381 protein-coding genes, 6 tRNA genes, 3 pseudogenes and 1 riboswitch (1 of these 391 running past the window's edge) are annotated in these 461,373 nt (G+C 50.2%); of the genes and pseudogenes, 217 read left to right on the forward strand and 173 right to left on the reverse strand.

What is annotated here, in order from left to right; translation table 11 throughout:
• The 4 genes from hutI to ACOTSW_RS11630 form a co-directional block, all read left to right on the forward strand.
• Positions 1-481, forward strand: the end of a protein-coding gene (hutI, locus tag ACOTSW_RS11615; protein ID WP_423679250.1) for an imidazolonepropionase. Its footprint begins 734 nt before the window's first position; 481 of the gene's 1,215 nt are visible here — the last part of the coding sequence; the start codon falls outside the window, past its left edge; its stop codon occupies positions 479-481.
• Between the two features lie 345 nt (positions 482-826).
• The gene (locus ACOTSW_RS11620; RefSeq protein WP_423679251.1) at positions 827-4,549 is read left to right on the forward strand and encodes a DUF748 domain-containing protein; all 3,723 of its coding nucleotides are present in this window, start codon (positions 827-829) and stop codon (positions 4,547-4,549) included.
• Between the two features lie 50 nt (positions 4,550-4,599).
• Positions 4,600-4,992 carry a response regulator gene (locus ACOTSW_RS11625; protein WP_423679252.1) on the forward strand — a complete coding sequence of 131 codons (393 nt, stop codon included), beginning with the start codon at positions 4,600-4,602 and terminating at the stop codon, positions 4,990-4,992.
• Positions 4,993-6,645 carry a diguanylate cyclase gene (locus ACOTSW_RS11630; RefSeq protein WP_423679253.1) on the forward strand — a complete coding sequence of 551 codons (1,653 nt, stop codon included), beginning with the start codon at positions 4,993-4,995 and terminating at the stop codon, positions 6,643-6,645. It abuts the gene before it with no gap.
• A 113-nt stretch (positions 6,646-6,758) separates the two neighbouring features.
• On the opposite strand, the gene parC is transcribed toward ACOTSW_RS11630, so the two are convergent.
• The gene (gene parC, locus ACOTSW_RS11635; protein WP_423679254.1) at positions 6,759-9,074 is read right to left on the reverse strand and encodes a DNA topoisomerase IV subunit A; all 2,316 of its coding nucleotides are present in this window, start codon (positions 9,072-9,074) and stop codon (positions 6,759-6,761) included.
• A gap of 164 nt (positions 9,075-9,238) precedes the next feature.
• Entirely contained in the window at positions 9,239-11,230 is a 1,992-nt protein-coding gene (locus ACOTSW_RS11640) for a DNA topoisomerase IV subunit B (protein WP_423679255.1), read from the reverse strand.
• A 135-nt stretch (positions 11,231-11,365) separates the two neighbouring features.
• On the opposite strand from ACOTSW_RS11640, the gene ACOTSW_RS11645 reads away from it, so the two are divergent.
• Entirely contained in the window at positions 11,366-12,202 is an 837-nt protein-coding gene (locus ACOTSW_RS11645) for a response regulator (RefSeq protein WP_423679256.1), read from the forward strand.
• Positions 12,203-12,211: 9 nt separating this feature from the next.
• Here ACOTSW_RS11645 and ACOTSW_RS11650 read toward each other — a convergent pair whose 3' ends face one another.
• Positions 12,212-13,381: a vWA domain-containing protein gene (locus tag ACOTSW_RS11650; RefSeq protein ID WP_423679257.1), complete on the reverse strand. Its 1,170-nt coding sequence runs from the start codon at positions 13,379-13,381 to the stop codon at positions 12,212-12,214.
• A gap of 11 nt (positions 13,382-13,392) precedes the next feature.
• Complete coding sequence (locus ACOTSW_RS11655; RefSeq protein ID WP_423682303.1) at positions 13,393-13,986, reverse strand: GNAT family N-acetyltransferase; 594 nt, start codon at positions 13,984-13,986, stop codon at positions 13,393-13,395.
• A 241-nt stretch (positions 13,987-14,227) separates the two neighbouring features.
• On the opposite strand from ACOTSW_RS11655, the gene rpsT reads away from it, so the two are divergent.
• Positions 14,228-14,491 (forward strand): 30S ribosomal protein S20, encoded by a 264-nt coding sequence (rpsT, locus tag ACOTSW_RS11660; protein WP_423679258.1) that lies wholly within the window; start codon positions 14,228-14,230, stop codon positions 14,489-14,491.
• A 125-nt stretch (positions 14,492-14,616) separates the two neighbouring features.
• On the opposite strand, the gene ACOTSW_RS11665 is transcribed toward rpsT, so the two are convergent.
• The 3 genes from ACOTSW_RS11665 to ACOTSW_RS11675 form a co-directional block, all read right to left on the reverse strand.
• Positions 14,617-15,066, reverse strand: a complete 450-nt coding sequence (locus ACOTSW_RS11665) for a DUF192 domain-containing protein (protein WP_423679259.1) — start codon at positions 15,064-15,066, stop codon at positions 14,617-14,619.
• Positions 15,067-15,175: 109 nt separating this feature from the next.
• On the reverse strand, positions 15,176-15,376 hold the full coding sequence (locus ACOTSW_RS11670) for a hypothetical protein (RefSeq protein ID WP_423679260.1): 201 nt from the start codon (positions 15,374-15,376) through the stop codon (positions 15,176-15,178).
• Between the two features lie 159 nt (positions 15,377-15,535).
• Positions 15,536-16,081, reverse strand: a complete 546-nt coding sequence (locus ACOTSW_RS11675) for a pseudouridine synthase (RefSeq protein WP_423679261.1) — start codon at positions 16,079-16,081, stop codon at positions 15,536-15,538.
• Positions 16,082-16,263: 182 nt separating this feature from the next.
• On the opposite strand from ACOTSW_RS11675, the gene icd reads away from it, so the two are divergent.
• Entirely contained in the window at positions 16,264-17,517 is a 1,254-nt protein-coding gene (icd, locus tag ACOTSW_RS11680; RefSeq protein ID WP_423679262.1) for an NADP-dependent isocitrate dehydrogenase, read from the forward strand.
• 75 nt (positions 17,518-17,592) lie between these two features.
• On the opposite strand, the gene ACOTSW_RS11685 is transcribed toward icd, so the two are convergent.
• The 3 genes from ACOTSW_RS11685 to ACOTSW_RS11695 all read right to left on the reverse strand — a co-directional run bounded on the left by ACOTSW_RS11685 (position 17,593) and on the right by ACOTSW_RS11695 (position 19,905).
• Positions 17,593-18,213, reverse strand: a complete 621-nt coding sequence (locus ACOTSW_RS11685) for a response regulator (RefSeq protein ID WP_423679263.1) — start codon at positions 18,211-18,213, stop codon at positions 17,593-17,595.
• Positions 18,213-19,577: a cache domain-containing protein gene (locus tag ACOTSW_RS11690; RefSeq protein ID WP_423679264.1), complete on the reverse strand. Its 1,365-nt coding sequence runs from the start codon at positions 19,575-19,577 to the stop codon at positions 18,213-18,215. Before ACOTSW_RS11690 ends, ACOTSW_RS11685 begins: the two co-directional genes overlap by 1 nt.
• A 124-nt stretch (positions 19,578-19,701) precedes the next feature.
• Complete coding sequence (locus tag ACOTSW_RS11695; RefSeq protein ID WP_110257373.1) at positions 19,702-19,905, reverse strand: cold-shock protein; 204 nt, start codon at positions 19,903-19,905, stop codon at positions 19,702-19,704.
• A gap of 386 nt (positions 19,906-20,291) precedes the next feature.
• Between ACOTSW_RS11695 and clpS the strand changes: the two genes are divergently transcribed.
• From clpS to ACOTSW_RS11710, 3 genes are all read left to right on the forward strand, one after another.
• Positions 20,292-20,600 carry an ATP-dependent Clp protease adapter ClpS gene (gene clpS, locus ACOTSW_RS11700; RefSeq protein ID WP_423679265.1) on the forward strand — a complete coding sequence of 103 codons (309 nt, stop codon included), beginning with the start codon at positions 20,292-20,294 and terminating at the stop codon, positions 20,598-20,600.
• Entirely contained in the window at positions 20,597-22,897 is a 2,301-nt protein-coding gene (clpA, locus tag ACOTSW_RS11705; protein WP_423679266.1) for an ATP-dependent Clp protease ATP-binding subunit ClpA, read from the forward strand. The genes clpS and clpA overlap by 4 nt, the downstream gene beginning before the upstream one ends.
• A 73-nt stretch (positions 22,898-22,970) precedes the next feature.
• Complete coding sequence (locus ACOTSW_RS11710) at positions 22,971-23,249, forward strand: hypothetical protein (RefSeq protein WP_423679267.1); 279 nt, start codon at positions 22,971-22,973, stop codon at positions 23,247-23,249.
• A gap of 196 nt (positions 23,250-23,445) precedes the next feature.
• Here ACOTSW_RS11710 and dut read toward each other — a convergent pair whose 3' ends face one another.
• The 10 genes from dut to ACOTSW_RS11760 all read right to left on the reverse strand — a co-directional run bounded on the left by dut (position 23,446) and on the right by ACOTSW_RS11760 (position 33,127).
• On the reverse strand, positions 23,446-23,895 hold the full coding sequence (dut, locus tag ACOTSW_RS11715) for a dUTP diphosphatase (RefSeq protein WP_423679268.1): 450 nt from the start codon (positions 23,893-23,895) through the stop codon (positions 23,446-23,448).
• Positions 23,896-23,943: 48 nt separating this feature from the next.
• Positions 23,944-25,146, reverse strand: a complete 1,203-nt coding sequence (gene coaBC / locus ACOTSW_RS11720; RefSeq protein WP_423682304.1) for a bifunctional phosphopantothenoylcysteine decarboxylase/phosphopantothenate--cysteine ligase CoaBC — start codon at positions 25,144-25,146, stop codon at positions 23,944-23,946.
• A gap of 17 nt (positions 25,147-25,163) precedes the next feature.
• Positions 25,164-25,682, reverse strand: a complete 519-nt coding sequence (lspA, locus tag ACOTSW_RS11725; protein WP_423679269.1) for a signal peptidase II — start codon at positions 25,680-25,682, stop codon at positions 25,164-25,166.
• A 139-nt stretch (positions 25,683-25,821) separates the two neighbouring features.
• Positions 25,822-28,686 carry an isoleucine--tRNA ligase gene (gene ileS / locus ACOTSW_RS11730; RefSeq protein WP_423679270.1) on the reverse strand — a complete coding sequence of 955 codons (2,865 nt, stop codon included), beginning with the start codon at positions 28,684-28,686 and terminating at the stop codon, positions 25,822-25,824.
• Positions 28,687-28,738: 52 nt separating this feature from the next.
• Positions 28,739-29,719 carry a bifunctional riboflavin kinase/FAD synthetase gene (locus ACOTSW_RS11735; protein ID WP_423679271.1) on the reverse strand — a complete coding sequence of 327 codons (981 nt, stop codon included), beginning with the start codon at positions 29,717-29,719 and terminating at the stop codon, positions 28,739-28,741.
• A gap of 166 nt (positions 29,720-29,885) precedes the next feature.
• Complete coding sequence (locus ACOTSW_RS11740; protein WP_423679272.1) at positions 29,886-30,128, reverse strand: hypothetical protein; 243 nt, start codon at positions 30,126-30,128, stop codon at positions 29,886-29,888.
• Positions 30,129-30,173: 45 nt separating this feature from the next.
• On the reverse strand, positions 30,174-30,590 hold the full coding sequence (locus ACOTSW_RS11745) for a hypothetical protein (RefSeq protein WP_423679273.1): 417 nt from the start codon (positions 30,588-30,590) through the stop codon (positions 30,174-30,176).
• A gap of 24 nt (positions 30,591-30,614) precedes the next feature.
• Positions 30,615-30,827, reverse strand: coding sequence for a hypothetical protein (locus tag ACOTSW_RS11750; protein WP_423679274.1), 213 nt, complete (start codon positions 30,825-30,827; stop codon positions 30,615-30,617).
• Positions 30,828-30,916: 89 nt separating this feature from the next.
• Positions 30,917-32,053, reverse strand: coding sequence for a methyltransferase (locus ACOTSW_RS11755; protein WP_423679275.1), 1,137 nt, complete (start codon positions 32,051-32,053; stop codon positions 30,917-30,919).
• Between the two features lie 423 nt (positions 32,054-32,476).
• Positions 32,477-33,127, reverse strand: coding sequence for a DUF5610 domain-containing protein (locus ACOTSW_RS11760; protein ID WP_423679276.1), 651 nt, complete (start codon positions 33,125-33,127; stop codon positions 32,477-32,479).
• Between the two features lie 274 nt (positions 33,128-33,401).
• Here ACOTSW_RS11760 and ACOTSW_RS11765 point away from each other — a divergent pair, with 274 nt between their 5' ends.
• On the forward strand, positions 33,402-33,677 hold the full coding sequence (locus ACOTSW_RS11765; RefSeq protein ID WP_423679277.1) for a DUF3079 domain-containing protein: 276 nt from the start codon (positions 33,402-33,404) through the stop codon (positions 33,675-33,677).
• Between the two features lie 27 nt (positions 33,678-33,704).
• Here the strand turns inward: ACOTSW_RS11765 and ACOTSW_RS11770 are convergent, their stop codons facing one another.
• Positions 33,705-34,430: a 16S rRNA (uracil(1498)-N(3))-methyltransferase gene (locus ACOTSW_RS11770; RefSeq protein WP_423679278.1), complete on the reverse strand. Its 726-nt coding sequence runs from the start codon at positions 34,428-34,430 to the stop codon at positions 33,705-33,707.
• Between the two features lie 299 nt (positions 34,431-34,729).
• Here ACOTSW_RS11770 and tkt point away from each other — a divergent pair, with 299 nt between their 5' ends.
• The 5 genes from tkt (at position 34,730) to ACOTSW_RS11795 (ending at position 39,984) form a co-directional block, all read left to right on the forward strand.
• The gene (gene tkt / locus ACOTSW_RS11775; RefSeq protein WP_423679279.1) at positions 34,730-36,733 is read left to right on the forward strand and encodes a transketolase; all 2,004 of its coding nucleotides are present in this window, start codon (positions 34,730-34,732) and stop codon (positions 36,731-36,733) included.
• A gap of 5 nt (positions 36,734-36,738) precedes the next feature.
• On the forward strand, positions 36,739-37,347 hold the full coding sequence (locus ACOTSW_RS11780; protein ID WP_423679280.1) for a GNAT family N-acetyltransferase: 609 nt from the start codon (positions 36,739-36,741) through the stop codon (positions 37,345-37,347).
• A 67-nt stretch (positions 37,348-37,414) separates the two neighbouring features.
• Positions 37,415-38,431, forward strand: coding sequence for a type I glyceraldehyde-3-phosphate dehydrogenase (gene gap, locus ACOTSW_RS11785; RefSeq protein ID WP_176804895.1), 1,017 nt, complete (start codon positions 37,415-37,417; stop codon positions 38,429-38,431).
• A 180-nt stretch (positions 38,432-38,611) separates the two neighbouring features.
• Positions 38,612-39,292, forward strand: a complete 681-nt coding sequence (gene lepB / locus ACOTSW_RS11790; protein WP_423679281.1) for a signal peptidase I — start codon at positions 38,612-38,614, stop codon at positions 39,290-39,292.
• A 233-nt stretch (positions 39,293-39,525) separates the two neighbouring features.
• Positions 39,526-39,984: a cache domain-containing protein gene (locus ACOTSW_RS11795; RefSeq protein WP_423679282.1), complete on the forward strand. Its 459-nt coding sequence runs from the start codon at positions 39,526-39,528 to the stop codon at positions 39,982-39,984.
• Positions 39,985-40,067: 83 nt separating this feature from the next.
• Here ACOTSW_RS11795 and ACOTSW_RS11800 read toward each other — a convergent pair whose 3' ends face one another.
• Positions 40,068-40,847 carry an IclR family transcriptional regulator gene (locus ACOTSW_RS11800; protein ID WP_423679283.1) on the reverse strand — a complete coding sequence of 260 codons (780 nt, stop codon included), beginning with the start codon at positions 40,845-40,847 and terminating at the stop codon, positions 40,068-40,070.
• Positions 40,848-41,162: 315 nt separating this feature from the next.
• Here ACOTSW_RS11800 and ACOTSW_RS11805 point away from each other — a divergent pair, with 315 nt between their 5' ends.
• From ACOTSW_RS11805 to ACOTSW_RS11890, 18 genes are all read left to right on the forward strand, one after another.
• Positions 41,163-41,561, forward strand: coding sequence for a diacylglycerol kinase (locus ACOTSW_RS11805; protein ID WP_423679284.1), 399 nt, complete (start codon positions 41,163-41,165; stop codon positions 41,559-41,561).
• An 8-nt stretch (positions 41,562-41,569) separates the two neighbouring features.
• Positions 41,570-42,604 carry a nicotinate-nucleotide--dimethylbenzimidazole phosphoribosyltransferase gene (gene cobT, locus ACOTSW_RS11810; RefSeq protein WP_423679285.1) on the forward strand — a complete coding sequence of 345 codons (1,035 nt, stop codon included), beginning with the start codon at positions 41,570-41,572 and terminating at the stop codon, positions 42,602-42,604.
• Positions 42,604-43,404: an adenosylcobinamide-GDP ribazoletransferase gene (locus tag ACOTSW_RS11815; protein WP_423679286.1), complete on the forward strand. Its 801-nt coding sequence runs from the start codon at positions 42,604-42,606 to the stop codon at positions 43,402-43,404. The genes cobT and ACOTSW_RS11815 overlap by 1 nt, the downstream gene beginning before the upstream one ends.
• A 19-nt stretch (positions 43,405-43,423) precedes the next feature.
• Positions 43,424-43,969 (forward strand): histidine phosphatase family protein, encoded by a 546-nt coding sequence (locus ACOTSW_RS11820; protein WP_423679287.1) that lies wholly within the window; start codon positions 43,424-43,426, stop codon positions 43,967-43,969.
• A gap of 69 nt (positions 43,970-44,038) precedes the next feature.
• The gene (locus tag ACOTSW_RS11825) at positions 44,039-44,389 is read left to right on the forward strand and encodes a PilZ domain-containing protein (RefSeq protein ID WP_423679288.1); all 351 of its coding nucleotides are present in this window, start codon (positions 44,039-44,041) and stop codon (positions 44,387-44,389) included.
• 64 nt (positions 44,390-44,453) lie between these two features.
• A riboswitch (cobalamin riboswitch) is annotated at positions 44,454-44,785 on the forward strand.
• A gap of 109 nt (positions 44,786-44,894) precedes the next feature.
• On the forward strand, positions 44,895-46,751 hold the full coding sequence (locus tag ACOTSW_RS11830; protein ID WP_423679289.1) for a TonB-dependent receptor domain-containing protein: 1,857 nt from the start codon (positions 44,895-44,897) through the stop codon (positions 46,749-46,751).
• Between the two features lie 262 nt (positions 46,752-47,013).
• On the forward strand, positions 47,014-48,033 hold the full coding sequence (locus tag ACOTSW_RS11835; RefSeq protein WP_423682305.1) for a FecCD family ABC transporter permease: 1,020 nt from the start codon (positions 47,014-47,016) through the stop codon (positions 48,031-48,033).
• Between the two features lie 19 nt (positions 48,034-48,052).
• Entirely contained in the window at positions 48,053-48,814 is a 762-nt protein-coding gene (locus ACOTSW_RS11840; protein WP_423679290.1) for an ABC transporter ATP-binding protein, read from the forward strand.
• Between the two features lie 6 nt (positions 48,815-48,820).
• Positions 48,821-49,465, forward strand: coding sequence for a cob(I)yrinic acid a,c-diamide adenosyltransferase (gene cobO, locus ACOTSW_RS11845; protein WP_423679291.1), 645 nt, complete (start codon positions 48,821-48,823; stop codon positions 49,463-49,465).
• Positions 49,459-50,760, forward strand: a complete 1,302-nt coding sequence (locus ACOTSW_RS11850) for a cobyrinate a,c-diamide synthase (RefSeq protein WP_423679292.1) — start codon at positions 49,459-49,461, stop codon at positions 50,758-50,760. Before cobO ends, ACOTSW_RS11850 begins: the two co-directional genes overlap by 7 nt.
• Before the next feature lies 1 nt (position 50,761).
• Positions 50,762-51,331: a bifunctional adenosylcobinamide kinase/adenosylcobinamide-phosphate guanylyltransferase gene (gene cobU, locus ACOTSW_RS11855; protein WP_423679293.1), complete on the forward strand. Its 570-nt coding sequence runs from the start codon at positions 50,762-50,764 to the stop codon at positions 51,329-51,331.
• On the forward strand, positions 51,331-52,278 hold the full coding sequence (cbiB, locus tag ACOTSW_RS11860) for an adenosylcobinamide-phosphate synthase CbiB (RefSeq protein ID WP_423682307.1): 948 nt from the start codon (positions 51,331-51,333) through the stop codon (positions 52,276-52,278). The genes cobU and cbiB overlap by 1 nt, the downstream gene beginning before the upstream one ends.
• Entirely contained in the window at positions 52,271-53,281 is a 1,011-nt protein-coding gene (gene cobD / locus ACOTSW_RS11865; RefSeq protein WP_423679294.1) for a threonine-phosphate decarboxylase CobD, read from the forward strand. Before cbiB ends, cobD begins: the two co-directional genes overlap by 8 nt.
• Before the next feature lie 58 nt (positions 53,282-53,339).
• The gene (locus tag ACOTSW_RS11870; RefSeq protein ID WP_423679295.1) at positions 53,340-54,263 is read left to right on the forward strand and encodes a cobalamin-binding protein; all 924 of its coding nucleotides are present in this window, start codon (positions 53,340-53,342) and stop codon (positions 54,261-54,263) included.
• The gene (locus ACOTSW_RS11875; RefSeq protein ID WP_423679296.1) at positions 54,260-55,108 is read left to right on the forward strand and encodes an ABC transporter substrate-binding protein; all 849 of its coding nucleotides are present in this window, start codon (positions 54,260-54,262) and stop codon (positions 55,106-55,108) included. The genes ACOTSW_RS11870 and ACOTSW_RS11875 overlap by 4 nt, the downstream gene beginning before the upstream one ends.
• Positions 55,109-55,191: 83 nt before the next feature.
• Entirely contained in the window at positions 55,192-56,643 is a 1,452-nt protein-coding gene (locus ACOTSW_RS11880) for a cobyric acid synthase (protein ID WP_423679297.1), read from the forward strand.
• Between the two features lie 155 nt (positions 56,644-56,798).
• On the forward strand, positions 56,799-57,578 hold the full coding sequence (gene budA, locus ACOTSW_RS11885) for an acetolactate decarboxylase (RefSeq protein ID WP_423679298.1): 780 nt from the start codon (positions 56,799-56,801) through the stop codon (positions 57,576-57,578).
• Positions 57,579-57,696: 118 nt separating this feature from the next.
• Positions 57,697-58,443, forward strand: a complete 747-nt coding sequence (locus tag ACOTSW_RS11890) for a hypothetical protein (RefSeq protein ID WP_423679299.1) — start codon at positions 57,697-57,699, stop codon at positions 58,441-58,443.
• 143 nt (positions 58,444-58,586) lie between these two features.
• Here the strand turns inward: ACOTSW_RS11890 and ACOTSW_RS11895 are convergent, their stop codons facing one another.
• From ACOTSW_RS11895 to ACOTSW_RS11905, 3 genes are all read right to left on the reverse strand, one after another.
• Positions 58,587-59,297, reverse strand: a complete 711-nt coding sequence (locus tag ACOTSW_RS11895) for a tetratricopeptide repeat protein (RefSeq protein WP_423679300.1) — start codon at positions 59,295-59,297, stop codon at positions 58,587-58,589.
• 120 nt (positions 59,298-59,417) lie between these two features.
• Positions 59,418-60,071, reverse strand: coding sequence for a DUF4272 domain-containing protein (locus tag ACOTSW_RS11900; protein WP_423679301.1), 654 nt, complete (start codon positions 60,069-60,071; stop codon positions 59,418-59,420).
• Positions 60,072-60,250: 179 nt separating this feature from the next.
• A complete protein-coding gene (locus tag ACOTSW_RS11905; RefSeq protein WP_423679302.1) occupies positions 60,251-61,393 on the reverse strand; it encodes a glycosyltransferase family 9 protein in 1,143 nt (380 codons plus the stop codon).
• A 435-nt stretch (positions 61,394-61,828) separates the two neighbouring features.
• On the opposite strand from ACOTSW_RS11905, the gene ACOTSW_RS11910 reads away from it, so the two are divergent.
• On the forward strand, positions 61,829-63,412 hold the full coding sequence (locus tag ACOTSW_RS11910; protein ID WP_423679303.1) for an isocitrate lyase: 1,584 nt from the start codon (positions 61,829-61,831) through the stop codon (positions 63,410-63,412).
• Between the two features lie 161 nt (positions 63,413-63,573).
• On the opposite strand, the gene ACOTSW_RS11915 is transcribed toward ACOTSW_RS11910, so the two are convergent.
• From ACOTSW_RS11915 to ACOTSW_RS11925, 3 genes are all read right to left on the reverse strand, one after another.
• Positions 63,574-65,442: an AI-2E family transporter gene (locus ACOTSW_RS11915; protein ID WP_423679304.1), complete on the reverse strand. Its 1,869-nt coding sequence runs from the start codon at positions 65,440-65,442 to the stop codon at positions 63,574-63,576.
• Positions 65,443-65,665: 223 nt separating this feature from the next.
• A tRNA-Ser gene (locus ACOTSW_RS11920) sits at positions 65,666-65,755 on the reverse strand.
• 88 nt (positions 65,756-65,843) lie between these two features.
• Positions 65,844-66,308: a rhodanese-like domain-containing protein gene (locus ACOTSW_RS11925; RefSeq protein WP_423679305.1), complete on the reverse strand. Its 465-nt coding sequence runs from the start codon at positions 66,306-66,308 to the stop codon at positions 65,844-65,846.
• Between the two features lie 440 nt (positions 66,309-66,748).
• Between ACOTSW_RS11925 and glnA the strand changes: the two genes are divergently transcribed.
• The 4 genes from glnA to ntrC all read left to right on the forward strand — a co-directional run bounded on the left by glnA (position 66,749) and on the right by ntrC (position 71,550).
• On the forward strand, positions 66,749-68,164 hold the full coding sequence (glnA, locus tag ACOTSW_RS11930) for a type I glutamate--ammonia ligase (RefSeq protein ID WP_423679306.1): 1,416 nt from the start codon (positions 66,749-66,751) through the stop codon (positions 68,162-68,164).
• 126 nt (positions 68,165-68,290) lie between these two features.
• Entirely contained in the window at positions 68,291-68,779 is a 489-nt protein-coding gene (locus ACOTSW_RS11935) for a DUF4124 domain-containing protein (protein WP_423679307.1), read from the forward strand.
• Positions 68,780-68,874: 95 nt separating this feature from the next.
• Positions 68,875-69,957 carry a nitrogen regulation protein NR(II) gene (gene glnL, locus ACOTSW_RS11940; RefSeq protein ID WP_423679308.1) on the forward strand — a complete coding sequence of 361 codons (1,083 nt, stop codon included), beginning with the start codon at positions 68,875-68,877 and terminating at the stop codon, positions 69,955-69,957.
• 81 nt (positions 69,958-70,038) lie between these two features.
• Complete coding sequence (gene ntrC, locus ACOTSW_RS11945) at positions 70,039-71,550, forward strand: nitrogen regulation protein NR(I) (protein WP_423679309.1); 1,512 nt, start codon at positions 70,039-70,041, stop codon at positions 71,548-71,550.
• Between the two features lie 99 nt (positions 71,551-71,649).
• Here ntrC and ACOTSW_RS11950 read toward each other — a convergent pair whose 3' ends face one another.
• Together ACOTSW_RS11950 and ACOTSW_RS11955 are read right to left on the reverse strand one after the other, a co-directional pair.
• Positions 71,650-73,257, reverse strand: coding sequence for an NAD(P)/FAD-dependent oxidoreductase (locus ACOTSW_RS11950; protein WP_423679310.1), 1,608 nt, complete (start codon positions 73,255-73,257; stop codon positions 71,650-71,652).
• 1,087 nt (positions 73,258-74,344) lie between these two features.
• The gene (locus tag ACOTSW_RS11955) at positions 74,345-76,657 is read right to left on the reverse strand and encodes an NADP-dependent malic enzyme (RefSeq protein ID WP_423679311.1); all 2,313 of its coding nucleotides are present in this window, start codon (positions 76,655-76,657) and stop codon (positions 74,345-74,347) included.
• Positions 76,658-76,932: 275 nt separating this feature from the next.
• Between ACOTSW_RS11955 and ACOTSW_RS11960 the strand changes: the two genes are divergently transcribed.
• From ACOTSW_RS11960 to ACOTSW_RS11985, 6 genes are all read left to right on the forward strand, one after another.
• Positions 76,933-77,415, forward strand: coding sequence for a rubrerythrin family protein (locus ACOTSW_RS11960; protein ID WP_423679312.1), 483 nt, complete (start codon positions 76,933-76,935; stop codon positions 77,413-77,415).
• 92 nt (positions 77,416-77,507) lie between these two features.
• Positions 77,508-77,672, forward strand: a complete 165-nt coding sequence (locus tag ACOTSW_RS11965) for a rubredoxin (RefSeq protein WP_186898524.1) — start codon at positions 77,508-77,510, stop codon at positions 77,670-77,672.
• A gap of 1 nt (position 77,673) precedes the next feature.
• On the forward strand, positions 77,674-78,876 hold the full coding sequence (locus ACOTSW_RS11970; protein WP_423679313.1) for an FAD-dependent oxidoreductase: 1,203 nt from the start codon (positions 77,674-77,676) through the stop codon (positions 78,874-78,876).
• A gap of 374 nt (positions 78,877-79,250) precedes the next feature.
• The gene (thiL, locus tag ACOTSW_RS11975) at positions 79,251-80,219 is read left to right on the forward strand and encodes a thiamine-phosphate kinase (protein ID WP_423679315.1); all 969 of its coding nucleotides are present in this window, start codon (positions 79,251-79,253) and stop codon (positions 80,217-80,219) included.
• Positions 80,216-80,749: a phosphatidylglycerophosphatase A gene (locus ACOTSW_RS11980; RefSeq protein WP_423679316.1), complete on the forward strand. Its 534-nt coding sequence runs from the start codon at positions 80,216-80,218 to the stop codon at positions 80,747-80,749. Before thiL ends, ACOTSW_RS11980 begins: the two co-directional genes overlap by 4 nt.
• A 155-nt stretch (positions 80,750-80,904) precedes the next feature.
• Positions 80,905-81,390: a CinA family protein gene (locus ACOTSW_RS11985; RefSeq protein WP_423679317.1), complete on the forward strand. Its 486-nt coding sequence runs from the start codon at positions 80,905-80,907 to the stop codon at positions 81,388-81,390.
• 173 nt (positions 81,391-81,563) lie between these two features.
• Here ACOTSW_RS11985 and ACOTSW_RS11990 read toward each other — a convergent pair whose 3' ends face one another.
• The gene (locus tag ACOTSW_RS11990; protein ID WP_423679318.1) at positions 81,564-82,205 is read right to left on the reverse strand and encodes a flagellar basal body-associated FliL family protein; all 642 of its coding nucleotides are present in this window, start codon (positions 82,203-82,205) and stop codon (positions 81,564-81,566) included.
• A 198-nt stretch (positions 82,206-82,403) separates the two neighbouring features.
• Between ACOTSW_RS11990 and ACOTSW_RS11995 the strand changes: the two genes are divergently transcribed.
• Positions 82,404-83,495, forward strand: coding sequence for an acyltransferase family protein (locus ACOTSW_RS11995; RefSeq protein WP_423679319.1), 1,092 nt, complete (start codon positions 82,404-82,406; stop codon positions 83,493-83,495).
• 54 nt (positions 83,496-83,549) lie between these two features.
• Here the strand turns inward: ACOTSW_RS11995 and ACOTSW_RS12000 are convergent, their stop codons facing one another.
• The 11 genes from ACOTSW_RS12000 to ACOTSW_RS12050 all read right to left on the reverse strand — a co-directional run bounded on the left by ACOTSW_RS12000 (position 83,550) and on the right by ACOTSW_RS12050 (position 95,421).
• Positions 83,550-84,149 (reverse strand): lysophospholipid acyltransferase family protein, encoded by a 600-nt coding sequence (locus ACOTSW_RS12000; protein WP_423679320.1) that lies wholly within the window; start codon positions 84,147-84,149, stop codon positions 83,550-83,552.
• A 109-nt stretch (positions 84,150-84,258) separates the two neighbouring features.
• Entirely contained in the window at positions 84,259-84,888 is a 630-nt protein-coding gene (locus ACOTSW_RS12005) for an AAA family ATPase (RefSeq protein ID WP_423679321.1), read from the reverse strand.
• 119 nt (positions 84,889-85,007) lie between these two features.
• Positions 85,008-85,727, reverse strand: a complete 720-nt coding sequence (locus tag ACOTSW_RS12010) for a pseudouridine synthase (RefSeq protein WP_423679322.1) — start codon at positions 85,725-85,727, stop codon at positions 85,008-85,010.
• A gap of 61 nt (positions 85,728-85,788) precedes the next feature.
• Entirely contained in the window at positions 85,789-87,768 is a 1,980-nt protein-coding gene (locus tag ACOTSW_RS12015) for an ATP-binding protein (RefSeq protein WP_423679323.1), read from the reverse strand.
• A gap of 24 nt (positions 87,769-87,792) precedes the next feature.
• A complete protein-coding gene (locus ACOTSW_RS12020; protein WP_423679324.1) occupies positions 87,793-88,614 on the reverse strand; it encodes a substrate-binding periplasmic protein in 822 nt (273 codons plus the stop codon).
• Between the two features lie 171 nt (positions 88,615-88,785).
• Positions 88,786-89,409: a glycine zipper 2TM domain-containing protein gene (locus tag ACOTSW_RS12025; protein ID WP_423679325.1), complete on the reverse strand. Its 624-nt coding sequence runs from the start codon at positions 89,407-89,409 to the stop codon at positions 88,786-88,788.
• A 233-nt stretch (positions 89,410-89,642) separates the two neighbouring features.
• Positions 89,643-91,973 carry a methyl-accepting chemotaxis protein gene (locus ACOTSW_RS12030; RefSeq protein ID WP_423679326.1) on the reverse strand — a complete coding sequence of 777 codons (2,331 nt, stop codon included), beginning with the start codon at positions 91,971-91,973 and terminating at the stop codon, positions 89,643-89,645.
• A 280-nt stretch (positions 91,974-92,253) separates the two neighbouring features.
• Positions 92,254-93,447 carry a PLP-dependent aminotransferase family protein gene (locus tag ACOTSW_RS12035; protein ID WP_423679327.1) on the reverse strand — a complete coding sequence of 398 codons (1,194 nt, stop codon included), beginning with the start codon at positions 93,445-93,447 and terminating at the stop codon, positions 92,254-92,256.
• Positions 93,448-93,608: 161 nt separating this feature from the next.
• The gene (locus ACOTSW_RS12040; protein ID WP_423679328.1) at positions 93,609-94,076 is read right to left on the reverse strand and encodes a RidA family protein; all 468 of its coding nucleotides are present in this window, start codon (positions 94,074-94,076) and stop codon (positions 93,609-93,611) included.
• Positions 94,077-94,283: 207 nt separating this feature from the next.
• Positions 94,284-94,880, reverse strand: coding sequence for a LysE family translocator (locus tag ACOTSW_RS12045; protein ID WP_423679329.1), 597 nt, complete (start codon positions 94,878-94,880; stop codon positions 94,284-94,286).
• A gap of 229 nt (positions 94,881-95,109) precedes the next feature.
• Complete coding sequence (locus ACOTSW_RS12050; RefSeq protein WP_423679330.1) at positions 95,110-95,421, reverse strand: DUF2917 domain-containing protein; 312 nt, start codon at positions 95,419-95,421, stop codon at positions 95,110-95,112.
• Positions 95,422-95,599: 178 nt separating this feature from the next.
• Between ACOTSW_RS12050 and ACOTSW_RS12055 the strand changes: the two genes are divergently transcribed.
• Together ACOTSW_RS12055 and cysS are read left to right on the forward strand one after the other, a co-directional pair.
• Positions 95,600-97,021 carry a PLP-dependent aminotransferase family protein gene (locus tag ACOTSW_RS12055; RefSeq protein WP_423679331.1) on the forward strand — a complete coding sequence of 474 codons (1,422 nt, stop codon included), beginning with the start codon at positions 95,600-95,602 and terminating at the stop codon, positions 97,019-97,021.
• Between the two features lie 349 nt (positions 97,022-97,370).
• Complete coding sequence (gene cysS, locus ACOTSW_RS12060) at positions 97,371-98,744, forward strand: cysteine--tRNA ligase (protein WP_423679332.1); 1,374 nt, start codon at positions 97,371-97,373, stop codon at positions 98,742-98,744.
• Between the two features lie 128 nt (positions 98,745-98,872).
• On the opposite strand, the gene ACOTSW_RS12065 is transcribed toward cysS, so the two are convergent.
• The 3 genes from ACOTSW_RS12065 to ACOTSW_RS12075 form a co-directional block, all read right to left on the reverse strand.
• On the reverse strand, positions 98,873-100,075 hold the full coding sequence (locus tag ACOTSW_RS12065) for an alpha/beta hydrolase family protein (protein ID WP_423679333.1): 1,203 nt from the start codon (positions 100,073-100,075) through the stop codon (positions 98,873-98,875).
• Between the two features lie 257 nt (positions 100,076-100,332).
• The gene (locus ACOTSW_RS12070) at positions 100,333-102,549 is read right to left on the reverse strand and encodes a TonB-dependent receptor plug domain-containing protein (RefSeq protein ID WP_423679334.1); all 2,217 of its coding nucleotides are present in this window, start codon (positions 102,547-102,549) and stop codon (positions 100,333-100,335) included.
• Between the two features lie 364 nt (positions 102,550-102,913).
• Positions 102,914-103,675 (reverse strand): substrate-binding periplasmic protein, encoded by a 762-nt coding sequence (locus ACOTSW_RS12075; RefSeq protein WP_423679335.1) that lies wholly within the window; start codon positions 103,673-103,675, stop codon positions 102,914-102,916.
• A gap of 222 nt (positions 103,676-103,897) precedes the next feature.
• Between ACOTSW_RS12075 and htpG the strand changes: the two genes are divergently transcribed.
• Complete coding sequence (gene htpG, locus ACOTSW_RS12080; protein ID WP_423679336.1) at positions 103,898-105,805, forward strand: molecular chaperone HtpG; 1,908 nt, start codon at positions 103,898-103,900, stop codon at positions 105,803-105,805.
• Positions 105,806-105,955: 150 nt separating this feature from the next.
• Here htpG and ACOTSW_RS12085 read toward each other — a convergent pair whose 3' ends face one another.
• A complete protein-coding gene (locus ACOTSW_RS12085; protein WP_423679337.1) occupies positions 105,956-106,462 on the reverse strand; it encodes a DUF3016 domain-containing protein in 507 nt (168 codons plus the stop codon).
• A 224-nt stretch (positions 106,463-106,686) separates the two neighbouring features.
• Positions 106,687-107,136 carry a glycine zipper 2TM domain-containing protein gene (locus tag ACOTSW_RS12090; protein WP_423679338.1) on the reverse strand — a complete coding sequence of 150 codons (450 nt, stop codon included), beginning with the start codon at positions 107,134-107,136 and terminating at the stop codon, positions 106,687-106,689.
• A gap of 263 nt (positions 107,137-107,399) precedes the next feature.
• Here ACOTSW_RS12090 and ACOTSW_RS12095 point away from each other — a divergent pair, with 263 nt between their 5' ends.
• The 3 genes from ACOTSW_RS12095 to ACOTSW_RS12105 all read left to right on the forward strand — a co-directional run bounded on the left by ACOTSW_RS12095 (position 107,400) and on the right by ACOTSW_RS12105 (position 110,622).
• A complete protein-coding gene (locus tag ACOTSW_RS12095) occupies positions 107,400-107,873 on the forward strand; it encodes a DNA-deoxyinosine glycosylase (protein WP_423682308.1) in 474 nt (157 codons plus the stop codon).
• A 101-nt stretch (positions 107,874-107,974) separates the two neighbouring features.
• Entirely contained in the window at positions 107,975-108,793 is an 819-nt protein-coding gene (locus tag ACOTSW_RS12100) for a spermidine synthase (RefSeq protein WP_423679339.1), read from the forward strand.
• A gap of 47 nt (positions 108,794-108,840) precedes the next feature.
• Positions 108,841-110,622, forward strand: a complete 1,782-nt coding sequence (locus ACOTSW_RS12105) for a GspE/PulE family protein (RefSeq protein ID WP_423679340.1) — start codon at positions 108,841-108,843, stop codon at positions 110,620-110,622.
• Between the two features lie 2 nt (positions 110,623-110,624).
• Here the strand turns inward: ACOTSW_RS12105 and ACOTSW_RS12110 are convergent, their stop codons facing one another.
• On the reverse strand, positions 110,625-111,518 hold the full coding sequence (locus tag ACOTSW_RS12110; RefSeq protein WP_423679341.1) for an SDR family oxidoreductase: 894 nt from the start codon (positions 111,516-111,518) through the stop codon (positions 110,625-110,627).
• A 12-nt stretch (positions 111,519-111,530) separates the two neighbouring features.
• Between ACOTSW_RS12110 and ACOTSW_RS12115 the strand changes: the two genes are divergently transcribed.
• Together ACOTSW_RS12115 and ACOTSW_RS12120 are read left to right on the forward strand one after the other, a co-directional pair.
• Positions 111,531-112,556, forward strand: a complete 1,026-nt coding sequence (locus ACOTSW_RS12115; RefSeq protein WP_423679342.1) for a CDP-6-deoxy-delta-3,4-glucoseen reductase — start codon at positions 111,531-111,533, stop codon at positions 112,554-112,556.
• 386 nt (positions 112,557-112,942) lie between these two features.
• Positions 112,943-114,133 carry an acetylornithine transaminase gene (locus ACOTSW_RS12120; RefSeq protein WP_423679343.1) on the forward strand — a complete coding sequence of 397 codons (1,191 nt, stop codon included), beginning with the start codon at positions 112,943-112,945 and terminating at the stop codon, positions 114,131-114,133.
• 22 nt (positions 114,134-114,155) lie between these two features.
• On the opposite strand, the gene ACOTSW_RS12125 is transcribed toward ACOTSW_RS12120, so the two are convergent.
• Both ACOTSW_RS12125 and ACOTSW_RS12130 read right to left on the reverse strand, forming a co-directional pair.
• Complete coding sequence (locus tag ACOTSW_RS12125; RefSeq protein WP_423679344.1) at positions 114,156-114,293, reverse strand: hypothetical protein; 138 nt, start codon at positions 114,291-114,293, stop codon at positions 114,156-114,158.
• A 102-nt stretch (positions 114,294-114,395) separates the two neighbouring features.
• Positions 114,396-116,174: a glycoside hydrolase family 44 protein gene (locus ACOTSW_RS12130; RefSeq protein WP_423679345.1), complete on the reverse strand. Its 1,779-nt coding sequence runs from the start codon at positions 116,172-116,174 to the stop codon at positions 114,396-114,398.
• A gap of 368 nt (positions 116,175-116,542) precedes the next feature.
• On the opposite strand from ACOTSW_RS12130, the gene ACOTSW_RS12135 reads away from it, so the two are divergent.
• Complete coding sequence (locus tag ACOTSW_RS12135) at positions 116,543-119,941, forward strand: S41 family peptidase (protein WP_423679346.1); 3,399 nt, start codon at positions 116,543-116,545, stop codon at positions 119,939-119,941.
• Positions 119,942-120,044: 103 nt separating this feature from the next.
• Here the strand turns inward: ACOTSW_RS12135 and ACOTSW_RS12140 are convergent, their stop codons facing one another.
• Positions 120,045-120,869, reverse strand: a complete 825-nt coding sequence (locus ACOTSW_RS12140) for a DUF2189 domain-containing protein (protein ID WP_423679347.1) — start codon at positions 120,867-120,869, stop codon at positions 120,045-120,047.
• Between the two features lie 61 nt (positions 120,870-120,930).
• Here ACOTSW_RS12140 and ACOTSW_RS12145 point away from each other — a divergent pair, with 61 nt between their 5' ends.
• Positions 120,931-121,101, forward strand: a complete 171-nt coding sequence (locus ACOTSW_RS12145; RefSeq protein ID WP_423679348.1) for a hypothetical protein — start codon at positions 120,931-120,933, stop codon at positions 121,099-121,101.
• Between the two features lie 48 nt (positions 121,102-121,149).
• Here the strand turns inward: ACOTSW_RS12145 and ACOTSW_RS12150 are convergent, their stop codons facing one another.
• From ACOTSW_RS12150 to tagH, 8 genes are all read right to left on the reverse strand, one after another.
• Positions 121,150-122,124: an alpha/beta hydrolase gene (locus ACOTSW_RS12150; RefSeq protein WP_423679349.1), complete on the reverse strand. Its 975-nt coding sequence runs from the start codon at positions 122,122-122,124 to the stop codon at positions 121,150-121,152.
• A gap of 260 nt (positions 122,125-122,384) precedes the next feature.
• Positions 122,385-124,490: a dihydrolipoyl dehydrogenase gene (lpdA, locus tag ACOTSW_RS12155; RefSeq protein WP_423679350.1), complete on the reverse strand. Its 2,106-nt coding sequence runs from the start codon at positions 124,488-124,490 to the stop codon at positions 122,385-122,387.
• A gap of 14 nt (positions 124,491-124,504) precedes the next feature.
• Positions 124,505-125,860, reverse strand: coding sequence for a dihydrolipoyllysine-residue acetyltransferase (aceF, locus tag ACOTSW_RS12160; protein WP_423682309.1), 1,356 nt, complete (start codon positions 125,858-125,860; stop codon positions 124,505-124,507).
• A gap of 51 nt (positions 125,861-125,911) precedes the next feature.
• On the reverse strand, positions 125,912-128,608 hold the full coding sequence (gene aceE, locus ACOTSW_RS12165) for a pyruvate dehydrogenase (acetyl-transferring), homodimeric type (protein ID WP_423679351.1): 2,697 nt from the start codon (positions 128,606-128,608) through the stop codon (positions 125,912-125,914).
• A 513-nt stretch (positions 128,609-129,121) separates the two neighbouring features.
• A complete protein-coding gene (locus ACOTSW_RS12170; protein WP_423679352.1) occupies positions 129,122-129,613 on the reverse strand; it encodes a TssQ family T6SS-associated lipoprotein in 492 nt (163 codons plus the stop codon).
• Positions 129,614-129,624: 11 nt separating this feature from the next.
• On the reverse strand, positions 129,625-131,325 hold the full coding sequence (locus ACOTSW_RS12175) for a serine/threonine protein kinase (protein WP_423679353.1): 1,701 nt from the start codon (positions 131,323-131,325) through the stop codon (positions 129,625-129,627).
• Between the two features lie 64 nt (positions 131,326-131,389).
• Positions 131,390-132,148 carry a PP2C family protein-serine/threonine phosphatase gene (locus tag ACOTSW_RS12180; RefSeq protein ID WP_423679354.1) on the reverse strand — a complete coding sequence of 253 codons (759 nt, stop codon included), beginning with the start codon at positions 132,146-132,148 and terminating at the stop codon, positions 131,390-131,392.
• A 20-nt stretch (positions 132,149-132,168) separates the two neighbouring features.
• Complete coding sequence (gene tagH, locus ACOTSW_RS12185) at positions 132,169-133,368, reverse strand: type VI secretion system-associated FHA domain protein TagH (protein ID WP_423679355.1); 1,200 nt, start codon at positions 133,366-133,368, stop codon at positions 132,169-132,171.
• Positions 133,369-133,457: 89 nt separating this feature from the next.
• On the opposite strand from tagH, the gene ACOTSW_RS12190 reads away from it, so the two are divergent.
• The 8 genes from ACOTSW_RS12190 to ACOTSW_RS12225 all read left to right on the forward strand — a co-directional run bounded on the left by ACOTSW_RS12190 (position 133,458) and on the right by ACOTSW_RS12225 (position 140,965).
• Positions 133,458-133,616 carry a hypothetical protein gene (locus ACOTSW_RS12190; protein ID WP_423679356.1) on the forward strand — a complete coding sequence of 53 codons (159 nt, stop codon included), beginning with the start codon at positions 133,458-133,460 and terminating at the stop codon, positions 133,614-133,616.
• Between the two features lie 193 nt (positions 133,617-133,809).
• Positions 133,810-134,334, forward strand: a complete 525-nt coding sequence (locus ACOTSW_RS12195) for a helix-turn-helix domain-containing protein (RefSeq protein ID WP_423679357.1) — start codon at positions 133,810-133,812, stop codon at positions 134,332-134,334.
• Positions 134,335-134,730: 396 nt separating this feature from the next.
• On the forward strand, positions 134,731-135,576 hold the full coding sequence (gene folD, locus ACOTSW_RS12200; RefSeq protein WP_423679358.1) for a bifunctional methylenetetrahydrofolate dehydrogenase/methenyltetrahydrofolate cyclohydrolase FolD: 846 nt from the start codon (positions 134,731-134,733) through the stop codon (positions 135,574-135,576).
• A gap of 1 nt (position 135,577) precedes the next feature.
• The gene (locus ACOTSW_RS12205; RefSeq protein ID WP_423679359.1) at positions 135,578-137,641 is read left to right on the forward strand and encodes a M3 family metallopeptidase; all 2,064 of its coding nucleotides are present in this window, start codon (positions 135,578-135,580) and stop codon (positions 137,639-137,641) included.
• 11 nt (positions 137,642-137,652) lie between these two features.
• Positions 137,653-138,276: a glutaredoxin family protein gene (locus tag ACOTSW_RS12210; protein WP_423679360.1), complete on the forward strand. Its 624-nt coding sequence runs from the start codon at positions 137,653-137,655 to the stop codon at positions 138,274-138,276.
• 1 nt (position 138,277) lies between these two features.
• On the forward strand, positions 138,278-138,697 hold the full coding sequence (locus tag ACOTSW_RS12215) for a DNA polymerase III subunit chi (RefSeq protein ID WP_423682310.1): 420 nt from the start codon (positions 138,278-138,280) through the stop codon (positions 138,695-138,697).
• A 1-nt stretch (position 138,698) separates the two neighbouring features.
• Positions 138,699-139,124 (forward strand): hypothetical protein, encoded by a 426-nt coding sequence (locus ACOTSW_RS12220; RefSeq protein WP_423679361.1) that lies wholly within the window; start codon positions 138,699-138,701, stop codon positions 139,122-139,124.
• Positions 139,125-139,819: 695 nt separating this feature from the next.
• On the forward strand, positions 139,820-140,965 hold the full coding sequence (locus ACOTSW_RS12225; protein ID WP_423679362.1) for a branched-chain amino acid ABC transporter substrate-binding protein: 1,146 nt from the start codon (positions 139,820-139,822) through the stop codon (positions 140,963-140,965).
• 101 nt (positions 140,966-141,066) lie between these two features.
• Here the strand turns inward: ACOTSW_RS12225 and ACOTSW_RS12230 are convergent, their stop codons facing one another.
• Positions 141,067-141,375: a c-type cytochrome gene (locus tag ACOTSW_RS12230; RefSeq protein ID WP_423679363.1), complete on the reverse strand. Its 309-nt coding sequence runs from the start codon at positions 141,373-141,375 to the stop codon at positions 141,067-141,069.
• A gap of 125 nt (positions 141,376-141,500) precedes the next feature.
• On the opposite strand from ACOTSW_RS12230, the gene ACOTSW_RS12235 reads away from it, so the two are divergent.
• The 7 genes from ACOTSW_RS12235 (at position 141,501) to ACOTSW_RS12265 (ending at position 150,459) form a co-directional block, all read left to right on the forward strand.
• A complete protein-coding gene (locus ACOTSW_RS12235; RefSeq protein WP_423679364.1) occupies positions 141,501-141,734 on the forward strand; it encodes a TIGR04438 family Trp-rich protein in 234 nt (77 codons plus the stop codon).
• A 78-nt stretch (positions 141,735-141,812) separates the two neighbouring features.
• Entirely contained in the window at positions 141,813-142,724 is a 912-nt protein-coding gene (locus tag ACOTSW_RS12240; protein WP_423679365.1) for a LysR family transcriptional regulator, read from the forward strand.
• Positions 142,718-143,515 carry a prolipoprotein diacylglyceryl transferase gene (lgt, locus tag ACOTSW_RS12245; protein ID WP_423679366.1) on the forward strand — a complete coding sequence of 266 codons (798 nt, stop codon included), beginning with the start codon at positions 142,718-142,720 and terminating at the stop codon, positions 143,513-143,515. Before ACOTSW_RS12240 ends, lgt begins: the two co-directional genes overlap by 7 nt.
• A 324-nt stretch (positions 143,516-143,839) precedes the next feature.
• Complete coding sequence (locus tag ACOTSW_RS12250; RefSeq protein WP_423679367.1) at positions 143,840-145,921, forward strand: M13 family metallopeptidase; 2,082 nt, start codon at positions 143,840-143,842, stop codon at positions 145,919-145,921.
• A 283-nt stretch (positions 145,922-146,204) separates the two neighbouring features.
• Positions 146,205-146,666, forward strand: a complete 462-nt coding sequence (locus tag ACOTSW_RS12255) for an OsmC family protein (RefSeq protein ID WP_423679368.1) — start codon at positions 146,205-146,207, stop codon at positions 146,664-146,666.
• A gap of 9 nt (positions 146,667-146,675) precedes the next feature.
• Positions 146,676-147,329 (forward strand): FMN-binding negative transcriptional regulator, encoded by a 654-nt coding sequence (locus ACOTSW_RS12260; protein WP_423679369.1) that lies wholly within the window; start codon positions 146,676-146,678, stop codon positions 147,327-147,329.
• Between the two features lie 202 nt (positions 147,330-147,531).
• On the forward strand, positions 147,532-150,459 hold the full coding sequence (locus ACOTSW_RS12265; protein ID WP_423679370.1) for an HD domain-containing phosphohydrolase: 2,928 nt from the start codon (positions 147,532-147,534) through the stop codon (positions 150,457-150,459).
• Positions 150,460-150,481: 22 nt separating this feature from the next.
• Here ACOTSW_RS12265 and ACOTSW_RS12270 read toward each other — a convergent pair whose 3' ends face one another.
• Positions 150,482-151,936 carry an NCS1 family nucleobase:cation symporter-1 gene (locus tag ACOTSW_RS12270; RefSeq protein WP_423679371.1) on the reverse strand — a complete coding sequence of 485 codons (1,455 nt, stop codon included), beginning with the start codon at positions 151,934-151,936 and terminating at the stop codon, positions 150,482-150,484.
• A gap of 570 nt (positions 151,937-152,506) precedes the next feature.
• The gene (locus ACOTSW_RS12275) at positions 152,507-153,817 is read right to left on the reverse strand and encodes an aspartate aminotransferase family protein (RefSeq protein WP_423679372.1); all 1,311 of its coding nucleotides are present in this window, start codon (positions 153,815-153,817) and stop codon (positions 152,507-152,509) included.
• Positions 153,818-154,080: 263 nt separating this feature from the next.
• Here ACOTSW_RS12275 and ACOTSW_RS12280 point away from each other — a divergent pair, with 263 nt between their 5' ends.
• The 3 genes from ACOTSW_RS12280 to tsaD all read left to right on the forward strand — a co-directional run bounded on the left by ACOTSW_RS12280 (position 154,081) and on the right by tsaD (position 160,662).
• Positions 154,081-155,565: a PLP-dependent aminotransferase family protein gene (locus ACOTSW_RS12280; RefSeq protein ID WP_423679373.1), complete on the forward strand. Its 1,485-nt coding sequence runs from the start codon at positions 154,081-154,083 to the stop codon at positions 155,563-155,565.
• Between the two features lie 542 nt (positions 155,566-156,107).
• Positions 156,108-159,482, forward strand: coding sequence for a PAS domain S-box protein (locus tag ACOTSW_RS12285; protein WP_423679374.1), 3,375 nt, complete (start codon positions 156,108-156,110; stop codon positions 159,480-159,482).
• A gap of 151 nt (positions 159,483-159,633) precedes the next feature.
• On the forward strand, positions 159,634-160,662 hold the full coding sequence (tsaD, locus tag ACOTSW_RS12290; protein ID WP_423679375.1) for a tRNA (adenosine(37)-N6)-threonylcarbamoyltransferase complex transferase subunit TsaD: 1,029 nt from the start codon (positions 159,634-159,636) through the stop codon (positions 160,660-160,662).
• Between the two features lie 148 nt (positions 160,663-160,810).
• On the opposite strand, the gene plsY is transcribed toward tsaD, so the two are convergent.
• Both plsY and ybaK read right to left on the reverse strand, forming a co-directional pair.
• A complete protein-coding gene (plsY, locus tag ACOTSW_RS12295) occupies positions 160,811-161,416 on the reverse strand; it encodes a glycerol-3-phosphate 1-O-acyltransferase PlsY (protein ID WP_423679376.1) in 606 nt (201 codons plus the stop codon).
• Positions 161,417-161,522: 106 nt separating this feature from the next.
• A complete protein-coding gene (gene ybaK / locus ACOTSW_RS12300; protein WP_423682311.1) occupies positions 161,523-162,017 on the reverse strand; it encodes a Cys-tRNA(Pro) deacylase in 495 nt (164 codons plus the stop codon).
• Between the two features lie 717 nt (positions 162,018-162,734).
• Between ybaK and ACOTSW_RS12305 the strand changes: the two genes are divergently transcribed.
• Together ACOTSW_RS12305 and ACOTSW_RS12310 are read left to right on the forward strand one after the other, a co-directional pair.
• Complete coding sequence (locus ACOTSW_RS12305) at positions 162,735-165,620, forward strand: TonB-dependent receptor plug domain-containing protein (RefSeq protein WP_423679377.1); 2,886 nt, start codon at positions 162,735-162,737, stop codon at positions 165,618-165,620.
• 89 nt (positions 165,621-165,709) lie between these two features.
• On the forward strand, positions 165,710-167,692 hold the full coding sequence (locus ACOTSW_RS12310) for an alpha/beta hydrolase family protein (protein ID WP_423679378.1): 1,983 nt from the start codon (positions 165,710-165,712) through the stop codon (positions 167,690-167,692).
• Positions 167,693-167,795: 103 nt separating this feature from the next.
• Here the strand turns inward: ACOTSW_RS12310 and xerD are convergent, their stop codons facing one another.
• The 5 genes from xerD to ACOTSW_RS12335 all read right to left on the reverse strand — a co-directional run bounded on the left by xerD (position 167,796) and on the right by ACOTSW_RS12335 (position 172,694).
• Positions 167,796-168,674: a site-specific tyrosine recombinase XerD gene (gene xerD / locus ACOTSW_RS12315; protein ID WP_423682312.1), complete on the reverse strand. Its 879-nt coding sequence runs from the start codon at positions 168,672-168,674 to the stop codon at positions 167,796-167,798.
• Positions 168,675-168,750: 76 nt separating this feature from the next.
• Entirely contained in the window at positions 168,751-169,248 is a 498-nt protein-coding gene (locus ACOTSW_RS12320) for a methylated-DNA--[protein]-cysteine S-methyltransferase (protein ID WP_423679379.1), read from the reverse strand.
• Positions 169,249-169,771: 523 nt separating this feature from the next.
• A complete protein-coding gene (locus ACOTSW_RS12325) occupies positions 169,772-171,052 on the reverse strand; it encodes a TRAP transporter large permease (RefSeq protein WP_423679380.1) in 1,281 nt (426 codons plus the stop codon).
• Positions 171,049-171,600: a TRAP transporter small permease gene (locus ACOTSW_RS12330; protein ID WP_423679381.1), complete on the reverse strand. Its 552-nt coding sequence runs from the start codon at positions 171,598-171,600 to the stop codon at positions 171,049-171,051. The genes ACOTSW_RS12325 and ACOTSW_RS12330 overlap by 4 nt, the downstream gene beginning before the upstream one ends.
• Before the next feature lie 89 nt (positions 171,601-171,689).
• A complete protein-coding gene (locus ACOTSW_RS12335; RefSeq protein WP_423679382.1) occupies positions 171,690-172,694 on the reverse strand; it encodes a TRAP transporter substrate-binding protein in 1,005 nt (334 codons plus the stop codon).
• Positions 172,695-172,829: 135 nt separating this feature from the next.
• On the opposite strand from ACOTSW_RS12335, the gene ACOTSW_RS12340 reads away from it, so the two are divergent.
• From ACOTSW_RS12340 to ACOTSW_RS12350, 3 genes are all read left to right on the forward strand, one after another.
• On the forward strand, positions 172,830-174,848 hold the full coding sequence (locus ACOTSW_RS12340) for a PAS domain S-box protein (protein ID WP_423679383.1): 2,019 nt from the start codon (positions 172,830-172,832) through the stop codon (positions 174,846-174,848).
• A 77-nt stretch (positions 174,849-174,925) separates the two neighbouring features.
• The gene (locus ACOTSW_RS12345; RefSeq protein WP_423679384.1) at positions 174,926-175,516 is read left to right on the forward strand and encodes a response regulator transcription factor; all 591 of its coding nucleotides are present in this window, start codon (positions 174,926-174,928) and stop codon (positions 175,514-175,516) included.
• Between the two features lie 118 nt (positions 175,517-175,634).
• The gene (locus ACOTSW_RS12350; RefSeq protein ID WP_423679385.1) at positions 175,635-176,525 is read left to right on the forward strand and encodes an AEC family transporter; all 891 of its coding nucleotides are present in this window, start codon (positions 175,635-175,637) and stop codon (positions 176,523-176,525) included.
• Positions 176,526-176,539: 14 nt separating this feature from the next.
• Here the strand turns inward: ACOTSW_RS12350 and queG are convergent, their stop codons facing one another.
• Positions 176,540-177,622, reverse strand: coding sequence for a tRNA epoxyqueuosine(34) reductase QueG (queG, locus tag ACOTSW_RS12355; protein ID WP_423679386.1), 1,083 nt, complete (start codon positions 177,620-177,622; stop codon positions 176,540-176,542).
• Between the two features lie 79 nt (positions 177,623-177,701).
• On the opposite strand from queG, the gene tsaE reads away from it, so the two are divergent.
• A complete protein-coding gene (gene tsaE, locus ACOTSW_RS12360) occupies positions 177,702-178,187 on the forward strand; it encodes a tRNA (adenosine(37)-N6)-threonylcarbamoyltransferase complex ATPase subunit type 1 TsaE (RefSeq protein WP_423679387.1) in 486 nt (161 codons plus the stop codon).
• Complete coding sequence (locus ACOTSW_RS12365) at positions 178,151-179,581, forward strand: N-acetylmuramoyl-L-alanine amidase (RefSeq protein ID WP_423679388.1); 1,431 nt, start codon at positions 178,151-178,153, stop codon at positions 179,579-179,581. The genes tsaE and ACOTSW_RS12365 overlap by 37 nt, the downstream gene beginning before the upstream one ends.
• 57 nt (positions 179,582-179,638) lie before the next feature.
• On the opposite strand, the gene ACOTSW_RS12370 is transcribed toward ACOTSW_RS12365, so the two are convergent.
• Both ACOTSW_RS12370 and ACOTSW_RS12375 read right to left on the reverse strand, forming a co-directional pair.
• Complete coding sequence (locus tag ACOTSW_RS12370; RefSeq protein WP_423679389.1) at positions 179,639-179,965, reverse strand: hypothetical protein; 327 nt, start codon at positions 179,963-179,965, stop codon at positions 179,639-179,641.
• 5 nt (positions 179,966-179,970) lie between these two features.
• The gene (locus ACOTSW_RS12375) at positions 179,971-180,618 is read right to left on the reverse strand and encodes a VTT domain-containing protein (RefSeq protein ID WP_423679390.1); all 648 of its coding nucleotides are present in this window, start codon (positions 180,616-180,618) and stop codon (positions 179,971-179,973) included.
• A 79-nt stretch (positions 180,619-180,697) separates the two neighbouring features.
• Between ACOTSW_RS12375 and mutL the strand changes: the two genes are divergently transcribed.
• The 5 genes from mutL (at position 180,698) to ACOTSW_RS12400 (ending at position 187,213) form a co-directional block, all read left to right on the forward strand.
• Positions 180,698-182,572 carry a DNA mismatch repair endonuclease MutL gene (mutL, locus tag ACOTSW_RS12380; protein WP_423679391.1) on the forward strand — a complete coding sequence of 625 codons (1,875 nt, stop codon included), beginning with the start codon at positions 180,698-180,700 and terminating at the stop codon, positions 182,570-182,572.
• A 64-nt stretch (positions 182,573-182,636) separates the two neighbouring features.
• Positions 182,637-183,584, forward strand: coding sequence for a tRNA (adenosine(37)-N6)-dimethylallyltransferase MiaA (miaA, locus tag ACOTSW_RS12385; RefSeq protein ID WP_423679392.1), 948 nt, complete (start codon positions 182,637-182,639; stop codon positions 183,582-183,584).
• A gap of 132 nt (positions 183,585-183,716) precedes the next feature.
• Positions 183,717-183,793 (forward strand) — tRNA-Met (locus ACOTSW_RS12390).
• A gap of 335 nt (positions 183,794-184,128) precedes the next feature.
• On the forward strand, positions 184,129-186,411 hold the full coding sequence (locus tag ACOTSW_RS12395) for an Ig-like domain-containing protein (protein WP_423679393.1): 2,283 nt from the start codon (positions 184,129-184,131) through the stop codon (positions 186,409-186,411).
• A 142-nt stretch (positions 186,412-186,553) separates the two neighbouring features.
• Positions 186,554-187,213: an energy-coupling factor ABC transporter permease gene (locus ACOTSW_RS12400; RefSeq protein ID WP_423679394.1), complete on the forward strand. Its 660-nt coding sequence runs from the start codon at positions 186,554-186,556 to the stop codon at positions 187,211-187,213.
• An 85-nt stretch (positions 187,214-187,298) separates the two neighbouring features.
• On the opposite strand, the gene ACOTSW_RS12405 is transcribed toward ACOTSW_RS12400, so the two are convergent.
• Positions 187,299-188,951, reverse strand: coding sequence for an alpha-amylase family glycosyl hydrolase (locus tag ACOTSW_RS12405; protein ID WP_423679395.1), 1,653 nt, complete (start codon positions 188,949-188,951; stop codon positions 187,299-187,301).
• A gap of 30 nt (positions 188,952-188,981) precedes the next feature.
• A complete protein-coding gene (locus ACOTSW_RS12410; protein WP_423679396.1) occupies positions 188,982-190,001 on the reverse strand; it encodes a glucokinase in 1,020 nt (339 codons plus the stop codon).
• Between the two features lie 413 nt (positions 190,002-190,414).
• Between ACOTSW_RS12410 and ACOTSW_RS12415 the strand changes: the two genes are divergently transcribed.
• The 4 genes from ACOTSW_RS12415 (at position 190,415) to ACOTSW_RS12430 (ending at position 194,493) form a co-directional block, all read left to right on the forward strand.
• A complete protein-coding gene (locus ACOTSW_RS12415) occupies positions 190,415-193,093 on the forward strand; it encodes an alpha-1,6-glucosidase domain-containing protein (protein ID WP_423679397.1) in 2,679 nt (892 codons plus the stop codon).
• Between the two features lie 287 nt (positions 193,094-193,380).
• Complete coding sequence (locus ACOTSW_RS12420) at positions 193,381-193,560, forward strand: hypothetical protein (protein ID WP_423679398.1); 180 nt, start codon at positions 193,381-193,383, stop codon at positions 193,558-193,560.
• Between the two features lie 246 nt (positions 193,561-193,806).
• The gene (locus ACOTSW_RS12425) at positions 193,807-194,130 is read left to right on the forward strand and encodes a c-type cytochrome (RefSeq protein WP_186885785.1); all 324 of its coding nucleotides are present in this window, start codon (positions 193,807-193,809) and stop codon (positions 194,128-194,130) included.
• Between the two features lie 15 nt (positions 194,131-194,145).
• A complete protein-coding gene (locus ACOTSW_RS12430) occupies positions 194,146-194,493 on the forward strand; it encodes a c-type cytochrome (protein ID WP_423679399.1) in 348 nt (115 codons plus the stop codon).
• Positions 194,494-194,563: 70 nt separating this feature from the next.
• Here the strand turns inward: ACOTSW_RS12430 and ACOTSW_RS12435 are convergent, their stop codons facing one another.
• Positions 194,564-194,992, reverse strand: coding sequence for a DUF1841 family protein (locus tag ACOTSW_RS12435; protein ID WP_186898151.1), 429 nt, complete (start codon positions 194,990-194,992; stop codon positions 194,564-194,566).
• Between the two features lie 122 nt (positions 194,993-195,114).
• Between ACOTSW_RS12435 and ACOTSW_RS12440 the strand changes: the two genes are divergently transcribed.
• On the forward strand, positions 195,115-195,696 hold the full coding sequence (locus ACOTSW_RS12440; RefSeq protein WP_423679400.1) for a malonic semialdehyde reductase: 582 nt from the start codon (positions 195,115-195,117) through the stop codon (positions 195,694-195,696).
• A gap of 81 nt (positions 195,697-195,777) precedes the next feature.
• On the opposite strand, the gene nth is transcribed toward ACOTSW_RS12440, so the two are convergent.
• The 5 genes from nth to fdxA all read right to left on the reverse strand — a co-directional run bounded on the left by nth (position 195,778) and on the right by fdxA (position 200,244).
• Positions 195,778-196,425: an endonuclease III gene (gene nth / locus ACOTSW_RS12445; RefSeq protein ID WP_423679401.1), complete on the reverse strand. Its 648-nt coding sequence runs from the start codon at positions 196,423-196,425 to the stop codon at positions 195,778-195,780.
• A complete protein-coding gene (gene rsxB / locus ACOTSW_RS12450; protein WP_423679402.1) occupies positions 196,422-197,108 on the reverse strand; it encodes an electron transport complex subunit RsxB in 687 nt (228 codons plus the stop codon). The genes nth and rsxB overlap by 4 nt, the downstream gene beginning before the upstream one ends.
• Before the next feature lie 144 nt (positions 197,109-197,252).
• The gene (locus tag ACOTSW_RS12455; protein WP_423679403.1) at positions 197,253-198,488 is read right to left on the reverse strand and encodes a polyhydroxyalkanoate depolymerase; all 1,236 of its coding nucleotides are present in this window, start codon (positions 198,486-198,488) and stop codon (positions 197,253-197,255) included.
• Between the two features lie 294 nt (positions 198,489-198,782).
• Positions 198,783-199,853: an NAD(P)/FAD-dependent oxidoreductase gene (locus ACOTSW_RS12460; protein ID WP_423679404.1), complete on the reverse strand. Its 1,071-nt coding sequence runs from the start codon at positions 199,851-199,853 to the stop codon at positions 198,783-198,785.
• 67 nt (positions 199,854-199,920) lie between these two features.
• Positions 199,921-200,244 (reverse strand): ferredoxin FdxA, encoded by a 324-nt coding sequence (gene fdxA / locus ACOTSW_RS12465; RefSeq protein ID WP_423679405.1) that lies wholly within the window; start codon positions 200,242-200,244, stop codon positions 199,921-199,923.
• A gap of 377 nt (positions 200,245-200,621) precedes the next feature.
• Between fdxA and ACOTSW_RS12470 the strand changes: the two genes are divergently transcribed.
• Positions 200,622-201,587 carry a 2-hydroxyacid dehydrogenase gene (locus tag ACOTSW_RS12470; RefSeq protein WP_423679406.1) on the forward strand — a complete coding sequence of 322 codons (966 nt, stop codon included), beginning with the start codon at positions 200,622-200,624 and terminating at the stop codon, positions 201,585-201,587.
• 69 nt (positions 201,588-201,656) lie between these two features.
• Here the strand turns inward: ACOTSW_RS12470 and ACOTSW_RS12475 are convergent, their stop codons facing one another.
• From ACOTSW_RS12475 to ACOTSW_RS12485, 3 genes are all read right to left on the reverse strand, one after another.
• A complete protein-coding gene (locus ACOTSW_RS12475; RefSeq protein WP_423679407.1) occupies positions 201,657-201,908 on the reverse strand; it encodes an acyl-CoA-binding protein in 252 nt (83 codons plus the stop codon).
• 141 nt (positions 201,909-202,049) lie between these two features.
• Positions 202,050-202,325 (reverse strand): hypothetical protein, encoded by a 276-nt coding sequence (locus ACOTSW_RS12480; RefSeq protein WP_423679408.1) that lies wholly within the window; start codon positions 202,323-202,325, stop codon positions 202,050-202,052.
• A 146-nt stretch (positions 202,326-202,471) separates the two neighbouring features.
• Complete coding sequence (locus ACOTSW_RS12485; protein ID WP_423679409.1) at positions 202,472-203,173, reverse strand: UPF0149 family protein; 702 nt, start codon at positions 203,171-203,173, stop codon at positions 202,472-202,474.
• Positions 203,174-203,324: 151 nt separating this feature from the next.
• Here ACOTSW_RS12485 and ACOTSW_RS12490 point away from each other — a divergent pair, with 151 nt between their 5' ends.
• Positions 203,325-204,344, forward strand: a complete 1,020-nt coding sequence (locus tag ACOTSW_RS12490) for a serine/threonine protein kinase (RefSeq protein WP_423679410.1) — start codon at positions 203,325-203,327, stop codon at positions 204,342-204,344.
• A gap of 97 nt (positions 204,345-204,441) precedes the next feature.
• On the forward strand, positions 204,442-205,113 hold the full coding sequence (gene rpiA, locus ACOTSW_RS12495) for a ribose-5-phosphate isomerase RpiA (protein ID WP_423679411.1): 672 nt from the start codon (positions 204,442-204,444) through the stop codon (positions 205,111-205,113).
• 187 nt (positions 205,114-205,300) lie between these two features.
• Here the strand turns inward: rpiA and ACOTSW_RS12500 are convergent, their stop codons facing one another.
• The 5 genes from ACOTSW_RS12500 to argA all read right to left on the reverse strand — a co-directional run bounded on the left by ACOTSW_RS12500 (position 205,301) and on the right by argA (position 210,539).
• Positions 205,301-207,073 carry a hypothetical protein gene (locus ACOTSW_RS12500; protein ID WP_423679412.1) on the reverse strand — a complete coding sequence of 591 codons (1,773 nt, stop codon included), beginning with the start codon at positions 207,071-207,073 and terminating at the stop codon, positions 205,301-205,303.
• A 280-nt stretch (positions 207,074-207,353) separates the two neighbouring features.
• Positions 207,354-207,860, reverse strand: coding sequence for an HD-GYP domain-containing protein (locus ACOTSW_RS12505; RefSeq protein ID WP_423679413.1), 507 nt, complete (start codon positions 207,858-207,860; stop codon positions 207,354-207,356).
• Between the two features lie 32 nt (positions 207,861-207,892).
• The gene (locus ACOTSW_RS12510) at positions 207,893-208,618 is read right to left on the reverse strand and encodes a hypothetical protein (protein ID WP_423679414.1); all 726 of its coding nucleotides are present in this window, start codon (positions 208,616-208,618) and stop codon (positions 207,893-207,895) included.
• Between the two features lie 258 nt (positions 208,619-208,876).
• Positions 208,877-209,149, reverse strand: coding sequence for an oxidative damage protection protein (locus ACOTSW_RS12515; RefSeq protein WP_186885801.1), 273 nt, complete (start codon positions 209,147-209,149; stop codon positions 208,877-208,879).
• Between the two features lie 79 nt (positions 209,150-209,228).
• A complete protein-coding gene (gene argA / locus ACOTSW_RS12520; protein ID WP_423679415.1) occupies positions 209,229-210,539 on the reverse strand; it encodes an amino-acid N-acetyltransferase in 1,311 nt (436 codons plus the stop codon).
• Between the two features lie 24 nt (positions 210,540-210,563).
• Here argA and hrpA point away from each other — a divergent pair, with 24 nt between their 5' ends.
• Positions 210,564-214,718 carry an ATP-dependent RNA helicase HrpA gene (gene hrpA, locus ACOTSW_RS12525; RefSeq protein ID WP_423679416.1) on the forward strand — a complete coding sequence of 1,385 codons (4,155 nt, stop codon included), beginning with the start codon at positions 210,564-210,566 and terminating at the stop codon, positions 214,716-214,718.
• Positions 214,719-214,802: 84 nt separating this feature from the next.
• Here hrpA and ACOTSW_RS12530 read toward each other — a convergent pair whose 3' ends face one another.
• Complete coding sequence (locus tag ACOTSW_RS12530) at positions 214,803-215,465, reverse strand: oxidoreductase (RefSeq protein WP_423679417.1); 663 nt, start codon at positions 215,463-215,465, stop codon at positions 214,803-214,805.
• Between the two features lie 207 nt (positions 215,466-215,672).
• Between ACOTSW_RS12530 and ACOTSW_RS12535 the strand changes: the two genes are divergently transcribed.
• On the forward strand, positions 215,673-216,569 hold the full coding sequence (locus tag ACOTSW_RS12535) for a DMT family transporter (RefSeq protein ID WP_423679418.1): 897 nt from the start codon (positions 215,673-215,675) through the stop codon (positions 216,567-216,569).
• 34 nt (positions 216,570-216,603) lie between these two features.
• Here the strand turns inward: ACOTSW_RS12535 and ACOTSW_RS12540 are convergent, their stop codons facing one another.
• Together ACOTSW_RS12540 and pepF are read right to left on the reverse strand one after the other, a co-directional pair.
• Positions 216,604-217,203, reverse strand: coding sequence for a hemerythrin domain-containing protein (locus tag ACOTSW_RS12540; RefSeq protein ID WP_423679419.1), 600 nt, complete (start codon positions 217,201-217,203; stop codon positions 216,604-216,606).
• A gap of 224 nt (positions 217,204-217,427) precedes the next feature.
• Positions 217,428-219,290 carry an oligoendopeptidase F gene (gene pepF / locus ACOTSW_RS12545; RefSeq protein WP_423679420.1) on the reverse strand — a complete coding sequence of 621 codons (1,863 nt, stop codon included), beginning with the start codon at positions 219,288-219,290 and terminating at the stop codon, positions 217,428-217,430.
• Positions 219,291-219,666: 376 nt separating this feature from the next.
• Here pepF and ACOTSW_RS12550 point away from each other — a divergent pair, with 376 nt between their 5' ends.
• Together ACOTSW_RS12550 and otnI are read left to right on the forward strand one after the other, a co-directional pair.
• A complete protein-coding gene (locus tag ACOTSW_RS12550; RefSeq protein ID WP_423679421.1) occupies positions 219,667-220,632 on the forward strand; it encodes a bile acid:sodium symporter family protein in 966 nt (321 codons plus the stop codon).
• A gap of 71 nt (positions 220,633-220,703) precedes the next feature.
• Positions 220,704-221,501: a 2-oxo-tetronate isomerase gene (otnI, locus tag ACOTSW_RS12555; protein WP_423679422.1), complete on the forward strand. Its 798-nt coding sequence runs from the start codon at positions 220,704-220,706 to the stop codon at positions 221,499-221,501.
• A gap of 150 nt (positions 221,502-221,651) precedes the next feature.
• Here the strand turns inward: otnI and ACOTSW_RS12560 are convergent, their stop codons facing one another.
• Complete coding sequence (locus tag ACOTSW_RS12560; protein ID WP_423679423.1) at positions 221,652-222,677, reverse strand: NADP-dependent oxidoreductase; 1,026 nt, start codon at positions 222,675-222,677, stop codon at positions 221,652-221,654.
• Between the two features lie 302 nt (positions 222,678-222,979).
• Here ACOTSW_RS12560 and purU point away from each other — a divergent pair, with 302 nt between their 5' ends.
• Positions 222,980-223,855: a formyltetrahydrofolate deformylase gene (purU, locus tag ACOTSW_RS12565; RefSeq protein WP_423679424.1), complete on the forward strand. Its 876-nt coding sequence runs from the start codon at positions 222,980-222,982 to the stop codon at positions 223,853-223,855.
• Positions 223,855-224,397 (forward strand): YaeQ family protein, encoded by a 543-nt coding sequence (locus ACOTSW_RS12570; protein ID WP_423679425.1) that lies wholly within the window; start codon positions 223,855-223,857, stop codon positions 224,395-224,397. The genes purU and ACOTSW_RS12570 overlap by 1 nt, the downstream gene beginning before the upstream one ends.
• A 109-nt stretch (positions 224,398-224,506) precedes the next feature.
• Here ACOTSW_RS12570 and cysK read toward each other — a convergent pair whose 3' ends face one another.
• From cysK to yjgA, 4 genes are all read right to left on the reverse strand, one after another.
• A complete protein-coding gene (gene cysK, locus ACOTSW_RS12575; RefSeq protein WP_423679426.1) occupies positions 224,507-225,481 on the reverse strand; it encodes a cysteine synthase A in 975 nt (324 codons plus the stop codon).
• Positions 225,482-225,882: 401 nt separating this feature from the next.
• A complete protein-coding gene (locus tag ACOTSW_RS12580) occupies positions 225,883-226,560 on the reverse strand; it encodes an alpha/beta hydrolase (RefSeq protein ID WP_423682314.1) in 678 nt (225 codons plus the stop codon).
• A gap of 256 nt (positions 226,561-226,816) precedes the next feature.
• Positions 226,817-227,434, reverse strand: coding sequence for a molybdopterin adenylyltransferase (mog, locus tag ACOTSW_RS12585; RefSeq protein ID WP_423679427.1), 618 nt, complete (start codon positions 227,432-227,434; stop codon positions 226,817-226,819).
• A complete protein-coding gene (gene yjgA / locus ACOTSW_RS12590; RefSeq protein WP_423679428.1) occupies positions 227,421-228,026 on the reverse strand; it encodes a ribosome biogenesis factor YjgA in 606 nt (201 codons plus the stop codon). The genes mog and yjgA overlap by 14 nt, the downstream gene beginning before the upstream one ends.
• An 81-nt stretch (positions 228,027-228,107) precedes the next feature.
• Here yjgA and pmbA point away from each other — a divergent pair, with 81 nt between their 5' ends.
• Entirely contained in the window at positions 228,108-229,460 is a 1,353-nt protein-coding gene (gene pmbA, locus ACOTSW_RS12595) for a metalloprotease PmbA (protein ID WP_423679429.1), read from the forward strand.
• A gap of 82 nt (positions 229,461-229,542) precedes the next feature.
• On the forward strand, positions 229,543-230,496 hold the full coding sequence (locus ACOTSW_RS12600; protein WP_423679430.1) for a hypothetical protein: 954 nt from the start codon (positions 229,543-229,545) through the stop codon (positions 230,494-230,496).
• A 96-nt stretch (positions 230,497-230,592) separates the two neighbouring features.
• Here ACOTSW_RS12600 and ACOTSW_RS12605 read toward each other — a convergent pair whose 3' ends face one another.
• The 6 genes from ACOTSW_RS12605 to argH all read right to left on the reverse strand — a co-directional run bounded on the left by ACOTSW_RS12605 (position 230,593) and on the right by argH (position 236,922).
• A complete protein-coding gene (locus ACOTSW_RS12605) occupies positions 230,593-231,306 on the reverse strand; it encodes an ABC transporter ATP-binding protein (protein ID WP_423679431.1) in 714 nt (237 codons plus the stop codon).
• Positions 231,303-232,064 (reverse strand): ABC transporter ATP-binding protein, encoded by a 762-nt coding sequence (locus tag ACOTSW_RS12610; protein WP_423679432.1) that lies wholly within the window; start codon positions 232,062-232,064, stop codon positions 231,303-231,305. Before ACOTSW_RS12610 ends, ACOTSW_RS12605 begins: the two co-directional genes overlap by 4 nt.
• Complete coding sequence (locus tag ACOTSW_RS12615) at positions 232,065-232,943, reverse strand: branched-chain amino acid ABC transporter permease (protein WP_423679433.1); 879 nt, start codon at positions 232,941-232,943, stop codon at positions 232,065-232,067.
• Between the two features lie 4 nt (positions 232,944-232,947).
• Entirely contained in the window at positions 232,948-233,829 is an 882-nt protein-coding gene (locus ACOTSW_RS12620) for a branched-chain amino acid ABC transporter permease (RefSeq protein ID WP_423679434.1), read from the reverse strand.
• 238 nt (positions 233,830-234,067) lie between these two features.
• A complete protein-coding gene (locus ACOTSW_RS12625; protein ID WP_423682315.1) occupies positions 234,068-235,198 on the reverse strand; it encodes an ABC transporter substrate-binding protein in 1,131 nt (376 codons plus the stop codon).
• A gap of 329 nt (positions 235,199-235,527) precedes the next feature.
• Entirely contained in the window at positions 235,528-236,922 is a 1,395-nt protein-coding gene (gene argH / locus ACOTSW_RS12630; RefSeq protein WP_423679435.1) for an argininosuccinate lyase, read from the reverse strand.
• 89 nt (positions 236,923-237,011) lie between these two features.
• Between argH and ACOTSW_RS12635 the strand changes: the two genes are divergently transcribed.
• A complete protein-coding gene (locus ACOTSW_RS12635) occupies positions 237,012-238,049 on the forward strand; it encodes a sensor histidine kinase (protein ID WP_423679436.1) in 1,038 nt (345 codons plus the stop codon).
• Positions 238,046-238,846, forward strand: coding sequence for a LytR/AlgR family response regulator transcription factor (locus tag ACOTSW_RS12640; protein ID WP_423679437.1), 801 nt, complete (start codon positions 238,046-238,048; stop codon positions 238,844-238,846). The genes ACOTSW_RS12635 and ACOTSW_RS12640 overlap by 4 nt, the downstream gene beginning before the upstream one ends.
• 6 nt (positions 238,847-238,852) lie before the next feature.
• Here the strand turns inward: ACOTSW_RS12640 and ACOTSW_RS12645 are convergent, their stop codons facing one another.
• The gene (locus ACOTSW_RS12645; protein ID WP_423679438.1) at positions 238,853-239,080 is read right to left on the reverse strand and encodes a hypothetical protein; all 228 of its coding nucleotides are present in this window, start codon (positions 239,078-239,080) and stop codon (positions 238,853-238,855) included.
• A gap of 514 nt (positions 239,081-239,594) precedes the next feature.
• On the opposite strand from ACOTSW_RS12645, the gene ACOTSW_RS12650 reads away from it, so the two are divergent.
• On the forward strand, positions 239,595-240,146 hold the full coding sequence (locus tag ACOTSW_RS12650; protein WP_423679439.1) for an NADPH-dependent FMN reductase: 552 nt from the start codon (positions 239,595-239,597) through the stop codon (positions 240,144-240,146).
• A 118-nt stretch (positions 240,147-240,264) separates the two neighbouring features.
• Here ACOTSW_RS12650 and ACOTSW_RS12655 read toward each other — a convergent pair whose 3' ends face one another.
• A complete protein-coding gene (locus tag ACOTSW_RS12655; protein WP_423679440.1) occupies positions 240,265-241,359 on the reverse strand; it encodes an FUSC family protein in 1,095 nt (364 codons plus the stop codon).
• Positions 241,360-241,612: 253 nt separating this feature from the next.
• Positions 241,613-241,689: transfer RNA gene (locus ACOTSW_RS12660), tRNA-Met, on the reverse strand.
• A gap of 241 nt (positions 241,690-241,930) precedes the next feature.
• Here ACOTSW_RS12660 and ppnN point away from each other — a divergent pair.
• Both ppnN and ACOTSW_RS12670 read left to right on the forward strand, forming a co-directional pair.
• The gene (gene ppnN / locus ACOTSW_RS12665; protein WP_423682316.1) at positions 241,931-243,325 is read left to right on the forward strand and encodes a nucleotide 5'-monophosphate nucleosidase PpnN; all 1,395 of its coding nucleotides are present in this window, start codon (positions 241,931-241,933) and stop codon (positions 243,323-243,325) included.
• A gap of 160 nt (positions 243,326-243,485) precedes the next feature.
• On the forward strand, positions 243,486-244,445 hold the full coding sequence (locus tag ACOTSW_RS12670) for a chemotaxis protein (RefSeq protein ID WP_423679441.1): 960 nt from the start codon (positions 243,486-243,488) through the stop codon (positions 244,443-244,445).
• 107 nt (positions 244,446-244,552) lie between these two features.
• On the opposite strand, the gene ACOTSW_RS12675 is transcribed toward ACOTSW_RS12670, so the two are convergent.
• Positions 244,553-245,053, reverse strand: coding sequence for a hypothetical protein (locus ACOTSW_RS12675; RefSeq protein WP_423679442.1), 501 nt, complete (start codon positions 245,051-245,053; stop codon positions 244,553-244,555).
• A gap of 278 nt (positions 245,054-245,331) precedes the next feature.
• Between ACOTSW_RS12675 and ACOTSW_RS12680 the strand changes: the two genes are divergently transcribed.
• The 4 genes from ACOTSW_RS12680 (at position 245,332) to nadC (ending at position 251,617) form a co-directional block, all read left to right on the forward strand.
• The gene (locus tag ACOTSW_RS12680; protein WP_423679443.1) at positions 245,332-247,281 is read left to right on the forward strand and encodes a CocE/NonD family hydrolase; all 1,950 of its coding nucleotides are present in this window, start codon (positions 245,332-245,334) and stop codon (positions 247,279-247,281) included.
• A gap of 42 nt (positions 247,282-247,323) precedes the next feature.
• Complete coding sequence (locus ACOTSW_RS12685; protein ID WP_423679444.1) at positions 247,324-249,375, forward strand: M13 family metallopeptidase; 2,052 nt, start codon at positions 247,324-247,326, stop codon at positions 249,373-249,375.
• A gap of 214 nt (positions 249,376-249,589) precedes the next feature.
• Positions 249,590-250,723: a quinolinate synthase NadA gene (gene nadA / locus ACOTSW_RS12690; RefSeq protein WP_423679445.1), complete on the forward strand. Its 1,134-nt coding sequence runs from the start codon at positions 249,590-249,592 to the stop codon at positions 250,721-250,723.
• Between the two features lie 27 nt (positions 250,724-250,750).
• Positions 250,751-251,617, forward strand: coding sequence for a carboxylating nicotinate-nucleotide diphosphorylase (nadC, locus tag ACOTSW_RS12695; protein WP_423679446.1), 867 nt, complete (start codon positions 250,751-250,753; stop codon positions 251,615-251,617).
• 125 nt (positions 251,618-251,742) lie between these two features.
• Here the strand turns inward: nadC and nadB are convergent, their stop codons facing one another.
• Both nadB and purT read right to left on the reverse strand, forming a co-directional pair.
• Positions 251,743-253,350 carry an L-aspartate oxidase gene (nadB, locus tag ACOTSW_RS12700; protein ID WP_423679447.1) on the reverse strand — a complete coding sequence of 536 codons (1,608 nt, stop codon included), beginning with the start codon at positions 253,348-253,350 and terminating at the stop codon, positions 251,743-251,745.
• Between the two features lie 94 nt (positions 253,351-253,444).
• On the reverse strand, positions 253,445-254,656 hold the full coding sequence (purT, locus tag ACOTSW_RS12705) for a formate-dependent phosphoribosylglycinamide formyltransferase (RefSeq protein ID WP_423679448.1): 1,212 nt from the start codon (positions 254,654-254,656) through the stop codon (positions 253,445-253,447).
• A gap of 314 nt (positions 254,657-254,970) precedes the next feature.
• Between purT and ACOTSW_RS12710 the strand changes: the two genes are divergently transcribed.
• From ACOTSW_RS12710 to ACOTSW_RS12765, 12 genes are all read left to right on the forward strand, one after another.
• On the forward strand, positions 254,971-255,243 hold the full coding sequence (locus ACOTSW_RS12710; RefSeq protein ID WP_423679449.1) for an HU family DNA-binding protein: 273 nt from the start codon (positions 254,971-254,973) through the stop codon (positions 255,241-255,243).
• Positions 255,244-255,304: 61 nt separating this feature from the next.
• Positions 255,305-255,380 (forward strand) — tRNA-Val (locus tag ACOTSW_RS12715).
• 24 nt (positions 255,381-255,404) lie between these two features.
• Positions 255,405-255,481, forward strand: a tRNA-Asp gene (locus tag ACOTSW_RS12720).
• A gap of 86 nt (positions 255,482-255,567) precedes the next feature.
• Positions 255,568-257,490 carry a SurA N-terminal domain-containing protein gene (locus tag ACOTSW_RS12725; RefSeq protein WP_423679450.1) on the forward strand — a complete coding sequence of 641 codons (1,923 nt, stop codon included), beginning with the start codon at positions 255,568-255,570 and terminating at the stop codon, positions 257,488-257,490.
• Between the two features lie 195 nt (positions 257,491-257,685).
• Entirely contained in the window at positions 257,686-259,125 is a 1,440-nt protein-coding gene (ccoN, locus tag ACOTSW_RS12730) for a cytochrome-c oxidase, cbb3-type subunit I (protein ID WP_423679451.1), read from the forward strand.
• 18 nt (positions 259,126-259,143) lie between these two features.
• The gene (ccoO, locus tag ACOTSW_RS12735) at positions 259,144-259,761 is read left to right on the forward strand and encodes a cytochrome-c oxidase, cbb3-type subunit II (protein WP_423679452.1); all 618 of its coding nucleotides are present in this window, start codon (positions 259,144-259,146) and stop codon (positions 259,759-259,761) included.
• A gap of 41 nt (positions 259,762-259,802) precedes the next feature.
• Positions 259,803-259,949 carry a cbb3-type cytochrome oxidase subunit 3 gene (locus tag ACOTSW_RS12740; RefSeq protein WP_162018315.1) on the forward strand — a complete coding sequence of 49 codons (147 nt, stop codon included), beginning with the start codon at positions 259,803-259,805 and terminating at the stop codon, positions 259,947-259,949.
• Between the two features lie 2 nt (positions 259,950-259,951).
• On the forward strand, positions 259,952-260,959 hold the full coding sequence (ccoP, locus tag ACOTSW_RS12745) for a cytochrome-c oxidase, cbb3-type subunit III (protein ID WP_423679453.1): 1,008 nt from the start codon (positions 259,952-259,954) through the stop codon (positions 260,957-260,959).
• 41 nt (positions 260,960-261,000) lie between these two features.
• Entirely contained in the window at positions 261,001-262,413 is a 1,413-nt protein-coding gene (ccoG, locus tag ACOTSW_RS12750; RefSeq protein ID WP_423679454.1) for a cytochrome c oxidase accessory protein CcoG, read from the forward strand.
• A gap of 9 nt (positions 262,414-262,422) precedes the next feature.
• A complete protein-coding gene (locus ACOTSW_RS12755; protein ID WP_423679455.1) occupies positions 262,423-262,962 on the forward strand; it encodes a FixH family protein in 540 nt (179 codons plus the stop codon).
• A 58-nt stretch (positions 262,963-263,020) separates the two neighbouring features.
• Positions 263,021-263,278, forward strand: coding sequence for a hypothetical protein (locus tag ACOTSW_RS12760; RefSeq protein WP_423679456.1), 258 nt, complete (start codon positions 263,021-263,023; stop codon positions 263,276-263,278).
• A 171-nt stretch (positions 263,279-263,449) separates the two neighbouring features.
• Positions 263,450-264,211, forward strand: a complete 762-nt coding sequence (locus ACOTSW_RS12765; protein ID WP_423679457.1) for a sulfite exporter TauE/SafE family protein — start codon at positions 263,450-263,452, stop codon at positions 264,209-264,211.
• Between the two features lie 25 nt (positions 264,212-264,236).
• Here the strand turns inward: ACOTSW_RS12765 and ACOTSW_RS12770 are convergent, their stop codons facing one another.
• The 8 genes from ACOTSW_RS12770 to trpS all read right to left on the reverse strand — a co-directional run bounded on the left by ACOTSW_RS12770 (position 264,237) and on the right by trpS (position 271,538).
• Positions 264,237-264,557, reverse strand: a complete 321-nt coding sequence (locus tag ACOTSW_RS12770) for a flagellar basal body rod C-terminal domain-containing protein (protein ID WP_423679458.1) — start codon at positions 264,555-264,557, stop codon at positions 264,237-264,239.
• A gap of 78 nt (positions 264,558-264,635) precedes the next feature.
• Positions 264,636-266,576 carry an MASE3 domain-containing protein gene (locus ACOTSW_RS12775; RefSeq protein ID WP_423679459.1) on the reverse strand — a complete coding sequence of 647 codons (1,941 nt, stop codon included), beginning with the start codon at positions 266,574-266,576 and terminating at the stop codon, positions 264,636-264,638.
• Between the two features lie 140 nt (positions 266,577-266,716).
• Complete coding sequence (locus ACOTSW_RS12780; RefSeq protein ID WP_423679460.1) at positions 266,717-267,556, reverse strand: universal stress protein; 840 nt, start codon at positions 267,554-267,556, stop codon at positions 266,717-266,719.
• Positions 267,557-267,680: 124 nt separating this feature from the next.
• A complete protein-coding gene (locus ACOTSW_RS12785; RefSeq protein WP_423682317.1) occupies positions 267,681-268,493 on the reverse strand; it encodes a helix-turn-helix domain-containing protein in 813 nt (270 codons plus the stop codon).
• Positions 268,494-268,589: 96 nt separating this feature from the next.
• Positions 268,590-268,994, reverse strand: coding sequence for a response regulator (locus tag ACOTSW_RS12790; protein ID WP_423679461.1), 405 nt, complete (start codon positions 268,992-268,994; stop codon positions 268,590-268,592).
• 136 nt (positions 268,995-269,130) lie between these two features.
• A complete protein-coding gene (locus tag ACOTSW_RS12795) occupies positions 269,131-269,772 on the reverse strand; it encodes a response regulator (RefSeq protein WP_423679462.1) in 642 nt (213 codons plus the stop codon).
• Positions 269,773-269,875: 103 nt separating this feature from the next.
• The gene (locus tag ACOTSW_RS12800; protein ID WP_423679463.1) at positions 269,876-270,331 is read right to left on the reverse strand and encodes a universal stress protein; all 456 of its coding nucleotides are present in this window, start codon (positions 270,329-270,331) and stop codon (positions 269,876-269,878) included.
• 184 nt (positions 270,332-270,515) lie between these two features.
• Positions 270,516-271,538: a tryptophan--tRNA ligase gene (gene trpS, locus ACOTSW_RS12805; protein ID WP_186885848.1), complete on the reverse strand. Its 1,023-nt coding sequence runs from the start codon at positions 271,536-271,538 to the stop codon at positions 270,516-270,518.
• 251 nt (positions 271,539-271,789) lie between these two features.
• Between trpS and hemC the strand changes: the two genes are divergently transcribed.
• From hemC to ppa, 5 genes are all read left to right on the forward strand, one after another.
• Complete coding sequence (gene hemC, locus ACOTSW_RS12810) at positions 271,790-272,737, forward strand: hydroxymethylbilane synthase (RefSeq protein ID WP_423679464.1); 948 nt, start codon at positions 271,790-271,792, stop codon at positions 272,735-272,737.
• Entirely contained in the window at positions 272,730-273,518 is a 789-nt protein-coding gene (locus ACOTSW_RS12815; protein WP_423679465.1) for a uroporphyrinogen-III synthase, read from the forward strand. Before hemC ends, ACOTSW_RS12815 begins: the two co-directional genes overlap by 8 nt.
• A complete protein-coding gene (locus ACOTSW_RS12820; RefSeq protein WP_423679466.1) occupies positions 273,515-274,669 on the forward strand; it encodes a uroporphyrinogen-III C-methyltransferase in 1,155 nt (384 codons plus the stop codon). Before ACOTSW_RS12815 ends, ACOTSW_RS12820 begins: the two co-directional genes overlap by 4 nt.
• Positions 274,670-274,672: 3 nt before the next feature.
• On the forward strand, positions 274,673-275,869 hold the full coding sequence (locus ACOTSW_RS12825; protein WP_423679467.1) for a heme biosynthesis HemY N-terminal domain-containing protein: 1,197 nt from the start codon (positions 274,673-274,675) through the stop codon (positions 275,867-275,869).
• A gap of 101 nt (positions 275,870-275,970) precedes the next feature.
• A complete protein-coding gene (gene ppa, locus ACOTSW_RS12830) occupies positions 275,971-276,507 on the forward strand; it encodes an inorganic diphosphatase (protein WP_423679468.1) in 537 nt (178 codons plus the stop codon).
• A gap of 94 nt (positions 276,508-276,601) precedes the next feature.
• Here the strand turns inward: ppa and ACOTSW_RS12835 are convergent, their stop codons facing one another.
• Together ACOTSW_RS12835 and ACOTSW_RS12840 are read right to left on the reverse strand one after the other, a co-directional pair.
• Complete coding sequence (locus ACOTSW_RS12835) at positions 276,602-277,606, reverse strand: serine/threonine protein kinase (RefSeq protein WP_423679469.1); 1,005 nt, start codon at positions 277,604-277,606, stop codon at positions 276,602-276,604.
• A gap of 73 nt (positions 277,607-277,679) precedes the next feature.
• Complete coding sequence (locus tag ACOTSW_RS12840; RefSeq protein ID WP_423679470.1) at positions 277,680-278,840, reverse strand: GNAT family N-acetyltransferase; 1,161 nt, start codon at positions 278,838-278,840, stop codon at positions 277,680-277,682.
• 27 nt (positions 278,841-278,867) lie between these two features.
• On the opposite strand from ACOTSW_RS12840, the gene ACOTSW_RS12845 reads away from it, so the two are divergent.
• The 3 genes from ACOTSW_RS12845 to ACOTSW_RS12855 are packed head-to-tail and all read left to right on the forward strand — an operon-like array spanning position 278,868 to position 282,002.
• Positions 278,868-280,481 carry an NAD+ synthase gene (locus ACOTSW_RS12845; RefSeq protein WP_423679471.1) on the forward strand — a complete coding sequence of 538 codons (1,614 nt, stop codon included), beginning with the start codon at positions 278,868-278,870 and terminating at the stop codon, positions 280,479-280,481.
• 15 nt (positions 280,482-280,496) lie between these two features.
• On the forward strand, positions 280,497-280,835 hold the full coding sequence (locus tag ACOTSW_RS12850; protein WP_423679472.1) for a P-II family nitrogen regulator: 339 nt from the start codon (positions 280,497-280,499) through the stop codon (positions 280,833-280,835).
• Positions 280,836-280,865: 30 nt separating this feature from the next.
• Entirely contained in the window at positions 280,866-282,002 is a 1,137-nt protein-coding gene (locus ACOTSW_RS12855; protein ID WP_423682318.1) for an ABC transporter substrate-binding protein, read from the forward strand.
• Between the two features lie 19 nt (positions 282,003-282,021).
• On the opposite strand, the gene ACOTSW_RS12860 is transcribed toward ACOTSW_RS12855, so the two are convergent.
• Entirely contained in the window at positions 282,022-282,657 is a 636-nt protein-coding gene (locus ACOTSW_RS12860; RefSeq protein ID WP_423679473.1) for a Smr/MutS family protein, read from the reverse strand.
• 12 nt (positions 282,658-282,669) lie between these two features.
• Positions 282,670-283,617, reverse strand: coding sequence for a thioredoxin-disulfide reductase (trxB, locus tag ACOTSW_RS12865; protein ID WP_423679474.1), 948 nt, complete (start codon positions 283,615-283,617; stop codon positions 282,670-282,672).
• A 247-nt stretch (positions 283,618-283,864) separates the two neighbouring features.
• Between trxB and ACOTSW_RS12870 the strand changes: the two genes are divergently transcribed.
• From ACOTSW_RS12870 to serS, 4 genes are all read left to right on the forward strand, one after another.
• Positions 283,865-286,210 (forward strand): DNA translocase FtsK, encoded by a 2,346-nt coding sequence (locus ACOTSW_RS12870; RefSeq protein WP_423679475.1) that lies wholly within the window; start codon positions 283,865-283,867, stop codon positions 286,208-286,210.
• Between the two features lie 74 nt (positions 286,211-286,284).
• Positions 286,285-286,947, forward strand: a complete 663-nt coding sequence (gene lolA / locus ACOTSW_RS12875; RefSeq protein WP_423679476.1) for an outer membrane lipoprotein chaperone LolA — start codon at positions 286,285-286,287, stop codon at positions 286,945-286,947.
• Positions 286,948-286,978: 31 nt separating this feature from the next.
• Positions 286,979-288,280, forward strand: a complete 1,302-nt coding sequence (locus ACOTSW_RS12880) for a replication-associated recombination protein A (protein ID WP_423679477.1) — start codon at positions 286,979-286,981, stop codon at positions 288,278-288,280.
• Positions 288,281-288,607: 327 nt separating this feature from the next.
• Positions 288,608-289,903, forward strand: a complete 1,296-nt coding sequence (serS, locus tag ACOTSW_RS12885; RefSeq protein ID WP_423679478.1) for a serine--tRNA ligase — start codon at positions 288,608-288,610, stop codon at positions 289,901-289,903.
• 75 nt (positions 289,904-289,978) lie between these two features.
• Here the strand turns inward: serS and ACOTSW_RS12890 are convergent, their stop codons facing one another.
• On the reverse strand, positions 289,979-291,745 hold the full coding sequence (locus ACOTSW_RS12890) for a GGDEF domain-containing protein (protein WP_423682319.1): 1,767 nt from the start codon (positions 291,743-291,745) through the stop codon (positions 289,979-289,981).
• 440 nt (positions 291,746-292,185) lie between these two features.
• Here ACOTSW_RS12890 and ACOTSW_RS12895 point away from each other — a divergent pair.
• The 12 genes from ACOTSW_RS12895 to ACOTSW_RS12950 all read left to right on the forward strand — a co-directional run bounded on the left by ACOTSW_RS12895 (position 292,186) and on the right by ACOTSW_RS12950 (position 309,667).
• Positions 292,186-292,275 (forward strand) — tRNA-Ser (locus ACOTSW_RS12895).
• Between the two features lie 291 nt (positions 292,276-292,566).
• Entirely contained in the window at positions 292,567-294,126 is a 1,560-nt protein-coding gene (locus ACOTSW_RS12900) for a type I restriction-modification system subunit M (protein ID WP_423679479.1), read from the forward strand.
• Positions 294,123-295,385, forward strand: a complete 1,263-nt coding sequence (locus ACOTSW_RS12905) for a restriction endonuclease subunit S (RefSeq protein ID WP_423679480.1) — start codon at positions 294,123-294,125, stop codon at positions 295,383-295,385. The genes ACOTSW_RS12900 and ACOTSW_RS12905 overlap by 4 nt, the downstream gene beginning before the upstream one ends.
• Positions 295,386-295,528: 143 nt before the next feature.
• A complete protein-coding gene (locus ACOTSW_RS12910) occupies positions 295,529-295,876 on the forward strand; it encodes a DUF1016 N-terminal domain-containing protein (RefSeq protein WP_423682320.1) in 348 nt (115 codons plus the stop codon).
• A complete protein-coding gene (locus ACOTSW_RS12915) occupies positions 295,869-298,967 on the forward strand; it encodes an HsdR family type I site-specific deoxyribonuclease (RefSeq protein WP_423679481.1) in 3,099 nt (1,032 codons plus the stop codon). The genes ACOTSW_RS12910 and ACOTSW_RS12915 overlap by 8 nt, the downstream gene beginning before the upstream one ends.
• Positions 298,968-299,530: 563 nt before the next feature.
• Positions 299,531-301,207, forward strand: coding sequence for a methyl-accepting chemotaxis protein (locus ACOTSW_RS12920; protein ID WP_423679482.1), 1,677 nt, complete (start codon positions 299,531-299,533; stop codon positions 301,205-301,207).
• 50 nt (positions 301,208-301,257) lie between these two features.
• Positions 301,258-301,431 carry a hypothetical protein gene (locus ACOTSW_RS12925; protein ID WP_423679483.1) on the forward strand — a complete coding sequence of 58 codons (174 nt, stop codon included), beginning with the start codon at positions 301,258-301,260 and terminating at the stop codon, positions 301,429-301,431.
• 129 nt (positions 301,432-301,560) lie between these two features.
• The gene (locus ACOTSW_RS12930) at positions 301,561-301,794 is read left to right on the forward strand and encodes a hypothetical protein (RefSeq protein WP_423679484.1); all 234 of its coding nucleotides are present in this window, start codon (positions 301,561-301,563) and stop codon (positions 301,792-301,794) included.
• 59 nt (positions 301,795-301,853) lie between these two features.
• Positions 301,854-303,326, forward strand: a complete 1,473-nt coding sequence (locus ACOTSW_RS12935) for a pyridoxal phosphate-dependent decarboxylase family protein (protein ID WP_423679485.1) — start codon at positions 301,854-301,856, stop codon at positions 303,324-303,326.
• Between the two features lie 14 nt (positions 303,327-303,340).
• A complete protein-coding gene (locus ACOTSW_RS12940; protein WP_423679486.1) occupies positions 303,341-304,597 on the forward strand; it encodes an ATP-grasp domain-containing protein in 1,257 nt (418 codons plus the stop codon).
• Positions 304,594-306,138 carry a hypothetical protein gene (locus ACOTSW_RS12945; RefSeq protein ID WP_423679487.1) on the forward strand — a complete coding sequence of 515 codons (1,545 nt, stop codon included), beginning with the start codon at positions 304,594-304,596 and terminating at the stop codon, positions 306,136-306,138. Before ACOTSW_RS12940 ends, ACOTSW_RS12945 begins: the two co-directional genes overlap by 4 nt.
• A gap of 250 nt (positions 306,139-306,388) precedes the next feature.
• On the forward strand, positions 306,389-309,667 hold the full coding sequence (locus ACOTSW_RS12950; RefSeq protein WP_423679488.1) for a response regulator: 3,279 nt from the start codon (positions 306,389-306,391) through the stop codon (positions 309,665-309,667).
• 117 nt (positions 309,668-309,784) lie between these two features.
• Here ACOTSW_RS12950 and ACOTSW_RS12955 read toward each other — a convergent pair whose 3' ends face one another.
• The 3 genes from ACOTSW_RS12955 to ACOTSW_RS12965 all read right to left on the reverse strand — a co-directional run bounded on the left by ACOTSW_RS12955 (position 309,785) and on the right by ACOTSW_RS12965 (position 313,732).
• Positions 309,785-311,869, reverse strand: coding sequence for a diguanylate cyclase domain-containing protein (locus ACOTSW_RS12955; RefSeq protein WP_423679489.1), 2,085 nt, complete (start codon positions 311,867-311,869; stop codon positions 309,785-309,787).
• 341 nt (positions 311,870-312,210) lie between these two features.
• Positions 312,211-312,675, reverse strand: coding sequence for an acyl-CoA thioesterase (locus ACOTSW_RS12960; protein ID WP_423679490.1), 465 nt, complete (start codon positions 312,673-312,675; stop codon positions 312,211-312,213).
• An 838-nt stretch (positions 312,676-313,513) separates the two neighbouring features.
• Complete coding sequence (locus ACOTSW_RS12965; RefSeq protein ID WP_423679491.1) at positions 313,514-313,732, reverse strand: DUF6500 family protein; 219 nt, start codon at positions 313,730-313,732, stop codon at positions 313,514-313,516.
• Positions 313,733-314,130: 398 nt separating this feature from the next.
• Here ACOTSW_RS12965 and aceA point away from each other — a divergent pair, with 398 nt between their 5' ends.
• Positions 314,131-315,432 carry an isocitrate lyase gene (aceA, locus tag ACOTSW_RS12970; protein ID WP_423679492.1) on the forward strand — a complete coding sequence of 434 codons (1,302 nt, stop codon included), beginning with the start codon at positions 314,131-314,133 and terminating at the stop codon, positions 315,430-315,432.
• 127 nt (positions 315,433-315,559) lie between these two features.
• Here the strand turns inward: aceA and ACOTSW_RS12975 are convergent, their stop codons facing one another.
• Positions 315,560-316,369, reverse strand: a complete 810-nt coding sequence (locus tag ACOTSW_RS12975) for a WecB/TagA/CpsF family glycosyltransferase (RefSeq protein WP_423679493.1) — start codon at positions 316,367-316,369, stop codon at positions 315,560-315,562.
• 120 nt (positions 316,370-316,489) lie between these two features.
• Between ACOTSW_RS12975 and ACOTSW_RS12980 the strand changes: the two genes are divergently transcribed.
• From ACOTSW_RS12980 to ACOTSW_RS13060, 17 genes are all read left to right on the forward strand, one after another.
• The gene (locus ACOTSW_RS12980; RefSeq protein WP_423679494.1) at positions 316,490-317,173 is read left to right on the forward strand and encodes a phosphoribosylanthranilate isomerase; all 684 of its coding nucleotides are present in this window, start codon (positions 316,490-316,492) and stop codon (positions 317,171-317,173) included.
• 150 nt (positions 317,174-317,323) lie between these two features.
• Positions 317,324-318,592: a tryptophan synthase subunit beta gene (trpB, locus tag ACOTSW_RS12985; RefSeq protein WP_423679495.1), complete on the forward strand. Its 1,269-nt coding sequence runs from the start codon at positions 317,324-317,326 to the stop codon at positions 318,590-318,592.
• Positions 318,593-318,843: 251 nt separating this feature from the next.
• Positions 318,844-319,641 (forward strand): tryptophan synthase subunit alpha, encoded by a 798-nt coding sequence (gene trpA, locus ACOTSW_RS12990; RefSeq protein ID WP_186897471.1) that lies wholly within the window; start codon positions 318,844-318,846, stop codon positions 319,639-319,641.
• A gap of 103 nt (positions 319,642-319,744) precedes the next feature.
• The gene (accD, locus tag ACOTSW_RS12995; RefSeq protein ID WP_423679496.1) at positions 319,745-320,617 is read left to right on the forward strand and encodes an acetyl-CoA carboxylase, carboxyltransferase subunit beta; all 873 of its coding nucleotides are present in this window, start codon (positions 319,745-319,747) and stop codon (positions 320,615-320,617) included.
• A gap of 57 nt (positions 320,618-320,674) precedes the next feature.
• On the forward strand, positions 320,675-321,964 hold the full coding sequence (folC, locus tag ACOTSW_RS13000; RefSeq protein WP_423679497.1) for a bifunctional tetrahydrofolate synthase/dihydrofolate synthase: 1,290 nt from the start codon (positions 320,675-320,677) through the stop codon (positions 321,962-321,964).
• A 65-nt stretch (positions 321,965-322,029) separates the two neighbouring features.
• Complete coding sequence (locus ACOTSW_RS13005) at positions 322,030-323,067, forward strand: SPOR domain-containing protein (RefSeq protein ID WP_423679498.1); 1,038 nt, start codon at positions 322,030-322,032, stop codon at positions 323,065-323,067.
• Positions 323,068-323,081: 14 nt separating this feature from the next.
• Positions 323,082-323,570: a CvpA family protein gene (locus tag ACOTSW_RS13010; RefSeq protein ID WP_423679499.1), complete on the forward strand. Its 489-nt coding sequence runs from the start codon at positions 323,082-323,084 to the stop codon at positions 323,568-323,570.
• 22 nt (positions 323,571-323,592) lie between these two features.
• A complete protein-coding gene (purF, locus tag ACOTSW_RS13015; RefSeq protein ID WP_186883453.1) occupies positions 323,593-325,113 on the forward strand; it encodes an amidophosphoribosyltransferase in 1,521 nt (506 codons plus the stop codon).
• A gap of 466 nt (positions 325,114-325,579) precedes the next feature.
• Positions 325,580-327,853: a TonB-dependent receptor plug domain-containing protein gene (locus tag ACOTSW_RS13020; protein ID WP_423679500.1), complete on the forward strand. Its 2,274-nt coding sequence runs from the start codon at positions 325,580-325,582 to the stop codon at positions 327,851-327,853.
• Positions 327,854-327,980: 127 nt separating this feature from the next.
• A complete protein-coding gene (locus tag ACOTSW_RS13025) occupies positions 327,981-328,835 on the forward strand; it encodes a 3',5'-nucleoside bisphosphate phosphatase (RefSeq protein WP_423679501.1) in 855 nt (284 codons plus the stop codon).
• Positions 328,836-328,900: 65 nt separating this feature from the next.
• Positions 328,901-329,776 carry a protease HtpX gene (htpX, locus tag ACOTSW_RS13030; RefSeq protein ID WP_423679502.1) on the forward strand — a complete coding sequence of 292 codons (876 nt, stop codon included), beginning with the start codon at positions 328,901-328,903 and terminating at the stop codon, positions 329,774-329,776.
• 51 nt (positions 329,777-329,827) lie between these two features.
• Positions 329,828-330,451 (forward strand): L-threonylcarbamoyladenylate synthase, encoded by a 624-nt coding sequence (locus tag ACOTSW_RS13035; RefSeq protein WP_423679503.1) that lies wholly within the window; start codon positions 329,828-329,830, stop codon positions 330,449-330,451.
• A gap of 57 nt (positions 330,452-330,508) precedes the next feature.
• Positions 330,509-331,171 (forward strand): site-2 protease family protein, encoded by a 663-nt coding sequence (locus ACOTSW_RS13040; protein ID WP_423679504.1) that lies wholly within the window; start codon positions 330,509-330,511, stop codon positions 331,169-331,171.
• A gap of 19 nt (positions 331,172-331,190) precedes the next feature.
• Entirely contained in the window at positions 331,191-331,784 is a 594-nt protein-coding gene (locus tag ACOTSW_RS13045; protein ID WP_423679505.1) for a class I SAM-dependent methyltransferase, read from the forward strand.
• 71 nt (positions 331,785-331,855) lie between these two features.
• Positions 331,856-332,740 (forward strand): 4-hydroxy-tetrahydrodipicolinate synthase, encoded by an 885-nt coding sequence (dapA, locus tag ACOTSW_RS13050; protein WP_423679506.1) that lies wholly within the window; start codon positions 331,856-331,858, stop codon positions 332,738-332,740.
• A gap of 79 nt (positions 332,741-332,819) precedes the next feature.
• Positions 332,820-333,980, forward strand: a complete 1,161-nt coding sequence (gene bamC, locus ACOTSW_RS13055) for an outer membrane protein assembly factor BamC (protein ID WP_423679507.1) — start codon at positions 332,820-332,822, stop codon at positions 333,978-333,980.
• Positions 333,981-334,160: 180 nt separating this feature from the next.
• A complete protein-coding gene (locus tag ACOTSW_RS13060) occupies positions 334,161-334,340 on the forward strand; it encodes a hypothetical protein (RefSeq protein WP_423679508.1) in 180 nt (59 codons plus the stop codon).
• A 267-nt stretch (positions 334,341-334,607) separates the two neighbouring features.
• Here ACOTSW_RS13060 and ACOTSW_RS13065 read toward each other — a convergent pair whose 3' ends face one another.
• Complete coding sequence (locus ACOTSW_RS13065; protein ID WP_423682321.1) at positions 334,608-335,741, reverse strand: JmjC domain-containing protein; 1,134 nt, start codon at positions 335,739-335,741, stop codon at positions 334,608-334,610.
• 78 nt (positions 335,742-335,819) lie between these two features.
• Between ACOTSW_RS13065 and ACOTSW_RS13070 the strand changes: the two genes are divergently transcribed.
• Positions 335,820-336,356, forward strand: coding sequence for an FKBP-type peptidyl-prolyl cis-trans isomerase (locus tag ACOTSW_RS13070; RefSeq protein WP_423679509.1), 537 nt, complete (start codon positions 335,820-335,822; stop codon positions 336,354-336,356).
• A 61-nt stretch (positions 336,357-336,417) separates the two neighbouring features.
• Here the strand turns inward: ACOTSW_RS13070 and mutS are convergent, their stop codons facing one another.
• The 3 genes from mutS to ACOTSW_RS13085 form a co-directional block, all read right to left on the reverse strand.
• Positions 336,418-339,057 carry a DNA mismatch repair protein MutS gene (gene mutS / locus ACOTSW_RS13075; RefSeq protein ID WP_423679510.1) on the reverse strand — a complete coding sequence of 880 codons (2,640 nt, stop codon included), beginning with the start codon at positions 339,055-339,057 and terminating at the stop codon, positions 336,418-336,420.
• Between the two features lie 392 nt (positions 339,058-339,449).
• Complete coding sequence (locus ACOTSW_RS13080) at positions 339,450-340,835, reverse strand: DEAD/DEAH box helicase (protein ID WP_423679511.1); 1,386 nt, start codon at positions 340,833-340,835, stop codon at positions 339,450-339,452.
• Positions 340,836-340,922: 87 nt separating this feature from the next.
• Positions 340,923-341,729, reverse strand: a complete 807-nt coding sequence (locus tag ACOTSW_RS13085; RefSeq protein WP_423679512.1) for an inositol monophosphatase family protein — start codon at positions 341,727-341,729, stop codon at positions 340,923-340,925.
• Between the two features lie 154 nt (positions 341,730-341,883).
• Between ACOTSW_RS13085 and ACOTSW_RS13090 the strand changes: the two genes are divergently transcribed.
• From ACOTSW_RS13090 to ACOTSW_RS13100, 3 genes are all read left to right on the forward strand, one after another.
• Positions 341,884-342,639 carry an RNA methyltransferase gene (locus tag ACOTSW_RS13090; protein ID WP_423679513.1) on the forward strand — a complete coding sequence of 252 codons (756 nt, stop codon included), beginning with the start codon at positions 341,884-341,886 and terminating at the stop codon, positions 342,637-342,639.
• 241 nt (positions 342,640-342,880) lie between these two features.
• The gene (locus ACOTSW_RS13095; RefSeq protein ID WP_423679514.1) at positions 342,881-344,737 is read left to right on the forward strand and encodes a type IV pilus assembly protein FimV; all 1,857 of its coding nucleotides are present in this window, start codon (positions 342,881-342,883) and stop codon (positions 344,735-344,737) included.
• 82 nt (positions 344,738-344,819) lie between these two features.
• Entirely contained in the window at positions 344,820-345,467 is a 648-nt protein-coding gene (locus ACOTSW_RS13100) for a glutathione S-transferase family protein (protein ID WP_423679515.1), read from the forward strand.
• 71 nt (positions 345,468-345,538) lie between these two features.
• On the opposite strand, the gene ACOTSW_RS13105 is transcribed toward ACOTSW_RS13100, so the two are convergent.
• Positions 345,539-346,339 (reverse strand): PP2C family protein-serine/threonine phosphatase, encoded by an 801-nt coding sequence (locus ACOTSW_RS13105; RefSeq protein ID WP_423679516.1) that lies wholly within the window; start codon positions 346,337-346,339, stop codon positions 345,539-345,541.
• An 82-nt stretch (positions 346,340-346,421) separates the two neighbouring features.
• On the opposite strand from ACOTSW_RS13105, the gene ACOTSW_RS13110 reads away from it, so the two are divergent.
• From ACOTSW_RS13110 to ACOTSW_RS13125, 4 genes are read left to right on the forward strand one after another with little or no spacing between them, the layout of a single operon-like run.
• Positions 346,422-346,622 (forward strand): YdcH family protein, encoded by a 201-nt coding sequence (locus ACOTSW_RS13110; protein ID WP_423679517.1) that lies wholly within the window; start codon positions 346,422-346,424, stop codon positions 346,620-346,622.
• A gap of 44 nt (positions 346,623-346,666) precedes the next feature.
• Positions 346,667-348,691, forward strand: a complete 2,025-nt coding sequence (locus ACOTSW_RS13115) for an ATP-dependent DNA helicase (protein WP_423682322.1) — start codon at positions 346,667-346,669, stop codon at positions 348,689-348,691.
• 44 nt (positions 348,692-348,735) lie between these two features.
• Complete coding sequence (locus ACOTSW_RS13120; RefSeq protein WP_423679518.1) at positions 348,736-349,149, forward strand: hypothetical protein; 414 nt, start codon at positions 348,736-348,738, stop codon at positions 349,147-349,149.
• Positions 349,150-349,207: 58 nt separating this feature from the next.
• Positions 349,208-349,843 carry a hypothetical protein gene (locus ACOTSW_RS13125; protein WP_423679519.1) on the forward strand — a complete coding sequence of 212 codons (636 nt, stop codon included), beginning with the start codon at positions 349,208-349,210 and terminating at the stop codon, positions 349,841-349,843.
• A 331-nt stretch (positions 349,844-350,174) separates the two neighbouring features.
• Here the strand turns inward: ACOTSW_RS13125 and ACOTSW_RS13130 are convergent, their stop codons facing one another.
• Both ACOTSW_RS13130 and ACOTSW_RS13135 read right to left on the reverse strand, forming a co-directional pair.
• Complete coding sequence (locus ACOTSW_RS13130) at positions 350,175-352,247, reverse strand: M13 family metallopeptidase (protein ID WP_423679520.1); 2,073 nt, start codon at positions 352,245-352,247, stop codon at positions 350,175-350,177.
• Positions 352,248-352,379: 132 nt separating this feature from the next.
• The gene (locus ACOTSW_RS13135) at positions 352,380-354,368 is read right to left on the reverse strand and encodes a M61 family metallopeptidase (protein WP_423679521.1); all 1,989 of its coding nucleotides are present in this window, start codon (positions 354,366-354,368) and stop codon (positions 352,380-352,382) included.
• A 197-nt stretch (positions 354,369-354,565) separates the two neighbouring features.
• Between ACOTSW_RS13135 and ACOTSW_RS13140 the strand changes: the two genes are divergently transcribed.
• Both ACOTSW_RS13140 and ACOTSW_RS13145 read left to right on the forward strand, forming a co-directional pair.
• A complete protein-coding gene (locus ACOTSW_RS13140) occupies positions 354,566-354,769 on the forward strand; it encodes a hypothetical protein (RefSeq protein ID WP_423679522.1) in 204 nt (67 codons plus the stop codon).
• 1 nt (position 354,770) lies between these two features.
• On the forward strand, positions 354,771-355,247 hold the full coding sequence (locus ACOTSW_RS13145) for a hypothetical protein (protein WP_423679523.1): 477 nt from the start codon (positions 354,771-354,773) through the stop codon (positions 355,245-355,247).
• Here the strand turns inward: ACOTSW_RS13145 and recJ are convergent.
• Together recJ and ACOTSW_RS13155 are read right to left on the reverse strand one after the other, a co-directional pair.
• Positions 355,217-356,908: a single-stranded-DNA-specific exonuclease RecJ gene (gene recJ, locus ACOTSW_RS13150; RefSeq protein ID WP_423679524.1), complete on the reverse strand. Its 1,692-nt coding sequence runs from the start codon at positions 356,906-356,908 to the stop codon at positions 355,217-355,219. The two genes, ACOTSW_RS13145 and recJ, sit on opposite strands and share 31 nt — an antisense overlap.
• Positions 356,905-357,906 (reverse strand): hypothetical protein, encoded by a 1,002-nt coding sequence (locus ACOTSW_RS13155; protein ID WP_423679525.1) that lies wholly within the window; start codon positions 357,904-357,906, stop codon positions 356,905-356,907. Before ACOTSW_RS13155 ends, recJ begins: the two co-directional genes overlap by 4 nt.
• A gap of 57 nt (positions 357,907-357,963) precedes the next feature.
• Here ACOTSW_RS13155 and ACOTSW_RS13160 point away from each other — a divergent pair, with 57 nt between their 5' ends.
• The 7 genes from ACOTSW_RS13160 to pbpC all read left to right on the forward strand — a co-directional run bounded on the left by ACOTSW_RS13160 (position 357,964) and on the right by pbpC (position 372,123).
• Positions 357,964-359,220 (forward strand): lipoprotein-releasing ABC transporter permease subunit, encoded by a 1,257-nt coding sequence (locus ACOTSW_RS13160; RefSeq protein ID WP_423679526.1) that lies wholly within the window; start codon positions 357,964-357,966, stop codon positions 359,218-359,220.
• Positions 359,213-359,905 (forward strand): lipoprotein-releasing ABC transporter ATP-binding protein LolD, encoded by a 693-nt coding sequence (lolD, locus tag ACOTSW_RS13165; protein WP_423679527.1) that lies wholly within the window; start codon positions 359,213-359,215, stop codon positions 359,903-359,905. Before ACOTSW_RS13160 ends, lolD begins: the two co-directional genes overlap by 8 nt.
• Before the next feature lie 61 nt (positions 359,906-359,966).
• Positions 359,967-361,238, forward strand: coding sequence for a hypothetical protein (locus ACOTSW_RS13170; protein ID WP_423679528.1), 1,272 nt, complete (start codon positions 359,967-359,969; stop codon positions 361,236-361,238).
• Positions 361,238-361,969: a polysaccharide deacetylase family protein gene (locus ACOTSW_RS13175; protein WP_423679529.1), complete on the forward strand. Its 732-nt coding sequence runs from the start codon at positions 361,238-361,240 to the stop codon at positions 361,967-361,969. The genes ACOTSW_RS13170 and ACOTSW_RS13175 overlap by 1 nt, the downstream gene beginning before the upstream one ends.
• A gap of 185 nt (positions 361,970-362,154) precedes the next feature.
• Positions 362,155-364,041, forward strand: a complete 1,887-nt coding sequence (locus ACOTSW_RS13180) for an MFS transporter (protein WP_423679530.1) — start codon at positions 362,155-362,157, stop codon at positions 364,039-364,041.
• A gap of 4 nt (positions 364,042-364,045) precedes the next feature.
• On the forward strand, positions 364,046-369,838 hold the full coding sequence (locus tag ACOTSW_RS13185; RefSeq protein ID WP_423679531.1) for an alpha-2-macroglobulin family protein: 5,793 nt from the start codon (positions 364,046-364,048) through the stop codon (positions 369,836-369,838).
• Positions 369,839-369,909: 71 nt separating this feature from the next.
• Positions 369,910-372,123 carry a penicillin-binding protein 1C gene (pbpC, locus tag ACOTSW_RS13190; RefSeq protein WP_423682323.1) on the forward strand — a complete coding sequence of 738 codons (2,214 nt, stop codon included), beginning with the start codon at positions 369,910-369,912 and terminating at the stop codon, positions 372,121-372,123.
• A gap of 16 nt (positions 372,124-372,139) precedes the next feature.
• On the opposite strand, the gene ACOTSW_RS13195 is transcribed toward pbpC, so the two are convergent.
• The 15 genes from ACOTSW_RS13195 to ACOTSW_RS13265 form a co-directional block, all read right to left on the reverse strand.
• A complete protein-coding gene (locus ACOTSW_RS13195) occupies positions 372,140-373,702 on the reverse strand; it encodes a DHA2 family efflux MFS transporter permease subunit (protein WP_423679532.1) in 1,563 nt (520 codons plus the stop codon).
• A complete protein-coding gene (locus ACOTSW_RS13200; RefSeq protein WP_423679533.1) occupies positions 373,702-374,937 on the reverse strand; it encodes an HlyD family efflux transporter periplasmic adaptor subunit in 1,236 nt (411 codons plus the stop codon). Before ACOTSW_RS13200 ends, ACOTSW_RS13195 begins: the two co-directional genes overlap by 1 nt.
• Positions 374,934-376,427: an efflux transporter outer membrane subunit gene (locus ACOTSW_RS13205; protein ID WP_423679534.1), complete on the reverse strand. Its 1,494-nt coding sequence runs from the start codon at positions 376,425-376,427 to the stop codon at positions 374,934-374,936. The genes ACOTSW_RS13200 and ACOTSW_RS13205 overlap by 4 nt, the downstream gene beginning before the upstream one ends.
• Positions 376,428-376,510: 83 nt before the next feature.
• Entirely contained in the window at positions 376,511-376,984 is a 474-nt protein-coding gene (locus ACOTSW_RS13210; RefSeq protein ID WP_423679535.1) for a MarR family winged helix-turn-helix transcriptional regulator, read from the reverse strand.
• Between the two features lie 112 nt (positions 376,985-377,096).
• Positions 377,097-378,845, reverse strand: a complete 1,749-nt coding sequence (locus ACOTSW_RS13215; RefSeq protein WP_423679536.1) for a PhoH family protein — start codon at positions 378,843-378,845, stop codon at positions 377,097-377,099.
• A gap of 116 nt (positions 378,846-378,961) precedes the next feature.
• Positions 378,962-379,429, reverse strand: coding sequence for a peroxiredoxin (locus tag ACOTSW_RS13220; RefSeq protein ID WP_423682325.1), 468 nt, complete (start codon positions 379,427-379,429; stop codon positions 378,962-378,964).
• A gap of 52 nt (positions 379,430-379,481) precedes the next feature.
• Positions 379,482-380,417: a polysaccharide deacetylase family protein gene (locus ACOTSW_RS13225; protein WP_423679537.1), complete on the reverse strand. Its 936-nt coding sequence runs from the start codon at positions 380,415-380,417 to the stop codon at positions 379,482-379,484.
• Positions 380,418-380,428: 11 nt separating this feature from the next.
• Positions 380,429-381,469: a bifunctional UDP-4-keto-pentose/UDP-xylose synthase gene (locus ACOTSW_RS13230; protein WP_423679538.1), complete on the reverse strand. Its 1,041-nt coding sequence runs from the start codon at positions 381,467-381,469 to the stop codon at positions 380,429-380,431.
• Positions 381,470-381,530: 61 nt separating this feature from the next.
• A complete protein-coding gene (locus ACOTSW_RS13235) occupies positions 381,531-382,445 on the reverse strand; it encodes a formyltransferase (RefSeq protein WP_423679539.1) in 915 nt (304 codons plus the stop codon).
• A 1-nt stretch (position 382,446) separates the two neighbouring features.
• Positions 382,447-383,412 (reverse strand): glycosyltransferase, encoded by a 966-nt coding sequence (locus ACOTSW_RS13240; protein ID WP_423682326.1) that lies wholly within the window; start codon positions 383,410-383,412, stop codon positions 382,447-382,449.
• Between the two features lie 17 nt (positions 383,413-383,429).
• Positions 383,430-384,557 (reverse strand): DegT/DnrJ/EryC1/StrS family aminotransferase, encoded by a 1,128-nt coding sequence (locus ACOTSW_RS13245; protein ID WP_423679540.1) that lies wholly within the window; start codon positions 384,555-384,557, stop codon positions 383,430-383,432.
• A gap of 170 nt (positions 384,558-384,727) precedes the next feature.
• Positions 384,728-385,099 (reverse strand): EamA family transporter, encoded by a 372-nt coding sequence (locus ACOTSW_RS13250; protein WP_423679541.1) that lies wholly within the window; start codon positions 385,097-385,099, stop codon positions 384,728-384,730.
• A gap of 25 nt (positions 385,100-385,124) precedes the next feature.
• A complete protein-coding gene (locus ACOTSW_RS13255) occupies positions 385,125-386,813 on the reverse strand; it encodes a glycosyltransferase family 39 protein (protein WP_423679542.1) in 1,689 nt (562 codons plus the stop codon).
• The gene (locus ACOTSW_RS13260) at positions 386,810-387,187 is read right to left on the reverse strand and encodes an Mth938-like domain-containing protein (protein WP_423679543.1); all 378 of its coding nucleotides are present in this window, start codon (positions 387,185-387,187) and stop codon (positions 386,810-386,812) included. The genes ACOTSW_RS13255 and ACOTSW_RS13260 overlap by 4 nt, the downstream gene beginning before the upstream one ends.
• A 325-nt stretch (positions 387,188-387,512) precedes the next feature.
• Complete coding sequence (locus tag ACOTSW_RS13265; RefSeq protein WP_423679544.1) at positions 387,513-389,261, reverse strand: methyl-accepting chemotaxis protein; 1,749 nt, start codon at positions 389,259-389,261, stop codon at positions 387,513-387,515.
• A 320-nt stretch (positions 389,262-389,581) separates the two neighbouring features.
• Here ACOTSW_RS13265 and ACOTSW_RS13270 point away from each other — a divergent pair, with 320 nt between their 5' ends.
• The 3 genes from ACOTSW_RS13270 to ACOTSW_RS13280 all read left to right on the forward strand — a co-directional run bounded on the left by ACOTSW_RS13270 (position 389,582) and on the right by ACOTSW_RS13280 (position 393,560).
• Positions 389,582-390,811, forward strand: a complete 1,230-nt coding sequence (locus ACOTSW_RS13270; protein ID WP_423679545.1) for a pyridoxal phosphate-dependent aminotransferase — start codon at positions 389,582-389,584, stop codon at positions 390,809-390,811.
• A 25-nt stretch (positions 390,812-390,836) separates the two neighbouring features.
• Positions 390,837-392,147, forward strand: coding sequence for a homoserine dehydrogenase (locus tag ACOTSW_RS13275; RefSeq protein ID WP_423679546.1), 1,311 nt, complete (start codon positions 390,837-390,839; stop codon positions 392,145-392,147).
• A gap of 171 nt (positions 392,148-392,318) precedes the next feature.
• The gene (locus ACOTSW_RS13280; RefSeq protein WP_423679547.1) at positions 392,319-393,560 is read left to right on the forward strand and encodes an MFS transporter; all 1,242 of its coding nucleotides are present in this window, start codon (positions 392,319-392,321) and stop codon (positions 393,558-393,560) included.
• 22 nt (positions 393,561-393,582) lie between these two features.
• On the opposite strand, the gene ACOTSW_RS13285 is transcribed toward ACOTSW_RS13280, so the two are convergent.
• The 3 genes from ACOTSW_RS13285 to ACOTSW_RS13295 form a co-directional block, all read right to left on the reverse strand.
• On the reverse strand, positions 393,583-394,332 hold the full coding sequence (locus tag ACOTSW_RS13285; protein ID WP_423679548.1) for an NRDE family protein: 750 nt from the start codon (positions 394,330-394,332) through the stop codon (positions 393,583-393,585).
• Complete coding sequence (locus tag ACOTSW_RS13290; protein ID WP_423679549.1) at positions 394,323-394,610, reverse strand: DUF4936 family protein; 288 nt, start codon at positions 394,608-394,610, stop codon at positions 394,323-394,325. The genes ACOTSW_RS13285 and ACOTSW_RS13290 overlap by 10 nt, the downstream gene beginning before the upstream one ends.
• A 168-nt stretch (positions 394,611-394,778) precedes the next feature.
• Positions 394,779-395,837 (reverse strand): YgfZ/GcvT domain-containing protein, encoded by a 1,059-nt coding sequence (locus ACOTSW_RS13295; protein ID WP_423679550.1) that lies wholly within the window; start codon positions 395,835-395,837, stop codon positions 394,779-394,781.
• A 265-nt stretch (positions 395,838-396,102) separates the two neighbouring features.
• Between ACOTSW_RS13295 and mltG the strand changes: the two genes are divergently transcribed.
• The 13 genes from mltG (at position 396,103) to ACOTSW_RS13360 (ending at position 410,194) form a co-directional block, all read left to right on the forward strand.
• Positions 396,103-397,089 (forward strand): endolytic transglycosylase MltG, encoded by a 987-nt coding sequence (gene mltG / locus ACOTSW_RS13300; RefSeq protein WP_423679551.1) that lies wholly within the window; start codon positions 396,103-396,105, stop codon positions 397,087-397,089.
• A gap of 83 nt (positions 397,090-397,172) precedes the next feature.
• Positions 397,173-397,850: a dTMP kinase gene (gene tmk, locus ACOTSW_RS13305; RefSeq protein ID WP_423679552.1), complete on the forward strand. Its 678-nt coding sequence runs from the start codon at positions 397,173-397,175 to the stop codon at positions 397,848-397,850.
• Position 397,851: 1 nt separating this feature from the next.
• Entirely contained in the window at positions 397,852-398,886 is a 1,035-nt protein-coding gene (gene holB / locus ACOTSW_RS13310; RefSeq protein WP_423679553.1) for a DNA polymerase III subunit delta', read from the forward strand.
• A gap of 18 nt (positions 398,887-398,904) precedes the next feature.
• Complete coding sequence (locus ACOTSW_RS13315) at positions 398,905-399,282, forward strand: PilZ domain-containing protein (RefSeq protein WP_423679554.1); 378 nt, start codon at positions 398,905-398,907, stop codon at positions 399,280-399,282.
• Between the two features lie 6 nt (positions 399,283-399,288).
• Complete coding sequence (locus ACOTSW_RS13320) at positions 399,289-399,792, forward strand: GNAT family N-acetyltransferase (protein WP_423679555.1); 504 nt, start codon at positions 399,289-399,291, stop codon at positions 399,790-399,792.
• Positions 399,793-399,869: 77 nt separating this feature from the next.
• Positions 399,870-400,799 carry a 23S rRNA (adenine(2030)-N(6))-methyltransferase RlmJ gene (locus ACOTSW_RS13325; RefSeq protein ID WP_423679556.1) on the forward strand — a complete coding sequence of 310 codons (930 nt, stop codon included), beginning with the start codon at positions 399,870-399,872 and terminating at the stop codon, positions 400,797-400,799.
• Between the two features lie 341 nt (positions 400,800-401,140).
• Entirely contained in the window at positions 401,141-402,793 is a 1,653-nt protein-coding gene (locus tag ACOTSW_RS13330; RefSeq protein WP_423679557.1) for a 3-(methylthio)propionyl-CoA ligase, read from the forward strand.
• Positions 402,794-402,914: 121 nt separating this feature from the next.
• On the forward strand, positions 402,915-404,150 hold the full coding sequence (locus tag ACOTSW_RS13335) for a branched-chain amino acid ABC transporter substrate-binding protein (protein ID WP_423679558.1): 1,236 nt from the start codon (positions 402,915-402,917) through the stop codon (positions 404,148-404,150).
• Positions 404,151-404,248: 98 nt separating this feature from the next.
• Entirely contained in the window at positions 404,249-405,196 is a 948-nt protein-coding gene (locus ACOTSW_RS13340) for a branched-chain amino acid ABC transporter permease (RefSeq protein ID WP_423679559.1), read from the forward strand.
• Positions 405,197-405,198: 2 nt separating this feature from the next.
• A complete protein-coding gene (locus tag ACOTSW_RS13345) occupies positions 405,199-406,485 on the forward strand; it encodes a branched-chain amino acid ABC transporter permease (protein WP_423679560.1) in 1,287 nt (428 codons plus the stop codon).
• Positions 406,482-407,249, forward strand: coding sequence for an ABC transporter ATP-binding protein (locus ACOTSW_RS13350; RefSeq protein ID WP_186883393.1), 768 nt, complete (start codon positions 406,482-406,484; stop codon positions 407,247-407,249). The genes ACOTSW_RS13345 and ACOTSW_RS13350 overlap by 4 nt, the downstream gene beginning before the upstream one ends.
• Positions 407,246-407,953 carry an ABC transporter ATP-binding protein gene (locus ACOTSW_RS13355; protein WP_423679561.1) on the forward strand — a complete coding sequence of 236 codons (708 nt, stop codon included), beginning with the start codon at positions 407,246-407,248 and terminating at the stop codon, positions 407,951-407,953. Before ACOTSW_RS13350 ends, ACOTSW_RS13355 begins: the two co-directional genes overlap by 4 nt.
• Positions 407,954-408,115: 162 nt before the next feature.
• On the forward strand, positions 408,116-410,194 hold the full coding sequence (locus ACOTSW_RS13360; RefSeq protein ID WP_423679562.1) for a 3-hydroxyacyl-CoA dehydrogenase NAD-binding domain-containing protein: 2,079 nt from the start codon (positions 408,116-408,118) through the stop codon (positions 410,192-410,194).
• A gap of 95 nt (positions 410,195-410,289) precedes the next feature.
• Here the strand turns inward: ACOTSW_RS13360 and ACOTSW_RS13365 are convergent, their stop codons facing one another.
• Complete coding sequence (locus ACOTSW_RS13365) at positions 410,290-411,837, reverse strand: diguanylate cyclase (RefSeq protein WP_423679563.1); 1,548 nt, start codon at positions 411,835-411,837, stop codon at positions 410,290-410,292.
• A gap of 415 nt (positions 411,838-412,252) precedes the next feature.
• On the opposite strand from ACOTSW_RS13365, the gene ACOTSW_RS13370 reads away from it, so the two are divergent.
• The gene (locus ACOTSW_RS13370) at positions 412,253-413,854 is read left to right on the forward strand and encodes an ABC-F family ATPase (protein WP_423679564.1); all 1,602 of its coding nucleotides are present in this window, start codon (positions 412,253-412,255) and stop codon (positions 413,852-413,854) included.
• A gap of 66 nt (positions 413,855-413,920) precedes the next feature.
• Here ACOTSW_RS13370 and ACOTSW_RS13375 read toward each other — a convergent pair whose 3' ends face one another.
• The 4 genes from ACOTSW_RS13375 to ACOTSW_RS13390 form a co-directional block, all read right to left on the reverse strand.
• On the reverse strand, positions 413,921-414,505 hold the full coding sequence (locus ACOTSW_RS13375; protein ID WP_423679565.1) for a hypothetical protein: 585 nt from the start codon (positions 414,503-414,505) through the stop codon (positions 413,921-413,923).
• 391 nt (positions 414,506-414,896) lie between these two features.
• Positions 414,897-416,786: a ferrous iron transporter B gene (feoB, locus tag ACOTSW_RS13380; protein WP_423679566.1), complete on the reverse strand. Its 1,890-nt coding sequence runs from the start codon at positions 416,784-416,786 to the stop codon at positions 414,897-414,899.
• Entirely contained in the window at positions 416,783-417,076 is a 294-nt protein-coding gene (locus ACOTSW_RS13385; protein WP_423679567.1) for a FeoA family protein, read from the reverse strand. The genes feoB and ACOTSW_RS13385 overlap by 4 nt, the downstream gene beginning before the upstream one ends.
• A 186-nt stretch (positions 417,077-417,262) precedes the next feature.
• Positions 417,263-418,333, reverse strand: a complete 1,071-nt coding sequence (locus ACOTSW_RS13390; RefSeq protein ID WP_423679568.1) for a DNA-binding protein — start codon at positions 418,331-418,333, stop codon at positions 417,263-417,265.
• Positions 418,334-418,588: 255 nt separating this feature from the next.
• Here ACOTSW_RS13390 and ACOTSW_RS13395 point away from each other — a divergent pair, with 255 nt between their 5' ends.
• Together ACOTSW_RS13395 and ACOTSW_RS13400 are read left to right on the forward strand one after the other, a co-directional pair.
• Entirely contained in the window at positions 418,589-419,527 is a 939-nt protein-coding gene (locus ACOTSW_RS13395) for a tyrosine-type recombinase/integrase (RefSeq protein WP_423679569.1), read from the forward strand.
• 187 nt (positions 419,528-419,714) lie between these two features.
• A complete protein-coding gene (locus ACOTSW_RS13400) occupies positions 419,715-421,358 on the forward strand; it encodes a Na+/H+ antiporter (protein ID WP_423679570.1) in 1,644 nt (547 codons plus the stop codon).
• 398 nt (positions 421,359-421,756) lie between these two features.
• Here ACOTSW_RS13400 and ACOTSW_RS13405 read toward each other — a convergent pair.
• The 6 genes and pseudogenes from ACOTSW_RS13405 to ACOTSW_RS13430 form a co-directional block, all read right to left on the reverse strand.
• Positions 421,757-422,811, reverse strand: a pseudogene (locus ACOTSW_RS13405) (MFS transporter).
• 126 nt (positions 422,812-422,937) lie between these two features.
• Complete coding sequence (pcaD, locus tag ACOTSW_RS13410; protein ID WP_423679571.1) at positions 422,938-423,720, reverse strand: 3-oxoadipate enol-lactonase; 783 nt, start codon at positions 423,718-423,720, stop codon at positions 422,938-422,940.
• 34 nt (positions 423,721-423,754) lie between these two features.
• Positions 423,755-424,957 carry a 3-oxoadipyl-CoA thiolase gene (pcaF, locus tag ACOTSW_RS13415; protein WP_423679572.1) on the reverse strand — a complete coding sequence of 401 codons (1,203 nt, stop codon included), beginning with the start codon at positions 424,955-424,957 and terminating at the stop codon, positions 423,755-423,757.
• 65 nt (positions 424,958-425,022) lie between these two features.
• Positions 425,023-425,676 carry a 3-oxoacid CoA-transferase subunit B gene (locus ACOTSW_RS13420; RefSeq protein WP_423679573.1) on the reverse strand — a complete coding sequence of 218 codons (654 nt, stop codon included), beginning with the start codon at positions 425,674-425,676 and terminating at the stop codon, positions 425,023-425,025.
• 24 nt (positions 425,677-425,700) lie between these two features.
• Positions 425,701-426,360, reverse strand: coding sequence for a 3-oxoacid CoA-transferase subunit A (locus tag ACOTSW_RS13425; RefSeq protein WP_423679574.1), 660 nt, complete (start codon positions 426,358-426,360; stop codon positions 425,701-425,703).
• A gap of 35 nt (positions 426,361-426,395) precedes the next feature.
• Positions 426,396-427,130: pseudogene (locus ACOTSW_RS13430) on the reverse strand (benzoate/H(+) symporter BenE family transporter); the annotation flags it as partial.
• Positions 427,131-427,146: 16 nt separating this feature from the next.
• Here ACOTSW_RS13430 and ACOTSW_RS13435 point away from each other — a divergent pair.
• A pseudogene (locus ACOTSW_RS13435) lies at positions 427,147-427,386 on the forward strand (coniferyl aldehyde dehydrogenase); the annotation flags it as partial.
• A 7-nt stretch (positions 427,387-427,393) separates the two neighbouring features.
• Here the strand turns inward: ACOTSW_RS13435 and ACOTSW_RS13440 are convergent.
• Both ACOTSW_RS13440 and ACOTSW_RS13445 read right to left on the reverse strand, forming a co-directional pair.
• Positions 427,394-428,755 (reverse strand): putative bifunctional diguanylate cyclase/phosphodiesterase, encoded by a 1,362-nt coding sequence (locus ACOTSW_RS13440; RefSeq protein ID WP_423679575.1) that lies wholly within the window; start codon positions 428,753-428,755, stop codon positions 427,394-427,396.
• Positions 428,756-429,016: 261 nt separating this feature from the next.
• A complete protein-coding gene (locus ACOTSW_RS13445; protein WP_423679576.1) occupies positions 429,017-429,295 on the reverse strand; it encodes a hypothetical protein in 279 nt (92 codons plus the stop codon).
• 258 nt (positions 429,296-429,553) lie between these two features.
• Between ACOTSW_RS13445 and ACOTSW_RS13450 the strand changes: the two genes are divergently transcribed.
• On the forward strand, positions 429,554-429,877 hold the full coding sequence (locus ACOTSW_RS13450; protein ID WP_423679577.1) for a hypothetical protein: 324 nt from the start codon (positions 429,554-429,556) through the stop codon (positions 429,875-429,877).
• Positions 429,878-430,007: 130 nt separating this feature from the next.
• On the opposite strand, the gene ACOTSW_RS13455 is transcribed toward ACOTSW_RS13450, so the two are convergent.
• The 6 genes from ACOTSW_RS13455 to uvrA all read right to left on the reverse strand — a co-directional run bounded on the left by ACOTSW_RS13455 (position 430,008) and on the right by uvrA (position 438,784).
• Positions 430,008-431,303, reverse strand: a complete 1,296-nt coding sequence (locus ACOTSW_RS13455) for a tyrosine-type recombinase/integrase (RefSeq protein ID WP_423679578.1) — start codon at positions 431,301-431,303, stop codon at positions 430,008-430,010.
• Between the two features lie 176 nt (positions 431,304-431,479).
• On the reverse strand, positions 431,480-432,571 hold the full coding sequence (gene ychF / locus ACOTSW_RS13460) for a redox-regulated ATPase YchF (RefSeq protein WP_423679579.1): 1,092 nt from the start codon (positions 432,569-432,571) through the stop codon (positions 431,480-431,482).
• A gap of 23 nt (positions 432,572-432,594) precedes the next feature.
• The gene (locus tag ACOTSW_RS13465; RefSeq protein ID WP_423679580.1) at positions 432,595-433,989 is read right to left on the reverse strand and encodes an MATE family efflux transporter; all 1,395 of its coding nucleotides are present in this window, start codon (positions 433,987-433,989) and stop codon (positions 432,595-432,597) included.
• Between the two features lie 215 nt (positions 433,990-434,204).
• Positions 434,205-435,317 carry a patatin-like phospholipase family protein gene (locus ACOTSW_RS13470; protein ID WP_423679581.1) on the reverse strand — a complete coding sequence of 371 codons (1,113 nt, stop codon included), beginning with the start codon at positions 435,315-435,317 and terminating at the stop codon, positions 434,205-434,207.
• 16 nt (positions 435,318-435,333) lie between these two features.
• Entirely contained in the window at positions 435,334-435,909 is a 576-nt protein-coding gene (gene pth / locus ACOTSW_RS13475; protein WP_186884483.1) for an aminoacyl-tRNA hydrolase, read from the reverse strand.
• A gap of 7 nt (positions 435,910-435,916) precedes the next feature.
• Positions 435,917-438,784, reverse strand: a complete 2,868-nt coding sequence (gene uvrA, locus ACOTSW_RS13480) for an excinuclease ABC subunit UvrA (protein ID WP_423682328.1) — start codon at positions 438,782-438,784, stop codon at positions 435,917-435,919.
• Between the two features lie 250 nt (positions 438,785-439,034).
• Here uvrA and ACOTSW_RS13485 point away from each other — a divergent pair, with 250 nt between their 5' ends.
• From ACOTSW_RS13485 to ACOTSW_RS13500, 4 genes are all read left to right on the forward strand, one after another.
• Positions 439,035-440,219, forward strand: coding sequence for an MFS transporter (locus tag ACOTSW_RS13485; protein WP_423682329.1), 1,185 nt, complete (start codon positions 439,035-439,037; stop codon positions 440,217-440,219).
• Positions 440,220-440,258: 39 nt separating this feature from the next.
• The gene (gene ssb / locus ACOTSW_RS13490; RefSeq protein WP_423679582.1) at positions 440,259-440,750 is read left to right on the forward strand and encodes a single-stranded DNA-binding protein; all 492 of its coding nucleotides are present in this window, start codon (positions 440,259-440,261) and stop codon (positions 440,748-440,750) included.
• A 166-nt stretch (positions 440,751-440,916) separates the two neighbouring features.
• Positions 440,917-441,042 carry a hypothetical protein gene (locus ACOTSW_RS13495; protein WP_423679583.1) on the forward strand — a complete coding sequence of 42 codons (126 nt, stop codon included), beginning with the start codon at positions 440,917-440,919 and terminating at the stop codon, positions 441,040-441,042.
• Between the two features lie 212 nt (positions 441,043-441,254).
• The gene (locus ACOTSW_RS13500; protein ID WP_423679584.1) at positions 441,255-442,970 is read left to right on the forward strand and encodes a methyl-accepting chemotaxis protein; all 1,716 of its coding nucleotides are present in this window, start codon (positions 441,255-441,257) and stop codon (positions 442,968-442,970) included.
• Between the two features lie 151 nt (positions 442,971-443,121).
• On the opposite strand, the gene ACOTSW_RS13505 is transcribed toward ACOTSW_RS13500, so the two are convergent.
• Positions 443,122-443,364 (reverse strand): DUF4148 domain-containing protein, encoded by a 243-nt coding sequence (locus ACOTSW_RS13505; RefSeq protein WP_423679585.1) that lies wholly within the window; start codon positions 443,362-443,364, stop codon positions 443,122-443,124.
• A gap of 19 nt (positions 443,365-443,383) precedes the next feature.
• Here ACOTSW_RS13505 and ACOTSW_RS13510 point away from each other — a divergent pair, with 19 nt between their 5' ends.
• From ACOTSW_RS13510 to ACOTSW_RS13540, 7 genes are all read left to right on the forward strand, one after another.
• On the forward strand, positions 443,384-443,521 hold the full coding sequence (locus ACOTSW_RS13510) for a hypothetical protein (protein WP_423679586.1): 138 nt from the start codon (positions 443,384-443,386) through the stop codon (positions 443,519-443,521).
• Between the two features lie 90 nt (positions 443,522-443,611).
• Complete coding sequence (locus ACOTSW_RS13515) at positions 443,612-444,559, forward strand: LysR family transcriptional regulator (protein ID WP_423679587.1); 948 nt, start codon at positions 443,612-443,614, stop codon at positions 444,557-444,559.
• Positions 444,560-444,823: 264 nt separating this feature from the next.
• Positions 444,824-446,338 carry an efflux transporter outer membrane subunit gene (locus ACOTSW_RS13520; RefSeq protein WP_423679588.1) on the forward strand — a complete coding sequence of 505 codons (1,515 nt, stop codon included), beginning with the start codon at positions 444,824-444,826 and terminating at the stop codon, positions 446,336-446,338.
• Between the two features lie 4 nt (positions 446,339-446,342).
• Entirely contained in the window at positions 446,343-447,413 is a 1,071-nt protein-coding gene (locus ACOTSW_RS13525; protein ID WP_423679589.1) for an HlyD family secretion protein, read from the forward strand.
• Complete coding sequence (gene rbbA, locus ACOTSW_RS13530) at positions 447,410-450,187, forward strand: ribosome-associated ATPase/putative transporter RbbA (RefSeq protein ID WP_423679590.1); 2,778 nt, start codon at positions 447,410-447,412, stop codon at positions 450,185-450,187. Before ACOTSW_RS13525 ends, rbbA begins: the two co-directional genes overlap by 4 nt.
• 1 nt (position 450,188) lies before the next feature.
• Positions 450,189-451,316: an ABC transporter permease gene (locus ACOTSW_RS13535; protein WP_423679591.1), complete on the forward strand. Its 1,128-nt coding sequence runs from the start codon at positions 450,189-450,191 to the stop codon at positions 451,314-451,316.
• 275 nt (positions 451,317-451,591) lie between these two features.
• A complete protein-coding gene (locus tag ACOTSW_RS13540) occupies positions 451,592-451,936 on the forward strand; it encodes a hypothetical protein (RefSeq protein WP_423679592.1) in 345 nt (114 codons plus the stop codon).
• Positions 451,937-452,037: 101 nt separating this feature from the next.
• On the opposite strand, the gene ACOTSW_RS13545 is transcribed toward ACOTSW_RS13540, so the two are convergent.
• Positions 452,038-453,738: a methyl-accepting chemotaxis protein gene (locus ACOTSW_RS13545; protein ID WP_423679593.1), complete on the reverse strand. Its 1,701-nt coding sequence runs from the start codon at positions 453,736-453,738 to the stop codon at positions 452,038-452,040.
• A gap of 360 nt (positions 453,739-454,098) precedes the next feature.
• On the opposite strand from ACOTSW_RS13545, the gene ACOTSW_RS13550 reads away from it, so the two are divergent.
• The 3 genes from ACOTSW_RS13550 (at position 454,099) to ACOTSW_RS13560 (ending at position 461,227) form a co-directional block, all read left to right on the forward strand.
• Complete coding sequence (locus ACOTSW_RS13550; protein ID WP_423679594.1) at positions 454,099-454,803, forward strand: transposase; 705 nt, start codon at positions 454,099-454,101, stop codon at positions 454,801-454,803.
• A gap of 181 nt (positions 454,804-454,984) precedes the next feature.
• Entirely contained in the window at positions 454,985-459,673 is a 4,689-nt protein-coding gene (locus tag ACOTSW_RS13555) for a glutamate synthase-related protein (protein ID WP_423679595.1), read from the forward strand.
• 90 nt (positions 459,674-459,763) lie between these two features.
• Positions 459,764-461,227: a glutamate synthase subunit beta gene (locus tag ACOTSW_RS13560; RefSeq protein ID WP_423679596.1), complete on the forward strand. Its 1,464-nt coding sequence runs from the start codon at positions 459,764-459,766 to the stop codon at positions 461,225-461,227.
• Positions 461,228-461,373 lie beyond the last annotated feature (146 nt).

Here is a 461,373-nt window from a genome sequence, read left to right on the forward strand (position 1 = left end):
TCAGGGTGGGGCGGCCTTAACTGCGCGTTATCAGGGGCTTTCGGCGGATCATCTGGAATATCTGTCGGACGCAGGGATCGCTGCGATGGCCGCCAGCGGTACGGTCGCCGTGTTGCTGCCCGGTGCTTTTTACTTTTTACGTGAAACGCAATTGCCTCCGGTGCAGGCGTTACGTGCTGCCGGTGTGAAGATCGCCGTGGCGACCGATTGCAACCCCGGCACATCGCCCATGACTTCGCTGTTACTGGCCATGAATATGGGCTGTACCCTGTTTCGTTTGACACCGCTGGAAGCCCTGCAGGGCGTCACCTGTCATGCGGCACAGGCATTGGGTATGGCAGACGTCAGCGGAACATTAGAAGTCGGAAAAATAGCCGATTTTATTTTGTGGCAGATACAGCGACCGGCTGATCTGGCCTATCACATCGGCGCCAATCCGCTGCGGGGCAGAGTTTTCGGCGGTCGCACGGTCGGAATCTGAGAGACTCACCAGCGAGATAGTTGATGGTCAAAGTAAGATGTGTCCTGGCAGGGGAGTACGTCAGGCATCCGGTGCGCAGTCCGCGACTGACCGATACCCATCGTTAGTTCCTGATAACAAAGTCTGCCGCGCTTATGCAGAATCTGTTTCAGATCCGCGTCAATATTCACTGATTCTGAACACACGCTGGTAATCTTTTGACACATTATTTAACCCGCGCAGCCCGGGTTTTGTCCGCTCAGGCGCAGAGCGGGAAGTATAATGCTGGAAAAATAATATTCAATTCAAAAATGAGGCTCTGCAGAGGCTTATTGCTTCATTTTTACCTACGCTCAGAGGTTCACAGTGCCATTACCGCTTATTTCTTTTCCGTCCCGTTTTCAGCGCTGGCGCCCAGGGCACAGGCTTGCCGGGGCAGTGGTATTTGTCGCGCTGTTGGTGTTACTCAGCTATCTATTTCTTCCGGTTCTTGTAAAGCGTATCGCGATAGAGCAGGTACAGCAACAGACCGGCCGTAAGCTGGACATCGGGACGATCAGTTTTTCTCCGTTTTCGCTGGCGCTGACGGCGACCGATATCCGTCTTTACGAAGCCGATCAGAAAACGCCTGCCGTATCAGCGCAGGAACTCAGGGTCAATTTATCCATCACATCTTTATTTCACCGAGCACTGGTGCTTGACGAGCTTTTCCTGACCGCGCCGGATGTGCATCTGGTGCGTTACAGCGCGGCTCAGCCTAGCCGCTATAACGTCAGCGATGTGCTCGATAAAATTGCAGCCTCACCGAAAAGTGATGCGCCGCTGCGTTTTTCTGTTGCGAATATACAGATCAGCAAAGGCACTATCGTCTTTGATGACCAGGTCTTCGGTAAGCAATTTAAACTGACATACTTGCAGGTAGGCTTACCTTTCATTTCCAATTTCCCGAAACAGGCTGACAGTTTTGTCGAACCCAGGTTATCAGCGCATTTCAACGGTGCGGATTTTTCTTTGCAGGCGCGCGCCAAGCCATTTTCTGCAACCCATGAAAGCACGCTGGCGATCGATTTCGATCAATTAGATCTGGCACAGCTGACGCCTTATGTCCCGGTTGCCCTGCCGGTGCAGGTTGAGAGCGCCAGGCTGAGCAGCAAGCTTAATCTGACCTTCAGTCAGAAAAAGCAGACAGAAATTTTTCTGTCTGGCGATGTGCGTTTACACGATGTATTCCTGAAAGATAAACAAAGCCAGCCTTTGCTGAAGCTGGAGGGGTTGCAGGCGCGGATACGTCAGATGAATCTGATGACGGCAGCGACAGAATTGCAACAATTGATTCTGAGTGCACCACAGGTATGGCTGGATTTTGATGCGCAGCATGGCCTGAACTGGGCGAATCTGCAAGCCGCGCCCGTTGGTAAATCAGGGGTGGCAACGACTGCTGTAGCCGGAAAAACGTCCACAACCACACCAGTGGTGACGGCGGCAACAGCGACAGCAAACCCGGCACCGTTGCCACTCGTGCAGGTGCAGGATCTGCAGGTGACGAATGGACAGATACACTTTTCTGACGCCGTGCATGCCAGACCAGAACAAAAACTGGAATTGCAAAACATCAGCTTGAATGCGCAGCAGTTATCGACCGCAAAAGACGTCAAGCCAGCGCAACTGAAACTGAGCCTGGAAACAAAAGCCGATGAAAAAATCGGGTTTGACGGGCAATTGCAGATTTTTTCCTCTACGCTGAATGGCAAGCTTGAGATCAGCGATGTGGCGCTCGCCAATTATCAGGCTTTTCTGAACCCGTTTTTGAAGGCGAACGTCAGTGGCAAACTGGATGCGGAATCCGGCGTTAGCCTGAAGGCCGGCGAATTTCAGCTCAGTGATTTGTCACTCAGACTGCGTGATCTCCTGCTAAAGGGGAAAGCCAGTGACGGTAGCATTGCGCTCAAATCTTTTGCGCTGAATAAATCATTACTTAACTCCGCAAACCGCACGATACAGATGGGAACCGTCGAATTTGATGGTTTGCGGGCCGATATCCGGCGCGATAAATCGGCGGCGATGCTGATGCAGAGCTGGTTGCCTGAGTCAGCTTCCTCTGCGAGCAAAGGCAACGTCGTCAGAACTGCCAACGCTGAATTGCCACCTGCTAAAAGCACAGCAGCTGCGCCGTGGAAAATCAGCCTGAATCAATTTGATCTGAAAAACAGTGAAATCGATTTTCTTGATCAGTCGGTTACTCCGGAAGTGAAATTAAACCTGAACAGCATCAACCTGAATCTGGCGCAACTGAGCAGTGATTTCTCTAAAGACGTCAGTTTCCGTCTGCAATCGAAGCTGAACCGGCGTGCGAAGCTGAATCTGGACGGCAACAGTTCCGCTGGCATGAAAAAAGTGAATGTGAATCTGGATACCGAGAGTTTGCCGATTGCGCGACTATCTTCGTATTTTTCACAATTTCTGAATGTGCAGATCGTAAAAGGTGGTGGCACGGCTAAGGGGAAGCTGGTGCTGACAAATGTACTGGAAGCTGACCGTCAGATTGATTACGACGGCATGCTGAGTCTGAATAATTTTCAGATATTTGAAAATGGAACAGACGAGGATTTTCTTGACTGGAAAGCGATTTCAGCCGAAGGCATGCATGCAAAAATCGGAAAATCCCAGCAACTGATTGATGTCAAAAAACTGAGCCTGAATGATTTTTTTGCACGCCTGGTCTTGTCGGACAAGGCACGCCTGAATTTGCAGAATATTCTGGTCAGTAAAGCTGCGAAAGATACACCTGTTAATGCAGCAGCAACACCGAAAGAAATAACTGCGAAGAGCAGCGCCGTTCTTGCCGGTAAAAATACCGTCACCCAGAAATTGCCTGTGACGGGAACTCCGTCATCGGTCATTATGCGTATAGGGCAAACCGTGATTACCGGCGGTAATGTCAATTTCACGGACAATTTCATACAGCCGAATTACCATGCGAATCTGACTGGCATCAGCGGCAGCATAGGGACGATTTCATCCGACAACCCACAAGTGGCAACGGTGGAGCTGAATGGCAAAGTGGATGATGACGCACCTTTGCTGATCTCAGGCAGCATGAATCCCTTATCGACACCGGTATTTCTGGATATTAAAGGCAGCGCGAATGGTATCGAGTTGACCAAGCTGACGCCATATGCCGCAAAATATGCCGGTTACGCGATAGAAAAAGGCAAGTTATCGGCGCAGGCCAGTTATAAGATAGAAAATCAGCAACTGACTGCAGAAAATGAGCTCAGGCTGGATCAACTGACGTTTGGTGAAAGGGTGGATAGTCCGAGTGCGACCAAATTGCCGGTCATGCTGGCGGTGGCTCTGTTGCGTGACAATCAGGGCCGGATCACGATCAATTTGCCGATCTCAGGCTCTTTATCTGATCCGCAGTTTTCTGTCGGCAGCATTATTTTTAAAGTGTTTGTGAACATCATTACCAAGGCGGTGACTTCTCCGTTTGCTTTGCTTGGTTCGATATTTGGCGGTGGCGGTGAAGAGCTGGCGTATCTCGAATTCAATCCCGGCAGTGCAGCCTTGACGCCGGCAGCCACTGAAAAACTCGATCATCTGGCAAAAGCACTGAAGGAGCGTGCCAGCCTGCGTCTAGATATCACCGGTCGTGTCGAAGTCAAAAGTGATACGGAAGGTGTAAAACGTGAAATGCTGGAAAGCCGCCTGCGTGAGGCCAAATGGCGCGAACTGGGGCGGAAAAACCGCGGTATCAAATCAGAATCACTGACGCTGACCGCAGACGAACGACATAAGTTTCTGCAAGCTTTATATGATGCGGCCAAATTCACCAAGCCACGGAATATGCTGGGATTAGCAAAAACACTGCCGGATGCAGAAGCGGAGCAATTGTTATTGCAAAATCTGACAGTCGATACCGATGATTTGCGGGAACTGGCACAAAGACGTGCTGATGCCGTGCGCGATTATCTCGAAGACGTGGCACAGGTCGGGCGTGAGCGTATGTTCCTGATTGCACCCAAACTCAATGCGGATGGCATCAAAGATAAAGGTGCTCCTAATCGCGTTGATTTTTCATTGAAGTAAGCGGATCTGAACTGAGTAATCTGAGTATTAATTTTGCTGAAGGAGTGGGTATGACATCTGCAAACCTGGTCAACATTTTGTATGTTGAGGATGACCCCGATATACAGACGGTGGCGCAGATTGCCCTTGAGGTTGTTGGTGGCTTTGTGCTGAAGACTTGCAGTTCCGGCAGTCAGGCATTGTCTGAGGTGAATGCAGGGTTTGTACCGGATTTGCTTTTGCTCGATGTGATGATGCCGAATATGGACGGGCCAACGACATTGGCTGAGTTACGTCGGTTACCGGCGACGGCGACGACACCAGTTGTTTTTATGACGGCCAAAGTGCAGACCTATGAATTGGAACTATATTATTCCTTAGGTGCCATTGGTGTGATTGCGAAACCGTTTGATCCTATGGAATTGTCCGCGCAGGTTGCCAAGCTCTGGCAGGAAAGAAAGTAAATGTCCGAAAAAATGGATAGTCTGCAAGAAAAATTGCGTAAATTAGAAGAAGTTTTTTTGCAGAAATTACCCTCCCGGTTTGATGAAATCACGGGAGCATTAGGTCAGTATGTACACAATCCCCATGACAAAGAGTCGCTGGCTGCCTTGCATCGTCATTTGCATACGATGGCAGGTTCCGCCGGTACTTTTGGTTTTGAAGAACTGGGTGTGCAGGCCCGCGTGTTCGAATCCCGTCTGAAACCTTTATTAACTGGCGCAGAGTGGAGTCAGACTGAACTCGACGATTATGCCCGCGATGTCCGCGACTATTTTGCTGCCGCTCTGAATAACCTGAATAAAGAAAATACACTGAGTGACGCCTTGGCTCCTGGTTTGACCGAACCAGCTTCGCCGGAGAACCAGTCGCGGCTGATTTGTCTGGTCAATCAGGACTGCCGGCAAAATCAGGAAATCACGACACAATTAGAGCATTTCGGTTACGAAACCGTCTGCATCGCACAACCGAAAGATCTGGTGTTGGCAGTGGCGCGCCGGCGCCCGGATGCGATCGTGATTGATATGGGGTCTGCTGAAGATGGCACCGGTGGGGTGGAAGAAATAAAAAAAGTCGCACAGTTGCAACGTCTGCGTATTCCGACGATTTTCATTTCGAAATCCAGCAGCTTTGAATCACGCTTACTGGCCGTGCATGCCGGAGGCGACGGCTATTTTACGAAGCCGGTTGATGTGGTCGAGCTGACTGAAAGAATCGACACGATCCTGCAGCGGGATGAAACTAACGGTTACCGGGTACTGATCGTCGATGATGATGTGGTGACGGCGAACTATTACGGCGCGATTTTGCGTAATGCCGGCATGATCGTGCAGTTGCTCAATGAGCCGACCCGGATGTTATCTGTCATGACAGATTTCCGTCCTGAGCTATTGCTGCTGGATGTCTACATGCCGCTGTGCAGCGGGATAGAGTTGTCGCAACTGATCCGTCAGGATAATTCGTATGTGGATGTGCCTATCGTCTTTTTATCCAGCGAAGCCGATCCGCAGAAGCAGTTGGAAGCCGTGCGTGCTGGTGCGGATGATTTCATTACCAAACCGGTTGCGCCGGATTACCTGATTTCCTCGCTGTCCACCCGAGCCGAGCGCTATCGTTCCCTGCGTGCGCTGATTATGCGCGATGGCCTGACCGGCTTATATAACCATACTGCGATCAAGGAGCACCTTGCAGCCGAGATTTTGCAGGCGCATCGTAATGCGACGCCGCTGGCACTGGCGATGATTGATATCGACTATTTCAAGCAAGTCAACGATATGCACGGGCATGCTGCCGGCGACCACGTACTGCGGACACTGGCACGTTTGCTGCGTCAGCGTCTGCGCCGCACTGATATTGTCGGACGTTACGGTGGGGAAGAGTTTGCTGTTATTTTTCCGCATACCGATGCGAGTACCGCACGCCGTGTACTGGATCAGGTCCGTGTTGCTTTTGCGAAAATTCTTCAGCATTCAGAAAGCAAGGAATTTTCTTCGACGTTTTCTGCCGGTATCGCCGACCTGGAGTTATGTGGCGATGTCGATACCTTGTTTGATGCCGCCGACGCAGCGATGTATGTCTCCAAACAAAGCGGACGCAATTGCATCACGATCGCCTGAGACCTGCATAGCGGAGGTGGTGTTACTGGTAAGCGAACACTCAAAATGACCGCTCAATAAAAAAAGCCTGAAGCATCTTCAGGCTTTTTTTTGCTGCGATTGACGAACGCTGCTCAACTCAATTTCTGCAGGCTGCTGGCCTTGATTTTTGCTTCCAGTGGCTTGCCTTTGCGGGCACGTTTGTTGATGTGAATCGTCAGTGCATTGGCGCTCAGATTCACCTCCTGCGCTTTGCCGCCGCGTCCGGTACCGCTTACACGGACACCTTTCTGGCTGATTACCTGTGCCGCAAGCAGGGCTTCTTTGTCTTCGAGTTCCATCAGAATTACGCCGCGTCCGCCGCTCGACAATTGTTTGATTTCATTCAGACCGAAGACCAGCAAACGGCCGTTGCCGGATAAACAGGCAATCGCACTTGCATCTTCGGCGATCACTGACGGCGGCAGTGGCAGATCGTTCTCTTCCAGCGTCATAAACGCTTTACCTGCCTTCATACGACCAACCATGTCGCCCACTTTGGCAGTGAAACCGTAGCCGGCATCCGATGCCAGCAATAAACTTATGTCGCTGTTGCCGGCGAAGTAATGCAGAATTTTTGTGCCGGCTGCGAGATCGATCAGGGTGGTAATCGGCACGCCATCGCCACGCGCGCCGGGCAGGGCGGAGACTGGGACAGAATAGACTCTGCCGTTCGAGCCGAACACCAGTAAATGATCAACCGTACGACATTCAAATGTGCCATACAGACTGTCACCCGCCTTGAACGTGAACTGGCTGGCTTCATGTCCGTGCCCTGTGCGGGCGCGTACCCAGCCTTTTTCTGAAATGACGACCGTGACCGGCTCATCGACGACTTTCTGCTCTACAGAGGCACGAACCGCTTCTTCTATCAGCGTGCGGCGGGCGTCGCCGTATTGTTTTGCATCAGCGTCGATTTCTTTAATCAGCGCTTTTTTCATTGAGGCCGGATTATCCAGTAAATCATGTAAAGCGGCTTTTTCTTTACGCAATTCCGCGAGCTCTTGCTGAATTTTAATGGCTTCCAGCCGTGCTAACTGACGCAGGCGGATTTCAAGGATATCTTCCGCCTGCCGGTCGGATAAGCGGAAAGCTTGTATCAGTGCAGGTTTCGGCTCATCTGACTCACGGATGATGCGGATCACTTCATCGATATTGAGTAAAACTGCTTCACGACCTTCGAGTATATGAATACGATCATCGACTTTTTTCAGGCGGAATTGGGTGCGACGTGTGACGGTCGTGAAACGGAACGCGATCCATTCGCTGAGAATATCGAGCAGCCCTTTCTGGCGTGGGCGACCATCGCCACCGATCATCACCAGATTGATCGATGCCGACGTTTCCAGCGATGTATGCGCGAGCAACATCTGCATGAATTCGGCCTGATCCTGATTTTTCGATTTTGGTTCCAGCACCAGACGCACAGGCGCATCTTTGCCTGATTCGTCGCGTACGGTATCGAGCACCGACAGGATCACTTGTTTTAACGCGATCTGTTCTGGCGAGAGCGTTTTTTTGCCGGTTTTGATTTTCGGATTGGTCAGCTCTTCAATTTCTTCCAGCACTTTCTGTGACGAGACGCCGGGCGGTAATTCGGTGACGACAGCTTGCCACTGACCACGCGCCATATCTTCTATCTTCCAGCGTGCCCGCACTTTCATGCTGCCGCGACCACTCGCATACATCTCGGCAATCGCCGATGCCGGTGTAATGATTTGTCCGCCGCCGGGGAAATCCGGGCCGGGGATATATTCCATCAGCTCCGCGTGTTTCATTGCCGGATTGCGGATCAGCGCGACGGCCGCCTTCGCCACTTCGCCCAGATTATGCGAAGGAATTTCGGTGGCCAGACCGACCGCAATACCGGATGCACCATTCAGCAACACCATAGGCAAACGTGCAGGCAGCAGTTTCGGCTCTTCGGTAGTGCCGTCATAATTTGGCTGAAAATCAACGGTGCCCTGATCGATTTCGTCCATCAGCAATTTGGCAATCGGCGTCAGGCGTGCTTCGGTGTAACGCATCGCTGCGGCACCATCGCCATCGCGCGAGCCGAAGTTACCTTGTCCATCGATCAGCGGATAACGCAACGAAAAATCCTGTGCCATCCGTACCAGCGCGTCATACACAGACTGATCGCCATGCGGATGCAGCTTACCGAGCACATCACCGACCACTGCCGCCGATTTACGAGGTTTGGCCGACGAATTCAGACCGAGTTCGTTCATCGCAAACAGGATGCGGCGCTGCACCGGTTTCTGACCATCGCAGACGTCCGGCAAGGCGCGTCCTTTGACGACGGAAATTGCATAATCAAGGTAAGCACGTTCGGCGAAACTCGCCAGCGTCAGTGCTTCGCCATCACCTGGCGGCGGTGTCTGTTCAAATAAATTCGCTTGTTCGCTCATAGTTTTTTATTCTTTGTGGCATCCGGCAAAGCGCCGTTCTGTTTGCCTTCATCTGTAATTTTCGGGGAGTATGTCTGAAAATACACCTTATGTCCGCATATTCATTGGGGTGTTTATATATACTGGGGGGAGTATTTTTAGACCTTCAAAAGCATTCCAGCGTCTTAAATATCGGCCTCGACAGCATTGCCGTGTTCTTCTATCCAGGCACGACGGGCCGCGGCTTCGCCTTTTCCCATCAGCATATTGAAGCGCCCCTCGGAAAAATCCTGATCGAATTCACCGAGGCTGACCGGTAACAAGCGTCGGGTGTCAGGATTCATCGTGGTTTCCCATAATTGTTCTGCATTCATTTCACCCAGACCTTTGAAGCGGGAAATATTCCATGCGCCGTCTTTAACGCCTTCCTTGCGTAACTTGTCTTCGATGGATGTCAGCTCGGCAGCATCGAGCGCATAGATTTTTTGCGCCTGCTTTTTGCCACGTGCCGGAGCATCAACGCGGAACAGCGGCGGACGCGCAACGCAGATGTGACCACGGGATATGAGTTGTGGAAAATGTTTGAAAAACAGCGTCAGCAACAGCACCTGAATGTGTGAACCATCGACGTCCGCATCGGACAAAATACAGATCTTGCCGTAACGCAGATTCGACAGATCAACGTTATCGTTAGGCCCATGTGGATCAACGCCAATAGCGACTGAAATATCGTGAATTTCATTATTCGCAAACAGGCGATCACGTTCCGATTCCCAGGTATTGAGCACCTTACCGCGTAAGGGCAGAATCGCCTGAAATTCTTTGTCACGCCCCATTTTTGCGGAGCCACCGGCGGAATCACCTTCGACTAAAAACAATTCATTGCGGGTGATGTCGCTGGATTCGCAGTCCGTCAGTTTGCCCGGCAAAACGGCCACGCCGGAGGATTTTTTCTTTTCCACTTTTTGCGCTGAACGCAAACGCGACTGCGCTTGTTTGATGACCAGTTCAGCGAGTTTTTTGCCGTAATCGACATGCGAATTGAGCCACAGTTCCAGCGGTGGTTTGGCGAATGAGGACACCAGACGCACGGCATCGCGAGAATTCAGACGTTCTTTAATCTGCCCCTGAAATTGCGGGTCCAGCACTTTTGCTGACAACACAAATGAGACGCGCGCAAATACGTCTTCCGGCAACAGCTTGACGCCTTTCGGTAGCAGCGAATGCATTTCTACAAAGCTTTTGACCGCGCCAAATAAGCCTTCGCGCAGACCGGATTCATGCGTGCCGCCAGCTGGCGTCGGAATCAGATTCACATATGATTCACGCACCACATTGCCTTCTTCGGTCCAGGCCACAACCCATGACGCACCTTCGCCTTCAGCAAAGCCTTCTGTGTCGGCACTGGCGAATTGCTCGCCTTCAAACAGCGGAATCAGCGGTTCGCCATGCGAATACTGGGCCAGCGCCTCGGTCAGATAGCCGCGCAAACCCTGATCGTATTGCCAGGTTTGTGATTCGCCGGTTTTTGCATTATTCAGTGTGACTTTCACGCCCGGTAGTAAGACTGCTTTTGAGCGTAGCAAACGCTGTAACTCAGCTTGGGGTATATTCGCAGAATCAAAATATTTTGCATCGGGCCAGATACTGACGCGGGTGCCGCTTTTTTTATCGCCGCGGGGAATAGGCTGGCTGCGCAGTGGTTCTATCACCTCACCATCGGCAAAGGTCAGCTGATGCAGGCCAGCTTCACGCCAGACGGTAATTTCCAGACGTTTGGATAGCGCGTTTGTGACGGAGACACCAACGCCGTGCAGACCGCCGGAAAACGCATAGGCTCCGCCGGAACCTTTGTCGAATTTGCCGCCGGCGTGCAAACGTGTGAATACAATTTCGACCGTGGGAACACCTTCGTCCGGATGCAGTCCAACCGGAATACCGCGGCCGTCATCCTCAACGCTGACGCTGCCGTCGGTATTGAGCGTGACTTGTATATGTTTGCAATGACCGCCCAGCGCTTCATCGGACGCATTGTCGATGACTTCCTGGATAATATGTAGAGGGTTTTCTGTGCGTGTATACATGCCCGGTCTTTGTTTAACCGGTTCCAATCCCTTGAGGACGCGGATGGATGATTCGCTATAGTCGGACGGAGTCGTATTTTTTTTAGTGGCCATGCAAATAGAAATCTGTTGTTTTAGTTAAAGTGCAATAATGTTTTGCAATTTTTAAATACGGAATACGTGATTTTAGATGTATTCTTGCATACGTTTTTGCAGCTATTGTAGCTGTAATAGGTAGATGGATAAACGATGTCAATAAAAACTCCAACGATCGCGATCCGACTGCTTGGATTTTCCGCCAAAGAGGAAGAAACATTTTCCGCAGTGCTTGCGGTAGCACGCGAGACCGGTTACCGCTATACATGCCTGAGGACAGGTTGTGTCCAGGATCCGGACATGTATATCGTCAATGCCAGCAACATCAAAGCGATTGCAACGTTGTCCGATCTGAATCCCGGTGAGGCGATGCCCGTGTTGCTGATCGGCAAGGCCGACATCGATTTGCCGTATGAAGTGATGCCAAGACCCATACGCTGGCGCACTATTTTCAGTATTCTCGACGAGCTGGTCAATAAGCGCGATCTGTTACTGAATACTTTAGCCGCGCATACCATCAATTTAACGGTGCATGAGCGACGCACACACAAGCGCATCGATTTTGATCTGACTGATCCTCAGGTGTATCAAAAAATGCGTGATACACCGATGGCGAAGGGCGGTATTCTGGTCGTTGACAAGGATACGCAGTTCCGTGAATACGTTGCCGCTATCATGGATCATTACGGCATCACAGTCACACTGGCATCGGATGAACGCAGTGCCCTGATGCTGGACCGGAATAATCAGCATGCGCTGACCCTGATTAACACATCCACCCCGGATGTTGATCCTTACCGCTTATGTGATGGTCTGAAAAAACAAAATCATGGTCTGAAAACTTCGGTGATTTTTTTGATTGACCAGTCTTTTGACTACAAACTCGGGCTGGCGGAGCGCGTCCATTGCGACGGGTTTCTGGTGAAGCCCTTGTCGCGCCGTGTTCTGCTCCGCACCATTAAAAAATATCTGCACCTATTTAATAAATAAGCCATGCGATTACTTGCTGAGTAATCGCATTCCCCTCTCCAGACCTTCAATAGTGACCGGAAACATGCGGTTACTCATGACCTGACGGATAATCGAAATAGATTGCCGGTATTGCCACAGGCCTTCCGGTTCCGGATTAAGCCAAATGTATTTGGGAAACATCGTTGCAAAACGCTGCAGCCAGACTGCGCCGGCTTCTTCATTGTTGTATTCGACTGAGCCGCCGGGCTGCAAAATTTCATACGGGCTCATGGTGGCGTCGCCGACAAAGATGACTTTGGTATCTGGCGGATATTTGCGCAAGACATCCCAGGTCGGGAATTTTTCTGCGTGACGGCGACGGTTGTTTTTCCACAGATAGTCATACACGCAATTATGGAAATAAAAGAATTCCATATTCTTGAATTCAGTTTTCGCTGCTGAAAACAACTCTTCCGTCTGCTGTATGTGATCGTCCATTGTTCCGCCGACATCCAGCAACATCAGTACTTTGATATTGTTTTTACGCTCGGGCTGCATCTTGATATCAAGATAGCCAGCATTGTTAGCGGTGGCCTTGATCGTTGCATCCAGCGCCAGTTCTTCTTCTGCACCCTGACGGGCGAATTTGCGCAAGCGGCGCAACGCGACCTTGATGTTGCGAGTGCCGAGTTCACGTTCAGCGTCGTAATCTTTGAACGCACGCTCCTCCCATACTTTGACTGCACTGCGGTTACCGCCTTTGCCACCGATGCGTATTCCTTCTGGATTTGTGCCGCCATTACCGAAAGGCGAGGTGCCGCCTGTACCTATCCACTTGCTGCCGCCTTCATGCCGTTCTTTTTGCTCATTGAGCAGCTCTTTGAGTCTGTCCATGAGTTTGTCGTAACCAAATTTTTCTATCGCCGCTTTTTGTTCGTCACTCAGTTCGCGTTCCAGTCGCTTCTTCAGCCAGTCGAGCGGTATGTCGGGACGCTTCTCAAAGATCGTGTCTATTCCTTTGAAATACATGCCGAAGGCTTTGTCAAACTTGTCGTAATGCGCCTCATCTTTGACCATGATCGTACGAGACAGGAAATAAAAATCGTCAAGTGACAACGCGATCAGGTCCTTTTCCAATGCTTCGAGCAGCATCAGAAACTCTTTGATTGAGACAGGAATTTTTGCGTCTTTTAACGTAAAGAAGAAATCGATCAGCACTTGTGTATCTCTCAGTATTTACTTTGCAGATATTGCAAATTCTTTTTCAAACCCGGCCATTCACTTTGCAGAATGCTGTAGACGACCGTATCACGGATACGCCCATCGGGCAGTATCATATGGTTGCGCAAAACCCCGTCACGTTTGGCGCCGAGCCGTTCAATTGCCGCTTGCGAACGCCGGTTAAACCAGTCTGTGCGAAATTCTACCGCGATGCAGTTCAGTACCTCAAACGCATGTGTCAGCATCAATAACTTACATTCCGTGTTGATACCCGAGCGTTGCGCCGATTGCGAGTACCAGGTGTAACCGATTTCAAGACGCTGGTGCTGATGATCGATATTGCAAAAGCGGGTGCTTCCAACAATTTTGTTTTCTGATTTTTCACGGACGACAAAAGGAATCGCTTTTTGCTGTGCTTGCATGGCAAGCGCCGTGTCTAGCCACTGTTGTGTCTGTTCGGGTGCGGGAACCGAAGTAAAAAATAACTTCCATAGTTCGCCATCGGCAGCTGCTTTGCGAATATCTGCAATCTGTGCCTGCTCTAATGGCTCCAGGTTGACGCGGGTTCCCTCTAAATGTAGTGGCTGGCATTCCATACTGATTCCCAGAAGTAGTTATTTTTAAGACTTTTGCACAAAAAGTCCGTGCATATCAGTAACAATAATGAAAAATGGATGAATAAAGTGGGTTTTACGGGTTATAATCTTCTATTCACTCAAAACAACAGCAATGCTTGCTAACGAAAATAAAAGCCGTTATACTGCAAAGCTGTATAGAATTTTGCGGCGTGGCATTTAATCAAATGTTTTGACCTCGTCGCTTTGACCACGTTTAGGAAATCTCATGGCAAATACCGCACAAGCACGCAAACGTGCTCGTCAAGCAGTAAAACAAAACGCACATAATTCCAGCCAACGCTCGGCTCTGCGCACAGCGATTAAAGCTGTTCGTAAAGCAATCGAAGCTGGTGACAAAGCTGCTGCAGCAACAATTTTTCAAGCATCCGTATCGACTATCGATAGTATTGCTGATAAGAAAATTATTCACAAGAACAAGGCTGCCCGTCATAAAAGCCGCCTCGCTTCTGCTCTGAAAGCGCTGGCTTAATAGTTGCTCTGCCTGTCGTTTTTACAGGCAATTTCAGATATAAAAAAACCGCATTTTTGCGGTTTTTTGTTTTTCTGCCTGTCTTTACCGGATATACAGTTTGCTGTATATCCGTATCGAAGCGATTAACGGAGCGGCAGTCCTTCAATTTTGCTGCCTGGTTTAATATTTTTCTGTTTGAACCAGCCTTGATTCATTTCCAGTGCATAGCGGACCGTCTTTTTCGCGCAGTGAGAGTCGGTCGTTTCCGGCTGCATATCCTCAATGTTGATAATTTTCCCTTCCGCATCGATAAATGCAACGGATAGCGGGATCAATGTATTTTTCATCCACATACAGACTCCGGCCGGGGCGCCAAAATCAAATACCATGCCCTCGTTGGCTCCCATTTTTGTTCTGAACATCAGGCCTTGTTCCCGGTCTGCTTCACTGGCAGCTACTTCCGCTTGAATCACGTAAATTCCTGCGGAAAGTTGCTTTACAGGTAGTTTTCTCTCTGCATGTGCGAATGGAATCAGCGTGGTCAGCAGCAAGGCACTCGCTGCCTTCAGTTTGATTGCGGGGGAAATGTTCATCGTCGTTGGTGTATGATAAAAAATAATAATGGCTATGCTACCGCAAATAAAAAAGGCAGGAATATATCCTGCCTTTTTTATTTGTGACAAAGTAATTAATTTTGATTGATTACTTTGTTGTTGATGCAGATGCAGCAGATTCAGCCGCAGCTTTTTTTGCTTTCTTCGTTTTTTTGACTTTTTTAGCTGGTTTGGCGACTTCGGTCGTTGCGGAAGCAGATGCCGGGGTGGAAGCTGCCGGGGCAGGAGCTTGTGCGAAAGCGGCTGAAGCAAACAGACCAGCAATCAGTGTGGCGATCAATTTTTTCATGTTAACTTCCTTTAGGTGATGACGTTGCGATGGATGATTCGACAGGAATCATCTCTATAACGTACACAAATACGGATAAGTTGACATGAGGAGCTGTTAAATAATTAAGCGGTACCTAGTTAAGTGGTGACTTCTGATACTGTAAGGCAATAAAACCACTCAGATGCCGACTTCCATCCATTCTCCCGGCAGTAATGGATGTGATTCTAAGGAAAATCCTCCGATCGCGGTACGTATCAGGCGTAAAGTCGGCAGTCCGGCTGCTGCCGTCATTCGCCGCACCTGACGATTTTTTCCTTCTGACAGAATGATGCAAAGCCAGCTGGTAGGAATCTGGTTCCTCTGGCGAATTGGCGGTGTTCTTTCCCATAACCATTCGGGTGTCTGTACATGCATCACAGTACAGGCTTGCGTCACAAAATCGCCCAGATCCAAAGGGTTGCGCAGTCGTTCCAGGGCGTCCTTGTCGGGGATGCCTTCGACCTGCACCAGATAAGTTTTAGGCTGTTTGTGATCAGGGTGGCTGATACGATTCTGGAGTTTGCCGTCATTGGTCAGCAAAATTAAACCTTCACTATCCGCATCAAGACGTCCTGCCGGGTATATATTAGGAATGTGCAAATAGTCTGCCAGCGTTTGCCGTTCAGGGTGGGCGGAAAACTGGCACATGACGTTGAATGGCTTGTTAAATAAGATGAGTTTCATGGCAATATGGTAAACGCAATTTTGTAAACAGATGGCATCCAGTAAAATACTAGTGCATAATACGAAATGAAGGTCTTGTGTCTTATAGAAGAGTTAATAGCGATATTGACCGCTGTGTTGGCAAGCAAGGCATATTACGAGAAAAGCGTGACCCGCTTGATCGCCTAACTACGGAGAAAACAATGTATCAACATATTAAAGTACCTGCTGAAGGTAAAAAAATTACCGTCAATGCTGACTTTTCATTGAATGTTCCTGATAATCCTATCATCCCTTTTATCGAAGGCGATGGTACTGGTGTTGATATCAGCCCTGTCATGATCAAGGTCGTTGATGCGGCCGTAGCGAAAGCCTATGCAGGCAAACGCAAAATCAGCTGGATGGAAATCTATGCTGGTGAAAAATCTACGAAAGTGTATGGCCCGGATGTCTGGTTGCCAGAAGAAACACTGAAAGTATTGAAAGATTACGTTGTTTCTATCAAAGGTCCTCTGACTACGCCAGTCGGTGGCGGTATCCGTTCGCTGAACGTTGCCCTGCGTCAGGAGCTTGATCTGTACGTTTGCTTACGTCCAGTCCGTTACTTCAAAGGCGTGCCTTCTCCAGTGCGTGAGCCAGAAAAAACTGACATGGTGATCTTCCGTGAAAATTCTGAAGATATCTATGCCGGTATCGAGTTCGCGCAAGGCTCAGATCAGGTTAAAAAGCTGATCAAGTTCCTGCAAGACGAGATGGGCGTGAAGAAAATCCGTTTTCCTGAGACTTCGGGTATCGGTATCAAGCCAGTGTCCCGCGAAGGCACTGAGCGTCTGGTTCGCAAAGCGATCCAATACGCGATTGACAACGACAAGCCATCAGTGACGATCGTTCACAAAGGTAACATCATGAAGTACACCGAAGGTGGCTTCCGTGACTGGGCTTATGCTCTGGCACAAAAAGAATTTGGTGCAGAACTGATTGATGGCGGTCCATGGTGCAAATTCAAGAATCCAAAGACTGGCAAAGAAATTACAGTGAAAGATTCGATTGCAGATGCGTTCTTGCAGCAAATTCTGTTGCGTCCGAACGAATACAGCGTTATTGCCACACTGAACCTGAATGGCGACTATATCTCTGACGCGCTGGCAGCTCAGGTCGGTGGTATCGGTATCGCTCCGGGTGCTAACCTGTCTGATTCCGTTGCTATGTTCGAGGCGACTCACGGTACTGCACCTAAGTATGCCGGTAAAGACTATGTGAACCCAGGTTCATTAATTCTGTCAGCTGAAATGATGCTGCGTCACATGGGCTGGACTGAAGCGGCAGATTTACTGATCTCGTCGACAGAAAAAGCAATCACGCAGAAGAAAGTCACTTACGATTTCGCCCGTCTGATGGAAGGTGCTACACAAGTATCCTGCTCAGGTTTCGGTGATGTCATGATTGAGAATATGTAATTCTCAGCAGACCATCTGTTTCTGACAGAGTCAAAAAAAGCCAGCATAAGCTGGCTTTTTTTATTCTTCTTCGGATTACTGATCAATGTTATTCAGGGCATAGCGAATCAGGTCGGCCTGGCCTTCAATATTGAGTTTGCGTTTGATATTCAGCCTGTGTGTTTCCACCGTCCTGACACTTAAGCCTAAGTCTTGTGCTATGTGTTTGTTTGACTTTCCTGTCGCAATACTTTTAAGAACGCATTGTTCCCGTTGAGTCAGTATCTGAGTTGCGTTGTTTGTATTATTTTGCTTGAGGCCGGAGCTGAAATACCTTCCTCCGGCTCTGACTGTTTCTATCGCATTGATAATATCTTCCGCGGGGGCATCTTTTAATACATAGGCCCGGGCACCTGCTTGTATTGCCTGACTCACATACTCTGCTTTATCGTGCATAGAGAGCATAATGATCGCGATATGAGGATAATCTTGTGCAAATTTTGCGGTCAGGCTGATTCCACTCGCCCCCCCCAGATTAATGTCCATCAAAATCAGATCCGGTGAATGATGCATCACCATTTTCAGCGCGTCCGCTGCATTTCCAGCTTCTCCGACTACGTGAAAGTGGGGAACGCTTTCCAGCCGCGCCCTCAGTCCGTCTCTGACCAGCGGATGATCATCGACTAACAGCAGATTGATCGTCTTTTTGTCCGTCATCATATTTCTCCGTTCGGAATTTTTGCTATCACGCGGGTACCATCTGTGCCCGAGAGTATATCCAGACTGCCGTTCACAGTCGCCATGCGCTCGTGCATATTGCTGAGGCCTATCCCGCGTTTAGGGTGATTCTCTATGTCCTGGATATCAAAGCCACTTCCATCATCTTCAATTGTCAATGTGATGAATTCACCAGTTTCGATGAGCCGTATATCTACGTGGCTGACATTATGTGCATGTTTATGGATGTTGGTCAGTGCTTCCTGGGCTATCCTGAACAGAACTGTATTACTGATTTCTGACAATTTGCTGAAATTTCCTGTCGCAGTGACGCGCACGGGTAAGCCTGATGCATTTTCAAATTCTCCGGCCAGATGTTCAAATGCCGCGACCAGGCCCAGATCATCCAGCATGGCCGGGCGCAAATCATGTGAAATTCTGCGCACTTCGTTAAGTGCCTCATTCAGTTGTTGTGTTGCGCGCTGAAATGGTAATCTGCTTGACTCTTGCTTATGCTGGGCGGTTTCCAGCTTTGCGAGGCCGGACTCGATCTGCAATTTAATTGAGACAAGTAACTGACTGAGACCATCATGTAAATCACGTGACAAGCGGGCGCGTTCGTCCTCCTGAGAGCGGACCACACTTCGTGCGAGTACTTTGAGTTTAGCTTCGGCGATTCTGGACTCGCTGATATTCAGCACTAAGCCGGAAAGGGCGATCAACAGTGCGCAAACCAGAGCGATTACGGTGATCCACAATAAGGTGCCACGTATATTTTTTTCGACCTGCACATCAATTTTATTGAGTGCCGCGTCGACGTCATCAAGATAGATGCCTGTCCCCAGCATCCAGCCCCAGCGCTCAAGCAGGATCACGTAACCCAGTTTTGGCGCAATCTGACCACTGGATGGCTTTTCCCATAAATAGCGTACCGCACCACCGCCATTTTTCGCTTTATTGATCAGATTCTGAATAGTGAAATTTCCCTCGGGATCTTTCAGATTCCACAGATCTTTTCCCATCAGATCAGGTTGTCGCGGATGCATCAGATTATTGCCTTGCATGTCATAGACATAAAAGTAACCATCATCACCAAAATCTAGGGTGGATAGCATCTTTTTCGCAGCTTCCTGATTTTGGGCCACGTCTTTATTACTGTTGTAAAAATGCTGAATTGCCGCTTTTCCCAGGCTGACGTAGTGCTTAAGTTCTGCCTCCTTACTGGCAAGATACGCCTGCTCGACGGTATTTCGCTGTTGCTTCGCCAGGTTTGTTGCCTGATAAAACACTGCTGCTGAAATGCCCGCGAACGAAAGCAAAAGCGGAATGATGGCGAGCAGTATAAATTTATAGCGAAGTTTCATTTCGTCAGAGCTGTCTGTGGTGGTGGTTCAGGCTTATCGGCTATTGTCTACTGACGTCGTTATTTCAGCAAAATAAAAAAACCCCGCTTTCGCGGGGTTTTTCAGAAAATCCAGAATGTGAAAATTAAGGATTTTGAATGTTGGAAGCTTGCTTGCCTTTAGGGCCTTGCGTGACTTCGAACGATACTTTCTGACCTTCTTTCAGGGTCTTGAAGCCGTTCATTTGGATTGCGGAAAAGTGGGCGAACAAATCCTCACCACCGTCGTCCGGAGTGATAAAGCCGAAGCCTTTGGAATCATTGAACCACTTGACGGTACCTGTTGCCATAATGCGTCTTTCAAATAAAAACTAATCACACGAGCCGTAAAAGCAAGAAATCTGACGACATGCCAGCCCTCCCTAAACTTGCCCACTTCATATTGACTAATTGATACTAATGCAGTCAATAAATGTCATTCTTGGCGGAAAAAAAACTAAAGTCAAGAAACTTTTATTTACTCCTCGCCCATTGTTGTATTTTTAAGTAATGTCAGTAAATTCCTTTATACAATTAAGTGGAAAGCCTGCTTTTCACTTAAAACTTGATCTGTGAAAAATGATCACCATCTGTGAGTCTGACAGAAAGCAGGTAACATCTGCTGAGAACGAAAATAAGGTAGTTTTACCTGTTTATTATTTGCCTTTGGAACGAATCAACGTACTAGAATAGACGCATGGGAAACAAGCACGAAAACGGTACGGTACTGGAGCGGCAGGAGCAACAGCTCAAACCGCCGTCGATGTATCAGGTAATATTATTGAACGACGACTATACCCCGATGGAATTCGTGGTCGCGGTGGTTCAGGAATACTTTCATAAAGACCGTGAGACGGCGATGCAGATCATGCTTAAAGTACATAGAGACGGTAAAGGAATTTGTGGCGTATATTCGAAAGATATTGCACTGACTAAAGTGGAACTCGTTTTGACACACGCTCGTAAGGCAGGACACCCCCTGCAATGTGTGATGGAGGAAGTATGATTGCGCAAGAATTAGAAGTCAGTTTGCATATGGCGTTTGTTGAGGCCAGGCAGGCTCGTTATGAATTCATCACGGTCGAGCATTTACTGCTGGCTTTGCTGGATAATCCTTCGGCCGCCGAAGTGATGCGTGCTTGCGCGGTCAATATTGATGACTTACGCAAAACCCTGACAAACTTCATTACCGATAATACACCGACGGTACCGGGTACAGCAGAAGTCGATACGCAGCCGACACTCGGTTTCCAGCGTGTGATTCAGCGTGCCATCATGCATGTGCAGTCGTCTTCTAACGGTAAAAAAGAAGTGACCGGAGCGAATGTTCTGGTGGCTATTTTTGGTGAAAAAGATTCGCATGCTGTGTATTACCTGCATCAGCAAGGGGTCACCCGCCTGGACGTGGTGAATTTTATTTCCCACGGCGTACGCAAAGACAATCCGAATGAGCCACAGAAATCACCTGAAGGTGGTGAGGAAGGGCAGGCAGATGCGCAGGCGAAAGAAAATCCACTTGATCAGTTCACGCAAAACCTGAACAAGGCTGCAGCAGAGGGCAAAATCGATCCTTTGATCGGACGCGACAGTGAAGTCGAACGTGTGATTCAGATCCTTTGCCGCCGCCGTAAAAACAATCCTTTGCTGGTCGGTGAAGCCGGGGTCGGTAAAACAGCGATCGCCGAGGGATTGGCTTTGCGTATCGTCAAAGCGGAAGTTCCCGATATTTTACAAAATGCGGTGGTGTATTCGCTGGATATGGGGGCGTTGCTGGCAGGGACGAAGTATCGCGGCGATTTTGAGCAGCGTCTCAAGGGCGTGCTCAAGCAATTGAAAGAAACACCGAACGGTATTTTGTTTGTGGATGAGATTCATACCATCATCGGCGCCGGTTCTGCATCGGGCGGAACGCTGGACGCATCCAATCTGCTGAAACCTGCTTTGTCCAGCGGACAACTGAAGTGCATAGGAGCGACAACTTATACTGAGTACCGCGGCGTCTTTGAAAAAGATCATGCGTTGTCACGCCGGTTCCAGAAAATTGACGTGAACGAGCCAACGGTCGAGCAAACCGTGCAAATTCTGCGCGGCTTGAAATCGAAGTTTGAAGAACATCACAATGTAAAGTATTCCGCATCGGCATTGACGACGGCAGCTGAATTGTCTGCGCGTTTCATTAACGACCGCCATTTGCCGGATAAGGCCATTGATGTGATCGATGAAGCCGGTGCAGCGCAACGTATTTTGCCGAAATCGAAACAGAAGAAAACCATAGGCAAAGCAGACATTGAGGAAATTATTTCCAAGATTGCCCGCATTCCACCGCAAACCGTCAATCAGGACGATCGCAGCAAATTGCAGACGATTGATCGCGATCTGAAAAATGTCGTGTTCGGTCAGGAACCTGCGATCGAAGCGCTCGCTTCTGCGATCAAGATGGCTCGCGCCGGTCTGGGTAAAACGGACAAGCCGATTGGTTCTTTCCTGTTCTCTGGTCCAACCGGTGTCGGTAAAACCGAGGTGGCGAAACAGCTTGCTTTCACTTTGGGCATAGAACTGATTCGTTTCGACATGTCGGAATACATGGAGCGTCACGCGGTCAGTCGCCTGATCGGTGCGCCACCGGGTTACGTCGGTTTCGATCAGGGTGGTTTGCTGACCGAGGCGATTAACAAGAAGCCGCATGCAGTGCTGCTGCTGGATGAGATAGAGAAAGCGCATCCCGATGTTTTCAACATACTGTTGCAGGTCATGGATCATGGCACGCTGACCGATAACAATGGCCGTAAAGCGGATTTCCGCAACGTCATCATTATCATGACCACGAACGCTGGCGCTGAAAGCTTGCAGAAACGATCTATCGGTTTTAATGACAGTCGTGAAGCCGGTGATGAGATGGCGGATATCAAGCGCATGTTCACGCCGGAATTCCGTAATCGTCTTGACGCGATCATCAGTTTCCGTCCGCTGGACGAAGAAATTATTCTGCGTGTCGTGGATAAATTCCTGATGCAGCTGGAAGAGCAATTACATGAGAAAAAGGTCGAGGCGACTTTCTCTGAGCGCTTGCGCAAATTCCTTGCGAAGAAGGGCTTTGATCCGCTGATGGGCGCACGCCCTATGGCTAGGTTGATACAGGACATGATACGTAAGGCTCTGGCTGATGAGTTGTTGTTTGGCCGCCTGGTGTCTGGTGGTCGCGTCATCGTTGATCTGGACGATAAAGATCAGATTACGCTGGATTTCAGCGAAGGTGATGCGACACCACCTGAGGCTTCACAGGAAATTGTTGAAGTGGAATAAGTAAAAAATTACACAGCGATCTTCAAGGTCGCTGTTTTTTTCAGCCCTGCCATTTGACACTCTGGAGATCGTCATGGGTAGTTTTGTTGCTCCCTTGTATGTGCTGGATTACACGACGAAGACGGTGAATGCGGTCTTATCACCTGCCGCGCTGGAAGGTAAGGAAGTCGAGGTCGACGTCTATGACCGGCGCAACTCCGAAAAAAAATATACGGCAATCGGTCGCCGGATGAAAGATGAAGACGATACGTTCCTGATTTGCGTCGCCTCAGATACCGGTCCGCATGAAGATACCTGGAATTACACCTTGCTGCGCGAATCCGCAGGTCGCAGCCGCAAAATGAAGAAATAAAAACCGGCGCCAGCTCCGGTTTTTGTGTGCCTTGTCGCCCGTGGTGTCATTGCTGATGCCCGTCACCGGCGCATCGTCCTCTGTCGGCTTGTTTATATACTCCCCGGGGTATATTTCAGAGTCCTTATTTTATGCGGAGGTAAAGGCGAAAATTCAAAAAAATAGGGGGAGTATCGTCATTTGACGACCGTTTCTGCTAATGCTTACCGGTGCTGCCAAAGCCGCCTTCACCGCGTTCGCTGTCGCCAAACTCCTCGACGATGTTGAAGCCGACCTGAACCACAGGAACGATGATTAATTGCGCCAGTCTCTCCATAGGATTCAAAGTGAATGCGCTGTGTCCGCGATTCCAGGTCGAGATCATCAGCTGACCTTGATAATCAGAATCGATTAAGCCGACCAGATTACCCAGTACGATGCCGTTTTTGTGACCCATGCCGCTGCGTGGCAGGATCATTGCGGCGTAACCCGGATCAGCAATGTGGATTGCCAGTCCGGTCGGGATTAAGACTGTCTCACCGGGTTGTATTGTGACAGACTCGTCCAGACACGCACGCAGATCGAGTCCCGCGCTGCCGGGGGTGCCGTAAGCCGGCAGTAAATCTTTCATGCGCGGATCAAGAATTTTGAGGTCGATATTTTTCATAAAAATTCAGACAAAGAAAACATAAAAGGGATACGCCGCCGCGCTCATTTAGTGCGGCAAGCGTCGCGCGATTTCAGCCAGCAACTGAATTGCCAGCGTTTGCTTGTCAGCGCGAGGCAGACCGGTGTGACCATGTTCGTCAAATATAACGAGTTCGTTATCGTCTTTGCCGAAAGTATGGTGACCGATATTGCCCACCAGCAGCGGTATATTTTTCTTGATGCGTTTCGCCGCGCCATATTCCAGCAGGTTTTCTGATTCCGCTGCAAAGCCGACGCAGTAGGGCGCGCCGGGCATCGCGGCAACGGTCGCCAGAATATCCGGGTTTTGTGCGAACACCAGTTGCGGCGTGTCATCGTGCTGCGTTTTTTTCAGTTTGTGCTCACTCGCATTGGCAACGCGCCAATCGGCCACGGCGGCGACGGCAACAAAAATATCCTGCTTGTTTTGTGCCAGGCTTTTCAGCACGGCATCATGCATCTGCTGCGCAGTCTGCACATGAATACGGCGCACACCATGCGGTGCTGCAAGCGCAGTCGGACCAGACACCAGCGTCACTTGTGCGCCGGCTTCCCAGGCTGCCAGCGCCAGCGCATAGCCCATTTTGCCGGAGGATAAATTGGTGATGCCGCGCACAGGATCAATCGGCTCAAAAGTCGGGCCGGCGGTAATAAGCACGTGCTTACCGGCCAAGATTTTGGGCTGGAATGCCGCGATGATTTCTGTGAGTAATTGCTCAGGTTCCAGCATGCGTCCCATACCTGTCTCACCACAGGCCTGCTCACCTGCTGCCGGGCCAAGAACCTGTATGCCGTCCTCTTCAATCAGGGCGAGGTTGCGTTGGGTTGCGGGGTTCTGCCACATCTCAACATTCATCGCCGGCGCGATCAATAAGGGGACGTGGCGCGGACGTGCGACGCACAGCGTCGACAGTAAATCGTCGCAAGCACCATGTGCGAGTTTGAACATGAAGTCAGTGCTGCAGGGCGCAATGATGATTGCGTCGGCATCGCGCGTCAGATCGATATGCGGCATATTGTTATGAATCCGCGCATCCCACTGATCGGTAAATACCGTATGACCGGACAAAGCTTGCATGGTCACCGGCGTGATGAACTGCATTGCTGCCTGTGTCATCACCACCTGCACGTGAGCGCCTGCTTTGCTTAAGGAGCGTGTTAATTCGGCGACCTTGTAACAGGCGATCCCACCTGTCATACCAAGCACAATTTTTTTGCCAGTCAATCGCAGGCTCATGTCAGCACTCCTTATTTTTTGACGCGGCGCAATTCATCGAGAATGAATAATGCTGCACCGACACAGATCGCACTATCCGCGATATTGAAAGCCGGGAAGTGATAGATCTCCTGGTAGTGGAAGTCCAGAAAATCAATCACATGACCATAGAGCAGACGGTCGATTACATTCCCCAACGCACCACCCATAATCAAGGCCAGCGCCGTGCAAAACAGTTTTTGTGTAGCGTGGCGCTTCAGCAGATAGGTGATATACGCTGCAGCAACCAGCCCTATCGCGGTAAAGAAATAGCGTTGCCAGCCGGATTCTGCTGCCAGAAAACTGAATGCCGCACCCTTGTTATAGACCAGCGTCAGATTAAAAAATGAAGTCACGCTCAGCGATTCAGCATAGGCAAATAACTTGGTGATAGTGATTTTGCTGACCTGGTCAAGCAGGATAATGATGGTGGCAAATCCTAACCACGGGATCAGGGACGAGCCGGAGTGAACACTGACTGCAGAAAGATTCGTACGTTTTTTGGTAGCCATGAAAAGTCTGCGATGAAGATGAGAATGAACGTCGCCCGCGCCAAAAGCTATGCAGCAAGGCAGGATGAGGAAATTTTACCAGCTTCACCGTATCAGGCCGGGCAGAATAAGCACGGCCTGATACGGTCAGGATGAGCGCTTAAGCAAAGCGGCGCTTTTCACCCGCACCAAACAGATTGCTGACGCAACGGCCACATAGACCTGTGTGTTCCGCGTGGCTGCCGACGTCTGCACGATAATGCCAGCAACGCTCGCATTTTTCATATTTGGATGGTGTTACAACGACGGTTTCTTCAGCCTCGGTCGCTACCTGTTCAACGGTAGCGGCGGAAGTGATCAGCGTGAATTTCAGGTCGTCTTCCAGACTGCTGAGTGCCGCAAATTTTTCGCCTGCAGCCTTGATCGAAACTTCTGCCTGCAGTGAAGAACCGATTGCACCGGATACCCGGACTTCTTCGAGTTGCTTCGTCACGTCGGCACGAACGTTGCGCAAAGTATTGAATTTGGCGAGCAGGACATCAGCATCCGCGATTGCCGGCAACTGGTAATAAGTTTGGGTGAAGATGGTTTCATCACTGCCTTTGTACGCGTCAGCATCAGCAAAGAATTGCCATGCTTCTTCGACTGTGAAAGACAGCATCGGTGCCATCAGGCGCAGCAGCGATTGAGTGATATGCCAGATCGCTGTCTGCGCAGAACGGCGCGCATGCGATGTTGTGCCGCTGGTATACAGACGGTCTTTCAGAATATCGAGGTAGAAGCCGCCGAGGTCTTCTGAGCAATACGATTGCAGTTTGCTGACTACCGGATGGAATTCATAGGCATCGTAGTGAGTGAGTACTTCTGTTTGCAATACTGCCATATTAGCGATCGCGTAGCGGTCGATTTCCAGCAGATCGGTGATAGCGATTGCATCTTTTGCTGCATTGAAATCGGAGGTGTTCGCCAGCAAGAAGCGCAAGGTATTACGGATGCGGCGATAGGCTTCTGTCACTCGTTTCAGAATTTCATCCGAGATCGAGAGTTCACCGGAATAGTCGGTCGATGCGACCCATAAACGCAGAATATCCGCACCTAAGGTGTCTGAGATTTTTTGCGGAGCGACCACGTTGCCTTTGGACTTAGACATTTTCTTGCCTTCGCCATCCACCACGAAACCGTGGGTCAGCAAAGCTTTATACGGCGCACGGCCGTTGAGCATACTTGACGTCAGCAAAGAAGAATGGAACCAGCCACGATGCTGATCGGAACCTTCGAGGTACAGATCAGCAGGGAATTGCAATTGCTCTTTATGTGAGCCGCGCAGCACCGTCTGATGTGTTGTACCGGAGTCAAACCAGACATCCAGCGTGTCGCGGTTTTTGACATACATTCCGGCCTCATCACCGAGCAGGTCGGCAACTTCAATTTTTTGCCAGGCTTCTATACCTTCTTTTTCTACGCGCTGAGCGACTTGTTCCAGCAGTTCAGGTGTGCGTGGATGCAACTGCCCTGTTTCTTTATGCAGGAAAAACGCCATAGGTACGCCCCACTGACGCTGGCGTGACAAGGTCCAGTCGGGGCGGTTGGCGATCATGCCATGCAGACGTGCTTTACCCCAGCCAGGATAAAACGCCGTCTCATCAATGGCTTTCAGCGCAGTCTGACGCAGGGAGTCGCCACCGTTTTTCGGCGTGTTGTCCATGCTGGCAAACCATTGCGATGTTGCACGATAGATGATCGGCGTTTTATGACGCCAGCAATGCATGTAGCTGTGGTCAAACATTTTCAGGGAGAACAGCGATCCGACTTCTCTGAGTTTGTCGCAGATAGGTTTGGAGGCTTCCCAAATCGTCATACCAGCAAAGAATGGCAGGCTGGAGGCAAATTTACCGTCGCCCATGACAGGCGCGATGATGTCTTCGTCTTTCATGTCATGCGCTTTGCATGACAGGAAATCTTCGATACCGTATGCAGGTGCCGAGTGAACGATACCGGTACCGGTTTCGGTGCTGACGTAATCACCCAGATAAACAGGCGAAAAACGATCATAGCCCGCGTCCAGCGAGGCGAACGGATGTTTGAATCTGATTCCGGCTAAAGCAGTACCGGCGCAGCTTGCAATGATCTTGCCTTCGAGTTCGTATTTGGCAAGGCAGTCTGCAACCAGATCCTGTGCCAGGATCAGCAGTAAGGGAGCACCGTCACGAACAGTCTCGACCAGAGCGTAAGTGATTTCCGGGTGCATGTTCAGCGCCTGATTCGACGGAATGGTCCATGGCGTGGTGGTCCAGATGACGCAGTAACCATGCTCATGTGGCAGTTTGTCCAGTCCGAATGCGGTGGCGAGTTTATCTTGTTCTGCGAAAGGAAAGCCGACGTCGATCGACGGATCGCGTTTGTTTTCGTATTCAACTTCCGCTTCAGCGAGTGCCGAGCCGCAGTCGAAACACCAGTTGACCGGCTTCAGACCGCGATAAACATAGCCCTTTTCCAACAAGCTGCCGAGCGCGCGGATTTCATCGGCTTCGTTACTGAAATTCATAGTTTTGTAGGGGTTATCCCACTCACCGAGCACGCCGAGACGGATGAAATCCACCTTTTGGCGCTCGATTTGTTCATTAGCATAAGCACGCGCTTTTGCCTGCACTTCACCGACAGGCAGATTCTTGCCATACAGTTTTTCGATCTGAATTTCGATAGGCATGCCATGGCAATCCCAGCCGGGCACGTATTGCGCGTCAAAGCCTGCCATGTTGCGGGCTTTGACGATCATGTCTTTCAGAATTTTATTGACGGCATGGCCAATGTGGATGTCGCCATTGGCGTATGGAGGACCGTCGTGGAGAATAAATTTAGGGCGACCGGCGCTGGCTTTACGGATGCGCTGATAGATTTTTTTATCCTGCCATTCCTTAACCCATTTCGGTTCGCGTTTAGCGAGGTCGCCACGCATAGGAAAGGCAGTTTCGGTCATGTTGACCGGGTATTTACTGGCAGATTTAGCCGCTTTGTTTTCAGACATGATGAATTTTCTTGTAAATAGAGAGGTGGAAGAAAAACCCTGCGGTGTTTCTTCAAATTCGGTCAGTAGCGTTATTGGCTGGTATGCGTGTCGTCGCGCGGAAATAAGCGCGTGCGTTATCTGCATCACGTTGTATCGCGGCGGTCAGCGTTGCCAGATCGATGTATTTTTCTTCGTCACGCAGTTTCCGTAAAAATTCGATCTGTACGATTTTGCCGTAAGCATTGCCACTGTAGTCAAAGACATGCGTTTCTAACAGGACACGGCCGCTGTCATCCACGGTAGGGCGCACGCCCAGGCTGGCGACCGCAGGCAGTGGCTGTTCGGCAAGACCATGCACCTGTACGATAAAAATACCGGTCAGCGCGGGGCGATGATGTGCGATACGTAAATTCAGCGTCGGAAAACCGATGGTCCGGCCCAGTTTCTGTCCATGCGTCACATGACCGGATATGCGGTAAGGATGTCCAAGTAAAGCCTGTGCTTCCTCGAAATCTCCTTGTGCCAGCGCCGCGCGTACCGCTGAGGAAGAAATTCTGACACCTTTATTTTGTACGGAAGCTAAGGTTACGACCTCAAAGCCATGAATTTTTCCGGCGGCTTCCAGCATCGAGATACTGCCCGCACGTTTGGCGCCGAAGCAGAAATCTTCACCGACCATCAGCCATTTCACGTGCAAACCTTCGACCAGCACTTTTTCTATAAAGTCTTGTGGCGACAGTGAGGCAAAGTGGGCGTTGAAGTGTTCGACGATGACACGGTCAACATTCGCGTTTTGTAGCGAAGTCAGGTTGTCGCGCAGGTTGGCAATGCGTGCAGGTGCTTTTGATAAATCGCCAGCCAGTTTGGCAAAGAACGCGCGCGGATGTGGTTCAAACGTCATCACCGCAGCCTCGATACCGAGACGATCAGCTGCTGCACGCAAATGAGCGAGCAAAGTCTGATGGCCAAGATGCACCCCATCAAAATTACCTATCGCCAATGCACAAGCGGCACGGGAGGCTGCATTCGGAAGTCCGCGGAATACCTTCATTGTGTCCAGAAAACTGCTGCAAAGCGGTAGATTATAAATGCTTTCGCCCGGACAAGCCGTGTAAAACGCGATTTCTGGGCGGATTCAGTGCGATCCTGAGCGTTTTCTACGCATTGATCGTTCGTTTTATACCGCTGCCAGTGCCAATTTTCGTTTGGACTGCTGCTTATTGTTGGCTCCCGCCAGCGCAGGTAAAAAGCTCAAGCGGAATCTGATGCGTGATGACTGCCTGATTGGCAAGTCCACAAATGTCGCTTGCCTGTTGCTGCCGACCAGTATGTTCGAGCGCGGAGATTAAATGGCGAATATGGTCGGCGAACCGCTGTTGACAGATAGTGATGAATTCGTCGCCGGCGTCGGGATGCTTTTGCGCGATGCTCATCGAACCCAGATACACTTCTAACGCCAACTCATACTTTTTCTGATAGTCGTCCAGATAACGGGCGCAAACACTTCATTTTTCCGCTTCGGCCAGTTGCGCCCAAATCAGGTCGTGGACGCTGGCTGCCAAAGCCGGGTGGGTCTCGTGAATCCGGCAAAATGTCTCGAGTGCCGCATCAGACGTGTTCAGGCAACGACAAATACTGAGGTAATCGTGGAAGTCAGAAGTAAGCCCGGTCGCCATGAACTGCTGCAGGCTTTGCTCGCAATGCTGTTCCAGTTTCAGTTGTGCGGGCGGATAATTTCTAGCCAGATCAGCCCACCCACTCAGACAAAACGAAAGCCTGACAGCGCTGAGCGCCGGATTTTCTTCCAATGCATGCTCAAAAAACTGCAGATATTTCTCTAACGCGAATGCAGGTTCCTGCCTTGTAACGGCGGCTTGCGCATCGCTCAGCCATTGTTCTGCTTGTGACGGAGGTGTGGGCATGACTGTTTTGTCCCGTAAATTATCTTAGTGATGATGTGACCAGGTGACGTCATTTGAATTCAGGTAGGACTCGACTGCTTCTTTGTTGCCGGTTGCGTGTTTCATCACTTCACCGCAGGTGCAGATGCCTTGATACGGTTGTATGTGTGAGCAGGCAGAGACTTTTTGCAAAAATACCTGTACAGATTTACTGCATTTTTTACATTTGAAAGTCAGGATACGGGCTGGTTTATTCATGATAGTTGGTGTGCGGACTAAATATAAATCAAGAGTGACGCGGTTAATTACTGATTTTAATTACCGATATGTGATGACAATAGCAGGGTTTATTTTATTTTCAGACGCCATAACGAGGTTACTTCTTTGACCCGTGCCGTATGCAAGGGATCATTGCTGTCGGTGGATTTCGGATGACGTGGTTTGATGTCCATTTTTCCCGCGACGATGAGACCCGCTGCGCTTATCCAGTCCCACAGTTCAGTCTGGGTACGTAAGCCCAGATGTTCTGCAAAATCAGACATGATCAGCCAGGCTTCGCCGTTGGCTTCCAGATGATCAGCAACACCGGCCAGAAAGCCTCGCAACATGCGACTTTCCGGATCATAAATGGCGTGTTCTATGGCCGAATTTGGACGCGCTGGCAACCAAGGCGGGTTACAGACGATTAACGGTGCTTTACCTTCGGGGAATAAATCAGTTTGCTGCAATTCGACTTGTGTTGTTAGTCCAAGCCGCTCGACATTGTCGCTTGCGCAGCGCAAGGCGCGTGGATCAAGGTCGGTCGCGATGATTTTTCTGACGCCACGTTTTGCCAGCAATGCTGAGACGACCCCGGTACCTGTGCCGATATCGAATGCCAGTTCGTTGGACGGCAGTGGCGCTTTTGCCAGCAGATCGAGATATTCCCCGCGTACCGGAGAAAACACGCCGTAATGCGGATGGATTTTTGCCCCTAGTGGCGCAATGTTCACGCCATTTTTACGCCATTCATGGGCGCCGATGATGCCGAGTAATTCACGTAATGAAGTCACAAATGCGGTGTCAGGTGCGCCATAGGCTTCGGTGCAGGCAGTAACAACATCTGGCGCGCGGCGCAGGGGAATACGGTAATCCACCTCGAATGGAATTAACACCATGGCCAGCACCCGCGCGCGCTGTGACTGAGCCTGCCGGTGTAAATGGAAGGCTTCGGCGGCAGTCGTCGCAACGTTCTTTTTTTTGCCAGCCGGTTTTTTGTCGATACGACGGGCGAGTGCCTGCAATAATTGTTTGGCATTCTGAAAATCACCGCGCCACAACAAGGCGGTTCCTTCGCAAGCCAGCTTGTAGGCGACTTCCGTGCTCATGCGGTCATCAGCGATCTGCACCCGTTTTGGCGGCGGTGCGCCGTTCTCTGCATGCCAGCGACAACTGCGTACTTCGTCGTTTTCTGTCCATTGCAATTGTGGAGTAGGTGAGTTCATGCTGAGCCTGTTGTTTGCTGAATGTGTTGAAATATGGTCGCACGCATCATTTCGCGGGCCGGGGCGCGATTGTACCTGAGGCGTATTCGCAAACAAAGATTCGGCGTCATTACGTCATCGTGATTGACCGGACGGGATCACAGCGTGAAGAACGTAGCGGCATCAACGTGCTGAGCAGAGTCATCAGCAGGATGGATACGCTGCTTTGAGAGTGGGGGAAGTATATTCAGATGCCCCTTATTTTACTTAGGGTATGGACTGGTTTTTACACATACTCCTGCCCAGTATATGTAAATAGGGGGGGCGCAGTTTTGTCTGACAATGCAGAGGCAGTTAGGGATATTCTGTATCTCGGAGTGCACTGGCATTCACATCAAAAACGCTGCGTTCAGGGGGACAGCAGCGTTTCTGATGAAATGGATCTTATTTCTTCACTGTTGCGGACGCAGTTGCCGGGGATGACAAACTGACCGTATCGCCAGTCGGTATCCCTTCCGACTGCCAGCGATCGAATTCTGCACGTACTGCTTGCAAAGTGCGCTGGCTGATATCCGGCAGGCTGCCGCCCAGAATTTCAGCTGCTTCCTTGAAGCCTTTTTCCACTGCGTCACGGATTTTCTGTAATTTCGCCGGATCACCACCGATAGCCGCCTTGGCAAAAGTCAGAATACGTTCCGCAGTTTTTTGCGGGCTGAATTCACCGCCATCAGCAATCGCGGCCTGCGCAGCTTTGATATCATCTGCTGAGGCAGTGATTTTCTGTTCACCGCTGACGACCTTGGATAACTGCAAGCCCTGCTGCTGCACCGCGGATTTGATCATATCCGTAATTTGTTGTGCCTTACGGTTGGCTTCTTCGACTACGGCGGCGACGTCCGAGCTTGATGCTGCTCTGGTTCGGGGATCTGCATAGACCGGCGAATCTGTTACGCCGGAGCCGGACGCGAGGCTGACTTTGTCTCCCTGTACCGCATTGCCCGCATTCTGGTCATTACTATCCGTCCGTTTGACGGTCGTTGGTTTTGCCAGTGTTGCCGGCGTGGTCGTGTTGACACCAGATACACTCAGATCCATGTTGCGCTCCCAGTAATAAGGTCAGAGATGACTATCTCCGTTTTCCCTTAACGACAGAAAACGCTGTTTCTATAATTTTATTGTGAGTTATTTTTCAGCAAGTTTGCTTCGTGCTTTTATCGTATTGATGCGGTACTGGTCGTCTATCGTTGCGAACGGGCGTTGCTGTTCATGTTATGAATTCCGGCGAATCCCGAAAATCCGGTTCTGGATCAAGGAAGTATCGTCCGGATTGCGCTAGGATTAGTCAATTGGTGTAAAACCGGTGGCGACGATGGCAAAAAAGTTTCCTGCTCAACCCAAGAACCCTGAGCGCATTTGCTGGGGGTGTGATGAGTATTGCCCTGCTGATGCTATGCGCTGTGGTAACGGCGCAGATCGTACCGCACATCCGGCCGAATTATTTGGCGATGACTGGCAAGACTGGCAACCTGGTGCGGTAATACAGATCGTTCCGGTGGGCGGGGCCGACAAGACTGACGCCACTGACAGCACTGGCGCTGCAGAGGCAGGCGGAGCAACCGATGTCAGCAAGAGTAATGATCATTGATGAATAGCAGGAGTCAGCTTCCTGTTTCTACATTCCGCCCCAGGCAGCATTCAGCGCGGCGATGGCGGCGAGACCGGCCGTTTCTGTACGCAGGATTCGAGGGCCCATTGACAGGGCGATCACGCCCTGGCGGCTTGCAAAGTCTTCTTCCTCTTCGGTGAGTCCTCCCTCAGGGCCTATCAGCAAGCTCACTGCCTGTGGTGCGTGATGTCTGCTCCAATCGGCCAGCGATTGCTCTGCTCGCGGCGACAGCATAATGCGTTGATGTATATCCTGTTGCCCCAGCCATTTACTCAGATCCAGCGGCGCAGACAGATGGGCGAGGCGGTTGCGGCCGGATTGTTCGGCGGCGGCAACGATAATGCCTTGCCAGTGGCTGAGTTTCTTTTCTGCCCGTTCTGCGGATAAACGTACAACACAGCGCTGTGACGCGAGTGGCTGGATCGCAGAGACGCCCAGTTCCATCGCTTTCTCTATGATCCAGTCCATCTTGCTGCCTTCCGGCAAGGCTTGCGTCAGCGTCAGACTGTAAGGGAGTTCAACTTCTTCCGGTAAGAACACTTTTATTTCAGCTGTTGCGCGTTTTTTTGCAATTTCTGCGATGCTGGCAACATAGCTACCGCCTTCACCATTGAACAGTTGTATCGTGTCGCCCATTTGCAGGCGCAGCACAAATAAGTGATGTGCGACCGTTTCCGGTAAATCGATAACAGCACCAATGATGAGAGGGACGGGGCAGAAAAAACGTGGCATAAGTCGGTGCTAGAGCAATACAGGGTGAATGAAGACTTAAATCGAGAGTTACTCAAGAGTTATATGAAGAAATCAGCGGCGATTATAAAACAGTGGCGCGTTGACTCCGTCATAAGAAAATAATCCTGCGCAGAGGGGAGTTATCCATGCTGCTACCAGTCATGCAAAAGTCATAATTGTATTGTGTGGCGCTGTGCTCTGGTAAAATATCGGGCTTTGCAGAGCCATGAATGTCATTTTTTAAAGACGCTCGCTAACATGCTCACTGACCAGTTTCCTCATCTAGACCTTCTATCGCCATGATTTCATCTCTCCAGCCAGCAATAATCACAAAGATGGCAAGCGCAATTCGTGCCTTGTCTATGGATGCAGTACAAAAAGCTAATTCCGGTCATCCGGGCGCACCGATGGGCATGGCAGATATTGCTGTGGCACTGTGGAAGGGGCACTACCGTCATAATCCATCGAATCCGCAATGGATTAACCGCGACCGTTTTGTGCTCTCGAATGGACATGGTTCGATGTTGCATTACTCCTTGCTGCATCTGACAGGCTACGACCTGTCTATGGATGAAATTAAAAATTTCCGTCAGCTGCATTCGAAAACAGCAGGACACCCGGAGGTGCATGTCACGCCAGGCGTGGAAACGACGACCGGTCCGCTGGGGCAGGGTATCACCAATGCGGTTGGCATGGCGCTGGCTGAAAAATTACTGGCAGCCGAATTCAATCAGGATGGTTTGCCCGTGATTGATCACTACACCTATGTGTTCATGGGCGATGGTTGCCTGATGGAAGGTATCTCTCACGAAGCCTGCTCGCTGGCCGGTACGTTGCAACTGAATAAACTGATTGCTTTCTGGGATGACAACGGCATTTCAATTGATGGCCACGTCGAAGGCTGGTTCACTGACGACACGCCTAAGCGTTTTGAAGCCTATGGCTGGAATGTTATTCGTGCGATTGATGGTCACGATGCAAAAGCGGTGGATGCTGCGATTGCAGCTGCAAAAACATCGGCCAAACCAACGCTGATCTGCTGCAAAACCGTGATTGGTAAAGGCTCGCCTAACATGGAAGGCACACACAATGTGCACGGTGCAGCGTTGGGCGATAAAGAAATTGCTGCCGTACGCGCTCATATCGGCTGGGAATATGCACCGTTTGAGATTCCTGCAGATGTGTATGCCGCATGGGATGCGAAAGCTGACGGCACCAAAGCGGAAGCCGAATGGAATACCACATTTGCTGCTTACAGCGCAAAATTCCCGCAAAAAGCGGCTGAACTGACGCGCCGTATGAAAGGTGATTTGCCAGCGAATTTCGATGAAGTGGTTGCGAATGCGATCGCTGCCTGCGTTGAGAAAAAAGAAAACATCGCGACGCGTAAAGCGAGTCAGAATGCGATTCAGGCTCTTGCCCCATCGTTGCCAGAATTTCTTGGCGGTTCCGCTGACTTGACCGGTTCTAACCTGACGAACTGGAAAGAATGTGTTGCCGTTCGTGGTCATCAGGCGGGTAATCATATCAATTACGGTGTGCGCGAATTCGGCATGAGCGCGATCATGAATGGTATCGCTTTGCATGGCGGCTATATTCCTTTCGGCGCGACTTTCCTGACGTTCTCAGATTACAGCCGCAATGCGATCCGCATGGCTGCGCTGATGAAAATCCGCACGCTGTTTGTCTTCACGCATGATTCTATCGGTCTCGGTGAAGATGGTCCTACGCATCAGTCTGTCGAACATGTTTCCAGCATGCGTCTGATCCCGAATCTGGATAACTGGCGTCCGTGCGATACCGTGGAGTCTGCTGCTGCCTGGGCACATGCTGTGAAGCGTAAAGATGGCCCATCGACCCTGATTTTCTCGCGTCAGAATTTGCCATATCAGGAGCGTACAGCACAGCAAATCGCTGACATTCAGCGTGGTGGCTATGTTCTGCAAGATGCAGCAGATGCAAAAGCGGTACTGATTGCGACTGGTTCTGAAATCGAGCTGGCGGTGAAATCCGCAGCAGCATTGGCGGAGCAGGGTATTGCAGTACGCGTGGTGTCGATGCCATCAACGGATGTATTCGATCGTCAGGATGCTGCTTACAAAACTGCGGTATTGGACAAGGGTTTGCCACGTATTGCGATTGAAGCTGGCGTAACGGACTTCTGGTACAAATATGTTGGTCTGGAAGGCGCGGTGGTCGGTATTGACACGTTTGGCGAATCCGCTCCGGCTGGCGTCCTGTTCAAGTATTTTGGCTTTACAGTTGAAAATGTAGTCGCCAAGGTTAAGGCGACACTGGCTTAAGCACGATGACAGATTTAGTTGACAGCACTGTGAGCCTTATCAAAGAAGTCAGTCTGCGTCGTGCTACAGTCGCCGACGCAGAAGCGATCGCCGCTGTGCGTGTGGAAAGCTGGCAAACCACGTATCGCGGCATGATTCCGGATACGTATCTGGATCAGATGCGCATTGAGGATAGCTTCCTGCATTGGAAGCAGATACTGGAAGCCTTGTCGGCTGCGGGTGAGCGCGTATGCGTGTATGTTGCAGAAAGCGAAGGGCACATTATCGGCTTTGCTTCTGGCATGCTGCTGCCGGAACCAAAGCTGGGTATGCGCGCTGAACTGACCGCAATTTATCTGCGTCCTGCGTGGCAGCGTTCTGGCATTGGTCGTCGTTTGCTGCAAAAGGTTGCGCGTACATTACAGGCACAGGGCGCTGATAATTTGCTGGTCTGGGTGATTTCAGGTAACGCAATTGCCCGTAATTTTTACGAAGATCTGGGTGCTGTTTTAATGCATGAACAAGCGTTTACCTGGGATGGCGCCGATTTGAAAGAAGTCGGCTATGGCTGGCGTGATCTGTCTGTGCTGATGGCATCGGTGAACGCGATGCCGACATCGGGTGCGTTGCACTGAGATTTTTGCAAAATAGTTTAATTTTTATTGTTCTTTTATTATTGTTCAGTCCTTTGGAGATAAAAACATGACGATTCGCGTCGCAATCAACGGCTATGGCCGTATCGGCCGCAACATCCTTCGCGCTCACTACGAAGGTGGTAAGTTCAAGAACGAGATCCAGATCGTCGCGATCAACGACCTCGGTAATGCAGAATCTAATGCTCACCTGACACGTTATGACACAGCCCACGGCAAGTTCCCTGGCACAGTCGTGGTTGAAGGCGACTCTATGATTGTCAATGGCGACAAGATCAAAGTATTTGCGGAACGCAATCCTGCGAATATTCCTTGGGGCGAACTGAATGTTGACGTCGTACTGGAATGCACAGGCTTCTTCACGACTAAAGAAAAAGCATCCGCTCACTTGGCTGGTGGTGCAAAGAAAGTCATCATCTCTGCGCCAGGCGGCAAAGACGTCGATGCAACAGTCGTATATGGTGTGAACCACGGTGTATTGAAAGCGACTGATACAGTCATTTCTAACGCATCCTGCACAACGAACTGCCTCGCACCATTGGCTAAGCCATTGAACGATGCGATCGGTATCGAAAGCGGTTTGATGACAACGATCCACGCTTACACCAATGACCAGGTTTTGACAGACGTGATGCACGAAGACCTGCGCCGTGCACGTTCTGCAACCATGAGCATGATCCCAACTAAAACTGGTGCGGCAGCAGCAGTTGGTTTGGTCTTGCCAGAGTTGAACGGCAAGTTAGATGGCTACGCAATGCGCGTACCAACTATCAATGTTTCGGTCGTTGATCTGACTTTCATCGCTAAGCGTGATACGACAGTGGAAGAAATCAACAAAGTATTGAAAGAAGCATCCGAAGGCGCGTTGAAAGGTATTTTGGATTACAACAAAGCACCGTTGGTTTCTGTTGACTTCAACCACAACCCAGCATCTTCGACCTATGACGAAACATTGACTAAAGTTAATGGCGGTCGTCTGGTCAAAGTATCCAGCTGGTACGACAACGAGTGGGGTTTCTCCAACCGTATGCTCGACACGACTGTGGCACTGATGAGCGCAAAATAATTCTGCGTTTTGATAGCAAAAAATACCCCGAACTTTCGGGGTATTTTTTTGTCTCAAGAGTTATGACACTTGATTTATCAAAGTTTAATGCAAGATGGCTGGAACAGTCTTGATTAACGACTGCCTACGCTATTGAAATACGACACAACACAGCAATCGATACATAACAGGAGCCATACGATGAAATTGAAGAAACTGTTTTCACAGAACAAGGGTTTTATCGTTTTCATGTTCGGTATGGCACTGGTACGTGGTGCTCTTGCTGATTATTACCTCGTACCGTCAAGCTCCATGTATCCTACTTTGCTCGAGGGCGACAGGGTGATTTGTGACCGTATTGCATACGATATCAAACTCCCATTGACGGATGTCATTCTCAAGCATGTATCCGATCCGCAGCGTGGCGATATCGTTACTTTTTCATCTCCGGAGGATGGTACGCGGTTAGTTAAACGCCTGATTGCTGTACCGGGTGACGTCGTTGAGATGCGCGATGAACGCTTACTGATTAACGGTCAGAGTGCGAGTTACAAAGAAGCACAGGTTGCTACTCCCGATCAACTGACACCACAACGCGAATATAACGGGTTGCAGCAGGTCTATAAAGAACAGCTCGGCAGCCTCAATCATCACATCATCGTTATGCCTGAACGTGCATCCATGCGTAATTTTGGTCCGGTACGGGTTCCGGAAGGCGAATATCTGATGCTTGGCGATAATCGTGACAACAGCAAAGATTCTCGTTACATCGGGTTTGTTAAAAGAGAACTGATTACAGGACAGGTCAAGCGTTTAATGTTTTCTCTGAACGGTGACGATTATTATCTGCCACGTTTTGAACGTTTCGGCGCAAAACTATAGTAAGGCCGGGCTCATCCGGTGAAGTCGGGCGAGCCTGCCTCATTGCTGTTGCTGAGTAGCTTTTTCTTAGAATGTAGATTTTTGTGAAATCAGTCAAAAGAACGACAGATTTATTGCGCTGCACAGCGACTAAGGCTGGACTACAGACAACAACTCATTAATCATTGGAGCGCTAACGCAATATAACAAACATGCATAGTCAGTTGACACTGTGCTAAATGAGGAGATAAAACATGAAATTAGTAAGTAAGCTGTTTTTGTTGGCAGTAATGGGATTTTTTATGACGACTGCCATGGCAAAAGATGAGCGTGGTTCTACCGCGCAGGCTCAGGCATTGGTCAAAAAAGGAATTGCTCATATTAAGAAGGTCGGAAAAGAAAAAGCATTCGCCGATTTTAACGATGTTTCGAACAAGGATTTTCATGACCGTGATCTGTATCTTTTCGTCTATGATATGAACGGCGTCAACCTGTCGCATGGTGCGAACCCCAAGATGATAGGTAAAAATTTAATGGACTTGAAAGTTGAAGGCAAGCCGATTATCAAGGAAATGATTGCGACGCTTAAAACGAAGAATGAGGGCTGGATTGATTACCAATGGCCTAATCCTGTGACCAAGGGCTTGGAAACGAAATCCAGTTATTTTGAAAAAATTGACGATTATTTCGTTGGCTGTGGTGCTTATAAATAAAACGCTACCGTGAGTTGAATTGGCTCATCGCAATAAAAACAGCGCTGGTCCAGCGCTGTTTTTTTATATATTCCGGCAATGGCTCAGCGTGGTCCTTTATATCCCAGAGCCGCAGAAATCTGGTGCGCGGTTTCCATTAAATTGTTCTTCCAGTCTTCCTGCAAACGATCTGCCGGTGCCGAGATGGAAAGGCCGGCGATCATTTTTCCGCTGTCGTCGTGAATACCGGCAGCCATGCAGCGCACACCGAGTTCCAGTTCTTCATTATCTTTGGCATAACCAGTCTGACGGACTTCAGCCAGTTCTTTTTCCAGTTTGGCGAGATCCGTGATCGAATTTTTATTGTGACCGGATAAACCGGTACGCGTCGCATAAGCCCTGATCGCCTTGGGCTCGTCCAGTGATAAAAATAATTTTCCTGTCGATGTCAGATGTAAGGGTGCGCGACCACCGATTGCACGGACTACTTGCATGCCTGAGCGCTCGGAAAACGCACGATCAATGTAGACGATATCGTCTCCCTGACGCACTGACAGATTGATGGTCTGGTTAGTCTGCCGGTGTAGTGCGCGCATAAATTCCAGCGCGGTTTCCCGTACGTTCAGATGACTCTTGACGATATTACCAAGTTCAAGCAGGCGCATCCCTAACTGGTAATAGCCGGTATCGGCGCGATCAACAAAGCGTGTTTTGACCAGATCATTCAAAATTCTGTGAGCAGTAGAAGGATGCAGGCCGGTTTCTGATGCCAGTTCTTTCAGACTGACCGGATCTTGATAATGCGCAAGCGCATCAAGCAGCGAAACCATGCGTTCTATGACTTGTATGGAAGTTTTTTCTGAGGCAGGAGCGTCGTTTTTCATAATCTTGGTGGTGCAGTGCAATAATCAAGTTATACCACAATGTGAAAAAATCGTCATTGACCCAGCAACGAAAAAAGAGGCTGAAACGGAAATTTAATAAAAAACGATGTAAATTCGCTGCAAACGATATTGGTTTTATGTTGAAAAAATAACTTTTGCAGAGAAAACCGGATTGCATATTGATTGCAAGTGATTACCCGTAAAACGATACCGTCATCATTTTGAAATGGTGTGCGGATGTTTGTCATGTAAAATCCGGCGGCGAGGCGAGAGTCGATCAATGGCTCCGCTGTTTTTTTCTCACAAGGAATGACGATGTCCGAGCAGGAACAACCCATCAGCGAATTCAAAAGTAAGAGTGGTTTGCGGCGTATTTTTTCGGCTTTTTTTTATTCGATTGATGGCTTTCGTTCAGCGTGGATCAACGAACATGCCTTCCGCCAGGAACTAGTGCTGGTGATAGTTGGTGTTATTGTTGCCCTGAGTTTGCCTGTATCCGCAATTGAGAAGCTGATGATGATTTCGGTGTTATTACTGATTCTGGTCGTTGAGCTGCTGAATTCTGCCATTGAAGCGGTGGTGGACAGAGTTTCCCTCGAACGTCACACCCTGTCTAAAAATGCCAAGGACTTTGGCAGTGCCGCTGTACTACTGACTTTTTTTATTGCAATCGGTACCTGGGCTGTTATTTTAGTCAATCGCTTTTACCCATAAGAAAAAACATGTTACCCACAATTTTAACGACACGTGATGCCGCTCTGGAAAGTGCGCTCAGCGATGCGATCAATCACAAAACCAAGCCGCTGGGAAGTCTGGGGCGACTAGAGCAACTGGCCTTACAAATCGGCCTGATACAGCAAACCACTAACCCGGTGCTGCGTGACCCGGCCATTATTGTGTTTGCAGCCGATCACGGTGTTGTTGCAGAGGGAATCTCCGCTTTTCCGCAAGATGTCACCTGGCAGATGGTTGAAAATTTTCTCAGCGGCGGCGCGGCAATTAATGTGTTTGCCAGACAAAATAATATTGAGCTGCAGATTGTCGATACGGGCGTGAATCATGAATTTGGTCAGAAAAACGGTTTGATTCAACGTAAAGTCGCCCCCGGTACACGTAATTTTGCACAGCAGCCAGCGATGACACCGGAGCAATGTCAAATGGCCATACAGAACGGGCGTGAACTGGTTGCTGCTTTACCCGGTAACGTGCTTGGCTTTGGCGAAATGGGTATCGGCAACACGACGGCCGCTGCGGCGTTGATGCATATATTGACATCGCTGCCAGTCGCCGATTGTGTCGGAGCCGGTACCGGATTATCTGCTGATGGCATACGACATAAGCAAAAGGTTATTGAGGCAGCCGTTGCCTTACATGCCGGTGTAAGCGAGCCTCTTGACGTGTTGGCTTGTTTTGGCGGTTTTGAAATTGCGACGATGGCCGGAGCCATGCTGGAAGCGGCTGCACGTCGTAAGGTCTTGCTGATCGATGGGTTTATTGTCAGCAGCGCCTTGCTTGTCACTGCACGACTGCAACCGGATATTCTCGATTACTGTGTGTTTTCCCATCAATCTGATGAAAGTGGTCATGCTCGCTTACTGCAAGCGCTTCAGGTAAATCCTGTGCTGAAACTCGATCTGCGTCTGGGGGAGGGTACGGGGGCTGCACTGGTCTATCCTATGGTGCAGGCAGCGGTGAATTTCCTGAATCAGATGGCGACATTTGGTTCAGCGCAAGTCAGCGAAAAGAGTGCTGGCTGATGGCGCTGTTAGGGCAGCATGCGCTACATCAGCTGCGCTTGTTTTTTATTGCGCTGCAGTTCTTTACGCGCATTCCTATTCCGGGCTGGGTGGGCTTTGATCCTGCCTGGCTGCACCATGCTTCACGTTATTTCCCTGCGGTCGGTTGGGTAGTCGGTGCGGTTGCGGCCAGTACCTATGCGATTGCATCGTTATGGTGGCCAGCCGCTGTCGCAATCCTGATGTCTATGGTGGCAAGTATTTTGTTGACTGGCGCATTTCACGAAGACGGGTTTGCCGACGTCTGCGATGGATTTGGCGGCGGGATGACACCGGCACGGGTACTGGAGATCATGAAAGACTCGCGTGTCGGTGCGTACGGTGCGATTGGCATGTGCCTGATGTTATTGAGTAAATTTATCGTACTGGTGAGCTTGCCGACCGTGTTGGTCATACCCGCTTTACTGCTTGCTCACCCATTGTCGCGTTTGTTCTCCTGTAGTCTGATCTGGCTGCTCAGTTACGCGAAACAGGAAGGAAAAGCCAAGCCACTGGCGCAGAAGATGACCTCAAATGAATTCGGTATCGCTTGCCTGACGGTGTTGCTACCCGCTGGAGCTATTTTGTTCTGGCAGCCTTTGATGACAGACCGTTTGTTGCCCGCAATGGTTTTAATGTTGCTGGCCAGTTTCTGGCTGGCCCGCGTATTTTTCAAAAAAATCGGCGGATATACCGGTGATTGCCTGGGGGCAGTGCAGCAGCTATCTGAGCTCGCTTTTTATCTTGGTGTACTGGCACGCGTTGTCAGTACCAGTCCTTAAGCTGATTTGTCCGGAGACGATGCTGCTGCATTTGATACGTCACACCCGGCCGCTGATTGCTCCCGGTATTTGCTATGGTCAGTCGGATGTTGCAGTTGATTTGTCCGATTGCACGTCGCTCGCTACCCGCCTGAGTCAACGCTGGCCATCGCATGTCCCTGTGTACTCCAGTCCTTTACAGCGTTGTACAAAGCTGGCCGAATTGTTGCATCCGGCACCACGTACCGATGCCCGTATCGTGGAGCTGGGTTTTGGTCATTGGGAAATGCAGGCTTGGGATTTGATTTCACGCGCAGAAATTGATGCCTGGGCTGCTGATGTTGTTCATTATCGTCCCGGGCAACAGGAAAATCTTGTGCAGATGACTGACAGAGTGATTGCATTTCTGGTGGAGTTACATGCGACAGCGGAACCGGAAGCGGTGATTGTCTGCCATGCTGGCGTCATTAAAATCATCTCTGCATGGGAGCACGGCCTTGAAAGTGTCAGCATCGCGCAACGGGCGGCACAGAGCAGAGACGAATTTTCTTATGGTTGTTGCATGGATGTTAATATTGTCATGTAGGATATGAACGTTGGTTTTCCAGTCGGAGTCCGGAAAACCTGTTGCGCATTATCCGGTGACATTATTCTTATGATAGAACTCAGACGAGCCCCGCGTATCAATGTGAGCTGGCGTTGCGGCATCAGGATGCCGGATGGCCATTTGTTGTTGTGCCGGGCAGTGAATATTTCCGGTGAGGGTGTGTTACTTCAGTGTCAGGAAAGTCTGCAGCTGACACGAAGCTATCCGATGATGATAGAAATTCCCGGTATCACCAACAGCAACGATATTTTCCGTGTCGCGTGTAAAGGAGCAGTCCGGCATATCATTCTGACCGGTGGCCATTATCATGCCGGCATGCATCTGACAAATATGTCTGATTTGCATAATGAGCTCGTCAATGCCTGGATTTCCAGAGCAAATAAGTTCGCTTCCTTGTAAGCGCATCTTGCATTCGCAGTAATGTTGTTTTCATCCCCATCCTTGCCCGACTTGTCATCTGCCGATAGAATGGCGGGGTTTTGGTGCTCGTGGACATGTTCATGTCTGCAGTTAAACGGGAAACACGATGTAATTCCGGAGTTGTCCGTCAATCTGTGTGCGTAAGTCGCACGGCATAAGTCAGATTGCGGAATTTCACGATGAAAAGCAAGAGTGTGCTGCCCCCGCAACGGTGTACAAGTTGCTGTATTTCTTTCTGTTGATTATCGCGACCTTGTTACGATAAATACGAGAGATACGGCCAGCCATTTTCCAATACCACTGTGCGTTGATGCATGGGAAGGTCAGATGGTGATACTTGTCAGCCCGGATACCGGCCAGAATAAGTGAAGTGATACAGCTGCGACTTTCAGCAACGGCATGAACCGTGCGGAAAGCTCAGACGTTCACTTTGTTGAATACAGCCTACGGGGAAGTTGGCTGTATGCCTCCTTATTTCTAAATCATGAACTCTGTATTCAAACCTCTTGCCATGGGTTTTGCCGTGGCCGCCGCATTTCCAGCATCGTCTGCGCTTGCTCAATCAATTTCTGTTGCCACCGCATCGAGCGTGATTATCACTGCTGCTCGTCAGCCACAGGCCGCAATTGATGTTCTCGCCGACAATGTCGTGATCACTGCCGAGCAAATTCAACAATCAGGCGCTGCATCCGTCGTCGATCTGCTGCAACAACAACGCGGTATAGAAATCAGTCGCAATGGCGGTCCAGGTAATAATTCTTCCGTATTTATGCGTGGTGGTAACAACACGCAAAATCTGGTGTTGATTGACGGTGTCCGTGTTGGTTCTTCCACAACAGGCGGTGCCAGCTGGTCGACGATTCCATTGAGTCAGATTGACCATATTGAAATCGTTTATGGCCCTTTGTCCAGCCTGTATGGTGCTGATGCCATGAGTGGCGTGATTCACATTTTTACAAAGAAAACGCCGGGTGCGTTGAATGCAACTGCTTCGGTTGGCGCCGGCAGTTACGGTACGCGTAAATTGCAGGCCGGAGTTTCCGGATCCGTCAGCAGTAATCTGAGTCTGGCGCTGAATGTGGCGCATGACGAAGATGATGGTTTTTCCGCAACCAAACCGGGCGCCGGTATCTATTCCTACAACCCCGACAAAGACGGCTACAAACTCGACAGTGTCAGTCTGCGCGCAGATTACGAAGTCAGCAAAGACCTCGGGTTCGGTGCCAAGTTTTTACAAAGTCGCTTACACGCTCAGTTTGATTCCGGTCTTGGATATGATGATTACAATGTACAGAATTTAGAAACGATCTCTGTTTTTGGTAAGGGGCGGATCAATGATATCTGGACTGCATCTCTGACCGTTGCGCAGTCAGCAGACAGAGGTTTTACCGATGCCTCTTACGGTAAGAGTCAGATCGACACAGTGCAGAATCTGACCACGTTCCAGAACGATATCCGTGTTGGTAAAGACGTGCTGCAATTGCTGGCAGAGCGCCGCGAAGAAACCGTATATGCAACGACCCCGGCACTCAATGGTGAGCGTAAAACGGATTCTCTTGCTGCATCTTATATCCTGAAACATGAGGCACATCTGGCGAGTGCGAGCTTTCGCTATGATCGCAGCTCAGTCTATGGTTCCCACACCACAGGCAGTATCGCTTATGGATATAAACTGAATGATGCGTGGCGTGTGAACGCCAGTTATGGCAGCAGTTTCCGCGCACCGACGTTTAACGAGTTGTATTACCCGGGGTATGGCGTTGCATCAAACAAGCCCGAGCAGGCAAAAAATGCCGAAGCAGGTATTTATTATGAGTTCGGTGATACGCAGCTGAGTGCCGTTTTTTATCAGAACAAGGCGACTGATTTGCTCGTCAGCACGAATACCTGCCCTGTGGACGTCAAAGGTCATCCTTACGGTTGTGCGTACAACGTGAACAAAGCCACGATGTCCGGACTGACCGTCGGCGCAAACACCCGCATCGGTGACTGGAGTCTGCGTGGCTCTGTCGATATTCAGGACCCGAAAGACGATACCACCGGCTTGCGGCTTGCCCGTCGCTCCAAAAAACATGGTTCGCTGGCGGCAGAATACACCATAGCGAAAGCCAAAATCGGCGCAGAAACCGTGTTTTCCGGTGACCGTTTCGACGATGTCGCAAACAAAAAGACGCTGGCGGGATACGGCCTGCTGAATATTTACGGCACGTATGAAGTTGCAAAAAATTTGTCGCTGATTGGTCGCTGGAATAATGCGCTGAACAAAGACTACGAGCTGGCGAAAAATTACGCAACTGCAGGATCGAGTGTCTTTGTCGGATTGAATTACGGCTTTAAATAATCAAAGCAAAAATTGAATCATGCATTAAAGCGGTATTCAACATGAAGAAGAATCTGTGTCCGAATGCGGGCACAGATTTTATTTATAGAACTTACGCAAAACCGCCCCAGCGGTGTTATGGCGCCTAGTCGTACTATTCGTACTGTCTTCGTCGCTATGCCTTGCTGGGACAATTTTGCGTCAGTCCTAATTTAAATTAATCGGGCTGTACATGCGCAACAAGTTTCGTTTTTTCAGTTCGCAACCGATGCAGGACGGCTTAATGCCTGCAAGCCGGGCGAAGCAACATGCCGGTCTGATATTTGGTTTTCTGCTGTTTTTCACCTTCGCCAGTATTGTATTTGCTGGCCTCACTGGTTCTGTTGCGCTGAGCTTTTCCGATCTCGCCGATGCGGCGATGGAGCTGATGCACGGCCCCGCCAATTCGCTGGCTGCAAGTTTGCTCGAATTGCGGCTTTCGCGTGCATTCACAGGATTCATCACCGGTGCCACGCTTGCCTTGTCCGGCGTCATGATGCAGGCCTTGTTGCGTAATCCCCTCGCAGATCCTTATGTACTGGGCATTTCCGGCGGAGCATCTGTCGGTGCGCTGGCCACAATCTTATTCTATGGCGCGTTCTGGATGGTTGATCTGGCTGCGTTCGGCGGGGCGCTTGCGGTTGCCTTGCTCTTATTCGGCCTTGCTTATCGTGATTTCCGTGGCAGCGGCAGCAGCGATGGCAGCGCGCCCGTGTTATTGCTGACCGGCGTGATAGTCGCGTCCGGTTGCGGTGCATTGATTACCTTAATGTTGTCGGTAGCACCCGACAGCCGTTTGCGCGGCATGGTGTTCTGGATGATAGGCGATTTATCCGGGGCGCAGTCGCGCTATTTGCCTTGGGTGGTCGGCGCTGGCGTATTTTTGTTTGCGATGCGAAATGCGCGTGCGATCAATATTGCAGCGATGCATGCCGATGTCGCCAGTACGCTGGGCGTGAATATCGGACGTTTGCGCCAGCTCTTATTTTTATGTTCGGCCTTACTGACCGCCAGTGCGGTCAGCACTGCCGGCAGTATAGGATTTGTCGGGCTGATTATGCCGCATGCATGTCGCTTTGCTCTGGGGCCAGACCACCGTTTATTGATCCCAGCTACAACGCTGGCGGGGGGCAGTTTTCTGGTCCTTGCCGACACGATTGCGCGTACCGTGGTGGCACCACAGCAGTTGCCGGTGGGGGTAATTACCGCCGTCATCGGCGTGCCGGTGTTTTTGTTGCAGTTGCATCAGTTGCGCCGCCGCTAACGAGAATGGGACGATAACGATGAAAACCCATCATTTGAATTTAACTGCAGGAAAACGCCTGCTGGTGCAAGAGCTGAATTGGCAGGTAAACGCGGGCGAATGCTGGTGCATTATTGGCCGTAATGGTGCCGGCAAAAGTACCTTGTTACGCACGCTGGCAGGCTTGCGCCCGGTGGAATCCGGCGACATTTTTTTAGATGGCAAATCGCTGTCGGCCTGGCCGCTGGCAGAGCTTGCACGTGAACGCGCTTTTTTATCGCAATCCCGCGTTGATGCGTTCGGTTATTCAGCGATCGAAACGGTATTGAGCGCACGCCATCCCTATCACGATGCTCATTACTGGGAGTCCGGTGATGACATACAGATTGCTTTAGATACGATGCGCGAACTGGACGTTGACGATCTGGCGCAACGCGATGTCCGTAGCTTGTCAGGTGGAGAGCGTCAGCGTGTCGCGATCGCCGCTTTGCTGGCGCAGGATGCGCAACTGATGCTGCTGGATGAACCTGCAAACGCACTCGATCTTGCGCATCAGGTTAGTGTCATGCAATTGATGTCGCGCTGTTGCCGCGAAAAAAATAAGTCCGTCGTCATGGTCAGTCATGATCTGAATCTGGCCCAACGCATTGCCAGTCATGCTTTGCTGTTGATGGGCGATGGCCAGTGGCTGGCTGGCAGTGCGGCCGACATGCTGACTGCCGAACAACTCGGCGCTTGTCTCGGTTATCCGATTGAACGTTTCGAGCATCATGGTCAGATACTTTTTATTCCGAAAAATTAAATAAATATGAGCGAGACTCCCACTACCCCGATTGCATCAGCCATCGAAAGCGACAATATCAACACCCGCCATCAGCGCCGCATGGAACGCAAGAAGGCGCTGATGGATGAAAAAATTCAGCAAGCCCAGCGTACGACAGGTGTATTGCTGATTCATACCGGCAATGGCAAGGGTAAGAGTTCCAGCGCATTTGGGATGGTGATGCGCGCATTAGGGCATGGCATGAAAGTCGGCGTGGTGCAATTCATTAAAGGCGCGATGTCAACCGGAGAAGAAATTTTTCTGCGTCGTTTTCCTGATGAAGTCGAGTTCTATGCGATGGGGGAGGGGTATACCTGGGAGACGCAGAATCGTGATCGTGATATTGAAAAAGCGACGGTCGCATGGGCGCAGGCGAAGAAATTTCTGAGTGATCCCAGCATCGGCCTGGTGGTGTTTGATGAACTCAATATTGCGTTGAAATATCATTATCTGGATCTTGATACGGTGATTGCCGATCTGGATGCTCGTCCTGAAATGCAGCACGTGGTCGTTACCGGTCGCGGTGCATTACCGGAACTCATAGCGATTGCGGATACCGTGACCGAGATGAATGTCGTGAAACATGCGTTTAAAGATGGCATCGTCGCGCAAGCAGGAGTTGAATGGTGATAGCTCAGGCAAAAGTGGTGTTGGTATCTGCGATTGCGTCCGGACAAGGAAAGACAACAACAACGGCAGCGCTTGCCCGCAAATTGCGTGGGCAGGGCAAGATCGTCAGAGTTTTTAAAACCGGGCCGGATTTTATCGACCCGATGATTCTGGAGCGTGCCAGTGGCGCCCCGGTTTATTCACTTGATTTGTGGATGGTGGGCCAATCAGCATCGCAGGCTAAGCTGGCGCAGGCAGCGCTGGAAGCGGATGTGATTCTGATTGAAGGCGTGATGGGTTTGTATGATGGACGTCCCTCTTCCGCCGATCTGGTGCGTGCTTTCGGCGTGCCGGTACTTGCGGTGCTGGACGTTGCTGCGATGGCGCAGACTGTGGGGGCGCTGGCGCTGGGCTTGCGCGACTTCGGCCCGGTTCATCTGGCAGGCGTGATCGCTAACCGGGTCGCCTCTGCCGGACATGGAAAAATGGTGGCCGCGGCGATGCGTGATATTCCTTTGCTCGGATGTCTGCAGCGTCAGGCTGAAGTGCTGCCTGAGCGACATCTGGGGCTGGTACTGCCGGATGAAGTCGGACAAATCGATGCCATACTCGATACCATGGCAGAACAGCTGGAGCTCGATATGCAGGCATGGGATGCCTTGCCTGAGACACAGTTTGAGCAGACTAATCCTGTTGCGATTCCTCGCTTGTTGGCAGACAAAAAAATTGCGGTTGCCCGTGATGCCGCATTTGCATTTATCTATGCCGCCAATCTGGATACGTTGCGTATGCTGGGCGCTGAATTACTGTTTTTTTCTCCGCTTGCCGATCAACCTGTTCCTGTGCAAGCCGACGCCTTGTATCTGCCCGGTGGTTATCCTGAATTACACGCGGCTACCCTCAGCGCTGCGCAGTGCTGGACAGCATCGGTCAGGGCCGCACATGCTGCCGGTGTGCCGATACTGGCCGAGTGCGGCGGCATGATGGCGCTGACCGACGGATTGGTCGATCAGGACGGGCAGCATTGGACGATGGCGGGTTTACTAAGTGGCGAAGTGCATATGCAGAAAAAGCTGGCAGCGCTCGGTGCGCAGGCATGGCATTTTTCTGACGGCGATTTACGTGGACACACTTTTCATTATTCGCGCTTCGAAACGTCGCTGCATCCAGTCGCGCACACCATCAAAAATGCGCATTACTCCGATAGCGATCAGGGCGAAGCGATTTATCAGTGTGGGCAGCTGTATGCCTCGTATTTCCACGCTTATTTTGCTTCAAACCCGATCGCCGCCGCGCGCTTGTTTTTAAGGGATTGAGATGAGTCTCAGTTTGATTTTTGGCGGGGCCCGTTCAGGTAAAAGTGCGTATGCAGAGCAACTGGCGTGTCGTCTATCTGCGAATGGCGGCAAGCAGGTCATTTACCTCGCAACCGCAACGGCAGCCGACAGTGAGATGCAACAACGGATAGCGCATCACCAAAGCCGCCGTCCGGCGGATTGGCTCACCCTTGAGCAGACAACAGCACTGGGTACGGCGATACGGATATACAGCCAGCCCGGAACCGTCTTGCTGATTGATTGCCTGACTGTCTGGCTGTCGAATTTACTATTTTCGGACAATACCGAATTTCCTGAGGTCGGTCAGATTACACCGCCAGCATTATTCGCGGAACAAAGGAGCGACATGCTTAACGCACTGGAGCAGGCAGCGGGCGACGTTATTCTGGTGTCGAATGAGGTCGGTATGGGCATTGTTCCGATGGGGGCGATTTCACGCTGGTTTGTTGATGAGGCCGGGCGTTTGAATCAGGCCGTGGCCGCCAGCTGTGACAATGTCGCCTGGGTCGCGGCGGGCTTGCCTTTGTTTTTGAAGGGGGCTGCATGCTGATGATGACCGGTTTGACGACCGCTTTGTGTTTGCTGTTCGGTGTCGCGCTGGATATGGCATTCGGCGAAGTCAGAAAATGGCATCCATTGGTGGGCTTCGGGCATCTGGCAAACCGGGTGGAACAAAGCCTGAACCGCGCATCGGCAAACCGCTGGACTGGGGCCGTTGCCTGGTTGCTGGTCGTGCTGCCGTTCGTGTTGTTGACCCTGCTGACGTTGTTGCTCGCCCATCATTACACGACCTGGCTGGCTCCTGTTTTGCACGGCATTTTGCTGTATTTTTGCCTCGGCCTGCGCAGCTTACGCGACCACAATTTACCGATACAACAAGCGCTGCAGGATGGTGATATCGCGAGCGCGCAAAGGCTGACATCGTATATCGTTAGTCGCGATACCGATGATGCGAATGCAGAATATCTGGCCAAAGCCAGCGTTGAATCGGTCCTGGAAAACGGTTGTGATGCAGTATTCGGTACCTTGTTCTGGTTTATGCTGCTGGGTGGCGCTGGTGCCGTTTTATATCGTCTGGCAAATACGCTGGATGCTATGTGGGGTTATCGTACCAGCCGGTTTTTACGTTTTGGCTGCGTCGCGGCACGTATTGACGATAGTTTGAACTGGCTGCCCGCACGCCTGACTGCGCTGACTTATGCCATCCTTGGCAACACGCGCCTGGCCTTGCAATGCTGGCAGCAGCAGGCATCACGCTGGCCCAGTCCGAATGCGGGTCCTGTCATGGCAGTGGGAGCCGGTGCGCTGCATCTGACTTTGGGCGGAAATGCCCGCTACGATGGTGAGAATGAAAACCGTCCACTGTTAGGCAAAGGAAAACTTGCGGCAGCGTCGGATATTCAACGTGCATGGCAACTGGTTTTTGGCGGCACTCTGCTGTGGCTGGGCATCGTCATCCTGATCGCATTGTTTTTTAGCGGGATTTTATATGCTTAAACACGGCGGCAATTTACGTGATGCAGCACGCATATTTTCTCGCCCGCTCGATGACTGGCTGGATTTATCGACCGGCATTAATCCTCATTTCTATCCGGCACCTGTGCTTGCGCCAAACGCCTGGCACAGATTGCCTGAGTATTCCGACGAATTAATCAACGCGGCGCAAAACTTTTACGGTGCTCCGCGTATGTTAGCGGTGGCTGGCAGCCAGGCCGCAATTCAGGCCTTACCGCGTTTGCGTTCGCTCTCGCGGGTGGTGGTGTCTGCTCCTTCTTACGCCGAGCACGCCTATCAGTGGCGACAGGCCGACCATACAGTCAGCGAAACCCGTTATCAGGATTTGCACGACGCAGTGGCAAATGCCGATGTGGTCGTCTTGTGTAATCCAAATAATCCTACTGGTGAGGTGATCGCCCCGGCGCAACTTCTGCAATGGGCTGAACAACTGGCTCAGCGCGGTGGTTGGCTGATTGTGGACGAGGCGTTTGCCGATACCCTGCCGGACATCAGTGTCGCAGCACACACACAGCGTGAGGGTTTGATTGTCTTGCGGTCCGTCGGCAAGTTTTTTGGTCTGGCTGGTATCCGGCTTGGTTTCGTCGCAGCCTGCAATTCCTTGCTGGAACGTCTGGCGAATTACCTGGGCCCGTGGACTATCAGTGGCCCGGCGCAACAAATTGCGCTTGCAGCTTTATCTGATACGGGTTGGCAGCAAGATCAAAGGCTGCTTTTACAGTATGAAGGTGAGCGTCTGCGCTGCCTGTTGATGCAACAGAACTGGCAATGTTCCGGCACGGATTTATTTCAGTGGATCTGTGACCAGCACTTACAACAGCAAAGCGAGGCACTGTTTCATTTCATGGCTGAACGCGGTATCTGGCTACGCTGGTTTGAGGCGGGCGTACTCAGGCCGCATGGCGTGCGTTTTGGCTTGCCTGCAAATGAAGCCGGGTGGCAGCGTTTGCAACTGGCTTGCGCTGAATGGACGAGCCGGAGATGACCGCCCATGTCAGTCACAAGAATAAGACAAAAAAGAGAGCAAAAAAGAGGGTAAGAATATGAACATATTTTTCTGTCGTTTTTTCATATCGGGTATCGTTACCCTGCTGTTGGCCACATCGGCGCAGGCGGCAATCAGTGTGACGGATGACCTTGGTCATACTGTCAGTTTAGCCAAGCCGGCACAGCGGGTGATTAGTCTGTCACCGCATGTCACTGAATTGATTTTTGCTGCAGGTGCAGGTGACAAAATTATAGGCACAGTCAAATACAGTGATTATCCCGCAGCAGCAAAAGAGATTCCGCGCATAGGCGATAACCGGCAGTTTGATCTGGAACGCATTATGGCGATGAAACCTGATTTGCTGGTGATCTGGATGCACGGTGCTTTTGAGCGCCAGTTGGAAGTGTTGAAACAATCGGGCGTGCCATTTTTTTTCAGCGATCCGCAAAAGCTGGAACAGATTCCCGACACCATCCTCAAACTCGGGAGTTTGCTTGGTACCGAAAAAGCAGCACAACTTTCAGCGAACGATTTCCGCCAGCAGTTGCAGCAACTGCGTGCGCAGTATCAGGGAAAAGCGAAAGTACGGACGTTTTATCAGGTATGGCACAAGCCTTTGTATACGCTCAATGATAAGCATATTGTCAGCGATGCGATACGTGTCTGCGGCGGTGAAAATATTTTTGGCAAACTGAATGTGACCGCACCTGTCGTCAGCGTTGAAGCCGTATTGCAGGAAAATCCGGAAGTATTAATCAGTGCGGAAAGCCGCAATCAGGCTTCAAATGGTATTGATCAATGGAAAAGCATGACATCGTTGCTGGCCGCAAAAAACAATAATCTGGTACTGATCGATGGCGATCTGGTGAACCGATCCGGCCCACGGATTATTGATGGCGCTAAAGCGATATGTGAAGCGCTGGATCAAGCGCGACAAAAACGCGACAAGGCCGTGATACCACCACAAGGAAAAAAATGAATACAGCCCCTTTGTTTGAGCGTATCGCCTGCTTATCTACCGAAGCCGTGGAAGTTTTATATGCGCTAGGCGCAGAAGATTGCATCGCAGGTATTTCCGGTTACACCACAAGACCAGCGCGTGCCCGTGATGAGAAGCCCAAGGTCAGTGGTTTTTCCTCTGCGCAGATTGAGCGGATACTGGCGGTGAAGCCCGATCTGGTGATTGCCTATTCCAATATGCAATCCGAGATTGTGCGCGAACTGATCAGCGCTGGTATTGAAGTCCATGCGTTCAATCAGCATCATGTTGCAGGTATTCTGCACATGATCAAAGTGTTAGCTGCACTGGTAGGGAAACAGGAGCAGGGTGCGCAGTTGATCGCAGAACTGCAGGCGCAAATCGATGTTATCCACCATCAGGCTGCGCAGTGGACGCACAGACCGAAGGTTTATTTTGAAGAGTGGAATGAGCCGCTGATGTCCGGTATCGGCTGGGTATCTGAGTTGATACAGATTGCCGGTGGCGACGATGTGTTTGCCGATCTGGCCGGTTTTCATAGCGCCAGACAGCGCATCATTGCTGACCCGGCCGAAGTGGTTCGACGCGCGCCGGATATCATTATCGGCTCATGGTGCGGAAAAAAATTCCGGCCGGACAGTGTGGTTACACGCGAAGGCTGGGATGCGATTCCGGCTGTTCGTCATGGGCGGGTATTGGAAATCAAATCGGCAGACATACTCTCGCCGGGGCCTTCGGCAATCCTGCACGGACTTCTGCAATTGCATGTACTGATTGCGGAGTGGCAGGCCTCGCAAACATTGTCTGTAACACGTTCGCCACTCATCCCGGCGGTCGAGACTTAACGTCGTGGAAATGAACAGAGCGGTTCTTTCATCTTCTCGTTTTTCTTTGTGTCTGCCTTAACTTTTTGAGAAAGCATAGTCGTATGCAGATTTCTACTTTAATGGTACAGGGCACGACCTCGGATGCGGGCAAAAGTACGGTGGTTGCGGCGCTCTGTCGCTTGTTGCAGCGAGACGGTGTGCGGGTGGCGCCGATGAAGCCGCAAAACATGGCACTGAACAGCGCCGTGACGATTGATGGCGGCGAGATCGGGCGTGCCCAGGCTTTGCAGGCCATCGCCGCCGGTGTGCCTGCGCATACCGATATGAATCCTGTGTTGTTGAAGCCATCCTCTGATACCGGAGCGCAAGTCATCATTCATGGCAAGGTTCGGGCAGACATGGATGCACGTGACTACCATCAGTACAAAACGATCGCGATGGGGGCTGTGCTGGAGTCGTATCAGCGACTGCAAAATCAATATGATGCAATTATCGTTGAGGGTGCTGGCAGCCCGGCGGAGGTGAATCTGCGTGATCGTGATATTGCCAACATGGGATTTGCTGAAGCGGTCGATTGCCCGGTGATACTGGTGGCAGATATTGATCGCGGCGGTGTCTTTGCCCATTTCATCGGGACGCTGGCGTGCTTATCTGAATCCGAGCAACAGCGCATTGTTGGCTTTGTTATTAATCGTTTTCGGGGCGATATCCGCTTGCTGGAACCGGGGCTGGAATGGCTGGAACAAAAGACTGGCAAGCCTGTGCTCGCTGTCTTACCGTATCTGCATGGCTTACAGTTGGACGCCGAAGATGCGATACAATCAGCACAACAAAGTAGCGGAAAATTCCGCATCATCGTACCTGCGATACCGCGTATTTCCAATCACACGGATTTTGATGCCTTGCGCGCGCATCCCGATGTGGATTTACAGTTTATCGGCCCTGATCATGCTATCCCGCCTGCTGATCTGATTATTTTGCCCGGCAGTAAAAATACCCGTGCCGATCTGGCGTTTCTGCAGCAACAGGGATGGCAGCAAGCGTTGGAAAAACATCTGCGCTACGGCGGCAAAGTGATAGGCATTTGCGGTGGCTATCAGATGCTGGGACAGATCATCAGCGATCCGCATGGGGTCGAAGGTGCTCCAGGCGATTCGGATGGTCTTGGCTTGCTGGATATCACAACCGAGCTGACGCAGGAAAAACGGCTGCAGCAGGTCAGTGGTCGCTGTGCTTTCGGGTTTGCCGCAGACGGCGCACCGGCAGCAGTGCAGGGCTATGAAATTCACATGGGACTGACTTACGCCAGCAATGAAACCTTGCCCGCGTTTCACCTGGATGGCGAGGACGAGGGCGCTCGCTCGCCGGATGATCTGATACTCGGCACCTATCTGCACGGATTATTTGACCACCCGGAAGCGTGCAGCGCCTTGCTGGCATGGGCGGGTCTGCAAAGTGACGCGGTCGTTGATTTGTCTGCATTACGCGAACAGAGCATTGAGCGCGTAGCGGATGCCTGCATACCGCTACTCGACGCTTTGCGCGCCTTATAGCCGGAAGGAGTGACGACCACAGCTGGTGAAAGGATTGTGAGTTTGTGGTCTTCATGCGCATAATGAGCATCTTACCTGTCGGTATTTATGCCGACGGCATGCTCGCTGTTGCCGACACTTAATGACTTCTCACTCTACTATTCGCTCTCACTATCATGCCTTTACGATTTCTGTGTCCGCTTGTTCTGGCTTTATCTTTTTCCACCTCGGTTGCGTATGCGTCTGATGCGCGGCTATTTCAGTATTCAACAATCGATGCTTTGCTTGCCGGTGCGTATGACGGCAATATTACCGTGGCTGAATTAGCCAGACACGGTGATTTCGGTATCGGTACATATAACCGTGTCGATGGCGAGATGATACTGATCGACGGCGTGTTCTATAAAGCGAAGGGCAATGGCAAAGTCGAAATCGTGCCACCGCAAGAACTTTCTCCGCTGGCGATTGTGACATATTTTCAGCCGACGAAAGAAATCAGCCTGGCAGGCGTGGCGACGCTGGCCGAACTGGAAGCCCAACTCGATGCCAGTCTGAGTAATAAAAACGCTTTCTATGCGATACGCATACAAGGAAATTTTGCGGAGATGACCACGCGCGCAATCGATCCGCAAAAGAAACCTTACAAACCTTTGGCTGAAGTCACTAAGACTCAATCCATTTTTAAACTTGGCAGCACCTCAGGGCAATTGATAGGATTTCGCAGCCCTGCATTTGTCAAAGGCTTTAATGTGCCGGGTTATCACTGGCATTATTTATCTTCCGACCTCAGTCACGGCGGACATGTGCTTGCCTTGCAGCTGACGGCAGGCAAGGCAAAAATCGCCACGATTTCTACCGTTGAATTGCAGGTGCCGGATACAGAAGGATTCATCGCTGCAGACCAGTCTAAAGACCGGGCACAGGAATTACACGCAGTCGAAAAAATCCGGGAGTAAAACATCGTGTTTTGATCTGACGATACCTTTGGGTGCAAAAGTTAATACCTTGTGTTTCATGCAATAGATCAGACGGAATTGCATTACACTCATTTTTTTCTTTTGCCTGGGGTAAGCAATGCGTCAATTATCTGTTTGGATGACGGGAGTCTGTGTCGGGTCAGTCATCGCGTCGGTGCAGGCCTCGGAACCGGCGATAATTCCTGCGACAAATCCTGATGAAGTCGCGCCATCATCGGTGCAGATTTCAGCAACCCGCGACCCGGAACTGAAATCTTACCGGCAATTACTCAAGGGTTTAAACGCTTACGAATCTCACCTGTCAAAAGCCCCTGGTTCTGTCTTTCGTTTCCTGTTAATTCCTCAGAAGCCAGATGCCAGTCTGCATGATGTTGGCCTGCGTATCGTCAGCGACGACAGTTCAATACCGATTCCGGTTGCAAACGATGGCGGTTTCACCTTACCGCGTGATAAAAAAGCGGAAGCCGATAATGCCGATTTGCTGACGAATCAGAAGAAGGGGAGCTTTCGTTGGCGGCCGGAAGTTCGCAGCGCCGGATTGACTGCCAACACGCGCCGCCTTGGCGACCTGCGTCTGGAGTGCGAAATACGCTGGGCAGTCGAATACGATGAGTTGCCGTTCCTGCGGCGGAATATGTTTCGTGCGGCTGGCGGCCCATGTCATTCATCAATGATCACAGTCATTTATTCCTCACCGTTTAAAAGCGGTGCTGCCACACTGGTGTCTGGCGAACGCAGGATGGCGCTGACATTAACCGCCGATGGTCAGCGTTATTCAGTGCCATTGCATGAGCAGAGTTGGAGTGATGATGCTGTGATTATGTTTGAACCCGTCAAACAATAATCGCAGGCATCTCTCATAGGAAGGGGAACGTTGAGATTAACGGGGGCGAGCGCATTTCAGCGCATTGATGTTGCGACCAATGAAGCCGGGCTTGGCAAAGCAAACAGGGCTTACCGGAGTAATAGGTTAATCTGTGGAACCAATTACTTTTTCACGGTATTTTTTGGTTTCCAATCGTCCGCCAGCGCTTGTGCTTCTTCGATCTGAGCTTTAGTCATTTTTTTTGCGACGTAATCACGATAGAGTGCAGCATCTTCATAATCTCCCGCAAGCGTCAGCCACTTATAGGCTTCAGTCAGATCAACGCGTGTGCCTTTTCCCTTGAAATACAGCAGGCCGAGCTGGTACTGTGCGCTGGCATTATTCTGTTCAGCGGCGAGTTCAAACAGTTCGCGGGCCTTCTTATAATCGAGTGGTGTGCCGTGACCATTCACATACAAAACACCCAGACTGTATTGCGCGTCAGCATAGCCGAGTTCGGCAGCTTTGGTGAACCAGACGACGGCAGTCTTATAATCGGGAGCGACGCCTTTCGCTTTGGCATACATGCGTGCGAGATTGACCTGTGCGCGCACGTTATTTTTTTCTGCCGATTGCTGGAACAACGCACGTGCTTTCTGATAATCCTGCTCAACACCCTCGCCGTTCAGATACATCAGTCCAAGGTTAAACTGGGCATCCGCATTGCCTTTGTTTGCAGCTGCCTGAAAGAACTTCGCTGCTTCGGTAAATTCCTGCTGCTCATACAAAGTGACACCGTCTTCAAAATCACCGGCACAAACACTTTGTACTGTGAATCCGGACAACGTGATGAAAGAGAACGTAACGAGGAGCTTGAGAGGGCGCGAATTCATATGCAAGCCTTGAAGTAACGGAGACAATAGCGGATACAGACTACGCTATTTTAGTCGGTTTTATTTTGGCTTTGCGACCGTGTTTAAACATTCTTCATATAATCTGAATCCGCCCTGAATTCAGCCTGCCGTTTCCGTGCTGACCTTATCCCAGTCATTTTCATCATCGTATTGAATCAGCCAGTTCACCACTTTATGCCATTCATGGACCGCCACAGCATTCAGACGGCCAGGTATCGGTTTGCCAGTAATGTGGGCGTGGCGTACTGCCCAGTGCATGCGATAAAGCAGATCGGCCCAGTCAAGTAAGACCGTTTTAGATTGCAAATGTATCTGCGAGCGGAGACTGTCAGGATTACGGACAATTTGTTTCCACAATAGTTCTGCGACATCTTCTTTATAGCACCCATCGGGCATACCTATGGCTTTTTGTATGCCGCTGCACCAGGCCAGAAAATGCAGAGCATCCGCAGACATTGCATTAGCTGGTATCGCCGGATCAGCATTGTTCTCCAGCATCAGTCGGCGTTCATTTTCGGAAAAATACGAATCGAGCTGCTGCGTATGAATGACATCGATTACATCGGACCTTTGTGATGCTTGTTGTAGTTGCCAGATTGCAGTTAGTGCGATCAGACGTTGAAAAACGTCTTCATTACTGCGCAATTGAATTTCATCTTCACTCTCGATGAGTGGTAATTGCAGATTGATGCGTATGCCACGTTTGTGCAGCGTCAGTTCTGACAACTCTTTACGCAGTTCCGGAGATTTCATAACAGACAAAAATTGAAAAGGTCTGAGATTGTAACAGTGCTGCGCCGGTGTTTATGATTGTTCCTCATGACCGCCCGGTTTCTGGTTTGGCTGGCAGACATCATCTCCCCCGTCAAAGGCAGACCCGGGCGTACGCAAACGTTACGCCACTGCAGTTAATAATGAGCTGAACAGATGCATCAGAAGGTGCTTACTTCTTCCTGATCTTCAGCGCTATTTGTATCCGTCAGTTGAGCAAGCACCTCGTTGACGCTGATAGCATCGACCCAGTCGCGGCGATGACTTGATGTAATAACCTGACTGTTAACCTGATCGAAGGGTGCCCATTCGGGGTTTTTTTGTCGCATCAGTGCGATGACCGGTACATGTACCGCATTGGCCAGATGCATAACGGCAGTCTCAACAGAGATGATCAGATCGCACCAGCTCAGCATCGCCGGTAGTTGAAAGAAATTTTCCTGGGCTGAAAAAAACTGAGTATTTTTCAGGTTGTATTGTTTTAAAGTTGCCTGCGTCTTAGCCAGTTTTTCTGGCGGTGCACTGACAACAAAACAAGCATTACGCCATCTCTTCATTCTTTGCATGGCTTTGATTAATTCAGCGACTTTGGGCAGTGGCCAGCAGCGTTTATTAATTTTGGCAAATGGATTAATGAAGACGACCTGATGTTTCGTTTTATCGAAGCCCCATTCCTCTAATTGAAAGCGTGCTTGTTGTAACCATTGCTTGGGAATGTTCACATAAGGGAAGCGCTCCGTTTCTTTGCTTTCAATGCCAAATGCCTGATAAAACCAGTCTGCATAAATTGTGCTGATGTGCACTTGCTGCCCCTGAAAACGGTTTTCCAGAATCGTGGCATCTAATTTTTTGTATGCAAAAAGATGATGCGGGCGCAGCAGACTGACTGGATTTTTGATCCCGATGATGAAGCCATCCGGACTGAGTCTGCGCGCCAGCGAGGCATACTGATGGGGACGGAGGATTGATAGCGAAACTACGATGGGATAGTTCTCATCTTTCGCTTCCTCGATACTTTCTGTCAGTAACGCAGGACTGTATGTGCGGCGATACACCTTGTTGAATAATTCGCATTCGCCGACCCAGTCATACAACGCATATTTTTCCAGATAAGGCCACTGACGCTCGTCGCGCGTCCTGCGTAATTCATCGATCCACAAATGCATTTCTATGTGTGGATACGTCTCGGAAAACGCTTTAAAGGAATTTTGTAAATAGCTGAAGTCACCGATAGCGAGCGGAGCGATAAATAATATTTTTTTTGTTTTTTTGAGCAGATCAGCAGGGATTTGTTGCGTTGACATGAAAGGGTGATGCTTTTCAGATGGTGGAATTGTAGCTGTTTAGTTACAGTTTGACACAGTTGGAAGAAATTGGTTCCGTTGCCGATGGGAAAAATGTTCCCGGTAAGGTGCCAGAGCAGCGAACACATTAATGCGAAATCTCATTCCATAGTGTGAAATTAAAGTTGGGGCGACTCAAGATATTTCATCTCATTTTCTGAAAACATGTTTCATATAGCAAAAATATGAATTTAAGTTATTGAATATAAAAGATAAAATTTAAGTTATATGTCTTATATAAGAGTTGGCTTGGCTTCCTAAATGGTCTATCATTAACCCATACAGTTTTGCTTTAACCTGCTGTTTTACCGGTTCGATTCCGAACAGATAGGGCGGCGCACGATATTGTTTCGTTATTGCTTCATTAAATTTTTTTTACTTCTCTAGGAGATTCATATGTCACAGTATCAAGACGACATTAAAGCCGTTTCTGCACTGAAAGAAACACAAGGTAGCGCCTGGGATGCGATTAATCCTGAATACGCTGCACGTATGCGCGCTCAGAATAAATTCAAAACTGGTCTCGACATTGCACGATACACTGCGAAAATTATGCGTCGGGATATGGCTAACTACGATGCTGATCCTTCCAAATACACTCAGTCTCTGGGTTGCTGGCATGGTTTCATCGGTCAACAGAAGATGATTTCTATCAAGAAGCACTTCAACAGCACTGATCGTCGTTACTTATACCTGTCTGGCTGGATGGTCGCTGCATTGCGTTCTGAATTCGGTCCATTGCCAGATCAGTCTATGCATGAAAAAACGGCAGTTTCCGATCTGATCAGAGAACTCTATACATTCCTGCGTCAGGCTGACGCACGTGAACTGGGTGGTTTGTTCCGTCAGCTCGATGCAGCGGAAGGCGCGGCTAAACAAGCAATTCAAGAACAAATCGATAACCACGTGACCCACGTAGTACCTATCATCGCTGATATTGATGCAGGTTTTGGTAATGCTGAAGCGACTTATCTGCTGGCAAAGCAGTTCATTGAAGCTGGTGCATGCTGTATCCAGATTGAAAATCAGGTTTCCGATGAAAAGCAATGCGGTCACCAGGACGGTAAAGTGACCGTTCCTCACGAAGATTTCCTCGCGAAAATCCGTGCGATTCGTTACGCATTCCTGGAACTCGGCGTGGATGACGGCATTATCGTTGCACGTACTGACTCTCTGGGTGCTGGTCTGACAAAACAAATCGCTGTGACACGTGAACCCGGTGATCTGGGTGACAAATACAACTCTTTCCTTGATGTTGAAGAAGTGTCGACTGAATCCATGGCGAATGGTGACGTTGTGATCAAACGTGATGGCAAACTGCTGCGCCCTAAACGTTTGCCAAGTAACTTGTTCCAGTTCCGCGCTGGTACAGGTGAAGAACGTTGCGTACTCGATTGCATCACATCTCTGCGAAACGGCGCAGACTTGTTGTGGATTGAAACTGAAAAACCACATATCGCTCAGATCGGCGGCATGGTTAAAGAAATCCGTAAAGTCATTCCAAATGCGAAACTGGTCTACAACAACAGCCCATCGTTCAACTGGACACTGAACTTCCGTCAGCAAGCTTACGATCGCATGGTTGCAGCAGGTAAAGACGTCTCTGCTTACGACCGCGCTAAGCTGATGAGTGTTGAGTATGACAACACCGAACTGGCGATCGAAGCTGATGAGAAAATCCGCACATTCCAGGCTGATGCAGCGCGCGAAGCAGGTATTTTCCATCATCTGATCACTTTGCCGACTTACCACACTGCTGCTTTGTCAACCGACAATCTGGCTAAAGAATACTTCGGTGACCAAGGTATGCTGGGTTACGTTGCTGGTGTTCAGCGTAAAGAAATCCGTCAGGGCATCGCATGCGTAAAACATCAGAACATGTCTGGCTCCGACATCGGCGATGATCACAAAGATTACTTCAGCGGTGAAGCAGCACTGAAAGCAGCTGGTAAAGACAACACTATGAATCAGTTCTCATAAAACTGATTGGCGAGCCATCTGCTCGCTAATGTAGTGAAAACCAACCCTGAAAATTGCATAGCGGTTTTCAGGGTTTTTCTATGGGAAAGCATTCTATGTGTAACTTACGCTTTTTGCTTTTATAGTCATAGCGCGAATTCGCGCAGATACAGGACAAAAACTTAATGTAAGGGGGCTCTGTCCGGTGCGACGAATGCAAGCCCTTCTTCGAATGAACGTAACACCATATCGACATGCTGATTCACGATAGATTGCTCTGCCAGATGTTCCTCAGAGAGCAGGCGTATGGTGACGATCAGCGCGTGTGGAAGCGAGCTCCGGAGTTCATGAACTATGGGTATCCATGCTGCAAGGGTGGATGCCAGCGGATAGGCGACAAAAACAGTGGACACCAGGTCAGTACCATCTTTGCCCGGATCTTCCTGGCGATCACCGAACGAAAAACTGCGCGCATCAATATGTGACTCTCTTAGCGCGAGCACGAATAACTCGCTCAGTAAATCATCGCGTTCGCTGTCAAAACCGGCGCATAAAACCACCGAACGTGAAGGCACATTCAGAGAGCCTTGCCAACGTCCCAGACGTTTTTTACGCATATGACGTAAATGCGCGCCGACATTTGCATCCAGCATCGAAATAGAGCGGCGTTTGTGCTTTTTATCGCTGTCATAAGATGCCTGACTGACTGTTTCCGCGAGCGTCGCTATCGTGGTGCGAATTTTATTTTGCTGCGTTTTCTCTATTAATCCATTTTCAAAGTCGTGTATTCCTAAAGCCAGTCCCGGAATCAGGATGTGATCACAATATTTCGCAAAGCTGAATTTACGTAAAAATACCTGAGCATCGCTGACGATGGCATCGGTGTCTGCGGCCAGTAATCGATGAAAAAAGCGGTGTGCGTCGTCCACATTTGGCGTATCAGCAAACAGTATAGTGATGGGTTCGAGAGCGCTGATATGACGTCCGGCAACGACCAGACATAAAGTCAGGGGTGTTGACAGCAGCAGGCCGACAGGTCCCCATAACGCCCCCCAGAATAGCGCTGACACCATGACCGCGAGCGGTGACAGACCAGAGCTGTGCCCATACACTTTGGGTTCCACCCAGTTGGCCACCAGTACTTCGGTGGCGCCGAAAAAGGCCATACAGACGATAGCCAGAGTCCAGCCGGGATCAATGGCTGCGACGAATAAGGTAATTATTCCTCCCGCAATTAATGCACCCAGATAGGGAACAAAGCGCAATAAACCGCTCAGGGCTCCGAACAGAAACGCATGCGGCACGCCCGCAGCCCACAAGGCAAGGGCGATGATAATGGCAAAGGCGGTGTTGACCAGACATTGTGAAAAGAAAAAGCGTGATACCCCTTCTGTTGCATCCCCGAGCGCTTTGATCGTTTTGCCCACTTCACTCTGGCCGGTGAGCCGGATCGCGCGGTCGCGTAAAGACTCATGATCAAGCAGGATGAATATCAGCAGCACCAGTACCAGAAAGGCTTCTCCTACCGGCCCGGAAATGGACGATAGCAAACGCGTGATTGTCTCTGTCGGGGTTGGTTGTGGTTTTCGTATCTCAACTGGAATCGGTTGTTTCTGGCTTGATGGTAAGATTTTTTCGTTTTGTAACACAGTTTCGGCCGATGGAAAGCCATTCGATGACACAGCTTTCATTTCTGCTTCTATGTGTGCAAATGGACGTTCTGTGATTTGCCTTACTATTGCCAGCTTCGATTGAATCGCTGCTCTGTACTGAGGGATTTCTGTCGTGACGCTGACTAACTGAGAAGTCAGCACCACGCCAATGCCGATAATGCCAGTCGTGACGAAAATGATGGCAGCGAATGTGGCGCTCACGCGCCCGAGCCCCATGTGACGCATGCTGCGTATCAGCGGTGCGATGATCAGGCTCAGCATTGAAGCCAGCACGATAGGCTCTAAAACATCCCGCCCGAAATGCAGCAGTGCCAGCACACAAACAAGACTGACCAGTGACATCGCTGTTGATCGCGTAACAGTAGGGGAATTAGACATGGATTTCATCCGGAAATGTTATGTTATTTCTCAGCATCTCTGTTGCCTGGTCAATGCAATGTGTGTCGCGATATATAGACCAGTGCAATGTGGGCTCGGATAAGGCTCGAGCAAGATAATCGATGTGAATGCGTTGACTCGCAAAGATCGTATGGGAAATATATTCAGCAACAAGTGCAGGCCAAAAAAAAGCCCTTGATAAGTCAAGGGCTTTTCTGATTCTTGGCGGAGAAGGGGGGATTCGAACCCCCGGTAGGGATTAACCTACGCACGCTTTCCAGGCGTGTGACTTAAACCACTCATCCACCTCTCCTGCTTTTCGCTAATGCGTGATCAGCGAAGCTCGCTATTCTAGCAAAGTATTGAGGCGGATGGAAGTAGGTTTTTAATGTATTTATAAATCATGCGCCTATCCATGGTAAATCACTTGCGCACCAGCCTCCTGTGGTTTTTCTGTGGCCGTGTGCATCTCTGTCTCCTTCAAAGCCCTGCAGGATGTCGAAACACTGCGTGTAGCCGTTGTCTGTGGCGAGTTTTGCGGCGTGGCGTGAGCGGACGCCGGAACGGCAGAGAAAAAGAATGACGGAATTTTTATCTGCGATGATGGCTTCCAGCTGTTGTAAAAAATCAGGGTTTTGCGCACCACCCGGATACAGACTCCATTGCACCGCATAGTGCTGCTTATCGTGAATAGCGACTTTACCAACCCAGTCACGTTCAGCATTGGTGCGTACGTCTACCAGTACGCAGTTCGGGTCTGACTCTAATAGTTCAAAAGCCTCAACGGGAGTGAATGCACCGGCGTACGAAAATGATTGTTCTAGGGCGCGTTGCCGGGCAGATGCGATCAGTTCCTTGCTTGACATAAATAAATCCAGTACAGACAGTGAGTTTGAAAGGTGTATCGCTGATTATGCATGAAGCAATATCCATTTGCATACCATGCTCTTAACTTGTTGCTCCAATAGAGTGCAAAATGAGATTCGCACATTAATGGTGCTAAATATTGCACTATTAATGTGCGATATGTTTTTTCTGTAGTTTATTTTGTTTTTTCTGGTGCGTTATTCGGTGCTTTTCTTCAGGGTTTTTAATTAGTTCTTTAAAAAACAAAGTGTTACGGATAATTACGTCTGGCTTCGCAGATTCTGGAATGTGGCATAGTTTCTGCTATTATTGTTCGCGGAGTTGAGCAGTCAGATGATTGAGCAGGTAGAAAATTAACGACAGGTTTCTTTTGTCAGGATGGCAGAACGAAGGCTCAGTAATCCCCGATTTATTTTTAGCGCTACTTGAGGAGTTTCACATGGCAATGACAGCTGCAGAAGTTTTGAAGATGGTAAAGGATAACGAAGTAAAGTTCGTTGATTTCCGTTTTGCTGATACACGAGGTAAAGAGCAGCACGTTACAGTGCCAGTATCTGCATTCGATATCGATAAATTCGAATCTGGCCATGCATTTGATGGTTCTTCTATTGCGGGCTGGAAGGGGATCGAGGCTTCTGACATGTTGTTGATGCCAGATCCAAACACAGCGAATATCGATCCGTTCATGGAAGAAACCACATTGTTCATGCAGTGTGACGTTATCGAGCCTTCCGATGGCAAAGGTTACGATCGTGACCCACGTTCTATCGCGAAGCGTGCGGAAGCTTATCTGAAGTCTTCCGGTATCGGCGATACTGCCTACTTTGGTCCGGAACCAGAATTCTTTATTTTTGATGGCGTGCGCTGGAAAATTGATATGTCCGGTTGCTTCGTCAAGATTGATTCCGAAGAGGCGTCATGGACAACAGGTGAAAAACTGGAAGGCGGCAATTCAGGTCATCGTCCTACAGTCAAGGGCGGTTACTTCCCAGTTCCTCCAGTCGACAGTTTCCAGGATATGCGTTCTGAAATGTGCCTGATTCTGGAATCTTTGGGCATTCCAGTGGAAGTGCATCATCATGAAGTAGCTGGCGCTGGTCAAAATGAAATCGGCACAAAATTCTCTACATTGGTAGAGCGTGCTGACTGGACACAAAACCTGAAATACGTTGTCTGGAACGTGGCTCATACCTACGGCAAAACAGCGACTTTCATGCCTAAACCTATCGTTGGTGATAATGGTTCCGGCATGCACGTGCATCAATCGATCTGGAAAGATGGCAAAAACCTGTTCGCAGGCGACGGCTATGCTGGCTTGTCTGATTTCGCTCTGTACTACATCGGCGGTATCATCAAACATGCAAAAGCACTGAACGCAATCACAAATCCAGGCACTAACTCGTACAAGCGTCTGGTTCCAGGCTACGAAGCACCGGTGAAACTGGCTTACTCTGCTAAAAACCGTTCAGCATCTATCCGCATTCCTTACGTTGCGAATCCAAAAGGTCGTCGCGTTGAGGCGCGCTTCCCAGATCCACTGGCAAACCCATATCTGTGCTTCTCTGCACTGATGATGGCAGGTCTGGATGGTGTACAGAATAAGATTCACCCAGGTGAAGCAGCATCTAAAGATTTGTACCATTTGCCACCAGAGGAAGATGCATTGGTTCCAACAGTGTGCGCGTCTCTGGAAGAAGCCTTGGATGCACTGAATAAAGATCGCGAATTCCTGACTCGTGGCGGTGTGTTCAGCGACAGTATGCTCGACGCTTACATTGAACTGAAAATGCAGGAAGTTCAACGTATGCGCATGACGACGCATCCTGTTGAATTCGATATGTACTACTCCCTGTAATCGTAAGGGGGACTGTAAAAGCGGGGGTAACCCCGCTTTTTTTGTTTGTTACTGCGCGTAACGTGGAATTGTGAATATACGCGGCATCGCATACACTACACCTCTGTTTTTGACTAGTGATTGAATATGAAGCGACTATTGATTGGTTTTATTTCGTTAATCGCCATCCAAAATATTGCGCACGCGCAGGCAGATGTTTTTTTATGTGTCGACGATAATGGCAAGAAAGAATACAAAAATACTGGCGCAACGAAAGGTTGTAAGAGAGTCGAGTTGCCCGGTATTACGGTTGTTCCTGCACCGGCTTTGCCTTCCGCTCCTAAAAAAACGCAGGCGAAATCTGCCTCCAGTCCTGCTGATTTTCCTAAGGTTGATGAGGGAACACAGAAGGCGAGAGATTCAGATCGCCGGCAAATTTTGTTGGATGAGCTCAAAGCGGAAGAGCAAAAACTGGCCGATCTTAAAAAAGAGTACAACAATGGCGAACCCGAGCGCCGTGGCGATGAGCGGAATTACGCAAAATATCAGGAACGCACTGCAATGTTGAAAGATAGCATCAGCCGCACTGAAAAGAACATTGAAGCATTGCGGCGTGAAATTTCCAACCTGAAATAATGCAAAATCGCAGCTTTTCAGATTCCAAATTGAAGCAGCGGGCATGATGCTTGCATAATAAGGTCGCACGATGCGGCCTTTTTTTATGGATTATGGTGAAAAATTCTCTCTCTACCCTGCCGGCATTTGCCGGACTTGAGCTGCTTAGCTCTGCTGTCATCGTTTTTAACGCTGATGGCAGTATTAAGTTCGCTAATCCAGCTGCGGAGATATTGCTGGATTGTTCAGCGAAATCCCTGATCGACCAAAAGCTCAATGCTTTATTTTTGAACGGGGATGAATTGCAGGCGGTATTTCATCAGGCAGTTGCTCATCATTTTGCCGATAAGCGTCAGGATCTGACTCTGGAGCGTGCAGGCAGAGAACCGTTACATGTGCACAGCATTGTCACCGCATTAGATAATCCCGAGACGCCGGTATTGATTGAATTCCGCGAAAACGTCCAGCAACTCAAACTCGACAGGGAAGAGCGGATGCTGGATCAAAGCAAGGCAAACAAGGAGCTGATACGTAACCTTGCACATGAAATTAAAAATCCGCTTGGAGGCATCCGGGGAGCCGCGCAGTTACTGGAGCTTGAGCTGCCTGAGAGACAGCTCAAGGAACTGCGTGAATATACGCAAGTGATTATTAAAGAAGCGGACCGTTTGCAAACCTTGGTTGATCGTTTGCTGGCTCCGCACAGACTTCCTCACATAGTGGGTGATGTCAATATTCACGAAGTGTGTGAACGGGTCCGTAGTCTGATCGTAGCGGAATTTCCGCAGGGGCTGACTATTCACAGGGATTACGATTTGTCGATACCTGAATTCCGAGGTGATAAGGAGCAGTTGATACAGTCAGTACTGAATATTGCCCACAATGCCGCGCAGGCATTGGCCGAGCGTATTCGTCACGGTGATGCGGAGCTGACTTTTAAAACCCGTGTCGTCCGGCAGATTACTTTAGCGAAGGTCAGATACAGGTTGGCATTAGACTTGCATATCATAGATAACGGTCCTGGAATCCCGCCCGAAATTTTCCATCGTATTTTTTATCCTTTAGTTTCGGGAAGAGACGGTGGCAGCGGACTCGGGCTGACTTTAGCGCAAACCTTTGTTGATCAGCATATGGGCGTGATTGAATGCGAGAGTCGTCCCGGTTGTACTGATTTCAGGATCCTTATTCCTCTGCCCTGAAGCCGGATGGGGGAAACGCTTTATGAGTGCAAGTTAGCGCCTTTGCTAATCAATATGTTCAAACCTGGAACTAAAAAAAATATGAAACCTATTTGGATAGTGGATGACGATGATTCAATTCGCTGGGTGCTTGAGAAGGCGCTTGCAAGAGAAAATCTGACGACCAAGAGTTTTACTAATGCGCGTGATGCCATGACGGCGTTGCAATCGGACACGCCACAGGTCTTAGTTTCTGATATTCGCATGCACGGCGCTTCAGGCCTGGAATTATTGCAAACCGTTAAAGCGAAACATCCTGGTTTGCCAGTGATTATCATGACTGCATTCTCAGATCTGGATTCTGCCGTCGCTGCTTTTCAGGGCGGGGCGTTTGAATACTTGGCAAAGCCATTTGATCTGGATAAAGCGGTTGAGCTGATACGCCGCGCTCTGGATGAGAGTCTGCGAGAGTCCAGCGTCGAACAAACGATTTCTGAAGCGCCGGAAATTCTTGGCCACGCACCTGCAATGCAGGATGTTTTTCGTGCGATAGGGCGTTTATCGCAATCGAATGTGACCGTGTTAATTACCGGCGAGTCCGGTAGTGGTAAGGAATTGGTTGCCCGCGCCTTGCATAAGCATAGTCCGCGCTCGTCTCAACCTTTTATTGCGCTGAATACTGCCGCGATTCCTAAGGATTTGTTGGAGTCTGAATTATTTGGTCATGAGCGTGGCGCATTTACCGGGGCGCAGACGACCCGACGTGGTCGTTTTGAACAAGCAGAGGGCGGTACTTTATTTCTGGATGAAATTGGTGATATGCCATTCGACTTACAGACCAGATTACTGAGAGTGCTGTCGGATGGTCATTTTTATCGGGTCGGCGGCCATCAGCCCATGAAGGCGAATGTGCGTGTCATTGCGGCGACTCATCAGAATCTGGAAACCAGAGTTCGCGAAGGCCTGTTTCGCGAGGATTTATACCATCGCTTGAATGTGATTCGCCTGCGTTTGCCTAGTCTGCGTGAGCGTCGTGAAGATATCCCGGTGCTGGCTAAATTTTTCTTGTCTCAAAGCGCGAAGCAACTTGGCGTTGAGGTTAAGCGTTTATCGGAATCGGCTTTGCAGTTTTTGTCTGGATTGGATTTTCCAGGCAATGTCCGCCAATTAGAAAATCTGTGTAACTGGATCACCGTCATGGCGCCGGGTCAGACAGTGGAAGTGCTTGATTTGCCGCAAGATTTGTTTCCTTCAAGTGAACAAGCTAACGGGGTCGCAGCGACAACGCACAGAACTGAGGCTGAGCTTGGTGTGAGCAGCATTTCTGAGCTGGCTTCGTCGCATCATGTCTCTCTTTCCACTCCTGATCGTCAGCTTTATCCTGCCCAAAGCTGGATTGACTTGCTGGAAGAGGAGGCGATGTCGATGCTTTCACAGGGACAACCGGAAGTGATTGTGAAATTAGGTGATAAATTTGAAGCAGTCGTAATTAAGGCTGCGCTCAAATATACGCATGGAAGAAAAAACGATGCAGCTGTCAGGTTGGGTATAGGACGCAATACGATCACCCGCAAAATACATGAGTTGGGTATCGATGGTGCTAAAGATGATTGAACCTTTATTCTGACGCTGTCTGGTGATGATCAGAATCGAGCAATCTTTGTGTGAGTCAGGTTTCCACGGAATTGCTCGTTCTGATTTTAGTTTGCAGAATTAACCGTTGGCATTGATATCGAGAGCTACTGCTTCAGCGATCCTGATCCCGTCGACACCTGCAGACAGAATGCCTCCCGCATATCCAGCGCCTTCGCCAGCAGGATACAGTCCTTTAGTATTCAGGCTTTGTAAGCTGTCATCGGTTCGTTTAATCCGTATAGGCGAAGAGGTCCGGGTTTCTATGCCTGTGAGAATGCCATCGCTCATTGCAAAACCTTTGATTTTTTTATCGAATTCCGGAATCGCTTCACGTATGGCATTAATCGCAAATTCAGGTAAGGCATCTGCCAGATTGCACAGCGTCACACCAGGTTTGTAGGACGGTATCACCTTACCCAGTTCCGTTGATTTAACCCCTTTAATAAAATCCCCGATAAGCTGGCCCGGAGCATTGTAATTTTCACCACCCATCTCGTAGGCGCGCGCCTCCAGCTTGCGTTGCAGGTCAATCCCAGCGAGTGGATGCCCGGGATAATCTTCCGGAGAAATGCCTACAACAATTGCACTGTTTGCATTGCGCTCATTACGTGAATACTGACTCATCCCGTTAGTCACCACGCGTCCCGGCTCCGATGTCGCAGCTACGACCGTTCCTCCCGGGCACATGCAAAAGCTATACACGGAGCGCCCATTTTTGGCGTGATGCACCAGCTTGTAATCTGCTGCACCCAGAATCTCATTTCCTGCGTTCGGGCCAAAGCGTGCTTTGTCGATGACGGATTGCGGGTGTTCGATGCGAAAACCAATTGAAAACGGTTTGGCTTCTATATAAACACCTTTATCGTAGAGCATCTGAAATGTATCGCGTGCACTATGACCGATCGCCAGTACCACATGATTTGATGCGATATATTCACCATCATTCACCGAGACTCCGCAGACTTTCCCGTCTTTGATATCAATATCAGTTACTTTCTGTTCAAAACGAATCTCGCCGCCAAGTGCTTCAATGTTATGCCGCATCTCTTCTATCATCTTCACCAGGCGAAAGGTGCCTATGTGAGGCTTGCTGACATACAAAATTTCTTCCGGCGCACCTGCCTTCACAAATTCAGTGATTACTTTTCTGCCGTAATGCTTTGGGTCTTTGATTTGACTATACAGTTTTCCATCAGAAAACGTTCCTGCACCACCTTCACCAAATTGCACATTGGATTCAGGTTGTAATTCACGTTTGCGCCATAATCCCCAGGTGTCTTTTGTGCGCTCCCTGACGGTTTTTCCTCGTTCTAAAACGATCGGGCGATATCCCATTTCCGCCAGCAATAATGCAGCGAACAGACCGCAAGGACCGAAACCGATAACAAGTGGCCGTTTGAAATCGCTGTCGGGTGCATGCGCTACAAACTTATAATTAGTATCCGGCGCTGGGCCAATATTGGAGTGTTTCTTCAGACGAGCCAATGCCTGGGACTCATTCTTTAATTCCACGTCAATGGTGTAGATCAAAATGATGGCGGTCTTCTTCCTTGCATCATAGCTTCGCTTAAACACATTGAAGCCGATAAGATCCGATTCAGGAATCGCCAATTGTTCCAATATGGCGCTTCTCAATGCGGATTCTGGATGATCTAAAGGAAGTTTTAAGTCGGTGATGCGTAACATAGATGGGGTCCATATAACTAATCAGTAAAAACTGTTTAGTATTTAATTCTTCTGAAAGTGATATTTTACCTGTTACGGTCAGTGCGACAGTTAATTGTTCCTGCAAACCCATGTAATTAAAAAGTAGTGACACCTATTAATCAAAATAATCTCCCTCACAGATTGCCCGGAGGTGGAGGCTTTGCTATCGTCCGGTCCCGCGCAGAAATGCGGGGAAGAAAGTGAAGCGCTGCAAGTAAAAAAGCAGCCAGACAGTCAACAGACCGAAGCCGAGCCAAGCGATTTGATTGGTGCCTGCACAACGAAGTGAATGCGCTGAGAAGAAAAAGCGGATCTGAAGCGTGAAGGGAGTTGACAGTGAGAGTGAAGTGCTTCATAATCTCGTTTCTCTGCTGCTGACGCACACAACGATGCGAAGCAAAACTCGGAAGAGTTAAGTAGAAAAGAATGTAAGTATTCGCGGTTCTTTAACAATTAACAGTCAATAAATGTGAGCACTTGATGAAAGCGCACCAATCAGTTGAACTGATTGGCATGCTTAAAAAATATCAAATGCTTCACAAGAAATAAAGCAAGACGGATTTCAGAAATGGAATCTGAACTGTCAGTATTTTGAGTGAGCGACATTGTTAAAGAACCGCGAATACTTACATTCTTTTCTACTTAACTCTTCCGAGTTTTGCTTCGCATCGTTGTGTGCGTCAGCAGCAGAGAAACGAGATTATGAAGCACTTCACCCTCACTGTCAACTCCCTTCACGCTTCAGATCCGCTTTTTCTTCTCAGCGCATTCACTTCGTTGTGCGCGCACCAATCAAATCGCTTGGCCTGACTTCGGTCTGTTGACTGTCTGGCTGCTTTTTTAATTGCAGCGCTTCACTTTCTTCCCCGCATTTCAGCGCGGGACCGGTCTATCGCAAAGCCTCTCCGCATTCGCAAGAAATACGGCTAATTATTTTAATGAATATCGGTCCGACTGCAGCAACGACTTTAGGCGTAAATTAACTCTTGCAGATAAAGCAGATAAAAAAATAGCCCTGCGTTCTTTCGAACGCAGGGCTATTTTCAGAAGATCAATGTGAGATTAATCAGCGTTGAGCAAGTGCATCAACCACACACAAGGCTGTCATATTAACGATACGACGGACTGTCGCCGATGGCGTCAGAATATGGACCGGTTTTGCGCAACCCAGCAAAATAGGTCCTATCGCGACATTGTTGCCAGCGGTAATTTTCAACAGGTTATAGGCAATATTAGCCGCATCGATATTCGGCATGACTAATAAATTCGCATCACCCTTCAGAGTCGAATTCGGCATCATTTTTTTACGATAAGCGGAATCCAGCGCGGTATCACCGTGCATTTCGCCATCAATTTCGAGCTCCGGTGCTTCACGCTGAATGATCGCCAGTGCAGCACGCATTTTTTGCGCAGACTCACTGTTACTGGAACCAAAATTAGAATGCGATAACAAAGCTGCTTTTGGCAACAAACCGAAACGGCGCATTTCTTCTGCGGCAAGTATCGTGATTTCAGCGATTTGCTCAGCGGTCGGATTCTCATTCACATGCGTATCAACCAGAACAAGCTGACGATCCGGCAAGACCAGCACATTCATCGCCGCATTGACCTTCACATTACTACGCTTTCCAAGTACCTGATTAATGTAGTTAAGATGCAGACCGGTGCTGCCAAACGTGCCACAAATCATACCGTCAGCATCACCCTTATGGATCATCATCGATCCTATCAATGTGTGGCGACGGCGCATTTCCAGTTTTGCGTACTGCTCAGTCACACCTTTACGGCATGTCATCTCATGATAAGTCTTGGAATACTCGCGGTAGCGCGGATCAAACTCAGGGTTGATCACTTCAAAATCAACGCCTGGGCGAATACGCAGTCCGAATTTCTCGACGCGTTGCGCCAGAATATGCGGGCGTCCCACCAGAATCGGTGTTGCCAGCTTCTCGTCAACAACGACCTGAACAGCACGCAGAACGCGCTCTTCTTCGCCTTCCGGATAAACAATACGCTTACGATCTGCAGGTGCCTTTTTCGCCAGCTGGAACAAAGGCTTCATAAAGGTGCCGCTGTGATAGACGAATTGCTGCAACTTCTCAACATAGGCCTGCATGTCTTTGATCGGACGCGCTGCCACGCCGCACTCTTCGGCTGCCTTTGCAACTGCCGGCGCGATCTTGATCATCAGGCGCGGATCAAATGGCTTAGGAATCAGGTATTCCGGACCGAAAGACAAGTTGCTGATGCCATACGCTGAAGCAACGACGTCAGACTGTTCAGCCTGCGCCAGCTCTGCAATCGCGTGCACCACAGCGATTTCCATTTCGCGTGTAATCGTCGTGGCACCGCAATCGAGCGCACCACGGAAAATATAAGGGAAACATAAAACGTTGTTCACCTGATTCGGGAAGTCAGAGCGGCCGGTTGCCATTACCGCGTCATCACGCACCGCCTTGACTTCTTCCGGCAGAATTTCCGGGGTCGGATTTGCCAGCGCCAGAATCAGCGGCTTATCAGCCATCATTCTGACCATATCCTGTTTCAGTACGCCGCCAGCGGACAGACCGAGGAAAATGTCTGCGCCTTCAATGACTTCTTTCAGGCTGCGGGCAGAAGTTTCCTGCGCAAAGCGTTCCTTATCTGGATCCATCAACTCAGTGCGGCCTTTGTAAACCACACCGGCCAGATCGGTCACATAAATATTTTCAATCGGGAAGCCGAGATCAACGATCAGATCCAGACAGGCCAGCGCCGCGGCACCCGCACCGGACACCACCAGTTTCGATTTTTTAATATCTTTACCAACGACTTTCAATCCATTCAGAATCGCTGCACCCACAATGATCGCTGTACCGTGCTGATCGTCATGGAAGACCGGAATCTTCATGCGTTCACGTAATTTGCGCTCAATGTAAAAACACTCCGGCGCTTTGATGTCTTCCAGATTAATGCCGCCAAAAGTCGGTTCCAGAGAGGTGATGATATCAACCAGTTTGTCCGGATCAGGTTCGTTGATTTCAATATCAAACACATCGATGCCGGCGAATTTTTTGAACAAAACACCCTTGCCTTCCATCACTGGCTTCGATGCCAGCGGGCCGATATTGCCGAGACCGAGCACTGCAGTACCGTTGGTAATCACACCGACCAGATTGCCGCGTGCTGTGTATTTGAATGCGGCGGTCGGATCGGCAACGATTTCCTCGCACGGAGACGCCACACCTGGGGAATACGCTAACGCCAGATCGCGCTGATTTGTCAGTTGCTTGGTTGGTGTCACGCTGATTTTACCCGCCGTCGGGTACTCATGATATTCCAGTGCGGCCTGGCGCAACTGCTGACGTATTTGCTCTTTTTGATCTGATGACGAATCCATGTGGGGCTGCCTCTTTCTATTTTTGCTTACTCAAAACTTACTATCCGCTCATGATTCTAGCAGAGGGAACCCTCTAACTTCATACGTATTTACACGACATTCAGGTTTTTCAGGAAATCACACAGATCAGAATCACCGCAATCCCCTTGGCAAAAATAGCCAATAACTATCAAATAAATAAAAACAATTAAATTTACGAATCAATTGCAAATATCTATCATTGCTACATGTTTGATAGAAAACGTTTTAAAACAACGATCACCAAGGAGAATCATATGAGCACCCAGAAAAACCCTTCCGTCACCATACAAAACCTGGAAGCTGCGTTTGCAGGCGAATCCATGGCGCATATTAAGTACCGCTATTTTGCCAAGCTGGCACGTGAAGCCGGCGCTGAAGATGTAGCACAGGCGTTTGAAGCAACCGCAGATCAGGAAGTGATGCACGCATTCGGTCATCTCGATCTGTTGTATCCGAAGGCGCAACTGACACCACAACGGGCTTTAGAAATTGCCATCGAAGGAGAAACCTATGAATACACAGAAATGTATCCAAAATTCCGCCACCTCGCCGTGGAAGAAGGCAATCACGCTGCTGTCGCCGAGTACGATGAGCAAATCGCAGAATCTAAGGAACATGCTGAAAACTTTAAGCGGACTTTAGCCATCGCTGCCAAACGCTTTGCCGCGCTGGCAAAAGTCGAAGAGCGCCATGCGAACCACTATCGGGCAGTACTCGAAGCCAGCAAAACAGCCTAAGCAGCGGTGCCACGGACATTCCGGCGACGCCGCTCTATCAATGCGGCATCGCTGACACCATCAAAAAAACAAGCAAAGAATCTGAGGACAATATGAAAACTTATCAATGTATCGTATGCGGTTTTATTTATGACGAAGCACTGGGCTTGCCGGAAGAAGGCATCCCTGCAGGCACACGCTGGGATGACATTCCAGCCGACTGGGAATGTCCGGACTGCGGCGTCGCCAAAGCTGATTTTGACATGGTGGAAATCTGATATGAAGCCCGTCGCCATCATCGGTTCCGGTCTGGCGGGCTACACCGTGGCCCGCGAATTCCGCAAACTGGACAAAACCACACCTGTACTGATCATCACCGGCGATGACGGCGGCTTTTACTCCAAGCCCATGTTGTCTAACGCGTTTGCACAAGGCAAAACCGCGAGCCATCTGCGCAGCCAGACGGCGGAACAGATGGCAGCACAAATCAATGCCACCATTCTGACCAGAACACAGGTTCGCGGAATCGATACGACCAAGCAAACGGTTCACACCAATGCAGGGGATTTTGAATTCAGTCAACTGGTGCTGGCGGTTGGCGCGCAGGTGATACGTCTGCCGTTCGCAGGCAACGCTGCCGATCAGGTGTTATCGGTAAATACGCTGGATGACTATGCAATCTTGCGTGACAGACTCAGCGCTGCCGGCGCATCAGCCCGCGTCGCCATCATCGGCGCCGGTCTGATCGGCTGCGAATTTGCCGACGATTTGCGTACCGGAGGCCATCAGGTCACCCTGATTGATCCTAATCCAGCACCGCTGGCGGCACTCGCGCCACCAGTGATTTCTGCGGGATTACAAACGGCGCTGCAAGCGCGGCAGGTGCAGTTCAAGCTGGGCACCACCAGCAGCAGTATCGACCGCACCGACACCGGCTTGCGGATCACGCTGGCCAACGGCGAACACATTGACGTCGATGTGATCTTGTCGGCAGTAGGCTTGCGTGCGGATATCCGGCTTGCACAGGAAGCGCATCTGCAAACCGAACGCGGCATTCTGGTCGATCAGTTCGGGCAAACCAGCGTCAAAGGCATTTATGCGCTGGGTGATTGCGCACAGTATGCGCAAGCTGATGGCAACTGCATCTCGCTGCCGTATGTCGCACCGATCATGGCGGCGGCGCGCGCGATTGCGCAAAGTCTGGCAGGAACGCCGACCGCGATCGACTTTAAACCAGCGCCAGTCTTAGTAAAAACGCCAAGTTATCCGATAGCACTGGTAGCACCGCCGCTGGCAGTCATGAAGCGCGGGCAATGGGAAAACGAGCAGAGCGACAGTCAGCCGGAAATATCCGCCAGTATCTGCCGCTTTATCGACAATGACGGTGTCATGCGCGGCTTCGCGGTGGCGCCGCAGGAAGCGAAAATCCGGAATGCTTTATTGAGCGAACTGGGCACAGTAAAGACCGCAGCGACAGCCTGAAAACGCGCATACCGATGCGTGCAACATGGGTAAAAAGCGTCTCCAAAGGCAATTTGGGCGTTAAATATACTCCCCCCAGTATTTTTCTACGCCCTTTATTTATAAGGACATAAGCGTGTTTTTCTCACATACTCCCCATTTTTCTTAAAAACGACGGGTAAAAGAGGGAAACGTGGGATGCCAACGCAACGCAGAAACCTTGCGCCCATCGGTATTCAATGACCTGTAATTGTTCGTGCGCGTTGATGACGTGTTGAAGGCGCGTTGAAGGCGACTTGTAAGCTGACGGAGTCTCCATTCGGCGCGCGACAAATCCTGCATCACGGTCGCGTCAGGAGTGTCGCGCCGCCGTCATCCTTGGGTACAATGCGCGCATGCTCTCAGAATTCGACTTAATCAAGCGCTATTTTGCGCACCATTCCGCACCGGACGCCGTGCTCGCACTCGGTGTCGGCGATGACTGCGCCTTGCTCAATCCCACGCCTGGTATGCAGATCGCCATTTCCAGCGACATGCTGGTCTCCGGCCGGCATTTCTTTCCGGACGCCGATCCATTTCTGCTGGGGCACAAATGTCTCGCGGTGAATCTCTCGGATCTGGCTGCGATGGGCGCAAAGCCACTGGGATTTACGCTGGCATTTTCCCTGCCCGAAGCCAATCCGGCATGGCTGGAACAATTTGCACGTGGCTTGCTGACGCTGGCAGATGCGCATCAGTGTCGTCTGATCGGTGGCGATACCACCAAAGGCCCGCTGAATATCTGCATCACTATTTTTGGCGAACTGCCGAAAGACAGCGCGCTGCGACGCGATGCGGCAAAGAGCGGCGACGATATCTGGGTCTCAGGCACGCTGGGGGATGCGCGTCTGGCATTGGCTGCGTACTGGAAAGAAGTGACGCTCAGTGAATCAGATCACCAACGCGCAGCGCAGCGCATGCATCAGCCTACGCCCCGCATCGCACTCGGCATGGCCTTGCGCGGCATTGCGCATGCGGCACTGGATATTTCTGATGGGCTTGCAGGCGATCTCGGTCATATACTCGAACGCTCAGGTCTCGGTGCCACCTTGTTTATCGATCAGTTACCCGCCGGGCCAATTTTGCAGCAACAAAATCAGACATTGCGCCGTCAATTCACGCTGACGGGCGGTGACGATTACGAGTTGTGCTTCACCGCACCGGCAGCACGTCGGGCCGACATCATCGCCGCTGGGCTCGCAAGCAATACACCCGTCACCCGGATTGGCCAGATTGAAGCGGCCGCAGGTTTGCGTCTGATCGATGATCAGTTGCAACCCGTTTGCATGACACTCCATTCTTTTGATCATTTCAGCACACCATGAACACGTCAGATACGCCAGACCTGCAGCAATCCAAGATCATTATCCGCCCCGACTGGCGTTTCATGCTGAGTCACCCTGCGCATATTCTGGCGCAAGGTTTCGGCAGCGGCTTATCGCCCGCCGTGCCGGGCACGATGGGCACGCTGTTCGGCTGGCTCAGTTTTAATGTACTGAGTCAGCGCTGGCCGGAAATTTTTACAACCGTGGGCTGGGCGTGGATTATCGTCATCGGCTTTCTGATCGGCATCTGGGCGTGTAAAGTCACAGGAAAAAATCTCGGCGTTGCTGATCATGGCAGCATGGTGTGGGATGAAATCATCGCGATCTGGGCGGTGCTGTTGTTTGTGCTGCCGGCAGATGCGCGCACACAAACCTGGGCATTTCTGCTTTTCCGCTTTTTTGATATGGTCAAACCGCCACCTATCCGCTATTTCGATCGCCACTTGAAGGGTGGATTCGGCGTCATGTGGGACGACATCGTCGCGGCATTTTTCACGTTGCTGGTCATCGCACTCTGGCGCACATGGTGAGAGTGTAGTGCCACCGCCCCAACTTTTGCAGCGCAGTTGTAAGAACTCATGCTTCGATGTTGCGATCAAGCCCGCGTCTTCACTTTCTGCACTACATGGTGGTAAAGTGAACCTGACTTAACAGTCGCAAACAAAAACCAGACGGGAGACCCACCATGCAAAACGCACTTGAACTTGCAGCACAAATCGGCACCGAACTGAAAGCAAAACGGCTGTTACTGACGGTCGCCGAATCCTGTACCGGTGGCGGTGTGGCGCAGGCCATCACCGAAATCGCCGGCTCATCTGAGTGGTTTGACTGCGGCTTCGTTACCTATTCCAATTCATCCAAATCAGAGCTGTTAAATATCCCGGCGGCACTGATTGCCCGGCACGGTGCGGTCAGCGAAGAAATCGCTGCCGCCATGGCCGAAGGTGCGATCGCAAATTCAGAAGGCAATGTGTCCTTATCCACCACTGGCATTGCCGGTCCGACCGGTGCCGTTCCCGGCAAACCTGTTGGCACAGTCTGCTTCGGCTGGGTCGTGGGCGGCGTCACACATACCGAACGACTGATATTTACCGGCGACCGCCACGCGGTACGCGAACAAACAGTCGCACACGCACTGGCGAAGCTGCTGCGTTACTTACAGGAGTTATAAGTTGTCTTTCACCAGCGCCAGAATCCGCGCCCTGATCGCTGCAGACCGTGAAATCGGTATGATATTTGCAGGCATCGCTGTCTGCATCAGCAGCATCTTCCGGTACATATAAAAAAAGTGACGTCAACAGCGTCACTTTTTTTATTTCAGGAACAAAGAACAGGAAACGAATATTAGTGATTTTGCATCAGCAATTCATTGATCAGCACTGAATCGATTTTATCCGTCGCCAGGCTCTGATTCATCTCGGTGCGCAACATTTCACGGACACGTTCAAAACCTTCCTCGGAATGCAGATCTTCTGGATCTATTTTGGCGACCACTATCGGAAAAATATCGGATAAGGCTTTTTTATTCGTTGCCAGCCAGTCCCGGTTTTTATTCTGCACTTGTATTGTGACCTGCAGCCGGATCACTTGTCCGTCAACGTTGACGACGGTTTTGGGCAGCGCCAGATAACTGGGCGTGGTCTCATCTTTATCGATCACTTTGACGTAAAAAATACCGGCAAAAATAATCAAGAAGCTGAGCAAACCGACGATTGCTGCATACATTGCAAAATTATCTTTCCTGTACGCTTTAGCATGCGTTAAAGCAGGCCTGGAAGGTATCGCGGCACGCGGCTGTGTTTTCGGTGACGGGCGTTTCACATCATTTTCCCGCGTATCAGCAGCCGCTTTCGGGGTGGCGTCAGACGGCAAATCAAATTTCAAATCCGCCAATTCAGCATCCACTACTTTCAATGCTTTACCGTCAACGTCTTCGAAGTCCAGTTGAGCACTTAATAAGCTGGCTTTGGATTGACTGGTCGCCATGATCATAAACCCGTAAATGAAATTTTGTGAGCCGCTATTGTAATGCAGGCACAATTTCCACGTGGAAACATTTGCTATTACACGCGACCCTCTTTTACCTTCGCCGAACCAGATTCTACTTTCGTTACAAACTCAGCGTCTATACCAGACTGACTTTCGTTTAAGATGACGGGTTTTTCAATGCGTTCCTGCGTAGCAATGTCTCCCTCTCTTACCCTTGGCAGAAATATCTCTTTCGACAATATCAAAGGCGTATTGATCTTTTTGGTTGTGTTTGGTCATTTCGTCGAATTACACATTGCTCAGGATGCGTTTCTGCGTCCGATCTGGATCTTTATCTATGCATTTCACATGCCTATGTTTGCGTTCGTATCCGGGATCTTCTCGAAAGCGAATCTGGATGAACAGCAATCAGTACAACTGATACGGAATATTCTGGCACCATTGCTGGGTTTTGAGCTGATTTACGAGATCACGGAATACCTGATACGTGGTTCCTTCAGCGTTTACGCCGGGCTGATCGCCCCATACTGGATGCTCTGGTATCTGATGAGTCTGTTGTGCTGGCGATTACTATTGCCCGTCTTTGCACGCTTACAATTTCCCATCGTTCTGTCGCTGGCACTGGCGATGCTCACCAGTTACTCCGAACATCTGGGATATATGCTGAGCGGAGCCCGCACACTGTTCTTTTTTCCGTTTTTCATTTTAGGCTGGAAACTCGGGGCGGATTTTTTCACCTCCAGAGGACGCGACTGGCGTCTGATCGGCATTGCGGCGGTGATCATCGTTGCAGGCAGTATTGCGTGCTACCTGCTGCCAGCCGAATTTGATTATCGCTGGCTCTATGGCAGTTTTTCTTTGCACAGACTGGACATGGCCAATCTCAACGGCTCTGCGTATCAAGCACTGCAATATGGTGCATCGACGATCTTAGGATTAGCCGTCCTGTATTTGCTGAGTCTCAGAGACTGGGGACTGGCACGTGTGGGCCAACGATCCATGTATGTATTTTTATGGCATGGAATGGCGTTGATCGTCCTGCATCAGCTCGGCATACTGAATCGCATATTTCAGATGGGTGACGCGGCACGCTTGTTTATCTCACTTGCTTCCAGCGCTGCGATCGTCTATCTGGCCTCTCATCGCTACTGTGAGATACTTACCAGACAATATATCTTACGCCCACTGCGCTGGCTGCTTGTGCGTCAGTGCAGCGCTTCTGACATGACCGCAATAAGCACCACACAGCAGGTTAACAATATCGCTCAGACAAAAAATAAACAGTGATGAATCCGCATGTCCGCGCAATGACAGCGCGGACGAGCACTGACGTAAAAGCTCTTATCTGGTCTGGATGTGATCTGCACTGAACTGCTGCGGATTTTTCCCCTGAATCCCACTGTAAAACGCTTTGATTTCTTCCATATCCGCAGCAATGTCGCCTGTCGGCATGAACATGCGGCCAATTCCTCCGGCCTTTCTGCCAAAGTCCAGATATCCCAACGCAATCGGAACACCAGCCCCCAGCGCGATGTAATAAAAACCGGTTTTCCAGTGGGTGACTTTGCCACGGGTGCCTTCGGGAGGAACGATCACCGTCAGCCGTTCATTGGCTTGAAATGCATCAACCGTTCCCTGCACAAGATTGCCGGCCACGCTGCGGTTCACCGGAATACCGCCCAGCCAGCGCATGACAACACGAATCAGCGGCGGAAACAGGCTGGATTTCCCCATCCAGTAGACACGCAACCGTAAAGCAAAACACACCATCAAGGTCACAGGGAAATCCCAGTTACTGGTATGCGGTGCGGCAATCAGCACATATTTCTTTTCAACGGGAGTCTGTCCTTCGATGCGCCATCCGGTCAGACGCAATACCACAAGGGAAATCCAGCGCATCAATGTGTTAATCACAGGTGTTTCAAAAATAGTTAAGTGCATGCCGCAAGTCTTTGATATCAAATGATAAATTCTCCCGAACGTCGGGCGACCCGGCATTATATTGATATCTGTGGAAAGCAGAAACTATTTCTTCCTGCAGACTGATCAATCACAAATGTCGCACTGATGAATGGTCTATCCACTGCAAAACAGGCTGCCATTGCTCCAGATCCTTTTCGACCCTGGATGGTGCAACATCCCATAAGGTGGCTCCATGCGCTGCCAATTGTATGTAATTTTGAGTATCTCGCAGATAGCCAAGAACCGGCAACCCCAACTGCCCGGCGTAATGACGCAACTGATCGGCAGATCGGCTGCGGACATTCACCCGCATACCCAGAATACCAACCCGGCAAGCATGCTCGCGCTTCGCCAGTTTGTTTAAAAACTCTTCCGTCGCCAGAATGTCGAAAATAGAAGGCTGCACAGGCACAATGACGGTATCGGCAAGTTTCAGAATGACGTCGAGCTTACTGCCTTTCAAACCGGCGGGGGTATCAAGCACAACATGACTGGTGCCTTTGGGAGGTCTGGCGACGGCATTGTCATCCATTTCCCACGCAGTAATCGCGGGCAAATTCGCAGGACGCAAACCTAACCAGGTGCGGGAGGACTGCTGGACATCCGTATCCCCCAGCATAACCCGCTTTCCCTGTGCAGCAAAATAGCCGGCCAGATTCGTAGCAAATGTACTCTTTCCCGCACCACCTTTAGGATTGGCAACAGCAATAACGCGCATACGGACACCTCGTTCAGAATGAGACAACAGACCATTACAGTTCAAATGCGGATGACAATATTTGCTCGCGTTAATCAGCTTGCTGGCAGGACTTTGCCCCGACCGGTAAGCGATGGGGATCAGCTGTTTGGAATCAGTAATGCCATTTGCTCAGGACTCAGGTAACACCACTCGCCTTCTGCCAGCCCCAGAGAGTTCAGCGTTAACTGACCGATCGCCGTGCGTTGCAACGCCGCGCAGTGATTACCTGCCGCCGCCAGCATACGCTTTACCTGATGGTACTTCCCTTGTTCGAGCACGATTTCAATTTTATGTGTGTCCAACTGACGGCATATCTGCGCTGCCAGCGGGGCAGGCTCGTCATGCAGCTGAACGCCATTTAATAAAGTGTTCACCAGAACATCGGCGACCGGCTCAGCAGTTGTGGCCAGATACACTTTCGGAATATGACGTTTCGGCGATGACTGTGCGTGAATAAACGGCCCGTCATCGGACATCAATAACATCCCGGTCGTATCGTGATCCAGACGGCCGACAGGCTGCACATCGCGCCAGCTGAATTGTTCCGGCAACAGCGTCAGCACACCAGGGTGATGGCTAGGCTTACGTGAACATTCAAAATTAGCGGGTTTATTGAGTGCAATATAAACGTGTTCGCGGTATTGCCAGTCTTCGTCAAAAATCCGGAACACCAGGCCATCAGTCTCCAGCGTTTGTTTATAGTGGTCAACAACTTCACCGTTAATGCTGATCTCGCCGTCTTCAATCAATTCACGACAGTATTTGCGTGTGCCAAAGCCCTGCGATTGCAGGATGCGGTCTAAAGATAATTTACTCATGGTGCGACTGTAGCAGAACTAAGACGGTCAAAGCTAGAGGCCAGGAAAAAGCGATGCGCGATCACTGGCCGTTAGCGACACGGGCGACGCGCGGCAGAGTAATTTTGAAACAGGTTCCCTTACCCAGCTGACTTTCGACCGTGATATTACCGCCCAATACTTCTTTGGTAAGGTTATAGACGATATTCAGACCAAGACCACTGCCGCCCTGCCCCAGACGCGTGGTAAAAAAAGGATCAAATATACGTCCGAGATTCGCAGGAGGAATCCCTTTACCATCGTCCGCGACAAGGATCTCGATATGATCAGCATCAATCAATTTCGCAGAAATCGACACACGGCCACGTTTGTCAGGCTCAAAGGCGTGGATAAATGCATTATTGATGAGATTCGTCATGACCTGACCTAATGCGCCGGGATAACTATCCATCATGAATTTGGGTGGAAGCTCAGCCACAACCGTATATTTGGTTTTACGTATCATCGGCCCCAGCGTTGTGATCAGCTCATCCATCATGCCATCCAGCGCAAAAATCCGCCGGTTGGCACTGGTGCGGTCAACCGCCACCTGTTTGAAACTCGTCACCAGTTCGGATGCTTTGCTCAGATTACGCAACAGCAGATCGCTGCCGAGTCTGGCATTTTTTAAGTAGTCGTCCAATACAGACTTACGTATGCCGTGCTCATATTGCTTCAGAAAATCATCGGTTTGTTGCTGCAAGGTACTGGCAACCGTGACACAAGTACCGATAGGCGTATTCAGTTCATGTGCAACTCCGGCAACCAAAGAACCCAGAGCGGCCATTTTTTCTGTTCTGAGCAATTCCTGTTGCGCACGCTGCAAATTTTCCAGAACAACGGTGAGTTCAGAATTCGCCTCTTCGAGCTCATGAGTACGCTCGAATACACGTTTTTCCAGCGTCTGATTCATATTCCGGATATCCAGCTCATTCTGACGCTTTTCCGTAATATCTTCCTGCACCAGTACTAACAAAGGCTCGTTACCGATGCGGATGATACGACCGGATACCTGGCACAGCAGGTTTTGTTCGCCTGTGCCACAACGGCACCACGCTTCGTATGAATGTATCTCTCCCTCACGCTCAAGAATACGCACGATGCGCTCAAAGTCTTCCGGATTACGCCAGAGCTGTGCTTGCATCTCAGGATTGTCGAGTGTTGTCCCGCGTTCCCATTTGAACTGGCGCAGCCAGGCATCATTCACATCCACGATAGAATAACGCTCGCTTTTCCGTAACACCGTCATCGCGACCGGGGACGACTGGAAAATCGCGATGAATTTATTTTCGGTATCCCGTAATTCCTGCTCAACCCGGGAACGCTCCATTAATTCTTGCTGCAATACCTGATTCTGCGCATCCCGCTCGGCAATCAGCCTTCCCAGATTCAGACGCATCTGATCAAGCCCGTGCGCAAGATTACCGATTTCATCCTGACGCTTCCATTCCAGCGCCTTATTGAGCTCACCGGCAGATAACAGCAGAGTCGCTCTTTGCAACTCTTGTATTGGCCGCACTATCCTGCGATCAAACACGACCCAGATCAGGATAAAAGAAAATATCACCTGCGCCAGCAACGCAAACAGCAGCTTCAGAATATCGTCAAAAACATCGCGGTATACGTAAACGGAGGTCAGCTCAAGCGATACTTTACCTATCACCTTCTGATCCAGTCTGATATCACGCTGCAGACTGACAATATTATTTTTGGAGTGTTGCTCTTTTTCGAGATGAACAAAGACAGTGCCAGCCTCGTCAGTAATGGTAACGCCGTTCACTTCACGGTTACGCATCACTGCCTGCACAAACTGCGCGGCAACTTCTTTATCGACGTTCCATAAGGGAACTTCCATTGCCTTCGATAACATGTCCGCATACTGAGACATGGGACTGTAAACCCGCAACTGCATTTCCCGCTCGTAACGGGTCTTGACCGCAAAATAACCGAATAACATGGCTGGCAGCAAAATGCCGACAGCCACGCCGATAATAGATATTTGTCGCAGCGACAGATTACGCAAAAGAGGTCTCAATCTGAACAATCTCTATTTAGCTTGTTGCTTGCGCCACAATTGAATATTCGATGACACCAGTTTGTTCATCAGATTTTGTTTGTCGAGCTTGTACAAGGCTTTTGCTATCCGCCCACGCAGTTCCGGCGTGTTGCATGGCGATTTATGAGAAATCGTCAGGTATAAATTTTCGTTGGTGATCGGCGGTAACAAGGGCTTGAGATTCTGGATATTCATTTTCGCTATATAAGCATGCCCCGGGTCTTCTTCGTAGATCAGATAATCTGCGCGCGATAATGTCAGCAGGGTAAGCGCCTGCTCCAGACTGGCCACAGTAGCAACCTTAAGCGACTCGCTAGCGTAGCGATCGAAGTCTTCACCAAAGCTGTTGTTGATCACGGTGATACCTCGCTTGCCGACCAGATCCCGCCATCTTTTATAAGTCAGCTGACTGTCTTTTCTGACCCAGATAACAGTACGGGTTTCACGAAACGGCGGATAAAAGTAATCCATGTAATCGAAGCGTGGCAAGGTTAAAAATGCACCTGCCAGCAAATCAACGCGTCCCAGTTTGGCTTCCTCCTGTACCCGTCCCCAGGGGCCGATGTATTTCACTTCGACCGGAATACCGAGCTCTTTCGACAGCAATTGCATGAGATCGGCATTCGCTCCGATCAGATGGGTTTCATCGTCGGGATCACGCCATAAAAAGGGAGGATATTCAGGGTTGCCAGTGGCGATGAGCTTCTTACATGCGTCTTCAGCGAGAGCACCGGAGCAGCCGAACGCGGAGCCAAGAATCATGAGTGTACCTGTAATGCGCAACAAGGCTGCGGTACTAAAGAGGCATCTCATGGTGCAAGAATCTCCACGTCTTTGATTGATCAAGTTTGCAGTCTATCGTCAGTACAGACGCGAAGCAAGAAATCAGTTTCAGTGTTGCAATATTCAATCTCTGCGGGGAAAAGCCATCACCGCGACTTACACAAGCAAAAACGCGGCTTCACCCCACAGATAAATTAACAATTAACGGCGGACTATGCTGTTGCCAGAAGCGCGAACCAGATCGCCAGTCTGATACCCGGGATCATTCTCGAACTGATAATTCTGCTTGCTACCGTTGTCATATTGCACTGTCACATTCCAGATTTTGCTGCTTTTTACTTTTTGTTCAATTTTGTGCCCTGCCATCGCACCGCCTGCAGCGCCGGCAATGGTTGCCAGATCGCGACCAGTTCCACCACCGACCTGATTACCCAGCAAAGCGCCGGCAACACCGCCCGCGATCACGCCCAGAGCGCCGCCTTCGCCTTCTTTTTCACTCACATTAACGGCGGTAACACGGCCGCAATCGGCACATATCTGCTGATTTTTACTGCTGCCTTGTCCATTGCTGTAAGTGTTGTTATACGAACTGGCCTTTTTTGCGCTCTCCAGCGCGCTGTTATAAACCGCCTTCGCATCACGCAGACATTGCATGCGGGCTGTCGAACTGGTTTCTTCTGCACATAATTTCTTATCATCCGCATAGCGCGCTGCAGCCTGACGGGAAGCTTCCGCATATTGTTGTTTCGCGCCGGAAGAATTCTGCGCATAAGCACCACTGACAAATGTCAGCAATATCGCAGTCGCAATGAAACTTTTTTTCATGATCATCTCCTAAAAGTAAAAGCATCTGTCTGCTTTTTAACATCTGATGCAAAGGAAATCACTAGGCAGTGATTTCCTAATGTAACGGCGTTGCCGTGATTTTGCTGACACTTCTTACATTTACTCACATTTTTTTATGTACGGGCAAAAAGTATGAACACAAAACAAACAAACCCGCCCTGAGGCGGGTTTGAACAGATCCGAACGGGAAAGTACCCGTCACCACCCAGCAATCAGTTGAACCCCAGTCGTTTAATTGCCGACAAGGCCAGAACGACCTCAGTAGTGGCAGCTGAAAATGCGGTCCCATGACTCAGAGCATCTTCTGCCTGGTCATATCTTCCACTATTAATCAGTTCGCCGACCTGGCCGGCTACACGGTGAAAACGGGCATGATTTTCAACCAGTGTTGTAAATGACTGTCTGTCGCGCAGACGCTGACCATCCGAGTAAATCCATTTCCCAAGAGCACAGCAATCATCGCGGCACAGTGTTTTCACATCAACGTGTGCAGCCGTTTCAATCGCATCACGTAACTTCACCTTCCACAAACGGTGCGCATCAATGACGCCGTCAATGTCTATACCTTCGACGATCACAGGCTGTTTGTTTCCTGGCAAACGGAATTCATCGACCTGTGCTGCGAGTCTGACTGCAACAGTGCGTTGAGAATTTGCGGCAGTCGCCGTCTGTTCAACCAGATTCGCATTGGCCTGGGTATTGCGGTCAAGTTCACTGACTGCCTCACCTATCTGTGCCACCCCCATACTTTGTTCACGTGCGCCATTCGCTACATCGTCGAGCAACACTTTAATTCTGTCTGCATTCGCGACGATTTCACTCATGGCCTCACCGGCAGTCTGAACAACCGTCGTTCCCGCAGAAATTTCAGTCGTGGTATCTGAAATCAACACCTTAATTTCTTTCGCCGCTTGCGCACTGCGCCCCGCCAAGGCGCGGACTTCCGATGCCACGACAGCAAAGCCGCGGCCCTGCTCACCTGCACGGGCTGCTTCCACCGCGGCGTTCAATGCGAGGATATTAGTCTGAAAGGCGATGCCATCGATCACACTGATGATGTCGCTGATCTTTCTCGACGACTCCTGTATTCCTTCCATGGTCTTGACCACGCTATGCATCACGTCTCCACCACGTGTCGCCGTCGCTGCATTCTCTATCGCAATCAAAGAAGCCTGGCGAACGGAATCTGCCGTCATCTGTACGGTTGAAATTGTCTGTTCCAGTGCTGCAGAAGATTCTTCCAGTGCGGAAGCCGCTGATTCCGTACGCGCAGATAAATCCAGCGTACCCTGCGCAATCTCGATACTGGATGCAACCACACTGTCACTGGCAATCTGTACCTGCTGTACAGTGTCGCGCAGAGATTTCTGCATATTATTCAGCTCTTTAAGTATGGAAGCAATTTCATCTCTGCCCGCACTGCCGATTTCTGTCCGCAGGTCGCCCATGGCGATATTGATCAGTTGATTTTTTACTTTCGCGATACCGGCTCTCATCGAGTTATAAAAACCGATAAACAGATAAGCCGCAATACACAGACTGAGAACGGAAACAATCACCGTCGTTACCAGCGTGCTCTTTATTGCAGACTCACGCTCAGCCAGCATGGCATCCAGCACGGATAAATTTTTCCCCACCTGTTCAAACTGACTTTTCAACGTGCCGTTGACGGTGCGGACATACTCCGCCTGATCTGCAACAACAACTGCCGCGCCCGGTGCAAAGTTCTTTTTCGCGGTACTGACCAATTTATCGGTGATCTCTGCGGCAGAGTCTGACAACATAGAGAAATGACGCTGGGAAGCGAGCTTGACCGTCGCCAGATCCTGCGCAACCAGTTTCCTCTCGTTCTCGATCAATGCAAGATTGGCAGCAATTTTTACCGCCAGGTCCGGCGTTACTTCTCCGGCTTTGTATGCCGCGCGCCCCAGTTGTCCCAGATCGGACACATTCAGAAGTATGCCGGGTGTACGCAACAGCAAGGCACTCATCAGATGATACGAAGCCAGTTCAGGATCCAGCGCCAGGCTGGAGCCATTATTCACCTTGTTCTGTAACACGATCAGACTCTGAAACAGCGCCGTCACGCTCTGATAGGTTTCGTCAGGATTGTTATTGACGGATGAAGCGGCTTGCAACGCCGTTTTCGACAGATTCAACGTCGTCGTGGTATCGAGCTTGTCACCCGCTTCACGATCGATATTTTCAACTTTTCTGAAGGCCTCTTCAAAATTTGCACGCATCTCATCAATCCGCGCACCAGGCTCACCCAGTATCTGCAAACGTGTGTGATAGCGCCAGTTAATTGCAGATTCCATCGCAGCATACAACGCAGTCGAGTAACGCACTCCGGCACGCTCTTTCTTTGCAAATGTCAGATCCTGATTCACAACTTTCAGATAAGACACGGAAAGACAAATCACCGGCAGCATAAAAGCGGCGCTGATGAGTAACATTTTCAGAGGGAATTTTAATTGCCCCATTAACACGGAGCCGGGATGCCATAAGCCTAGGTGTAACAGACGATGAATCAGTTTTTTCATATATGAAGATAGCCTAAAAAGAAATATGCAGGTTCTATATTAATTCTTTTAGGCAATGAACAATTATCACGATAGTATTTATTTAACGATATTAAACAATCCTTCCACAAACTTTGATTTTTCTTAAACGAACAACGGACAGCGGCCGCCAGATTCGTTTGCATCGTCTTTTTTCCGACGCGAAAAAGGCTGGTAAAAATGGCTGACACACAATCCGGATTACGGCATCTGACAACAAAAAAGGCACCTCAACAGGTGCCTTTTTTTCATGACGCTGCTTTTATAACTTCGCTTTAATCAGCTTGCCTAATTTTTCCACGCCTTCATTGATACGCTCAGGTGAAACCGTCACGAACGATAAACGCATGGTATTTTTGGCCGGCTCATTCGCATAGAAAGGCCCGCCCGGCACAAACGCCACGTTCTGCTTGATCGCCTCGTTCAACAACTCGTTGCTATCGATATGTGACGGCAAAGTGACCCAGATAAACATGCCCCCCTCTGGCTTCGTCCATTCAATGCCTGCCGGGAAAAATTTCGTTAATGCATCCAGCATCACCTGACACTGACGCGCGTAGAAGGTACGGATGGTCGGGATATGCTCACCGAGGAAACCATCCTTGATCACTTCATAGACCGCCATTTGTGTCAGTTGTGAGGTATGCAGATCAGCCGCCTGCTTTGCCTGTTCCAGCTTACGGATCAGCGTTGTCGGGCCCACTACGTAACCGAGACGAATACCTGGCGTCAGCACTTTGGAGAACGAGCCCATGTAGATCACACCATCCGGGTTCATGTTCAGCATCTTCGGCAAAGGTTCGCCGGAATAGCACAAATCGCCGTAAGGATTATCTTCGATCAGAGGAATACCCATGCGGGCACAGGTTTCGACCAGTTCGATGCGACGTTCCACCGACATGGTACGACCGGTCGGATTCTGGAAGTTCGGCAAAGCATACATCAGGCGTGCGCCTTCACCTTTGGCTGCGACCGACGCGGGGATCAGCCCATGCGCGTCAGTATCAACAGAAACGAACTCTGGCTGATAAACAGAAAATGCCTGCAACGCGCCGAGATAGCTTGGTGTTTCAACCAGGATTTTGCTGCCTTCATCAATCAGCACTTTACCGAGCAGATCCAGTGCCTGCTGCGAGCCGGACACCATCAGTATCTGGTCAGGTGCAATCTTGCAGTCGGGCGTGGACAAGGTATTTGCGAGAAATTCACGCAATGGTGCATAACCATCGCTGGTACCGTATTGCAGCGCAGATTTGCCTTGTGTCGCCAGGACTTTATCAAAGGCCGCCTGCATACGTTCAACCGGGAAAGTCTCCGGCGATGGCAGACCACCGGCGAAGGAAATGACTTCAGGACGCGATGTCACTTTCAAAATCTCGCGTATCACTGAGCTTTGCAGTTGCTCAGCGCGTTCGGAAAACTTCCAATTGATAGGGGTAGGATTTTTAAGTTTCATGCTGATCTCACTAGAAGTCATGCCTTGTCAGGCAAAAAATATTGTCATCGGTCAGGGGCTGCTGCCGTACTGATGACGGCAGCAGAAACACCTTGACACTTTTAAACCAGGGATACGCAGATGCAAAAAGCGGTTAAGCAATGCAGCGCAGAGGCGCGCGCTTAAGCCACTTCGACGATCAGTTCAATCTCAACGCAGGCACCCATAGGAATCTGGGCCACGCCGAATGCGGAGCGCGCATGTTTACCCTGATCACCGAATACTTCCACCAGCAATTCGGAAGCACCATTCGTGACCAGATGCTGTTCGGTAAAGTCAGGTGTGGAATTCACCAGGCTCATCAGTTTGACGATGCGTGTCACGCGGGTCAGGTCACCGCCGCAAGCAGCATTAAGTGTCGCAATCAGATCAATCGCCACGGCACGCGCTGCCTGTTTGCCTTCTTCTGTGGTGATATTTTTACCGAGCTGACCCGCCCAGACTTTGCCGTCTTTTTTGGCGATATGGCCGGAAATAAAAATCGTTTTCCCAGTCTGCACATACATCACATACGCGGCGGCTGGGGTTGCAACAGCGGGCAATTCTATATTCAGTGCTTTGAGTTTTTCGTAAATGGACGATTTCGACATAGTAATTCCTGAAAAAGTAAGTCAGTCGTCAGTAACTGGCTTACATAAAATAATATAAACGGTTTTTCGATAGCGATCTGCTCACTGCCACGCTCACTGCTACGGTAACCAAGCCTGCTATTGTAACGCCGCTTCAAACGCAGAGGGGAAGATGCTTGCGGCTGACAGGCAATCTCAATGCCAGCCGTTGAGCTGCCTGTGTTGCGATTACAAGCTGAACATCCAGACTGCCGTCAGCGCCAGCGAAATTCCCATCAACAGATTAAAGCGACGCAGACGCTGGCCTTGCGACAACCAGTGACGCAAACGATCACCCATCCATGCCCACGTCAGCAAACTCAGAGCACTGGGCAAGGCGAAACCGATGCTCATCCAGCTCATTCTCGACAAAAAATCGTGCTGACCAATCGCATACGTCGAAGTTGCGGCCACCAGCATCATCCAGGCTTTCGGATTCACGATCTGAAACAAGGCTGCTTCCTGCACACTCAGCGGTTGCATGCTTTTGCTGTCAGACAGGCTCGCGGAAAAACACAAACGCCAGGCCAGCCACAACAAATAACCATTCCCCGCCACTTTCATCAGTACCACCAGCACAGGCACGCCCTGCAACACGGCTGCACCACCCATGCCGACTGCCCACATCATCAGCACAAAACCGAGAGGCACACCCATCACTTGCGGCAACGCCGCGCGTAAGCCGTGATTGACACCCGTGGTCGCCGCAATCGCGACATTCGGGCCGGGCGTAAATGAGCCTATCCAGGCGAAAACCGAAAAGGCAATAAATTCAGTCAAAGGCATCACAGCCCTCCTTAAAATTGATCTGTGCAGCATCGTCGGCATTGGTCAGTTATGTATCTGCATGACAACGGATACAACGCAAGGCAGCGTTTTATGACCAAAAATCACTTAAATATACTGAGGGGGAGTATCTGTAGAGCCCCTTATTTTCTGGAGGGATTAAGCTGCTTTTGGCAGATACTCCCCCTTTTTCTGATTCTGCGTGATCGCAGAAGAGAAGCGGAACACGCTAGCCCGCAACCGTCGCTGACTCTTCCGAAGGATTCAGCACCGTCATCGGCAACGCAGTGGTGCGATCCACATCAGCAGTCAGTATGCTCAGTGCGGACACGTCCTTTCCATCTGCTTCAATCACCGCATGACGCAATGGCGGCAATGGCAACAGATCACCGGCACGCAACCAGTAATCAGTCTCGTCGCCTTCCACCGTCACCCACACCAGACCACAATGGATATGCAGAGTCAGCATGTGTTCCGGGACAACAGAAATCAGCGTTCCCGGCGCTAATTGTTGTATTGCTGGAAAATCGGTAGATGGCATGATGTCTCCTTGTGAGCCAATAACGACGGGAAAGATTTCTGCCCGCTTTTTAATCAGTGTTTGTGTTATCCTAAACGCAAAAACCAATACAGTACCAGTACACTAAAAAAGATAATTAACGTACTGTTCCGGTCATTTATCCAATACACAGTTTTTGATTGCCCGCAGGAGACACTTCATGCCAACGCCGATGTTTTATATTTCCCGTGATGCGGACAGTTCGCTGGTCGAACAAATCGTCACCGCCGTCGCCAACCGCATCGATGACAAACTATTGCGGACCGGCGCGCGTATGCCGTCGATACGCCAGTTCGCCGATGAGCAGAATGTCTCGCGTTTTACGGTGGTCGAAGCCTATGATCGTCTGGTCGCAAAGGGCTATCTGGAATCACGTCGCGGTGCCGGATTTTTTGTGCGCGAACGCGCCTCAATGCTGACGAATACCCCGGCCAATCCGCAAACGGCAGCGGCATCAGAACAACTCGATGTGGTGTGGCTGGTACGCAATATGTTCCGCCAGTTACCGCCGCAAAAAATGCCCGGTTCCGGCGTTCTGCCGCACGACTGGCTCGATGGTGAACTGGTCGCGAATGGTTTGCGCGCGATCAGCCGGCTGAATCAGAATTTGCTGCTGCATTACGGAATTCCACAAGGTTTCCTGCCGCTGCGGCAGCAGTTGCAACTGAAACTCGCCGAGCTGGAAATTGCCGCTGCACCGGAGCAGATCGTCATGACGACTGGCGTGACGCAGGCGCTGGATCTGGTGGCACGCGAATTCACCCGTCCCGGCGACACCATCTTTGTCGATGATCCGGCCTGGTTTCTGATGTTCGGTTCGTTCGCGATACTCGGCGCCAAAGTGATTGGCATACCACGCTTGCAAGACGGGCCGGACGTGGCGAAACTCGCGGAACTGGCCGCCATCCACAAGCCCAAGCTCTACATCATCAATTCGGTAATGCATAACCCGACCTCGACCTCACTGTCGGCGGCAAAAGCATTTCAGGTATTGAAGACGGCTGAACAACATGATTTCATGATCGTCGAAGATGATATTTACTGCGACATGCATCCCGGTGCGGCGGTGCAGTCTGCGACCAGAATTGCCGCGCTCGATCAGCTTAACCGCGTGATTTATCTGAGCGGTTTTTCCAAAACGCTGGCAGCAAATTTACGCGTCGGCTTTATCGCCACCTCGCCGGAACTTGCGCTGCGGCTGTCCGATCGCAAAATGTTATCGACCCTGACAACCACAGAAATCGGCGAACGCGTGGTGTATAAAATTTTGTCAGAAGGCCATTACCGCAAACACGTTGACCGCATCCGCGTCAAACTCGACGGCGTGCGCGACGACATCACCAAACGACTCGACAATATCGGCATCAAAGTTGATTACCGCACACCGGCTGGCATGTTTCTGTGGGCAGAAACCGGCGTTGATACCAACAAACTGACAGAAAAAGCTTTTGAACAAGGCTATCTGCTGACGCCGGGCAGCCTGTTTTCACCGCACCAGATGCCATCGACAAAAATGCGTTTCAATATCGCCGCCATGAGCGACCCCGGTATCTGGGATTTTTTGAAAAAAGAATTAAAGTAAAAACGCATGGCATCGCCCTGCTCTTTGCGGCGGGGCGATGCCTGCCGGCGTTATCAGCATCAGCGCAGGGGCATGACACGATAGTGCTTGCGCGATTAGGCTGTCAGAGCATATCTATGCTACATTCTCACCCTGCTTTTTAACTATTCCACACCCAAATTATGCCTTTTACGCAACGCATTGCTGAAAAACTGACAGAGATTTGTTCTGCCTTCAGCACGTCTGCGACTGGCTGTTGCTGCTGTTGTTGAATCTGCCCGATTTTCCGCCGGTGTTGACAGTACCGACACCGCAGCACCAGGTTTCATGACACCGTTTTATTCTTCTCTCTATTCATTTGCACACAACGATGGACATACTTCTTTACGATAACTGGGAACGCCGCCTGCGCCCTTTCACCCCTTTGCGCAATGACTGGGTGGGGCTGTACTGCTGCGGCCCGACCGTGTATGACTACGCTCACATCGGCAACCTGCGCACCTATCTGTTTGAAGACATTCTGCGCCGCACGCTGGAATGGAATGGCTACAACGTGCGCCACGTCATCAACATCACTGACGTCGGCCATCTGGTGTCGGATGGTGACGATGGCGAAGACAAAATGGAAAAAGGCAGCCGCAAAGCCGGTGAATCTGCATGGCAGATCGCTGAGCGTTTCACGATCGCTTTCAAGAAAGATCTGAACAGCCTGAACGTTCAGGAACCAGCGATCTGGTGCAAGGCAACCGACCACATTGCCGAGCAGATTGATTTCATCTCCTGCATAGAAAAAAACGGCTATACCTACCGCACCAGCGACGGTATTTATTTCGACACCAGCAAGCAGGATGATTACGGCTATCTGGCGCGCATCAAACGCGATGCGATCAAGGCCGGCAGCCGCGTGGAGCTGGGTGAAAAACGTCATGCGACCGATTTCGCTTTGTGGAAATTCAGCCCTGAAGGCGAACAGCGCCAGATGGAATGGGATAGTCCGTGGGGACGCGGTTTTCCTGGCTGGCACATCGAATGCTCTGCAATGTCGGCCAAATATCTGACACCGTGGTTCGATATTCATTGCGGTGGCGAAGACCACATCGCGATTCATCACAGCAATGAGATCGCGCAGAATCAGGCTTGCCACGGCACGCGTCTGGCGAACTTCTGGATGCATGGTTATTTCCTGCAAATCGATTCCGGCAAGATGTCGAAATCGAGCGGCGATTTCCTGCGTCTGCAAACCCTGCTCGATCAGCATATTGACCCGCTCGCGTATCGCTATCTGTGTCTGACTGCACATTACCGCAGCCAGATGCAATTCAGCTTCGAGGCCTTGCAGTCTGCGCAAACCGCCCTGCAACGCCTGCGTGACACGTTTTATGCATGGCCCGCAGGCGGCAGCGTGAATGCCGGATTCAAAGAAAAATTCACCGCGTTTGTGAATGAAGATCTGAACGTGCCACGCGCACTGGCATTGGTCTGGGAAATGCTGAAATCAGATCTCAGCGATGCCGATAAAAAAGCGACTGTGGCTGAATTTGATCGCGTCTTTGGACTCGGGCTCGCCAGCTGGGAACCGCGTGCATTGGAAATTCCTGCCGAAGTACAAAACCTCGCCGAGCAACGCCTGGCCGCCCGCGCAGCGAAAAACTGGGCCGAAGCCGACCGTCTGCGCGCTGAATTACATGCGCTCGGTTTTGAAGTCGAAGACAAAGCGGGCAGTATGAATATCAAGCGCCTTTAAGCATCTGCCGGACACGCGTTTTGCATCCATTGATGTAAAAAAAGCCGCAGTTCATCTGCGGCTTTTTTATTGTGCCGACGCTGATTCAACAGCGGTGGTCTTTGCAGGCATCAGCTACTACACGCCGGTTATAAACCACGCGCCATTCCACCCAGTCTCGTAGTGCCATTGATCAAAAACGAGGGGACGCAAGCAATATGCTCCGACGGTTTTGCCGGGCAATCCGTACGTTCCAACAGAGATGTTGCGCCCCGATTTGTCATCGCCTGAAATGCGGACTCCGTATTGGCATAAGGCACCGTCGTATCGTCCCGCCCGTGAAAAAACTGAATCGGTGATTGCGGCGTCCAGTCATTCACATTACTTTGTAGTCGAATGCTGGCATCGTCATCGTTGAGGAAATTATCCAGAAATGTCGGATCAAAGCTGATGTCACTCTGACTACCCAGAACCGAGGAGAGCAGCAGCTTACGCACATTCGCTCTGTCATTAGCGCCGAGCAGTTTCAGAAACCCCGGACTGATCAGCGCGCCAAGAAGCGGATTTTCTTTACGCACACTATCGAGCATCGTATTCAGCGTCAGTACCACGTCGTAGGGACCAGCACCGATATAGGTACTGACTGGCAAACTGGCATTTGCTGCCCTGTTTTGCGTCATGAAACGCAATGTCGCCATGGATGCGTAAGCCCCTTCTGAATAGCCCGTTAAAAACACCTGACCGTTGTCAGCGATGGATTTCATCTGACGCCAGCGCGAAGTCGCCGTCATGAAATCGACGACGGAAACCGCCGTTGGCGTTGCCAGCAAATACGGATGTGGTAATCCTTTGGTAGTCCCGTAACCGACATAATCGGCGGCACTGACCAGATAACCCAGCGAAGCAAACAATACCGCTGGCTCGTCCGCCGTAGCATGGTTACTTGGTGCTTCCGCGTCCGTTTTAATGGTTGCGTGCTGATAGCTTAATACCGGACTGGTCAGGCCGCCGGTCTTGCGCGGAATAGCCGCAAGACCAGACGCAGTCACGCTGCGCCCTGCCGCGTCGGAAGTGGTATAGGTAATTTTGTAGGTATCGACGGCATACAACGGTCTGATTGCGGCAGCGACATCTTTATTCAGCGCTGCAGCAACATCTGCTGCATTAATCGTCTGTATAAACGTCGCAGCCTCAAAATGCCCCGCGCCAACCGGGTTCGGCACTTCTGGGGTGATGACAGGTGTCACGGTCGGGCTTGAAGAACCGCCACCGCAACCAGCAAGAACAGCGGACGTCGCCATTACGACCGTCAGTAAAGGGCGATGTAAAAACAGCGGTAAAAATTGCGACATCATATTCACTCCAATCAGGATGCATACACAGACATTGATCCGATTGACGAACCAGATCAGGAACAGCGTCCAGCGAACTGCCGGTGACCGTGACGGTGACAACAACTGTCAAAACAATTATAACAATTGATACATTACTACAATTACAACTGGGAAGATCTGTTGATGCTTTCGCTTTTAATATGCGCCGTAACATCAATGACCTGAGTTATTTTATTAATGAATTTGTCGCGGTAATTTACATATAGCGCCATGCATCACAATACTTTTTCCAGCAACAACCTGACGCCGGTTTGCCGGGGTGTTGCAACCGATCTCGTCTGACTGCCCTGATTCATATAAGTGTCATCCGCTACCGCAGTCTGGTGCAGCGCATTAGTGAGCGATACGCGCAGTTGCGTGCCGGATGCCAGTTTCCACAGGCTGTAAAGATCGAGCATGCGTGTGACGCTGGTATAGCTGCTGAGTAAGGCAGAATTCTGCACCCGGCCGCCGCCCTGAAAATTGAAATTCAGGCCCATGCTGTGTGTATCGGTGCGACGATAATCCATGCCCAGATTCGCGGTCAGCGGCACCTGACTGCTCAGGCGATTATCCGGTCCCGGCACGCTGTCGAGACGCGACCAGTTACGTGCCGCATTCAGACGAATATCGATAGCGGGTGCCTGTGCGAACCACAGCGCCAGCGGAAATTTTGCATCCATTTCTACCCCAGCCACTTGCGCTTTACCCTGATTATCCGGCGACGTCACCCACTCACCGTTCTGGCGAAATAACTGAAATGTAGTGACATTCTGTATGCGACGGGCAAAGCCGGAGATACTCAGCATGCTGCTTTTGTCGAAGTAATGTTCGTAAGCGACATCCATGCCCCACGCCAGTTCCGGCAGCAAATTGGGATTGCCCTGGAAGTCGGAATTGGTCGGGCCATTGGCGTTATTCACGGTGTAACGGCGCGGCACCAGATTGCGTGTCACCGGTGCTTTATACGTGCGCGACAAGGCAAACCGCAGCTGATCTTTTTCTGTGCCCGGTAATTTCCACAAGGTTTGGATGACCGGGCTCCAGACGCTGGAACTGGTGTTGGTATCCACCATCGTGCGGCCTTGTATCGCGGTGCGCAAGCCTTCCCAGCGCAGCCCCAGATACGCTTGCCACTGGCGCGAAATATCCCATTCATCCTGCGCGAATAAGGCCAGACGACGCACGTCAGCACGGTAATTTTCATCCAGAAAAGCTATGCTGCCGGGCGCACTGCCCGGCGCGTTGTGATCGTATTGCAGGCGTTGTTCGCTACGGCGTATCAGCCCGCCATCCCAGCCGAAGGCGAGGCTGTGTTCGTCATTAAAACGCCACAGATATTTTCCGCTGGCGGTCAGACTCTGATCAATCGCATCTGACACCACATTACGGATGAACGGTGAATTCACGGTCGTTGAATAGCCATCGAAATAATAATCACTGACACGCTTGTTGTAGTTCAGGCCCAGCTTACTATCGAGCCGTGCATCCGGACTGAAACGATGATTCCAGCTCAGATCGCTGCGGATGCCGGTAATGTCGGCGCTGGAGCGGTAATCGTTGCGTGGATACGTTGACGAAGAACCGGACAAAGTCGTTTCGGCATTGCGCCCAGACATCGTGCTCTGACTGAATTCCAGCAGGCTTTGTGAGGTTAGTTGATCGCCATCTGCCATCGTCCAGTTCAGACGTGGTGCCAGGCTGATTTTATTGGTCTTGAATTCTATGTGTTCATGAAACTGGCGCAAGTCCGTTAGATTCCCGGCGGCATCGCGTATCGTTTCTGTGGTCACAGGTTCTGAGCGGTTGCGGCTCTGATTCAGGTTTGCATTCAGCGAATACGACAAGCCAGCATTCTTATCTGCGAATTCTAGCGTGGCACCCGGCGCTGTCGTACCATCAATATAGCTGGCGGTCAGTTTGAGCTGTCTGGTTGCGCGGGAAATACCTTTGCGCAGCACGATGTTGATGCTGCCGGCAATCGCCTGCGCGCTGAATTCTGCCGTCGTGGTGCGCATAATTTCGATACGTTCGATCAGATCCGGCGACAAACTGTCGATAGAAAATCCACCCGGTACCGGCTCGCCATTCACCATGATTTGCGTATAGCCCGCCCCCAGACCGCGCATACGGATGTCGCTGCCGACCACGGATACGCCGGGCAGACGCTTCATCACGTCAGCGATGGCGGTATCACCGAATTGCAGCAGTTCGTCACGCCCGACAACAATTTTTGCCGCGGTGTCATTGCGCCGCTGGCTGGCAGCGCCGGGGCCGGACACTTCAACACTTTGTACTTTGTCGGCAGGTTTTTCAGTTTTTTGCTGATCCCGTTTTTCTTCATCCGCTGCGCTCGCAATATCCGGCAACATCACTGACAAGCTCAGCAGCAAAGGCAAAAGCCGGGGCGAAAAGTGGCCGGCGAGTGATTCCGGGTAACAGCGAAAAGGCATAAATGAAAAGTCAACGTCGTCGTTTGCAACACCGGATTGGTATTGGCTCAGTGCCGCATTTTACGTTGTCTTTAGGGAAAGAAAAATGAAATTCAGAAAATTTTTCTGCCAAGTTTGGCGGGATACATCGTCGCTTATCAACGCTGGCAAAAAGAAACATCAGCACAGCTAAAAACACCCCTGAGAAAGAACTGGAAAAAGCACACGCGCAAGCCCGTCTTCGCTCCCCAAAAGAGGTTTTTGGGGGAGTATCCTTCGATTTACGCTTCATCTCCTTATAAACAAAGGCGATCAAAATATACTCCCGGGAGTATATTTCATGCTCTGTAACGGCTGCGAAGATATGCTGATGCAGGTTTTACTGTCACTTGTTACGCGGAATACCGGCTTTCGGATCATTCAGAAAATCGCTCATGATGCGGGCGATCGTACCGTCGTTGCGCATTGTCGCCAATGCCGCAGTCAGCATTCTGGAATTGCGGCTCAGGGCAAAATCGGGCCGGACGCGCAGTACATGAGTGCCGTGCGTAATCACCAGTCGTGAAGTAATCAAATGCTTGCCGCCAATTTTTTCGGCCGCCGCCAGAATTCCCGGTAAACTTCCGACGACGCCCGAGATACGCCCGACTTCCAGCATGCGCAAACCATTTTCCAGCGTGCTGATATCGACTTTCTTGACCCGTTCATCCTGACCAAACGTGCCGTAGGTCATACGGCGTAACATGCCTATTCCCTTGTCCTGCGATTGCGCAATCACGTCGTCAAAACTCGTCATCGCAGTGCCGCTTTTAGCAACCACCACGACCGGATACTGCGTTACCTCTGCCAGGATCAGGCCGTCATCATCCGTGAAATTTTCACGGTGAGAAATGCTGTACGCCTCAGTATCAGCAGGAAACAACACAACATGTCGCGGACTGGGCACCACGACAACATCCAGCTGGATACCGGTGCGCTTGCGCAGTTCATTCGCAATACGAATATTGATACCGTCATAACGGCTCGTGCCTTCGACCATAAATGCAAACGGTGCAACCTCGGTCAGATACAGACGGACAGCACTCGCAGACGATGCCGTCAATAAAAATAAGGCAAAAATCGTGACCCGGAAAAGCAATTGGCGCATTTTTTATTCCTTACAGAAAGAACTCAAAAACGAGCGACATGCCTGTGAGTGTAGTGAAGATTTATAAAAATGCAATTTTTTGCTTGTTTGCGGTGCACACTGAGGCAGACCTTGAAATCACCGCAATCAGCCTCATTTCAGGGGGAGCGAATTATCCGCCCACGTCTGCACGGGAATCAGCGTGACCAGATCATCACAATATTGAAATCTTTGAGGAAAAATATGTCAGAAAAACAAACTCTGGGCTTTCAGGCCGAAGTCAAACAGTTATTGCAATTGATGATTCACTCCTTGTATTCCAACAAGGAAATTTTCTTGCGCGAACTGATTTCGAATGCGTCTGATGCATCCGACAAATTGCGTTTTGAAGCCATCAACAACGCCGCCTTATATGAAGATGATGCTGAACTGAGTATCAAAGTCAGTTTCGACAAAGCCGCCCGCACAATCACGATTTCCGATAACGGTATCGGTATGAGCAAAGAAGATGCGATTGCGCATCTGGGTACGATTGCCAAATCCGGCACCAAAGAATTTTTCGGCAAACTCTCAGGCGATCAGCAAAAAGATGCTGCCATGATCGGCCAGTTCGGTGTCGGTTTTTACTCCGGTTTCATCGTGGCAGACCGCATCACCGTTGAATCCCGTCGCGCAGGTTTACCCGCCAGCGAAGGCGTGCGCTGGGAATCCGAAGGTTCAGGCGATTTCAGTGTTGAAACGATCGCCAAGGCGAACCGTGGTACCGACATCATCCTGCACTTGCGTGAAGGCGAAGATGAATTCCTGTCTGCATGGAAACTGAAGTCTGTCATCCGCACTTACTCTGACCATATTTCTCTGCCGATCAAAATGCAGAAAGAAGAGTGGGATGCAGAGAAAAAAGAACAGGTAATGCGCGACGAACTGGAAACCGTGAATCAGGCCAGCGCCTTGTGGGCACGCAGCAAATCTGATATCACAGCAGAACAGTACGACGAGTTCTACAAGCATATTTCGCATGACTTCAGCGCCCCGCTGGCGCACACGCACAATCGTGTTGAAGGCCGCAGCGACTACACGCAATTGCTGTACATCCCGGCTCGTGCGCCGTTCGATCTGTGGGATCGCAACAAGCGCGGCGGTATCAAGCTGTACGTCAAACGCGTGTTCATCATGGACGACGCCGAGCAGCTGATGCCGGTCTATCTGCGCTTCGTCAAAGGTGTGATCGACTCGAACGATCTGCCGCTGAATGTGTCGCGTGAAATTCTGCAGGAAAGTCGCGATATCAAAGCGATCCGTGATGGCTCGACCAAGCGCGTGCTCGGTATGCTGGAAGACCTCGCCAATGCTGACGGCGATGATGCACAAGAGAAGAAAGACAAGTACGCCACATTCTGGAAAGAGTTTGGTCAGGTACTGAAAGAAGGTATCGGTGAAGATGCGACCAACAAAGACCGCATCGCTAAACTGCTGCGCTTCGCTTCCACACACAACGATAACGATGCACAAAACGTTTCACTGGCTGATTACCTGTCGCGTGCCAAAGAAGGTCAGGACAAGATTTACTATGTGACCGCAGAAAGCTATGCGACTGCGAAAAACAGTCCGCATCTGGAAATTTTCCGCAAAAAAGGTGTGGAAGTTTTATTGCTGACGGATCGCGTCGATGAATGGATGTTGTCGTTCCTGACTGAGTTTGAAGGCAAAGAACTGGCTTCTGTTGCCAAAGGCGGCCTCGATCTCGGCAAGCTCGAAGATGAAGCCGAGAAAAAACAGCACGAAGAAACCGAAACCGAGTTCAAAGATCTGGTCGAAAAAATGAAAGCGGCACTGGTCGATAAGGCCAAAGATGTGCGCGTCACATTCCGTCTGACCGACTCTCCAGCTTGTCTGGTGGCCGATGAGCATGACCTCTCCGGCAATCTGGCCCGTATGCTGAAAGCGGCTGGTCAGGCTGCACCGGAATCCAAACCGATTCTGGAAGTCAACCCGGATCACCCGCTGGTACAAAAGCTGAAATACGAAGAAGCCAAATTCAGCGACTGGTCACACATCCTGTTCGACCAGGCCTTGCTGGCCGAAGGCGGTACATTAAGTGACCCAAGCAGCTTTGTTAAACGTCTCAATGAAATGCTGTTGAGTAAGTAAAAAATACGGCAACGTTAAACCGTCGCTTCAAAAAAAATCCCGTTCATTCCAATGAACGGGATTTTTACTATCAACAGTGTTTGTTGTTTGACCAGCTATTGAGCTGACAATGCGCGGACAATGTCCGTACCGTCACTCAAATCAGAAATGTCACTTCGTCGGAAACTTCTTGTCCCGCTGCTGTTTTCTGAACCAGTCTTGCAACATTTTTTCTTCATATTCAAAGCTCGTATGGCCAGAAGGAATATGCATCCCCATCATGAAATTCATGTCTTTGATATCTTCCGTGCCTTCGGCTATCGCAACTCCCTTACCATCGGTCATACGATAAGTGAGCGACATGCGCGGCCAGTAAATTTCTCTGATAACGCGAATGTCGTTCGCCGTGCCACGCATCATAGGATGAACATCGCCCGCCAGATCAACATCAGTAACAGTAATCTCCCACTTCACATCGTCCGGTAACTTTTTTGCCAGATCGGTAAACACCTGACCCAGCTCTTTCGTCACGCGCTCCTGAAATGCCTCGCGGGTTTCGCTGGATGGGCGTATATCCGTATATTTTTCCGGTGTTTGCCAGGTGATACTGACTTCTCCCGCATACACAGGGGATGTCAGTGCGCCCGCTGTAAGCAGAGCCAGATAAAATTTTTTCATTTTTTTCTCCTGATTCAAATCAAGCAGCAGGTCATCATCTTTACTTCATTCTGTGTTCGCTGATGGCGCGCGTCGTTATGTACAAAACACATGCGTTTCCCGACCCACTACGATAGCGGAAGTGAAAGGATGAAGGCGTTCTTTGTGCGCCGCTAAGGCAAAACAGCCAGCGAATCTGGCCGTTTTGCTCGCTGTATTAACGACGGGTCAACTAAACAACCGTATTAATGTGTCACACGCGTCGTGCGTCCGTTCGACAACAAGCGCACTCTTTCGCCGACGCGGAACAATTCATCGGCGTCTTGCGTAATCGCTCTAAGCTCACCACTGTCAAGTTTGACTGTAATTTCGAGGCCGCGTTTCTGACTGTTGCTTTGCTCGATTTTCTGGCCGATCAGGCCACCAGCCACCGCACCGACTATGCCAGCTGCTATTGAACCGTTACCGCCGCCAATATTGGAGCCGGCAGCAATACCACCCAGCGCCGCACCCGCAGCAGTTCCAACACCGGTCTGCCCTTTATCGATGGTCACGTCGCGTACCGATTCCACATAGCCCATGCGTACACTTTGCTCATTCTGCGTCTGACTGGCACGATAAACACTGCCAGAATTATTTGGTTGCGCGCAAGCACTCAGCAGCGCCACAGCAGTCAGTATCAATACTTTTTTCATTGCGATCTCCATATTCATCAAAACATCATTACAACCTATGATCACACTCTGCATACCTGAGACAGCACGGCGAACAGAAAGTTTCTCTCGCGGCATTGGCTCCATGGCACTGAGTGACATACACAATAGTATAGCCATGCGTCATAATGTTTGCTGATCAGTTTTCAAACAGAGCGAAGATAAATCAAAATAAGCAGAAAAAGCGCGAATTTCACCGCTTCTTATTGTAAGAATGAAAAAAAAATCAGCAAATGAGTCAACTAATTTTATCGGGATTTCCCCCTGTCATCGATGAGACCACGCATACCCTGATTCTAGGGAGTTTTCCGGGACAAGCCTCACTGGATGCGCAGCAATATTATGCGTTTCGCCACAATCAGTTCTGGCGACTGTTGTCAGTTGTGTTGCAACAGGATCTGGTCGTTTGTGAGTATCCGCAAAAACTGGAAATGCTGTTGGCGCATGGGATAGGACTGTGGGACATCTTCCGTCATTGCGTGCGTCAGGGCAGCCTGGATGCGGCAATACGCGACGGGGAGTTAAATGATTTTGCCACATTGCGGCGCGACTATCCGCAGCTCAGGCGGGTTTGCTTTAATGGTAAAACAGCAGCAAAAATACAAAACTGGTTTCAGACGCAAGGCTATCAAACGCTGGTGCTGCCCTCTTCTTCGCCGGCCAATGCGATGCGCTCTTTCGCAGAAAAAGCACGCGATTGGCAGCAGATCATCAACTGAATCACCACCGCCACATTTTATTTGTCGCTACTGTCACATAGCGCGACAAACTTTTACATGAATTCTGTTTTAGATACAAAAGCAAAAGGTAAAATAGCGCTATGCTAATCAAACGTAAATCCATAGAAGCCGAAGCCAATCATCGCTCCGGCCCCAAGGCTGCGGCCGTTAAAAAATCTCCACGCAAACCTAAATTCGCGCCAGTCACACTGTCAGAACTCGATGGTGTACGCTTTTTGCATTTCGGTACCGAATGGGTGCAAGGCGCGATGCGCTTGCGCAAGCCGGATGCCATCGAACTCGAATACGCACAGCAGATGATGATCTGGATGCTGTTTAATCCTGAACCGCAACATATCGTTCAGCTTGGTCTCGGAACCGGTGCGCTGACAAAATTCTGCTATCGTCAGTTTGAGACCGCACGTGTTACCGCCGTTGAGCTGAACCCCTCTGTGATCGCGATTTGCGAAAGCATGTTCAAATTGCCTGTGAATGACGACAGACTGAATGTCATCGAAATGGATGCACTCGATTTTGTAAATGATGAAAATAATCTCAATACCATCGATGCGCTGCAGGTAGATCTGTACGATGCGACCGCCAAAGGGCCGGTACTGGACACAGCAGAGTTTTATCAGTCGTGCGCAGCCTGCCTGAAAGACAACGGCATCCTGACCGTCAATTTATTCGGTGACCACCCGAGTTATGCACGCAATCTGAAAGCCCTGCGCTTTGCCTTTACTGAAGTTTTATGTCTGCCGGAAGTACATGACGGTAACGTCGTTGCGGTTGCCTTCAAACAGAAACAACAGTTTGACTTTGCTGCATTATATGAGCGGGCCAATGAGATCAAAGCGGCGACCAAGTTACCGACAAAATCCTGGGTCAACGGCTTAAAAGCAGCCAGCGATCCGACATAGTTTTGCGCCAGACACCTGCCCACAACCAATCAAATCAGCCAAAGAAAATGAATCCAAAAGCCCAGCGCCGCTTAGATCTGCAACAAATTTTCACCTGGTTGATGGCGGATGGTCTGATCCTCAAAGAGGACGCCAAAGCAAAATACAATGAGGCGCAAGGTATTTTGAAAAACGGGCCGTCAACCATGCATCCGCTGACAGCCACCGCGCAATGCAAACTGCTTTCGGCAAAAGCACCGCATACGCAGCTGACACTGGACTGGCTGACCGAATGGGCGGCGGCAAAAGTGCACCTGCCGTTTTACCGTATCGATCCTTTAAAAATTGATTTCACCACCGTCTCTGACGTGATGTCATCAACGTATGCGACGCGCTTTAATATTCTGCCTGTCGAATCGAATGCCAACACGGTCGTTGTCGCTACGACTGACCCGTACAACACGGAATGGCAAGATGAAATCGCGCGGATTTCGCGTAAGGAAATACGTCTGGTACTCTCCAATCCGCTGGAAATTTCACAATACATTGTGCAGTTTTTTTCACTGGCGAAATCGATTAAAGATGCGCGCAAATCCAGCAGTAATGACCTCGGCCTGCGACAAAATTTCGAGCAGCTGGTTGAACTTGGTAAGTCGAATAAACAAGTCGATGCGAATGATCAGCACATTATCAATATCGTTGACTGGTTGTGGCAATTTGCATTTGATCAGCGCGCCTCGGATATTCATCTCGAACCCAAGCGTGATATGGCGGTGATCCGCTTCCGTATTGATGGTGTGCTGCATCAGGTGTATCAGGTGCCGGCAACCGTCATGATCGCGATGATCGCACGTATCAAATTGCTTGGTCGTATCGACGTGATTGAAAAACGACGTCCGCAGGATGGTCGTATCAAAACCCGCACTGCCGATGGTCAGGAAGTCGAGCTGCGTTTATCAACGCTGCCTACCGTGTTCGGCGAAAAAATGGTAATGCGTATTTTTGACCCGGATGTCGTGGTCAAGACCTTGCCGGAATTAGGTTTTCCGCTGAACGATGCGAAACGCTGGGACAATCTGACCAAGAAACCACACGGTATTATTCTCGTCACCGGGCCAACCGGTTCAGGAAAAACCACAACCCTGTACACCACACTCAAAGCACTGGCCACATCCGATGTGAATGTCTGTACTGTCGAAGACCCGATAGAAATGGTGGAAGCCTCGTTCAATCAGATGCAGGTGCAATCATCAATCGATCTGAACTTCGCCGATGGCATACGCGCACTGATGCGGCAAGATCCTGACATCATCATGGTCGGTGAGATACGCGACTTGGAAACCGCAGAAATGGCGGTGCAGGCCGCACTGACCGGCCATCTGGTACTCTCTACTCTGCACACCAATGATGCCCCATCTGCCATCATGCGTCTGCTGGAACTCGGCGTTCCTTATTATCTGCTGGAGGCAACGATAATCGGCATTCTGGCACAACGTCTGGTGCGTACCTTGTGCGTGCATTGCAAAGTCGCTGACGGCGAGATTCAGGATGCGATCTGGGAAACGCTGGTCGAAGACTGGGGCATACCGAAACCACAGACTGTCTATCGCCCTGTCGGCTGCCCGGAATGCCGTCAGACCGGTTTTCTGGGGCGTACCGGCCTGTATGAGTTGCTGACCGTGACTTTGCCATTCAGTAAGCTGATCACGGAAAACGCCGATATTCATGCCTTACGTGCGCAGAGTATCAAGGATGAGATGAAGCCCTTGCGCATTGCCGGTGCTTACAAAATCGTTGAAGGCCTGACAACTGCCGATGAAATTCTGAAAGTCACCTCATCGCTGATATAAAACTAATCTCGTAGTTTGACAGCCGCAAAAACACCATCGCGTACCTGCGGATACAGCAAGCGTGCGCCCAGCTCATGTTTGATACGCTGATTCTCGAGGCGGCGCGATTCCGACATGAATGACAGCAGCATGGGTGAGACTTGCTTTTGCAATTCAGCACGAGGCAGGCGTGGCGGACGCGGCAACGCAAATGCATCAGCCACCAGATCAAAATAATCACCCATCCGGATATCGCTGTCGTCCACCGCGTGATACACGCGCTGCGGCGAACCACGAAATAAGGCCAGCCGTATCAGCCGCGCCAGATCGTCCGCATGAATATGATTGGTGTACACGTCATCACTGCTGATCAATGCTGGCGTGCCTTTTTGTAAGCGCTCCAGCGGCAAACGATCCGCAGCGTAAATGCCCGGCACCCGCAGAATCGCTAAGGTGGACTGGCTGCGTTTCGCCCAGCGTCGCAGGCATTGTTCTGCCGCTACGCGCCGCACGGCACGTGCATTTTGAGGCTTGACTGGGCGGGTTTCATCAAACTTTGCGCCAGCGCAATCGCCATACACGCCGGTCGTGCTGACATAAACAAGACGGCTCTTGTCGGGTAAAATGGCGCTCAAATTCTGGCTGCGGACATCAGTCACGCCGTCAGATCGCGGTGGCGCCAGATGCAGGATACGCGGTGCCAGTCCGGACAGACGCCTCAGCGTATGCGGCTGATCCAGATCAGCGACTACCGGTACCGCCCCCGCTGCACGCAGCTCTGCGCAACGCGCAGGCTGACTGGTAACGGCAAAAATACGGAAATGCGCACGCAATAATGGCAGCAGACGCATACCGACATCGCCGCAACCAATGATCAGTAAGCGCGGCTTAGCTATTTTTTTTAACTGTTTTTTCATGCTCAGGATTGTATGACTTTTCAAGTAACCGTGACCCCCAGCGGTCGTCAATTTAGCTGCGACGCAGATGAAACCGTATTATCCGCCGCTTTGCGCGCGGGCATCATTCTGCCTTACGGTTGTAAAAATGGAGCCTGTGGTTCCTGTAAAGGCAAAGTCACTGACGGCACTGTCGTGCATGGCAATCATCAGCAACGCGCACTGACTGAGGACGAAGCAGCACAAGGCATGTCGCTGTTCTGCTGCGCCAAGCCACAAAGCGATCTGACTATCGAAGCGCGTGAACTGGTCGCCAACGATGAATATCCGGTCAAGAAGATGCCGACCCGCATTGCGAAACTGGAAAAATTATCCGATGACGTGATGCTGGTTGCACTGCAACTGCCAGCGAATGAAAAGCTGAATTACCGCGCTGGTCAGTACATAGAATTTTTACTGCGTGATGGCAAACGCCGCAGCTATAGTATGGCGAACGCGCCGCACGATGCGGAACACATTACCCTGCATATCCGCCACATGCCGGGTGGTTTATTTACCGATCAGGTTTTCTCAACATTGAAAGAACGCGACATCCTGCGCTTTGAAGGTCCGCAAGGCACGTTTTATCTGCGTGAAGACAGCGACAAACCGATTATTCTGCTCGCCTCCGGCACCGGCTTTGCGCCGATCAAGGCACTGGTCGAACAATTGATCCACACCAAATCCACGCGCCCGGTCGCGCTGTACTGGGGCGGTCGTCGTCCGGCGGATCTGTACATGAACAAGTTATGTCAGGACTGGGCTGCGAAATTACCCGGCTTCCGTTATGTCCCGGTGATTTCCGATGCACAGGCCGAAGATCAGTGGCAGGGTCGCACTGGCTTCGTTCATCAGGCGGTGATGGCCGATCATGCGGATTTATCCGGCTATCAAGTGTATGCGTGCGGCGCGCCGGTGATGGTGGATTCTGCCAAACGGGATTTTGTCGCGCAGTGCCAGTTACCGGCTGACGAGTTCTACGCCGATTCATTCACATCCGAAGCGGATCTGGCAAATTGATCAGGAACGGACAACGCGTGTTCATGCATGCGAAAAACGATGTGCTTGTGCTCTGTTAATCAATTGCTCATCATCTGCGCGCGCATGAACTGAACATCAAGTTTTTTTTCAGCGCACTGCGTAAATTTATTTTGACGCAGTGCGCAAAAAGTCCTACTATCCGCTTTATGAAAATTTTCACCGACATGTCTTCACCAAATATCGCACGACGTCGCAGCTCGTTCTTCGAGCCTGGGACTATGTACGAGTGAGCGTGCGCGGAAGATGAGCAGCACCACAAGTATCAAGCCACAGGCGACACCTGTGGCTTTTTTGTTATTCAGCACCCGATATTAGTCTCTACTACTCTTTTTTACCCCTGCTTTGTCGACTTTAGGAGTCTTGAAATGGAATTCAGCCAGTACAACGTTAACGCTCTGATGTACATCACACCGCGCCCGGAAATCGTTTTTACGGAAGGCAGCGGCATGTGGCTGACGGATAACAATGGCAAACGCTATCTCGATTACCTGCAAGGCTGGGCGGTTAATTGCCTCGGCCACAGCCCTGCCGTGATCCACGACGCACTGGTGGCGCAGTCGAAAAAACTGCTGAACCCATCGCCTGCGTTTTACAACGCGCCGATGATAGAACTGGCTTCGCGCCTGACAGAGCAATCCTGTTTTGACCGCGTTTTCTTTACCAACAGCGGTGCAGAAGCGAATGAAGGCGCGATCAAACTGGCACGCAAATGGGGTCAGCTGAACAAAAACGGCGCGTTTGAAATCATCACCTTTGATCACAGCTTCCACGGTCGCACGCTGGCAACGATGTCGGCCTCCGGCAAACCGGGCTGGGACAAAATATTTGCACCGCAAGTCACCGGTTTCCCGAAAGCGGATCTGAACGATATCGCTTCGGTTGAAAAACTGATCAGCGACAAAACCGTTGCTGTGATGCTGGAACCAGTACAGGGCGAAGGCGGCGTATTGCCGGCAACGCGTGAATTCATGCAGCAACTACGTACACTGACGCAAAAACACGGCATCCTGCTGATCGTTGATGAAGTACAGACCGGCATGGGACGCACTGGTGAATTGTTTGGCTATCAGTTGTCCGGTATTGAGCCTGACATCATGACGCTGGCGAAAGGCATCGGTGGCGGCGTACCGCTCGGCGCCTTGCTGTGCCGCGAGGCAGTCGCCTGCTTCGTGCCGGGTGACCAGGGCGGTACCTACAACGGTGCACCATTGATGACAGCCGTTGGCATCGCGGTACTGAAGGAACTGACCAAGCCGGGCTTCCTCGATGAAGTCAAAGAAAAGGGTGCTTATCTGAGTGCAGAACTGGTGAAACTGTCGGATGAATTCGGCCTGCAAGGCGAACGCGGTGAAGGCTTGCTGCGCGCACTGAAACTCGGCGACAATATCGGCGCGCAAATCGTTGAAACAGCGCGCAATATGGAACCGGTCGGTTTGCTGCTGAATTCACCACGCCCTGATCTGCTGCGTTTCATGCCTGCGCTGAACGTGACGAAAGAAGAACTCGATCAGATGCTGTCCATGCTGCGTGATGTGCTGAAGCAAATCAAAAAATAAGCACTGCACGTCAAGGTTCTGTTTATAAAAAAAAAGCAGCCACGGCTGCTTTTTTTACGTCTGTTTCCTTATTGTTTGCCTGTTGAATGCTGTTTTTCAGCATACTCCCCCCTGTTTTTATGTATTTCGCCTTCATCCCGGCATAAACAAAGGGGCTCAAAACATACTCCCTGGGAGTATTATTCAGGCATTTTCCGGCACTTTTACGGTGGTTTTTCTGCGCTCTTTCAAACGGCGTCAGTCACGCCGATCAATTGCTGGCTTACGGCTTCACCACAAAGTGCATCACCGACAATGCCGGCAAGGTATAACTGAACTGATTTTGCTTGATCGCACTCAGACCTGCACGCATCGTCACGGCCTGGCTGCTCGCGTCCACGCCCCATACCTGCACAGAATTCAGCGCCACCGGATGCGCAATTTGCAAGCTCGCATTCAGCGGTATGCTGAGGCGGTTGATTGCGATCAGATGCACGGTATTCGGATCAGCGGCACTGACGGCCGCATACACGGTGCCATTGCCGTTATTCGTCGACACTGCCTTAACGGAGACTTCAGGAAACACCGATTTATTGCCGTCGTAATTCCGGAAAATTTTAAATCCTGCGGCAATATAGGCTTCCACATCGCCGAAATACGTTGCCAGATGTACGCCCTGCTGACCAAACGCGCCGAGTGCATCGGCCTGCGCAATCGCGCCGCTCACATCATCTCTGCCGCCGAAATCATATTCGGTCACGGCGAGTTTGGTGCCGGGATAAAAATCCGCAATCGACTGCTTGAGCTTGGGCAGAATTTCCAGACCACGGCCATCGGTAAAGCCGTTGCCGCCTTGCGTGATCCAGCTTGGTTCAACGTAGCTGCTGTCCCACAGACTGCGTGAAGCCTGCACGCGATTGGCCGGATCATACGATGCCTGTGAATAGAAATGAAACGAGAAGGCATCCAGCAAACGCTTGCCCGCTGAGGCAGACGCTTTGCGCATCGTATCCAGATAGACGTTGGTAAAGGTCATGCCGTTGTAGCGATAGCGGTCACCGGTGTTTTTACTGAGATACGGTTCCACATAATACTGATTCCAGTCCGCTGGCTGATGCGATTGCGAACCATCCCAGACTGCCCACAAACTGAATAAACCCAGATAACCGCTCACTGCCGGACCGAAGGTTTGTGCGGAGCTGTCCATGCGCTTGACTGTTTTTGCGAGCGCCAGATTCTTTTGCATGACATCGCTGATCGTAGTCAGATTCGGGTACAGATTTTCATGTGTGCCAGCGCCCTGGCTGGATGGCCACACATGCCACAGATCCGGTTCATTATCAAGTTCATAGCCTTTGACACCTTTAGTAGAAGATGCCTTGCCATATTTTTTGACGAGGAAATTAAGCTCTTCGTCGATATACACCACGTTGTCGCTCAGCGATGGTGCCAGACTCAGGCTGCCTGCGGCGGCAGGTTTGTCGTTCACAATATCAAGCCAGCGGGTCACATCGACATTCGATGGCCCGGCGGTGCTTTGCCATAACTCGTAACCTTTGCAGCTCGATGGCGGATACAGATTGACGATGTCTTTCGGCAGCTTGCCGGCAGCAGGTAATTGCAGCAAAGAGAACGTACCCAGCACCAGCGACTGATCATGGAACGCTTTAATCCCGGCACCCGGTGCGTAATACGCCAGACCACTGGTGCTGGAAGGCTCGCCGGCGCCGGTCGCGTATGTCACTCCGGCATTCGAAGAATGGCACCAGTCGGCACCGGAATTGCTGACACCGTTTTCCCAGTTATAGCTGGTCATATTATTGCCACCGAGACGACGCGACGTCAGATTCAGACTATCCAGATTCGCTTTGCCGCCATGCGCATCCCAGCCTGTGCGACCATAGCCGTCAGCGTAAGCATTGAAGCCGTAGATCAAAGGACTAATGGTTTTGCGCTCGGCCTGCGTGTTAACGCTGAAAGTAACGTTCTGTGCCATCACCAGTGACATTTCTGTCGAAATACTGAGGATTGCAAGAACTTTGATGAAGTTGACTGGTCTCATGGCTCTCTCCGCCGGATAACTAAACTGATTGCGCGTTGATGGTCACGTAAGGCAGATCGGCCAACGTGTAAGGAAACAAATGTTGCTCTGCCGATGTTATAAATGGATAGTTGCCCAACATCAACAAAACTTACACTTCGGTAACACTTTTGATGTTTTTTTGTAGGAAAAAAGCGGAGATTTGTTTTTCTTACCAGCTTTTTTTGCAATAGCTAAATTAAGCAACAGGACTTACGCCCAGTTGTACCAGCAAGGCATGGCGACGAAGACAGTACGAATAGTACGGCGAGGAGCCATAACGCTGCTGGGGCGGCTGGGCGTCAGTCCTGAGTAAATAATTCCAATCAATTAAGTTAAAGATCATTCACATGAAACTACCCGCTGGCGTCACCCGCTACTTACCTTCCTCTGTTCTGCCGCGCAAACTGAGCAAACGGCAGCCTCTTAACCTCGCTCTCAGTCTCGCGCTTGGGCTGACGATTGGCAGTATTGTTTCGGCGGCGACGGCTGCACCGGCGTATTACCGCTTTCCCGGCATACGCGCAGATACCGTCGTCTTTACTGCGGAAGGCGACTTATGGAAAGTCGGCCTGCGCGGCGGGCAGGCACAACGGCTGACCACCCATCCGGCCGCAGAAACCCTGCCAGCGATTTCACGCGATGGGCTATGGCTGGCGTTTTCCGCCGCCTATGAAGGGGCAACCGAAGCCTATGTCATGCCGGTCAACGGCGGTTTGCCACAACGTCTGACATTTGAAAATGATGTCGTGAATGTGCTCGGCTGGACAGCTCAGGGCGAGGTATTAGTCAGCACACTCAACAGCACCGGGCCCAACGCGCACAGAGTCATTGCAGCGATTGATCCGAAAACACAATTACGCCGCGTCTTCCCGGTTGCTGACGCGAATGAAGCAACGCTCGATGACAGCGGCCGTTATCTGTACTTCACGCGTTTCGGTCTGCAAATGACCAATGACAATGCAAAACATTACCGTGGCGGCGCGACCGCACAATTGTGGCGCTATGACTTGCAAAGCAAAGCCGAAGCCGTCAATCTGTTTGCCAGCGACAGCAGCAATAACAAGCGCCCGATGTGGTATCAGGGTCGCCTGTATTTCATCAGCGACCGCGATGGCGCATTCAATATCTGGACAGCCAACGCCGACGGCAGCAATCCGCAACAACTGACGACGCATAAAGAATGGGATGTCAGAAATGCCGCTATCGGCGACGGCAACATCGTCTATCAGCTCGGCGCCGATCTGCATGTGTTGAACCTTGCCAGCAAAGCCGACAGCACACTGGCGATCGATCTGACCTCGGATTTTGATCAGCAAAGAAAACGCCTGATCCGCACACCGCTGGAATACCTGAGTGACACCGGTATTGCTGGCAAAAGCGAGCGTCTGATTTTCACTGCGCGCGGTCATGTCACTATTGCAGGAACAGGTCTGCAACGCCGTGTCGATTTAGCGATCCCCGAAAACGCCCGCGCCCGCGCAGCCGTGTTCTCGCACGATGATCAGAGCATCTATGCGATTGTTGACAGCTCCGGTGAAAATGAAATCTGGAAATATCCAGCCAACGGTATCGGTAAGGCAGAAATGCTGACTCACAATGGCGATGTGCACAGGCTGAATATTTATCCGTCACCGGATGGAAAATCGCTCGCGCATACAGATAAACGTGGCCGCGTCTGGCTGCTGGATCTGGCAACGAAAACCAACACCATCATTGATGACGGCGGCAAAGCAGGCTTTGACCGTTACGGTGATATCGTCTGGGCACCGGACAGTAAAACGTTGGCCATCGTGCGCCCGGATAGCAACAGCGGCCGCCAGCAAATCGGTTTGTATTCCTTCGCCAGCAAACAACTGCATTTCGTCACCGGCGATCGCTATGAATCGCATACGCCGGTATTTTCCACCGATGGCAAGTGGTTGTATTTCTTATCTGAACGCCACTTCGAGGTCGGCAATCGTTCACCCTGGGGTGACCGCAATCTGGGCCCGAGCTTTGACAAACGCACAGGTATTTACGCCCTCGCCTTGCAGGCAAAAAATCGCTTTCCGTTTAAAGCGGACGATGAGTTAAGCAAACTCAGCAGCAAAACCGAAGTAAAACCAGCAGAAAAAAACAATGAAAAATCGGCGGAGAAAACGTCGGATACGGATGCTAAATCAGCAGATACAAAAGCCAGCAAAACGGCCTTACCAGCGATTGAATACGCTGGACTCAGCGAACGCTTGTATCAGGTACCACTCGCTGCCGATAACTACCGCGGCTTAGCGATTGACGATAAACGTCTGTATTTCGTTGAGCCGGAAGGCAATGAAGGACGCGGCATACTCAAGACACTGGCTATCAGCAAAAACGCGGCGCAACCGGAAGTATTCGCCAGCGGCATCCGTCAGTTTGATTTATCTGCCGACAAAAAGCATGTGTATTACAAAACCTCTGCCAGTAACGGTAACAGTGATTTTGTGATCGTCGAAGCCGGTGCCAAAGCCCCCAACGATATCAGCAAAGCGAAAGTCAGCATCAATGACTGGAGTTTCACCTCCTACCCGCGTCAGGAATGGCGCCAGATGTTCGGCGATGCCTGGCGTATGCACAGAGATTTTCTGTACGATGACAACATGCGTGGCGTGGACTGGAAAAAAATGCGCGACAAATATGCGCCGCTGGTCGAGCGCGTGACTGACCGCAATGAGTTGAATGATGTGCTCGCGCAAATGGTCAGCGAAGTCGGCGCGCTGCATTCGCAGTTCCGCCCCGGCGACGTCCGCAAAGCTGCTGCCGAAGGCGCACCGGCAACGCTGGGCGCCGTGTTAGCGCGCACCAAAGACGGCTATAAGATAGAACATATTTATCGCAGTGAACCGGAGTTACCAACAGAGCGCAGTCCGCTGGCGCAACCCGATGTCGATGTCAAAGAAGGCGATGTCATTCTGAGCGTCAACGGCAAGCCGGTCATGGAAGCACGTGACATTGCCGATCTGCTGCTGAATCAGGCCGACAAGCAAGTCCTGCTGCAGGTAAAACGCGGAAATCAGGCACCGCACAATGTCATCGTCACGCCTGTCAGCATGACGAAACATGCGAATCTGCGTTACAGCGACTGGGAACAAAGCCGCAGTGCGCGCGTTTACGAAGCATCGAAAGGCAAGATAGGTTATCTGCATCTGCGGGCCATGGGTGCGCAGGACATCAATGCGTTTGCACGCGAGTTTTACGCCAATGTCGATCGCGATGGTCTGATTATCGACGTACGCCGCAACCGTGGCGGCAATATCGACAGCTGGATCATAGAAAAATTATTGCGTAAAACCTGGGCATTCTGGTCGCGTGGGAATAACCGCCCTTACACCAATATGCAACAGACTTTCCGCGGTCATCTGGTGGTGCTGGTCGATGAGCTGACCTATTCTGACGGCGAGACTTTCGCGGCCGGGGTGAAAGCATTGAAACTCGGGCCACTGGTTGGCAAACGCACGGCTGGTGCCGGTGTTTGGCTGTCGGATGGCAACAGTCTGGCGGACAACGGCATGATACGCGCCGCAGAAAATGCCCAGTTCGGCATGGATGGCCGCTGGCTGGTTGAAGGCGTCGGCGTCACGCCGGATGTAGAGGTCGAAAACATGCCGCATGCAACCTTCAACGGACAAGATCAGCAACTCGAAAAAGCCTTGCAAATGCTGACCGACAAACTGCGCGAACAACCCGTCAGCAAACTGGTGCCGCAAGCGATTCCGCCGCTGAAATAAGTGTTTATCCATCCGCATCAGCGGCAATAAAAAACCTGCGCACACTGAAAATGTGCACAGGTTTTTTTTATGTTGCAGCAAAGTGTGATGAACGGCGCAAATATTAGCGCCGGTCGGAAGCATTCCCTACGACTTCTTTGTACGCATGCCAGGTCGCATGGCCAATCACTGGCATGGCGATAATGAAACCTAGGCTCCAGGTCATGAAGCCGAGCACCACGAAGCTGACGATGATCAGCGCCCAGACGATGGTTGCCGGCACATTGATGAACAGCGCCACACAACTGATAATCATCGAGGTGATGGCATCGCTGTCGCGGTCCAGCATCATAGGAATCGAGACCCAGCTGATCGCGAAAACGATACTCGCAAAGATAAAACCGATGCAGGCATAAACCAGAATAAATTCCAGATTATTCAGTGAGAATAACTGCGTCAGAAAACCATGCATAGTGGGCATGCCCTTGTTATAGAACAGCGCAAAAATCACCAGCGACGCGCGTGCCCAGACCATCAGTATCACCGCCAGCACGAGTGCCAGCACGCCGATATTGCTCCAGCGGCCACGCATGGAAAACACACTGCTGAGCAAACCGGAACGCACGTTTTCTATACGACGGCTGATGTCATACAAACCCAGTGCCAACAAGGGGCCGACCAGTAAAAAACCGCAACTGAGTGCAGACACATATTGCGGCGCATGGCTGAGCACGAGATTGAGTATCAACCCCATCGCGGCAAAACAGATGCCGTAAAAAATACTGGCGCCGCCGGATTCACGAAAATCATCCCAGCCCAGCCGCAGCCAGGTGAAGGGGCGAAACATGGCTATGCGGCGGATAGGTGGAAAGGGTGATGCGGTATCGATGATGGTGGTAATGTCGGGTGGCGCGCTGTCACCACCTCGTCCCTGAGTCTGGTCTGCCATGCTGTCTCCATCGTTTTTGTAGTGGATTGTCCATCTTGATCTGGATCAATACATTCATACTATGACAACAAAACAGCCATTGGCAATGACCGCCGACGCGAAAACGGTAAGGACTTTAGGTGCAGTGCGGCATAAGTACCGCGTCAGCAATGCGGAAGATGCGGCATTGATAGATACTCCCCCATGTATTGATGAAAACAGCCCTGATGTCCTTATAAACAAAGGGCTTTAAAATATACTGGTGGGAGTATATTTGAGGCTCAAAATTGATACAGCAGCATCAGTGACGCGGCAGTTGCTGCAAAAATGCCGACAAATGACGTATCAGCTCAGGTGAAACCGGCAGCGTGGGATCAAAATACGAGGCCATTTGTTTCTTTGCATCGGCCGGTACTATTTTCAAGACATGATTCATGCCGCTGATGACGTGGAGTTCTGCGTCTGGTTTTGCCGCTTTCAATGCCTCGGCCTGGCTGCGATCAACCTGAATATCTGTATCGCCCTGCAAAATCAGTACCGGCATCGTGAGTTTGCGGATTTCCTGTACCGGCGTATAGCGGAACTGGGAAATCAGATACGGCTGCACACTTTCGCGATACAGAAACTGTAGTGCAGGCGGCACGCTGGCGGTCGTTTTCCCTGCCTGCAAAGTCTGCAAAATCTCTTCATTCGGCTTCACCAGATCGGGCGGTAATTTTCCATACAATTGCTGACGCAACACATCCGCTAAATTGCTGCCAGCACCCGCAACCGATACCAGCGCGCTGACGGGGACTTGCTGCGCGGCGAGCATCGCAATCAGCGAACCTTCGCTATGTCCCAGCACCACCACATCAGAAAAACGCGTATCCGCTTTCAGCATCTTCAGCCAGGCCGCGGCATCATCAACATAGGTTTCAAAACGTATCGCCGATTCCGTCGTTGCCACCGCAGCGCTGTCGCCCACACCCCGTTTATCAAAGCGTACCGAGGCGTAGCCCTGATTTGCTAATCCTTCTGCCAGCATTTTCAGACTATTGTTATTGCCGGATGATCCTGCACTGTTGCCATTCCGATTCGTCGGGCCAGAGCCCGCGATGATCAGCACGACCGGCACTTTCGCGCTGCCTTCCGGCTGCAATAAACTGCCCTGTATCTCGCCATTCGCCGTTGCCAGGGAAATACCACGTTCCGTGCTGGCGGCTTGCGCTGGCGGCGCGCAGAACACGGCAGTCGATAACATCAGCGCACTACACATCTGCCACATTTTTTTCATAGGGTTTCCTCAGTTTGAAGAACAATCATGCTGGTATCAGTACATCAGACCAGGGGCATGGAGCATACGTTCAAAATAAGTCAGTAAGTTATCGACAGCAGGAAGTTCACGCTGCCTAAAAAAGACAATAACACACCATTTGCAATAGCCACGCGCTTGTCACACTCTTGCGCGCGCAAATGAAAAAGCCCCGTGCGATCAGGCAACGGGGCTTTTTTGTGTGGCGCGGTCAGCAATGACCTGCCGGATCTGAACGCAGATTATTTCTTGCGTTGCGGCGGCAAATCGGTACAGACGCCTTTAAATACTTCTGCCGCCATACCAATAGATTCGCCCAGTGTCGGATGCGGATGGATAGTTTTTCCGATATCCACCGCATCTGCGCCCATTTCAATGGCCAGCGCGATCTCACCTATCATGTCACCGGCGTGCGTACCGACGATGCCACCGCCAACGATACGTTTGGTGTCTGCATCAAACAGCAATTTGGTGAAACCTTCGTCGCGGCCATTGGCGACTGCACGGCCGGAAGCCATCCACGGGAACAAGCCTTTTTCGACTTTGATGCCTTTGGCTTTGGCGTCGTCTTCGGTCACGCCTACCCATGCGACTTCAGGATCAGTGTAAGCGACCGACGGAATCACCTGTGCGTCGAAATAAGCTTTTTCACCGGCAGCCGCTTCAGCAGCGACATGCGCTTCATGCACCGCTTTATGCGCGAGCATAGGTTGACCAACCAGATCACCGATCGCAAAAATATGCGGTACATTGGTGCGCATCTGTTTATCGACAGTGATGAAACCACGGTCAGTCACGGCAACACCGGCTTTGTCGGCGGCGATTTTCTTACCGTTAGGACTGCGGCCAACCGCAACTAACACCAGATCGTAAACTTGCGGTGCTGGTGCGGCTTCGCCTTCGATAGCGGATGCAAACGTAACCTTGATGCCTTCCGGCAGCGCTTCCACGCCGACCGTTTTGGTTTTCAGCATGATGTTGTCGAAGCGTTTTTCATTGTGCTTCTGCCAGACTTTGACCATATCGCGGTCTGCGCCCTGCATTAGGCCATCCATCATTTCAACCACATCGATGCGCGCACCGAGCGTCGAATACACGGTTGCCATTTCCAGACCGATAATGCCGCCACCGATCACCAGCATGCGTTTTGGCACCTGACGTAATTCCAGTGCGCCGGTGCTGTCAACAATGCGCGGATCAGCCGGTACAAATGGCAGGTTCACGACGGAAGAACCGGCAGCAATAATTGCCTGCTTGAACTGCACGACTTTTTTAGTACCATCTGCCGCAGTGACTTCAATGTGATAAGGGCTGAGGAATTGACCCACGCCCTGCACGATATTCACCTTACGCGCTTTCGCCATGCCAGCTAAGCCCGTCGTCATTTTTTTAATGACGCTTTCTTTGTAGCCGCGCAGCTTGTCGATATCGATCGCCGGTTTCGCAAATGTCACGCCCACCGCTTCCATGTGCGAAGTTTCATCAATCACCGCAGCGACGTGCAACAAGGCTTTAGAAGGAATACAACCGACGTTAAGACACACGCCACCAAGTGTCGAATATTTTTCGACCAGCACCGTATTCATGCCCAGATCGGCAGAGCGGAAGGCAGCGGAATAACCGCCAGGGCCGGCGCCGAGTACCATCATGTCGCACTCGATATCGACCTGACCTGTGTAGCCGGATGCAACCGGCGCAGATGCGGCTGGAGCAACGGCAGGTGCGGACGCTGCGGCAACAGGAGCCGCAGCAGATGTTGCGCCTGCAGCCTCTACCAGCAGTAACAACGAGCCTTCGGCCACTTTATCGCCAACCTTAACTTTGACTTCTTTGACCACACCGGCGTGGCTGGAAGGAATCTCCATGCTGGCCTTATCCGATTCAACGGTGATCAGCGACTGATCGACCTTGATCGTATCTCCGGCTTTAACCATGACTTCGATGACTTCAACTTCTTTGAAATCGCCGATGTCCGGTACTTTCACTTCGACAATGCCTGTCACCGTTGCTGCAACCGCTGGCGCAGCAACCGGGGCTGCGGCTGGGGCAGAGACCGGCGCTGCAACTGCCGGAGTAGCCGACGCAGCAGGCGCTGCTGCCGATGTCGCACCTTCCGCCTCAACCACCAGCAAAATACTGCCTTCGGCAATTTTATCTCCCAGCTTGACTTTCAGCTCTTTGATCACGCCAGCGTGGCTGGACGGAATTTCCATGCTGGCTTTATCGGATTCAACCGTCACTAAAGACTGATCCACCTTGATCGTATCACCGACTTTGACCAGCACTTCTATCACTTCAACTTCTTTGAAGTCGCCGATATCCGGAACTTTCACTTCGATAGCACTCATAGCCTGGTCTCCGCTCACAGCAAGGTTTTACGCAGATCCGCCAACACGTCGGCCAGATAAGCAGTGAATTTCGCGGCCATCGCGCCATCAATCACGCGGTGGTCGTAAGACAGTGACAGCGGCAGCATCAGACGCGGCTGGAATGCTTTACCGTCCCACACCGGTTTGATGCTGGATTTCGACAAGCCCAGAATCGCCACTTCAGGTGCATTGATGATAGGCGTGAACGCTGTACCACCAATACCGCCGAGCGAAGAAATCGTGAACGTTGCGCCTTGCATATCAGCTGGTTTCAGTTTGCCTTCGCGTGCCTGGGCAGACAATTCACCCATTTCCAGCGCGATCTGCGACAGCGTTTTCTGATCTGCATTTTTCACCACAGGCACCACCAAGCCATTCGGAGTATCAGCAGCAAAACCGATGTTGTAATACTGTTTCAGAATCAGGTTTTCACCAGTGGCGTCGAGTGAAGAATTAAAGGCAGGGAATTTTTTCAGCGCAGCCACACTCGCTTTAATCACGAAAGCCAGCATCGTCAGCTTGACACCGAATTTTGCCATCGCTTCGTTTGACGATTTACGGAAATCTTCGAGGCCGGTGATATCAGCTTCGTCGAATTGCGTGACGTGCGGAATCATGACCCAGTTGCGATGCAGGTTCGGGCCGGACAATTTTTTGATGCGTGACAAAGGTGAAATCGTCGTCGCGCCAAATTTGCTGAAATCCAGCGATGGCCAAGGCAATACATCAAGGCCGACGCCGCTGCCATTTTTCGCCGGAGCAGAAACCGCAGCAACAGCGGTGCTGCCAGCCATTATCCCTTTGACGAAGTTTTGCACGTCTTCTTGCGTAATACGACCTTTCGGACCAGAACCGGCAACACGGGTCAGATCAACACCGAGTTCACGCGCAAATTTGCGTATCGATGGTGAGGCATGCGCTTTACCGGCAGCCGCTGTCGCCACTGGTGCGGCAGCTGTTACCGCTGGTGCAGGGGCAACCACCGGCGCGGATGCGGGTGCAGGTGCTGCGGCCACTGGCGCGGCGGGCGTCGCAGGCGCAACAGCTGGCTGAACTGGTGCAACCGCGGGCACTGCCGCTGCATCACCACTGGCTTCGACGATCACCAGTAATGAACCTTCGGCAACCTTGTCGCCAACCTTGACTCTGACTTCTTTCACCACGCCCGCATGACTGGATGGGATTTCCATGCTGGCTTTATCTGATTCGACGGTAATCAGTGACTGATCGACCTTAATCGTATCGCCGACTTTGACCATCAGCTCAATGACTTCCACTTCCTTGAAATCACCGATATCCGGCACTTTGACTTCAATTGTACTCATAGCTTTCGCTCCGCTTTGCTTGATCTGGGAAGAGAGTCACGCGACGCATGACTCTCCTGCTTTGCCTGGGTGAGATTACACAGTCACCGGATTTGGTTTGTCTGCGTTGATGCCGTATTTCGCGATTGCCTGAGCCACTACGGAAGCAGACAAAGCACCTTCGTCAGCCAGCGATTTGAGTGCAGCGATCACGACGAAGTAACGGTTCACCTCAAAGAATTCACGCAGTTTGGCACGGGTGTCGGAGCGGCCGAAACCGTCCGTTCCCAGAACCTTGTAGCTGCGGTCTTTCGGAATGAAAGCACGTACCTGTTCAGCAAACGTACGCATATAGTCCGTCGATACCACGATAGGGCCTGCTGTGTCTTTCAGGCACTGCGTGATGTATGGCACACGGGCCGTTTCTGTCGGATGCAGCATATTCCAGCGTTCCGCATCCTGACCATCACGTGCCAGAAGAGTGAACGAAGGTGCAGACCAGACATCGGCTGCAATGCCCCAGTCAGATTGCAGCAATTCAGCAGCGGCAATCACTTCGCGCAGGATGGTGCCGGAGCCCAGCAACTGCACGCGATGTTTGGTTGTTTCTGCCGATTTTTGCAACTGGTACAGGCCTTTGATAATACCTTCTTCCTGACCGGCTTTCAGGCCAGGATGACTGTAGTTCTCATTCATCAGAGTGATGTAGTAGAACACGTCTTCCTGATTCGTCACCATACGACGCAGACCGTCGTGCATGATGACCGCCACTTCATGTGCGAAGGTCGGATCGTAAGGCACGCAGTTCGGAATCGTCGATGCCAGCACATGACTGTGACCATCTTCATGCTGCAAGCCTTCGCCGTTCAGCGTCGTGCGACCGGCAGTACCGCCAAGCAGGAAGCCGCGTGCTCGCATATCGCCCGCTGCCCACGCCAGATCGCCGATACGCTGCAGACCAAACATTGAGTAATACGTGTAGAACGGAATCATCACGCGGTTATTGGTCGAGTAAGAAGTCGCTGCGGCGATCCAGGAACTCATACCACCGGCTTCGTTGATACCCTCTTGCAGAATCTGACCGGCTTTATCTTCGCGGTAGTACATGACCTGATCTTTATCGACAGGCTCATACAACTGACCAACCTGGCTGAAAATACCGATCTGACGGAACAAGCCTTCCATACCGAAAGTGCGTGATTCATCCACCATGATAGGTACGACGCGCGGCCCCAGACTCGCATCACGCAACAGGGTCGTCAGGACGCGGACATAGGCTGCCGTCGTCGAAATTTCACGTCCTTCTGCAGTAGGTTCCAGCATGGACTGAAAGGCGGACAAAGCCGGTACCACCAGTTGTTCATCCGCTTTCTGGCGACGTTGTGGCAGATAGCCACCAAGTGCTCTGCGGCGTGCATGCAGGTATTGCATTTCCGGACTATCGTCAGCCGGTTTGTAGAACGGGATCGCTGGCAGATCAGCATCGGCGATCGGTAACTGGAAGCGGTCACGCATTGCCTTGATCGCTTCATCATCGAGTTTCTTGGTGTTGTGCGCCGTGTTACGCGCTTCACCGGATTTACCAAAACCAAAGCCCTTAATACTTTTTGCCAGAATCACGGTCGGTTTGTCTTTGCTTTCCTGCGCCACTTTATAGGCGGCGTAAATCTTATGCGGATCATGACCACCGCGGGTCAGACGCCAGATATCGTCATCCGACATTTTGCTGACCATTTCCAGCAATTTCGGATGCTTACCGAAGAAGTGTGCTCGCACATAAGCGCCATCTTTCGCTTTGTAGTTCTGATATTCACCATCCACGGTTTCCATCATCACTTTCTGCAGAATGCCTTCTTTGTCTTTCGCCAGCAATTCATCCCAGCCACTGCCCCAGATCACTTTGACGACATTCCAGCCGGCGCCACGGAAATCGGATTCCAGTTCCTGAATGATCTTACCGTTTCCACGTACAGGGCCGTCCAGACGTTGCAAGTTACAGTTGACCACAATCACCAGATTGTTTAACTGCTCGCGGCCAGCCATACCGATCGCGCCCATGGATTCCGGTTCATCCATCTCACCGTCGCCACAGAATGCCCACACTTTCCGTTTTTCTGTATCAGCAATCCCACGCGCGTGCAGATACTTGAGGAAACGCGCCTGATAAATCGCCATCAGCGGGCCAAGCCCCATAGAAACCGTCGGGAACTGCCAGAAATCAGGCATCAGCTTAGGATGCGGATACGAGGACAGGCCTTTTCCATCGACTTCACGACGGAAATGCAGAAGCTGCTCTTCGGTCAGACGACCTTCCAGAAATGCTCGTGCATAAATGCCCGGCGCAGAATGTCCCTGGATGTACAACAAGTCACCGCCGTGGTCTTCGGTCGGTGCGTGCCAGAAATGGTTGAAGCCTATACCCAGCATATTGGCCAGCGAGGCAAAACTGGATAAATGCCCGCCTAAATCGCCGTCAAGACGATTGGCTTTCACCACCATCGCCATCGCGTTCCAGCGCATGATGGAGCGCAGTTTTTCTTCGATTTCCAGATTACCGGGGCAATGTTCGCCCTGATCAGCCGGAATGGTATTCACATAAGCGGTATTGCTGGAAAACGGGATTTGCGCACCACGGCGGCGTGCCAGATCAGCCATGCGCTCCATCAGGTAGTGAGCGCGCTCAGGACCTTCATTTTCTATCACGGATTCGAGCGCATCGAGCCATTCACTCGTTTCCATCACATCTGGATCATTGACGGCTTGCGCCAGAACTTGGTCTATCTGGGGTGACATAGGAGGTCTCCTGTTGGTGCGCTTTCGAGTTGAGGGCGCGTTAGCATATCGACGAACATAAACTGAAATTTTATTTATGCAGGCATTCTAGCAGTGTTTTTTAATTTTCCAAATAGCGATATTCAATTTCACAATGCGATATTTTGTTTGCGTCGCAACATACCGTATGACGTTTTTTCCGCATCGCTTTTGAACGGCATTGCCGGATTCAGCCCTCCGTCAGACGATGCGCAAACCCTGCCCCGATCTGATCAAGGTAGTGCACAAAAAAGGAAAATGAAACTGCTGCGAGCACAGAAAATCCGAGCGAATACAGAATGGCAGGCGTACGAGGTCTTAGCTTATTGGTCTCGCCTGCCTTGGTATCACCCGACTTTGCATTGAGAGCAGCGGAAAAGATGGCCGGAAGAAAAGCAGTCTTCCGGCGCTGAAGTCATCAGCGAACATAATGACGGATAGTTGATGGGGAGTATCTGAGCAGCGTTGCAGCAAAAAGAGGAAAGTACCACCCTGCTATTTTTTGACGCTCTTTGCTTTTTTTGCTTTCTGAAATACGGGTCCCCATATCGGATGACCAATTTCATTAGGCATCAGATCAAAACCAGGATCGAGCTTTAAAGCCCGCTCAAATTGCTGGCGACACAGTTGTGTTCTGGATGTCACGCAATAACTGAACGCCATCGTTTTCAGCGCATTGAGCTGCAAAGCCTTGTTGTTACCAGTCCAGATTTCCGTCGCGCCACTGAGTTTCCTGATCGCGCCGTTGTAATTGCCGTCATTGTATAAAGCATTTCCTTCGTTATATGCCTGCACATCCGCGCTGATCGCTGGAGCGCTGGTTGCCGCTTCCGGTGCAGCATTAGCAGCAGCAACCGGCTTAGTTTCTTTCGATTTCACTGCCACTTTTGGTGCCGGCACATTCTTAGTGGCAGTTTCGCATCCCTGCAAAAAAACACAGATCAGAAGCAGACTGCAGACAGGGGAAAGACGCAATATATTCTTCATTTTACTCAAACTTATTTTGCAACGAACTCATGCTCGATAACACTGGTATTCGCTTTACCGGCATCCACTTCGATCAGGAAATCAGGAAATCCCGGATTAGTGATCCGGATCTTGTGTTTAGCTTTCGTCAGACTTAAATTTTTCAATGGCGGACTGGCACCAGTCTGCACACCATCGACAAACACAGTACCCCAAGGTTTGATGAGCAGTTTAACATTCACTTTGCTGACCGTCGGCTCTGCTGCAGTATTTTGTGCCTTCGCCAGCTCTGCCGACCGGATCAGCTCATTCAGACGGGCTTGCGCAGCAGCCGCATATTTACCATCGGGATATTGCTTTAAAAATGCGCTGATCGCTTTCGGATCAGCATGTTCGCTGTTACTCAGTTTTTCCCACGCCTGGGTTTCCTGATCAGCTTGATTGACAAGTGCTGCCTCCGGTGAAACAGATGCAACTGCCACGGATGCTGCTGCACTTTGCTGTGCAGGCAGTGTGGCAGGCTGAACTGATGGCGTTACCGTATGATGATCAGCGGTGAAATAAGCGCCAGCCGCGCTCACGATAAAAATACCGGCAATGACTGCGAGCCCTTTGCGGCCTTTTAATCTCTGGCTGAGCACGTGCACCTTATCACGCAAGGCTGCGGAACTGCCTGCGGCTGACACCTGCTTGTCGCGGCGAGTGTCCGTGCGGTTGTTGGATGATGAAGGATCGCCGGTATCCGCACGCGCACTGTCGCGGTCAGCGCGCTGGGATGATGATTTACGCGATTTACGGGATGAGGCCAGCGCACTGATCCCCAGTAAACGCCTGAATTCATCCATTGTCTGCGGCCTGTCCTGCGGCTGTATCGCCAGCGCCTGATCAACCGCACTCAGAAATTTTGTACTGAAACCGGGATGCGCATCTTGCTGCAAAGGCCGCAGCGTGTCCTTGACCACACGTGCCACAGACATTACCGGTGGTGATTTGACGATCATGAAGTACATCACCGCAGCCAGCGCATAGATATCGGTCCAAGGTCCCTGACGCAGATCGTCATCATCAGCATATTGCTCGACCGGCGCATAGCCAGGCTTCAGGATAACGGTTAATCCCTGCGTCATGTCACCGATAATCTGGCGTGCTGAGCCAAAATCAAGTAAAACTGCATCGCCGTTTTTTTGCACAATGATGTTATCGGGAGAGACATCTCTGTGCAGTATTCTCGCGTGGTATAAAGTGTCCAGCGCATCCAGAATCTGCCGGAAAATAAATTTAAGCCAGGCTTCCGTCACGAGCTCTGGATGCGTCGCGGCAATTTCCTTGAGTGTCACTCCGTCGTAATGACGCATGACCATGTAAGCTGTCTTATTCTCTTCCCAGAACCGGTACACTTTGACCAGCGACGGATGATCAAACTGCGCCAGTAACCGGGCTTCATTGATAAAACTCTTGAGACCGGCATCAAAGGTTGCTTTGTGCCGGCCGGTGTGCACGACAACACTGCCATCCTCCGCTCTTCCGGCCAGCGCGACCGGCATATACTCCTTGATCGCCACAGTACGCTGCAAAGAGTGATCAAAGGCAAGATAGACAATGCCGAAGCCGCCCTGCCCCAATACACCGGTAATTTCAAAATCATTCAGTCGGGTGCCGTTCGCAAGACAATTTCCGGTTCCGTCCGGCAGCTCACCGGCGGTATCGTTATCGGGTAATTTAATGGTATTCAAGGCTTACTCAGAGACTTAAATTAGAGGCTGAAATCAAATGGCGAAACTGGCAGATCATCTTTTATCAAACTACGCCGGCGTCACGGATGCAAATGGCAAACGCCGAAAAATTGTCGCGACTGCCTCCGGCATCGCCGATATTTTTTTCTGCCATTGTATTCATCAGTTCTAACCACGCATGACTGTTGCTGGTGGACCGCCAGCTCTGTTCTATCTCGTCCTCGTGCACCCATTCCCAGAAACCATCCGTACAGAGCAGAAAAGCGTCTCCTTCCTGCAAAGCCAATGCCTCGGTGGTTAGTTCCGGCACCATATCACCCTCGGCGCCAATCGCGGAAAATAAAATATGACGATGGGGATGTTGTCGCAGTGCTGCATAATCCGCGTAGCCGGCATCGACCATTCTTTGCGCCAGACTGTGATCTTTCGACACCGACAGAATTTTCCCACGGCGCAGCAGATAAATCCGTGTATCCCCCAGATACCCCCACAAAGCGCAACGATTCGCAAGGTCAATCAGCAGCGTCGCCATCGTCGAACTCATGTCCTGCTGCAAGACGTTAACGGTTTTCTCTTGTGTGACCTGCTGTATCGCTGACTCGATATATGAACGCAGCGCATGGGTGCTGAACGACGCATCTTTCCTGAACTTGTCTATGATACCCGCAGTCACCAGACTGGCTGCTGTTTCTCCGCCGAGATGGCCTCCGGTTCCGTCCGCGAGGACAAAACAGGCGAGATCATCCTCGAACGCACAATCAAGTACATCCTGATTCGACTGCCTGTCACCAATCGCATTAATGGACGCGGTATCCAGACGCATGGGCATCATCGTGCCGTCACTCAGACCGCAGGGGACTCGTGCCTGGCACGTTCCACTTCACGCTCGTAGGCGGCTAAAAATTCCTTGCCGAACAAATTCTGAAATTCATCTTTCGATTCCAGCGAGAGATCTTCAAACATATCGACAAAATAATCCCACATATCGGCTTTGCGACGTGCCGGATTGATCTTATCCATGAAGGTCGGAGCCGGCAGCAAGCCTGCGAATCCGGCTGGTTCAAACCTTTTTTGCAAAGCGTCCATCGCGGCCTTCATTCCGGCGACAACGCCCAGCTGATGTGCGCGCAAATCCTGAAATGCGTCTTCCATCGCTTCCGCAGGCGTCATAAATCCCGGCATCTTTTTGCGCAGCATCTGGGTCAGCACGGTCTGACTGTCGGGGAAAAATTTTAATGGGTTATTTTTTCGTAACACCACCATGGTGACATCGGCATTCACTTCACGTTTGACCAGGGCCCGTTGTGCAATCAGACTCATCGTTCCCTCGACTGAGCTTGCGACTAATTTGCCTAATGTTTCCATCATTTCCGTTGTCAGCCCGGAAGAAAGATGCAAAGAAGTGAGTCCCGCTCCCTGCAAAAACGCATTTAACAATTCATCGTTACCGGCGGCCTTTGCCGGTTCGGCCTGTTTTTCTGCGTCTGCAGTCACGTTCAGCGGCGCCGCTTGCGCCGGCACGACGACCTGCTGAGCGGCGATATTTTCCTGCTTACCAAGCGCAACAGAATCAGTCTCAGGGCGCAATAAAAAGCGCGGCGGTTGCGTTACGTCTTTCGGATTACCCTGCGATGCCGTGGTAACGGTGGGAGCGGCCATCTCTGAGGCAGTTGGCTTCATCATGCCGTCTGCACCCGCGGTGGTGGTTGGCTCCGCACCGCTTTCCGTTTCATCCGTAAGCACAGCCAGCACATACAAGCCTATCTGTACCCGGTCTCCATGATGAATCGCATATTCACGCTCAGGTTCAATTTCCTTACCGTTCACACTGACCGGATTTGCGAGGCTGACATTCATCAGATAGTGATGCGTACCGTCGCTCCAGACTTTAGCCTGAGTGCGGGAAACAAAATGTCTGGGATCGGGTAACACCAGAAAATTGTCGTCGCTGCGACCTATCGTTTGCGGCGTTTCGCTGAAACTGGCAGCAACAGGCGTAACAGGCGTTTCATTGTTATATGAAACAACGGCAATTTTTATCATTTGTCATGCTCCGGAATCAAAGCGGAAGTGTCCACGGGAAAGAGAATGGGCCGACAGGAGCCCGGCTGGTTTTAAGTCAAGCTCGGATTATGGCGCATTATTTGCTTCACGCTCAGATTGCAGCGTTAATTTTTTACCACGGCACGGCTCCGGGAATCCGCGTGGCAAAGATGATGCGGGACGACAGAAACGCGGTGCCGGTGGTCGCCAGTGTTAGCAGACGATTTCTCTATCACGGCGACAAGTGAAGAATGTCGGGCAGAATCCGTATCTCGCAGTCCTGAAAACAGCAATATCTGCGTCTAAATAACACCAAGTGCCGGCATTACAACGATAAAGTAAGCAACACTAGAAAAATTACATACAGTTACAAAAAAGCAATATGAACAGTGTTATATTATTTTTCTTGTACAAAATATCGTTTTTCAGAGCGAGGATTCTATGAGTGATGCGGGCGCAGGCCAGCCATTATTATCAGAAGTGACAGGATCTTTTCATTATCAGGAATTGATTGAATCCAGACTGGGACAACCCATTGCCACGGATGTGCTGAACACTGACGCCGGACGGCTGTCCTCATCGCCCGGAGCACGGCTAGCCGCAGCCCGCAATGCGGCGGGCTGGACTGTCGAACAGGTCGCCGCACAATTGAAAATAACGCGTCATCAAGTACTCGCAATTGAAGCCGACGATTACAATTCCCTGCCAGCTCCGGCGATTATCCGTGGTTTTGTACGCACTTACGCCAAGCTGCTCAGGATAGATTCAGCGCCACTACTGGAACTGATGCCGGATGTGCACGGCAAAAAAAAGATGTCGTCAGCCAAAGGCGCCAAAGCGCGGGCTGTTGCGGAGCATGGTAAACGCCCGGTTCATCATGCAGGCATCACTCCGCCCACTACGGCGCTTCTGATCTATGCCTTGTGCGTATTGGGACTGATATTGGCCGTGATCATGCATAACTAGTCTGCTGTGCCGGCTGCACGCGCCGCAGATCATCCGCCGGTACACGACCATCGCTATTCCACATACTCCCCTGCAATTTAACGAAATCTGCCTTCATGTCTATATAAACACTGGGGGTAATAAATATACTCCCCCGGGTATATTTTAGACATCAAACTTACCCCGCTGATTTTCACCGACCAGGTATCTGCACGGCGGCAAACGAAGAAACGCCGAGCACACCTGAGTGTGTCAGAACAATGTCATAGCCAGCAGCAGTGAAGCATTTCCCTTCCCTGGCTGTTCAACGTATCACTTACAGATATTTCCATAGTCAGCAATCGCGTCCGCATAGTTATCCGGCAAGCCACCGCATAATTTATAATCGCGGCTTGATCTTCTTTTGCAAAGCCCATCATGACTGCCCAAATTATCAGCGGAACCGAACTCTCCCAACAAATTCGTGCCGATGTCACGCAACGAGCTGCTGCCCTGACAGCGCAAGGAAAACAACCTGGTCTGGCGGTCATCCTGGTCGGTGAAAATCCGGCATCCCAAGTGTATGTCCGCAACAAGGTCAAAGCATGTCAGGACTGCGGTTTCTATTCAGTGCTGGAAAAATATGCGACCGATCTCAGCGAAGCCGATTTACTCGCTCACATCGAAAGACTGAATCAGGATCCGAAAATTAACGGCATTTTGGTGCAACTGCCTTTGCCTGCGCACATCAATGCGAATAAAGTCATTGAGGCGATCGCCGCAGAAAAAGACGTGGACGGCTTCCATATCAGCAACGCCGGTTTGCTGATGACAGGTCAGCCGCTGTTCCGTCCATGCACACCATACGGTGTCATGAAAATGCTGGAATCGATTAATTACCCTGTGCGCGGCGCGAATGCGGTCGTGGTTGGTGCATCGAATATCGTCGGCAAGCCGCAGGCAATGTTGCTCTTGCAAGCCGGTGCCACCGTCACCATCTGCAATTCCAAGACCCGCGATCTGGCAGCGCATACGCGCAACGCCGACATTCTTGTTGTCGCCACTGGCAAACGCAATATCGTTACCGCAGACATGGTCAAACCAGGCGCCGTTGTGATTGACGTCGGCATGAATCGTGACGATGAAGGCAAACTCTGTGGCGACGTTGACTATGCGCCAACCAAAGAAGTCGCGGGTTATATCACACCGGTTCCGGGTGGCGTAGGTCCTATGACCATCACCATGTTACTGGTCAACACCATTGAAGCTGCCGAAAGAAATTAAGATGACAACCAGTTCTCCATTACTCGACTTTACCGACCTGCCGCGTTTTGCCGATATCCGCGCCGAACACATCACGCCCGCCATCACCAGTTTACTGGCGGAAAACCGTGCCGTGGTCGAACAACTGTCCGCCAGTCAGGATGAAGTGACGTGGGAAAATTTTGTTGAGCCATTGGAGAACGCCACCGAAAGACTAGGCCGTGCCTGGGGCATCGTCAGCCATCTGAATGGCGTAGCCGATACGCCTGAATTGCGGGCGGCCTACAATGAAAATCAACCGGCAATCACTGAGTTCTGGACCGAGCTGGGACAAAATCTGGCGTTGTTCGGCAAATACAAAGCCTTGCGCGCGCAAGCCGGGTTTGATGCCTTGCCCGTGGCACGCAAAACCATCATACAAAACGCAATCCGTGATTTCCGTCTGGGTGGCGCTGAGTTGCCGGATGAACTGAAACAACGCTATGCAGAAATTCAGGAAAAACACGCGATGCTGACCACGCGTTTTTCTGAAAATGTGCTCGATGCCACCAACGATTATGCGTTGCTGATCAGCGACATCAGCGAACTCAAAGGCGTGCCGGAAGATGTGATTCAGGCAGCCAAAGCAACGGCTGAAAAGAACGGTAAAACCGGCTATCAGTTCACGCTGCATTTCCCTTCCTATTTCCCGTTATTGCAATACGCCGACAACCGCCAGATCCGCGAAACGATTTATCGCGCGAATGCCACCAAGGCATCCGAATTAGGTGCAAAACCGGAGTGGGATAACACAGCAATCATTGCGGAATTACTGCAGTTACGCAAAGAAGAAGCGCAATTGCTCGGCTACCGAAATTTTGCTGAGGTTTCTCTGGTGAGCAAAATGGCCGAGTCACCAGCGCAAGTCAGTGGTTTTCTTGAGGACCTTGCGCAACGCGCCCGTCCTTATGCAGAAAAAGACTTGCAGGAATTGCGCAGCTTCGCGGCAGAACAATTAGGCATCAGCACGCTTGAAGCGTGGGATGTCACCTATGCATCCGAAAAACTTCGCGAACAGCGCTATGCGTTTTCTGAGCAGGAAGTGAAATTGTATTTCCCTGAACCGCAAGTCATCAGCGGTCTGTTCCGCGTGATTCAGACCTTATTCGGTGTCACCATCCGCATTGATAAGGCAGACACCTGGCATCCGGATGTACAGTTTTATCGCATAGAAAAAGACGGGCACCTGATAGGTCAGTTTTATCTCGACCTGTATGCGCGTCAGGGCAAACGCGGCGGCGCCTGGATGGACGACGCCCGTGGTCGCCGCAAAACCGCCGATGATATACAAACACCGGTTGCCTATCTGGTGTGCAACTTCACCGAGCCTGCGACGGTCGATGGCGTACGCAAACCAGCTTACTTTACCCACGATGAAGTGATCACCCTGTTCCATGAATTCGGTCATGGCCTGCATCATCTGCTGACACAAGTTGATGATTTATCGGTCTCCGGCATTTCCGGCGTCGAATGGGACGCCGTCGAATTACCATCGCAATTCATGGAAAATTTCTGCTGGGAATGGGATGTGCTGCAACACATGACCGCGCATGCAGAGACCGGCGAACCATTGCCGCGCAGCCTGTATGAAAAAATGATCGCGGCGAAAAATTTTCAGTCCGGTCTGCAAACCCTGCGTCAGGTTGAATTTGCGCTGTTCGATATGCGCCTGCATGATCAGTTTGATCCGCACGGAACACAATCGGTACAGGATGTTCTGAATACAGTCAGAGAACAGATTTCCGTATTTACCGCACCGGAATTCAACCGCTTCCAGCACGCGTTCAGCCATATCTTTGCCGGTGGCTACGCAGCAGGTTATTACAGCTATAAGTGGGCGGAAGTGCTATCTGCCGATGCCTATGCCGCGTTTGAAGAACACGGTAAAACCGAGGGTAGTAATCTGTCACGCACGGCGGGACAGAAATTTCAGAAAGAAGTACTGGAAGTCGGTGGTTCACGCCCGGCGCTTGAATCATTCAAAGCCTTCCGTGGCAGAGAACCCGCCATCGATGCTTTATTACGCCATAGCGGCATGTCAGCCTGAAGGAGTACAACGTGAAACGAACAACAACCGCGATGCAAGTTCTGCTGTTGCCCTTGATGTTGCTGGCCACACAAGCTCAGGCACAGCTGTATAAATCTGTTGGTCCGGATGGGAAAATCACTTACTCCGACACGCCGCCTCAGTCCAATCAGAAATTGCTGGAAAAAAAAGAATTATCCAATTCCGCAAGCACCGCGAATTTTCCTTACGAACTTGGACAAGCAGCCTCAAAAAATCCGGTGACGATCTACACGGCCGCCAATTGCGCTCCCTGTAACGACGGCAAAAATCTGCTGAAATCAGCTGGAGTTCCTTTTTCGGAGAAAACAGTAAAAACATCCGAGGACGTTGAAAAGCTAAAGCAAATCAGTGGCGATACCCAGCTTCCGGTGATGCAGATAGGCAGCAAAAAATTGCACGGTTACAATGCCGATGAATGGAAATCAGCGATCAAGTCTGCAGCCTATCCTGCCAGCAATATGCTGCCACCGGACTATCGTTATCCTGCGGCAGAAAGCGCAGCACCCTCGGCTCCGGCACCTGCGGCGGCATCCGGCGACAAACCTGTTCCGCAGAAAAAGCCTGCCAATGTCCCGGCAAGAAAGCCAGCAACAGAAAATGACTTCCGCTTCTGATATGACGCGTATCGATTTTCACAGCAACGTCGCCGACAAGCTGCATTATGCCTGCCGGCTGATACGCAAGGCGCGTGCCGCGAACAGTCAGGTCGTAGTCTATCATGACGATCTGGCAGTCCTGCGTCATCTCGATGAAGCCCTGTGGACCATCAGTGAGGCAGATTTTTTACCGCATGTGATGGCAGATGATGTACTGGCATCCATGACGCCGATTATCCTCAGTCATACCCATCTGGATCAGAGTCCCCATTTTGAATTACTGGTCAATCTGAGTGCCGCTGTGCCTGAGCATTTTTCGCGGTTTGGCCGCATGATAGAAATCGTTTCAGGCGACCAGCAGGATACGCAGGCAGCGCGTGAACGCTACCGCTATTATCAACAACAGGGCCACTCACTCAACCATAACGTCGCAAAATAAAATGAATAACCCTATCGATGCCAGCATCCCTGTTCTGACTGAAATTATCTACCCGGCATACGCAGCCGGCGCAGAAGATGAGACAGCAGCAACTCCCGCATCACCATTGCCGCCATCGCCAATGCCGGACGCGGTAACAGTCAGCGCTGCGACGGACCCGATGAATGGCAGTGCGACAAATCCGGCCCCGTCAGAAGAGCAATGGCAGACACTCGAGCAGAGTCTGAAAGAAATCGTACTGAAAAACGTACTGGCGAGGGTTGATTTTGTCCTCGAGCACCGGGTCAGGGACAATCTGGCAGATGTGTTGCAGACCGCAGTTGAAGGCCTTGCAAACGAAATCCGTGCCGGTCTGAAAAACTCGCTGGAAGAACTGGTCACCAGAGCCGTCACCCAGGAAATCACCAAAGTTAAAAATTCAAAATAATTTTTTCTCCCTGTAACAACACTTCGTTACGTTCTTGCAGGATACATTTCAGCCGGCGGGCAGCGACATTTCCAGTATCTGCTTAACGCATCGCGGCCGCAGTAGCATCGATCCCAGGTATCCGCACAGAATAAAAATATACAAAAACGACGTGATGCAGTGCACAAAAAAATATCGTGATGATGTAAAAAACCACCAGACAGAAAAAAATATTGTCCGTCGCGGATAAAATTTCAGGATTTTTTTAACTCGCCAGATGGCATATTTGCACCAAATTTGTGCGACTCGCACCAGGTGTTTATTCGCTTCGCCGTGGATACCCGCTATTTATCTTCCATCTGAAAATATTCCTATCAGATAGCAGTCCTGCCAGCCGAAACCGCGTCAGCATGGGAAACATCCCATCTTACATTTTGATGCACTGCAAAGAAGTGTCTGCCGGCTTTATCCGTTTGCTTATCAAGGCTTCAACATTCAACACCGGCTCTTCATTTCTGCGAGTTAAATGCCGGCAATTAAAGTGAAAAAAATGCCCGATTTTGGCGCGTTGAAAAAAAGATTCACGTAGAAAAAAATCATGCTAAAGAGCTTTCGGAAATTTTTTTTCTGTTGTACCTTTTGTTTATTCAGTTTCCTGAATAAGTTGGCATTACAGTTTTGTAGCCCTACTTTTTAATCTTCAAGGGAGTATGTTCATGTCGTTAAAAACTAAAATGATTCCACTGGCTGGCGCGATCGCTTTCGCATTTGCCGGTTCCGCGGCAGCTCAGGAAGTCGTCATTAAAATCGGCCACGTCGGCCCTGTTTCCGGTCCTATCGCCCATCTGGGTAAAGACAATGAAAACGGCGCCAAAATGGCGATCGAAGAGTTGAACGCCAAAGGCGTGATGATCGGCGGCAAAAAAGCAAAATTCGAATTGCTGGCTGAAGATGACGGCGGCGATCCGAAACAAGGTACAACCGTTGCACAAAAACTGGTTGATGCGAAAGTCAACGGCGTGATCGGTCACCTGAATTCAGGAACAACGATCCCAGCATCTAAAATCTACAACGATGCTGGCATTCCACAAATCTCCCCTTCTGCAACTGCAGTTCCATACACTAACCAGGGCTTTAAAGGCGCGTTCCGCGTTGTGGCGAACGATGGTCAGTTAGGCGGCACGCTGGGTCGTTACGCTGTGCAAATCAGCAAAGCGAAAAAAGTTGCTGTGATTGACGATAAAACAGCCTACGGCGAGGGCGTGGCAAAAGAGTTCGTCAAGGGTGCCAAAGGCAAGGGTGCTGAAATCATCGTGCAAGAGCACACAACGGATAAATCCAATGATTTCGCCGCTATTCTGACCACGATTAAAGCGAAAAAACCTGATCTGATTTTCTTCGGTGGTATGGATGCGGTTGCAGGCCCTATGCTGCGTCAGATGAAAGCACTGGGCGTGAATGCGAAATTCATGGGCGGTGATGGTATCTGTACAGCCGACTTGGTTAAACTCGCTGGTGATGCGCTTGGCGAAGGTCAGGTCGTCTGCGCAGAAGCAGGTGGTGTTCTCGATGCGCAAAAAGTAGCCAACGACAACTGGAAAGCAGCATACAAGAAAAAATTCGGTATGGATGTGCAGATCTACGCACCGTATGTTTACGATGCTGTGATGACGATGGTTGAAGCAATGAAACAGGCTAATTCTGCAGAACCTGCAAAATACCTGCCAGTGCTGAAGAAAATCAAATATAAAGGTGTAACTGGCGATATCGCGTTTGACGACAAGGGCGACATCAAAGACGGCACACTGACTTTGTACACATACAAAGGCGGAAAACGTGAACTGTTAACTGTGACTAAGTAATCAGCGTCGCATTCAGACAAAAAAGCCCGGTTCAGTTCGTGAACCGGGCTTTTTTAATGAACTGCTGATTCTGCGACAGATCAGCAGCAAGCAAGCAAGAATTATTTCAACGCCAGTATCCATTTAACCAGAGTTTTCGCTTCTGCCTCAGTCACCTGTGGATTCGCTGGCATAGGAATCGCACCCCAGGTACCGCTGCCGCCCTTGATGACTTTTTGTATCAGCTTGGCTTCGGCAGTTTTATCGCCTGCATATTTTTTTGCTACTTCTTTATAGCCGGGACCGACGACTTTATTATCAACTGCGTGACAAGCCAAGCAATTTTTCGCTTTTGCCAGATCAGCATTTGCCATTGCCGAACCAGATGCCAATACTGCCAGAGCTGCGCCTACGAATAAGGAATATTTCATTGTTCTCTCCAGGTTAGAAATGCCGTTTCATTTTAACGCGTTTCCGAAATTTGAACATGGCTCAGAATATGCCGGTTGACCTGCCGTCGAATACGTTTTAATCTGCTGACAAAAGGAAACCCATCATGCTACTGATCATCCCCTTATTCTTATTGCTGGTATTAAAACTTGCCGAGGTCTCAGTGTTTGCCACCATGTCCTGGTGGTGGATTATCGGCGGCGCCATATTTGCGTTTTTGTGGTTTGAGTTTTTCGAGCGCATGCTGGGTCTGGATAAACGTAAAGACGATGCACATTTCGAAAAAATCAAGGCAGAACGCCTGAAACGTACATTTGAGAAAAAGGTTGGTCGCCGTTGATAACGACAGATCTGCACAAAATGCAAAGCCGACACTGGGTCGGCTTTTTTTACGGACAAAAATCAGTCACGTGCGCACATGAATAATCCAGATCTGCGGCATCTTGAACTGCGACAGCTCCGCTATTTCATCGCGGTTGCAGAGGAAATGCATTTTGGTAAAGCCGCACTACGGCTGAATATGACCCAACCGCCGCTATCGCAGGCGATACAGTCGCTCGAGAGCTTTCTTGGTACCGCACTGTTTATCCGAACCACCCGCCATACCGCGCTGACGCCCGCCGGAATTGCTTTGTTACCGGAAGCCAGACGCCTGCTGGAACAGGCAAATAATCTTCGGCAGCTGGCCCAACAAGCGGCCGCAGGTGCGCGCGGTCATTTGTCACTCGCTTTTGTTTCTGTCGCCGATTACAGCATACTGCCGCCGACGTTGCGGGCGTTCCGTCAGAGCCATCCTGACGTCAGCATAGAATTGCGTGAAGCAACGACCGATGTCCAGCTGGACGCACTCGAAAAAAGTGAAATTGACGCCGGCTTCATGATCCCGCCTTTACCGGAAAAACTGCAACAGATTTTGTGCTATCAGAAAATTCTGACCGAACCGCTGATGCTGGCGGCACCTGAGCACATACTGCCACGTGATAAGCCGGTGAAAATGGAAAATTGTCCTGATCTGCCGCTGATCCTGTTTCCACGCAAAATCGCGCCATCATTACACGATGCGATACTCGGTCATTTCCATGCTGCGGGGATGACGCCGGTAATCGGCCAGGAAGCAATACAGATGCAAACCATCGTCGGGCTGGTGTCGGCTGGCATGGGTATCGCACTTGTGCCACAATCCGTCTCGAACTTACAGCGTCCCGGCGTGGTCTATCATCCGATTGAACATGCCGCACCGGCAGTCGAGATCGGTATCGTCTGGCGTAAAGATAATCCGTCAGCGGTGCTCGCCTCCTTTTTACAGCTTTTACATACAACCACATGCTGATTCATCCTAATCCTGATCCCGTCGCTTTTGCCATTGGCCCGCTTTCCGTACATTGGTATGGGCTGATGTATATGGTCGCCTTTGCCCAGTTTATTGTGCTGGGCCGTTATCGCCTCAGATTGCCGCACGTCGCAGCGAAAGGCTGGACCCGCGAACATATCGACGACATGCTTTTTTATGGCGTGCTTGGCGTGATTCTCGGCGGCCGCCTTGGCGAAGTGCTTTTTTACGGACTGCCCTATTACCTCGGCAATCCGCTGGAAATTTTCAAAGTCTGGAAAGGCGGCATGTCATTTCATGGCGGGTTTCTCGGTGTGCTGATTGCGATGTCCTTGTGGGCGCGTAAAGCAAAAATGCATCTGGCGGATGTCTATGATTTCATCGCTCCGCTGGTGCCGCTCGGTTATGCGGCTGGCCGCATCGGCAATTTCATCAATCACGAACTGCCGGGACGCATTGCCTCTGCTGATTTACCGTGGGCGATGATCTGGCCAGGCGTCGATCATCCTGTACATCCATCGCCACTGTATCAGGCGCTCATCGATGGTGTTTTATTGTTTGTGATCCTGTGGATATTCGCCAGCAAAGCGCGGCCGAGATTGGCGGTCGGGTCTTTGTTCGTGATCCTGTACGGTTGTGCACGCTTTTGTACAGAATACTTCCGTACTCCGGATTACGAAGTCAGCTTGGCCGGATTGACGATCTCTGCCGGACAGATGCTTTCGCTGCCGATGATCGCCGTCGGTGCATTGCTGCTGTTCTGGTCTTACCATCAGAAAAAATCCTCGTAATTCAGGATATTACGGGGAGTATATGCAGAAAACGCCTTAACCTTTCGGTAAAAAAAAGGGGGTTAAAATATACTCCCCCCAGTATATTTTATGCCTGAGACACCTTTAACTATGTATTCAGACTCAATTCCGACTTCATCAACAACATCATTCAGTTAAAAAAAGCGGCGGATTATTTCGTCTCCTGACGAACTAATCCGCCGCTTTTTTGTCTCAATCAACCTGACTGTTTTCTTCACCATGTATTCGTTGTGAATGCTGGTGAATGAATGACATTTCATGACAGCTATTTCAACCGATTTTAAAAAATAAAGGGACTATCACATGCAACGCACCCTGCTTTCGCTTGCCGTCCTGGCAGCCATTTCTGCCGGCAGCACCGGCACCGCTTTTGCCCAGACGACACCAGCCCACACGACGACAGCGGCATCGACAACGGCCGCCGCCCGTATTTCAGGCATTGATCTGCAATGGATAGATACCAGCGTACGTCCGCAGGATGATTTCTTCAAATTCATGTCTGGCAAATGGCTGGCGAATGCAGAGATTCCGGCAGACCGCGCCCGCTTCGGTTCTTTCGATCAGTTGCGCGACTTATCCGAACAACGTTCGTATGACATCATCAAAGCATTGGCCGCTGACAGCAAATTGAAAGCAGGCAGCAACGAGAAAAAAATTGCCGATCTTTATAATAGTTTCATGGATGAAGCACAGGCCGAGAAACTTGATATCGCACCGCTCAAAGCGACATTCAACCGCATTGACCGTCTGACCAAAAAAGAAGATTTACCAGCACTGATTTCTAATCTGGCCAAACTCGGCGTTTCGCTGCCGGTGCAATCCGGTATAGGCCAGGATGCACGCGACTCCAGCAAATACGCAGTCTATGTCAGCCAGGGTGGACTCGGTTTGCCGGACCGTGATTACTATCTGAAGGATGATGATGCCAAGCTCAAAGGCTTCCGCGATGCCTATCTGAAGCACGTAGAAAAAATGCTGGAAATGAGCGGTCAGAAAGATGCTGAAAAAGCGGCTGCCAGCATCCTTGCACTGGAAACAGAAATCGCGAAAATCCAGTGGACCAAAGTCGAAAATCGCAACCCGGTCAAAACCTACAACAAAATTGAAAAAGCAAAATTAGCGGAGCTGTTGCCAGGCTTCGACTGGACCGCGTATTTCGCTGGCACCGGTGTCGGCAACCGTGTCGATTATGTGATTGTCCGTCAACCGGGCTTCCTCAGTGGCATGGCAAAAATCATTCAGGACACACCAGTTTCTGTATGGCAGTCCTATTACAAATGGAAAGTGCTGAGTGCGTATGCGAGCCTGTTATCGAAACGCTTTGTTGATGAAGATTTCAACTTCTCCAGCGTGACCTTACGCGGTATTCCGGCGAACCAGCCACGCTGGAAACGCGGTGTGGCACGCGTGGAAGAAAGCATGTCGGAAGCACTGGGCAAACTGTATGTCGCCAAATACTTCCCGCCTGAGAATAAAGCACGCATGGAAGAACTGGTTAAAAATCTGACGCTCGCCTACAAACAAAGCATAGAAACGCTGGACTGGATGAGCCCTGAAACCAAAAAAGAAGCGCTCACCAAACTCGCTAAGTTCACACCGAAAATCGGCTATCCGGATGTATGGCGCGATTACAGCAAACTGGTCATCAAAAAAGACGATCTGGTTGGTAACGTGATGCGTGGCCGTGAACATGAATACCTACGCCAATTGTCCAAATTAGGTCAGCCGGTCAACCGCAAAGAATGGGGCATGAGCCCGCAGACCGTGAATGCGTATTACAACTCCCGTCAAAATGAAATCGTCTTCCCGGCCGCGATTCTGCAACCGCCATTCTTCAATCCGGCTGCAGATGATGCCGTGAATTACGGTGGTATCGGCGCGGTGATCGGGCATGAAATCAGCCACGGATTCGATGATTCCGGAAGCCAGTCTGATGGTGACGGTAATCTGCGTGACTGGTGGACCAAAGAAGACAAAGCGAATTTCGGTAAGCTGACTGCAGCGATGATCGCACAATACAACGCGTACAGCCCGCTGCCGGGTTATAACGTCAACGGTGCCCTGACACTCGGTGAAAACATTGCCGATAATTCCGGTTTATCGATCGCCTATAAAGCGTATCAGATCTCACTCGGCGGCAAACCTGCACCGGTGATTGACGGTTACACGGGAGACCAGCGTCTGTTCATGGGCTGGGCACAAGTCTGGCGTGGTAAAGCGCGTGATGCTGAAACGATTCGTCTGATTAACACAGACCCGCACTCACCTGCGGCGGTACGTGGTAATGCACCACTGACCAACCTGCCAGCGTTCTACTCTGCATTTGGCGTCAAAGAAGGCGACAGAATGTATACAGCGCCAGAGAAACGTATTACGATCTGGTAATCGGCCGCACCTGTAATATCGCCCGCGGGCGAATCTGAACAATTTGCCCCAGCCCTCTTTCTGCGAACAGAAAGAGGGCTTTTTTCATTGAGCACTGACGCAACAATCTCCTGCAGACGCGTAGAGCCTGACCTGACAGGCGTAAAAAGTCCGGGGCAATGATCAATTCCGCAGCCTGTATTTACAGCATTGCGTTAAACTAGCCAGCATTATATTGTCGCTTCATCATACAGACGCCAGCAGCTTAGCTACTGGATTTAACCATCATCATTCAAGGAATCATATGGAACAGTATTGCGCACAAATTATCTGGAATCGCGGCGAGCAGAATTTCAGCGATAACAAATACAGTCGTGGTCACGAATGGAAATTTGATGGTGGTCTGACAGTGCCGGCGTCTTCGGCACCTGCTTCTGTTCCTGTACCGTTGTCGGTCGCAGAAAACATCGATCCGGAAGAAGCCCTGGTCGCCGCGCTGTCGAGCTGCCATATGCTGTTTTTTCTCGCCTTCGCCGGTAAGCAGGGCTATATCGTTGACAGTTACGAAGACAATGCCGCTGGCATCATGGAAAAAAATGAAAAGCGACGGATGTCGATCACCCGCATAGAACTGCGTCCGCATGCAGTCTTTTCCGGCACCACGATACCGACTGCAGAGCAAATTCTGGCGCTGCATCACCTTGCACACGACCATTGTTATATCGCCAATTCCATTCGTGCGGAAGTGGTCATTACTCCGGTCTGAGCGAGCAGCATGTACACACCCGCCGCGTTCTCCGAGCAAAGAATTGAAGTTCTGCATGCACTGATCAATACGCATCCTCTGGCGAGTGTAGTGACATCGACCGGGGATGGATTGACTGCAGATCACATTCCCATGATCGTCACCGCACCAAGTGCCGGTGCGCCGTTCGGAACCTTGTGCGGGCACGTCGCGCGCCAGAATCCACTGTGGCAATCTGCTTCAGAGTTACTGTGTATATTTCAGGGGCCGAGCGCTTACATCACACCTAGTTGGTACGAAGAAAAAAAACAGAACGGCGCCGTCGTTCCTACCTACAATTATGCAGTGGTCCATGCACACGGAACATTGCGTATTGTCGATGATCGACAGGAATTTCTGGCACTCCTGAATAATCTCACCACACATTTTGAAACCCAGCGTACAACACCCTGGCAAATCAGTGATGCACCTTCGGACTACATTCATCATCTGATGGATGCCATCGTCGGCATCGAAATTCCTATCACCCGTATCACGGGAAAATGGAAAACAAGCCAGAATAAAACAATACAAAACCGCGGTAATATTACGATAGGCCTGCGTGAAAAAAATCATCACAATGAAATTGCAATGGCAGACCTGATGGAACAGGCGTTGTTTGCGTCAGAAGAAAAAAGTGTGTAACCGAGTATGTCGCATGTTAACGATACTCTTGCTTTTACAGCGCACTGACAGCAATCTTGTTGCAGGGATTTATCTCATGAGAACATAAGGTTTTCTGCACAGCTGACGGCACCGGATAGCTTCACATCAATCATTTTTACAAAGAGTTTCTGCATCAAACGACATTTATTCTTCCCGATAAAACCACTTCAGAAAGCATGCCATGCCGACGAAAAAGAACGTGTACTTCTACATTTACATTGCTTACTTTTTCACCGGTCTGATTGTGATTTTTGCGCTGATTATGGGCCTGGTGCAGTTTCCGCACATGAGCAAAATTATCCTTGCGCAGGCAAATAATACCTATGAACTGATAGGTAAAGAAATTACAGCTGACATCAGGGACATCTATGAACCAGTAAAAAATCAGACGGAAATCCTGGCACAGATACACCCCATTCCCGGTAATGATCTGAATGAAAGACTCAGACATACCGCCTATCTGGCAAAAGCCATCGATAAACTGGCATCCGCGACCTCTGCTTACGTCGGTTATGCGAACGGTGATTTTTTTTTGCTGCGGCAGTTTGCCAAATCGAATGGCAGCAAAGACGTCTTTCATGCCCCGCCGGAAACTGCCTGGATAGTACAAAGCACCAGTCACGAACATGGCAAACTGGTTGAACATCTGGTGTATCTGAACGGGAAGCTGCAGGAAATAAGCCGGATGGAAATCGGCTTAAGAAATTTCGACCCGCGTCAGCGCAACTGGTATATCTCTGCAATGCGTCATCCGGCACAATCAAACGTATCAGAGCCCTACTATTTTTTTACCACCGGACAAATCGGTGTCACCTACTCGCAAAAAATTGTGAATGAAAACGCGGTGGTTGGCATTGATATTGAAATGCCGACGATACAGGACATCGTCAGAAATCACGGTATCACACCGTCAACGTCAATTGCACTGACGGACCAGCAAGGACAATTGCTGGCATGGAAAAACGGTCAGATCAGCAGCTACAAACCGCAGATCAGTGTGCGGAAGGATGGCAGCAGCGGCATGCCCTTGCTCGCAGAACAGGATGCCCCGGTATTGAATCAGATCAGAAAAAATATTGCCTCTGTCCCAGCCGGGCCAGCGCAAACGAAAAGTTCTTCCATTGATATTCAAGGTGCAACCTGGTCAACCTATCACACCCGCTTGCATATACCCGGCGGGCAGGATCTCAGCATACTGATCGCCAGTCCGCATGCAGAACTGCTTGCAGACATACTGGATATGCGCAAAAAAAATATCGCGATATTCGTATTTCTGTTGTTGTTAGAAATCGGCGTGACGATATATTTTTCACGTCTGGCATCACAACCACTGAATCAACTGTCGGAAGAGGCAAAAAAAATTGCCCATTTCGATTTTCATAGCAAAGTAGAAATTGAGACGCGCATCAGAGAAATTGCCGATCTCGCTGATTCAATGAAAGGAATGAAAGCCACCATACAATCATTTCTCGATATCGCCAGCAGTCTCGCATCAGAAAATAATTATGATCGCCTGCTGGCCCGCGTCTTAAAAGAAATGTCTGAAATTACAGGAGCCAGATCGGGTTTACTGTATCTGTATGAGCCGCAAAAGGATGCACTGGATGTTGTGCAGATTTATGCAGATCATCATGTCGTTGAAACCGATGCACAAAGCATACCGATGAGCGATCGCAGCCATCCTGTTGTGGCCGCCTGCTATTCCGGCTCGCAGATCCTGCAATTACAACCGAATGATCTGCGACTTTTTTTCAGTGCTTTACCTGAGTTATCGCATGTGACAACGCTGATCTCTATTCCGCTGAAAGACCGTAATGGCACTCTGTCAGGTGCTGTTGCGCTGGTGATAGACGCGACTGTCATTGACGATGCACATCTCGCGATGGCGGAAGCCGTTTCCGGGGCTGCTGCCGTCGCGATAGAAAATCAACGTCTGATTCAGGAACAAAAAGCCTTGCTGGCTTCATTCATACAACTGATCGCCAGCGCGATTGACGCCAAAAGCCCCTACACCGGTGGACATTGTCAGCGCGTTCCGGTACTCACAAAATTACTGGCACAGGCTGCTTGTCGCGAGACGAGCGGGCCGTATGCCAGCTTTAATCTGAATGAAGAAGAATGGGAAGAATTGCATGTCGCCTCCTGGCTGCATGATTGCGGCAAAGTTACCACGCCGGAATATATCGTCGATAAGGCGACCAAACTCGAAACGCTGTATGACCGCATTCATGAAATACGCATGCGTTTTGAAGTATTAAAGCGCGATGCAGAAATCACCTGCTGGCAAGCCATCGCCAACGGGGGAAATGCGGCTGAACTGAAAGAAAAACTCCATACAGAGCTGAGGCAGCTGGACGAGGACTTTGCTTTTATCGCAGAATGTAATGAGGGTAGTGAGTTCATGGCTCCGGAAAAGATTGCCCGTCTAAAAGCGATTGCTGAACGGACCTGGCAGCGTACCTTGTCTGACCGCATCGGTATTTCACACGAGGAAAAAGAACGCAAAGAGCGTACCCCGGAACCTGTGCTACCGGTAAGCGAACATCTCCTCAGCGATAAACCGGAACATATTTTTACCCGCTCGCCGCGCGACACGATTCCGGCGGATAATCCCTGGGGTTTCAGGATCACGGTGCCGGAAAATTTATACAACCGCGGCGAACTGTATAACTTGTGTGTGACGCGTGGCACTTTGTCCGAAGAAGAGCGCTATAAGATTAATGAACACATGACACAAACCATTATGATGCTGGGAAAATTGCCATTCCCGCGTCATCTGGCGAAAGTACCGGAAATCGCCGGCGGTCATCACGAAAAAATGGATGGCACAGGCTATCCGAAACGCCTGACCGGGGACCAGATGAGCATCCCTGCCCGCATGATGGCAATCGCTGATATCTTTGAGGCGCTGACGGCGGCAGATCGTCCCTACAAAAAAGGTAAGACCTTGTCAGAGGCTATCGCAATGATGAGCCGGATGGAAAAAGAACAGCATATTGATACTGAATTATTCAGGCTGTTCCTGACTTCCGGCGTCTATCTCGAATACGCAAAAATGTTTATGAAACCCGGGCAGATTGATGAGGTCAACATAGCAGCGTATATCTGATGCAAAAAGCTACCTGAGTACTTCAGACTGCAGTGCGCTGATTGCGCATCAGAGCAAAATACACGATACCGGAAATCGCCAGACCGACAAACCAGGCATAGGTATAAATCGTTTTCAGCAGCGCAGAAACCTCCGGAAAAGACGCTGGAAATGCTGCGTTCAGGAAACCGGGAATATTCGGTGCCACGCCAATCACAAACGCGATCACTGCCGTCATATTCCAGCCCTTACGGTAACTGTACTGACCATGCTCTTCATATAAAGCCGGCACGTTAATCTGCGTCCGACGGATAAAGTAATAGTCAATAATCAGTATGCCGGCGATAGGGCCAAGCAACGCAGAGTAACCAATCAGCCAGGTGAAGATATAACCTTGCGTGGTTTCGAGAATTTTCCATGGCATCATCACCAGTGCGATACCGGCTGTAATGTAGCCTCCGGTTTTATACGAAATCAGTTGAGGATTCAGCGCAGAAAAATCGTAAGCAGGACCAACCAGATTAGCAGCAAGATTGACCGAGACCGTATCAATCAACAAAATCACCAGCGCGATCAGCACGGCAGCACCTGTCATACGACTTGCGACATCCACCGGGTCCCATAAGGCTTTACCGTATAAAACGACAGTCGCTGAAGTGACGATCACTGCCATCAAAGCCAGCAGTCCCATAGGTGCGGGCAAGCCAACGGTCTGACCAAGAATCTGATCTTTCTGCGACTTAGCAAAGCGTGTAAAGTCAGGAATATTCAGTGCGAGTGTGGCCCAGAAACCTATCATCGCTGTCAGAGATGGCCAGAATGTCGTCCAGAATTGCCCTGCTTTTTTTCCGCCTTCAACAAACTGTGAAGGCTGATCCAGCAAGGCACCAAAACTACCCGCTTTGTTGTATACCCATGCCAGTAACACGAAACAGATAAGTATCTTTAATGGCGCCGTATATGTCTCCAGCTGACGTATCGATTCCATGCCATGAAAAATGTACCAGAACTGTATACCCCAGAAAATCAGAAAACACACCAGCTGGGCGCCGTTGATACCCAAGCCTGCGATGTTGTCGCCGCCCAGCGGATGACCGAGTAAAACACCGCCAAGAGTGTAGATCATTTGCCCGCCAAACCATGTTTGTATGCCATACCAGCCACAGGCGACGATCGCCCGCATCAGTGCAGGCAAACGTGCACCGCGCACGCCAAACGAAGTGCGTGCCAGTACCGCGTAGGGGATACCGTATTTCGCTCCAGCGTGACCGATCAGTAACATCGGTACCAGCACTATTGCATTGGCCAGAAACACAGTCCAGACCGCCTGATAGCCTGACATACCGCCCTCAATCAGACTGGCAGACAAGGTGTAAGCAGGAATACACATCACCATCCCTACCCATAAGGCAGCGAAGTGATACCAGCGCCAGGTACGTTGCACCTCTGAGGTCGGTGCTAAGTCCTCATTCCAAAGTTGATTACTTTCCGGTTGCATATAATTTTTCTCCAAGGTCGATATCTGAGGACAGGCACAAACACATCCACACACAACAAAGCGACTGATAAGTAAAAATAAGTAAAAAAGTCCAGTATTGAGCGGGATAGTACTGATGTAAAAGAGAACGGCAGATCACGTCAGATGCCGTGCACGCGTAGCAAACTTCATTCCACAAAACACATGTCAGCTTGTCTCTGCTTTCGTTAAACGGACAGCGCGATAGGCATTTCTGTCAGGTCCGGTCAAAGGCAATACAGACCTTACCGGAATCACGCGGGATTTATACGCTCACATCAGGCTGATGACAAGCAAAGGATGTATCCGAAGAGATGTCGTTGTACTAATCTGTTGTGCAATCGCTTGATAAGACCGGAAGTCATAAGCAATATAACAACCGTCAGATTGCATGCATGTGTATGCATTGCGCCCCCGTCCATCATTTTTTGGTGACGATACCTGATCACTACGCCGGTATTAGCGCTGCCGGCAGCACAAGTGAGTGATAGAGGAAAAAGAAATGCTCTGTGATCAGCGCAGATCACAGAGCAGCAACATCATCCGGCGAACTCAGACTGTTTTCCTGAGTATGTCGGCGAGTTTGCCGAACAGATCGTCGATGTGTTTTTTCTCAAGCACGAGCGGCGGAGACAAGGCAATGATGTCGCCCGTAGTGCGAATCAGCACGCCTTCCGCAAATGCCTGTTTGTACACTGCCATCGCACGTGCGCCGACTTTGCCCGGTATCGATGCCAGCTCGATCGCCCCGATCAGACCGACATTCCGCAAATCGATCACATGCGGCAAACCCTTCAGCGAATGCAAAGCATCTTCCCAATATGCGGTCATGCTTTGCGCATGCTCCAGCACTTTTTCTTCTTTGAATACTTTGAGTGAAGCTAGCCCGGCAGCGCATGCCAATGGGTGACCGGAATAGGTATAGCCGTGGAAAAATTCGATGCCGGCGGGACTGTCGAGCAAGGTTTCATAAATCATCGACTTACTGAATACCGCCCCCATTGGTACAACACCATTTGTAAGCCCTTTTGCGGTCGTCATCAGGTCAGGTGTGACGTCGAAAAAATCACTGGCAAACGGTGTTGCCATTCGACCGAAGCCAGTAATCACCTCATCAAAAATCAGCAGAATGCCATGCTTATCGCACAATTCACGTAAGCGCTTCAGATAGCCTTTCGGTGGCAGAATCACACCGGCAGAGCCCGACAAAGGCTCCACAATCACCGCAGCGATGGTTGACACATCATGCAGTGCAACGATGCGATCGAGTTCATCAGCGAGATGAGTGCCATATTCGGGAAGCCCGCGGCTATACGCATTTTTTTCGAGATTATAGGTATGCGGCAAATAATCGACACCACCCAATAAATTCGGAAACTGTTTGCGATTCGCCGGTAATCCACCGAGAGACATACCACCAAAACCGACGCCGTGATAACCACGCTCACGGCTGATGAAGCGCGTCCGTTGTCCTTCACCACGCGCACGGTGATAAGCCAGCACCATCTTCATCGCTGTATCAACCGATTCGGAGCCGGAATTGGTATAAAACACCTGACCAAATTTATTGCCACTGTAATCAATTAACTGTTCGGCGAGTTCAAATGCCGCCGGATGCCCCATCTGAAACGCCGGTGCGTAATCCAGCGTCGCGATTGCATCCTGCACTGCCCTGACTATCGTCGGATGAGAATGTCCCAGCGGCACGCACCATAGCCCGGCAGTACCATCGAGAATCTCGCGACCATTTTGATCGCGGTAATACATCCCGGCAGCGGAAGCAACCACGCGTGGCGCTTCTTTGTAATCCCGGTTCGCCGTAAACGGCATCCAGTACGCATTGAGTTGTTGTTGACTAAGCATGTGGCTCTCCTGAAATAATTTACCGATCGGTAAAAGTATGATGAAATCCTAACCAGGCATATGCGCAGAAGACATATACAGCCAGTCAAATTTCACCCAACCGTACTGGCTTTCTGAACTGCACAGTTCTCATCCGGACGATACGGACTAGCCTTGCTGACCAGCTGATAGCGAGCAGTCAAAGCAAGTGACATACCAATAAATTTCCCGATCACAGTTCTGCGCCAGATGAGGGATGCGTGTTGCTATATTATGGAATAAAAATGGAATTGACCGAAGAAATGCAACAAAGATCCGAACCAGCGGTCTGGCCGCAGCTGACGCTGGCACGCGGACGTCAGACCAGTCTGGTTGAGCAGATCGTGTGTGAAGTCAGCCAACTGATACGGCAACATCATTTACCACTCGGCAGCAAAATGCCGTCGGTACGTCAGTTTGCCAAATGCAATGCCGTGAGCACGTTCACCGTCGTCGAATCTTATGAACGACTGATCGCGCTTGGCATGCTGAGTTCGCGACGTGGTTCTGGTTACTTTGTGAGTAAGCCTGCAGGTATGCCCGTACCTTTGCCGCATCCCGTAACACCGGCCACGATTGACGCACTGAGTCCGGATTTATATTCCGGTGTTTCCTCTGCCTTACCGGTAGGTTCCGGCTGGCTGCCACCGGAATGGTATGGTGACGATGTTTTGCTGGACGCACTCAGACAGGCGATGCGCATTCCGACCCAGCGTCTGCGCGGCTATGGGCACCCGGCAGGATTTCCCGGTCTGCGCCAGCATCTGGCCCGCCATTTGACACAACAGCTGTTTCAGGTTGATACAGAACAGGTTCTGCTGACCAATGGTGCAACACACGCATTCGATCTGATATTGCGCACACTGTGTAAGCCTGGCGACACGGTGCTGGTGGAAAATCCCGGTTACAGTAATTTACTGTCACTGATACGGCATCATGGCTGCATTCCTGTCGGCATACAGAGGAGTGAACATGGGCTTGATCTGGATGGTCTGATGGAAAAAGCATTACTCCATCAGCCTAAAATCATGTTTGTGAATACGGTGCTGCAAAATCCGCTTGGTACCAGTCTCACACAAGCACAGGCACACCGTCTGCTGGCACTGGCAGAGCAATTCGATTTCTGGCTGGTTGAAGACGACATCTATCGCGAACTTTGCACACGCCCCGAACCCTCTTTAGCTGCGATGGATGGGCTCAGGCGTGTAATACGGGTGGGTAGTTTTTCCAAAGTGCTTTCCCCGACGCTGCGCGTCGGTTCGCTCTGTGCTTCACGCTCACTGATTGACGAATTGCTGCGGATCAAAATGCTGAGCGGGCTGACGACCTCGGAAATCAATGAGCGTGCGGTGTTACATGCGATCAGCTCCACACTGTACCGGCGTATGCTGGAAAAGCTCAAACGCCAGCTTGATAGTTCGCGTACCGAAGCACTGAGACTGTTGCAGGAAGCCGGCCTGACCGCACTGGCAGAACCACGCGGCGGTATGTTTATCAGCGCAGGCTGGCCAGATTCTGAACTTACAGCGCAAGAAATCAGCACACTGGCACGACAGGCCGGCTTCCTGATGGCACCCGCTGATTTTTTCTGTCTTCAGGAAACTGCTTATCCGTGGTTCCGCTTTAACATCGCGCATTGCAGCTTACTACAACTGCTTACTTTTTTACGTCGCATCAGTGATCGGGCGTCTCATGGATCAGTAAGTGGAAAAGAGTCCCTGCGCCCGTGATGCAATTGAGAGGCACATATGATCAACGATCCCGGCAATACATTTTTACCATATGACGCTTTTCAAATTTCTATGTAAAGGAAGCCATCCGCTGCGCTGCGGCCTGCTCTTAACGGATGAGTGAAAGAAACCTGTCTCTGCTCAGAAAAGAGATGACAACGTTCGAAAAATAGAAAGCCGCCGGAAAAATCAAGGCAGTCTATGCGACCCGCTTATTATTCTCGATCCGGACAATGACGCTACCGTATGTGGATTTTCTGACGTAAATCACACTGTCTCCCGCACAGGACTTCATATAGCGACAGGATGTCGATACAGCACAGAGGTTCATTTCAGGACGGTATTACACCGGCGGTAATCTGAGCGAACACGCGATATATAAACAATAAAGAAAAACTGAGAGAAAAATAGTCGTTAAGATAATAAATCTGTGTGTTTTTTGTTAAACATTATTAGTTGCATCGGCGAAATATGTTGCCCTGCCTGCTTTCATGGTATGAATACCAGCTCCTCTGAATCGCTGCCTGTACCGAAGTTCACCTATGTTGCCACCGGAATATCCTGAAGATGAAGCGCTGCGTCTTAATACACTCAGGGAATGCCGCCTGCTCGACACCCTGCCGGAAGAGAGATTTGACCGTATCACGCGTCTTGCGCGCCAGATTTTTCATACCGAAATCGCTCTGATTTCTCTGATCGACGAAGAACGGCAATGGTTTAAATCGCGGCAAGGTCTGCAGGCGCAGGAAACGCACCGGGATATTTCATTTTGTGGTCATGCGATTTTGTCCGGCGATGTTTATGTCGTCGAAGATGCCAGCAAGGACCTGCGCTTCAGCGATAACCCTTTAGTCCTGAATGCGCCCTTCATACGTTTTTATGCCGGCGCCCCTTTACATACCAAAAACGGACAGCGCATAGGCACACTCTGTATTATCGACAGTAAAGCCCGGATTCTGACAACGCAGGAACTGTCAGCCTTACGTGATCTCGCTGACTGCGTCGAGCATGAAATTGATAACGAACAGGCACATCGTCAGCATGACGCCTTGCTGACGCTGGCCCGCATCACATCCCTGACCTTCGATAATCCGCAAACGCTGTTACGTGAAACACTTGCCCTTGGCTGCGAATATCTGAAGCTGAGCACCGGCATCATTTCCAAACATGAAGGCGATAATATTTATGTCAGCGTATTGCAGTCTTCACTGGAAACGCTGAGCGAAGGACACTTCTTCCCCAAAAATCAGACCTATTCTGATTTGCTGAAAGTCGATGAAGGCGTTGTCTGTATAGAGCACATAGGGAAGAGTCAGTACCGCCATCACCCGAGTTACCAGCGCTTCCGGCAAGAGACCTATATCGGTATTCCACTTTTTCTGGAAGGCCAGCGTTACGGAACGCTGGGTTTTTCCGATAACAACCCACGTGCAAGTGCATACAGCGAGATCGAAATCGAATTCATCAACGTTCTGGGCGACTGGGTTAACAGCACGCTGAAACGACTCGCACTGGACAGGGCACTGGAACAGCAGCAAAAAATGAATGACGCAGTCGCCCGGGCGCAATCGCAATTCATCAAGGGGCGGGATAAGCATGAAGGTATCAGGACGTTGCTGAACGATGCCGTGCTGCTTACCGGCAGCAACTACGGTCAGGTCTGCGAAGTACGGAAAGACAAAGCTGGGCATTACTTTCTGAAAAATCACATCCACTCAGCGATCCCCGGCAACGCGAATGCGGCGACTTCAGCGATGCTGCCAGTGGGTGCTGAGGCAGAGTCCGCTCCACATCTTCTGACTGCACATTTTGAAGAAGTTCTTCGTACCCGACAGCCGCTGTCCGGCACTGTCAACACAGCCCTGACGCAAGCGCACAGCGGACCGTCAGCCCCAGCCGGTCGTTTTTTATGTATGCCAGTTCACTACAACGGTGATATCGTCGCAATGATAGGAGTGGCCGACAGCAGCGATGAATACGATCAGCAAACAATCGATTTTCTGCAGCCGGTACTGATCACGATAGGTCAGTTAATCAATGCTGCCAAAGTACAACGCCAGCATGAAGAGAGTGAAAGACGCCTGGCCAACATTATTGAGGGTACCAACATTGGCACCTGGGAATGCGACATCGCCAGCGGAGAAACTATTTATAACGAACGGTGGGCAGAAATGCTCGGCTACACGCTTGAGGAACTGCAACCGACCACCGTTCAGACCTGGCTGAATTTGTGCCATCCAGATGATTTGAAACGCTCGAGCGTAATGCTGAACAAGCATTTCAACGGAGAACTGCCGTATTTCGATATGATCAGCCGCATGCGCCATAAGGATGGCCACTGGGTCTGGATCAGGGATCGCGGATGCGTGGTCAGCTGGAGTGAAGATGGTAAGCCCCTCGTGATGTCTGGCAGTCATCAGGACGTGACGCAGGAACGACTGGCAGAGGAAAAACTTGCTCACGCTTACGAACTACTAGAACAGTCGAACACCGCGGCACGCATCGGTACCTGGGAATTCGATATTCGCCATCGTCAGGTTTTCTGGAGTCAGGTGACGAGACAGATCCATGAAGTCGGCGATGATTATGTGCATAATCTCGACAGCGCTGTATCATTTTACAAACCGGGTAAAAACCGCGACCATCTGATGCGCCTGATGCAGGAGGCAGTAACAGACGGCAAAAAATTCGACGAAGAATTTGAAATTATCACAGCGAAAAAAAAGCATTGCTGGGTACGTGTCATCGGTCTGCCTTATTATCAGGATGATCAGATCGTGCGCATTTACGGCATTTTTCAGGATATCAGCGACAGCAAGGCCAATGCCGAAGCCTTGCGCGATCAGGCGGCACACACAGAGGCCATTCTCGATAATGTGCTTGATGGCATTGTCACCATTGATCACACCGGCAGAATCGACGGATATAACGCAGCAGCTGCGAAAATCTTCGGCTACGACAAGGAAGAGGTGATCGGTCAGCATTTCAATATGCTGTTACCTGCCCGTAATGATGGCAGCCGTAACCGGAAAATCCGGCAACATACTTTCGAAGACGGTATCGGGGTTACGCAGGAAATCGAGGCACAACGCAAGGATGGCAGCGTCTTTCCGCTGGACTTATCCGTCTCGACCGTGCGGCGACGCGGACACCCGTTGTATATCGGACTGGTGCGTGACATTACAGAACGCAAGCGGGTAGAAAGAATTAAAAACGAATTTATTTCTACCGTCAGTCATGAACTACGCACGCCACTGACCTCTATTTCTGGCGCGCTGGGTCTGGTGCTTGGTGGTGCTACCGGCACCTTACCAAAAAATCTGACCCCTTTACTGACGATCGCCAGTAAAAACAGTCAGCGCCTGACTTTCCTGATCAATGATTTGCTGGACATGGAAAAACTCAGTGCTGGCCAGATGCATTTCAATATACAAAAATATCCTCTGGCTCATCTTCTCTCACAAGCACTGGAAGGCAATCTGACCTTTGGTACGCAAAGAAAAATACATCTGCGATTATTAACGCCGGTACCGGATGTCGCAGTTGCAGTCGATAGTCAGCGGCTGATGCAGATCTTGTCTAACCTGTTGTCCAATGCGATCAAATATTCACCGGAGAACGAGACCGTCGAAATCAGTGCAGCAACCCATGACAACGCTGTTCGCATTTCCGTCCGCGATCATGGCGAAGGTATTCCTGCCGAATTCCATTCGCGTATTTTTCAGAAATTTGCTCAGGCGGATTCATCGAACACCAGAGAAAAAGGCGGCACCGGTCTCGGTCTGGCCATTTCCAGGGAACTGGTTGAGCACATGGGTGGCAGCATCGGCTTTGAGTCCGGCTTACACAAAGGAGCGCATTTCTATATTGATCTGCCCATCACTGAACTCCGTCCGCAAACAGTGGCATCAGAGTAAAAAGGTGCCGGGGCGGCTATAATCCCGACGGCGTAAAAATTATCCGGTCAGACATTCCGCCCGGATTTGTATTCCCGCATTAGTGGACGCAGATGCGAATTTTGCTGCATTCCTGCATTTTTATACTTCAAATAATTTCAAAAATAACTTCATGATAGTGCTTGGTGTTGAATCTTCCTGTGACGAGACAGGGCTGGCTTTGTATGACACGCAGCGCGGTTTGCTTGCACATGCCCTGCATTCGCAGATCGCCATGCACAGAGAATACGGCGGCGTCGTACCCGAACTCGCTTCGCGCGACCATGTTCGCCGCACTTTGCCGCTGTTAAATGAAGTCATGCAGAAAGCAGCGATACAGAAAAACGATATCGATGCGATTGCCTACACTCAGGGACCCGGGCTGGCCGGTGCCTTACTGGTCGGCGCCTCTTTTGCCTGCGGCCTCGGCATGGCGCTGGATAAGCCGGTACTCGGCGTGCATCATCTCGAAGGTCATTTGCTGTCACCACTGCTGGCAAGTCAGCCGCCGGAATTTCCATTCATTGCCTTGTTGGTGTCCGGCGGTCACACGCAGTTAATGCGGGTGGATGGTATCGGTGCTTATCAGTTGTTAGGGGAAACCCTCGATGATGCTGCCGGAGAAGCCTTCGACAAATCTGCAAAACTACTGGGGCTGCCGTATCCGGGTGGTCCAGAAATTTCGCGGCTGGCGGAATTCGGCAATCCTGGCGTGTTTACGTTTCCACGCCCGATGTTGCACTCCAAAGACTTGAATTTCAGTTTTTCAGGTCTGAAGACTGCGGTACTGACCGTCGTGAAAAATCAGACTGCCAATATCTGCGAACAAAATAAAGCAGACATCGCGCGCGGCTTCGTCAATGCGCTGGTCGATGTGCTGGTTGCCAAGTGTGTCACCGCGATGAAAGAAAGTGGCCTTAAGCGACTGGTGATTGCAGGTGGTGTCGGTGCAAACCGGCAGTTACGTACCGCGCTGAATGCAGCTGCCGCCAAACGGCGCTTTCAGGTGTATTACCCCGAACTGGAATTCTGCACCGATAACGGTGCGATGATTGCGTTTGCGGGAGCGATGCGACTCAAAAAAAATCCCGCGGCAGCGACGCGGGATTACGGCTTTAATGTGCGGCCACGCTGGCCTTTGCATGAATTAAGCGTCGCCTGATTTGCTACGCCAGCCAGGGCCTGAAACACTTATTCACCGTTCATAAACAAAAAGGCCGTTTTCGCAACAGGCCTTTTTTTTACAAAGGATGACGTGCTATTGACACGAAGTCAGCGCGCAACGGTCAAAGCGCGGCAGACAGGCATTCTTATTTTTTCTTGCTGCCGATTTTGCTTTCTTTACCCTTCATTAGATTCACAATATTCTGACTGTGACGGTAAATTAGCAAACCACTCATGATAAATACTGCCAGCAACTTCACATCCGGTCCGAATAACATGCCGTAATAGAGTGGCGCAAAAATCGCAGCAATCAGTGCCGCCAGTGAAGAATAACGAAATGCAAACGCGATCACCAGCCAGGTCACCAGCGTAGCCAGCCCCAGCCAGCCATTCAGGCCGAGCAACACACCGGCAGCAGTTGCCACACCTTTACCACCGACGAATTTAAAAAATACCGGCCACAGGTGTCCGAGGAAAACAGCAATCGCCACCAGCGCGATACTGCCGTCATCCAGTTGGAACTGATCTGCATAACGTGCAGCCAGCCAGACCGCAAACCAGCCTTTAACGGCATCTCCCAGCAGCGTTAATACTGCGGCCGCCTTATTACCACTGCGCAGAACATTCGTTGCGCCGGGATTTTTAGAACCATACGTACGCGGATCCGATAAACCAAATAATTTGCTCACCACCACGGCAAAAGAGACAGAACCAATCAGATAAGCCAGCACGCCGGCCAGAATAGTATTCATGTGTTTCCCAGAGAAGCGAGGGGTTAAAATATACTCCCCCCAGTATTTTTAAGAGCGCTTTATTGACGCTGACAATAAGGGCATTTTATAACATACTCCCTCAGAATTACTCTTCGAGAGCACATTCCACCGGACGTGCCTGCAACAGACTCTGCAACAGCGCTGGCGAAATACCCACCAGATAACCACGGCGTCCGCCATTGATATAAATTTTCGGCAAATCCAGAATCGCCCGCTCAACATAAATGGGCATCGTCTTTTTAGTGCCAAACGGAGACGTACCGCCAACCATGTAACCGGAGTGTTTTTGCGCAATTTCCGGTTTGCAGGGCTCGATTGATTTACACCCGATCTGGCGCGCCAGATTTTTTGTCGATACCTTGCGATCACCGTGCATCAGCACGATTAAAGGTTTCGCCGCCTCATCCTGCATGACCAAGGTTTTAATCACATGATGTTCATCAACCCCCAGCTCACGCGCAGAGACCGCAGTACCGCCATGTTCTTCGTAGGCGTAAGGATGTTCAGAAAAGTCGGCCTTGTTTTTACGCAAAAACTGCGTTGCAGGCGTTTCAGATACATGTTCTTTCTTGGCCAAAATTCTACTCCGTCTTGCTATTGATGTCGGAGACAGATTATAGCGATTAGTCTCAGATTCACGAATTTGTCTTCGCTTCTGAATCAGGCGACTCACATCATCTTTTCTCGCCTAACCATCGTCCGTATCGATAGATAACCTCTCATCACATCAGCAAATAAGCCTCCGCAATAAAAATAACGCACCAAATAAGTGCGAAAAATGTCAATACCGTATAAATAATCCAATACCATTTCGCTGCGAAAAGTATTCTTATGTAACAAGATACCACGCAAGATAATATGATCAAAAATGAAATCAATTATCACAAAAATAATATCATCACAATCTGCTCATAAATGAAAATAGATGCTTAATTTCAATTGCTTATCATATTTTTACCATTTATATAAATACCGGTCTGACATCAGAAAAAGTGAACGGGATTTCAAGTAAGGTAAAAATAAAAGAAAATAAATTTTCATTTTTTGTACCCAATCTACAACAACAGGTCATATTAATGTAACAAAAGCTTTCGCATACACCCATTTTATTTACATAATCTAGTTACGTCTGATTTATTTATTTTCATTTTTTCAAAGTCTGATCGGCACATATAAATACATATCAGTTGTGGGTAGCGGTCAGCGAGCCAGTAATTTATTTACTCCACACTAAAGTCTTTAGCTGCTCAGTTTTGTAAGTATCAGCGTTGCGTTCGTTAACCGTATGGGGATCTATATGATTTTTAAAGAAAAGATAGGCGTGCAGTCAGTGCGCTTTGCAATCGGCGTTTTAGCCGGCACGGTCTTGTTGTCCGGCGTGGCACAGGCTCAAGAAGAAAAAAGTGTTCAAAAGATCGAAATCACTGGTTCTAATATTAAACGTGCTGACAAAGAAGGTACATCACCAATTCAGACGATTACTGCTAAAGAAATCAAAGAAAGCGGTGCAACCACTGTGCTGGATTTGCTGAAGAAAGTACCTTCCATGGGCACTGGTGGTTACAACGACACACCTGATCAAAACAGTTTCTCCCGCGGCGTGGCGACAGCATCCCTGCGCGGTCTCGGTTCAACTTCTACATTGATCCTGTTGAACGGTCGTCGTATGGCACCTTCTGCCTACGCAAACCCGAATAACGGTCAGTCTGCGTTGTACGATCTGAACAGTATCCCTCTGTCAGCTCTGGAAAAAGTTGAGATTTTTAAAGACGGCGCATCTGCTGTATACGGCTCTGACGCGATTGCCGGTGTTATTAACTTCATTACCAAAAAAGATTACAAAGGTGGTGAGTTAAATATTGCAGCTGGTGCAAACGATGACCGCGAGTTTGGTCGTCAGAATTTTAACGGTACGGTCGGCTTCGGTGATTTCGCCAGCCAGGGTTACAACGTATTGCTGGCTCTGGACGTAACCAAAAAAACAGCAACCAGCGAACGTGATGGCTCCAACGATATTCAGGCTGCGCAATACGCAGATATGAACTTCCGTCTGAATCCATATTCCAGCTTTGCTTCTAACCAGGCTTTTTTCTTCAAAGAACGCTCAGCTAACAGTAAATCGTTCCTGACAACAGGTCCTACTGTTATCAACCAGACTAATTGTGACCCATCCCGCAAACTGGTTGGTTCCGCTGCATACGGCATTGCAACTACCAGCGTATTGTACGGCCGCACTTTCTGTAACTACGATACAGATCAGTTTAACGATGTCCAGGGTAAATCCGACGATATCAACTTCATGGCTGTAGGTAACCTGAAGATTAACGAAAATCTGTCTGCTTTCAGTGAAGTTGCTTTCACTGATTCGAAACGTGTTTATCGTTCCGCAGCCAGAACCATTGACGGCAGAACACCAACCACTAACTATCTGGTTGGCGGCCTCGCAGAACCATTCCAACCGATTCTGCCAGTTGGTCATCCTGACAATCCAAATCCAGATGCGCGTTCAGCAGTTGTTTACCGTTTTGAAAACCTGAAAACAGGTACAGATCTGGAAAATCAGAATGCACGTATCTTAGCTGGCTTGCGCGGTAGCTTCGGTAGCTGGGACTGGGAATCTGCTCTGTTGTGGAATCGCTCAAAACGTATCGAAACATCGTATGGCTTCTTGTATCTGCCAACCCTGCGTAAGCTGATCACAGAAAACCGTTCGCTGGCTTCACTGGCAGCAGATCCAACGATCACGAAAGATCTGACAAACAACGGTATCTCTCAGATCGCTCAATGGGATGGTAAAGCAACGACTGAATTCGGCAGCTTACCAGGTGGCGCGATCGGTTTCGCGGTCGGTGCAGAATTACGTCAGGAAAAACTGACCATCACTCCTGATGCTGCAAATGCACGCGGTGATATTCTGGGTCTGGCAACAACTGCAATTGATGCAAAACGTAATGTTTCTTCTGCATTCTTTGAAGTTCGCACACCATTCCTGAAAAACTTTGAGATGGATTTTGCAGGTCGTGTGGATAAATACCCTGATCTGAAGGCAAACTTCGTTCCTAAAGTCGGTGCAAAATGGACAGCAACTGACAGTCTGGCATTCCGTGGTAGCTACTCCGAAGGCTTCCGTGCTCCGGCATTGTCACAAGTGGCTCCAGGTGGCGCACAGTACTTCACCAGCGGCGTGGATCCTATCCGTTGCCCTAACGGCACAACACCAGTTCCAGGGGCTGAGCAAAGTGACTGTAACAAGAGCTTCTCAGGTGTCGGCGGTGCTAACCCTGATCTGAAACCAGAAAAATCCAAGAGTCTGGCACTGGGCTTGATTTTCTCGCCTACAAAAGACTTTGACGTCAGCGTTGATGCTTACAAACTGCGTCAGGAAGGTGAAGTTGCTCTGGCCAGTGCGACATTCCTGCTGGAGCACCCACAAAGCTTCCCAGCGGATTACATCACTCGCGATACAAATCCACTGAATCAGCTGAAAGACGCTAACGGCAATCCTATTCCAGGTACCGGTGCAATTCTGGCTGTCAAAACACCATGGACTAACCAAGGTAGTACAGAAGTCACAGGTCTCGACGTTGATATGAAATGGCGTCACAACCTCGGTGAAAACGGTAGATTGACGACTGGTTTGCAGTCAACATACCTGATTGCTTACCGCCGTGCAGAACAACCAGGCGATCTGGAACGTAATGCCGTTGGTACAGCCGGTGGTCTGAATGACTGGGCAACATCAGTTGGTCCTATCCCTCGCCTGCGTGCAACACTGACAGCCCGTTGGGAAAAAGGTCCTCATAGTGTGAATGCAGCAATGCGTTTCATCGACAGCATCACTCAGTATCGTCGTTACGACAACACAACGACATATGCCAACGGTGGCTTCTGTCATTGGGGTTCAGGACAACCAGCAGGTTCAACCTCTCTGGGTGGTATTCCGAAATACAACCAGTACTATCCAGATTGCACAGTACCAAGCTGGACAACATTTGACCTTGGCTACACCTACACTGGTTTCAAAGATCTGGCGCTGGGCATCAACATCAGCAACATTCTTGATACCAAAGCACCGTACTACCCAACAACGACGGCTTCGACCATCGCTCAGGGTTACAACGCAACATTGCACAACAACACCGGCCGTTATTTCCGCGTTTCTGCGAAATATACATTCCGTTAATTTTGTGTAGTTAGCTGGACTATAAACGCCTCGTTGATCGAGGCGTTTATTTTTTCGATAGCCTGAATCACTTTCTCTTTGAGGCACTTATGCAAATATCGCTTTACAAATTCTGCCGTGCGCTGACTGTCAGCCTGTTCATTGGCAGTGCTGCCGCGATACCATTCTCGGCTCACGCACAAAATAATCCGATACCAGTTGAGAATTTTTTCAAAAGCTCCCAGATCTCGAATGTTATGTTTTCACCTGATGGTAAAAACGTGGCAATGCTGGCGGCAGGAGCAAATGACCGTCTGGTACTGGCGGTCATGGAAGTCGATAAGTTAAAGCCTAAAATTGTGGCTGGTTACGAAAAAACGGATGTGGTTTTCTTTAACTGGGTCAATAACCAGAGGCTGGTTTTCGGCGTGGGCGATCGCTCCATCGGCGACGGTGACCGTTACAAAGGCAGTGGCTTATTTGCGATCAATAAAGATGGTAATGAATTACGGGAATTGATTGCAACCGGTGACACCGGCAGCAAATTCCGGGTACTCAATGGTTATCACAATTTTCTTGATGTCACGCACGTACCTGATTCCAATGACGTTTACATCACACGCAGCACCGGCACGCGAAAAACACCGTCTTATACATTAATGAAACTGAATACGCTCAACGGTTATAACGAGATTATTCAGACGCCAACAAATTCCGTCAGCTTTATGATTGATAAGTCAGGTGAAGTCAGGGTGGCTGAGACTTCCCAGGATAACTTCACCGCTGTGCATTATAAAGATCCGGCAACGCAGCAATGGCGAAAACTGATCGAATACAACAACGTGACAGGACATGGCTTCTCTCCTGCATTTATCGCACCGGATGGCCAGTTTTATGTTACATCGGCGAATAAAAATGACACCGTTTCGGTGTACCGTTTTGATCTGGAAAAAAATAAACTGGACGATACACCGGTTGTCGCAACTAAAGGGTTCGACTTCCAGGGCAACTTCGTCTTCAACAAAAAAGAAAATAAACTGTTAGGCGTTCATTACGAAAGTGATGCCTATTCCACTTTGTGGCTGGATGACAAATGGAATAGCGTTCAAAAAACTGTCGATGCAGCGCTACCAAACACGGCAAATCTGATCTGGGGTCCGGAATCAGGCAACAACGATATCGTCATTGTTCACTCGTTCTCGGATGTACATCCCGGCTCATATATGCTGTTCAACACTGAGACAAAGAAATTTGTTCCGATTGGTGACGTTCATCCGGAAATCAATTCTAAAACCATGTCCTACAAGGACTTTGTCCGTATCAAAGTGCGGGATGGCATGGAAATTCCTGCCTATATCACTCTGCCCAAAAACAGCAGCGGCAAAAATCTGCCTATGGTAGTGATGGTACACGGTGGCCCTTATGTACGAGGCGGCCATTGGGAGTGGAACCGCGAAACACAGTTCCTTGCATCACGCGGCTATGCGGTACTTGAGCCGGACTTCCGTGGCAGTACCGGTTATGGAACCAAGCTGTTCCGCGCCGGCTGGAAACAATGGGGACTGGCAATGCAGGACGACGTGACAGATGCGACCAAATGGGCAATTGCACAAGGTTATGCAGATCCTCAGCGTATTTGCATCGCAGGTGCCAGCTATGGTGGATACGCAACGCTGATGGGGCTGATCAAAGAGCCGGATTTGTATCGCTGTGGTATCAGCTGGGTCGGTGTAACCGATATCAATTACCTGTTTGATGTCACCTGGAGCGATACCTCCGGCTCCGCATGGACACGTTATGGTATGCCATTGATGATCGGCGACCAGACCAAGGATGCAGAACAACTGAAAGCAACGTCACCTGTAGCACAAGCACATCGCTTAACCAAACCACTGATTCTTGCTTACGGTGTGGCAGACCGCCGAGTACCTTTGGTACACGGTGAGCAATTCAAAAAAGCAGCGCCCAAAGATGCCAAAATTGAGTGGATCACTTACCCGAATGAAGGGCACGGATGGCGTACACTGAAAAACAATGTGGACTTCTGGACCCGCGCTGAACAATTCTTAAATGAAAATACGGCGGTAAAATAAGTCGTTTAGCAGACACACCCAACCTGCGTCGCTCTGAGCCACGCAGGTTTTTTTATTTCCTCAGATTAACTTGGTTTGCAATACCTGCAATCAAGCTCCCTGATCAGCCCCGCGGATGATGCAGCGCATGCAGTTTTTTCAAACGCTCTCGCGCAACGTGGGTATAAATCTGTGTCGTTGAGATGTCTGCATGTCCCAGCAACAGTTGTACGACTCTCAGGTCGGCACCGTGATTCAGCAGATGGGTCGCAAATGCGTGGCGTAAAGTGTGGGGAGACAGATGTATCGTAATCCCGGCCTGCGCTGCATATTTCTTGATCAGGATCCAGAACATCTGCCGCGTCATCGCACCACCCCGCGCGGTAACGAATAAAGCATCGTCGATCTGACCATTTAATATCACCGGACGGGCTTCTCTTAAATAGCGTTCCAGCCATAGTCTGGCATGCTCGCCAAATGGCACCAGCCGTGTTTTGTCCCCTTTTCCGGTCACACGCAAGACGCCCTCATTTAAGCCAACCTCCAGAGACTTCAGCTGTACCAGCTCACTAACGCGCAGACCACATGCATACAGTAATTCCAGCATAGTGCGATCCCGCAGCCCCAGAGGAGACTCATCAGGAGCCCGCAGCAAAGACTCTACCTGCGCTTCACTCAGGGTTTTAGGTAAGCGGACGGGTTGTTTTGCCGATTTGAGTTTGCTACACGGATTTTGCCTGACAAGATTCTGCCGAACTGCAAGCAAATAAAAACGTTTCAATACGCTCAGCCGCCGATTGGCAGAAGTTGCCTTGGATGACGTGTGCTTCAGCGCGATATAGGCGCTGATATCATCGTAATCAGCCTGATATAAGTTTTTTTCGGTCGCCTGTGACAACCATTCGGCAAACAGACGCATATCGCGTCGGTAAGCTTCTACAGTATTTTTTGCCAGCCCGTCTTCCAACCACAAAACATCACAGAACTGATCTATCTGCGCCATCACTTCGGCCGGTAATAAAAATGCTACGGATTTATCCGCCAGTTCTGAAGCGGTCGTTTTGACGCCGGCGACACCCTCACGCATAAGCAGCCACGCCCTCATGCGCCAGCAACCAGCGCTTTACTCCGAGGTGAAACCCCGTTTCATCATCATGATGGGCAAACCCGCCCAGACCACCAGCAGCAGTGACTCTGTGGCAAGGGATGACCAGCGGATACCAGTTCGCACCGCAAGCCTGACCAACCGCGCGCGGTGCTGAGCGGATTTGTTTGGCAATCTGACCGTAAGTCAGCACCTGCCCCCTTGGAATGGCAGCAATCCCGCGCCAGACAGCATTTTGAAATGCTGTGCCAACAGGACGTAAAGGAAGATCGAACTGATAATCAGGATCGTCGAAATATTGAAGTATTTGTGTCGCAACCTTCTCAGAGACGAAGTCACCGGGGTCTTTCTCCTGAAACCGTGGAGGCAAATAAACCAGCTCTGTTAGTACTGAATCAGCCACGCGGATTCCGACTGCGCCAAATGGCGCCGCAACGATGGCAGAAAAAATACCACTCTCTTTATCCGACATGAGTGTTCCTCAAAAAGGGAAAAGCTTGCTTCATTAAATGTGACGAACACATGCCCATTCTCAGATCAGCCTGCTCCTCAATCAACTCTGTGAATTTTAAACGCCAGCATACTTGCCGTCAGCATAAAAAATAGCAAACAGATACTGACAAGTTTATCCGCCAGACATGCTGATTCGGCACTGTGGATAACATCAATGCGATCCGGAAAAGAAAAAAGGCGCATCAGTGATGCGCCTTGAAAGCATGTTTCGCGTTTTCGGCTGTTTAGTTACTGCGTCACCGCAATACTCAGCTTGTAATAAAAACGCGCGTCTCCTCAGTGTACGGCATGGGTACCGTTTTCTTGCACTACCGCCTTTTAAACTTATCAATTGCTAAAAATCAGACTGCGCAGAATATAGCACGACCGAATACCAGTAACAAAAAAAAACTACGCAAAAATACTTAATTGTTGCGGATATGTAAAACGCATGTATATATCCGCAAAATGTGCTAGCCCAATTTATTTTTAATAAAAACCAATTATTTATAAATTAAATTTGGCAACCAGGTAGAAATCTCTGGCACATAAGTAATCAACAATAAGAAAACGACCATCGTCATCAGCCACGGCAATACGGCGACTGTCAGCTCAGTGATTCCCATTTTCGTAATACCAGATGCGACATACAGATTCAGACCAACCGGCGGATGACACATGCCGACTTCCATATTCACGACCATGATGATACCAAAGTGCACCGGATCAATTCCCAGTTTCATCGCGACCGGGAATAAAATCGGCGCCATAATCAGCACGATGGACGACGGTTCCATTACATTACCTGCTAACAACAACAAGATATTCACCACCAGCAGGAAACTGATCATGCCAAAACCTTTGTCCATGATCCAGCTTGCCATCGCTTGCGGGATATTTTCACTGGTCATCAGGAATGAAAACAGTACAGCATTCGTGATGATGTAAAGCAGCATGGCAGACATCGACGCAGAATCCAGCAAAACCTTAGGTACCTTCTTCAAGGTCATGTCTTTATAAACGAACACGGCGATCACAAAAGCATAGACGGCGGCAACAGCGGCAGCTTCTGTCGGTGTGAACATGCCACTGTATATGCCGCCCATCACAATCACGATCAGCAACAAACCCCAGGCACTTTTTCTGAACGCAGTAAACCGCTCACCCCAGCTTGCTTTCGGCATACGAGGATAGTTGTGCTTACGCGCCAGAAACCATGTCGTCAGACCAAGCAAAAATGCCAGCATCAGACCCGGGATCACACCGGCCATAAACAATTGCCCTACAGATGTGTTCGTTGAGACCGAATACATCACCATCACAATCGACGGCGGAATCAGGATACCCAATGCACCGGATGTCGTAATCACACCTGCGCCGAAACCTTTTGGATAACCCTGCTTCACCATTGCAGGCAAAATGATAGAGCCGATCGCCACCACGGTCGCCGGAGAGGAACCGGAAACCGCAGCAAACAAAGCGCAGGCCAGAACACCGGCGAGTGCCAGACCACCATGCCAATGACCAACCATCGCCGCGGCAAAATTAATCATCCTGCGGGCGACACCGCCGTGCGTCAGAAAATTACCAGCCAGAATAAAGAACGGAATCGCCATGATTTCGAACTTTTCTATCCCGGTAAATAACTTCAGGGCAACCGATTCTATCGGCACCTGTGTCATTGTGAAGAGGAAAGTCAGTACTGTCAGACCGAGCGAAATCGAAATCGGCATGCCGGTCAGCATCAACAGTATTAACAAGACAAAAATAATGGTGGCGTTCATGCTTTCACCTCATCTTCAAGACCGTCAACGTGAGTGTGATCATGCTTAGGTAATTCGCCTGTTTTGACAAAATTCCAGATCACCTGCAAAAAGCGGAAACACATCAGATAGGAGCCCAACGGAATCGCCAGATAAACCCACCACATCGGTATTTCCAGATCAGCCGAAGTCTGATCCGTATGTGCGATTTCCCACACAAAACTACCACCCAGCGTGCCAATAATGCCCGTAAATAAAGCACCGGCAGCTAATCCCAGAATCACAAATTTATAGCGATTCGCAGGGCTCAGTTTATTGATCAGCACATCGACACCGACGTGTATACCGGTACGTACACCATAAGCTGCGCCAAACTTTGCCATCCACACAAACATGTAAATCGTCAGCTCTTGCGCCCAACTGGTATTTATTTTTAACAGCTCGTCTTGCAGATATGGAATTTCAAATCCGGAAAGATAACGGTGCAGCACCGCAAAAAAAGTAACGACGGTTGCGGCACCCATCAGGGTCGCAATCAACCATTCCTCCAGATGATCAAGGAATTTCATTGTGTTCTCCTGTGAAGGATAGGAATGAGAGCTGATAGCCGGTAAACCTGTATTTCTGTGTTTACCGACTGTCAGCGGAAGGAAAGGACTTACTTGATACCGAGTTTCACGGCTTCTTTATTGACGTTCGCGATCAGATCTTTACCGATCCGGGATTCCATCTGTTTCTGCACCGGCAGCAAGGCTTTGCGCCATTCTGCTTTTTCTTTCTCAGTCGGCACGTAAACGGTGGTTTTACCTGATTTTCGCACTGCCTCGAGGGCGTTATCATTTTCCTGCTGGGCGATCGCGTTCGCGTACTTGGTCGCCGTTTTCATTGCACCGTCTAATTCAGTACGGATATCTGCAGGCAAACCATCCCAGAATTTTTTGTTCACGATCACCGCATAGCCAAGGTAGCCATGATTCGTCACCGTCACATGCTTTTGCACCTCATGCATTTTTTGTGTGTACAGATTGGATGGCGGGTTTTCTGTGCCATCAACCACACCAGTCTGCAACGCCTGATATACCTCAGAGAATGCCAGCACCTGCGGATTAGCATTCAAGGCACGCATTTGCGCATCCAGCACTTTGGACGATTGTATGCGCAATTTCTGCCCCTTCATGTCGGATGGTAAATGGATAGGCTTATTCGACGACATGACTTTAAAACCATTGTCCCAGTAACCCAGACCGGTAATGCCTTTACTTTCCAGTTTCTTCAGCAGATCTTTACCGATAGGTCCTTCTGTAACCGCATACAGCACATCCTTGGTCGGGAAGATGTACGGCAAATCAAACACCTCAAACTCTTTGACGCCTAAAGGGCCGAATTTTGCCAGCGATGGTGCCAGCATCTGCACCGCACCTAACTGCAGTGCTTCTAATTCTTCTTTGTCTTTATACAGTGTGCTGTTGGGATACAGTTCGACTTTCACACGTCCTTTAGTCACTTTTTCTGCGAGTTCTTTGAAACGCTCTGCAGCTTTACCTTTTGGCGTATCGCTGGCGACAACGTGGCTGAATTTAATGACGATAGGGGATTGCGCAAATGCGCTACCGCTGACCAGTGAAGCTGCCAGGAGTGAGAACAGAACGGATTTGATTTTCATCGAAGTCTCCAGTGTATTGATTATCAAAGTAATTATTCTACGATTATTCGAAATAGTCACCCGAGGGACAATTGTGGAAAACCACATACTGCACTCCATTGCACATATAAACAACACCTGCAGTAAACTGACTGCATGAAAAGCCTATATAAATCTCAGCGATGGCCTAATGATAAGTGGCGCTGGATCCTTCCTATCTTACTGATCGCCTTGTTTCTGACCACGCTGATCTGGCTGCCGTGGCAGGCACAGCGTATGGAAGCCAATGAAAGACAGGAACAGCTGATTGCCGACACATTATGGGTGGAACAGGCGATACAGTTTCAGCTCGACCGCAACGATGAAATGCTGCGTCAGATCGGTGCTGACATTATTAACATTGGTCTGAAGCCGGATGCCGTTTTGCTGCGCTTCCGCAATCTGCTACAAAATAATCATGAGATTTCGCGTCTGGTTTTACTCGACCGGCACAATAACGTCATCGTTTCCTCACATGATACAAGCTTTAGTTCAGCCGATATTTTATCGCCGGCTGAAATCAGTTCTGCACCCGCCGAACCGGATAACAGGACGCGTTGTTTTGCGCCCAGGCAGGAAACGAAATCGCAGAAATATAATTACTCCATCAGTTGTCAGATTCCTCTAACAAAGGAAAATCACCATGCCGGCAGCATCATTATCACTTACCACGCGAATGGCATACTGGAAGAATTGGTGCCATGGTGGTTCGCGCAGGAAAACCAGATTTCTCTGCTGGACAACGATGACAAAGTGATTGCAACCCGAGCTGCAGGCGGGCCGGGTAAGAATGTGTACACCCACAACCGTAATCTGGAACTACCCGGCGTCACGCTTGCACTGCGCACCAACAGCAATAAAAACGAACCCAAGCTGCTGTCCAATTTGCTGGTGGTGATGGTCATTCTGCTGTCTATGGGTCTGATCTGGAGTCTGGTTGCTTTGTGGCGAGACATCAATCGCCGCCTCGCCGCCGAGGGTGCTCTGCGTCAGCAGGTCATTTTCCGTACTGCCATGGAAAATTCGCTGATCACAGGCTTGCGCGCGCGCGATATGCATGGGCGCATGACTTACGTGAATCCGGCATTCTGCAAAATGGTCGGCTATCCGGCTGAGCAGATTATCGGCCGCCTGCCGCCAATGCCTTACTGGGCGCCCGAAGTCGTCGAAGAATATCAGCAACGCTTTTCCAAATTGCTGGCAGGTTCGGTACCCCAAGATGGTTTTGAGACCATTTATCAGCATGCCAGCGGTGAACGGATTCCGGTCTTGATTTATGAGTCGCCGCTGATTGATGAAAGCGGCAAGCAGACTGGCTGGATGAGTTCGATACTCGATATTTCCGAGCTTAAACGGGCGCAGGAGCTGACCCGTCAACAGGAGGCTAAACTGCACGCCAGTGCACGTCTTGCCACCATGGGTGAAATCGCCTCAATGATCGCGCATGAATTGAATCAGCCGCTGGCTGCTATTTCCAGCTATACCACCGGCGCCATGAATCTGCTGGAGGCGGGGGATACGGATAAAGCCTTATTGTTATCAGCGATGGAAAAAGTGAAAACCCAGGCTCAACGTGCAGGACAGATTATCCGCAGCGTGCATGAGTTCGTGAAAAAAAGGGAACCAACGCGAGAACTGGTCGACATCAATGCGCTGATAAAAAACGCGCTGCCACTGGTCGAACTGCAGGCGCAGGCAGCGCACATCAGCCTGCAATGGCTGCAGTTGCCCGGCGCACCGAAGGTGCTGGCCGATCAGGTGCTGATTGAGCAGGTATTGCTGAATCTGACCCGCAACGCGATTGAGGCAATGGAAGATACGCCGCCGGAGCACAGGAATCTCCGCATACAAGCCAGTCTCGACAATGATGGAGACGTCGTCGTGGAAGTCATCGACCGTGGACACGGCATTCCGGACAGTGTCGCTGACCGATTGTTTTCACCTTTTTTTTCCACAAAGAGCAGCGGTATGGGGATGGGCTTGAATATCTGCAGAACGGCGATTGAGTTTCACGGTGGCAAACTTACTCACCGCAATAACCCGGTCGGTGGTAGTATCTTCCGCTTCATTCTGCCGGCAGCGCATGAGGGGAAAAATCCCACTGACGCACCGATTGCAGCGCCACCAAAAGAATAATGATATTGTCGAGAGGCACTCGCAATAACGGTGTGAGTAGTCCGGCAGACGACACCTGATATAGCAATGGAGACTACATGCTGCACATCATTGACGACGAGGACGTGATCCGCGATTCACTCTCCTGGCTCGCCCGCTCGCGCCAGATTGCGGCGATAGGCTACAGCAGTGCAGAACAGTTTCTGACCTCGCTGGAACAGCCTTTGCGCTTTGATGCCGAGGGCGACTGTATTTTGCTGGATGTGCGCATGGAAGGACTGAGCGGCATTCATCTGTTCGATATTTTATCCGGCAAAAAACTCACCAAACGTCTGCCGGTGATATTTCTGACCGGGCATGGCGACGTACCGATGGCGGTCGATACGCTCAAACGCGGTGCTTTTGATTTTTTTGAAAAGCCGTTTAACGATAACAAGCTCATGGACAGAGTGCAGGAAGCGCTGGCGCAATCGCGTGCAGCAGGTGTTTCTGCGGCCGTACATGAACGTCTGGCGACATTGTCCGCACGTGAAAGAGAAGTGCTGGAGCTGATTTTGCTCGGCAAAATGAACAAGGTCATCGCAGACGAGCTGGGTATCAGCATGCGTACCGTGGAAGTGCACCGGGCTCACGTATTCGACAAAATGCAAGTCAAAACTGCTGTCGAACTGGCGGGATTGCTGAAGTAGTTAAAACTCATCTCATCCCTGTTGATGAAATGAGTTCCATATAAAAATGGGGGAGTATCCTTGATTTCCACCCTATTCTCATTGTAAACATTAGGGGTTGAAATATACCCCACCCAGTATGTCTATCTTCACCCTACTCTTTCCTGATTTTAGTTTAATCCTGATCGGTTTCCTGCTCGCCCGCCATTCTCACTGGGGCGGCCATTTCTGGGCTGGCGTCGAAAAGCTGGTTTACTTCCTGCTGTTTCCTGCACTGCTGTTTTACACCACGGCACGCACCCGCTTTGATTTTCATGCAACCGGTCATCTTTTACAGACAGGGATGATCGCAACGATTGCCGGCATGCTGCTGGGCTGGCTCGCCAAGTATCTGTTTAAAACCCCGCCACGAATTTTTGAATCGGGCGTACAAACGGCATTCCGCTTCAATTCGTATATTGCTCTGGCGATCGCGTCCCGCCTCGCCGGCGATCAGGGCACGGCGCTGATGGCTTTGCTGATAGGCTTTATGGTACCTTTATGCAATATGGCCGCAGTGTATGCGCTGGCCCACAACAGCGGTCGCCTGCTGAAGGAAATCGCCAGCAACCCGCTGGTGGTGGGTACCGCCAGCGGCGTGGTCGTCAGCCTGCTGGACATTCCTTTGCCGGAAGGAATCGCGGCAACGCTGTCCCGCCTCGGCAACGCCGCTATCGCGCTCGGCTTACTTGCGGTCGGTGCCGGTATGAAGGTATCGGCAATACACGAAGCAAAAGGTATTGCTGCCTATTTTCTGTCTGTCAAACTGTTAGCTTTACCGGCAATTGCGCTGCTGCTTGGTCGCTGGCTGGATTTACCTGCGCTGCAATTGCAGATCGCCGTCATTTTCTGTGCGCTGCCGACTGCATCGAGCGCCTATGTGCTGGCGGCGCGCATGGGCGGTAATGGCCCGTTCGTCGCCTTTCTGATTTCTGCCAGCACCGTCTTATCAGTACTGACCCTGCCGCTATGGCTTGCACTGGTGCATTAGTGCCGAAGTCGGCACTAAGCACTCAAACCATGACAGTCCAGTGCCCAGATCACATGCTCACGCACCATTTCTGAAGGGTGATCAAGGCGGGCACGTAAGGCAGCCACAATGGCGGCATCAGCGTACATCGTGGTCGCCGCATTCCCAAGGCCAACCGCAATATTGCGCAACCACCGTTCATGTCCGATACGACGGATAGGGCTGCCTTCCAGCATGCGCAAAAACTGTTCTTCCGTCCACGCAAATAAATGCACCATGCGCGCATGATCCAAACCATTTCTGACAGCAAAATCATCGACTGCAGCAGCTTGCGCAAATTTATTCCACGGACAATGCAACTGGCAATCATCGCAACCGTAAACCCGGTTTCCTATCAGCGGCCGGAATTCGACTGGAATACTGCCATGTAGCTCTATCGTCAGATACGACACACAGCGCCGCGCATCAACTTTGTATGGCGCGACGATCGCCTTCGTCGGGCAAACATCGATACACGATGAACACTGACCGCAGTGATTACCCACCGGCGGGTCAACCGGCAACGGCAGATCGACCAGTATCTCGCCCAGAAAAAACATAGAGCCAGCTTCGCGACTCAATAGCAAAGTATGTTTGCCGCGCCAGCCGAGACCCGATTTTTCTGCCAGCGCCACCTCCATTACCGGCGCAGAGTCAGTGAAAACTCGGTAACCAAACGTACCAATCTGCTGACTGATTTTTTCTGCCAGTTGCTGCAGACGACTGCGCAGCACTTTGTGATAATCGCGACCACGCGCATAGATGGAAATCACCGCAGTATCTGCCGTGTGCTGTGCTTCTGCGGCGCGCCAGTGAGGATCGGCAGGCAAGTAATTCATGCGCGCCGAAATTACCCTGACCGTGCCAGGCACTAGTTCAGCGGGGCGACTGCGTTTGGTGCCATGCGCCGCCATATACGCCATATCGCCATGAAACCCCGCATCCAGCCATTGCTGAAAACCGGCTTCGGTGTGACTGAGATCAACATCGGCAATACGGATTTCAGCAAAGCCCAGTTCTTTGCCCCAGCTTTTGATCTGTGCGGATAAGGCAGATAGACTGTCATCGTCCAGATTCACGCGGCAGACTCCGGCAAATACACAAGGGCGAGGCAATATGCTATGTTTAGCGAATTCATGAATACGGACTTTGCAGGAAATGTCACATTATAAAACCACACTGCCGGATGAAGCAGCAACGCAGGCATTAGGAAAAAGTCTCGCTCACACCTTGGTGTCGGGTCTGGTGATCTTTCTGCATGGCGACCTGGGCGCGGGTAAAACCGCCCTCACCCGCGCCATGATTCACGCCGCCGGTTTTTCCGGCAATGTAAAAAGTCCGACGTATACGCTGGCAGAACCGTATCAGGTCAGCGTTCAGCAGCAGGCCTGCACGATCATGCATTTTGATCTGTACCGTATGCTGAGCGCCGAAGAATTTCTCGATGCAGGATTCCGCGAAGAGTTTAATGCATCGAATATCTGTATCGTCGAATGGCCGGAAAAAGCAGATGGCGTGCTGCCTGAGCCCGATCTGAATGTATTTTTACGCGTCGCAGGCGATGGTCGTGAGGTAGAATTGCAGGCGTTGTCTGCCAAAGGTATCGCATGTCTCGCATCACTCCAATTCGCCCCCAATCTGTAAGTCAGAACACTCCTTCCCGGAAGCGACGCGCTTTCATTCAGGCTGGCGGGACATTACTGCTCTCCGTTTGTGTGCCGCCAGCAGCAAATGCGGCAAAAATTCTCGCTGTCCGCGTCTGGCCTGCCGAAGATTACACCCGCGTCACGCTGGAAAACGATATTGAGCTCAATACCAATTTTTTTACTGTCAAAAATCCTGAGCGTCTGGTCGTTGATATCGAAGGTCTGGAATTGAATTCCACCCTGAAAGAGCTGGTGGCGAAGATACAGCCGAATGATCCTTACATCAAACAGGTGAGGGTCGGCCAGAATAAGCCGAATGTCGTGCGCCTGGTATTCGATTTAAAAGAAGAAATCAGCCCGCAGGTATTTACCCTGCAACCCGTCGGCAACTATAAACACCGGCTGGTCTTCGACCTGTATCCGGCGAATCCGGCCGATCCTATTGCTGCGCTGATAGAAAAAGGCGAGTGGCATAAAGACACCCAAAACAAAAGCGTAGCTCCGACCACCCCTAACATGGCTGGAGACGTCAAAGGCGATGGTAAATCTGACCCAAAGGCGGCCAGACCAGACTTAATGGCGGAAGCAAAGCCAGACGATAAATCTGTGCTGAAACACAACGAAAAAAAAGAGCCACATCAGGGTGAGAAATCAACCGATAAATCCGCGACACCAGCCATGACACGCATGATCACAATTGCGATTGATCCGGGTCACGGCGGTGAAGATCCCGGTGCGACCGGGCGTGGTGGCAGCCGCGAAAAAGATGTGGTTCTCGCGATTGCGAAACGCCTGAAAGCCAAAATAGAACAGCAACCGAATATGCGCGTGATGCTGACGCGCGATGCCGATTATTTTGTACCTCTGAACGTGCGGGTGCAAAAAGCCCGTGCTGTGCAAGCCGATTTATTCATGTCGGTGCATGCCGATGCATTCGTGAATTCATCTGCGCGTGGTTCGTCGGTGTTTGTGTTGTCCGATAAAGGTGCGAGTTCAACCGCGGCGCGCTGGCTGGCGGATAAAGAAAATGCGGCCGATCTGATCGGTGGCGTGAATATCAAGAATCACGACAAGCAGCTCGCCAGCGTCTTGCTGGATTTGTCCACAACGGCGCAAATCAACGATAGTTTAAAACTCGGCAAAGTCGTGCTGACAGAAATCAGTGGCATCAATAAATTGCACAAAGGTTCGGTGGAACAAGCCGGGTTTGCCGTTCTGAAAGCGCCGGACATTCCCAGCATACTGATAGAGACGGCGTTTATTTCCAATCCGGAAGAGGAAGCAAAACTGACCGATGATGCATATCAGGATCAGATGGCGGAAGCGGTGATGAAAGGTGTCAAAAAGTATTTTGCAAAAAATCCGCCGCTGGCAAAAAGCCGCCTGACCTGAGCCATCGTTCGCAACAACATTGACGAAATCATGCCCGACGATCTCGCCGGGCATTTTTTATTCTATGTGCGCACTGGAATCGCAACCAATGCCAGCGGCGATCCAGCGCCTGACTCTGCGCGCAAACCAGACCTGCCAGCGTAGCGGAAGCCAGCGCAGATATTGTGCAGGCTGCACCAGCATGCCACAGCGGTAGGACAATGAAGCCTGATCCCACAACAGGGCGCGGCAACTTCCCCGCCGCTGCCACAAAAAAACAAGCGCCACCGGGCATGGCTCGGCAGCGCAACAAACACCGCAGCCATTACAGGCCTGGCCGACTTCAGGCTTCAACGGTGCTTGCTGGCGTAGCCAGATCAGCGTTGGTGAAGTCGGCTGTCTCACAATGATCAGGCCGCTTTACGCAGGCGTTTCAGCATTTTCCACAATGCCCCCAGCAACAGAGGCACAATCGCAGCACCAACGCCAACCAGCACAATGGCATTCAGATTTTTCTGTATGAACGGAATGTTACCGAAGAAGTAACCACTCAACACCAGCGACAATATCCATAACAATGCACCAAGCACATTGAAGAGCTGGAAAGTACGGTGGGTCATATCGGAGATACCCGCCACGAAAGGCGCAAAGGTGCGCACGATAGGCACAAAACGCGCCAACACAACGGTTTTGCCGCCATGCTTTTCATAAAATTCATGGGTCTTTTTCAGCGCCGCCTTATCGATCCAGCGATAGTCGTGCGCCATGACTTTGTGACCAATCAGGCTGCCGATCCAGTAGTTAATCGTGTTTCCTGAAATTGATGCAAGCAGCAATAAACCTACCAGCAACCACGGGTTCATCGCCCCCGTCGCGCAAAAAGCGCCGGCAATAAACAATAAAGAATCGCCGGGTAAAAACGGAAAAATGACAAAGGCAGTCTCACAAAAAACAATCGCAAACAAAACGACGTATACCAGCGTACCGTATTCCGCAATCACCATCCCCAACATCTTATCGACATGCAAAATCATGTCTAACAGTTGCATGAAATCCATTATTGTTCCAGTCAAAGAAATCGCGGCAATCATACACTAAGCCGCAGTACACGCAAGACAGCGCAGGTATAATCTCGCGATGAATCCGAATTCCTCTCCTTACCGTCCGATTCAGGCGCTGCCTGACAACCTGATCTCTCAAATTGCTGCCGGCGAGGTCGTCGAACGGCCTTCTGCTGTCGTCAAGGAAGTGCTGGAAAACGCGCTGGATGCGGGTGCCAGCAATATCACCATCCGGCTGGAAGAAGGCGGCGTTAAGCGAATCGCCATCAGCGATAACGGACGCGGCATACCGCAAGAGCAGTTGCCGCTCGCGGTGGCGCGTCATGCAACATCAAAAATCGCCTCGCTGACGGAACTGGAGAATGTTGCCACGCTGGGATTTCGCGGCGAGGCTCTGGCGTCCATCGCCTCCGTTTCTTTACTGACGCTGACGACGCGCACCGCCGATGCGCCGCATGCCTGGCAAATTGAAAATGGCAAGGTAAGCCCGGCGTCCGGCGCACCAGGTACCACCGTTGATGTGCAGGATTTGTATTACAACACCCCGGCTCGCAGGAAATTTTTAAAATCAGAACAAACTGAGTTTGGTCATTGCGCTGAAGTCGTCCGTCGCATTGCACTGGCGCGCCCCGACGTCTCATTTTCTCTCACGCATAATGGTAAAGCGGTTGATCACTGGAACGTCAGCGCCATCGATAAACGGAGTGCGCAGATACTTGGTGAAGCCTTTTCCAGTGCGCGTCTTCCATTAGATGAAAGCGCGGGGCCATTACGCCTGCATGGTTTTGTCGGTTTGCCGACAGCCTCTAAAGCGCGTGCTGACGCACAGTTTTTTTACGTGAATGGTCGTTTTGTCCGGGATAAATTACTGACCCATGCGGTGCGCGCTGCTTATCAAGATGTGTTGCACGGCGATCGTTATCCATCTTATGTCCTGGCGCTTGATCTCGATCCTGCACTGGTCGATGTGAACGTGCATCCCTCAAAAATTGAAGTGCGGTTTCGTGACAGCCGCGCGGTACATCAATTTGTATTTCATGCTGTCAGCCGCGCGCTGGCGCAAACATCGGCAACATCTTTCGGTACCGTGCCGGCCCCCGCCACCGCCGCGTCAGCATCATCCGTATTAGCAGGAAAAGCAATGCCGTGGATTGCCGGCGAACAAACGACGTTTGCCACACAATTCGCAACGCCGTCACCGTATGCGAATGCTGGCAGCGGTATGCCGAATGCTTACGATCAATGGGGGCGCAATCAGACTGGTAGCGGTAACGGTGTCGCGCAGACTCTGCAAAATTACGGTGCGATGTTTAGCGACAGCGCCCGCACAGAAAATGCCATTCCTGCACAATCCCTGCCTGAGGACGAGCATCCTTTAGGTTTTGCGCTGGCCCAGTTGCACGGTGTGTATGTACTCGCACAAAACAGCAAAGGTCTGGTACTGGTGGATATGCATGCCGCGCATGAACGCATTTTGTATGAACAGCTCAAGAATGCGCTCGATGAAAACGCCATGCCTGTGCAACCGATGCTGATTCCTGTGACCTTTTATGCTGATGCGATTGAAGTCGGCACTGTCGAAGAACATCAGGACACATTAAAAGCACTGGGGTTTGACATGGCGGCGATATCGCCCACCACGCTGGCGGTGCGCGCCGTACCAGCATTGCTTAAAAATGCCGATGCACAATCACTCGCACGAGACGTATTGCGCGAAGTGCGCGAATTCGGCGGCTCACGTGTCCTGATTGACAGACGCAATGAATTGCTCGGCACCCTTGCCTGTCATACAGCGGTGCGTGCCAATCGCAGCCTCACCGTTCCGGAAATGAATGCGCTGTTGCGTCAGATGGAGCAAACGGAGCGCGCTGATCAGTGCAATCACGGACGACCAACATGGGTACAACTCGGCCTGAACGATCTCGATAAAATGTTCTTGCGTGGTCAGTAAATTCTAACCATCGTGAACTATCAACACCGTTACCAACGACATTAATTATAAAAACGGAATTAGCATGAACACCTCGAATGCCGCCAACGTCATCGCGATCATGGGGCCGACAGCCTCCGGCAAAACGGCTGCCGCACTGGAAATCGCCAGACACATTCCATCCGAAATTATCTCTGTTGATTCAGCGCTGATTTATCGTGGCATGGATATCGGCACGGCAAAACCGTCCTCAGCAGAACTCGCCAGCGCACCACATCATCTGATCGATATTATTGATCCGGTGGAGTCGTATTCTGTCGCGCAATTCCGTAAAGATGCAGAAAGACTGGTCGCTGATATTCAGGCAAGAGGCAAATTACCTATTCTGGTCGGCGGCACCATGATGTATTTCAATGCATTGAAATACGGACTCGACGATCTGCCCGGTGCTGATCCGGTGTTACGCGCCGAACTGGATGCGGAAGCGGAACGCATAGGCGTACCGGGTTTGCATGCGCGTCTGGCGACCCTCGACCCTGAAACGGCCGCGCGACTGAATCCCAATGACAGCCAGCGCATACAAAGAGCGCTCGAAATTATCACGCTAAGCGGACAGTCGATGTCTGCACTTCTCGCGAAACAGACAAAAGCTGGCCCCGCATTCGCCATGCTGCCGATTTCACTGGAACCATCCGACCGCAGCGTTCTGCACCAGCGCATTGCAGACCGTTTCGACCTGATGCTGCAAAACGGTTTTTTAGAGGAAGTGAAACAGTTAAAGCAACGACCAGATTTACACGCAAATCTGCCATCAATACGCTGCGTCGGTTATCGTCAGGCATGGGATTATCTTGACCAGCTCTGTACTTATGAAGAGATGCGGGAACGCGGCATTATCGCCACCCGCCAGCTGGCCAAACGCCAGCTGACCTGGTTGCGCTCTATGCCGGAACGCATACTGATAGATTGCCTGAGCCAGAATCCCTCACAGCAAATCCTGCATCTGGTACAACAGGAAATGGCAAAAAAGTAGCGAAATTGCCGTCATTCCGCACATATGCAATCAAAATGTTTGTTTTTTTGCAAAATACCGGATCGCTGCGACAAAAAACAGAGGCGCGGTATTGACACCTGCATGAGCTGCTGACATAATCTAGGGCTTCTTGGTGATATAGCTCAGCTGGTTAGAGCACAGCACTCATAATGCTGGGGTCGGTGGTTCAAGTCCACCTATCACCACCAGAATTCAAGGGCTTACAGAAATGTAAGCCCTTTTTGGTTTTTGCATCGCATTCCCCGATTTCGCTTGTCACCAAACAAATCTTTGCGTTTCATGAACTCGTCAGTCTGGCTTGACACCCCTGCGTGCAAAATATAGTATCGGGCACTCTTAATGTTGGGATAGTCGATCAGATACATCTGATGCGTTTTTGAAGTAGTTAAAACGTCCGCATTACGCTCTGGCTGATGCGGTTTTTTTTATGCCAATCTAAACGCGGCGTTTTGATCGGGCGATCTGCCATCATTTATTGCCAGCCCGCGCGCATGGCTCCGGCTCAATCACTAATTCGCTTGTTATGTCCGCCCGATACACTCGACCTAAGCTCTCTCTTTTACTTATTACTTTGCTGGCCCAGCTCAATCCGGCATCAGCGCAACAATCTCAGGATGCCAGAATACAGAACGGCGGGAATTTGCAATTTATCGGCGAAAATTCCCGCATCGGCATCGGCTATCAGAATGGCGGCGCCTTTACCGGCGAGTTTTTTGGCGTTTTATCTGACACAGGGTCCAAGGTCTGGCTGGGAGAAGTATGGCTGAGCAACAAATCCGGCGGCGGGAAACTTAGCTACCACTCGCTGCAACAAAACTCCGTCATCAAGTATTTTGCCGCTATCGACCAGAACGAACTGAAAGATAAGAAACTCAGCATCGGCATCGGTCAGGAAAATCAGGATTGGTTTGGTCATGTGTATGCCAGTTACAGCCCCACCAGCAAACGACTGTTACAAAACACTCTGACAACAACAGTGACAGAACAAAGCGGTAATGACGCTGGTCGCGCCTATATTGACACGATCACGACCATGACAAACACTCGCCTGTATGAGCGCGCCTACGATTATGGCATCGGTGCCCGGATCGGGCATTACTACGCAGAAAATGCCGTACGTCTCACCGCTGGCCTGGATTATGAATGGGGGAAAGCCAGCAGCAAACAAGTCGGCGCGAACCTCACTGCAGAAAAGTTTTTTGTCGGCACCCCACATAGCCTGGCATTGCAAGTTGGTCAGTATCGTAAATCAGGTGACTTCGACAATCAGCAAAATGATCGCCGTATTAATCTGATGTATCGCTACAGTTTTGGCGCTACCAGCAGCCGCTTTGAGCAAAAATACAGGATGGTGGAAGTACCTGCCGTACCTGCGGCACTGACTATTATCCCTGCAAGAAGCGAGCAGCGCCTGGTCAAAACAACGACCACCATGACCGGTGATGCCTTCTTTAAAATCGATAGTGCGGGATTGACCGATTTTGCAAAACAGGAACTGGCGAAAATTGCTGAAACCTTAAAAAAATATCCGCACGAAGGGAATATCAGAATTACCGGGCATACCTGCGACATCGGTTCGGTTAACTACAACCAGAAACTGTCGCTGTCACGCGCGGTCGCGGTGCGGGATTATCTGATTTCTCTGGGTGTGGTGAATACTGAAGAAGTTGTGGTTGAAGGCAAAGGCAAGCTGGCGCCTAAGTATCCGGCAACCAAAGAATTCCGCGAAAAAAATCGCCGCGTCGATCTGGAATTTGTCAGTCGCATCGATAAAACAGAAGTCATAGAAATACCGGAACAGGTTCTGCCTGCACCGGCAGCGGAAGTCACTTACAAACGCGAGGATATTCCTCAGGAGCCGGCATGGATAAGCCGCGCCTTACGCAACTCTGTGGAACACAAGCGCACGGTCGATACCTATCGCTCTCAGGAAAAAACACAAACTGAAACCAGGACCCGAAATTATCTGAACCGGGCTCCCCAGGCGACGAATGACAACGCCAGCACGCAGCAGAATCAGTCTGTCGTGATTGATGTTTTAAGTAATGACACAGACCCTGATTCGGATGCGATCACGATCAGTACCGTCAGCGGTGCGGCTCACGGAACAGCGACAATACAATCACAAAAAATTGTCTACGTTCCTCATCCTGATTACAGCGGCAACGACAGTTTCAGTTATACCATCAGTGATGGCCGTGGCGGGCAGTCCACCGCGCAAGTCAATGTCAGCATTGCTGCCGCAAATAGAGCACCGGTCGCCAACGACGATACTTTCAGTGTCCCGGGCAGTTCCGACATGGTGCTTGATCTGCTGGCGAATGATAGTGATCCTGATGGCGATCCTTTAAGCATTTCTGCAATTTCCGCTTTAACAGGAAATAATGGCAGCATCCGTATTTCCGGCAATAAGGTGATTTTCACTCCGGGCAGCAATTTTTTACCGGGTAGTTTTCAATATACGATCAGCGATGGTCGTGGCGGGAAAGCAAGTGCGCAAGTCACTCTCAATGTCATTGCACCGGCAGCTAATAATGCACCTGTCGCCAGAAATGATTTATTCACTGTTTCCGGTACCTCTGACACGACGCTTGATCCTCTTGCCAATGACAGTGATCCTGATGGCGATCCATTGACAATCGTGTCCGTTACACCGATGGCTGGCAATACCGGCTCACTCCGCATTTCTGGTAATAAAGTGGTGTTCTCTCCATTTGGCAGCTTTCTACGTGACAGCTTTCAATACACCATCAGCGATGGCAAAGGAAAAACAGCAACGGCAACAGTGACCCTGGTCGATCCTTAACTTACACGCCATTCAAATTTAAAAGACAAGCAAAGGGACTGCCTTGCTTGTCTTTTTTTATTGATGCCACGCAGTACGCCTGTGGCGAATCAGGATTATGATGAACACCTGAACTATTGCGAACTATTGTAGCGGATCTCCCATGGGCATTTTTTATACTCCTGTTGATGTCGGTTTGTGTATTTTTGCAATGTTGGCGGCACTGATACTGCTGGGAGCGGAAATCCGGAAAATTCCGTGGAAACGATTACAGGAACCCACTGTATTTTCCGCCTGGTGTGCCAGCATCATTGTGCTGATACTGCTGTGGCGTATGCGCATTCCTGTGCATAAAGATCTGCACCTGCATCTGATGGGCGTCGCCTTATTTGCGCTGATGTTCGGCAGACCATTGGCAATTTTAGGAATCGCGATTGCCACGCTCGGATATACCGCAGAATACGATGGTCTATGGCTGAATCTCGGCGCCAATATTCTGGTACTCGCTGTTTTCCCCGGCTATCTGAGTGAACTGATTCTGAGCAAAACCCGGCAGTATTTACCTCATCATATGTTTGTGTATCTGTTTGGCAATGGCTTCTTTGGCTCACTGGTGGTGAATGCCAGTGCAGGTTTGCTGGCGCTGGCGGCACATATGCTGCTAGCACCGGTCAAAGTCATCCCTACCGATGCCGTTGCCTACATGCTTTTACTGACATGGGGCGAGGCTTTTTTAGTCGGTTTTCTGACCACAATATTCGCGGTTTATCGCCCTGAATGGCTGTTCACTTTTGACGACAGGATTTATCTGACGGGAAAATGAGTCTTTATAGTCCCGCCAGCACTTAAGATATTCAAAGTCGTCAGAGCGGGCAGCGACTGTATGATCTCTCGCCTGAGTAATATGCTTAAAGTGTGCCGAACCAGGCACCATATGCTGGTAGCTCAAGCACGCTGCCGTTTAATGTTCCGGGTAAATCATAGCCCTGCAAGGTGATACTACCGGCAACATCCGTCCAGACAAAACTGGCCGCTTTGTCACCCAAATTGAATGCAGCAAAAATGACCGGCTGCCCGTCCAGCTGACGGCATAATGCCAGCACAGGCTCAGGTGTATCAAAAAAACGGATATCACCCTGCGTCAGTTGTGGATACTGTTTTCGCCAGCGCCAGATACGGCGCGCATACATGAGTGCAGAATCTGCCTCCTGTTCCTGCTGCGAAACCGCGACGGCGATGTGTTCAGCGGGAACTGGCAACCACGGCTTGCCGTCAGTAAATCCAGCGTGCGGCTGATCGGCGCGCCATGGCATAGGAGTGCGACAGCCGTCGCGCCCTTTGAATTCCGGCCAGAAGGTAATTCCGTAGGGATCCTGTATATCCTCATATGCAATATCAGCCTCGGTCAGCGCCAGCTCATCCCCCTGATACAGACATGGTGTGCCCTTCAGCGCTGCCTGCAGTGCCATCATCATTTTTGCAAATTGCGGTGTAGCTGCATCTCCGCCCCAACGGGACATCACGCGCACCACGTCGTGATTACCTACCGACCACGAAACCCAGCCACCTTTCACCCGCGCTTCAAACTCCTCTACCTGAGTGCGGATATATGCTGCAGACACGTCAGGCGTCAGTAAATTGAAGCTGTACGCCATATGTAGCTTATTATCATCCGCCGTATATTCAGCCATGACGCCCAGCGAGTCATCTGCACCCACCTCACCGATTGCGATCGCTCCGTACTCATTCAGCAGAGCACGCATTTTTTCCAGAAAAGCGATATTCTCGGGCTGCGTCTTATCATATATATGCGACTGCATACCGTAAGGATTATTGTCTTGTACCGTCTTGGTATCGCGATTGGTGGCGGGAGGATTGCTGCGTAAAGAACGATCATGAAAATGAAAGTTACAGGCATCGAGACGGAAGCCATCAACGCCACGTTCCAGCCAGAAACGCATGTTGTTCAAATGCGCCTGCTGCACATCAGGGTGATGAAAATTCAGATCCGGCTGACTCGCCAGAAAATTATGCAGATAGTATTGACGGCGGCGCGCATCCCATTGCCAGGAAGAACCACCAAAAACCGAGAGCCAGTTATTCGGCGGCGATCCATCTGCCAGCGGATCTGCCCACACATACCAGTCAGCCTTGGGATTATCACGACTTTGACGGCTTTCGACGAACCATGGATGCTGATCCGAACAATGCGACAACACCTGATCTATCATGACTTTCAGGCCTAGTGCATGCGCTCGTTCAAGCAAACGATCAAAATCACTCAGCGTCCCGAATAAAGGATCGACATCACAATAATCAGCAACGTCATAACCGAAGTCTTTCATCGGTGAAGTAAAAAACGGTGAAATCCAGACGATATCCACCCCCAACTGTGCGATGTAATCCAGTTTGGCAGTAATCCCCGGCAGATCGCCGACACCGTCACCATTGGTATCCAAAAAACTGCGCGGATACACCTGATAAATCACCGCTTCGCGCCACCATTGCGAATGGAAATCAGATTGCTGAGCAGAATTACCGGAGGTCGAATTAGCAAGCATAGTAAGCAAAATTAAAAGAAGAACACAGCGTCAGTTTGCAGCGCACTCAGCGAGCGATAATTTTTCTGACAGTATTGCCGACACACCCAGAAACGCAGGATATTCCGCCGTAATCAGAAAGGTAGGAATATCCGCCAGATAATGCGCAAACCGCCCTTTCGCCTCGAAACGCTGACGAAAAGCGGATTGCAGGAATAAATCGCCGAGGCGCGGTACGATGCCGCCGCCAATATAGACGCCACCGGTCGCCCCTAAGGTCATAGCCAGATTACCAGCCGCCGTCCCCAGCATGCCACAAAAATGTGTAATGGTCTGACGGCATCTGGCACAACTGCCATCGATTGCACGACGACTGATGTCAGCAGCCGATAAATCAACATCCGTCGTATCGCCGCGTAATTCGCCCAGAGCGCGATAGATAATCTCCAGACCCATGCCAGAAATCAGGCGTTCAGCAGAAACATGCGGAAATTCCCGCCAGATCACTGTTAATAATTCGACCTCTGCCGCATCGACCGGAGAAAAGCTGACATGCCCACCCTCGCTGCTGAGGGGAACCCACTGTTTTCCCGCCGGGACGATGCCCGAGACCCCAAGACCGGTACCAGGTCCGATCAGGCCAATCACCCGCTCAGGCAGAGCCTGTCCGCCACCTATCTGCACACGCTGATGATTTTCCAGGTAAGGCAAGGCCATCGCCAAAGCGGTGAAATCGTTCACGACCAACAGTGTCTGCAGATGCAGTGCATCACGCAAGGTCTGAATCGAAAAAGCCCAGTGATGATTCGTCATACTGATCTGATCACCGTTAACAGGGTTCGCAATCGCAATCGCCGCATGCAAAACCGGTTGCCGGCAGACTCGCTGCACTGCATCGCTGTGCAGATAAGCGGTGAGTGCCTGCTGAATTGTTGCGTACTCATTGCAGGCAAGTACCGCCACAGCCTCAAAACAATGTGGCCCGGTTTCCAGCGCAAAGCGTGCATTCGTCCCACCGATATCGGCAAGTAAACGTGGCGACGTATAGTTTTGTTTTTTCAAATCTTGCACGACTTCTCACCGTGAATATGGATAAGCTCAAATTGGAAAAATTCTGAGCCGGCTCAGATAATTTATGTAACAATACTACATTCAACAAATCTCGCTGTCTAACTATTTTTAAAATTCCAAGATAAATTCACTAAATAAAACACATACATCGTTGAAAAAAGTGAAGATTCCCACATAACATCAATAAATACAAATGTAGTTGAACTACTTATTTGGAGACAAACGTGCAAATAAGCAAGCACATGGCGCCGCGCTCGCATGTATGGAACAGAGCAAGAGCCGGACTGATCTTCGGCATCTGCTCCCTCGTGTGGCTGGTTCCTGAGGCGGCTTACTCAGCAGTGACCGCAAGCTCAGGCAGGACCATTACCCGCACTCAGCCGCTTACGCTTACAAACGCTTCTGATGTCCGTATGTGCGATCGCCCCCTGCATCAGACTTTACTGAGCAGATCAACCGTGCCAGCAGAAGCACGCGCCTATTGGCTGAATCGAGATCTGATCCAGTGGCCCGGAAAAGATGGAAAAGGAGCATTCGCTCTGTATGCCGCGGCCAGCGGAAAGCTGCGCATACAAAGAGGATTGCCCGTCAGTGGTAACGATCTGAAAATCAGGGTTGACATCACAACAGCCGCACTGCCGGAAGAAATCCGGCAGCGATATAAATTTGTTGCCGCAGGTGCTGTATTCAAACATCAACTCTCCGCACAAGAACTGACATCCTTACTTAAACAGCAACTGATCCTGGTTCAGGAAAACGAGCACAACGAGGTCATCGATTTTACCCATATACAAATAGCGAGCGTGATCGATGATCTGTATCAGGCTGCGACAGATGAATCGCTTGGCGTGACCATCACCCCACCATCATCCGGAGGCAGTACACAGTTCAGCACCAGTTTCCGGCTATGGGCACCGACCGCACAACGAGTCAGCGTCTGCGTCTACAAAACCGGCGACAGTCGTGCTCAGGCGCTGATGCCGATGAGCCTGAATCAGCACAACGGAATCTGGACAAGCTCAGTAAATCAGGATTTAAGCCGTCACTATTACCGTTATCTGGTGGATGTTTTTGTTCCAGGCACCGGACTCATACGCAATAGTGTGACCGACCCTTATTCCATCAGTCTGACCAGCGACTCACGCCGCAGCTATATTGCAGATTTACAAAGCGCCGCGCTGAAACCGGCGGGCTGGGATCAGCACAAAATACCTGAGCGGGTAAAAAATCCGACAGACATGGCGATTTACGAACTGCATGTCCGCGATTTTTCCATCAACGATAAAACTGTACGTCCCGCCTACCGCGGCAAATATCTGGCGTTTACCGAGTCAGCGTCAGCAGGTATGCACCATCTGCAAGCCATCAGCGCTGCAGGGATCACCGATATCCACTTATTACCGATTTTCGATATTGCCACCATCCCGGAGCGCCACTGCATCAGTCCGAAAGTCAGCGGGGGCGCAGACAGCCGGCATCAGCAAGCAATCATCAACGCGCAAGCCGATCAAGACTGCTTTAACTGGGGCTACGATCCCTACCACTATAATGCCCCTGAAGGCAGCTATGCCAGCAATCCTGACGATGGTGCGACACGTATTCTCGAACTGAGAAAAATGGTCATGGCGCTGCATCAGGCTGGTTTGCGGGTCGGCATGGATGTCGTCTATAACCATACGGCGTTTGCGGGACAACATCCGCGATCAGTACTTGACCGTATCGTTCCCGGCTATTACCACAGGCTGAACGCGCTGGGCAAAGTGGAAGATTCCACTTGCCAGCCCTGCGGCAACACGGCAACCGAAAATCGCATGATGGCAAAGCTGATGAGCGATTCTGTCAGGTTATGGGCGCGTGAATATAAGATGGATTCATTTCGATTTGATCTGATGGGACATCAGCCACGCGCAGTCATGGAGGAAATAAAAGCAGCGCTGCGGACAGATAATGGCAGAGAGATACAACTGATAGGCGAAGGCTGGAATTTTGGCGAAGTGGCGAATGGCGCACGTTTTGTTCAGGCATCGCAGCTGGCCTTGAATGGCAGTCAGATCGGTACCTTCAGCGATCGTGCCCGCGACGCCATTCGCGGTGGCGGACATGACGGCAATGCCGCTGCCATCGTACAAAACAAGGGGTATATCAATGGCTTGCTGGAAGCCGCCGACGCGTCGCCAACGCAAAGTCAGCAGAAAAAAGCATTGTTACTCAGCGCCGATATGATACGACTTGGTCTGGCGGGTTCTATTGCCGGCTATAGCATGCAGACCGCAGATGGGCAGACAAAAAAACTCAGCGATATCGACTACAACGGACAGCCTGCCGGTTATGCCAGCGCACCTGCAGAAGTCGTCAATTACGTTGAGAATCACGATAACCAGACCCTGTTTGATATCAACGCATTCCGGCTGCCCCTCACAACGAGCCACGAAGACCGCGCCAGAGTGCAGGTACTGGGCTTAGGATTGACGGCCTTCAGTCAGGGCATTGCATATTTTCATGCCGGCTCAGACATCCTGCGATCCAAATCAATGGATGGCAACAGCTACAATTCCGGTGACTGGTTCAACCGGCTGGACTGGACGTATCAACAGAATTACTTCGGCACCGGGCTGCCACCAGAAAAAGATAACGCACGTTTTTACCCCATCATGCGACCGCTTCTGAGCGATCCGCGGATCAAGCCACGCCCGCAGGATATTGCCATGAGCCGCGATGCATTCCGCGACCTGCTGAGAATACGCAGCAGCTCCGGCTTATTCCGTCTGACCAGCAGTACAGAAATACAACGGCGCCTGCGTTTCTTCAATACGGGGCCGGGACAAAATCCGGCCGTCATCGCCGCCCACCTGAATGGTGAAAATCTGGAAGCAGCGAACTTCAGAGCAGTGATGTATTTCATTAATGTCAGCAATCAGGAACAAAGTCTGGTCATTCAGGAGCAACAAGGACATCACTTGCAACTGCACCCTGTACATCTGATGCCCGGTGCGGGAGATCAGCGCATCGCCAGTCAGGCACGCTTCATGCGTGAGAGCGGGACTTTCCTGTTGCCGGGGCGCAGCGTGGTTTGTTTTGTTGAACCCAATTGAAATTATCATCATCACAAAATCATGATCTGGCGACCGGTCTCAACGGCTATATTTTTTCGATTCGTAGTAAAAAGCAAAAAGGCAACAAAGTGGACTGACTGGCTAAGCCAACACCAATCAATACTGGCAATAAAGAGGTATTAAGACTGAAAAAAATGCCTATATACAAAAAAAATCTGTCTTTGCTACAAAAAATATGAAAACTTTTCAGGCAGCAGACGAAATTTTTTATTCAACAGAGGTTATTATTAGCGCCTTCGTATTCTTAGCTTAAGGAGTCAGACGGAATGGATTTTTCAGATCGCCAGCAAGAGCCGGGCAAGAAGTTCCTGGGCATAGGGCTGGTCATAGCGTTTCACGTAGTGCTGGTGTACGCACTGCTCAATGGCCTGGGTACAGCGCACTTGGAAGCTGGCGGCCAATCAGTTTGCCATCATGTTTGGCGAACGCTTCACCAACGCGATTAACTAAAACCCGGCCCCGCACACACAGAATTTCTTACACGTCCACGGATGTGCGTTTTTCTAAATTAGCAAAATCACCTTTTGTAGAGCGACACGACACAGGACGCAACAAACTGCTGCATAGTTGTGCAAATTGTGGGTTTTTGCTGACTTTTTTTACGCAAAATTGATTTTGATCATATAGAATGCTGAGCTACATCAAGGTGTTGTCTTCATTTTTCAGTTTGTATAATTCTTATTAAAGCTCATATGAAAAAACTGTTCGCACTCCTCGTTTTCACGAGTCTCGCTCAAGCTGCAGCAGCGGCTGAAGTTGTTGGCAATGCTAAAGATGCTGCTGATAAAAAAATTGCTATGTGCATAGGTTGCCATGCCATTCCCGGATACAAGGCGACATACCCTGAAGTTTTTCAAGTCCCGATGATCGGCGGGCAGTCTGCTAAATACATAGAAAGTGCGCTGAAAGCATACCAAAAGGGTGAACGCAAACATCCGTCTATGCGTGGTATTGCCGGTAGCCTGACTGATCAGGATATCGCTGATTTAGCTGCTTACTATTCACAACAAAAATAAGAGTCGGAGATCAAGATGAAAAAAGTCAAATTAATGGCGTTGCTGCTTTCGTTCTGTTCTGTTTCTGCTTTTGCTGCGGGCAATATTGAGGCTGGCAAAGCTGCAACTGAAAAAAATAACTGTGCGTCTTGTCACGGTAAAGACTACAACTCGCCGATTGATCCGGCTTACCCTAAACTGGCTGGGCAACATGTGGATTATCTGGCGCAGGCATTGAAGGCGTATCAGCGCGGTGCGGATGGCGCGAATGGGCGTGGCAATGCGATTATGGGCGGGCAGGCAAAGGCTTTGTCGAATACTGATATTCAAAATATTGCTGCTTACCTGCACAGTTTGCCTGGCAGTCTGGTACTGAAAAAATAAGCCAGAAAAACGCTCGTTCATTGAGTGCAAAGCGTAAAAAGTTAAAAAGCCACGTTGACCGTGGCTTTTTTTATCGGCATCGTTGTTGTAAGGCCTCAATATAGGCCTGACCATCCGGTGGCAGCCCGGTTCGCTGGGAGTTCCAGATCATCTCACCCAGACATTCCATGATCTGATGGTGTGCTTCATGTTCGGAGTTATATTTGTTGGCGAGAGTCTGAAATGCTGCTTTGACGCCGCGCGGCTGATCGACAGAGATTTGCTCTGAAATCGACAGATGCATCGATAAATGTAGAAAAGGATTGGTTTGTCCCTGATCGACGCTGTAATTCGCCTGCAGCGCTTCTTCTGCATCGTGTAAAGTCTCATCGTATTCAGGGTGTTGCCTGATCCAGTCTGAAGCAATCGCTTCCAGTGGCGTCAGAATCTCACGTGCCTGGTTTTTTCTGTAGGTTTCGCAAAAAAAACGTCTGACATCTTGTTGGCTGGGGTTAAACATAACATTGATACCGGAGCTTAAATTTGAAGTTTGCTATTGTAGGGGATTTTTCATTTATCGCTTTGAAGCCTGAACATTTTCAGACTTCATTTATTCATCTGTCACAGTAAAAAGGAAAAACAATGCTGAATCAAGACGCCCTCGACACTCTATTTTCCCACGCCCGCACGCATAATGTCTGGCTCGCCAAGCCAGTCAGCGACGCGCAGTTGTATCAGATTTATGAATTGATGAAGTGGGGCGCGACTGCGGCGAATTCAACGCCGGCGCGCATAGTCTTTGTAAAGTCGGACGCTGAAAAGGCAAAGTTAGCTGCCTGCGTCTCTGCGGGCAATGTCGACAAGGTAAAAACTGCACCGGTGACTGCCATTATCGGTATGGATATGGCGTTTTATGAACAATTGCCTAAACTCTTCCCGCATACCGATGCGCGTTCATGGTTCGTCGGGAATCAGGCGGCGATTGAGACGACGGCATTTCGTAATTCGTCATTGCAAGGCGCTTATCTGATGCTGGCGGCACGAGCGATTGGACTGGATTGCGGGCCTATGTCTGGCTTTGATGCAGAGAAGATCGATCAAAGTTTTTTTGCTGGAACGGAAGTGAAAGCTAATTTTATCTGTAATCTGGGTTATGGCGATGCAGAGAAATTATTCCCTCGTTCACCACGCCTCAGTTTTGAGGAAGCCTGCAAAATTGTATAGCGTGCTTAGCTGGTGATGCACATAGTTTGAAACAACGTGCACCACATGCATATATACGTTAATCGCGATGCGATTACGCCTTTACACCTTATCGGGTAAGGGCGTTTTTTGTTTGTACTCGCATAAATCAGCGATCATGCAATTCCAGCATTTGGGTTTTCTGGCGATACAGGTATATCGTCCATGCAGGATCAGCCAGTGATGGGCGTCTTGACGGAATTCTTTTGGTACGAATTTCATCAGTTTTTGTTCGACAATATCAACATTTTTACCCGGTGCGATGCCGGTACGATTTGATACCCTGAAAATGTGCGTATCGACCGCGATGGTTGGTTCGCCAAACGCAGTATTCATCACCACGTTGGCGGTTTTTCTGCCGACACCGGGCAAGGCTTCCAATGCTTCGCGGTTGTGCGGCACTTCGCTATGATGCTCCGTCATCAGCAGATGACAGGTCGCTATCACATTTTTTGCTTTGGTCCTGAACAAGCCTATCGTCTGAATATACGGAATTAATCCATCAACACCGAGCGCATAAATCGCTTCGGGGGTGTTGGCGACTGCATACAGCACGCGGGTAGCCTTGTTGACGGAAACATCGGTTGCCTGAGCCGACAATAAGACCGCAATCAGTAATTCGAAAGGCGTTTTGTATTCAAGTTCTGTTGTTGGATGCGGGTTTTCTTTTTGCAGACGCGTAAAAATGGTATGCCGTTTTTCTGCATTCATGATTTATTTTGCTCCGCTTCTGCTGCAATTTTTTTTAATCTGGCGCGTTCCATTGCGGCGGCAATCACCGCCTTTTTACGTTCTTTGCTGCGTATTTCTTCCTCGCTCAGCGCAGGTTCCAATTCCAGCGCCTTTAGTTTTGCAGCGGCCTTGGCCGCCAGGCGCTCGTCATTTTCACGCTTTTCACGCGCTAAACGCATGGTTCTGAATTCGAACTGCTGACGCGCGCTATTTGCCTGTTCCTGACTCCATGCATCCCAACCGGTTTTTCCCTCAGTCGCCGGTAACATCGCGATGCAATCGACAGGGCATGGGGCAACACAGAGATCGCAACCTGTGCACAGGTTGGCGATCACGGTATGCATCTGCTTAGGCGCACCAATAATCGCATCGACGGGGCATGCTTGTATGCAAAGTGTGCAGCCTATGCAAAAGGCTTCATCAATGACCGCAACCGGGCGTTCCCGTTCAGCACCCCGGCGGATGTCGAGTGCGATCACAGGCTGACCCAGCAAGTGCGCCAGACGCTCCACACCTTGTTGACCACCCGGAGGGCATTGGTTGTAGCTGGCTTCGCCAGAGGCAATTGCGGTGGCGTACAGGTGGCAGGAAGGATAGCCACATTTGGTGCATTGCGTCTGTGGAAGCAGATCTTCGATTTGTGCGGCGATGGAAGTGGACACGGGAAATGAAGTAAACAAATAAATGCGTTGTGTGAAGCCGAGATTATCTACGCAAATTTCAGGAACAACAATGAAAAAAGCCACCATCCGTGAGAATAGTGGCTGCAGATTTGCCGTTCTGAACCCTTGTGGATGGCAATGAGATCAAGCGTGTTTCTGAATAAATTCCGCAATTTTCGGAGCGATGATTTCCCGCCAGCGGCGTCCTGAAAAAATGCCGTAATGTCCACAGCCGGGAGCAACGAAATCCTGTTTCATGTTTGCCGGAATGCTGCTGCAAAGCTCATGTGCGGCTTGCGTTTGACCTGCGCCGGAAATATCGTCGAGTTCACCTTCAACAGTGAATAAGGCCACTGTTTTGATGTCCTGCGGACGCACCATTTTACCTTCGACTTCCCAGGTTCCTTTCGGCAAATGAAATTCCTGGAACACGGTTTTAATGGTTTCAAGATAGTAATCGGCCGGCATATCCAGAACCGCATTGTATTCATCGTAAAACTTGCGATGCTGTTCTGCAGATTCATCATCACCTTTGACCAGATGCTGGTAAAAATCCCAGTGGCTTTGTGCGTGACGATCCGGATTCATGGCGACAAAGCCCGTATGCTGTAAAAAGCCCGGATAGACTTTGCGACCATAGCCCGGATAGTTTGCCGGCACGCTGTAAATCACGGTGTTCTCGAACCACGAGAATTTCTTTTCGGTGGCGAGGTTGTTGACTTGCGTCGGTGATTTGCGCGGATCTATCGGTCCGCCCATCATCGTCATGGTTTTGGGCAGATAAGGATCTTTATCGGTGGCCATCAGAGAAATCGCTGCCAGTACCGGAACAGTCGGCTGACATACTGAAATAACATGCAGATCCGGGCCTAGAGTGCGGATAAATTCCTGCACATAGTAGATATAGTCATGCAAGTGAAAGCGACCTTCCGACAACGGTACCATGCGTGCATCGGTCCAGTCAGTGATATAGACATCGTGCAGTGGCAATAAGCCGCGCACAGTATCGCGCAAAAGAGTTGCGTGGTGTCCTGATAGCGGTGCGACCAGTAATACTTTGGGTTGCTTTAATTTTTGCAGGTCTTTTGTCGGTAATACTTTTTTAAAGTGCAGTAACTTGCAAAAGGGCTTGATTACTGTTGTTTCCTGGACGATTTCCACCACTTGTTTGTTGATCGTCGTTGATGTGATGCCAAATTCCGGTTTCTCGTAATCTTTCCCCAGTCTGAACATTAATTCGTAACCAGCGGCGACCCTCTGAGCGTAAGGTGTGTGTGCGAGAGGAGAAACCGGGTTAGTGAAGAGCTTGGAGGAGGCTTCAGCCCATTGAGTGAGCGGTGTCAGGAAAGCGCGATTAAGTTCGTGGAGTTGATAGAGCATGATGACATCTTTCTGGTCAAAGACGGATAGTCCGTTTTCTTACAACTGATTGGATTTTAGGAAAAGTTCTCTCTGCTTATGGCAGTATTTTTATAGGGATATTGCATTGCATCATAAACCAGTTTTGAATTTTTTGGTTTTTCTGGTGTTGTTACCAATCGTTCGGATGCAAATTAATGTTACAAATGTGATCAGGATATAAATTTATTGTCGAATAAATAGGATTCGAACATTTTTTTCCAATAAAAAAGCGCAAAGTTTTTACCTTTGCGCTTTTTTTAGAAACGATACGACTTAGTCGAACGTTGGTGTATCCACACCCAGAATCTTATGCAGTTTTGGTGACGTTGTCGTGTATTGCATGTGGATTTTCTTTTCAGGGAAAATATACGGTGCCGCACCGAAAGCAGCCAGTGCGGCTTCATGGAAGCCCGACAAAATCAGTTTTTTCTTACCTGGATAGGTATTGATGTCACCCACAGCGAAAATACCCGGAACATTCGTCTCGAATTTTTCAGTATCCATGACTTTCAATTGCTTGCGTTCGATTTCCAGACCCCATTCGGCAATAGGGCCGAGTTTTGGTGAGAGGCCGAAGAACACCAGCAGATTATCCAGCGGCATGCGGCGTGTGACGCCGTCTGCACCTGTAACTTTGATCTCAGACAGCAAGTCATCTTTGGTTTCAATGCCGGTAACCTGACCGATCGTCAGTTGCATTTCATAGTTGTCGCATAATTCTTTCATCTTGGCGACGGAGGCCGGTGCAGCGCGGAAATCTTCACGGCGATGTAACAAGACGACGGATTCTGCTTTACCGACAAGATTCAGTGCCCAGTCGAGCGCTGAATCACCACCACCGCAGATCACCAGGTTTTTACCATAGAACTGGCTAGGATCTTTGACTCGGTAGAAGACTTGTTTGCCTTCAAATGCTTCAATGCCGTCGACTTTTAATGTGCGTGGCTGGAACGAGCCTACGCCGGCTGCAATGAATATTGTTTTGGTGATGAAGCGTGTGCCTGTGGAGGTTTCGAGGTCGAAACGGCCATCTTCACGACGCGCAACCAGTGTCACTTCCTGCCCCAGATGGAAGGTCGGTTCAAACGGCTCGATTTGCTTGAGCAGATTATCGGTCAGTTCCTGGCCGGTGCAAACCGGAACCGCAGGGATGTCATAGATCGGTTTATCAGGATACAACTCGACGCACTGACCGCCAACTACTGGCAGAGAATCAATGACGTGGGCTTTAATTTCGAGCAGACCTAATTCAAACACCTGAAACAGGCCAACCGGACCTGCGCCAACGATGACGGCATCTGCTTCAATAACGCCATTTGCCTGGGTAGTTTGTTTGTTTTCCATACGACTAGATAGTTCCTGATATTGCTTAAATTACGTGAATAAGCTGAGCGGATTTATCCGCGCCAGATTAGCGCTCCAGATATTGCAGCTTGTCTTTGACATCTTTCCAGTCATCCGCATCAGCGAGCGGCGCCACTGTTTTAGTGATGGAAGGCCAGTTGCGTGTCAGCTCCGCATTGATCTTGATGAATTGTTGCTGATCAGAAGGTACGTCTTCCTCAGCAAAAATCGCATTCGCCGGGCATTCTGCAACGCAGACAGCGCAATCGATGCATTCGTCCGGATCAATCACCAGGAAATTCGGGCCAGCGCGAAAGCAGTCCACTGGGCAGACATCCACGCAATCAGTATAACGGCAGCGGATGCAGGATTCGGTCACAACGTGGGTCATAACAGTCCAATCTAAAAAATTCGGGATGTTGGCGCAGCCAGATCGCAGAATAACGCGTGCTCAGGCTGCAAAGCCTTGTATTTTAAGGCAATTTAAGAGTTCTCACAAACTGCACTTATATCGTTTGCGCATAAGCAAATGCAGACAGGGATTAAAAGCGGTTCTGGCAGCGGGCTTTTGTCAGCGGAAACGCAAGATCGTATTTTAAGTGGATTCATGATCATTGTTATTGATATGGGTCACTATCGATGAAAATCGTCACGCCTGTTGATTGCTGAGATGAAAGTTTTTAAGGGCGCAGAGGAACCCGGAAAAACTTCTTTTTCGAGGTTAAGATAAGCAACCATCAGCCCTTAATGTAAAGAAAGTTGTTAACTATGAAACCAGCGATTTTGGTTGCCAGAGCGATATTCCCAGAAGTATTGAACCGTTTGCATCAGCATTTTGAGGTTGAGTCGAATCAGGATGATGTGATTTTTACGCCCGCAGAGCTGGCGCAGCGTCTGGCTGGCAAAGCCGGGATACTGGCGACCGCAAGTGCGCGCATCGACGCGGCTTTGTTGCAGCAAGTGCCGGAGTTGAAAATGGTCGCGAATATGGCAGTCGGTTACGACAACATTGATTTGCCAGCTTGCTCTGTGCATGGCGTGATGGCGAGTAACACGCCGGATGTGTTGAATGAAACGACAGCCGATTTTGGCTGGGCGCTGATGATGGCGGCGGCGCGTCGTATTACCGAATCAGAACACTGGCTGCGGGCAGGGAAATGGAATAAATGGCGTTACGACTATTTCCTGGGGCCGGATCTGTACGGTTCCACCCTGGGAATTATCGGTATGGGGCGTATCGGACAGGCGATTGCGCGCCGTTCCACTGGATTTAATATGCGCGTGATTTATCACAACCGTTCGCGTATTGCGCCAGAGCTGGAAGCACAGGCGAATAATGCTGTTTATGTCAGTAAAGAAGAGCTTTTACGCCAGGCCGATCATGTGATGTTGGTGTTGCCGTATTCACCGGCTTCCCGCCACACGATTGCGACGGCTGAACTGACAATGATGAAGCCGACCGCAACACTGACCAATCTGGCACGTGGCGGCATTGTCGATGATGTGGCGCTGATTGCGGCGCTGCGCGAAAAACGTATCGCTGCTGCCGGACTGGATGTGTTTGAAAATGAGCCTAAGTTTCACCCGGATTTTCTGACGCTGGATAATGTCGTGCTGACCCCTCATATTGCCAGTGCGTCAGAAAAAACGCGTCTGGCAATGGCGAATTGTGCCGCCGACAATCTGATCGCCGGTCTGAGCGGGCAGGTACCGCCGAATCTGCTGAAACTCTGACGCTGTTTGCCAAAAAAATGACGCAAAAAAAGCCCTGACCAGGGCTTTTTTTAATTGCGTTTTTATTGTTTATTTCAGTGAGTTAATCAGATCAATGTACTGTTGCATCGCGGCTTCCTGCGTGGTGCCTTTCAGGCCGGCCCACGCATCAAACTTAGCGCGACCGACAAAGTCCGTCATACCAGGACGATCGCCAGTTACGTCGCCGGTGCTGCCTTGTTTATACAAAGCGTAAATTTTTAACAGCGTCATATTGTCAGGACGTTCAGATAAATTTTTAGAATCTGCCAACGCCTGATTGAATTGTTCTTGCAAGCTCATGTGGGTCTCCTGCTGTCTTAAAACGAAAGAGCAAAAAATAACATGCTGGGAATGTGTTCGCCAGTGGTACTGCTAGAGGTTTCCTTCCAGCGGCATGACTTCAGCATGAGCGTAGGTCGCGGCAAAACGGCGCCGAGCTGATCAGATCTTACGGACGCTGACGCTACCGAATTCTCTTACCAGCGAAGCGATTACTTTGCCTAAGTATTCCTCGCCTTGTCCGCCGTGCGAATAAAAAATCACGCCTGAGTCTGTTATTTTTGCTGTTCCGTCCGGCATTCTTCCTGAAACGGCGGATTGAAAGTCGTAACGGGCACCGGTGGGCAAGGCAACGGGCAATGCGCCGATGGTGGCGAATAAACTGGCGACCCGATGTGCATCGGTAAAGGAAAATTCTATCGAATATTCTATGCCCATGGCGGCCTTTCAAGTAATTGCTTCGTCGTTGCTGCGTTATGAGTGAAGCTGGGGTCTGTATTGACTAGCGCTTTGGTCGCTTTCAGGAAGAAAACAAACATAATATTTTCTTCCTGATACCTGCTGCTTGTTATCGTGAACCCGAATTAATGGATAGTTGGTTCAGCGCCGCAGCAGGCTTTGTATTTCTTGCCGCTGCCGCAGGGGCAGGGATCATTGCGTCCGACTTTCGGTGCGTCGCGTTTTACGGTTGTGACACCGGATTTACGCAAAGGCACCCAGAAACGGCGTATCGCGGGAATCGAAGCTTCCAGCGTCAGCGCCAGTTCGTGGCATTTTTCCGGTGTATCGACGAAACGCATTTCATCTTCTTCGATTTCTTCGGCGCCCAGCAAATAGATCGGTTGCAGCAAAGGACCGATTTCTTCGGATTCCCAGGCGGCTTCCCAGGCTTCTTCACGCAATTGCATGCCTTCCCAGAAACCCCAGGCCCAGGTTTCACCATCGATGAGTTCTTTGCCGTTTTGCTCCATCACACAGAATAGAGGTTCGTATTCCTGGGGGGCGACTTCAAACGTAATCTGTATTTCATTCATAAAACGCGCAATCAGTTGCGTGATGCGCTGCATTTCTTTTTCGTTTTTGAACTTAGGTTCGCCCTGTTCCGGCAGCCCCCAGACTTTCGGCAGCCATTCTGCCATCGGTATCACTTCAGGCCCCAGTGCAATCGCCGTCAGATAGCCGTGCAGCGCATCCATCGTCATACCTTCATCGCCTACCTTATCGGACATGAGAAATTTATCGAGTTCGTTGAATTCTTTGTCGCTGAGCGGTTCGTCGAGATGCATGGTGTTACCTGTTGGTGTGATGAAAATACCGGAAGTGTAGCGCTTTGTCGTCAGGCTGTGCAGGTGTTTTCTGCGTTTTTCCGTGGAATTAAATCGTTCTCAGAGGCGCGTAAATCAAAGCCTATGCTGGATAAGCACGTACAATTCGGCTATGACAGAACAAATTTCCCCTGTAACTTTGGCCGTTTCCTTCGCCGACCTGACGCCCGATCTGGTGCTTGATGCCGTTGACAGTTGCGGCTTGCATTGTGATGGGCGTTTATTGGCGCTCAATAGCTATGAAAACCGCGTGTATCAGCTTGCGCTGGATGACGCGCCTGCTGTGATCGCTAAGTTTTACCGGCCACAGCGCTGGAGCGATGCGGCGATTCTCGAAGAGCACCAGTTTGTGCGCGAGCTGGCAGCGCAAGAGATACCCGTTGTCCCCGCATTGGTGAATGTCGCTGGCGACAGTCTGCATCAGTATCACGGCTATCGTTTTGCCTTGTTCCCACGGCAGAGTGGACGTGCGCCGGAAATCGGCGATGCCGCCACGCTGGAATGGCTGGGGCGCTTTATCGGACGCATACACGCCGTTGGCGCAATGCAGACGTATTGTCACCGACCCGCAATTGATCAGCACACCTTTGGTATCGCACCGCGGCAATGGTTGCTGGAACATGATTTCATTCCGCCAGATTTGCTGCAGGCGTATGCCTCGGTATCGCAACAGGCGCTCGATGGTATTGCGCGCTGTTACGAGCGGGCAGGGGATGTGCAGATGCTGCGTTTGCATGGTGACTGCCACATGGGCAATGTCTTGTGGCTGGAATCTGGCGAGCAGGCCGGGCCGCATTTTGTCGATTTTGACGATAGCCGCATGGGGCCGGGCATACAGGATTTGTGGATGCTGTTGTCCGGCAGCCGTGCCGAGATGCAAAGTCAGCTGACCGATATTCTGGTCGGTTATGAAGATTTCTTTGACTTTGATGCGCGCCAGTTACATCTGATTGAAGCATTGCGAACCCTGCGCCTGCTGCATTATTCGGCGTGGCTGGCGCAACGCTGGGACGACCCGGCGTTTCCGGCGGCGTTCCCGTGGTTTAACAGCCAACGTTACTGGCAGGATCGCATACTCGAATTGCGCGAGCAGATCGCGCTGATGGATGATGCGCCGTTGTGGCCAGTCTGAGCTTTACTATGTAGTGGTCTGCTGTCCGGTAAAATAGCGCAAATTTTTTGAACTTTTGGACTGCAATACTAAAGTCCACGCATGATTGGAAATCACCATGACCCAGGATGAACTGAAACGCGCTGTTGCCCAGGCAGCGATTGCTTATGTTGTTGAAAATGAGATTGTTGGCGTCGGCACAGGCTCGACCGCTAATTTCTTTATCGACGAACTGGCAAAAATGAAGCATAAAATCAAAGCGGCAGTTGCTTCTTCGGAAGCTACCGCGCAACGCTTGCGTGATCACGGCATCACCGTGCTCGATCTGAATGAAGTGACATCCATGCCCGTGTATATCGACGGGGCAGATGAGATTACGCCACAAGGCGCGATGATTAAAGGCGGTGGCGCTGCGTTGACCCGTGAAAAAATTGTGGCTTCCGTGGCCGATAAATTTGTCTGTATCGCCGATGGCTCTAAACTCGTCGATCAACTGGGCAAGTTTCCGTTGCCGGTGGAGGTGATTCCGATGTCGCATGCGGTGGTGGCGCGTAAGCTCAATGCGCTGGGAGGTGAGGCGCGTTTGCGCCTGAAAGACGGCAAACCTTTATTGACGGATAACGGCAATATGATTCTTGATGTGCATGGTCTGCACATCGCGGATCCGGTAGCACTGGAAGCGACGATCAATAATATCGTGGGCGTCGTGACCGTTGGTTTGTTCGCCCGGCAAGGTGCGAATGTCTGCCTGCTGGGAACCGCTGAGGGTGTAAAAACATTGCGATTCTGAGTGCGTTACCGCCCAGTTGCGGCGGCGTGTACTGCGGACATAAAAAAGGCTGTCAAAGACAGCCTTTTTTACATACTCCCCCATTTATTTTATAAAACTGCCTTCATCTCCTTATAAACAAAGGACTGTTTTATATACTGGGGGGAGTATATTTTAAGCCCCAGAAGATAAATGTGACCTGTTCATGTCATTGCGGCGTGAATTCGATCAGGTCTATTTGCCGGGCTCCTCCTTTTTTGCTACCGCAGTCGGGGCAATATGGCCTCATTATTTCCATCGATTTCATGTAGTAGTAGCAGCCTTTATCCGGTGCTGCACCACTGTGAAAATAGGCCTTGTAGCAAATTGTAGCCCTCGTGGCGCTGCGGTTTTCGATGACTTCGTAGCCCCAGTAACCTGATTTGGTGGTACACGTGCTGAGCACCACTGGTGCGCCGATGACTTGCCAGCTATCGCAAATGTCATCTGAAAACTGTTTATGGCTTTCCGGGGGGGCAATGCCAAAGGCGCCGTATATCGGTTTCACATTCAAAGGCAAAGGGGTGACGCAGGAACCGTTAGAGAGTATCTGCGGCGCTGTGCAGGTTACTGGTTTTGGCGGCGTGACGCAGATGCCGTTTTGCGGCACTTGCGGCGCATAGCAGGTTGGTGTGACCGGTGCACTCGTGGAAGCTGCCGGATAGCCTGCAGTCATCAGATAGTTGGTCGCATCGTTGACAGCAGTTTTTCCTTGGTTTGCCAGATTGTTTTGGATTGCTGTGCGAAATGCGGCAGCCAGCGCAGAACGACTGGGATAAGTCTTTGCGCGCCACAGCCGGTCGATGATCTGGCGGAATTCTTCTGCGACGCTTTTCGCATAAATTAACGCCTCGGCAGTGTCAGGATCTTGCAATTCTTCGTTGCTGACAAAAATAGAATCAACCAGTGTGTCACATTCGTAAGGCCCGGAATAGCAAAGCATCACCCCGTAATAATTCCCGCTTGGAACCGGGGTGGTGGTGAAATAGAAGACGGGACGAATCGGAACGGGCGCATTAGCAGTAGTGCAGGCGCCGTTCTGCAGGATTTGCGGCGGCGTACAAGTGACGGACGGTGGTGCAGAACTGTTCGTAGTGCTGAATCCGAAACGGCTGAGTTGTACCGCTTTGCCATTCGGCAGGGTCATCGTGGCCGCATCGGCAGCAGTAAAACTGAAATTCATGTTACCGGCATTCGCTTTCGGTGCGGCGGATTTGTAGCCGCCAACCAGAGTCTGGCCACCGGCATATTCCTGTAATGAGCCACTGAGTTTATTCGGTGCTGATAAGTTTGCGGAACTGACGTACCAGGTCGGTTCTCCCGCGGTGTCATACATAAAGCTGCCGACGAAAGCCTGATTACCCTGTACCTCAATAAAATAGCCACGGCCGCCTTCTTTATCGCTCCACCACCAGCCATTCTGAAAGCTGGCCGCCGATGCGAGGAAAGGTGTGGGGCTGGAAATCGGAAACCGTTGCAACTTCACGGTAACGGCGTTTTCACCTGTATCCGGCGTGACATACAGGGTGCCCTCGGTCGGAGAGACAAACGAGAGTACCGCATAACCTACCTGACTCTGCGTCGCACCTTTATAGTCGCCGGTCAGACTCTGGCCGCCGGCAAAACGCGCCAGGGCACCGATGAATTGTTTGTTCGACTGCATTTCCATCGTGCTGACATACCAGGTCGGATGCCCATTGCTTTCATACAAAAAACCGGACAAAAATATCTTATCGCCCTGACGTTCAATCGCAAAGCCACGACCACCTTCGGCAGGATTCCAGTACCAGCCGGTGTCAGGAAATACATAGGAGACGTCGCTGCCTGTGCCGGCAGCGGTGAGTGCGGGTGCAGAGAGTAAATTGGCCGCAGAAGTTGCTGTGTCTTTGGTGGCGGAGGTGTCACCTGCACCGCAGGAGACGAGCGCCAGTAATGTGAACATGCAGAACAGCTGGCGGAAAGTGGTGAGGATAGTCCGGTACATGATGCCAACCCCTGTCAGAAAAAATGTGCTTAATATTTTAGCATTGCCTATCGTTCTGACATTGAAATACCGGTTAAGGTTGTAATCAAACGACATCCGCCGTCGTTCGCACACGACGCGCCATTTCAGTGTGGCAACAGTGTGCGGCGGGACGTGTTTTTCCGGAGAAATGACGGAGAATATTTCTGTATCCGTCTTCCGAAGCCAGACGATGGATGCAGAGACCGGCGGACCTTGTTTATGTGTTGATGACGAAGTGGCGTGTCATCGTCGCTCTGAGTAATTCGCGTATCTGTTCTTCGTTCATGGAGGAGACCGTGTTATAGACTGAAGCGGCGATGTCTAAAAAATGTGCCAGCAGATCGGGATCGAAATGGCTGCCAGCACCTTCTTGTAAAATCGCTATCGCCTGCTCATAGCTGAACGGTTCCTTGTAAGGCCGTTTTGAGCACAGGGCATCAAAGACGTCGGCAATCGCAAATATCCTCGCTTCCAGAGGAATGGCTGGACCACTGAGTCCGCGTGGATAGCCCTGACCATCCCATTTTTCATGGTGGGCTGCGACGACAGCGGCGACGCTGGGCAACCAGCCGGCTCCTTTGACGATTTGTTCGCCATGCTCAACGTGGGTACGCATCATCTGCGTTTCTTCCGGCGTATGTTTTCCAGGCTTCAACAGAATCGCATCGGGGATGCCGATTTTTCCGACATCGTGTAAAAAACTGCCTATGATCAGCCCTTGCATATGTTCTCCACTGAGGCCGAGCTTTTCACCCATCAGGGCCGACATCCAGGGACACGATAATTGTGTGCACCCGTGTCTGAGTCCCGTTTTGCGATAGCGCGCCCGAGCGCTTCCATCATCGAAATATGCGATTCATAGATCTGCAGGGTTTTGCGTTCGTTTTCTTTTGCGAGGTAAGTGACCACCGGATAAATCGTCAATCCGCAAAGTAAGGAGGCAATCGCCACCATCAGTGCGACGATACTGGCATCTGCAGAAATCTGCTGCATCTGCCACTCAGGTATAACTCGTACACCCTCGAAATAGCCGCTCAGTTTTTTCTGTTTGTCAAACAGCGGAACGAATACGCGGATGGCATTTCTTTTGTCGCCAGCAAGAGTGATACCGTTATTTTCGTAATGGGTGTCCTGATATTCGGGACGGGGATGATGCGGTAACTGGCTTTCCACCATATCCCCTGTCGCGGTGACTTTTTCTGCTAATTTAATCCCCTGTGCGTCGTAGACTTCGGCAATATCGAAGATGCCGCTGGTCAGAATATCTGCACCATGCTGTGCTTGCCTGGCCTTTTCGCTGTCCGTCATGCTGGCATCGTCGAGAAATGCCAGTGGGTGACGGCTTTCTTCGATGGCAAACGAAACGATTTCTTCTTCGGCATTTTCCCGTGAAATCAGCCAGGCGACAGGGCTGCCGACGATCGCCAGCAGCAGACTGACAAGTCCTATTCTTTGTGCTGCCCGTTTTTTGTAAATGTTCATCGTTGAACCCTGGGTGAGGTGCATAGTCAAACAGACGTCGCATGGCGCATAGACAGCTTATATGGCATTTCTGAACATAAACTTAAGGAAACACAAAAAGCGTACAGTTTCTCCTTAAAAACAACTAAATCAATAAGCATATTGATTTTTCAGATGACCTTGCGTCATCCTGCAGTCCCCTGTCTTTACCTGCTGACTTCTGGCGCGACGTAAAAAAAAAGCCCGCGCAGTGCGGGCTTTGATCTGAGCGGAAGATGATTATTCCGTTGGTGGCACGTAACCGGCAGCAGCATCGGCACCGTCGCCGAAGAAATGTTTTTCCATTTGTGTCGCCAGATATTTGCGGGCGCGGGTGTCGGCGAGGTTCAGGCGGTTTTCATTGACCAGCATAGTCTGATGTTTCATCCAGCCAGCCCAGGCTTCTTTGGATACACTTTCATAAATTTTTTTACCCAGTTCGCCCGGATATGGAGGGAAATCCAGGCCTTCGGCTTCTTTGTTCAGTTTGATGCAGTGGACCATACGGGCCATAGTAATACTCCTTAGAAATACGTCAAAACACAGCGGACATCACAGTCATTCAACCGCCGTGGATTATAAAGGCAAGTGATCAGAGCTGCTTGATCAGCACCAATGACTTGCGCTGCCAGTTGTACATTTTTTGCCGGTCTTTCGGTAAATCATCGACGGTTGCTTTGACAAAGCCGCGTTTCAGGAACCAGTGTTCTGTACGGGTTGTCAGCACAAACAGTGAATGAAAACCCGCCCGCCGTGCGCGTTTTTCTATGTGCTTCAGAATACGTTCGCCGTCGCCCTGACTCTGCACATCAGGATTAACCGTCAGACAGGCCATTTCGCCCATTTTTTCAAAAGGGAACGGGTACAGGGCAGCGCAACCGAAGATTACGCCATCATGCTCAATGACCGAGAAGTAATTGATTTCACGTTCTATCAGTTCGCGGCCGCGTTTGACCAGCGTGCCGTCGGCTTCCAGTGGTTCTATCAGTTTAATGATGCCGCCGACATCCTCAATCGTTGCTTCACGCAGGCTTTCCAGATTTTCTGACGAGACCATCGTGCCGACGCCATCATGCGTAAATAATTCCAGCAACGCGGAACCATCCATTTCATAAGGCACGATATGAATACGCGGCACACCACCACGCGAGGCTTTGACTGCATGTTCCAGATAAAAAGCGGAATCCGGTGGCAGGTAATTTGCCGCCAGTTCTTTTTCTGCCTGGGTGAAGGAGAGCTCGCGGATTTCACTGCCTTCTCGGTCCACCATCATCGGTGTTTCGGAAATAAAAATCAGCTTGTCGGCGCGTAACGCAGTTGCCGTTGAAACGGCGACATCTTCCATCGTCAGATTAAATGCTTCACCTGTGGGTGAAAAGCCGAGTGGCCCCAGCAGAACCAGGCTGCCGCCATCGAGGATGCGGCCTATGGTGTCATAAGCGACTTTACGCGCAGTCCCGGTCAGACCGAAGTCGATGCCATCGACAATGCCGATTGGTTTGGCGGTGACGAAATTACCTGAAATCAGGCGTATCGCAGCATGGGCCATCGGGGTGTTAGGCAAGCCCTGGCTGAATGCCGCTTCGATGTCGAGACGTAATTCACCAGCCGCTTCTTTCGAGCATTCGAGTGCGGCGATATCGGTAATCCGGATACCATTGTGAAAACGACCTTCCACATTACGCAAGGCAAGTTGTTCAGCGACCTGTGGGCGCGAGCCGTGGACGATGACAATTTTGATGCCAAGTGCATGCAATAAAGACAAATCCTGTGCCAGCACCGGCAGCGCACCTGCCATGACCAGTTCGCCGGGAAAGGCGACCACAAAGGTTTTGCCACGAAAGGCATGAATATACGGCGCGACTGAGCGCAGCCATTGAACGAATTGAACAGGATTTTCCATCCGCAGATTATAATGCGCGTTGCTATGTCTTCTAATCATTCTCCTAAAAATTCCCAAAAAAAAGCAACGTCCACCACGATAGACGGTTTATCTGGCTTACGTGAGTTGCGTCAGCAATTGCGGCAAGCCACCCCGGCAGCAGAAAATACTGCAACTCCTGCAGCGAAGTCGCAGACTGATCAGGTGCGCCAACCTGCGTCACCAGCTGCTTCCACGGTCACATCGCAAGCTCAGCGCGGACGTTCAGAACGCCCCGCAATTAAGCCTGCGGGACAGTCGCCTGCGCGTAGCGGTGCGAGGCTCGCAAATACAGCCACGGCTGCCGTGAGCGATGACAGCAACCTGCCTTTCCGCAATCCGCTGCCTGTTATTACGTTTTCCGAAGAATTGCCTGTGTCCGGCAAGCGCGCCGAAATCGCAGAAGCCCTGCAAAAGCATCAGGTCATCATCGTCTGCGGTGAAACCGGTTCGGGTAAAACCACGCAATTGCCAAAAATATGTCTGGAACTCGGGCGTGGGCGCAAAGGCCTGATCGGTCATACTCAGCCGCGCCGGATTGCGGCTTCATCAACCGCCAAGCGGATTGCGCAGGAATTAAATTCGCCACTTGGTGAGCATGTCGGTTTTAAAGTGAGGTTCACCGATACGCTGAGCAAAGGTGCCTCGGTCAAATTAATGACCGATGGTATTTTGCTGGCTGAAACGCAGACTGATCCTTTACTGCGTCAATACGACACCATCATCATCGATGAGGCGCATGAGCGCAGCCTGAATATTGATTTTTTGCTCGGCTATCTGAAGCAATTGCTGCCCAAGCGCCGCGATCTGAAGATTATCATCACGTCTGCGACGATTGATGCGCAACGTTTTGCCAATCATTTTGCCGACGATTCTGCTTCTTCACGTGGCGCAGAACCCAGGCCTGCGCCAGTCATTGAGGTATCGGGACGTTTGTATCCTGTGGAGGTACGTTATCGCCCGGTGCAGGATACCGAAAAAGATAAAGAACGTGATCTGATGACGGCGATTACCGATGCGGTCGATGAGTTATGCCGTATCGGTTCCGGTGATGTGCTGGTATTTTTGCCGGGCGAGCGCGAGATTCGTGACGCTGCGGAAGCCTTGCGCAAACATCATCCCCCGCATGTTGAGATACTGCCTTTATTCGCCCGTTTGTCAGCGCAAGAGCAGGAGCGGGTGTTCAAAGTGTCGAATGCGCGTCGCATTGTACTCGCGACCAACGTCGCAGAAACATCGTTGACGGTGCCTGGCATCCGCTTTGTCGTCGATACCGGTCTGGCCCGCGTCAAGCGTTACAGCTACCGGAATAAAGTAGAACAATTGCAGGTTGAACCCATCGCGCAATCGGCAGCGAACCAGCGTGCTGGCCGTTGCGGACGCGTCTCTGCCGGTGTTTGTATACGACTGTTCGACGAACAGGAATTTCATCAGCGCATCCGTTTCACTGAACCGGAAATTTTGCGCTCTTCGCTGGCCGCGGTTATTTTGCGGATGAAGTCCTTGCGACTTACCGATGTAGAAAGCTTCCCCTTCATTGAACCGCCGCCGGGCAGAGCGATTGCCGATGGCTATCAGCTCTTGCAGGAGCTGGGGGCAATGGATGACAGCAATCAATTAACTGCCGTGGGGCGTCAGCTTGCGAAGTTGCCGTTAGACCCGCGAGTCGGGCGCATGATCCTGGCCGCGCGTGATAACCAGTCCTTGCAGGAAGTGTTGATCATCGCTGCTGCTCTATCAGTGCAGGACCCGCGCGACCGGCCTATGGACGCGCAGGCGGCAGCCGATCAGGCACATAAGAAATTTGCGGATGAAAAATCTGAATTCATTTCGTATCTGAAAATCTGGAAATGGTTTGAGGATGCGATAGAGCATAAAAAAACCAACCGTCAGTTGCAGGATAATTGCCGTAGCAATTTCCTGAGTCAGATGCGCTTGCGCGAATGGCGCGAAGTGCATTCACAATTGCTGACCATCGTGAAAGAGCAGGGCTGGCGTCTGAATGAAACTGCCGCCACTTATGAACAACTGCATCTGTCTTTACTGACTGGCTTACTCGGGAATATCGGCTATAAATCCGAGGAAGAAGCGCATTACCTTGGTGCCCGCAGTATCAAGTTTTATATCTGGCCCGGCTCCAGTCTGGCGAAGAAAGCCGGACGCTGGATTATGGCGGCAGAGCTCGTTGATACCAGTCGTTTGTACGGGCGTTGTATTGCTCAGATACAGCCGGAATGGCTGGAAAAGATCGGCGGTCATTTACTGAAAAAATCCTACGGCGAACCGCGCTGGGAAAAGCGGACGGGTCAGGTGTCGGCGTTTGAACGAGCGACCTTGTATGGATTGGTCGTCTACAGTCAGCGCAGGATTCAGTATGGTTTGTATCACCCGGTCGAAGCGCGTGAGATTTTTATCCGCGAAGCTTTGGTGGAAGGCGAGTTCGAGACACGCGCGCCGTTCTTTGTCCACAATCAGAAACTGGTGCGGGAAATTGAAAATCTGGAACACAAATCGCGCCGTTTGGATGTGCTGGTCGATGCTGAACTGATTGTCGCGTTTTACGACAAGCTGATTCCGCCTGATGTATATAACGCAGTGTTGTTTGAGGAGTGGCATAAAGAGGCGATCAAAGCCAACCCCAAATTGCTGCATCTGAATAAAGATGATTTGATGCGCCACGAGGCTGCAGGCGTGACGACGGATTTGTTTCCGAAAACTATGCAGGTTTCCGGTGTGGCGCTGCAACTCAGCTACCATTTTGAACCTGGCAGCCCGCGTGATGGCGTGACATTGACCGTGCCTTTGTTTTCACTGAATCAGGTGTCGGCAGAACGCTGTGAGTGGCTGGTGCCCGGTATGCTGAAAGAAAAAGTGCACTTGCTGATCAAATCCTTGCCGCAAAAAATACGCCGTCATTGCGTGCCTTTGCCGGAATATGCGGCTGGCTTTTGCGAGCGTAATGATTTTGGTAAAGGAAATTTCCTCGATGCCGTGATTGCCGATATCCGCGAGCAAAAAGGTTTGCTGTGTAAAACCACCGATTTTAAATTTGAGACCTTGCCTGTACATCTGACGATGAATTTTAAAATCGTGGATGAGCATGGCCGTCAGTTAGAAATGGGGCGGAATCTGGCGAATCTGCGTGCTGAATTTGGCGGCCAGGCGCGTGAAAGTTTCCAGAAAATTGCGAGTGCAGAAAAGCTGGCGCTGCTGGATGCGCAGACCACTGCTGCCAGTGCGGTATCACGCAAAGGCAGCGGTAATATAGCTCCTCAGAAAGCGTCAGCAGCTGCACCGGCGCCGGTGCTGAAGCAGGAAAATTTTACAGGCTGGACTTTCGACAGCCTGCCGGAATTGCTGGAAGTACAGCAGGGTAAGCAAACGCTGATCGGCTATCCGGCGCTGGTGGATAAGCTCACGCATTGTCATATCGAGGTATTTGACGATCCGGACGAAGCAGCGCGGGTGCACAGAATAGGTCTGCGCCGCCTGTTTGCTTTGCAGCTCAAGGAGCAGGTGAAATTCCTTGAGAAAAATATTCCGGGTTTGCAGCAAATGGGCATGCAGTTCATGGCGCTGGGCTCGCAGGAAGAATTGCGCGAACAGATTATCCAGACGGCGATTGAACGCGCGTGTCTGCAGCAGCCCCTGCCAACTAATTCTGGTGAATTTAATATCCGCCGCGAGGAAGGAAAGGCGCGCCTGAATTTGCTGGCGAATGAAATCGCCCGTATGGCGGGGCAGATACTGGCGGAGTATCACAGTCTGCCGAAGAAAATTCAGGGCATTAAAGCCCATGCGCAAGCGGCGGCGGATATTCAGAGTCAGTTACAGATGCTGATTACCAAACGCTTTATCGCAGATACTGACTTCAGCCAGCTGGTGCATTTTCCGCGTTATCTGAAAGCGATCACGATACGTATGGATAAGCTGCGTGCCGACCCGGCGCGTGACGCTAAATTGATGGCGGAGTGGAACAGCGTCGCGCAACCATGGCAAAGAACGCCTCGTAAAACAGGTGCCGATGCTGATCCTAAATTGCTGGAATTCCGCTGGTTGCTGGAAGAGTTGCGGGTGTCTTTGTTTGCGCAGGAATTGCGCACGCCGATGCCGGTGTCGGTGAAGCGCTTGCAGAAAGTCTGGGAAAGTATGCAGCGTTAATGACATGCTGATACTCTGAGTATATATGCGCCTTTCCGGTAGTTTTTACCCGGGAAGGCGCGTTTTTATTGAGGTTTTAAATTTTTATCTGCGGTTTTCTATGCGAGTGTCAGCGTGTTGCAGTTGGTCTGACTCAAGTATGTGAAAACCATCGTCAAACGTCACAGCGGCGTTGATCATTGCAGCTGCGACGTCAGTCACATTAACTGCCCGGTAGCGCAAGGGAATCAGGGGCCCCAGCAGGTGCGAGACAATAATGGCAGCAGTTTCTGCGGGGCGCTTATCGGCTCTGCTGCCGCCATACAGCAAAGACGGACGCACGATAGTCAGCGCTGGAAAATTCAAAGCGTGTAAATCATTTTCCACCTGACCTTTGACCCTTAAATAGAATGAACGTGCATTTGCGTTTGCACCAAGTGCGGAGTTATATACAAATCGAGGTGTGCCAGAGGCTTTAGCGAGGCGGGCAGCGGCCAGTACATAGTCGTGGTCAACACGGGAAAATGCCGCTTGCGATCCGGCGATCCTGATGGTGGTGCCCAGCGCACATAACACTGCATCGGCCTGCCACCAGTCTGCATCCGGTGGTAAATCGGCATACTCAACGATGGGATTGCGTAATTGCGGATGCTGCGCCAGGGCTCTACGCGTCGGCGCGGTCACTTGCGAGACATCCCTGTGCGCCAGCGCTTGGGCAACTAATTGCCGGCCCACCAAACCAGTACCGCCCAGAATTAATAATTTCACTTTTCGCCTCTGCTCTTTTTTATACTGCTGATTTTTACCTGCAGCGCAGAAAATCAGATATACGGAATTTTGATTTAAACCAACCTGTATGTGTTGCAATCATAAATCTGTCAATCCACTGTCATGGGACGGGTCGCTTTTGCCACTGCCGCGATGGTATGCTAGCGGACTTTGCTGATCGCTATTTCTTTCCCATTCCGATTGTGTATGAATCATAAACTGACTCCCGGCACCATTTTTTTACTGGTATTTGCACCACTGCTATGGGCGGGGAATGCCGTGGTCGGACGTATGATACATAGCATGGTGCCGCCGGTAAGCTTGAATTTCTTTCGCTGGGCAATTGCTTTTCTGATTTTGTTACCGATGGCTGCCGGTATCTTTAAACGCGGCAGCATATTCTGGTTTCGCTGGTATCGCTACGCAATTCTTGGTCTGCTTGGTGTGGGCATGTACAACGCCCTGCAATATCTGGCGTTACAAAGTTCCACTCCCATCAATGTCACGCTGGTGGCGGCGAGTATGCCGGTGTGGATGTTATTAATCGGGCGTTTATTTTTTCAGGCACCGATTTCCCGCTCTGCGGTAGCAGGTGTGGTCGTATCGATCGCCGGGGTATTGCTGGTACTGAGCCGTGGTGAGCTTCAGCATCTGATGGCGCTGCGTCTGGTTCCAGGCGACCTGCTGATGCTGCTGGCGGCGATTTGCTGGTCACTGTACAGCTGGCTACTGACGCGCGGTGGCGACGGCGAGTTGCGTGATCACTGGTCACATTTTTTATTGGCGCAGGTCAGCTTCGGGCTGGTCTGGTCGGGATTGTTTGCAGCGGGTGAATGGATGATTGCTGCTCCGGTTATTCAGTGGAGCAGTACCCTGGTGGTGGCGATTATGTTTGTCGCAGTCGGGCCGGCGCTGATTGCGTTTCGCTGCTGGGGAATGGGCGTACAACGGGTCGGACCGAGTATTGCGGCGTTTTTCAGTAATCTGACACCCTTATTTGCGGCTTTGCTGTCGTCGCTATTTTTAGGCGAAACGCCACAGCTTTTTCATGCGGTGGCGTTTTTACTGATTGTTGCCGGTATTGTTTTATCTTCAAGACGCTGATCTTAAGTCGCTGAAGAACTTTTTCAGTATTGCGTTATAAGGGATCGGGTGCAGCTGAAGCTCTTGAACTGTGACTGATGATGTAGGAGAACAATTGTTCGTAACGATAGCGTTCGCCAGCGCCATCAAGCTGGTGACGGTTTTCCATGAATGCCTGATCCACTTCTTGCCAGTCGTTGACATTTAATACCAGTTTGGCGACCGGCAAAACTTCATTCTCTTCCGTTTGCATGTGAGCGTAATAGAAGAGAGCATATTGTTCTGCCAGGTCCCTGAAATGCGGAAATGCCGGCACGCCGAAAAACTCGTATTTCAATAATGCGTTTTGCAGATTGCGCACCAGATATTCGCCGTTACCATGCTGTTCGATTAAGGCATCCAGTACATTGTCGAGCTGGTGTGTGCGCTCTTTTATCTTGGAAAACAGAAATTTGTCTTCCTTAGGATGATGCACTTTTTCCGGATATTCGCAGATATAAAAAAGGATCGCACGGAATAGTTTAAGGTCAGGCGGTGCTTCTCCTTTATCTGTCGAGCGTACAAAGTCCAGCATAGTCTGTATGACTGCAGACAAATGCTGATGTTCTTGCTGAATGATATCGACGGATATTGGATGGAAGTTTCTGGCGCACATGACGGTCTCCGCAGAATTTTCTTTTACTGTACTCTGTGTGCCCGATTTGCTCTTTGATACCGATCAAATAAAGCGAGGCGTATTGAAGGATTTCGTTGACTTCCTCTGATTTTTTTAGGTTGAACGGCGTGAATATTGGCATTTTGTCGCGTTTCGGCGATATAAAAAAACCTCGTTCCGGATGGCGTGGAACGAGGTTAGTTTTAGCTGATTCTGCCTGAGGTTCAGCGTTTTGTAATGATGGCTTCAATCTGATCCATGATGCTGTTCATGCGTTTGAATACCGCCTGATATGGTGCTGGTGATGCCAGATCGACACCCGCTTTTTTGACCAGATCATAAGGGTAGGCTGAGCCGCCAGCTTTCAGAATATTCAGATAATTGTCTCGCGCACCCGGTTGTGCTTTCAGGATTTCATCGGCAAACATAGAGCCGGCGGCAATTGAGGTCGCGTACTGGAATACATAGAAGCGATTATAAAAATGCGGGATGTAAGCCCATTCTGTTGCATAGACATCGTCGATTTTCATGACACCTTCTTTATCGCCGTGATAACGCTTCAGGATATCGCCGTAGATTTTGGTGAGTCCTTCGCCCGTCAATGATTCACCTTTATCCACGCGCGCATGCACTTCGCGTTCAAAGTCGGCAAACATGGCCTGCCGGAAGAATGTGCCGCGCAAGTTTTCCAGTGCAGAACCCAGATACAGCAGACGCTCATCGTCGCTCTTAGCGATTTTCAGCATGTGATCGAGCAACAACACTTCGTTGGTGGTCGATGCGATTTCAGCCGTGAAAATAGGGTAATCAGCGGTGCTGAACGGCTGATGTTTATTCGCCAGATACGAATGCATTGCATGGCCCCATTCATGCGTGAGTGTGGAGACTGATTCGTAATCGTCGTTGTAATTCAGCAGTATGTATGGATGAACATCATAAGCGACGCCGGACATGTAGGCACCCGAACGCTTGCGTGGGCGTGGATAAACGTCCATCCAGCGCGCAGTACTCGCTATAGTAATGGCATTGACGTAGTCGTCGCCAAGTGGTTTGACTGAACTCAGCATCAGTTTCACACCGTCGTCGATGCTGTAAGTGAAATTGCCGGAAACCAGTTGCGGGTAAATATCGAAATAGCGCAGGTCTTGTACTCCCAGCATTTTTGCGCGCAATTTGAAATAACGGTGCAGCGTAGGCAGATTGGCGCGGGTCTGATCGACCAGCGTGTCGTAAACGGCACGGGGCACGTTATTGCCATCGAGCGCATGAGTCAGTGAGTCCGGGTAGTTGCGCACTTTGGCATATACGGCATCACGCTTGAGCTGCTCGTAAAACGTGACGCCGTAGCTGCGTTCAAATTCTTTCCATTTGCCCCAGAATGCGTCAAACACCAGTTTGCGGTCAGCACGGTTCGGCGAAGCGCGGTATTTGGTGTAAGCGGCCTGATCGATGGTGACTTGCTGACCGTCAGAAAGCGTGATTTTTGGCCAGGGCATTTCCGCATTTGACAGTGTTGAATAAACGGCACTTGGGGCATTGGTTGCCATGCCGAATGTCGCGATGAGTTCCTCGCTTTTTTTATCCAGCGTGTGTTGCGCACCGCGCAGGATGTCGTGCAGGCCAAAGCGGTAGGCGGCGAGTGATTTGTCCTGATTCAGATACGCATCGATTTTCTTTTGTCCCAGATTCAGTATCTCAGGACGGAAGAAAGAACTTGCTTCTTCTAGCTTGCTGCCGAGTATATCTGCATTCTGCAAAATATCCTGGCCTTCATTGTCGCCTGTGTCCTGATCACGGAATTGTGAGGCGTAGGTCGCCAGACGTGCATAGCGTTTCAGAATATCGGCATTCAGATCCATGCAGGATTTGAAGTTGCTGATCTTATCGCCCAGATGACCGCTGCACTTCTTCAGCTCAGTCAATTGTGCTTCCAGTTTTTTTGCGTCGGCATTCCACGCAGCACGGTTCGCATACAGATCGGCGAGATTCCAGCGTTGCGCTTCAGTGTCATTACTGTGCGCCGCAAAGCCGCTGACAGGAAAAGCAAACGCGAGTGCCAGTAAGCTGGTGATCAGATGTTTTTGCATAGAGTCTCCGGAGTCGGGTAGCACCGGCACTGGCCGGCGAAAATGATTGCAAAAAATACTTCAGATGATGTGATAAAGGCAAAAATATACAGGTAAATTCACCGCTTGAATTCAACTGACAGTCAGATGAATCACAGATTTGATAAAACCCGCGCAATTCCGGAGAATCTTCTGGTTTTACTTCGTTTGACTATTTTTTATACGATTTAGATTTTCCTTTTTAGTGAGCGGTGTATTCGTTCTTCGTTAACCGTTCAGCGGGTGGTTGCTGTGTGATTGCCACAATTTTATGAATAGCTGCATTGCGTTTTGATTAGGGGAATATGTTCAGATGATTCAAGTACAATGAAGCTCATTTTTATTTCTATCGTCACCTATGAAACGCCCCCGCTTTTTACCTGACAACATGACTTTACTTTTACTGGGCGTGATTCTGATCGCCAGTTTTTTTCCGGTAAAAGGAGCGCTCGCGGTCAGCGTTGATCATCTGTCGACACTGATGATCGCTTTGCTGTTCTTTATGCACGGTGCCAAATTATCGCGTGAGGCGGTGGTGGCGGGGATGACGCACTGGCGTTTGCATTTACTGGTGCTGGGCGTGACATTTGCCGTATTCCCTTTGCTAGGCATCGTGCTCAAGCCGGCGCTACTGACTGTGCTGACTCCGGATTTATATCTGGGCATGCTGTATCTGTGCCTGCTGCCTTCAACAGTGCAGTCATCCATTGCCTTCACCTCGGTTGCGCGTGGCAATGTTCCGGCTGCGGTATGCAGTGCTTCTGCCAGTAATCTGCTGGGTATCTTCGTCACCCCTTTGCTGGTCAGCCTGTTAATTAAAGCCAACAGCGACGGACATTCGTCTGCCGATGCGATGCTGAAGATTGTTTATCAGTTGCTGTTGCCGTTTGTGGCCGGGCAGATCATGCGACCTTATTTACAGGCATGGATCACCAGACATGCGACCGTGTTAAAAATGGTCGATCAGAGCTCGATTCTGCTGGTAGTGTTCGTGGCGTTCAGTGAAGCGGTTGTGCAAGGATTGTGGCATCAGGTGCCAACGCTGATGTTATTGACGCTACTGCTAATCAGCGCGGTCATACTGGCTCTGGTGATGGGGTTTACGACGATGATCAGCCGTCGCCTTGGTTTCACTAAAGAGGATGAAATCACTATTGTTTTTTGCGGCTCTAAAAAGAGTTTGGCGAGCGGTGTACCGATGGCGAAAGTGTTGTTTTCCAGCGGCTCCGTCGGCATGGTGCTGTTGCCGGTGATGCTGTTCCATCAGTTGCAACTGATGGTCTGTGCGGTGCTGGCGCAACGCTACGCCAAACGACCGATATAAACATTCATCGATTTAACTGAATCCGGCCTGTGTCAGACCTGCCTGAATGCCGGATTTTTAAGGAGAAATACATGCCTCGTTTTGCTGCCAATCTCAGCATGATGTATACCGAAGTCGATTTTCCTGCACGTTTTGCTGCTGCGGCAAAAGATGGTTTCACTGGAGTGGAATATCTGTTTCCATACGATTATCCGGTCCAGCAATTACGTGAATTGCTGGACGCGAATAATTTGCAGCAAGTCTTGTTCAATGCGCCGCCCGGAGACTGGGCCGGCGGTGAGCGCGGGCTGGCGTCTTTGCCGGGGCGCGAGGACGAATTCAAGCGCAGCTTTGATCTGGCGCTGGAATACGCTCGCGTGCTGGGCAACCGTCATATTCATGTGATGGCAGGGCTGATACAGCCTGAGCAGGACAGGGCTCGCCATCGCGCGGTGTATCTGGGTAATCTGGCGTATGCAGCTTTGCTGGCTTCACGTGAAAATGTGACGGTGTTAATTGAGCCTATCAATACCCGAGATATGCCGGGCTATTTTTTATCTGAGCAAAATACGGCACAGGAAATCTGCGAAGAAATCGGCGTCAGTCATTTGCAAGTGCAGTTTGATATGTATCACTGTCAGATTATGGAGGGCGACATCACACGCAAGCTGCAGCGGGATATGCACAGACCGCGGGCTGGCATAGGCCACATTCAGATCGCGGGTGTGCCGGATCGTCACGAGCCATCCGAAGGTGAAGTCAATTACCCGTATCTGTTTCAATTGCTCGATGATTTGGGCTATGAGGGTTGGATAGGGTGCGAATACCGGCCGAGGGCGGGAACCTCAGAAGGTCTGGCGTGGATCAGACCCTGGCAGACTGCGAAATAAATTACTTCGTCTTGAAAAAGAATATAGCCAGTATTGTCCGTCAACGCTTATGCCCGGTTGATGGTCTCTAGCTGTCATCGTCGGTACAAAAAATAAAAACGGTCTGAATTTTTCTCAGGCCGTTTTTTTTGTATCAGTTCAGATGAAAAATTACTCGTCTGCGACTTGCAGAATCAGCTTGCCGAAATTTTTTCCATCGAACAGCATCATCAGCGTGTCAGGGAAAGTTTCTATGCCCTTAACGATATCTTCGCGGGTGTGGAATTTACCCTCGGCCATCCATTTACTCATCTCTGCGACGGCTTCGCCATAGCGCGCTGCGTAATCAAAAACGACGATACCTTCCATACGCGCACGATTAACCAGTAACGATAAATAGTTGGCAGGACCTTTTACCGGTGTTGTGTTGTTGTATTGGGAGATCGCTCCGCAGATGATGATGCGTGCCTTCATGTTGATGCGGGTCAGCACGGTATCAAGAATATCGCCGCCGACATTATCAAAATACACGTCAACGCCATTCGGGCAGTGCTCTTTCAGTCCATCACGGACCGAGCCGGATTTGTAGTCGATGCAGGCATCAAAACCGAGTTCATTCACCACGAAATCGCATTTGTCTTTGCCTCCGGCGATGCCAACGACGCGGCAGCCTTTTTGTTTGGCAACCTGACCGACCGTTTGACCGACCGCACCAGCCGCACCAGAAACGACGACGGTTTCACCCGCTTTCGGCTGGCCGACATCGAGTAAGCCAAAGTACGCGGTCATACCAGGCATGCCGAGCGCATTCAGGTATTTCGGTAAAGGTGCGAGTGCCGGATTAATTTTGTAGAAGGCTGCTGTTTTATCATTTGCTGCGCCAACCCAGTATTGCTGCACTCCTGTACCGCCGGAAACATAGTCGCCGACCGCAAATAAAGGCGATTTCGATGCCACCACCTTACCGACACCGCCAGCGCGCATGACTTCATCAATCGCGACCGGGCGGATATAGGATTTGCCTTCATTCATCCAGCCGCGCATCGCAGGGTCCAGCGAAATGTAGATCGTTTGGACGACGATTTCACCATCGTTAATCTCTCTGACTTGTTCGGTGGTGAATTTCCAGTCGCTGTGTTTCGGGGAGCCGACCGGACGTGCGGCGAGGCGGTATTGCTGATTGCTGAAGCTGCTCATGTTGTCTCCTGTGTTTTTGGTGATGTCTTACGGATGGGATAGTGGCTATCGCCGTTTTTTTGCGCCAGCATCAATATACACGAAATAGAACGTACGTGCTTTTTGTTGCCGCTATTTTAAAACGTCGTGAAATTCAGGATCGATTCTCGCTAATCCGGTACCGATGCGCGACGTACCTGCGATGAACGTGCGACAATAGGCGGTTACGGTTTTTAGCTTTGTTTTGCTTTAAAATTACGGGTTATTCCAAATTAAATTTGCCTCACCCCCGAATGTTATGTGTATTCGGGCGAAAAAATAACATGATGACCATACGACCAGAATATATTCTTACGCTTTCTTGTCCTGATCAACGCGGTATCGTACACAGCGTTTCAGGATTTTTAGCCAATCATGGCTGCAATATCATCGATTCTGCGCAGTTTGGTGATGAACAATCCGCTACGTTTTTTATGCGCGTGCATTTCGCTGTTGAAGATGCTGGCGTCAAAGAGACAGCGTTACGCGAAGAATTTGCGGAACTCGCTCACGGCATGCAAATGAGCTGGAAGCTCAATGATGCGCATCACAAGCCAGCCGTGATACTGATGGTTTCTAAAATTGGTCACTGCCTGAATGATTTGCTGTTCCGCTACAAGAGTGGTTTATTGCCGGTAGAAATCAAGGCCATCGTTTCCAATCACACCGATTTTTATCAGCTTGCTGCCAGCTACAATATTCCATTCCATCACTTACCGTTAGCGGCAGGTGCATCGGCTGAAGCCAAGCGTGCGCAGGAAGAAAAAGTGCTGGAAATCGTCGCTGCCAATCAGGCGGATCTGGTAGTGCTGGCGCGCTACATGCAGATATTGTCGCCGCAGATGTGTGATGCACTCAAAGGCAAAGCAATCAATATCCATCACTCATTTCTACCTAGTTTTAAAGGTGCAAAACCTTATTATCAGGCGCATGATCGTGGCGTGAAACTGATCGGTGCGACCGCGCATTTTGTGACTGGTGATCTGGACGAAGGTCCGATCATTGAGCAAGACGTCGAGCGCGTTGATCATGCGATGGAACCAGAAACACTGACCGCCATCGGGCGCGATGTTGAGTGCGTGGTGCTGGCGCGGGCGGTGAAATGGTTTGTTGAACACCGTATTCTGCTGAATGGTCACAAGACAGTGGTGTTCAAATAATGGCATTGAAATCGATTATTTACAAAGCCGATCTGAATATCTCGGATATGGATCGCGGCTATTACGCCGATCATAGTCTGACGATTGCCCGTCATCCATCGGAAACCGATGAACGCATGATGATACGCGTGCTGGCATTTGCGATTCACGCTGCTGAGCGACTGGAATTCGGCAAAGGTATTTCCGATACCGAAGAGCCTGATCTGTGGGAAAAAGACTATACCGATGCGATACAACTGTGGGTCGAAGTCGGGCAGCCCGATGACCGTCGCTTACTGAAAGCCTGCGGACGTTCTGAGAAAGTGATTGTCTATAGCTTTGCCAGTGCCAGCGATATCTGGTGGAAGCAGATGAACAGCCGCCTCGATCGCGCAAAAAATCTGAAGGTGATGAATGTGCCGTCGGCACAAAGCCAGGCGCTGGAAAAACTCGCACAACGTACTATGCAATTGCAATGCACGATACAGGACGGACAAATCTGGATGTCTTCCGGCGACGCCTCGGTACAGATCGATCTGGAACTGCTGAAGGATTTCGGCTGAACGGTTTTAATCGTTTGCTTAAAAAACGGCTAGCGGATAAAAGCGGAGGTAACTCTGTTTTTTCCCAAGCCGTTTTACTTCGGTGTCACGACTTTGGCGTTATGGCTGTTTATACGGCCACACCTGCCGCATCAAAATAACCTTCAAACAAGACTGAGCTCAGATAGCGCTCGCCGGAATCCGGCAAAATCGCGACGATGGTTTTGCCTGCATTTTCAGGTATAAACGCGAGCCGGGTTGCTGCCGCTACCGCAGCACCACAAGAAATGCCGGCGAGTATGCCTTCTTCTTTGGCGAGTCGCTGCGCAAACAACACGGCGTCTTCGTTGCTGACTTGTTCGATCTGATCGATCAGCGATAAATCCAGCACATCAGGCACAAAGCCAGCGCCGATGCCCTGAATTTTATGTGGTCCCGGCTGCAAAGGCAGGCCAGCGCGTTGCTGCGTCAGTATTGGACTGGAAGTCGGCTCTACCGCGACGGTCTGCAGGGTTTTTCCCTGCGTCTTTTTCAGATAACGGGAAACGCCGGTAATGGTGCCGCCGGTGCCGACGCCAGCGACGAAAATATCGATGTTGCCCTTGGTGTCTTCCCAGATTTCCGGGCCTGTCGTGCGTTCATGTACTGCCGGATTCGCCGGGTTTTTAAACTGCTGCAACAAGACATAACGATCCGGGTCGCTGGCGCGGATTTCTTCGGCTTTGGCGATCGCGCCATTCATGCCTTTAGGCCCTTCAGTCAGTACCAGCTTCGCGCCGAAGGCAGCAAGTAATTTCCGGCGTTCTATGCTCATGGTTTCCGGCATCGTCAATGTCAGCGGTATGCCTTTGGCTGCGGCGACAAACGCAAGGGCGATACCAGTGTTGCCGCTGGTGGGTTCTATCAGTTCTTTGCCTGCGCCGAGCAATCCGCGTTCTTCGGCATCTGCGATCATCGCCGCGCCGATACGGCATTTGACGGAGTAGGCTGGATTGCGGCCTTCCACTTTCACCAGTACCGTGGCACCTGCACCGGCGGTGATGCGGTTGAGGCGAATCAATGGTGTGCGTCCGATGGAATCTGCGTTATTCAAATAAAGTGCCATGATGGTCTTTCAGAAGTTGGGTGTATGGATACTACGAGTCAGGTGATGCCGCGTGATTGATCTTTATTAAGCGTGCTTCCTTACATTTTTTGCGTATATCGATATGAAAAAAAAAGAGGGTGGACGCTCTTCCTTTTGTCATACTTTTTTGCTGCTCAGGATGTGCGCGTACTATACATCGCAAACGCTGAGTATGGTGATGCCGCCATCGGTCCCATGCGCGTATCGCCGTCGCGGCGGCATTCAGACCAGCCCTATTTTGCGCCCCGATTTTATAAAAAATGCAGAAAAATGGGGAGTATATGCAAAAAACGCCTTATTCTCAGCAGAAAATAAGGACGTTTTAAAATACTGGGGGGAGTATATTTTTGCCGCTGAGACGCTTGCAGCGCTCAGTTTGCTCAGGCTGACGCAGTCAGTACCTTTTTCAGCCACAGCCCGATATCGCGGATTTCTTCGGCGCAGACCGAATGCGGCATCATGTACTCATGCCATTCAATCTGATAACCGAGTTCTTTCAGCAGGTCACGCGATTGTTCTGCACGTTGAATATGAATCACAGGATCGGCGCGACCATGCACCAGAAACACTGGCGTATCCTGATTCGCCGCACTGCGTTCGGCAGCGACCACATCACGCAAGGGTACATATCCGGATAAGCACAGCAAGCCGGCCAGTTTTTGTGGATAGCGTAACCCGGTTTGCAAGGTCATGGCACAACCTTGCGAGAAACCCGCGAGGAAAATTTTGTTGGCCGGAATGCCGCGTGCCACTTCGCGCGCGATCAGTTTTTCAATTTCCACTTGCGATGCGCGTAAGCCTTTTTCATCTTCGCGGCGGGCGATGTCGGTGCCCAGGATGTCATACCAGGCGCGCATTACATAGCCGCCGTTGATCGTCACTGGCATCGTTGGCGCGTTCGGGAACACGAAGCGGATGCCAGGTAAGCCGCTCAGATCGAGTTCCTGAACGATGGGGACGAAATCATTGGCATCTGCGCCCAGACCATGCATCCAGATAATAGCGACGCTGGGATTGGTGGCGCTTTCAATTTCTACGGTGTCGAGGTAATTGCTCATGGCTGACGGAGTGTTTTTCTTGGTTGAAGGGGAATTGCGGATGTCGGATGATGTCTGTTGTTTCTTGGATGTGCCCGGAGTGATTGTATTCACCGCAGTCACCGCGTTTACAGTTGCCCCAAAGGCGTTATTGAGCAGGTCCAGCGCTGAGGAGACGAGCAAAGCAGAGATCCATAATCGTCTTGCTGATGGCGGAAAATCTGCTTTGTTCATCTGTCTGAGCAAATAGCGGGCGACCCGTTTGAGCGGGAGGCAATCAGGATTTTTGTCGTAACGCCGATTTAGGGCGGAAGACTTTGCAGACCGATTCGTGCGTTTCTATGTAAGGCCCGCCGATGAGGTCGATGCAATAAGGAATTGCTGCGAAAATGCCGGACACAATCTGTTTGCCATCCGCATCTTTCAAACCTTCCAGCGTTTCTTTAATCGACTTCGGTTGTCCCGGCAAATTCAGAATCAATGCGGCGTGATCAGCGGTTTCTCGTATCACAGCCACTTGCCGTGACAAGATCGCGGTCGGCACAAATTGCAGGCTGATCTGACGCATCTGCTCGCCGAATCCCGGCATCTCTTTGGTGGCGACCGCCAGCGTGGCTTCCGGCGTCACATCGCGCCGAGCAGGGCCGGTGCCGCCAGTAGTAATCACCAGATCGCAGCGCGCCACATCGACCAGCTCAGTCAGTGCCTGTTCAATTGCCTGACGTTCATCGGGAATCAGGCGGGTTTCCATCACCCAGTTACTCGCCATGGCGGTGCTGAACCATTCCTGTAACGCGGGCAAACCCTGATCCTGATAGACGCCGGCGGATGCGCGGTCGGAGATTGACACCAGGCCTATGCGCAGAGCGCGGTCGGCCGCATCAGTATTGCTCATGATCCTCATCCTCCTGACCTTCCGCATCTTCCAGTGTTTCATCACCCGCAGGTGCTTTCTGCAATTCTTTCAGAATCTGGAAAATCTCGCGATAGGCTTTTGGTGGTTTGTTTTCTGCCTGTTCTTTGCGCGCATTGCGGATCAGTGTGCGCAATTGCTGCACATCGAGATGCGGATGTTCCGACAGCAATTCTGTCAGAGCATTATCGTCTGTCAGCAGTTTGTCACGACGGCGTTCGAGTGCATGCATCGCCGCAGTTTCCGCTTTCGATGAGCCTTTCCAGCTGTCGATGGTTTTCTGGATCAGCGCGATTTCAGCTTCATCCAGTGTGCGCATTTTTTTGCCGACAAATTGCATCTGACGGCGACGACCTTCATGGTTCGTGATTTGCTGACATGCGAGAATCGCGTCGCGCACATCTTCCGGCATAGGAACGCGTTTGACGCGGTCACGCGCCTGTTCGACCAGTTCTTGTCCCAGTTTTTGCAACGCGGTCATTTCGCGTTTGAGCTGAGATTTTGAAGGACGTTCGTATTCCTGTTCAAACTCGCTGGATTGGTAGCCACATGAGCCCCGGTTTGGATTTGGCATAATTCTGCGCCTTTACTATAAACTTAATGAAACGGCTGCTATGATACCCGTTTTAGTTCAGTCTCCAAAGAAACCTCATCTATGAGCAAGCCAGTTTTTACCCATACCCAGGATCAGTTGAAACAAATTGCACAGGATATGTTGCTTTTTGCTAAGGAAAAAGGCGCTTCCGATGCCGCTGTCGAAATCAGCGAAGGCGAAGGTTTATCGATCAGCGTGCGCAAAGGTAAGGTGGAAACGATAGAACAGAACCGCGATAAAGGTATCGGTATTACTGTTTATATCGGACAAAAACGCGGCAATGCGAGCACCTCTGATTTTTCCCGTCAGGCGCTGAAAGATACGGTTGATGCAGCGTATAACATCGCCCGTTTTACTGCCGAAGACGATTGCGCCGGCCTGGCGGATGCGGAACTGTTTGAAATGGCACCGCGCGACCTGAAGCTGTGCTATCCGTGGCAGATCAGCGCAGAAGAAGCGATCGAGATCGCCAGACGCACCGAAGCGGCAGCATTCGCGGTCGATAAACGGATTACAAACAGTGAAGGCGCCAGTGTTCATGTGCAGCAGTCGCATTTCGTTTCTGCGAACTCGCGCGGCTTTATCGGTGGTTACCCGCTTTCCCGTCATACCATCGCCGTAGCACCGATTGCAGGTAAGGGCGCCAAGATGCAGCGTGACGACTGGTATTCATCACAGCGCAATCCGAAAAAACTCGCCCAGCCTGAAGCCATCGGCAGTTATGCTGCTGAACGTGCTCTGGCGCGTCTGAATGCTCGCAAACTGACGACCCGTAAATGCCCGGTTCTGTTTGAGGCACCATTGGCTGCAGGCTTGCTGGGATCGTTTGTGCAGGCGGTTTCCGGCGGCGCTTTGTATCGTAAATCTTCATTTTTGCTGGATTCGCTGGGGACGCAGATTTTTCCTGAACATATCCAGGTGCTTGAAGATCCGCATGTACCGGGCGCGGTAGGTTCGTCGCCATTTGATGATGAAGGTGTCCGCACCCAGCGCCGCGATGTGGTCAGCAATGGTGTCTTGCAGGGTTATTTCCTGTCCACCTATTCGGCGCGTAAGCTGGGAATGCAAACAACTGGTAATGCCGGCGGTTCGCATAATCTGAGTCTGCTGTCATCGAATACAAAAAAGAGCGATCAATTTGCTGCCATGCTCAAAAAAATGGGCACAGGTTTGCTGGTAACCGAGCTGATGGGGCAGGGTGTTAATTACGTTACTGGCGACTATTCGCGTGGCGCTTCCGGCTATTGGGTGGAAAACGGTGTGATTCAATATCCGGTCGAAGAAATCACGATCGCAGGCAATATGCGCGACATGTTCATGCAGATTGTGGCAGTCGGTGCCGATACGCTGGTACGCGGCACCAAGCAGACTGGCTCGATACTGATAGAGAGCATGACGATAGCGGGTAACTGATTCTCTCACGTACCGCGCAAATGAAAACGGCCATCACAGATGGTCGTTTTTTTATGCTGAATTCCTCATTTTAAAACTTGCTATGGCTGTTAAAAATTTACTTTCCTTTTTTATTTTGTTGTTGCTTTCATCTGCGGGATTTGCGCAGCAGTCTTTGCAAGGTGTTGAGGTATTGGGAAATAAACTGATAGCGAGGGAGACCATCCTGAGTGGGGTTCCTCTGCAAACGAATACGCCGTTACCATCAGATATGTCCTCGCTTAAAGCATGGTGTGATACGTTGGAAGTCCGGCTTCATGTTCCGTTTGCGCGATGCGGTATCGTTGGTTTTGGCGGCGGCAAGGTCTATGCCGTTGTTGATGTTGTTGAAGCAGGAGATGAAAGTAAATTAAAGACTCCCGAAAAAATCCCATATCGCGACATTGAAATGAATTCAGACTTATACAAGTTATCAAGGCAACTGACTTCCGTCTGGATAGAAAAACTCAAGAAAAGTGCCGGCGTAAAGAGTTTTGTCTCGCGCGGTGTTTTTCTTGATTATGACGATCAAGAATTATCCTTGTTGGCGAATCAGTTATTTTTGCTTGCTTCGGTGCAAAAACAGGCGATATTTGATGTACTACTATATTCAAAGAGCGAGTCGCAGCGCACAGAGGCAGCACATTTGCTGAACTGGTGTGGCGACCCTCAGGCAGCGATGATCAAAGCAATGGTCGCTTTCAGAGATGAGAGCTCGCCAGTAAGAAACAATCTTGTTCAATTCATTTCTTTTTACTTTAGCTATATACCGTCAGCAGACATCCACCATCTTATCGGCGACCTTGCATGGCAATTGAACCTGCCTTCTCACACCGACAGGAATAAAGCCTTGGGAGTTCTTTTTTTACTATTAAAAAAGCATCCTGAAATGGCAAGAGAGGTGAAGGAACTCGCTGAAGATCAAATCACTTACCTGGCTAAAAATAGCGTGTTGCCCAATGTTGGTGGCGTGGCGAAAAAAATTCTGGAGCAATTAAATAAGGATGCACCGGGATAACGGTGCTTTGCGACTGACTTGTCATCAGATAATCGCAGGCGATTGCCTGCGATTCGGATTTCGGATTGCTGATTACGTTTTGGTTGGCATTCGAGATCAGGCACCCAGATAAGCCTCGATCACTCTCGGGTTGTTCAGCAGATTCTGACCGCTGTCTTGCAACACAATTTCGCCATTTTCAAGAACGTAGCCACGCTGGGCAATTTTCAGTGCTTGTCTGACGTTTTGTTCCACCAGCAAAATCGTCAGCCCGGTCTGGTTGATTTCTTTCAGCACGCGGAAAATTTCCTGCACCATTAACGGTGCGAGCCCCATTGATGGCTCGTCGAGTAGCAACACTTTGGGTTTTGCCATGAGAGCGCGGCCAATTGCGAGCATTTGTTGTTCGCCACCGGATAAATTGCCTGCGAGTCCGGAAGCGCGGTTTTTCAGCACCGGAAACAGATGAAATACGTAGTCCAGATCCTTGCTGATCTGCGCTTTATCTTTGCGGGTGTAAGCGCCGAGATCGAGATTTTCCTGCACTGTTAATGTGGTCAGAATCGCGCGTCCCTCGGCTACTTGTACCACACCTTTTTGTACGATCTGATGCGGTGAGAGTGTCGTCAGGTCTTCACCGTTAAACAGGATGTTTCCGGTATTCGCTTTGATCAGACCGGAGACTGCCAGTAATGACGTGCTCTTGCCCGCACCATTGGCACCGACGAGAGCCGTGATCTCACCAGCGTTGAGTTCCAGTTGTATATTTTTGACGGCACGGATGTGACCATACGATACGCTGAGGTTATGGATGCTTAATATCGTGCTCATGCAGCATCCTCCTTGCCAAGATAAGCTTCGATCACATTCGGATTAGCGCGTACCTCGTCCGGCGTGCCCTCTGCAATGATTTTACCGAAATTGAGTACCGCGATGCGGTCACAGAGTTCCATCACAAAACGCATGTCGTGTTCAATCATGAAAATCGAAAATCCGCGTTGACGGATATTATTAATCTCAGCCATCAGCTCGGTTTTTTCCGCGGGATTCATACCAGCGACCGGCTCGTCCAGCAGCAATAGTTTGGGTTGTGTCGCGAGCGCACGCGCGAATTCCAGCTTACGTTGTTCGCCGTACGATAAATTGTCGGCCAGCATGTGTGCTTTGTGATCGAGTCTTACCCAGGTCAGCAATTCATGGGCACGTTCACGTGCTTTTGCTTCTGCATTTCTATATGCGGCGAGATTAAATAACATACTGCCGACGCTGTAATTGAGGTGCTCATGCATACCAACGACGACGTTTTCCAGCAAACTCATTTCCTTGAAAATGCGGATGTTCTGAAATGTGCGGGCGATGCCGAGTTGCGTGATTTTGTGAGGCTCCACCACGCTCAGATCCTGACTATTGAAGCGTATCTCGCCGCTGGATGGGCGCAGCAGACCGGTGATCAGATTCACGATAGTGGTTTTACCTGCGCCATTCGGGCCGATGAGGCCGAAAATACTGCCTTCAGGCATGGAGAAGCTGACGTCCTGCAAGACCTGCAAGCCGCCGAAATTTTTACTGATAGCTTGTAACTGCAACACTTAAGCAACCTCTTCAGACTTGCTGGATGTGAATTTGCGGCGCAGCGCGCGGATTTTAGCTGGATCCCAGATGCCCTTAGGCAGGTAAAGAATTACGATGATCAGGATCAGACCATTGGCGGCGAGACGGAAATCCTTCAGTGAGCGCATCACTTCCGGCAACAGTGTCAGTATCGTACTGCCTATCACCGGGCCGATCAGGTTGCTGGTGCCACCAAAGACGGCCATCGTCAGAATTTCGACTGCGTTTTCAAACGCATAATTTCCCGGACCTATGGTGAATGTGTAATGCGCATTCAGCCCGCCCGCGATGCCGGCGATCACAGCGCCCAGCACAAATGCCAACAGTTTGTAGCCAGCGACGTTAACGCCCATTAAGCGCGCGGCAATTTCATCTTCTTTAATCGCTTCAAATGCTCGCCCGGTTTTTGAGCGGCGTAATCTTGCGAGGATGAATAAGGTGACGCCTAAAGTCAGGGCGATATGCCACCATTCTGTTTTCAACGGAATGCCGTTCAGACCCATAGGGCCGCCGGTGATTTCCATGTTCAGAACGATAACGCGGACAACTTCACCGAAACCAAGTGTCGCCATTGCCAGATAAACACCCGACAGACGCAGGGTCGGAATCCCGATCACGAGGGCAACGAGTGCGGGAACAACAGCCGCTGCAAGCAAGGCGACCGGGAACGCAAGTTCGGTCTGCATGCTGATCATCGACGCGGCGTACGCGCCTATACCCATGAACGCTGCGTTGGCAAGCGATAGCAAGCCGCAAGACAGGGTCAGATAAATTGACAATGCCAGCATCGCGTTGATGCCGATGCCGAAAATAACGTTGCTGTAAATAGCCCAGAAACCATCCCACCATTCGAGCATGATCTTATGCCTTTCTTTCTAAAATCTTGCCAAACATACCGGAGGGACGAACCAACAAGATCACAAACAATAAACCAAATGCCACCGCGTCACGGAAATCACTGGACATGTACGCTACGCTCATTACTTCGGCAAAGCCAAGAAATAAGCCACCGATGAGGGCTCCGCGGATATCGCCCATGCCACCGAGAATAATCACTGCAATACCTTTGTGCAGCATGGGTTGTCCCATGAATGGTGAAATCGCGTTGAAAGACAGGCCGACCAGCACACCGGCCGCACCGCCGAGCGCCGCTGCAGCAAAAGAGGTGAACAGAAATAGACCTTCAACGTTAATACCAAGCAGATACGCTGCTTTAGGTGACTCGGCGATAGCGCGTAAGGCTCTGCCCAGTTGTGTGCGGCGCATCACGATCAGCAATACGACCATCAGTGCAAATGAAATCAGGACAATGGCTAATTGCACGGCAGTCAGGTGCAGATTACCGACAGTAAAACTTTCTTCCGGTATCGTACCAAACGGAAAACGTTTGTTTTCTGCGCCAAAGAAGCCCTGCGCCACGTTCGTAATCATGATGGCGACGCCGATGGTGGCGATCATCGGCGCCAGATGCGGCGCATTCCGTTTGCGCAATGGCCGCAATACCAGAAAATCGACAATCACGCCGATCACGCCGCACGTCAGCATGGCGATCAGCATCGCCAGCCACAAGGACATCTGAAATTGACTGACAAGTAATAAGGCAACATAGCTGCCCAGCATAAAGATAGCGCCGTGTGCGAGATTGATGACGCCGAGTACGCCGAAGACAAGAGTAAAACCGAGGGCGAACAATGCGTACACACTACCGAGTGACAGAGCATTGATAAGTTGTTGTTCAAACATGATGATCCAGGCGAAAAACTGCTGCAGCTATTGCAAATATAGGACTCAGCATCAGTTTTGTCAGAAAAGCGTTTTAAGGAAATGAAATAAATTCAGTTCAGAAACGCCGATGCAATGCGGGTAAATATATCTGTGAATAAATCAAAATCGGGGCAGAGCAAAAATTTTTACTGTTGCCATATATCAGCGATCACGCAACGTCAGCGCGCGGTGTGATCGCTGTACCTTCAGCGTCGTCTTACTTCAGCAGAATAAACTTACCGCCTTTAGCAATATTGACGATGGCTTCTTGCTGCGCATCGTAACCAGCTTCTTTTCCATCCTTGGCAGCGGCGCGGCGGAATGCAAACTTACCGGTGGCTCCTTCGAATTTAATTGCTGGCAGGGCATTACGCAAAGCAATGCGGTCTTTATCGATACTGCCAGTCAGTTTTACTGTTTTTAATGCTTCAGCAACGATATTGAGCGCGTCAAATGCCTGTGCTGCGAACTGATCCGGCTCATTGCCAAATTTAGCTTTGTAATCGGCGATAAATTTTTTATTGGCTGCGGAGGCATTTTCTATCGACCACGGGCTGCCCATTAAAGTATCGTCCGCTGCGTCTTTGGCGATTTCAAACAGCTTGGGTGAATTGAATCCGTTACCGCCGATAAAAGGCTGCTTCATGCCCAGCGAACGGGTTTGCAGAATAATGTTGGCGGCTTCTTCGGCCAGGCAGGAGCAAACGATCGCATCGGGATTCGATGCCTTGATTTTAGTCAGTTGCGCCTTGAAATCAACGTCGCCCTTTGCATAAGTTTCGGTATCTGTAACGCTGATTTTTTGATCCGCGAGTGCTGACTTGAAGACATCGTAGCCACTCTTGGTGAAGGCATCATCATTGCCATAAAGCACGGCAACTTTTTTAATGTTGAATTTTTTAACTGCAGCGCGGGTCGTTACTGGCAAAACGTCGGCTTCCATCACAGAGTTACGGAAAGTGAAAGGTCCCATATTCGTAATGCCGTCGGCAGTATTGCTGGTGCCAAAAACCACGGTTTTAGTCGCGTTGGCGATAGGATCAGCGGCAAATGCGGAGTTCGATAAGGTCGGACCAAAAATCAGCAAAACCTTTTCCTGGAAAATCAGTTTTTTGAAAACATTGATGGCTTCTTCCTTTTTGCCTTGCTCATCTTCGACAACAAGCGCGATTTTGTTACCGTTGACACCACCTTTTGCATTGATACCATCGGCTGCCAGAGTAAAACCATTTTTGATTGCTATCCCGTATTTTGCCGCAGGGCCAGTCAGTGCTTCGGCAACCCCGACTTTAATATCGGCCGCATTGCCAAGTGCTGACCAGCCGAGTAAGGCACTTGCAACTATCATTTTAAGTTGATGTGACATAAAGGTTCCCTGAAAGAAAGTGGTGAAAAAACTGGCCGGTCACTGAGAGTGCGAGAAAACACTTGTCGCTTTTACCTGACTGCCCAGAATAACTGGCCTTGGATTTTTATTAGACAAACATTTATTTTCGCCAAATATTGTATTGGCTGCTAACCGTAAGGGCAATATAACATGGTGCTGCGGTGCAATATCAGCTGCTTAAGTAGAATTACTTATAGCATTGGTAAAGCGAGCAGGAGAGCGGGTCTTGAAGGGGGAGGGGTGCGGCTCCGGAACGGGCCGCACCGTGTGCTTGTTGTTAATACGAGAGTTTATGCGAGCGACTGGCGTGCGCGTGCAATTGCTGCCCGTACCTGATTTGGCGCTGTGCCGCCGATGTGATCGCGAGCAGCGACAGAGCCTTCCAGTGTCAGTACCTGGAAAATATCCTGTTCTATCAATGCTGAGTAGCCACGTAATTCTTCGAGCGACATTTCGCTGAGATCGCAGCCTTTTTCTACACAAGTTTTGACGGCATGCGCAACGGCTTCGTGCGCATCGCGGAACGGCAAGCCTTTTTTGACCAGATAGTCTGCAAGATCGGTTGCTGTGGCATAACCTTGCCAAGCCGCAGCACGCATGGCTTCTGGCTTGACGCTGATACCGGTTGCCATGTCAGCAAAAATGCGCAGTGTATCGATCAGTGTATCGACTGTATCAAACAGCGGTTCTTTGTCTTCCTGATTGTCTTTGTTGTACGCCAGTGGCTGCCCCTTCATCAACGTCAACAGCGCAATCAGATGACCATTGACGCGACCTGTCTTTCCGCGGGCGAGCTCTGGCACGTCAGGATTTTTCTTTTGCGGCATGATCGACGAGCCGGTGCAGAAACGATCGGCGATATCAATGAAGCCGACCCGAGGGCTCATCCAGATCACCAGTTCTTCAGACATCCGTGAAATATGTGTCATCACGAGTGCAGCTGCGGCGCAAAATTCAATCGCGAAGTCACGGTCAGAAACCGCGTCCAGCGAGTTGTAACAGACTTCATCGAAGCCCAGTGTTTTGGCAACGCGTTCGCGGTCGATAGGGAAGGTTGTTCCAGCCAGGGCTGCCGCGCCCAATGGCAGACGGTTGACGCGTTTGCGGCAGTCCAGCATGCGTTCGGTATCCCGTCCGAACATTTCAACATACGCCAGAATGTGATGTCCGAAGGTGATCGGTTGGGCGACTTGCATGTGGGTAAAACCCGGCAAAATCGTATCGGCATTTTTTTCTGCCAGATCAAGCAATGCGCTGCGCAGAGCACGCAGCAGGGCAACGATATTGTCAATCGCAGAGCGCATATAAAGGCGGATGTCGGTCGCGACCTGGTCGTTACGTGAGCGTCCGGTATGCAGTCGTTTTCCTGCGTCACCGACCAGCTCGGTCAGGCGTTTTTCTATGTTCAGATGCACATCTTCCAGATCCAGTAACCATTCAAACTTGCCGGATTCAATTTCAGACTGAATTTGCGCCATGCCACGCTGAATGTCGGCATAATCCTGCGCACTGATGATATTTTGTGCGCTCAGCATTTCCGCATGTGCGAGTGAGCCCTGAATATCCACCGCTGCCATGCGATTATCAAAGAATACCGATGCGGTGTAGCGCTTGACGAGATCGGAAACTGGCTCGGAGAAACGGGCAGACCATGCCTCGCTTTTTTTGTTGAATTGTGATGTCATAATGGATAGGTTGCCGTTTTGGCTGCGGTTAGCGATAAATATTCCCAGATTATAAAACACCGCACCCCTTTTCCCCGAGCAAAACCACGATGACGACTGTTTTATCTGTCCCGAATAAGGAACCTGTGATTCCAGATTGCTGTAATACCGGCGTGATTTTTCGTGTGCTGGCGGGTGTCAGCATGATTGTTTTGCTGGGATTGGCTTCGCGCGGTGACGGCTGGGCGCTGGTTCTGGAGAATTTCATTGAAGCATCGATGCTGATCGAATCGATTTGTCTGCTTTCGCTTTTCCTGTTATGTGCTACCCGCCGTTATGTTTATAACCATGCCAGCCCAGTCTGGTCGCAGCGACTGGCCTGCATTCTGATTCCCGTTGTTGTCAGTTTTTGCCTGATTTCTCTTCTGACTCAGCTTGACTGGTTTTTGCTGGCTTTTCCGCGCCTGAATACCATTTTTATTCTCGTTTTCGCCGGTGTCGCAGGATTTTGCCTGCAACAGTATTTTGAGCTGCGGACCAGGGCTTTTTCTCCTGCGTTGGGAGAGGCGCGCTTGCAGGCCTTACAGGCGCGGATACGACCACATTTTTTGTTCAACAGTTTAAACACCGCGTTGTCACTGATACGCAAGGATCCGCGCCGTGCTGAATCTGTGATTGAGGATTTGTCCGATTTGTTCCGGGTACTGATGCGTGACACCCGGACCATGACGAGTTTGTATGATGAGTTGCATCTTTGCCGGCAATATCTCGCAATTGAGTCTTTGCGTCTCGGGGAGCGTTTGCAGTTGCAGTGGAATATCGTGCAATTGACGGATGAAGATTTACGTCTGATACAAATTCCTGCATTGTTGTTGCAGCCTGTGCTGGAAAATGCGGTGCATTATGGTGTGGAACCCTCGGCAGAAAACGCAACGGTTTTCATCGATATTCAGAAGGGATTAGATAAAATTGAAATCAGCGTGCGTAATCCCGTACATCAGGCAGCCAGACTGTCGTCAGGCAATCAGATGGCGCTGGAAAATATACGCCAGCGCTTAAATCTGTTGTATGACGTGGAGGCGCGTCTGAGTACCAGTAAATCAAATGACGGTTTTGAAGTGAAATTACAATTTCCGGCACAAAGATGAATATTCCCACCATTTTCATTGTTGATGATGAGGCGCCTGCGAGGGAAAGGCTGACGACTTTATTGTCAGATATTCAGGCTGAGTGCCCGCATCTGCTGCTTGGTGAAGCATCTGATGCAAAATCGGGGCTTGAAAAAATTGCCGAATTGCAGCCGGATATTGTTTTGCTTGATGTGCAGATGCCGGAAATGAGCGGGATGGAAATGGCGCAGTATTTACGGCAGCACACGCCGCTTTCCGGCGTGCCGGCAATTATTTTTATTACGGCTTATGATGAATTTGCGTTGCCGGCATTCGGTGTGCAAGCGTCAGATTACCTCCTTAAGCCCGTCAGGGCGAGTCGCCTTGCTGAGTCTGTCAATCGTGTCGCTGCCAGGCTTGCGGTCAAGACGGCGGGAACTGCGTCGGCTCCTGAACAGATAGTGGTGCCTGGCTGCCGTGAACACTTTTCCATTCCCGAACGCGGACGTATTTTGCTGGTACCCGTGAATGAGGTGTTATTTCTGAAGGCAGAGCAGAAATACGTGACTTTATATACGTCGCATAAAGAATTTCTGCTGGAGGAATCTCTGACCTCTTTAGAAGCGGAGCTGAAAGACAAATTTGTGCGCATTCACCGAAATGCGCTGGTTGCGAAAGCAGCGATCGCCGGCGTCGAGCGTGCGACGCACATCGCTGATATGGACGGCGAAAACGAGAAGGTGAGTGAAAATTGGCAGGTAATCGTCGCCGGATCTGTTGAGCGGCTGCCTATTTCAAGACGTCAATGGCCTGTGATTAAGGCCTTGGTCCGTTGAAGATATTCAGCGCCAGACGGGAAGGCCGGTCAGGTCGGTATTTTCATCATGAACCCATGCCGGCAGCCCGGTGGTGTCGGTCGGACCTAACACGGCCAGCAAATCCAGTTGTTCCTGGCGCATAGTTTTTCTGTGGCGGCGTTTGGTGTTTCCTTTTCTGATTTCCTGCACTTCAAATGCGGGTTCGTCAAATCCGGGTAATTCCATTGTTGCGTTATCTTTGTAATCTTTCATCGGATTTTGTATGAATCTGCAGTGGCAGTTTTTCTGTAAATATAAAATAAAAACTTATCCCCGCAGCACACTGTCTATCAGTGAATCAAGCATCTGATTTTTTTAAGAGGATATGCTTGAGAGTAGCAATTCAGCACTCTGCGTGGGCTGCAGTTGCTTATCGGCTGACCTTACATTTTCCGCTATTGATCAGGCTGTGATCCGCATGTCTGAAGTGGAAACGCCTGCTAAGATCAACGATCTTCTGAACCTCGAAGGAGGCGGATTATATCGGAATCCGGTCATTTAAGCAGAGCAAGTTTGCTTAGATATCGCGGAATTGCTCATTGATGGCAAACGGTGTTCTGTTTGTAGCGGATCAATTTTCAGCTCAAATAAGAATGACGGTACTAAGCAGATATTTTATGTATATTGATGAGACGATCATCAGTTGTTGTCATCGTTGCTTTCGTTTTTATCGTCGCTCAGGCAGTCAGGTCAGTTTGTTTTTTCATTACACTAAGGAGAGATCAACATGAGCCAATATCAAATTGCAGTAGTCATCGGTAGTCTTCGCAAAGATTCATTTAATCGTCAATTGGCAAACGCTATCGCGAAACTGGCGCCTGCGGAATTCACATTTAAGCAGTCAGAGATTGGTGATTTGCCGCTTTATAACCAGGATGATGATGGACAACAAACCGCGCCAGTTAGTCGTCTGAAAGCAGATATCAGCGCTGCAAAAGGTGTGCTGTTTCTGACGCCGGAATACAATCGCTCTATACCCGGTGTGCTTAAAAATGCGATCGACCACGCATCACGTCCTTATGGACAGAGTGCCTGGGCGGGTAAGCCTGCCGGAGTGCTGGGGGTATCTGTCGGCGTGATTGGTACGGCGATGGCGCAACAGCATTTGCGCAACATACTCTCGTATCTGGATATGCCTGTGTTACCCCAGCCAGAAGCATTTATACACGCCAAAGAAGGTCTGTTTGACGGTGATGGCAACATTGGTCCAGGCAGTAAGGCATTTTTGCAAAAATGGATGGATCATTATGTTGCCTGGGTTAAAAAACACGCAGGCTAAGTTCCGGCTATCGGGTGAGTCAGCATGGTGGCGACATTTTGTCGCCACTTTTTTGGGTGAGAAAGGGTGTTTTTTGACCAGCCCCGGACTGGATCATTATTCCGGGTATCCGCAGTTCTCATGACAACAGACGTGATGGTATCAGGCGACGCATTTGACGGCTGGCGATATCCCGGAAACCTTGGTTATGCAGGCAAATCCCGCCAAACAGACCAACGATGCAACCCAGTACCGTATCAAAGAATCTTGCGTGAATCAGCTCTGAGGGGGAGCCGTGCCCAAGAGTTGCAGCCTCCGCCAGCAGAATGGTCAGAGGGGTAATAAAAACAGCCGCAAACGCATAATGTCGCACCACTGTAAATTCGATCACGAAGGTCAGCGCCATCATCATTATCGAAATGGTCCATTTATCCAGCGGCAACAGCAGCAATCCCCAGGAAACCAACAGGCCTGCACTGGTGCCAATGACCCGGTGCAGTTGTTTGCTCCATACCGCACGCAGTGATGCACCTTGAATAACGGCAAGACAACTGACCGGAACCCAGTAAGCTTTTTCCAGATGCAGCAACTGAGCAACTGCCAGTGAAATACCCACAAAAACGCCGATAACGACAGAATCAAATACGACGAAATCAAAGGTTACTGGCGGTAATGGATTGACCGGCTTTGGGGGCTGCAGCCTGAGTACGTAAATACTGTAAAAAAAGCCGACCATGCACGCGAGTAAACTGCCCATGGTCAGTAAGCCGACCAATAGCGGTACCTGCATTACGTCCACCGGTGTATAGGCCCCGATAGATGCTGTCATAATGAAAAACAGGCTGCCCGGTGGGCCCACGGCATACAACCGGCAGACCATCGTGACAAGGATGGAGATGAAAATCAGCACCGGCATCATGACCGGAGTAAAAAAATGACTGATTAATCCTAATGTATAGCAGGCGACTAAACCGAAGGCGCAGGCCATCACCGAGACCATGCGATGATACATAGGGGTGTTGGGCATATAAAGAAATACCAACCCGCCGAGCGATGAAATCAGACCATAGTCCAGATGATTAAAATACGCGCCGACTATCAGTGGCAAGCCAGACGCAAGCGCTGCAGCCAGGGGCATGTGCCATCGTCGGTCACTGTTCTGGATTGTTGTCAGGTGATGCAATTCCTCCCACATCAACGCCCGCAATGTTCTCCAGCGTTTTTGCCACGTCATTGAACGCCTTTACCTTGTTTGTTGTTTTGCTGTTGCCCTGCAGAGCAGAGCGAGGGTTCTATTTTATTTAAATTTATCTACCGTGTGTGGCTCGTTCTTCGGTTTCGAGAAAACGCTGAGGTGGTCCTGTCTGCCGGTCGCCAGCGTCAGTAAACGGGGGAATTATTGCGTTCCCTATTTCCCCGGGTGATTTGAACACAGTCTCGCAATGACAAAAGGCTCACCGCATGCGCCGTGAGCCTTTTGAGATAACTGGTTGCGGGGGCAGGATTTGAACCTACGACCTTCGGGTTATGAGCCCGACGAGCTGCCAGACTGCTCCACCCCGCGTCTGAAGAGGGCGAATGATACATGGCACGCGCTTGATATACAAGTATGCAATGCAAATAAATTCTCCCTCTCGCGAAAGGTCTCTGCCTGCTGACATGAAATTATTTAAATTAAGTATCGCATATAAATTGTTGGCGACCGTGCATAATGCCTAGGATAAGAGATAGTCTGAATGTTGAAAAAAGTCCGCCTGAGTGATGGCTGGACAGAATTGATTTGTTTTATGCGGAGATCAGTAGTGATGAAATACGAAGTGATTGATAGTCAGATTGCGCCGGAAGGTCGCATGGAGATCTTGTCTAAAGCGGAAGTCAGCAAGTTATTGGATAACAGCCATGGCGGTTTGTATCAGGTTTTTCGCAGCTGCGCTCTGGCTGTACTGAATTGTGGCAGCGGCCTCGATGATGGCAAGGAATTATTGGAGCGCTATAAAGATTTTGATATCAGCATCATTCAGCGTGAGCGCGGAATTAAACTGGACATCAAGAGCGCACCTGCTATGGCGTTCGTCAATGGTGTCATGATCAAGGGGATTCAGGAACATCTGTTCGCAGTTTTACGCGATATTTTGTTCATGAATGCGGAAATAGAAAGCAATGCCGCGGCTGGCCTTGCGGACAGAAATAAATTTGATCTGAATTCCAGTGAGGGTATCACCGATGCGGTGTTCCATATTTTGCGTAACGCTAATTTGTTACGTCCCCAGGTGAATCCCAATCTGGTAGTGTGCTGGGGTGGTCATTCGATTTCAGGTCACGAGTATGATTACACCAAGCAAGTCGGTTATCAGCTGGGCTTGCGCACCTTGGATATTTGTACCGGTTGTGGTCCGGGAGCGATGAAGGGGCCGATGAAGGGGGCGACGATAGGTCATGCGAAGCAACGTATTGTTCATAACCGTTACATAGGCCTGACCGAACCCGGCATTATCGCCGCAGAGGCACCGAATCCTATCGTCAACCATCTGGTTATTTTGCCGGATATAGAGAAGCGACTCGAAGCTTTTGTCCGTATCGGACATGCCGTCATCGTCTTTCCGGGCGGTGCTGGTACGGCTGAGGAGATACTTTACCTGCTGGGAATTTTGCTGCATCCAGAGAACGAAGGGATCCCGTTTCCTCTGATCTTTACGGGGCCTGACGGCGCAGCTGATTACTTTCATCAGATTGACCAGTTTATTGCCAGCACTTTGGGTGAAAAGGCGCAAAAACTCTATCAGATTATCGTGAATGATCCGGTAGCTGTTGCCAATGCGGTAGAGCAGGGCGTCAGACAGGTCAGGGAGTTTAGAAAACAGAACGGCGACGCTTATTATTTCAACTGGATGCTGAAGATTGATCAGGAATTTCAGAGACCATTTGAGCCTACCCACGAAAATATGCGCAATCTGGCGATTCATAAAAATCAGCCGCAACACATACTGGCAGCTAATCTGCGGCGGGCTTTTTCCGGGGTGGTTGCAGGTAACGTAAAGAATCAGGGGATCCGGGCGATTGAGCAATATGGAAATTTCGACATTTGTGGCGACAGCGAGATCATGGAATCGATGGACGCACTACTCAGTTCTTTTGTCGCACAAAATCGTATGAAATTGCCGGGTAAAGCCTATACCCCATGTTATCGCATCATTAAATAGCACCGGAGCAGTTACTTACAAAGTTACCGTGTGATTTTTTTCTCGGTAACTGCAAAAAGATGTGAATTTGCTGTGTTAAAAGATAAATGTGTTTGGCTTATCCGCTGAAATTGGTAACATACTATCGAAGCAATTCTATTTAATTTAGAAGGAAATATATATGAGTACAGTACAGCAGGAAGTGGATGAGCGTACCAATCTCACCGGTTCGAATAAATTTGAATTGCTGCTGTTCAGGTTAGGCGGCGATGCGAATGGTGATCGTTCTGAATTGTTTGGTATCAACGTATTTAAGGTGCGTGAAATCGTTGCGATGCCTGCGATTACGGCAGTCGCCGGCTCTCTTCCTCATATGCTGGGTGTCGTGAATTTGCGCGGACAGATTATTCCCGTGATTGATTTGCCCGCTGTTGTCGGTTGTACGCCGAAAACAGGCCTGAATATTATGCTGGTCACCGAATACGCACGCACCACTCAGGGCTTTGCGGTGGAATCGGTGGAAGAAATTGTGCGTCTTGACTGGAACCAGGTACTGTCGGCGGAAAACAGCGCGGTTGGTGGTATGGTCACGAGTATCGCCCGTCTTGATGGCGATATTGAAAATACCCGTCTTGCACAGGTGCTCGATGTTGAGCAGATACTGCGGCAGATTACACCGTCCGATGCCAAAGATGTTGATCCTGACACGATAGGTGATCAGTTGCAGATCAAAGAAGGTGCAGTGATCCTTGCTGCCGATGATTCCGGCGTCGCCCGTACGCTGATTGAACAGGCACTGCATGCGATCGGTGCACCGTTCGTCATGACAAAAACGGGTAAGGAAGCCTGGGATAAATTGCAAACCATGACAGCAGCTTCTCTTGCTGAAGGAAAACCGGCCAGTGACAAGGTGGCTATGGTACTGACGGATCTGGAAATGCCTGAAATGGATGGCTTTACCCTGACACGTAAGATCAAACAGGATGAGCGCTTTAAAACCTTACCAGTCATTATCCATTCATCTCTTTCTGGTTCGACTAATGAAGAGCATATCAAGAGTGTCGGAGCGGATGCTTATGTCGCCAAGTTCGTGGCGGAAGAGTTGGCTGCGGCAATCAGGAAAGTATTGAAAAATAAATAGTGAAAAACAGCATAAGCGACTGCTGATGTCGTTGAGTAATAAAAAGGACGCCTGCCAGGCGTCCTTTTTTTTGCGCGTTGCCGCTTGGTGGCAGGCAAATGACAATCTCAGCGCTCTTGCGCGGGAACTCTTCTCCAGCCACCGGGACAATCTCTGATGGCGGGATAAAAGCCGTCCGGCTGACTGCAATAGAGCCAGTCGCTGTTATTACTGGACCCGGGAGCAGGGTCTGAATAAGAATAACTGTTGACTGGTTCGCTGGTGTACACCGGGCCGGAATAGCTGTTATACGTACTGGTATAAACAGGGTAAGGAGCGTAGCTTGTATAGGAGTGGCTGTGATACATGACGGGCGGAGCACTGAGCATTGCACCGACGATAACTGAGCCTAAGAGAATCTCGGGAACGTAAGAATAATGTCCGCGGTAAAAACCATGGTTGCTGTAATAGGAGGGACGGGGGCTATGGTAGTTGTAGCCGGGGAATGATCGTTCCGAATTGAAGCCCGGACGAAAAGAATTGACTGGGCCGGGATGGGCTTGCGCCCATGCATGGGCGGCAGTACAAAGCATATATCCGGTCACGCAAAGCAGCTTGAGTATGTTCATGACGTTAACCTTCAGCACATAATTCATTACATAAATGAGCGTTTTCGCAAAAAATCCGAAACTTAATGCAAAAAATACACTCAGTAACAAATAACTAAGCGGATAACTATCGTCCGCCATAGTCACAAACTGCATATTAGCAGTATTCTGAAAGTCTATTGTTTCCTTGTGATGTGTGATGAAGCATGCTTTTTCAATGTGAATTGGCAGAATATGGTGTGAATTTTAGTTATCAGAAATAGTGTTCAGTAACAATCTGATCAAAAAAAGGATGTGTGATGGCCCGTTTTAAACTCTCTGCTTTGTTGTGTATCTTGCTGCTGTCGCTGAATTTGCCTGGTTCAGCCCGGGCAGCAGCAGACGTGGCGGAAAAATCCGACAGCAAACCGTCTGTGCGTGAAATGTACACCAAGTACGAATACCAGATTCCTATGCGTGATGGTGTGCGCCTGTTCACTGTGGTCTATGTTCCCAAAGACACCTCTAAAACTTATCCGTTTCTGATGCTCAGGACTCCTTACGGCAGCGGTGTGCATGATGGTGAGGAAACGCATTATGGTGTCGATTTTTATCCTCGTTCGCTTGGCCCTTCAAAAGAATTTGAAAACAGCGGCTATATTTTCGTGAATCAGGATGTGCGTGGGCGCTACATGTCGGAGGGTCAGTGGCAGGAGATGACACCCCATGTGAAATCTGACCGAGCCCCCGGCGAAGGCAATGAAAGCCAGGACATGTATGACACGGTGGAATGGCTGTTAAAAAACGTGCGTGGAAATAATGGGAAAGTCGGGATCTGGGGTATTTCTTATCCCGGCTTTTATACCTCTGCCAGCATCATCAATTCGCATCCGGCGATCAAGGCGGCATCACCGCAGGCGCCCGTCACAGATTTGTATATGGGTGATGATTCTTATCATGGCGGTGCGTTTATGTTGTCGGCCAATTTTGATTTTTATTCCGGTTTTACAGCCGAAAAAAATCCGACCCGGTTGCCGAAAATATGGGAGCAGTTTGATTACGGCACACAGGACGGTTATCAGTACTTCCTGAAATATCTGACGCTGGGAAATATCACTGCCCAACTGAGTGACAAACAGCGTGAATTGCTGATGCCGACAATCGCCCATACCAGTTACGATGATTTCTGGAAGTCGCGCAATATTGCTGCGCATCTTAAAAACGTCAAGACCCCCGTGCTGACGGTTGGCGGCTGGTATGACGCCGAGGATGCGCAGGGGCCATTCACAACTTATCAGGCCATCAAAGCGAATAATAAAGGCAGTTTTAACGGCATCGTGATGGGGCCGTGGGCGCATGGCGGATGGGCTGGCGCTGAGGGCAAGTCATTAGGGAATGTCAGTTTTGATGTGAAGACAGGTGAGTATTACCGTAAAAATATTCTGTTTCCGTTTTTTGAGCAGTATCTGAAAGACGGAAAAGGGAAGGCGCTGGCAGAAGCGACGGTCTTTGAAACCGGAACGAATGTCTGGCGTGAATACACCAGTTGGCCGCCACAACAGGTGCAAAACCGCACTTTGTATTTTTCTGCGAATGGGAAGCTGAGTTGGAAGGAGCTGCAGGAAGAGTTCAACACCTTTGACGAATATATCAGCGATCCGAAAAAACCTGTGCCGTTTATCTCGTATGTGGCAACGGGTGTGCCGCGCGAGTACATGGTGTCGGATCAGCGTTTTGCTTCTACCCGTCCTGACGTGCTGGTGTATCAGACCGATGTACTGGAAGAAGATGTGACGATTGCGGGGCCGGTTAGTCCCCGTCTATTTGTCTCGACATCCGGTACCGATGCAGACTGGGTCGTGAAGCTGATTGATGTTTATCCTGATGATTACCCTGAGCGACAAGCACCACGTGAGCGGGGTACAGATGTGCCACCGCCGTCATTGAGAATGGCAGGGTATCAGCAATTAATCCGTGGCGAACCTTTGCGCGGTAAGTTCCGTCATGGCTTTGAACAGCCTGTGCCATTTGCGCCGGGCAAAGTCGAAACAGTGAGCTATCGTATGCCGGATATCAACCACACTTTTCGCCGCGGGCACAGGATTATGGTGCAGGTACAAAGCTCATGGTTTCCTCTGATTGACCTGAACCCGCAAAAATTCATGGATATTCCCAAAGCCAATCCTGAAGATTTCCAAAAGGCGACGCAACGCGTTTATCGCTCGCCAGGGCAGTATTCCGGTATTTCTGTACCGGTGTTGGTCAAATAATCTTTGATGTTCGATTTACCTATAATTAATAAGATAAAAATGATGTTCACACCTCAACTTTTTAAACGCAGCGCTCTTGCCACAATGGTAAGTCTGGCTTGTCTGTCTCCGGTATCGCGGGCACAAACAGCAACGTCAAACCAGTTGGTACTTGAATCAGCGACGATGGATTTGAAGGCAGATCCTTGCACACAGTTTTATGAATACGCAAATGGGCTATGGTTGAAAAATAATCCTATCCCAGCAGACCGTTCGCGTTACAGTGCTTTTGACGAGGTGACTGAGCGCAATATGATTGCCTTGAAAAAGATCGCGGAAACAGCCGCGGCGGGTCACGATCAGCACCGCGCAGCGCAGCTGGTTGGTGCGTTTTACGCCAGCGGCATGAATGAAGTGCAGATCGAAAAAGAGGGAATTCATCCACTGGATGCAACACTGGCGCAAATATATGCCCTCCGCGATAAGCAGCAGCTCATTTCCATGATCGCTGCGTTACACAAGCAGGGTGTGAATCCACTGTTTGGTTTTACGATTGATCAGGACGCAAAAAATGCGAGCCGCTACATTCCTCAATTGATGCAAGGTGGTCTGGGCTTACCGGATCGTGATTACTATCTGAAAACCGATGCAAAAACGAAAGAAATCCGCGCTAAATATCTGTCCTACATGACGCAGATGTTTGGCTTTCTGGGCGATACATCTGACGTCGCAGCAAAAAATGCGGCAGATGTACTGGCGCTGGAAACCCGTCTCGCCAAAGCGTCTCTGACCAAGGTTGAGTTGCGTGATCCGCAGGCCAGCTATCATTTGTCCGACCTGGCCGGGCTGCAGAAAGTGGCGAAAGCGACGCCGTGGACCAGCTATTTTTCAGGTGTGGGTTTAACGCAGCCGGGTCAGATCAATATCGCTCATCCAAAATTTTTTGCGGAAGCAGACCGTCTGCTTGACAGTGTTCCCCTCGATCAGTGGAAGACCTATCTGCGTTGGGAATTACTGAATACGCGGGCATCGGCACTCAATTCTGCGCTGGTCAATGCGCATTTTGATTTTTACGGCAAAACTCTGGCCGGGACGAAAGAGCTGCAACCGCGCTGGAAACGAGTGCTGGCAAGCATTGATGCTCACGCCGGCGAGGCCATGGGTGAGTTGTATGTGGCGCAGTTCTTCGGGCCGGAAGCAAAAGCCGGTGTGCAGGAAATGGTGACGAACATCAAGGCGGCGATGCGCGACAGCATCAGTAAGCTGGAGTGGATGTCGGATGTGACTAAGCAGCAATCGTATAAAAAACTCGATACGGTGATGGTGAAAATCGGCTATCCCGATGTCTGGCGCGATTACTCCGGCTTGCAGATCGACAAGGGCTCGTATGCAGACAACATCGCGCGCGCTTCTGAATTTGAATTCAAGCGTGTGCTGGCAAAATTAGGTAAACCTATCGACCGTAACGAATGGGGCATGACGCCGCAAACGGTGAACGCCTATTACAACCCGACCATGAATGAAATGGTTTTCCCGGCTGGGATACTGCAACCGCCGCTGTACCATGTGAATGCTGATCCGGCAGCGAATTACGGCAATACCGGCGCGACGATAGGGCATGAACTGACGCATGGTTTTGATGATGAAGGGCGGCAGTTCGATGCACAGGGAAATCTGAAAAGCTGGTGGACGCCGCAGGATGAGAAAAAATTCCTGTTGCGCGCCAAGGCCATTGAGCGTCAGTTCGATGAATTTAATCCTATCGATCAGTTGCACATTAACGGCAAGCTGACGGCCGGTGAAAATATCGCCGATCTGGGCGGCTTGAAAATCGCGTTACAAGCCTTACGTCAATCGCTGAAGACCAAACCGCAGGCCGCAGAAATTGACGGACTGACGCCGGATCAGCGTTTTTTTGTGGCAAATGCGCAAAGCTTCCGCAGCCTGATTCGTGATGAAATGTTGCGCATGAAACTGGCCACAGACCCGCATGCGCCGGACAAATACCGCGTCATTGCGCCGCTGGCAAACATGCCGGAGTTCGCGGAGGCCTTCCAATGTAAGGGCGATCGTTCGCCATTGCGTCAGGGTGCGAAACGCGTGAACATCTGGTAACAGCGTATACTATCGCCTTTGCTGTGATCCCAACGCCGGTTCCGCCCACAGCGCAACCGGCGTTTTTTATCCTCAATTTCCCTGAAAAACAGGGGGTATATGCCAAAACCGGCCTATTGTCAGCGTAAACACTGGGCCTTTTTATATACCCCGGGGGAGTATATTTTGATGCCGGAACGCCCTCCAGCGTGCTTCCGGCGATAGGCAGAGAATGATGGAAGCTACCAAAGTCGTTGAATTTGAACGTCCTTTAATGGAAGAAGGCAGCAGTTGTGTCGCCAATGCGTGGGCCAAAGTGCCGGATACGCCGACACCGGAGGAAAAAATCGCCCTGAAAAACCGTATCCGTGCCTTGCTGAAAGAAAAGCAGGCGGTACTGGTGGCGCATTACTATGTGGATGCAGACTTGCAGGATCTGGCCGAAGAAACCGGCGGCTGCGTATCTGATTCGCTGGAAATGGCGCGTTTTGGCCGTGATCATGAAGCCAAAACCCTGATCGTGGCCGGTGTGCGCTTTATGGGCGAAACCGCCAAAATCCTGAGTCCTGAAAAAACGATTCTGATGCCGGATCTGGATGCGACCTGTTCGCTGGATCTGGGCTGCGATGCGAATGAATTCGCGGCATTCTGCGATGCCCATCCTGACCGCACCGTGGTGGTGTACGCCAACACCAGCGCCGCCGTTAAAGCACGCGCCGACTGGATGGTGACTTCCAGCATCGGTCTGGACATCGTGCGCCACCTGCATGCACAAGGCAAAAAAATTCTGTGGGCACCGGACAAACATCTGGGTAGCTACATTCAGAAAGAAACCGGCGCTGACATGCTGCTGTGGCAGGGTTCCTGTCTGGTACATGATGAATTCAAAGGCGTGGAACTGGATGTGATGAAGGCGGAATATCCAAACGCCAAAGTTCTGGTGCATCCGGAATCGCCAGCGTCTGTAGTGGCACAGGCCGACGTGGTTGGTTCCACTTCGCAACTGATTCATGCCGCGCAAACCATGGATGCGCAGGAATTCATCGTCGCCACCGACAACGGCATTCTGCACAAAATGCAAATGGCTGCGCCGGGTAAACGCTTTATCGTTGCGCCGACCGCCGGCAACAGTGCTACCTGTAAGAGCTGTGCGCACTGCCCGTGGATGGCGATGAATGGCTTGCGTAATCTGCTGCACGTGCTGGAAAACAGCGATCATGAAATTCATGTTGATCCTGTGGTCGGGCAAAAAGCGCGCGTCTGCATTGACCGCATGCTGGATTTTGCGGCGGCAAAAAAAGCCAATGTGCGCCCATCCTCCGATCTGGCAAAAGAAGCCCGCTTATTTTCCGGCATTGGTCCGGCTTAACTGAACTCCGCTCAGGATTTTTTACTCATGCCTAGTAATCTGAAAAACTCCCATTCGCCGTTTGACGCCGATCTGCAAAAAGCGTTTGAACGCAATATCCGCGATGCACTGGCCGAAGATGTCGGTGCCGCCGACCTGACTGGTTTGCTGGTGCCTGCCGATGAGGTGGTGCAGGCGCAGGTGATAGTGCGCGAAGATGCCATTCTGTGCGGTGCGCCATGGTTCGATGCCGTGATGACGACGCTGGATACCTCTATCGAAGTGGACTGGCAATACGCGGAAGGCGATGCGATGAAGGCCAATACCGTGGTTTGTAAAATCAAGGCGCCAGCCCGCGCTTTGCTGACAGCCGAACGTTCTGCCCTGAATTTCCTGCAGTTGTTGTCCGCAGTGGCAACGGCGACCAGCAAGTATGTCGCCATCATTGCCGGCACGAAAGCGGCGATTCTCGATACGCGCAAGACCTTGCCAGGACTGCGTCTGGCGCAAAAATATGCGGTACGCGTTGGCGGTGGAAAAAACCAGCGTCTGGCTTTGTATGACGGCATTTTGATCAAGGAAAATCATATTGCGGCTGCCGGCGGTGTTGTTGCGGCTATGCAGCAGGCACTGAACCTGAATGCGGGCGTCAGCATACAGATAGAAGTGGAAACGCTGGAGCAATTGCAGACGGCATTGCAAGCCGGTGCGACGTCGATTTTGTTGGATAACTTCAATACCGACATGATGCGTGAAGCGGTGGCGATCAATGCTGGACGTGCTTTACTGGAAGCGTCCGGTGGCATCGATCATGTTACCGTTCGTGCGATTGCTGAAACTGGTGTTGACCGTATTTCCATCGGCAGCCTGACCAAGGAGATCAAGGCGACGGATTATTCCTTACGGATTATCTGAGCGCGGACTTTTTTCTTTCTTTTCCGTATAAAGCAATGCCGCCAGAGCCCGCATGGATATTGGGCTGTGGCGGCATTGTTTTTTGCCATTTTCGTGATTCTTGATTGTGTTGTATCGCCTGATGCTTACTTTTTGCGCTTTGGTGTCAGCACTGTTGGTAAGGCCTTTGGTAAGGTGTCGGGATAATCGCGACTGAAATGCAGGCCACGACTTTCGCGGCGAGACAATGCGCTGTTGACGATGAGTGAGGCGACTTCAACCAGATTGCGCAATTCCAGTAAGTGATTGGAAATGCGGAAGTTGGCGTAATACTCGTCGATTTCCTCTTTCAGCAAACGTATCCTGTGCTTCGCGCGCTCCAGCCGTTTGGTGGTGCGCACGATGCCGACGTAATTCCACATAAAGCGGCGTAATTCATCCCAGTTGTGGGCGATCACGACTTCTTCATCGGCGTCAGAAACACGGCTTTCATCCCAGTCTGGTAAGGCAATCGGTGTAATTCTTTCCTGACTTTCTATGTGTTTTGCCGCAGCGCGGCCAACGACCAGACATTCCAGCAGGGAATTGCTGGCCAGACGATTTGCACCATGCAAGCCGGTGTAAGCCGTTTCGCCGACTGCATACAAACCGTGCAGATCGGTTCTGCCATCGGTGTCGGTGACAATGCCGCCACAGGTGAAATGCACCGCTGGCACGACAGGAATACCTTGTTTGGTAATGTCGATACCGAGTTCCAGACAGCGAGCATAAATCGTCGGAAAATGTTCCTTCAAAAATTCCGGCGGTTGATGGCTGATGTCGAGCTCTACATAATCGAGACCGCGTTTTTTCATTTCAAAGTCGATCGCGCGCGCCACGACGTCACGTGGTGCCAGTTCCAGACGCTCATCATGATCAGCCATGAAGCGCTTGCCAGCAGCAGCACCTGCTTCGGCCGGTAATTTTAAAATACCGCCTTCGCCGCGCACCGCTTCCGTGATCAGGAAAGATTTGGCAAACGGGTGATACAGGCAGGTCGGATGAAACTGTATGAATTCCATATTACCGACGCGGCAGCCTGCGCGCCATGCCATGGCTATCCCGTCGCCAGTCGCCGTATCCGGATTCGTGGTGTACAGATAAACCTTACCTGCGCCGCCGGTTGCCATCACGGTGTGCTGGGCCGCAAAGGTATCGACTTTGCCGGTTTTGACATCCTGTACATACAGGCCAAGACAGCGTGGTGTTGAGGATGTATCGCCGAGCTTGGCAGAAGTGATGACGTCAATCGCGTAATGATGTTCAAACAGCGATATGTTGGGGTGATTGCGGACCTTTTGTTCTAGTGTCACCTGTACCGCATGCCCAGTCGCATCGGCTGCGTGGATGATGCGACGCTGGCTATGACCACCTTCGCGCGTCAGGTGGAAGCCGAGTTCTGCTTCATCGTCGCGGGTGAACGGCACGCCTTGTTCTATCAGCCAGTCAATTGCTTCACGCCCATGCTCAACAATATAACGGGTTGCTCCTTCGTCACACAGGCCGCCCCCAGCGATCAGTGTGTCTGAAATATGCTGGTCATGACTGTCATGCGAATCCAGTACGGCGGCAATGCCTCCCTGTGCCCAGTTGCTGGCACCGTCCAGTAACTCGCGTTTGGAGATGATGGCGACTTTTCTTGTTTGTGCCAGATGCAGGGCGACGGACAATCCGGCCAGACCACTGCCAACGATGACTACATCAAAATTCTTCATAAGCTGCTTTGTAAAAACACGGTCTTGCTGTTGCGCCGCCGCTAAGATGATGTCGCGGTGAACGTGCTGACAGACCTGCGTTTGTTGAAATGATTTACTTTATTATGACAGGTCTTACTTTGCCTGCGGCTTCTTTGGCCAGACGGCGAGCTGTATCGGTGTCGCCCGCTGCTGCCAATGCCACGCCCATGCGTCGGCGGGTAAAAGATTCTGGTTTTCCGAACAGACGGATATCTGTTCCGGGAACTTGTAATGCCGCCGCAACGCCTTCAAATGCGATGCCTTTTGCTTCGTGCTGACCATAAATTACTGCTGATGCCGCTGGTGTGCGCAAGGCGACATTGACTGGCAATCCGAGTATGGCTTTGGCATGCAGTTCAAATTCATTCTGTACCTGACTCGACATGGTGACCATCCCGGTGTCATGAGGGCGCGGGCTGACTTCGGAGAACCAGACCATGTCGTTTTTGACGAATAATTCAACGCCAAATAAGCCGAGACCGCCAAGGTCGTCAGTGATTTTTTTTGCGATATCACGTGCGCGTTGCAGTGCCATTGGATGCATCGCCTGTGGCTGCCAGGATTCGACATAATCACCTTGTACTTGAACGTGGCCGATAGGCTCACAGAAATGCGTCTGAATTTCGCCATTGTCGCCGACTGCACGCACGGTCAGTTGTGTGATCTCGTAGTCGAAATCGATGAAGCCCTCAACGATGACGCGACCTGCATTCACGCGCCCGCCTGCTACAGCGTAGTTCCATGCAGTTTCGACGTCGGCGGCGCTGTCGAGTTTCGATTGCCCTTTGCCGGAAGATGACATGACTGGTTTAACGATGCAGGGAAAACCAATTTCAGTGCATGCAGCGCGCAACTCTTCCAAACTGTCGGCAAAACGATAGGGGGATGTCGCCAGTCCCAGTGTTTCAGCTGCAAGGCGGCGTATGCCTTCGCGATTCATTGTCAGCCACGCTGCGCGCGCTGTCGGAATTACCTGTACTTTGCCGGCATCTTCCAGTTCAACCAGCATCGGCGTGGCGATGGCTTCGATTTCAGGAACGACCAGATCAGGCCGTTCTACGTCAATCAGAGCCGCCAGCGCAGCACCGTCTGTCATATCGATGACGTAAGCGCGATGCGCTACCTGATGGCCAGGTGCATTTTCGTAGCGATCCACCGCAATCACTTCCACCCCTAATCTTTGCAGTGAAATGATGACTTCTTTTCCCAGTTCGCCGGAACCCAGTAGCATAACCTTGGTTGCAGAAGGGGAGAGTGGTGTACCGATGGTTTGAATTGGTTTCATATTGATGTCAGAGAGTTTGATGTGAATTCTGTTTTCGCTACGTGCGTGCGGTATTCGTTTAATTGATGGCCTGCATGTTCGCGCTAATTTGCTGTAAATTTGAACTCAGCAAGGATGTATGTGCGAAATTATACTGAGTAAAGTTAAACTTAATCTTTAAGATTGTGATGAAAGCGTGTAAAACCGCTTGACACAAGGCTTTGCGGCTTGTTTTAATACCGGATGCAGATTTCCTGCTTGCCGTGATAGATGCGAGACTGAGAAACAATCGAATACATCGTCGCGAAATTCAAATTTTTGTGAGGGGGCTTTAAGTGAATAAAACTGAGTTGATCGATCATATTGCGAAAACAGCGGATATTTCAAAAGCGGCTTCTTCCCGCGCCCTGGACGCTTTGATCGGTGCGGTAAAAACAACGCTGAAGAAAAACGGTACAGTCACATTGGTTGGCTTTGGCACATTCTCTGTCGGTAAACGTGCTGCGAGAACCGGCCGCAATCCGCGTACCGGTGATGCAATTAAAATCAAGGCGGCCAAGGTCCCTAAATTTAAACCTGGCAAAGCATTGAAAGATGCTGTAAACTAATGTTTTTTCGCGGCGCTGTTTTATGCAGACTAACGGCGACGTGAATGTAAGTTTTAGGTGCGGGCGCTTAGCTCAGTTGGTAGAGCGGAGCCCTTACAAGGCTTAGGTCGGGAGTTCGAGCCTCTCAGCGCCCACCAGTAAATTTGCAATAGTAGTAAAAAGGAGTGGTAGTTCAGTTGGTTAGAATACCGGCCTGTCACGCCGGGGGTCGCGGGTTCGAGCCCCGTCCGCTCCGCCAGAAAACTGAAAAGGCGAACGAAAGTTCGCCTTTTTTTATATTTGCAATTTTGTGATTGTTATTCTTCGTCATACGATAGGTTGAACATGTTTGAATTTATTCGTACCCATCAGCGCTTAATGCAATTTTTATTGTTGCTGATCATTTTCCCTTCGTTCGCCTTTTTTGGTATCGAAAGTTATACCCGGTCGCAAGCGACTGCAGGTGCAACAGTGGCGACTGTCGCCGGGCAGGCAGTAACGCAGCAGGAACTGGATCTTGCATTGCGTGAGCAGTTGGATAAATTCCGTCAAAGTTATGGCCCTCAGTTCGATCCTAAAATGATGAATACGCCAGAAATGAAAAAAAGTGTTCTGGATGAATTGATTGCGCGTAAAGCGGTAGCTGCCGAAATTAAAAACAGCAAACTGACTGTGACCGATCAGACCTTGCAGCAACAGATTCTTGCTTTGCCGGGTCTGGTCAAGGCGGATGGTAGTTTTGATAGGGAGCGTTATCTGAATTATCTTGCCTCTCAGGGGATGACTCAGGCAGTGTTTGATCAGCGTATGCGTCAGGATCTGGCGGTTGAGCAGTTAGCGGGTGCCGTGCAGAACACGAGTTTTATTCCTAAGACTGTGGTGGATCGTATCGCGCAGATCAGTGAGCAGGAGCGTGAAGTTCAGGTGCTGAACTTTAAAGCAGCTGATTTTACTTCGCAGGTAAAAGTCACTGATGAAATGGTGAAAGCTTATTACGATAAAAATGCTGCTCAGTTTGAAATTCCTGAGTCAATCAAGGCTGAATATGTTGTCTTGAATAATGATGTATTGCAGGCGCAGGTGACTGTGTCCGATGCGGACGTGCAGGAGTTTTATAAGAGTAATGCCAAAGCTTACAGTGTTGAAGAGCAACGCCGCGCCAGCCATATTCTGATCACAGCAAAAAAAGAAGCAAGTGATGCTGAAAAAGCGAAGGCAAAAGCGAAGGCTGAGTCATTGTTAGCAGAAGTTCGCAAAAATCCTGCTTCATTCGCAAAGCTGGCAAAAGAAAATTCTCAGGATCCAGGCTCAGCAGAGCGTGGTGGTGATCTTGACTTTTTCGGTAAGGGCGCAATGGTGAAACCATTTGAGGATGCTGCATACAAGCTCAAAAAAGGTGAGATCAGTGATTTGGTGCAGTCTGATTTTGGCTTTCATATTATTCAGCTGACTGATGTAAAGCCTGCGATGGTCAAACCTCTGGAAGAGGTGCGCGCGCAGATTACTGCTGATATTAAAAAACAGAAAGCAGCAAAAGCTTATGCTGAGGCAGCGGAAACATTCGGTAACATGGTGTACGAGCAGGCGGATAGTCTGAAGCCGGTTGCGGATAAGCTCAAACTCAAAATAGAAGTGGTGGACGGATTGACGCGTGAGCCGAACAAGGCTCTTCCAGCTTCCGTGTTGACAAACAATGCTAAATTTCTGACGGCAATTTTTTCTGATGGTGCTGTGAAGAAAAAGCACAACACAGAAGCTATTGAGGTTGCACCAAATACGATGATTGCAGGTCGTATTCTCGAATACAAAGCAGCGAGCAAACGTCCGTTGGAGGAAGTCAGACCGGCGATTGTTGCAAAACTTACCCAGTCTGAGGCTGAGCTGCTCGCCGAAAAAGAAGGTAAGGCGAAGCTGGCTGCATTGAAAGCAACAGATTCAGTTAATGGATTTTCTGACGTTAAAGTTATATCTCGTGCCAAGCCACAGGATATTCCTGCACAGGCAGTTATTCAGATCATGAAGGCGGATACGCAAAAATTGCCAGCTTACGTTGGAGTTGCTCTTGGTAATGCGGGTTATAGTGTTTTCCGTATTTCCAAAGTGACAGCTGGTGTTCCCGACGCAGCAAAACGGGCTTCAGATGCGCAACAGATTGCAAGCATGCAGTCGCAGCAAGACTTGCTGGCTTACATAGAATTGTTGAAGAAGAAGGCGAAAGTCAGCGTCAATAAATCAGCAATCGCCGCATCTGCGCAAGTAATCCAGTAGTCAAAAAATTCTGACCAAAAAACGGTGCCATCACGGCGCCGTTTTTTTTGCGCAAACCGTTAATCGGCGTTATTCTTGAGGCTGTTGTGAATAGCATGAAGCAGGCGCGGATTCCGGTAATATTTGATATGTATCAATGTAGTTGTGCAGTGCGGTTGTTATTCTTTCAGTGTATTTTTACAACAGAGTGAGATCATGACGATAACTAAAGAAAACTCATACAACTATCGGGTTGTACGCCAATTTTCTGTCATGGCTGTGGTTTGGGGAATAGTCGGCATGCTTGTGGGCGTGGTGATTGCTACTCAACTGGCCTTTCCAGAATTTTTAACAGGGATACCTTGGCTTAGCTATGGGCGCTTGCGACCCTTGCATACTAATGCAGTGATTTTTGCGTTTGGCGGATGCGCGCTGATGGCGACGTCTTATTATGTAGTGCAGCGTACTTCCAATGTACGCTTGTTTTCTGATGGTCTGGCTGAGTTTACTTTCTGGGGTTGGCAACTGGTGATCGTTGCAGCTGCAGTTTCTCTGCCTTTGGGTTTCACCCAAGGTAAAGAATACGCAGAGCTGGAGTGGCCGATTGACTTGTTGATCGCCGTCGTCTGGGTTGCTTACGCGATCGTCTTCTTCGGTACGCTGGCAAAACGTAAAGTGGAACATATTTATGTCGCAAACTGGTTTTACGGCGCGTTCATTCTCGCCGTCGCAGTGTTGCATATCGTAAATAGTGCTGCACTGCCAGTGTCACTGACTAAATCCTACTCGGCTTATGCTGGTGTGCAGGATGCGATGGTTCAGTGGTGGTATGGCCATAACGCGGTGGGTTTCTTCCTGACTGCAGGCTTCCTAGGCATGATGTACTACTTCGTTCCTAAGCAAATCGAGCGTCCTGTGTATTCCTACCGCTTGTCTATCGTCCACTTTTGGGCATTGATTTTCACTTACATGTGGGCGGGTCCACATCATCTGCACTACACCGCGCTGCCTGACTGGGCACAATCCATCGGTATGGTGTTCTCCCTGATTTTGCTGGCTCCTTCATGGGGTGGTATGGTCAACGGCATTATGACTTTGTCCGGTGCCTGGAGCAAATTGCGTTCCGATCCTATCCTGCGTTTCCTGATTGTGTCTCTGTCCTTCTACGGTATGTCGACATTTGAAGGTCCTATGATGGCGATCAAAACTGTGAATGCCTTGTCGCACTATACTGACTGGACAGTTGGTCACGTTCACTCTGGCGCTTTAGGTTGGGTTGGCTTTATTTCCATCGGTAGTTTGTATTACCTGGTTCCACGTTTGTTCGGACAGACACAAATGTACAGTAAGCGTCTGATCGAGATTCATTTCTGGGTTGCGACTATCGGCGTTGTCCTGTACATCGCATCTATGTGGATCGCTGGTGTGATGCAAGGTCTGATGTGGCGTGCAGTGAATGAAGACGGAACTCTGACTTACTCTTTCGTTGAGTCTGTCAAAGCGACATTCCCATACTATGTCATCCGTTTAACAGGTGGTTTAATGTATCTGAGTGGCATGATTATCATGGCTTACAACGTTGCAAAAACACTGATGGCTGCTAAACCAGTGAATAACGCAATTCCAGCGTTGTCTGCTAATTCCGCTCATGCTTAAATCAACAGGAGAAATTTGATGCGTAATTTTACTCATGATCTGATTGAGCGTAACGTAGGTCTGCTGCTGGTGCTGACGATTCTGACGATCAGCGTTGGCGGTCTGGTTGAGATTGTTCCGCTGTTCTTTCAGAAATCGACCACGCAACCTGTTCAGGGAATGCAGCCTTATACACCGTTGCAACTGGCAGGGCGTGATATTTATCTGCGCGAAGGTTGCTACGGCTGCCATTCTCAGATGATCCGTCCTTTCCGTGCTGAGACTGAACGTTACGGACATTATTCCGTTGCAGGTGAGTCTGTCTATGATCACCCTTTCCAATGGGGTAGTAAGCGTACTGGTCCTGATCTGGCTCGCGTTGGCGGTCGTTACAGCGACAACTGGCACCGTGATCACTTGAATGATCCACGTTCGGTTGTTGTTGAATCGAATATGCCTGCGTATCCATGGTTGGCAAAAACACCTCTGGATCCGAACAGCATCGTTCCAAAAATGACTGCGATGAAGACTCTGGGGGTTCCATACACTGATGAGCAGATCAAGGCAGGTCCGGCAGATCTGGCAAACAAATCTGAACAAGATGCTTTGATCGCATATTTGCAAGTTCTTGGAACAGCGATTAAAAATAAAAACTAAAGAGTGGCTCCTTGGGTTATCACTTTTTGAAAGGGTAAATTATGAATTTCACGATCCTGAGCAGTGTGGTGACGGTGATTAGCCTGTTTGTCTTCCTGGGCATCGTCTACTGGGCGTTTAGTTCCGGTAACAAGGAGCGCTTCGAAAAACTGGCTCGCTTGCCAATTGATAATGAGAATGGAAAATAGTCATGGCAGATTTTTTTAATGAATGGTGGGGTATAGGCATCGCCGCCATCGTAGCTCTTGGCATCGTCTTCTGTGTGGTTCTGTTATGGACGCAGTCGAAAGTCAAAGTAAAGGTTGGTGCTGACGGTAAGCCTTTACCTGCGGAAACGACGGGCCACGTATGGGATGGTACTTTGATGGAGCAAAACAATCCGTTACCACAATGGTGGAAATGGTTGTTCTATCTGACAATCGTCTTCAGTATTGGCTATCTGGTTGTTTATCCAGGTTTTGGTAGCAACAAGGGTTCATTTGGATGGTCTCAGGTTGGTGCTTACGATAAAGAAATGGCAGACGGGGAAGCGCAATATGGCCCTATCTTCAATAAATATCTGGCGATGGATATCAAAGACGTCGCTAAAGATCCGCAAGCACGTGAGATTGCTCAACGTCTATTCCTGAACAATTGTGCACAATGTCATGGATCTGATGCGCAGGGCGGTAAGGGATATCCAAATCTGACAGATAACGATTGGTTGTATGGTGGTGATCCTGCTGTCATTAAGACTACCATTACTCACGGTCGTAACGGTCAGATGCCTCCGATGGGCGCAGCAGTTGGTAGTGATGATGATGTCCGTAATGTTGCTAACTATGTACTGAGTTTATCCAATTCTGCCCATGATCCTATCAAAGCAGCCTTAGGTAAGCCAAAGTTTGCCGCATGTGCTGCATGTCATGGTGCAGACGGTAAAGGAAATCAGGCTTTGGGTGCGCCGAATCTGACTGATAAAACCTGGTTGTACGGTGGTGACATTGATACGATAATGGAGACGATCAACAAAGGTAGAAATAACCTGATGCCAGCACAGGAAGCGAAACTGAGCAACGGTAAAATCCACCTGTTGGCAGCTTATGTCTGGGGTTTGTCAAATGACGCTGAAGCAGGGAAAGTATCAGATGCGGAAGCAGCAACCATCAAACAAATTGCTACTGCCGTTGTTCCTGCGGTTGAAAGCGCTGCAAAGTAAGAGCTGGAGCATTGTTTAAATAAGAAAGATGAAGTTTTAAAATGAAGCATATTCCCATTACTCCGGTGCCGACGGATGAAGTAGAGCTGGCTCTGTTTGAGGAACGTAAGAAAATATATCCTCGTACTCAAAAGGGGTGGTTTGCATCCTGGCGCTGGGTAATGGTGGCTTTTACGCAGTTGCTGTTTTACGGCACAGCGTGGCTTAACTGGAACGATCGACAAGCAGTCTTATTCGATCTTGTTGCGCGTAAGTTTTACATATTCGGAATTGTTTTCTGGCCGCAGGATTTTATTTATCTCGCGGTCTTGCTGGTGATATCAGCTCTGTCACTGTTTTTATTTACTGCAGTGGCAGGACGTTTGTTCTGTGGCTATGCTTGTCCTCAGACCGTTTACACAGAATTATTTTTATGGATAGAGCGCAAGGTCGAAGGTGATCGTAACGCGCGTATCAAACTCGATACGGGTCCATTAACTGCACGTAAATTTTCTTTAAAATTCGTCAAGCACTTTTTGTGGCTTGTTTTAAGCCTGTGGACGGGTTTTACCTTTGTCGGTTACTTCACTCCTATACGTGAATTGGCCATCTCCGTCGGCTCCTTTACGCTTGGGCCTTGGGAAACGTTCTGGTTTCTTTTCTACGGTTTTGCTACCTACGGTAACGCCGGCTGGATGCGGGAGCAAGTCTGTAAATACATGTGTCCTTACGCACGATTCCAAAGTGCGATGTTCGACAAAGATACATTGATTGTGACTTACGACAGTGCACGTGGTGAACCACGTGGTTCTCGTAACAAGAAAGTCGATTTCAAAGCGGCGGGTCTCGGTTCTTGTGTTGACTGCGGAATCTGCGTTCAGGTCTGTCCTACCGGGATAGATATTCGTAATGGTTTGCAATATGAGTGCATCGCCTGCGGTTTATGCATTGACGGCTGTGATCAGGTGATGGATAAAATGGGGTATGAGCGGGGTCTGATTCGCTATACAACTGAACATGCTCTCACAGGCAAGCTGGATAATAAAGCGATGTGGAAGCGCGTATTCCGTCTGAGAACGTTAATTTACAGCGGAATTTTAAGTTTAATTATTTTAGTGACGGCGGTATCACTGTTCTATCACGTCCCTTTAAAGGTTGATGTGATCAGGGATCGGGGTATGCCAAAAATCACTGAAAATGGCGAGATTGAAAATGTCTATCGCCTGCAAGTGATGAATACTCAGGAGTCTGCGCGACGTTATTCGGTCGAAGTAAAAGGTGTTAGCGGTGCGACGATCGTTAAAAATGCTGATATTGATGTGAAGTCAGCTGGAGCAAAAGCTGTTCCTGTACGTGTCCGTGTTCCTGCTAACGTTCTTCAGACTGGGTCAAATCGTATCTGGTTTGTGGTGAAGGACCTGGATTCGCCAGAAGTGAACGTGACTGAAAAAGCTGTATTTATTGTTCCGAGATAAGGAGTAGTCATGGACGCAATACTGGTGTCAAAAAAACGGGATAAGTGGTACAAAGAGCCGTGGTTATTGTTGGTCGCAGGCGGTCCGGCTGTTGTTGTTTGCGCGAGTATTTTTACAGGCGCTATTGCATTCCGTGGCGCTGACAAGGTCGTTGCTGAGGACTATTACAAACAAGGCTTAATGATCAATAAAGATATACAGCGAGATGCAAAAGCACGTGAACTACACCTGGGGGCAACTCTCAGTCTTGATGCCTCCGCTGGTAAATTGCGTATGCATTTAGCAGGCGATGGTAGCTTGCCGGAAACGGTGAAACTCAGCCTGGCGAACGCTGCCGAGAGTGGCTCCTCTGTCAATGAAATCGTACATCGTTTACCGATGGTGAGGGTGAGCCCCGGTATCTATGAAGGTGATTTAAAGTTAGTATCGAATATTTCTGCAAGTTCTGTTAAATTGTTTCACATTAAATTAGAAACGACTGATTGGCGACTGACCGGGGATTGGTTTGAGCCGGCACAAAAGGTGGTGCAATTAGGTACAGCAAAATAATTGCGCATCCCTATGATTCGTTGACTGATCAGTTAAATAATCACAAAAGGGGACGAGATTGGAACATCAGAATTCAGCTCACAGCAAAGCCCACTTGCGGCCAATGTTGATGATCGTGTTGTGGCCAGCGTTTTTGATGGCGTGTGCTGCAACAGGTTTGTTTTTCAGTCTCGTTGATCCCATGGAGTTGATTATTTTTGATCAGCGTCTGCAAATACACCTGACAGGGGTGTATACCATCGGTTTTTTCATGTTCTGGCTGTTAGGTATTCTGTCTAGCGGTCTGACCGCGTTGCTGGTGCAAAAAGCGCATTGAGTTCTGAATTGAGCGGGTGTCAGATTGGCAGGATGTACGTTTGCGTGGTCTGGAAGTTCAACACAAATGTGTTCTGTTAAGTGAGCCAGCTTTTTGCTGCAAACGACATAATGTGATTACCTCAGTTTCTATTCCATTTAAGAATGGAAGTTTTCAAATTTATTTATTGATATGCTGACTCTGCCTCTGATACTTGCTGCTGTAACCGCTGGTATCGCTGGAGGAGTGCATTGTGTCGGTATGTGCGGTGGTATATCGTCCATGCTCAGCCGCGCCGGAAATGGCAGACAAAAAGTAATTCCTATCAGTCGTGATGGCAATGCCGAAAGTCTGCCTCAGGTTTCGTTAAATAACAATGTCCGTTTTCAGGTTCTGCTCCAGACGGGCAGACTGACCACCTATATGATCATCGGTGCTGTGTTCGGAGGCTTGGGGGCTGCGGGTATGATTTTGAAACCATACTTTCCCATCCATCAAATCTTGTTTATTGCGGGTAATCTTGCGCTGATTATTTTGGGACTCAAAGTAACCGGAATGCGTTTGCATTTCAGCTATTTGAGCCCACATGTTTCGCGCTTACGGCAATCATTATTTTTTTGGGTGCCCCCCTTAAAACAAGGTATTCAGTATCCATTTTTTGTCGGTATGGCATGGGGATGTCTGCCTTGCGGACTACTTTGGGGGATGGCGCCTTTTGCCTTGTTGGCCGGGGACGCATTCTCAGGCGCTGTACTCATGTTGTTATTTGGCTTGAGTGCAATGCCACATCTTTTGCTGAGCCAGGGAATATTTAACGCTGTCAGTAATGTCAGGGTGCCTGCGGCTTTAAAATATACAGGTGCGTTTATACTGATAGCGATTGGCATACTCGGACTCTGGTATTCGGATATGCAGCAGATGCCAGGTTTTCTTTGTGTATTACCTGATCGCTAGCATTTGCCTGCAAAAGCATGTGCGATTATGCTTTAGTGTTAATCAGTGTTCCCAATAATTCATCAGCGGTTTTGACCATTTTTGCATTGATGTCAAAACTAGCTTTGTATTGAATAGACTGTACTATTTCTTTCGTCAGATCCGTACCACTGGTCTCTTGCGCAGCCATTCGGAAGCCCTCCTGGGTGACGCTGACAGTTACCCCATTACCTGTTTCTTGAAAGCTGACTTGCTGAGGTAGAAAACCTTGAGTTTCAGCATTCGCTACATTATGACCCGATACATCTAATGCAGTTTGATTTGCCCGCATGCCTGAAAGGCCACTGCTCAACATTGAAGATAACATCAGTTTTTTCTTCCCTTAAATATTGCCATATCTGTAGTGTATTCCGTATTTTTTACATTGCTACATATTTGACACTATTTAATCTGTCAGAGGTATTCTTATTTCCAGCGTCGTACCCTCACCCGGTGTACTCAGAACCTGAAATTCTCCATTCATCGCTTTGATTCGTTCTCTCATACCCACCAAGCCGAATGAGCTGGTTTTGCTCATATCTTCTTCAACGATTCCTTTGCCATTGTCGTTAATATTTAACTGAAGTATTTCTTCGGAGCGTTGAAATTCAATCTGGACATCGCTGGCTTCAGCATGACGTGCCACATTGGTCAATGATTCCTGAACAATACGGAAAATAGCGGTGCTTCGCGCGTCATCCAAGGTCAGTTGATCCTCATCTGCAATCAATTCACAATTAATACGATGACGATGAGAAAAATCGCGCTGTAAAGTCTGCAGCGCAAAAAAAAGCCCACCTTCATCCAGTGCCCGGGGGCGCAGATCGGTGGCGATCCGTCGCAGCGTAGTAATCGCAGTTAATATCAACTGATCCATACTATTAATGGTGGGCTTATTTCGCTCTAAAAAAGAAGGATCTCGTTGAAGTAAGGACAAATCCATTCTCAGTGCGGCAAGTAGCTGACCCAGGTCATCGTGTAACTCGCGTGCAATATGTTTACGCTCTTCTTCACGGATTGATTGCAGTGTGGCTGAGAGCTGGCTTAGCTGCTCGTGATACTTTGCCATTTTTTCTTTTGCCACTTTTCGGTCAGTAATATCTCTGAAGATGACCGTGTAATAGCGTTTCCCGTTCTCCAGCTGGTGAGCAATTGATGCCTCAATCGGAAACTCGTCGCCTGATGCCCTACATCCGGTGACATAGAAGTCTTCAAAATCAGTGCCCATTTTGCGGCGGGTGATACCTGCCTCTCCAAATTGTTGCACGTGATTTTTATGTGTCTCGCGATGGCGGGCAGGGATTAAGCGGTTGAGTGATGTTCCTATTAAATCGTTGACTTCGTAACCGAAAATCAGAGCAGCTGCCGGATTGGCCAGAATAATATCCTGCTTTTCATCGACGGTGATGATGCCATCGATGGCGGTGTCTATCATACGGCTCAGGCGCTGGCGTTCCAGTTTTAATTCTTCAGCAGATTCCGCGAGACTGTGAGTGGATGCAGCAAGGCTGGCATATGGTGTGTGGATGTTGACTGCAACCATACTGCGATAAATTGCGATCGCAGAGAATAGCTGAAACGTATGTCCGATGACGACATTGACATCACTGGTTTCGGCGTAGATTGAGAAATACACTTCAGACATTGCCATCATGATGGTGGCTAAAAACAAAGGTACTCTGTCGATATGCAAATGCTCTGCAGTCTTATCAATCTGGAAGCGTAATGCGTGTCTGTAAAATAAAACGGCAGCCAAGATATGTGCTGCAATTAATGAGGTTTCGCATGCTACTTTGAAGGACGTCTGACCCGCTCCCTGGATAAAAGTAAGAGGGATCCAATCGGGAAAAGCAAAAACCAGGATGCCCCAGCCTAATGTTGCCAGCAGGCCTGCCGTCAAAATGCCGTATGATTGCATCTGACTTATTTCTGAGTCTTCCGGATCAAAGGCAAGACCAAGTAAAGTTGTAGCAATGATGGATCTTGAAATCAGCCAGAAACTCATGGACTTGTGCATGTCGCCTGCGGTCTCGAATCCCGGCATACCCTGAAATGTGAGCGTGTGAAAAAAACCCAGTGTCGCCGTACAGAGAAATGCAACGGCCAGTATCACACTGCTTTTTTTACGCACTTCACCAAATGCATTCCAGCAAACGATAAATACCGATGCAAAGATAACGATCGTTACCGTTTCAAGAAAGGTGTGAACCGGCAGAGGTGCTGGCACAACGAATACGGAGAGACGCTCCTGATCTATCCATATAAAACAGGACAGAACGAACAGAAAACCCGCTATCCAGCGAGCCTCGGATAATCTTGAAGTTAAGGAGGTGGGTTGGGATGACATGCGACAGGATGGTAAGAGAATAATATCTGGGAATTTTAGCGCTAGACGTCAGTTTGTATTGATATCTTGTTAAAAAGAAAAGTGGCATCCATCAATGGATGCCACTATTTTCAAGGTCATGGAACTGATGCCAGTAATTATCAGTGAGACATGAATACTGGGACAGTCATACTTTCAAGAATAGTTTTAGTCACACCACCCATGATCATTTCTCTGAAGCGGGAATGTCCGTAACCGCCCATAATGATCATGTCACTATCAAGATCATGCGCTAATGACAGCAATGCGTTACCGATATCGGTCGACGTTTTGTGGACGGAAACTTCAACTTTGACACCATGTCTTGCCAGATAAAGTGCGATATCCGCACCTGGTTGTTCGCCATGAGCATCAGGCGTGGATTTAGGATTAAAAATCGCAACCTGAACAACATCTGCTTTTTTCAGCAAAGGCAATGCATCAGTAACAGCACGGGTCGCTTCTCTGCTTGCATCCCAGGAAATCAGAGGGCGTTTCGCGATGGTATTAAAATCGCCGGCGTAGGGGATGATCAGTACCGGACGTCCGGAGTTCATCAAAATATATTCGGGGAAATCCGGCAGGACAGAGGGCGAAGGCTCATCGTGGTTGGTTTGCCCGATGATCACCAGATCACTGTATCTGGCCTGAAGACCAATGCCACCGCCAGCCTCATCATTGGCAATCATACTTTCATGAGATGAAATGCCTGTTGTTTCTACTTCGCGGTTGAAATTTGCGACGGCTTTTTCAGCACGTTCTCTGAGAAAATTAAGATGTATTGTCAAGTTTGGATCACTGGCGCTGATGTTTCCGTCCTGATAAATAAAACGGGATACGCCGGTCACCGCAGTTCCGATTAAATGTGCATCTTCCGATTTCGCAATGTCTGCCGCAAATTTGATTCTTACATTGGAACGCTCTGATTCATCAACGTGCACAAGTATGGTCTTATATGTCATGTCATTGCTCCTGTTAATTATTTCTCCGCTCAGAGAGAAATAAACGCTGAGGCGAAAATTGGTAATGAATCAAAAATCGGCGTACGAATTTTTGCGCAAGTTGCCAGATTCTAACTTAAATATTTTATACGACAACTGCTGTCTCATTTCCCCATTGTGGAAGTAGTTTTTTTCCAACCATAACAGATACTTTATCACTGACTTTGTTCCGGGTTTTTGCCGGTGGCAGACGACGTAAGGTTTTCAATGCGGTCGTATCCAGCAAACAGATTTCACGTTGATCAACGCTGATCAGACCCATTTCGTTAAATGCAGAAAGCGTACGGCTGACAGTCTCTAATGTAAGACCAAGGTAGCTGCCGATTTCATGGCGCGTCATACGCAGGTTGAATGATTTTCCTGAATAACCCAGTTGACTGAAGCGATCACCCAGTGTGGTCAGAAAACGGGCAACTTTGGCTTCTGCGCTCAGTGCACTGAGCATGCCTATCATTAATTGTTCACGTACCAGTTCGCGGCTCATCACACTGAACATTGCATGTTCCAATTCAGGATAATTGCGGCCCAGATTTGCAAACGCCTTGTAGGGCAAAATAATAATGTCGCAATCAGACAAAGCAACGGCTTCGGAGGCATGCTGTTGGTTGTGGATGCCATCAATTCCGAGCAGATCACCTTTCATCGGAAAGCTCAGCACTTGTTCGTTACCGTATTCATCAATCAATACGGTTTTCAGAAATCCCGAGTTGACAACGTACAAGGCTTCAAAATTCTGACCGATTGTATGGATGCGTTGTCCGGCTTTAAAACGCACATGCTGAAATAATGCCTCTTCATCTGTTGCGTTAAGCGGCGCAGGAATATTCAACAGTTCACAGACCTGACTCAGGTCAGACCATAAATTGCCGTGGCAACGCCATCCTGCCTCATTTGACATCATTGGAAGGATCGTTTTGTTTGCTGGAATATGATGGCTGACCTGGCGGGAAGTTTGAGCAACTGTTGTCATGTGAGTCTCCTGGATAAACGAAAATTAATTAACTTGTTTCGACATATTTGGACTCTCCCAGTTGTACAGAAAATTCTGTATCTGGTTGAAGTCAGTAGATTTGTCGAGAAAACCGTCTGCACCAGCGCGCATTGCGTGCACGCGATTGTCTTCTGTTGAATGATTCGTGAGAATGACAATCTTGATCTCTGGTTTATTTTGCTTCACATCTTTCAAAAGTTGCAAGCCATTTTTATCGCCTAACTGCAAATCGAGAATCATTGCATCAGTGTCGCTATTGATAACACTGTCATAGGCAGTATCGACGTCACCGGAAACACCGATAACGTGTATGCCAGGTATTTCTTCTACGAAACGAATGAGCCGGTTCTGGATTAAAACCGAATCTTCAACGATAAATAAATTCATGGTGCTCGTGATGTAAGACATCGCTTGTTTGCTTGATGTCTATTATCACGGCTGGGCTTTTTGATTTAAATCAGGTAATGCTGATTTGACTTGTCAGATTTGCGGCTGATCTTATAGGAATATTCCTACAAAATAGTGACGAGAGGGTAGTGCAGGGTCAGGCGTTAGGAATCAGAAGATTATGGGCCACAGCATATTGGACCAGATCCGAAATATTGCTCATATTCATTTTTTGCATAATCCTCATCTTATGCGTACTGACTGTTTTTACGCTGAGGTGTAACAGGTCGCCAATTTCAGTAATTGTTTTTCCCTTGACAATATGGCTGAACACTTCAAATTCCCTGTCGGAGAGGCTGGTGTGTGGAAGATTATCGTCTGCAGGCATAGCATTCATCGCTAATTGTTCTGCGACCTCAATACTGATGTACGGCCTGCCCGAAGCGACTTTGCGTAATGCAGTCACCAATTGCGTACCTGCACTTTCTTTCGTCAGATACCCTCTGGCACCCGCTCTGATCGCACGCACAGCGTATTGCTCTTCCTCATGCATGGTAAGAATCAGGATAGGGAGCTTGGGAAATTCATCTTTGATCTGGCGAATCAGATCGACGCCGCTTCTGCCTGGCATGGAAAGATCCATGAGCAGAACATCAAACTGTGTGTTTCTGACTTTTTCCAAAGTATCAAATCCATCGACAGCTTCTGCAACTACATGAATGTCGTCGTTTCCATCAAGTATGCGCTTGAGTCCTTCGCGCATTATAGTGTGGTCATCGGCAATAAGAATTCTAATCATTGATCAGTGGTGCAGTTGGATTTTGTACAAGCTGAGTCTCAAGACTCGCACTATTGTACTGTACAACTTAATCAGTTGCTTATTGCCTGTTCCCGTCAACAGCTCAGTGTTTTTTGACTCTGTGTACCAGAACTGGAATATCACACAAGGATAAAACTTTGCTGGTTGTGCTTCCTAAAAGTAATTGTCCGACGCCACTGCGCCCGTGTGACGCGATGAAGATCAGGTCGCAGGCGTATTCTTGTGCTGTGTGCACGATTTCTTTTGCGGGAGCGTCGCTGAATTTGACTACGCTTTCGAACTCCAGCCCTTCCTTTTGTGCAGCAACTCGTGCGGGTTCCAGATAAGACTCGCCAAAGGCCCGCATTGCTGCCTGATATTCCTCTTCGGTTGGTGTGTTTGGCGGAATGATGTCGATGTAAATAGGGTACTGATAGTTTGCCGCTACAAATATGCCTACTACTTTGGCATTCACTTTTTTCGCAAACTCAATACCCGCTTGAATGCTGGCATTGGCTAGTTCCGACCCATCGGTTGGCATAAGAATTTTGCTGTACATCATTCTTCCTTTCGGTAGTGGGAGATCGAACGTTTATGATGGATGATCTGAATAAGGTCCGTTTGATTCATCACAAAACTTATGATGGTTAATCAATGTTGATACATTGTTCAGATCATATCTGTTATCGAACGCAAAAGTTTGCCATTGCCAATGGCTTGGTTAACATTCTTTTTTTGTTTAATCAGAAATGTTTTAGCCCTATCGCGGCTTTCACTTCATCGGTCGTTTTGGCTGCAATCTCCCGCGCTTTTTGGGTTCCCTCTTTGAGCATCTGCAGAACCTGGCCGCGATCTTTCGCATATTCCTCGCGACGCTCACGAATTGGTGCAAGCAGATCCTGCAAAATTCCTTCAAGTCGTGCCTTGACTACGCTGTCACCCAAGCCACCGCGTGTGTAGTGGTCTTTCATTGCTTGTAAACCGATTTTGTCTTCATCGAACGCATCCAGATAAATAAACGCAACGTTATCTTCCAGATGGCCAGGGTCGCTGACGCGCAGATGCAATGGGTCCGTATAGACGTTGCGCACTGCCGCTTTTATCTCTGCCGGACTGGCGCCGAGGTTGATTGTATTTCCCAGGGATTTACTCATTTTGGCTTTTCCGTCGATACCCGGCAAACGACCGATCTCTGGTACCAGTGCCTGACACTCAACCAGAATGTCTTTCTTCGCCAGACGATTGAAGCGGCGAACGATTTCGTTTGTCTGTTCAATCATAGGAATCTGGTCTTCACCTACAGGTACCAGGCTTGCTTTGAATGCAGTAATATCAGCGGCCTGACTGACCGGGTATGTCAGAAATCCAGCAGGAATGTCGCGCTCAAAATTACGCAGGATGATCTCTTGTTTGATCGTTGGATTGCGTTCCAGGCGGGCAACTGAAACCAGGTTCAGATAGTAGAAGGTTAGCTCTGTCAGTTCGGGAATTTGCGACTGAATGAAGATCGTGGATTTGGTGGGGTCAATGCCGACGGCGAGGTAATCCAGCGCAACCTCAAGTACGTTGTCATGAACTTTGGCCGGATTGTCCATATTGTCCGTTAATGCCTGCGCATCGGCGAGCATGATGTACTGCTGATATTGATGTTGATATTTGACGCGATTGCGCAGGCTGCCGACAAAATGTCCCAAATGGAGCGGACCGGTAGGGCGGTCGCCAGTCAGAATGGTGTGGTTTTTATTTTCAGTTGTACTTGCTTGCATAAAAATTCCGTTGTTTACGTGCGTAAAAAAATGCCGCTCAATTGTGGCGGCATTTTTAATATGTGCGTCTAATCAAGGCGTTATGATGCCGTCACCGCCGATTATGTGTCAAGTTTGCTTGGATTGATCAAAAAGTCTGCAAATTTTCAATAGTTTAACCGACGAAATCATGATTTCTGAATGGTAAAATTCGGCACACTCGATTTACCAGATGACATCTGATTGCCTGAATATTTAGAAAGAAAATTATTTTGACTGCAGTTTCTCCCAAAAAATTGGTCATTGCTTCCAGAGAGAGCCGGTTGGCAATGTGGCAGGCTGAACATGTGCGTGACCAGTTGTTAACTTTATACCCCGAGTGTCAGGTCGATATTCTTGGAATGACGACCCGCGGGGACCAGATTTTAGATCGTGCTTTGTCGAAAGTCGGCGGGAAGGGGTTGTTTGTTAAAGAGTTGGAAGTGGCGATGGCTGAAGGGCGTGCCGATCTGGCAGTCCACTCTCTTAAAGACGTTCCTATGGAATTGCCAGATGGTTTCACTTTGGCTGCGATTTTAGAGCGTGAAGATCCGCGCGATGCTTTTGTTTCCAACGATTATGACTGCCTTAGTAGCTTGCCCGATGGCGCCGTCGTTGGCACCAGCAGCCTGCGGCGTCAGGCCTTCATTTCAGCCCGTTTCCCGCATTTAGTGATTCGCCCTTTGCGGGGAAATCTTGATACACGCTTACGCAAGCTTGATGAAGGCGAATACGCTGCAATCATACTCGCTGCAGCAGGATTAAAGCGGCTCGGACTACCGCAACGGATACGCGGATTTCTGGAGCCGGAAGCCAGCTTACCCGCAGCGGGGCAGGGAGCTATGGCGATAGAAGTGTCTGACTCGCGCCCTGATTTACTTGAGTTGCTTGCCCCGTTGAATCATTTGGCAACGTCACAGTCAGTTATTGCTGAACGAACAGTATCGAGGGTTTTTGGCGGAAGTTGCCAGATACCGTTAGCGGCGTTTGCAACCGTCGCCGATCACAAAATGCATTTGCGCGGTATGGTCGCTACGCCTGATGGTCAGAGAGTAGCCAGTGCTGAGGTATTCGGTGATGCCTCAAACCCTGCAGCACTCGGTTTGCAACTGGCGCAGGCTTTGTCTGCCCAAGATGCCGAGGGCATTCTGGCTTTATGTAAAGCGCAGATTGTTGAGTAAATTGCGCATGTCTGTCAGGAACGTGATCGTTACGCGCCCGTTGGCGCAGGCTCAGGAGTTTGTAGCGAAAGTTAATGCAATTTCGCGTTCTTGCCAGTTATTTCCGCTCCTTGAAATACATCCACTGGAAGATCAGTCGGAGATCATCGATGTTGTCGCTCACCTCAGCCATTACGCATTGGTTGTCTTTGTAAGCCCGAATGCCATCGACGCATTTTTTTCTCATGTCAGGCAATGGCCATCGCAGCTTCCGATTGGTGTCGTAGGGGAGGGGAGCAGACTTGCATTAGCACGCCATGGGGTGAATTCTGATAATTCGACGATCATCTGCCCTTCTGATAAATTAAAAACAGATTCCGAAGCGCTTGCGGCGGAGATTGATTTTGCTGCGTTGGCTGGTAAGCAGGTATTGTTGGTGAGAGGAACAACGGGCAGGGAGTTTTTAGCCGATGCTTTTCGTTCACGTGGTGTCAGTGTGAAGCAATTGGCTGCTTACCGGCGGAGTGCTCCTGAATTCAGCATTTCGGTGCGGACGCAATTAGATGCATTGCTTCAGTCCGACAATGACTGGGTAATCACTAGTTCTGAAGCATTGCGAACCCTTATTCTCTGGTGCGGGCAATTATCGGGTGACAATGCCGTGGCAAAAATCCAACATCAACATCTTATCGTTCCCCACGTCCGTATTGCCGAAACGGCGCAGGTACTGGGGTTTCATTCCATCACTTTAACCGCGTCAGGCGACGAACAGGTGCTTGTCGCGTTACAATCCAGCGTATGAATGAACAGCAAACAAATACAGGGGGTTCTTTGCCATCCCAAAGCCCTGATCAATCCATAGCCGCGACCGCGGCTAATGCGCTTCCTGCTCAATCGGCAGGTAATTGGACGCATCCTTCGTTTCTGATTTCCGGCATCCTGGCTGTATTGCTGGCCGCACAATGGTGGTCTTCGCAAAATCAGATCAGTGTCCTGAAAGAAGAGGTCGCGCGACGTTTATTGAGTGCCGACACCACCAGCAATGAGACGAAGTTGCTGGCAAAAAATGTACAGGAAACGACAAAAGAAATTCAGGCCAAAGTGCTTTTGATTGAGAGCAAACAAATGGAGTCTCAAAGCCAGCAACTGGCTTTGGAGCAGCTATATCAGGATCTGTCAAAAAACCGAGATGAGTGGGCTTTGGCTGAAATTGAGCAGGTACTGGCTACCGCCAGTCAGCAATTGCAGTTGGCTGGTAACGTCCAGGGAGCGTTAATTGCATTGCAGAATGCAGACGGGCGTCTGGCCAAATCCGATAAACCCCAGTTCATTACGATCAGAAGAGCGATCGCCAAAGATATTGACCGTCTGAAATCTTTGCCGGCACTGGATCTACCCGGAATAGCATTACGCCTTGATAGCGTCATCACGCAAGTGGATCATATTCCTTTGTGGGCTGATGAAAAATCGGTGGTTTCCCCGACTCCGCCAAAAGCACCGTTGAGAATTATCTCTAAAGGCCAGCGTGCGCCAAAACAGGATAAAAAAGTAGCAGAAGCGGAAGAAATTACTTTGTCTATGCGTTTGCAGGATGCCTGGCAGAGTTTTTCAAGTGAGATGTGGGGGGAATTGAAGCAACTGATTCGTGTGCGCAATGTGGAAACACCGGATGCATTATTGTTGACGCCTTCTCAATCGTATTTTGCGCGCGAAAATCTGAAGTTGCGTCTGTTGAATGCACGACTCGCTTTGCTGGCCAGAAATGAGAGTGTGTTCCGTAGTGATCTGGTTTCGGCGCAAGATGCAATTTCAAAGTATTTCGACACCAGAGCAAAACAGACGCAGAATGCACAAGCCTTATTGCGTCAGGTACAGGGCAGTAATTTGTCGATAGAGATGCCAAATCTGTCAGAAAGTTTAAATGCAGTACGCAACTACAAAGTGAAGCCTTAACGTATGCGAATTTTTATCCGGCTTCTGATTCTGTTCTCTCTTGCCGTTGGACTGGCGATAGGCGCGCGTTTCAATCCAGGAAACGTCGTGCTGTTTTATCCTCCATACAGAATTGATTTATCGTTAAATTTATTTCTCTTTCTGGTCGCACTGCTGTTCCTGGTCCTTTACGTTATTCTCGGAGCGATAGTCACCACTCGCAAGATGCCGAAGAAAGTTGCAGCTTACCGGCAGCAAAAGCGTGAGCGTGATGGTAACAAGGCATTGAGAGAGTCGCTTAAAACCTTATTCGAAGGACGTTTCGGATATGCTGAAAAAGCGGCGATTCGTGCCGCCGAATTGCCGGATAACGCTGGTGTTGCTGCCTTGATTGGTGCGCGGGCAGCGCATCACATGGGGCAATTTGAACGCAGGGATCTGTGGCTGGCAGGAATCGAGGCAGACAACAATTATAAAGTCGCCAGACTGGTCAGTGCGACCGAGCTGCTGGTGGATCAGCATCAGTCAGATAAGGCGCTGGAGGCTGTCAAGGAGCTGCATGCCAATGGTAGCCGCCATATTCAGGTGTTGCGCTGGGCTTTAAAAGCAAATCAGCAAGCGCAGAAATGGGCTGATGTCCTGAAACTGGTTCGTACACTCGATAAACATCATGCGCTCCATCCAGCGCTCTCAAAAAGGCTGAAGGAATTGGCCTACGAGGATTTGTTGAAGGGGCATGAGCACGACGCTGAGTCTTTGCGTCGTGTCTGGTTTGATATTCCTGCAAATGACAGGAAATCGGCCTTTATCGCTTATCAGGCTGCGAATGCGTTTAATGCCCGAGGTTTGTTTGACGAGGCGCGCTCGATTGTTGAGAAGTCTCTGGCAGAGGAGTGGGATGAGCGTTTGCTGCGTGCATACCGTGATGCAGCGGCAGCCGAAGGGTCGGCTGCCTTGTTGTCGCAGATTGAACATTGCGAAAGATGGTCTCTGAATCATCCTACCGATCCGGAACTGGCGTTGACGCTTGGTGTACTTTGCCTCCGTCAGAAATTATGGGGCAAGGCGCAGCGTCATATGGAGCAAGCGTTGTCTGACGCGGTTTCTGCCCGTACAGTGACTGAATCGAATCTGAAACTGGCGCAGCTGCATGAGGCGCTCGGACAGGACGAAGAGGCGGCTTATCATTACAGGCAATGTGCAATCGCAACAACACTGTAAATTGACGGTCTTGTCTTTTGCGTTGCACAAATCCATCGATAAAACCGATATAATTTTGTCCGGTAAATTGACTTTATTGATATCTATTAAGAAAGAGTGACATGAGCTTGAATAACGTACCAGCAGGTCGTGATCTGCCAAATGACTTTAACGTCATCATTGAAATTCCTATGAATGCAGATCCGATTAAATACGAGGTTGATAAAGAAACCGGCGCTATTTTTGTTGATCGTTTCATGGGTACGGCAATGCACTACCCATGCAACTACGGATATGTTCCGCAGACTATCGCTGGTGATGGTGACCCGGTTGATGTTTTGGTGATTACACCGTTTCCTTTGATTCCTGGTGTCGTTGTTCGCTGCCGTGCAATTGGTGTCCTGCAAATGACTGACGAAGGTGGTCAGGATGCGAAAGTGTTAGCAGTTCCTGTTGACAAAATTTTACCGATTTACACACATTGGCAAAAACCTGAAGATTTGAATGAACTGCGCCTGAAACAGATTCAACATTTTTTTGAGCACTACAAAGATCTTGAAAAAGGTAAATGGGTCAAAGTTGAAGGTTGGGCTGGCCCGGATGAGGCGAAAAAAGAAATTCTTGATGGTGTGGAGAATTTCAAAAAAGCTCAGAAATAAGCAAGTTTCTCTAAGAAAAACGCGGCCCCAATAGCCGCGTTTTTTATTCAGGTTGAACTGCGTTTCGCTGACGTTTGTAATGTCAATTTACAGGTTAAAGACCGGCGCGTGGCAGATTGACCATGACTGCAAAAGCGAGTGCAATCAGGATCGCTGCCAGGCTGAACCAGAGAAGAGGAGTGCTCTCTGTGCGGATATTCTTTTGCGCACTTTCCTGATTGATTTTACCTCTTTTGCGCTTCAGTCTTTTATCGCGATCAAGGACTTTTTGTAAATCGTCCGACATCTCTCGAGCAGTCTGGTAGCGATGACTCAACTCTTTTTGCATGGCTTTCATGACGATTCTTGAGAGTGACTCAGGGATACCGGGATTGATTTCGGACGGTGCCTTCGGCGTTTTGTAGGCAATTTGATGCAACAGCTTATCAATGTCGTTGCTTTGAAATGGCTTTTGCATCGTCAGCATTTCATACATGACCGCACCAAGCGAATAGATATCAGTCTGTGCATTCACTGGTTTTCCCATTGCCTGTTCCGGAGACATGTAGTTGGGCGTACCGAGAATGTTGTTGTTGAATAGTGTGACATTTGCTGGCTGATTTTCGTCCAGCAGACGATTGGGGGCGCGGGCAATGCCAAAATCGACCACTTTAGGCTGATTGTTGGTCAATATGAAAATGTTGCCGGGTTTAATATCGCGGTGAATGACGGATTTCTCATGTGCATAGGCAAGGGCGTCGGCAATTCTCTGAATGATATCTGTGGTTTCTATAAAGTCGAAAGTCCGGCCCGCAGCCAGCATCATTTTTAAGTCTTGCCCTCCGAGAAATTCCATCGCGATAAATGTCGTTCCTCCTTCACTGGAGGCATCAAAGATCGTCACAATATTCGGATGAGAAAGTCTGCCGGCAGCCCGTGCTTCATTAATGAATTGTTGCTCGCGTTGTTTTTTGTCTGCCGCGTTACCACTGGCATTGAGTATTTTGATGGCAACGTCTCGGTCTATGACCGGATCATGACCGCGAAAGACGGTGCCGTTCGATCCTGTACCCAGTTTTTCTGTGAGATAGAAGCGACCTGCTCGTTTGTGCATGTTCATCGCATTATCCGGAGTATTTTGTATTATTTTATTTTGTTGCATTTCAGCAGCATGCCTTGAAGCATATTAAATTTCAAGTGGCTTGTTTGTATGGGGTATGTTCGTTTAAATCGTCCAGATAAAGTTCGATTCCATTCGTTTCTCGTTGCAGAAAATGAGCGACGGCATTGCTGAATTCGGGATGAGTTAAAAAATGTGCTGAACCAGTTTTCTGGGGGAGAAATCCTCTTGCCATTTTGTGCTCCCCCTGAGCTCCGCCTTCAAATGTCTGAATATGATGTCGTATGCAAAACTCGATCGCCTGGTAATACGCTGTTTCAAAATGCAGGCAGGGATAATGCTCAACACAACCCCAATAGCGACCATAAACTTTATTGCTGCTGAATATTAAGAGCGAAGCCGCAATTTTTCTTCCATCTTTTATCGCGAAAATAAGATGTATGTGCTGCGGCATCGTGCGACCAATCTGCGTGAAAAATTCAAGGTTCAGATAAGGTTTTGAATGATGGTTTTCATATGTGGCATCGTAACAGCGTTTAAAAAACAGCCAGTCGTCAGCATTGGCATCCTTCCCTTGTACATGTGAGAAGGCAATACCGAGTTCTTGTATTTTCTTTCGTTCGGCACGAATGTTTTTACGCTTTTTCTTGCTGAGCGTATTCAGAAACCCGTTGAAGTCAGAGTATTGATCATTTTGCCAATGAAATTGTACCCCCGCTCTGATCATAAAGCCCGCATTTTTCAGCTGGATTATTTGATTTTCATCAGGAAATAAGATGTGACAGGAGGAAAAATTCCCTGACCGCGTTATTTTTTTCAAGTTTTCCAGTAACAGATTTCTGACAATATCGTCGCTTGCAATGATTCTGCTTCCTGTCACAGGAGTGAATGGAATCGCTGACAGCAGTTTGGGATAGTACTGTAAGCCATGCTGCCGGTAGGCATCCGCCCATGACCAGTCAAAGACATATTCGCCATAGGAATGCATCTTCTGATAAAGCGGACATGCGCCGACCAAGGTTTTATCTTGCCATATGGTTAAAAAATAAGGAGCCCAGCCAGTTTTTGCCGCGGCAGATCCTGACGTATGCAACGCGTCTAAAAAGGCATACGAGAGAAAGGGATTCGTGGACGGATCGGATTTCAGTAAATTGTCCCACTGTTCTTGTCCAATATCAGAGAGAGAACTTGCAAAGCCCATGCGATAATACTGGCTGATAGAAACTAATTCCATTTTTTGATTTTTTCAAATTGCACGATTATGACGATTAAAGTTGCCATTGCTCAGATGAATAGTACGGTCGGGGATCTGGCCGGTAATGCTGCGCAAATAGTAGATTATGTCCGGCAGGCAGCTGAGCAGGGAGCAGATATTGTTGTAACACCGGAATTGTCTCTGGTGGGTTACCCTCCTGAGGATCTGCTGTTAAGAAGCGGGTTTTACCTGCAAACTCAGCGTGTGTTGTCCGATCTGACTGCGCAACTTGCTGCATTCAAAGATATTCATGTATTGGTCGGGCATCCTGAAGCGAAAGATGGTCAACATTTTAATGCGGTTTCCATTTTGCTGAACGGCAGCGTTATCCGATCTTACTTTAAGCGCAATCTGCCTAATGATATGGTGTTCGATGAGGTCAGGTATTTTTCTCCTGGTTCTGCTGCATGCGTATTTAACGTCAAGGGCGTGCGTTTCGGCATCAATATCTGTGAAGATACCTGGTTTAAAGAGGCACCTCTGGCTGCCAGAAATGCCGGGGCACAGGTGTTACTGGTACCGAACGGCTCGCCATTTCACATTGATAAGCAGCAGCAACGCCTTGACGTCATGCGTGCAAATGTCAGCTCTGCAGGCATGTCATTAGTTTATGCCAATTTATTGGGTGGCCAGGATGAACTGATTTTTGATGGCAATTCCTTTGTCCTCGATCAGCAGGGAGAACTTGTTGCCCAGTTACCCCATTGCGATACTGCTTTACAAGTGATTGAATTTGACGGTCCGCAGCCGCTATCTCAGCCTTTGCCAGAGTTGGGAACGACAGAATCTCAGGTCTATCATGCCCTGGTACTTGGTGTGCGTGATTATGTGGCAAAAAATGGATTTCCGGGTGTATTGCTTGGGCTGTCGGGCGGTGTCGACTCGGCTCTGACGCTGGCGGTTGCCGTTGACGCTCTGGGTGCAGAAAAGGTCAGGGCAATCATGATGCCTTCTCCCTATACCGCAGAGATATCGCTGCTTGATTCGCGGGATATGGTTGAACGCCTTGCTGTGCGTTACGATGAAATTTCCATTGGCGCCTGTTTTGACGCTTTCAGAGTCACCCTGAGTACAGAGTTCGCAGGCTTAAAAGAAGATACGACTGAGGAAAATATTCAGGCGCGGATACGCGGAACGATGCTGATGGCTTTATCGAATAAATACGGCTCCATCGTACTGACGACTGGTAATAAGAGTGAAATGGCAGTCGGTTATTGCACTTTGTACGGTGATATGGCTGGTGGTTTTGCTGTAATCAAGGATATACCTAAAACACTGGTATACCGCTTATGCGCATACAGAAACAGTATCACCGACATTATTCCGGAACGTATTCTGACACGGCCACCTTCGGCCGAACTGCGTCCTGATCAGACCGACCAGGATTCCTTGCCGCCGTATGAAATACTTGACGGCATCATGCAGTTATACATGGAGCAAAACAAATCCCGCGCAGATATTATTGCAGCAGGATATCGCGAAGAGGATGTTGAACGAATCACCCGTTTGATTAAAATAAATGAATATAAACGTCGCCAGGCGCCTATCGGTGTGCGGATTACGCACCGGGCGTTTGGCCGCGACTGGCGCTACCCGATCACCTCAAAATTCAGAGACTAAAAAAGGAAATTCATCATGAAACAAATTACAGCTGTCATTAAACCGTTCAAGTTAGATGAAGTGCGTGAAGCGCTGGCAGACGTCGGGGTTACGGGTCTGACCGTGACTGAAGTCAAAGGATTCGGTCGTCAAAAAGGGCATACGGAGTTGTATCGCGGCGCTGAATATGTAGTTGACTTCTTACCCAAAATTAAAGTGGAGGTTGTTGTCGATGACAAAATTTGCGATAACGTTGTCGATGCCATTATCAAAGCCGCGCACACCGGAAAAATAGGTGACGGCAAAATTTTTGTCCAGAATGTCGAGCAGGTGATTCGTATCCGTACTGGTGAAACTGGCGCTGAAGCAGTCTGATTCATTATCTAAACCAGGTATAAGTCTATGATGGTATCCAGATTACTCACAGCTGTATTTGCGGCAATGCTGGCCATGCCAGCGGTCGCTGAAAATGGTGTTAGTGAGCATAAAATTATTATCGGTCAGTCGGCTGCTTTTTCGGGGCCTGCAGCGCAACTGGGCATACAGTTGCATGCAGGCGCGAAAGCCTACTTCGATCACGTGAACAGTACTGGTGGCGTTTTTGGACGCAAGATCGAAATCATCAAACGTGATGATAAATACGAGGCTGATATCGCGGCCGCCAACACCAAGGCGCTGATAGAAACTGATGATGTGTTTGCATTGTTTGGTTATGTCGGCACGCCAACCAGCAATGCCGCGACACCGATATTCACGCAAGCCAAAGTACCGTTCTTTGCGCCATATTCTGGCGCTCAGTCACTGCGGGAACCATTCAACAAGTTAATTTTCAACATTCGCGCCAGCTATTTTGACGAAACCGAACATCTGGTCGATCGTCTGGTGAATACCGGGCTGAAAAATATTGCCGTGTTCTATCAGAATGACGCGTATGGTAAATCTGGCCTGACGGGAGTGGAGCGGGCATTGAAGAAAAAAAATCTTCCGTTGATTGACACTGCGACGGTGGAGCGCAACAGCGTTGATGTAGCCAAAGCCGTCGAGAAAATGATGGCAAAGCGTCCCGACGTGATTATTCAGATCAGCGCTTATTCTTCTTCGGCAGCTTTAATCAAAGAAATGCGCCGTCTCGGATATACCGGGCAATTTTATAATGTGTCGTTTGTCGGTAGTCAGGCTTTGTCCGATGCTTTGGGTAAAGATGGCCCAGGCGTTGTTATTTCTCAGGTAGTACCATTCCCGTGGTCTGCAGCAAACGCAACGGTCGTTGGTGAATACACGAAAATTATGAATAAGGCCGGTATTAAAGACCTGAATTTCTCCAGTCTGGAAGGTTTTATCGCGGCGAAGGTGTTTGTGGAAGGGCTTCGTCGTTCAGGTCAGAATCTGACCCGTGAAAAATTGATTTCCTCATTAGAATCGCTGAATACCAAGAGTTATGATGCCGGTGGTTTTGATATTAACTTTTCATCGTCGAATCACAATGGATCAAAATTTGTTGATATGACCATGATAGGCAAAGACGGAAAATTCAAGAACTGAAAAAAAGGCCTGAGGAAACTCAGGCCTTCAACAATACAATCAGCGCACCCGAACCACCATCGGCGGCGGTCGCCTGACTAAACGCCAGCACTTCATCTTTCTGGATCAGCCAGTTCCGCACTTTATGCTTCAGAACTGGTTCTTTATTGACAGAACCCAGACCTTTGCCATGAATGATCCGTACGCAACGAACGCCGTTTCTACCGCATCGCCTCAGAAAATCACCCAGACTGTCTCTGGCCTGATCGCGGCGCAGACCATGCAAATCTAATTGCGCCTGGATCACCCAGTGCCCCTTGCGTAATTTTCTGACGACATCAACACCGACTCCGGGGCGGGTATAGCTCAGATTTTCGTCCGTCTCCAGTAAAGAGTCGGCATCAAATTCATCAGAAAGCGATTCCTGCAAGGCTGCTTTTTCGTCGGCAATATATTGAAATGGAATCGGTGCAGGACGTACAGGGCTGGCCTGATGCTTGAGCGCTACTTTGAGTGGTTCAACCATCCCTATGCTGGAGCGGAAAATATTGGCTTCTGCCTTTGCTTTTTTTTCCTGCTCCAGACGTTCCGCTTCAGCCCGCTGCCTGGCTTCCTGTTGTGCTTTAAGCTGCTGACCCAGAGCCTTCAGGTCAGCAAAATTTTTCAGTGAGGACATAAATGAGCCGGATTACTCTTCCAGGTAACGCTGCGCATCCAGCGCTGCCATGCAGCCTGTGCCTGCGCTGGTGATTGCCTGACGGTAAACATGATCCTGTACGTCGCCAGCAGCAAATACGCCGGGAACACTGGTTGCTGTCGCCATGCCCTCGGTACCGGTACGGGTTTTGATATAGCCGTTGTGCATGTCCAGCTGACCTTCAAAAATACCTGTATTCGGTTTGTGACCAATCGCCACAAATAAACCATGGACGGGCACTTGTGTAATTACTCCATCCGTCGATTTGATGTTGATGCCAGTTACGCCCGAGTCGTCACCTGTCACTTCGTCCAGCGTGTGGTTCCATTTAATCTCGACTTTGCCTTCTGCAACCTTCGCCATCAGGCGGTCGATCAGAATCGCTTCTGCGCGGAACTTGTCGCGACGGTGAATGACGGTGACTTTACTTGCAATATTTGACAGGTACAGTGCCTCTTCGACTGCAGTATTACCGCCGCCGATAACCGCGACTTCTTTGCCGCGATAGAAGAAACCGTCACAAGTGGCACATGCAGACACACCTTTACCCATAAAAGCCTGCTCTGACGGTAAGCCCAGATACTGTGCCGAGGCGCCGGTGGCAATAATCAGCGAATCGCAAGTGTATTCACCCTGATCACCGATGAGACGGATAGGTTTTTCACTGAGTTTGGTGGTATGAATGTAATCGAAAATAATTTCAGTATTAAAACGTTCCGCATGTTGCAGAAAACGCTGCATCAGCTCCGGACCTTGTACGCCCAGCGGATCTGCGGGCCAGTTTTCGACATCGGTGGTCGTCATGAGCTGTCCGCCTTGCTCTACGCCGGTAATCAATACCGGATTAAGATTGGCACGGGCGGCATAAATAGCGGCGGAATAACCCGCTGGACCTGAACCGAGAATCAATACGCGAGCGTGTTTTTTAGATGTAGACATGAGCAGACCTGCATAAAAAGAGTTGAAGGGGAGGCCAGACGGGAAAATCGATGCCTTCGTTGCTTACAGATGGTGTTGCCGCAGAAAAAAGCAAGCGGTGGTCGCTTTCATTTCATTGCCATCTGCAGATCAGCGCGAATTATAGTCTATCCTCTGGCGCTGCGTGAGGTACCCGGTGTTTGGCTAGCGGGCTCTAACATGCTATCTTGTCAGTCTTTGGTTGTCCGGATGAACATTTTCCTGATTTATGACTACAAGTAACAGCGAAGCCTACACCCGTAGCAGTAAAAGTCCGCCACCTCCGCCGCTGCCCAATAAAATGATGGTGTTGCTGATGGAGGCGCGCTGGCTCGTTTTCGCTGCATTAAGTATTTGCCTCATATTAATCCTTGCGACCTATTCGAAATCTGACCCGGGTTGGTCGCAGTCCAGCGTTGTTCCGAAAATCCATAATCTGGGTGGGAAATTCGGTGCCTGGCTGGCGGATGTCGTTCTGTATATCTTCGGTTTTTCAGCGTGGTGGTGGAGTATCGTTTGCCTGCGTCAGGTCGTGAAGTCTTACCGTCATCTGGCCGACCGGCTGTCTATGCAAGTTGAAACGAAAAACGGCGAAGAGGAAGGCTTGCCTTACCTCCTGGCGCGCATCACCGGATTTGCCCTGCTGATTTGCGGCAGCATGGGGTTGGAGTTTTTGCGTATGCATACCCTGAGCGTGCCATTGCCATTGGCTCCCGGCGGCGTACTGGGCAATGTGATTGGTTCTGCCGCATACAGCGCGATGGGTTTTACTGGTGCGACGCTGTTGTTGCTGATGGCGATGGCCTTAGGCATCAGCTTGTATTTTCAGGTGTCCTGGCTGACGATCGCAGAAAAAACCGGTGCGGCGATAGAAACCGTTTTTGTGTTCATACAAAATAAATATGCAGCGGCAGAAGACCGCCGTGTTGGCCAGACTGCCGCTGTCAAGCGCGAAGAGGTGGTGGTGCAGGAGCGTGCGAAGATTGTGGAGGCGTCGCCGATACGTATCGAGCCACAGGTGGTTGCCGTGCCACGTTCTGATCGCGTGGAAAAAGAGAAACAGGTTTCGCTGTTCAATGAGCTGCCAGACACGAATCTGCCACCGCTTTCTTTGCTCGATGACGCGCCGCCGGTACAGGAAACCGTGAGTGTGCAGACGCTGGAATTCACCAGTCGTCTGATCGAGAAAAAACTCTCTGATTTCGGCGTCGAAGCTAAAGTGGTGGCAGCGTATCCGGGGCCGGTGATTACCCGTTATGAGATTGAACCCGCGACTGGCGTGAAAGGCAGTCAGATCGTCAATCTGGCGCGTGATCTTGCACGCTCGTTGTCGCTGACCTCGATACGGGTTGTAGAAACCATTCCCGGTAAAAATTACATGGGGCTGGAATTGCCGAACCCGAAACGGCAGATTGTCCGCCTGACAGAAATTCTCAGCTCGAAAATTTATCACGACAGCTCATCAAGCCTCACCGTAGCGCTCGGTAAAGATATTGCGGGCAATCCGATTTGTGCCGATCTGGCGAAGATGCCGCATTTGCTGGTGGCCGGTACGACTGGTTCCGGTAAGTCTGTCGGTATCAATGCGACGATCCTGTCGCTGCTGTACAAGTCTGATCCTAACGATGTGCGCATGATACTGATCGATCCTAAGATGCTGGAGATGTCGGTTTATGAAGGGATTCCGCATTTGCTGGCGCCAGTGGTAACGGATATGCGCCAGGCCGGGCACGCGCTGAACTGGGCGGTTGCAGAAATGGAGCGACGCTACAAACTGATGTCGAAACTGGGCGTGCGTAATCTGGCTGGTTATAACCAGAAGATCGCTGAGGCTGCCAAGAAAGAGCAGCATATTCCGAATCCGTTCAGCCTGACGCCGGATGCGCCTGAGCCGCTCGAAAAATTGCCGACCATCGTCATTATCATTGATGAGCTGGCCGATCTGATGATGGTTGTCGGTAAAAAGGTCGAAGAGTTAATCGCCCGCATTGCGCAAAAAGCGCGCGCGGCAGGCATACATTTGATTCTGGCGACGCAGCGACCATCGGTGGATGTGATTACCGGTTTGATCAAGGCGAATATTCCTACCCGTATCGCGTTTCAGGTCAGCAGTAAAATTGACTCGCGCACGATTCTCGATCAGATGGGGGCGGAAACGCTGCTCGGTATGGGCGATATGTTGTACATGCCGCCGGGAACCGGCTTACCGGTGCGGGTGCATGGTGCTTTCGTGTCGGATGACGAGGTTCATCGTGTTGTCGAGCATCTGAAAGCGCAAGGTGAGCCTAACTATGTCGAAGGTATACTGGAAGGTGGTACCCTCGAAGAGGGCAGTGAAGGTGGCGCTGCCGGTGAGGTTGCAGGTGGTGGTGAGGCCGATGCCTTGTACGATCAGGCCGTGGCGATCGTGCTGAAAAACCGCCGCGCTTCGATTTCGCTGGTACAGCGGCATTTGCGCATTGGCTACAATCGCGCTGCCCGTTTGCTGGAACAAATGGAACAAAGCGGTGTCGTATCGACGATGCAGTCGAATGGCAACCGTGAAATTCTGGTCCCGGTCGGAAATGCTGAGTAGCCATGGATAGTAGCGACAGGCGGATCAAGCGGTCGTTATGATGAGCAGTACAGAATAGTAATCAAGGAAAATCAGTGAAGAAGCAAAGTAAAGTAATTAAAGTGGCAAGTGGCCTGCTGGCATGTGTTGTTGCCACCACGCTGTTACCCGCAATCGCCATGGCGTCTGCAGTCGATCAATTCAAATCCTTTGTCTCGAATACCAAAAGTGCTAAAGGGGAATTCGTTCAGCAGCAGATCAAAATGGTGGATGGTAACCCGAAAGTTTCCAAAACCTTCAGCGGATCATTCGTCTTCGCCCGTCCCGGTAAATTCATCTGGACTTACCAAAAGCCGTATGAACAAGTATTGCAGGCGGACGGTGAGAAGCTTTTTATTTTTGATAAAGACCTGAATCAGGTCACGATCAAGGAACTGGGGAGCGCACTCGGCTCCAGCCCGGCAGCGATTTTGTTTGGCAGTGCCGGTGCGGCTGATCTGGATAAAAATTTCGTTCTCAAAGATGTGTCATCGAAGCAGGGTTTGGAATGGCTGGAAGCAACCGCCAAGACCAAAGGCAGCCAGTTTGACCATATCGGCATCGGCATGAAAGACGGCGTTCCGTATGCGTTAGAACTGCGCGATCAGTTCGGGCAGGTGTCGCTGGTGACCCTCAAAAGCATGGAAAAAAATCCTGCTTTGAAAGCAGATCAGTTTAAATTTGTCGTCCCTGCCGGGGCAGATGTGTTCCGTCAGTAATGTCAGTAGTCATGGTCAATAAGATTACAGGATGAACGGACCACGTAAGAAGCTCGCGCCGCTGGCAGAGCGCATGCGTCCGGCGACGCTGGATGATGTGATCGGGCAGCAGCATATTCTGGGCGAGGGCAAACCGCTACGCGTTGCGTTTCAGTCTGGCGAGCCACATTCGATGATCTTATGGGGCCCGCCGGGTGTCGGTAAAACCACGCTGGCGCGCCTGATGGCAGATGCTTTCCATTGCGAATTTATTGCTTTGTCCGCCGTTTTATCGGGCATTAAAGATATCCGCGAAGCCGTTGAACGTGCGCAGATTCTGCAGGCGACTTCGCAACGCCGCACCATCCTGTTTGTTGATGAAGTACATCGTTTCAACAAGAGCCAGCAAGACGCTTTTTTGCCGCATGTGGAAAGCGGTTTGTTTACCTTCATCGGCGCAACGACCGAAAACCCCTCATTTGAAGTCAACAGCGCCTTGCTGTCGCGGGCCGCTGTGTATGTGCTGAAATCGCTGACGGATGATGATCTTGCGCTGATGGTGGATCGCGCCTGCGAGCGTCAGCTCGATGGTCTGCAGATGCTGCCGGAAGCAAAAGCCAGTCTGGTGTCCAGCGCCGATGGCGACGGTCGAAAATTATTGAATAACCTCGATATCGTGGCGCATGCTGCGACCGCCAAAAATCTGACTGTCGTCGATCCTGCGTTACTCAGTGAGTGTCTGGGCGATGCTTTGCGACGCTTTGATAAAGGCGGTGACGCTTTTTACGATCAGATTTCTGCCTTGCATAAATCGGTGCGTGGGTCGAATCCGGACGCTGCGTTGTATTGGCTGGTACGCATGCTCGATGGTGGCGCAGATCCACGCTACATGGCGCGCCGCATCGTCCGTATGGCGTCGGAAGATATTGGTCTGGCTGATCCGCGTGCTTTGCGTATCTGTCTGGATGCAGCTGAAACCTACGAGCGTCTGGGTTCGCCGGAAGGCGAGTTAGCGCTGGCAGAGGCAGTGATTTACCTTGCGTGTGCGGCGAAATCGAATGCAGTTTATAAAGCCTATAACGCGGTCAGGGCGCTGGTCGCCAAAGATAAATCGCGTGTTGTGCCTGAACATTTGCGGAATGCGCCGACCAAGCTCATGAAGCAACTCGGCTACGGCAAACTGTATCGCTATGCCCACGATGAGCCGGATGCGTATGCCGCTGGCGAAACTTATTTGCCGGAGGGCTTGGAAGGCGAATCCTGGTATCACCCCGTACCGCGCGGACTGGAAATCAAAATTGCAGAAAAGCTGGCGTATCTGCGGCGGTTGGATGACGAGGCGGATGGCATTTAACCGCGTCCGTCGATTTGCTGATGCGCTTGATCAGGTTTGAGCGCATTTGCGAACGTCAAAACGCAGTAAAAAAACGTTCAGAAATCGCTTAAAAAGCAGAAAAATGCCTCAAATATACTCCCCGGGGTATCTTTTTTTGCCAGCCTATCCCCCTTTGTTTGTATAGAGATAGGCTGATTTTGCTCATATACTCCCCATTATTTGCATTTACATGCGTTGGCTGGCGTTGAAATTCAGTCGCGGTCGCATGCTATAAGTTTAGGGAAATTCGCCCGCCCTTGCTACAATAGCCGATTAGCTCATTCCACTTATTCGTATCAGATCACTATGATAGATATTCAACTCCTGCGTAAAGATATCGCTGCTGTTGCCGCGCGTCTTGCTACCCGTAAATTCAAACTCGATGTCGATGCGTTTAACGCACTCGAAGGTGAACGTAAGCAGATCCAGTCCCGCACCGAAGAACTGCAAGCCAAGCGCAATAGCTTGTCCAAACAAATCGGTATGCTCAAAGGCAAAGGCGAAGATGCTTCCGCAGTGATGGCCGAAGTCGGCGGCATCGGCGACGAATTGAAAGCCTCAGAGGTGCGTCTGTCAGAAGTGCAGACCGCCATGACGGCATTCTTGCAGACGATACCGAATCTGCCGCACGAATCTGTGGTCGTGGGACAGGACGAAACCGCGAACGTCGAAATCCGTAAAGTCGGTACACCGCCTGTCTTTGATTTCGAGATTAAAGATCACGTTGATATCGGCTCTGCACTGGGTCTGGATTTTGATACCGCAGTCAAATTAACCGGTTCACGTTTCTCGGTCATGAAAGGCGGCATGGCGCGTCTGCATCGTGCGTTGACGCAATTCATGCTCGACACGCAAACTGTCGAACATGGCTACACGGAAATGTACACGCCATACATGGTGAATGCTGATTCCATGCGCGGTACCGGCCAGTTGCCGAAGTTTGAAGAAGATTTGTTCGCTGTCAAAAAAGGCGGACAAGACGGCGAGGGCGAAATCCTGTATCTGATCCCGACATCCGAAGTGACACTGACCAACACTGTGCGCGATGAAATCATTCCGGCAGATGCCTTGCCGATCAAGATGACCGCGCATACACCGTGCTTCCGTTCCGAGGCGGGCAGCTATGGCCGTGATACACGCGGCATGATACGTCAGCATCAGTTCGACAAAGTGGAAATGGTGCAGATCGTCCATCCGGAAAAATCCATGGAAGCACTGGATGAAATGGTTGGTCATGCCGAAGCGATTCTGAAAAAGCTGGGCTTGCCATATCGCGTGGTCAGTTTGTGTACCGGCGACATGGGTTTTGGCGCGACCAAAACTTTCGATCTGGAAGTTTGGTTGCCAGCACAAAATACTTACCGCGAAATTTCATCGGTATCGAATATGGAAGCCTTTCAGGCACGTCGCATGCAGGCACGTTTCCGCAATGCGCAGGGCAAACCGGAAGCGGTGCATACGCTGAATGGCTCTGGCCTGGCGGTGGGACGTACGCTGGTGGCGGTGTTAGAAAATTACCAGCAAGCGGACGGTTCTGTCGTGATTCCGGAAGCGCTGCGTCCTTACATGGGCGGCATGGAAAAATTAGTGCCGGCAGCTTAATGAAGCCGAGATGGCTGATGAACTGAGCTGATCTTGAAAAAAGTCCCGCGTCGAATGCAAAGACGCGGGATTTTTTTATGCCTGTTTCATTTCTGAGCGGCGATCGACAAACAAGCTGTTGCCGTGAATTTTCTTCGCCTGTTTCTTCGCTTCAGAGGCGGCAATCGAAATCTGGTGGTGCGAATAAAACTGATTCGGGCTGGATTTGACCACACCCAGCGACAGACTCACCAGCGGATAAAATACTTTTTTACCTTGCCGGTCTTCGCTCAGATAACCACCGCGTTCGCGGTCTTCATTGTTATAAAAATCCTGAATCTCGGTTGCAAAGCTTTGCAGAATATCGCTGCAACGCTGCTCCCAGTCATCGCTGCGAAACAGAATAATAAAATCATCGCCGCCGATGTGGCCGATAAAATCCATCTGCGAATCGCAATGCCGTTTCAGTACATCGCCTGTCATCTGAATAATATCGTCGCCGCGCCGGTAACCATACACGTCATTAAACGGCTTGAAATGATCGAGATCGCAATAACAGGCGCTGAACCTCTGCTGTTTTTGTAGCAACTGATCAATGTGTTCATTAATCGGCACGTTACCGGGTAACTGCGTCAGCGGATTCGCATAACGTGCAGCGGTAATCTGCATTTGCGTGATTTCGCGCATCAGATCCGGCCCGGTACAAATGCCCAGATATTGCCCCTGATCGGTAATGATGATGCCGTTGATCAGATGCTCAGGATTCGCTTCCACAATGATATGGCTGACATCCTGCATGCTGGTGTTTTTATCGACGACCACCGGGTTGGGGTCCATAAACACCTTGCAGGATTTTTTGCCGTACAACTCGCGCTGATAAGGGCGCGCGAAGCGATCAATCATGTGATAGCGGTTGATGATGCCAATCGGTGTGCCATGATCGACCACCGGTATCATCTGTAATTTCGGGTTCTGCAGAAAAATATCATCGACCTGATTATTCAGCATGGTCGATGGTATCGAGGGAGCTTCTTTCAGAATTTTTTCAACGGCCGCGGTTTGCTCGAAGAAGCCCGAGGCCCGGCGCGACAGATGCTGATGATGCGACACCAGTGCCTTTGCCACCTCCGCCGGAATCGCCTTGCTTGGCGTCGGGTGAGGGCGGGCGATGTGATAGCCCTGACCGCAAGCCACGCCGATATCGCGCACCATCAGCAATTCCGCATGCGTTTCTATGCCCTCGGCAATTACCCGCGTCGCCGATTTCTCTGCAATGCTTTGTATCGAGCGGACAAACTGCGCCTTCACCGGATCATGATCGATGCCCTGGATAAAGTGCATGTCGATTTTGACGTAATCCGGTTTTAATTCCGACCATAAACGCAGACTCGAAAAGCCCTCGCCCAGATCATCAATCGCAATTTCAAAACCCATGCTGCGATAATGAACCACCGCCTCCGACAGCAAAGCGTAATCATGCGTCGGCTGATATTCGGTCAGCTCGATAATGACCCGCTCTGGATTCACGCCCAACTGATGAATGTAATCCAGCGTTTCACCATAGCGTACATCGCGCTGGATCAGGCATTCCGGGCTGACATTCAGAAACAGTTTGCCCGGCAGATTTTGCGCGAAAAATTCTTCCAGCACGATCTTGCGGCACAGATGTTCGACCACGACCGTTAAATTATGCGCCGCCGCCGCTTTAAATAAATTAATCGGTGAATGCAGCGGGCTGTCAGACGGGCCGCGTATCAAGCCTTCGTAACCCAGAATATCGCCATTCTGCATTTCAACGATAGGCTGGAACCGCGCCGTCAGCGAGCGTTGTTCGATGATGCGCTGCAAATGCGCCAGCGTCATCGCATCGTTATCACCCGTCGGCGCACCGGCGGCAATATTGGCGGTTGCCAGGTGCTGATGCACGATGGCCATTCTTTCCTCAGACGCTGCGCTGTTCATTTGGCGGCTTTCCCAAAAACGCGCCGCTGGCTTTTCAGGCTGCAGACGCAAAAACAATCAATAGCAACAATATAATTAGTTGATATGACAAGCGCGTGTCATTATTGCTTTGTGGGAATAAATTAAAATCAGAACTGACGCAAAACCGCCCCAGCGGCGTTATGGCTCCTCGCCGTACTATTCGTACTGTCTTCGTCGCCATGCCTTGCCGGGGCAACTTTGCGTAAGTCCTGAAAGTAAGAGCCATCAAATGGATGCGTGATCGAATCGCACTTTGCTAGGAAAGCAAAGATTTCTTTGCTATAATCAGCGGCTTCGTTTTATAGCGAACAACCAAAGCCGGAGAGGTGGCAGAGTGGTTGAATGTACCTGACTCGAAATCAGGCGTACTGTAACAGGTATCGGGGGTTCGAATCCCCCTCTCTCCGCCAGTATTCAAAGAAAAGCCCTTGATTTTCAAGGGCTTTTTCATTTGTTTCTCACCGATGAAGTTGGGGCGACGACGAGGTGTTTCGGCATTCCTTGTACAGAAGAAATGCCGGCAAACATCAATAAACTTGCAGAGGTGTTCGCTGACGCGATCACCTGAAAACGACTCCTATCGAAAGTGATCAAACCAAATCAAAACAGCGTCGCTAGTTAAATGGCAACACATAATTCGAGCCAACTTCATTCGTAAGATAAAATGGCTCTAAATACAATATTGAAAAAGAGATAGATTTATGACCAGCACCGAACAACGCGCCGAACTGCAACGCCGTATCTGGCAAATCGCCAATGACGTCCGTGGTGCCGTCGATGGATGGGACTTCAAGCAATACGTACTGGGCACGCTGTTTTATCGCTTCATCAGCGAGAACTTCATTGATTACATCACCGGCGGCGACCCTGCCGTCAATTACGCTGCTATGGCAGACAGTGATCCGAACATCGAGTCGGCCAAAGACGATGCCATCAAGACCAAGGGTTACTTCATTTACCCCAGCCAGCTGTTCGTTAATGTTGCTGCCAATGCCAACACCAACGAGAGTCTGAACACCGATCTGGCCAACATCTTCAAGGCCATTGAGGCCTCGGCCAGCGGCTATCCGTCCGAGCAGGACATCAAGGGCTTGTTTGCAGACTTCGACACCACTAGCAACCGTTTGGGCAACACCGTCAAAGACAAGAATGTCCGTCTGGCTGCCGTGCTCAAGGGAGTGTCAGAGCTGGACTTCGGCGGTTTCGATGCCAGCCACATCGATCTGTTCGGTGATGCTTATGAATTCCTGATCTCCAACTACGCGGCCAACGCTGGCAAATCTGGTGGCGAATTCTTCACGCCGCAGCATGTGTCCAAGCTGATTGCCCAGCTGGCGATGCACAAGCAAACCAGCGTCAACAAGATTTATGACCCGGCTTGCGGCTCGGGCTCGCTGCTGTTACAGGCCAGAAAGCACTTTGACGCGCACATTATCGAAGACGGCTTCTTCGGGCAGGAACTCAACCACACCACCTATAACCTGGCGCGGATGAATATGTTCTTGCACAACATCAACTACGACAAGTTCAACATCCAGCTTGGCGACACTCTGCGTGAACCGCATTTTGGCGACGACAAACCATTTGACGCCATTGTCTCCAACCCCCCGTATTCTGTGAAGTGGATCGGCAGCGACGACCCCACGCTGATCAACGACGAACGCTTTGCCCCCGCTGGTGTGCTCGCGCCCAAGTCCAAGGCCGACTTTGCCTTTGTATTGCACGCGCTCAACTACCTCTCCAGCAAAGGCCGCGCTGCGATTGTCTGCTTTCCCGGCATCTTCTACCGGGGCGGGGCTGAGCAGAAAATCCGCCAGTATCTGGTGGATAACAACTACGTCGAAACCGTGATCTCTCTTGCGGCCAACCTGTTTTACGGCACCACCATCGCGGTGAACATTCTGGTGCTGGCGAAAAACAAGAAAGACACGACGACTCAGTTCATCGATGCCAGCGGGCTATTCAAAAAAGAAACCAATAACAACGTGCTGCTGGATGCGCACATCGAAGAAATCATGGCCGTGTTCGACAGCAAGAAAAACGTCGAGCACTTTGCCAAGTCGGTGCCGCTGGAGCAGGTGGCGGCCAATGACTACAACCTGTCGGTCAGCAGCTATATCGAAGCCCGCGACACCCGCGAAGTAGTGGACATCACCCAGCTCAACGCAGAGCTGAAAACCACGGTGGCCAGAATTGACCAGCTTCGCAGGGACATTGATGCCATCGTTGCCGAGATTGAAGGCGAGGAGTTGGAGGCATGAGCGGCATCAATTATCTGGACAAACTGTTGGACGGTGTGGCCGTGGAGTGGCCGGCATTGGGGGAGGTGGCTGAAGTTAGAAGCGGCTGGGGTTTTCCTAACGCCTATCAAGGGCATGCTGACGGCGACTATCCATTCTACAAAGTTAGTGACATGAATATCGTTGGAAATGAAACAACGATGGTTACTGCCAATAATTACATTGATGCAAACACTATAAAAAAGCTTGGGATTAAGCCAGCACCAGAAGGTACTGTGATTTTTCCGAAAATTGGAGCTGCTGTAGCCACAAACAAGAAGCGCCTTCTTTCAATGCCATCGGCCTACGACAACAATGTCATGGGCTTGATTGCTGGAGAGAAGGTTAATTCCCGTTTTCTGTATCACTGGATGCAAACGATTAATCTGAGCACACTTGCAAATGATTCTGGGGCGGTTCCCTCGATTCGTAAAAGTGAAATGGAGATGCTGCCAGTCCCCATCCCCTGCCCCGATAACCCCAAAAAATCGCTGGAAATCCAGGCCGAAATCGTCCGCATCCTGGACGCCTTCGCCGAGCTGACCGCCGAGCTGACCGCCGAGCTGACCGCCCGCAAAAAACAATACAACTACTACCGCGACCAGTTGTTGAGTTTTGAAGGGGGGGAGGTGGAGTGGAGACCTTTGGGGGAGATTGCGGTGGTGCAACGTGGCGCCTCACCTCGTCCGATCGCAAAGTTCATTACCGATGACCCCGACGGCGTTCCATGGATCAAAATCGGCGACACGTCGCCGGGATCAAAGTACGTTTACGAAACCGCTCAAAAGATCACAAAAGAAGGGGCAAAAAGTTCCAGAATTCTTGAGAAAGGCGATTTCATCCTTTCCAACTCAATGAGCTTCGGCAGGCCGTACATTCTTGAAATCAGTGGAGCGATTCATGACGGCTGGGCGTCGATCAGTAAATTCTCTGGTGCTTTAAATTCCGATTTCCTGTATCACTATTTATCGTCGAACACCGTCCAAAACTACTGGGCCGGAAAAATCAACAGCGGATCAGTCAGCAACTTAAATGCAGATATCATCAAAACACTCCCTGTACCTATTCCAACGCTTGTGCGACAGAAATCTATCGCAATGCTGCTCGACAAATTCGACACGCTAACCACATCGATCACCGAAGGCCTTCCCCGCGAAATCGAGTTGCGCCAACAGCAATACGCCTACTACCGCGATCTGCTGCTGAGCTTCCCCAAGCCGGCAGAAACGGCAGAGGTTTGAGATGAGCGACATCACCCAACACACCGATTACCGCCAGGCACTGGCGACCATCAAGCAGCGCATCCAGACTTCCCGGACGCGGGCGGTGCTGGCGGTAAATGCTGAGCTGCTCGGCCTGTATTGGGACATCGGCCGCCAGCTAGCTGGACGCTTGGCAGCGCGAGCGGGCGTGGGGCTCGGCGGTGGTAGAGCAGATGGCGCAAGACCTGCAGGCCAGCTACCCCGGCATGAAGGGCTTTTCGCGCAGCAGCCTGTTTGCCATGCGGCAGTTCTATGCCTTCTTCGGTTCACAGTTTGAAGTTGTCCCACAGGCTGTGGGACAACTGCCCTGGGGGCATGTGCGCACCTTGCTGGCCAAGGTGAAGTCGGTGGATCTGGTGTTGTTGTATGCACAGGTCTGTGCCGAGCATGGCTGGAGCCGCACCGTGCAAGAGATCGAGATCGAGCTGGCCGCTTTGATCCACAACGATGAGAGCAATCAGAATGAGTGACTACAAGACCATCGCCGAATCCAACAGTTTCATTGTTTTGGACAAGTACGCCCGTGAATGGAAAGCCGCAGAGGGCTACCAGAGTGAAAGCGACCTTGAAGGCGAGCTGATTCAGGATTTGCAGAATCAGGGCTATGAATTTGTACCGGCATTAAATAACCCGCAAGCCTTGCTGGCCAATGTGCGCGTGCAATTGCAGGCACTGAACGGTGTGCAGTTTCTTGACGGCGAGTGGCTGAGATTCGTCGAGACCTGGCTGGACAAGCCCAGCGATGGCATCGTCGAGAAAACCCGCAAGATTCACGACGACTACATCCACGATTTTGTCTTTGACGACGGGCGTATCCAGAACATCTACCTGCTGGACAAAAAGAACGTCACTCGCAATAAGGTGCAGGTGATCAAACAGTTTGAGCAGACGGGCAGTCATGCCAACCGCTATGACGTGACGATTCTGGTCAATGGCCTGCCGCTGGTGCAGGTGGAATTGAAGAAGCGCGGCGTGGCGATCCGCGAGGCGTTTAATCAGGTACACCGCTACAGCAAGGAGAGCTTCAACAGCGAGCATTCCTTGTTCAAGTATTTACAGCTGTTTGTGATCTCCAACGGCACCGACAGCCGCTACTTCGCCAACACGACTCAGCGCAACAAAAATAGTTTCGACTTCACCATGAACTGGGCGAAGGCGGACAACACGCTGATCAGGGACTTGAAGGACTTCACGGCCACGTTCTTCCAGAAACACACGTTGCTCAATGTGCTGCTGCATTACTCGGTATTCGATGTCAGCAACACGCTGCTGGTGATGCGGCCTTACCAGATCGCTGCTACCGAACGTATTCTGTGGAAGATCAAGAGCAGTCATCAGGCCAAAAACTGGAGCAATACGGAAAGCGGCGGCTTCATTTGGCACACCACCGGCAGCGGCAAGACGCTGACCAGTTTCAAGGCCGCGCGTCTGGCCACGGAGCTGGACTTTATCGACAAGGTGTTCTTCGTGGTGGACCGCAAGGATCTGGACTACCAGACCATGAAGGAGTACCAACGCTTTTCGCCGGACAGTGTGAACGGCTCGGACAGTACGGCAGGTCTGAAACGCAACCTAGAGAAGGACGACAACAAGATCGTCGTCACTACCATCCAGAAGCTCAACAACCTGATGAAGAGCGAGGCGGATTTACCGATCTACGGCAAGCAGGTAGTGTTCATCTTCGATGAGTGCCACCGGAGCCAGTTTGGTGAAGCCCAGAAGAACCTGAACAAGAAGTTCAAGAAGTTCTGCCAGTTCGGTTTCACCGGTACGCCCATCTTCCCGGAGAACGCCTTGGGCGCTGAGACCACGGCCAGCGTGTTTGGCCGTGAGCTGCACTCGTACGTGATCACTGATGCGATCCGTGACGAGAAGGTGCTGAAGTTCAAGGTGGACTACAACGATGTGCGCCCACAGTTCAAGGCCATCGAGACCGAGCAGGACGAGAAGAAGCTGAGCGCAGCCGAGAACAAGCAAGCCCTGCTGCACCCGGATCGTATCCGCGAAATCACCCAGTACATCCTGAACAACTTCCGGCAGAAGACCCACCGCTTGCATGCGGGCAACAAGGGCTTCAACGCCATGTTTGCCGTCAGCAGCGTGGATGCTGCCAAGCTTTACTACGAGTGCTTCAGGGACTTGCAGAGGAGCAGCGACAAACCGCTGAAAGTGGCGACCATCTTCTCGTTCGCCGCCAACGAAGAGCAGGATGCGATTGGCGAAATTCAGGACGAGAGCTTTGATGTCTCTGCCATGAATAGCAGCGCAAAGGAGTTCTTGAGCGCGGCTATCGCCGACTACAACGCGCTGTTCAAGACTAACTTCAGCGTGGACAGTAACGGCTTCCAGAACTATTACCGCGACCTGGCCAAGCAGGTGAAGGCGAAGGAAATCGATCTGCTCATCGTGGTGGGTATGTTCCTGACCGGCTTTGATGCCCCCACGCTGAACACGTTGTTTGTCGACAAGAACCTGCGCTTCCACGGACTGATGCAGGCCTATTCGCGCACCAACCGCATTTTTGACGCCACCAAAACCTTCGGCAACATCGTCACCTTCCGCGACCTGGAGCAGGCAACCATTGATGCCATCACCCTGTTCGGTGACAAGAACACCAAGAACGTGGTGCTTGAGAAGAGCTACAAGGAATACATGGAAGGCTTCACCGACGCGGCCACCGGTGAGGCGCGGCGGGGTTTCATGGATGTGGTGAAGGAACTGGAAGCGCGCTTCCCCGACCCCGCAGCCATTGAAAAGGAAGCCGACAAAAAGGCCTTCGCCAAGCTGTTTGGCGAGTACCTGCGCGTCGAGAATATTCTGCAAAACTACGATGAGTTCGCCAGCTTGAAGGAGCTGCAAAGCGTCGATCTGGCCAATCCCGCCGCAGTTGAAGCGTTCAAGGCCAAGCACTACTTGAGTGATGAGGATCTGACCGCGCTGCAAGCCATCACTCTGCCGTCCGAGCGCAAGGTTCAGGACTATCGCTCCACCTACAACGACGTGCGCGACTGGCTACGCCGTGAGAAGGCAGGGGTCGAGAAGAATAAATCCACCATCGACTGGGATGATGTGGTCTTTGAGGTGGACCTGTTGAAGTCACAGGAAATCAACCTGGACTACATCCTTGAACTGATCTTCGAGCACAACAAGAATATCAAGAGCAAATCGGAATTGGTGGATGAGGTGCGCCGGGTAATTCGTGCCAGCCTTGGCAATCGCGCCAAGGAAAGCCTGCTGGTGGATTTCATCAATCAGACCGATCTGGACCAGATCAACGATAAGGCCAGCGTGATCGATGCTTTTTTCAAGTTCGCTCAAGCGGAGCTGCAACGTGAAGCGCAGGAGTTGATCACGGCTGAAGGCCTCAACGCCGAGGCTGCGAAGCGCTACATCACCACCTCACTCAAGCGGGAATTCGCGAGCGAGAACGGCACCGAACTCAACGCGGTGCTGCCCAAGATGAGCCCCTTGAACCCACAGTTCAAGACCAAGAAGCAGACGGTCTTTCAGAAGATCGCTGCCTTTGTTGAGAAGTTCAAGGGTGTGGGTGGGCAGGTTTGACACATTGACGATGCGTTCGTGCGTATGTAGGTTTTCTAAACCTCAGCATTTTGCTGGGTTTTTTTTATTGCTGATAATTGGCAGTCATGTTTCGATTTTGAATAGAATTTTTCGCAGTCGCCTTCTCTGCATATCAACTCGACCTTCCAAAACCAAATAAATTGCAAAAATCGGGGAGTATGCGTCAAAAACGCCTTATTCTCAGCGGAAAATAAGGGCGTTTAAAAATACTCTCCCTCAGTATATTTCCCTCATTTATAAGTAAAAAATGGCACTGTTTTTTATTGAAAAACATGTGCCGTTAGTCATTTTTAAAGACAAAAATTTAAGCAATTGGGTGTCGTCAGCATAGCCTTTGTAATGATGATACATTGCCGCCTGGCAATTTAATGGCGGGAAATGTCAAGACAAAAATTTTCTTGAAAAATTTGCTTCCATTGACGTTTCCAGGCTGATGCCAACAGCTGGCTTATTTAATGTCATCACATCCGGCACATCTCGCACAGTGAGTGCTGCGATGTCATTCAGGTTTTCCCGATAAAAATTAATGATACAGAGGCATGATGAGTACAAACGTATTTAGCGATCTTACGCTCAAGGCCAGGATAGGTCTGGGGTTTGCTTTGGTGTTATCCATGATGACGGTTCTGACCATCGTCGGGATTGTGCAGGTGAATTCCATCTCCGTCGGATTGACGACGATCGGTGATGTGAACAGCGTCAAACAACGGTATGCGATTAATTTTCGCGGCAGCGTGCATGACAGGGCGATCGCTCTGCGTGACGTGATTCTGGTGCCAAACGATACTGAGCTTAACGCTGTCGTGGCGACGATCAGCAGCTTGGCCGCTGATTACGATAAGTCTGCGGCACCGCTGGACAAAATGTTCAGTGAGCGCCAAGACATCACCAGCGAAGAAAAGAAAATTTTAGAAAGCATCAAAGAGATCGAGGCAAAAACACTGCCGATGATTAAGAAAGTGATTGAGTTGCGCCGCGCTGGTGATCTGGATCAGGCGAAACAAATCATGCTGAGTGAAGCCCGCCCGGCTTTTGTGGAGTGGCTAAGCCGCATCAATAAACTGATTGATTTTGAAGAAAATCTGAATCGTCAGGAATCAACGCTTGCCCGTTCCACCGCGGGTGGCTTTCAAACCCTGATGCTGATTACCTGTTTTGCTGCACTTGTGCTGGGTGGCATCGTCGCGACGCTGATTGCGCGCAACATCGCCAGAGCATTAGGTGGTGAGCCGAAAGAGGCGAGCGCGATTGCCCGCAGTATTGCCTCTGGCGATCTGAGCATTGAAATTCAGGTGGATGCGCGTGATCAGACCAGTGTGCTGTCGGCGATGAAAGAAATGCGTGACAGTCTGGTGAGTATCGTTGGCCGCGTTCGCAGTACCACGGATACGATTTCAACCGGATCGTCAGAAATCGCCTCCGGCAATCAGGATTTATCTGTACGCACCGAACAGCAGGCGACGTCGCTGGAAAATATCTCGACCTCGATGTCAGAACTGACCTCGACCGTGAAACAAAATGCGGATAACGCCAGACAGGCGAATCAGCTGGCCGTGACTGCATCGGGTGTTGCTGTCAAAGGTGGCGAAGTGGTGTCGCAAGTGGTTGATACCATGAGTTCGATTCATGGTTCCTCCAAAAAAATCGTCGATATCATTGCGGTGATTGACGGTATCGCGTTTCAGACCAATATTCTCGCGTTAAATGCGGCGGTCGAAGCGGCGCGTGCGGGTGAGCAAGGCCGCGGTTTTGCTGTCGTTGCGAGCGAAGTACGTAATCTCGCGCAACGTTCTGCAACTGCAGCTCAAGAAATCAAGACGCTGATTGGCGATTCGGTAGAAAAAGTCGATGCCGGTAGTAAGCTGGTTGAACAAGCCGGTACGACGATGGAGGAAATCGTCACCAGCGTGAAACGGGTGACCGACATCATGGCAGAGATCATGGCGGCGAGTCAGGAGCAAAGCAGTGGTATCGAGCAAGTTAATATTGCGATCAATCAGATGGATCAGGTCACGCAGCAAAATGCCGCTCTGGTCGAGCAGGCCGCCGCCGCCGCGGCATCAATGCGCGATGAGGCAAGTCAGTTAGCCGAGACCGTGGCCGTGTTCAAGCTGAATCACACCCAGACAACGCAGCATGCTGCATCGCAAGCCCGTATTCATCGATCCGGTGCGGCGGTTGCGCAACCGCGCGTCTCTGGCACCAGACTGATTCAATAAACACACATTTTTTCAGTCAGCTTGCACGTTGCAGTGAACCCGTCTGCAACGTGCTGACAAAAAAAATCCATCCGGTTGCTGAGGTATTGCACATCAGAACCGCGGCACATTCCGGCGTATTTATGCGCCAACGCAGCCTCTCTGGTATCGCGGTTTATTTTCTTTCCATGATGATGACAATTGTTTCCGGAAAACCTGGCGCATGGATCAATGGATTAATGTAGTGATTCATTCGCTGGTCAGGCCCTATTGTTTGGTGCCTCTTACTGCAGCTTGACCGCGCCGCATCTTTATCTGTTTCAGCCGACTTTCAATCATATGTACATCCTGGTTTCCTGAAAAATGGGGAGTATGTGCCAAAAACATCTTATTCTCTGCATAAAATAAGGATGTTTAAAAATACTCCCCCCAGTATATTTTCTTCATTGACAGATAAAAAACAGCTGATCGCAGGCGCTCGGGATGTGCCGGGCGAGAGTGTCTGCCTGAGGCGGCAGCGTCAATTGTCAGCATGTGACGGTGAAAATCAGGGGAAATTTGCCGTGATTTCGATAAAGAATGCAAAAGATCGCTTGTTTCTGGCTTAAATCCGGCGAGTCTCAGAGATAATGCGTTTATCAGAACAATCTTTATTGAAGAACAGATGATGGCAACACCAACTTTACCTACCCTGGATTCAGCAACGCTGGACCCGGACGACTGGAGCGCGCTGCGTGCCCAGGGACATCGGATGCTGGACGATATTCTGGATTATGCCGAGCATATTCGTGAGCGGCCCGTGTGGCAGCCGATTCCGGATGAGGTGCGCGGAAAATTCCGGCAAGCCTTGCCGACCGGCGAGGGAGATTTGGCGGCGGTACATCAGCAGTTTATGCAGGATATTTTGCCTTACTCGGTCGGGAACAGTCATCCCGGCTTTATGGGCTGGGTGCAGGGCGGCGGTAATCCGGTCGGTACGCTGGCAGAGATGCTGGCAGCCGGTCTGAATGCGAATCTCGGCGGACGGAATCATATTCCGATTGAAGTTGAGCGTCAGATCAGTCGCTGGGTGAGCGCCTTGTTCGGGTTTCCGGAAAGCGCGAGCGGCTTGTTTGTGACTGGGACCTCGATGGCGAATTTTATCGCCGTGCTGGTGGCGCGTTCGGTGGCGCTGGGGACGGATGTACGCAAACAAGGTCTGGCGTCGTTCTCGCAACGTCTGGTCGCCTACGCTTCGGCAGGCGCGCATGGTTGCGTTGCGCAGGCGATGGATATTGCCGGCATAGGCAGAGATGCCTTGCGTATGATTCCTATGACCAGCGAATTTGAAATGGATACCGCTGTATTACGCGAGACGATTGCGGCAGATCGTGCAGCCGGGCTGACGCCATTTTTTATTGCAGGTACTGCCGGCTCGGTGGATGTCGGTGCGATAGATGATCTGACTGCGCTTGCCGATATCGCTGCTGAAGAAAAAATCTGGTTCCATATTGATGGCGCTTTCGGTGCACTGGCGATGTTGTCGCCTGCGCTGGCACCGCGTCTGGCTGGCTTGGAACGCGCGGATTCAGTCGCGTTTGATTTTCACAAGTGGATGCAGGTGCCTTACGATGCCGGCTTTATCCTGGTCAGAGACAGCGAGGCGCATCTGGCGACGTTCGTCGCGCCGGTCGGCTATTTGCGGCGTGAGACCCGCGGGCTGGCAGGCGGTTCGCCGTGGCCTTGTGATTTCGGTCCGGATTTGTCGCGGGGTTTCCGCGCATTAAAAACATGGTTCACACTGCAGGTCTATGGCACCGAGCGTCTGGGGCAGGTGATTACGCATACCTGTGAATTAGCGCAATACCTGAAACAATCGGTGGAGGCGCATCCCAAGCTGGAATTACTTGCACCGGTGAATCTCAATATCGTTTGCTTCCGTTATCGCAGCGAGCGTAGTGCAGATCTGGATGCACTGAATGGCGATATTGTCGTCGCCTTGCATGAGGGCGGTATCTGCGCGCCATCAACGACATACATTCGCGGGCAACTGGCAATTCGCGCGGCGATCGTGAATCACCGCACGCGGGCTGAAGATATCGATGCTCTGATTAATGCCACCATTGCGCAGGGCGACTTGCTGTCGCAAACCGCACAATAAACCTGGTTTCAGATATGACGACTCTTAACGAAGTGCAGCGAAGTTCTCAACAAAGTTCTTACATTGGCCTCGCGCCTTTGATGCGGCGGGCGTTTGCGGGGGAAGATTTAAAACCGCTGGCAAACAGTTTGATTGCGCGGGCGCAGCAGTATCCCGATGATGCGAATGCGATGCTGGATTTATCGACGGTGCTGCTGTTGCTCGGTCACGCGGAATTGGCAGCGAGCACGCAAATGGAAGCATTAAAAAAGCAGCCTTTGTATTCTGTGCCGGCAGCACATCCGGCAAAAATCAAATTGCTGGCGCTGCTGACCGATGGTGATCTGATGGCAAATACGCCGGTTGATTTTCTGGTGGAAGATTCGGATATCGATCTGGATTTGTTGTATGTGGGGCAGGGTATTCCTGCACTGGAGCAATTGCCTGACCATGATGTGATGTTTGTGGCGATTGGTGAGGCCGATGCCAAGCATACGCTGTTGCTGGATTTGCAGGAAATTGTCTCGCAATGGCCGCGCCCTGTGATTAATCAGCCGGAGCGTATCGCCCATCTGGGACGTGATCGCGCATATCTGCAACTGCAAGCAGCGCGTGGCGTGGAAATGCCGATGTCGCGCCGGATCAGCCGTCAGATGTTGGAACAACTCGGGCGAGGCGAGTTAGCCATCAGCGATTTATTGCCCGGCGATGATTTTCCTATCATCGTCCGACCGCTCGATTCACATGCGGGGCATGGCCTTGAGAAGCTGATTTCGCCAACAGAAATCGCTGCCTATCTGCAGGAAATTCAGAGCGACGAGTTTTACATCGCCCGCTTTGTTGACTATCGCAGCGCCGATGGCCAGTTCAGAAAATACCGCGTCATGCTGATCGATGGCAAACCGTATATTGCGCACATGGGAATTTCGCAGCACTGGATGATTCACTATCTGAACGCCGGTATGGCGGAAAGCGCTGAAAAGCGTGCCGAAGAACAGCGCTTTATGGCGAGTTTCGATACGGAATTTGTACCGCGTCACAAGCAGGCGTTGCAAGAGATCTACGATAAGTTGGGGTTAGATTATGTCGGCATCGACTGCGGTGAAACGCCAGACGGCAAGCTGCTGATATTTGAAGTCGATAGTGACATGATCGTACATGCAATGGACCCGGTGGAGATGTTTCCCTATAAACAGGCCACGATGAAAAAATTGTTTGCGGCCTTCAGAGATTTGTTAATCAAGCGTGCATCTGCCACCGCATTGAGTGTGCAGCCTTCAGGCGACGCATGAGCAACGATGCTATGTCATCCGCTGTGAGACCTCCATACGCGTCTGACACGAAGATTCCGTCGCTGGCCCAATTGCTGGTGGATGGCGGTGATTCGCGCATCGCGCTGGATACACATGGTGTGAATAAATACGGCTGTACCGTGGAGCCGCAAAGTGCAGAAGACAGCATGTTTGCGTTCGGCTCGGCAACTGCATCGACCATTTCACAGCGTGGTTTTGCGGCGGCTAATCACGTTTATCAGAAAATCGTGCAAGCGACTCTCGACGATGCACCGTCTTCGCTGTACGCCTTGTATGCGCAGGAAATGCAGAGTCTTCGTCAGGAATTAAAACAGTTGTGCCAGACCAGTGATGCGGTGGATGTGGTGTTTGCGGCGTCCGGCACCGATTTGCATTTAATGGTATCGCAGCTATTTACCGGTGCAACATCTGGTCCTTCGATGATCGTAATGGTGGAAGCAGGCGAGACCGGAAGCTCAGTGCCAGCGGCGCTGCAGGGCTTGCATTTCAGTGATTGTTCCGCGCTCGGTGTCCCGGTTTGTGCGGGGCAGAGCGCAGGTGATGCTGACGCGCCTGAATTAGTCAGAATTGCTTTGCGTGAGGCAGATGGAACGCCGCGCGCTGCAGCAGATATTGATGGCGAGGTTGAAACGTTGATTACATCAGCCTGTGGTCATAACAAGCGCGTTTTGCTGGTGCTGGCCGATGTGACCAAGACCGGCATGATAGGGCCATCTGTGACGTGTGCACTGGCATTACGAAAGCGATATCCCTATCAGCTGGAGGTTCTGGTGGATGCCTGCCAGTTCCGGCTGACCAACGCGACCTTGAATGCTTATCTGGAACAGCAATTTCTGGTGGCGATTACCGGGTCGAAATTTGTTTCCGGTCCCAGTTTTTCCGGCGCCTTATTTTTCCCTGAAGCGGCAGCAATCAGATACAGGCAGCAAACCGCACCGGAGGCTTTATATGCTTATTCCAGTCGCGCCGACTGGCCTGCTTCGTGGTCTGGAATGGATGGGTTACAGAAGAAGGCGAATTGTGGTCTGCTGGTGCGCTGGGTTGCAGCGATTGTGGAGTTACGGGCATTCCGCAGTCTGCCCGACGAAGCGATCCATCAGTTTGTTCAGGAATTCCGCCGTGCGGTATTGCATAATATCGGCACGCATTCCGACCTTTCTTTGTTACCGGTTCCGGCGCCGGACAGGCAGGCGTTGACGACGATGCCGGGCTGGGATCAGTGGCCGACGATTTTTCCGTTCGTACTGCATCACCCCTCCGGTGAACCTCTCAGCCGGGAACAGACCACCACGGTATACCGCCGCTTGCAACATGAAAAGCGTATGCAAGTCGGGCAGCCTGTGACTTGTGGCGTCTGGCAGCAGATTCCGGTCAGTGCTTTACGTCTGTGTCTGAGTGCGCGCCTCATTACTGCAGCTTTGAGCGATGATGGTGATACGCATAACAAAGCAGAACAGATCATCTCCGCTGCGATCGCGGTACTCGATGCGGCGCGCAGGCTCGGCGCCGGTATCGAGTGACAGCATTTTTGCCCGGCGATGAATGTGCGTTTCAGCGTGTTGCCTGAAGGAATGTAAATAATGATTAAGCACCATTTTCAGGCGGAAATTTTATGCTAATCTGCGGCATGATTCAGCCGCGTTTTGTGTGCTGCTGAAGTCGCATTGATTAACGCCGTCGTACCGCTAGTTCAGCTCATGGTCGCCGGATTCCTGACATCATCTCAATAAGTCTTACCTCCTTACGATACGGTCACCACACATCATGAAAATGGCAAAGAAGCGTTTGCGACGACAACTTTTTTTGTTATTCAGTCTGATGTTGACTCTGGTCTGGTTCGTGGCTTTCTACGAAATGAACCGCAGTTACCAGGCAGTATTCAACGAGGCTAAGTTACGTAACTCTGAAGAAGCGCAAATTTTTGCGGAATATTCTTCGTCTAATATCAAACGCCTCAATGAGGTTTTGCTCGATCTTCGCAGAGAATGGCGGGGGGATTGGAAGGCATTCGCCGAGCTGGTGCAGCGTCGCCAGGATATTATTGAGGATGTGTCGTTTCAGGTTGCTGTGATTGATAAAGACGGCATTCTGCAGTTTTCTAATCTGGCAAAACCTTCCGAGCGTGTTGATCTGAGCGAGCGCGAGCATTTCCGCGTCCATCAGCAGGCTCCTGATAAAGACATTTTTTTTATCAGTAAACCCCTGAAGGGGAAGGTTTCCGGTAAATGGTCGATACAGTTTACCCGGCCTATTCTCAAAGACGGGGTATTCGATGGTGTCTTGGTGATCTCCGTCAGTCCTGATATGTTCACCAAGTTTGCTGACAAAATCAATTCCGGTGCCGTGATTACGGTAGCCAGAAGCAATGGAACTGTGCTGGCCCGCTCGCCGGATATTGACCTAAGTAAGGGAATGAAGGTTGACGTCAGTCGTTTCGTCAACGATCAGAGTCCCCGCTATGGTAATTACCAGCGTGTTTCGAGGATAGACGGCGTCGAGCGCATGTACGGTTATCAGTATTTGCCTGAATATCAGATGATCTTTTTAACCGGTGAATCTGTTGAGAGCATTCTGGCACCGTATCAAGTGACAAAAAGAAACGTCCTCGTCATTGCGGTTGTGTTCAGCCTTGTCAGCGGCTTGCTGTTTTTTACCTTATTCCGCGCGTTTAATGAAAAAAATACTGCACAATTAAAGCTGGAAGAGCGGGAAGAAATTTTACGTCAGTCGCAGGAGGTCGGCCGGATAGGCAGCTACTCTTTTGATCTGAAAACCTATCGTTTCGAGAGTTCGCCAAATATGGACGAAATATTTGGTCTCTTTCCAGGGACGGATAAAACCTATGATGCCTGGTTAAAGCTGATTCATCCTGCTGATCGTGAAGATGAGCGCCGGATGATGCGTGAAGTTGGCCTGCACAGTGGTACTTTCCGCCGGGAATTTCGCATCATCAGACCGGTAGATGGTAAAGAAAGATGGATACTCGCCATCGGGAAAATGAATAAGCCGGATGAGCATCAATCCATGCGTGTGATGGGCATTGTTCAGGATGTGACAGAGCAGAAGCAGCATGAAGCGGAGCTGACGAAAGCAAAAGAGCTGGCGGAAGCGGCCAATGTCGCCAAAAGTCTGTTTCTTGCGTCTATGTCACATGAAATCCGCACGCCGATGAATGGCGTGATAGGAATGACCGAGCTGGTGCTGGAAACGGATTTAAATCCGCAGCAAAGAGAATATGTGAATATGATCAAAGCGTCGGCAGATTCTTTGCTGGTGCTGATTAACGATATTCTGGATTCATCAAAAATCGACGCAGGAAAGATTGATCTGGAAAGCCTGAATTTTGATTTATTCAAAGTGCTGGATGAGGTCGTCAAACCTCTTGGGTTGCAGGCAGAAAAGAAAGGTGTGGAACTGATTCTGGATGTTCAGTCAGATATTTGCCGTTCTGTGATCGGGGATGCTGGCAGGCTGAAGCAAATCCTACTCAATATTCTCGGGAATGCGATTAAATTCACCAATAAAGGTGAGATCACTGTGCAGGTACGCTATACCCCGCATGAACGGCGACAAGCGGATCTGCATTTCAATATTATCGATACCGGCATTGGTATTCCTGAAGACAAAATCAAAGGCATCTTTGATTTGTTTTCGCAGGCGGATAATTCTATTACCCGCAAATACGGTGGAACAGGTCTGGGACTTTCCATTTCCTCCCGTTTGGTGGAATTAATGGGAGGAACTTTATCGGTTGAAAGCAAAGTCGGTGTCGGTAGTAAATTCAGTTTTACCTTGCCGTTTCAATGCAGCTTTGAAGCCAACCGTCCTCTGCACGAAATAACATTTTCAGATTTTCAGGTATTAGTGGCTGACGATAATGCGACACAACTGAATCTGATGGCGGAGGCTTTGCGTCAATTCGGGTTGAGGGTGGCGCAGGCTTCCGGTGCTCAGGGTTTCTGGGATGAATTTGTCAGACTTAGCGATGGCGGACAAAGAGTGGATTTACTTTTGCTCGATGCACACATGCCCGACAAAAGTAGTTTTGAACTGATCGACTCCTGCAAAAAAATGAATCCGTCTGGAGCGCCTAAGATACTGTTGCTGACTTCCGCGTTGACACCTCAGGATGTTGAAATTTGTCAGGCAAATAAATTGGCTTATCTGAATAAGCCGTTCTCCATGATGGAGTTAAAAAAAGCAATTGCGGAATTATTTACCGACCACCAATTGCGTGCCTTATCTGTCGCAGAACCTTTCGCGGAAGAGAAGCCGCAACAACAAAGCCACCTGAGTATTTTATTGGTGGAAGACAATGAAATTAATCAGCGTATTGCAACGGTTATTCTGGAAAAGGCCGGACACCAGATTGAAGTGTGTGGCAACGGTGCACTCGCGTTAGAGTTACTCGAAACCCGGTCATTTGATCTGATTCTGATGGATATGCAAATGCCGGTGATGGGCGGGGTTGAGGCGACAACGAATATACGCAACAGAGAGCGTGTCAGCGGTGGTCATATTCCCATCATTGCCATGACGGCCAATGCGATGAGCGAAGACAAGGAGCTGTGTCTGAACGCCGGAATGGATGGCTATATTTCCAAGCCGGTAAGAAGCGAAAAATTAATGAGTGCGATAGCGGAGGTGCTTCATAACACCAGAACCGTGCCCGCTGCACACGATGCATCTCAACAATTGGCACAGATAGATACTGCTGGTTTTGATTATGTCGCATGTATTGATGCAGTTGATACTGCAACGCTGCAAATTATTGGTCTCAGTGTGTTGAAAACGGTACCAGACAATGTTCGTGCGATTGCCGTTGCATTAGATGGAGAGGAATTTCAGAACGTCGCGATTGCTGCACATACACTGAAAGGTGCGATGGCCTATTTTGGCAATAACCCGGTTGCAAGCCTGGCGGACAGGATTGAAATCCTGTCTAAGGAAAAGCAACTGCTGCAAATCCGGAATATGTTTCAGCTGCTGGAAGCCGAAGTTGGAAAATTTTTGCCTTGCTTACAAAGGAAGCAAATTCCTGAAAACTGATTCTTTACGGCTTTCATGGCATTGCAATGATGTGGTGCTATGAATAACGACGGATTGATAACTGAGGAATCAGATTGTAACGATAACAAAGCCACCATCGGGGTGGCTTTGTTTTACTTATTGATAAAACCGGATGGTGTTGCGGCCTTCTTGTTTTGCCCGGTACATTGCAGCATCGGCGCGGTCTAAGAGTTTTTCGCCGCTGCTGTCGTCATTATTAAACGTGACGACACCGATACTGGCCGTGCAACGGTGTTCGACGATGATGCTTGTTTCATTGTTTTCAGTCTCAAGAAAATAAGGCTCAGCCACAGCGGAAAGAATTTTTTTTGCAATGTTTTCTGCCTGAATATGTGCACAGGATTCATCTGCATCCATGTCTGTAATCAGGACGACAAATTCATCTCCGCCAAAGCGGGCGACGGTATCGGTCTGGCGCACACATAATAGCAGGCGACGTGCGACTTCAATCAGCAACATGTCACCGACATTGTGGCCGTGATTGTCGTTCAGCGGCTTGAAATTATCCAAATCTAAAAACAACAATGCCGCATAGCTTGCATTGCGCTGGTTTCTTGCCAGTGCCTGCTTCAGATGTTCTATCAGCAAACGTCTGTTAGGTAGCTGTGTCAGTGTATCGAGATAGGCGAGTTGCTGAATTTTTTCGTCCATCAGCTTTCGATCATGTATATCTGTCAGAAAATTCAGGCTGGCATTCTCACCGTGCCAATCGAACGCAACACTACTTAATTCAAACCAGCGAACGCCCCGGTGTCTGGTCGAAATGCGAATGGCATATTTCAGATCGCTGACTGTTGTAAGGCGTAATTTCTTCTGATTCTCCAGAACCATCGCCTGATCTTCGTGATAAACGACGTCGATAATAGATTTATCTGTCAGTATGTTTGCGTCATACCCGGTCAGTTCGCAGAGCTTGGGGTTGGCGTAACGTAAGATGCTGTCGTTGATGACGCAAATACCTTCGTTCGCAGTTTCGATGAGCAAGCGATAATGTTTTTCACTTTCTCTGAGTTGCTCTAAGGCGGAACTGCGTTCAATAGCAACGCTGGCTAGTTTTGCAACTGCCTCGATAAGCTCAATATCATTACTCTCAGGTGCATGTTCTTGCCTGTGATAAATGGCAAACGTTCCAAGTACATGCTGATTTGAGGATAATATCGGCTGCGACCAGCATGAAGCCAGTCCTGCTTTCAGCGCCAGTTCTTTGTAGGAAACCCAGTAGGGATGCGTTGCTATGTTCTCTGCGATGACGCGTTGCTTGGTGTATGCAGCAGTACCGCAAGAGCCAACGCCTAAGCCTATTTCAACACCGTGAATCGCATTATTGTAAAACTGTGGCAGACTGGGCGCGACAATGTGATGCAGAAATTTGCCCCGCTTATCAAGCAGTAGGATGCTGCATAATATTTCTGGATGCAGCTGTTCAATACCATTTACGATCGCATTCAGAATCTCATCCAGAGGACGGTTGAGTGATAGCAAATCAAGTATCTTATTACTGAATTTTGTGAAGGCCTGATTATCCAACGCCCGTTTTTCTGCATATTCGTGCGTCATCAGGACAAACCCGATTGAGAGTAATAGCAGACTCGCCAGCACCGTTATAAACGTATAGCTTTGGAGAGAGTTAGATTCTGCGATGGATGTTAATTTGATCGTTCCCATCACAAAACTGACCTCTCGCAACATCATCGCAGCAATGACAGAGATCAGCCCTGTTTCAATAATATATTGACCTCGTCCGATTGTAATACTCCGCATTTTTATGGCGAATACCAGCAGCGTCGCACTTTGCAGGGTGAAGACGAGGGCGCTGAGAACCAGACGAATTTGCTGTTGTTCCAGCAGTATGCTGAAACTTATAGCGATAAATACTACCGGCGCCCATAAGCTCCAGCGATTTGGTTGCTTATCGTGAAACCGGTAAAGTGCCTCCCCGAACAACGCAAAGCCAGCAGAAAGAAATGAATTACCGACAATAATCGAAAGTGCTTCATTGATGTTGTTGCGCACGCTGAATAATAAATAGGCTGCGCCATGAAGAGCCAACGCTGATGACCATATGAACAGCGGATTAAACAGGGCATTATTCTTGCGGTACGAAATCCACGCGATTGCCAATGCCAGTGTAAAGCTGGTCGTTACGATCACCAAAAACATTGTCGGTGTGTGAATCAACATAAAAAAACCTTAAAAAATGTTTACTGAGGTATATGCGCCGATTCAGTTACTTTTCTGTTTCTGTCTGCATCTGTGTTGTCGGGAGTCCTCTTTTTATTGTTTTCTGTAGTGAGCAGTGTGTTATCGGGCGAAATAATTTAAATAAAATTCGTTTCACCAAGCAGCTGCATCCGTATATCTGAACTGAATCTAACAACTGCGTGCAGAATTTGTTTTGATCAAAAGCAAACCTCAGCAGTGCTCTTGATCATCAATTTCTTTCAGGATTACATAGAATACTTTTGTAAAAAGTAAATTTATGTGAAATTGATAATTTTATTTAGTGTCGTCACCATGGATGACTATTTCGTGATCGCCGGCAAATAGATGTTGCAAAATTCCGGTGGCATACGCTTCGGTTTGCCGGTGCTGATTTCTATGCAAACCAGATGCCATGAGGCGCGCATAATGATCGCCTGATCTGCTTTCCTGATTAATTGAAAACGTCTTTCCATGTTCAATTTCCCATCGCTGGCAACAATCCAGGTGCCGAGTATGAGTTCGTCGCCTATAACTGAAGGTAATAAGTAATCGTATTCAGCATGGCGTATCGCCATTGCGCGATTCAATTCCTGATAGTTGCTGAGGCTGAGTCCTAATTGTTCTGAATGAGCCCAGCCGATCACTTCACACCACTGAACATACACAGCATTGTTTGTGTGCTGAAGACCATCTATATCGTCACTGGCAGGAGTTAATTTCAGAGTAAACGGTTGTGGGTGATCCCAAATCATCATATTGCCTGTGTCTGCTTTCGTCAGCGACATAGTTTAATGCATCTGCCCAGATTTCCGGTGCGGCTATTCTCAGTGTAGTGTCAGTCTTGTATGTAAAGCACGGATCCCTTTGTCTTTGTAAATACTGGAATTGCGAGACAGCAAAATTACATCCGGCAGAAAAAGCGGATCTGAAGCGTGAAGGGAGTTGACAGTGAGAGTGAAGTGCTTCATAATCTCGTTTCTCTGCTGCTGACGCACACAACGATGCGAAGCAAAACTCGGAAGAATGATCTGTGTCTCTGTAAATCTGCTCTTACGCATTTCTGTTCTCCCTTGGCATATAAGTTTGCCTCAAGAACTCTAGTTATGCATGGCTTGATTTTACGGGAGGGTTACACATACTTGTAACTTTCAGCAGCAGACTTTATAGAGGTGAACCGAAGTTTTCCTTTTTTACTACCAAAGTCAACTTCGAATGTAGCCTTGCTTATTTCCCTTTGATAGAAACAAGGAAAATTTAATGAGTCTAAGACGCATGAGAGATCTTTATATGAATTCATTTTAAATTTCCACTATTGTGATTATACGAATTGCTTTAAAGAAATAGAGTCGAAATTAACCTATTTATGCAAAAGTAATAACTTGGTTCTAACTTCGCTTTCCTCGCGGCAGCCGTTTCGGCAGGTTATAAGCAGTTTTTTGAAAAAAAAAGGGGAGTATGTGCCAAAAAGCCATTATTCTCACCGTATTCATTGGGCTTTTAAAAATACTCCCCCCAGTATATTTTGGCCGTTAACAGGCAAAAAAAGGATGAAACCGGTGCCATTGTCAAACTGAGCGGCTTTTCAGGCAGGTGTGTGGACTAGGGTGGCAAGCGCAGGCGTACTCAGAGTGTCGCCTCAACCATGCGCCTGATCTTTGTTGCTTTTTCAAAGTGATCTAGTTTGTTTTCCAGTATCCACCACCTTGCTGCCTCCATGAGCAGTTTAGGGTCGTCGTTTTTGTTGGCAAAGAAAGCATAAAAAGACAGGCCAACACTGTCGCCTTTACTCTCGATCTTTTCATCACAGACTTTGATGATCTTTCTTTTCAGTGTGTCTCTCATGAGCTCAGTATTCCTGCGTGTGTTTGGCTGCTCGGGATAACCGTGAAGAGATCGACGTTAACATGCTTGTGTGAAATTGACAACGCAGCCTGCACTGATACAAAAGGCGGACACGCATTACTTGCTGTTATTTCGTTGAGCGCACGATCTTCAGCCCTAAAAAATATCGTGATATGAAATCAGCTTGCCGCATTATGAGAAATCCTGTTTCGGCGCATCAATCTGCTTTCTCATTTTAAGAAAAACATTTCCGCATCGCGAAATAAAAAATGTAGATCCTTGATTTTAAACAGTTAAATATCTGTTTTCTGTCTTATATAAGACATTGTTGCTGCGCAAAAAAACTCCTATGATTTATATCAATAGAAATCGAATTTCATTGATCAGCAGGGGATAGTATGAGTACACGCGAACAGCAAATCGCTGCTTTACAGGCAGACTGGGATGCCAATCCACGTTGGCAAGGTATCAAACGCAATTACACGGCAGCGGATGTGGTGCGGCTGCGCGGGTCGGTGCAAGTGGAACACACGCTGGCGAAAAACGGCGCGCTCAAATTGTGGGATCTGCTGCACCGCGAGCCGTTTATTCACGCACTCGGCGCGATGACAGGCAATCAGGCGATGCAGCAGGTAAAGGCGGGTCTGAAAGCGATTTATCTGTCTGGCTGGCAAGTCGCGGGTGATGCGAATGTCGCTGGCGAAATGTATCCGGATCAATCGCTGTATCCGGCCAATTCTGTGCCGCTGGTGGTGAAACGCATCAATAACACCCTGACGCGCGCCGACCAGATTCAGTGGGCGGAAGGGAAAGACGAGATTGATTATTTCGCGCCCATCGTTGCCGATGCGGAAGCTGGTTTTGGCGGCGTGCTGAATGCGTTTGAATTGATGAAGGCGATGATCGATGCTGGCGCGGCGGGCGTGCATTTTGAAGATCAGTTGGCGTCGGTAAAAAAATGCGGTCACATGGGTGGCAAAGTCCTGGTGCCGACGCGCGAAGCGCTTGAAAAGCTGAATGCAGCGCGTCTGGCGGCGGATGTGATGGGCGTACCGACGCTGATATTGGCGCGCACCGATGCAGAAGCTGCCGATTTATTGACATCGGATATCGACCCCAACGACCAAACCTTTTGCACTGGCGAGCGCACGGTCGAGGGCTTCTATAAAACCAAGCCCGGGCTGGCACAGGCGATTTCCCGTGGTCTGGCGTATGCAGAATATGCCGATCTGATCTGGTGCGAAACCGGCAAACCTGATCTGGCTTTTGCAAGGGCGTTTGCCGAAGCGATACATGCGAAATTCCCCGGCAAATTGCTGGCGTATAACTGCTCGCCTTCGTTTAACTGGAAGAAAAATCTGGATGACATCACGATTGCCAAGTTTCAAAAAGAACTGGGCGCGATGGGTTATAAATTTCAGTTCATCACGCTGGCCGGATTCCATGCGCTGAATTACGGCATGTTCCATCTGGCGCATGGTTATGCGCGCCGCCACATGTCGGCCTTCGTCGAATTACAGGAGCAGGAATTTGCTGCCGCCGCCAGAGGTTTTACTGCGGTCAAACACCAGCGTGAAGTGGGGACCGGTTATTTTGATGCAGTGACGCAGGCGATACAACAAGGGCAGTCGTCAACCACCGCTTTGCATGGCTCGACTGAAAATGAGCAGTTTTTGGAAGAGCTGAAACAGATCGCCTGATTCATTACGACAAAAGCTGAGGGCGATAAAATCCGGAAAATCTCAGGCTTGCATGAAAAAAGACCGCGCTGCTCATGATGCGCGGTCTTTTTCTTTGTGATGTTTGTTCAGGACTGGCGTTGCTGTCTTATTGCTGTCGTTGCTGTCGCTGTGCACGGCGTTCCCGCAGCAGGATGCCGATATATTTTGAGCCTTGCGTCGTGTAACGCTGCCACAAGCGACGCGGTTCGCTGGCGAGACGCCAGAACCATTCCATGCCGATTTTTTGCATCCACAGCGGCGCGCGTTTTTTCTGGCCGAGCGCAAATTCCATCGCAGCACCGACGCACAGCAACAGCGGTGCATTAAGAGTGGTTTGTTCGCGGCGATAGCGGAAGGCGAAGTATTCCTGTTTTGGCATACCAAGGCAGATGAATACGATATTCGGTTGCGCCTGCTGTATCAGGTCAATCGCGGTATCAGCTTCGCTACCATCCGGTGTGAATTGCATCGATGGGCAGAAGATCGATACTTTCAATCCCGGGTAGGTCTGTGCAAACGCCTGCAGCAGCATGTCTTCCTGCCCTGGCATGCCGCCGACGACAAAGATGGACATGTTTTTTTCAACGCAGCCCTTGCATAAAGAGACAAATAAGTCAGCACCGGTGACGCGTTCTGGCAGTGGGTTTGCAGACATTTTGCTGGCCCAGACGACAGGCATACCATCGGCAAAAATATAATCAGAAGTTGAATACACTTGTTTGAATTCAGGCTGACTGTCGAGCCGTACTACGTGATCAACATTCGGTGTGACCACCACCCGCGCAGGATGCTGGCGATCAGCGGCAACGTCTAACAAATGCTGATTCGCCTCTGCAAAAGACATATTGTGGATGTTGAGCCCGAACAGGCGTGTGCAGGAATTGCCGATGTGGGATTGCGATGCGGTGTTTGTCATAGTGCTGAGCCTGAAAAGATGGTCTGATTATCTCAGAACTCTGCTGTTTTGCCGCGTTATTGCGGGTGAAAAACATGAGCGAAGAGTAAAATAAGTTTTCCTCCATTTTGCGGGCAGATGATGCAACACAGAACCAGAATTAAAATTTGCGGGCTGACTAATCTTGCGGACGTGAACACGGTGGTTGCCAGCGGCGCCGATGCGCTGGGATTTGTGTTTTACCCGCCCAGTCCGCGCTATGTTGAGCCTGATGTGGCGGCGACTTTGTTGCAGGCGTTGCCGCCGTTTGTGGTGTCGGTGGGTTTGTTTGTGAATGTGACTGAACAGGATTTACAGGCCACGGTAAAAAAAGTGCCGCTGCAGCTGTTGCAATTTCATGGAGATGAAACGCCGCAACAGTGCGCTGCGCTGGCGGCCAGTGTGCAGCGTCCGTTTATCAAAGCTTTTCGCGTCAGACCTGACACGAGCGCGGATGATTTGTTAGAATGTGAGCGTTCATATCGTGACGCAAGTCCTTTATTTAACGGTTTGCTGCTGGATACTTTCGTCGAAAGTTACGGTGGTAGTGGAAAGGTTTTTGATTGGTCTCTCATCCCAAAAGAGCTCGCGCCTCGGGTCGTTTTAAGTGGTGGCTTGAGCGTTCAAAATGTGACTGGCGCAGTTAGTCAGGTGCGTCCGTTCGCGGTCGATATCAGCAGTGGTGTTGAGTTATCGAAAGGGCGCAAGGATGAAGTCAAAGTACAAGCGTTTATCGCTGCGGTGCGTAGCGCTGATAACGCTGATATCGAGACTCAGCGAAACTGATCAGTAATCTGCTGACAGCTATGCTGCACATATTGATGTTGCGCGTATCGCTGAAAAAACTACCATGAAGTCCGGTGCTGGTTCTGACTTTGACGTGATGAATCACGAGGAATGCATGACCGGGCTCAGCAAAAGAAATAAAGGAATGACATGAAAAACATCGTACCGGGCAGTGCCCATTCTGAATATCCTGATGTCGCCCGTCAGGCGATTTACCAATCTTCCGATTACCATTTACCCGATCAGCGCGGTCATTTCGGCCCGTATGGCGGCACTTTCGTTTCTGAAACGCTGACGCATGCCCTGAATGAACTCAAGGATGCGTACGCCAAGTTTCACAATGATCCGGATTTCATTGAAGAATTTCGCAAAGAACTGAAATATTTTGTCGGTCGTCCATCGCCTGTGTATCACGCCAAACGCTGGTCTGATCTGATGGGTGGTGCGCAGATTTACTTCAAACGCGAAGATCTGAATCATACCGGCGCGCACAAAATCAATAACGTGATTGGTCAGGCCTTGCTTGCCAAACGCATGGGAAAACCGCGCGTGATTGCAGAAACCGGCGCTGGTCAACATGGCGTGGCGACTGCCACGATCTGCGCCCGCTTTGGCCTCGAATGTGTCGTGTATATGGGCTCGGAAGATGTGAAGCGGCAGGCGCAGAATGTGTATCGCATGAAATTGCTGGGGGCGACGGTGGTGCCGGTGGAATCCGGCTCCAAAACCCTGAAAGACGCGCTGAATGAAGCGATGCGCGATTGGGTTGCGAATGTCGATAACACGTTTTATATCATCGGCACGGTGGCTGGCCCGCATCCTTATCCTATGATGGTGCGCGATTTCCAGTCGGTGATCGGTGAGGAATGCCTGTGGCAAATGCCTGAGCAAACAGGTCGTCAGCCTGATTATGTGGTGGCATGCGTCGGTGGTGGCTCGAATGCGATGGGGATTTTTTATCCTTACATCGATCAGAAAGATACAAAGCTGATCGGCGTGGAAGCAGCAGGTGAGGGCGTTGACACCGGCAAGCATTCCGCCTCGCTGACCGCCGGTTCGCCTGGAGTTTTGCATGGTAACCGCACGTATCTGCTGCAGGATGAGAATGGTCAGGTCATTGAAACCCATTCTGTTTCCGCCGGGCTGGATTATCCCGGCGTTGGTCCTGAGCATGCCTGGTTAAAAGACAGTGGCCATGCTGAGTATGTGACGATTACGGATGACGAAGCATTAAAAGCCTTTCACGATTGCTGCCGCATCGAAGGCATCATCCCTGCTTTGGAATCGAGCCATGCGCTCGCGTATGGCGCGAAACTGGCGGCGACGTTGCCAAAAGATAAGATCGTGCTGGTGAATTTGTCGGGACGCGGCGATAAAGACATGCATACCGTGGCTGAACGTGCCGGGCTGAAGTTTTAATGCAGTCTTTGTCAGTAGCGTATAACCGGGCGTAAAAAAAAGGCAGTAAATGAGGTAAACGACAGATACTCCCCCATAAATTTTGATTTTCTCGCTTGAAGTCAGCATAAGTAAAGGGCTTCAGGATATACCCCGGGGAGTATCTGGATGCCTGTTTTGAGTGCCCGGATTGCACTATCTTTTGTCCGGGCGGCATTGCTGGTCAGTGATGTTTTGACGTGATGCCGCCGTACATTTTCTTATTTCATACTATGTCAAAAATTCAAGCTACTCTCGCCGCGCTCGCGGCGCAGCAAAAAAAAGGTCTGATTCCGTTTATTACCGCCGGTGATCCTGCGCCCGCCATGACCGTGCCGCTGATGCATGCGCTGGTTGAAGGCGGTGCCGATATCATCGAACTGGGTGTGCCGTTTTCTGATCCTATGGCCGATGGCCCGGTGATTCAGCGCGCATCTGAGCGGGCGCTGCAATTTGGAATTGGCTTGCGTGATGTATTACAATTCGTCCGCGAATTTCGCCTGAGCAATCAGACCACCCCGGTGGTACTGATGGGATATGCGAATCCTATCGAGCGTATGGGACAGGATGCTTTTATTGCGCAGGCGGCCGATGCCGGTGTCGATGGCGTGCTGGTGGTGGATTATCCACCCGAAGAATGCGAAGACTTTGCCGCCAGAATGCAGCAAAAGGGCATGGATACGATATTCCTGCTGGCACCGACCTCGACCGATGAACGCATTGCGCAGGTTGGGAAAATTGCCAGTGGCTACGTGTATTATGTTTCGCTCAAAGGCGTGACCGGTTCCGGTAATCTGGATCTGGATGCGGTGGCGGAGATGATTCCGCGTATCAAAAAACACGTCAAAGTACCTGTGGGCGTTGGTTTCGGTATCCGCGACGGGGCGACGGCCAGAGCGATTGCCTCGGTATCGGATGCGGTGGTGATCGGTTCGCGTATCATTCAGGAATTAGAGAACACGCCGCATGAAAACGGTGTTGCGGCTGTAAAAAGTTTTATTTCTGGTGTCAGACAGGCCCTGGACGAGTAAAATACGCGCCGAACGTACCTGAAAGTACACCATGGTTCCTGTATCAGAATGAACCGGATGCCGGTTTGCAGCGATTGCAGACTGGCTGTTACGAGGAGAAAACATGAGTTGGTTAGAAAAATTGTTACCACCGCGCATACAGCGCTCGGAATCTGCACACCGCAAATCGATTCCCGAAGGCCTGTGGGTGAAATGCCCTTCCTGCGAGGCAGTGCTGTACAGATCAGATCTGGAAGCCAATGTTCATGTCTGTCCTAAATGTAGCCATCACATGCGTATCGGCGCACGGGAGCGTCTTGACTCTCTGCTTGATGCCGGCGGTCGTTATGAAATCGGTCAGGAAGTCCTGCCTGTCGATACCCTGAAATTCAAAGATAGTAAGAAATACCCGGATCGCCTGAAGGATGCGCTTGAAACTACCGGCGAAACCGATGCGATGGTCGTCATGGGTGGTTCTATCATGTCGATTCCGGTTGTTACTGCCTGCTTTGAGTTCGAGTTCATGGGCGGTTCTATGGGCTCCGTCGTCGGCGAGCGCTTCGTGCGCGGTGCGCAGGCAGCGCTGGAGCAAAAAGTGCCATTTATCTGTGTGACGGCGACCGGTGGTGCGCGTATGCAGGAAGGTCTGTTGTCACTGATGCAGATGGCAAAAACCACGTCTATGCTGACAAAATTATCTGAAAAGCGTCTGCCTTTCATTTCTGTGCTGACTGACCCGACCATGGGCGGCGTTTCCGCTTCGTTCGCCTTCCTGGGTGACGTCGTAATCGCTGAGCCTAAAGCACTGATCGGTTTTGCCGGTCCGCGTGTGATTGAGAATACCGTTCGTGAAAAATTGCCGGAGGGCTTTCAGCGTGCGGAATTCCTGCTGCAAAAAGGCGCGATTGATATGATTGTTGACCGCCGTAAAATGCGTGAAGAAATCGCCCGTTTGCTGGCATTGCTGCAAAATCAGCCAGCCGATGCAGTTGCTTAATTAATCTGAATTTTCTCTGTAAGCCCGACATCATGTTGTTCGGGCTTTTTTTATCTTATGTCCAATTTGCCTGCAAGTCTGCCTGAATGGCTGGCTTTACTCGAAACACGCCACTCTAAAGAAATCGATATGGGGCTGGAGCGTGTTGCCTCTGTTAAAAATCGTCTGGGTCTGCAGTTTTCCTGCCCGGTCATTATGGTCGGCGGTACGAACGGTAAAGGCTCCACTTGCGCGATGCTGGAAGCGGTGTATCTGCAGGCAGGTTACCGCGTTGGCTTGTATAGCAAACCACATTTTCTGGATTTCAACGAGCGCGCCCGCATCAATGGTGAAAACGTCGATGACGCGAGCCTGATCAAGGCTTTCACCGCCGTTGAAAACGCCCGCGAATCGACCTCGCTGACCTATTTTGAATTTACCACGCTGGCGATTTGCTATTTACTTGCCGAAGCGCCGCTGGATGTCGTGATACTGGAAGTCGGTCTGGGTGGTCGCCTGGATGCGGTGAATGTGATTGATGCGGATGTGGCGATTGTTACCAGCGTTGATATTGATCACACCGATTATCTGGGCGATACGCGGGAAAAAATCGGCTTTGAAAAAGCGGGTATTTTCCGCTCCGGAAAAACTGCTATTTGCAGCGATCCGGTGCCGCCGCAATCGCTGATCGATCATGCGAATGCAATCGGCGCGGATTTATGGCTGTTCGGTCGTGACTTTAATTACGCTGGCGATAAGCAGCAATGGAATTTCGGTGGCCGCGCCCAGCGTCGTAATTCGCTTGGTTATCCGAGTCTGCGCGGCGCGAATCAACTGCTGAACGCTTCCGGTGTGCTTGCGGCAGTTGAAGCGCTGCGTCATGTTTTGCCCGTCGGGGCGCAGGAAGTCCGTACCGGACTGGTGATGGTGGAATTACCCGGTCGTTTTCAGGTGATGCCCGGGCGGCCTGCTGTGGTGCTGGACGTCGCGCATAATCCGCATGCAGCGGCAACACTGTCGCAGAATCTCGATAACATGGGCTTTCACGCCTACACCTATGCCGTGTTCGGCTCCATGCTGGATAAAGATATCGACGGTGTAATTGCGCAGTTAAAGGATAAAGTCGATCACTGGTATGTGACCGGCTTGCCTTTGCCGCGCGCTGCGACTGCTGCACAGCTGAAGCAAAAATTGCTGGATGCCGGTGTGTTAAGTGACCCGGAAAAAACCATCGTTGCGTTTGACTCGCCGGAAGCTGCCTATGCAGAAGCCATCAGCAAGGCGGGTGAAAATGATAGAATAGTAGTCTTCGGTTCTTTCCTGACGGTCGCCGGTGCAATGCGCGCCAGAAGGATTGCACTGCATTGATGTGATTTTGTCGGTTTGCCCGGCTTTTCCGGGCAGACAACGCTAACTAACCAGATTATTTGCACATGGGTTTGCTCTCGCGCTTTAAACAGAAGCAAGAAACTTCCGATAGTCAGGACAGCGGTGCATTCCGTTCCCGTTCTGAGGAAGACAGTATTCAGTCCCGGGCTCGTAGCAAAAAGACGGAAAGTGCCCGTAAAAATAAGATCAACGATCCTATTTTGCCGGAGAAAAAACGTGCGCGCCGTCGTCTGATCGGTGCGATGGCACTGGCGCTGGCCGCCATTATTGGTCTGCCAATGATACTGGATTCTGAACCCAAACCTTTGGCGGATGACGTCAATATCCGCATCCCTGCAAAAGACAAGGTGTCTGAGCTCGCATCAAATCAGGTTTCCGAACCAGCTGCACCGCGCAAATCCGCAGTCATCGATAGCGATCCCGTTGAAGAAATCATCGAGCCTGTCAGCAGCGTTAAAAATAAAGCGACTACTGATGTGATCGGTAAAGCTGCGCCAGCGAAAACCGATGTTGCGACAGTGATAGCGGATGCCGGCAAGCCAGTCAATGCTGAGCAAAGGCCTGAGCGCAAAGTTGAAACAAAAACCGAAGTGAAGCCCGAGACGAAATCAGAAACCAAGCCGGAATCTAAGTCTGAAGCCAAACCCGTAGCGAAACCGGCAGACAAAACGGCAGACAAAACCGAGCATAAAACAGAGTCTAAGTCTGAACGTAAAGCCGATACCAAACCGGAACCAAAAACTGAAACCAAACTCGTGAAAACGAACGGCAACGATGACGATGCTGCGCGTGCATTAGCGATACTTGAAGGTAAGGCACCGCCAAAAGTAGCGAAACCTGAAGCCGCCGATAAATCTTCTTTTGTCGTGCAGATCGCGGTTTTGTCCACGCAGGAAAAAGTCGATGAGCTGCAAGCCAAGCTCAAGAGCGGCGGTATTAAATCTTACACGCAAAAAGTAGCGACAGCCTCTGGTGATAAAACCCGTATCCGTGTCGGTCCGTTTGAATCCAAAGAAGAAGCAGAAAAAATGCGCACAAAACTGACGAAGTTAGGTCTGAGCGGTTCGCTGGTACCGAACTGAACGGGGCGCGGATCTTGACTCTGTTTGACTACGTCGTACTGGTGATACTGATTTCCTCGATAGTGATCAGCACGATGCGCGGATTGATCAAAGAGATTCTGTCACTGGTCAGCTGGGTTGTCGCTTTCGTGGTTGCGAATGCCTACAGTGAAACGCTGGCTGAGTGGTTGCCCGCCGTGTTTCCGGGGCAGATTATCAGGCTGATTGTGGCTTTTCTGCTGTTGTTCATCGGTGTGCGCTTGCTGATGGCGCTGGTGATGATGGCGGTGGACGCGGTCATTAAAGCTAGCGGCTTATCGCTGGCGGACCGTGGACTCGGTGGTTTATTTGGTCTGGCACGCGGCTGCGTGCTGGTGTTGGCGGCGGTGCTGGTGTGTGGCATGACGAGTATGCCGCAGCAGGCTTTCTGGAAAAATGCCTTGTTCAGCCCGTTGGCAGAAACAGCGGCGCGTACGGTGATCCCGTTTCTGCCAGCGTCGGTGTCAGATCATGTCCGGTTTTAATTTGTCTTTTTAGGAGTCCACCATGTGTGGCATCGTCGGTGTAGTTTCAAATAGTCCTGTCAATCAGCTCATTTATGACGCCTTGCTGTTACTCCAGCATCGTGGTCAGGATGCGGCTGGTATTGCTACCAATCACGGCAATAAATTTGCTATGCACAAAGCGAACGGCTTAGTGCGTGACGTTTTCCGTACCCGTAACATGCGTTCCTTGCCAGGGAATGTCGGTATCGGTCAGGTGCGTTATCCGACCGCTGGCTCGACCAGTGAAGAAGAGGCACAGCCGTTTTATGTCAACGCGCCGTTTGGTATCGTGCTGGCTCACAATGGTAATCTGACGAATGCGGTTGAACTGAAAATCGAATTATTCAAAAATGACCGCCGTCATCTGAATACCGATTCCGATTCAGAAGTGTTACTGAACATTCTCGCGCATCAGATTCAGGAAGTGACCAGCGGTTATTCGCTCGACCCTGAAGGTTTGTTCCGTGCAGTGTCCATGTTACATCGCCGGGTGCGTGGCTCGTATGCTGTCGTGGCACAGATTTCCGGCTACGGCTTGCTGGCTTTCCGCGACCCGCACGGCATCCGTCCTTTATGTCTGGGTATTTCTGAAAATGCCGGTGGCACCGAATACATGATCGCCAGCGAATCCGTGGCGCTCGAAGGTCTGGGCTTTAAGTTTGTCCGCGATGTCGAGCCTGGCGAAGCCTTGTTCATCGACCTCGATGGCAAGCTGTATCAGCAGCAATGCGCAGATAATCCCAGCCTAAATCCATGCGCGTTCGAATACGTGTATCTGGCGCGTCCGGACTCCATCATCGACGGTGCATCGGTTTATCTGACCCGCCTGAAAATGGGTGAATATCTGGCGGAAAAAGTCCGTAAGCAATTCAACCTTGGCGACATCGATGTCGTGATGCCGATTCCGGATTCTTCACGTCCTTCCGCAATGGAACTGGCGGAAAAACTGAATCTCGATTATCGCGAAGGCTTCATCAAAAATCGTTACATCGGTCGTACTTTTATGATGCCTGGTCAAGCGGTACGCCGCAAATCTGTACGCCAGAAACTCAATGCGATCAGCTCTGAATTCAAAGGCAAGAGCGTGTTGCTGGTGGATGATTCCATCGTGCGCGGTACCACCAGCCGTGAGATCGTGCAGATGGCGCGTGAATCCGGTGCGAAGCGCGTGATTTTTGCATCTGCTGCGCCACCGGTGCAATTCCCCAACGTCTATGGTATCGATATGCCAACCCGCAGCGAACTGATCGCCTTTGGTCGTTCCGAAGAAGAAGTCTGCCGCGAAATTACGGCGGACGCGCTGGTGTATCAGGATGTGGATGCGATGAAACGTTCTATTTCCGACGTCAATCCTCTGCTGAAAAACATCGAAGCATCTTGCTTTGACGGTTTTTACATCACGGGCGACGTGACACCGGCTTATCTCGATAAGCTGGAAGCTGCGCGTAACAGCCCGCGGCCGGACACGGAAGATTTGCTGCGTTCACAGCTCAATCTGAATCTGGCGGCGCGCGCAGACTGACCATCTGTTTTCATCGTTGTGCCGTTTCAAATAAGCCCGCCCGGATGTTTCCGGCGGGCTTTTTTTATCGGATTTATCTGCTTTTCAGGGGAGTATGTGTCAAAAATGCCTTTATCTCCTTATAAATAAAAGGTGTGTAAATATACTGGGGGGAGTATTTTTTACCTGATATCGTAAAAATATATGACTGTATGACTGTATGACTGTATGCCCGTATGTATCGGTGGGCAGCTGAGCTGTGCGGGCAGGGAAGCGCCGGAACATCGCGCTGACGCATGGTCACGTATCGCAAAGTATCAGCCCTGCTGCCGGTGTTTCAATTCCATACAAAACTGCCCCCACGGCGGGTAGCGTGCGCGGCAGTATAAAAATACAATCATCCTGTCGGCAGAGCGCCTCTTGTTGCATTGTCTGCTGATCTTTTCATACCTGACTGCTTTACTTTATCTGCTCTTTTTTTGACATCATGCTGATACCTTTTCGTTTTTCTCCTGTTGCGATCGCAGTTGCTGCTGCATTTGTTTCTTCGGCTTATGCGCAAACCGAGCCGGTAAAGCCTGCCAGTGCTGATGAAGTCGGAAAGCTGGCAGCGCCGTCAACGAAAGCACCCGCATCGCAGTCACAAAAAACTGAGGCACCGGCCAAAGAGAATGTGCAGAAAGTGACAATCAGCGGTGGCCGCTCCGATATCGACGAGCGCCGCCAATCTACAGCGGCAAAACTGATTTTTGGCCGTGAAGAGCTCGACAGAAATGGCGATACCAATATCGCTGATGTCCTGAAACGTTTGCCTGGTGTGACAATCGGTGGTCGTCCCGGGCGTGGTGGCGACATCCGCATGCGCGGCATGGGCAATGGTTATACGCAAATTTTGATCAATGGCGAGCGCGCGCCGCGTGGTTTCTCCATGGATTCTCTGACGCCGGATCAGGTGGAGCGCATAGAAATTGTTCGTGGTGCGGTGGCTGAATTCAGTACGCAGGCGATCGCCGGCACAATCAACATCGTTTTGCGCGAGGAGTATAAGCAGAAAACAACCGATCTGAAATTTTCTCTGGGTTCAGAGCAGGGGCGGCTGGCACCGAATGTTTCTATCACCATGCCGGGCGAAATAGGGAATCTCAGTTACGCGTTCAGCGGCTCAGTGTTTCAGAATCGTCAGCATGATGAGAGTACGACGTTTACTTCTGAAAAGGACGCAAACGGGCAAGATGCTTTAATCCAGAATCAGGCTGATCAGACGAACCGGCAAACCACCGGCATTAATCTGGCGCCGCGTTTGAACTACCGTTTTGAGAATGGCGACACGCTGATGTTGCAACCGTTTTTAATGCACTCACGCAGCGATTCTGATAGTCGCAGTGAGGTGGATCAGCTATTCCGTTCTGACACTTACCGAGGCGCAACGCCGTATGCGCTGGCAAATGCAAACGCGCATGCGGAAACGACGTTCCTGCGTGGCTTTGGCAACTGGCAGCACCGCTTCGCAAATAATGCCAAGCTCACTGTCCGTTTTGGCGGCGGATTAGGGAGGATGGATAATGCGTCCAGTCGCAAGCAGTTTGATAGCAGCGGTAAGCAGATTGATCTGATTACCGATGTCAACAATACCCGTGACAGCAGTCTCAATACTGGTGGCAAATACATGCTGCCTTATGGCGAAGGGCATACGCTGGCAGCCGGATGGGAGATGGAATTCGGCAGACGCGAACAGACGCGGGTGTCTTTGGATAATGGTCTGCCGCAATTTGCTGAGTCTGGAGACAATCTGGATGCGCGCACCCGCCGTCTTGCTGCATTTGTTCAGGATGAATTTGATATCAATCCGCAGTTCGCTGCGTATGCAGGTTTGCGTTGGGAAGGCGTCCACACATCAAGTACAACTGCCAAAGGCGTAGTGACGAATGACAGCACGGTGGTGAGCCCGATTTTGCAAGGTGTCTGGCGCATTCCGGATTCAAAAGATCAGATCCGTCTCGGCTTCAGCAGCACCTATCGCGCACCGGCATTGAATGATCTGATTGCCTTGCCCAGTATCTCTAATCTGAATACGCCGACACGCCCCGATCGTACCGGCAACCCGAATCTGAAGCCGGAATTATCGAAAGGCATCGATCTGGCTTTCGAGCATTATCTGAGCCGCGCCGGCATCATTAGTGCAAACTTCTTTGTACGGAATATTGATGATCTGATCCGCCGCACGACTGAACCAGTGGTGACGGCACAGGAAACGCGCTGGGTATCATCTCCGAAAAATATCGGGCATGCAGTGACCAAGGGGATAGAGCTGGAAGCAAAATTTCAGTTGCAAGAATTTTTCCCGGAGGCGCCATCGGTCGATTTCCGCAGTAATTACAGCCGTTTCTGGTCTAAGGTGGACGATATTCTGGGTTCCAATAACCGCCTGGATCAACAACCGACGCAGACGGCAAATTTTGGTGTCGATTATCGCCTGAGTGGCATGCCGCTGACGCTGGGCGGTAATGTTAACTGGACGCCAGCGTATTACACCCAGACCACGAATGCGCAGTTAAATTACACCGGCATCAAACGCCAGCTGGATTTATATGCGCTGTGGAAATTCAATCCGAATCTGCAGGTGCGTCTGTCAGCCAATAATCTGACGGCGAACGATGCCATCAGCAGTAGTCTGGTCACGACCGGCGGCATCAATCATATTGATTATAACGACGCCAGGACCTTTAAAACCCTGACTTTGCGCGTGGAGATGAAGATTTAATTTGCCTGATTTTTATCTCGTCAGGCCGAAATGGACATGCATTTTGCGCCGCAGCAGTTTGCGTGAGCTGAGAGTACAATAAGACCGTGATTACATCGGATACTTCTTGTTACGCTGGCTGAATATTATGTCCATTCTTACTCTCAATGCTGATTTACACAGTCACTCCACCATATCGGATGGCGTACTAACACCCGTCGCTCTGGCCGAAAGAGCAAAAGCGAATGGCGTCGATGTCTGGGCGCTGACAGACCACGACGAGGTCAGCGGTGTGGCTGCAGCCCGTGCGGCGGCACATGAGCTTGATATGGGCTTTATTTCGGGCGTTGAAATTTCCATCACCTGGGCTGGCAAGACCATCCATATCGTTGGCTTGAACATTGATGAAAATAACCCGGATTTAATAGCCGGGTTGGCAAAGACGCGTTCAGGACGTGAGCGCCGGGCGCAGGATATGGCCGCCGATCTGGCGAGTAAAGTCGGCATTACTGGTAGCTTTGAAGGTGCGCTGAAATATGTCGGTAATCCTGATCTGATTTCCCGTTCGCATTTTGCCCGTTATCTGGTGGAGATTGGTGCGGCCGCTTCAGTTTCCGATGTCTTTAAACACTATCTGGCTGAAGGTAAACCGGGTTATGTGCCACATCGCTGGGCAACGCTGGCAGAGGCGGTCAAGTGGATACGCGGCGCGGGCGGGGCTGCAGTCGTCGCCCATCCGGGGCGTTATGATCTCAGTCCAGTTGCATTCGATAGTTTTTTCCGTGAATTTAAGGAATATGGCGGCATTGCGATAGAAACGGTGACTGGCAGTCATACCGTCGATCAGTATGATGAATACGCGAAAGTCGCGAATCAGTATGGTTTTCTGGTATCGCGCGGTTCAGATTTCCATTCTCCGGAAGATGCGGACGTCGATATCGGCAAATTACCTTTGCTGCCTAAATTTTCCAAACCCGTATGGGAAAACTGGATCAGCGCTTGAAATTAACAATATTGCCTATATCTTCCCAAAAGATTAACTTCTTTCCCCCTGGCTGGAGACTCTGTATGAAACGTATTGTCTTATTTTTGCTGACTAACCTGGCGGTCATGCTTGTGATGTCTGTCGTCCTGTCTGCATTGGGTGTCAATCGCTATCTGACAGCAAACGGCCTGAATATGGGCATGCTGATGGTGTTTTCTCTGGTGGTTGGTTTCACCGGTGCGATTTTCTCGCTGTTGATCAGTAAGCCGATGGCAAAGTGGTCAACGGGTGCCCGCGTTATTGATGCACCATCCTCTTCCACTGAGTTGTGGCTGGTGAATACCGTGAAAGCGCTGGCTGACAGAGCTGGTATCGCTATGCCTGAAGTCGCTATTTATGATGGTGAACCGAATGCATTTGCAACCGGCGCATTTAAAAACTCAGCCTTGGTTGCGGTATCGACTGGCTTGTTGGAAAGCATGACAAAAGAAGAGGTTGAGGCCGTTCTGGGTCACGAAATTGCCCACGTTGCCAATGGCGACATGGTCACGATGACCTTGATACAAGGCGTGGTGAATACCTTTGTGGTCTTTCTGGCGCGCGTGGTCGGTTACGCGATTGACAAAGCCGTGTTCCGTAACAATGACGATGACAGGCCGGGTATTGGCTATATGATTACCGTCTTTGTCTGCGAAATTATTTTCGGTATCGCTGCATCGATGATTGTCGCCTGGTTTTCGCGTCAGCGTGAGTTCCGTGCCGATGCTGGTTCAGCGCAATTGCTGGGCAACCGTCAGCCTATGATTCATGCTTTGGCGCGCCTTGGTGGTATGGAGCCGGGTGAATTGCCGAAGTCGATTGCCGCTGCGGGTATCAGTGATAAACCAGGATGGGGTGCTTTGTTTTCCTCTCATCCTCCGATGGAACAACGTATCGCTGCGTTGCAAAATCTGAAATAATGTTGCACTAATTTATATAGCGGTAGCGGTTGCTACCGCTTTCTTCTTTTTATGACTCAATTTTTCCAGATTCATCCAGAAAATCCGCAATCGCGCCTGATTAGGCAATCGGCAGACGTGGTGGAGAAAGGCGGTATTGTCGCTATCCCTACCGATTCATGTTATGCGCTGGTATGCCGCCTTGACGATAAAGATGCGGTAACGCGTTTGCGGCGCATCCGTGGTGTTGATGAAAAGCACCACCTGACCTTGTTATGCCGCGATTTATCTGAAATTGCCTTGTATGCGAAAGTCGATAATCGTCAGTACCGATTGCTGAAAGCGGCAACTCCGGGGCCGTACACAATGATATTGGAGGCGACTAAAGAAGTGCCGCGGCGCCTGAGTCACCCGTCCCGTAAAACCATAGGTTTGCGGGTGCCGGAAAACAATATCACGCAGGCCTTGCTCGAAGAACTGGGGCAACCTTTGCTGGCAACGACGCTGATTTTGCCAGACGAGGACGAGCCATTGACTGATCCTGAGCTGATCCGTGAAAAGCTGGATAAAATAGTTGACCTGGTGATTGACGGCGGCGCCTGCAGCCTGTCGCCAACCACGGTGATTGACATGACGGGCGAGATGCCTGAACTGGTCAGACAGGGCAGAGGCGATGCCAGCCTGTTTGGTTTGTAATTTTCATTCATGCGAACGCAGATGTAAGCTGAGTGACAGAATATTTAAAAGACTTCCATGAATGAATTAATACAGACGGTACTGATTTACGCTTTGCCGGTGATTTTTGCGATCACCTTGCATGAGGCCGCTCACGGCTATGCTGCCAAATATTTTGGCGATACGACAGCTTATAGTCAGGGGCGTCTGAGTCTCAATCCTATGGTGCATATTGATCCCATCGGCACCATTCTGATTCCTGTCGTTTTGTACTTTGCGACCAGCGGATCATTTTTGTTTGGCTACGCCAAACCGGTTCCGGTGAATTTTTCGCGCCTGAAAAATCCTAAGCGGGATATGGCGTGGGTGGCGCTGGCTGGTCCTGCTGCCAACTTTGCGATGGCATTTGCCTGGATGTTGTTCGGCGCGGTATTGCAAGCGGCAGATATCGATGAAGCGTATTTTAATAGTATGGCTAAAGCGGGTTTGCTGACGAATCTTGTGATGATGGCGTTTAACCTGTTTCCTGTTCCGCCGTTGGATGGCGGCCGTATTCTGGTCAGTTTATTGCCATATAAACTGGCCTATAAATTTGCCCAGATTGAACCCTATGGTTTTTTTATCGTGATGGGGCTGGTTGTGTTGCACGTGCTGCAATTCTGGATGGTGCCGGTGATGGTGTTGACAAGCAGTTTCTTGTCGCTATTACTGACGCCGTTTTCTTTCCTGTTGGGTTTGTGAGTTGATCGAAGCCCTGTTTATGTCGAATTCCATGCTCGCAGAGCCATCACACTGGGTCAAAAGATTTGCATCGCTGAGTCCTGCAGGTGAGGTGCTTGATCTGGCTTGCGGCGGCGGCAGAAATTCCCGGTTTTTACTGGCAGAGGGTTTTACCGTTACCTGCCTCGATAGGGACGACAGCTCTTTTGCTGATCTGGCGTCTCGCGGCGCTAAAACTATTTTGCATGATCTGGAGCCTGATCCAGAAGAGTGCAACTGGCCATTTCCTTCTGCGTGTTTTGCGGCAATCGTGGTTTGTAATTATCTGCATCGTCCATTATTTCCGCACCTGCTTGACAGTTTGCAGCAAGGAGGTTTGCTGATCTATGAAACTTTTGCGACGGGCAATGAGCAGTTTGGTAAGCCATCCAGCCCGCGTTTTCTTTTGCAGCCCGGTGAATTGCTGCGGCAGATACATACTGCCCCGGAATCGCTTATGCATGTGATCGGCTATGAAGAGGGTTTTATTGTTGAACCAAAACCCGCGATGGTGCAGCGTATTTGCGCCAGAAAAGCAGCTGGCTCTGCGCCTGAAGATAAGCTGCCGGTCTGGTTGAATGAGGATCAAATCTAATTCCATCTATTTGCGCCCCGATTGCTGGTCTATCCGCTACAATCAGGGTTTTACTTTTTTCTCGCACTAACATGACAAAGATACAGGGTAGTCTGGTCGCGATTGTGACCCCTATGCATGAGGATGGCAGTCTCGATTTGCCATGCCTGCGCAAATTGATTGACTGGCATATCGCTGAAGGCACCGACGGTATCGTGATCGTCGGTACGACTGGCGAGTCTCCGACGGTTTCAGTTGAGGAACATTGTGAGCTGATCCGTGTCGCGGTTGAGCACACGAATAAGCGTATCCCTATCATTGCCGGTTCCGGTGCGAATTCCACTGCGGAAGCGATAGAGCTGACACGCTTTGCCAAAGACATCGGTGCTGATGCTTCGTTGCAGGTCGTACCTTATTACAATCGTCCGACACAAGAAGGCATGTATCAGCATTTCAAAAAAATTGCTGAGTCAGTTGATATTCCTGTGATTCTGTATAACGTGCCTGGTCGTACGGTTGCAGATATGTCGAACGATACTATTTTGCGACTGGCTCAGGTTCCAGGTATCGTTGGTGTTAAAGATGCAACCGGTAATATCGGGCGCGGAACGGATCTGATTCGTCTCGCACCTTCAGATTTTGCGGTGTATTCCGGTGATGATCCGACGGCAATGGCCTTAATGTTCTGTGGTGGTAAAGGTAATATCTCTGTGACTGCCAACGTCGCACCGAAAGCGATGAGTGAGTTGTGTGCTGCTGCAATGCGGGGCGACATTCAGGAGGCGATTGCAATTAATAACCGTATGTTGCCATTGCATAATAAGTTGTTTGTCGAGCCTAATCCTTTGCCTGTAAAGTGGGCGATGGTTGAAATGGGATTGATTCCTGCCGGCATCCGCTTGCCTTTGGTGCCTATGGCTGCGCAATACCATGACGTAGTTCGTGCAGCTTTGCGCGAGTCAGGTGTATTACAATAAACACCATTTTGAGCGGGTCACTGATTGACCCGCTTGCTCCACGTAGTTTTGATTGACGATAATGAGTAGGGACTTTCACATGGCAAAAAGCTTTGTTGCTAAAAATGGGATCATAGGCGCAGTAGCGTTGGTTGGATTGACTGGTTGCAGCTCTATTAGCAATATGATTGAGCCGAACAAGATTGATTACAAAAGTGCGGGTAAAGTCACCACTGCATCCTTGGAAGTCCCCCCTGATCTGACTCAGATCCGTCGTGATAACCGTTTTGCCATTCCTGATGCGAATAAGAGTAGTGCAACTGCGTCTGGTTACAATCTTGAAAGAGGTATCAAGACATCTTCTGTTGCAGCAGCAATAGCCCCGACTCAGATCAAAGGAATGCGGATTGTCCGCGATGGATCGCAGCGCTGGCTGGTCGTCGGACAGACACCTGAAGTGTTATGGCCGCAAATCAAGGATTTCTGGCAGGAATCCGGATTTTTGATTAATGTTGAAAATCAGGAAGCCGGAGTGATGGAAACTGACTGGGCAGAAAATCGCGCCAAAATTCCTCAGGATATTATTCGCAGTACCCTGGGTAAAGTAATTGACTCCTTGTATTCGACTGGTGAGCGCGATAAATTCCGCACGCGTCTTGAACGTGGAGCGAATGGTGAAGTTGAGATTTACATCAGTCATCGCGGCGCGCAGGAAGTGTTGACCGGGGCGCAAAAAGACAGTACTACCTGGACAGCGCGTCCTGTCGATCCGGATCTTGAGGCCGAGTTTTTATCTCGTCTGATGGTGCGCCTGGGTTCGGACGCTGATGTCGCCAAGGCGGCTGTTAATGCACCCGCTGCGAATGTTAAGCCCCGCTCTCAACTGTTGAAGAGCGGAGATTCAAGCTATGTTGAGGTGGATGAGGGATTTGATCGTTCCTGGCGTCGAGTTGGTTTGGCGCTTGATCGTGTCGGCTTTACCGTTGAAGATCGTGATCGCTCTCAGGGACTGTATTTTGTCCGTTATATTGATCAGGATATTGATGCGAAAACGAAGGGGGCCAGCGAGGGTTTCTTCTCGAAATTATTCTCTTTTGGTTCCAGTGATAAAACGAACGATGCGAAGAGATATCGTATCCTGGTTAAAAATGCCTCTAACGGTGCGGTCAGTCATATTACTGTCCATAACAACGAAGGCAAGGTGGATTCCTCTCCGGTCGCAGCAAAGATATTGCAATTGCTGAATGATCAGTTGAAATAATTCAGTTCTTTATTTAAGAAAAAAGCATAGGAACTCCTATGCTTTTTTTGTTTTTGCGCCCGGTAAATTTTTCTGAGCAAAAAAAAGCCGACCCGAAGGCCGGCTTTATAAGTAATTAAAATTACTTAGATGCTGGAGCTGCTGTAGCGGAAGCTGCTGGAGCTGCTGCTGCTGCGTCAGATGCTGCTGCTGGAGCTGGAGCTGCTGCTGGAGCTTCTACTGCTGGTGCAGATGCTGGAGCTGCTGCTTCAGTTGCTGCTGGAGCTGGAGCTGCTTCTTCTTTTTTGCCACAAGCAGACAAAGCGATTGCTAACAGGGATACGAGCAAGAGTGATTTTTTCATGTTTTACTTTCAAATAAGTAGATCAAAAATAAGATCAAAATTTTGCGATGAATAATTACCGGTAATTATCGCTCTATAGGCTTACCCGAAGATTCCGAAATACTAACCGTTATCTTCGAAAGTTTCCTAACCCGTGATTATAATGATTTTTCCGGCAATGGAATAGGTGTTGCCACCTAATTCCAGTTAATTTCCTAAATATTTGCAATAAAGAACTAAATACCTCGGTGTTTTTTGATGAAATTTTCATTTCTCTGACTTCGGTCAACGTTCAAAATCAGAAATTATCGTAATTCTAACCAGCCGTCTTCATACCACAAACAAAATGCCTCCATCACGTCTGCTGAAGCCACAGACAAGTCTTCACCTTCAAGAAAACGCTGGTTTGCAAGCTTGTTTAAAAGTATTTTGTCGTCTTTGCCAACGGCAAATGACTCACCATTAATAAAGACGTGTTTGCCTATGTATAGCATCGATGATTTTAACGATAATTTAATTCCCTTTTTTTGTGCTGCTTGCTCAAAGCGCTTGGGAGATAATGGTTTTTCTGGGGATGTGAAAAATACCGAGGGCTTGGGTTCAGATAAATATTCACCCAGAAAAATAGTGATATCGTCAGGCGTAAACTGGATTTTAGCGATCTGATCTGTCACTTTTTTCAGGAGGTCGCTGTTGATTTCAGCAGGTTTTGTTGTCGCTTTCAGTTCAGGGTCACTGTAGCGACCTGGCAAGTCTATCGATTCAGACATAAAGTGCAGGAATGCTTCACCCAGTTCCTGGAATGCAGGTGCTCTGAAACCTACTGAATATGTCATGCACTCTCCGATCGCAATGCCATCGTGCGCATATTGTGGAGGCAAATACAGCATATCGCCTGGTTCAAGAACAAACTCCTCTTCCGGTTTAAAGTTGCGCAGAATTTTCAGTGGCATTCCTTCAATGAGGGACAGGTCTTGCTGAGCGCCGATTTTCCAGCGTCGCTGACCATGTGCCTGCAATAAGAAAACATCGTAAGAATCATAGTGCGGGCCGACGCCGCCGCCATCTGCGGCATAACTGATCATCAGATCGTCCAGACGCGCATCTGGTATAAAGCGGAATTGCCGTAACAGTTCATCGGCTTGTTGATTGTGCAGATTGACGCCCTGAACTAACAGAGTCCAGTCTTTCTTTTCTTTTACCGGAACCTGTTTTATCGGACCGGATTTCATTTCCCAGTGTTTTTTAAAAAAGGTGATTAATCTTGACTCTGTATCTTCTCGGGATGCGAGTTCAAATAATTCATCCGGGGTCAGCAATGGTTTAAAACCGGGTATCGCCTGACGGATAAGTAGTGGCTTTTTATGCCAGTATTCACACAGGAATTGTTCCGGGCTGATGTTGCCCAACAGGGCGAGGGGGGAGGTGATTTTTTTCATTCCGGCATTATAGGCTTGCCTGCGGCGCTGTTCCAGACGGGTATAATCGCACATGAATATATTTTTTAAGGATATCGTATGAAGATTGTCAAAAATTCAGTTGTTACCGCGCGCTACACATTAAAGGATGCGCAAGACAATCTGATCGAGGAAGGTCAGGAGCCTATGGTTTACCTGCACGGCGGTTACGATAATATTTTTCCAAAAATTGAAGAAGCTTTAGAGGGTAAGGAAGCTGGGTTCAGTACCGTGATCCAGTTAAATCCAGAAGATGCTTTTGGTGACTATGATGCGGCACTGATCAAAGTGGAGCCGCGAAACCGCTTTCCGTCCCCTTTGGAGGTTGGCATGCAGTTTGAAGGTATGCCTGAAGAAAGCGGAGAAGAGGATGCGCTTATTTTCACCGTGACAGACATTGCTGAAGATAAGGTCGTGCTGGATGGTAATCATCCGCTTGCCGGGATAGCCTTGCGTTTTTCGCTGACTGTTGAGTCTGTACGCGAAGCTTCGGATGAAGAGGTTGCTCATGGCCACGTGCATGGTGCTCATGGTCATCATCATGATGACGACGATGATGGCATGGGTGATGAGTACCGTACGCATCATCTGCACTGAACGTTAAATTGCGTCGCTACAGATTTTCTTGGCCCCTAAAAACTGCACCTGAGTGCGGTTTTTATTTTGTTTGTCTGATCAGCGATTTGAGCTCGTAGAGTGCATCGAGAGCTTCTCTGGGTGTCATGCTGTCGGGGTCTATGGATGCAATAGTGTCCTGTAATTCTTGAAGTGCAGGCGGAATGACTGCAATCTCAGGTTCCGCTTCGGCCGGCGCTGCGGATGAGGAAAATAAATCAAATTGTGCTGTCGATTGTACGGAGTGCGCTTCCAGCTCGGCCAGATGTTTGCGGGCAGATCGGATGACGCTCTGAGGAATTCCCGCTAACTGAGCGACTTGTAAGCCATAGCTTTGTGATGCAGGCCCCGGCTGTACCGCATGCAGAAAGACGATGTTTTCCTTATGCTCAACTGCGGATAAGTGAACATTTTCAGCACTTGGGTGAAGCTCCGGCAATTGCGTTAACTCGAAATAATGTGTCGCAAACAAAGTGTAGCTTTTCGATACCTGGATTAAATGTTTCGAGATTGCCCAGGCAAGCGCCAGTCCGTCGAATGTGGAAGTGCCACGCCCGACTTCATCCATCAGTACCAGCGAATTTTCTGTTGCACCGTTCAGAATTGCGGCAGACTCTGTCATTTCCACCATGAACGTCGAGCGTCCGCCAGCCAGATCGTCAGCGGCACCTATGCGGGTAAAAATACGGTCAACTGGTCCGATGACTGCAGAGCTGGCTGGCACATAACTACCAACGTAAGCGAGTAAGGTGATCAGCGCAACTTGTCGCATGAACGTGGATTTACCACCCATATTCGGACCGGTAATCAGCAATAATTTACGCTGTTCAGACAGATCGCAGTCATTGGCAATAAACCGTTCTATCTGATTTTCCACAACAGGATGACGGCCTTGCTTAATCTGCAGAATCGGTTCGCTGACGAGTTGAGGTGAGCACCAGTTGTTTTTACTGGCGTGTCCGGCGAGACTTACCAGCACGTCGAGCTGGGCAATTGAGTGTGCGATTGCCTGCAGAGAACCGATATATGGCAGCAGATCCTGCAACAATTTTTCATACAGCATTTTTTCGCGTACCAAAGCACGTTCCTGCGCTGACAATGCTTTGTCTTCAAATGCTTTGAGTTCCGGCGTGATGTAACGCTCGGCATTTTTCAGGGTCTGGCGACGGCGATAATTGTCCGGTACTTTGTCACTCTGACCATTCGTCACTTCAATATAAAAGCCATGTACGCGATTGTATTCGACGCGCAGATTAGCGATGCCAGTGCGTTCTCGCTCTGTGGCTTCCAGTTGCACCAGGAACTGACCTGCATTTTCAGATAAAGCTCGCAATTCATCTAATTCGGTGTCAAAGCCATTCGCGATGACACCACCATCCCTGACCATAGTGGACGGTAAAGGCATCAGTCCACGTTCCAATAAATCAAGACAATCTGCAGGCGTTGCTAAATCTGACAATATCTTTGTCAATAAACTGGTCTGATTATTGGCAATGCACATGCTGACGTAATTGCGCAGGTTAGGCAGATGTTGCAGGCCATCCCTGAGTGCGGATAAATCGCGCGGACGTGCCGACTGCAGCGCAATCCGTGTGGTGATCCGTTCTATATCCGGTATCGCATTCAGGGTTGTGGCCAGCCCATCGGTAGAATCCGCCAGAATCAGAGCTTTGATCGAACTATGCCGACTTGCTGCAATGGTCTGATCGCGTTTGGCATGGTGCAACCAATGTCTGAGCAAACGCGAGCCCATTGCTGTACGACAGTGATCAAGCAGTGAAAACAGGGTTGGCGACTCCTGACCGCGCAGTGTTTCGGTCAGTTCCAGATTGCGCCGGGTTGCGGTATCCAGACCGATAAATTCATGCTCGCTTTCGACACTGAGGCTATTGACGTGTTTCAAACCACGACCCTGTGTATTTTCGGCATAACGTAATAATGCTCCCGATGCTCCCAGGGATGCGCTCAGATTCTCTGCACCGAAACCTGTCAGCGTCGTTGTTCCCATCTGATCTTGTAACGCCTTTTGCCCCTGCTTGAGATCAAAATGCCAGTCAGGGACTTCAGAGAACTTGCCTGGCAGTTGCGCATAGTGTTCATCGAGCAGAAGGGTGCCGGCAGATAATAAAATTTCAGCTGGAGAAATGCGTTCTAATTCTTGTTGCAGGCGCTGAAACAGTGATTTTTCATCAGTTGAAAATTCCATGAGTTTCAGTGAGCCACTCGCTAAGGATAACCATGCGAGTCCGGCGGTAACGGTTTTCCGGTGTTGCAACAGGCAGAGCGAAAGCAGCGGGCGATCCGACTTCTCAGGCAGTAAATCAGTATCAGTCAGCGTACCTGGTGTGATGATACGCATGACCTTGCGCTCAACCGGCCCTTTGCTGGTGGCGGGGTTACCAATTTGTTCGCAAATTGCCGCAGATTCTCCCATTTTCACCAGCTTGGCGAGATAGGGTTCTAATGAATGAAACGGCACGCCAGCCATTTTGATGGGGCTGCCTCCTGAGCTGCCACGCTGGGTCAGCGTGATGCCTAGCAGGCGTGAGACTTTTTCTGCATCGTCAAAAAAAAGTTCATAAAAATCTCCCATGCGATAGAACACCAGCGTGTCTGGATGATCTGCTTTGATACGCAGATATTGCTGCATCATGGGAGTATGTTGTGTTTCTTTTGCGGTCATATTGCTTATTGTTATTCGATGTATTTTTTTTTGCTGTTACCCGTCCTGGGTGTAGGGTATATCAGGTCAGATTTGTTGCGCACCTTATCACAGACGATGCTGGTGGTCTACGCTTGCTTCCAGATCTGCCTGATCCGATTTGGTAAACGGGAAAGTTCCCGTATGCGGCTAGTGTCTTTGTCGGAATTGTGAGCATACCTATAAGGACAGCTAGTTTGTGACTGGTAAAAAGCACTGCAATCAGAGACAGAAAGAGAGCAGGTACTGACATCACCGACTCAGCAGATGCATGAGCAGTATTTGATCAAAGTGAGAGTGAAATGGTGACGAAGAACGCAGGGAAATCAGTTGTATCTTCCTGTGTCCTTCGTTGTGTGAAATGAGTTAAATAATTAACTCTTGCCGCGTCCGCCAGAGCGGTGAGCGCTTGATTGCTTTACCGCCGGACGATTTCCCTGCGGGCGGGGCTTACCTGCGCCATCGCGGGCAGGCGCAGCTCCAGATGTTTTGCCAGGTGTGCGGGCTTGTCCCGGCTTGTTGCCAGCCTGCGAACGTGATCCTCGGTTGGGGTGACCGTGACCGCGTCCCTCAAAGCTACGCAATTGTATGGGTTGTGCTTTGGCGTTCGGATCGGGAATAAATCCATCAATTATTTCCTGTGGAATTTTGCGTTTGATGAATTTCTCAATGTCAGCCAGCAATTTGAATTCATCCACGCACACCAGTGACACTGCTTCACCGCTGGCGCCAGCGCGGCCAGTACGTCCGATACGGTGAACATAATCTTCAGGCACATTCGGCAGATCATAGTTGACGACGTGTGGCAACTGGTCGATATCAATGCCGCGCGCAGCAATATCGGTGGCAACTAATACAGGCAGGCTGCCATCTTTGAATTCGGATAAGGCTTTGGTGCGCGCCGACTGGCTCTTATTGCCGTGGATTGCCATTGCAGCGATACCGTCTTTCGCCAGTTGCTCCACCAGTTTATTGGCGCCGTGTTTGGTGCGGGTAAACACCAGCACCTGAGACCACGCATGTGTCTTGATGAGGTGTGCTAGCAGCGGATGTTTTTTATCCCTGTCAACCGGATGCACTTTTTGCGCGATCACTTCGACCGTTGAATTACGACGGGCAACTTCTATCATGGCCGGATTGTTCAGTAGCCGGTCGGCGAGCGCCTTGATATCATCGGAAAAAGTTGCCGAGAACAGCAAGTTCTGACGTTTGGGTGGCAGGATGGCCAGCACTTTTTTGATGTCGTGAATGAAGCCCATATCCAGCATACGATCAGCTTCATCCAGCACAAGAATCTCGATGTGACGCAGATCAATCGTTCCCTGCTGATGATGATCCAGAAGACGACCCGGCGTCGCAACCAGAATATCGACGCCATGCTTTAAAACTTTGATTTGCGGATTGATACCCACGCCACCGAAAATTACCGCCGATGTCAGCGGCAAAAATTTTCCGTACAGCTCCACACTTTCCTGTACCTGGGCTGCCAGCTCCCGCGTTGGTGTCAGCACCAGTGCGCGGATGGGGCGACGACCAGTTTTATCCTTAGGCGCATTGGCTGAGGTCGACAGACGCTGCAAAATCGGCAGCGTAAAACCAGCTGTTTTACCAGTACCGGTCTGCGCACCAGCCAGCAGATCCCCGCCTTGAATGACCGCAGGAATTGCTTGTTGTTGAATAGGCGTGGGAGATGTGTAACCTTGTTCGCTGACAGCGCGAAGAATGTCCTCGGATAAACCGAGTTCGTTGAATGAGGGCATGTGTTTCTGTAGATTTTCTTTAAAACCCGGACTGGTTATTACCAGTCCGGCGAAGACGGTGCCCCGGGATCCGGAGCATAAGAGATATTATTTTGTTGCCGATGCTGTAAATGGCTGCAATAAATTAACCATCTGTCCGAAAACTTTAGGTGTGCCGGCAAGTACATCACCTTTATACAGATAATCTGATTCGCCAGAGAAGGTGCCGACAATACCACCTGCCTCAGTAATCAGCAAAGAGCCGGCAGCAACGTCCCACGGAGCCAGTCCTTTTTCAAAGAAGCCATCAAGGCGACCCATCGCAACATAGGCAAGATCCAGTGCAGCAGAACCCGGTCTTCTCAGTCCCTGACATTTACCTGTCATTACTTTGAACATCTCCATGTACTGATCGAGGCCAGACAAATCACGTGAAGGGAAACCTGTGCCGATCAGCGCGTCGGCGATCTTGTCGCAGCGGGTGACGCGAATACGTTTTTCGTTGAGAAACGCCCCCGCACCTTTGCTGGCGGTGAATAATTCGTTACGGGTAGGATCGTAGACAACCGCTTGCGTAATAACGCCGCGATGTTGCAGGGCAATTGAAACACAGTATTGTGGAAAACCGTGGATGAAATTCGTCGTTCCATCGAGAGGATCAATGATCCAGACATAATCATTTTCGTCGTGCAAATTAGCGGAAGCTCCCGACTCTTCGGCGAGAATCGCATGATCAGGGTAGGCTGTCTTCAGCACTTCAATGATGGCGGCTTCAGCGGCTTGGTCAACTTCTGTGACAAAATCGTTGAAATGTTTTTCAGTGACGCTGACGCGGTCGAGGTCAAATGAAGCGCGGTTAATTAATGTCGCGCCGCGACGAGCGGCTTTAATCGCCGTATTGAGCATTGGGTGCATATAGTTTCCGATAAAATGACGGCAAACGGTATCTCCCTCTCTTGATGGGAGAAACTGGTTTGCTACACAAAAATGATAAAGAGCGTGCGCTATTGTCTTTGCCCGGCGAAAGCACGTAACCAAAAATAATTAACGCTGAATGATGCTATTTTAAATGAACTTGACCCAAACCGACACATCTCTTTTTCAACGTCTGCGTTTTGTACTGGTAGAGACCAGCCATCCCGGTAATGTCGGTGCTGCGGCAAGGGCGATGAAAACCATGGGGTTTACGAAATTGCTACTGGTACGGCCGCGATATCCTGATGTATTGACCCATCCTGAGGCAATCGCTTTTGCCAGTGGGGCGCAAGATATTCTTGAATCTGCCCGCATCGTTGATACTGTTGAGGAAGCGCTCGCTGGTTGTGATCTTGTTACGGCAGTGAGCGCCCGTTTGCGCGAATTTTCACCACCTGTTATCACTCCCCGAGAGTTGGCGGAAAGTATTGCTCACCGGCAGGGGGGGGGCGTCGCTTTTATATTTGGCAGCGAGCGTTATGGTTTGCCAAACGAGGTTGTCATGAATTGTCAGGCATTAATCAATATTCCTGCGAATCCGGCATACTCATCTTTAAATCTGGCGCAGGCAATACAACTGCTGGCATACGAGGCCAGGATGGCGATGCAACTGACGTCTGCTGAACCGCAAGTCGGATTCCATGGGCAGGCGGCAACTAATGAGGCGGTCGAAGGCATGTATTCGCATCTTGAGCAGGCATTGATTGCGATTGATTTTATTGATCCGGCACATCCGAAAAAGTTGATGCCGCGTCTGAAGCGTCTGTTTTCACGTACCCGTCTGGAGTTGGAGGAAGTAAATATTTTGCGCGGAATCGCCAAGAAAATTCTGGATCACCGGCAAAAATAAACCTCAATCGAACCGGATGCCGGCGTTTATATTATTTGTTATTCGATTTGTTGCCTGAATTGATAAATATCATCAAATTACTTGTCGGAAAGCCAGATTGTTTCCTGTTTAGTATTTCCAGTTGTAACAAGTTTTGTTATAACGACAGTAATATTGCGATTAGAGCATATCGTCAGAATGCTGTTTCATTTTCATTGAGGAAATTATTATTTTTGCTCCCTTTCCAAGGTCGTCCTTACACTTGATATGTGCCAGCGTGATCGCGGCCGGTTCGGCTGGGTCGGCTTATGCACTTGGTGTTGGTGGCTTGCGAGTTCAGTCGGGTTTAGGGCAACCTTTGAAAGCGCAATTAGAAGTCACTGGTGCCGATGCGCGGGATGCCGATCTCCACTGTTTTAAAGCTCGTGTAGAAACAACTGATGGTGATTTACTGTCAGTGGTCAGTCTGGACATGTCGGCTCAGGGCGACTCACGGATACTGAGACTGTCTACCCGCAAAAATTTGCAGGAACCTGCATTGAAGGTGGTGCTGAACGTCGGTTGTGAGATTCAGTTACACCGTGATTTTCTGATATTGCTCGATCCTCCGGAATTTAAGGCTTTTGGTAAAAATCTGAGTTTGCCAGTCGTGAACCAGAATGACAGCCCGGCACCGGCATCGCCAGTCGCGATGGTAAAAGAACCAATACGGAGCAAAAAAGAACCGCAGCGCCCATCGCCGGTGGCAAATACCAAGGCGGAAACAAAAAAGAGCAGTATCGCTGCTGCACAAAAAGTTCATGCTGCACGCGCATCCGGCTCAGGCCGGGATGCGTTAAAGTTATCTGATGAAGCGGATGTGCAGCTCATTCCGGCCGGGTTGAAAATGGCGGATACCTTGTCTGCCACAACATCGGAACAGCAAGCAGAAAATAGGCCGGATATCGCGGAGTTACGCCTGGCACAGGCACAGTTTGCGGCGATGTTGCGTGGAGAAAACCCGCCAGTCTCAGCTGATAAAAATAAGGCTGATCAACAGAAAATACAAAGCCTTCAGCAGGAGGCGATTCAGTTAAAACGCAAGATTCAGCAGGATAAAGCGGCTTTTGATGAATTAAAAGATACGGCTGTTGCGAAACCCTGGCTGTATGTTCTGGGCGCGTTGATCATTGCCGGTCTGGCGATGATAGGTCTGCTTTTCGTCCACATTCAACGCTTGCACAAACGTTATGCATCAACCTGGTGGGAACAGGAAGAGCCTAAGCAGCCAGTGCCTGAACAGAAGAGAAATATTGAAGAGCTGGTCAATGACGTACAGGCAACCTACGGGCCGACGACGACCAATGGCATTAACAGCTCGATCTTATTGAAAACACCGTCCGGACCCGCGTCCGCTGCGACATCTGTGAGAGCGCAGCCAGCAGAAACAGCATTGGATACAGGCGCTGTGTCGGCTACCGTCCGCGCGTTTACTCCATCGCTTGAAGACACCAACAGCAGTACCTTTAATTTCTTCTCGTCTCGTGCCAATTCTTTGAAAGTAGAAGAAATTTCAGATGTGACGCAAGAGGCAGAGTTCTGGATGTCGGTAAACGACCCTGAACGTGCGATTGAAATTCTGGAGCCGCAGGCAGAGCAGGAACGCCCCGATTCTCCAGTGCCCTGGCTGTATCTACTTGATCTTTACCGAGTGACAAAAAACAAAGAAAAATACGACGCATTGCGGGATCGCTTTATTGTTTTCTTCAATGCGAATGTCCCTGAGTTTGAAGTGGATCCTTTGACTTTGCCAACCCGTCATCTGGATGATTTTGAGCATCTGATGAATAAGATATGTGCACTCTGGAATACGAAAGACATCTTGCCTTTCCTTGAGAGTCTGCTGGTTGATGATCGCGACGGTAAACGCATGGGATTTGAGTTACCGGTGTACCGTGATATTTTGCTGTTGATATCCGTCGCCAACGAGTTAGACAGGATGAGGCCTGCAGACAAAGATACTTCTGGCTGGCAAAAAGTGCCTAATGTGGAACTGCATGCCGATAGCGGGAAAGCGGAGCCGGATACAGATACCAACGTGATTAATTTTGAGACTATCGATTTCAAAACTAATCCATAATGTCAGTGGCGCTGTTGTCGCTGACAATCTTTATAAACCTTGATTAACTGTTATTCAGTTGTATCAATCATGAGGCCAGACAATGATTAAACTCTGTGGATTTGCTGTCAGTAATTATTACAACAAGGTGAAACTGGCTCTGCTCGAGAAAGATATTCCGTTTGAAGAAGTTCTCGTATGGACAGACAGAGCGCCTGATCTGCTGCGTAAATCTCCGCTGGGTAAAGTTCCTTATATTGAAACTGAACAGGGGACACTGTGCGAGTCGCAGGTCATTCTGGATTATTTAGAACAAGCGTATCCGCAAAAACCATTATTACCCGCAGATCCGTTTGCAGCAGCAAAAGTGCGGGAACTGATCGTATTTATGGAGTTGCATCTGGAGTTACTCGCACGTGAATTGTATCCGCAGGCTTTTTTTGGCGGACAGGTGTCGGAAGAAGTCAGGAACCGTGTGGAAAAACAGCTGGCACGCCATATTTCTGCTTTTTCTCAACTGGCAAAATTTGATTCTTTTATCGCCGGCGATACTTTTACCATGGCCGATTGCGTCGCAATATGCCATCTGCCATTGGTCTCCATGGCGACGAAAATAATTTATGGACGTGATTTCCTCGCGGATTTGCCGGTCAAGGATTATCTGGCAAGAATCAGCGCCAGACCGCACATGCAGACCGTGAACGCCGACCGTAAAGCGAATCAGGCTTTGTTTGCGAGTAAGAAGAAATAGTCAGTAATCAAGCGGGGCAATAAAAAAAAGGAAGCCAATCTGGCTTCCTTTTTGATTTCAGCTCTTTAATCTCAGATTGCTCTGCGCATTTTTTGTACGGTGTAGGTTTTAACTTCTGCCGGCGGCACGACTAATTTCACAATCGCGAATGTACAGTTGTCTCCACGTGGTGCGCCACGGTCCCGGGCTTTTCTGATCAGTAATTCAGAGGCTTGTCTTGGTGAATTTGCGGCAACAGCCGCAGAAAGCTCTGCATCGTCGAAATAATGCCAGAGTCCATCAGAACATAACAAAAAGCTGTCGTTGGCTTTTAAGCCTTCGTACTGACCAAAAGTGATATACGGCGGAGTCGTGGTGGAACCCAGCACATTCGTCAGTATGTTCGACAGCTTATGGGTTTTCGCTTCTTCTGGAAGAATCTTTCCTTCTTCAACCAGTTGTTCTACATAAGAATGATCACGCGTTTTTTCGGCAAAATTCGGACCGCTGAAACGGTAAAGACGTGAGTCGCCGGCATGTGCCCAGATCGCTTGTTGCTGCGGTGTGATGACCATTGCAACGAAAGTGCTGTGTGGTTCTTTTTCAGATGAGACGGCAGACAGTTTAATAACGGTGTGCGCTTCGTTGAGTATGTTTTCGAGCAGGACACGAACATCATTACCCGGATAGAAATCATCAAATAATTGTTTAGCCGTACGGACTACCTGTTCTGCTGCAAGCGCACCGCCACTTTTCCCGCCCATGCCATCGGCGACCACAGCCATCATATAGCCTGGTGCATTGGCAGCGGCAAATAAGCCGACACGGTCTTGTTGTTCCTGGCGGTCACCGATATGTTGTCCGGTACCAGCTTCGATCTTATATTGGCTCATACGTCTCGGTAGATTACACTAACGGAAATCAGCTCGTGCTGATTTCCAAGAATTCATCCTATTTTACTTTAAGCTGAAGGCTATGAGCCATCCTGAACAAGTGCGGCAACGAATAATTGAGTTAGAACTAGAACATCGCGATCTCGATATGGTGATTAACACCTTGTCCACAGACCCCGCACATGACGAGCTGCAGTTACGTCGCCTCAAAAAACGTAAATTACAGCTCAAAGACCATATTACTCTGCTTAAAATGCAAATGATGCCGGATGTGCCTGCCTGAGTTTTTTTGCCAATAATATTCCTGTTTTAGCTTCTGATTGCCTCATTTTGATTGAAAATACCCTTCCCAGTACGATAAATCCCGGCGTATCGCACGATGCCGAAGTAGAGCAGATTTTTGGTCCGACAGGGCCGCTCAGTACCAGCATCGCGGGCTACCGGCCTCGTCAGGCACAGACAGAAATGGCAAAGGCAGTTGCAGCGGCGATCGCCGGGCAGAGTACTTTGCTGGCAGAGGCGGGCACTGGTACAGGGAAAACCTATGCGTATCTGACGCCGGCTTTGCTGTGGGGTGGGAAAGTAATTGTTTCAACTGGTACAAAAAACTTACAAGATCAGTTGTTTTTACGTGACATTCCTATGATCAAAAAGGTCTTGCGGGCACCGGTTTCGGTCGCTTTGCTCAAAGGCCGGGCCAACTATCTGTGCCATTATCATCTGGAACGAACCTTGCAAAACGGGCGCCTGAGTTCGCGCGAAGATGTCGGCTACCTGCGCGACATCGCACGTTTCATTAAGACCACCAGCAGCGGTGATAAATCTGAACTGTCGCGTGTCCCTGAAAATGCCAGCGTATGGAGTCTGGTGACATCGACTAAAGATACCTGCATGGGATCAGAGTGTCAGTACTACCAGGATTGCTTCGTCATGAAAGCACGTAAGGAAGCGCAGCAGGCAGATGTGGTGGTAGTCAATCATCATTTGTTTTTCGCCGACGTCGCACTGAAAGACACCGGCATTGCTGAATTGCTGCCGTCGGCCAATACCGTGATTTTCGATGAAGCCCATCAGTTACCGGAAACCGCGACGCTGTTTTTTGGTGAAACCGTTTCTACGTCGCAGGTACTGGAGCTTTGCCGCGACGTTCTTGCTGAAGGCTTGTCACATGCCCGTGACGGTGCTGAATGGGCCAAGCTGGTGGCACCTGTTGAACGCGCGGCCCGCGATTTACGTCTCGCATTTCCGCAGGATATTGTGCGTCTTTCTATCGATCAGATCGCGCCATCGAGTCCGTTTTTTGAAACCCTGGATACGCTCAAAGCCACGATAAGCGACATGATCGCTGTACTGGAAAAACAGGCCGAACGCGCCGAAACGATAGAACAATGCCGCGCCCGCGCGATCCTGCTGCAGGATCAGATCGATAACTGGAATGCTGAGCCGAAAGACAAGGAAAAAGCGGGTGACTACGTTTTATGGGTCGAAGCTTTTTCTGTCTCATTACAACTGCATCGCACTCCGCTGTCGATTGCGCCGATATTCAATAAGCAGCGTGAAGGTGTTCCGCGTGCCTGGATATTTACTTCCGCGACGATGGCGGTGAAAAATGATTTCAGCCATTTTGTCTCGCAAATGGGATTGTGGAATGAACCCGCACATACCTGGCCGAGCCCGTTTAATTATCAGGAACAGGGTTACTTGTATGTGCCGAACGGCATGCCTGAGCCAAATTCACGGGACTATGCAGAAGCGGTGGTCGAAGCGGCATTGCCGGTGATTGCTGCGGCAGGTGGTCGCACGTTTTTGTTATGCACCACGCTCAAAGCGGTGAAATTCAGTGCGGAACGCCTGAAAGAAGAATTTGAAAAACGCGGTTTGAATTTTCCCTTGTTTGTGCAGGGCGACGCTGGGCGAACCGAGTTACTCGATCGTTTCCGGGCTGCCGGGAATGGTGTGCTGATCGGCAGTCAGAGTTTCTGGGAAGGTGTGGACGTACGCGGTGAAGCGCTGTCATTGGTGATTATCGATAAATTGCCATTTTCCCCGCCGGATGATCCTGTACTGGCTGCCCGTATCACAGCGATGGAAAAGAAGGGGCTGAACGGTTTTGTGCATCACCAGTTACCTGAGGCGATTATTAATCTGAAGCAAGGGGCAGGGCGCCTGATACGCGATGAAACCGATCGCGGTGTGCTGATGATCTGCGACCCGCGACTGATTTCCAAACCTTATGGTCGACGCATCTGGCAAAGTCTGCCTTCGTTTGCGCGGACCCGTGCAGAGGCCGATGTGGTCAGCTTTTTTGAGAAACTGCACGTTGCCAGAACATCCACCGTAACACAGGGATAAAGCATTTCACCCGATATCATCGAACGAATTGAAAAGGATACGTCATGTTTCTGACTCTTTTGCTGGTCACTTTTGCAGTAGCCGTTGCCGTTGCTTTGCTCGTTTCCCGTATGTTCACGCAGCCGATAGACATGATACTGAAGCGTATCATCGCCGACGCAATCAGCGCTGCGTGGCTGAAATACATGAAATTTGCGATTCTGGTGGTCGGCATTTCTTCAGGCGTGCGAATTTACGAGCTCGAAAAATACATCGTGCCAGCGAGATTTGATAAGGAAAACAAACTGCTGGAACTGACTTCAGAACGCTGGATACTCGAAATTTACCGCACCATTATCGCCACCTTGCAGGGCATTGCGTGGATGCTGCTGTTATTCTTCGTTTGTGCGCTGATTGCGTATGTGGTTGTCCGTGTCGCTGAAATGCGTCGTCGCCAGGCTGACGGTGAGTCAACATAAATCTGCCATGTGAACACATGGCGCGTGACGTAAATAAAACAGGAATGAATAAGACGTAATGAAGGCGATAGTCGGCGCAGAAATCCGGGATCAGAACAGGTTTGCCGCATGGCTGCCAGTATTGCAGGCGTGGGCTGCGTGTCACGTTGAATTTGCGCAGCAAGTCGATGATGCGGCTTACTGGTACACCGAGCGCAGCAATGTCGGCATACTGGCGCAGGCAGCCTGGCGTTCAGGGCGAGTGGCGCTGGAAGAATATCAGGCCAGAAAATCCCGCCAGCACGGTCATGCAACCAAAGAGTGGCTGGGGCGCTGTGATTTGTGGATTTCAGATGCGCAGGGCGGCGAGCTGATCGAGGCAAAACAGGAATATCTGGCGCTGCGTTCACGGCAGGCTGTTTTTCTGGCGAATAAAGTTCTGGCGTCAGCAGTCAAAGATGCCAGTCATACTCTTAACGGCTTAGACTCAGCGGCCTGCGGCGTCGCATTTTTACCGGTCTATTTGAGGGCAAGCTGTGCGCCGACAGCTGAGCGACTTGAGGCGGATATTTTTGCCCTGATCGCCGCTTTGCGCACATCGGAGGCAGGCATGATGGCGTGGAGCTTTCCAGCCGAAACCCGCGAATACCTTGGTGCCGATGGGCGCAATCTGATTCCGGGAATTATCTTGCTGGGTGCTGCTGCGCCAGCCTGAATCAATCAGGCGTCAAGCTGAAACCACCCTGAATATTCCGGAAAAAATGGATTTTCAGGGGAGTATCTGCGTTTTTAGCCTTCATGTCCTTATAAATAAAGGGCTTTAAAATATACTCCCCCAGTATTATTTTTCTCATATTTAGTCTTTATCGAGCCGCTGGCGTGTGTCACGTAGACGTTGGACAATTCAGACACTTCGCACGCTATGTCTGCTGACAGGCAAATTCAGTACTTCAGACAAAAAAAGCCGGGCATATTTTTATACCCGGCTTTTCATATTGAACTGTCGCTGCCGCTGTTATACGGCAGTGTGACAATCAGCTGACTGATTACCAGATCGACACGCGTTCTGCTGGCGGCAGATACATCTTGTCGCCTTCTTTGACGCCGAACGATTGATAGAACGGGGTCATATTACGCAGTGAACCATTGGCGCGGAATTCGCCAGGGGAGTGCGGATCGGTCTTGATACGGATGATCGCTTCCTGTTCGCGCAATTTGCCGCGCCAGACCTGACCAAAACCCATGAAGAAACGCTGGTTACCGGTTAAGCCGTTAATGACTGGCGCAGGTTTGCCGCCAAGCGATAACTGATAAGCTTTGTAGGCAATTGCCAGACCGGAATTGTCGGCAATATTTTCACCCAGCGTCAGTTCGCCATTGACGTTGTAGCCGGGAACCGGGCTGAATGCATTGTACTGTTTGACCAGTGCGGCTGTTTTCGCAGCGAACTTGACGTGATCTTCTTTTGTCCACCAGTCACGCAGATTACCCGCGCCGTCATATTGTGCACCCTGATCGTCGAAGCCGTGGCTGATTTCATGTCCGATAACGGTACCGATACCACCGTAGTTCACGGCATCGTCCGCTTTCGGATTGAAGAACGGTGGTTGCAGGATCGCAGCCGGGAAGACGATTTCATTCATCTCCGGGTTGTAATACGCATTCACGGTTTGCGGTGTCATGCCCCATTCGTCGCGGTCAATCGGTTTGCCGAGTTTATTGAGTTCGGTTTGTGCAGCGAAACTACGGATAGCACGCAGATTGCCGACCGCATCGCCTTTGGTGATGTGCAGCGCGGAGTAATCTTTCCACTTATTCGGATAGCCGATTTTAGGCATGAACGTTGCCAGTTTTGCCTGTGCTTCTTTCTTCGTTTCCGGGCTCATCCAGTCCAGCGTATCGATACTTTCCTTGTACGCTAACAACAGATTCGCGACCAGTTTTTCCATTTTCGCTTTGCTTTCAGCAGGGAAGTACTTGGCGACATACAGTTTGCCTAAGCTTTCACCCATGCCGGAATCGACCAGGCGGACACCGCGTTTCCAGCGGATTTCCTGTTCAGGAACACCGCGCAGTGTTTTTGAAAAGAATGCGAAATTCTCGTCACTGTATTGCTTAGGCAACTGGCTTGCAACCGAACTCAGCAAATGCCATTTGAAGTACGCCTTGATCGTGTCGAGCGATGTTTCCTGCAATACCTTGTTCATGCCAACCAGATAGCTGGGCTGGCTGACGATGACATAATCAATTTTGCCGGTGACGCCGAGTTCTTTCAGATAGGCATTCCAGTCGTAGCCTGCAGTGAGTTCATTGATTTTGCTGATCTCGACTTTATTGTAAGCCTTGATCGGATCGCGCAAATCGACTTTGGTCCATTGTACTTTCGCGAGTTCTGTTTCAAATGCGAGAATCGCCGCCGCATTTTTTGCGGCTTCTTTGTCGCCCGACATCGTCAGCATGGTTTCGATATGCTTCAGATATTTGCTGCGTGTATCTTTCAGCTTGGCGTCGTCGTCTTTCAGGTAGTAGTCACGGTCAGGTAAGGCCAGACCGGATTGAGCGATGTCGAGCACATATTTGGTCGAATCTTTATTGTCCTGATGCACCTGAATATCGTAAGGCGCGGTGACGCTGATGCGATTGAGCCACGCCATCAGGACAGGAATTTGCTTTTTATCGGTCAGCGCATCGATTTTGGCAAAATCCGCCTGCAATGGCTTCAGACCAGCAGCTTCTATACTTTTCGTATCCATGAAGCTGGCGTACAGATCGCTGATTTTCTGCGCATCTGATCCGCTGGCATTCTTGGCTTTTGCCAGCCCATCGATGATAGCGTGCAGACGTGGCACAACTGCTTCGCGCAAATCCATGAAAGCACCGGCAGAAGAACGGTCTGACGGGATCTGGGCATTTTTGAGCCAGGTGCCATTGACGTGACGGTAAAAGTCTTCTTGTGGTTTGACGGATTTGTCGTTGTACTGAACGTCAATACCCGACTGCAGTGGCGCTGCTTTGGCAGGTTCTGCCGCAGATGCACTGGCAGCCCCAGCGATCAGTAATGCAATGGCGCTCACAATCTGCGCTTTGAATGTTGGTGTTTTAATTGCTTGAGTTTTCACTTTTGGTGATCTCCTGTCGGTGGGTGGAACTAAAAATATCGTCGCCTGGAGGGCGGGATAGAACTGTGACAGATAAAACGCAAGTGGTCACGTTTACCGTCGGCGTTGCCTGTCGCTGACCCAGGCGCTTGCTCATTTCAAAGGACTGAGTATCTTCGTGATCCGGTCCGGATGACTGTTGTCACGTATTAATGCCGGATATTTTAATCCTTCAAAATAATCGAACCTGACTGTGCGGTAGTAGTCGCCATGTCTGACGATCAGCTCAATGGCTTGGTTTTGCGATTTGGCATTGGTGATTGCTGATTTCAGAGCGTCCGCTTTATAGCTTTTGCCATTAACGGCGATGATCAGGCTGCCGCTCAGGATATTCGCTTTACCGGCAGGGCTGTTTAATAGCATGCGAGTGATTTTGCCGGTTTTATCCAGACTGAATCCGAGCGAATACAGAAAGTCACCATCCTGCGCATCTTCTGTTGCTTTTGCATACTCTGACGGTTTCTCGGTGTACACCAGTTTCCAGCCAGCCAGTTCCAGACTCGCAGTCGGTGTTTTGCTTTGTAAACCTTCGACACGCTCTTGCAGGAAATGCCCCCAGTCAAATGGCTGTATTTCATTGAGGGTGTTGATCACGTCGCTCAATTGATAAGCTAGCGGGCGTATGCTGCCATCATTGACGCCAAAAAACTTGCTGGCAAAATCATTCAGCGAGCGTTTTTCTTGCGAAAGTGCGCGTAACTGCGCATCAACTTCCAGCCAGAGTAATGCGCCTTCGCGGTAATAATCTTCATCCCGCTGAAAATCGCTCCAGGCCTGACTGCGGCGGCTCACAAACACGGGATTATTAGTCGTGTCCTGCAAATTGCGCCAGCTGCGCCCGCTCTGATGATCGTAATAAGCGGCCACGTTTGCCAGCACGTCGCGAATATGTTCCTGCTTCATCAATCCCGAACGCGCTGCCAATACATAGCCCCAGTACTGAGTCTGTCCCTCATAAACCCACAACAAGCTATCTTGCATTGGTGTGTTGAAGTGCGGCGTCAGCAGATCTGCGGGGCGGCGGAATTTTCCGTTCCATGAATGGGTGTATTCATGCGCGAGCAAATCGCGGCCGCTGGATTTTTTTGCCCAGTCGCTGAAGTAACCCGGGCGCACGCCATTTTCGCTGGACTGGTGATGTTCAAGCCCTATGCCGGAAAATTCATCGCTGAGTGCCAGTAAAAAATCGTAATGGCGATAATGTTGTGAGCCGAACAGGATAGTCGCTTGCTGCACCAGCGCCTTATGCGCTGCGATTTGTTCGGGCGTGGCATTCAGTGATTCAGGTTTATCCGCCACCACATTCAGATGCACAGGTACTTTTGCGCCGGGATTGAGATCAAAACGTTTGAAATATTTCCCTGCAAATACGGGCGAATCAACCAGCTCCTCCAGCGTGACAGGCTTGAACTGAAACTCGTTTTGGCTTTGACTTAGGCTCAGGTTCTCACTTTTTTCTGCCAGCTTCAGTGCGCTGCCGAATTGAAATCCAGCTGGCAAAATCAGGGTAGGCTGAATCTGTATCTGGTCAGACGCTGCGCCCGCCGGATACAGAATCATGTTATTCCATTGCACACCGATAATTTCCGGCGTGATCGTAACGCGGCCGAATTTATCATCCGTCGGTGACAGGAACTGATATTCGGCTTTGAGCTGACTGACGCCTGCAGGAATTTGCAGATGAAACGCATACATATTCAATGGGTCACGTTTCCAGGCGATGGATTGCTGGTTGCCGCTGAAGTGCAGCCCTGCAAGCTGGTTCAAGGCTCCGTTTGTGCCATGTTTGCCTGGCAGCCATTCGGGGAAATATAGTGTTAGCGGGCCAGTTTGTACCGGAATACTGGCGCGGATGTTAAAAATTTTCCTGTCCAGATCGCTGGCATCAACGGTCAGTTGCACGATGCCCGGATAAGCTTTGTTGCCAGCAGATTTCCCTGTGCTGACCTGAGTCTTGTCGGTAGCAACGTTTTCTGTCGCAGCAAGAGCGCAATTCAATGTAAAGAAACCGCTGAGGAATAATCCGAATAAGGGGAGCAGTGCGGTCGCTGATGATAAAGGTTTGCTGGCGGGCAATCTCATGTAATTGTTTCTTTTCGTCTTTCAGGTCTTTGAGGATCTTTTTTGGTTTTTGATTTGGGTAATATTGGTTACCTATCAATACATGGACTGCGTAAATGAAAATTAGTTTCCAAAACTAAGTTACTATTTAATTGAAAATTAGTCAAAACACAGTCGAAACATAGTCAAAACTGAATTAAACCTGAAACGATAGAAACATGACTTTCTTGGTCGATTTTCCCGCCGGTAGCGGTCCTTTTCCTGCAATCGTGATCGCACCGGGATTGCGTTATGCCATGCACAGGGAGTTATTCAGCTTGCTGGCGGATAAGGCGGTCGCAGCAGGATTTGCGGCAGGGCGTCTTAACTGGCGTTTCTACGGATCCGCTCGCCGGCCAGCCATCATCTGCATTACAAGATGAGTTGCAACAGCTAAAAGAAGTGATAGGGCAGCTGCGTGCAGAATCACGCGTATTGCCAACGCAAGTGCATATCATTGGAAAATCATTTGGCAGCCTGATTGTCTGGCAGGCATTGTGCGACGACGTAGAATTAAACAGCGGCGTGCTGATCACGCCTTTGTTCGATGAAATGCAGGATGGTAAGCTGTGCGATGTCCGCGCCACATATTACCCGGGTCTGCTCGCAGAAACCCGCCCTTTGCAGATCGTTAGCGGCGACAAGGATCCTCATTGCACGGTTGCGAGCCTGCATCGTATTGTGGATCTGGCGGCAGCAAACTTCACTCTGAGGCTGCTGCGCGGTGATCATCTGCTGCAAATTCATACGCCGGATATGCAGTTGCTCCCAAATGCATCAGCAGAAAACTTGGCGCTGGCAGCAGATGCCGTCGTGCAGTTTTTGCTAAGTCAGCATTCAATATGCTCGACCAGCAACTGAACTCTGGTGACACCGTTGTATTCATTGGCATCGAGCCTGAATGCGACATGCACATGTTCGCTCAGATTGTCGGTATGACCAAACCAGATCGCGTCATAACGAACACCATTTTTCTCCAGCACCAGTTTTAAATGGCGTTCTTTCAAGATGCGTTGTGAGATCAGTTTAAAGTCATCGCAGAACACCGGTGGCGGAAAACCCTGACCCCAGACCTGACTGTCCATTAAGGCGATAAAGTCTGTCGTGAAATAGGCTTCTTCGAGCGCGCCGTCGGTTTCTATGATGCGTTCCAGCTGATGTTGTTGCAACCAGCTTTTTCCTACGGCTTCAAACGCTTGCTGGAATGCGGGTAAATCTTCATGGCGTAAGGTTAGCCCAGCCGCCATTGCGTGCCCGCCGAATTTTTGTATCAGCGTCGGGGCATGTTTCGAAACCAGATCAAGCGCGTCACGCAAGTGAAAGCCGGGAATGGAGCGGCCGGAGCCTTTGATCAGGCGATCGTCACCCGGCGCGAAAGTAATCGTCGGACGATAAAACTTATCTTTGAGTCGCGAGGCGACAATGCCGATCACACCCTGATGCCAGCTTTCGTCAAAAACGGTAATCGTATGGCTGGTTGCAGGCTCAAACTGATCGAGATGCAGCATCGCGACGTCTTGCATGTCGCGTTCTATGTCTTTGCGTTCGGCATTGATGCTATTGAGTTCCTGAGCTATTTGCCAGGCACGGCCTTCGTCATCGGTGGTCAGGCATTCTATGCCGAGCGACATATCGGCAAGACGGCCGGCGGCATTTAAGCGCGGGCCAAGTGCAAAGCCCAGATCAAACGGGCTGGCGTTGCGAGGCTCACGACCAGCGACCCGGAATAACGCTGCAATGCCCACGCAAACACGTCCTGCTCGCATGCGTTTAAGTCCTTGCGCAACGAGAATACGATTATTCGCATCAAGCTGCACGACGTCGGCAACTGTGCCCAGCGCGACCAGATCAAGCAAGGTATCAAGCTTGGGTTGCTGTTGCTGGTCAAATACGCCGCGCTTGCGCAATTCTGCCCGCAGTGCGAGCAACACATAAAACATCACGCCGACCCCCGCCAGATGCTTACTGCCGAAAGTGCAATCAGGTTGATTCGGATTGACTATCACCTCGGCATCGGGCAACTGTTCACCGGGTAAATGATGATCGGTCACGAGTACCGCGATGCCCTGTGCGTGCGCTGCGGCAACGCCGTCAACACTGGCGATGCCATTGTCAACGGTGACGATGATATCCGGTGATTTTTCGCGTATGGTCAGCGCGACGATTTCCGGTGTCAGGCCGTAGCCGTATTCAAAACGATTCGGCACGATGTAATCAACAGTCGCGCCCAGCATACGCAAGCCGCGAATGGCAACCGCACAGGCCGTGGCGCCGTCGCAGTCATAGTCGGCAACGATTACCAGCTTCTTACGTGCGGCGATCGCGTCTGCCAGAAAAACCGCTGCTTTCTCTACCTGCAATAAGCCTGAAGGCGGCAACATGGCGCTTAATTCTGTACTCAGCTCCATTGCGCTGTGTACGCCACGCGCAGCATACAGACGTGCCAGCACCGGGTGCATGCCGCTTTGTCGCAGCATTTCCGATTCGCGCAGGGAGTAGGGGCGGGTGGTAATGCGGGTCATGTCGGCTTCAGTGTGAAAAGTGCTTGCAGGCTGGGTTTGATCCAGAATTTGCGTAGCGACCACGGCGTCAGCCGAAAGCTGGTTAGCCGATGTGCATCAGAGCAGAACAGCGTGACGCTGTCGAGCTGGCGGTTTTTTAATGTGGCGAGTACAGGCGCAAACCAGTCGCTTTCCAATGTCTGCATTTTCGTCAGCCATTGTCCCCAGTCGCTGTTAATCGCGGATTCGCTTAACTGTTCAAGTAAGACGCATACAGTGTCTGTGGAGCTTGCATCTGAACCGGTAAGTAAGTCACCAAATGAATGCGCTGTATGTGTCGGTTTGTTTTGCGTCATCAATGTGTCGGCACCACCAGACAGCCAGACTGAGTTGATGACTTTTTTACCCAGCGCTTCGCGCTCATCATTCAGCGTATGTGCGAACCACAGCATCTGAATTTCATTTTGCAGTTTGCGCCAGGCTCTCGCATGTTCGCCATCCGGCATCCAGATATCGACATTATGGCCGCAGGCCGCGTCAGCACTGGCTGTTGTTAATCCAGTCCAGCTATCCGCACGTAGGAACCATGTCAACGCATCGCCGTACAGTAACGTCATTCCCGCTTCCTCAGCCGCTGTTTTTGCAATGCCATACAAGACGCGTGACTCTTGTTCTGAGATGTCGAGTCGCCGCTGGTCAGTCAGCACTAAATGATCCCGAGCGATATGGATATGGACAGGTTGCAGTGTGAACCAACGTCCCTCAGTTGGTCGCAAACCTCTCTCCTGCATGCGGTTTAACGTGACTGACGGATCGCTGTCGTGTGCGCCCTCCAGTTCGTCTGCCAGCAAATATTCATGCACCAGTGCTTTGGCAAACGGATCAATGTTTTTGACGGTGGAGCGTTTTGCAGAGGCAATCAGACGCGCCAGTGCAGGCGTCTGCATCGCTTTAATCAGATCGTTTTCCAGTCCGGATGGGGGTATGCTGAACGGCAATATCAGTTCTAAATTTTTCATAGAGCGTATTGTATGGCAAACTTCTGTCTGCCTTAATTCCTTGAAACGACATTTGCAGTGAAAAATCTCTCTTTTGAATGGCTAGTGGGTCTGCGTTACACGCGCGCCGGACGTCGCAGTGGTCGTAATAGCTTCATTTCTTTCATTTCCATGATCTCCATGTTCGGCATTGCACTCGGTGTTGCCGCGCTGATTATCGTGCTGTCGGTGATGAACGGATTTCAGAAAGAAGTCCGCGACCGTATGTTATCGGTGCTGTCACATATTGAAGTATTTGACGCAGCCGGTTCTATGCCGGACTGGAAAAATACGGCACTGCAGGCGCAGAAAAATTCTTCTGTTGTCGCCAGTGCGCCTTACGTTGATGGGCAGGCGATGATTATCCGCGATGATGTGATGCGCGGCGTGATTCTGCGTGGCGTATTGCCAGATCAGGAGCCTAAAGTGTCGGAAGTGGCGACAAAAATCAAAGTCGGAAGATGGGAAGACCTGAGGCCGGGAGAGTTCAATATTATTCTGGGTACGGCGCTGGCGAGCAGTCTGCACGTCAGGGTTGGCGATAAGGTGACACTGGCAGCACCCGAAGGACAGATGACGCCTGCAGGCATGGTGCCGCGTCTGAAAGCATTTAATGTGGTCGGCATTTTTGATGCCGGACATTATGAATTTGATTCAGGCATGGGATTTATGCAGATCGAAGATGCACAGAAATTTTTCCGTCTGCCTGCACCTTCCGGTTTGCGTCTGCGTATCAAGGATATGTTAAAAGCGCCGCAGGTCGCGCTGGAATTGTCGCAAACCTTGACCGGTGATTTACTGATACGCGACTGGTCGCAACAGAACCGTAACTATTTTTCTGCAGTTAAAACAGAAAAAACGATGATGTTCATTATTCTGGCGCTGATTGTGGCGGTCGCTGCGTTTAATCTGGTGTCCACGCTGGTGATGACCGTTACCGACAAGCAGGCGGATATTGCGATTCTGCGAACCCTGGGGGCGTCGCCCGGATCGATTATGAAAATATTCATGATACAAGGCGGACTCGTTGGTCTGATCGGTACCGGTTTAGGTGTCGCGCTCGGCGTTCTGGTGGCCTTGAATATTGATGTGATTGTGCCCGCGATCGAACATTTGTTAGGCGTCAATTTCCTGCCGAAAGATTTGTATTTCATCAGTGCCTTGCCATCGGATCTGCGTTGGGCAGACGTCTGGCAAATCAGCAGCATGGCGGTTGTACTGGCATTTGCCGCAACTATTTATCCCAGCTGGCGAGCAGCCTGCGTTAAACCGGCGGAGGCCTTGCGTTATGAGTAATTTCACAGACAAAGCGATTTTAAGTTGTACCCAGCTTGGCAAAACCTTTAATGAAGGCGCGGAAGCGGTCAAGGTATTGCAGGGAATTGATCTTACCGTCAATGCCGGTGAACGGGTGGCGATTATCGGTGCTTCTGGCTCAGGTAAATCGACGTTATTGCATCTGTTAGGCGGCCTCGATACGCCGACCACAGGTCAGGTTTGTCTTCTGGGTGAAGATCTCGCAAATCTGAGTGAATCTGTGCGTGGCGTGATGCGTAATCGTTCTCTAGGTTTTGTATATCAGTTCCATCATTTACTGCCGGAATTTTCTGCGCTCGATAACGTCGCCATGCCCTTGCTGATTCGGCGTATTCCACGTGCTGAGGCACGTCAGCAGGCGCAGGCGATGCTGAGCAAAGTCGGGCTTGAGCACAGAGTCACGCATGTGCCCGGTGAATTATCCGGTGGCGAGCGACAACGGGTTGCTCTGGCACGTGCGCTGGTGACTCAGCCAGCCTGTGTGCTGGCAGATGAACCTACGGGCAATCTCGACAGTGGTACCGCGCAACAAGTATTTGCACTGATGTTGGAATTATCCAGAACATTGGGTACCGCTTTTGTGATTGTGACCCATGACGCCGGGCTTGCCGGACGTTGCGATCGCGTGTTCCGTCTATCGGAACAGGGTCTGCAACAGCAATGAGATTGCTGAGTCTATGAAGCGGACGGCGACGCAGTTCAATAGCAAGTGCAAAAAAACAGGTATGGCTTGTTTGTTGGCACTGAGCTCATGGCCTGCGTTCGCGACCACGGAACTGGTGCTGCAATTAGAAACGTCACTCTCTAGGGACACGAATCCCTTCCGCTTTTATGACAATCAGGCCGGAGGTGGGCAAAAGCGGGAACAGATACAGCGACTGACCGAGACTGTGAATGCAAGCGATATCCGCGCCGGAGCTATCATCCCTTTGCTATCTGATCAGACGCGCCTGACTCTCAGCGGCTCTCTCGGCAATCGACATTACAAGGAATACCGCCAGCTTGACCATCAACCCGGTGCGGCTGATGCTGTTTTCGATTGGCAGGCGGGGCAATCCCTTAGTGGCAGGGTGTATGCGGGTAAGGATCAACGCTTATTTCAGTACATCAATGGCAGCCTGACGGAGCGGGATATCGCGCATACGCGCCGTGCCGGTGCCGACGTCAGAATAAAACCAGATGACGACTGGATGCTTAGTGCGAGCCTGTTTCGGAATGCGCTGAACTACGATTTGGACCTGAACCAGTTATATAACTTTGACGAACGCGGTCAGCAACTAGGTTTGCGTTTTATGTCTCCAACGGGTTCCAGTATCGAGGCGGGGACGCGTTTATCTGAGACCCGTTTTACCGACAGAACGCCAGAGCAAGTGCGGGATCTGGATAAAAAATACAAAGAAACGGAGTTGTATCTGGATGGTGAGTGGCGCTATAGCATCAAGACTATCACCAGCGCTCATCTGGGGCTGATACGTCGCCGCTATGATGTTCTGAATGAACGTGATACCCGCTTATTTAATGCGATCTGGCGTGGCACTTATCATTATTCAACGATGCTAAGGCTGGATTTGCAGCTGTTCGACAGACCATTTACGATCGTTGATCCATCTATTCTGTATGTGGTCAGCAAAGGCGCCCGCGTTGATGCGTTATGGAAGTGGTCGGATAAAACAAACGTCAATTTTTCAGCCTTGCTGCAGAATAGTGATCAGGAACTCATTCCCAGATTAGTCAGACCCGACAATAATTCGTCCCGCAAAGAGAAATTACAGCGCATCGGTATCGGCGCGAGTTACCAGTTTGAACGCGGTTTCCGGCTGTTATTCGACAGCTTTTACGAAAAAACGGACAGAGCTGCCGATGACATCAAACTCAGGCAGGCCGTTGTCCGCTTGGGCTTAGAATATACATTTGAAAATCTACCCGGCAGCGCTGCACGATTGGGTTTGCAGCGTTATCAACAATCTTTGAGCGCCACAGAACCGATACGCGAATGATGTCCCTGTATAAAAAAGCCAGCCGCTTTGCCGCACGCCATCTCGCCGGGCGCTGGATCAATTTAAGCAAGCAACAAGGTGTCGTCAGTTTTTCATTTGATGATGTACCGGCCAGTGCTTGCCATGCCGGTGCAGAAATTCTCGAGCGCTATCAGGCACGTGGCAGTTTTTACGTCTGCGGTCAATTAACTGACGGTACAGAGCAGGGGCAAACCTGCCACAGCGTCAAAGATTTGCAGAAACTGGTTGCGAACGGACATGAAATCGGCTGCCATACTTATTCGCACATGAATTGTGCCAATCACTCTCTTTCTGCGCTACGACAAGACTGGCAGCGGAATCAGGCATTTTTTGAAGAACACCATTTGCCAAGCAGCGGCTTTGCTTTCCCATTTGGTGCTTATGATTTGCCCAGCAAAATAGCTGCTTCAGAACGATTCCTGTATAACCGCATCACCGGTGGGGGCACACACATAGGAAAAGCCGATTTATATGCTTTACGCGCGCAGGCTTTGTATGCGGACAAGACAGACGCGGATACCGTATTACAACTGATACAGCAAACTGCGAATGAGGGTGGCTGGCTGATTTTTTATTCTCATGAAGTCAGGAGCAATCCGGGACCGTGGGGCACAACTCCGGAGCAACTGGAAATGGCATTGCAGATCGCAACACAATCCTCTTGCCGCGTTCTGACTGTCGAAAAAGCGATCGCTTTTTTTCAATCGTAAATTGCGTGCCAGTCGTCTGACGGTATGTCGGGTCTCTGCCAGCTATCTGCGTGGGATCTGCTTTCAGACGGCATGATACGTATATGTCATGCCATGACTACTGTGCTTACAGATTCTTACTTAAATTGCAATCCTGTAAGTTACAATCTTAATCTTCATTTTCGTCAATTTTAACGAGCAACTTTATGAGCCAACATAGTCAGTTCGCGCTGCTTACCCAACGACGTTTTGCACCATTTTTCTGGACGCAATTCTTTGGTGCATTTAATGATAATTTTTTCAAAATAGCGCTGTTGACGATATTGACCTACGACGCGTTGAACTGGGCGAATACGGATATTGATTTGCTGAATAATCTGATCCCTGGTTTATTCATCCTGCCATTTGTCTTGTTTTCTGCGACATCGGGGCAGTTTGCCGATAAGTTTGAAAAAGGCAGCATGGCGCGGAAAATCAAGTTGCTCGAAATCATTATCATGCTGATCGCAGCGTTTGGCTGGATGAGCCACAATCTGTGGGTGCTGATTGCGGCAGTGGCCGGTATGGGCATACATTCAACTTTGTTTGGTCCGGTTAAATATGCGTATTTACCACAGCACCTGCAAACTGACGAGCTGGTCGGCGGTAATGGCCTGATAGAAATGGGAACGTTTGTCGGTATTTTGTTGGGAGAAATACTGGGCGCGATGCTGGTTGTCAACAAACCTTGGGGGATAGAGCTGGTTGCTGCGGGTGCTGTGATTGTCGCGATCATCGGTTATATCTCGAGTTTGAAAATTCCGTATTCGCCAGCACCGGAACCGGAGTTAAAGATTAACTGGAACGCTGTCACCGAAACGGTGCGTAATATCAGTTTCAGCAAGCAGAACCGACCGGTATTCCTTTCATTGCTGGGTAATTCCTGGTTCTGGTTTTACGGCGCTATATTGCTCGCGCAATTTCCTTCGTATGCCAAAAATTATCTGCATGGCGACCATAGTGTTTTCGTGCTGTTACTGACTTTTTTTTCGTTCGGGATAGGCGCTGGTTCCTTATTATGTGAAAAGCTCTCCGGTCATAAAGTTGAAATTGGTCTGGTGCCGTTTGGCGCTATCGGTTTATCGGTGTTTGGTTTTGATCTATATTTATCCAGCGTTGCTTACATCAATACCTCCGGCGTCGATTTTTTGCAGTTCCTCAAGCAGACCGGCAGTCTGCATATTCTGTTTGATATCGTCATGATTGGGATCTTCGGTGGTTTTTATATCGTCCCCTTGTTTGCCTTAATTCAGACCCGCTGCGACCCGAAACATCTGTCGAGAACGATTGCCGGCATGAATATTCTGAATGCCCTTTTCATGGTCGTTGCATCACTCTCGGCCATGCTGCTGCTCAGAAAGGGATATACGATCCCGCAGATTTTCTTGGTAACCGCTGTTCTGAATGCGCTTGTCGCCATTTATATATTCAGTCTGGTGCCGGAGTTCCTGATGCGTTTTATCGCATGGTTGCTGATCCAGACCGTGCACAGAGTCAAAACCGTCAATACCGACAGGATTCCGCTTGAAGGCGGTGCGGTGCTGGTCTGTAATCACGTGTCTTATATGGATGCGATTGTGATCGGGGCCTCCAGTCCGCGTCCGATACGCTTTGTGATGGATCACAGAATTTTTAAAATTCCGTTTTTGTCATGGATATTCCGTACGGCGAAAGCGATACCGATCGCACCGGCAAAAGAGGACCCATGGCTGATGGAAAAGGCTTATATCGATATCGCACAGGCACTGCATGAAGGGGAATTAGTTTGTATTTTCCCTGAGGGCAAGCTGACGCATACCGGCGATATGAATGAGTTCAAAGGCGGAATTATGAAAATTCTGGAGCGCTCGCCGGTACCGGTTTATCCGATGGCCTTACGAGGATTGTGGGGCAGTTTTTTCACGCGAGACAAAGGCAATCCTTTTGAGCGTGCGTTCCGGCGCGGGCCATTCTCAAAACTGGAATTAGTGGTTGGTGAAGAAATGGCGGCATCAGAAGTAACGCCGCTGGTGCTGCAGGCAAAAGTAAAACAATTGCGTGGCGACTGGAGATAAAAAGATGGCTGGCCTGATCAAATCAATATGCGCGTTTGCCACTTTGTTCGCCATCGGCAATCTGCCGGTTGCTGAAGCAGCAACGATAACGCGTTTTACGCCGCAAGGTGAAGTCGCTCAGATCAGGCAGGTCAGAGCAACTTTCTCAGAAGCCGCCGTAGCCTTCGGTGACCCGAAAGCCGGGGAGCCATTTAACATCAAATGCAGTGGCGAAGCCGTCAGTGGCAGTGGTCGTTGGGCCGATGAGCGTAACTGGGTTTATGATTTCAACCAGGATTTGCCGGTCGGTAGCCAGTGTTCATTTACGCTGAAGACTGAGTTTAAAACGAAGTCGGGAGCGGGGCTGACAGGTAAAACCGGTTTTCAATTCAATACCGGTGGGCCGGCAGTGGTACGCACCAATCCGTATGCACAGTCGGATATTGAAGAAGACCAGATTTTCATTCTCCATCAGTCGGGAGCAGCCACTGAGGCTAGTCTGCGCCAACATGTGTACTGCGAAATTGAGGGCATACACGAGCGGGTTCCGGTTAAATTCGTGACTGGCGAGACACGTCATCTGCTGCTCAAAGAGTTTGCCCAGAAAGCGGATGCCAATAAAATTTCGACTATTCAATGCCAGCAAAAATTTCCCGCTGAAGCCGGAGTGAAAATTGTCTGGGATAAGGGAATTGTCAGCACCAACGGTATCGTCTCTACGCGTGCACAAAGCTTCCAGTTTAAAGTGCGCCCGGCATTCACTGCGAGTGTTTCTTGTGAGCGTGAAAATGCCAATGCTGCTTGTACGCCGATTTTGCCGATACGGATGAATTTCAGTTCCGGCATACCGCGCAAGTTTGCTGAAAAAATCCTGCTAAAAAGTGCCAAAGGATCTGTAAAACCTGAATTGCCCAAAGAGAATGGTGAAGATCTGATCGCTTATCTCAGTTTTAAACCACCTTTCGCAGAAAAATCTGAACTCAGCATTGAGTTACCGTCCGGACTTAAAGACGATAGCGGTCGTAATTTGTCGAATGCGGGACAGTTTCCGTACAAACTGATGACGGCTGATTTTCCGCCGTTGGTGAAATTTCCCGCAGCACCGTTTGGCATCGTTGAGCTCAATGCTGATGCGACCCTGCCTGTGACCCTGAGAAACGTTGAGTCGTCATTAGTGGCACGTTCGGCGAATGGTAAAGTCGCCCCAGGTCAACTGGCAAATTTGAAAGTCGATGAAGATACCGCGATTATTGAATGGTTGAGTAAGCTGAATCGATACCATGAATCGACGGTCAGTAACAATAATCAATTGATAGAAACCCGCAGCATAGGCTTGTTGAGTAAAGAAGCAAAAGCAAGCAAGCTGGAATTACCGGCAATGAAAACTGACAATGTGCGCCCATTTGAGGTCGTCGGTATACCGTTCAAAGCGCCGGGTTTTTATGTGCTTGAGCTCGAGTCGCAAAGACTGGGCGCTGCGTTGCTCGGAAAGCCAGCACCGATGTTTGTACGTACCAGTGCCTTGGTGACCAATTTGGCCGTACATCTGAAATCCGGAAGGGAAAATGCCGCGGTCTGGGTCACCCGACTCGACAACGGTAAACCAGTGGCAAATGCAGATATACAGATTTCTGATTGTTACGGTCGTTCAGTCTGGAAAGGGCGGTCCGATGTCAATGGCATCGCAATGCTCGCAAAGCCACTCAGTGGGTGTAAAAACAATGAGGTTGACAGCGAAGGAAAGCGCAGCGAGTTAAAAATTAATGGCTATTTTGTCAGTGCACGTAAAACGGATGAGAAAGGCCGCGCTGATATGGCTTTCGTATTATCGTCGTGGAATAACGGAATTGAATCCTATCGCTTCAATTTGCCAACAGATCTCAATTCTGCCACATCGGTAAAAGCACACACAGTATTGGACCGCAGTTTATTTCGTGCCGGTGAAACAGTATCCATGAAGCATTTGATCCGTGCAGAGACCATGCATGGTCTGGCTTTAGTCAAAACAGAACAATTGCCAAATCGTTTGCGGATTGTGCATCAGGGAAGTAATCAGGAATTTCAGTTCCCAGTTGTCTGGAGAGGTCGAAATGCAGCTGAGAATACCTTCACCATTCCTGCGCAGGCAAAATTAGGTCGCTATGACATTATCCTTGATAAAGGGAACGTTAAACTGGCTACGACCAATGATGAAGGTGGCAACGAGGATTACCGATATAGTGATCAGACGTATTACACCGGTGGTTTTCGTGTTGAGGAGTTTCGTCTGCCACTGCTGCAAGGGCGCGTGATTCCGGCCAAGGGGCCGCATATTACACCGAAAGAGTTACCACTGAGTCTGCAATTGAATTATCTCAACGGTGGCGGCGCATCCGGCTTATCGGTACAAGTGACCAGTCTGTTACGTAACCGTATGCTGCACTTCCCAGATTACGAGCAGTTCTCTTTTTATACCAATGACGGTAACGAAGATGAACAAAAAATCGTCGCGAATAAGCTTCCCGTTACGCTGGATAAAAACGGCAGCGGGAAAACAGTATTGAGCGCTTTGCCTGAGATACGGCGTCCGCAGGAGTTACTGACTGAAATGACGTATTCCGATCCGAATGGAGAAATACAGACGATCAGTAGCGTGATTCCTGTATGGCCTGCTGCTGTGGTGGCCGGAATCAAGAATGAAGACTGGGTATCAGTAAAAAACAAAACCCGCTTTACTGCAATTGCACTCGATACCAATGGCAAGCCCGTGTTTGACGTGCCGTTAGTCATTACAGGTATTGCGAGACACAACGATTCACATCGGCGTCGTATTGTCGGTGGTTTCTATGCATACGAAAATACAGAATCGAGCAAGGAATTAGGTCAGCTGTGTAAAGGCAAATCAGACGCTCGCGGATTACTGATCTGCGAAGTTGAGATGACAGAATCCGGCAATATCGAATTACAGGTCAAAGCGTCTGATCAGCAGGGGCGGAGTTCTTATGCGAAAACCTCGCTCTGGGTCACAGGCAAAGGTGAGGTCTGGTTTGATGGTGAGAATCAGGATCGCATGGATGTATTACCTGAGAAAAAACAGTATAAGGCTGGCGAGGTTGCGAGCTTTCAGGTGCGTATGCCTTTCCGCTCAGCGACTGCATTGGTTGCGATTGAACGCGAAGGTGTGATCGACACCATGGTGGTGGAATTGAATGGCCGTGATCCGACCATCAGGGTGCCAATCAAAGCCAGTTATGGCCCGAACGTGTATGTCTCCGTTCTGGCAGTGCGGGGTCGTATGCGTGAAGTGCCGTGGTATTCTTTCTTCAGTTGGGGGTGGAAAGAACCACTCAACTGGTGGAGTGAATTCCGTGAATATCAGGCGCCAGGTGCAACGGTTGATCTGGCGAAACCCGCGTATAAATATGGCATTGCGGAAATCAATGTCGGTATTGCCGCTCAGCAGTTAGCTGTTACCGTCAGCAGTGATAAACCTGCCTATCCGATACGGGCAACATCGAAAGTCAGCATACAAGTCAGACTGCCTGACGGTAGGCCTGCGGCTGGTGGTGAAGTTGCCATCGCTGCGGTGGATGAGGCCTTACTGGAACTACAACCAAACGACAGCTGGAATGTACTGACAGCGCTGTTGCAACGCCGCAGTTATGGTGTTGAAACTGCCACTGCACAGATGCAGGTGATAGGCAAGCGCCATTACGGGCGCAAAGCCGTGGCTGCTGGTGGTGGCGGCGGAAAATCTCCGACCAGAGAGTTGCTTGATACGCTGTTGCTCTGGAAGCCGGCAGTAAAGCTTGATGCCAATGGCCGGGCACAAATTGATGTGCCGCTCAACGATGCTTTAAGCAGTTTCCGGATTGTGGCTGTCGCACAAAGTGGTGATGGCATGTTCGGTACCGGAACAACCAGTATCAAGGCAACGCAGGATCTGCAGATTGTTTCCGGATTACCGCCATTGGTGCGTGAAGGCGATCATTACAACGCCATGCTGACCGTGCGTAACACGACAAGCCGTGCGATGAAAGTGATGCTGCAAGCGAAAACCAATGCTGCCGCAGCATTATTGCCAGCACAAGAATTACAGATACCGGCAGGCGAGGCACGTGAAGCGAACTGGCTGATAGAGGTGCCGCTACTCGGTGCCGATGTGCAAAGTCAGCAATTGCAGTGGGAATTTAGTGCGCAGGAGCAGGGGGCAGCTAATCAGGGCGCGAAAGATAGCCTGAAGTTTGTGCAAAAACTGATTCCAGCAATACCGGTATCAGTGCAGCAAGCGACCTTGATTCAGTTGGATAAGCCTTTGAGTTTACCGGTGGTCAAACCGGCAGATGGTTTACCCGGTCGAGGAGGCATTGCAGTTTCCTTCCTGCCGAGCCTGATCAGTGGTAGTGATGGTTTACGCCGTTATTTTGAAAACTATCCGTATATCTGCCTGGAACAAAAGACATCCAGAGCCATCGGCTTGCGTGATGCGGGAATGTGGCAGAAAGTCGTCAATGAATTGCCTACATATCTGGATGCTGATGGCCTGGCGTATTACTACCCACCAACAGACAGTGGACAAAGGCTGGGCAGCGATACGCTGACGGCCTACCTTTTGTCGGCAACGCAGGAAGCAGGCTACGCGATACCGGAATCCATCAGAGATAAGATGCTGCAGGGCTTGCAAGCGTTCGTGGAAGGAAAAATTACCCGCGATTTCTGGTCGCCGCGTAAGGATTTAGATGTACGCAAACTGGCGGCGCTGGAAGCCTTATCCCGTTACAACCTTGTCCAACCAAGAATGCTTGGTTCAGTGCAAATCACTCCTAATCAATGGCCGACGGGCGCCGTGTTGGATTGGTATCTGATACTACAAAGAAGCAGCACATTGCCACAACGGACTGTGGCAATGAAAGAAGCAGAACAGGTCTTAAGCAGCCGGCTCAACTATCAGGGTACGCGCATGGGCTTTTCCAATGAGCGCGATGATTACTGGTGGTGGCTGATGGGGAATAGCGACGTCAATGCAAATCGTTTATTGCTGGCGATGATGGACAATCCGGCGTGGCGTGATGATTTGCCTAAGATACTCAATGGCACTGTGCAAAGGCAGGTACATGGGCATTGGATGACGACAACAGCGAATGTCTGGGGATTACTCGCTCTGGAGAAATTTTCGAAAAAATTTGAAGCTGAAAAAGTCAGCGGTTCCAGCCGCATCAGTTTGCAGCAGGGAGCAAATCCGGCATTGAATTCGCAAACTTTTAACTGGCCAGCGAATGGTGGCGGTAAGCAGCTGTTACCGTGGCCGCAGACAATTGCCGCTGATACTAACCTGAAAGCGGCACATGATGGTAAAGGCAAGCCGTGGTTGCAGTTGCAAAGTCTGGCGGCTGTACCGTTGAAAACAGCATTTTCCAGCGGTTACCGGATCACGAAAACGGTAACGCCTGTGGAGCAAAAACAAGCCGGAAAATATCAGCGCGGCGATATATTGCGGGTCAACATCGATATTGATGCGCAAACCGAGATGACGTGGGTGGTGGCCACCGATCCTATCCCCGCTGGGGCGACCTTGCTGGGCTCAGGTCTGGGGCGTGATTCTGCAATTGCGGCTGCGACCGAACGTAACTCCGGACAGGCTTGGCTGGCATACGAAGAGCGCAGTTTTGACAGTTTCAGAAGTTACTATCAGTTTGTTCCTAAAGGTAAATTCAGTATGTCTTACACGGTCAGACTGAATAATGCAGGTGAATTTCATCTGCCATCGACCAGAGTCGAGGCTATGTATGCGCCGGAGATGTTTGGTGAGTCACCGAATGCCTTGATGATAGTGAAGTGATACAGACGATAGAAGTGAGTATCAGGTCATATACCCGTGGCGGTAACTACTCGTCAGGTCTGGCGGAAAAAATGTTGCGCCGTTTCTTTTATTTAATAGGGGTATTACTGCTTTTGTATAGCAGTAATGCCGGTGCGGTGCTCAGTTATCAGGAAGTCAAAGCCAGGTATGTATCCTCAGATGCAGTATTGTTGGACAGGCACGGCGCTATTTTGCAGCAGATGCGGGTCGATGCCAGAGAGCGCAAACTGGCGTGGGTCAGCCTGGAAGACATTTCACCAGCACTCAGAAGCGCACTGATCGCTTCTGAAGACAAGCGTTTTTATCAGCATTCCGGTGTTGACTGGAACGCGGTAGCCGCCTCGGCCTGGGGGAATTTATGGAATACAAAAACACGTGGCGCTTCTACCATTACGATGCAATTGGCCGGTTTGCTGGAAGAGGATTTACGGCGTCGCTCGTCAGCACGCAGTGCTTCGCAGAAAATTTCACAGGCCATTGTTGCGCAATGGCTGGAACGTCAATGGCGTAAAGACCAAATTCTGGAAGCGTATCTGAATCTGGTGCCATTTCGCGGTGAAATCGTAGGTACACACGCGCTCGCAAGAGTGATGTTCGGTAAGCATCCGAGTGGCATGGATCAGATTGAGGCGGCAATTGCAGTCGCTTTGATACGCGGCCCGAATGCCAGCGTCAGTAAAGTCAGTGAGCGAGCCTGTCATATTTTACGTGAACAAAAACAAGCGGAATTCTGCTCCAATCTGGAAGGACAGACGGCGCTGGCATTTTCTCATCTGAGCAGTAAGTCAGGCGCCACCGTAGCGACGAATACTATCTACACAACGACGCAGAACGGATTCAACCTCGCGCCGCATTTTGCTCGCAGAGTCCTGACGACGGATGGACGTCGTGTCACATCGACACTGGATGCTCGCTTACAGGCTTATGCAAAAGACAGTCTGGTCCGTCAATTATCGGCCCTCGTAGATCGCAATGTCGAGGATGGCGCTATTGTTGTGCTGGATAACGCCAGTGGTGATATTCTGGCATGGGTGGGTTCCAGCGGCAGCTTATCCGATGCAGCCCACGTTGATGGCGTGGTCGCACTCCGTCAGGCCGGTTCTACCTTAAAACCGTTTTTGTATGAGCAGGCCCTGGAGATGCGTTTGATTACTGCAGCCTCGGTAATCGATGATACGCCGGTCAATCTGACGACAAGCAATGGTTTATATATCCCACAGAATTACGATAAACACTTCAAAGGGCTGGTCAGTGTGCGGACGGCATTAGCATCGTCACTGAATATTCCTGCTGTCAGGATGTTGATCAGTGTTCAACCTGAAGTGTTTTTCAGACGTTTGCAAGCGCTGGGTTTTCAACTCCGCGAGTCTGGTGATTATTACGGTTACAGCCTCGCCTTGGGTAGCGCGGACGTGAGTTTGCTGAGTCTGACAAATGCATATCGCAGTCTCGCTAACCAGGGAAATTTTAGTCTTCCGCGATACAGAAATACTGATCTGTATCCTCCTTCGGTGAAGGTAATGGATACCGCAGCATCGTATATTGTGAGTGATATTCTCAGTGACAGAGCGGCGCGGGCAATGACTTTTGGATTAGAAAACGCACTTGCGACGCGTGTGTGGAGCGCAGTGAAAACCGGTACCTCTAAAGATATGCGTGATAACTGGTGCATAGGATTTTCTGAGCGTTATACCGTGGGCGTCTGGGTAGGCAACGCTTCCGGTGCACCGATGTGGGACGTCTCCGGCGTGACCGGTGCTGCGCCAGTCTGGCAGGAAATTATGCATTACCTGCACAAGGATTTCCGGCCCAAAGGGGCAGAGAAGCGCCGCTTACCTGAAGGTGTAGAGCAGCGTCTTATCAGTTTTTCGGAAGGGATTGAAGCGCCCAGAAACGAGTTGTTTTTAAAAGGAACGGCACAGGACAAGATAGTCCGGGCGCGTTCAGATCAGATACAGACAAAAATTATCTATCCCAAGTCAGGAATGATCGTTGCGGTCGATCCGGACATACCACCAGAGCGACAACGCATGCGGTTCATTTCCGCGGGTGAGGGACAGTTACTGGTATTGGATGGGAGACACTTAAAAACGATTTCTGTGGCTACTTCACAGCAGGATAAAACCTTGCGATATGACTGGTTTCCTGTCCCAGGCAAGCATGTACTGAGTTTGTTGACGCCTCAAGGTCTGTTGCTGGATCAGGTTAGTTTTGAAGTGCGTGGCGCAACGCTGGTCGTAAATAAAAAAACGGGCCAACGCTAGTTGACCCGTATCTGGTTTAATGTGCGCCACCTGCATCGACCGGTGCTGATGATTTCTTTGGTTTAGTCAGCCAGACCAGTGTGATCAGGCCGAGGAACATGAAGGCGGAAAGATAAAAAATATCTGTTGCAGCCATAGTACTGGCTTGCACGCTGATGGTTCTGTCCAGAACCGCGTAGGCTGCCTGATCGCTCATCCCTTGTTGTGTAAAGCCTTGTATGCTTTGCACGAAAGCGGAGGAGGCATATCCGCTGCTTTCAGTGATATGCGCGTGATGCATCGTACTACGGCTGTCCCACATCGTTGTCATGATTGAGGCACCCATACCGCCGCACATAATCCGGACAAAATTAGACAGGCCGGAGGCCGCAGGGATCTTTTCCGGTGGCTGACCCGACAAGACGATAGATGTCAGCGGAATGAAAAACATCGACATGGCGGCACCCTGAATCAGGGTTGGTATCATCAGCGTCATGGTATCAACTTCGGTGTTGAAGCGCGCCCGCAGAAAAAATACCAGTGCAAATCCGAGAAACGCAAGCGATGCCACTTTGCGGGCATCTACTTTCGGTAAAATTTTCCCGATAACCGGTGATAACAGAATCGCGAAAATACCCACCGGTGCCATTACTTTTCCTGCTTCAGTCGCGGTATAAGACAATTGGGTCTGTAGCCACAGCGGCATAATGACCAGACTGCCGAAAAACAAACCATAGCCCACGGAAATCGCAATGACACCTGCGGAGAAATTTCTTCCCTTGAACAAAGACAAATCAACAACAGGATGATCCTGCCCATTTTCCCAGATAATGAAATAAATCAGCCCGACTACCGCGATCACCGTCAGCAAAATAATTTCGCCCGAATTGAACCAATCGAGTTCCTTGCCCTTATCCAGCATCAGTTGTAAAGCGCCGACCCAGATCACCAGCAGAAACAGGCCAACCTTATCAATCGGTAACGCCCTGATGGTTGATTCGCGTTTGTGATAAATCGACCATGTCGCCCATGCAGTAAACAGCCCGACTGGAATGTTGATATAGAAAATCCACGGCCAGGTGTAATTATCTGAAATCCAGCCGCCAAGCAGAGGCCCCATAATCGGCGCAACCAGGGTTGTCATGCCCCATAGTGCAAGTGCCATTGAACTCTTGGCCGGGGTGTAACTCGATAACAGCAAGGATTGTGACAGCGGAATCATCGGGCCAGCAACCGCACCCTGCAAAATACGCGCCGCGATCAGTATTTCGATATTCGGTGCGATACCGCACAGCCAGGACGACAGAACGAATAACAGGATGGATGCCATAAACAATCTGACCTGCCCGAACTGCGTGGTCAGCCAGCCCGTTAACGGAACCGAGATTGCATTAGCGACAGCGAAGGAAGTGATCACCCAGGTACCTTGTTGCGGCGAGACGCCAAGGTTGCCTGAAATGGCCGGAATTGATACGTTGGCAATCGACGAATCAAGCACATTCATGAACACCGCCAGAGACAGTGCAAGTGTGCCCATTGCCAGTTGGGCACCTTTCAGCGGCGGATGTGCGACGTGAGCTGCGCGGGATGCTGTACTCATTACTTTGCCTTGGTGTTGGCCGTATTGTTAGCCGAATTTGCGGCCGATAAATTTGCATTGATGATCGAAGTAATGCGTTGCTCGACATCTTTGCCGTTTTGTTCAAATACAGCCGTTTGATACGCTGGCGTTGCGCGGGCTGCCGCGCTTGCTGCGACCGGTGCGCCTTTTTGCTGAGAGATATTCACCTGCACCTGCATAGAAACGCCGATTCGCAGTGGATGTGCCTCTAATTCTTTAGGATCGAGAGAGATGCGCACAGGAACACGTTGCACGACTTTAATCCAGTTGCCTGTTGCATTCTGCGCTGGCAGTAATGCAAACGCAGAACCTGTGCCAGCGGACAAGCCGATAACTTTGCCGTGGTATTCGACATCGCTGCCGTACAGATCTGAATGTAAGGTGACATCCTGACCTGTGCGCATGTGAGCTAACTGTACTTCTTTAAAGTTCGCATCGACCCACAGCGAATTCAGCGGAACGATGGATAATAATGGCGCTCCCGCATTGACTCGCTGCCCGACCTGTACGGCGCGCTTCGCGATATAACCACTGACGGGAGCTGGCAACGTGCTTCGGTGATATGTCAGCATCGCTTCGCGGACTTTAGTCGCAGCACGCAGCACATTCGGGTGCTGAGTGATGGTCGTATTTTCTGTCAGCGCGCGGTTTGAGCTTAACTGTTCGCGCGTCGCTTGTAATGCTGCTTCTGCTGTCTTCAGCGCATTTTTAGCATGTTCCAGTTCTTCGGCGGAAATTGCCCCGGAGCTGAGTAATGTCTGACGACGCGCCAGATCGGCCTTCGCCCGTTCAACCTCAGTGCTACGCACGTCGATATTGGCCTGCAGGCTGGCGTTATTGGCGAACAGAACTTTTACTTCACGCACCGTTTGCGCCAATTGCGCTTCCGCTTGTTCGAGAGCGACTTTGGCGTCTGTTTTATCGAGCTCAATCAGAGGTTTACCGGCCTGTACCAGTTCTGTATCGTCGGCATGAATCGCAACGACAGTGCCGGCAATTTGCGGTGTTACCTGGATGATATTACCTGCGGCATAGGCATCTTCCGTATGTTCAAAATTACGGGCGACCAGCGCCCACCATACACCATAAGCGATCGCAGCGATCACGATGATAGCGGTAACAACGAGCAGCCGACCGCGGCGCTTGCTTTTGTCAGGCGCAGCTTCGATTGCTGGAGTGGCAGGGGAGTTAGAGTTTTGTGCTGGAGCGTTCATTGCGCTGCCTCCGGTTTGTTAGATGCTGTAAAAGTGTCTGATGTTGCATTTGCCAATGCGGTGTTGCTGGCTTTGCTGTCATAGCCGCCACCCAGTGCTTTGATCAGATTAATCTGACTGTCAGCGCGGCGAATGGCTATGTCCATTGATAATTTTTGCTGTGCGAGCAGCGCCGTCTCCGCGGCTAAAACAGGAAGCATATTTGCTGTTCCTGCTTTTTGTCGTTGCTGAGCGAGTTGCAAAGCTGTTCTGGCGGCCTGTTCTGCGATGGTTTGCTGTCTGGCCTGGGCTTCGTTGGTTTGCAGAATCTGCAACTGATCTGCGACTTCATGCAGTGCATCCGTCAGACTCTGATTGTAGGTCGCAACCGCGACGTCATACCCCGCCACTTTATTTTTTAATTGCGCACGCAGACGGCCGCCTTCGAAAATCGGCAGACGGATTGCCGGGCCGACGCCAACGATACTGCTCCCGCTCTTGATGAAATTATCTAAACCCAGGCTGGATAAACCGGCAAAGCCAACGATATTGATGTTCGGATAAAACTGATTTTTTGCCAGATCAATCTCGCTCTGACCAGCTTCGACGCGCCAACGCGCGGCAACGATATCCGGTCTTCTTGAAATTAATTCCAGTGGCAGATTGGCCGGCGCTGCAATCGCCATGTTTTCCTGAAAACGCGGTACCGGAATCTGCTGTCCGCGCTCTGGTCCTGCACCCAGCAAGGCGGCGAGTTGATTGCGGGTCAATGCGATAGCTTCTTTCCAGCCGGTGATTTCGTTTTTGATGCCGGAGATTTGCAATAAGCTTTGTTGTAGTTCGGATTTTGTCTCTAATCCTGCTTTCAGTCTTTGCAATGTCAGCTGATCGATTTTTTCGCGCACGGCAAGCTGTTGTTCGCTCAGCGCGAGTTGCTGATATTGACGTGCCAGTTGTAACCAGGCGCGGGCAATCGCGCTGCTCAGCAGCAGGCGGGCACTTTGTTTTTCCGCTTCAGCGACTTTTTCCTGCGAGACTGCGGTGCGCATTTCTGCGCTGTGTTTGCCCCAGAAATCAAGTTCATAGCTGGCATTCAGTGCGAGCTGATTATTGCTTTCGTAACTACCGGCCAGCGGTCTCGGAATCAGCCCATTCTCGGTAAAACGCTGATAAGTGCTGTCCAGACTCGCGTTGACAGTCGGCAGCGAATTTGCGCCGACGGCCGCAGTCACCGCCCGCGCTGCATTGATACGCGCGCTTGCTACTTGCAGGGACGGATTGTTACTCAAGCCTGCGTCAATCAGGGACTGCAATTCTTTGCCGCCAATCGCAACTCCCCAGTCACTCGCAGGCCACAAGCCTTGCTGTTGCGCAAATATGCCGGAATTTGCTTCACCAGCAATTGACTTGAGTTGCGATTGACTTTGTATGCCGTCAAAGCTGACACATGCGGAAAGTAGTGCCAGCACTCCGGCAGCAATTGCATGATAAGCAATATGCTTGCTGTTCATCTTTTTTATCTCAGGAGGTTTCATTTGGTTTGGGTGTTCACAGTTGGTATGGCTGCTGATAAATTTAATTGACTATGCAATGATTACTTTATTGCGTCTAATAACGGTCGGTTCGCGAGGGCTTTGCGCAGCAGGCACTTCAGGAATCCGAGTTCTTCTTCCGTAAATCCTGTAAAGCCGATGTTTAGAACTTCTTTGTAAATCGGCGGCAGTTGAGCCGCCATTTCCTTTCCGCTCTCGGTCAGTTCGAGTTTAAACAGGCGTTTATCTGCCTGGTCTGGTGTTCTGCGCAGAAACCCCTTTGATTCCAGCTTGTCCAGCGTCCTTTTCATTGCAGCAGAGTCGATAAATAAATCACGCGACAGGTCTGCCGCGGTATGGCATTTTCCTAGCCCCAGCATTAAAAAAACACTGGCTTGTGAATGGGTGATGCCGCGCGAACGCAAAGCGCCATCAGCGGCGCGGGATAACATCGTTCTGGTTCTTGCGATCAGATAACCCACGCTGTCTTCAACGTGGCTTACATCAAACTGCAAGGAGGATTTTTCGTCTGTCATTTCAATAAATAATCATTGCTTAGTCAATAGTTTATCTCAGGTAAAAAATAATTGCTGGACATAAAAAAAGCGCTGCCATAGCAGCGCTTTTAAAAAACCGGTAATTCCTTATTTACAGGATCTCACTGGCGTGATCTGCCAGACGTGAACGTTCGCCGCGGGCTAAAGTCACGTGACCACTGTGTGACCATCCTTTGAAACGATCAACGACATAGGTCAGACCGCTGGAGCCTTCGGTCAGATATGGTGTGTCAATCTGCGCGATATTTCCAAGACAGATGATCTTTGTGCCTGGGCCAGCTCGTGTCACCAGAGTTTTTACCTGTTTCGGTGTCAGATTTTGCGCTTCGTCGATAATCAGGAATTTATTGACGAAGGTACGACCGCGCATGAAATTCAGTGATTTGATCTTGATCTTTGAACGAATCAGATCCTGCGTGGCAGCACGTCCCCAGTCGCCGGCATCATTGTCTGACTTATTCAATACTTCGAGATTGTCGTCAAACGCGCCCATCCATGGCGACATTTTTTCTTCCTCTGTACCTGGCAGGAAACCGATGTCTTCGCCAACTGGCACGGTGACACGGGTGACAATGATTTCGTTGTAGGTTTTGGTTTCCAATACCTGCGCCAGACCGGCAGCGAGCGCGAGTAAAGTTTTGCCAGTGCCGGCCTGGCCCAGCAGCGTGACGAAATCACATTCCGGATCCATCAACAGATTCAGGGCAAAATTCTGTTCACGATTACGCGAAGTGATGCCCCAGACACTGTTTTTAACGTGACCGTAGTCGCGCAGCGTCTGCAATACGGCAGTTTTGCCATTAATCTGTTTTACTTGCCCGTAAAATGAAGCTTCACCATTATTCGGTTCAAGATAAACAAACTGGTTAACCAGTAAAGACGGAATCACCGGGCCTGTGATTCGGTAAAACGTAGTGCTGAGTCCGTTTCTATTCTCTTGCCAGGTTTCTATGCCTTTGCCGTGTTTATTCCAGAAGTCATCAGGTAACTGAACAATACCGGAGTACAGCAAATCGCTGTCTTCCATGACATGGTCATTGAAGTAGTCTTCCGCTGGCAAGCCGAGCGCGCGGGCTTTGATGCGCATATTGATGTCTTTTGACACCAGCACGACAGGGCGTCCCGGAAATTCCTGTTCCAGCGCCTGCACAACGCCCAGAATCTGGTTGTCCGCTTTTCCTTGGGGCAGGCCGCGCGGTAACTCACCGACTTGCAGCTTGGTCTGGAAATACAGATGCCCCTTTGCTTCTTTATTGCCTAATTTCGATAACGGAATGCCTTTTTCTATATCTTGATGATCGATGTCACTGACCAGCGCGTCGAGTGAGCGGGAGATCTGGCGTGCGTTGCGCGCCACTTCAGACATGCCTTTTTTATGATCGTCAAGCTCTTCCAGCGTGATCATGGGCAGATAGATATCGTGCTCTTCAAAACGGAATAAAGAGGTAGGATCATGCATCAGGACATTCGTGTCGAGCACGAACAGCTTGATGATGCCCGATTTATCGGCGGCACGGCTGATGCTGGATTTAACGCGGATATCCGGAATTTTTGTTTCGGTGACTGTCGTCGTCGCTGCCGGAGCAGCGATCTTCTCCGCTGCCTGCACAGATGTGCGGGGTGCTTTAGTTGCGGCCGTCTTTTGTGTTGAGCGAGAAATTTTTGTGCTACCAACGGCGGTCTGCGTTTTTTTTGCAGCAGGCGATTTATCTTCAGACACTTTGTTTTTTTCAGTACGAGCGACTTTTACCGCTTTGCCAGGCTTGCCTGTCTCCGCTTTCGGATAGTCTTTTGGCGATAATAACGCTGCGGGTTTAGTCGGCATTTTTGGTAATGGCATGAATACCTCAATCAAAAAGTGAGAGCTGTAAAATCAAAAAGCCGCTGTGGCGATCCCGGCTGATTACCGGTTCTGCCCATGGCGGCTTCTGAGTAAAGAAAATTGGTAGAGTTCAATTAAGTTTTGGCGCTCACGAATTCGAGTACTTCATTAACGTGACCTGCTACTTTGACACCTCTCCATTCTTTCACTAATTTACCCGTGGCGTCAATCACAAATGTACTGCGTTCTATGCCACGAACCTGTTTGCCGTACATGTTTTTCATTTTCATCACGTTAAACAACAGGCATAGTGTTTCGTCCGGATCGGATATCAGCTCAAATGGCAGATCGAGTTTCTTTTTGAACCCTTCGTGCGAACGCAGGCTATCGCGGCTGATACCAAAAATTTCTGTGTTTGCAGACTCAAATTGTGGATATAAATCGCGGAAAGCAAGACTTTCAGTTGTGCATCCCGGAGTATTGTCTTTCGGGTAAAAATAAATCACCAGATTTTTACCCTTGTAATTACTCAGATGAAATTCCTTGCTGCCTGTCATTGCAGCAGAAAATTCTGGCACCTGGCAATTTAAAGCGGAAAGCATGTCAGCCACTGTAATCTCCTTGGTTAGTGGTGGCGAAGTTGTTGCTGACAGGCTAGATCAGGGCAACAAGTTCTCCGGACCTTCCGGGCAAACTGGCCCATGAAAGAGGATGTGTCGGCAAATTTTTATCTTTGATAGCGTCAAAATAATCAGCCATGGATATGCAACGATAACCTTGCTTATGCCAGCCCGTCAGCAGTTGCTCGAATATGGGGGCAAGTTTTTGCCCTTCAAGTTCTGCATGCAGGGTAAATACATGGTCTCTGGGCTTTTTTGTCAGATCCAGTATATGTGCTGCAATTGTTGAGGTAGTCAGTTCCTGTCCGTTGACTGTCCGCCCCAGTAGTTCGTCGAGAGTAGGCAGGGTAGTCGGCATTTGTATGCATGACTTTACCTCATTACCTACTTTTAACCGGTAAGGGCCTGCTTCTGGATTGGCAAGGCTGCCATCGTCAGTCAACATGGCGCGGCCATCAGACGCGTATTGCATTCCAAACTGATCAAGCTGGGTAAATGCATGTTCGTTCATTTGCCAGCCAGCTGCTCCATGTGTTGCAGGCTGATGGCCGAAAATTTGCTGAAACTTTTGCTGTGCTCGTTGCATCTGTCCGCACGTCCAGTCCTTGCCTCGCTGCCGGACATTGTCGTGCCAGACGACGTGATCCCAGGTGTGAATGCCGCATTCAAAGCCGGCATCAGCAACCGCGCGCATTTCTGTCGTGCAGCTACCGATGTCGGGCGCAGGAAGAAACACGCCATACATCAGAGTCTTGATGCCGTAATGTTCGACGACCGAAGTACGGGAAACCTTTTGAAAAAAACCGGGGCGAAATACTCGCCGCAAGGCCCAGCCGGTATGATCTTTTCCAAGCGAAAACAGAAAAGTTGCTCCGGCCTGATGTTGCTTGAGTATCCGCACCAGATTTGGTACACCTTCTCTGGTGCCGCGAAAGGTATCAACGTCGATTTTGAGAACAATATTCGGCATACTGACCCGGATCAGTCCATCAGGGAGCGAGCTTCAGCGACCTGCGAACGATAAGCATCAAAAATATTGCGCATCGTGTCTTTCATTCCGGTTGTCGGCGCCCAGCCCAATTCTTCACAAGTATTGGTGATCTTTGGCACACGATTCTGTACGTCCTGATAGCCTGCACCATAGTAAGCGCCGGATGTGGTTTCTGTCAGTTGTACTTTTTTCGCTGTTTCAGCATATTCAGGATACTCAGCAGCAAGCGCCAGCATCATGTTGGCGAGTTCACGGATAGAGTAGTTATTGCCCGGATTGCCGATGTTGTAAATTTTGCCGGAAGCGACACCATTTTTATTGTCGATGATGCGCATCAGAGCATCAATACCATCATCGATATAAGTGAACGCGCGTTTTTGCGCACCACCATCGACCAGCGAGATATTTTCGCCGCGAACAATATGACCAAAGAATTGTGTTACCACACGTGAGCTGCCTTCTTTTGGTGTGTGGATATTGTCCAGGCCAGCACCGATCCAGTTAAACGGACGGAATAAAGTGAAATTCAGGCCTTCCATGCCGTAGCCCCAGATCACGCGATCCATCAGTTGTTTCGCGCAGGAGTATATCCAGCGAGGTTTGTTGATCGGGCCGCAGATCAGTTCAGACGCTTCCGGATCAAATTCTTCATCATGGCACATGCCGTACACTTCGGAAGTCGAAGGGAAGACCAGATGTTTGCCGTATTTTGCAGCAGAACGCACGATAGGCAGGTTGGCTTCAAAGTCCAGTTCAAACACGCGCAGCGGTTGTTTGACGTAAGTCGATGGTGTGGCGATCGCAACCAGCGGCAGAATCACATCGCACTTCTTCACGTGATATTCAACCCATTCTTTATTGATGGTGATATCGCCTTCAAAAAAATGCATGCGTGGATGATTGATCAGGTCGCCCAGACGCTCGGTTTGCATATCCATGCCGTAGACTTCCCAGTCTGTCGTTTCGAGAATACGTTTGGACAGATGGTGACCGATAAAACCGTTCACGCCGAGAATGAGGACTTTTTTCATGGTGAGTTCTTCTTAAATGTAAATGTTGGGAGCTATGCCGGATAACGTTACCTGATTACCTTCAAACAACGCCTGTCAATTGCTTCAGTTCGTTGACCTGAATCGGCTTTCCGTCGCAGTGCAATTCAATTATACGTAAGGCTTTGCCATCGCCGCATACGCCAAGGGCGACATTATCTACTACATGCAAGCCTGTCGGCAAATTTCCGGTCGGTAAATTGGTTAAACGTGCTTTTTGAATAATGAAATGATGCCCTGACTGCTCGAAAAATGCCCCCGGATAAGGTGGTGCTACGGCCCGGTGCAGGTTATATACCTGTTGTGCCGACTGCGACCAGTCTATCCGGCCATCTTCAGGTTTGCGGCCACCGAAATAACTGCCTTCGCTGAGTTTGTTTTCTAATGCTTTATATTCGCCACTGATCAGACCAGGCAGCGCATACCAGAGTGTCTGCTCAGCAGCGACAGTTAATTTTCCGAACACTTCATAGGCAGTGTCATCCGGGAGGATGGGCACGGCTGTCTGCGCAATAATTTTGCCGGCATCCGGTTTGGCCGCCATTTCATGCAAGGTGGCGCCAGTTTCCGTTTCGCCATGCAGGACCGCCCAGTTAACCGGGACACGTCCACGGTATTTCGGCAATAAAGAACCGTGCAGATTGTAGGCGCCGCGTTTGGCCAGCGCGAGCAGATCCAATGGCAACATGTGGCGATAATAAAAGCTGAAAATGAAGTCAGGCGCTATCGTAGCGATACGTTGCGCCAGGTCGGCGGATTTAGGATCTGCAGGCGTGATGCTTTCGATGCCGTGTTCCTGGCATAAAGCGGCGACGGATTCAAACCAGATCGTTTCTGCCGGATTATCTTCGTGCGTGACGACCAGAGCGATATGTACGCCGCGGGCGAGCAGGGTTTTAATGCTGCGTACACCGACGTTGTGGTAGGCAAAGACGACGGCAGTGGGCTGGGAACTCATGTCAGTTTTCCTTCGCTGCACTAGCAGACAGATCTTGCAAAATCGTTTGCACCACGTAACGCGGGCGACCTCGTACTTGCTGATAAATGCGCCCGATGTATTCGCCAAGCAAGCCTATGCCAAACAGAATCACACCCATCAGGAAAAAAGCGATGGCGAAAAGGGTGAACAGCCCTTCGGCTTCCGCGCCGAAAACGAAACGGCGTATCAGCAGCAAAGCAACTAAACCGCCGGAAAGCAGCGACAACATCATCCCAAGCATGGAGAATATCTGCAAAGGCATGATGGAAAAGCCAGTCATCAGGTCGAAATTCAGACGTATCAGACTGTATAGCGAGTATTTGGATTCACCCGCAGCGCGCTCCTCATGCTCCACCACGATTTCTGTTGGTTTGCGTGAAAACGTGTAGGCCAGCGCAGGTACGAAGGTGTTGACTTCGCCGCACTGATTAATCAGATCAATCACGTTCCGACCGTAGGCACGCAGCATATTGCCCTGATCGGTGATTTTGATGCGGGTGATTTTTTCGCGCAGGTGGTTCATCGCTTTTGACGCATAGGTTCGCCAGGCAGAATCCTGACGCTTGCGTCGTATCGATCCTACATAGTCATAACCTTCGCGCATTTTGTCGACCAGTGCGCCGATTTCTTCCGGAGGATTTTGTAAGTCAGCATCGAGCGTGACCACAATCTCGCCACGAGTGGCTTCAAAGCCAGCCAGAATCGCCATGTGTTGACCGTAATTACCATTGAACAGTACGACGCGTGTGACGTCGGGGCGAAGGCGGAACTGGTTGGATAAAATCGCCGCGGTATTGTCGCGGCTGCCATCGTTGACGAAGACAATTTCATAGCTGACGCCGCGCGCCGCCAGCGTATCGAGAGCGGGATAAAGGCGGCTGAACAACTTGGCGAGGCCTGCTTCCTCGTTATAAACAGGAATGACCACTGAGAGTTCGGGTTTCATCATAAGGCGTGCCAGATTCAAAGAAGGCGGGATTTTACCGCAGACACGACGCGTTCGACATCGGTCTTTGTCATTGCCGGGAACAATGGCAAAGTCACGATCTGATTGCCAATACGTTCAGCAATCGGGAACATGCCTTCTTTAAAGCCACGGGCGCGGTACATGGTGAACAGATGAATCTGACGATAGTGGTAGCCGAGACCAATCTGCACGTCCAGCATCTGCTGCATGAAGACTGCGCGGTTTACACGTTCCGGCAGCACGATATGGAACATGTGCCAGTTTGAATTGGTGAAGTCCGCGACCGGCAGTTCGGCACCGGTCTGGGCTTCAAAGTCCGGGCCGAATTGTTCGAAATAATATTGGGCGAGTTCTTTACGTCTGGCGTTGAATTCCGCCAGATGTTTCATCTGACCGAGGCCGATTGCTGCGGCGATGTCGGTCAGATTGAATTTTCCGCCCAGCACATCTACGTCGATACCATCAAGGCCGCTGCGGGTCACACCTTGTAAACGGTATTTTTCGGCAAGGCGTGCTTCTTCTGCGTTATTCAATACCAGGCAGCCACCTTCACCGGTCATGATATTTTTGTTGACCTGAAAGCTGAACGACACAAAATCGCCAAACGAGCCTATGCGTTTTCCTTTCCAGGTTGAGCCTATGGCCTGCGCTGCATCTTCGACCACGCGCAAATGATATTTGTCGGCAAGCTCGTACAATTTATCCATGTCGCAAGGCAGGCCGCACATGTGCACAGGAATGATTGCTTTTGTGCGTGGTGTGATCGCGGCTTCAACCCGGTTCAGGTCGATGTTATGCGTTTTCGGATCGATATCGACAAACACTGGCGTCGCGCCGGTTTCAATAATCACGCTGGCCGTGGCGACCCACGAATTCGGCGTCGTGATCACCTCGTCACCAGCGCCTATGCCGGCGATCCGCAAAGCGATTTCCATGGTGCAGGTGCCGGAGTTAAACGTACGTACCGGACGGCCACCGAAGTATTCTGATAACTGCGCTTCCAACGCCTGCACTTTTGGTCCGCTGGCGAGCCAGCCGGAGCGCAATACCTCCGAGACAGCCGCAATGGTTTCTTCATCTATGCTGGGTTTGGTGAAAGGCAAAAATGGTAAAGAGTCGCTCATATTGATCCTTTAATAGCGTCTGAGACGCGTACGTACTGCATGTTTGCTACGTGTCTGGTGCAATTGGTGCTGCATCAGGCTGTTTATATACTGGGTGGAGTATATCCGGAAGCCCTTTGTTTCCGCAGGGAATAGGGCGATTTTTACACATACTCCCCCAATTTCTCTAATTAACTCTTCATTAGTAAAGCCACGCCGATGATGATGATGCCGATCGCCAGCATACGTTGCAAGGTCATGGCTTCGCCGAGGAAATACCAGGCACCGATCGCATTGACGATGTAACCGATCGACAGCAGAGGGTAGGCGATCGTCACCGGTATGCGTGACAGACCGATGATCCACACCACAACAGACAGCCCATAACACGCGAGACCACCGATGATGGGCAACTGGGTTGCGATCTGTATGCCGATATGAAGCCAGTTGCTGGCATTGACGTGGATTTCACCGATGGCATTCGTGCCTTTTTTCAGCAGCAATTGTGCTAACGCGTTCAGCAGAATGCCGGTAATGATGAAGCCGAAAGTATTAATATTCATTGTGATTCTGATGTTTTTCTTTTTTTTAAGGATGTATCGTCGCGATAATCACACGGCGCGGATCTTCACCAATCACGCGCATAGGCAGATGTTGCTGTTGGAATTCCTTGTAAATATCGGTGCGGACAATGGCAACAGCCGCTTCGCCGCGCTGATTATGCGCCCGCCAGCGTGCAACGAAATCGGCGCGGTCAGGTATCCATAATTCCGGTTGCTGTTTCAGACCGAATTCCATTTCATCCGGAAATTCTACCAGTGTCAGCGTACGTTCCAGATAAAACGGCAGCGCCTGTTCATATCGCCCGACGGCGTACAAAGGGGTATCCGGTTTTGTCAGTTCCGCTTTCATCGCAGGCACATGCGCAGAGCCGGCGATATATTTACCCCAGGGATCGTGACCGAGAAAGGCGACTTGTCCGGCGATGAATCCGGCACTCGCCAGCAGAATCACGGACCAGTCTTTGCCAGTGGCACCTTTGCCTGCAACAAACCAAGCGCCAAGACCGCCAGCCAGCGTCATGCCTGCGGCGACAAACAGCCATACGGCATAACCCTGATTCAGCGAGATTTCAATGGGATTAGAGCCCAGTCCTGCTGCCTTATTTACAAACAGCAGACCGATCAGACCCAACAACGCAAACAGAAGAGCCGCTATCTTCAGATCACGCGCCTGACATTGATCAACATAATACGCAATCAGCAGAGCCAGCGCCGGGAAAATCGGCAGAATATAGCCCGGCAATTTAGAACCGGAAATACTGAAGAAGAAAAAGAAAAACACTGCCCAGACCAACAGCAGTTTACGCGGTTGAAAGCCTGTCGATGGCTCTTTGACGCCAGTCCACAAACCCTGCAGCAATACGCCTAGCCAGGGCACGATACCCAGCAACAGGAAAGGGAAGAAGTAATACCAGGCACCGCCACGATTGTGTACACCGCTGGTGAAACGCTGAAAGTGCTCGTGGATGAAAAAGAAGTGCGGATGTTCCGGATTTTTCAGTGCAATTAAAATGAACCAGGGTGCCGTGATCGCAAAAAACAGAATCAGACCTTTGCCCATGTGCAAGCGTGCCCACAAAGCCCAGTCTCTGGTCAGCAAGGTGTATATCACCAGTACTGCACCCGGTAAAACAAAACCTATCAAGCCTTTTGACATTGTTGCTAATGCCATGCCCGTCCAACACACCAACATGGCGTTGCGGCGTTCAATGTCACTGACGCCATCGCGTTGCCCGACGATAAGTCCGCACATGCAAAGCACCATCATGCCGGATAAACCCATGTCCAGCGAATTGACGTGCCCCATACCGGCCCAGTAAAAGCTGGAACCCAGTACCAGTGCGGCGATAATGCCGACACGACGGTTAAATAATTTATTTCCGGTATAAGCGACAGACGCAACGCCGATCAGGCCGCAAAGCCCGGTCCATAAACGTGCCTGCCAGTCACCGAGGCCAAACACGGCGAAGGTGAGGGCGTTCATCCAGTTTTGCAGTGGCGGCTTTTCGAAATACTTGATGCCGTTCAGGCGCAGCGTGATCCAGTCGCCGGTGGCCAGCATTTCTCGTCCCATCTCGGCGTAGCGGCCTTCATCAGTCGGCACCAGGGTTCTGGCGCCCAGCATATAAAACCAGATAATCAGGAAGCCGATCGCCAATGCCCATAAGGTTCGCGGCGACTCGAACGGCGATTGTGTATGTTTGTTGATGTTCATGCCTTCTCCATCACCAGCGCCAGTGCAACCTTGCGGCCTTCCGCCATCAGAATGTTATAGGTGCGGCAAGCTGCCTGATTATCCATACATTCAACACCGATGCGTTGCGCTGTCAGTGCCGCAATCAGGCGAGGATGAATGAAACGTTGTTTGTTGCCCGTTCCTAAAATCACGACATCAGGTTTGGTGGTATCAATTTGCGCAAAATCATCAGCGCTCAGGTCATCAAAGCTGCTGACTGGCCAGACGACAGGCTTAGTTTCAGGCAAAACAATCAGACTATGAGTGTAGAGAATCGCGTTGATTTCAACGCTGTCCTTTTCGTAGCCTGTAACGGTTTGGTATTGTTGTGTCGGTGTCGAATGCAGTTTCATCTTTTTTGCTCTGTCTTTGGTGTACGCCTTGTGAGTGCGGCATTGTAACTTTTTTTACAGAATTTCTGACATCGATTGATCAATTCTGAAAAGCAATCAGGTGCTTTAGCCGTACCGGGAACAAACTAACCACTTGTTTTTTTTGGTCTTATTCCTCCGCAGGCCAGATTCTTGCAGTCAAAAAAAAGCGGACAAAAATTTGTCCGCCTTGAGTGACTGTCTTGCTTGCGAAGCAGACGCTTGAATTGCTGTGATCTGACTATGCGCTGTAATTTCCCGCGTAAGTGAGGTGAAATCTGACTGACGCAAGCGATACTTTCCGCAATCAGAACTCCTCCCACTGATCCGCCTCGTCCTGTTTCGGGGCCTGGGATGTGATCATTTTCTTCGCCGGCAGCGCTTTGTTTATCGTTTGTGATTTTGTCTGTCCCACGGAGCGGTTTGGGCTTGCCGCGCGCACCGCAGCTGGTCTGGCTGGTGTAGGTCTTGCCGCCACAGGCGCAGCAGCATCCGTCTTTAACTTGAAAATGCTGACTTCGCTGAGCAGGTGGGCCGATTGCTCCTGCATTGCGGCTGCCGCCGCCGCCTGTTCGACCAGCGCAGCATTTTGCTGGGTGACGTTATCCATTTCTACAATCGCCAGATTAACCTGGGAGATGCCAGAACTTTGTTCGGATGTCGCCGCAGAAATTTCCGCGATCACATCGGTTACTTTACGCACACTTTCGAGAATCTCGTTCATGGTTTCACCAGCCTGATCGACCAGCTTGCTGCCGTGATTGACGCTCTCTACGGAGTCATTGATCAGCGCTTTGATTTCTTTTGCCGCTGTTGCGGAGCGTTGCGCCAGATTGCGGACTTCCGATGCGACAACGGCAAAGCCGCGTCCCTGCTCGCCTGCGCGGGCTGCCTCGACGGCAGCATTCAATGCGAGGATATTGGTTTGAAAAGCAATGCCATCAATGACGCCGATGATGTCGACAATTTTTTGCGATGAGGCATTGATGACTCCCATGGTGGATACAACCTCGGTCACAACGGCACCACCTTTTCTGGCAACTTCTGACGCATTCAGAACCAGTTGATTTGCCTGCCGCGCATTATCGGCGTTGTGTTGTACAGTGCTGGTCAGCTCTTCCATTGATGATGCCGTTTCTTCAAGCGAGCTGGCCTGCGACTCAGTTCGGGATGATAAGTCCATATTGCCTGATGCGATCTCGGTCGATGCGCTGGAAATCGCTTCTGTTCCGGTACGTACGTCACCGATGATTTTTGCGATGCTGTCACGCATGGATTGTATGGAGTACAGCAGACTGGACTGATCGCCGGATCTGAGCTGGATATCCGTGCTCAGATCACCTTGCGCAATCTGGCTGGTAATTTCCGCTGCATAGCTTGGCTCGCCGCCCAGTTGCTGCAGCAGACTTTTGGCAATCACGAGCGAAATCAGTAATAAGATACCGGTCAGTATCGCTGCGCCGACAGAGAATGACAGCAGGCGTTCATAAAATGTGGCGTTAACCGAATCAATATACACACCCGAACCGATGACCCAGCCCCAGGGTTTAAATCCTTTGACAAATGAGACTTTTTCTACCGGTGCTTCACTGCCGGGTTTAGGCCACATATAGAACACAAATCCTTCGCCATGTTCTTTCACCGTCTGCACCATTTCGACAAAGAAAAGTTTTCCCGTGGGATCTTTGTTATCGGATAAATCAGTGCCGTCAAGTGCCGGCTTAATCGGATGCATGACCATGCGGTTATTCATGTCATTAATCCAGAAATATTCGTCCGCACCGTATTTCAATGCGCGTACAGCATCTTTCGCAGCTTGTTTGGCATCCGCTTCCGGCATCTTGTTTTTGGTCGCCAGATCGTGATAGTGCGCAACCAGTTTCTCAACGGTTTCTACGGTTTGCCTGACATTGCTCTTACGTTCTTGTAACAGCATGGCTTTTTCGGAGAAAAGAAACAGCCCTGTTAATACAACGATGCCCAGAACTGCGCTGACGATAATGATGCGCAGTTGTCTGGCGATACTCAATTTTTGTATAAATGATGTTACTGACATAGTCCCCCCCTCATCGCAGATTTTTTTCAGCACTAGCATATCCTCGCCGGATTTGATACTACTCCGCTTTTGTAAATCAGAATAAACAATTAACAATCTGTGGCAATTTCTGTGTAATTTCGAATATTCGTTTGTTTTGATGTTGGAGTGGTATTAAAAACATCGGTTATTTGCACGAAATCATGTTTGTGACAGCGATTTATTGAAAACGAATTGATCAAACCGGATGCCCTGTGCAAAAATGTTTCGTTTCGCATTGCAGCAAAATAGGGTGTCCTGATTTTGCTGGCTTGCATGCTTATCATAGAAGGAATTTTCCAGTGCGTCCGATACAAAAATCACAAAAGTTAGCGAACGTTTGTTATGACATCCGTGGACCGGTGCTGGAAAAAGCCAAGCAGATGGAAGACGAAGGGCACAAGATCATTAAGCTCAACATCGGCAATCTGGCGGTGTTTAATTTTGATCCGCCGGATGAAATTGTGCAGGATATGATCCGTAATATGCATAACGCGGCCGGCTATACGGATTCCAAGGGCATGTTTGCTCCGCGAAAATCCATCATGCATTACACGCAGGAAAAATTCATCCGTGGCGTGACGATAGAAGATATCTATATCGGTAATGGCGCATCTGAGCTGATCGTGATGGGCATGAACGCATTGCTGAACAGCGGTGATGAAGTTCTGGTACCTGCACCGGACTATCCTCTGTGGACTGCTGCCGTAAGTTTGTCCGGCGGTAATCCCGTGCATTATGTGTGCGATGAAAGTGCCGACTGGATGCCGGATATCGACGATATCAAGAGCAAGATCACTCCGAATACGAAAGCGATTGTCGTCATCAATCCGAATAATCCTACCGGCGCCTTGTATCCGGTCGAAGTGTTGCAGCAGATCGTCGAAGTCGCCCGTCAGCATCAGTTAATTGTGTTTGCGGATGAAATTTACGATAAGACTTTGTATGATGAAGCCGAGCATGTGTCGATTGCTTCGTTAGCGGATGACGTATTATTTCTCACCCTCAACGGTCTTTCAAAAAATTATCGCTCTTGCGGCTATCGTGCCGGCTGGATGGTGGTTTCCGGTGAAAAACGCCATGCCAAAGATTATATTGAAGGCCTGAATATGCTGGCCTCGATGCGCTTGTGTGCGAATGCGCCGGGGCAGTTTGCGATTCAGACCGCGCTGGGTGGCTATCAGAGCATCAAGGATCTGGTCGGGCCTGGTGGTCGTTTATTGCGCCAGCGCGATCTTGCGCACAAATTGCTGACGGCGATCCCCGGCGTCAGCTGTGTGAAGCCAAAAGCAGCGTTGTATATGTTTCCGAAACTGGACCCCGAGATTTATCCGATCACGGATGACCAGGAATTCATACATGAACTGCTGACCGAGCAGCGTGTATTGTTGGTGCAGGGAACAGGTTTTAACTGGATCAGACCTGACCACTTCAGGGTGGTATTCTTGCCAAACGCGGATGATCTGACTGAAGCATTCGGACGTATCGATTATTTCCTTGAGGGATATCGTAAGCGTCACGGTACTAATTAATTCCAATTTACTGTTTAAAAATCATATGAAACCCATCAAAGTAGGTCTGTTAGGTATAGGCACTGTCGGTTCCGGCACTTTCAACGTCTTGAAGCGTAATCAGGAAGAAATTACGCGTCGCGCTGGCCGTTCAATTGAAATTGCGATGGTGGCAGATCTGAATATTGAGCGGGCACGTGAACTCACAAATGGAGAAGCGGAAGTCGTCAATGATGCCAATCTGGTGGTGAACAATCCTGACATCGATATCGTAATTGAACTGATCGGTGGTTATGGCATCGCCAAAGATCTGGTGCTGAAAGCGATTGCGAATGGCAAACATGTGGTAACGGCAAACAAGGCATTGCTGGCAACGCATGGCAATGAGATTTTTAAAGCGGCGCAGGAAAAAGGCGTGATGGTTGCCTTTGAAGCGGCTGTCGCCGGAGGTATTCCTATCATCAAAGCGCTGCGTGAAGGCCTGACGGCCAATCGTATTCAATGGATCGCTGGCATCATCAATGGCACCACCAATTTCATTTTGTCGGAAATGCGTGACAAAGGGCTGGACTTCAATTCCGTGCTGAAAGAGGCGCAGGCATTGGGCTACGCGGAAGCGGATCCAACCTTTGACATCGAAGGTGTGGATGCGGCGCATAAAGCGACCATCATGGCCTCAATTGCGTACGGCATTCCTATGCAATTCGATAAAGCCTATGTCGAAGGCATCACCAAGCTGGAAGCCAGCGACATCCGTTATGCCGAAGATCTTGGCTATCGCATCAAATTACTGGGTATTACCAAGCGTACGCCGGAAGGCATAGAGTTGCGCGTGCATCCGACGCTGATTCCTGAAAAACGTCTGATTGCGAACGTGGAAGGGGCGATGAATGCCGTGCTGGTGCAAGGCGACGCCGTCGGTGCGACTCTGTATTACGGCAAAGGTGCGGGCGCAGAACCAACCGCTTCAGCGGTGATTGCGGACCTGGTGGATATCACGCGTCTGGCGACCGCTGACCCGGAACATCGGGTGCCGCATCTGGCGTTCCAACCGGCTGCGATCAGCGATCTGCCGATTTTGCCGATGTCAGAAATCGTGACCAGCTACTATCTGCGCATGCATGTCGAAGACAAACCCGGTGTGCTGGCTGATGTAACCCGTATTCTGGCTGATCTGTCGATTTCTATCGATGCGATGTTGCAGAAAGAACCGGGTGAGGGCGAAACCCGTACCGACATCATCATCCTGACGCATCAGACCAAAGAGAAAAATATCATCGCTGCGATAGAAAAAATCGAAGCACTGGCCACTGTTACCGGCTCAGTCATCAAACTGCGTCTGGAAGAGTTGAGTTAAGTTACACCGTATAAGATTATTGATGACTGTCACCACGAAATAGCCGTCATCGCAGGTGTCGCACAGAAAAAGCGCGTTCATGAAATAATGAGCGCGCTTTTTTTCGTCGATCTGATCCTTGATCCGATGCGGACGCATAGACGATGAACTCAAACTGAAAGAGACGTGCAGGTGAAAGTTTTTTCGCTCCCCAGATTGCTGGCATATGGTTTGTTTGGCTTTCCACTGGCCTTGCTCGCCTTGCCGATTTACGTGTACGTGCCACAGTTTTATGCCGAGCGCTTTGGCATGTCGCTGAGTCTGATTGGCTCTGCACTGTTGGTCTCGCGTGTGCTCGATGCGTTCCTTGATCCCTTGCTCGGCGCATGGATAGATAAACGTCCAGCGAATCAGGGATACGGCCGCTTTATTCTGTATTCACTGCCTTTGCTGATCCCTGGTTTTTACGCGTTGTTTCATCCGCCAGCAGCGACGGCGGTTTCACCAATGCTCTGGTTTTTCTGCGCCTTGCTGATGGTGTATGCCGGATATAGTCTCGCCAGTATCGCCTTTCAAAGCTGGGGCGCAGCGCTGACGCAGTTTCCGGGAGAACGTCTGCGTCTGACTGCGACGCGTGAACTCTGCGGCGTCGCCGGTGTCGTCACTGCCGCATTGTTATCGCAATTCGCCGATATTTCGTGGTTGTCTGCGGTGCTGATTTGTAGCTTACTGATCTGCGCCTTTTTGCTGCTGCGTTTTACCCCAGACTTGCTTAATCGCCATCTGGAACAACACACCAGCTTACGTTGGCGCGAGCTGTTTTTGAATCCCTATTTCCGCTCATTATTCTTGGTCTTCGTGCTGAACGGAATTGCAGCGGCAATTCCAGCGACCTTGTTTTTATTTTTCGCTAAAGACCGCTTGCAACTGGCGTCGTATTCTGGCGTGTTGTTGCTACTGTATTTTGTCGCTGCGGCGATGTCATTGCCGTTGTGGGTACGAATTGCGCATCGCATCCATGAAACCCGCGCATGGTTGCTGGCGATGCTGTTATCGGTGCTGAGTTTCATCTGGGCTTACAGTCTGCAGGCCGGTGATCTGACTGCCTTTGCGGTGATTTGCGTTTTATCCGGCCTGTGTCTCGGTGCTGACCTTGCTTTGCCTCCGGCATTGCTGTCGGGCGTGATACGGCAGGCGGGGCATAGTGAGCGCTATGAGGGAAGTTATTTCGGCGCGTGGAACTGGGCCAGTAAAATGAATCTCGCACTTGCTGCGGGTTTGTCGCTGCCTTTGCTGGATTATATGGGCTACACGCCGGGCATCAGCACTGGCGGCGGTTTGCATGCATTGTCATTCGCCTACGCAGTGTTGCCCTGCGTTCTGAAATGCCTGGCTGCTTTGGTGTTGTGGCGAGCGCCGCTGCGTAAGGTTTGATACCTTATTTTTGTCACTACAATCAACTCAGCGCAGGATTTTTTTCGTGAAACTCTGCCGGGTAATCCTGATGTAGTTTGACCAGAGTTGAAACGCGGGTGCCATAGTTGGGTGAGACGATGCAGGGGGCGGAAAGCAGGCGTTCCATTTCAAACGAGACGCCGGTATCCGGCAGGCGGCAATCGGGGGCCGGATTCGTATTGGCCAGCATTTCGAAGAACGCGTCTTCTGGAGCTAACTGACAGAGCAGACTGCAGAATTCTGCTTTGGTCTTGATGACTTTGTGCCAGCAGGTGTCTAAGGCGGCGTTGGAGATGCCGTAAATGCCAGGTGCCAGCGGCAGACCGTTACGCGGATCATCGGTGTGGCGATTCGAAAACCAGATCAGATCCTGCGCGTCACCGACGAGCAGGTTAAAGCCATTGTAGTGATCGACCTTGCCGCGTAATTGATCGACATAATCCTGCGCAGCCATGTCATTTTGCAGATACTCAGAAACAAGACCGCCACGCGAAGGTGCATCGTCACGTTTTTCAGAAGGTGCGCGGACGTTGGTGATGGCAGCAAATTTTCTGGCAGGCGCATCGGCTTGCGGGCTTTGTATTCCCAGCCAGGTGCCGCCGGATTGCAGATCGCGCCCGGCATAAATCTGCGGATGATCTTGCCACCAGCCTGCGGGTGCCGCCGGGCGGTCATAGTATTCATCGCGATTGGCTGCGACCAGCAGCGGCGTGGCGGGGAGTAACTTCCATGCAAAAACGATCAGGCACATACATCTACATCCAAAAAATATTCAGTACGACGTTCACTGTACTGCAATTCAGCTAAGCCCGTTTGCTGCACCAATATTTCCAGCTGCACGGAGAAATCGTCGGGCACATTCGCGTACACCTCCATCCAGGTGTGCAGATCATTCGCTGATTCAGGGCGTCGTTGCAGTTTCCCCCTGACACCCAATCGCGCCAGTACCAGTTGTTGCAGGGATTTTTCTGCCGCAATCACTTTTTCCTCCAGCGCGGCTCCGGCTTTGAAATAAATATAACAATCCATCTTGTGTTTTAAGGAAAAAGGGGGAGTATCTGCCAATTTAACGCTAATGTCCGCATAGAATAAGGGCTGTAAAATATACTCCGGGGAGTATATTTTTGCCCTGAAATCACTTTTCTGAGCTTGTTTTGCGCTTATTTTGTGCGGACGAGGTCTGGATCAACGGCAGATTTAACGCGTAATATCGGTGATCTCGTAGGGTAAGGGCAAGAGTTGTGCCAGCGGACCGTCTATGCTGCCGCAACGGATTGCGCCGCTTTCCTGATCTGCCAGCGTCATTTCGATTAAGGCCAGAGTGCTGCTCTCATTGATTTGTTCCGCATTCACAATCACGCCGCATGGCTGTTTGTTCTCGCCAGCATTGGTCTCGTCGCCATCGTTGACATTAAAAACATCCATGCCGTCTGTCAGTCCGACACCGGGAATCTGCGCCAGTGTCATGCGGCGTTTCAGCTTGCCCAGGTACTGGCTGCGGGCAACGATTTCCTGCCCCGGATAGCAGCCTTTTCTGAAGTTCACGCCGCCGACCAGTTCAAAGTTAATCATTTGCGGCACAAATTTTTCCTGCGTAAGCTGATTAATGTGCGCGATGCCTGCCTGAATATCGCTCAGATTCCAGTCAGCGGTATTGGTCGGCTGCAATTGTAAGCTGAGGGTAGCCCAGACCGCTGCGGCTTTGTCGGCAGGGCATAACCACTGATAGCGGGCGACGTTCATTACATCAGTGAAACGGATCAGCGTACCGGATTCATTGCTGATCTGCGCGTTGGCCGCTGGTAAGTCAGGAAACCAGTTGGTCAGCACCTGTGCTGCCTGTGCACCACCGAGCGCGAAACTGACACACTGATCGCTGACATCGCTGAGTTTTACTTTGGCGCGCAACACAAACATGTTCAGCCGTTTTTGTACCGCTGTTTGTATCGAACGGGATAGCTGCAAAATGATTGCACTATCGGTTTTCCAGTACACAAAGCTGGCCAGCATCCGCCCCTTAGGTGTGCAATAGGCGGCGCGACGAATTTCACTGGAGGATAAATGTTCTACATCATTGCTGAGCTGGTTGTGCAGAAAATGCGCGGCTTCCTCACCCTCGGCACGTATCAGGCCGGTGTCCGGCAGCAGGGTGACAAAGCCTTCCTGAAACGCTGGTTTATTCCAGACGGATGCTTGTCCGCTCAATTTGCCATTGGTGATTGGTAGATGCTGTTGCGCTGTAAATTCTTGCCACATGATATCGATTTGCTTTCTGCTGAACTGAATGAAAACCGGCGACATTGACACTGACTATGCCTGTCGCCCGCTGACAATGCTTTGGACGAATTATAGTAGTCTCAGCAAATCTTGGTGCAGCAGGGGTGTTTTTTTGCGTTCCGTTACGGGCCTCAGCAGCAAATAGCATGGTGACTTGCGTTACACTACGCGCCTCAGATTTAATCTGCATATCATTTCCCGTATTTTTTTCGCCATCTTTTTGTCACCAACACCACGCGCTTGTATGAGACTCATCAAAATTCTTTTTCTGTTATTTTTATTAACAGGCGCCGCAGCAATTGCAGGTTTCATTTACTGGAAAGAGCAACCGATAGTGCTGTCATCAGCCTCGGTGGAGTTCACGATCAAGGCTGGCAGCGGTGTTCGCAGCGCCGCGAAACAGATGCAGGACGCTGGCATTCCGCTGCCGCCGTTTGCATTTGAAATGCTGGCGCGCGTGACCGGTAAAGCCAATAAACTGAAGGCAGGATCTTACGAACTGCTGTCAGGGAAAACTCCGGTTGAGTTGCTCGATAAAATTGTCAACGGCGATTTTTCTCAAGGCTCGGTCGCGATTATTGAAGGCTGGACGTTTGCGCAGATGCGTAAGGCAATCGACGCCAGTACAGCGTTAAAGCACGATACCAAGGGGCTGACGGATGCCGAGCTGATGAAAAAAATCGGCGCCGAATTTGTCGCGGGCGAAGGAATGTTTTTTCCGGACACCTATTTATTTGCCAAGGGTAGCAGCGATATCCAGGTCTATCAGCAGGCGCATGCGAGTCAGTTGAAGCGGTTGAATGAGGCATGGGAAGCGCGTGCCGCGAATCTGCCTTATCAATCGAAATACGAAGCGCTGATCATGGCATCAATCATCGAAAAAGAAACCGGTCAGCCGTCGGAACGCGCACAGATTGCTGCGGTATTTGTGAATCGTCTGAAAACCGGCATGTTGTTGCAGACCGATCCAACGGTGATTTACGGTATGGGAGACAAATACCAGGGCAAAATTTATAAGCGTGATTTGCTGACCGATACGCCGTATAACACATATACCCGTGCCGGTTTGCCGCCGACGCCAATTGCCTTACCCGGACTGGCATCCATTACAGCAGCATTGAATCCGGCACGCAGCGATGCTTTATACTTCGTGGCACGCGGTGATGGCACCAGTCACTTTTCAGAAAACCTGAGCGAGCATAACCGTGCGGTGAATAAATATCAGCGCTAGAACTGTGTCGTTAGCAATGCCAACAACGATGCCGGCACGTCTGTCACGTGGATGGCAAGAACCAATATCAATAAAAAGAACAAATGAAAGTTACTGGAAAATTTATCACGTTTGAGGGCATCGACGGTGCTGGCAAATCGACGCATATTGCTTATGTCGCCGAACGACTCAGACAAGCGTTGTCGCCCCGCGGCATTGATGTCATCACTTCACGTGAGCCAGGCGGTACGCCGCTGGGAGAAACGCTGCGCGAGGTATTGCTGCAACAAAAAATGCATCTCGAAACAGAAGCACTGCTGATGTTTGCAGTACGGCGTGAACATATTGCACAGGTCATAGCACCGGCACTGGAGCGCGGCGACTGGGTGATTTCTGATCGTTTCACTGATGCGAGCTTTGCATACCAGGGCGGTGGCCGGCATTTGTCGCTCGACAAACTGAATGCGCTCGAACAATGGGTGCATCCGGATTTGCAGCCCGATCTGACCTTGTTGTTCGATGTGCCGCTGGCGGTGGCGCGGGCGCGTCTGGATGCGACCCGCGAGCTGGATAAATTTGAACAGGAAAAAGTGGATTTTTTCGCCGATACCCGTAACGAATATCTCCGCCGCGCTAAAGAATTTCCGCAGCGCTTCCGCATTATCGATTCGACACAAAGTATAGCTGCGATCCGTAATGAAATCGACGGCATTATTGATGCCTTATTAGCATCTGCTTCGGGACAGAATCCAACGAATCAAGTAAAGACGAGTATCGCCTGATATGAGTAATCCGCTATTTAGCTGGCAAACCTCTGCATGGGATTATCTGCAATCATTGCAGGGCCGCATGCCGCATGCTTTCTTGCTGTACGGACCTGAAGGCATAGGAAAAACCGTGTTTGCCGAACACATGGCAAAGTCTTTGTTGTGCGAGCAGCCGGATGCCGGCGGACATGCCTGTGGGCGCTGTGGTTCCTGTGGCTGGTTCAGTCAGTACAGTCATCCTGATTACCGTCGTGTCAGGCCCGAACTGCTGGATGAGGAAGAAGCGTCTTCGGCTGACGCTGATAGCGAGCCCGCTGCGAAAACGAGTAAAGCGAGCAAAGCGCCATCGAAAGAAATTGTGATTAACCAGATCCGTGCTCTTGCGGATTTCATGAATTTGTCCACGCACAGACAAGGGCGGCGTGTGATCGTGTTATATCCGGCTGAGGCGCTGAATATTCCTGCGGCGAATGCTTTATTAAAATCGCTGGAAGAGCCCGGTGCAGATACGATATTTATTCTGGTTTCCAACAGCATCGATAAGTTGTTGCCGACGATACTATCGCGTTGCCACAAACTGCCGATGGGGATGCCGGAACAGTCAGTTGCACTCGCGTGGCTCAGACAGCGCGGCGTGAGTGACGCGGATGTCTGGCTCGCACAGCAGGGCGGTGCCCCCCTTGCCGCGCTGGCGATGGCAGAGTCCGACACGCGTACGGAACTGGATGAATTTTTACGTCAGCTGGCGCGCCCCGGCGTGGATACGAGCCTGAAACTGGCCGATAAAATGCAGAAAACGGAGATGCCGGTAACGATTGCCTGGATGCAGCGTTGGCTCTACGATATATTTTCTTACAAACAAAGCGGGAGAATCCGGTATTATCCTCGCTATGAGAAAGAGGTAAGGGCGTTGGCTTCTGTTGTATCCAGTGAGGCCTTGCTGATGTTGATCAAGAGCTGTAACGAACGGCAGGCAATCGCGACGCATCCTTTATCGCCGAAATTATTTTTAGAAGATATGTTGCTTGAGTATTCTGCACTCTTCGCATAACCGCAGCGAAAGCACACTATGTCAGATTTAGCATTAGAACCGATGCACCATGCACCTAATCGCCCGTCCGTTTTATCTCTGGCGATCAAGGAAAAAGCCGCATTATTTGCTGCTTATATGCCGTTTCTGAAGAACGGCGGAATTTTTGTTCCTACCAATAAGGCGTATCGTATCGGTGACGAAATTTACCTGATCCTGACCTTGCTTGATGATCCGGCCAAGTATCCGATTGCGGGTAAGGTCGCCTGGGTGACACCCGCGGGTGCCGGAAATAATAAATCCCAGGGTATCGGCGTTCATTTTCCCAGCGATGAAAGCGGAACAAGAATACGCTTGCGCATCGAAGATGCACTTGGTGCCGCGATACGCTCAAGTCGGCCTACGCACACAATTTAATTTATCATGTCGGATCATTTTTCATACAGAATCGCCAATTTTGACGATTTACCGGCGATTGTTGCCATTTACAATTCAACGATCGCCTCCCGCCAGGTGACCGCTGATACGGAACCTGTCAGTGTGGAGTCCAGGCATCAGTGGTTTTATGATCACGCTCCCGAACGCCGGCCTTTGTGGGTCAGCGAACAGGATGGTCAGATTACCGGCTGGTTGTCGTTTTCTAATTTCTACGGTCGTCCGGCGTATTCCGGGACGGCAGAACTGTCGATTTACCTGCATGAGGACGCGCGTGGTAAAGGGCTGGGAAAACGCTTTCTTGAACTCGCCATAGCACATGCACCAACAATCAATGTGCATACGCTGTTAGGATTTATTTTTGGTCACAATACGCCGAGTCTGAAATTATTTGAAAATTTTGGATTTGCAACCTGGGCGCATATGCCACGCGTTGCAACTCTGGATGGGATAGAGCGCGACCTGATTATTGTTGGCAAGCGCGTCGCCTGACATCCCTGTCAATGGCTTAGTTATCATGGCAATCTGCGCAGGCAGGTTGCCTTTCATTTTTTATAGGAATTCAATTCATGCTCAGTTATCGTCACGGCTTTCATGCCGGCAATCACGCCGACGTACTTAAGCATCTGGTCTTAATTCAGTTGCTGCAATACATGAATCAGAAAGAGGCTGCCTACACATATATCGATACCCATTCCGGCGCAGGTTTGTATGCGCTCGACAGTGGTTACGCGATGAAAAACGCAGAATATGAGACCGGTATTGCCCCTTTATGGGACAAAAAAGACCTGCCGCCGGCACTGGGCGAGTATATGGCGCTCATCAAGGATCTGAATCCCAGTGGCAAAATGCGCTATTACCCCGGATCACCGTATTGCGCAGATAAGGTCATGCGTGAGCAAGACCGGCTGCGTTTATTCGAGTTGCATCCGAGTGAAATCAAGATACTCAGTGAAAACTTCCGTAAGCTTGATGCGCATGCTGCTGAGCAGGGGCGCCGTCCGACGGTACGTGGCAAGCGCGTGATTATTTCTGACGGCGATGGTTTTGAAAGTATGAAGGCTTTATTGCCGCCACCGTCGCGCCGCGGACTGGTGCTGATTGATCCGCCATATGAGGTCAAGGACGATTATCGCCGCGTCAAGGTTGCACTGGAGGATGCACTGAAACGGTTCCCGACCGGCGTCTATGCTGTATGGTATCCGGTACTGCAGCGCCAGGAGTCGAGGCAACTGCCGGAAAAACTGAAGCGGCTGGCGGCGAAAGATTGGCTGCACGTCACCTTGTCGATCAGCGGACCATCGCCCGATGGATTCGGCTTACACAGCAGCGGCATGTTTATCCTGAATCCGCCGTGGACTCTGATGGCAACCTTAAAAGAAACGATGCCGTATCTGGTTGCCGCATTGGGGCGTGATAAAGATGCCCGCTTTGAACTGGAGAGTGGTGTACCGTTGACAGGGATGAGCGCAAAAGCGCAGCGCCCGCAACGTGGGTGAAGCAGAAATAAGGCCGGGGAAACAGCAGTTATTTGCATAGCAGTAATAATCTTTGTATTTTAATTAAAAGGGTGATGGATCGTACGGGTCTGTCGCCCTTTTTTTATGGTCTCAGCAGCAGCTTATTTCCTCCATTTTTGCGCACCGCAATATGCTGAAAACCATTGTCAGGAAAGGCTTATTTAAAAATAGAGGGAGTTCTCTAGGACCTAATGTTGCTACGCAAAAAAAATAGTGATTGACGGATTAGTACGGTCGTACAAAAATCAGTCAACAATGCGATTCAGAAAATGCAGTTAAAAACAAATTCAATCACTTAGCAGTTAACCAGAGGAGAACAAATGTCAGCGTACCCTAAGAGTCCGGTCATGGGCCAAATGATGGAAAAGCCTATGCTTATCTCAAGCATTATCGAGCACGCGGATCGGTATTTCGGACAAAGCGAGATTGTTTCTCGCCGAGTAGAAGGTGATACTCATCGTTACAACTACACAGAATGCCACCGCCGCTCGAAAAAGCTAGCAAATGCCTTAGCTGGGTTCGGTATCAAAATCGGCGACAGAATTGCGACGCTGGCATGGAACGGCTACCGTCATCTCGAGGCTTACTATGCAGTATCCGGTTCAGGTGCCGTTCTACACACGATCAACCCCCGTCTGCATCCTGATCAAATCACTTATATCGTCAATCATGCTGAAGATCAGTATCTGATGTTTGACATCACGTTTTTACCTATCATCAAAGCGATTGCAGCACATTGCCCTACGGTAAAAGGCTTCATCATGATGTGCGGGCGTGAACACATGCCGCAAGACAGCGGGGTGCCGAATCTATTGTGCTATGAAGAGTTGATAAACGCGAACACGGACGATTTTGTCTGGCCGCTATTTGATGAAAATTCTGCGTCCAGCCTGTGCTACACATCGGGCACTACAGGTCATCCTAAAGGTGCCTTATATTCTCATCGTTCCACCATTCTGCACTCGTATGCATCGGCGATGCCGGACGGTCTGAATGTTTCTGCGCGGGATTCTATCGTTCCTGTGGTTCCTATGTTCCATGTGAATGCATGGGGGCTGCCATATTCCGCACCGTTGACCGGTGCAAAACTGGTTTTCCCTGGCCCGCATCTGGATGGCAAATCACTGTATGAATTGTTCGAAGAGGAAAAAGTCACATTCTCTGCCGGTGTTCCGACGGTATGGTTAGGTTTGCTGAATTACGTAGAGCAAAATAAGCTGAAGTTCTCGACGTTCAGACGTACTGTCATTGGTGGTTCTGCCTGTCCTCCGGCGATGATGCATGCATTCCGTCACAACTACCATGTGGACGTTGTGCATGCCTGGGGTATGACAGAAATGTCGCCACTGGGAACAGCTTGTTCTTTGCTGACCAAGCATATGGAGCTGAGTGAGCCGGAAAAAGAAGCTGTGCTGACCAAGCAGGGACATGTGTTGTATGGTGTCGATATGAAAATTGTCGGTGATGATGGCAAAGAGTTGCCGTGGGATGGCAAAACCTACGGCAACCTGTTGGTCAAAGGTCCGTGGATTATCAATTCGTATTATAAAAATGAAGGTGGCGAAGTGCTGGAGGATGGTTGGTTCCCGACCGGTGACGTTGCCACGATAGATGCCGATGGCTTTATGCAGATCACCGATCGTAGTAAAGACGTGATTAAATCTGGCGGAGAGTGGATAGGTACGATCGATCTGGAAAACGTTGCTGTTTCTCATCCGGCGGTGATGCAGGCAGCGTGTATCGGCATTTTCCATCCTAAATGGGATGAGCGTCCTTTACTGCTGGTAGTGAAAAAAGCGGGCGCAGAAGTAACGAAAGAAGAACTTTTAAAATTCTTTGAAGGTAAGGTTGCCAAGTGGTGGCTGCCGGACGACGTCGCATTTATCGATGCATTGCCATTAGGAGCAACCGGTAAAATTTTGAAAAACAAACTGAGAGAACAATTTAAGGAGCACAAACTACCGACAGCATAATAGATCGCATCAGATTGCATTAATCTGGCTGCCTCTCATACAAAACATTTCAATGAGGCAGCCAGCGTAAGAGAAGTCAGCAGGGTAAAAATTTCCATTCCTAAAAAACGGAGAGAGACAAATGAAATTCCCATTACGCGCATCTTTCATCGCAGTTGCATTCGCATTAACTTCGCCTGTGTCAATGGCAGAAAATATTAAAATTGCCTACATCGACCCCTTATCCGGTCCATTTGCTCCGGTCGGGCAAAATATTCTGAATTCTTTTCAGTACATCGCTGATAAGGCAAACGCTGAAAAATGGGCTGGCAATAATACCTTTGAAGTTGTTGGCTTTGACAATAAAGGCAGCCCGCAGGAATCGCTGAATGTATTGAAAACCGCGATCGATAAAGGTTTCCGCTATATCACGCAGGGTAATGGTTCAGGTGTCGGCCTGGCATTGCTGGATGCGGTCAATAAATACAATGAGCGTAATCCGGGTAAGGAAATCATTTATCTGAATCACGCGGCTGTCGATCCGGATATGACGAACAGCAAGTGCAGTTACTGGCACTTCCGTTTCGATGCGAACTCCGATATGAAAATGGAAGCACTGACGACCTATATGGCCGCAGATAAGACTGTCAAAAAGGTTTATATCATCGGACAGAATTATTCTTTCGGCCATCAGGTGACAAGAGCCGCGAAAGAGTATCTGGCACGCAAGCGCCCGGATGTACAGATCGTCGGTGACGATCTTCATCCTATCGGTCAGGTCAAGGATTTTTCTCCTTACATCGCCAAAATCAAAGCCTCCGGTGCAGATACCGTCATCACAGGAAACTGGGGCGCGGATCTGGCCTTGTTGGTGAAGGCTGCCAAAGATGCTGATCTGAAAGCGAATTTCTACACCTACTATGGTTCCACTACCGGTGTGCCGACCGCCATGGGCGCCGCAGGTATCGACCACGTGAAATACGTCGGCTATTGGAACGTCAATAACGAAACCTACGCTGGTAAAGACATCGTCGAAGGATTTAAAGCGAAATATAAAGACGATTACTATTCTATGGCGACGTATTCCATCATCCTTGCCATGTCGCAAGCGGTAAAACAGGCGAAGAGCGTTGAGCCGGCAAAGGTTGCAGTCGCTCTCGAAGGCGCAACCTTTAAAAGCCTCAACGGTGACGCAGTGATGCGTAAGGTTGACCATCAGTTGCAGCAACCGTTGTACATCGCTACCTGGGTAAAAGTGAATGGTAAAGATGTGAAGTACGATCAGGAAAATACAGGACTGGGCTGGAAAACAAATCAGAAGATTGATGCGTTTGTTGCTTCCCAGCCTTCGTCTTGCCAAATGAAGCGACCAGGTTAATTTTTAATCTGAAAAGAGAGTCATGCCGCAATTGACTCTCTTTTTTTGTCACAAAATAGTACGATCGTTCATAAGATGTCGCTGAAAGGGACGTTGCTGTGGAATTTACCCTTATTACTTTGTTGAATGGGATCAGTTATGGACTGCTGTTGTTCATGCTGTCATCCGGCCTGACACTGATTTTCAGCATGATGGGCGTGCTCAACTTTGCGCATGCCAGTTTTTATATGCTGGGCGCCTATTTCGCCTACATGCTGAGCTCTAAATTTGGATTCTGGACAGCTTTTTTTATCGCACCTTTACTGGTTGGGATACTTGGCGCGCTGGTCGAGCGTTATGGCTTGCGTTCCGTCCATAAATACGGACACATACCGGAATTGCTGTTCACTTTCGGTTTGTCCTATGTGATTGTGGAAGTAGTGCAGCTGATATGGGGGCGGTCTGTTGTTCCTTATGCTATTCCTGCGTCTCTGGATGGCCCGCTGTTCACTCTTTATACCACCACCTTCCCGATTTATCGCGGTTTTATGATGCTGGTCGCCTTGCTCATGCTGCTGTTTATTTACCTGTTACTCACCAGAACCAGGATTGGTCTCGTGATTCAGGCTGCATTGACACACCCTGATGCGGTGGAGGCGCTGGGACATAATGTGCCGCGCGTTTTCATGCTTGTATTTGGTGGTGGTTGTGCGCTCGCAGGTCTTGCCGGCGTTGTCGGTGGTAATGCATTTGTGACCGAGCCAGGTATGGCAGCCACGCTCGGCAGCATCATTTTCGTGGTCGTCGTTGTCGGTGGGATGGGATCGCTGGCAGGTGCTTTTGTGGCGTCGTTACTGATCGGTGTGCTGCAGACATTTGCTGTTGCGCTTGATCATTCGCTTGCGACCTTACTTGCTAAGTTTGGTGTGCTGATCAGTGCCACTTCTCCTGTCTATTCTCTGCTGAGTCTGACGATTGCGCAGATCGCTCCGGTAATGCCATATCTGTTGCTGGTCTTGATTCTGATCTTCCGACCACGCGGTCTGCTCGGCACACGTGAGGGATAAAAATGCCTACAACTTTACAATATAAGCCCTTGAATTTAGGTCGCTGGCTGACCTGGAGTAGCTTTGCTCTGATTCTGGTTGTCGCTCCGCTGATTTTTCATGAAGGTGCAGTCCTGTCTTTGTTGTCACAGATGGGGACGCTGATGATCTTCGGCCTGTCTTTCAACATGCTGCTGGGGCAGGGCGGTATGCTGTCGTTTGGTCATGCAGTCTATTCCGGACTGGGTGCCTTTTTTGCCATTCATGCGATGAATATGGCGAGTGATGGCAGCCTGCCGATTCCCGTTACGATGATTCCACTGGTCGGTGGAATTGCGGGAATGGGGTTCGGCATTTTATTTGGCTATGTGACGACTAAAAAATCGGGTACGACTTTTTCTATGATCACACTGGGGATGGTAGAGCTGGTCTTTGCATGTTCGCTGATGTTTCCTAAGTTCTTTGGTGGTGAGGGTGGAATCTCAACCAATCGGGTGATAGGACAGGCTTTCATGGGCATTACTTATGGTCCACAAATTCAGGTCTATTATCTGATTGCTTTCTGGCTATTTGTCAGTGCAGTCGCGATGTTTGCTTTCACGCAAACACCGCTCGGGCGCATGATTAATGCCGTCCGTGATAATCCTGAACGAGCTGAGTTTGTTGGCTATGACACGCAATGGGTACGTTATCTGACGCTGATTCTGTCTGCATTTTTTGCGGGTATTTCGGGTGGTTTATCTGCAATCAATTTTGAAATTGTAACGGCTGAAAATGTCAGTGCCGTTCGTTCCGGTGCGGTATTGTTGTTCACTTTCATCGGCGGTATCGGCTTTTTCTTTGGTCCACTGATTGGTGCTGTTATTGGCGTGTTTTTAACTGTGATGCTGTCTGATTTCACAAAAGCATGGCAGTTATATCTGGGTATATTTTTTATCCTGATCGTGATGTATGCGCCAGGCGGCATTGCCAGCATTCTGATGATGAATTTACGCGTGGTGAAATTTTCCAAATTCGGTCGTATCTGGCCGGTATTATGGAAATTGCTGCTGTCATCGCTGATCGGTATTGCTGGTCTGGTGCTGGTTATAGAGATGCTGTACCAACTGTCGCTGGAATCGACACAAAATCCCGTGATTTCCATCTTTGGCATGGCATTTAATTCTGCCAGTGGCGGTTCGTGGGCAATTGCTTTACTGACTTTAGGGGCAGGCATTGCTGGTTTTGTCCTGTTTAAAGCGCCTTTCCAAAAAGTATGGGGTGAGGTTAATACAGAAATAGAAGACGCTATGCGGAGGGCGCAGGTATGAGTGGTTTTTCGCTGGAATTAAAAGACGTCCGGAAAAGTTTCGGCAGCGCTGAGATTATCCGTGGTGCCAATCTGCAGGTGCCGAAAGGGGAACGATTTGCCATTATCGGCCCTAACGGTGCCGGAAAATCAACCTTATTTAATCTGATTTCAGGACGATTCGGTATCAGTTCGGGTGACATTCTCCTGAATGGCAATAGCATACGTAATCTGAAGCCCTACGAGATTAACCGCAGTGGTTTGTCGCGCAGCTTTCAGATTACGAATATTTTCCACCGACTCACTGTCTTTGAAAATTTACGCTGTGCAGTTTTGTGGTCGCTGGGCTATAAGTATTCGTTCTGGCAAAGGCTGAACGGCCTGAAAGATGCTCAGGAACGTGCAGAGCATGTGCTGGAGCAGATAGGCTTAAAACGGCGGCGTGATGTCACTGCTGGCTTGCTCACTTATGCCGAACAAAGGGCGCTGGAGATCGGTATTACGATTGCTGGTGGTGCCGACGTGATTTTGTTGGATGAGCCGACTGCGGGGATGAGTCGTTCTGAATCAGACGCTGCCGTCGAACTGATACGCAAGGTCACGGAAGGTAAAACTTTATTGATGGTCGAGCATGATATGAGCGTCGTATTTGGCCTCGCCGATAAAATTGCGGTGGTCGTCTATGGTGAGGTGATTGCCTGCGATACGCCACAAAATATACGCAATAATCAAAAAGTCAAAGACGCTTATCTCGGCGGTCACGCCCCGACGGAGGAACACGCATGAGTGCGCTGCTCGAAATTAAAGATTTAAACGCTTTTTATGGCAAAAGCCATGTACTGCATGGTGTGGATCTGCATGTCAAGGATAGCGAGATCGTCAGTTTGCTCGGCCGTAACGGCGTAGGGCGTTCGACTACGGTTAAAGCAGCAATGGGACAAGTTCATGCAACCGGATCTGTCTTATTCAAAGGCGAGCAGATGATAGGTATGAAAGCCTTTCAGATTGCGCACAAAGGCCTGGGCTACGTGCCGGAAAACCGCGATATTTTCCCCACGCTGACGGTAGAGCAGAATTTGCTGCTAGGCGAAAAATCGAATACCAAAACGAAGCCGCGCTGGGAAATGGAAGATATGTACCAGATGTTTCCACGCTTACGCGAAAGGCGTAATACCCTGGCCGGTGTGATGTCTGGCGGTGAACAACAAATGCTGACCTTGTGCCGGACACTGATGGGCGATCCTGATCTCATTATGATTGATGAACCAACCGAAGGTCTGGCGCCGAAGATCGTTGAACTGGTGGCTGAGTATCTGAAAGAGCTGAAAAACCGGGGAGTTTCAGTGTTGCTGGTCGAGCAAAAATTAGCGATTGCACTGCAGATTTCGCAGCGGGTCTATGTCATGGGACATGGCAGTATTGTGTTTGAAGGTACGCCCGAAGATTTGCTTGCCAACGACAAAATCAGGCAAGAATGGCTGGAGGTGTAATCGGTCTGTTGAATGGCGAAAAAAGAAAATCAATAAAAATAACACGACCGTACTATTTTTAAGTTATAGTCAAGTTTGTGAGTGTTTTGTTTGAATTCGCCCACCAGATTTGATTCATTTAGAAAAACCAATTCCATTCGTATTTCAACCTTAGGAAGAGACATGAGCGCAGAATACAAAGTTGACGGCAGCATTGCCGTTATTACCCTGAACAATCCACCGGTCAATGGTCTGGGGCATGCGACCCGCCACGCGATCGTCGAAGGTATGAAGCAGGCGCAGAATAACGATGCGGTCAAAGCCATCATCATCACCGGTGCCGGCAAAGCATTTTCCGGCGGCGCAGATATCAAAGAATTTAATTCTCCCAAAGCATTTGCTGAGCCCAGCCTGCATACGGTGATCAGCGTCATCGAATCTTCAGACAAACCGGTGATCGCAGCAATACACAGCGTTGCCATGGGCGGCGGTTTGGAATTGGCTTTGGGTTGCCACTATCGCGTTGCCAGCCCCGGCGCACAGATTGCGTTGCCAGAAGTGAAGCTTGGCATTTTACCTGGTGCAGGCGGCACACAACGTTTGCCACGCGTCGTCGGGCTGGAACTGGCCTTGAATATGATCGTTTCTGGAACGCCGGTCGCTTCAGAAAAACTCGCGAAAACAGCGCTGTTCAATGAGCTTGCTGAAGGCGATCTGATGGCCGCAGCAACCGCATTTGCGAACAAAGTGGCGGATGTGCGTCCGCTGCCTAAAGTACGCGACATCAAAATCGATTACCCGAACTACGAAGCCTTCCTGCAATTTTCCCGCAATACCGTACGCGCAATGTCAGGCCCATTCCCTGCGCCATTGAAATGCGTCGAAGCGGTTGCCGCTGCGGTAACGAAAAAGTTCGATGACGGTATTAAATTTGAGCGTGACTTATTCCTTGAACTGGTACAGACAACAGAATCTAAAGCGCTGCGTCATGCTTTCTTCGGTGAGCGCGCTGCCAGCAAGTTGCCGGACGTCCCTGATGACACGCCGACTCGCCCGGTAAAATCGGTCGCAGTGATCGGCGCCGGCACCATGGGCGGCGGTATTGCGATGAACTTTGCCAATGCGGGAATTCCTGTACAGATTCTTGAAATGAAACAGGAAGCGCTGGACAAAGGTTTGGCAACGATACGCAAAAATTACGAAAACACGCTGAAAAAAGGCAAGTTGACGCAAGAGAAATTTGACCAGCGCGTTGCCTTAATCACAGGCACTTTGTCCTATGAGGCGATTGCTCAGGCGGACATGGTTATCGAGGCCGTTTTTGAGGATATGGGCGTTAAAGAGCAAGTCTTTAAAAAGCTCGATGAAGTCATGAAGCAGGGTGCGATTCTGGCGTCCAACACATCAACGCTTGATGTCGATAAAATTGCTGACTTCACCAAGCGTCCGCAAGACGTGGTGGGTACGCATTTCTTCAGCCCGGCCAATGTCATGAAGTTACTGGAAATTGTACGCGGCAAAAAAACGGCGAAAGATGTGCTGGCAACGGTACTGGCGATTTCTAAAAAAATCAAGAAAACAGGCGTGGTTTCTGGTGTGTGCGACGGCTTCATCGGCAATCGTATGATCGAGCAATACAGCCGTCAGGCAGGATTTTTACTGGAAGAAGGCTGCACGCCGGAACAAGTTGATAAAGCTGTTGAAAAGCTCGGTTTTGCAATGGGACCTTTCCGCATGGGTGACTTGGCGGGGAACGATATCGGCTGGTATATCCGCAAACGTCGCTACGTGGAAAAGCCACACATCACGTATTCAAAAACAGCAGATTTGTTGTGTGAAATGGGCCGCTTTGGTCAGAAAACCGGCGCTGGCTGGTATGACTACAAACCTGGTGATCGCAAGGCTTATCCATCTGCCGTGGTGAATGACATGATCGTCAAACATTCTGCTGATCTGGGTATCGAGCGTCGCAAAATTTCCGATCAGGAAATCGTTGAGCGCCTGATTTATTCGCTGGTGAATGAGGCTGCATACATTCTTGAAGAAGGCATCGCAACACGGGCTTCTGACATCGATATGGTGTATCTGACTGGTTATGGTTTCCCATTACATACCGGCGGCCCTATGTTCTATGCGGATACAGTTGGCTTGCCGAATGTGGTACGGGCGATGGAAAAATATGCGAAGGGCCGTCATGGCGATGCGTGGAAACCGGCGCCATTGCTGCTCAAACTGGCAGAAGAGGGGAAAACGTTTAACTGAATCCGCCGGTGATCGTAGCTAACTAAGACATGAGTTTGAATCACATTCGTGTCAGTTCTTTCAAAGCGCAACTTCGGGTTGCGCTTTTTTATAGTTTATACTGAAACCACCCGGTCCCGGCCCGCCTGCTTTGCTGCATACAGGCCCTTATCCGCCTGATCTACAGCAGTCTGAGCGGATTCCTGCTCCGGTGCTGCCATCGCAACGCCGATACTGACGCTGATGTGCCCGACAGGATCAACATGAGACGTTTTTATATTCTGCCGAATTTTCTCAGCAATGCTGATCGCATTTTCCAGATTTGTCTTGGGCAGAATAATCAGAAATTCTTCACCGCCGACCCGGCCTGCAAAATCAGTTTTGCGCAGTGATGTCTGGATTTGGTTGGCGACGTGTGTCAGGACTGCGTCACCTGTGGCATGACCATATGTGTCATTCACTTTTTTGAAAAAATCGATGTCCATCATCAGCACCGCATATTGTTCCTGGTTGCGCATCATACGGTGAAACTCATGCAGAAGTCGCTCGTTTGCTGCCAGACGGTTAGATAGTCCCGTCAGTGCATCGCGCCGGGCGAGTTGACTGAGCTCCTGATTGGCCGCTTCCAGTTCTGCCGTTCTTTCTGCCACGGTTGACTGTAAATCTTTGTTGGCATCTTCCAAGGCATGCTTACGTGCCAGCAGCGTAGCTGCCATATCTTCCATGGCAGAGTTTAATTCTTTCAGTTCCTTACTATTGGCAGAAACATTGAAAAGTATTTTCTCACCGCCATCAGACACTTTTTTCGCTAACTTTGATAGTTGAATAATCGGACGACTGATATAGTCACCAAGCATCCATGCCAGGAAAATAAAGACGACTGCCGCAGCCGCCACGATCAGCGTGACGATTCTCTGGAGCTTATTGACTTCCGATAAGACCTGATCGCGCGGTTGTCTGACCATCACTTTCCAGTTCAGTGGCCACTTGTTATCGGCCACCGGCTCACTGACGGCAGCGACGGTGGTCAGGTAGTATTCATTGCTGCCCCATTCATGAAAGCCGAAACTGTTTGTTTTGTATTTTTGGGGAACAACAGGGGAGCCGGGCAGTTTTTCTGGGTGGTCAGGATAAATGATCTCGTTATTGCTATTGACGATAAATATTTCAATTTTCCTTTGGCTGGCATCATCCGGCATGACCTCATTGATTGCGTCTGATGTCCAGCGCCAATGCGCATGAGCGCCCAACACAGCGCGTAACTGTCCTTTCTGATCATAAACCGGAGCAGCAAAATCAATGAAACGGATAGGCCATTCGTGAATTTTATTGCGCAACAGTCCCGCAAGCAGTGCGGCTTCATGTAGATCTCCGACGTAGGTTCCCTGTTGTGAATGCTGAAACCACGGGCGACTACTGACATTTTCTCCGACCAGATTGTTATTAGTTGCATGCAGCACCTGGCCATGGATATCGACCAGTCCTATCCATGAGTAATAAGCGTATGACTGATGAAGGCGGCCGAGGCTGGCGTCAAAGTCTTTACTATCCAGAGGTGCGCGGACGAACAGCGGAGTTTGTGCCAGCAGTTCCACTTCGCGACGACGTTCTCTCATATTTTTTGCAAGCACAGTTGCCGTTCCCTTAGCCAGAGTGCGTAACATGATTCCGCGATCGTTAATTAACTGATCTGTATGGATTTTTGTGATGTAGAAATAGGTGGGAAAGCCTAGTAAAAAAACTAAGATAATGAAAGAGCTTGCGATGATGGTATGTATGGGAGGTGGTTTCAGTTTCACTAGAGTGCACCTTATTTTTTACCGCAATGGATGAGGGAGGTATTTCAGTCCGGGCTCATGTTATTGATAATTTAGTCAAAAATCAATCGAGTAAATCAGCAATTTTCATTTGTATATCAGCATTTTATCTGCTCGATTCCGTCTGATTTTATTTCTTGTATCGCCTTAATGTCTGTTGGATATCGTATTCTCTGATTTGTTCATGTTGCCGGATGTCTGGTGGTAAACGTCGGATGGTATAATCGACGGTTAATTATTCATTTTTGCAAAAGGTTTTTCCGTGCTATCTACCGCAAATATCACCATGCAGTTTGGCCCTAAGCCGCTGTTTGAAAATATCTCAGTCAAATTTGGCGAGGGCAATCGTTACGGTCTCATTGGTGCCAACGGTTGTGGCAAATCTACATTCATGAAAATCCTCGGCGGTGATCTGGAACAGTCTTCCGGTACTGTGATGCTGGACCAGAACGAACGCTTGGGTAAATTACGTCAGGATCAGTTTGCGTTTGAAGAAATGCGCGTTCTGGATGTCGTGATGATGGGGCATACCGAAATGTGGGCGGCAATGTCTGAGCGCGACGCGATCTATGCGAATCCGGAAGCGACCGATGAAGACTACATGAAGGCGGCCGATCTGGAAGCTAAATTTGCCGAATACGACGGTTACACAGCGGAAGCGCGTGCTGGAGAGTTGTTGTTGGGGGTTGGTATTCCTACAGAGCAGCATCAGGGGCTGATGAGTGCGGTTGCGCCGGGCTGGAAGCTGCGCGTTTTACTGGCACAAGCCTTGTTTTCTAATCCTGATATTTTGTTGCTTGATGAACCGACCAATAATCTGGATATCAATACGATCCGCTGGCTGGAAGACATTCTGAATCAGCGTAATTCAACCATGATCATTATTTCGCATGATCGCCATTTCCTGAATCAGGTCTGTACCCACATGGCAGATATGGACTATGGAACGCTGAAAATTTATCCAGGCAATTACGATGACTACATGCTGGCATCGTCGCAGGCGCGTGCGCAGCAAATGGCAAATAATGCCAAGGCGAAAGAGAAAGTCGCTGAATTGCAAGACTTCGTCCGCCGCTTCTCTGCGAATAAATCGAAGGCGCGTCAGGCGACTTCCCGCGCGAAGCAAATCGATAAAATTAAAATTGAAGAATTTAAACCGTCCAGTCGCCAGAATCCTTTCGTGCGTTTTGATGGTGAGAAAAAGTTGCATCGTCTGGCAGTAGAAGTCCAGGGACTGACGAAAGCTTACGATCGTACTTTGTTTAAGAATGTTGATCTGACGATAGAAGCAGGTGAGCGAGTTGCGATTATCGGTGCCAACGGTATCGGTAAAACGACCTTGTTACGTTGTATCGGTGGTCAGGAAATCACCGGTTTGCATGCGGATCATGGCATGGTCAAATGGGCAGAAAATGCAAATGTTGGCTACATGCCTCAAGATCCTACCGAAGAATTTGCGTCGGATAAAAATCTGACCGACTGGATGGGTCAATGGACCCAAGAGGGCGACGATGACCAGGCCGTGCGTTCTATTCTCGGACGGTTGCTGTTCGGCGGTGACGATGTAAAGAAATCAGTGAAAGTTTTGTCGGGGGGGGAGAAAGGCCGGATGATGTATGGCAAGCTGATGCTGGGCCGTCACAATGTCTTGCTCATGGATGAACCGACGAATCACATGGATATGGAGTCGATTGAGTCATTGAACATTGCTCTGGAAAAATACGCAGGTACGCTGATTTTCGTATCGCATGACCGCGAATTTGTGTCCTCGCTGGCGACCAGAGTACTGGAAATCAAGGAAAATGAGATTATCGATTTCCACGGTACTTACGAAGAGTATCTGAGTAGCCAGGGCATTGAATAATTCTTTGACCGATATATTCGCCACAATAAAAAAGCCGGGCTGTCCCGGCTTTTTTTATTTCACTGGTTACTTGCTGAAATTAATTGCGCTATCGCGCAATAGTGTGTCATTTTGCTGAGCCTGTTCTCCTTTGTACAGCAGGTAATCAAGTCTGTCCCGCAGGCTGCGCGCCATTTCTCTGCCTTTTGACTTCATTACGGCTTCCAGATAAGGCTGGCGTAATTTCTTGAAATCGTCCAAGGTGCTTGCTCGTTCTACCTTCATCTGTAAGGTGAAGCCGCGTAATCCGAGCACACTTTTAATCGTTTCGTTGAAGAAAGTGTAGACCTCGCGAAACTGTTCGGATTCACTCATTTCTTCGACTGCAACGGCCGCCGCCGGAGGTAATTCGCTGACAAGATTGATTTCAGGCGCGGCAGCTTCGATGATTTCGCCACTTTTGCTGACCGCGGTGATCAATTCCTGATCTAACAATTCTTGTATATTATTTTCATCAAATCCTAACGCGGATACTTTTTTTAATAACTCCGTCGCAGTTTGTTTTCCGTCCACCATGACAAGTAGGGTGCGAAGACGGTTTGCAAGGTGATGTTTGCGGGTAGCGATTTCCTCGCGCCCTTTTTCTGTTTTATCGTAAATACTGTTCAACATATTGAGCATCGGCCCCAAATCATTTTTACACCAGAAGTACTAACTGGAACTGAGCAAAAGCATACAACACACTTGCTTCCGATGCCACAGGTATTGGTTAAGCGTAACGCTGAGTGAACGAGATAATGTCAGATTTTATGGATGGGAATGACAGGTTTAGAGTGCTGGCTCAATTGTGTGGGTTGCGATGTTTCATCGCAACTATTACACGATGAAGAGCAAGAGCTGGCGCAGTTTTTCACCGCTACTTCAAAATGACTTGCTAATTTCGGATGGCGCTTATTCAGTTTAAACTGTATTTTTTTTCTGACAGACGCGGGCATCCATTTCAACAGAAGATAAACAGATGCACCGAATAAAATCAGAAAAGTGATTGCCGTTTGTGTCATGATTATGCCCCCGTAAAATAGAGTGCCACGCGGTAGGTAATAAAAGATGCGATATAGGCGAGGCCAAATAGATATGCCGCCATCAGCAACGGATAGCGCAAGGTATTCGTTTCACGCTTTACCACACTCAGCGTTGCGATGCACTGCGGAGCGAACACATACCAGGCTAGCAAGGATAAAGCGGTGGGCAGACTCCACGACTGCGCGATAAGCGGTTCCAGCATACTGTTCAGATCGTCACCAGATTGCGACAGTGAATAGACGGTTCCAAGCGCTGCAACGGCCACTTCACGTGCCGCAAGCCCGGGAACCAGCGCGATACAAATTTGCCAGTTAAATCCGATGGGGGCAAAAATGAATTCAAGCAAACGTCCGAGGTGACCAGCTATGCTGTAATAAATCGGTGGTTGAGTTGCATTTTCAGGAGCGCCGGGGAAGCTGCTGAGAAACCACAATAAAATCATCAGTGCCAGAATGATGGTGCCGACGCGGGTAGTAAAGATTTTTACCCGCTCCCACAGACCTAACAATAAATTCCGTGCGTTCGGCAGGCGATAATCAGGTAACTCGAGCATGAGCGAATGCAGTCCTGCTTTGCCCCATTGATATTTAAAAAACAGAGCGACGAGCATGGCGGAGAAAATGCCTGCAATATACAAGCTGAATAAGACCAAACCTTGCAGGCTTAATACGCCGAATACTGTTTTTTCAGGGATAAACGCTGCGATAATCAGCGCATAAACTGGTAGACGCGCAGAACATGTCATTAAGGGCGCGATCATGATAGTCACCAGACGATCGCGTGGATTTTGTATCGTGCGGGTCGCCATGATGCCCGGGATTGCGCATGCAAAACTCGATAATAAAGGAATGAAAGCACGACCGGATAAGCCGACTTTTCCCATTACCCTGTCGAGTAAGAACGCTGCGCGTGGCAGATATCCTGAGTCTTCCATCACAAGAATAAAGAAAAACAGAATAACAATCTGTGGCAGAAAGACCAGAACACTGCCAGCGCCACCGATGACTCCTTTAACCAGCAATTCTTGCAGCATTCCTGCCGGTAAAGAAGATTCAACCAGACTACCCAGACCTTCCATTGTTGATTTAATTAATTCCATTGGTAATTGCGCCCAGGCAAACACTGCCTGAAATACCAGAAACATCAGGCTGGCAAAAATCAGTGGACCAAAAAACGGATGCAATATCCAGCGGTCGATACGATAGCTGAGCGGCGCTTCCTCATTGCCGATATTTTTTATTTGCTGCACGCATTCTGCGACCAAAACATTAACGGCTTGTTGAACTTCTTCCGGTAACAGTGTCGCAACTGCCTCAGAACTCGGGACTGTATTTGCTGTGTCTAAATACTGAGCAAGTGTTTCCAATTGACGAAGCAGGGCGTCTACGCCTTCGGTGTCAACGGCTATAGTCTCAACGACAGGGATATTCAGTGCTGTAGCAAGCGCATTGATATCAATGTGGATCTGACGTTTTTTCGCCAGGTCCATCATATTGACTGCGAGTATCAGTGGTAAGCCCAGATTCTTAAGCTCAAAAGCAAGCCGTAGACCACGCTTAAGGTTGGTTGCATCGACAACACACAGAACTGCATCGGGCAGTACTTCGCCGGAACGCTGGCCTTTGACAACTTCTTCCGTAATTTTTTCATCTGGTGTGATCGCATTCAGACTGTAGGTACCGGGAAGATCCAGAACACTCCAGTAGCGACCGTTTGGCGCAGTGAAATGACCTTCTTTGCGTTCTATAGTCACACCCGCATAGTTTGCTACTTTTTGTCTGGCACCGGTAAGCCGGTTAAACAGAGCCGTTTTACCGCAATTCGGATTGCCCACTAATGCAATACGATGTGGCTTTAATTGATTCGTCATTGCGCTGCTTCCATTTTGCTGACGCCTATCAGGCTTGCTTCGAAATTCCGGAGTGCAAAAGTGGATTCTCCAACGCGAACAGCAATTGGTTCACCACCAAAGTAACCTTTGTGTAATATCTTAATCTTTTCGCCATGAACGAAACCCAGCTCTTTCAGACGACGTGTAATATCCGTGGCGGGAATCAGATTGTTCTGCGATGGCTGAAACAGATCGGTCACGATGGCAGTATCGCCAACACGCAGGTGATCCAGTGTGATAGGGGAGGGGGTTACGGACGAACTGCTCATGGTGAACCAGACGGTGATAGATGTGAAGTGACTCTAAATGATAATGAGAATATATATCAATATCACCGACTGCACAATGATTCTTCGTCGTAGCAGAGGTAAGCCTATTGACCTTAATTAAGTGATTTGGGGATCGCACGCTCAGTGTCAATAGTCCGGCATATCTGGCTGGTAGTCTTTCGTATCTTATTTCCTGTAATTTTCTCGCACTGATTGCGCATCCTGGCTCTCTTTAATTGATTCCTGTTTTATTTTGACATTAATCAGCTCTGATATTAACTCCTGTTTCTCTTCTTCAATTTGCTTTACTTTCATTTCAGACTGTTTCAACTGATCGTTCAGCATTTCTTGTAATTTTTCCGATACTGCAGTAGATGTGATCAGACGCTGAGACTCAAGCTGACATTCTGTGAGATCTTTTTTGAGATCAAAGTTTTCTTGTTTTAATTCCTGACATAAAAATTCCGCCTGATATAGTTTGATTTGAATCGCTTCGAGATCTTCTTTGCGCTTCTGTGCATTATTGGCAATTTCAGTATTAATTAATACTAATTGCTGAATCTCTGCTTCTTGCTTTGCCTGCGTATTTTCCAGTGCCTGATTAGTTTTTCTGGCGAGCTGCAGCTCGTTTTCCATTTGTGTGAGGCGGCTTTGATAAGCCTTCCTGTCTTCGGAGCGTTGATTGGCTGTCGCCGTCTGGAAATGTTCGAATTGGTGCTGTATTGCCTCATTTTTTTGCTTTAGCTCTTTGACTTCCTGAGTTCTGTCTGCAAGTCGTAGCGATAGGCCATCCTTTTCGCTTTGCAGGCTCCCGAGTTTAAGTTGTAAAGATAGATATGCCTCTTCGGTTGATTGCAATTTTGCATTATTGGCTGCAAGCTGCCCTTCTAATGCGGCTTTGCTGGTAGTCAGTGACTGTATTTCTTTGGCCAGTGTTTCCTGCTGATTTTTTGCTGCGCAAATCAGCTCATTATGTTTTGCTGTCATTGCTGCGATTTCCTGCTCGAGGTCACTTTGCATTAGCGTGTAAACACCTCGCACTGCATTCAGGATCGATTCTGGCAACCCGGCACCTGCTGCCTGCACCTCATTATGATGTTCCTCTTTCCACTGTTTAAGCATCGGCGCGATCGTACTTTTGCTGCCCGTGTCTCCCATCATTTTTCGTACGTTATCGACGGTTATCGATTGTCCTTTGGCTGCGAGCTCATTAGCGGCTCGCGCAACATCAGAATAAAGAATTCCAGATCTGGCCATAGATTACCTCAATAAAATAATAAATTACGTATTACGTAATATTACGATAAAAATTGAATTTATTTATTTTTATTTTTTAATTTATAAGTATCGATAATGTATATTATCGAATGTTATTTTCGATCAAAAATACGTTTCTCTTATCCTCTGTTACGAAATATGAATCCGGCTCCAATAACGAAAAATCGGTTAACGAGTGAAAATTACACTTCAGACAGCAATGAGCCTGAAACGCTGGCGTTAACTCTTCCCCGTGTGCTTTCGCCAGTCTCTCAGCAGCAAGTTGAAGCATTCTTAGCTGCGGCTACTTCAGAAAATACGCGCCGCGCGTATCGGTCGGCGATCAGACATTTTTTAGCGTGGGGCGGACTGTTGCCGGCTGATGAAACCGGTCTTATACGCTATCTGGCAGAGCATGCAGGGTCTCTGAATCCTCGCACATTATCTTTGCGTCTTACTGCCTTATCTCAGTGGCATCAACATCAGGGTTTTTCTGATCCTTGCGCGTCCCCCAATGTCAGAAAAATCCTGACTGGTATTATGCGGGTTCATGCAAAGCCCAAAAAAAAGGCGAGGGCGTTACTTATCGAAGATCTGGAGCGCATTGTGCGTTATCTGTCATCTCAGCCTGATATAAAAGCAATACGTAACAGTGCGTTGCTACAGATCGCCTTTTTTGGCGGTTTCCGACGTTCGGAATTGGTGAGCTTGCAATGTGAGTACGTGAAATGGGAGTCTGAGGGAGTCTCCCTTTTGCTGCCGCGCTCCAAGACAGATCAGGCCGGGGAGGGAGTGCTGAAAGCAATTCCTTATGGTGATGACAGTTGTTGTCCTGCGACTGCGTTACAGCGATGGCTCAAGGTTTCGGGCATCGATACCGGAGCAATCTTCAGGCGGATAGATCAATGGAAACGTATAGGAGAGCAGGCGTTGCATCCTAACAGCGTGAATAAAATACTCGCTGAATGTGCTGCGGCAGCGGGTCTGGATTATGTGCCGGAATTCAGTAGTCACAGCCTGCGTCGTGGTATGGCTACCAGCGCTTACCGCGCGGGTGCGAGTTTCAGGGACATTAAACGACAGGGCGGATGGCGCTTTGATGGTACCGTGCAGGGGTATATTGAAGATGCCGATCAGTTTAAAGAAAACGCCATGCAGAGTTTATTGCGAACAAAAAACAAGTCTGCGCAATAACGGTTGCGAATGGAATTGATCTGGCAGCGCTATATTTGACGTTCCTCATTGCTTTGCCTCTTTCAGCTTGTAAATTGCGTCAATAAATTGCCGTAATTGCTGTTATCACCCGCAAATGACAGTCGCTCTTCTGCTATGATGACCGGGATGCTGTCCTGGTCTGGGAGGCAATTTTTCCGGTTGAACGATGCAAATAATTACAATGGTTTTGATTTTGCTGCTTGCTGTTACTGTAAGCGGCTTTATTGTCAGATTGTCTCCCGTAGCATTGCCGTTACCGCTGATCCAGATTGCCACTGGCGCCATCATAGCCTCATTTTCCCCGTTTGATGTTTCTCTGGATCCATCTATCTTCTTTCTTTTGTTCATCCCACCCCTATTATTTCTGGATGGCTGGCGTATTCCCAAAGAGGCATTTTTTCTGGATATGAAACCGATACTGATGCTGGCTATCGGACTGGTTATTGTGACGGTGGTCGGTGTAGGGTTTCTGATCGACTGGCTGATTCCGGCAATTCCTCTACCTGTTGCGTTTGCGCTTGCAGCAATCTTATCCCCGACAGATCCTGTCGCTGTTTCCGCGATTGCGTCGAAAACGCCTATACCACCAAGACTGATGCACATTCTTGAGGGAGAATCATTGTTAAATGATGCTTCTGGACTTGTTTGCTTCCGTTTTGCCGTTTTAGCAGCGCTGACCGGCAGTTTTTCTCTGGTAAAAGCATCCTGGACTTTTGTATTGGTTGCCGGTGGCGGTGCTTTGATAGGGGTTGTTCTCACCTATGTGATCAATCTGGCAAATCGCTGGCTGATACGACAAACTGGTGAAGAACCCGGTGTCCAGATTATGATCAGTTTGCTGATCCCGTTTGCTGCCTATCTGGCTGCTGAGCATCTCAATGTCTCAGGAATTCTTGCTGCAGTGACAGCAGGAGTCACGATGCATTACTCCGATCTGACAGGACATACGCTGGCGGCAACACGGATGCAAAGACGTACGGTGTGGGATACCGTGCAGATGATTTTAAATGGCATCATGTTTATGCTGTTGGGCCTGCAATTACCCCGAATACTCGAAAGCATAGAAGAGATTGCGATCGATACAGGAATAGCGAGCCTTGCACATTTAACCGCCTATATCGTTTGTATCACTTTTGCGCTGACTGCCTTGCGGTTACTATGGGTTTGGGCTTCTTTGAAGCTGACATTATTTGGCAGAAAAGGTAATGTCGTAGATAAAAAGTCGTTTCCTAGATTATTACTGGTCACTGCATTTGCCGGAGTGCGCGGTGCAATTACGCTGGCGGGTATCCTGACATTGCCGCTGACCATGTTGGACGGAAAGGAGTTTCCCGCCCGCGACCTGGTGATTTTCCTGGCAATGGGCGTTATTTTGCTTTCGTTGATAGTTGCCAGTATGGCATTGCCGGTTCTCGCTGCCGGCTTTGAATTTTCTGAACCTGCGGTTCAGATTAATAAGGAAACGATTGCTCGTAATGCTGCCGCGTCGGCCGCAATCAGGCGTGTTGAAGATTTGTATCGGCGGATTCCCGATGATCAGCCGGAAAGTCTGGTGCAGATGGAGGCCGCAATGCACGTCATTGAATTATACCGACGCCGTTTAGCGCATGGATTAAGACGGAGCGGAACATCGCATCATATTCGTGAGTTAGATATAGAGCGACAAATGCGAATTGAAGCATTACGCGCAGAGCGTGATCAACTTTATCAATTACGTTTAAACCGGCAACTGGATGACGTATTGCATCGCCAGTTGGTACATGAAATTGATCTGATAGAAACTGCGCTGACAAAACAAAAACAACACTAGCTATGTGAGATTTTCATCTCTATCGGTGGTGAAGCTTTGGTTTTTGCCATTTCTCTGAATAAAGATCGCAGGCAAAAAAATAGCCCGCATAAGGCGGGCTTAAATCCAAACCTTGGTGGTATTGGAGGAGACGGGAGTAACTTTACTGCATCGCAGCAAATATGAACAATCACATTTTCAGATATCGATTATTCATTGGGTTAATAACTTGATGTTTTCGCCAGAAATTTAAAGTAACCTTTTATTCGCATAATTTATATTATGTTAAATTAAATCTCTCTCAGCAGCGATGAAATTATTGTTATTATAATTATTAGCTATTGATGTCAAAAACACTGCACCCCCTTATTATTTGTGTACGGGATACAGTGTTTCGCAGATAATTTTTATCTGATCCGTCAGACCGATTTTTCAGGAATGACTTTGGGATTGGAGGCAGAGTTCAGCACTTGTTCTACAACATGGCTGGAATTATTTTTACCGGCCATCGATATGGCGATGCAGGCGATTGCACCTGGTATCGCAAACATGTAGAAGTTAAATTCCAGCGGTAAGTTCATACTTAGTAAGATACCACCCAGAATCGGCCCTAAAATCGCCCCGCTTCTGCCCACGCCGGATGCCCAGCCGATGCCAGTGGAACGGATACGCAAGGGATAGTATTGGGCGACGAAGGCGTACAGCAAAATTTGTGATCCTATCGTCGTCGCTCCTGCGATTGCAACCAGCAGATTCAGTGTCAGCGTATTACTTTTTATTCCCAGCAGACTGATCGAGCATGCTGCGATGATGAAGAACAGTGACAGCACGCGACGCGGAGGAAATTTATCTGCCAGCCAGCCTCCGCCGACTGCACCAACAATCGCACCTATGTTCAAAACCATCAGGAACATCAGACTTGATCCTATCGGGTAACCAGCTTTATTCATCAGTTTGGGAAGCCATGAACCAAGTGCATACACCATCAACAGACACATGAAAAATGAGATCCAGAACATGTGACCTGCTCCCCAAATTAGTACGAAACCAATTTAGAGTCCGCGGTTAAAAAACTGTCTGCAAATTGATTCGGCGTCAGATAGCCAATCCCCAGGCCGGCGATAAAACGGCAAATGGCGAATTCACTGACATTGCTGGCAAAGCCATTAATGAAGGTGAACAGACTGAACAGCACGACGCAAATGGCGATGACTTTTTTTCGTCCTATTTTGTCTGATAACGGGCCAAAGAACATGGCTCCGAACATCATACCGAACAATGCATAGCTGCCCATCGTCCCAGCCTGCATCGGCGTCAGGTTCCAGTCCGCCATCAGCTTGGGTAAGACTACGCCGTAAATGACCAGGTCGTAACCGTCAAAAATGATGACCAGGGCACACCAGAATAACAATACCCAGTGAAAGCGATTAAATTTCGCCTCATCGATGATTTTATGAACATCTGTTTGTTTCATGATTCAAGTCTCCAGATTTATTTATTCATTATTTTTAAATTTTGGGTGTAACAGACCTCCCGCTATGGGTAATAGCGGTTCAGATCAGTTGGTTTTCTTTAGATAACCAGAGGGATACTCTGACCTTTAAGAAATGCGAAGAAAGCTAAGCAGCGCCTTGGTAAAGGCTTGTTCGGCTTCGATGTTCGAGATGTGTGATGCGGCTAGCACCACGGTATGTGAGTGAGGGATTTTTTGCTGCATAAAAGTAGCATCAGCTACTGTCGTTACAGGGTCATATTCACCAGCGACGATCATAGTAGTATTGGCGATCGCGCTGATCTGGTCGCGTAAATCGGCATCAGCCAGCGCTTCACAACAGCTCGCATAGCCTTCTGCGCTCTCCCCTGCCAGATGATCTGACAGCGCTGTCACGGCAGCCGATTGTTGTTCTATGAATGCAGGGCTGAACCAGCGTGAGGCGGCTGTATCGGCAAGACTTTGCAGACCATTCGCACGCACCGCTGCGGCGCGACTGAGCCAGGCTTCACTGTTACCGACTTTGGCTGCTGTGTTTGCCAGCACCAGACTATTGATGCGGGTGCCAGCGTTGATCCCCAGCAATTGACCAGTGACGCCACCCATAGACAAACCGCAGAAATGAGCTTGATCGATGTGTAAAAAATCAAGCAGAGCGATGACATCTCGTCCCAGTTGCTCCAACTGATACGGGCCGGCCGGGCTGGCGGATTTTCCGTGACCGCGTGTGTCATAACGAATAACATGAAACGCTTTACTCAACGCATCAGCCTGCGCCTGCCACATGCTGTGATCGGTACCCAGCGAGTTGGAAAACACAATGGCTGGATGAGATGGATTACCTTGGGTGACATAAAAAATGTCAGTGCCGTTGACGTGGGCGATGGGCATACATTACCTTTGAATGTCGAAGTGATCTTGAGTCTTAGACGCGTTCTATGATCATGGCGATGCCTTGTCCGACACCGATGCACATACTGCATAAAGCGTAGCGTCCCTTAGTACGGTGTAGCTGATACATTGCGGTCGTTACCAGACGTGCACCAGATGCCCCTAAAGGGTGACCTAATGCAATTGCGCCGCCATTAGGATTGACGTGCGCCGCGTTATCCGGCAAACCCAGATCACGTGTGACTGCCAGCGCCTGTGCTGCAAATGCTTCATTCAGTTCAATCACATCCATCTGGTCCAATGAGAGATTTGCTTTTGCCAGCACTTTCCGGATTGCCGGCGCCGGGCCAAACCCCATGATGCGCGGTGCTACCCCGGCAGACGCTACTGCAATGATGCGCGCTTTAGGTGTCAGGCCGAATTGCGTAATTCCTGTATCCGAAGCCAGTAACAATGCACAAGCGCCATCGTTCACACCGGAAGCATTTCCCGCGGTGACAGAGCCATCTATACGCACCACACCTTTCAGTTTTGCCAATGCCTCCAGGCTGGTCACACGCGGATGTTCATCCTGACTGAAAATAAGGGGATCGCCTTTACGTTGTTGCAAGGTGACCGGAATAATTTCTTCTTCAAATATGCCATTTTTCTGTGCCTGTGCTGTGCGCAGCTGGCTCGACAGCGCAAACATATCCTGATCGTTACGTGAAATGCCGAATTCTTCCGCGACGTTTTCTGCGGTTTCCGGCATGGAATCAACACCATACAGGGACTTCATCAAGGGATTGATGAAACGCCAGCCTATGGTGGTATCTTCTATTTTCGCTGCACGCGAAAAGGCACTGTCGGCCTTACCCATCACGAAAGGCGCGCGCGACATACTTTCGACGCCGCCGGCGATCATCAGGTCACAACTATCGCTCTTTAATGCATTCGCTGCCACACCCAGCGCATCCAGACTGGAACCGCATAAACGGTTGATCGTGCTGCCTGGCACTTCCACCGGTAAGCCCGCTAACAAGCTCGCCATACGTGCGACATTGCGGTTGTCTTCGCCGGCCTGATTAGCGCAGCCGTAGATCACATCATCCACCCTGCCCCAGTCCAGAGACGGGTGGCGATTGATCAGCGCCTTAATCGGCAGCGCTGCCAGATCATCTGTTCTGACACCTGACAAAGCACCACCATAGCGGCCAAACGGGGTACGTACTGCATCGCAAATAAACGCGTTTTTCATCATCTCTCCATCATCCCGGAAACCAACCAGGTCATTTTATTTATATTATTTACCGGTAATAAGTATTAAGCGTAGATCCCGTTAATCAGCACTGCTGATGTCAGTTTCTGCAACTCTTCAAATAACAAACCCGGAACCACTTCACGCACGACCAGACCATCTTCCGTCACATCAATAACCGCAAGGTCAGTATAAATCCGGTCAACACAGCCGATTCCCGTCAAAGGATAGCTGCAGCGTTCTACAATTTTGGATTCACCTGATTTGGTCAGATGGTCCATCGTCACAAATACTTTCTTCGCACCGATAGCCAGATCCATTGCACCACCGACCGCAGGAATGGCATCGGGCTCACCAGTATGCCAGTTTGCCAGATCGCCGTTGGCAGCAACCTGGAATGCGCCGAGTACACAAATATCTATATGTCCGCCGCGCATCATCGTGAATGAATCGCCGTGATGAAAAAAACAGCCACCGGTCAGTAAGGTGATATATTCTTTGCCGGCATTGATCAGTTCAGGATCACGCTGTTCCGGTGCTGGAGCGGGCCCCATACCAAGTACGCCGTTTTCGCTATGCAGGAAAATTTCTTTATCTTTTTCGAGATAATTAGCGATTTTTGTCGGTAAGCCAATGCCCAGATTCACGTAAGCACCTTCTGGGATATCCTTTGCGACGCGTTGTGCAATCTGATCTCTGGTTAAGCGTTGGTAAGTCATAAAATCATTCCTTGGTCAAAGAGTTCATTGCGTCACGACGTGCTGGACAAAAATACCCGGAGTAATAATATTCTCGGGATCCAGCTCCCCCAGCGGGACGATTTTGCTTACTTGTGCAATCGTGCAGGTCGCCGCCATTGCCATGATGGGGCCAAAGTTGCGCGCGCTTTTCCGGTATACCAGATTGCCCCAGCGGTCACCCATGTGTGCCTTGATCAGGGCGACATCGGCAAAAATCGGATATTCGAGCACATAGTCTTTGCCGTTGATGTGACGGGTTTCTTTGCCCTCTGCCAGCAACGTGCCATAACCTGTCGGCGTGAAAATCGCTCCCAGACCGGATCCGGCTGCCTGTATGCGGGCGGCCAGATTACCTTGCGGTACCAGTTCAAGCTCAATTTTTTTTGCGTGATAGAGTTTGTCAAACTCATAAGAGTCCGACTGACGAGGAAACGAACAGATAATTTTTCTGACACGGCCAGCCTTCAGCAAAGCAGCCAGACCGATATCACCGTTGCCGGCATTATTATTCACGATGGTCAGTTCTTTCGCACCATGTGCAATCAATGCATCGATCAGTTCAGCAGGCTGACCCGCGGTTCCAAAGCCGCCAATCATAACGGTCGCGCCATCCTTGATCTGAGCGATGGCATCTGCCATCGAAGTCGACGTCTTATCTATCATGCTTAAACCTTTACAAAAATTATGAGTCGTGTGTTTCAGGTATTGGATTTCTGCCGTTGCTGATTCAGAACCAGATAGGCAAACCCACCAATGACGATGCCCCAGAAAGCTGACCCAAGACCAGAAAATGTCATACCAGAAGCCGTGGCCAGAAACGTGATCATCGATGCCTCCCTGTGTTCTTCTTCCTGCACAACAGCCAGTACATTGGTCGTGATTGCGCCCAGCAGAGCAAGACCTGCCAGCACAGCAACAAATTCTTTGGGCAAACTGGTAAAGAGGGCGACGATTGTTCCTGCCATCAATCCGCCGATCAGATAGAAAACACCATTCGCGATACCAGCGATGTAGCGACGATCTGCGTCTTCATGCGCATCTTTTCCGGTACACAAAGCCGCAGTAATAGCAGCAATCACAATCGTGATTCCACCGAAAAATGCAACTAATAGCGAAGCGATGCCCGTCACTGCGAGGATGGGTTTGGCAGGTGTCTGATAACCGGATAATTTCAGAATCGCCATGCCTGGTAAAAACTGTCCGGTCAGGCTGACAATGATTAAGGGTATCGTAAAGCTCAGCGTAGATTGCCAGGTCCATTCGGGCGCAGTCCAAACCGGTGTTGTGACATGTAATTCCACCGTGCTCAGATTAAGCACGCCTGTCAGCATCGCAATCAGTGCGCTAATGAGCAATACCAGCACGATTGCGTAACGAGGCAATATCTTACGAAAAACGATATATGTCACGATCATGATTACGGCCAACAATGGCAACACCACAATCGATTTAATATCGGGTGGCGTTACGATCAACGATTGTCTCTGGCATCTCGGGCAGGAAGCACAGCCTTTTGGTGGCGTTGGCGCCAGTGGCACGGGCGCCTATCACGGAGAATGGGGCTTCCGCACGCTGAGTAAAGAAAAACCGGTTTTTTTTCAAAGCAGGTTGAACGGTATTTTCTTATTTCGCCCACCTTACGGTAAAACCTTCGCACGTATGCTGAAGTTGCTGAAAGTAATTTCCTGAATGCCTGCTATTTTTTATCACCCTGCTCTATTAATTGCACAAACTGCTCGACAGGAACCGGGCGGCTGAACAAATACCCTTGTGCTTCATCGCAGGCAGATTCTTGCAAAAAGGCCAGTTGCGCAGCGGTTTCAACCCCCTCTGCAATCACCGTTAGCTGAAGATTGTGGCCTAGTTGGATGATGGCTTTGACGATAGACGCGCCGTCCGGATCACTCAGCATATCGCGGACAAATGACTGATCTATCTTGAGTTTATCAACGGAGAGCCGTTTCAGATAAGAGAGGCTTGAATATCCGGTGCCAAAATCGTCAATCGACAGTTTGACACCTAATTCTTTGAGACCATGTAATGATTTGATGGTTGTTTCAACGTCCTGCAACAGGATGGACTCAGTCAGTTCCAGCTCAAGCAACTCCGGACGCAAGCCAGAGACAGCCAGAGCATTACTGACCATCTTGAGTACGTCACCGCGTTTGAATTGCAAGGCCGAGAGATTGACGGCAACGACCGGTGGCACAGGATATTTGTCCTGCCATATACGCGCATGGCGGCAGGCTTCGTTGATCACCCATTCGCCGATCTGGATAATATGGCCGCTGCGTTCAGCTAACCCGATAAATTTACCGGGAGCAATCAGGCCATCGATAGGATGTTGCCAGCGCACCAGCGCTTCTGCGGCGATGATTTTGCCCGTTTTGATATCAATCTGAGGCTGATAATGAAGTGTGAATTCATTATTGCGGACCGCACCGGCTAAACCACCGGTTAACCGGATCTGCTCGACCAGGCCGGCATTCATGTCCCGCGTAAAGAAACGATAGGTATTGCGCCCCGCTTCTTTTGCACTGTTTAATGCTGTGTGCGAGTGTTTCAGTAAGGTATCAAAATCCTCACCATCAATCGGGTAGAGTCCGATCCCGATTGAGCAGGAGAGATTCACAACCTCTTTATTGACACTGAATGGTATCGAGAATTCTTCCCGTATGGTATTGCCAATTTCTGCTATGCCGGGGACGTCATATTTACCCGTGAGCAGAATGACGAACTCGTCACCACTTAAACGGCTCATCGTTGCTGTCGCGGGTATGCAATGCTGCAAACGATTGGCGACTTCAACCAGAACCTGATCTCCGATACCGTAACCGAGACTGTCATTAATCTGCTTAAAGTGATCAAGATCAAGGTACAGCATGTTGACCGTCATGTTTTCATTTTTAGCGACAATCACAGCATGATCAAAACGATCGCGCAGTAACAAACGGTTAGGCAGATTAGGGTCTGTTGACGTTTGAACGTAAGCCTTTGAAAAAGAAAGGCAAACTCGTATTGTTAAGGTTTTCACACCGATCCAACACGAGTTTGCCATGCCCCGATTACTGCTCAGAGCAGTAATCGGGGCATGGCAAACTCGTGTTGGATCGGTGTGAAAACCTTAACAATACGAGTTTGCCTTTCTTTTTCAAAGGCTTACGTTCAAACGTCAACAGACCCTAGAACAGAAAAGTGCTTAAACCTCAGAAAGCCAATCTGGGTTGGCATTAAATATTTTTAAAAACATGGTGTTACAAGATTGTTTCGGCAGGGGCGGTGACGAACAAGGGTGCTTTTTGGTAATGCTCGATAAACGCTAGAGGCTGTGGCCGCGAATCGAGGAGGAAGTGCCGCGATGTCGGGGTGTGGCGGCAGCGGCAAGAATCACCTCCAGTCCAGCCAGCCCCTTCTCCGCGCGGCGTTGGCCTTCTCCATCAACCGTGATGGTGCCCGTTCTGGGCCAGAAATTAATAGTGCCAATCTTGATCTGGTCGGGCGGGAAATGCTGGTAATAAACTCCGCGCTGATCGAGCCACGCCATCGACTCCTTCATGGCAAGGGCGGCAAGCTGTTCTTTATTGATAGCTAAGCTCATCGGTCTTCTCCTCGGGGCCTTGGTTGGTAGATTTTGGGGCTAAGGCTGTGGGTATCCATCGATGGATGGATGGATGGATAGATAGGTATAGGTATGGGTATGGGTATGGGTATGGGTATGGGTATGGGTATGGCGGGATTGTGGGGATAGGGGGGTAAGAAATATCCAGACTCCCCCGTCACTGTTACAATTTTTTCGCCAAAATTTTTTAGTCGGCCAAGCGATGCGATCAGGCCATGAAAAAAATGGCACTGCCGGTTGGTCAGTGCCGTTATCTCCAGAGAGTTGGCGTTGCCGGAAAATCCATCGGCGGAATTAGCGGCTTCGCTGGTCTGGCAATGCTGCCAGCCAACGCTCAGCGTCATTCCTGATAATGAATGTGCGCTTCCCAAACTTCTTCGCTGGAAGCCTCCCAGCCTTGATTTCGCCATAGGTAGCAGTTCTGCCAATGCCTGCCCATTGGCAGAATTCGTTGATGGAGAAAACGCCCTTGAGCGGTTGTTGAGTTTCCTGCTGATCCATGTGGCACCTGACTGGAAGTTTATGGTGCTCGATATAGAGTTGCAGGGCGCCTCTTGCTAGGCGGTTGCAACGGCGAGGCCGGGGTGCTGCCGTTGCGAAAAACCATCTCAAAAATGGCGCAAAAAGCTCGCCTGACGTGCCTGCGACATACTGCGCAAACCCTAACTATCTCCCGGCCTCTGGTACAGGGCTAAGCAGCCCGTTCTTGCTTGATCGGGATCACGTTGCTCTCGCCCTTTTTCCACTGATTGAGCAAATCCGCCCATTGCTGCATCATCACGGCGCGATCCTTGAAGTAGTCGGCATGGTTGTAGGTGCGACGAACGGCGTTTGGCTCCTCATGGGCAAGCTGACGCTCGATCCAATCAGGAGAGTAGCCCATCTCATTCAGGCGCGTGCTGCCGGTGGTGCGTGTGGCATGGGGGCTGAATTTCCCCGACCAGTCCAAGACATGCAGCATCTGGCGGAACGAGGCTGTAACCATCGGCTTGGTTCTGTCGTCCCGGTGCGGGAAAAGATGTTTCTTGGTGCCGGTCAGCGTGTGCATCCCCTTGAGTAGGGTGACGGCCTGATGTGGCAAGGGAATCAGATGCTCCTTGCGTTTCTTCATGCGCTCGGAAGGGATGCGCCAGACAGCGGCCTCAAGATCGAACTCGGCCCATTCGGCTTCGACTACCTCGGAAGGCCGGGCGAGGGTCAGCCACATCAGATTGAATGCGCATTGCGTTTGATAGTTGCCGCCGTGACCATCGACAGCTTTCAGCAATTCGCCAATCTCGACGGTGGTCAAAGGACGTTTGTGCTGTGTCTTGTTCGCGGCAATCGCCTTGCGTACCGGATAAACAGGATCGGTGTCGGCGCGAAGCGTGGCGACGGCGAATTCAAAGATGGCTGACATGGTGCGCTTCGCCTCTTGGCAAACGCTGTTTCCGTTGTTCTTATCGGCTCGTTTCAGGATGTCGAGAATATGGACGGGCGCTACCTGCTTGGCGGGCAGTTTGCCGATGGGCGGGAAAACCACGCGCTCCAGAATGTTGATCCGGCGTTTCTTCGTAATTTCCTCCCAGTCCCGTAGGGCAACCCACTCTCGGGCAATGGCCTCGAAGGTGTTGGCTTGCTCAAGGCCGGCCTTGAGGCGGTCAAGCTGTTTTTGCTGGGCGGGATGGATGCCCTTCTTGACCAGCTTCCGGGCGGCCTCCATGGCATCCCTTGCTTCCTTTAGGGAGAGGTTCGGGTACTTGCCGAAGGAGCAGCGATTTTCCTTGCCGAGTAGTCGGTATTTCCAGCGCCAGAGCTTCGAGCCGTTGGGCTTGACCTCCAGATAAAGGCCGTCACCTACTGCTATTTTGTAGGGCTTGTCGTTCGGCTTGGCTGCCCGCAGTGCCGCATCGCTAATCCCGCGTCTGGGGGCACGATTCTGGGTGCTACTGGGGGCATGATTTTCGGGGCTAACGCCAGTATTGGCGCGGGTTTCAGTCGTTTGCATGGGCACGTTTCCTCCGAGAAGGGAGGGCACGCACCGCGCGTGCCCCCAACCATGCCCCCATGTAGGCAGTTCGCCCGCGAACTCACTAGATCATTGGCGAACAAACTACCCCCTGTTTTCAATGTATTGCGAAGTTCTTTGATCTTCGGCGAACACCTGAGAACAGGATTTACTGCTTAGACGTTAAACAGGAAATTCAAAACGTCGCCATCTTTGACAACATATTCTTTACCCTCAGCACGCATTTTCCCTGCTTCTTTGGCACCGGCTTCGCCTTTGAACTGGATGAAATCTTCAAACGCGATGGTCTGGGCACGGATGAAACCACGTTCAAAGTCGGTGTGAATCACACCCGCAGCTTGTGGTGCGGTGTCTCCGATATGGATAGTCCAGGCGCGGACTTCTTTAACACCCGCCGTGAAGTACGTTTGCAGGCCCAGCAATTTGTAGGCTGCTCGGATCAGGCGATCGAGACCAGGCTCTTCCATGCCCATATCGGCGAGGAAATCAGCTTTATCAGCATCATCCAGATCGGCAATTTCAGATTCAATTGCGGCGCAGATTGAGACAATAGGTGCATTTTGCGATTTAGCAAATTCGGTCAGCTGGGCCAGCAGCGGATTATTCTCGAAGCCATCATCGGAGACGTTGGCGACATACATTGCTGGCTTGGCGGTGATCAGACACAGCGGTTTGATCAGTGCCATTTCGTCGGCATCCAGACCCAGTGCGCGTACTGGTTTGGCTTCGTTCAGTGCCGGCATGATGCGTTCCAGCAAAGCGACCAGCTTGGCAGCATCTTTGTCGCCGGAACGGGCTTTTTTGTTTTCGCGGTGAATCGCTTTTTCCACGCTGCCCATATCGGCCAGCGCGAGTTCGGTTTGTATCACTTCGATGTCGTCCAGCGGACTGACTTTGCCGGCCACATGGATCACATTCGGGTCTTCAAAGCAGCGCACGACATTGACGATCGCGTCAGTTTCGCGGATGTGAGCGAGGAACTGGTTACCCAGGCCTTCACCTTTGGAGGCGCCTGCAACCAGACCGGCGATATCGACAAATTCCACAATCGCGTTTTGTATGCGTTCAGGTTTGACGATGTCTGACAATTGTTTCAGGCGTGGATCAGGCACTTCCACTACGCCAACGTTAGGCTCGATCGTGCAGAAAGGATAGTTTTCTGCCGGAATGCCTGCTTTAGTCAGTGCATTAAAGAGAGTGGATTTGCCGACGTTAGGCAGGCCGACGATGCCGCATTTGAGACTCATAGTGTTTTGCCGATCAGATTAAATTAACCCGTTATTTTACCGGATTTGACCGCCATTCTGACCCTTATACTGCTGATACGCTGCAAATAAGTGAGTAACAGGCCACCGGCAATGGTTAAGCCTAGGATCAGTCCTATCCAGAATCCTTGCGATGCCATCGGTGACGATGGCCGCCACGGCATCCATTCCGGTGCCAGACCCAGCAGGCAGCCTATGGGCAGGGCAAAACCATAAAACGCCATCAGATGAATCAGCATCGGCGTGCGGGTGATTTTGTAGCCACGGATCGCGCAGGAGGCTGTGACCTGCGCTGCATCGGATAACTGGAAAATAGCGGCGAATAACAGCAGATCCGCCGCCAGTTTTTGCACTGCCGGGTCTGAGGTATATGCTGCCGCGATACTGTCGCGGAACACGGTGATACCTGTCGCAGAGACAAATGAAAACGCGAGGGAAATGGCAACACCAACCCAGGAGACAAAGCGCGCGCGCAGCTCATCGCCTTCGCCGAGTGCCTGACCGACACGGGTCGTCATGGCGATGCCCAAGCTCATCGGCACCATGAATACCAGCGAAGAAAAGTTCAGCGCAATCTGATTCGCCGCGACTTCAATCACACCGAAACGGGCGATCAGCAAACCGACTGAGGCAAATGCCGATACTTCGGCAAAATACGTGACACCAATAGGCAGACCCAGCTTGAGCGTGGAGCGAATTTCAGCCCAGTGCGGCGGCTCGACATGCGAAAACGGATTGGTCGCACGATACGCTGGAGCGCGTCGCATCCACCAGATCATCGTACCGAACATCAGCCAGATGCCGACACCGGTCGCGACCGCGCAGCCGCTGGCACCGAGTTGCGGCAGGCCGAAATGGCCGTAGATCAGCAGCCAGTTCATGACGACATTAAACAGCAGACCGCCGAGCGCCATCACCATCACAGGCTTGGTCTGATTCAGGCTGGTAGTGTAGCCATACAGAGCGCGGTACATCGCAAAAGCAGGCATGCCTATGCTGATGATATGCACAAAGCGGCTCGCTTTTTCCTGCACTTCCGGCTGCAGTTGCAGATATGAAAATACAAGCGTGGACGCATTCAGTAACAGGCAGGCGATCAGGCCGACGCCAAGACCCAACCACAGCGATTGCCTGACGATATGCGGCACGCGCTCGTATTGTTCAGCGCCGACTTCATGCGAAACGACGGCATTGACCGCCATCATGATGCCCATCACCGTCACCAGCACGATAGTCCAGAGTGAGGTACCTAGCGAGACCGCAGCCAGCTCTTCGGCATTGAAATGCCCGGTCATCGCAACGTCGGCGACACCCATGCCCACTGTGGCAAGCTGGCCGATTAAAACAGGCCAGGCAATTTGCCAGAGAGCGGCGGCTTCGGTACGGATGCGGGTTTTCATGCTGAACTTCTGTCTTTCTTAAAAGGATCAGCATCTTAACCGATCACCGATGCAGACTCAAAAAATCTGCACCAAAATTGGGATGATCGGGGCAGTTTTATTTCATCACCAAGTAAATATGCGCCGTACAGAGCATTTATCTCTTGTAAGGCGCATATTGATTGGGACGGATGATATGAAATTCAGTTCGGCGATGTTCGTTCAGTGATATCAGCTCATCGATTCAGGAGACGAACTTGCGACATATCCGGTTGCGCGATGAAAGCGGCGAGATCATCGCGCATACGGGCGCTTTCGGCGATGGCGATTTTCCATTGCTGAATCCGCAGCGCATGATTCAGCCCGTAATGGAAAAAGTCCTGGCGATCCGGCAATTTGCTGCGTGGCAGTTGCCGTACAAATTCAGCCGAAGGCGAAATCATGATCACATTATCGACCCAACTGCGATGAGCGCCTTTCCCAGCCCGTCGCCACGGCAGCGCTTTATCGAGCCAGCCTGGAATGATGCGGTCGGTAAAATGCGGATACAGCACCAGCCCGGCATCGCACTTGTCTGCACTGCTTTGGAGGCGCTCGTAAGGCAGTGCCAGATGGTAATCGATCATGCCGCCATCCCAGTAAGTGCCAGCAGGTGCGCCGGGAATCTGCCTGACTGGTTCCATCACCAGCGGCAGGGTGCCGGATGCCAGCAATGCGGGCGCGAGATTATCCGTATTTATGTCGCACAAATGGGTCTTGAAATGATCGAATGGCTTCTCCAGCCAGTTGCTTGCTGCAGCATGATTGCCGATAACGACACGTTCTATATGCCGTGCCAGAGCGTCGCGTGACAGCAGATTGGCAAATGCGGCGCTGGCGAAACCGGCTTTTGCCTGCATTGCTGAGGTGGGCGACGCCAACAGGCCTCGGCCGCGATTCGTCAGTATCTGCAAATGCTGTAAAGGGTTGGTGGAGATTTCCTCTTCGTAACCGCCGATAAAACCTTGCAGTAATCGTATGATCTCTTGTGTCACCAGCGCGGCGGGTGGTTTTTCCGGATACTGCTGTTCGCAATACAGATCGGCCAGCCGTTGAAATGCCGCGACAGGATCGGCGCAGCTGGCAGCCGCCATGCGCCACGCACCGATGGAGGCGCCGATCAGCGTGCGCTGACGCGGTGCTGCGGCCAGCCATTCGCCGAACAGCCATTGATCCAGACCTTGCAGGATCAGGCCTTTGGGGCCGCCGGCAGCAGCGGGAATCAGAGCGATATCAGCCGCCTGCAGGCCATTTTTCTGCACATGTGCGAAGGCCGTTTTTCCGGCAAAAATCTGGATAGAAGCAGGCATGTTGGTAATATCTCGCTTACTTCGCGCTGGTATGCAGACGGGTCATCGCTTCGGCGGTCTGACCTTCGACCATCAGCGGTAACACATCTAAACTTTTTGCTATCGCTTCGTCGATCAGCGGCTGTTCTTCTTTACGCGGCCGATGCAGTACGAAATCGGCGACGCCCTGATTCAGATTCAGCGTGCGCGGATGACCGATGCCGATACGGAGTCGCCAGTAATCCTGTGTGCCGAGTGCTGCCGTAATATCTTTGAGCCCGTTATGGCCACCGGAAGAGCCGCCTTTTTTCAGTTTGGCGACACCGGGCAGCATATCGAGTTCATCGTGCACGACCAGCACCTGATCCGGCGTGATTTTATAAAAGCGGCAGATCGCGCCAACAGATTGCCCGGATCGGTTCATAAACGTTTGCGGTTCCAGCAGCCAGACCTCTTCGCCCGCAATACGGGTTTTACCGACCAGCGCATTAAAATTTTTATCGCGCTGCAAGCTGACCCGTAGCTGATCGATCAGCCAGAAACCAGCATTGTGGCGGGTTTGTTCATACTCAGGCCCCGGATTACCGAGGCCGACAATCAGACGAATAGACATGGTGAGACTACTTCTTGTGTTTCTTTAAAAGAGGTAACAGGTATTTGCCGGTCACGCTGTCGGGATTGGCGGCAACTTGTTCCGGAGTGCCGGTGGCGATGATGCGGCCGCCGCCAGCGCCGCCCTCGGGGCCCAGATCAATCAGCCAGTCAGCGGTTTTAATCACGTCCAGATTATGTTCGATGATGACCAGCGTATTGCCCTGATCGCGCAGTCTGTGGATTACTTTCAACAGCAGAGCGATATCATGGAAATGCAGGCCTGTTGTCGGTTCATCGAGAATATACAGCGTGCGGCCGGTATCTCGTTTGGATAATTCCAGCGACAGTTTGACGCGTTGTGCTTCGCCGCCGGACAAGGTGGTGGCACTTTGTCCGAGGCGGACATAACCGAGGCCCACATCCAGCAAGGTTTGCAATTTGCGCGCAATCACTGGCACTGGTTTGAAGAATTCATGCGCATCTTCAACGGTCATTTCAAGCACCTGATGGATGTTTTTACCCTTGTACTGAACTTCCAGGGTTTCGCGGTTATAGCGCTTACCGTGACAGACATCACAAGGCACGTACACATCTGGCAGGAAATGCATCTCGACTTTGATGACGCCGTCGCCCTGACATGCTTCGCAGCGACCGCCTTTGACGTTGAATGAAAAACGGCCTGCGCTGTAACCACGTTCTTTCGCTGTTGGCACGGTCGAAAACAAATCGCGTATCGGTGTGAATAAACCGGTATATGTCGCCGGATTAGAACGCGGCGTGCGTCCGATCGGCGCCTGGTCAACTGAGATCACTTTATCGAAATGTTCCAACCCGCTGACATGATCAAACGGCGCCGGTTCGGTTTGCGAACCATACAGATGACGCGCTGCGACGTGATACAGTGTATCGTTCACCAGCGTCGATTTGCCGGAACCTGAAACACCCGTCACGCAAGTCAGCAAACCGACCGGCAAATGCATGGTCTCATTTTTGAGATTATTGCCACGCGCACCGGCAATGACTAATTGCTTGTCAGGATGGCTTTCATGGCGCTTGGCCGGGACCGAAATTTCCAGCTCACCGCTCAGGTATTTTGCGGTCAGTGAGCGTGTGTTTTGCATGATGTCGTCCAGCGAACCCTGTGCGATCACTTCACCACCGTGCACGCCAGCACCGATGCCCATATCGACCACAAAATCGGCGCAGCGTATCGCGTCTTCATCATGTTCTACGACAAGCACGCTGTTACCGATGTCGCGCAGATGTTTGAGGGTGTCTATCAGTCTGTCGTTATCGCGCTGATGCAAGCCGATGGACGGTTCATCCAATACGTACATCACACCAGTCAGCCCGGAGCCAATTTGCGAGGCCAGTCGGATGCGCTGGGCTTCGCCACCAGACAAGGTATCGGCGCTGCGTTCCAGCGACAAATAGTCAAGGCCGACGTTATTCAGGAAAGTCAGGCGCGCCGTAATTTCTTTGATGATGCGGTCAGCAATTTCGCGTTTCGCACCGTGTAAAGTCAGGTGTTCAAAGAAATGCAGAGTCTCGCGCAAAGGCATGGCGCTGATGTCGTAAATCGCTTTTTCCTGTTTGCCTGAGCCAACTTTGACATTGCGCGCCTCTACCCGCAGACGTGCACCATCGCAGGAAGGACATTTTTTTTCATTGATGAATTTTGCCAGTTCTTCTTTGACCGCCATCGAGTCGGTTTCACGATAGCGGCGTTGCAGGTTGTTCACTACGCCTTCAAACGTGTGCTCTTTGATGACAGTGCGGCCTTTTTCGTTGATATAGGTAAACGGTATGGTTTGTTTGCCGGAGCCATACAAAATGATTTGTTGTGCTGATTCCGGTAATTGCTCAAACGGCGTATCGATATCAAATTCATAGAACGCCGCCAGATTCGACAGCATCTGGAAATAAAACTGATTGCGGCGATCCCAGCCTTTGACTGCGCCGCTGGCTAATGACAGATTCGGGAAGGCGACGATACGTTTAGGATCGAAGAACTCTATGTGCCCCAGACCGTCGCACTCAGGGCAGGCACCCATAGGATTGTTGAACGAAAACAGACGTGGTTCCAGTTCCTGTAAGGCATAACCGCAGACCGGGCAGGCAAATTTATTCGAGAATAACTGTTCCTGCTGACTATCCATATCGACGATCAAAGCGCGGCCATTCGCAATGCGCAGGCAGGTTTCAAATGACTCTGCCAGACGCTGCTTGATTTCTTCTTTGACTTTCACGCGATCAACGACCACGTCGATCGTATGTTTTTCCGTTTTTTTCAGTTTCGGTAAATCATCGACCTCATAAATCTTCGCTTCATGGGTGCCGCTTTGTACTCGAAAACGCACGAATCCTTGCGCCTGCATCTGTTCGAACAGATCGACATGTTCACCTTTGCGGTTAGATACGACCGGCGCCAGTATCATCAGCTTGGTATCTTCCGGCATCGCCAGCACGGTATCGACCATTTGCGATACGGATTGCGCGGCCAGCGGGTTTTCCGGGTGATCCGGGCAATATGGCGTGCCAACGCGGGCGTATAACAGACGCAGATAATCGTGAATTTCGGTGACTGTACCGACAGTGGAGCGCGGGTTGTGCGAAGTTGCTTTCTGCTCTATCGAAATTGCCGGTGACAGACCTTCAATCAGATCGACATCCGGCTTTTCCATCAGCTGCAAAAACTGCCGGGCATACGCGGACAATGATTCCACGTAACGGCGCTGGCCTTCCGCGTAGAGCGTGTCAAACGCCAGCGACGATTTGCCTGAACCAGACAAGCCGGTAATCACGACCAGCTTGTTACGTGGCAAATCGATGTTGATATTTTTCAGGTTATGCGTACGAGCACCGCGGACGCGGATCAGCTCACGTTTTTGCATGAGCGCAATATCGTCCGCATCGAACTCGATTTCGGCTGGTTTTGGTGCTTTCGCGGCTTTTGGTCGTGTCGTCATGGTATTTGATCTGAATTTGGGCTGAGGCAAGCAACCTGCTACTATAACGGGTTTTTGAACATTACCGCAGGCTCGTCTTTGCTTTGCGCAAATTACCTCACGTGGGCGAGTTTTTAATATGACTATGGCAACAAAATCCGATAGCACTGATGCAATACAAAGTGAATCATCCGGTATGAGCCGCGATGAAATTCGATCCGCTTCATCACTCGCGTCTATCTTCGCCTTGCGCATGCTCGGTTTGTTTCTGATTTTGCCAGTCTTTGCGATACACGCAAAAACGCTGCCGGACGGTGATAACACCTTGCTGGTGGGGCTGGCGATGGGGATTTACGGCCTCAGCCAGGCATTTGGTCAGATTCCGTTCGGTATCGCGTCCGATAAATTCGGTCGCAAACGTATCATCGTCATCGGCCTGATTTTATTTGCTGTCGGTGCCTTTGTCGCTGCATTCGCCACCACCGTCATGGGTGTTCTGATCGGCCGGGCGATTCAAGGCGCAGGGGCAATTTCCGCTGCCATTACTGCCCTGATCGCTGATTCGACGCGCGACGAACACAGAACCAAAGCGATGGCAATGGTGGGTGGTTCCATTGGTCTGACGTTTGCTTTGTCGCTGGTGATCGCGCCCTTGTTGTATCAGAGCATAGGCATGGGCGGTATTTTTGCGCTGACCGGCGTGCTTTCGCTGATCGCAATTGGTGTCGTTTTATATGTGACGCCGGATGCGCCTGCTTTGCAGCACGAACCTGTGCCGTTATCCGTTGTCCTGAAAAACCGCGAACTGATGCGCTTAAATTATGGCGTGTTTGTACTGCATCTGTCGCAGATGGCGATGTTTGTTGTTGTGCCGTCCGTACTGGTACAGTCTCTGGACTTGCCGGTTGCGTCGCACTGGAAAATCTATTTGCCGATTATGTTTGCGTCGTTTATCGCGATGCTGCCAGCGATTTTTATCGGTGAAAAATATGGCAAGATGAAACAGGTGTTTGTTGGCGCGATTGCCTTACTGCTGCTGGTGCAACTGGGCTTCTGGCAGTTCCTGCAACAGCCGTTTGCTTTGGTCAGCCTGCTGTTTGGTTTTTTTGTGGCATTCAATATTTTGGAGGCGAGTCAGCCGTCCTTAGTTTCGCGTATTGCACCGCCTGCAGCGAAAGGTGCAGCACTGGGCGTGTATAACACCTTGCAAGCGATAGGCTTGTTTTGTGGCGGTGCCGTTGGCGGATGGATCAAACAACATCTGAACGGCTCAAGCGTCTTCATTGCATGCGCGATAATGACGGTACTGTGGCTTATAATCGCGATCAACATGCCTGACATTGCAAAGCGCACGAAAGCAGTACCTGCAGCACAGGTTTAATTAATACATATTTGAATTACAGGAAAACAGGAGAATTACATGGCATCCGTGAATAAAGTCATCATCGTCGGCAATCTTGGCCGCGACCCTGAAACACGCTACATGCCAAGTGGTGACGCAATGACCAGCATTACTGTCGCTACGACCGATAGCTGGAAAGACAAAGCGACTGGCGAAAAGAAAGAACAGACCGAATGGCATCGTATTACCTTCTTCGGTAAGCTTGCTGAAATCGCTGGTCAGTACCTGAAAAAAGGTTCGCAAGTCTACGTTGAGGGCAGCCTGCGCACACGTAAATACACGGACAAAGACGGCGTCGAAAAATATGCGACCGATATCAAGGCAGACAGTATGCAGATGCTGGGCGGCCGTCAGGGCATGGGCGGTGGTGCAGCCATGGATGACAGCGGTTACGGCGGCGGAGCACCTACTCCCGCCCCTCGTCAGGCTGCAGCACCTGCACAGCGTCAGACGCCGGCATCGCGTCCGGCACCGAATTTCTCAGATATGGATGACGATATCCCGTTTTGATTCGTACCTGAGAACCTGACTTTTTGTAAGAATAAAAACGCAACCCACTTCCTTTACCGGAAGCGGGTTTTTTTTCGTTTTGCAGATTGGTTCTGAAAATTTTACAAATATTTACGACGGTTAAATCTTGTGTGCTGATGTTTCTTCATTGAAATGACGGAATATCATGTTACTTGCTATCTGCTTATCACTATTTCGTTTGTATTCTGATGTTATGCAAGGAGATAACTTCGCTGAAGAAAGTCAGGGGGGGGCGGCGGCTGTTGAAGTACCTGATACAGGCGCTGCATGAAGCTCAATGGTCGTCCATACACGGAAGCCGTATTGAAACCTGATTACGTCCCTTCTTAAAGCCGAAGCGTGAAAAACAGACTGCAACGGATGGATGCCGTAGCGACCCGTACATCACTGCAAGAGACGGATAGCACAAGCTGATATCGTTAGCGCAGAGTAATCATCTGCGCTGGTCTTACCCGCAAAATTGATGAAAGAAGAATCTGAATGATGAAATGGTTTAACAACTTGAAAATTGCCCGAAAATTATTGCTGTCGTTTTCGATCGCGATTTTGCTGAGTATTTCTATTGGTGCTTTTTCTATTGTGCAGCTAAGCAAGGTTAACGCGGCAGCGGCTGAAGTGGCGACGAACTGGCTCCCCAGCATACAGGTGTTAGGCAAAATAAAAATGGCACTTGCCAGGATCCGTAGTTTTCAGCAGCAGCATCTGTTGGCGACAACTCCGGACGACATGCAGACCGCAAGTAACAATGCAACAAAACACATAGAGGATCTGCGCGTTCTCTGGAAAAAATATGAGTCGCTGGTAACCGAGCCGGAAGAGAAGAAGATTTATGCTGAAGTAGAAAAAGAAATTACTATCTATCTTGGTGAACATCAGAAAATCATGGAGCTGTCTTCGTCACTGAAGAAAGACGAGGCTTTAGCACTGATGCGCGGAGAGTCAACGAAAATTTACCGGGCAATGATTCCCGCACTGGACAAGCTGGCGGATGTGAATGACGCTGGCGCTGAGGCATCGAAAGTTTCCGCTGAAGAAATATTGAGTAATGCAAGAGTGCTGATCATTGTGCTGGTGATAGCGATCACGGTACTGTCTTTCATGCTTGCCATCTGGATTGCCCATATCATTTCCAGCAGATTGAACGATGCGGTGACGATTGCAAACGGGATCGCCAAAGGTAACCTGAATCAGCAGATTAATGTGAGTTCTGAGGATGAAACCGGGCAATTGTTACAGTCACTTAAAGACATGAACTCAAGCTTGCAGAATATCGTCAGTCAGGTACGTGATGACGCGGATATGATTGCTACGGCATCGGCGCAGATTGCCAGCGGTAATCTGGATCTGTCTTCCCGTACCGAACAACAGGCCAGCGCACTTGAAGAAACGGCCTCCTCGATGGAAGAGGCGGCATCCACAGTGAAACAAAACGTCGATAATGCGCGTCAGGCGAATGTGCTTGCGGTGACAGCTTCTGAAGTCGCAGTCAAAGGCGGGGCAGTTGTGTCCCAGGTCGTTGATACGATGGGCGAGATCAATGCTTCATCGAAAAAAATTGTCGATATCATCAGTGTAATTGACGGTATCGCTTTCCAGACCAATATTCTGGCGCTGAATGCTGCTGTTGAGGCGGCCCGTGCCGGTGAACAGGGACGCGGTTTCGCTGTTGTTGCCAGTGAAGTGCGTAATCTGGCTCATCGCTCAGCCAGTGCTGCGAAGGAAATCAAGCAACTGATTGATGATTCCGTCAGCAAAGTCGATACCGGTAGTCGCCTGGTAGATCAGGCTGGTGTGATGATGGAAGAGATCGTCAACAGTGTGAAGCGGGTCACTGATATCATGGGAGAAATCACGTCTGCCAGCGTTGAACAGGAAGCTGGCATCGAACAGATCAATCAGGCGATTACGGAAATGGACACCGCCACCCAGCAGAATGCTGCGCTGGTGGAAGAGGCTGCAGCCGCTGCCGCTTCCCTGCAGGACCAGGCTGCCGATCTGGTACAAGTGGTCAGTGTGTTTCAGTTGTCTGCCGGCCACACGGATCATTTCAAAGCAGTGGTCACAGAGCCTAAGCCAAAAACTGTTGTGAGTCCGGCCAGATCTGGAGCTGCATTTAAAAACACGAAAAAAGCGACGCCACAACTGACAAGGACAATACAGTCGAAGCCTGCCGGAAATGATGAGTGGGAAGAGTTCTGATTCCAGAATCACACACTTTATAAATCAAAACCGCACCGGAGATCTGTTGATTTCCGGTGCGGTTTTCTAAGGGCTCAGTTGTTTTAACTCAGACCTGATCGATGCCGGTCTCATTCGCAGCACTTGCCAGTTTCTGTTGTATCGTTCTGGCTTATTTTTTGTCCGCTTTTACAGTAGCTTTTTTCGCTGCGTTGGCTTTTGCTAATTCAGCTTTCTGCGCTTCGTACCAGATCATTCCATCCATACCAATTTCTTCTCCCTGAGCACGTGCCTGTGCCAGCTCAGCGACAACGTCGGCACGCGTTTTGGAGGCCGGTGTTGTCGTGTCAGTGGCAAAAACTGCGTTTGTGGTTAAGCTGATCAGGCCAGCGATGAGTAAATATGTCGTTTTCATTTGATTTTCCAGTCGGGTGATGAAGATTCAGAATGCTGTGTCCCTGTTGCTTATCGTATTGCGTCATATAACCCGGGAAAACGGATTGCTGAACGACGATCATGGCGACAAGGATCAGGCTTTGTTGAATAAGCGCATTGCATTAATCGCTTACTGACCCCCAGAGTTTAGGATTTTCTTTTTGAACAAAAAAGGCGAAGATCAGGAATATACTATTGCGTAAACAGGAATAATAAAGGGCTTGAAAATGGACAGGCTGCAATCCATGCGTATCTTTTCCAAAGTCGTCGAGATGGGCGGATTTGCCAGAGCAGCGGCTGCTCTGGACATGTCGAATGCCGTGGTCACGCGTTATGTTGCTGATCTCGAATCTCATCTCGGTACGCGCTTATTAAACCGGACCACGCGCAAATTATCACTGACAGAAACCGGGCATGTTTATCTTGAACGTGTCCGGCAGATTCTGGCTGATATAGAAGATGCCGATGCGATAGCAGCAATATCGGCCAAAAAGCCGAGTGGTACCTTGCGGATTTATTCGGTACCGGGCTTTGGCGTCTCGCAGCTTGCCCCTTTGCTGGCATTGTTCGCTAAAAAATTTCCTGATGTGATTCTGGATATCAAGATATCTTCCCACCCTGTTGATATGGTCGAGGAGGGAATTGATGTCGGCTTTTTTCTCGATTTACAAAAAATCGACAGCAGCATGGTCGCGCGTCAACTGGCGACGCCGGATGTCATGTTATGTGCGACCCCTGAATACCTGAGAGTCAACGGTACGCCGGAAACCCTGGACGATATCTCCCGACACCGCTGTCTGAATTATGCGTTTGATTTTATGCGCCACAATTGGATGGTGCATGACTGGGATACCGAAGAATTTTCATACGCAGGTAAATCAAAACAAGTTCTGAAGCAGATCCCCGTCAATAGCTGTGTTGTATCGAATAATACGGCGATCCTCAGAGAATGCGCTCTGGCTGACATGGGACTGGTCTTATTGTCGTCCTATTCGCTGGACAATGACATCCGCAGTGGTCGCCTGATCAGGTTGTTTCCTGAGCACTCGTTTGGCAGCGTTTCAATTTTTATGGCGTATCCGAGTCGCCGCCTGCTTTCCGCCAAAGTCAGAAGTTTTATTAATTTCATCGTTGAACAATTCCCGCACGCAGGTACACATCCGTCGGCTCAATGATTCACTATGAAATTTGCCCGAACCCTGATCTTAAACATCCTTTGAACGGCTGATTTCACTTATGATTAGATTAATATTTTGCGGAGGGCGGTTTTTTACACCTGTCTCTCCACGCGTTTAACTCGCTCAGGCAGACATATCCTGATTTTGAGCGACCTGATATTCAGGGGGGGACAGCCTTCTGTGATGTTGAACCGGCCAAGATATGACAAGCGATTGTATGGATGAGTTTGTATGAGATGTCAGGAAAAAAGGCGCTAAACCATGTTGTATGGATACAGGTTCAAAAATTCCCGCAGTGAGCAACCGCATACAGTATCTGTCATCACTCCTGCTTCCACGATGATACTGATGCTGGCACTGCTGACAGGTTGTGCCGTACCACTTTCAGACTATCAATCGCCCGTGCTGCCTGTTGCTGATGCCTACCCGGCAGTTGCGACTTCTGAAACCGGTATTGCCGCGCGCCAGATCGGCTGGGAAACTTATTTTACTGATCCAGTTCTGCGTCATCTTATTACACTGGCGTTAGCCAATAATCTTGATGTGCGCACCGCATTGCTGAGGGTACAGGAGATGCGTGCTGCTTACGGCATACAGCGAGCAGACAGTTTGCCTACCTTTGCAGGCAGTCTGGATGCGACACGTACGGCGGTACCCGGCGATCTGAATGTGTCTGGCCGTCCGGTTATCGGTAACCAGTTTCAGCTTGGTATCGGATTCAGCAGTTGGGAAATTGATTTCTGGGGGCGTGTCAGCAGCCTGAATACCGCGGCTCTTGAAACCTATCTTGCCAGCGATGCCAGCCGCCGTGCGACGGTGCTGAGTCTGATCACGCAAGTCGCGAATACGTATCTGGCCTTGCGCGAGACCGATGAGCGTCTGATACTGGCTCAGCAAACCGTCGTAAGTCGTGCCGAGTCTTTGCGTATTTTTCGCCGTCGCGTTGATCTGGGGGCGACTTCCCGACTGGAGCTGACGCAGGTCGAGTTGTTATCGCAACAGGCAATGGCATTAAAGGCGCAGCTAGAACAGACGCGTGCGAGTCAGATCAATGCGCTGACCTTACTGGTTGGCGTACCGCTGCAACTGCCTCCTGCGTCGGACCAATTCAATGAGCTTCCTCCCTTGCCGGAATTGCAGGCTGGCGTACCATCAGATCTGCTGCTGCAACGACCTGACGTAATCGCGACCGAGCATGCGCTGCAGGCGGCACAGGCAAATATCGTTGCCGCCCGTGCTGCTTTTTTTCCAAGAATCAGCTTAACTGCGTTTGCCGGCACAGCAAGTGCAGAATTAGACAGATTATTCAGCGCCGGAAGCCAGGCCTGGACTTTTTCACCGGGCATCTCATTGCCGCTGTTTGACAGTGGCAGACGTGAGGCGGCATCAGAAGTTGCCCGCTTGCGGCGCGAGCAGGCTGTGGCACGCTACGAACAAACGGTGCAGTCTGCTTTCAGGGATGTCGCTGACGCTTTATCTGCACGTCACTGGCTGGCAGAGCAGGAACAGATTGCGCGTGCCACCCTGAGTGTGCAAACGGAGCGTGCGCGGCTGGCCAAACTCCGCTATGACCATGGTTCGGCACGTTATCTCGAAGTATTAGATGCCGAGCGTGATTTGCTGTCGAGTGAGCAGCAACTGGTGCAGATACGTCGCGCCAGCCTGTCCGCACAGGTCGCATTATTTGCGGCTCTCGGCGGCGGTAGTCAGTTGGCTGATGAAGTATCTGTTTCGTCCGCGGGGCCTGCATCTGCGCGAAATCATAATCAGGAATAAACGCATGAATTCAAATATCAAAAAGCTTGTCATTCTGGTCGCGGTGGTGGCCGCTGCAATTGCTTCTTATGTTGTCTATCAGCACCTGAGCGGAGTGAATCATAACGACGGTGTCATCAGTGGCAACGGCCGTATAGAGGCCACTGAAATCGACGTGGCCACCAAACTGGGTGGGCGAGTACAGGAGATCCTGGTTGCCGAAGGCGAGTTTGTGAAAGCGGGACAATTGCTGGCACGAATGCAAATTGACAGTCTGCAGGCTCAGAAAGAGGAAGCCCTGGCTCGTCAGCAGCAGGCTGAATATGCGGTGAAAGGCGCTGAGGCACAGGTCGCGCTGCGTGAGAGTGATTTGCAGGCAACGCAGGCGCTGGTTGTGCAGCGTGAAAGTGAACTTGATGCGGCCCAAAGGCGTCTGGCACGCTCGGAAACACTGTTCAAAGAAGGTGCCTCTTCCGGCCAGGAACTTGATGATGATCGTGCGCGCGTCAGCAGCGCTGCTGCGGCACTTGCGGCCACCAGAGCGCAGGTGCGCGCGGCGAAGGCAGCGGTGGCTGCTGCGCTGACGCAGGTTACCGGCTCGCAGTCCAGTGTCAGGGCGGCAGTTGCGACGACCGCAAGGATCGATGTCGAACTGGCGGACAGCGAATTAAAAGCGCCGCGTGCAGGGCGGGTACAGTATCGTGTCGCTCAACCAGGTGAAATTCTGGGTGGGGGTGGAAAGGTATTGAATCTGGTCGATCTGTCAGATGTCTATATGACGTTTTTTGTGCCGGAAAGCGCGGCCGGCAAGGTCGCGCTTGGCAGTGAGGTGCGCATCGTTCTGGATGCGGCGCCACAATTTGTGATTCCGGCAAAAGTATCGTTTGTTGCCAGCACGGCGCAGTTCACTCCTAAGACGGTCGAAACGGCCAGTGAGCGTCAGAAACTGATGTTTCGCGTGAAAGCCAGAATTGACCGCAATTTATTGCTTAAGCATCTGCAACAGGTAAAAACAGGTTTGCCGGGTGTTGCATGGATTAAACCTGATGCGCAGGCGGCGTGGCCAGCATCGCTGAATCTGAGAGCGCTCCCGTGAACCTGTCCGCAGCGCCACCACCTGTTGCGCGTGGCCAAAACCTGCGGCTGAATTATGCCAAGGTTTGTGCACTGGATGATATTACGCTGGATATGCCGGCGAATTGTATGGTCGGTATTATTGGTCCCGATGGCGTAGGGAAATCCAGTCTGTTATCGTTGATTTCCGGTGCCCGCGCTTTACAGCAGGGGCATCTTGAAGTGCTTGGCGGTGATATGGCCAGCCGTCATCATCGTGAGCAGGTATGTCCACGCATTGCCTACATGCCGCAGGGTCTGGGCAAGAATCTTTCTGCCACTTTGTCGGTTGAAGAAAACCTGCAATTCTTTGCCAGTCTGTTTGGTCATGATGCTGCTGAAAGCCGTCGTCGTATTAATGAATTGACGCGCAGCACCGGTCTGTCTCCATTTCTGGACCGACCGGTGAGTAAATTATCCGGTGGCATGAAGCAGAAACTCGGCTTGTGTTGCGCACTGATTCATGACCCGGATTTGCTGATACTCGATGAGCCGACTACGGGAGTTGATCCGCTGGCGCGCGTGCAGTTCTGGGAGCTGATTGCGCGTATCCGTGTCACCCGCCCCGGCATGAGTGTCATCGTCGCGACGGCGTATATGGACGAAGCGCAAGGATTTGACTGGCTGGTCGCGATGGATGATGGAAAGGTACTCGCAACCGGTACGCCTGCTGAACTGATGCAGCGGACAATGACAGCCTCACTGGAGGCTGCCTTTATCGGCTTATTGCCAGAAATGAAGCGGCGCGGGCATCAGCGTGTAGAAATTCCGCCGCTGGTGATGAAAGACGATGCCGATATCGCGATTGAGGCAAAAGATCTGACGATGCGCTTCGGCGACTTTGTGGCGGTTGATCATGTCAGCTTCCGTATCCGGCGTGGCGAGATATTCGGCTTTCTCGGTTCAAACGGCTGCGGTAAATCGACCACCATGAAAATGCTGACAGGTTTGTTGCCTGCGACTGAGGGCGATGCCTGGTTGTTTGGTCAGGAAGTGAATCCGCACGATATCGCTATCCGGCGTCGTGTCGGTTATATGTCGCAGTCGTTTTCTTTGTACGCCGAACTGAATGTACAGCAGAATCTGATATTGCACGCACGCTTATTTCATGTACCTGAGGCAGAGATAGCGCAGCGTGTGACAGAGATGGTGGGGCGCTTTGATTTGCAGGATGTGGTTGACATGCTGCCCGACAAACTGCCGCTGGGTATACGGCAACGTTTGTCGCTAGCGGTTGCGATGGTGCATCAACCGGAATTGCTGATTCTGGATGAACCGACATCCGGCGTGGATCCTGTGGCACGTGATAATTTCTGGCGCTTGATGATAGAACTCGCACGGCGCGATCACGTTACGATTTTTATCTCCACTCACTTCATGAATGAGGCGGAGCGCTGCGACCGTATTTCCCTGATGCATGCCGGACGGGTACTCGCGAGTGACGCGCCGGCAGCATTAGTTGCAAAACGCGGTGCAGCCACACTGGAACAGGCATTTATCGGTTATCTGCTGGAAGCCGATGCCGGTGATAAAAAGCCGGTGCCTGCCGATGACAGCATTGCCGATAATGTAAGTGCCGCTGCGTTACCGGTGTCGTCCGCATCATTGTCGTCGAGTTTTTGGCAGCGTGGCCGGCGCAGCCTCGGACGTATTTATACCTATACCTGGCGTGAAGCGCTGGAATTAAAGAGAGATCCGGTCCGCAGTACGCTGGCCCTGCTGGGCTCCCTGCTGCTGATGTTTGTGATGGGCTATGGCATCAGCATGGATGTCGAAAATTTGCGTTTTGCAGTGCTCGACCGGGATCAGTCTGTACTGAGTCAGAATTACGTACTCAATCTTGCGGGGTCACGTTATTTTGTCGAGCATGCGCCGATTACTGACTATGCTGAGCTTGACCGGCGTATGCGTAGCGGTGAATTATCACTGGCGATAGAAATCCCGCCTGGCTTTGCCCGCGACGTGGAGCGGGGACAATCGGTGCAGATCGGTGCCTGGGTCGATGGCGCGATGCCGCAACGCGCAGAAACCGTGAATGGCTATGTGCAGGGCATGCACCAGCAATGGTTTTTACAGCAGCTGCATGAGCGTACGGGAATGACTTTATCCGGCGTCAGCAGTGTGGAGACGCGTTATCGGTACAACCCTGACGTAAAAAGTCTGCCTTCAATGGTGCCGGCTGTGATTCCGCTGTTGCTGTTGATGTTGCCCGCGATGCTCACGGCACTGGCAGTGGTGCGTGAAAAAGAACTGGGGTCGATCATCAATTTTTACGTGACGCCGACAACGCGCACGGAATTTTTGCTGGGTAAGCAGGTGCCTTACGTTGCTCTGGCGATGCTGAATTTTCTTTTGATGAGTCTGGCTGCAGTCACGATATTCGACGTGCCGGTGAAGGGGAATTTCATAGTCTTATTGCTGGCCGCGTGGCTATTCAGTATTTGTTCTACGGGTATGGGTTTATTAGCATCAGCATTGACCCGCAGCCAAATTGCAGCGATGTTTTTCACAATGATAGGCACCATGATTCCGGCGGTTCAGTTTGCCGGATTGATTAATCCTGTGTCTTCGCTGGAAGGCATAGGGCATCTGGTCGGGCAGATTTATCCGGCAACTTACATGTTTAACATCAGTCGCGGTGTTTTCAGTAAGGCATTGGGTTTTGAAGATTTACACGCAGCATTCTGGCCCTTGTTACTCGCCATCCCGGTGATTCTGGGCGCGGCCATTGCCTTGCTGAAAAAGCAGGAGCACTGATATGCAACGTCATCTGGCAAATATTTATCGTCTGGGCGTCAAAGAATTATGGAGCCTCTGGCGGGATCCCATGATGCTGCTGCTGATCATTTACACATTCACTGCAGCGATTTATGTGGCAGGGACGGCGATGCCGGAAACGCTGAACCGTGCACCGATAGCAATTGTGGATGAGGATGATTCTGCGTTGTCTGTGCGTATCACGTCTGCATTGTATCCGCCGCAATTTACCAGGCCTGTACGCATCAGTCAGGCACAGGTTGACCCCGGACTGGATGCCGGGCTATATACGTTTGTTCTGGTTATCCCCCCTAATTTCCAGCGCGACGTGCTTGCCGGAAAGACGCCTCAACTACAGTTGAATATCGATGCGACACGTATGAGTCAGGCGTTTTCCGGCAACGGTGCGGTACAGCAGATAGTGATGAGCGAGGTCAATGAGTTTGTACAGCGTTATCGCCAGACAAGCGTACAGCCCGTGGAACTTGCTTTGCGTTCGCGTTTTAATCCGGCGCTCAATCCATCCTGGTTTGGCTCGTTGATGGAACTGGTGAACAACATTACGATGCTCTCAATTATTCTGACGGGTGCGGCGTTAATCCGTGAACGCGAGCATGGAACGGTAGAACATTTGTTGGTGATGCCCGTGACACCGACAGAAATCATGCTGGCAAAAATCTGGTCGATGGCGCTGGTGGTACTTGTCGCTGTACTGATTTCAATGACTGTCATTATTCAAGGAGTACTGCATGTACCGATTGATGGTTCAGTTGCATTATTTTTAATCGGCGTCACTTTGCATCTGTTTGCGACAACATCGATGGGTATTTTTATGGCAACTCTGGCTCGGAGTATGCCGCAATTCGGCCTGTTGATGATGCTGACGATGATTCCGCTGGAAATGCTGTCCGGCGGGATGACGCCGCGCGAGAGCATGTCCATTATCGTTCAATGGCTGATGTCTCTGGTACCTACAACGCATTTTACGGAACTGAGTCAGGCCATTTTGTATCGCGGTGCAGGAATCGGCGTTGTATGGCGGCCTTTTCTCGCGCTATCAGTCATTGGCTCAGTGTTATTCATGTTTTCACTGGCACGTTTTCGTAAGACTCTGGGGCAGATGGCTTAGTACGATGATTGAATTTCTAATAAGATAAAAATAACGGAACAGAAGAAACCAGACTGAGGGGTGAGTTTGATATTTTAAAATTCAAAAAGAATAAGAAGATTCATATTCTTTAATAAAAAAATAAATTTTTTTATTAATTCAGCGAAAAAAATTCAGTTTTTTTTATTTTCGTAACATAACGTGTCAACCGAAGTGACTTTGGACTCGTTTTGGGACTCATAGAATCTTTGCACGTAGTGTTTACGCAGCGGAGATTCCCCAACAGGAGTCTGAAAATGATTTACGAAATTTTGGTTCGCCCTTCTGACAACAAGAAGATGACATCCGATAACCTGATCTGGATAGAAACGGATATGCCTTCCCGTTCCTTTGAAAAATGGATGCGTGATCGTGCATTGTTAGATGGCAGTGGGCATGCGCCTATCGTTCGCTGGAGTATTGTTCAGACTCAGCGTCCGGCGCATTTCAACTTGGCGACCCAGGCAAAAGCACTGAAAAGCCGTATTTCAGAGTTAATGAGCGGCGTGACAGAAGTGACAGCGGTTCCGGATGCAACTAAAGCATTAAGTGCTTTCCGTCTGAAAGCGAAAACACCAGAATTAGCTGGCGCGTTCCACTAAGCAGTCAAGAAATAAAAAAAGCACGATAGGCAAGAATGTCCATCGTGCTTTTTGTGTTTTAGCATTGCGACGTTGAATCACTCCGCGCAAATGCAATTACATCAGAATTCTTCCCAGTCCTGATTCGAGGTCGATGCCGTCGTAATTTGTTTGCGAGGTGCAGGTGCCGTTTTGACCGGACGCACTGCTGCAGCGGCCGGTTTCACTGTGCGAGCCGGTGTTTTAACCAGTGTGCTGGCCGTTTGCAATTGAGCCGCAATTTTGAACTGGGCGACGACCTGCGTCAGATTATCGGATTGTTCACGCATACTTTCCGCAGCAGCAGCCGCTTCCTCAACCAACGCGGCATTCTGTTGGGTCATCTCATCCATCTGATTGATCGCCATATTCACTTGCTCAATACCTGCACTCTGCTCCTGACTGGCTGAACTGATTTCAGACATGATGTCAGCGACGCGCTGTACACTCGTGACGATTTCCTGCATCGTACTACCGGCGTTATCCACCAGGCGACTACCGTGTTCCACCTTACTGACAGAGTCATCAATCAACTGCTTGATTTCTTTTGCCGCTGAAGCACTGCGCTGCGCCAGATTACGTACTTCCGATGCAACCACCGCAAATCCACGGCCTTGCTCACCTGCGCGTGCTGCCTCAACTGCCGCATTCAGCGCCAGAATATTGGTCTGAAAGGCAATGCCATCAATCACTGCGATAATATCGACAATCTTATTGGAGCTTTCTTTGATTGAACCCATCGTCTCAACGACCTGATCAACGACCTCACCTCCTTTGATCGCCACGCCGGTTGCAGTCACCACCAGCTGATTTGCCTGGCGTGCGTTATCGGCATTTTGTTTTACGGTCGAGGTCAGCTCTTCCATGGACGACGCTGTTTCTTCGAGTGAACTGGCCTGCGATTCCGTCCTTGATGATAAATCAGCATTACCAGAAGCGATTTCCGCCGCAGCGACATTGATTGCATCGGTACCATTACGTACATCGGCAATTACCCGACTGAGACCGCTGCTGACGCCGTTAATGGCAGTGACAAGGGTACCGATCTCATCGTTGCGATGAATATCGACGACTTCGGTCAGATCTCCCATCGCCATTTTCTGAGCGACATCCGTGGCCTGAATCAATGGTTTGGTAATGGAACGAGTCAGCAGCCAGCCAGTGATGACGGCCAGTGTGGCGGTAAGCAGGATCAGGATAATCAGAAAAGTCCGGCTGCGCTCGTATTTGGTCTGGATGTCTGCCGCCATTGCATCTATCTGGCTACGTTGCAGTGTCTGCATTTCTTCTACTTTTTTCATGTACTCGCGTGCAGTCGGAACGAACGTTGTTTCAAGTAATTGATTCGCCTCTTCGGTATTCCCCTCTTTTTTCAGTGCGACGATTTTGGTACGTGTGGCTATAAACGTATCACGCAGCTTCTCAACTTCTTTTATGAGCTTTATTTCTTGTTCGCTTTGAAATTTTTGTACGATGCGTTTAAATAAATCAGCCGACACCTTGGTTGATTCTGTCTGCTCAGCTTCAAAAAAAGTCGCTAAAGAGGAGTCACTGCTCTTTGCAATTGCGGCCGTCCTGCGGATCGCTGTGTGTATGTAGCGATACCAGTCGCTGATCAGGCGCTCGGTTGCCAGCGGCTCTTCTAACAGGGTTTTGGTTGATGTCGCAACTGCATTGAGTTGCGTTAAGCCAACCAACGTAGCGAAAACAGAGAAAACGAGGATCAGGGCAAAACCCAGGCCTAATCGTTTTCCGACAGAGAGCTGTTTGAGTAGTGAGGTCATGTGTTTTCCATTTCTCTAATGCATGAGACATGCATTGATTGAGGATTATTGTAATTTCAATATATTTGAAATCTGATATGAGACAAGTCACAACATGAATCATCCGGCGTCACACGAGATCAACCCATGTGGGGCGCTGATCAGAGCCGGTTATCATTCAAATTGCAGACGTAATTTAAATGTTATCCGTCTGCAGGTAAATACGCCGATCTTTGTTTTGCCACAATTTTGATTAAGATAGAAGAAGAGTTGCCCTCATTTGTACGTAAAGTTTCTGCTGATTGCTGAAGCTGAAACCACCTATCAGATTAAAGTGACCTTGCTTTACAATGACTTTTTTATGAACACCGGTAACTTTTTATGGCAAGGCTACCCCGCTTAGTGGTTCCTCAGGCTTTACATCATGTGATACAGCGAAGTCATGAAGGGATACTCTTGTTCAGGGATAATGAAGACCATACCGTCTTTCTGAACTGGCTTGCTCAGGCGGCAAAGCAGTTTCAGGTGGCTATCCACGCGTATATTCTGATGCCAGATCATTTTCATTTGTTGCTGACTCCCTCCGATGAGCAGGGGCTGAGTAAATTCATGCAATGGATCGGGCGTTATTACGTACCTTATTTCAACCGGAAATATCAGCGATCCGGCAGTTTATGGCAGGGTCGGTACAAGGCTACCGTATTGGAAGCAGAAAAATATTTCCTGCAATGCAGTTTGTATGTGGAGGGGAGTCCTCTGCGTAGTGGGCTGGTCTCCGATGCGAGTGAGTATCCGTGGTCAAGTTATCAGCACCACATTGGACAGAGGGTAGATCCTCTGGTCTCTGATCATCCTATTTTCTGGGCGCTTGGTAATACGCCATTTCAACGCGAAGCCAACTATAAGGAGATGATGAGCCAGTCATTTTCTGCCTCCGAGATGGCGCAGTTAGGCGATGCTGTGCAAAAAGGATGGTTGCTCGGTTCTGCCGCATTCCAGGCGGATATCAGTAAATTGACCGACAGGCGGGTCGTTCCGGCGAAGCGTGGACGGCCCAGAAAGTTACCAAAAAATCTGTCAGTATGAGTCGTGGATAATAACAAATAAGAGTCCAATTATTAACTTAAATTACTCTGACCCTATTTAAATACAACTAAGTTTAATTTTTATTTTAATTGTCTCTGACCCTATTTATTTAGATTGAACTTTCTTTTGCGCTGCACTATTCTGCTGATCAGACTTTAAATTTTTCCATCTGGAGATCGCTATGCATGCCCAAGGTTTATACGACCCGTCTAACGAACATGATGCCTGTGGCGTCGGTTTTATCGCTCATATCAAAGGCAAGAAAAACCACGCAATTGTCGAACAGGGTTTGCTGATTCTGAAAAACCTTGATCATCGTGGTGCTGTTGGTGCGGATCCTTTGATGGGGGATGGTGCCGGTATCCTGATTCAGATTCCGGATCAGTATTATCGCGAAGAAATGGCGATGCAGAATATACAGTTGCCGCCACCGGGTGAGTACGGCGTCGGTATGATCTTTTTGCCGAAAGAACATGCTTCCCGTCTGGCCTGTGAGCAGGAAATCGAGCGCGCTGTCAGAGCAGAAGGTCAGGTCGTTCTGGGATGGCGTGATGTTCCGGTTGATCGGGAGATGCCGATGTCGCCGACTGTGCGCGATAAAGAACCTGTCATTCGCCAGATTTTCATTGGCCGTGGTGCGGACATCATGGTCACAGACGCGCTGGAGCGTAAACTGTATGTGATCCGTAAGTCTGCGGTACATGCGATCGAAGCTTTGCATCTGCTGCATGGCAAAGAATATTTTGTACCATCGATGTCGGCGCGTACGATAGTGTACAAAGGTCTGTTGCTGGCAGATCAGGTTGGTGTCTACTACAAAGACTTGCAGGATGAGCGCTGTGTTTCTGCGCTGGCTCTGGTGCATCAGCGTTTCTCCACTAATACTTTCCCTGAATGGCCACTGGCTCACCCATACCGCATGATTGCGCATAACGGCGAGATCAATACCGTTAAAGGCAATTTCAACTGGATGCGAGCACGCGAAGGGGTGATGAAATCTGCAGTACTGGGCGATGATTTGCAAAAGCTCTATCCTTTGATTTTTGAAGGTCAATCCGATACTGCAAGCTTTGATAACGCGCTTGAGCTGCTGGTGATGGCTGGTTATCCGATCGCTCAGGCGATGATGATGATGATTCCTGAGGCATGGGAAAATCATACGTTGATGGACGACAATCGTCGGGCGTTCTACGAATACCACGCTGCAATGATGGAACCATGGGACGGTCCGGCTGCAATGGCGTTTACCGATGGCCGTCAGATCGGTGGCACCCTGGATCGTAACGGCTTACGTCCTGCCCGCTATATCGTGACTGACGATGATCTGGTGGTGATGGCGTCGGAATCCGGCGTATTGCCTATTCCTGAATCGAAAATCATTCAGAAGTGGCGTTTGCAGCCTGGAAAAATGTTCCTGATTGATCTGGAAGCGGGCCGCATCATCGATGACAAGGAAATTAAAGACACCTACGCTAACGCGAAACCCTACAAGCAGTGGATCCAATCTGTACGTATCAAACTCAGCAGCCTGAATGCCGAACTCGAAGTTGCGCCCGAAGCCGCAACGCTGCTGGATCGTCAGCAAGCTTTTGGTTATACGCAGGAAGATATCAAATTCCTCATGGCACCGATGGCGACCAATGGTGAAGAAGCGATCGGTTCTATGGGTAACGATTCGTCGCTTGCCGTGATGTCGAACAAGCTCAAGCCACTGTACAACTACTTTAAACAGTTGTTCGCTCAGGTAACGAATCCACCTATCGATCCTATCCGTGAAGCGATGGTGATGTCGCTGGTGTCGTTTATCGGTCCTAAACCTAACTTGCTTGATACCAATAACATCAACCCACCGATGCGTTTAGAGGTTTCTCAGCCGGTATTGGATTTCGCCGACATCGCGAAATTACGTAACATCAGTGCAAACACAGGCGGCAAGTTCAAATCCTATGAGCTCGATATCTGCTATCCGGTTGCCTGGGGTAAGGATGGTATTGAAGCGCGTCTTGCTTCCATCTGCGCGGAAGTGGTGGATGCGGTGAAATCCGGACATAACATCATGATCATTACCGACCGCAAGATGGATGCGAATAATGTCGCCATTCCAGCTTTGCTGGCGACCTCGACCGTGCATCAGCACCTGGTCAGCAAAGGCTTGCGCACCACCACCGGCCTGGTGGTGGAAACCGGTTCGGCGCGTGAAACGCATCACTTTGCATTGCTTGCCGGATATGGTGCAGAGGCGGTGCATCCGTATCTGGCGATGCAGACACTGGCTGAAATGGCGAAAGATTTATCTGGCGATCTGTCAGCAGAAAAAGCGATTTACAACTACACCAAGGCGATTGGCAAGGGCTTGATGAAAGTCATGTCCAAAATGGGTATTTCCACCTATATGTCTTACTGTGGCGCGCAAATTTTTGAAGCAATTGGCCTGAATAAATCTCTGGTGGATAAATACTTCAAAGGCACGGCCTCTAATGTGGAAGGTATCGGCGTTTTCGAAGTAGCGGAAGAAGCGCTGCGCTTACATAAACTGGCGTTTGGCAAAGATCCGGTATTGGCCAACGCGCTTGATGCCGGTGGTGAATATGCATACCGTGTCCGCGGTGAAGACCACATGTGGACGCCGGATGCGATTGCAAAACTGCAGCACTCGACCCGTGCGAATAACTACAATTCGTACAAAGAATACGCGCAGATCATCAACGATCAGTCGAAACGTCATATGACCTTGCGCGGTCTGTTTGAATTCAAAATTGATCCGTCTAAAGCGATTTCTTTAGAGCAGGTGGAGCCGGCGAAAGAGATCGTTAAACGTTTTGCGACTGGCGCGATGTCTCTCGGTTCCATCAGTACCGAGGCGCATGCAACGCTGGCGGTGGCGATGAACCGCATTGGCGGTAAATCAAATACTGGTGAGGGCGGTGAAGATCCAGCGCGTTATCAGCAAGAGCTCAAAGGAATTCCTATCAAGCAGGGCGCGACACTGGCTTCCGTGATTGGTAAAGAGCAGATCGAAGTTGACATTCCGCTGATTGAAGGTGATTCGCTGCGCTCAAAAATTAAACAAGTTGCATCCGGTCGTTTTGGCGTGACAGCCGAATACCTGACATCGGCAGATCAGATTCAGATCAAGATGGCACAAGGTGCCAAGCCGGGTGAGGGCGGACAACTGCCGGGCCATAAGGTCTCTGAATACATCGCAAAATTGCGTTTTTCAGTACCGGGTGTCGGTCTGATTTCTCCGCCGCCGCATCACGATATCTACTCGATCGAAGATCTGGCGCAGCTGATTCATGACTTGAAAAACGTTAATCCGCATGCATCGATTTCAGTCAAGCTGGTATCTGAAGTCGGTGTTGGTACGATTGCAGCCGGTGTGTCGAAAGCGAAGGCCGATCATCTGGTGATCGCTGGTCATGACGGCGGGACCGGTGCCTCACCGTTGTCGTCGATCAAACATGCAGGTACGCCGTGGGAACTTGGCTTGTCCGAGACTCAGCAGACACTGGTACTCAACGGCTTGCGCGGACGTGTCCGCGTACAGGCAGACGGCCAGATGAAAACAGGGCGTGACGTTGCTATTGCTGCGATGCTCGGTGCGGATGAAATCGGATTTGCGACCGCACCGCTGGTCGTTGAAGGTTGCATCATGATGCGTAAGTGCCACCTCAATACCTGCCCGGTCGGTGTGGCAACGCAAGATCCGGTATTGCGAGCGAAGTTCTCAGGTAAGCCTGAATATGTCGTCAATTACTTCTTCTTTGTCGCTGAAGAATTACGTCAGATCATGGCGCAACTGGGTGTTCGTACTTACGACGAGCTGATCGGGCGGGTTGATCTGCTGGATAAATCTAAAGCGATTGCACACTGGAAAGCGAAAGGTCTGGATTTCAGCCGTATCTTCCATCAGCCTGAACTGGCAGATGGCGAGGCAGTCCGCCATGTGGACGTGCAGGATCATGGTCTCGAAAAAGCGCTTGATAACAAACTGATCGCGCAGGCAAAACATGCGCTGGAAACCGGTGAAAAAGTCTCCTTCATTTCACCGGTAAAGAATCTGAATCGTACGGTCGGTGCAATGTTGTCCGGTGAAGTGGCTAAGAAATATGGTCATGCCGGCTTGCCTGATGACACTATTCACATTCAGTTACAGGGAACGGCCGGACAATCTGCCGGTGCATTCCTTGCGCATGGTGTGACACTGGATCTGGTCGGTGAAGGTAACGACTATGTCGGTAAAGGCTTATCCGGCGGCCGTATCATTATTCGTCCGAATACTGAGTTCCGTGGCTGGGCTGTTGATAACATCATTTGCGGTAATACCGTGTTGTACGGCGCGATTTCCGGTGAAGCATTTATCAACGGTGTCGCCGGTGAACGTTTCGCAGTGCGTAATTCAGGCGCGGTTACAGTGGTAGAAGGAACCGGCGATCACGGCTGCGAATACATGACTGGCGGTACGGTTGTAGTCTTGGGCAATACCGGACGTAACTTTGCAGCCGGTATGTCCGGTGGTATTGCTTACGTGTATGACCCCGAAGGGACATTTGAGAGTAAATGCAATATGGCCATGGTGACCCTGGAACCTGTTCTGGCAGGCGATGTTCAGGCGGCGTCGATGAATAAGTCGGTCTGGCACAGCATGTTGCGTGGCGGTGAGCGGGATACCGATGAGGCGATTCTGCGTCAGCTGATTGAGCGTCATTTCAAGCACACCGGCAGTACCCGTGCCCGCAATTTACTGGATAACTGGGCAAGCAGCCGCGCTAAGTTCGTCAAAGTATTCCCGACCGAGTACAAACGCGCGCTGGCTGAAATGTATGCTGCCGGAAGTACCGAAAATGCAAAAGACAAAGTCGTTGCATAGTTGAGATGAGGCATCCCTTGCCGGGATGCCTGCTCCTGTGTAATTCACGATAGATAGGGCAACAGCCCGTAACGATATTGAGGTTAAAAAATGGGTAAAGTCACCGGCTTCATGGAATATCAGCGCTTGCAGGAAGCAAGCGAAGCGCCACAATCACGTAAGAAACATTACAAAGAATTTTTAGTTCACCTCGGTGATTCACAAGCCCAGACTCAGGCGGCACGCTGCATGGACTGTGGTATTCCGTTTTGTAATAACGGCTGCCCCGTGAATAACATCATCCCTGACTGGAATGATCTGGTGTATCGGGGAAATTACCAGCAAGCGCTGGAAACTCTGCATTCAACCAATAACTTCCCGGAATTCACCGGTCGCATCTGCCCTGCACCGTGCGAGGCAGCATGTACGCTGGGTATCAACAATGACGCGGTGGGCATTAAATCCATTGAGCATTTCATCATTGATAAGGGATGGGAGAATAACTGGGTAGTTCCGCAGATTTCCAGTGTCAAAACCGGTAAAAAAATTGCGATTGTCGGCTCAGGCCCTGCCGGGCTTGCGGCCGCTCAGCAACTCGCGCGTGTCGGACACGACGTGACCGTGTTTGAAAAAAATGACCGTGTCGGTGGATTGCTGCGCTATGGCATTCCTGACTTCAAAATGGAAAAATCCCATATTGATCGTCGTGTCGAACAAATGAAGGCGGAGGGTGTTACTTTCCGTACCGGCGTTTTCGTTGGCAAAGATTTTCCTGCTTCAGTAACCAACTGGTCAAAAGAAACAATTTCGCCGGAACAACTGCAAAAAGATTTTGACGCCATCATTATCGCTGGAGGAGCAGAAACTCCGCGTGACCTGCCTGTACCGGGACGTGAACTCAAAGGTGTGCATTTTGCAATGGATTTTTTGCCATTACAAAACAAAGTCAATGCCGGTGATAAAGTCAAAGATCAGATTCTGGCGACAGGTAAGCATGTGGTGGTCATCGGTGGTGGCGATACTGGTTCGGATTGTGTCGGGACCTCGAATCGTCATGGTGCTAAATCTGTGACGCAATTTGAATTAATGCCACAACCACCTGAGCAGGAAAACAAACCCTTGGTGTGGCCTTACTGGCCAACCAAGTTGCGCACCTCTTCTTCGCATGAAGAAGGTTGCGAACGTGATTGGGCGGTGGCAACCAAGCGTCTTGAAGGTAAGGGCGGTAAAGTTGAAAAACTGATCGCCTGCCGCGTCGAATGGAAAGACGGCAAAATGCAGGAAGTGGCTGATTCCGAGTTTGAAATGAAAGCCGATCTGGTGTTGCTGGCAATGGGCTTCGTTTCACCAGTGCAGCAGGTGCTGGATGCATTTGGCGTTGATAAAGATGCACGCGGCAACGCCAAGGCGACGACAGAAGGTGAAGCCTGCTACAAAACCAATGTACCGAAAGTGTATGCTGCGGGCGATATGCGTCGTGGACAGTCACTGGTCGTGTGGGCGATCCGTGAAGGACGTCAATGTGCACGCGAGGTTGATGCATTCCTGATGGGTGAGTCCGTACTTCCGCGCTGATAAAATCGACTGATTTCTCTGAAGAACAGGGAAATCAGTCAGTTTTTTTGAAGAATCCGGTCAAATTTTTAAAATTAATGACTTTGAGTTCATTAATTTTTAGTTCAAATTATTTGTCATTTTGAATTAATAGTTGCCTCAGAATT

The sequence above is a fragment of the Undibacterium sp. WLHG33 genome (assembly GCF_049544815.1).
Lineage (GTDB): Bacteria > Pseudomonadota > Gammaproteobacteria > Burkholderiales > Burkholderiaceae_D > Undibacterium.

What these genes read in the sequence shown, in the direction of transcription:
- ACOTSW_RS12285 (WP_423679374.1), top strand. Translation starts at nt 156,108, where the DNA reads ATGTTGCCACCGGAATATCCTGAAGATGAAGCGCTGCGTCTTAATACA.
- dapA (WP_423679506.1), top strand. Translation starts at nt 331,856, where the DNA reads ATGACAAAGATACAGGGTAGTCTGGTCGCGATTGTGACCCCTATGCAT.
- serS (WP_423679478.1), top strand. Translation starts at nt 288,608, where the DNA reads ATGATAGATATTCAACTCCTGCGTAAAGATATCGCTGCTGTTGCCGCG.
- ACOTSW_RS12215 (WP_423682310.1), top strand. Translation starts at nt 138,278, where the DNA reads ATGACGCGTATCGATTTTCACAGCAACGTCGCCGACAAGCTGCATTAT.
- ACOTSW_RS13335 (WP_423679558.1), top strand. Translation starts at nt 402,915, where the DNA reads ATGAAATTCCCATTACGCGCATCTTTCATCGCAGTTGCATTCGCATTA.
- ACOTSW_RS13510 (WP_423679586.1), top strand. Translation starts at nt 443,384, where the DNA reads ATGAAGATTCAGAATGCTGTGTCCCTGTTGCTTATCGTATTGCGTCAT.
- glnA (WP_423679306.1), top strand. Translation starts at nt 66,749, where the DNA reads ATGGCAATGACAGCTGCAGAAGTTTTGAAGATGGTAAAGGATAACGAA.
- ACOTSW_RS12435 (WP_186898151.1), bottom strand. Translation starts at nt 194,992, where the DNA reads ATGTTTAACCCCAGCCAACAAGATGTCAGACGTTTTTTTTGCGAAACC.
- ACOTSW_RS12345 (WP_423679384.1), top strand. Translation starts at nt 174,926, where the DNA reads ATGCTGCACATCATTGACGACGAGGACGTGATCCGCGATTCACTCTCC.
- cobT (WP_423679285.1), top strand. Translation starts at nt 41,570, where the DNA reads ATGTTACCCACAATTTTAACGACACGTGATGCCGCTCTGGAAAGTGCG.
- folD (WP_423679358.1), top strand. Translation starts at nt 134,731, where the DNA reads ATGACTGCCCAAATTATCAGCGGAACCGAACTCTCCCAACAAATTCGT.
- ACOTSW_RS11755 (WP_423679275.1), bottom strand. Translation starts at nt 32,053, where the DNA reads ATGAACTCACCTACTCCACAATTGCAATGGACAGAAAACGACGAAGTA.
- ACOTSW_RS13365 (WP_423679563.1), bottom strand. Translation starts at nt 411,837, where the DNA reads ATGTTACGCACTCTGGCTAAGGGAACGGCAACTGTGCTTGCAAAAAAT.
- ACOTSW_RS11985 (WP_423679317.1), top strand. Translation starts at nt 80,905, where the DNA reads ATGCAAAACGCACTTGAACTTGCAGCACAAATCGGCACCGAACTGAAA.
- accD (WP_423679496.1), top strand. Translation starts at nt 319,745, where the DNA reads ATGAGTTGGTTAGAAAAATTGTTACCACCGCGCATACAGCGCTCGGAA.
- ACOTSW_RS13265 (WP_423679544.1), bottom strand. Translation starts at nt 389,261, where the DNA reads ATGTCAGTAACATCATTTATACAAAAATTGAGTATCGCCAGACAACTG.
- ACOTSW_RS12205 (WP_423679359.1), top strand. Translation starts at nt 135,578, where the DNA reads ATGACAACCAGTTCTCCATTACTCGACTTTACCGACCTGCCGCGTTTT.
- ACOTSW_RS12240 (WP_423679365.1), top strand. Translation starts at nt 141,813, where the DNA reads ATGAATAATCCAGATCTGCGGCATCTTGAACTGCGACAGCTCCGCTAT.
- ACOTSW_RS13205 (WP_423679534.1), bottom strand. Translation starts at nt 376,427, where the DNA reads ATGAACAGCAAGCATATTGCTTATCATGCAATTGCTGCCGGAGTGCTG.
- ACOTSW_RS11900 (WP_423679301.1), bottom strand. Translation starts at nt 60,071, where the DNA reads ATGAAATCTCCGGAACTGCGTAAAGAGTTGTCAGAACTGACGCTGCAC.
- ACOTSW_RS12230 (WP_423679363.1), bottom strand. Translation starts at nt 141,375, where the DNA reads ATGAAATATTCCTTATTCGTAGGCGCAGCTCTGGCAGTATTGGCATCT.
- ACOTSW_RS13485 (WP_423682329.1), top strand. Translation starts at nt 439,035, where the DNA reads ATGAGCCGCGATGAAATTCGATCCGCTTCATCACTCGCGTCTATCTTC.
- ACOTSW_RS13345 (WP_423679560.1), top strand. Translation starts at nt 405,199, where the DNA reads ATGCCTACAACTTTACAATATAAGCCCTTGAATTTAGGTCGCTGGCTG.
- ACOTSW_RS13455 (WP_423679578.1), bottom strand. Translation starts at nt 431,303, where the DNA reads ATGCAAACGACTGAAACCCGCGCCAATACTGGCGTTAGCCCCGAAAAT.
- recJ (WP_423679524.1), bottom strand. Translation starts at nt 356,908, where the DNA reads ATGACCCGCATTACCACCCGCCCCTACTCCCTGCGCGAATCGGAAATG.
- trpS (WP_186885848.1), bottom strand. Translation starts at nt 271,538, where the DNA reads ATGCAAGCAAGTACAACTGAAAATAAAAACCACACCATTCTGACTGGC.
- ACOTSW_RS12945 (WP_423679487.1), top strand. Translation starts at nt 304,594, where the DNA reads ATGAGCAACGATGCTATGTCATCCGCTGTGAGACCTCCATACGCGTCT.
- lpdA (WP_423679350.1), bottom strand. Translation starts at nt 124,490, where the DNA reads ATGAGTGCTATCGAAGTGAAAGTTCCGGATATCGGCGACTTCAAAGAA.
- ACOTSW_RS12975 (WP_423679493.1), bottom strand. Translation starts at nt 316,369, where the DNA reads ATGACAAACACCGCATCGCAATCCCACATCGGCAATTCCTGCACACGC.
- ACOTSW_RS11770 (WP_423679278.1), bottom strand. Translation starts at nt 34,430, where the DNA reads ATGCCACGTTTTTTCTGCCCCGTCCCTCTCATCATTGGTGCTGTTATC.
- ACOTSW_RS12430 (WP_423679399.1), top strand. Translation starts at nt 194,146, where the DNA reads ATGAAAAAAGTCAAATTAATGGCGTTGCTGCTTTCGTTCTGTTCTGTT.
- ACOTSW_RS12965 (WP_423679491.1), bottom strand. Translation starts at nt 313,732, where the DNA reads ATGAGAGACACACTGAAAAGAAAGATCATCAAAGTCTGTGATGAAAAG.
- ACOTSW_RS13275 (WP_423679546.1), top strand. Translation starts at nt 390,837, where the DNA reads ATGAAACCCATCAAAGTAGGTCTGTTAGGTATAGGCACTGTCGGTTCC.
- ACOTSW_RS13100 (WP_423679515.1), top strand. Translation starts at nt 344,820, where the DNA reads ATGATTAAACTCTGTGGATTTGCTGTCAGTAATTATTACAACAAGGTG.
- ACOTSW_RS11735 (WP_423679271.1), bottom strand. Translation starts at nt 29,719, where the DNA reads ATGAAGGTATTCCGCGGACTTCCGAATGCAGCCTCCCGTGCCGCTTGT.
- ACOTSW_RS13440 (WP_423679575.1), bottom strand. Translation starts at nt 428,755, where the DNA reads ATGGCAAACTCGTGTTGGATCGGTGTGAAAACCTTAACAATACGAGTT.
- ACOTSW_RS12675 (WP_423679442.1), bottom strand. Translation starts at nt 245,053, where the DNA reads ATGAACATACTCAAGCTGCTTTGCGTGACCGGATATATGCTTTGTACT.
- ACOTSW_RS12055 (WP_423679331.1), top strand. Translation starts at nt 95,600, where the DNA reads ATGCCAACGCCGATGTTTTATATTTCCCGTGATGCGGACAGTTCGCTG.
- ACOTSW_RS13320 (WP_423679555.1), top strand. Translation starts at nt 399,289, where the DNA reads ATGTCGGATCATTTTTCATACAGAATCGCCAATTTTGACGATTTACCG.
- ACOTSW_RS12920 (WP_423679482.1), top strand. Translation starts at nt 299,531, where the DNA reads ATGAGTACAAACGTATTTAGCGATCTTACGCTCAAGGCCAGGATAGGT.
- ACOTSW_RS12025 (WP_423679325.1), bottom strand. Translation starts at nt 89,409, where the DNA reads ATGAAAAAAAGTTTCATTGCGACTGCGATATTGCTGACATTTGTCAGT.
- ccoN (WP_423679451.1), top strand. Translation starts at nt 257,686, where the DNA reads ATGACGATAACTAAAGAAAACTCATACAACTATCGGGTTGTACGCCAA.
- ACOTSW_RS12510 (WP_423679414.1), bottom strand. Translation starts at nt 208,618, where the DNA reads ATGAACATTTACAAAAAACGGGCAGCACAAAGAATAGGACTTGTCAGT.
- ACOTSW_RS12635 (WP_423679436.1), top strand. Translation starts at nt 237,012, where the DNA reads ATGACGACTGTTTTATCTGTCCCGAATAAGGAACCTGTGATTCCAGAT.
- ccoG (WP_423679454.1), top strand. Translation starts at nt 261,001, where the DNA reads ATGAAGCATATTCCCATTACTCCGGTGCCGACGGATGAAGTAGAGCTG.
- ACOTSW_RS13120 (WP_423679518.1), top strand. Translation starts at nt 348,736, where the DNA reads ATGTTTCTGACTCTTTTGCTGGTCACTTTTGCAGTAGCCGTTGCCGTT.
- ACOTSW_RS12740 (WP_162018315.1), top strand. Translation starts at nt 259,803, where the DNA reads ATGAATTTCACGATCCTGAGCAGTGTGGTGACGGTGATTAGCCTGTTT.
- ACOTSW_RS13355 (WP_423679561.1), top strand. Translation starts at nt 407,246, where the DNA reads ATGAGTGCGCTGCTCGAAATTAAAGATTTAAACGCTTTTTATGGCAAA.
- ACOTSW_RS12415 (WP_423679397.1), top strand. Translation starts at nt 190,415, where the DNA reads ATGTGCGATCGCCCCCTGCATCAGACTTTACTGAGCAGATCAACCGTG.
- ACOTSW_RS12350 (WP_423679385.1), top strand. Translation starts at nt 175,635, where the DNA reads ATGTCTATCTTCACCCTACTCTTTCCTGATTTTAGTTTAATCCTGATC.
- ppa (WP_423679468.1), top strand. Translation starts at nt 275,971, where the DNA reads ATGAGCTTGAATAACGTACCAGCAGGTCGTGATCTGCCAAATGACTTT.
- ACOTSW_RS12070 (WP_423679334.1), bottom strand. Translation starts at nt 102,549, where the DNA reads ATGCCTTTTCGCTGTTACCCGGAATCACTCGCCGGCCACTTTTCGCCC.
- tmk (WP_423679552.1), top strand. Translation starts at nt 397,173, where the DNA reads ATGAAAGTTACTGGAAAATTTATCACGTTTGAGGGCATCGACGGTGCT.
- ACOTSW_RS12535 (WP_423679418.1), top strand. Translation starts at nt 215,673, where the DNA reads ATGAATCATAAACTGACTCCCGGCACCATTTTTTTACTGGTATTTGCA.
- ACOTSW_RS11805 (WP_423679284.1), top strand. Translation starts at nt 41,163, where the DNA reads ATGTCCGAGCAGGAACAACCCATCAGCGAATTCAAAAGTAAGAGTGGT.
- ACOTSW_RS11685 (WP_423679263.1), bottom strand. Translation starts at nt 18,213, where the DNA reads ATGACGGACAAAAAGACGATCAATCTGCTGTTAGTCGATGATCATCCG.
- ACOTSW_RS12030 (WP_423679326.1), bottom strand. Translation starts at nt 91,973, where the DNA reads ATGAAAAAACTGATTCATCGTCTGTTACACCTAGGCTTATGGCATCCC.
- purT (WP_423679448.1), bottom strand. Translation starts at nt 254,656, where the DNA reads ATGAAACCAATTCAAACCATCGGTACACCACTCTCCCCTTCTGCAACC.
- ACOTSW_RS12140 (WP_423679347.1), bottom strand. Translation starts at nt 120,869, where the DNA reads ATGGCAGACCAGACTCAGGGACGAGGTGGTGACAGCGCGCCACCCGAC.
- ACOTSW_RS12405 (WP_423679395.1), bottom strand. Translation starts at nt 188,951, where the DNA reads ATGCTTGCTAATTCGACCTCCGGTAATTCTGCTCAGCAATCTGATTTC.
- ACOTSW_RS11880 (WP_423679297.1), top strand. Translation starts at nt 55,192, where the DNA reads ATGCAGATTTCTACTTTAATGGTACAGGGCACGACCTCGGATGCGGGC.
- ACOTSW_RS12570 (WP_423679425.1), top strand. Translation starts at nt 223,855, where the DNA reads ATGGCATTGAAATCGATTATTTACAAAGCCGATCTGAATATCTCGGAT.
- ACOTSW_RS12480 (WP_423679408.1), bottom strand. Translation starts at nt 202,325, where the DNA reads ATGGGCATAGAATATTCGATAGAATTTTCCTTTACCGATGCACATCGG.
- ACOTSW_RS12880 (WP_423679477.1), top strand. Translation starts at nt 286,979, where the DNA reads ATGAACGGACCACGTAAGAAGCTCGCGCCGCTGGCAGAGCGCATGCGT.
- yjgA (WP_423679428.1), bottom strand. Translation starts at nt 228,026, where the DNA reads ATGCCAAATCCAAACCGGGGCTCATGTGGCTACCAATCCAGCGAGTTT.
- ACOTSW_RS11625 (WP_423679252.1), top strand. Translation starts at nt 4,600, where the DNA reads ATGACATCTGCAAACCTGGTCAACATTTTGTATGTTGAGGATGACCCC.
- ACOTSW_RS12330 (WP_423679381.1), bottom strand. Translation starts at nt 171,600, where the DNA reads ATGAAATTCCTTGATCATCTGGAGGAATGGTTGATTGCGACCCTGATG.
- ACOTSW_RS11780 (WP_423679280.1), top strand. Translation starts at nt 36,739, where the DNA reads ATGACAGATTTAGTTGACAGCACTGTGAGCCTTATCAAAGAAGTCAGT.
- ACOTSW_RS11690 (WP_423679264.1), bottom strand. Translation starts at nt 19,577, where the DNA reads ATGAAACTTCGCTATAAATTTATACTGCTCGCCATCATTCCGCTTTTG.
- ACOTSW_RS11850 (WP_423679292.1), top strand. Translation starts at nt 49,459, where the DNA reads ATGGTGATAGCTCAGGCAAAAGTGGTGTTGGTATCTGCGATTGCGTCC.
- cysS (WP_423679332.1), top strand. Translation starts at nt 97,371, where the DNA reads ATGGACATACTTCTTTACGATAACTGGGAACGCCGCCTGCGCCCTTTC.
- ACOTSW_RS12150 (WP_423679349.1), bottom strand. Translation starts at nt 122,124, where the DNA reads ATGAAAAAAATGTGGCAGATGTGTAGTGCGCTGATGTTATCGACTGCC.
- ACOTSW_RS12270 (WP_423679371.1), bottom strand. Translation starts at nt 151,936, where the DNA reads ATGCAACCGGAAAGTAATCAACTTTGGAATGAGGACTTAGCACCGACC.
- purF (WP_186883453.1), top strand. Translation starts at nt 323,593, where the DNA reads ATGTGTGGCATCGTCGGTGTAGTTTCAAATAGTCCTGTCAATCAGCTC.
- mltG (WP_423679551.1), top strand. Translation starts at nt 396,103, where the DNA reads ATGAGACTCATCAAAATTCTTTTTCTGTTATTTTTATTAACAGGCGCC.
- ACOTSW_RS11965 (WP_186898524.1), top strand. Translation starts at nt 77,508, where the DNA reads ATGAAAACTTATCAATGTATCGTATGCGGTTTTATTTATGACGAAGCA.
- ACOTSW_RS12870 (WP_423679475.1), top strand. Translation starts at nt 283,865, where the DNA reads ATGACTACAAGTAACAGCGAAGCCTACACCCGTAGCAGTAAAAGTCCG.
- rpsT (WP_423679258.1), top strand. Translation starts at nt 14,228, where the DNA reads ATGGCAAATACCGCACAAGCACGCAAACGTGCTCGTCAAGCAGTAAAA.
- ACOTSW_RS12540 (WP_423679419.1), bottom strand. Translation starts at nt 217,203, where the DNA reads ATGTGCGCCAGAAACTTCCATCCAATATCCGTCGATATCATTCAGCAA.
- nadB (WP_423679447.1), bottom strand. Translation starts at nt 253,350, where the DNA reads ATGAAGAATTTTGATGTAGTCATCGTTGGCAGTGGTCTGGCCGGATTG.
- ACOTSW_RS12320 (WP_423679379.1), bottom strand. Translation starts at nt 169,248, where the DNA reads ATGTCGGATAAAGAGAGTGGTATTTTTTCTGCCATCGTTGCGGCGCCA.
- ACOTSW_RS12400 (WP_423679394.1), top strand. Translation starts at nt 186,554, where the DNA reads ATGGGCATTTTTTATACTCCTGTTGATGTCGGTTTGTGTATTTTTGCA.
- ACOTSW_RS12110 (WP_423679341.1), bottom strand. Translation starts at nt 111,518, where the DNA reads ATGAAAAAACAGTTAAAAAAAATAGCTAAGCCGCGCTTACTGATCATT.
- ACOTSW_RS13225 (WP_423679537.1), bottom strand. Translation starts at nt 380,417, where the DNA reads ATGCCGAATATTGTTCTCAAAATCGACGTTGATACCTTTCGCGGCACC.
- ACOTSW_RS11935 (WP_423679307.1), top strand. Translation starts at nt 68,291, where the DNA reads ATGAAGCGACTATTGATTGGTTTTATTTCGTTAATCGCCATCCAAAAT.
- ACOTSW_RS12440 (WP_423679400.1), top strand. Translation starts at nt 195,115, where the DNA reads ATGCTGAATCAAGACGCCCTCGACACTCTATTTTCCCACGCCCGCACG.
- ACOTSW_RS11670 (WP_423679260.1), bottom strand. Translation starts at nt 15,376, where the DNA reads ATGAAAAAATTGATCGCCACACTGATTGCTGGTCTGTTTGCTTCAGCC.
- ACOTSW_RS13390 (WP_423679568.1), bottom strand. Translation starts at nt 418,333, where the DNA reads ATGGCCAGATCTGGAATTCTTTATTCTGATGTTGCGCGAGCCGCTAAT.
- ACOTSW_RS12795 (WP_423679462.1), bottom strand. Translation starts at nt 269,772, where the DNA reads ATGATTAGAATTCTTATTGCCGATGACCACACTATAATGCGCGAAGGA.
- ACOTSW_RS12275 (WP_423679372.1), bottom strand. Translation starts at nt 153,817, where the DNA reads ATGCTTAGTCAACAACAACTCAATGCGTACTGGATGCCGTTTACGGCG.
- ACOTSW_RS12605 (WP_423679431.1), bottom strand. Translation starts at nt 231,306, where the DNA reads ATGAGCACGATATTAAGCATCCATAACCTCAGCGTATCGTATGGTCAC.
- ACOTSW_RS12840 (WP_423679470.1), bottom strand. Translation starts at nt 278,840, where the DNA reads ATGGAATTAGTTTCTATCAGCCAGTATTATCGCATGGGCTTTGCAAGT.
- budA (WP_423679298.1), top strand. Translation starts at nt 56,799, where the DNA reads ATGCCTTTACGATTTCTGTGTCCGCTTGTTCTGGCTTTATCTTTTTCC.
- ACOTSW_RS11745 (WP_423679273.1), bottom strand. Translation starts at nt 30,590, where the DNA reads ATGCCCACACCTCCGTCACAAGCAGAACAATGGCTGAGCGATGCGCAA.
- ACOTSW_RS11870 (WP_423679295.1), top strand. Translation starts at nt 53,340, where the DNA reads ATGAACATATTTTTCTGTCGTTTTTTCATATCGGGTATCGTTACCCTG.
- feoB (WP_423679566.1), bottom strand. Translation starts at nt 416,786, where the DNA reads ATGACGAATCAATTAAAGCCACATCGTATTGCATTAGTGGGCAATCCG.
- ACOTSW_RS11925 (WP_423679305.1), bottom strand. Translation starts at nt 66,308, where the DNA reads ATGTCAAGCAAGGAACTGATCGCATCTGCCCGGCAACGCGCCCTAGAA.
- ACOTSW_RS12915 (WP_423679481.1), top strand. Translation starts at nt 295,869, where the DNA reads ATGAGTGACTACAAGACCATCGCCGAATCCAACAGTTTCATTGTTTTG.
- mutS (WP_423679510.1), bottom strand. Translation starts at nt 339,057, where the DNA reads ATGACCGCAAAAGAAACACAACATACTCCCATGATGCAGCAATATCTG.
- ACOTSW_RS13550 (WP_423679594.1), top strand. Translation starts at nt 454,099, where the DNA reads ATGGCAAGGCTACCCCGCTTAGTGGTTCCTCAGGCTTTACATCATGTG.
- ACOTSW_RS13515 (WP_423679587.1), top strand. Translation starts at nt 443,612, where the DNA reads ATGGACAGGCTGCAATCCATGCGTATCTTTTCCAAAGTCGTCGAGATG.
- ACOTSW_RS12755 (WP_423679455.1), top strand. Translation starts at nt 262,423, where the DNA reads ATGGACGCAATACTGGTGTCAAAAAAACGGGATAAGTGGTACAAAGAG.
- ACOTSW_RS13035 (WP_423679503.1), top strand. Translation starts at nt 329,828, where the DNA reads ATGACTCAATTTTTCCAGATTCATCCAGAAAATCCGCAATCGCGCCTG.
- ACOTSW_RS12310 (WP_423679378.1), top strand. Translation starts at nt 165,710, where the DNA reads ATGCAAATATCGCTTTACAAATTCTGCCGTGCGCTGACTGTCAGCCTG.
- gap (WP_176804895.1), top strand. Translation starts at nt 37,415, where the DNA reads ATGACGATTCGCGTCGCAATCAACGGCTATGGCCGTATCGGCCGCAAC.
- ACOTSW_RS13385 (WP_423679567.1), bottom strand. Translation starts at nt 417,076, where the DNA reads ATGAGCAGTTCGTCCGTAACCCCCTCCCCTATCACACTGGATCACCTG.
- ACOTSW_RS13375 (WP_423679565.1), bottom strand. Translation starts at nt 414,505, where the DNA reads ATGTTGAACAGTATTTACGATAAAACAGAAAAAGGGCGCGAGGAAATC.
- ACOTSW_RS13155 (WP_423679525.1), bottom strand. Translation starts at nt 357,906, where the DNA reads ATGAAAAATTTAGAACTGATATTGCCGTTCAGCATACCCCCATCCGGA.
- ACOTSW_RS11905 (WP_423679302.1), bottom strand. Translation starts at nt 61,393, where the DNA reads ATGTCAACGCAACAAATCCCTGCTGATCTGCTCAAAAAAACAAAAAAA.
- ACOTSW_RS13065 (WP_423682321.1), bottom strand. Translation starts at nt 335,741, where the DNA reads ATGAAAAAAATCACCTCCCCCCTCGCCCTGTTGGGCAACATCAGCCCG.
- ACOTSW_RS12250 (WP_423679367.1), top strand. Translation starts at nt 143,840, where the DNA reads ATGCAACGCACCCTGCTTTCGCTTGCCGTCCTGGCAGCCATTTCTGCC.
- miaA (WP_423679392.1), top strand. Translation starts at nt 182,637, where the DNA reads ATGAACACCTCGAATGCCGCCAACGTCATCGCGATCATGGGGCCGACA.
- ACOTSW_RS12280 (WP_423679373.1), top strand. Translation starts at nt 154,081, where the DNA reads ATGGAATTGACCGAAGAAATGCAACAAAGATCCGAACCAGCGGTCTGG.
- ACOTSW_RS12005 (WP_423679321.1), bottom strand. Translation starts at nt 84,888, where the DNA reads ATGCGCGTTATTGCTGTTGCCAATCCTAAAGGTGGTGCGGGAAAGAGT.
- ACOTSW_RS11890 (WP_423679299.1), top strand. Translation starts at nt 57,697, where the DNA reads ATGCGTCAATTATCTGTTTGGATGACGGGAGTCTGTGTCGGGTCAGTC.
- ACOTSW_RS12900 (WP_423679479.1), top strand. Translation starts at nt 292,567, where the DNA reads ATGACCAGCACCGAACAACGCGCCGAACTGCAACGCCGTATCTGGCAA.
- aceE (WP_423679351.1), bottom strand. Translation starts at nt 128,608, where the DNA reads ATGTCACCCCAGATAGACCAAGTTCTGGCGCAAGCCGTCAATGATCCA.
- ssb (WP_423679582.1), top strand. Translation starts at nt 440,259, where the DNA reads ATGGCATCCGTGAATAAAGTCATCATCGTCGGCAATCTTGGCCGCGAC.
- folC (WP_423679497.1), top strand. Translation starts at nt 320,675, where the DNA reads ATGTCCAATTTGCCTGCAAGTCTGCCTGAATGGCTGGCTTTACTCGAA.
- ACOTSW_RS13250 (WP_423679541.1), bottom strand. Translation starts at nt 385,099, where the DNA reads ATGAATATTAATACTTTCGGCTTCATCATTACCGGCATTCTGCTGAAC.
- ACOTSW_RS12485 (WP_423679409.1), bottom strand. Translation starts at nt 203,173, where the DNA reads ATGCATCTCGACGAACCGCTCAGCGACAAAGAATTCAACGAACTCGAT.
- ACOTSW_RS12260 (WP_423679369.1), top strand. Translation starts at nt 146,676, where the DNA reads ATGTACACACCCGCCGCGTTCTCCGAGCAAAGAATTGAAGTTCTGCAT.
- ACOTSW_RS13175 (WP_423679529.1), top strand. Translation starts at nt 361,238, where the DNA reads ATGTCCCTGTATAAAAAAGCCAGCCGCTTTGCCGCACGCCATCTCGCC.
- ACOTSW_RS11645 (WP_423679256.1), top strand. Translation starts at nt 11,366, where the DNA reads ATGTCAATAAAAACTCCAACGATCGCGATCCGACTGCTTGGATTTTCC.
- icd (WP_423679262.1), top strand. Translation starts at nt 16,264, where the DNA reads ATGTATCAACATATTAAAGTACCTGCTGAAGGTAAAAAAATTACCGTC.
- ccoO (WP_423679452.1), top strand. Translation starts at nt 259,144, where the DNA reads ATGCGTAATTTTACTCATGATCTGATTGAGCGTAACGTAGGTCTGCTG.
- ACOTSW_RS13315 (WP_423679554.1), top strand. Translation starts at nt 398,905, where the DNA reads ATGTCAGATTTAGCATTAGAACCGATGCACCATGCACCTAATCGCCCG.
- ACOTSW_RS12860 (WP_423679473.1), bottom strand. Translation starts at nt 282,657, where the DNA reads ATGTCCTCACTGAAAAATTTTGCTGACCTGAAGGCTCTGGGTCAGCAG.
- ACOTSW_RS12850 (WP_423679472.1), top strand. Translation starts at nt 280,497, where the DNA reads ATGAAACAAATTACAGCTGTCATTAAACCGTTCAAGTTAGATGAAGTG.
- ACOTSW_RS12940 (WP_423679486.1), top strand. Translation starts at nt 303,341, where the DNA reads ATGACGACTCTTAACGAAGTGCAGCGAAGTTCTCAACAAAGTTCTTAC.
- ACOTSW_RS12020 (WP_423679324.1), bottom strand. Translation starts at nt 88,614, where the DNA reads ATGAGATGCCTCTTTAGTACCGCAGCCTTGTTGCGCATTACAGGTACA.
- ACOTSW_RS12640 (WP_423679437.1), top strand. Translation starts at nt 238,046, where the DNA reads ATGAATATTCCCACCATTTTCATTGTTGATGATGAGGCGCCTGCGAGG.
- ACOTSW_RS11950 (WP_423679310.1), bottom strand. Translation starts at nt 73,257, where the DNA reads ATGTTACGCATCACCGACTTAAAACTTCCTTTAGATCATCCAGAATCC.
- ACOTSW_RS13255 (WP_423679542.1), bottom strand. Translation starts at nt 386,813, where the DNA reads ATGAACATCAACAAACATACACAATCGCCGTTCGAGTCGCCGCGAACC.
- ACOTSW_RS13560 (WP_423679596.1), top strand. Translation starts at nt 459,764, where the DNA reads ATGGGTAAAGTCACCGGCTTCATGGAATATCAGCGCTTGCAGGAAGCA.
- ACOTSW_RS12395 (WP_423679393.1), top strand. Translation starts at nt 184,129, where the DNA reads ATGTCCGCCCGATACACTCGACCTAAGCTCTCTCTTTTACTTATTACT.
- ACOTSW_RS13110 (WP_423679517.1), top strand. Translation starts at nt 346,422, where the DNA reads ATGAGCCATCCTGAACAAGTGCGGCAACGAATAATTGAGTTAGAACTA.
- ACOTSW_RS13135 (WP_423679521.1), bottom strand. Translation starts at nt 354,368, where the DNA reads ATGAGATTGCCCGCCAGCAAACCTTTATCATCAGCGACCGCACTGCTC.
- ACOTSW_RS13240 (WP_423682326.1), bottom strand. Translation starts at nt 383,412, where the DNA reads ATGAAACCCGAACTCTCAGTGGTCATTCCTGTTTATAACGAGGAAGCA.
- clpS (WP_423679265.1), top strand. Translation starts at nt 20,292, where the DNA reads ATGGGAAACAAGCACGAAAACGGTACGGTACTGGAGCGGCAGGAGCAA.
- ACOTSW_RS12890 (WP_423682319.1), bottom strand. Translation starts at nt 291,745, where the DNA reads ATGACGCTGGCGCATTTGCAGCGCATCATCGAACAACGCTCGCTGACG.
- ACOTSW_RS13555 (WP_423679595.1), top strand. Translation starts at nt 454,985, where the DNA reads ATGCATGCCCAAGGTTTATACGACCCGTCTAACGAACATGATGCCTGT.
- ACOTSW_RS11750 (WP_423679274.1), bottom strand. Translation starts at nt 30,827, where the DNA reads ATGAATAAACCAGCCCGTATCCTGACTTTCAAATGTAAAAAATGCAGT.
- ACOTSW_RS11795 (WP_423679282.1), top strand. Translation starts at nt 39,526, where the DNA reads ATGAAATTAGTAAGTAAGCTGTTTTTGTTGGCAGTAATGGGATTTTTT.
- ACOTSW_RS12680 (WP_423679443.1), top strand. Translation starts at nt 245,332, where the DNA reads ATGGCCCGTTTTAAACTCTCTGCTTTGTTGTGTATCTTGCTGCTGTCG.
- hrpA (WP_423679416.1), top strand. Translation starts at nt 210,564, where the DNA reads ATGTCTTCTAATCATTCTCCTAAAAATTCCCAAAAAAAAGCAACGTCC.
- lepB (WP_423679281.1), top strand. Translation starts at nt 38,612, where the DNA reads ATGAAATTGAAGAAACTGTTTTCACAGAACAAGGGTTTTATCGTTTTC.
- ccoP (WP_423679453.1), top strand. Translation starts at nt 259,952, where the DNA reads ATGGCAGATTTTTTTAATGAATGGTGGGGTATAGGCATCGCCGCCATC.
- mog (WP_423679427.1), bottom strand. Translation starts at nt 227,434, where the DNA reads ATGAGCAATACTGATGCGGCCGACCGCGCTCTGCGCATAGGCCTGGTG.
- ACOTSW_RS12065 (WP_423679333.1), bottom strand. Translation starts at nt 100,075, where the DNA reads ATGTCGCAATTTTTACCGCTGTTTTTACATCGCCCTTTACTGACGGTC.
- ACOTSW_RS11665 (WP_423679259.1), bottom strand. Translation starts at nt 15,066, where the DNA reads ATGAACATTTCCCCCGCAATCAAACTGAAGGCAGCGAGTGCCTTGCTG.
- thiL (WP_423679315.1), top strand. Translation starts at nt 79,251, where the DNA reads ATGCTCTCAGAATTCGACTTAATCAAGCGCTATTTTGCGCACCATTCC.
- ACOTSW_RS11980 (WP_423679316.1), top strand. Translation starts at nt 80,216, where the DNA reads ATGAACACGTCAGATACGCCAGACCTGCAGCAATCCAAGATCATTATC.
- ACOTSW_RS12180 (WP_423679354.1), bottom strand. Translation starts at nt 132,148, where the DNA reads ATGCGTCTGGATACCGCGTCCATTAATGCGATTGGTGACAGGCAGTCG.
- ACOTSW_RS11675 (WP_423679261.1), bottom strand. Translation starts at nt 16,081, where the DNA reads ATGAAACTCATCTTATTTAACAAGCCATTCAACGTCATGTGCCAGTTT.
- cysK (WP_423679426.1), bottom strand. Translation starts at nt 225,481, where the DNA reads ATGGCACTTTATTTGAATAACGCAGATTCCATCGGACGCACACCATTG.
- ACOTSW_RS13195 (WP_423679532.1), bottom strand. Translation starts at nt 373,702, where the DNA reads ATGAGTACAGCATCCCGCGCAGCTCACGTCGCACATCCGCCGCTGAAA.
- tagH (WP_423679355.1), bottom strand. Translation starts at nt 133,368, where the DNA reads ATGATAAAAATTGCCGTTGTTTCATATAACAATGAAACGCCTGTTACG.
- ACOTSW_RS12115 (WP_423679342.1), top strand. Translation starts at nt 111,531, where the DNA reads ATGACTTTTCAAGTAACCGTGACCCCCAGCGGTCGTCAATTTAGCTGC.
- ACOTSW_RS12235 (WP_423679364.1), top strand. Translation starts at nt 141,501, where the DNA reads ATGCTACTGATCATCCCCTTATTCTTATTGCTGGTATTAAAACTTGCC.
- plsY (WP_423679376.1), bottom strand. Translation starts at nt 161,416, where the DNA reads ATGAATACTATTCTGGCCGGCGTGCTGGCTTATCTGATTGGTTCTGTC.
- ACOTSW_RS12035 (WP_423679327.1), bottom strand. Translation starts at nt 93,447, where the DNA reads ATGAAACTTAAAAATCCTACCCCTATCAATTGGAAGTTTTCCGAACGC.
- ACOTSW_RS12600 (WP_423679430.1), top strand. Translation starts at nt 229,543, where the DNA reads ATGGCTGTTAAAAATTTACTTTCCTTTTTTATTTTGTTGTTGCTTTCA.
- ACOTSW_RS12040 (WP_423679328.1), bottom strand. Translation starts at nt 94,076, where the DNA reads ATGTCGAAATCGTCCATTTACGAAAAACTCAAAGCACTGAATATAGAA.
- ACOTSW_RS12170 (WP_423679352.1), bottom strand. Translation starts at nt 129,613, where the DNA reads ATGAAGAATATATTGCGTCTTTCCCCTGTCTGCAGTCTGCTTCTGATC.
- ACOTSW_RS13045 (WP_423679505.1), top strand. Translation starts at nt 331,191, where the DNA reads ATGTCGAATTCCATGCTCGCAGAGCCATCACACTGGGTCAAAAGATTT.
- ACOTSW_RS11760 (WP_423679276.1), bottom strand. Translation starts at nt 33,127, where the DNA reads ATGGATCTGAGTGTATCTGGTGTCAACACGACCACGCCGGCAACACTG.
- cobD (WP_423679294.1), top strand. Translation starts at nt 52,271, where the DNA reads ATGCTTAAACACGGCGGCAATTTACGTGATGCAGCACGCATATTTTCT.
- uvrA (WP_423682328.1), bottom strand. Translation starts at nt 438,784, where the DNA reads ATGCAAAAACGTGAGCTGATCCGCGTCCGCGGTGCTCGTACGCATAAC.
- otnI (WP_423679422.1), top strand. Translation starts at nt 220,704, where the DNA reads ATGCCTCGTTTTGCTGCCAATCTCAGCATGATGTATACCGAAGTCGAT.
- clpA (WP_423679266.1), top strand. Translation starts at nt 20,597, where the DNA reads ATGATTGCGCAAGAATTAGAAGTCAGTTTGCATATGGCGTTTGTTGAG.
- ACOTSW_RS12120 (WP_423679343.1), top strand. Translation starts at nt 112,943, where the DNA reads ATGGAATTCAGCCAGTACAACGTTAACGCTCTGATGTACATCACACCG.
- nadA (WP_423679445.1), top strand. Translation starts at nt 249,590, where the DNA reads ATGGAAGCTACCAAAGTCGTTGAATTTGAACGTCCTTTAATGGAAGAA.
- ACOTSW_RS12420 (WP_423679398.1), top strand. Translation starts at nt 193,381, where the DNA reads ATGGATTTTTCAGATCGCCAGCAAGAGCCGGGCAAGAAGTTCCTGGGC.
- ACOTSW_RS12455 (WP_423679403.1), bottom strand. Translation starts at nt 198,488, where the DNA reads ATGCTCTATCAACTCCACGAACTTAATCGCGCTTTCCTGACACCGCTC.
- ACOTSW_RS13090 (WP_423679513.1), top strand. Translation starts at nt 341,884, where the DNA reads ATGAACTTGACCCAAACCGACACATCTCTTTTTCAACGTCTGCGTTTT.
- ACOTSW_RS13290 (WP_423679549.1), bottom strand. Translation starts at nt 394,610, where the DNA reads ATGGATTGTTATATTTATTTCAAAGCCGGAGCCGCGCTGGAGGAAAAA.
- ACOTSW_RS12615 (WP_423679433.1), bottom strand. Translation starts at nt 232,943, where the DNA reads ATGCTCGAATGGTGGGATGGTTTCTGGGCTATTTACAGCAACGTTATT.
- ACOTSW_RS13425 (WP_423679574.1), bottom strand. Translation starts at nt 426,360, where the DNA reads ATGATAGATAAGACGTCGACTTCGATGGCAGATGCCATCGCTCAGATC.
- ACOTSW_RS12550 (WP_423679421.1), top strand. Translation starts at nt 219,667, where the DNA reads ATGAAACGCCCCCGCTTTTTACCTGACAACATGACTTTACTTTTACTG.
- ACOTSW_RS12625 (WP_423682315.1), bottom strand. Translation starts at nt 235,198, where the DNA reads ATGATAGTTGCAAGTGCCTTACTCGGCTGGTCAGCACTTGGCAATGCG.
- ACOTSW_RS13500 (WP_423679584.1), top strand. Translation starts at nt 441,255, where the DNA reads ATGAAATGGTTTAACAACTTGAAAATTGCCCGAAAATTATTGCTGTCG.
- tsaE (WP_423679387.1), top strand. Translation starts at nt 177,702, where the DNA reads ATGTCACATTATAAAACCACACTGCCGGATGAAGCAGCAACGCAGGCA.
- ACOTSW_RS11995 (WP_423679319.1), top strand. Translation starts at nt 82,404, where the DNA reads ATGTCTCCCTCTCTTACCCTTGGCAGAAATATCTCTTTCGACAATATC.
- ACOTSW_RS13220 (WP_423682325.1), bottom strand. Translation starts at nt 379,429, where the DNA reads ATGCTTTCCGCTTTAAATTGCCAGGTGCCAGAATTTTCTGCTGCAATG.
- ACOTSW_RS12685 (WP_423679444.1), top strand. Translation starts at nt 247,324, where the DNA reads ATGTTCACACCTCAACTTTTTAAACGCAGCGCTCTTGCCACAATGGTA.
- ACOTSW_RS12105 (WP_423679340.1), top strand. Translation starts at nt 108,841, where the DNA reads ATGAATCCAAAAGCCCAGCGCCGCTTAGATCTGCAACAAATTTTCACC.
- ACOTSW_RS11825 (WP_423679288.1), top strand. Translation starts at nt 44,039, where the DNA reads ATGATAGAACTCAGACGAGCCCCGCGTATCAATGTGAGCTGGCGTTGC.
- holB (WP_423679553.1), top strand. Translation starts at nt 397,852, where the DNA reads ATGAGTAATCCGCTATTTAGCTGGCAAACCTCTGCATGGGATTATCTG.
- ACOTSW_RS11875 (WP_423679296.1), top strand. Translation starts at nt 54,260, where the DNA reads ATGAATACAGCCCCTTTGTTTGAGCGTATCGCCTGCTTATCTACCGAA.
- ACOTSW_RS12960 (WP_423679490.1), bottom strand. Translation starts at nt 312,675, where the DNA reads ATGTCGCTGACGAAAGCAGACACAGGCAATATGATGATTTGGGATCAC.
- ACOTSW_RS13420 (WP_423679573.1), bottom strand. Translation starts at nt 425,676, where the DNA reads ATGACTTACCAACGCTTAACCAGAGATCAGATTGCACAACGCGTCGCA.
- ACOTSW_RS12255 (WP_423679368.1), top strand. Translation starts at nt 146,205, where the DNA reads ATGGAACAGTATTGCGCACAAATTATCTGGAATCGCGGCGAGCAGAAT.
- ACOTSW_RS13360 (WP_423679562.1), top strand. Translation starts at nt 408,116, where the DNA reads ATGAGCGCAGAATACAAAGTTGACGGCAGCATTGCCGTTATTACCCTG.
- ACOTSW_RS11955 (WP_423679311.1), bottom strand. Translation starts at nt 76,657, where the DNA reads ATGGATTCGTCATCAGATCAAAAAGAGCAAATACGTCAGCAGTTGCGC.
- ACOTSW_RS12950 (WP_423679488.1), top strand. Translation starts at nt 306,389, where the DNA reads ATGGCAAAGAAGCGTTTGCGACGACAACTTTTTTTGTTATTCAGTCTG.
- trxB (WP_423679474.1), bottom strand. Translation starts at nt 283,617, where the DNA reads ATGTCTACATCTAAAAAACACGCTCGCGTATTGATTCTCGGTTCAGGT.
- ACOTSW_RS12325 (WP_423679380.1), bottom strand. Translation starts at nt 171,052, where the DNA reads ATGAACGCCACCATTATTTTTGTCTTGTTAATACTGTTGATGCTGACC.
- ACOTSW_RS12085 (WP_423679337.1), bottom strand. Translation starts at nt 106,462, where the DNA reads ATGAAAAAATTTTATCTGGCTCTGCTTACAGCGGGCGCACTGACATCC.
- trpA (WP_186897471.1), top strand. Translation starts at nt 318,844, where the DNA reads ATGTCAAAAATTCAAGCTACTCTCGCCGCGCTCGCGGCGCAGCAAAAA.
- rpiA (WP_423679411.1), top strand. Translation starts at nt 204,442, where the DNA reads ATGACCCAGGATGAACTGAAACGCGCTGTTGCCCAGGCAGCGATTGCT.
- ACOTSW_RS12725 (WP_423679450.1), top strand. Translation starts at nt 255,568, where the DNA reads ATGTTTGAATTTATTCGTACCCATCAGCGCTTAATGCAATTTTTATTG.
- lgt (WP_423679366.1), top strand. Translation starts at nt 142,718, where the DNA reads ATGCTGATTCATCCTAATCCTGATCCCGTCGCTTTTGCCATTGGCCCG.
- ACOTSW_RS13105 (WP_423679516.1), bottom strand. Translation starts at nt 346,339, where the DNA reads ATGAGCCAATATAAGATCGAAGCTGGTACCGGACAACATATCGGTGAC.
- ACOTSW_RS12130 (WP_423679345.1), bottom strand. Translation starts at nt 116,174, where the DNA reads ATGAGACCAGTCAACTTCATCAAAGTTCTTGCAATCCTCAGTATTTCG.
- pcaF (WP_423679572.1), bottom strand. Translation starts at nt 424,957, where the DNA reads ATGAAAAACGCGTTTATTTGCGATGCAGTACGTACCCCGTTTGGCCGC.
- ACOTSW_RS12955 (WP_423679489.1), bottom strand. Translation starts at nt 311,869, where the DNA reads ATGTTGATTCACACACCGACAATGTTTTTGGTGATCGTAACGACCAGC.
- pepF (WP_423679420.1), bottom strand. Translation starts at nt 219,290, where the DNA reads ATGCAAAAACATCTGATCACCAGCTTACTGGCACTCGCGTTTGCTTTT.
- ACOTSW_RS12765 (WP_423679457.1), top strand. Translation starts at nt 263,450, where the DNA reads ATGCTGACTCTGCCTCTGATACTTGCTGCTGTAACCGCTGGTATCGCT.
- ACOTSW_RS12265 (WP_423679370.1), top strand. Translation starts at nt 147,532, where the DNA reads ATGCCGACGAAAAAGAACGTGTACTTCTACATTTACATTGCTTACTTT.
- ACOTSW_RS12580 (WP_423682314.1), bottom strand. Translation starts at nt 226,560, where the DNA reads ATGAGCAATTACCTCGACACCGTAGAAATTGAAAGCGCCACCAATCCC.
- ACOTSW_RS13085 (WP_423679512.1), bottom strand. Translation starts at nt 341,729, where the DNA reads ATGCACCCAATGCTCAATACGGCGATTAAAGCCGCTCGTCGCGGCGCG.
- ACOTSW_RS12335 (WP_423679382.1), bottom strand. Translation starts at nt 172,694, where the DNA reads ATGAAAATCAAATCCGTTCTGTTCTCACTCCTGGCAGCTTCACTGGTC.
- ACOTSW_RS13235 (WP_423679539.1), bottom strand. Translation starts at nt 382,445, where the DNA reads ATGAGTTCCCAGCCCACTGCCGTCGTCTTTGCCTACCACAACGTCGGT.
- ACOTSW_RS11765 (WP_423679277.1), top strand. Translation starts at nt 33,402, where the DNA reads ATGGCAAAAAAGTTTCCTGCTCAACCCAAGAACCCTGAGCGCATTTGC.
- ACOTSW_RS13040 (WP_423679504.1), top strand. Translation starts at nt 330,509, where the DNA reads ATGAATGAATTAATACAGACGGTACTGATTTACGCTTTGCCGGTGATT.
- ACOTSW_RS13505 (WP_423679585.1), bottom strand. Translation starts at nt 443,364, where the DNA reads ATGAAAACGACATATTTACTCATCGCTGGCCTGATCAGCTTAACCACA.
- ACOTSW_RS12835 (WP_423679469.1), bottom strand. Translation starts at nt 277,606, where the DNA reads ATGAACATGCACAAACGAGCAGGTCGCTTCTATCTCACAGAAAAACTG.
- pcaD (WP_423679571.1), bottom strand. Translation starts at nt 423,720, where the DNA reads ATGCCCATCGCCCACGTCAACGGCACTGACATTTTTTATGTCACCCAA.
- ACOTSW_RS11910 (WP_423679303.1), top strand. Translation starts at nt 61,829, where the DNA reads ATGTCACAGTATCAAGACGACATTAAAGCCGTTTCTGCACTGAAAGAA.
- ACOTSW_RS11895 (WP_423679300.1), bottom strand. Translation starts at nt 59,297, where the DNA reads ATGAATTCGCGCCCTCTCAAGCTCCTCGTTACGTTCTCTTTCATCACG.
- pbpC (WP_423682323.1), top strand. Translation starts at nt 369,910, where the DNA reads ATGTTGCGCCGTTTCTTTTATTTAATAGGGGTATTACTGCTTTTGTAT.
- ACOTSW_RS13230 (WP_423679538.1), bottom strand. Translation starts at nt 381,469, where the DNA reads ATGAAAAAAGTCCTCATTCTCGGCGTGAACGGTTTTATCGGTCACCAT.
- ACOTSW_RS12470 (WP_423679406.1), top strand. Translation starts at nt 200,622, where the DNA reads ATGAAACCAGCGATTTTGGTTGCCAGAGCGATATTCCCAGAAGTATTG.
- bamC (WP_423679507.1), top strand. Translation starts at nt 332,820, where the DNA reads ATGGCAAAAAGCTTTGTTGCTAAAAATGGGATCATAGGCGCAGTAGCG.
- ACOTSW_RS12090 (WP_423679338.1), bottom strand. Translation starts at nt 107,136, where the DNA reads ATGAAAAAAGTATTGATACTGACTGCTGTGGCGCTGCTGAGTGCTTGC.
- ACOTSW_RS11800 (WP_423679283.1), bottom strand. Translation starts at nt 40,847, where the DNA reads ATGAAAAACGACGCTCCTGCCTCAGAAAAAACTTCCATACAAGTCATA.
- mutL (WP_423679391.1), top strand. Translation starts at nt 180,698, where the DNA reads ATGAATCCGAATTCCTCTCCTTACCGTCCGATTCAGGCGCTGCCTGAC.
- ACOTSW_RS12780 (WP_423679460.1), bottom strand. Translation starts at nt 267,556, where the DNA reads ATGACATATAAGACCATACTTGTGCACGTTGATGAATCAGAGCGTTCC.
- ACOTSW_RS11640 (WP_423679255.1), bottom strand. Translation starts at nt 11,230, where the DNA reads ATGGCCACTAAAAAAAATACGACTCCGTCCGACTATAGCGAATCATCC.
- ACOTSW_RS12075 (WP_423679335.1), bottom strand. Translation starts at nt 103,675, where the DNA reads ATGCGCCAATTGCTTTTCCGGGTCACGATTTTTGCCTTATTTTTATTG.
- ACOTSW_RS11630 (WP_423679253.1), top strand. Translation starts at nt 4,993, where the DNA reads ATGTCCGAAAAAATGGATAGTCTGCAAGAAAAATTGCGTAAATTAGAA.
- cobO (WP_423679291.1), top strand. Translation starts at nt 48,821, where the DNA reads ATGAGCGAGACTCCCACTACCCCGATTGCATCAGCCATCGAAAGCGAC.
- ACOTSW_RS13260 (WP_423679543.1), bottom strand. Translation starts at nt 387,187, where the DNA reads ATGAAACTGCATTCGACACCGACACAACAATACCAAACCGTTACAGGC.
- argA (WP_423679415.1), bottom strand. Translation starts at nt 210,539, where the DNA reads ATGGAAAATCCTGTTCAATTCGTTCAATGGCTGCGCTCAGTCGCGCCG.
- ACOTSW_RS12365 (WP_423679388.1), top strand. Translation starts at nt 178,151, where the DNA reads ATGTCTCGCATCACTCCAATTCGCCCCCAATCTGTAAGTCAGAACACT.
- ACOTSW_RS12820 (WP_423679466.1), top strand. Translation starts at nt 273,515, where the DNA reads ATGAATGAACAGCAAACAAATACAGGGGGTTCTTTGCCATCCCAAAGC.
- ACOTSW_RS11915 (WP_423679304.1), bottom strand. Translation starts at nt 65,442, where the DNA reads ATGTCTAATTCCCCTACTGTTACGCGATCAACAGCGATGTCACTGGTC.
- ACOTSW_RS12050 (WP_423679330.1), bottom strand. Translation starts at nt 95,421, where the DNA reads ATGCCATCTACCGATTTTCCAGCAATACAACAATTAGCGCCGGGAACG.
- ACOTSW_RS13080 (WP_423679511.1), bottom strand. Translation starts at nt 340,835, where the DNA reads ATGCCCTCATTCAACGAACTCGGTTTATCCGAGGACATTCTTCGCGCT.
- ACOTSW_RS13140 (WP_423679522.1), top strand. Translation starts at nt 354,566, where the DNA reads ATGACTTTCTTGGTCGATTTTCCCGCCGGTAGCGGTCCTTTTCCTGCA.
- cbiB (WP_423682307.1), top strand. Translation starts at nt 51,331, where the DNA reads ATGATGACCGGTTTGACGACCGCTTTGTGTTTGCTGTTCGGTGTCGCG.
- ACOTSW_RS13125 (WP_423679519.1), top strand. Translation starts at nt 349,208, where the DNA reads ATGAAGGCGATAGTCGGCGCAGAAATCCGGGATCAGAACAGGTTTGCC.
- ACOTSW_RS12145 (WP_423679348.1), top strand. Translation starts at nt 120,931, where the DNA reads ATGACAACAAAACAGCCATTGGCAATGACCGCCGACGCGAAAACGGTA.
- tkt (WP_423679279.1), top strand. Translation starts at nt 34,730, where the DNA reads ATGATTTCATCTCTCCAGCCAGCAATAATCACAAAGATGGCAAGCGCA.
- nth (WP_423679401.1), bottom strand. Translation starts at nt 196,425, where the DNA reads ATGAATGCAGAAAAACGGCATACCATTTTTACGCGTCTGCAAAAAGAA.
- ACOTSW_RS13185 (WP_423679531.1), top strand. Translation starts at nt 364,046, where the DNA reads ATGGCTGGCCTGATCAAATCAATATGCGCGTTTGCCACTTTGTTCGCC.
- ACOTSW_RS12475 (WP_423679407.1), bottom strand. Translation starts at nt 201,908, where the DNA reads ATGAGCTTGCAAGAACAATTCAATCAGGCGTTGGCAGATTCTAAAAAT.
- ychF (WP_423679579.1), bottom strand. Translation starts at nt 432,571, where the DNA reads ATGAGTCTCAAATGCGGCATCGTCGGCCTGCCTAACGTCGGCAAATCC.
- ACOTSW_RS11835 (WP_423682305.1), top strand. Translation starts at nt 47,014, where the DNA reads ATGCCTGCAAGCCGGGCGAAGCAACATGCCGGTCTGATATTTGGTTTT.
- lolD (WP_423679527.1), top strand. Translation starts at nt 359,213, where the DNA reads ATGAGTAATTTCACAGACAAAGCGATTTTAAGTTGTACCCAGCTTGGC.
- ACOTSW_RS12515 (WP_186885801.1), bottom strand. Translation starts at nt 209,149, where the DNA reads ATGGCCCGTATGGTCCACTGCATCAAACTGAACAAAGAAGCCGAAGGC.
- ACOTSW_RS13520 (WP_423679588.1), top strand. Translation starts at nt 444,824, where the DNA reads ATGTTGTATGGATACAGGTTCAAAAATTCCCGCAGTGAGCAACCGCAT.
- ACOTSW_RS12045 (WP_423679329.1), bottom strand. Translation starts at nt 94,880, where the DNA reads ATGCCTTTGACTGAATTTATTGCCTTTTCGGTTTTCGCCTGGATAGGC.
- ACOTSW_RS12100 (WP_423679339.1), top strand. Translation starts at nt 107,975, where the DNA reads ATGCTAATCAAACGTAAATCCATAGAAGCCGAAGCCAATCATCGCTCC.
- ACOTSW_RS12375 (WP_423679390.1), bottom strand. Translation starts at nt 180,618, where the DNA reads ATGGATTTCATGCAACTGTTAGACATGATTTTGCATGTCGATAAGATG.
- ACOTSW_RS13070 (WP_423679509.1), top strand. Translation starts at nt 335,820, where the DNA reads ATGAAGATTGTCAAAAATTCAGTTGTTACCGCGCGCTACACATTAAAG.
- ACOTSW_RS12670 (WP_423679441.1), top strand. Translation starts at nt 243,486, where the DNA reads ATGAGTACAGTACAGCAGGAAGTGGATGAGCGTACCAATCTCACCGGT.
- ACOTSW_RS11840 (WP_423679290.1), top strand. Translation starts at nt 48,053, where the DNA reads ATGAAAACCCATCATTTGAATTTAACTGCAGGAAAACGCCTGCTGGTG.
- ACOTSW_RS13465 (WP_423679580.1), bottom strand. Translation starts at nt 433,989, where the DNA reads ATGAAAACCCGCATCCGTACCGAAGCCGCCGCTCTCTGGCAAATTGCC.
- ACOTSW_RS12935 (WP_423679485.1), top strand. Translation starts at nt 301,854, where the DNA reads ATGGCAACACCAACTTTACCTACCCTGGATTCAGCAACGCTGGACCCG.
- ACOTSW_RS12905 (WP_423679480.1), top strand. Translation starts at nt 294,123, where the DNA reads ATGAGCGGCATCAATTATCTGGACAAACTGTTGGACGGTGTGGCCGTG.
- ACOTSW_RS13470 (WP_423679581.1), bottom strand. Translation starts at nt 435,317, where the DNA reads ATGCCTGCTTCTATCCAGATTTTTGCCGGAAAAACGGCCTTCGCACAT.
- ACOTSW_RS13295 (WP_423679550.1), bottom strand. Translation starts at nt 395,837, where the DNA reads ATGTGGCAAGAATTTACAGCGCAACAGCATCTACCAATCACCAATGGC.
- ACOTSW_RS12000 (WP_423679320.1), bottom strand. Translation starts at nt 84,149, where the DNA reads ATGCACTTAACTATTTTTGAAACACCTGTGATTAACACATTGATGCGC.
- parC (WP_423679254.1), bottom strand. Translation starts at nt 9,074, where the DNA reads ATGAGCGAACAAGCGAATTTATTTGAACAGACACCGCCGCCAGGTGAT.
- ACOTSW_RS12490 (WP_423679410.1), top strand. Translation starts at nt 203,325, where the DNA reads ATGACAGAACAAATTTCCCCTGTAACTTTGGCCGTTTCCTTCGCCGAC.
- ACOTSW_RS12645 (WP_423679438.1), bottom strand. Translation starts at nt 239,080, where the DNA reads ATGAAAGATTACAAAGATAACGCAACAATGGAATTACCCGGATTTGAC.
- tsaD (WP_423679375.1), top strand. Translation starts at nt 159,634, where the DNA reads ATGATAGTGCTTGGTGTTGAATCTTCCTGTGACGAGACAGGGCTGGCT.
- ACOTSW_RS12500 (WP_423679412.1), bottom strand. Translation starts at nt 207,073, where the DNA reads ATGTTCACATTACTGGCGCTCGTCTCCTGCGGTGCAGGTGACACCTCC.
- ACOTSW_RS12340 (WP_423679383.1), top strand. Translation starts at nt 172,830, where the DNA reads ATGAAAAGCCTATATAAATCTCAGCGATGGCCTAATGATAAGTGGCGC.
- lspA (WP_423679269.1), bottom strand. Translation starts at nt 25,682, where the DNA reads ATGGCTACCAAAAAACGTACGAATCTTTCTGCAGTCAGTGTTCACTCC.
- ACOTSW_RS11830 (WP_423679289.1), top strand. Translation starts at nt 44,895, where the DNA reads ATGAACTCTGTATTCAAACCTCTTGCCATGGGTTTTGCCGTGGCCGCC.
- ACOTSW_RS13200 (WP_423679533.1), bottom strand. Translation starts at nt 374,937, where the DNA reads ATGAACGCTCCAGCACAAAACTCTAACTCCCCTGCCACTCCAGCAATC.
- ntrC (WP_423679309.1), top strand. Translation starts at nt 70,039, where the DNA reads ATGAAACCTATTTGGATAGTGGATGACGATGATTCAATTCGCTGGGTG.
- nadC (WP_423679446.1), top strand. Translation starts at nt 250,751, where the DNA reads ATGCCTAGTAATCTGAAAAACTCCCATTCGCCGTTTGACGCCGATCTG.
- ACOTSW_RS13020 (WP_423679500.1), top strand. Translation starts at nt 325,580, where the DNA reads ATGCTGATACCTTTTCGTTTTTCTCCTGTTGCGATCGCAGTTGCTGCT.
- ACOTSW_RS11960 (WP_423679312.1), top strand. Translation starts at nt 76,933, where the DNA reads ATGAGCACCCAGAAAAACCCTTCCGTCACCATACAAAACCTGGAAGCT.
- pth (WP_186884483.1), bottom strand. Translation starts at nt 435,909, where the DNA reads ATGTCTATTCGTCTGATTGTCGGCCTCGGTAATCCGGGGCCTGAGTAT.
- ACOTSW_RS12980 (WP_423679494.1), top strand. Translation starts at nt 316,490, where the DNA reads ATGCAACACAGAACCAGAATTAAAATTTGCGGGCTGACTAATCTTGCG.
- ACOTSW_RS13535 (WP_423679591.1), top strand. Translation starts at nt 450,189, where the DNA reads ATGCAACGTCATCTGGCAAATATTTATCGTCTGGGCGTCAAAGAATTA.
- pmbA (WP_423679429.1), top strand. Translation starts at nt 228,108, where the DNA reads ATGAGCAAGCCAGTTTTTACCCATACCCAGGATCAGTTGAAACAAATT.
- ACOTSW_RS13245 (WP_423679540.1), bottom strand. Translation starts at nt 384,557, where the DNA reads ATGAGCGACTCTTTACCATTTTTGCCTTTCACCAAACCCAGCATAGAT.
- ACOTSW_RS12790 (WP_423679461.1), bottom strand. Translation starts at nt 268,994, where the DNA reads ATGTCTTACATCACGAGCACCATGAATTTATTTATCGTTGAAGATTCG.
- ACOTSW_RS12135 (WP_423679346.1), top strand. Translation starts at nt 116,543, where the DNA reads ATGAAACTACCCGCTGGCGTCACCCGCTACTTACCTTCCTCTGTTCTG.
- ACOTSW_RS12560 (WP_423679423.1), bottom strand. Translation starts at nt 222,677, where the DNA reads ATGAGCAGCTTCAGCAATCAGCAATACCGCCTCGCCGCACGTCCGGTC.
- ACOTSW_RS12800 (WP_423679463.1), bottom strand. Translation starts at nt 270,331, where the DNA reads ATGTACAGCAAAATTCTTATGCCAACCGATGGGTCGGAACTAGCCAAT.
- ACOTSW_RS11970 (WP_423679313.1), top strand. Translation starts at nt 77,674, where the DNA reads ATGAAGCCCGTCGCCATCATCGGTTCCGGTCTGGCGGGCTACACCGTG.
- ACOTSW_RS13025 (WP_423679501.1), top strand. Translation starts at nt 327,981, where the DNA reads ATGTCCATTCTTACTCTCAATGCTGATTTACACAGTCACTCCACCATA.
- ACOTSW_RS13060 (WP_423679508.1), top strand. Translation starts at nt 334,161, where the DNA reads ATGCTGCTGCTGGAGCTGGAGCTGCTGCTGGAGCTTCTACTGCTGGTG.
- ACOTSW_RS13180 (WP_423679530.1), top strand. Translation starts at nt 362,155, where the DNA reads ATGAGCCAACATAGTCAGTTCGCGCTGCTTACCCAACGACGTTTTGCA.
- ACOTSW_RS12785 (WP_423682317.1), bottom strand. Translation starts at nt 268,493, where the DNA reads ATGTCAAATGAGGCAGGATGGCGTTGCCACGGCAATTTATGGTCTGAC.
- ACOTSW_RS12770 (WP_423679458.1), bottom strand. Translation starts at nt 264,557, where the DNA reads ATGTTATCTTCAATGTTGAGCAGTGGCCTTTCAGGCATGCGGGCAAAT.
- ACOTSW_RS13170 (WP_423679528.1), top strand. Translation starts at nt 359,967, where the DNA reads ATGGCTTGTTTGTTGGCACTGAGCTCATGGCCTGCGTTCGCGACCACG.
- ACOTSW_RS12620 (WP_423679434.1), bottom strand. Translation starts at nt 233,829, where the DNA reads ATGTTTGAACAACAACTTATCAATGCTCTGTCACTCGGTAGTGTGTAC.
- ACOTSW_RS12855 (WP_423682318.1), top strand. Translation starts at nt 280,866, where the DNA reads ATGGTATCCAGATTACTCACAGCTGTATTTGCGGCAATGCTGGCCATG.
- ACOTSW_RS12225 (WP_423679362.1), top strand. Translation starts at nt 139,820, where the DNA reads ATGTCGTTAAAAACTAAAATGATTCCACTGGCTGGCGCGATCGCTTTC.
- ACOTSW_RS13350 (WP_186883393.1), top strand. Translation starts at nt 406,482, where the DNA reads ATGAGTGGTTTTTCGCTGGAATTAAAAGACGTCCGGAAAAGTTTCGGC.
- ACOTSW_RS12825 (WP_423679467.1), top strand. Translation starts at nt 274,673, where the DNA reads ATGCGAATTTTTATCCGGCTTCTGATTCTGTTCTCTCTTGCCGTTGGA.
- ACOTSW_RS11990 (WP_423679318.1), bottom strand. Translation starts at nt 82,205, where the DNA reads ATGGCGACCAGTCAATCCAAAGCCAGCTTATTAAGTGCTCAACTGGAC.
- ACOTSW_RS12190 (WP_423679356.1), top strand. Translation starts at nt 133,458, where the DNA reads ATGGCGCATTATTTGCTTCACGCTCAGATTGCAGCGTTAATTTTTTAC.
- cobU (WP_423679293.1), top strand. Translation starts at nt 50,762, where the DNA reads ATGAGTCTCAGTTTGATTTTTGGCGGGGCCCGTTCAGGTAAAAGTGCG.
- ACOTSW_RS12655 (WP_423679440.1), bottom strand. Translation starts at nt 241,359, where the DNA reads ATGACGTGGCAAAAACGCTGGAGAACATTGCGGGCGTTGATGTGGGAG.
- ACOTSW_RS12425 (WP_186885785.1), top strand. Translation starts at nt 193,807, where the DNA reads ATGAAAAAACTGTTCGCACTCCTCGTTTTCACGAGTCTCGCTCAAGCT.
- dut (WP_423679268.1), bottom strand. Translation starts at nt 23,895, where the DNA reads ATGAAAAATATCGACCTCAAAATTCTTGATCCGCGCATGAAAGATTTA.
- ACOTSW_RS12010 (WP_423679322.1), bottom strand. Translation starts at nt 85,727, where the DNA reads ATGAGTAAATTATCTTTAGACCGCATCCTGCAATCGCAGGGCTTTGGC.
- ACOTSW_RS12650 (WP_423679439.1), top strand. Translation starts at nt 239,595, where the DNA reads ATGAGCCAATATCAAATTGCAGTAGTCATCGGTAGTCTTCGCAAAGAT.
- argH (WP_423679435.1), bottom strand. Translation starts at nt 236,922, where the DNA reads ATGACATCACAATTCAACAAAAAAAGCGAGGCATGGTCTGCCCGTTTC.
- ACOTSW_RS11710 (WP_423679267.1), top strand. Translation starts at nt 22,971, where the DNA reads ATGGGTAGTTTTGTTGCTCCCTTGTATGTGCTGGATTACACGACGAAG.
- ACOTSW_RS12845 (WP_423679471.1), top strand. Translation starts at nt 278,868, where the DNA reads ATGACGATTAAAGTTGCCATTGCTCAGATGAATAGTACGGTCGGGGAT.
- ACOTSW_RS13525 (WP_423679589.1), top strand. Translation starts at nt 446,343, where the DNA reads ATGAATTCAAATATCAAAAAGCTTGTCATTCTGGTCGCGGTGGTGGCC.
- ACOTSW_RS12505 (WP_423679413.1), bottom strand. Translation starts at nt 207,860, where the DNA reads ATGCAAGGGCTGATCATAGGCAGTTTTTTACACGATGTCGGAAAAATC.
- ACOTSW_RS13215 (WP_423679536.1), bottom strand. Translation starts at nt 378,845, where the DNA reads ATGCCATTACCAAAAATGCCGACTAAACCCGCAGCGTTATTATCGCCA.
- ACOTSW_RS13285 (WP_423679548.1), bottom strand. Translation starts at nt 394,332, where the DNA reads ATGTGCCTGATCGTTTTTGCATGGAAGTTACTCCCCGCCACGCCGCTG.
- ppnN (WP_423682316.1), top strand. Translation starts at nt 241,931, where the DNA reads ATGAAATACGAAGTGATTGATAGTCAGATTGCGCCGGAAGGTCGCATG.
- ileS (WP_423679270.1), bottom strand. Translation starts at nt 28,686, where the DNA reads ATGTCTGAAAACAAAGCGGCTAAATCTGCCAGTAAATACCCGGTCAAC.
- ACOTSW_RS13495 (WP_423679583.1), top strand. Translation starts at nt 440,917, where the DNA reads ATGTTACTTGCTATCTGCTTATCACTATTTCGTTTGTATTCTGATGTT.
- xerD (WP_423682312.1), bottom strand. Translation starts at nt 168,674, where the DNA reads ATGGCGCAGATAGATCAGTTCTGTGATGTTTTGTGGTTGGAAGACGGG.
- ACOTSW_RS13330 (WP_423679557.1), top strand. Translation starts at nt 401,141, where the DNA reads ATGTCAGCGTACCCTAAGAGTCCGGTCATGGGCCAAATGATGGAAAAG.
- fdxA (WP_423679405.1), bottom strand. Translation starts at nt 200,244, where the DNA reads ATGACCCACGTTGTGACCGAATCCTGCATCCGCTGCCGTTATACTGAT.
- ACOTSW_RS13445 (WP_423679576.1), bottom strand. Translation starts at nt 429,295, where the DNA reads ATGAGCTTAGCTATCAATAAAGAACAGCTTGCCGCCCTTGCCATGAAG.
- ACOTSW_RS12775 (WP_423679459.1), bottom strand. Translation starts at nt 266,576, where the DNA reads ATGTCATCCCAACCCACCTCCTTAACTTCAAGATTATCCGAGGCTCGC.
- ACOTSW_RS13540 (WP_423679592.1), top strand. Translation starts at nt 451,592, where the DNA reads ATGATTTACGAAATTTTGGTTCGCCCTTCTGACAACAAGAAGATGACA.
- ACOTSW_RS13325 (WP_423679556.1), top strand. Translation starts at nt 399,870, where the DNA reads ATGCTCAGTTATCGTCACGGCTTTCATGCCGGCAATCACGCCGACGTA.
- ACOTSW_RS13005 (WP_423679498.1), top strand. Translation starts at nt 322,030, where the DNA reads ATGGGTTTGCTCTCGCGCTTTAAACAGAAGCAAGAAACTTCCGATAGT.
- ACOTSW_RS12220 (WP_423679361.1), top strand. Translation starts at nt 138,699, where the DNA reads ATGAATAACCCTATCGATGCCAGCATCCCTGTTCTGACTGAAATTATC.
- htpG (WP_423679336.1), top strand. Translation starts at nt 103,898, where the DNA reads ATGTCAGAAAAACAAACTCTGGGCTTTCAGGCCGAAGTCAAACAGTTA.
- ACOTSW_RS11820 (WP_423679287.1), top strand. Translation starts at nt 43,424, where the DNA reads ATGCTGCTGCATTTGATACGTCACACCCGGCCGCTGATTGCTCCCGGT.
- ACOTSW_RS11695 (WP_110257373.1), bottom strand. Translation starts at nt 19,905, where the DNA reads ATGGCAACAGGTACCGTCAAGTGGTTCAATGATTCCAAAGGCTTCGGC.
- ACOTSW_RS13545 (WP_423679593.1), bottom strand. Translation starts at nt 453,738, where the DNA reads ATGACCTCACTACTCAAACAGCTCTCTGTCGGAAAACGATTAGGCCTG.
- ACOTSW_RS11815 (WP_423679286.1), top strand. Translation starts at nt 42,604, where the DNA reads ATGGCGCTGTTAGGGCAGCATGCGCTACATCAGCTGCGCTTGTTTTTT.
- trpB (WP_423679495.1), top strand. Translation starts at nt 317,324, where the DNA reads ATGAAAAACATCGTACCGGGCAGTGCCCATTCTGAATATCCTGATGTC.
- ACOTSW_RS13400 (WP_423679570.1), top strand. Translation starts at nt 419,715, where the DNA reads ATGCAAATAATTACAATGGTTTTGATTTTGCTGCTTGCTGTTACTGTA.
- ACOTSW_RS12305 (WP_423679377.1), top strand. Translation starts at nt 162,735, where the DNA reads ATGATTTTTAAAGAAAAGATAGGCGTGCAGTCAGTGCGCTTTGCAATC.
- ACOTSW_RS12460 (WP_423679404.1), bottom strand. Translation starts at nt 199,853, where the DNA reads ATGGAAAACAAACAAACTACCCAGGCAAATGGCGTTATTGAAGCAGAT.
- aceA (WP_423679492.1), top strand. Translation starts at nt 314,131, where the DNA reads ATGAGTACACGCGAACAGCAAATCGCTGCTTTACAGGCAGACTGGGAT.
- ACOTSW_RS12195 (WP_423679357.1), top strand. Translation starts at nt 133,810, where the DNA reads ATGAGTGATGCGGGCGCAGGCCAGCCATTATTATCAGAAGTGACAGGA.
- ACOTSW_RS13210 (WP_423679535.1), bottom strand. Translation starts at nt 376,984, where the DNA reads ATGACAGACGAAAAATCCTCCTTGCAGTTTGATGTAAGCCACGTTGAA.
- htpX (WP_423679502.1), top strand. Translation starts at nt 328,901, where the DNA reads ATGAAACGTATTGTCTTATTTTTGCTGACTAACCTGGCGGTCATGCTT.
- purU (WP_423679424.1), top strand. Translation starts at nt 222,980, where the DNA reads ATGATGACCATACGACCAGAATATATTCTTACGCTTTCTTGTCCTGAT.